Raw genomic sequence first — 459379 nt, 5'->3', positions numbered from 1 at the left:
CAGGACCCCGGCTTCGTGGACCACGTCCTCAACAAGAGCCCGGAAGTCGTACGGGTCTATCTTCCGCCCGACGCCAACACGCTGCTGTCGGTGGCGGATCACGTCCTGCGCAGCCGCGACTACGTGAATGTCGTGGTCGCCGGCAAACAGCCCTGCTTCGACTGGCTCTCCATGGACCAGGCCCGCGTGCACTGTGCCCGGGGCGCCGGAATCTGGGACTGGGCGGGGTCCACGGACGGAGACCGGGAACCGGACGTCGTCCTCGCCTGCGCCGGCGACGTCCCCACCCAGGAAGTCCTGGCCGCGTCCGATCTGCTGCGCCGCCATCTGCCCGAGGTCGGCGTCCGTGTGGTGAACGTCGTGGACATGACTCGGCTGCTGTCGCGAGAGGTACACCCGCACGGGATGACCGACTTCGAGTACGACGGACTGTTCACCTCCGACAAGCCGGTCGTCTTCGCCTATCACGGCTATCCCTGGCTGATTCACCGGCTCGCCTACGGCCGCACCGGCCATGCCGACCTGCATGTCCGCGGCTACCGGGAGATGGGCACCACCACGACCCCCTTCGACATGGTTGTGCGCAACGACCTGGACCGTTACCGCCTGGTCATGGACGTCATCGACCGTGTCCCCGGCCTCGGCGTCCGCGCCGCCGCCGTACGCCAGCAGATGGCCGACGTCCGCACCCGGCACCACGCCTGGATCCGCGAACACGGCACCGACCTGCCCGAGGTGGCCGACTGGACCTGGAGCGCCTGAAGACAGCGGATGCCTCTGCGCCCCCGGTGCTGTGGGGGCGCAGAGGCGAGTCGCCGGAAGGGCTATGAACCGGTCTGCTCGGTCACGTCGGAGATCTTCCACCGGTGGTTGGATCCGGAGTTCGGGGTCCACATCGTGACGGCGGATCCGTCGGCGGTGGCCTGGCCGCCCACTTCGAGGAGACGGCCGGTGGCGGCGCTGACGAGGGTCCAGGTGCCGTCGCCGGTCGTCGACATGATCCACTGGGTGGCCTTGTCACGCCGGCCGCTGTCCGACTCCAGGACGGGGGCGCCGTCGCGCACCTCGTCTGTGGTCGCTGCGGTGGATCGTCGTGCCCTGCGGGCGCAGGACACGACGGTGTGCCCCTCGGATCGATCGATCACGGGGTGTCAGAGGGCGGGCTGTCGCAGTACGGCGACGTCCCGGGGCGGCAGTACGAGGGTGCCGTCGGCATCCGCCCGGCCGATCAGGAGTTCCCCGGAGAGTCCGGTCAACGGCACCGTCTCGTCCGTGCGGTTGACCAGGAACAGATAGCGGCTGTCGGCGCCGCGGCGCACGATCAGCTCGACGCTGCCCCGTGCGCCGTCGGGCAGTTCACTGCGGACACCGGCGGGGACGAGCAGCCGCGGCAGCAGGCCGGTGAGGCCGTCCACGCCGAGCCGGGTGGAGACGTACGCGGCCGAACCCCGGCCCACCGTGCGGCGGGTGACGGCAGGGCGGCCGGCGTACGCGCCGTCACGGTAGTGGGACAGCACCTCCATATCCGGGTCGGTGACGGTGATCCGGTCGGTCCACAGAGTGCCCGTGGCGGCGCCTTCCGGCCCGGTTTCCAGCTCGACCGTGTCGCCGTCGAGCAGCGGTCCGAACTCCTCGATGCGGATGCCGAGCAGATCGCGCAGTGCTCCGGGGTACCCGCCCAGCCAGATGTGGTCGTTCTCGTCCACGACACCGGAGAAGTACGTGGTGACCAGGTGGCCGCCGTGCTCGACGTACCGCGTGAGCTCCTTGGACAGCGCCGCGGACACCATGTGCAGCACGGGGGCGATCAGCAGCTCGTACCGGTCGAGGTCGGTCCGGGTGGTGACGATGTCGGCGCGCACGCCGAGGGCGAGGAGGGCGGAGTACCAGTCGAGCGCCTCTTGGCGGTAGTCGAGGTGGGAGGTCGGGTGGGAGTCCTGTTCGCTCGCCCACCACGACTCCCAGTCGAAGACGATGCCGACCCGGGCGGGCTCGCGCTCGGTTCCGGCCACCGGAGCGAGCGTCCGGAGGGTGTGGCCGAGATCGGCCACCGCGCGGAACACCTCGCTGTCGGGCCCGGCGTGCGGCACCATCGCCGAGTGGTACTTCTCGGCGCCGGCCGCCGACTGGCGCCACTGGAAGAAGCACACGGCGTCGGCGCCGTGCGCGACGTGCAGCAGCGAGTCACGGGCCAGGTCGCCGGGCCGCTTGGCCAGGTTGACGGGCTGCCAGTTCACGGCACTGGTGGAGTGCTCCATGAGGAACCACGGATGCCCGCCCGCGATCCCGCTGACGAGGTTGGCGGAGAAGGACAGCTCGTCCCGGTCCTGCGGGCCGGGCATGACGTAGTGGTCGTTGGAGACGAAGTCGATCTCGTCGGCCCAGTCGGCGTAGTTCATCCCCTTGGTGCCGCCCATCACCATGAAGTTCGTGGTGACAGGAACACCGGGCGTGATCTCGCGCAGCAGGTCCCGCTCCGCGCGCAGATACTCCTTCAGCGCGTCGGAGGAGAAGCGCTTGAAGTCCAGCTGCTGCGTGGGGTTCGGGTAGGAGGCGGCCAGGCGGGGCGGCAGGATCTGCTCCCAGTCGCTGAACCGCTGGGACCAGAACGCGGTGCCCCAGGCATGGTTGAGGCCGTCGAGAGTGGAGTAGCGGGCGCGCAGCCAGTCACGGAAGGCGCGGGCCGCGTCGTCGGAGTAGTCGTAGATGTTGTGGCAGCCCAGCTCGTTGGAGATGTGCCAGGCCACCAGGGCGGGATGGTTCGCGTACCGCTCGGCCATCGTCCGCACCAGGCGCAGTGCGTGGTCGCGGAAGACGGGAGAGGCGGGACGCCAGTGCTGCCGCCCCCCTGGCCACAGCGTCTCACCGGAGGCGGTCACCGGGAGGATCTCCGGGTGCGCCGTGCTGAGCCAGGGCGGCGGGGAGGCGGTCGCGGTGGCCAGGTCGACCCCGATACCGCCCGCGTGCAACAGGTCCATGACCTCGTCGAGCCAGCTGAAGTCCCACTCGTTCTCGGCCGGTTGGATGCGGGCCCAGGAGAATATCCCCACGGAGACGATGGTGACGCCGGCCTCGCGCATCAGCCGTACGTCTTCCTCCCACACCTCGCGCGGCCACTGCTCGGGGTTGTAGTCGGCGCCGTACACGAGGCGTGGGGTGGGGTCACCGTCCGGCCCGTGCTGCAACTGGGACAGGAGGGTGGAGATCATGGTGGTCCTTCCGGTGTGCTGCACGGGCGGCGCGAGGTACGTAGGTGTTTCCCGGCGGCTGCCGCTGAGCGCTCGCTCCGCAGCGGCAGCTTTCAGGCGGTTACTTCTGGACGGTGAAGCCCTGCTCGTTCCCGTACTTGACCGAGGCGTCCTGCCAGGACGTCAGAGCGGCGGTCAGCTTGGTTCCGGAGACGTAGGCCTTGCCGACGGTGTCGTTGAAGATCGAGTTGGCGTAGACCTGGTAGGGCAGGTACGACCAGTCCGAGGCGACGTTCGCGGCCGAATCGGCGAAGATCTTGTTGGCCTTCTGCCCGCCGAAGTACGGGAACTCGGTGTTCTGGAAGGTGCTGGACTGGAGGTCCGCGGTGGTCGCCGGGAAGGAGCCCGCCTTGAGGCGGGTCTGCACGCCCTTGCCGGCGTTCGCGTACTCGGCGAAGGCGTAGGCGAGTTCCTTGTTCTTGCCCAGCGTGGGCAGCGCGAGGGAGCTGCCGCCGTTCTCCGCGCTGGCCTTGTCGCCCGCGGTCCACGCGGGCAGCGGAGCCGCGCGCCAGTCGCCGGACGCGCCCTTCACGCCGGTGGCGAAGTTGGCGGGCATCCAGGCGCCGGTGGCGAGGGTCGCGATGGTGCCGTCGCCGAGCCCCTTGTACCAGTCGTCGGTCCAGCCGGAGATGGGCGCGAGCAGCTTCTCGTCGAGGAGCTTCTGCCAGACGGCGGTGTACTTCTTGGCGCCCGCGTCGGAGAAGTTGATCGTCACCTTGGTGCCGTCGACCTTGTAGGGCCGCGAACCGGCCTGCCACAGCAGGCTGGTGGTCTCGCCCGCGTCGCCGGTGTCATTGGCGATGTAGGCCTTGGGGTCGGCCTTGTGCAGGGCACGGGCCGCGGTCAGGTACTCGTCCCAGGTGGTCGGCACCTTGATCTTGTACTTGTCGAAGACCTTCTTGTTGTAGAACAGCGCCATGGGCCCGGAGTCCATGGGCAGGGCGTAGGTGTTCTTGGTGCCGGCCTTCACGGCGTTCAGCGGGCCGGGGGAGTACTTGCTCGCGAGCTTGTCCGCGCCGTACGGCGTCAGGTCGTCGAGCCCCTTCGTCAGGGCGTACTGGCCCAGCGCGTAGTACTCGATCTGCGCGACGTCGGGGACGCCCTTCTTCGCCGATATGGCGTTCTGCAGGGCCTTGTACTGGTCGTTGCCGGTGCCCGCGTTGACCAAGTTGACGTGGACCGCGGGGTGTTCCTTCTCGAAGTCGGCGGCGACCTGCTTGAGCGTGGGCTCCCAGGCCCACACCGTGAGGTTGCCGCCCTTCTTCAGGGCCGCGTCGACGTCCTTCGCGGAGACCGGCTTCGAGCTGGAGCCGCTGTCGTCGGAGCCTCCGCAGGCGGTCGCCCCCAGGGCGAGCGTGGAGACCAGGGCGAGGCCGCGCAGCAGGCGGCGAGGGTTCATGTGCATGGACGTGCTTCCACTTCGTCGTGGCCGAAACCGTGCCTGATGAGGGGTGAGAAATGTGGGAGAGATGGGTTGTTGCGGGGGCTTGATGGGGGTTACTCCTTGACGCTTCCGGCGGCGAGCCCGGACTGCCAGTACTTCTGGAGCAGGAGGAAAGCGGCGATCAGCGGCAGGATCGTGATCAGTGAGCCGGTGATCACCAGGTGGAAGACGGGGGTGCCGCCGGCGGTCGCGGCCTGGGCGTTCCAGCTGTTGAGGCCCAGCGTCAGCGGATACCAGTCGGGATCCTTGAGCATGATCAGCGGCAGGAAGTAGTTGTTCCAGGTGGCGACCATCGTGAACAACGAGACGGTCACGATGCCGGGCGCCAGCAGCGGCAGGACGACCTGGAAGAAGGTGCGCAACTCGCCCGCGCCGTCGATGCGGGCGGCCTCCATCAGCTCCGCGGGCACGGCCTCGGTGGCGAACACCCACATCAAGTAGAGGCCGAAGGGCGAGATGAGGGAGGGGATGATCACCGCCCACGGGGTGTCGGTCAGGCCCATCTTGCTGAACATCAGGAAGGTGGGTACGGCGAGGGCGGTGCCCGGCACCGCGACGGCACCGATGACGACGGCGAACACGGCACGCTTGCCCGGGAAGGTGAACTTCGCCAGTGCGTAACCGCCCAGCACCGCGAGCAAGGTGGCACCCCCGGCCCCGAGCACCACGTACAGCACGGTGTTCAGCAGCCAGCGGGAGAAGACGCCGTCGTTGTAGGTGAACGTCTCCTTGATGTTGTCCCACAGGGCGAAGTCGCCGTTGAACCACAACCCGAACGAATGAGCCAGCCCCTCCTGGGTCTTGGTGGCGCTGATGACCAGCCAGACCAGTGGCACGAGGGAGTAGAGCAGGATCAGGCTGGTGAGCACGGTCAGCAGCACACTGCGCCGCGGGCGCCCCGGGCTGTGTCGACGCGGCTTGCGCAGCCGGGGCACGGCGCCGGAGGAGCCGGTCGAAGGAGGTGCGGGCCGGGAGACGGTGGTGACAGAGCCGCTCATCGCTTCACGCTCCCTTGCGCATGCCGCGCAGCTGGACGACGTAGGCGATGACCATGGTGATCACGCCCATGACGATGGCGACCGTCGCGGAGTAATTGTTCTGCTGGCCCGAGAAGGACAGCGAATACGTGTAGTAGTTCGGGGTGTAGTCGGTGGTGATGGAGTTGGGCGCCAGCTTCTGCAGGATGCTCGGCTCGTTGAACAGCTGGAACGTGCCGATGATCGAGAAGATCGTCGCGATGACCAGGGCGCCGCGGATCGCCGGGAGCTTGATGGCGGTGATGACGCGGATCTGTCCGGCGCCGTCGATCTGCGCGGCCTCGTACAACGAGTGCGGGATGACGCGGAGCGCGGAGTAGAAGATCAGCATGTTGTAGCCGACGAACTCCCAGGTGACGATGTTGCCGATCGACGCCAGGATCAGGTCGGGCCCGAGCGGGTTGGGCAGCGAGACGCCGAGGGCGTCGTTGATGTCGCTCACGAGGCCGAACCGGGTGCCGTACATGAAGCCCCACATGAGGGTGGCGACCACGGCGGGCACCGCGTACGGCAGGAAGATCGAGATCCGGAAGAAGTCCCTGCCGTACAGTCGCCCGCTGTCCAGCGCGAGCGCGACGAGCAGGGCGATGCCCAGCATGATCGGCACCTGCACCAGGAGGAACAGCGACACACGTGCCAGGGAGTCCCAGAACTGGTGGTCCTGCAGGGCCTGTTGGTAGTTGTCCAGGCCCACGAAGGCGGTGCCGCCGATGAGCTGGGTCCGGAAGAGGCTGAGGTAGAGCGAGTAAGCGATCGGAGCCAGGAAGACAAAGGCGAAGACCACCGCGAACGGGCCGATGAACCCCCACCCTGTCCAGGAACGGCGGTCCCGTTTCGCCGGAGGTCGGGTCGGGGGCCGTGTCGCGGCCGCGGGTGGTTGAAGCGTTGTCATGTCGTTCCTCGCTCGTCCATCTCGGAACCGGCGTCGTACGCCGCCGCGATGTTTACGCAAACATCAAGGTCCGGAGGAGCCCTCGGGCTGTTATGTTTACGTAAACATCTGATGGCGGCATGTCTACACTGCCCCCATGTCGGCGGTCAAGGGTCGCCTGATGAAACGGCGACTCAGGTAATCGAGGGAGACGGGTGGACACAGCGGACGGTGCCTCGACGAGCAGGGATCGGGCACGCACGCGTACGGAGAAGCGGGCCGCGCGGCGCACACCGAGTGCGTCCATGGCGGATGTCGCTCGCCTGGCCGGCGTCTCGTCGCAGACGGTCTCGCGGGTGTCCAACGGTTACGCGGGCGTCAACGAGGAGACCCGGCGGCAGGTGCTCGCGGCCATGAAGGAGCTGGGCTACCGGCCCAACAGCGCCGCCCGGGCCCTCAAGCGCGGCGAGTTCCGCACCATCGGCGTCATCACCTTCAACCTCTCCACCACGGGCAATATGCGCACCCTGGAGGCGATCGCCACCTCCGCGGCTCAGGAGGGTTACGCCGTCACGCTCCTGCCCGTCGCCGTCCCTACCCAGGACGAGGTGCGTGGCGCCTTCTCCCGGCTGGGCGAGCTCGCCGTCGACGCCGTCATCGTCATCATGGAAGTGCATCTGCTCGACGCGGCGACCATCTCCCTGCCGCCCCACGTCCAGGTCGTGGTCGCCGACTCGGACGCGGGCGACCGCTACACCGTGGTCGACACCGACCAGGCAGGCGGAGCCCGTGCCGCCGTACGCCACCTCCTGGACCTGGGGCATCGCACGGTCTGGCACCTGGCCGGTCCCGAGGAGTCCTTCGCGGCACAACGCCGTGCCGACGCCTGGCGCGCCGAACTCGCCGGGGCGGGCCGTGTCCTGCCACCCGTCGTACGAGGCGACTGGTCGGCGGAGTCCGGCTACCGCGCGGGTCTGCGACTCGCCGGCGAGAAGGACTGCACGGCGGTGTTCGCCGCCAACGACCAGATGGCACTGGGGCTGTTGCGGGCCCTGCACGAGCGCGGCCGCAAGATCCCCGACGACGTCAGCGTCATCGGCTTCGACGACATCCCCGAGGCCGGCTCGTTCCTGCCTCCCCTGACCACCGTCCACCAGGACTTCGCCGAAGTGGGACGCCTGTGCGTCGAGGGAGTACTGCGACGGATGCGCCACAAGGGGGCGGAGCACGGCACTACGCTCGTCCCCACGAGACTCGTGGTCCGCGACAGCACCGCACCGGCCGCTCCTTCCGCGGGCGAGTAGAGCGGTGCTGTGCCGCGCAGGGTCGGCGCGAGCAGTATGGAGGGAATGCCGTGCGCCCCTCCGCGGGCCCTGCCCGGCTTCAGGAGCAATGGCCCGCCCCTCTGACCGGGGTCCGGCGACCGCCTGCGCGGCCCTGCTCGCCGCCCGCTGACCTCACGCGCGTGCGCGGCACGCCCGCGTGACCGATCATGGATATTCAGTGGGTCGCGGACTCCCGGGAGTCGAGGAGGAGGCCGGTGGCGCCGGATGTTCCTGCCGCGCAGCCCCTGATCTCCAGCGACGTCGAGGCGGTGCTGGCGGCGGCGGGCGGCCTTGTCGCGGGCCTGCCGCTCGGCCGTGAGTACCGCATCCTGCGCAGGATCGTGGAAGGCACGAGGGCCGCAGTGGCCGTACTCGATACCGAACTGCGCTTCCGGTACGTCAACCCGCGCATGGCCCGGGTGGACGGGCTGTCCGCCGAGGCCCACCTCGGCCGCACCCTCACCGACGTCCTGCCGGGAGCGCATCGCGCCGAGCAGGTCCTGCGTGAGGTGCTCCGGGACGGGCGCCCCCGCCAGCTGGTCCTCACCGGGTTCACCCTTGCCCCCTCGCCTCCTGCGCGCCGACTGTGGCGGGCGACGTACCACCGGCTGGAGGACGAGCACGGCAGGGTCGTCGGGCTGGTCGGGGTCGGTCTGGAGATCACCGAACCGCGCCAGACTCTGCACGCATTGGAGCGCGCCCACCAGCGTATGGCGTTGTTGGACACCGCGGTCACGCGGATCGGCACGACCCTGGACATCGACGCCACCTGCGGTGAGCTGGCCGACTTCGTGGTCCCCGAGCTCGCGGACGCCGCGGGTGTGGAGCTGTTCCAGCAGGACCGGCCGGGCGGGCGGCGGCAGACTCCGCCCGGCGTGATGCGGCTGCGCCGGGCCGCCGCCAGCGCCGCTCCGCAGCTCAGGGCCACACTGCGGGAGATCGGCGCGACCGGTGTGTCTCTGGAATACGAGGCGGGATCACCGATCCGGCGGCGTCTGGACGCCGGCGAGTCCTGGATGTTCGACCTCTCGGCGGGCGACGTGCCCGAGGGGGCGTACGCCGATTGGATCGCCCGGTATCGCGCCGTCGGGGTCCACTCCGTCCTCATCTCACCCATGGGGACCGAGGACCGGCTCCTCGGCACCCTCTCGATGGTCCGCGTCCGCCCCTCACCCCCCTTCACGCGCGAAGACGCCTTGGTGGCAAAGGAGTTGGCGGCCCGCGCCGCCCGGGCCCTGGACCGGGCCTTCCGCTATGCCCGCGAGCACGCGATGGCGCTGGAGCTGCAGCGGGCCCTGCTGACCGAGCCGACCGTCCCCCACCCGAACCTGGAGACAGCCTTCCGGTATCTGCCGGCGGACGACACCACGGTGGTCGGCGGCGACTGGTTCGACGCCCTTGCCCTGTCCCGTGCCCGCAACCTCCTGGTCATCGGCGATGTCATGGGTCACGGAGTCGAGGCGGCCGTCGCCATGAGCCACTACCGGTCCATGCTGCGGGCGCTGGCCGACACCGGACTGCGACCGCACGAGATGCTCCAGCACGCCGACCGCATGGTCGCCGACGCCGGCTTCGACCGGGTCGCCACCTGCCTGCTGGCCCTCGGCGACCCCCGTGCCAACACCATCTCCTACGCCAACGCGGGACACCTGCCTCCCGTTCGGCTCACTCCGCAGGGACACACCGAGATCGTGCCCCTTCCGGTGGGTCCACCGCTGGGCACCGGATTCGGCTCGTACGAGACCGTCACGCGTCCGGGAGTGCCCGGCGGGACGCTGCTGCTCTACACCGACGGCCTGGTGGAACGCCGGGACGAGGACATCGACGACTCCCTGCGCCGCCTCACTCGCCTGAGACTTGCTCCACGAGACAGTCTCGACAAGATCGTCGACGATGTCCTGGCCCAGCTGATGAGCGGCCCCGCGGAGGACGACGTCGCCGTGCTCGCCGCCCGCGTGCACGGCCACATCCACCTCTGAGGCACGCGGGTGAGGTGCTCGGCGTCTTCTCGCGCATGAGGACCGACGACTCCTCGGCCCGTTCCTCCCAGGCGAACACGCAGTCCGTGAGGGTGCCGTCGAAGTCGTGGGACTTCAGCTCGCGGTACAGCTCGTCGAAGTCGACCTCGCCCTGCCCGATGTCCAGGTGCTGGTGGATACGGGCCGCGGTGCCGGTCGGATCGAGGATGCACCGGTTGCCGCAGGAGGCGGTGTGGCCGAAGGCGCCGGCGAGATGCACATGGGGGAGTGCCTTCCGGCGGGTCAGCAGTAGAGGGCGGGGCGCTCGATCAGTTCGACCTCGGTCCGACGGCCCTGCGCCTGGGCGAGGACGCCCGCCTCGCACACGGCCGCCGCGGCGTATCCGTCCCAGCTGCTGGGCCCGGTGACCTCGCCGCGCAGCGTCGCGTCGACCCAGGCCTGCACCTCGCGGTCGTACGCGTCCACGAACCGTTCCACGAAGTCCGGGGCGATGGAACCGCCCCACCGTCCCGCCGTGTTGACGAGCATCCCGTGGGCCTCGCCGATCCGTGCCGTGCCGTTCTCGCAGACCGCCTCGGCCTGCACCTGGTAGCCGAAGCGGCAGTTGACGTAGATCTCGACGTCGACAAGGGTGCCCCCGTCCGTCTCGAAGACGACGAACTGCGGGTCGGACAGGCCCTCGGGCGCGTTGCCGGAGGGCTTCGGCTTCATCACCGTGACCGCGGTGATCTCCTGACCCAGCAGCCAGCGGGCCACGTCCATCTCGTGCACCACGGAGTCGTTGATGAGCATCTGCTCGGTGAAGTACGGCAGGACGTCGGCGTTTCGGTGCCGGTTGTGCAGCATCAGCGGCCGGCCCAGTTCGCCGCTGTCCAGCAGTGACTTGAGCTTCATGTACTCGGCGTCGTACCGCCGCATGAACCCGACCTGGACCCGCCGGTGGCCGAGCTTCTGCTCGGCCTTCATGACGCGCAGCGCGGAGGCCGCGTCCGGTGTGAGCGGCTTCTCGCACAGCACCGGCAGGTCGTGCTCGAAGGCGGTGAGCAGCGCCGCCTCGTGGGCCGGGCCGGGCGAGGCGATGATCACGGCGTCGACGTCGTCAGCGGCCATGGCCGCGGCCGGGTCGGTGTACGCGGAGCAGCCGTCGATGCCCGCGGCGAGCTGCTTGGCCCGTTCCGCGTCGAGGTCCGCGACGGCGGTCACCCGCGCCCCGCTGATGACCTCGGTGATCCGGCGTACGTGGTCGGCCCCCATCCGGCCGGTTCCGATGACGGCGATGCCGAGCATTCCGCGCTGGGTCATGGTGTTCGGTGGTCCCTTCGGGTGGTTCAGGCGCCGCAGGAGCGGAGGAACGTGCGGGTGCGCACGGCGATGGGCAGCGGCTTGTCCGGCTCGCAGGGGTACATGTCCTGCTCGACGATGGCGAACAGCTCGACGCCCAGGCGCTGGGCCGCAACCAGCACCGGCTCCAACTCCGGTACGCCGGACGGGGGTTCGCACATCACGCCGCGCTGGACGGCGGGGCCGAACGGTACCTCGTTCTTGACGACGTCGGCGAGGATGTCGGGGTCGACCTGCTTGAGGTGGAGATAGCCGATCCGCTCCCCGTAGGTCTCGATGAGCTTCACGCTGTCGCCGCCGCAGTAGGCGTAGTGCCCGGTGTCCAGGCAGAGATTGACCAGCTCGGAGTCGGTCGAGTCGAGGAAGCGCTCGACGTGGTCCTCGGTGTCGATGTGGGTGTCGGCGTGCGGGTGGACGACGATGTCGAGGCCGTACGTCTCCTTGACCTCGTGGCCGAGCCGCTCCATGCCCTTGGTCAGGTGGGCCCACTGCTCGGCGGTCAGCTCCGGCGGCTCCAGGATCTCGGCGGTCTTGTCGTCCCGCCAGAAGGAAGGGATGACCACCAGGTGCTTCGCGCCCATGTCCTGGGTGAGGGCGGCGACCTCGCTGACGTGCTTCCAGGTGGACTCCCAGACCGCGGGCCCGCGGTGCAGCCCGGTGAAGACCGTGCCGGCCGACACCTTCAGCCGGCGCCTGTTCACCTCGTCGGTGAGCCGGGCGGGGTCGGTCGGCAGATAGCCGTACGGGCCGAGTTCGATCCAGGAGTAGCCGGCTTCGGCGACCTCGTCCAGGAACCGTTCCCAGGGCACCTGCTGCGGGTCGTCGGGGAACCAGACGCCCCAGGAGTCGGGGGCCGAGCCGACCCGGATGCGGTCGAGGGGAGTGGTCATCTCAGAGTGTCCCTTCGGACGAGGCCGCCACGGGTGCCTGGAGGTCCTCCGCTTCGGGGAGCTCCTCGACGTCGACGCCGCGTACCTGGGCCAACTCGTGCTTGAGGGCGGCGAGTTCGGCGCCGCCGGCCATGTGGTTGGTGAGTTCTTCCAGGCTGACCTCGCTGCGGTCGGCGCTGAGCTCCATGGTGCCCAGGCGGAGCACGCTGAAGTGGTCGCCGACCATGTAGGCGTGGTGCGGGTTGTGGGTGATGAAGATGACGCCGAGGCCGCGGTCGCGGGCGGCGGCGATGTACTTGAGGACGACGCCCGACTGTTTGACGCCGAGCGCGGCTGTCGGCTCGTCCAGGATCAGCACCCGGGCGCCGAAGTAGACGGCGCGGGCGATGGCCACGGACTGGCGCTGGCCGCCGGAGAGGGTGCCGATGGGCTGGTCGAGGTCGTCGAGGACGATGCCCATGTTGCGCAGTTCCTCGTCGGCGGTCTGCTTCATCTGCCCGATGTCGAGGCGGCGTACGGGCCAGGGGCCCTTGGTCATCTCGGAGCCGAGGAAGAAGTTCCGCCATACCGGCATCAGCGGGACGGTGGCCAGGTCCTGGTAGACGGTGGCGATGCCCTTGTCGAGTGCCTCACGCGGTGTGGAGAAGCGCACGGGGGCGCCGTCGACGAGGAACTCGCCCTCGGTGTGCTGGTGCAGCCCGGAGATGATCTTGATGAGGGTTGATTTGCCGGCGCCGTTGTCGCCGAGTACGCAGGTCACCTTGCCGGGGTGCACGGCGAGGGAGACGCCGTGCAAGGCGCGGATGTTGCCGTAGGACTTGCCGGCGTTGCGCAGCTCGACGAGGGCGGCGGTGCCGTCCTCGGGCGGGGTGTCGGCGAGGATGGCGCCCGCCGTTCCGGATCCGTTGCTGGTCATGAGTCAGTTCACCTCCGGGTCGCCGTGCGGCGGACCCACAGATTGATGAGCGTGGCGCCGAGCAGCATCACGCCGAGGAAGGCCTTGAACCAGTCGGGGTTCCATCCGGCGTACACGATGCCCTGCTGCACCATGCCGAACATGAAGGCACCGAAGACCGGGCCGATCGCGGAGCCGTAGCCGCCGGTCAGCAGGCAGCCGCCGATCACCGCCGCGGAGATGTAGATCAGCTCCTGGCCCACGCCCTCGCCGGACTGCACGGTGTTGAAGGAGAACAGCTGGTGCATGCCGACGAACCAGGCGCCGAAGCCCACGGTCATGAACAGCGAGATCTTGGTGAAGGTCACCGGCACACCGACGGCCCGTGCGGAGTCCTGGTTGCCGCCGACCGCGAAGATCCAGTTGCCGTACTTGGTGCGCAGCAGCACCCATGTGGCCAGGGCCGCGAAGATCAGCCAGTACACGATGGTGATCTTCACCTGGACGCCGCCGACGTCGAAGGACGAGGCGAAGATTTTCTTCGCCTGGTCGAAGCCGTCCATATTGCTGATGTCGTCGGTGGCGACGTTGGTGGTGACCAGCTTGGTGATTGCGAGGTTCGCGCCCTGAAGGATCAGGAAGGTGCCGAGGGTGACCAGGAAGCTGGGCAGCCCGGTCTTGACCACCATCCAGCCGTTGAAGAAGCCGACCGCCAGCGACACGAGGAGGGCGACGATCACGCCGACCCAGACGTTCATGGTCAGTTGGTAGCTGAGCATGCTCGCGGTCAGCGCCGAGGTGATGACGGCGACGCCGGCCGACAGGTCGAACTCCCCGCCGATCATCAGCAGCGCCACGGGCAGGGCCATGATCCCGATGGTCGACGACTGGTAGAGGATGTTGGCCATCGAGCCGCCGTCGCGCACCGGCGGCGCCGAGACGAGGAAGAAGACGTACACCGCTACGGCGCCGAGGAAGACACCCACTTCGGGCCGCGCGAGCACCCTGAACACCAGGGGGCGTTGCGCGGTCCGCCCGTCGGTCCTGCTCGGGCCGGAGGCCGGCGGTGAGGGCACCGCCGGCGCAGCCTGCTGGGCCATGCTCATCACCGGGTGCCCTTCGCGGCGAACTTGGCGACGGAGCCGACGTTGGACTTGTCGACGAAGGCCGGGCCGGTCAGGATCGGCTGCTCACCGCCGCCGCTGTAGTTGCCGTTGTTCTTGTAGAGCCACAGGGAATCGATCGCCAGGTAGCCCTGCAGGTAGGGCTGCTGGTCTACAGCGAACTGGATGGTGCCCTTGCCGATGGCGGTCGTCAGGTCCTTGTTGAGGTCGAAGGTCGCGATCTTCGCCTTGCTGCCCGCGTCGCCCACCGACTGCACGGCGGTCAGGGCGAACGGGGCGCCGAGGGCGACGACATAGTCGATGGCGCTGTCCTGCTTGAGCTTGGCGGTGATCGTGGACTTCACGGACGGCATGTCGGTGCCGTTGACGTAGAGGGTCTCCGTCGTGCCGCTGAACGTCTTCTTCACGCCGTCGCAGCGCTGGGTGAGGCCGATGTTGCCCTGCTCCTGGATCACGCAGACGGCCTTCTTGGCGCCTTCGGAGTTCAGCTTGTTGCCGAGCGCCTCGCCCGCCACCGTCTCGTCCTGCCCGAAGAACTCCATCAGGCCGAGCTTCTTCCAGTCGCTCACACCGGAGTTGAGGCCGACCACGGGAATGCCGGCCGACTTCGCCTTGCCCACGACGTCCTTCATCGCGTCCGGCTTGGCGAGGGTGATCGCGATGCCGTCGGCCTTCTGGTCGATCGCGTTCTGCACCAGGTTGGCCTGCTCGCCTGCGCTCGGGCTGGAGGAGTAGACCAGCTTGATGTTGTCCTTGGCCGCTGCGGCCTCCGCGCCCTTGCGGACGATGTCCCAGAAGGTGTCGCCGGGCGACTGGTGGGTGACCAGGGCGACCGTCATGCGGGGGGTACTGGCCTTGCCCGCGGAGGCGGCGGCGCCGCCTTCCTCGGACTTCTTGCCACCGGAGCTGCTGGAGCAGCCGGCTATGAGGAGCGCGGACGCCGCGACTGTCGCGACGAGTGGGGCGATTCTGCGAGAGCGGGGGTGAAACGTGCGGTCCATCTTCCAGCACCTCACTGTGCGACGGGGGAACGGGACGGCGCGGGGCGCGAGGCCCGTAGGGGGCTCGGACGGCAGGTCCGGGTCTTGAGCCGGTGGCGTGGCTGTTTCGTTGGGACGGGATACAAGTCCCTGTTGCACCCGCCTGTCAATACTTTGTTAAGACATCATTTCCTGAGCAGGTCCGAATGTCAGTACAAAGTCTTGACAGGAGCTTGCTGTGCGTCCTACACCTAAGAGGCACCGGGCGCCCCGTTGCCCGCATCCCACGCATCAGGAGCGTCACGCATGCCTGAGTCCGCTGAATCCTTCGACGTCATCACCATGGGACGTATCGGCGTCGATCTCTACCCCCTGCAGACGGGTGTGCCGCTCGCGCAGGTCGAATCCTTCGGAAAGTTCCTCGGCGGCTCCGCCGCCAATGTCGCGGTGGCCGCCGCGCGCCTGGGCCGCGCCACCGCGGTGATCACCCGCACCGGCCAGGACCCGTTCGGCACCTATCTCCACCAGGCGCTCAAGGAGTTCGGCGTCGACGACCGCTGGGTCACACCGGTGGCCGCGTATCCCACGCCGATCACCTTCTGTGAGATCTTCCCGCCGGACGACTTCCCGCTGTACTTCTACCGGCGGCCCAAGGCTCCGGACCTGGAGATCCACACCGACGAGCTGGACTTCTTCGCCCTGCGCGCGGCCCGCATCTTCTGGATCACCGGCACCGGCCTGAGCGAGGAGCCCAGCCGCTCGGCCACGCTCGCCGCCCTGAAGGCGCGCGCCAAGTCGGGCACCACGGTCTTCGACCTCGACTGGCGCCCGATGTTCTGGAAGGACCCGGACAGCGCGCGCCCGTACTACGCCGAGGCCCTGCGCCACGCCACGGTCGCCGTCGGCAACCTCGACGAGTGCGAGATCGCCACCGGGGTACGCGAACCACGGGCCTGCGCCCAGGCCCTCCTTGACGCCGGTGTGGAAGTGGCCGTCGTCAAACAGGGCCCCAAGGGAGTCCTGGCCGTCCACCGAGACGGCACCGTCGCCGAGGTCCCGCCGGTACCGGTGGAGGTCGTCAACGGCCTCGGCGCCGGGGACGCGTTCGGCGGCTCGCTCTGCCACGGTCTGCTGTCCGGCTGGGAGTTGGAGAAGACCATCCGGCATGCCAACGCCGCCGGCGCGCTCGTCGCCTCCCGGCTCGCCTGCTCCTCCGCGATGCCGACCGAGTCCGAGGTCGAGGACCTCCTCGCACGCGGCTGACCGAGTCCGCGGCCGAGGCGCACCGCGTACGCGGCCGCCCGACGCCACCCCTGAACGGAGCCTGTCTTGAGCATCAGCATCCCCGACCTCGTCTCGGTGCGCGCCCGGCACCCGGAGGCCATCGCCGAAGCGGCCGCCCGCCGTGTCAGGCGCCCGCTGATCGGCGACAGCGGCCGCCTGATGATCGTGGCCGCCGACCACCCCGCTCGCGGCGCCCTCGGCGTCGGCGAGCACCGCCTGGCCATGGCCAACCGCGCCGACCTCCTGGAACGCCTCTGCGTCGCGCTGTCCAGGCCCGGTGTGGACGGGGTGCTGGCCACCGCCGACATCCTGGAGGACCTGCTGCTCCTGGGCGTCCTGGAGAACAAGGTCGTGATGGGCTCCATGAACCGCGGCGGTCTCGCGGGCGCCTCCTTCGAGATGGACGACCGCTTCACCGGCCACCGTGCCGAGGACATCGAGCGGCTCCGCTTCGACGCCGGAAAGCTCCTGCTGCGCATCGACTACGACGACCCCGGCTCCCTGGAGACCCTGCAGACCACGGCCCGTGCCGTCGACGACATGGCCGCCCGCCGACTGCCGCTGTTCGTCGAGCCGTTCATATCCCGCCGGGTGGAAGGCACGGTCCGCAACGACCTGAGCGCCGAGGCCGTCACCCGGTCCATCGCCATCGCCTCCGGCCTGGGCGGCACTTCCGCCTACACCTGGCTCAAGCTGCCGGTCACCGACGACCCCGACGACATGGCCGAGGTACTGGAGGCGTCCACGCTGCCCGCCGTGCTGCTCGGCGGCGAGGTCGGCAGGGACCAGGAGGGGGCGTACGAGAGATGGCGCAAGGCCCTGCGGCTGCCCACCGTCCAGGGCATGGTCGTGGGCCGGTCGCTGCTGTACCCCGCCGAGGGCGGCGTGGAGACCGCGGTGGACACCGCGGTCGGCCTGCTCTGAATCCCCGTTCAGCCTGTTCTGAACCCCTGTTCAGCCTGTTCTGAGCCCCGTACAGGAGCCACCCGATGACCACCACGCACCACCTTCCCGCGGGCAAGGCCACCACCGACGCCTACGCCGTCGACGTCACACCCGAGTCCGCCGACTGGGGCTACTCCAGCCTGCGTGTCCTCGAACTGCCGCCCGGCGGCCGGCATGTCTTCGACACCGGCGACAGCGAGTGGATCGTGCTCCCGCTGTCGGGCGGCTGCACCGTCGCCGTCGGCGGCGACACGTTCCGGCTCGCCGGGCGCGAGAGCGTCTTCAGCGGGGTGAGCGACTTCGCGTACGTCCCCCGGGACGCCCAGGTCTCGATCGCCTCGCGCGACGGCGGGCGGTTCGCGCTCACCGGCGCCCGCTGCGCCCGCCGGCTGCCCGCCCGCTACGGGCCCGCCTCCTCGGTACCGGTCGAGATGCGCGGCACCGGCAACTGCTCACGCCAGGTCAACAACTTCGGTGCGGCAGCCCGCGCCGGAGGCGCTGATGGACAGGGTTTCGAGTGCGACAAGTTGATCGCCGTCGAGGTGATCACACCCGGCGGCAACTGGTCCTCCTTCCCGCCGCACAAGCACGACGAGCACCGGCCCGGCGAGGAATCGGAGCTGGAAGAGATCTACTACTTCGAGTTCACCGCCCATGAGGGCACGCCCGGTCTCGGCTACCAGCGGGTCTCGCCCTCGGGCCGCGGCAGCAACACCGACGTGCTGGCCGAGGTGCGCGACGGCGATGTCGTCCTCATCCCGGACGGCTGGCACGGACCGTCCATGGCCGCGCCAGGACACGACATGTACTACCTCAACGTCATGGCGGGTCCCGGCGCCGACCGCGCGTGGCTGATCTGCGATCACCCCGACCACGCCTGGATCCGCGCCACCTGGCCCGAGCGGCCCGTCGACCCCCGCCTTCCCCTCTACACGGCACCGGAGAAGTCCTGATGAGCACCCCCATCCGCCGTCTGACCGTCGCCCAGGCGCTGGTGCGCTTCCTGTCCGCGCAGTACAGCGAGCGCGACGGCGTACGGCACCGGCTGATCGCCGGCACCTGGGGCATCTTCGGCCACGGCAACGTGGCGGGCATCGGCCAGGCGCTGCTGGAGGCCGGCGAGGACACCATGCCCTTCCACCAGGGCCGCAACGAGCAGTCCATGGTGCACGCCGCGGTCGGCTACGCCCGCCAGCTCAACCGCCTGTCCGCACAGGCCGTCACCACGTCCATCGGCCCCGGCGCCACCAACCTCGTCACCGGCGCGGCCCTCGCCACGGTCAACCGCCTCCCTGTGCTGCTCCTGCCGGGCGACTACTTCGCGACGCGCCCGGCCGACCCGCTGCTCCAGCAGCTGGAGCACCCCGTCGAGGCCGACGTCTCCGTCAACGACACCCTGCGCCCGGTCTCCCGCTACTTCGACCGGATCACCCGCCCCGAGATGCTGATCCCGTCCGCCCTGAACGCAATGCGGGTCCTGACCGACCCGGCCGAGACCGGTGCCGTCACCCTCGCCATGCCGCAGGACGTGCAGGCGGAAGCGTACGACTGGCCGCAGGAGTTCTTCGCCGAGCGCGTCTGGCACGTACGCCGTCCCGCACCCGACCCGGTCGAACTCGCCGAAGCCGTACGGGAGATCCGCGCCGCCGGGCGCCCGCTGATCGTCGCCGGCGGGGGACTGCACCACAGCGAGGCCGAGGGCGCGCTGAAGGCCCTGGTCGACGCCACCGGCATCCCGGTCGCCTCCACGCAGGCGGGCAAGGGCTCCCTGCGGCACGACCACCCCGCCGACCTCGGCGGTATCGGCCACACCGGCACCGCCGTCTGCGACGACATCGCCCGCACCGCCGACCTGATCATCGGGGTCGGCACCCGCTACACCGACTTCACGACCGCGTCCAACACGCTGTTCCAGGAGCCCGGCGTCCGGTTCGTCAACCTGAACATCACCGCCTTCGACGCCCACAAACTCGCCGCCCGCACGCTGGTCGCGGACGCGCGGACGGGCCTTGAGGCGCTCGCCGAGCGTCTGTCCGGCCACCGGGTGGCGGAGGCGTACGAAGCCGAGTACCGCGCGGGCAAGGCGCGTTGGGAGGAAGTGGTCGAGACCGCCTACCGGGCCGAGGACTCCGCCGTGCCCACCCAGACCCAGCTCCTCGGCGCCCTGGACGCGGTCGTCGGCGACGACGACGTGGTCATCAACGCGGCCGGTTCGCTCCCCGGCGACCTGCACAAGCTGTGGCGGGCACGCAGCCCGCGCCAGTACCACCTGGAATACGGCTACTCGTGCATGGGCTACGAGATCCCGGCCGGCATCGGCGTCCAGCAGGCCGCGCCCGGCACACCGGTCTGGTCGCTGGTCGGCGACGGCACGTATCTGATGATGCCCACCGAGATCGTCACCGCCGTGCAGGAGGGCCTGCCCGTCAACCTGGTGCTGATCCAGAACCACGGCTACGCCTCCATCGGCGGCCTCTCCGAGGAGACCGGCGGCGAGCGCTTCGGCACCGCCTACCGCTACCGGGCCGCCGACGGCACCTTCTCCGGGGCCCCGCTCCCGGTGGACCTCGCCGCCAACGCCGCCAGCCTCGGCATGGACGTCCTGCGCGCCAAGACCGTACGGGAACTGCGGGACGCGCTCGCCGCGGCGCGGGCCTCGGACCGGCCGACGTGCGTGTATGTCGAGACAGACCCGACGCCCAGCGCCCCTCCGGCCGAAGCCTGGTGGGACGTACCCGTCGCCGAAGTGGCCTCGCGCGAAGCCGCCGTGAACGCCCGTGAACAGTACGACGGCCACGCCGCAGCGCGCCGCCACCACCTCTGACTCCTGTGAACTTCCCGCCCACGAAAGGCCCCCGCACCATGAAGACCCTCACCCACTGGATCGGCGGCAAGCCCGTCGAGTCCGCCTCCGGACGCTTCGGCCCGGTCTACAACCCGGCCACCGGAGCCCAGGAGAAGCAGGTCGGCTTCGCCTCGGTCGACGAGGTGGACACCGCCGTCGCCACCGCGAAGGCCGGCTTCGAGAGCTGGGGGAGCACCTCGCTCGCCAAGCGCACGGCGATCCTGTTCAAGTACCGCGAACTGTTGGACGCCCACCGCGACGAGATCGCCGAGCTGATCACCGCCGAGCACGGCAAGGTCCACTCCGACGCGCTCGGCGAGGTCGCCCGCGGCATGGAGATCGTCGAGCTGGCCTGCGGCATCTCCGAGAAGCTCAAGGGCGAGCTGTCCACGCAGGTCTCGACCCGGGTGGACGTCGCCTCGATCCGCCGGCCGCTGGGCGTCGTCGCCGGCATCACGCCGTTCAACTTCCCGGCCATGGTGCCGATGTGGATGTTCCCGCTCGCCATCGCCTGCGGCAACACCTTCGTGCTCAAGCCGAGTGAGAAGGACCCGTCGGCCTCCTTCCGGCTGGCGGAGCTGGCCTCCGAGGCCGGGCTGCCGGACGGTGTGCTGAACATCGTGCAGGGCGACAAGGTCGCCGTGGACCGCCTCCTGGAGCACCCGGACGTCGTCGCGGTCTCCTTCGTCGGCTCCACGCCCATCGCCAAGTACATCCAGCTCAAGGGCGTCGAGCACGACAAGCGTGTCCAGGCCCTCGGCGGCGCCAAGAACCACATGCTCGTCCTGCCCGACGCCGACCTGGACTTCGCCGCCGACCAGGCCATCAACGCCGCGTACGGCTCGGCCGGTGAGCGGTGCATGGCGGTGTCCGTCGTGGTCGCGGTCGGCGACACCGGCGACGAGCTGGTCGGCAAGATCGCCGAGCGCGCGAAGGGACTGAAGATCGGACCGGGCCATGACCCCGCCTCCGAGATGGGTCCGCTCATCACCCGCGAGCACCGCGACAAGGTGGCCTCGTACGTGGCGAGCGCGGCGGCCCAGGGCGCCGAGGTCGTCGTCGACGGCACCGGCTACGTGGTAGCGGGCCACGAGGACGGCTTCTTCCTCGGCGTCTCGCTGCTCGACAAGGTGCCGGTGACGGCGGACGCGTACCGGGACGAGATCTTCGGCCCGGTCCTGTGCGTCGTGCGTGCCGACACCTACGACGACGCCATCGAGCTCATCAACAGCTCCCGTTGGGGCAACGGCACCGCGATCTTCACTCGGGACGGCGGCGCCGCCCGCCGCTTCCAGCTGGAGGTCCAGGCCGGCATGGTCGGCATCAACGTGCCGATCCCGGTGCCCGTCGGCTACCACTCCTTCGGCGGCTGGAAGGACTCCCTCTTCGGCGACCTGCACATCTACGGCAACGACGGCATCGCCTTCTACACCCAGGGCAAGGTGATCACCACCCGCTGGCCCGATCCGGCCGACGGCGGCATCAACCTCGGCTTCCCCAGCCACTCCTGAGCCGCTTCCGGACTCAAGCGGCGGCCGGTGCGGGAACGGACCCGCAGCCTTCCGCACCGGACGCCTTCAGGACCGAACGTCAGGACGATGCGATGGCAAGGGTTTCCACTCACCGGACCGCCGGATCCACACGAGCGAGCGCCGCCGCCACACTCGCCGGCATCGACTTCGCGCTCGACCGGAGCAGCCCCGTCCCGCTCTACTACCAGCTCGCTCAACAGCTGGAGTCCGCGATCCAGCGCGACGTGCTGAGCCCCGGGAGCCTGCTCGGCAACGAGGTCGAGCTCGCGGGGCGGCTCGGCCTGTCCCGCCCCACCGTCCGCCAGGCCATCCAGACCCTGGTCGACAAGGGGCTCCTGGTCCGCCGCCGCGGCGTGGGCACCCAGGTGGTGCACAGCCAGGTCAAACGTCCACTGGAACTGAGCAGCCTCTACGACGACTTGGAGACCGCCGGACAGAGCCCCACGACCCAGGTGCTGCACAACGAGGTCGAGCCCGCCTCCCCGGAGGTCGCGGCGGCCCTGGGCATCGCCGAGGGCAGCGGCGTGCACCGCGTGGACCGACTGCGCCTCACCCATGGCCAGCCCGTCGCGGCCCTGTGCAACTACATCCCGGAGGGACTGCTGGACGTCGACACCGCCCGACTGGAGTCGACCGGCCTGTACCGCATGATGCGCGCTGCCGGCATCACCCTGCACAGCGCCCGCCAGTCCGTGGGCGCCCGCTCGGCCACACAGGAGGAGGCCGAGCGGCTGCACGAACCCGCGGGCGCCGCCCTGCTCACCATGCGGCGCACGGCCTACGACGACACCGGCCGCGCGGTCGAGTACGGCACCCACATCTACCGCGCCTCGCGGTATGCCTTCGAGTTCCAGCTGCTCGTCCGCTCGTGAGGCGGTGCGTGCACGGACTCGCGTCCACGCAGTCCTACGCCCGGTACCGGACAGCTCGTCACTGTTCGGCGTCGCGACGGGCCCGGCCGCGGCGGCGCAGCAGAAGCAGACCGCCCGCGAGAGCGGCGACTCCGGTGGCGGCGGTCCAGGCGGGGAGATCCGAGGAGCCGGTGGCAGCCAGGTCGCCGCTCTTCCCGCCGAGCGGGCTCGCGCCGGAGGAGGGGGTGGCGGCGCCAGGCTCGGTGGAACCGGCGGTGGAGTCCGATGCGCCGGATCCGGCGGTGGACGGTGTCGGCGACGCCGACACCTCGGCCGCGGTGGCACCGGCCTTCTTCAGCATGTTCCGGCGACTGATCTGGGCTGTCACTGACGTGGTTCCTTCGCGCTCGGTGCCTGGGATGCCTACGCACAGGAGACGCCGTGGAACGCGGCCGATCACAGAAAGTCGGGCGACTGCGGGGGACGCTGCGCACCGGCCGAGGAGGGCACGGAGCGATCGGCCCCGGAAGCTGCGCTCTGCGGTGGCCGCGTGGTACGTGATCAGCACCCTTCGGGCTGTCGCGTTCCACCCGAGACGCCGGCTCGGCGCTGGTGAGCCGGCGGGCGCCGTTGATCGGATCGATCCGACCGTCGGATCCCGGCGTCGCTCAGGCCGGTGACACCCACGATCCCCGCTCGGCGGAGCGTGACATGGCATCCAGCGCGGCCGCGCTGTGAACCGCGTCAACCACCGTCGCGCCGTACGGGGTGTTGTCAGCAATGGACCGCAGGAAATTTTGGGCCTCGATGACCTTGAGGTCGTCATAGCCCATGCCGTTCGCCGAGCCCGGCTGGAACGCGGCGTACTCTCCGTCCCCTGGGCCGACGTACACGGTGCTCACGGGCTGATCCTGGTACGACGAACCCCGGCTGACCCCCAGTTCGCCCATCCGCCGGAAGTCCCAGAACACCGCGCCCTTCGTGCCGTGCACCTCGAGGCCGTAGTTGTTCTGTTCGCCGACGGAGACGCGGCAGGCCTCCAGCACGCCCCGCGCGCCGGAGGCGAAGCGCAGCAGGCAGTTGACGTAGTCCTCGTTCTCCACCGGGCCCAGTTCACCGCCCGCCGCGCGCGTATGGCCGGCGGTCGCTCCCGTCGGGCGGGCCCGCTCCGGCAGGAAGATCGCGGTGTCCGCGGTCAGCGCCTCGATCTCGCCGAGCAGGAAGCGCGCCAGATCGACGCCGTGCGATGCCAGGTCGCCCAGGACGCCGCTGCCGCCCCGCTCTCGCTCATAGCGCCAGGTCAGCGCGGACTCCGGATGCGCCGCGTAGTCGCTGAACAGCCGGATGCGGGCATGGGTGACGGTGCCGAGCTCGCCGGAGGCGATCAGTTCGCGGGCGGCGGCGACGGCGGGCGCGTTGCGGTAGTTGAAGCCGACCGTGCCCTGGACCCCGGCCTTGGCCACCGCGTCCGACACCGCGCAGGCGTCCTCGGCGGTCAGGCCCACCGGCTTCTCGATCCAGATGTGCTTGCCGGCCTCGGCCATCGCTGTGCCGATCTCGCGGTGCAGGAAGTTCGGGGCGGCGATGCTCACCGCCTGGACGCGCGGGTCGGCGGCGACCTCACGCCAATCCCGGGCCGCGGTGGCGAAGCCGTACTGGGCCGCGGCCTTCTCGGCGCGGCCGGGCACCTCGTCGGCGACGGCGAGCAGTTCGGGTCGCAGGGGGAGCTGCGGGAAGTGGTGCGGCACGCGGGCGTACGCCTGGGTGTGCACCCGCCCCATCCAGCCGAACCCCACGACGGCAACGCCGAGCGTACGCACCATGACTGCCTCTCTTTGGACCGGTCCAACAAGTTCTCGGCCCACCCTGAACGCCGTTGTGTGAGGTGTCAAGGCCTTTGACAAGCTCACCCGCCATATGGAACGGTCCAGAGTATGAGAGCACCGACGATTCGCGACGTCGCCGAACGGGCCGGAGTGTCGAAGTCGCTGGTTTCCCTCGTACTGCGCGGCTCCGACCAGGTCCGTGACGAGAAGCGACAGGCCGTGCTGGCCGCCGTCGAGGAGCTCGGCTACCGGCCCAACGCCGCCGCGCGCAGCCTCAGCGAGCGGCGCACCCGCACGGTCGGAGTGCTCCTCAACGACATGCGCAACCCCTGGTTCGTGGAGCTGCTCGACGGTCTGAACTCCCGGCTGCACGACTACGGTCTGCATATGCTGCTCGCCGACGGCCACCTCAACCGGCGCCTCGGCGAAGACCTCACCCGTACCTTCATGGACCTGGGGGTCGACGGGCTGATCGCCGTCGGCACGCTGCCGGTCTCCGAGGCGCTGCGTACGGCGGCCGGGCAGATTCCCACCGTGGTCGCCGGCGCCCGGGAGCCCGTGCTGCCCGGCGTGGACATCGTCGCGGGCGACGACGAGCACGGCGCCCGCCTCGCCACCGAGCACCTCATCGGCCTGGGCCACCGGCGTATCGCCCACATCGCGGGCCAGGGCGTGGTCGGTGAGCTGCGCCGCCGCGGCTTCGAGGCGGTCATGCGCGAGCACGGACTGGCCGAAGCGGCGATAGTGGAGCAGGGCGACCTGACCGAGGAGGGCGGCTACCGCGCCACGGTCCGACGGCTCAGCGCCTCCGAACGGCCCACCGCCGTCTTCGCGTTCAATGACATCGCCTGTGTCGGCGCCCTGTCGGCCGCCGAGGAACTCGGTCTCCAGGTGCCGCGCGATCTCTCCCTCGTCGGCTACGACAACACGTACCTCTCACGCCTGCGGCACCTGTGGCTCACCACCGTGGACAACGCCAGCCACGACGTCGGCCGCCGCGCCGCCCAGCGCCTGCTCGACCGGATCGAGGACCCCGCCCGCCCGGGCGAGGTCGTCCTCACTGCCCCGGCCCTGGAAGTCCGCGGGACGACGGCGCCACCGCGCGGTCAGGCCGGGGCCGGTGCCGGAACGGCGGTGGCGCGGGCGGTGAAGGACACCGATTGAACTCCAACGCCTGTGCGCCGAACGGGACATGGCCGTCGCGCCGGTCAGCCACGAACTCCATCTGATCGCCGCCGACACCGACACCGTGCACCTGCTGGAGGACCGCAGGCTGGTCCGCCACGGCCCCACGGCGGAACTGATCCCGTACCTGGATCGAACCGGACCGAGTCGGACCCGGCTAGATCGAGGCGGGGCCCAGCAACCCGGTCAGCAGCGCGTCCGTCGCCGGGGCGAGCAAATGCCTGCCGTCGGGCGCGGACTCCAGGCCGACGGCCAGGGCCAGGCAGATGTCGGCGGCTTCCGCGGGCTCGACGCCGGCCCGGGGGTCCGCCTCGGCGAAGAGAGCGATCAGGAGGCGGCGCAGGTCGCCGGTGAAGGTGTGGCAGATGTCGCCGAACAACCGGGCCTTCTCGTCGAGGAGTTCGGCCGTGTGCGGGGAGTCGCCGGCCAGCTGCAGCACCAGGCCGAGCTTGGCGGCGAGGACGCCCCGTACGCGTTCGGCGGGCGGGGCGTCCTCGCCGGCCGCCTGCCGGGCCCGGTCGAGCGCCTGCTCGTGCAGGCGTCCGGCGAGGCGGCGGAAGGCGTCGTCCTTGCTACGGACGTACTGGTAGACCGCTGACCGGGACACGCCCATGGTGGAGGCGATGTCGTCCATCGTCGTGCGCCGTACGCCGTACCGGGTGAGGCAGTCGTAGGCGGCGTCGAGGACTTCGTCGAGCCGGTCGGCGGCCATGGGCGTCAGCCCAGCTTCTCGAGCAGCTCGGCCGCGAGCGGGGCGGAGGAGGACGGGTTCTGGCCGGTGACCAGGTTGCGGTCGACGACCACCTTGGGCGCCCACGGCTCGCCCTCCTGGAAGTCGACGCCTGCCTCGACCAGCCGGTCCTGGAGCAGCCACTTGGCCTTGTCGGCGAGACCTGCCTGGGTCTCCTCGGCGTTGGTGAAGGCGGAGACCCGGTAGCCCGCGAAGGCGTTGCCGCCGTCCTCGCGGGTGGCGGCGAGCAGCGCGGCCGGGGCGTGGCACACCACGCCGAGCGGCTTGCCCGAGTCGAGCGCGAGGGTGAGGAGCCGGCCCGAGTCGGCGTTGACCGCGAGGTCCTCCATGGGGCCGTGGCCGCCGGGGTAGAAGACGGCCGCGTAGTCGTCCAGGTCCACGTCCTCCAGCTTGATCGGCTGCTGGAGTTCGACCATCGAGGCGAGGGCGTTCGCGACCCGGTCGGCGCCTTCCTGACCGCCGTTCACCTCGGGCGCCAGGCTGCCCCTGTCCACGGTCGGCACGACGCCGCCCGGCGTGGCGACGACGACCTCGTGGCCGGCGGCCTTGAAGGCCTCGTGCGGGGCGACGGCCTCCTCGGCCCAGAAGCCGGTCGGGTGCCGGGTGCCGTCGGCGAGCGTCCAGTAGTCGACGCCGGTCATCACGAAAAGGATCTTCGACATGGTGTGTCTCTCCGAGGGTGCGGGCCCTGACGGACCTGGGGGAGTGGTCTTGGCCCTACGCCTCCGTGAACGGGCGTGGGCCGTCGAACGCCCTGACGTTTCGCGCTCAGATCGTCAGGGCGGCGATGTCCTCGACGGTATGCGGGTCGGACATAGGTGACCAATAGGGAATCCGTTTGCAGGTATAGGATTTCCAATGGACTCCGAGGGGGGAGCGACACTCGCGGAGCCCAGAAGGGCGGAACTATCGCGGTACGGAGGCGCGCTGCTCCAGGATCCGCAGGGCCTGCACGGCCCAACGGATGTTCTCCCGCTCGTAGGCGCGGCCCCCCATCAGCGTGAGGTACGGGCCGACGCGCTCGGCCCCGGCCAGGTACTCGTCCTCGGTGCGTCCGTCGAGGAGCCGGGCGCGGATCCGGTCGTAGTGGGCCAGCTTGCCGCGAGCCCAATCCAGTCGCTCGGTGATCGCCGCCCGTACGGCCTCCTCGTCCCCCTCGTCGACGGCATAGACCTTGACCATCAACTCGTCGCGGATGGCCGTGGGTTTCGACGGCTCGGCGGTGAACGCGCGCAGGGCGTCGTGACCCGCCTCCGTCAGGGAGAACACCCGCTTGTTCGGCCGGCGTTCCTGTTGGACGAGCCGGGCCTCGATGAGCCCCTCGGACTCCATCCGGTCCAGCTCGCGATACAACTGCTGCGGAGTCGCCATCCAGAAGTTGGCCACCGACGCGTCGAACCCCTTGGCCAGGTCGTACCCCGACGCCTCGCCCTCCAGAAGCGCGGCCAGGACCGCGTTGCGCAATGCCATGCCCCAAGGCTAGACGGCACACACCCCCGCGACTAATCTGATCCGCACCTAATCAATTAGTTGAGTACCGGAGGTGGGCGTGATGCATTCCTTCCGCAAGGCCGTGGAGGCGGGCGACTTCGGCGCGATCGAGGAGATGCTGGCCGACGACGTCGTGTTCACCAGCCCCGTCGCCTTCAAGCCCTACCCGGGCAAGGCGATCACCGCGGCCATCCTGCGCGGTGTCTCCCGCGTCTTCACCGACTTCCGGTACGTCCGCGAGATCGCCGGTGCCGACGGCAGGGACCACGCGCTGCTCTTCGAGGCGAAGGTGGGCGACAAGGAGATCAACGGCTGCGACTTCCTGCACTTCGACGAGGACGGCAGGATCGACGACTTCATGGTCATGGTCCGTCCGCTGACGGCCGCCCAGGCGCTCTCCGAGGAGATGGGGGCGCAGTTCGAGCGGATCTCGCGAGAGGTGGCGGAGGCGTCGGGCGCGTAGGCAACGCCCCTGTGGCGCTCCGGGTTTGACGCGATTCTCCCCGGCTACCCGCGCGTTGTGACATCGACGACATCCGAGCAATCCCAGCGACACCGGCAATCCGAGCGGGAGTCCATCCGGTTCCTGGAGGACCGCTTCGCCTGCGCCCAGGCGTGCACCGAGTGCGCGCGGGCGTGCGCGCTGCGCGCGAGCGTGATGGATCCGGACGGGCCGCGGGAACAGGAACTCCTGCGCCGCAAGGGCGTCATGTGCGCGGAGGTGTGCGACGCGACCTGCCTCGTACTGTCCGAACAGATCCGTCAGGACGAGAACGGCATCCGCGCTCAGCTGGAGTGGTGCCGCGCTGTCTGCCTGGAGTGCGCGCAGGCCTTCGACGGGTACGCAGGCGCGGAGGACGGCGCGAAGGCCTGCCGCGAATGCGCCCAGGCGTGCACGGACTTCCTCGCCACCCTGCGCTGAGGAGAGTGCACGGGGATGTCCGGGACCGGTCGTGGAACGCGCATCGCCATTCCCAATTTCTGAAACACGTTCTACGGTGTGCCGTCAGGTCGGCCTTGGGGACCCAGGAGGCGCCGTGCATCTCGAATACACGCCGGAGCAGCAGCGGTTGCGCACCGAACTACGCGGCTACTTCGCCCGGTTGGTGCCGGACAACGCCTACGCCCGCTACGCGGACGCGGCCGCGCAGAAGCGCTTCTACCGAGAGACCATCCGCCGCCTCGGCGGCGACGGCTGGCTCGGCGTGGGCTGGCCCAAGGAGTACGGCGGGCGCGGGCTGAGCCCCATGGAGCAGTTCATCTTCTTCGACGAGGCGGCCCAGGCGGGGGTGCCGCTGCCGCTGATGGCGCTGAACACCGTCGGTCCCACGATCATGCAGTTCGGCACGGAGGAGCAGAAGGCGTACTTCCTGCCGAAGATCCTCTCCGGCGAGATCGACTTCGCGATCGGCTACAGCGAGCCCGACGCGGGCACGGACCTGGCCGCGCTCAAGACCAAGGCGGTACGGGACGGCGACGAGTACGTCGTGAACGGGCAGAAGATCTGGACGACGAACGGCGACACCGCCGACTGGGTGTGGCTCGCCGTGCGCACCGACCCGGACGCCCCGCCCCACAAGGGCATCACCATGTTGCTGGTGCCGACCTCCGACCCCGGCTACTCGTGCACGATCATCAACACCCTCGCCTCGCACGACACCACCGCGAGCTACTACGAGAACATCCGCGTTCCCGTGGCGCGCCGGGTCGGCGAGGAGAACAAGGGCTGGCGGCTGATCACCAACCAGCTCAACCACGAGCGCGTCACACTCGCCGCCCACGGCACCATGGCGATCCGCGCCCTGCACGACGTCCAGCGCTGGGCCATGGAGACCAAGCTCGCCGACGGCCGCCGCGTCGTCGACCTCCCGTGGGTCCGCCGCCGCCTGGCCCAGACCCACACCAGGCTCGACGCCATGAAGCTCCTCAACTGGCAGATGGTGAACGCCGTCCAGGAAGGCACCCTCGCTCCGCAGGACGCCTCCGCCGTCAAGGTGTACGGCTCCGAGGCACGCCGCGACGCCTACGCCTGGCTCATGGAGATTGTCGCCGCACCCGGTGTTCTCAAGGAGGGTTCCGCCGGCGCGGTCCTGCACGGCGAACTGGAACGCGGCTACCGATCGGCGGTGATCTTCACATTCGGCGGCGGAAACAACGAGATCCAGCGCGAAATCATCTCGTGGATCGGTCTGGGGATGCCGCGGGTCCGGCGTTAGCCTGCTTGTGACTAGGCTTGATCTTTAAGCTTCCTCCTCGGCTCCGCCTCTTGATGGGGTTAATAGTCAAGGTCCTTAAGCTTTTTAGTTGGCACAAAAGAGGGATAGTTGGTACCAAGATCACCGGTTGTTCCCTGAGGGTGGCGAGGGGTCACTTCGCTGTGGCAAGGCTGGGGCCGCGGTCGTGAGCAGGGCGAGGTCCACGGCGTTGGCCATCGCCTGATAGCCGGCGTCGTTGGGGTGCAGGTGGTCGCCGCTGTCGTAGGCGGGGTTGAGCTGCTGAGGGTCGTTGGGGTCCGCCATTGTCGTGGCGAAGTCGAAGACGCCGTCCACGCTGGTGTTGTGGCGGAACGCCTTGCGGCCTGCGCCCTGACCGTGACTGGCGCTACGGCCCATGCGGCTGCCAGCGGCGGCTGGCACGTGGAGCGCGCCTTGTCGCCCTTGTGGGCGATCTGGCCGGTGAGGCCACGCTCATGGAGCAGGATGCGGGACCTGGCGGAGTCGTATCCGGCGTCGAGATGCACAGTGATCGCGTTTGGCAGCGACCCAACGCCCTTCAGAGGGTTGGGGCCGGCAGCGGGGAGTCGGCAGTTTGCGTCGGCCAGGACGCGACCGAGGGGGATGTCGTAACCGTCGGTCATGCTGGAGCGTTTCGGCCATGCTGCCGTGATGCTGACGTCCCTGTCTGGAGTGGGGCTACCGCACTTGCGGCTCGGCGTGAAATGACCCAAGCGGTGCCAGGTGCCGGAACGTCAGGGCTCCACTGAGACTTGGCTGGGGGTTGGACGAAGGTCTTCGCGCCATGGGAGCGCGCCCATCGCGTCGGCCTGCGAGAACCCTTCAACTGGCGCCCAGGGAAAGCGATTTCGCCAGGTCATCGGTTTTCGTAGGGGTCACAAAAAGGGGATGCGCACCTCTTGACGTTCGGTGGGCCGAACGGCTCTGATGGGGCACTGTTCGATCTCGTTTGCTTCTGATCGACCATGTGCCATGCGGTCTGGATACCGATGACCGCTGCTCTTCCCCAGGAGTCGTTCATGCAACTTTCTTCCTCCGGCCTTCCCTCTCCCGGAGCGGCAGATGTCCCTCCCTAGCACGAACGCCCACGCCCCACGACACCCATCCCGATCAAGAGCAGGAGACTCCGGACAGTCGACTGCCGACCTGTGCTGCAGGTGCAACCGCTGGACGGACGCCCCCATTTCCGTGGGCCTCATCCAGCGGTCGAGCGCCCCCGACCGGGCGCTCTCGGTCTGCCCGGACTGCGTCCCTCGTTTCTCCTGAGCCCCTCTCGCAGCCGACGAACCCCATCCGTCCCTCACCAGCAGCCGCCGACGGGGCGGGGGGGCGATGACGGCGTTGCCGACTGCGATGACGACGGCCTCGCCAGACTCCTGCCGGGCTGCCGTCGAACACCTCGGGGAAGTCCGCTGAACGGGACTCGGCCGAAGGCCGACAGCGGACGCACCCCACTTTCCAATCCCTCGATCTTGGCCCCACCCCGCACATCATGTCAGCCCCTGACCAGGGTGGGGTCAACCCTCACTCCCGATCAAGCCCAGCACAGATCGGCGAATGGGACCAAGAGCCGCCCGAGGGCGGGTTCGGCTCGCCTTACTGAAGCCGCCCTCCCGTTCACGAAGGAGCAATGATGCTCAGACGTGTTCTCACGCCATTGCTGGCCGCCTGCGCCAGCGTGCTCGCACTACTAGTGGTCGGGCCGCCCGCCCATGCCGCCCCGGTCACTTTGCCCACCAATCCAATGGATTTCACCGGGACCAACGGTGATCCCGTCGACGCCCACGGCGGCGGGATGATCAAGGTCGGCTCCTATTACTACTTGTTCGGCGAGAACCGCAACGACGACAACACCTTCAAGGCCGTCTCCGTCTACAAATCGTCCAACCTGAAGACGTGGGAGTGGGTAGGCGATGCCCTGAACCAGAAGAGCGATCCCGATTTGGAGATCGCCAACATCGAGCGGCCCAAGGTCATCTACAACGACACCACGAAGAAGTACGTCATGTGGATGCACAAAGAGAACGGCCTTTCATACGGCCCAGGCTACCCGCCGGCCACGGACTACTCCCAGAGTCGCGCCGCGGTCGCCACTTCCGACACGGTCGATGGTCCATACACCTATCTCGGCAGCTTCCGGCCGAAGAAGCTCAACGGCGAGGAGACCGGGTCCCGCGACCAGACGCTGTACAAGGACGAGGACACAGGCATCGCGTACCAGGTCACGGCCACCGAGGGAGGTAAGGACCTGCGCATTTTCCAGCTCAACGCCGACTACACCGGCTACGAAAAGGAGGTCGCCAACCCCTGGGCGGGCAAGAGCCGGGAGGCCCCCGCGCTGTTCAAGCGGGACGGTGTCTACTTCATGCTGACCTCGGGATCCAGTTACTGGAATTCCAACCAGCAGCAGTACGCAACCTCCTATAGCCTCAGCAGTGGTTGGTCGGCGATGAAGGATGTCGGTAACCAATACGGCTACGGCTCCCAGGCCACCTACGTCCAGCCGGTGCAGGACTCCTCGGGCAACACCACCTCGTACCTCTTCATGGGCGACGACTGGGCCGGCGTCAGCTGGGACCCCAAAAAGGTCAACGACTCGAAGTATGTCTGGCTGCCGCTGACCTTCCCGAACAAGACCACCATGAACCTGCCCTGGTACCCCCAGGTCGAAATCGACACGGCCGCGGGGACTGTCAAGGGCGTGGGTGGCGGCACCGACTACAACCTCGTGGCCCGGCACAGCGACAAGTGCGTCGACGTCAAGGACAACTCCGCCGCCGACAACGCCCACGTCGTCCAATTCGACTGCAACAGTGGCCTCAACCAGCAGTGGCGTCTGGAGAACGCCGGCAGCGGCTACTACCGCATCCTCGCCCAGCACAGCGGCAAGTGCCTGGCCGTCGAGGATGGTTTCACCGACATGGCCTTCGTGAACCAGTACAACTGCGGCAGCGGCCAGAACCAGCAATGGAAGTTCGAGGACCAGGGCAACGGATACTACCGCCTGGTAGCCCGGCACAGCGGACTTTGCCTGGACGTCCAGAAGGGCTCCGCCGCCAACAACGCCCGCCTCATCCAGTTCAAGTGCGGAACCGGCACCAACCAGCAGTTCAAGCGGGACACCGCTTGATCCTCCTGGGCCGACGCGGTTGTGCACACCGCCCGACGCGGGGCCCGAGCCGACCCCGGTCCGGGCCCCGCGGCGGCCGCTCCCCGCGACTGCTCGCGAACCTCACCGTCACCGACAGGCGAGGCCCTCAATGGTCCTCGTTGGGGGTGCGGGGCATCAGGAGGCGAGGGTTGAGTCGTCGGGGTTGAGGGCGACGCGGAGGTGCGGGGCGAGGAGATGCCCGGCGAGCAGCGGGGGTACGGCGTTGCCGATCTGGGGGAACTGCTGGCCCTTGTTGCCCTGCCATGGGTAGTCGGCGGGCAAGGTCTTGAGGATGCCGGCCTCGCGGGTGGTGATCCGGATCGGCTCCGGCGCAGCCTCTGGCCCGTTCGGCAGCAGGGTGCCGACGGGTTCGGCGATCCAGGTGCACTCGTTGGCGAGGTGCCCGAAGAAGAGCGTGCCTGCGGGCTCGTCCGCGCGGTGGACGGTGGCGTTGGCCTGGTTGTTGCTGTGCAGTGACCACTTCCAGTGCGTGGCCCTACTGGTGAAGGCGGGGGCAGGGGCATCTGGGGTGTGGGGGAGGGGGTCCGTGTCTCGATGTCCAACCTGATCCACGAGTCTGCGGTTCGAGCACCCCGTCTGCGGCGGGCCGTTGCGGTCGCCACAGGCCCCGCTCCCGGGCGTTGGCGAGTGTCTGACGGGAGCCGGAGGGGAGGGGCTCAGGGCCTCCGCCGGCGCACACGGTCGGGTCGGGATCGGTCGGTGCTGCACCAGCCGAGGGCCTCGGCCATGGACACCCACCTGGCGCGGCCCGGCCCGAACAGCGACTCGGGCTCGGCGACCTGGGCGTGGGTGGGCAAGGGTGGTTCGGCCGTTCGGACCCGGGAAGCGAGCAGGATCGCGCGCCTTCTTGTCTGCGGTACGCCGAAGCCTGCCGCATTGAGGAGGCCGGGCCAGACGCTCCGTGGCGACCCACTCGGGCTCGCCGACCGTATTCAGGGCCGCCCACCCGTGCCTGGCGAGCTGGTTCACCACTCCGACGCGGGTCGCAATACCCGTCGTTCCGCCTGGCCGAACACCTCGATGCGGCCCAGATCGCGGCCTCTATCGGCTCGGTCGGCGACGCGTACGACAACGCCCTCATGGAGTCTGTCCCACGCCCGGGCACCTCCCCCAACCCGCACGTGACACCCGTACGCGAACACCTGATGACCGCCGCGAAAGCCTGGTGAGCCGCCCAGTCGCACGGGGCCCACTGAGCGCCGACGCGGGGGATGAGTCCGAGTCAAGACTCCGGGTGTATCTCACGGTTGCTCGCTCGATGCGCAAGGCAGGCCGAGTCAAGCCTTGGGAGCGCACCCGCGTCCTCCGCCTGCGGGGATCCGTCAACGAGCGCCCAGAGAAAGCGATTTCCCCAGGTTAGCGGTTTTCGTAGGGGTCAGGAAAAGCTGTTGCGCGACTCTTGACGTTCGGCAGGCCGGACGGATCTCATAAAGCCCGCCGTTTGTTCTCGTTCGCTCCTGATCGACTTTGTGACCTTCCTGCAACCCAGGGGCTCGCTGCTCTGCCCCAGGAGTCGTCATGCAACTTTCTTCCTCCGGCCTTTCCTCTCCCGGCCCCGATCGCCGCGCGCTGTTGCGGGGGGCTGGGCGAGGCGGTTGCGATCGGCGCGAGCATCCCTTGCTGAGTGCCTACGGCGTCAGCGGCACGGCGAGTGACCCGAAGCCCGTCGCCTTCGGCTCCAAGGCGTCCGACCCGGTGCCGAAGAGGGCGTTCCCGGTCATCTACGCGGCGTACAAGAAGCAACGGCTGCCTCGACGTTCCCGAGCTCGGCCACGACCAAGTCCCCGTCCAGGTCTACGACCTGTGCTGGGCGGCGACAACCAGAAGTGGAAGACCAGCTGGCGGAAATCCCCGCGGCGGCGTACCACCGCTTCCCTCCTGTTGCACTCCAAGCGCGACGCGAAGACCGCGCCGCGGTTCGTGTGGCCGGCAATTCGCACCAGCCCCCGCGAACGCGATACCGACCACCGCGCACCGAGCCGCACCACCGCTTCGAAAAGCCCGCGAACCTCGGACGCCCCGCGCCGGCTCCCTTCATCACGCAAAGACTCAAGGAAGAGGTTCTCATGCGAATAGCCAGACATCTCGCGGTCCCGGTCGGCCTGAGCCTTGCGGCCTGCGCCCTGACCGTGACTGGCGCTACGGCCCATGCGGCCTCGGCAGCCCCCGCCTCCGGCACCATCTACACCCTGACGAACGCCGCGAGCGACAAGCTGATGGACGTCAAATACGGCTCGACCGCCCCCGGCGCACCCGTCGTCCAGTGGCCGTCGAACAACGGGGCCAACCAGCAATGGTTGCTGACCCGGACCAGCTCCGGCGCCTACACCCTCAGGAGCGCCAACAGCGGCCTGTGTCTGGACACCCCGCTCGACCCGCAGGAAACTCCGCAGCTCGTCCAGAACACCTGCAACGGCTCCGGCAACCAGCAATGGAACATTAAGCCCGTCGCTGACGGCACCTACACCCTTGCCAACGCCGCCAACGGCCTGCTCGCCGACAACAAGCAGTCGTTGGACAAAGAAGGCAACGAGATCATCCAGTGGCCGTCCAACGGCGGCGCCAACCAGCACTGGACCCTCACCCCGGCCCCCGCCCCGCTCACACGGGTCGGCACCTACACCGCCGGCCTGATGTCCAACGGACCCTCCTTCACCAACCAGAGCATCCGCATGGTCGCACACACCACTGTCGCAGGGTCCAAGCTCCGCGTCCGACTGAGCAATCGCTACGGCACCGGACCGCTGACCATCGACGCTGTCGACCTCGCCCAGGAAGGCAGCAACCCCGGCGCCGCCGTCCCCGGCACCCACCACACCGTCACCTTCAACGGCAACGCCTCCGTCACCATCCCCAAGGGGCAGGACGTCGCCAGCGATCCGATCCCGATGGACGTCGCCGCGGACACAGGCCAGCTCGTGAGCCTCCACCTGCCGGGCACGCCCGCCGGCACCACCTGGCACGCAGAGGCACAGCAGGATGCCTGGGTCTCCACCGCCGGCAACCACGTCACCGAAGACGGCCTCGGCAACTACCCGACAAAGAAGTGGTCCTGGTACTTCCTCGAAGGCCTGGACGTCATCTCCTCGACCGCCACCGGAACGCTGGTGTGCGTCGGGGACTCCATCACCGACGGCGTCGGTTCCACTTCGGGCACCAACCGTCGCTGGCCCGACTACCTCGCCCGGCGCATGAACTCCGCCCCCGGCGGCCCCACCCTCGGCGTCGTGGACGCCGGCATCGGCTCCAACCGCGTACTGACAACCGTCAACGGCAACAACCCCAGCCTCCAGACCCGATTCGCCCACGACGTGCTCGGCCAGCCCAACGTCAAAGACGCGATCCTGCTGGAGGGCATCAACGACATCGGCAGCTACATCAACAAGGACGGACAGCCTCTGACCGCAGAGAACCTTGAGGACGGCATCCAAAGCGTGATCGACCAAGCCCACGCCGCCGGCGTGAAGATCTTCGTCGGCACGATCTTGCCCTTCAAGACCCCAGACCCAGCCGCGGACGGGGGTAGGTGGAAGTGGAGTTACTGGAACATTACTAAGGTCAAGAACCCTACCGGCGAGCAGATCCGCCTGGACGTCAACAATTGGATCCGCCACAACACCAGCGTGGACGGCGTCTTCGACTTCGCCACGACAATGGCGGACCCCAACGAGCCGCAGTCCCTCAACCCCGCCTACGACAGCGGCGACCACCTGCACCCCAACGACGTCGGCTATCAGGCGATGGCCAACGCCGTCCATCTCGCCCTGCTCACGCCGTAAGTCAGCGTTCCTTCCCCCCTTCCTCCCCCGGGAGAACCGCATGTCCCGCACCGCCGCCCGAAGTTGGCCCCGACGCATCACCGTCCAGGTGCTCGCCGCCGTACTCGCCGTCGCGGGCCTGGCCACACTCGACCGGCCGGAGCCTTCGGCGCCCCTGTCCGCCGAACCGGCTGCCGTGAGCACCCATCAGATAGGCGTCACTCCGCCGCCGATGGGCTGGGCGTCCTGGAACACCTTCTTCAGCAGCATCGATTCCAACGTGATCAAGCAGCAGGCCGATGCCCTGGTCTCCTCAGGGATGGCAGCGGCCGGCTACAAGTACGTCAACCTCGACGACGGCTGGTGGCAGGGCCAACGTGACGCGAACGGCAGCGTCGTCGTCGACGAGCACCTGTGGCCCGGCGGGATGAAGGCCATCGCCGACTACATCCACAGCAAGGGCCTCAAGGCCGGCATCTACACCGACGCGGGCAAGCACGGCTGCGGCTATTACTACCCCACCACCCGGCCGGCGGCGCCCAACGCCGGTATGGAGGGTCACTACCAGCAGGACCTGGAGACCTTCCAGCGTTGGGGTTTCGACTACGTGAAGATCGACTGGTGCGGTGGCCAGAGGGAGGGCTTGGACCAGGAGACGACGTACCAGCAGATCGCCGCCGCGAACGAGGCCGCCTCGGCCGTGACCGGCCGCAAGCTGGCGCTGTCGTTCTGCGAGTGGGGCACCGGACTGCCGTGGAACTGGGCGCCGGGATACGGCGACCTGTGGCGCACCAGCCAAGACGTCCTGCAGTACCAGGAGACCCCGGGTCTGGCCAAGATGTACCACAACGTCGACGAGGCCCTGCAGCCGGCGGCCCAGCACACCGGGTACTACAACGACCCCGACATGCTGATGGTCGGCCTGAACGGTATGACCGCCGCCCGCAACCGGCTGCACATGAGCCTGTGGTCGATCGCCGGCGGCCCGCTGCTGGCCGGCAACAACGTCGCCACCATGAGCACGGAGACCCGCGACATCCTCACCAATCCAGAGGTCCTCGCCGTCAACCAGGACCCGCGCGGCCTGCAGGGCGTCAAGGTCGCCGAGGACACCCGGGGCCTGCAGGTGTACGGCAAGGTGCTCTCCGGCACCGGCAAGCGCGCGGTGATGCTGTTCAACCGCACCGGCTCCGCCGCGAACATCACCGTCCGCTGGGCCGACCTCGGCTTGACCCCGGCCTCCGCCACCGTGCGCAACGCCTGGACCCGCACCGACGCCGGATCGTTCGCCACCGGCTACACCATCTCCGTCCCGGCGAACGACGCGGTGCTGCTGACCGTCTCCGGTACGGAGGCGTCCGGCTCGACGTACGAGGACGCCACCACCGCCACCACTCCGACGTTCAGCAACGTCACCGCCTCCGCGGCGGGCACCAAGCTCGTCGACATCACCTACGCCAACGGCGGCAGCACCTCCCGCAAGGCCACCATCCAGGTGAACGGCCAGTACAAGTACGTCGTGGCCTTCCCGTCGACCGGCTCCGCCACCACCCAACGGATCGTCTCCGTGCTCGCGCACCTGGCCAAGGGCGCGAACACCGTGAAGTTCGCCGCGGTCTCCGGCAGCACCGCACCCGACATCGACGCCCTTCACGTCCAGGGCATCCCCGGCACCGATGGCGCCGCCCTCGTCGGCTCCGCCTCCAACCGCTGTGCGGACATCGAGAAGAACACCTACATCAACGCCACCCAGGCCCAGATCTGGGACTGCTCCGGTGGGCGCAACCAGACCTTCCAGCAGACCGCGCGCGGTGAATTCGTCGTCTACGGCCACAAGTGCCTCGACGCCGACACCAACGGCAACAAGGTCATCATCCGGGACTGCACAGGAGCCACCAACCAGAAGTGGAGGGTCAACTCGGACGGCACCATCACCAACCACCTCTCGGGCCTGTGCCTGGACGCCTCCGGCGCGGCGACCGCCAACGGCACCAGGCTGATTCTGTGGACCTGCAACGGCCAGGCCAACCAGAAGTGGACCCTCACTTGAGATCGCCCAGAACGAGGGGCGGCGCGGCCACGAGACCAGTCGAAGTGACAGATGTAACCGGAACCACCGCAGCGTGTCCGTCCGCGCGGGCGACACCAACCTGCCCAGGACCGCGGGCAACGCAGGCTCGCGCACCACGGGCTACACCGGCTCCGCCGTCCACCTCGCCACGGAGAAGGCACGCAAGGCCGCGGTGCGGATGGCCGTCACCGACCCGGACTCGCCCTTGTACGGGCTGGCGGATGGCGAGGTCGAGGCGGCCGACGGGAGGCTGTTCCACCGGGGCGACACCAAGCGAGGGGAGACGTACCGTGCCCTGCTGGCCCGCCACGGCGCCAAGCCGGTGCTGGCCGAGGCGAGTTACCCCCCCCGGACCTCCCACTCCGTGACCACCTTCGGCGCGCACTTCACCGAGGCGCGGCTCGCCCCGGACCTGCCGAGGGTCCGTGTCACCCGGCACGTGGCGGTCTTCGACGTCGGCCGGATCACCAACCACAAGGCGGCCAGGAACCAGGCCCAGGGCGGCATCGTGTTCGGCATGGGCTGGGCGCTGATGGAGAAGCTGACGCCGGATCCGGTCTCCGGCCGGTTCATCGACCCCGCGCTCACCGACTACCACATCCCGGTCAACGCCGATGTCCCCGACATCGAGGTCCTGTTCATCGACGAGCCCGACACCATCGCGTACCCGCACGGCAGCAAGGGCATGGGCGAGGTGGTCTCGGTCGGCGTCGCCGCGGCCATCGCCAACGCCGTTCACCACGCCACCGGCAAGCGGATCACCGACCTGCCCATCACCCCCGACAAGCTGGTGGGGTGACGCCGTGCGCGACATACTGCCGCAGCTGGCGCAGTGGTGGCGCGAGTCCCGGCCGTTCGCCCTGGCCACCCTCGTCGACGCGGCCGGCAGCACGCCGTTGCCGGTGGGCACGGCGATGGCCGTCGACGGCGAGGGCACGGTGCTCGGCGCGATCAGCGGCGGCTGCGTCGACTCCGACGTCGCCGCGACCGCGCAGGAGGTGCTGGGCGACGGCCGCCCCGTCCCGCGCCGCTACGGTCCCGCCGGCCCCGACAGCGGACCGTTCGACGTCGGCCTGACCTGCGGGGGCACGGTGACGGTCTGGACGGAGCCGGTGCCGCCCGACGGCGCTCGGTGGCTGCCTGTTCTGGCCGAGGCTGTCGGGGCCAGGCGCCCCGTCGCGCATGCCGTCCGGCTGCACGGCACCGGCTCCCCGCACCTGGTCGTGCTGCCCGGCGGTGACCGGGAGGGCAGCCTCGGCACGGGGGAGGCGGACCTCGATGCCGAGGCGACGGCGCGGCTTCCGCTTCCCGAAGGCGGCACCGCCGTTCTCAGCATCGGTCCACATCCGGACGTCTTCATCGCCGCACACCCCTCCCCGCCGCTGCTGGCGATCGTCACCTGGACGCCGGTGGCCGGGCCCCTGGCCCGGATCGCTGCGAGCTCGGCTACCGGCCGGTCGTTCTGGAGCATCGCCCGGTGTTCGCGGCGCAGGCACGGCACGCCGTAGACCCCGAGCCGGGTGAGCCGCCCGCAGGTGAATCGGGTGGCCCAGTTCCGGCCCCCGTCCGTGTTTCCGACCGGAGAGGATCGCCGGCCGCTCGTGGACCTTGCCGTCGACCCCGTTGCCCCGACGGGTGCGGGGCCGGCCATCGTCAGTCCAGGGCCTCGCGGACGGCGGTCAGGATGGCTTCGGTGTCGGCGCCCAGCGCGCGGGCAGCTGAGGTGAAGTCCCGGGCCAGTGTGGCGAGTTGGTCCGGGGCGGGGCGGGGTGGTTCGGACGGGGGTGTCGCGACCCGGGTGCCTGCGCCGCGGCGGGTGCGGATCAGTTTCGCGGCTTCCAGCTCACGGTACCTCGACGCCGTCGCCGAGCGCATCCCCCACGAGGTCAGCCACAGCCGAATCCACGGCCTCGCCGTCGTCCCCGCCGGCTACCAGTCCGCCGCCGACCGGTGTAAAGCCCACGAGGCAGACAACGCCGCCCACGCGCTCCTCAGCCCCGAAGCCGACCGTCAAGACGACCCCGACCGCTCCGTCACTGACATCCCGGCTGATCACCTTGCTCAATGAACGTCGCCGCGCGCTGGGACTACCCGACGTCAAGGAAAATGCCCAACAGGTGCAAGCCGCCCAGGCATGCGCGGACAAGAACGCCGCCCGACAGCCCGGCCCCAGCGAGCACTGCGGCTACGAAGTCCTCTACTGGTCCCCCAGCATCCCCCTCGCCACACCGGAGGAGATGATGAAGACCTGGTTCAACAGCCCCGGGCACAAGGCAGCCCTCACCCACCCCACTTCCCGCACCGCCGGCGCCGGAAGTGCCGTGGGCCCGAGCGGACTCATCTCTGCTCTCAACATCGACTACTAGGTAGTCTTGTTCGGATCCGCCGGTCGTTGGTCCGGATGTGCCGTCAACAGATGCGCAGTGGGTCCATCTGCCGGAGAAGTACGGTGACCGGCGGGGCGTCTGCAACCGGCTGCCGAAGATGCCCCCGCCTTCACCGACGTCATGGCCCGCCTGCGTGTTCACCGACGTGGTGCTCGGCGGCAATACCGTCGAACGGTGCATCAACCGCCTGAAGCAGAGGCGCGGCATCGCCAGACGCTACGAGGTGAACGGCCCCGACGCTGGAGCGTGATGTGGACGCCGGTCCACGGCGAGTTGTCCGTCCCGCGTGGCGGGCCGCCGGCGGAACGGTCACGCGGCGTGCCCCAGCACCACTGGGCCGGCGGGTGCCGCGGCGCGGGCTGCGGTTGGGTGCACGGGACGGATGGTGCGGACAATGTCCGCGACCTGCGAGCGGCTCCGCGCGAAGACAACGAGGCGCAGCACCGCGAACCGCGCGATACCGGCGAGCGCGGAGGCGGACAGGTAGACGACCTGTTCGAGCACCACGCCGGGTGCCGCCACCAGTTGCTGCAGGACAAGCATCGCCACGGAGGTCACCGCGTATGCGGCCGCCGCGGACCCGGCCGACTGCGCGTGCTGGCGCCGGGTCGCGCGCCCGCCTGCGCCGAAGGTGAAACGGGCATGCAACTCGGTGGCGAGGAGCGTGGACACCGCGGTGATCAGAGCGTTGGCCAGGCCCCAGTAGATCCAGGAGGCGAGGGCCGCAACGGCGAAGCTGGAGGCGAGCCCCACTCCGCCGCCGAAGAGTACGAAGCGGGCGAAGGCGGTGAAGGTGCCGGGTGCCGCCTGCTGCTGACGCTGCGCTGTCTCCATGATCCGACCCCCTTTGATCGCTCGCTCTTGTGTGCCGTGACCGTCTGACGGCACTCACCCAGGCCATCCGACAAGCCGCCCCTGATGACGGAGCTGACGGTGCGTCATCCCGTTACGGAGTGAGTCGCACACGGATGCCCAGCGTGCTGTCCCCTCCCCGGAGCCGGCTGTCGAGGATCATGAGGCGGCCGAGGATGCCGTACTTGCGGGCGATGAGTTTGCGGTAGCGGGCGCCGGTCGCCTCGTCGGTGATCTCGGCGGTGGCCGGGACCTGCTCGCCCGTCGGGTTGCCGCGCAGGTCGCAGGGGCCGACGAGGATGTCGCCGCGTGCCCGGATCCGTTTGACCTTCCAGGAGTCGGCGGGGGTCCGCACGCCCAGCGTGTCGCCGTCGCGGACCACCCACACCGGGGTGGCGACCGGGGTGCCGTTCTTGCGGTAGCTGGTGACGAGCATGTACTTGCCGGCGCCGAGCCGCTCCAGCATGTCGTCCATGATGCGTTTGTGCTCCTTGCTCTCGTGTTCGAGGTCGTTGGCCACGTGGGCGGCGTACTGCATGGGGGTGCCTTCTTCCGGGATGGTTCAGCTCAGCGGGACGTCGAGGACGGCCTTGCGGTGGCTGAAGGTTTCGATGGAGTAGCGGCCGTGGTAGTTGCCCATGCCGCTTTCGCCGACGCCGCCGAAGGGGAGGGTCGGTACGGCGAGGTGGTGCATCGGCAGGCCGAAGTTGAGGCCGCCCGAGGAGGTCTCGGCGGCGAGGCGGCGCTTGGTGGTGTCGTTCTCGGTGAAGGCGTACAGGGCGAGCGGCTTGTCGCGCTCGTTGATGAACGTGATCGCCTCGTCGAGGTCCGCCACGGTCAGGATCGGCAGGATGGGGCCGAAGATCTCCTCCTGCATCACGGGCTCGTCGGGCCGGACATCGGCCAGCACGGTCGGGGCGATGTACGTGTCCGCGCGGTCGGTCTGCCCGCCGGTGACCGTACGGCCGGAGGCCAGCAGTGCGGACAGCCGGTCGAAGTGCCGCTCGTTGATGATCCGTCCGTAGGCGTCGGACGTCTGCGGGTCCTCACCGAACAGCGCCTTGAGCGCGACGGCGAGGGCGGCCTGCAGTTCGGTCGCGGTGTCCGGGTCGGTCAGGACGTAGTCGGGGGCGACGCAGGTCTGTCCGGCGTTGGCGAACTTGGTGACCGCCAGGCGCTGCGCGACCGTGGTGATGTCGGTGTCCCGGTCCACGAACACCGGTGACTTGCCGCCGAGTTCGAGGACGGCGGGGGTGAGGTTCTTTGCGGCGGCGGTCATCACGATCCGGCCGACGGTGCCGTTGCCGGTGTAGAAGATGTGGTCGAAGTGCTGCTCCAGCAGCGCGGTGGTCTCCGGCGCGCCGCCCTCGACGACCGCGGTCGCGTCGGTGTCGAGATACGCGGGCAGCAGCTCGGCCAGCAGTGCCGAGGTGTGGGCGGCGTAGTCGGCGGGCTTGATGACGACCGCGTTGCCGGCGGCGAGTGCGCCCGCGACGGGGACGAGCAGCAGATTGACCGGATAGTTCCACGCAGAGATGACCAGGGCGACGCCCAGAGGGTCGAACTCGGTGCGGGCGGTGCTGCCAGGGACTCCGGACACCGTTACGGGGGCGGGCTGCGGGGCGGTCCACTCCTCCAGGTGCTCCAGGTAGTCGTCGATCTCGACGATCGTGAGGTCGATCTCCATGGCGTCGGCCTCGGCGCGGTTCTTGCGCAGGTCGGCGTAGAGGGCGTCGGCTATCGCCGCGCGGTTGTCGGTGAGCAGGTCGCGCAGGCGGATGAGCTGCTTCCGGCGCCAGGCCAGGGGCTTGGTACGGCCGGTGCGGAAGGTGGCGCGCAGCCGGTCCACCAGCGCGCCGGCTTCGGCGGGGGTGAAGGTGTCGTCAGGGGTGAAGGCTGCCTTGGTGTCAGTCACAGTCGTGTCCTGTTCGGAGGGGAGGGAAGGCCGGTCGGGCCCTGGGGGACGGAAAGTCGCGGCCTCGTTCTGTGGGGCGCGGTCAGACTGTGACGGCCGTGCGTTCGGGCGTGGTCTCGGCGTCGCCCGACGCGGCGGGGGTGTCGGTGGCGGGGGAGGGGGAGGCGCGGCGGATCGCCAGGCCGACCATGGCCACGCCGATGACCAGCACGAACGCCATTCCGGCGAGGGCGAAGCTGAGGGTGTACTGGCTCTCGGCGGGCAGGGCGGGGACTCCGGCAGGCAGGTTGTCGAGCGTGTTGGAGGCGAGCAGCGAGGTGATGACCGCGCTGCCGATCGCGCTGCCGGTGGAGCGGGAGATGGAGTTGATGCCGTTGGCGATGCCGGTCTGGTGGTGCGGGACGCCGGCCACGATCAGGGCGGGCATCGCGGCGTAGCCGAAGCTGATGGCGACGCCGACGACCATGCCGGCCAGGATCACCGACGCGGTGGTGTCGTGGGCGAGGGTCAGCCAGGCGAAACCGACGACGCCGAAGACGGCACCGACGGCGAGGGTGAGACGCGCACCGATGCGGCGCACCAGCACGCCTCCGAACTGGGCGGCGACCAGCGAGACGAGGGCGGAGGGCAGCAGGTAGACGACGGAGGCCCGCAGGACCGAGGCGCCGAAGCCGTAACCGGCGATGTCAGAGGGCGTCTGGACCAGGTAGGAGACGCCGATGAACTGCGCGAACATGGCGAACCCGACGAGCAGCCCGGCGAGGTTGGTGAACAGCACCGGCCGGTGGACGAACATCTTCATGTCCACCAGGGGCTCACGGACCCTGCGCTCGATCACGACCCAGATGACGGTCATGACGGCGGCGCCGACGAAGAGGCCGAGCGTGCGGGCCGAGGTCCAGCCCCATGAGTGGCCCTGCGAGATGGGCAGCAGGAACAGCACGAGCAGCAGGGCGAGGCCGGTGGCGCCGAGCCAGTCGGTGCGCCCGCCCGTCCGGGTGCGGGGCGCGGGTACGGCGAGGGCGACCGCGATGAGGGCGGCGGTGGCGAGGGCGGCGGCCAGCCAGAAGACCTGGTGATAGTCGGGGTTGGTGCCCTGGGAGAGGAGTCCGGCGCTCACCAGGGCGAGGCCGCTGCCGAACCCGAGAGTCCCGCTGACCAGGGCCATGGCGCCGGGCAGCCGTGCGGGCTCGACCTCGGCGCGCAGCACGGACAGCGCGAGCGGGAAGATCGCGGTGGCGGCGCCCTGCATCACGCGGGCCACGATGAGCCAGAGCACGGAGCTCGTGGTCGCGGCGAGCACGGATCCGGCGACCATGACCACCAGCACACCGAGCAGGGCCGGCTTCGTGCCGTGCTGGTCGCCGAAGCGGCCGAGGAGCGGCGTGAAGACCGCGGCCGACAGCAGCGTGGCGGTGGTGACCCAGCTGACCTGCGCAGTGGTGGCGCCGAGGTCGTTCTGGATGATGCCGAGGATCGGGATGACCAGGGTCTGCATCATCGACACGACCATGGCGGCGAGGCCCAGTACCAGGACGAGGCTGAGGCTGCCGGTGCGGCGCTCCGGCGCGGTGGCAAGGGAGGACTTCACGGTCTTCTTTCCGGTGGAAGGGGTGCCCGAAGGATGGATGCATCGATGGTCGAGGAGTCAGACCATTGAGGTACTCGATGCTTGAGGACATCAAACAATAAGAGCTGGTGGATGTCAAAGTTTGGGATACTCAAGCTTTTCGCGGTACCCTCGGCGTATGTCCCCCACTCCGTCCAAGGCGCAGCTCATGGAGCTGCTCGCCCATTCGGTCAGTACGCACTACGCCGACTTCACGACAGCCGCCGCCGACCTCGGCCTTACCTCCAGCCAGGCAAAGACCCTCTCGGTGCTGCGTCGCGCGCCGGCCTCGATGCGCTCCCTCGCACACACACTTGCCTGTGATGCGTCGAACATGACAGGGATCATCGACCGGCTCGAAAAGCGGGACCTGGTCCGCCGTGAGGTCAGCGCCACCGACCGCCGCGTGAAGAACGTCGCCCTCACCAAGGTGGGCGAGAAGGCGATCGACACGATCCGCGAGCGGATGGAGCAGACCCAGACCGGCCTGGACCAGCTGTCCGACGCGGAGCGCGCCGAACTCTTCCGCCTGCTGACGGTCGTCTTCCCGCGCTGATGCGCGCGCTGCGCGGGTGCTGGTCCGCCGAGCAATCGAGCGGTGACCGGAGGGCCGACCGGAGTCCCGCGAATGATCTTCGCGCTCAGGCGGACGGTGGCGAAGGTGGACTCGACGAGGTCGGCAGTCCGTGGACGGATCAGTGTTCGTCGGGGATGGTGCAGGCCGGCAACTCGGCCCCGTCATCGGTGATTTCTTGACCCCTTGGGGAACTTCGCGCTGTCGGGGCGGGCGCACCTCGTGATCGCCTGGAGCACGCCTCGCGGTCCCTGGCGTTGTGGATGCCTTGATGCGCCTTGCGAGCCTCCGGCTGGGTCGACTGCGGCAGAGCGTTGAGCGGCCCGCTCGGGGCCGCGGACAGTGGTGACGACGCGGGCGCCCAGGTGGCCGTACGGGTTATTCGGTCTCGGCCAAAGCAGCGAGAATCAGGTCGCTGACGGCCTTGGTGGAGACCGGGTTCTGTCCTGTGATCAGGCGGCCGTCCCGCACGGCGTGCGGTGTCATCGGGACAGTGGAGCGCACATACTTGGCGCCCTTGGCGCGCAGTTCGTCCTCCAGCAGGAACGGCACCCTGTCCTTCACCCCGGCCAGCCTTTCCTCGACCGTCGAGAAGCCGGTGACGGTGCGGTTTTGTACGAGCGGGTTCCCGTCGGCGTCGCGGAGGTTGATGAGGGCGCAGGCGCCGTGGCAGACCGAGGAGACGATGCCGCCGTCGGCGTAGATGGCCTGGGCGGTTCGCTGCAGGTCGGCGCTGTCGTTGAAGTCCCACATGGTGCCGTGGCCGCCCGTGAAGAAGATCGTGGAGTAGTCGTCCGGATCTGCGTCGGCAATGGAAGTGGTGGACTTCAGGGTGGCCATGAAGGCCGGGTCATCGAGATATCCGCGAACCGCCCGGTCGACGAACAACCGGCCCCGGCTTCGAGGGTCGAGCGGTACCTCGCCGCCAGCCGGACTCACCACATCCACAGTACGGCCGGCCTTCACCGCCTTGTCGTAAAAGTGGACGAGTTCAGCCAGCCACAGGCCGGTCGGGTGCGTGCTCGCCCCGTAGGTGGCTTGGTTGGTCACCACCGCCAGAATCCTTTTCCGTCTCACTCTTCCCACGTCTCCTTCTCCGCGATCACCGTCCCCGACCTGCGCCGAGCCTTGACTTGCGCATCGTCCGGGCAGCTCCACCAACCCGCACACGACACTCGTCCGCGAGCACCTACTGGCCGCCGCAGACCCGTGAGCCGCTCTCCAGCGCCACGAGGCCCACCTCGACCCGATGTGCGACCGGGAGGGCCGTCCACGACGGGTGCTTCAGGCAGCCACCGCCACTCGTCTGGACCTGAGTGCGGTGCTGTGCGCCCGGACGATGACGATCGAGAGGGTGAAATCCAGGAGGGCGGAGGCGAGAAAGACTCCCACCGGGCTGGGGATGCCGTTCTGGGCGAAGGACACCAGTCGGCCCACGCCTCCGAGGAAGATCGGGACTGCCAGGAAGTAGACGAGCACTCCCTGCCGGTGGATCGTTGCCGCCGCCCAGAAGAACAGGGGAGCCCAGCCAATGTAGACGCCCGCCATGAAGCGGTGCACGTTGTCCGCGTCCGCGGGGCTTCCCTGCGCCAACAGTTGCAGGCCGTCTCCGAGCGCGATGGCGGTGGCGAGCAGCAGGCAGACGCGGACGACGGTGTCGGCTGCTGCGACAGGAACGCGGGCCGCCATCACGACTCCTTGGGTGTCAGGGAGTTGGCCTCGGAATGGGTGGTCAGGCCTGCTCGGTGGGGCGTACGAGCAGTTCGCCGACGGCCACATGACGGGGGCGGGTCACGATGTAGCCGACGGCGTCGGCGATGTCCTGGCTCTGCAGCCGCTCGATGTCACCCAGACCGGCGGCGAGTGCCTTCAGAACCGGTTCCGGGTTGTGCGTGCGCAGTTCGGTGTCGACACTGCCCGGCTCGACGACGGACACGCGGACGTGCTGGCGTGCCAGCTCCTGGCGCAGCGACTCGCTGAAGGCGTTGACACCGAACTTGCTGGCGCTGTACACGGCCATCATGGGGTAGGCGGTGCGGCCGTTGAGCGAGCTGATGTTGACGACGTCGGCGACCTGGCGCGGCCCGTCGGCGGCGGCCTTCACCAGGTGGGGGACGGCCGCGTGGGCGGTGTACATCAGGCCCATGAGGTTGATGTCGATCATGCGCCGCCAGTCGTTCAGGTCCGCGCCGGGGGTGGGGCCGAGCAGCATGAGGCCGGCGTTGTTGACCAGGATGTCCAGGCGGCCCAAACCATCGACGGTCCGCTCGACCGCCTCCGCGGCGGCCTCGGCGGTGGTGATGTCGGCGGGCACGACCAGGGCCTTCCCGCCGGCGTCCGTGATCTGCGCGGCGAGGTCGGTGAGCCGGTCCTCGCGCCGACCGACCAGGGCCACGGAGGCACCCTCGCCGGAGAGCTGCAGGGCGGTGGCGTGGCCGATGCCGCTGGAGGCCCCGGTGACCAGGGCGGCGGTTCCTTCGAGACGACGAGTCATGGTTAAAACCTTTCGATGAACAGCCACGCCGTTGCGGGCCGTAGGGGATGCCGTGGGGGGCAGGGAGTGACAGCGCTGGTGCGGCCGTAAGGGGGTGGAGGCCACTCAGAGCTGGGCCACGGGCAGAATGGGGAAGTGAGTACTACTGGGCAGAAGACAACCAACGCCAGGCGTCAGGACAGCACGAGCGAGGCAAACCTGCCTCCTCGCGAACGCCTGGTCCGGGCCGCGTCCCGGCTGTTCTACTACGAGGGCGTCCGCGCGATCGGCGTGGAGCGGCTGATCGCCGAGGCCGGCGTGACGAAGGCGACCTTCTACCGCCACTTCGCCTCCAAAGACGACCTGGTCGTGGCCTACCTGCTGACCAAGGACGCCTACTACAAGGAGGTGGCCGAACCGCTGGCCGCCGCGCATCCGCCCGCGGAGGCGATCGACCTCATCTTCGAGGCGATCGCCGAGCACGCCCGCGAACGCGGCTTCCGCGGATCGCCGTTCCTGAACGCCGCCGCCGAGTACCCGGACGCCAACCATCCGATCCGGGGCCTGGTGACGTCCCACCGGGAATGGATCCGCGCCCTCTTCCAGGACCTGCTCACCCGGCTCGGCCACGCCGACCCGGAGTCGGCCGCCGGTGCGCTGCTGATGCTGTACGACGGCGCCATGGCAGCCGGCTACCTCGACGACTCGACGGCCGCCCACAAGACCCTCCTGGACGCGGTCCGGCTGATCCGGTCGGGAGGCTGACCCCGTCGGGGCGCCATCGAGCAGCGACTCTGTGCAGGGCCCCGGCCGGGCTGGGGCGCGGATTGGTTTCACGGAACTTTTGATCTCTCTTCGACGTACACCGGCGACCTCCCGGCATGTCTCCGCCTGGAGGCAGCCCAGCTGGGAAGTCCGATCGATCCCTCCAGAGGTAGGAAGACCGGTCGTTCTACTATCCGACGATAGCTCCCGCGACGTCCGGGCGCTACTTGTCGCCCCGCTTGTGGGATCCCTCACGAGGTTTCAGGGCGGAGGGACGAAGACCGCGTCGCGCGGTGATGGGGCCCGCTAGGTTCGGTTTTATGTAGAGCTTCTACAGGATTTCTCAGTCGCATGACCAGGCGAGAGCGTCATGCGTTCCGAGCCGGTTGAGCCCGTATCGACTTCCGCATTTGAGCAGGCAGAGGGGATGTCCGGCCGAAGCGGGGGCAAGGATCCTGCCCGGATCGGCTCGGAGGGTGTCCATTTACTGCCCGCGTCTTCTTCCGTGAATCGGCAACGTTCTGGCGTGGCCGGTCCACAGCGTCAACTCGGGTGGCGCGCGGTGTCAGTCGGACGCCTCCTTGGCTGGCGGGGCTGAGCGTGGCTCTTGTTGAAGTTGTTGCCCGTGGACATCGGCTGCCGCGCTTGCGGCCCGACATGAGATGGCTCAAACGGTGCTGCGACCGGGAAACTTAGGAGTTCCGCGAGGCTTCTGCAAGGGGTTGGAAGAAGTCTCTTCGAAACGCTCGGAGCTGTACTGCATTCCGCATGCCGCCCGATATACCGAACGATGTGGGGGTGTGCGTACGGGTGTCGTGTCCGCGAAGCCCCTCGCTCGACAGTCCGACGACTCCGAGTGTCGACCGGGTGGATGAACCTGAATCAACCTCAGAGTCGCCGGCATCTCTCGCAGTTGCTCGCTTGGTGCGCGATGCGGGCCGATGCGGGTCATGGGGGCGCATCCATCACCTCTTGCCTGCGGGGATCCATCAACGAGCGCACGCGGAAAGCGATTTCTCCAGGTTACCGGTTTTCGTAAGGGTCGGAAAAAGCCGATGCACGACTCTTGACGTTCGACAAGCCGAACGGATCTTATGGGCCCTCCTCCGTTTGGTCTCGTTTGCTTCTGATCGAACTTGTGCCCTCGTGGGTTGCATCCCAAGGGCCCGCTTCTCTGCCCCAGGAGTCGTCATGCAGCTTTCTTCCCCGGTCTTTCCTGTCCCGGCCCCGACCGCCGCGCGCTGTTGCGGTGGCAGGGGGACGGCGAGTGACCCGAAGACCGTCACCTTGGGCTCGAAGGCGTCCGACCAGTGCCGAAGGCGCGGCAGCGGAGTACTCGCACTGGTTGTCGGTGGTGCCCTCGCCCAGGCTGGCCCAGTCCAGAGGGCGACCAATGGAACGCAGTTCACCGCCATCGACAAAGGTCCACCGACACCACCGAAGGCGCCGTAACCGTGCAGCCGCACGCCCACGGAGTGATCACCCAGTACACCTGCGGCACTTGCTGGAGCCAACAGTTCCAACGGCGCATTGCCTGACCGAGAGCCGCAGCATTCCGGCCGGTGATCGAGATGTGCGTAAGGGCCCCCGCTACTCGAAGTCCGCGACAGCAGTGCCACACAACCAGCCGATGCCGAGAGTGGTGGACGACGACGCCGTCAGGCACCACAGGCGAAGCCGACTCCAGCGGACCCACCTTGAGCCGACAGCTGCCACGGCTCAAACGAAGTCGGCCTTCGGTTCGGCACCCGTCCGCGCCACCTCGATCGGCGGCCTGCACAGAGCCGTCTGCACAGAGCCGCGAGCACAGAAGGGACACGACATGCTCAACTACCAGCCCACCCGACCCAGTTCTCACTCCACCTCACCCCCTCCCACAGGTACGCGCGCCCTGCACCGCGTGGCAACTGGTCTGCTGGCCGGGCTGATCACCGTGTCGATCAGTACCCTGTCCGGCGCATCACCGGCCGCCGCCGAAGACTCCACGCTGGACGCCGGCCAGTTCCAAGGCGTGAACTGGGCCAGGGTGGGAGACAACTTCACCTACGGCGCCGTTGTCCCCGAGGGGCTGAACGAATCCGACAGCTACGAGACCGTCAAGGTCAAGGCCAACGCCATCCTCAGCGGGTTCCAGAGCACGCTCGGCGCCAACACCGTACGGCTGCCGATCAACAGCCACTCCGTCCCGGGCACGACGTGGGGCGACAGGTATGCCGGCGCCATCGATGCCGCGACAGCCAAGGGCTTCAAGGTCATCCTCTCCTACTGGGAAGGGGACGGCGAGGACAAGAACAACGACGGGAAACCGGACGGGCCCGGCTGGAACGGCAAGGTCGTCGACGCGGACGCGTTCAAGTCGATGTGGAAGGCCGTGACGGACAAGTACGGGTCCAACGGCCTGGTCTACTTCGAGCCGTTCAACGAGCCCCATGGGCACAGCGCCACCGAGTGGGCGGACATCGCCGCCAAGTGGATCGCCGACCGCCCGTCGGTCCCCAGGAACCGCATCATCGTGAGCGGGCCCGGCTACAACGACTACGTCACGAGCGTGTGCGCCGACTCCCGCCTCGACGGGACCTACCTCTCGCTCCACCACTACGCCTTCGGTAAGCCGGCGAGGACCTATGGCGAGTGGGTCACCGACTTCAAGAGCAAGGTCGGCACCTGCGCCAAGCGCACCATCCTGGACGAGTTCGGCGCGCCGATGGACGGCGCAGGGGCAGACGCCGGCAAGGACTACAACGACGCCAACAGCACCGACAACTTCGTGCGGTACCTGCGCGCCGACACCGACACCGTCCACGAACTCGGCATGGGCGCGGTCTACTGGCCTGCCGTCGGCGGCAAGTACCAGGAGTACCCCGACCACGACTACTACTCGCTCTTCGACCTCAAGGGCAGCGGTGCCGACCTGACGGTGGGCATCCGCAACATCAGCGGTATCGACGCCGTCAAGCGTGCCTGGGATACCGACCCCGGCTCACACACGAGCATCCTGCGCAACGTCGACGGCAACGGCTGCCTCGACGTCCCCTATGTCAGCCACGACAACGTCCAGGTCCAGGTCTACGACCAGTGCTCGGGCGGCGCCAACCAGCAGTGGACCCTGACGCCCTCCGGGCAGCTCACCGTCTACGGCGGCACGAAATGCCTGGACGCCTACCGCGAAGGCACGAGCAACGCCACCGAGGTCGGCACCTACGACTGCAACGGGCAGAACAACCAGAAGTGGATGTTCTACTCCGACGGCACGATCCGCTCAGTAAAGTCCGGTCTGTGCCTGGACAAGGACCTGGCCACCTCCAAGGTCCAGCTCTGGTCCTGCTGGGGCGGCGACAACCAGAAGTGGAAGACCAGCTAGCGGAAATCCCCACTGGGCACGCCCGTAGGCCGGTCGCGGACGCCAAGCGCCGCGACCGGCCTCGTCGGGGCGCCCTCCCACCTTGATCAACCAGAAGATCATCCCACCGGGTCGGTCAATGTGACAGAGCCCGTCCGGAGCGTCGGCGCGGTGATCTCCCTTTTGAGGATCTTGCCGCTGGGGCCGGTCGGCAGCGTGTCCACGAGCCACACCTGGCGCGGGTACTTGTATGCCGCCACGCGCTCCTTGACGAACTGCTGGAGCTCGGCGGGCGTTGCCTGGGCCTTGGGGCGCAGCACCACCGCGGCAGCGATCTCCTCGCCCAGATGTGCGTCGGCCACGCCCACCACCGCGGCCAGCGCGACGGCCGGGTGTTCGTGGAGCACCTCCTCGATCTCGCGCGGGTAGACGTTGTAGCCGCCGCGAATGATCATGTCCTTCTTGCGGTCGACGATGTAGAGGTAGCCGTCGTCGTCCTGGCGTGCGAGGTCTCCGCTGCGCAGCCAGCCGTCCGGGATGGAGGCCGCCGTCTCCTCGGGGCGGTTCCAGTAACCCTTCATCACGTTCGGCCCGCGGACGGCCAGTTCGCCGATCTCGCCGGGGGCCACGTCCTGGCCCCTGTCGTCGAGGAGTCGCACCTCCACGTCCTTGATCGGGGTGCCGATGGACCCGGCCTTGCGCGGCCGGTCGGGGTGGTTGAAGGTGACGACGGGACTGGTCTCGGACATGCCGAAGCCCTCCAGCACCATGCAGCCGAAGCGGCGCTCGAAGCCGTGCAGGATCTCCACCGGCAGCGAGGCTCCACCGGAGACGCACATCCGCAGGGTGGACACGTCGGCCTGCGACGGGTGCTGGAGCAGCGCCGCGTACATGGTCGGTACGCCTTCGAAGATCGTCGCCCGGTCGCGGGCGATGGCGTCCAGGACGGTCTGCGGGTCGAAGCGGGGGATCAGGGTGAGCGAGGCGCCGGCGCGGACGGTCACGCCTGTCTGCGCATCCTGCGCCGGGCGGGCGCCCGCGTAGGCATCGGCCCGTGCTTCCACTCGCTGCGGGACACCCCACGGGCTCTGCGCTTCGTCCGTCTTGCTCTGGCCGGCCTCCCGGGCACCGGCCCCGGCGTCGCGCGGTTCGACGACGACCCGCTGGCCGTGATCGTCGCCGTGGCCCCGGCCGAGGCGGCGCACCTGGTGGAGGTGGTCCTCCAGCCCCTGCTCGATCTCCCGGCCGCGGAAGTGCCCGCCGGAGACCATGGAGCCCTGGTACGCCGCCGCAGGCTCCGCCACCGACGCGGCGCGCAGCCTGTTCGTCCACCCCAACACCGTCCGCTACCGGCTGCGGCGCGTCGAGGAGCTCACGGCCCGCTCGCTGTCCGATCCACGGGCGGCGGCGGACATCCGCGTCGCGCTCCTGGCGGTACGCCGGGCGAGCGCGTCATTCAGTGACGTCATTCGGTAACTCGACTGCGTACTGCTGCCGCAAACGGCGTGTCGTGATGCTCAGTGCCTCGGGCCGCGCCAGCGTTGGTACACCTTGCGACCTGCGCTGTACCAAAGTGCCGACTATCTCTCTGAATCCGTCCTTCCAGTCGCAGAACCTGGGTGGCATCAGCACAGGTCATGAACGTCCCCTAGTGCCAACTGGCGATCCTGGTCACACTGCTGGTGTGGAGGCCTTTCAGGCGGGTGACCCGGGGCTTTTCGGGCCCTCCTCGGTGACTTGGCAGATGCATGGCGACCCGATGATGTGGGTCGCCGGGATCCGTGCGCTCTATCTCCAGGCCCTGCATCCGCGCACGGTGCGCGGGGTCATACAGAACTCGGACTTCCAGCGTGATGCCTGGGGCCGGTTGATGCGGACCGCGAACTTCGTCGGGACGACGACGTACGGCACCGGCGAAGCCGCCGAGAAGGCGGGCGCGCGGGTGCGGAAGATCCATACGATGCTCGAGGCCACCGACCCGGACACCGGGGAGCGGTACCGGATCGACGAACCCGAGCTGCTGCTGTGGGTGCACTGCGCGGAGATCGACTCCTATCTGCACGTGCTGCGCCGGTCAGGGTTCCGTCTCACGGACGCGCAGGCCGACCGCTACATCGGTGAACATCGCGTCAGCGCCCGGCTGGTGGGCCTTGACCCGGCCGATGCACCGGCGAATCAGGCGGAGTTGGCGGCCTACTTCGAGAAGGTGCTGCCAGAACTGGCGGCGGGGCCCGAGGCGCGCGAGGTGGACGACTTCCTGGTGCGTCCGCCGACCCACCCGTTGCTCGTCCCGGCGCGCGCACTGTTGTGGCGGCGCGTGGCGCATCTGGCGTACGCCTCTCTGCCGCCGTACGCCCACGCGTTGTACGGCAGGGCGGCCCCGCCGACCGCCGCGGTGACGCGGCGCCTGCGTGTCACGGGCACCTTGCTGCGCTGTATTCCCGCACGTCTGCGCTGGCAACTCCCGCCCAAACACATTGTGCGCGCCATGTCACGGCTCGGCCCCGGCTCGCGCCCTGCGCCATACAAAGTCGGCAGATAGGTCGCCATACTGGACGGGCCGGGGGAGGGCGCGGGGCTGAGCAGCGACGGGGGCGATCGCACGAGATGGCGGAGACCAGGCTGATCCAGAGCCGGTACCGACTGCTCGATCTGATCGGGCGTGGCGGCATGGGCGAGGTGTGGCGGGCGCGCGACGAGTCGCTGGGCCGGCAGGTGGCGGTCAAGTGCCTCAAGCCGCTCGGCCCGCACCACGATCAGTCCTTCACACGTGTTCTGCGGGAGAGGTTTCGGCGCGAGGCCCGGGTGGCCGCCGCCCTCCAGCATCGCGGGGTGACCGTCGTCCACGACTTCGGCGAGGCCGACGGCGTGCTGTATCTGGTGATGGAACTGCTGGAAGGCCGGAATCTGAGCCAGCTCCTGGAGGACAACAAACAGCATCCGTTGCCGGTCGCCGACGTCGTCGAGATCGGCGACCAGGTCGCCGCCGCGCTCGCGTACACCCATCAACAGGGCATTGTGCACCGGGACCTGAAGCCCGCGAACATCATGCGACTCGCCGACGGCACGGTGAAGATCTGCGACTTCGGGATCGCCCGGCTCGGCCACGACATCGGCTTCACGGCACGGCTGACCGGCACCGGCATCGCGATGGGCACCCCGCACTACATGTCGCCGGAGCAGATCAGCGGCGCCCATGTCGACCAGCGCAGCGACCTGTACTCCTTCGGATGTGTGCTCTACGAAATCGCCACCGGGGCGCCGCCGTTCGACCTCGATGACGCCTGGGCCGTCCTCGTCGGCCACCGCGACACGCCGCCCGCACCGCCCCGCAGCCACCGGGCCGAACTCCCCGAGTACGTCGAGAAGATCATCCTGGACCTGCTCGCCAAACGGCCCGAACAGCGCCCGCAGGACGCACGTGAACTCGGCCGCCGTATCAGCGCGGGCCGCACCACCCCGGCGTACGTGCCGACCGTCGTGACCCCGGCCCCGCGGCGCCCCGCCGCGGAGCAGGGTCCCTTGGCGCCCTCGGCACAGTCCCGTTCCGAACAGCCGCCGTCCCGCGAACCCCGGCTTCCGTCCTGGACCCGGGGCATGACAACCGGCCACAAGGCGACCGGCGCCGGCCTGCGCACCACGCCGCCGGACGCGGCCGCGGGCCTCACCGGAGAGTGGATCGCCCGCCCTTCCACGGCCCTCGCAAGCGAGTCCGAGCGCATCGAACGGCCCACCCCCTCACCGGAGCTGATCACCACCTTGGCGGGGCGGCACAACGCCGGTCTGAGCCTCGGGCGGCTCGGCCGCTGGACCGAGGCGGGCGAGGTGCACCGCGCGGTCGCCGCCGAACGGGAACACGCCCTCGGGCCCGACCACCCCGACACCCTCGCCAGCCGCTACGAGGTCGGCTTCACGCTCAGCCGCACCGGACGCCCCGCCGAGGCGCTGCGCGAGTACGCCCATGTCGCCCGGGGCAGGGAGCGGGTGCTCGGGGCCGACCATCCCGACACGCTGGCCGCCCGCCAGGAAATGGCGTACGTACTGGGCCAGTTGGGCCGTCACTTCGAGGCGCACCAGACCTATACGTCCGTGCTCGGTGCCCGGGAGCGCGCGATGGGACCCGACCATCCCGACACCCTGCGCTGCCGCCACAACCTCGCTTTCAACCTGAGCAGGCTCGGGCGTCTGGAGGACTCGTACCGGATGGCGAGCGAGGTCGCCGCCGCCCGCGCCCGGGTGCTCGGCCCGGCCCACCCCGACACGCTCGTCACCCGGTACGAAGTCGCCTACGCGCTGGGCCAGTTGGGCCGTTGGCCCGAGGCCCTGCACACCTATCAGGAGGTTGCCGAGGCCCGTGCGCAGGCGCTGGGCCCGGACCACCCGGACACGCTCGCCGCCCGCTACGAGGTCGGCATCAGCCTCGGCCGGCTCGGCCGCAGCGCGCAGGCGCTGGAGCTGTACCGCGACCTGATCGACGACCGCACCCGGGTGCACGGCCCCGCGCACCCCGAAACGCTGCGCGCCCGGCACGGCCTCGGGGTGAACCTCGGCCGCATGGGCCGCTGGGAAGAGGCCCTCGCCGAGTCCCGCGACGTCTGTGCCATCCGTGAGCGGGTCCTCGGCGCCGACCACCCGGACACCCTCGTCAGCCGCCGTGAGGTCGCCGTCGGCCTCGGCTGGCTCGGCCGCTGGGCCGACGCGCTCATCGAGTACCGCCGCGTCGCCACCGCCCGCGAGCGGGTCCTCGGCGCCGATCATCCGGACGCCCTCGCCAGCCGGAACGACGAGGCCCACTGCCTGGAGCAGTTGGGTCGTGGTCAGGAGGCCGTCGAGCTGTATCGGCGGGTGGCGGCGTTACGGCAGCAGCGGGCGGCCGGGGGACATTGAGCGGGGGATGGGGTTTCGCCCGCTTCTCCCCTACCCGTCCCGCATCTGGAGGCTTCGCCCCCAGGCCCCCGTCGGCCCGCACGGCCTCGTCCGCAAACGCCGGACGGGCTGGAATTCGCCGGCCCCGGCCGGTAGGCGCGGCCGCGCCCCGTACGGCCGCCCGCCGCCTGCCGCGCACCCCTGGCCGACGTAGATCATCACGTGCTACGAAGAACCATGCCTGCACACGAGGGATACGACGCCGTGATCGTCGGCGGGGGCCACAACGGACTGGTCGCCGCCGCCTACCTGGCCCGGGCCGGCCGGTCCGTACTGGTGTTGGAGCGACTGGGGACCACCGGGGGCGCTGCAGTGTCCACCCGGCCGTTCGCCGGGGTCAACGCGCGCCTGTCGCGCTACTCGTACCTGGTGAGCCTGCTGCCCCGGAAGATCGTCCGGGATCTGAGCCTCGACTTCCGGGTCCGTGGGCGCACCGTCTCGTCGTACACGCCCGTCGAGCGCGACGGCCGGCCCACCGGACTGCTCGTCGGCGGCGGCGAGCGGCGCACCCGTGAGGCGTTCTCCCGGCTGACCGGCTCGGATCGCGAGTACGAAGCCTGGCAGCGCTTCTACGGGATGACCGGCCGTGTCGCCCAGCGGGTGTTCCCGACGCTCATCGAGCCGCTCCCGACGCGCGACGAGCTGCGCGGCCGCGTCGATGACGAGGAGGCCTGGCGGATGCTCTTCGAGGAGCCGGTCGGCACCGCCGTCGAGGAGTACTTCGCCGACGATCTCGTACGCGGTGTCGTCCTGACGGACGCCCTCATCGGGACCTTCGCCGACGCCCACGACTCCTCGCTGCGGCAGAATCGCTGCTTCCTCTACCACGTGATCGGTGGCGGCACCGGCGCCTGGGACGTGCCGGTCGGCGGCATGGGCGCCCTCACCGACGCGATCGCCGCGGCGGCGCGCAGCGCGGGCGCCGTCATCGCCACCGGCCACGAGGTGCTGCGGATCGAGACGGACGGCGAGGCCGCCGAGGTCACCTACCGGACCGCGGACGGGGAGGGCGTCGTCGCGGCCCGGCACGTCCTCGTCAACGCCTCGCCGCAGGAACTCGCGCACCTCACCGGCGACGAGCCGCCCACCCCCGCCGAGGGTGCGCAGCTCAAGGTGAACATGCTGCTCAAGCGACTGCCGAGGCTGCGCGACGCCTCCGTCGACCCGCGCGAGGCGTTCTCCGGGACCTTCCACATCGCCGAGGGCTACGAACAGTTGGCGCGAGCCCACGCCGAGGCCGCGTCCGGGGAGCTGCCCACCGCGCCGCCCTCCGAGATCTACTGCCACTCGCTCACCGACCCGAGCATCCTGGGCCAGGACCTGGTCGAGCAGGGCTACCAGACCCTCACCCTCTTCGGCCTGCACACACCTGCCCGGCTGTTCGAGAGCGACAATGACGCCGTACGGGAAGAGCTGCTGAAGTCGACCCTGGCGCAGCTGGACGCACATCTGGCCGAACCGCTCGTCGACTGCCTCGCGACCGATGCGGACGGCCGCCCGTGCATCGAGGCAAAGACCCCGCTCGACCTGGAGCGCGACCTGCGGTTGCCCGGCGGCAACATCTTCCACCGCGACCTCGCCTTCCCGTACGCGCAGGAGGGGACGGGCCGCTGGGGCGTCGAGACCCGGCACGCGAACGTGCTGCTGTGCGGGGCGGGCGCGGTACGGGGCGGCGGGGTGAGCGGGGTGCCCGGGCACAACGCGGCGATGGCCGTACTGGAGGACAAGGCCTAGTGTCCTACGCCGGAAGTTCCTGGAAACTAGCGGCCCTCGACCTCGCGGTGCGGCCGCTCGAAGGTGAGGAGGGCGACGTCGCCGCCGACGACCCTGGAATCGGTCGGAGGACGCAGACGCACGTCCGCGAACTCGCCCTCGCGGGAGGGCCGGGCGGCGGCGACCCCCCTTGGAGCCTTCAGTCCCGGGACGCCGCCCAGCCCACCGACTCGATGCGCGCCGCGTCGGCGGGCCGTGCCTCGTCGAAGGCGACCCGGTCCCCGGCCTCGACCCGCAGCCCGTCGACGTACACGCCCCTGCCGACGTACAGCCGATCGGTCGTGTACCGCCAGCGCAGCGCGAGCCGCGGCGCCCGGGGCAGATCCGCGGTGAGCCGGTGCCATTGCCGCCCCGACCAGCCGGTGGCCGTACCGGCCGGGTGTTCCTCCCGGTCCTCGCCCGGCAGCACCGCCGTGAAGGGGACCGGTTGCCAGGTCGTCCCGTCATCGGTCGAGGCCTCCAGGAAGAGGAGGTCCGACTGGGGTTCGGTGTCCCACCACAGAGCGCAGTGCATGCGCGCGGGGCCCGCCGTGGTGTCGAGCGCGGGCAGCGTCAGTGTCGCCGTCGCCGTGCTCGCCATTGAGGAGAACCAGGACGTACGGCCGCGCGCGGGGCGCACCGGTACGGCCCGCGCCAGGTTGTTCGCGGCGGCGACCCGGGGAGCGGAGCCGGATCGCCAACCGCGCACCGGATGGACGGAGTTGCCGAGGACGATCAGGAATGAGTCGGTCGTCGGGTCGAGGACGAGCGAGGTGCCGGTGAAGCCGGTGTGGCCCGCGGTGCGCGGCGTGGCCATCGCGCCCATGTACCAGTGCTGGTAGAGCTCGAAGCCGAGGCCGTGCTCGTCGCCGGGGAAGGCGGTGTTGAAGTCGGTGAACATCAGGTCCACCGTCTCCGGCTTCAGGATGCGCGCCTTGCCGTACGCGCCGCCGTTCAGCAGCGTACGGCCGAGGACCGCGAGGTCCCACGCGCAGGAGAAGACGCCCGCGTGGCCCGCCACCCCGCCCAGGGAGTACGCGTTCTCGTCGTGCACCTCGCCCCACACGAGTCCGCGGTTCAGCCCCGACCAGGGCAGCCGGGCGTCCTCGGTGGCGGCGATCTTCGGCTTCCAGGAGGCGGGCGGGTTGTAGCGGGTGCGGTGCATGCCGAGCGGCGCGGTGATCTCGTCGTGGAGGAGTGTGTCGAGGCTGCGGCCGGTGATCTTCTCCAGGACCAGCTGGAGCGAGATCAGATTCAGGTCCGAGTAGAGGTACTTGGTGCCCGGCGGGTTGAGCGGTGCCTCGTCCCAGATGAGCTGGAGCTTTCCCTCCCGGGTCGGCGCGGTGTAGAGCGGGATCCAGGCGCGGAACCCCGAGGTGTGGGTGAGGAGTTGACGGATCGTGATGTCCTGTTTGCCGCCGCCGGCGAACTCCGGGAGATACGAGGCGACCGAGGCCTCCAGCTCCAGGGCGCCGCGCTCCATCTGCTGCACGGCGAGGATCGAGGTGAACAGCTTCGAGACGGAGGCGAGATCGTAGACGGTGTCCTCGGCGGCCGCGATCTGCTGGTCGGCCGGGAACTCGATGCCGGTGTCCGTCTTCTCGTCGTACGCCGAGTAGCGCACCGCCATGCCGATCGGCTGATGAAGGGCCACGGTACCGCCGCGTCCGGCGAGGAGCACGGCGCCCGCGTACCAGGGGTGCTTGGGGGAGGGACCGAGGAACGCCTCGGCGTCGGCGACCAGTTGGCGCAGGTGCTCCGGCAGCAGGCCCGCTCGCTCGGGCGTACCGTGGCGCAGCGTCGGGCGGCCGGCCGCGTCCGACGCCGCCGCCGGGCCTGCCGGGAAAGGCGCGATGGCCAGGGCTCCGCCCACGGCCAGTACCCTTCGGCCCCATTGACGACGGGTCAGCCCGCCGTCCGCTCTGTCCTTCGCACCTTCGGTCATCGAGGAGCCTCCCGCCGCGCCGCCTGAAAGTATCTTTCCCGGTTCGCCTTGCGGAGTGAAACTTTCCTGTCAGGTGCGGGTGTGTCAAGACTCTCTCGGTGGCTTGAAGCAATCTGACGGAGCATCAGAAAATCCCTTCCCTCGTCCGGAGGACTGCGGCATCCTGCGGCCATGCAGACGGAGCTGAGCAAGAAACTGGGAGTCGAGCACGCCATCTTCGGCTTCACGCCGTTTCCCGCTGTCGCCGCGGCCATCAGCCGCGCGGGCGGATTCGGTGTCCTCGGCGCGGTCCGCTACACCGCACCCGACGACCTCAAGCGCGACCTCGACTGGATCGAGGCGAACGTCGACGGCAGGCCCTACGGGCTGGACGTCGTGATGCCCGCCAAGAAGGTCGAAGGCGTCACGGAAGCCGATGTCGAGGCGATGATCCCGGAGGGACACCGGCAGTACGTCAAGGACACCCTCGCGAAATACGGCGTGCCCGAACTCGCCGAGGGAGAGGCGTCCGGATGGCGGATCACGGGATGGATGGAGCAGGTCGCCCGGACGCAGCTCGACGTGGCCTTCGACTATCCGATCAAACTGCTCGCCAACGCGCTGGGCTCACCGCCCGTCGACGTGGTGGAGCGCGCCCACGACAACCGCGTACTGGTCGCCGCGCTCGCGGGCAGTGCCCGGCATGCGCGCAAGCATGCCGAGGCCGGCATCGACATCGTCGTCGCCCAGGGCTACGAGGCGGGCGGGCACACCGGGGAGATCGCCTCGATGGTGCTCACCCCCGAAGTCGTGGACGCCGTCGACCCGTTGCCCGTACTGGCGGCAGGAGGCATCGGCAGCGGACAGCAGGTGGCCGCCGCGCTCAGTCTCGGCGCCCAAGGTGTGTGGCTGGGCTCCCTATGGCTGACCGTCACCGAGGCCGAGATGCACTCACGTGCCGTGACCCGGAAGCTGCTCGCCGCGGGGTCCGGCGATACCGTCCGCTCCCGCGCCCTGACCGGCAAGCCCGCGCGCCAACTGCGCACCGAGTGGACCGACGCGTGGGACGACCCGAACGGACCCGGCACGCTCCCCATGCCGCTCCAGGGCCTGCTCGTGGCCGAGGCGCTCTCGCGCATCCAGAAGTACGAGGCGGAGCCACTGCTCGGTACTCCCGTCGGACAGATCGTCGGCCGGATGAACAGCGAACGCAGTGTCCAGTCCGTCTTCGACGATCTGACGCGGGGCTTCGAGCGGGCCGTCGATCGCATCATCCGCATCGCGGGAAGGAGCGCCCAGTCGTGAGCACACCGCCGAACGGTTTTTGGGCCCAGGCCGCCGCCGAGCCCGGGCGCGTCGCTCTCATCACACCCGGAGGAGAGGAGTGGACTGCGGGGCGGCTGCACTCCGCGGCCAACCAGCTCGTCCACGGGCTGCGCGCCGCGGGCCTTGAACGAGGCGACGCCTTCGCCGTCGTCCTGCCCAATGGCGTCGAGTTCCTCGTCGCCTACCTCGCCGCCTCGCAGGCGGGCCTCTACCTCGTCCCCGTCAACCACCACCTCGTCGGCCCCGAAATCGCCTGGATCGTCTCCGACTCGGGTGCGAAGGTCCTCATCGCCCACGAGCGGTTCGCGGACGCCGCCCGGCACGCCGCCGACGAGGCGAAGCTCCCGGCCACGCATCGCTACGCGGTCGGATCGGTCGAGGGCTTCCAGCGGTACGCCGAACTCCTCGACGGGCAGCCCGAGTCCGCGCCCGCCGACCGGACCCTCGGCTGGGTCATGAACTACACCTCGGGCACCACGGGACGCCCCCGCGGCATCCGGCGCCCGCTGCCCGGCAAACTCCCCGAGGAGTCGTACCTCGGCGGCTTCCTGGGCATCTTCGGCATCAAGCCCTACGACGACAATGTGCACCTGGTCTGCTCGCCGCTCTACCACACCGCCGTGCTGCAATTCGCGGGCGCGTCCCTGCACATCGGCCATCGTCTGGTGCTGATGGACAAGTGGACGCCCGAGGAGATGCTTCGTGTCATCGACGCCCACAAGTGCACGCACACCCATATGGTCCCAACCCAGTTCCACCGTCTGCTGGCTCTTCCCGACGAGGTGAAGGCACGCTACGACGTGTCGTCCATGCGGCATGCCATCCACGGCGCCGCCCCGTGCCCGGACCATGTGAAACGAGCCATGATCGAGTGGTGGGGCCACAGCGTGGAGGAGTACTACGCGGCAAGCGAGGGCGGCGGCGCCTTCGCGACCGCCGGGGACTGGCTGAAGAAGCCGGGCACGGTCGGCAAGGCGTGGCCCATCAGCGAACTCGCCGTCTTCGACGACGACGGCAACCGGCTGCCGCCGGGTGAACTCGGCACCGTCTACATGAAGATGAGCACCGGCGGATTCTCGTACCACAAGGACGAGGCCAAGACGAAGAAGAACCGCATCGGCGACTTCTTCACCGTCGGAGACCTCGGCCACCTCGACGAGGACGGCTATCTCTTCCTCCGTGACCGCAAGATCGACATGATCATCTCGGGCGGGGTCAACATCTACCCGGCCGAGATCGAGGCCGCGCTGCTCACCCACCCCGCCGTCGCCGACGCCGCCGCCTTCGGTATCCCGCACGACGACTGGGGCGAGGAGGTCAAGGCCGTCGTCGAGCCCGCCCCCGGCCATGAACCGGGCCCGGCCCTCGCCGCCGCCATCCTGGACCACTGCGAGCGACGGCTCGCCGGGTACAAGCGCCCCAGGAGCGTCGACTTCATCGAGGCCATGCCGCGCGATCCGAACGGGAAGCTGTACAAGCGGCGGCTGCGGGATCCGTACTGGGAGGGCCGCACACGGGTGGTGTGACACCGGCCCACTTCTGTGGCGCAGGTCATTCATGCCCTGTCACATTGAGACGCACTCGCCCGTCCTGATGCCGAAACGCCCCCGGGAGCCTCCGGGCGCGACAAGTTCCCCCTCTCCGACACAGAACACGCCACACTGCTGACCCGCTTTCCGGACGCCGCGCAGGGCGGCGACCTCGCCGGCCTGACCGACCTCCAGAGCGAGAACGTGGTCGCCTGCAACGACGGTGGCGGCAAGGACAGGGCGGCGCTGCGCCCGATCGAGGGGCGCGAGCGCGTGATCACGTTCACGGCTGGACTGGTCGCCCGCTATCCGTTCGGCGAGGCTCGCGTCGTGGAGGTCGACGGTGACGGTCCGCTTGGTCATCCGCTCCGGCTGGCCGTCCACCACATACGACGTCGGATCGGCCGGATCGAGCGTCAGCTGATGGAGGTTGAGCGTGACGCCCGTCGCGACGGTGTGGCTCCACGCCACGTGCGCGCTGTGCCCGATGGATATCGTCGCCGAGCCGAGCAGCGCACCGCCCGCCACGTTCAGCTCACCGGGGATGGTCAGCTGCATCTGCCAGAAGCGGCGGCCGCCCTGCGAAGTACAGGTCGCTGGAGAGGTTCTCGGCCGCCGAGGACAACGAGCCGTCGGGTGCCGCGTCGGGCCTGAAGAAGCGGGACCGCTCGCCGCGCACGGTCACGAAACCGTCGGAGAGGGTGCACGCCTGGTCGGCGGCCTGCGCCCAGCCGGTGCCGAAGCCGAGGTTCGCGTAGTCCTTCGCGACGATGTGCGGAATGCCGTACTCGGTGTAGCGGATCACGGCCGACAGGCCGCCGTGCGAAGGATGTTCCTGATGGCCTTGTTGCTGGGCCGCGGCGGCGGGCAGCGAAGCCGTGGCGGTGAGGCAGGACCACGGCCGTGACGACGAATCGTCTCGGGCGGGTGCGCATCGTGCCTCCCAACGTCATTGGGGGAAGGGGTGGTTGAGCGTACCAACGGGTATGTACGGTGGCGGGGTTGCCGTCACGATCTTCCTGCGTCGGTTCCGACCTTTCGTGTTCAGCTCGAGGTCGTCCCGGCGTCCTCCTTGACGTCGTCTCCATGTCGTCCCGGTGTCTTCCTCGATGTCGTCCCCACCCCGTCCCGGCGTCCTCCGTGACCTCGTTGCTGCGTCCTGCTTGACCTCCCCGCGCCGCGGACCGAGGATCATGTGTCATGACGCCTGGACACGGCAGCACGGTTGACGGGGTGCTGCGGCGCAGCGCCCGGCGCACCCCGGCGCGCGTCGCGGTCGACTACCGCGAGAGCTCGTGGACCTACGCGGAACTCGACGAGGCTGTCTCCCGTGCCGCGAGCGTGCTCCTGGACCAGGGGCTCGCCCCCGGCGACCGGGTCGGCGCCTACGGCCACAACTCGGACGCCTACCTGATCGGCTTCCTCGCCTGCGCCCGCGCGGGACTGGTGCACGTGCCCGTCAACCAGAACCTGACCGGCGACGACCTCGCGTACATCGTCGACCAGTCCGGGAGCGCGTTGGTTCTGACCGACCCCGACCTGGCCGGTCAACTCCCGGACGACGTACATACGTTGCCGCTGCGCGACGCCGACGACTCGCTGCTCGCCCGGTTGGACACGGCCCCTCCGTACGACGGCGCCGAGCCGCGCGGCGACACGCTGGTGCAGTTGCTCTACACGTCGGGCACGACCGCCCTGCCCAAGGGCGCGATGATGACGCACCGCGCCCTGGTGCACGAGTACCTGAGCGCGATCACCGCCCTCGACCTGAGCGCGGGAGACCGGCCCGTGCACTCGCTGCCGCTCTACCACTCGGCACAGATGCACGTGTTCCTGCTCCCGTATCTCGCGGTCGGCGCGTCGAACGTCATCCTCGACTCGCCCGACGCCGACCAGCTCTTCGACCTGATCGAGGCCGACCGCGCCGACAGCCTCTTCGCCCCGCCCACCGTGTGGATCGGCCTGTCGAACCGTCCCGACTTCGCGACCCGCGACCTGAGCGGGCTGCGCAAGGCGTACTACGGCGCGTCGATCATGCCGGTGCCCGTCCTGGAGCGGCTCCGCGAAAGACTGCCGAAGCTGGCCTTCTACAACTGCTTCGGCCAGAGCGAGATCGGCCCCCTGGCCACGGTCCTCGGACCCGACGAGCACAAGGGGCGGATGGACTCCTGCGGCCGCCCGGTCCTCTTCGTGGACGCTCGAGTGGTCGACGAGAACGGCAAGGACGTGCCGGACGGCACACCCGGTGAAGTCGTCTACCGCTCACCGCAATTGTGCGAGGGCTACTGGGACAAGCCCGAGGAGACGGCCGAGGCCTTCCGCGACGGCTGGTTCCACTCCGGGGACCTCGCCGTGCGGGACGCCGACGGGTACTTCACCGTCGTCGACCGGGTGAAGGACGTCATCAACTCCGGTGGCGTACTGGTCGCTTCACGCCAGGTCGAGGACGCCCTCTACACACACGACCAGGTCGCCGAAGCGGCCGTGATCGGCCTCCCCGACGAGCGCTGGATCGAGGCCGTCACCGCCGTCGTCGTCCCCCGCGGCGAGGTCACCGAGGACGAACTCATCGCCCACGCCCGCGAGAAGCTCGCCCACTTCAAGGCGCCCAAGCGGGTCCTGTTCGTGGACGAACTGCCGCGCAACGCGAGCGGGAAGATCCTGAAGCGGGAGCTGCGGGACCGGTTCCAGGGGTAGCGGACTTCTGGCCGCGCTGGGCGGACCGGCAAGTCGCTGGACACCACTTCGGGACCGACCCCCAAGGGGGTCCCGAGTGGACGCACCCTTCATGCAGAGCTAGGCCAGGCCCTGGCGCCGGAGGTCGACGATCCGTTTGATCTTCCCCACCGACCGTTCCAGCGACTCCGGTTCGACGATCTCGACCGTGACCGAGACGCCGATGCCGTCCTTCACGGCCGCCGTGATGGCCTGTGCGGCCGCCGCTCGGAGCTCGGGAGTGGCGCCGGACCGCGCTTCGGCCCGCACGGTGAGTGCGTCGAGGCGGCCCTCACGGGTCAGACGCAGTTGGAAGTGCGGAGCGATTCCCGGTGTGCGCAGCACGATCTCCTCGATCTGCGTCGGGAAGAGATTGACGCCCCGCAGGATCACCATGTCGTCGCTGCGGCCGGCGATCTTCTCCATCCGGCGGAAGACGCGTGCCGTGCCGGGCAGCAGCCGCGTCAGGTCCCGTGTCCGGTATCGGATGACGGGCATCGCCTCCTTGGTGAGCGAGGTGAACACCAGCTCGCCCTCCTCGCCGTCCGGCAGGACCTCGCCGGTGATCGGGTCGACGACCTCCGGATAGAAGTGGTCCTCCCAGATGTGCAGCCCGTCCTTCGTCTCCACGCACTCCTGGGCGACACCCGGGCCGATCACCTCGGACAGGCCGTAGATGTCCACCGCGTCGATCGCGAACCGCCCCTCGATCTCCCGCCGCATCTCCTCGGTCCACGGCTCGGCCCCGAATATCCCCACGCGCAGGGAAGTGCCGCGCGGGTCGACGCGCTGCCGCTCGAACTCGTCGAGCAGCGTCAGCATGTACGAGGGGGTCACCATGATGATCTGGGGCTTCAGATCCTGGATCAGCTGAACCTGACGCGCCGTCATGCCCCCGGAGGCGGGGATCACCGTACAGCCGAGTCGTTCGGCGCCGTAGTGCGCGCCGAGTCCGCCGGTGAACAACCCGTAGCCGTACGCCACATGGACCTTGTCACCCGGGTGCCCGCCCGCCGCGCGAATCGAGCGGGCCACCATGTCGGCCCACATGGAAAGGTCGTTCTCCGTGTAGCCGACGACCGTGGGGCGGCCGGTCGTACCACTCGACGCGTGGATGCGCCGGATCCGGTCCTGGGGTACGGCGAACATTCCGTACGGGTAGTTCTCGCGCAGGTCGGCCTTGGCCGTGAACGGGAATCGCGCCAGGTCGGCGAGCGCACGGCAGTCGTCCGGGCGCACCCCCGCCTTGTCGAACGACTCCCGGTAGAACGGCACGTTCTCGTACGCATGCCGCAGCGACGCCCGCAGCCGCTTCAGCTGGAGCGCCCGCAGTCCGTCCGCGTCGAGCCGCTCTCCGGCGTCGAGCAGGCCCTTCGGGTCTGTGGATTCCGCCATAGGGACTTCTCCCTCACCAACCGCACCATTACGGGCGACCGATCATTCGGTCGAGATGTTCGGGATCAGTAATTCAGGTGTCATGGCTCAGTGCAAGGGGTCGGTGGCAAACTCGGTGGACAGAGATCGCGTGAGCGACAGACTGGCCCGATGACCGGATCAGATCCCAAGGCGGACCTCCACCTCTACCTGCAGGATGCGCGCGATGCCCTGCTGTGGAAGCTGGAGGGGCTGACCGAATACGACCTTCGCCGCCCCATGACCCCGACCGGCACCAATCTGCTGGGGCTGGTCAAGCACGCGGCCGGTGCCGAGGCGATGTACTTCGGCGCGACCTACGGGCGGCCGTTCGGAGGGCCGCCGCTCTGGATCACGGGCGATGCCGAGCCGAACTCGGACCTGTGGGCGACGGCCGACGAGACGAGTGAGGAGATCGTCGCGCTGTATCGCCGGGCGTGCGCCCACTCGGACATGACGATCGACTCGCTGCCGCTCGACGCGGTCGGGCGCGTGGCGTGGGGGGAGCGGATGGAGGTGACGCTCCACCGGAGCCTCGTCCATATGATCGCCGAGACCGATCGGCACGCGGGGCACGCCGACATCGTCCGGGAACTCATCGACGGCGTTGCGGGACTGCGGAAGGGCGGCGACAACATGGCGTCCGGGGACTCGGCGTGGTGGGAGAACCATCGCGACCGGCTGGAGCGGCTGGCCGAGGAAGCCGGGCGACGCGGGTAGCTCGGGAGGCCTGCGACCGGTTCCTGGCCCCGAGGCACTTTCCAGGGCTGGGCCGGGCCGTTGCGCTGCCACTTCGTGCAGTCCCACGTCCTGCACGCCTGCCTGCGCCGGCGCACCGCCGACGCCCGCCATCGCGACATCGTGGCCGCCGAGCGCAAGGAACGGGCCCGCATCCGAAGAGAGAGGGGGCGTCCGCTGAGGCGGACGCCCCCCAAACCGCAGCCTGACCGCACAGTCCTACAAACGCGTGGCTCAGCCCCGACGCCGCCGCCCGGCAACCAGTCCGCTCAGAGACGCTGTCACGACCGCTCCGAACAGCAACCAGCCCCACGGCAGCGCATTGGCTGACCGGTTGGAGAACATCCTGTACCCGAAGGTCCCAAGGCTTCCGCCCAGGAAGAAGGCCGCACCGCCGCGCAGCGCAAACCACCATCTGGGCCGATCCGTCTCTGACGTCATAACGGGCATTGTCCGCGTGCGTCGGCAGGCCGCGAGCACCGGGGAGCCGATCGCCGCGCCAAGGGGGAGCCGATCGCCGTGCCAACCCCGCGGACCTGTGCGGTCACAGTACTAGCGCACCAGGCCGGGGCGCTTGGCGTCGAACTCCCAGCCCGGGATGAGGTACCGCATCCCGAGCGCGTCGTCCCGGGCTCCCAGCGCCTTCTCGCGGTAGAGCTCGTGCGCCGCGAGGAGGCGGTCCATGTCGAGCTGGATTCCCAGGCCGGGGGCGTCGGGGACAGCGATCTCGCCGTCGACGATGCGCGGCGGGGCAGTGGTGAGCCGCTCCAGGCCCTCCTGCCAGATCCAGTGCGTGTCCAGGGCGTTGTACTCGCCCGGGGCTGCCGCTCCGCAGTGCGTGACCATGGCGAGCGAGATGTCGAAGTGGTTGTTCGAGTGGCAGCCCCAGGTCAGGCCCATCGCGTTGCAGAGCTGGGCCACGCGCACCGAGCCCTGCATCGTCCAGAAGTGCGGGTCGGCCAACGGGATGGAGACCGACTGCAGGGCCAGGGCGTGGGTCAGCTGCCGCCAGTCGGTGGCGATCATGTTGGTCGCGGTCGGCAGTCCCGTGGCGCGCCGGAACTCGGCCAGGATCTCGCGCCCGGAGTAGCCGCCCTCGGCTCCGCAGGGGTCCTCCGCGTAGGCGAGCGTGCCGACCAGGGGTGTACACAGCTCGATGGCCTCGCGCAGCGACCAGGCGCCGTTGGGGTCGAGGGTGATCCGGGCCTCGGGGAAGCGGCCCTTGAGCGCGCGGACGGCCTTCACTTCCTCGGCGCCCTGCAGGACACCGCCCTTGAGCTTGAAGTCCCGGAAGCCGTAGAGGTCGTAGGCCGTCTCGGCCTGCCGGACGATTGCCTCGGGCGACAGGGCCTCCTCGTGCCGGATGCGGTACCAGTCCACGTCCGCGTCGGGTTCACGGACGTACTCGAGGTCGGTGCGGTCGGGGTCGCCGACGTAGAAGAGGTAGCCCAACACCCTTACGGAGGAGCGCTGTTGACCGTCGCCGAGGAGCGCCGCGACCGGCACGTCGAGGTGCTGCCCCAGCAGGTCAAGGAGCGCCGACTCGACGGAGGTGACCGCGTGGACGGTGGTCCGCAGGTCGAAGGTCTGCGCACCGCGTCCACCGGCGTCACGGTCGGCGAAGCGGTCCCCGATCTCGCGCAGGACGCGCTTGTAGTCGCCCACCTTCGCGCCGACGACGAGGGGCTCGGCGTCCCGCAGTGTCCGGGTGATCTTCTCCCCGCCGGGGACCTCGCCGAGACCGGTACGGCCCTCGGAGTCCTTGAGGACGACGATGTTGCGGGTGAAGTAGGGACCGTGCGCGCCCGAGAGGTTCAGCTCCATGCAGTCCCGGCCGGCGACGGGAAAGACGGAGAAGTCGGTGACGGTCGGCTGCTTGTTCATGCTCGTGTTCATGCTCATCGAAGTCCTTGTGTACAGGGGTGACGCGGGCGCGGTGATCAGAGGCTGAGGATGTCGAGGGCCCACTCGACGGCCAGGACGCCGCCCAGGCCGAGGATCGCGAGCACCGTCGTATAGCTGGTGCGGACCTTGATCGCGTCGATGACCGAGAGGTTGAAGTACTCCTTGAACAGCCAGAATCCGGGATCGTTGACGTGCGAGAAGGCGATGGAGCCGCAGGAGACGGCGAGCACCATCATCTCGGGATGGACCCCGCTGCCCGCCAGCAGCGGCAGCACCACGCCGGAGGCCGTGACGACGGCGACGGTCGCCGAGCCGAGCGCGATGCGGAGGATGACCGCGATGAGCCAGGCCAGGATGATCGGCGAGATGGACCAACTGTCCGTGGCGTTCTTGATGTATTCGGATACCCCGCCTTCGACGAGGATGTTCTTGAAGGCGCCTCCGGCGCCGATCACCAGGAGGATCATCGCCATCGCCTGGGCCGCCGAGGTGCACGAGGCGCTGACGTCGTCGAGGCTCCGGCCGATCCGCGGTCCGAACGCCCAGATCGCCAGGAGCAGGGTCAGCAGCAGGGCGATCGGTGCCGAGCCGATGAAGGCGACGAAGTGCAGGAACGGGTTCTCGGCGGAGGTGGCCAGATCGGTCACCGCGGCCCCGGCGATCAGGACGACGGGGAAGAGGGCCACGCCCAGCGACCAGCCCAGGCCGGGCATCTCCTGGTCCGTGAACTCGCGCTCGCTGACCAGCCCCTTGGGGATGGCCGGGTTCATCGCTTTGATGAACGGCAGGCGCGGCCACACGAGCGCGATGAGCGCACCGACCGGTACGGCGATGAACAGGCCGTAGAACAGGGTCAGTCCGATGGACGCGTGGAAGGCCGAGGCCACGGCGGTGGGGCCGGGGTGCGGCGGCAGGAAGCTGTGCATGGTGGACAGAGCGATCGACATCGGCAGCCCGACCCAGAGCAGCCTCGCCCCGGTGACGCGCACCAGGGTGAACGCGATGGGCACGATGATGATGAAGGCGACCTCGTAGAACATGGTGACGCCGATGAGCATGGACGTGACCACCATGGCCACCTGGACCCAGCGGGGGCCGAAGGCGTCCAGGAGCTTCCCGGCTATGCGCTGCGCGGCGCCGGAGTCGCCCATGACACGGCCGACCATGGCACCGAGCCCGATGGTGAGCATCGTGTCGCCGACCTGGCCGCCGATGCCCTCCGAGAGGACGTCCGGGATCTTCTCCAGCGGAATCCCGCGAACGACGCCGACGCCGACCGCCACGAGGAGGAGGGCGGCGAAGCCGTTCAGTCTCAGCTTGGTCATGAGGAGCAGCAGAATCAGAACGCTGATCCCGACTACGAGGAGAGGCACGGCCGTTCCCCTTTGAACTGTGGAGCGGGCAGTCGGAGCACACGTGAGGGGCGGCCCGGGTCCCGTCCGGGCCGCGTGGGGTCACCCGCGAGGTGGTCGCGGGTGGTGAGGTGGGGGCGTACAGCTTTCGTCAGGCGCGGTGTCGTAGGGCCGTCGTCGTGCGCGGTGCTGTGCGGCCCTCGCCTGGCGCGGTGTCGTACGGCCTTTGTCAGCCGAGGCGTCGTACGGCGCCGACCAGGTTCAAGCCGGCGTCGAGGACCTTCTCCAGGTCGGCGAGGTCGGCCGGGCCCGGGTCGGTGAGCGGAGCGCGTACCGGACCGACGGGCAGGCCGCGCAGCCGGGCGGCGGCCTTGACCAGCGAGACGGCGTAGCCCGGCACCCGGTCGCGCAGCTCGACCAGCGGGACGTAGAAGTCGCGCAGGAGCTTGGTCACGGTCGCTTCGTCGCCCTTGTGCAGCGCGGCGAAGAAGGCGTCGGCGATCTCGGGCGCGAAGGCGTGGACGGCCGACGAGTAGGCGGGGACGCCGACGGTGGCGTACGCGCGGGCCTGGATCTCGGCGGTGGCGGCGCCGTTGAAGAAGAGGAAACCGTCGGGGGCGACGAGCGTGAGGCGCTGGAGCCGGTCGAGGTCGCTGTGCCCGTCCTTGAGGCCGACGACCGTGGAGATCTCCGCGATCCGGCGCAGGCCCTCGGGGGTGAAGGCGACGGGGCCGCGCTGGTAGGCGATGAGCGGCAGCCGGGTGCCGGCGGCGACCCGGCGCAGCTGTTCGACCAGGCCGTCCTGCGGGGCCTCGACCAGATAGTGGGGCAGCACCAACGCGGCGTCCGCGCCCGCCTCCTCGGCGATCCGGGCGAACCGCACCGCCTGCGCCCAGCCGTAGCCGATACCGGCGACCACGGGCAGCCGCCCGCCTGCGATCTCGACCGTGGCCTCGACGACCGCGCGGTACTCGTCCTCGTCCAGCGCGCTGAACTCGCCGGTGCCACAGGCGGGGAACACCGCTCCCGGCGCGGTGGCCAACTGGGCGGTCAGGTAGGCCCGGTAGGACTCCAGGTCGAGTGCGCCGTCCTCCCGGAAGCTCGTGAGTGGGAAGGACAGCACCCCATCCGCCATGCCGTCCCGCAGCCGCTGGACCACGCCCTCGACCTCCGCGCTGAACCTTGTCATCAATCTCATCCCTATATGCAGATGACGTCTATGTATGAGAATGGAGGCTAGGTTCGTGAACCCTGCGAGGTCAAGCGCACCCCCGCGAGGTCTCGCCCTGCGCTACGACAGCCCGGCCACCGACGCCATCAGCTGCTCGGTGCCGGTGAACCGGCTCACCGGGGACCACGAGGGCCGCATCGTCTCTGTCATGCGGGAGATCCAGACCAAGATCGAAACACTCCTGCCGCCTGCCGCGGGCGCTCCTGACTGGCGCTGAATTCGGGGGCGCCGGGCCGCAGCGCCAGAGAATTGCGCCGACAGGGGCCGTTCCTGCGCGGTGATTGCTAACCTGGGCACCCGCCCGGAGGCCCCGGGCCGAGGCTTTCGGGGGGATCGATGAAGCCTCGTCTGGTGTTCGTGCACGGCATCGGCGGACCGCGGGATCCGGCCGCCGAACTCGACGCGTGGCTACGCGCGTTGGCGGAAGGCGCCCGTGCCGCGGGCCATGCGCGCCGAGTCCTGGATCTGATCCAGGGGTGGGCGGCCGACGCGCGATTCGCCTACTACGGCAACCTGTTCGACACAGCACAAGGACAGGGCAGCGCGTCCGAGGGGGAGGATACGGACGACCTTGTCGGCGTATTGCTCCGGGAAGCCGTCGAAGTGCGGCTCGCCGAGCCCGCCACGGACGACGAGGTCCCACTGCTGCGCCGCGCCCACGCCCAGCTGATGCCTGAGGGCGACCCACAGGGCGCCGGCTCCGTCGCCCGGCACGTACTCACCGCCTCCAACACCTTGCTGTCCCTGCCCGGGCTGCGCACTTTCGGCGGCTGGGCCAGCGCGGGACTGATGGTGGGCCAGCTGCGCCAGGTGACCCGCTACCTGCGCCGCGGCGAGAAGGACGAGGAAGGGCTGTCCCTCGACACCCGGATTCGCCGCCGCGTCGAAGAGACCCTCGGTCCGTCCGGCCCCACCATCGTCGTCGCCCACTCCCTGGGCACGGTCGTCTCGCTGGAGGCACTGCACGCGCACCAGGGATGCGTTCCACTCCTGGTCACTCTCGGCTCGCCCATGGGGATGAGCACGGCCGTACGTCCGCGTATGCGCCCCCAGCCCTTACAGGTGCCCGGTTCGGTGGAGAGATGGCTCAACTTCTGGGACCGGGACGACTTCATCGTCGGACGGCCGCGACTGGAGAAGGTCGTAGGGCCCAACAGTCTCTCCGTACTGCCCTTTACCAGACGCGTGGACTCGGACGGTGCCTGGGTGCATCCTGCCGCCAAGTACCTCGCGCAGCCCGCCGTCGCGGGTCCGGTCGTCGAGGCGATCGAGGCGGCCACGCGCCCATGACAGCACCGACTCTCCGCCGCCACGTCCTCGTCGTCGCACCGCAATGCCCGGCCCTGGGACTGCTCGACGAGCTGGAGGAGGTTGCAGGGTCCTTGCACGGGCTGCTCGTGGACCAATGGCGGGGGGCGTGTACAGGGAGCCTCGAGTCCTCACTCCTGTGCGGTACGTCCGTCGAGCAGGCACACATCGAAGCGGCGATCCGGGGCGCCGCCGAACGCGCGGGGCAGGTGGGCGCCGTGCTCGTCCTCGCCCTCATCGGGCACGGCATCACACCCGGCCTGAACCCCACCCTTTACTTGATGGCCGGCGACTCCCGCGCCGACGAGATCGGTACCGCGGTGAACGTCGGGGCACTGCTGACCCAGGTCCTGCAAAACGCCGGGACTCCCCGGCGTGTTCGCCCTCGTCGACACGTGCCATGCCGGCGGTGCGATTCCCGACCTCGCACAGACGGACGGTGGGGTGCGCGAGGGCACGGCCCGACTTTCCGTGATCATGTCGGTAGGCGCCGCGCAGAAGGCGTACCGGCTCGCCTTTTCCCGGGCCCTCGTCCAGGTACTCACGGAGGGCATCCGTGGAGAGGACGAGTTCCTGCGGGCCGACGCGGTGCGGCTCGGCGCGTTCCGGACGCTCCAGGTGCGTGATCTCGGTTTCGCGGATGGCAGCCCCGAACTCCGTGACGGACAGGGCCGGTCGATGAGTCCCGGCCAGCTCAGGTCACCCGAGGGGCGTCGGCTGGTGGTGGCCGTGTCCGACTGCGCCGCTCCGGGCTGGCGGGAAGCGGAGGTGTGGCGTCAGCTGTACGAGTGGGCCTCGTCGACGCCGGTCGTGCTGCTCAATCCCCTGCCAGCAAAACTGTGGCGCAGAACAGGCCTCGACCTGCCGACGGTACGGGTCTCCAACGGTGTTCCCGGATCGGTCAATTCCCGGCTGGACTTCGAACCGCCGCCGTTGCTGCCGCAGGAGGACGCCGTCGGCAAGGAAGGCGACTGGCTGCCCATTCCGGTGCTGTCGATGTCGCCGTATTCCCTGGGCCGCTGGTCACGAACGTTGATGCGCGCGGACCCCGAAGGGTGCGGCGCGGTGCTGGTCCCGCAGAGCGGACGGCCCGCGGGACGGGTGAGGGGAAGCTCTGGAGCCATGACCTCGGAGGGCTTCCTGCGCACCGCTTCACCCTCGGCGGCGCGTCTGGCGGTCCTGTGCTCCACCTTCGACCGTCTGAGCATGCGACTGCTGCACCTCATCCGGCAGGAGCTGGTACCCGAGTCGACGGTGGCCGATGTCGCCGAACTTCTCACCAGCGGGCTCTTCTCGCTCGAGGTGGACGAAGGGGGAAAGGTCGAACTGGGCCTGTCGCAACCGGTGCAGCGCCGGCTGCGACAGGACCTGGCGGAACACGACGTATGGCGGATCAACCGGGCACTGAGCCGCCATGTGTCGGCTCAGGAGAACCGGCGTGGACAACTGCTCGCGGTGGCTCACGATCCCGACGGCCAGGTCGATCTGCCCGCAGAGCTCCAGGCGTTCGGGCAGGCGTCGCAGCGGACGCTGGAGCTGCTGGGTCTGTCGGCGGATGACGGGGTGGTAGCCGGTGGACGGCGGCCGGAACACAGGGCGGTGGCAGTAGACGTCGAACTCCCGTCGGAGCCGGAGCCGGAGCCGGAGCCGGAGCCGGAGCCGGAGCCGGAGCCCGAGCCCGACCCGGAGCGGGGTCAGGCGTCTGCGCCGGAGCAGGAGTGGGGTCAGGCGTCTGCGCCGGAGCAGGAGTGGGGTCAGGCACCTGAGCCGGAGTCGGTCAACCAGCCGTATTTCTTCCTCAGTTATGCACATACGCCCACCTGGGGGCCCGGCGAAAGTGATCCGGACCACTGGGTGCACGTCCTCTTCAGGGATCTGTGCGACCACATCATGGCGCTCACGGATCTTCCGCGTGGCGCGCCCGCGGGTTTCATGGACCGGGAGCTGCGCTCGGGTGAGGGATGGCCGGAAAAGCTCAGTGAGAATCTGGCGACGTGCCGGGTGTTCGTGCCGCTGTTCTCCCCGCGATACTTCACGAGTGAAAGTTGCGGCCGTGAGTGGTTCGCGTTCAACGAACGCATTGTGCAGGCGCGGGCCGCCGGCTTCCCTGATTTTCCCGCCATCGTCCCGGCGCTGTGGACGCGTGTGGACTACTACCAACTCCCTGACTCCGTAAAACATCTTCACGTGGATCACGCGGCATTCGGCGAGCGTTACACGACCGATGGGCTCTACGGAATGATCAAGCTCAACCGGCTGCGTGACGAGTACGAGGAAGCGGTGCTCAAGCTGGCCCAGCGGATCGTGCAGGTGGCCCAGGAGTCGCCGCTACCGCCCAGCGCACCCCGCCGCTTCGAGAGCACGCCGAGCGCGTTCAAGCCACGCGGTGAGGGACCCCGACGCATCCATCTGACCGTGGTGGCGCCCACACGCGAGAGCGTTCCCGAGCACCGCGACGTACGTCCGTACGGTGACGACGCTCAGGACTGGAACCCCTATCACTCGGAGTCGACCCGTCCTCTGCCCGCGCTCGCCGAGGAACTCATCCGGTCACTGGACTACCGGGTCACCGTCTCCTCGTTCGACGACGAGGAGGTGACGGACGAGGAGTCCGCAAGGGCAGGCGTGGGATCGGCGCCGGAGATTCTTCTCCTCGACAGGTGGGCGCTCACCGACGAGGAACGGCGGCGCAGACTTCAGCAGTTCGACGCCGGACCCCGACCCTGGGTCAGCGTGATCGTCCCCTGGGACCGGACCGACCCCCAGGGTTTCGGTGACGAGGGCCGCGAGCTCGTCGAGGATCTGGAACGGACTCTGCCTCAGACTCTGGACCGGTGCCGACAGACCGACCAAGGGAACGCGGTCAATGGCGTGCCCACGCTGAAGGCGTTCACCGACGTCCTCCCGTCCGTCGTCGCCCACGCGACCCAGCAGTACATGAGGACGCAGAGCACGTACAGGCATTCGGGGCAGCCGATCGCCAAGCCGCGACTGACGGGCCCCAGCCAGCCGGCGCGCCCCGGTGACGAAGCCCACGACGAGAAGAATTACCCAGCTGATGGCCCTGCGGCAGACCCGTGAGCAACGGGCATTGCACAGCGTGCCCCGCTCCGGTGGTCACTGAGACGCCTCCGTCGCCACCGTCCGAGCCCACCGGTAGTCCGCCTTCCCGCTCGGCGAGCGCTGGATGGTGTCCGTGATGACGAGTTGGCGGGGAATCTTGTAGCCCGCGAGGTGGGTGCGGCAGTGGCTCTGGATGTCCTCCAGGGACGGGTGGCCCGCGCCCTCGCGGAGCTGGACGACCGCGGCGACGTGGTTGCCCCACGTCTCGTCGGGTACCCCGGCGACCAAGGCGTCGTACACGTCCGGATGCGACTTGAGGGCCTGCTCGACCTCTTCCGGATAGACCTTCTCGCCGCCGGTGTTGATGCACTGGGAGCCGCGGCCGAGGACGGTGACGATGCCCTCCTCGTCGACCGTGGCCATGTCGCCGAGGAGCACCCAGCGCTCGTCGCCCTTCTGGAAGAAGGTCTCGGCGGTCTTCTTGGGGTCGTTGTAGTAGCCGAGGGGCACATGGCCGCGCTGGGCGATGCGGCCGGGCTCGCCGACGGCGACGGGCTCGTACGTGACAGGATCCACCACCTGCGTACGGGAGTTGACGCGCACCCGGAATCCGCGCGCCGGGCCCGAGTCGGCCGTCGCGGTGCCGTTGAAGCCCGACTCCGACGAGCCGAAGTTGTTCAGCAGCATCACGTTCGGGACCAGCGCCTGGAACTGCTCGCGCACCGTGTCCGACATGATCGCGCCGGAGGACGACACGCTGAACATCGAGGAGCAGTCGGTGCCCTTCATGGGCCCGTTCAGCGCGTCGATCAAGGGTCGCAGCATCGCGTCGCCGACCAGCGACACACTGGTGACCTTCTCCTTCTCGATCGTCCGCAGGACTTCCTCGGGTACGAACTTGCGGTGGATCACGATGCGTTGGCCGAAGTTGAAGCCGATGAAGGCGGTGAGCGTCGAGGTGCCGTGCATCAGCGGGGGAGTGGGGAAGAAGGTGATTCCCTCGCCGCCGGCCGCGACGCGCTCGGCGAGCTCCTGCGGCGTCTTGACCGGCTCGCCGGTCGGAGCGCCGCCGCCGAGGCCGGAGAAGAACAGGTCCTCCTGCCGCCACATCACACCCTTCGGCATCCCTGTCGTGCCACCGGTGTAGATGATGAACTGGTCGTCCGCCGAGCGCGGCGGGAATCCCCGCTCGGGGGATGCGGCGGCCGCGGCGTGCGTGAATTCCTCCGCGTCCAACGAGGCCGCACCGGGTGCGGGGGAGCCCACCCGTACGACATGCCGCAGTGCCGGAGCGTGCGGCAGCGCCGCCGCCACCCGGCACGTGAACTCCGCGTCGAAGACCAGGGCCACCAGGTCCGCGTCCCGGTAGAGGTAGGCCAACTCCTCTTCCACATAGCGGTAGTTCACGTTGACCGGTACGATCCGAGCCTTCAGACAGCCCAGGACGGTCTGCAGGTACTCGACGCCGTTGTACAGGTGGAGTCCGAGGTGTTCGCCGGGGCGTATGCCGCTGTCGATCAGGTGGTGCGCGACACGGTTCGCGGCCGCGTCCAGCTGGGCGTACGTCAGCCGGCGCTCCGCACCCGTGCCGGGATGGTCGATGTACACGAGCGCCTCGCGCCCCGGGACGACGTCGACGACCGACTCGAACAGGTCGGCAAGGTTGTACTCCACCGCTCCTCCTGATCCCGAACGTCCGTGGCTGCACTCGGCTCGACGGTCATCAGAGCAAAGCCGCACCCAACTGTGAAGGGTCCCGGCAGAAGAAATCTGACTGTCTGTCAGAAAACCCTTGTACTGGCTCCGCCCCTCCTGCAACCTGTTCTCGTTCCTGAGACGGGAGGACGGCAATGGGTGGGACGGAACACCTCACCGTGCAGCGCGAAGGCGCGACACTGGTACTCACGCTCAACAGGCCCGAGGCCAAGAACGCGCTCTCGCTGCCGATGCTGGTCGGCCTGTACGACGGCTGGGTCGAGGCCGACGAGGACGACGCGATCCGCTCGATCGTGCTCACCGGAGCGGGCGGTGCCTTCTGCGCCGGAATGGATCTCAAGGCGCTGGCCGGAAACGGGATGGCGGGCGAGCAGTACCGGGGCCGGCTCAAGGCCGACCCCGATGTGCACTGGAAGGCGATGCTGCGCCACCACCGGCCCCGCAAGCCGGTGATCGCCGCCGTCGAAGGGCACTGCGTCGCGGGCGGCACGGAGATCCTCCAGGGCACCGACATCCGGGTCGCCGGTGAGTCTGCGACCTTCGGGCTCTTCGAGGTCAAGCGCGGTCTGTTCCCGATCGGCGGTTCGACGGTCCGGCTGCAACGCCAGATCCCGCGCACCCACGCCCTCGAAATGCTGCTCACGGGACGCCCGTACACGGCCCGGGAGGCCGCCGACATCGGTCTGATCGGCCATGTCGTCCCCGACGGCAGCGCGCTGGACAAGGCCCTCGCCCTAGCCGAGCAGATCAACGCCTGCGGCCCGCTGGCCGTCGAGGCCGTGAAGGCCTCGGTGTACGAGACCGCCGAGATGACCGAGACCGACGGGCTCGCCGCCGAGCTCAAGCGCGGTTGGCCGATCTTCGACACCGCCGACGCCAAGGAGGGCTCCCGAGCCTTCGCCGAGAAGCGCCCGCCCGTCTACCGGCGCGCCTGATCCGAAGCCCGCGCCCGGGCGCGCCTCACCTCTTACGGGACGGGCGTGTCCGACCCTTCGAAGGAGACACCCGGGATGCCCGAAGTCCTCAAAGCCCCGCTCGTCGTCGAATTCCCCTTCACCCGCTCGCTCGGCCCCGTCCAGAGCGCCTTCCTCACCGGCCTGCGCGAGCGCGTCGTCCTCGGAGTGAAGACCCTGGACGGCCGCACCCTTGTCCCGCCCGTCGAGTACGACCCGGTCACCGCCGAGGAGATACGCGACCTGGTCGAGGTCGCCCCCACCGGCACGGTCACCACCTGGGCCTGGAACCATGAACCCCGCCGAGGTCAGCCCCTCGACACCCCCTTTGCCTGGGCTCTGGTGAAACTCGACGGTGCCGACACCGCCCTCCTGCACGCCCTCGACGCTCCTGGCCCCGACGCCGTACGCACGGGTATGCGCGTCCGCATCCGCTGGGCCGAGGAGCGCTCCGGTGCCATCACGGACATCGCCTGCTTCGAACCGTACGAGGGCATCGCGGAACTCACGGGCCACAGCGGCCGGTTCGAGGACATGGTGACCGGCATCGTGGCCCCCGCCCGCCTCGACTACGTCTACTCGCCCGGTCGCGCCCAGACCGGCTACATCAACGCCCTCTCCGATCAGCGCACCGTCGGCGAGCGCTGCCCGTCCTGCCGCAAGGTGTACGTCCCGCCGAGAGGTGCCTGCCCCACCTGCGGTGTCGCCACATCCGAACAGGTCGAGGTGGGGCCGCGCGGCACGGTCACCACGTACTGCATCGTCAACATCAAGGCGAAGAACCTCGACATCGAAGTGCCGTACGTCTACGCGCACATCGCCCTCGACGGTGCCGACCTCGCGCTGCACGGCCGGATCGGCGGCATTTCCTACGACGAGGTGCGCATGGGCCTGCGCGTGGAGCCGGTGTGGACGCAAGGCGGCCGCTACCCGGATCACTACCGGCCCACCGGCGAACCCGACGCGGACTACGAGACGTACAAGGAGCTGTTGTAGATGCCGCCCATCAGGGACATCGCTGTCGTCGCCTTCGCGCAGACCGACCACCGGCGCACCAGTGACGAGCTCTCCGAGGTGGAGATGCTCATCCCGGTCCTGCACGACGTCCTCGACCGGACGGGTCTGAAGACCAGAGACATCGGCTTCACCTGCTCCGGTTCCACGGACTATCTCGCGGGCCGCGCCTTCTCCTTCACGATGGCGCTCGACGGGGTGGGCGCCTGGCCGCCGATCTCCGAGTCGCACGTGGAGATGGACGGCGCATGGGCACTGTACGAGGCATGGACGAAGCTGCTCACCGGGGAGGTCGACACCGCGCTCGTGTACGCGTACGGCAAGTCCTCGCCCGGTTCCGTGCGGGACGTTCTGACCCGGCAGCTCGACCCGTACTACGTGGCACCCCTGTGGCCGGATTCCGTCGCGCTCGCGGCGCTTCAGGCCCAGGCGCTGATCGACGCGGGCGAGACCGACGAGCCCGCTCTTGCCTCCGTCGCAGCCCGCAGCCGTGCCTCGGCGTCCGCCAACTCCCACGCGCAGCTGCGTGGTTCGGTGGCTCAAGGCGATTACCTCGTACGTCCCCTGCGTACCGGTGACTGCCCGCCCATCGGCGACGGTGCCGCCGCCGTGATCCTCGCGGCGGGTGAGCGGGCCCGCGAGCTGTGCGAACGGCCCGCCTGGATCCGGGGCATCGACCACCGCATCGAGGCGCACGGCCTCGGCGTCCGTGATCTGACCGACTCGCCGTCCACGCGCCTGGCCGCGGAGAAGGCGGGAGTCTTCGAACGTCCCGTCGACACGGCCGAGTTGCACGCCCCCTTCACCTCCCAGGAAGTGGTCCTGCGCAAGGCGCTGCGGCTCGACGAGAGCGTGACGGTCAACCCCTCCGGGGGCGCGCTCGCCGCCAACCCGGTGATGGCGGCCGGGCTGATCCGCCTCGGTGAGGCCGCCGCACGCATCCACCGGGGCGAATCCGACCGGGCGCTCGCGCACGCCACTTCAGGCCCCTGCCTCCAACAGAACCTGGTCGCCGTACTCGAAGGGGATGCCCGATGAGCAAGGAGACCGTGGCCGTCGTTGGCATCGGCCAGACCAAGCACGTGGCGGCCCGCCGGGACGTGTCCATCGCGGGACTGGTCCGCGAGGCGGCCCAACGCGCCCTGGATGACGCAGAGTTGACCTGGGCCGACATCGATGCCGTCGTGATCGGCAAGGCGCCCGACTTCTTCGAGGGCGCCATGATGCCCGAGCTGTATCTCGCGGACGCGCTCGGCGCGGTCGGCAAGCCGATGCTGCGGGTGCACACGGCGGGCTCCGTCGGAGGATCGACCGCCCTGGTCGCCACGAACCTCATCGCGGGACGCGTCCACGGCACCGTCCTGACCCTGGCCTACGAGAAGCAGTCCGAGTCGAACGCCATGTGGGGCCTGTCGCTGCCGATCCCCTTCCAGCAGCCGCTGCTGGCCGGAGCCGGCGGCTTCTTCGCGCCGCACGTGCGCGCGTACATGCGGCGCACCGGCGCACCCGACGCGGTCGGCTCGCTCGTCGCGTACAAGGACCGCCGCAACGCGCTGAAGAACCCCTACGCGCATCTCCACGAGCACGACATCACGCTGGAGAAGGTCCAGGCCTCGCCCATGCTGTGGGACCCGATCCGCTATTCGGAGACCTGCCCGTCCTCGGACGGGGCCTGCGCGATGATCCTCACCGACCGTGCGGGGGCGGCCCGTTCGCCGCGGCCGCCCGCGTGGCTGCACGGCGGCGCGATGCGCAGTGAACCCACCCTCTTCGCGGGCAAGGACTTCGTCTCGCCGCAGGCGGGCAAGGACTGCGCGGCCGACGTGTACCGGCAGGCCGGCATCGCGGACCCGCGCCGTGACATCGACGCCGTCGAGATGTACGTGCCGTTCTCCTGGTACGAGCCGATGTGGCTGGAGAACCTCGGTTTCGCCGAGGAGGGCGAGGGCTGGAAGCTCACCGAGTCCGGGGTGACGGAACTGGACGGAGACCTGCCCGTCAACATGTCGGGCGGGGTCCTCTCCACCAATCCGATCGGTGCCTCGGGCATGATCCGCTTCGCCGAAGCGGCACTTCAGGTGCGTGGGCAGGCCGGAGAACACCAGGTGGACGGCGCTCGCAGGGTGCTGGGACACGCCTATGGCGGCGGATCCCAGTTCTTCTCCATGTGGCTGGTCGGGTCCGCGCCGCCCGCCTCCTGAAGCCGTCCTTCTCACGTGGCCTGTCCGCCGCCCGAACCGATCGCTAGGCTGGCCGCGGACGACGAACCGGGAGGAGCACGGACGTGGCCGAAAGCACCATCGAGCAGCACCCGCTCGCGGGCTGGGACAAGCCGGAGCTGGACCTCAGCAACGCCGATTGGCAGTCCAGCAGCCGAGGGCGGGGAGACGTCCAGATCGCCTTTGTCGAGGGCTTCATCGCGATGCGCAACAGTGGCCGGCCCCAGAGCCCTTCCCTGATCTTCACACCCGCGGAGTGGGGCGCGTTCGTATCGGGGGCCCGCGAGGGCGAGTTCGATCTGACCTGAGCCGACAGCGGTCGGGCCGCCCCGCCTCCCGCGTACGGGGGAGGGGCGGCGTACTCGGGCTGTGCCTCGGCAGCCCTGCCCGGCGGCGGTAGGTCGCGCGGTCCTGTGACCGCGACGTCCGGCCGCCGTGCGGACCGACCGCGCCCTCTGCCCCACCGTCCGCACCGGCGAGGAAATCCTCCGGGTTTCCGGACACACGCCCTATCGGCCCGTCATGTGGCTGTCCTTGAGTCAGGCTGGCCCGAGGAAGATCAATGGCGTGCCGAAGACGAGGATTCCATGAGCACCCTGCCGGTCATCGCGGCGGTCGACGGATCGGACGACGGCCTGCGCGCCCTGGACTGGGCACTCACGGCTGCCCGGATGCGCCGTGCGCCGCTGCGTGTGGTCCATGTGCGGCAGTACGCGCCTTGGGGGCAGCCGGACGTCCTGGTCGCCGGACCACCGGATCCGGCCGACGATCATGTACTCGAGCGGGTGCGCACCCACCTGGCGGGCCGGTCCGACCTGCCGGCGACCGAGTATGTCGCTCTTGAGGGAGCCCCGGGCGCAGTACTACCCGAACTCGGCTCCGCAGCACAGTTGTTGGTGCTCGGCTCCCGGGGTCGCGGTGGCTTCGTCGGCCTGCTGCTCGGCTCCAGCGGGATGGCCGCAGCGCGGGACGCCGATTGCCCGGTGGTCGTGGTACCGCGCCCCGGACGCGAGGTGCCCGACGCACCCCCCGTCGCACCGGGGCCGCGTGTCGTCGCAGGTCTTCACGTGGACAGCCCCGACCAGGCCACGCTCGCCTTCGCTTTCGAGGAGGCCGCCCTGCGCGCCGCCCGTGTCCAGGTGGTCGCCGCGTACACCTGGCCGGACCCGACGTGGGCCGTGCCCGGTGACTTCGCCCCCGCCACCCTCGACCAGAGTGCGGTGGAGGGCGAGACCCGGACTCTGGCCGACGGTTTCGTCGCCCCGCACCGCGCACGACACCCCGATCTCCAGGTCGATCTCCACGTGCCGCCGGGAGACGCGGCCGGCCACCTCGTCGAGGCCTCGAAAAACGCCGAACTCCTGGTCGTGGGCCGGCACCGCCGCCGCCTCCTCGCGCCCGCCCGCATGATCGGCTCGGTCGCCCAGGCCGTACTCCTGCACGCGGCGAGCCCGGTCGCGGTGGTGCCGCCGACGGCCGCCGAGGAGTGAGCGACCTCCTCCTGCGCTAATGGAAATCGATGAACCTATCATTAGCGCCATGGAGGACTCGATCAGCGGGGATGCCCGCCTCGCCCTGGACCTCGCCCTGACCATCCGGCACGACGGACACGGCGGTGTCGCCGACGATCTCGCCGAGCCCGCGGGGCTGACCGCCTGGGTCCACGCGCACCGCGACACGCTGTCCGGAGCCGGCCGTTTCGTTGCCGATCCGGCCACGCTCACCGCTGTCCGTGACCTCCGCGCCGCCGTCCGTGCCCTCTTCGCCCGCGCCGTACGCCCGGGCGAGCCGAGCACGGCCGACGCCGCCCGACTGCTTCCCGTGCCCCAGGCCGTGGAGCGACTCAACGCGGCGGCCGGGCTCGCCGCGACCGTTCCCGTGCTCGTATGGGACGAGGGCGCCGACCCTGTCGTACGCGAGGAGGCCCCGAGCGGGGACATTCCGCTCACGGCCGTCCTCGCCCACGCCGCGACGGCCTTCCTCGCGAGTCCCGGCCGACGACGTCTGCGCGCCTGTCACGCGCCGCGCTGCGTGCGGTACTTCATCAAGGAGCACCCGCGCCAGGAGTGGTGCAAACCGTCGTGCGGAAACCGCGCCAGGGTCGCCCGTCACCACGAGCGGCACAAGAAGTCCGCATAGTCCGCAAGTCGATGTCCGACTGTTCCGGTCAGAAGTGGTCGAGTGGGCACCGTCGGCCCGCTCCGGGCGTACGCTGAGGTGCCTGTAGGTCACGGTGCGCACCTGCTCCCCGCGCCGGCTGCACCACCGTGGCAGGGGGTGCATCATGGGCCAGCGCAGCCTACGGAGTCGACGGACGCTCTTCGAGCGCGAGAGTGAACTCGCCGCTGCCGAGGACGCGTTGAGCGAGCTCACCGGACTGAACAGGGACGGTGGCGAGCCACCCGAGCGCCCCCGCGGCGCGCTTCTCGCCTTCGCCGGCCGTGCCGGAATCGGCAAGACCACCCTCCTCGCCGAAGTGCGCCGCCGCGCCGCGGCCAAGGGCTGCACCGTGCTGTCCGCGCGCGGTGGCGACCAGGAGCAACGCGTCGCCTTCCACGTCGCCCGCCAGCTCCTGCAGCCGCAGCTCGCCGGATCCCCGGAGCCCGAACTCCGATCCCAGCTCGGGAGTTGGTACGCGATCATCGGCCCCGCGCTGGGCCTTTGCGCGCCGGCCGAGGGCGCCCCGCCCGACCAGCAGGGGCTGCGCGACGGCCTCGACTGGGTGCTCACGCATCTCGCGGTGCAGCGCGCCCCGATGGTGCTCGTCCTCGACGACGCGCACTGGGCCGACCCGGAGTCGCTCAGCTGGCTTGCCGCGTTCGCGCCGCGCGCCGAGGAACTCCCGCTGCTGCTCGTCGTCGCCTACCGGCCCGACGAACTCCCCGACCACGCCGAGACGTTCAGGGGCCTGCCCGGGCGCGCGGGCCAGCGCCCCATCGACCTCGAACCGCTCAGCGCGGCGGCCGTCGCCCGTCTCGTACGGGAAGATCTCGGCACCCAGGCCGACGACGCGTTCTGCCGAGAGTGCTGGGCGGTCACCGCGGGCAACCCCTTCGAGGCCGTCGAGCTGACCGCGAAGGTGCGCGACCGCGGACTGATCCCGACGGAGGCCGGAGCGCACCTGCTGCGCGACCTGGCGGCCGCCGTCAAGGGCAGCGGGCTGATCGCCCGTCTCGAACGCCTCGGCCCGTCGACCGTCCGCTTCGCCTGGGCCTGCGCGGTGCTCGGCACCGAGATCCATCCGACGCTCGCCGCCGCCGTCGCGGGCCTCGGCTCCGAGGAGGCCGCCGACGCGGCTGACGCCCTGCGCGGCGCCCGTATCCTCACCGGCGCCGACATCCTGGAGTTCGTCCACCCCCTCATCGCCACCGCGGTCTACCGCGCCATCCCCGGCGGCGTCCGCGTCGCGCTGCACGGCCAGGCCGCCTGGTGTGTCGTCGACGAAGGCCTCGGCCCGTCCGCTGCCGCACGCCACCTCCTGGAGACGCACCCCGACGGCGACGCCTGGATCGTCCAGCAGTTGCGCGCCGCCGCCCGCGAGACACTCCGCGCCGGCGCACCCGACGCCGCCCGCCGCTATCTCGCCCGCGCCCTGCGTGAACCGCCGCCCTTCGAGGACCGGGCCACCGTCCTGTACGAACTGGGCTGCGCCTCCCTGCTCACCGAACCGGCGACCACGGTCAACCATCTGCGCGCCGCCCTCGAGGAACCCATCGCCGCTCCGGAACTGCGCCACCACATCGTCTACCGCCTCTCCCAGGTCCTCGCCCACAGCGACCGCCTCGCCGAGGCCTCGGAGACGCTCGCCCGCGAGATCCGCGTGACCGGCGACGCCCGGGTACGGCTGCGCATGCAGTCCGAGCAGTTCATGTGGGACGCGTTCCGCGCCGACGAACCCGACTCGCCCGCCCGCTCCCGCCGGCTGGCCCGCCTCGCCGACCGGCTCACCGGCCGTGAACTCACCGAGCGCTACGTCATCGGTCTGCGTGCCTGGGACGCCACCCTGCGCGGCGAACCCGCCCACATCGCCCTCCACCACGCCGAACGCGCCCTCGCCGGAGGCTTCGGCTGGGCCGAGGCCGACCGCGGCTTCGAGGTGCCCGTCCTGGTCGCGCTCACGTTCATGTACGCGGACCGGCCGGGGCGCACAGAAGAGTTGTTCGCCACCGGAATCGCCGACTTCGAGGCGCAGGGCTGGCACGGCGCGCACCTCTCCTTCGGCTACACGCTGCTCGGGTACCTGCGCTACCGCCGCGGCCGCCTCGCCGAGGCCGAGGACTTCGTCCGAGCGGGCCTGCGGCTCGCCGAGCGCGTGGGACCAGGCACCCCCGTTCACTGGTACGCCGTCGGCATCCTCATCGAGATCCTGCTCGCCCGCGGCCGGATCACCGAGGCCGCGCAGACCGGCGAGGACTACGCGTTCGGGGCACCCTTCCCGGCCGCCGTGACCTTCCCCGACGTCCAGACCGTGCACGGCGAGCTGCTGCTCGCCCGCGGTCTCACCAAGGACGCCGCCGCCGAGCTGGCCGCGGCCGGGCGCCGCCTCGACCCGCGCGGCATGCGCAACCCCGCCTGGTGCCCCTGGCAGCTCCACCTCGCCCGTGCCGAGAGCCACGACGCCCCGGAGCGCGCCGTCACCACGGCACTCGAAGCGGTGAACCGCGCCCGCCAGTACGGCACGCCCTCCGCGATCGGCCAGGCACTGCGCGCCGCCGCGGATGTCTCCTCCGGCTCGGCCCGGGTCAAGTTCCTCGAAGAGTCCGTCGGGCATCTGGAACGCTCCCCGGCCGCGTACGAGCTCGCCTGCGCCCTGGTCGCGCTCGGCACCGAACTGCGCCGCGTCGGACGCCCGAAGGAAGCCGCCGAACACCTCTACCGGGGGCTCGACGCGGCCGTCCAGTGCGCGGCCGACGGGCTCGTCGAAGAAGCCCGCGACGAGCTGGCCGCCGCCGGACTGCGACCGCGTCGGCTGCACAGCACCGAGACGGACACACTGACGGCCCGCGAGCGCGCCGCCGCCGGCCTCACCGTCCGGGGCCGCGGCACGGCCGAGATCGCCGACGAACTCCACACCGACGAGCCGACCGTCGTGCGCCTGCTGTCGGCTGTGTACCGGAAGGTGGGCACGGACCGCACGGGACTCGACTCCGCACTGGGCGGACAAGTGGCGCAATAGCTGAGGTCCGGCTGTCCGGACACGGGGGCGCAGCCGTCTCCCCGAGCGCTCGGACGGGGCGCCCCTGGGGCCCGGTTCGCGCCCGTGCACGTACCATTGCGGCATGTCCTTCCTCCGCCGCCGCAGCGCCACGCCCGCCGGGCCCGACTTCGATGTTCTGGCCATGGATCCGGGCGACTGGCCGGGCAATCTCGGCGCGGGCCTGCTGCCCGCCCCCGACGGCAGCTGCCAGGGCGTCTTCCTGCGTTATGACCTGTTCGGCGGCCGTGGCCCCGCGATGATCATCGGCAATCTGCCGGAGGGCTCCCCGGCCCGTGACGTCGCCGAGGGCGAGGTCCCCTTCGAGGTGGCCCAGCTGCTGCTCGCGCTGGAGAACGACGAGGAGGTCACCGTCACCGGGACCGAGGACATGCCGGTGATGCAGGGCGACAACCTCCTGATCGTGCGCCGTCTCAAGCTCTCCGAGACCCGTATCTCGTGCGTCCAGTTCGACCGCAGCGACAATGTCCTGGTGACCATCGCCGCCTGGGACCGCCCCATCACCGACGACCTCTACACGCTGCTGAAGCCCCTGCCCGCGGAGCTCTTCCAGCAGGGTTGAGGCAGCCGTCCTTCGTATGTGTGACGGGCGTCCGGCGTGCCGGCCGGCGCGGCTCCGGTCGTACAGGAGGCGGATAGCGCCCGTGTCCGTGACGCTCGTGGAGGTCAGCGACCAGGATGAGGACGCGGTCGAGCCGTCGGTGAACAGGCGTTCGCCGCCGCCGACGAGCTCCGGGCACAAGGTGATGCTGAGGCGGTCCAGCTCCCCGGCCTCGAGCAGTTGCCGGATGACGTCGGCGCCGGCGAGCACGATGATGTCGCCGCCCGCCTGCTGCCGCAGTTGCTTGACGGTGGCGCCAGGGTCCGCGGTGGCGAGGCGCGCGTTGTCCCAGTCCACCTGCTCCAGCGTCCTGGAGAAGACGACCTTCTCGACCTCGTTGAGCCAGCGCGCGAACGTGCGGTCGCGCGGGTCGGCGTCGGCGGCCACGGCGGGCCAGAAGCCCGCGAAGCCCTCGAAGTTCTTGCGACCGAGCAGCGCCGTCGTGGCCGCACCCGTGACGTGCACCATATGAGAGCGGGAGCCGTCGCTGACGGCGTGCGGCACGATCCGGCTCATGTCGTACGCGCCGACGGGGCCGGCGACCCGCCCGTCGAGGGACAGCGCGAGGTTGGCGACGACGGTCCGGGTGCGGGACGACTCTCCGGCGGAGGTCATCGTCTGCTCCTGGGGTCCGGTGGTCGGGCGAGAAGCACGTTCGGTCGGGACAACGGGATCAGCGCGCCCCGCCGGATGGCAGGTTGTTGTCGGATTTCGTGACATCGGGCCCGGGTTCAGGAGCCGAAGGCCTCCTGAACCCGGGCCCGTCGTACGCGGATCGGGTCCGCCCTTACGAGTGCGACGGCATCACCTTCACATCCGCGGCCCGCACGAACGCCACCCGATGCCCGAACTGGATCTCGTAGTACATGTCCGTGCCGATCACGACCTTGTGCGGTGCCGTGTCGAAGGTCGGCGCGTAGAAGTACTCGCCCGGCACCTTGTCGCCGACCGCGTACTCCTGGCCCGCGAGGAGTTGGTAGGGCAGGGGCGAGACCGACTGGACGGGCACACCCGTCGGGTAGGCCCCCTTCTCCGGGTAGGCACGACCGTAGACGGGGATCTCCTGGAGACCGTCCTTGGGCGTGATGACCAAGCCCGACGCGTTCACCGCCGTCGGCTGCTTCTCCGGGTTCTTGAACCAGGCCTTCTGCCCCAGGTACCAGATCGCCGTCCAGTCGCCGTCGCGGCCGGCGACCGCGTACTGCTGCCCCGTGGAGACACGCGAGGCGACGTCGTTCACGTCGATCGTCGAGGCGTCGCCCTTGGGGTACAGACCGATGTCCTTGATGAGGGGTGAGGTCTCGTCCGGCTGGGAGTAGAGCCGCACCTCGCTGGAGCCGTGTGCCGCGCAGGGCTCGTCCTTGGTGACACAGCCCGTGTACACCGGCTGGTTCTTGTCGAAGTCGGGCAGCACGGTCACCAGCCCGCCGCCCTGCTTCGTGGCGCCGTGGAAGGGGTGCCCCAGCAGCGTGAAGTAGTGCTGCCAGTCCCAGTACGGGCCCGGGTCCGTGTGCATGCCGGGGATGGTCGACGTCGTCGGGCCGGCCACGTTGTCGTGTCCGATGATGTGCTGCCGGTCCAGCGGAATGGCGTACTTCTTGGAGAGGTACTTCACCAGCCGCGCCGAGACCTGGTACATCTCCTCCGTGTACCAGGCGTCCGGCGAGGCGAGGAAGCCCTCGTGCTCCAGGCCGATCGACTTGGCGTTGATGTACCAGTTGCCCGCGTGCCAGGCGACGTCCTTGGCCTTCACATGCTGGGCAATGTGACCGTCGGTCGAGCGCAGGGTGTAGTTCCACGACACATAGGTCGGATCCTGGACCAGCTTCAGGACGCCGTCCCAGGTGCCCTCCGTGTCATGGATGACGATGTACTTGATGCTCTGCGAGGCGGGCCGGTCGCCGAGGTCGTGGTTCCCGTAGTCGCCCTCGCCGAACTCCTCGTACGGAGCCGGAACCCACTCGCAGGCCACGCTGTCCGGACACTCGGTGCCGGCGGCAGAGGCCGCACGCAGTCCCGCCCGCCGGAGCTGTGCCGTGTCCGGGCTCACCTCGGGCTGGGCGGCGAGTGCCACCTGCTGTCCGGTGTCGGTGAAGCGTTCCTCGCCCTCGTGGATCACGTCGTACACGTCATCGGCGTACGTCGCCGCCGTCGCGCTGTCGTCCGCGCCCGAGAAGCGTGCCACGGCCCCGTACCAGTCGGCCGCGTCATCGCTCAGCGGCTCGCCGAGGTCCTGCTGCGCGGTGGCGAGGAGCGCGGCGCCGCCTTCGATGTTCGCGGCGGCGTCCGTACGCAGCCGCTCCGCCGAGAGGCCGGTGAGTTCGGCAGCCTTCGTCAATGTCTTGAGCCGGGCCGGGAGTTCGGAGTTCTCCGGAACCTTCGCGTCGGGAAGGAGGGCCGCACGTGAGCTGTCGCCGCGGGCGTCCTCCGTGCCTTCGCTGTGGTGCGGTGCCTCGACGATCGCCGTACGGGCGTCGGTGAGGTGCATCGGGCCGTAGCCGCCGCTGACGCTCGGGGCACCGGCGTGCGCGTCCCAGCGGGACTGCAGATAGGAGACGGCGAGAAGGACGCTCTGCGGCACGTGGTACTCGGCTGCCGCATCGGCGAAGGCCCGCTGCAACTGCGCGGAGGGGGCCTGCGCGGCGGTGCTGGACGGCGCCGCGCCGAGCAACGGCAGGAGCAGTGCCGCGGAGGCGATGGCTCCCGCGGTCCTGCGCCCGCGTCTGTGCCCGGCGGTGGCGTTGGGGTCGGTGGCGGATGCTCGCAATGCAGCCTCCTGGGACGGTCGAGCGCGATGGGGCGTGCGGGGGCCGATCGTGCGTCAGTGGTACCGGCTCTCCGACGATCCGTCAATCATGCCCAGAGACAGGCGATTTCCCACGTCAATAGCGGGTGAAGGGGTTTTCGTGGCGGCGGTCACCCGGCCTGCGGGGCGTCAGTGGAGTGGACCAATGACCCGAATGGGGGACGCCTGCGACACGCTCGCGGGCTGGGGCCGCCGGACACGACGAAGGTCCGCGGTGCGCCCCTGTCCCTGGCGCAACCGCGGACCTCCGTCCCCGTCAGCGAGTGCCGACCGCCGCTCGAACGGCCCGACGGGCCAACTGGCAGTCGTCATGCAGCCGCCTCAGCAGCAGCCGCTGTTCCTCGCCGGACGGCGCAGCACCCGGGTGGGCCGGTCCCGATGCCGCCGGGGTCGTGTCGTGCATCGAACGCTGCAGGGCCGTCTCGTACGTACGGATCTCCCTGGTGAGGACGAGCATCAGGTTCACCAGGAAGGCGTCGCGCGCCGCGGGCCCCGCCGACTGCGCCAGCTGGCTGATCTGCCGTCGGGCCACGGGGGCATCCCCGAGGACCGCCCACAGCGTCGCCAGGTCGTACCCCGGCAGATACCAGCCCGCGTGCTCCCAGTCCACCAGCACTGGACCGGCCGGTGAGAGAAGGATGTTCGACAGGAGTGCGTCGCCGTGACAGAACTGGCCCATGCCCTGCCGGCCCGCCGAGTGAGCGATGCCGTGTACCAGTTTCTGCAGATCACCCATGTCCCGGTCCGTGAGCAGACCCAGCTCATGGAAACGGGAGATCCGCTCCGCGTAGTCCAGCGGGGCGTCGAACGTCCCCGCCGGCGGCCGCCACGCGTTCAGCCGGCAGATCGCGCCCAGCGCCGCCCGGATGTCCGCGCGGGGTGGGGCCTCCGCCGGATGCCGCTGCAGAGCGGCCACCCGGCCCGGCATCCGCTCGATCACCAGCGTGCAGTTGTCCGGATCCGCCGCGATCAGCCGGGGCACCCGCACCGGCGGCCGGTGCCGCACGAACGAGCGGTAGGCAGCTATTTCATTCCGGATCCGCTCGGTCCAGATGGGGGAGTGGTCCAGTAAACACTTGGCGACGGCCGTGCTGCGCCCCGTCGTACCGACGAGGAGCACGGAGCGTCCGCTGCGGCGCAGCACCTGGACCGGAGCGAACTCCGGGCAGATCCGGTGCACCGACGCGATCGCCGTGCGCAGCTGCGCGCCCTGGGGGCCGGACAAGTCGAGTCTCCCGCTGAGCGGTTGGGTGCCGAGCCCCGGAACGCGCCGTGTCCTGCCGGCACCGAGCACAGGGGCCGCCGCCTGGCGCGCGGGGTCGAGGTAAGGGCCGCCGCCGCCCGGGCGGGGGTGCAGCGACCGGGGCGGAGCGGACACGGAGGACGATGCTGCGTACATGGGCGATACAGATCCCTTCGTGTGCCTGCAAGTTGCCGCGCTACCCGCCCCGGCCGCCCTGGTGCACCCTGGGGAATGTCCTTGGGGCAACCGGGTCGGGGTGGCGCGTTCCTACCTGACACCTGGTGCCCAGTGGCAGACCATCTGGCGCACCCTGGCGAACCCTGGCGAATAGTCGCTCAGCAACTGACAGGCGGTTACTGTCAATTCAGCCGAGAACCTGGGGGCTTGAAGTGAACGGACAACCCAACACCCGCCTGTCGGACCTGTTCGGCCTCGCCGGCTGGTCCAAGGGCGAGCTCGCGAGGATGGTCAACCGACAGGCGGCGGCCATGGGCCACCCCCAACTGGCGACCGACACCTCGCGGGTGCGGCGTTGGATCGACATGGGAGAGATCCCGCGCGATCCCGTGCCGAGGGTGCTGGCGGCTCTGTTCACCGAGCGTCTCGGCCGTGTCGTGACCATCGAGGACCTCGGTCTGGTCCGGCACGGGCGTGTGGGGAAACGGCAGGGCGGCGGGAATGCGGAACATCCCGACGGTGTGCCGTGGGCGCCCGAGCGAACCGCCGCGGTCCTCACCGAATTCACGGGAATGGACCTCATGCTCAACCGACGCGGCTTGGTGGGCGCGGGTGCCGCGCTCGCCGCAGGATCCGCACTCAGTACGGCCATGCACGACTGGCTCCACACCGATCCGGCCCTCACGGCCGACGCTCCCCAATTCGACGATCCCCTGCACGCCGACCCCGCTGGGTTCGACCGCTACGAGGCCGCCCCCATCGGGTCGCAGGAGATCGAGGAACTGGAGCGCTCGGTAGAGGTGTTCCGGGCCTGGGACGCGGCCCGCGGCGGCGGGCTGCAGCGCAAGGCTGTGGTGGGCCAGCTCAACGAAGTGGGAGGCATGCTCTCCTACCGACACCCCGACCATCTGCAGCGGCGCCTGTGGGGCGTCGCCGCCAACCTCGCCGTCCTCGCGGGCTGGATGTCGCACGACGTCGGCCTGGAGCCCACGGCTCAGAAGTACTTCGTCATCGCCGCCCACGCGGCCCGAGAGGGCGGTGACCGGCCCCGCGCCGGAGAGGCGCTCTCCCGAGCGGCTCGCCAAATGGTGCATCTGGGCCGGCCCGACGACGCACTCGACCTCATGAAGCTCGCCAAGTCCGGTTCCGGCGACGAGGTGCTGCCCCGCACCAAGGCCATGCTCTACACCATCGAGGCCTGGGCACAGGCGTCCATGGGCAAGGGCCAGGCCATGCGGCGCACGCTCGGTCAGGCGGAGGACCTGTTCGTCTCCGACCGGGGTGACGTACCTCCGCCGAGCTGGATGCAGTTGTTCGACGAGGCCGACATGCACGGCATGCAGGCTCTGGCCTACCGCACCCTCGCCGAACACGAGCCGGCCGCGGCGGCCACCGCGCAGTGCCATGCGAAGGAGGCACTGAAGCTGCGCGAGTCGGGCCGGGACCGGTCGAAGATCTTCGACCACATCTCCCTCGCGTCGGCCTGCTTCATCGCCGACGACCCCGAACAGGCCGATCGGTACGCACGGCTGGCCCTGACGTCGATGGGGGCCAACTCCTCCCACCGCACCTGGGACCGGCTGCGCGAGATGTACCGGCTCACCGGGCAGTACTCCAGCTATCCGAAGATCCAAGACCTGCGTGAGGAGATCAAACTCGCCCTTCCCAACGGCTCGTTGAAGCCCAGAGGCGGCAACAGCGCGCGGGCGTAAGGGGGGCCCGTGTCGGAAACACGGGTTGGTCTCCGAACCGGGGTCGTGGCATGACCCCGATGGACAGCGTCGTCAGGAGCCGACCCGGGCGATGAGCACGCAGGCATCGTCCTCGCGCTCGGTCTCGCCGTATTCCTCGACAACCATCCGTACACAGTCCTGAGCCGAGCGGACTCCGTCGAAGCGCGGGGCCAGGTCGAGCAGCCTCTGGACGGCCGCCGTGCGTCCCCCACTCTCGGCTTCGCTCGAGCGAGGGGACCGCCATTCCCGGGGCACCAGTCCATCGGTGTGCAGGAGCAGCAGGTCGCCCTCTTCGAGGCTCTCCTCGGCCTGGCCGTAGACGGCACCCGATGTCGCTCCGAGCAGCACGCCGTCGGGCGCTGCCAGTGCGCGCGCCGTCCCGTTGCGGAACAGCAGCGGGGCGGGGTGTCCTGCCTGCGCCCAGCTGAGGGTGCGGGTCTGGGGCCGATAGCGGCAGCAGACGGCGCTGCCGAGGGAAGGTTGGACGGAGGCGTCGAGCAACTGGTTGAGCCAGGCCAGGAGTTGGCCCGGCTGGGTGCCTGTCACGGCCATGCCGCGCAGGGCGCCGAGGAGCATCGCCATGCCCGAGGTCACGGCCACTCCGTGGCCGGTGAGGTCACCGACGCTCAACAGGGTGTCGCCGTCGGGCAGTTCGAGAGCGTCGTACCAGTTGCCGCCGACCAGTGCGCTGGTCGACGAGGGCAGATAGCGGGCGGTGAGGTCCAGGGCCTGCGCGCCCCGCTGCGGGAACCGCAGGGAACCACGCCACGGCGGCAGCACGGCCTCCTGCAGCTCGACCGCGAGCCGGTGCTCGGCCTGCGCGATGTGCCGTTCGCGCTGCAGCGAGTCACGGGTCTCGCTCACCGTCCGCTGGCTGCGGCGCAGTTCGCTGACGTCGCGCAGCACGGCCCACATCGAGGCGGTGCTGCCATCGGCGTCGAGCACGGGCTCGCCCATCATGTGCACGGTCCGCACTCCGCCGTCGGGGCGCACTACGCGGAACTCGCCGTCGATGGGCTTGGCGTCGATCAGGCAGTCCGTGACCATCGCCGTCAGCTTCGGCCGGTCCTCGTCGACCACCACCGACGGCAGTTCGTCGAGCGTGAGCGGGGGAGCGGCGGGGTCCCGGCCCAGGATCTGATAGAGCTCACCGGACCAACTGGCCTCGTCCGTCAGCAGGTTCCACTCGGCGCTGCCGACCCGGCTCAGCAGCGAGCCGCGCCGGGATGCGGCCGGCACGGCGCGGGCGGCGGGAACGGCTGCGGGTCGAACGGGCACGGGCGGCGGTCCGTCCCGCAGCTGGGCCAAGTGTTCGTCGAGATCGTTGAGTTGGTGCATCGCCAGATTGCAGAGCGCGCGCTGCCAGCGTCCCTGCGGGTCCTCGCCGTCGACGGGAGCGTCACGCCGTACGGCGTCCACCTCACCGCGCAGCTGCCGCGTCTGCGAGATGAGCGCGTCGACCGAGCCGCGCTGGGGCGGCTGAGCGGCTGAGCGGTCCGCAGAGAGATGGGAGGGCATGACGTACTCCGATGCGGGGACGGTACGACCAAGGCTGACGGAAGGACCGTTACGACTGTTGCACAGCCTGCGACGCGCTGTAAGGGATTTGGCAACACACGATACGGTGGTGCTTCTGGCATATGCCGCAGTCCTCCCGGACCGGGCATGCGGTATCGATTCGGTACGCGTCCGGTGTGACCAAGTCGTAGATGGCCTACGTGACTTGACGGTCTGCCGGGGTGTACGCGCCCGCCGTTCAACCTCCTGTTCGAGGGACGTTTGTGCGAAGCCTTCTCTATCACCGGATCCGGCGAACTCGCCCGGGTTCAGCGGGATCCTTGCGAGGAACAAGCCCGGGACTTCAGTCCGTTTTAGTCCCGGGTCGTTGACAGTGAGCGTACGAAGTCCCTCACCTCGGCCTCGTAGAGGGAAGCCGGGTCGATGCCCATCGAGGTGAAGTTGCCCTCGATCTCCAGGCCGACCAGCCCGTGCAGATGGGCCCACAGCATCGTGGTCCGCGCGGCGACCGCCTCCGGCACGTTCTTGATCCCGTGGTGCTTCATCCAGTCCCGGAACTGGGCCGCCGGGCCTTCCGGGACCGCCGTGCCCGGCTTCGCGAGGGCGCCCACCACCTCCAGTACGACTTCCATGGCGGGCTGCGAGGCCTCGACCAGGCTCGTGGACTGTGCGTCATATCCCTGAAGCGGCGCCCGGAACAGGAGTCGGTAGCGGTGCGGCTCGGTCAGTGCCCAGGCGCGGTAGGCCTGAACGACCGCGGTCAGGCGGGCGACCGGGTCCGTCGCGCCGGTGCCGGCCCCGCGGGAGAGGGCGGAGGCGAGGTCCCCGTAGGCGTCGATGACCAGCTCGGTCAGCAGGCTGTCCCGGTTGGTGAAGTAGCGGTAGAGCGCGGGGCCTGTCATGCCCACCTGTTTGGCGATGGCGTTGAGTGACAGCGCCTCCGGGCCACCCTCGGCCAGTTGCCGCAGTGCCGCGGTCTTGACCTCCTGCCGTACCTGCGCGCGGAACCGGTCGCGCAGGCCGGGCTCGGTCCGGCTCTCTGCCGCCATGTCATCGCCTCTTCGTCTTCGGTGGGTGGCTCTTGACTTACGGAATATAGAGGAGCAAGCTTTAGTTAGAACTTATCACGAACACGAGAAGCTATAACTAAGGAGCTCTGACCATCATGAACGCGGAGACCGTGGCCGATGCGATGACCGAAGTCGTCCTCCCGGGTGCCGTGGAGCCTTCCGGCCTCGAGATCCGCGTGCGCCCCGCGCCGGAACCGGCGGCCGGTGAGGTCGTCCTGGCCCTGGAGGCCTCCGGAGTGTCGTTCGCCGAACAGCAGATGCGCCGTGGCAAGTACTACGACCAGCCGCCGTTCCCCTTCGTGCCCGGCTACGACCTGGTCGGCGTCGTGGCCCGGACCGGGGCAGGGGTGGACCCGTCACTGGTCGGCCGGCGCTTCGCCGCCCTGACCAAGGTGGGCGGCTGGGCGAGCCGGGTCGTCCTGCCCGTCACCGATCTCGTCGAGGTCCCCGGCGCGCTGGACCCCGCGGACGCCGAAACGGTGGTCGTCAACGGCATCACGGCCTGGCAGATGCTGCACCGCATCGCCAAGGTCCGCGCCGGAGGGACCGTGCTGGTGCACGGGGCGAACGGCGGCGTGGGCTCCACCCTCGTCCAGCTGGCCACGCACGCCGGCATCCGTGTGATCGGCACCGCCTCGCCCCGGCATCATGACGCGGTGCGCGCGCTCGGCGCGACTCCCCTCGACTACCGCGCCACCGATCTGCCCGCCAGGGTACGGGAGTTGGCGCCGGGCGGTGTCGATGCGGTCTTCGACCACATAGGCGGTGACGGGATCGTCGACTCCTTCAGGCTGCTGGCGCGGGGCGGCACGCTCGTCTCGTACGGCACCGCGGCCACCCGTGACGTCGCCGGATCCTCCAAGCTGCCCGTCCTCAAGCTCATCGGGCGGCTGTTCCTCTGGAAGCTCCTGCCCAACGGCCGGCGTACGCACTTCTACAACATCTGGGCCGGCAAACGCCGTCCGGCCGTCTTCCACGACCGTCTGCGCACCGACCTCGGTCGCGTCTTCGCCCTGCTCGCCGACGGCTCCATCACCGCGCAGGTCGCGGCCCGCATCCCGCTCAGCCAGGCCGCGGAGGCCATGCGGCTGGCCGAGTCCGGCACCGTCACCGGCAAGGTCATCCTCGTCCCGGATCCGGCCCCGGACGCATTCGGCGCCCACTGAAATCCGTTCGTTCCGACATCGACACACCCGAGGAGAACCCATGTCCGTACAGGAGAACGCCGCCCTCGCCGAGCCCTGGAAGGAGCTCTGGAACAACGACCTCTCCCTCACCGAGAAGATCATCGCTCCCGACTTCGTCGCCCACGCGGCGCCGATCACAGGATCGGGCGCTGACGAGATCCGCGGCCGGGAGGCGCTGAACCAGTGGATCTCCGGCATCCACTCCCTGCTGAGCGACCTGACCTTCGGCATCCAGGTGGGGCCCATCGCCACCGATGAGTATCTGGTGGTCCGCTGGCAGGCGAGGGGCATCTACCGCGGCGGGTTTCCCGGGGCTCCCGAGGAGGCGATCGGCAACGAGGTCGCGTTCACGGGGACCGATACCCTCCGCGTGGAGGGCGGTCGGCTGGCCGAGTACTGGGCGAACGCGGACAGCCTGCTGTTGGTGCAGCAGCTCGGGATACGCGAACTGCCCGGGTCCTGACGGGACATGTGTCGACGGGCCGGACGCGGTCGGCGGTCAGTCATCCAGGGCTCCGGGACAGATCTGGCTCGTGCACGCCGACGCAGGCCGTCGATGATCTCGGCGTGCTCGCCGCCGACCGCGCGGACGGGGAATCCGGCTGCGGTGAAGGTATAGCCCACCTCGACGGGGGTCACACCGGCGCCGAGGTCGGCGGCCAGGGCCGGATGGGTGTGGATGGTCACGGCCGGATTGCTGCGTGCCGCCTCGAGTTCGTCGACATCGACATGGTCGGCGTGCTCGTGGGTGATGAGCACGGCGGTGGCGCCGGACAGCGCCTCCCCTTCGCAGTGGACGCCCGGATCGATCACCAGGACGCGGCCGCCGGCTTCCGGGCGTACACAGGCGTCGCCGTATTTCGGCAGACGCATTTGATCGATCCAGCCACCTCGTCCCGGCGCCTGGGCCCGGCTTTGGGAACAGTGCCGGCGCCCGGGCGAGGTTCGACCGCTGTTCATCCACGCCTTACCGCACCGGTAGGGACCTTGACGACGACCGCGTGCACGCTTGCGCGCGGTGTGCCGCAGGGGCACTCCGGGGATGAGGGCGGACGAATGACACCGATCAGCCGAAGAGGCTTTGTTGGGCTCGGCGCGTCCGTGGCGGCAGGTGCCGCGATGGGCGTCGGTTCGCGTCCGGCGGCCGCCGCCGCGACCGCGTCCGGCACGATCTCGGATGTGCAGCACGTCGTGATCCTCATGCAGGAGAACCGCAGTTTCGACCACTACTTCGGCCGTCTCAAGGGCGTCCGCGGCTTCGACGACCGCAGCGGCATCACGCTCTCCGGCGGCACATCCGTCTTCAACCAGCCAGGCGGCAGCGGCAGGCAGTACCCGTGGGGGCTCGGGGTACGGCGACGGGAAGTACGACATCTCAATGGTCGGCCCCAACCGCTTTCTGCGCCGATTCAAGGGCGACGTGACGAAGGCGGGCAAGTCGCCGGAAGTGAGCACCCGCTACGCGACCGAGCCCGGCAGCGGGAAGACGGCCATCTGCTTCAAGATGGCCAACTCCTCAGCTGCCTCGGTCAAGTTCACCATCACCTCCCACCACTACCGCAGCGACGGTCCCTGGACGTACACCGTCGCCGCCGGCGGCTCGACGGAGGACTTCTTCAACGCGGTGGCGTACCAGGGCGATTGGTACGACTTCACGATCACTGTCGACTCCGACGCGACCTGGTCGCGTCCGTTCACCCGGCACATCGAGACGGTCGCGGCGAGCGTCAGCGGCTGATCCGGTACGACGGCGGGCCCGAGCGCCCACCGTCGCGGTTCACGCGTACAGGTCCGGGCGCGGGGCGAGCTCGACGGTCACCCGGCCGCCGTTCTCCAGTGCCCGGACCCCCGCCTCGGCGACGGCGGACGCGGCATACCCGTCCCAGACGCTGGGCCCCGTGGCCCGGCCCGCCCGGGTGGCGTCCACCCATGCCTGCACCTCGCGGTCGTAGGCATCGGCGAACCGTACGAGGTAGTCCTGGGCCACCTCCTCGCTCGCACCGCCTGCCGTCGTCACCACCATCGCGTGCTCGTCCCCGATCCGCGCGCTCCCCGCCTCGCAGACCGCCTCGCATCGCACCTGATAGCCGAAGCCGCAGTTGACGAAGACCTCGACGTCGACGAGAGCCCCGTCCGCCGTCTCGAACAGCACGAATTGGGGATCGAGCAAACCCTCCGGGGCGTTCGAGGCCGGCCGCGGACGGAGCACGGTCACGGCCGTGAGTTCCTGGCCCAGCAGCCAGCGCGCCGCGTCGATCTCGTGCGAGACGGAGCTGTTGACGAGCATCGCCGAGGTGAAGCCGGGAGGGGACGAGACATTGCGGTGCGTGCAGTGCAGCATCAGCGGACGGCCCAACCGCCCGCTGCCCAGCAACGACTTGAGACGCATGTATTCGGCGTCGTAGCGGCGCATGAACCCGACCTGCGCCAGCCGCCGCCCGAGCCGAGTCTCGGCCTCCACCACGCGCAGCGCCCCGGCCGAGTCCGGCACCAGCGGCTTCTCGCACAGCACCGGCAGACCGCGCTCGAACGCCGCGAGCAGCGCCTCCTCGTGCGCGGGCCCGGGGGAGGCGATCAACACCGCCCGGACGCCGGGCGCGTCGAGCGCGGCCGACACCTCGGTGTGGACCGAGGCACCGTCGATGCCGGCCACGGCGTCCTTGGCCCGGCCGGTGTCGGGGTCCGCCACCGCGGCGACCCTCGCACCACTTACCACTTGGCCGATTCGCCGTATGTGGTCGGCACCCATGTGTCCGGCCCCCAGCACCGCCACACCCAACAGCTCACTCACGCGCTCCGCACCTTTCCGCCGACAGCTCGGTCCCCGTGTTCCGATTCTCGGCCGGAAAGATCAGTAACGCAGCACCCCGGCGATGCCTTTCGCATCCTCGAGGCTGCCGTCGGGGACGAATCGGACCTCGGCGCCCGTGTCCAGGCAGCGCTCGACGATCTCGTCCACGATGTCCTCCCGAGCGTCCAGCTCACCGCTCTCGGCCGGGACCAGATGGTCGCCGCCGTCGTCGCGGACCGTCACGCGGTAGTTCTCCTCGACTGCGAGGAGCCCGATGCGGCCGTCGGAGGCGTTCTGCCAGACCTCGTCGACACCGGCGGCGAACGCCTTGCGGCCTCGGGCCGCCTCCAGCTCACGGCTCACCGTGTCGATGCTCTTGCGGTTCTCGGCGGCGATCATCGGCTGGACCGCCTGCCACACGGCGTTGGGGGTGCCGTGCGCGAGACCGCCGTGCGGCACGTGGACGGCGTCCTTGGTGACGGTGCCCACCTCGTCGAGCAGCGAGAGCGCGGCCTGCTCGCCCGTGACGTACAGCGGCCGCGGTTGTTCGCGCAGGACCGCGGTGAGGGCGGTGTCCGCGTCGCGCAAGAAGTGGCGGGTGCCCTCGTCGCGGAAGGTGCTCGGCATGTCGCCGATCTGCTCTTGGCGCTCCGCGTCGAAATTCTCGCGGTCCCGGGTCAGTGGGAACCCACCCGATTGGTCCTCGACGACATGACCGGCGCCACCGTTCCACAGCGTCACCCGATCGGGCGAGACCGCGAGGACCCAGAACGGGCGCTCGGAGGCCTGCGCGGCGACGAGGTTGCGGGTCAGGAACGTGTCCGAGAGCACCACGCGCTCAGGCACGGTGCGGGCCAGCGACCAGACCTGGTGCTCACCCGGCGCCGCGAAGATCGCCAGGCCGTCCTCGGCGTGCGCCAGATCGACCTCGGCCAGTGCTCGCTCGAGCTGCTCGACGACATCAGTGCGCCGTTCGCGGGTGACCGAGGGGTCGGCTTCCAGCTGCTTCTTGGCCTCGGCCACGACGTTGCGGAGCCGGACCGGATCCTGTGCGTTGTCGGGTTCGCGGCGGTGTGTCGGCGTCAGCACGGACACCGCCGGATAGGGCCGCGGCCTGCGCAGCTCGGTGAGGGTCGCGGGGCTGAGTGCGTGCTCCATATCAGCACCATAGGGCCGATTCGCCTATCGGGCATTTGGGGCAATTGATTGTTAGTGTCGCTCGTGTCGCCAGATGACGTTGCCGCATCGTGGTCGCCGCACGACGATGCCCGTGTCCGCAGGACACCCATGACGCAGGCCGACTCGGAAACCCAGGCGGCGCCGGCTGCCAAACTGACGCTGCTGACCCTCACCATGATGGTCGTCGGCTCGATGGTCGGGGCCGGGGTTTTGTCGCTGCCGAGCCGGTTCGCTCAGGAGACGGGCGTGGCGGGCGCCCTGATCGCCTGGGCCGTCGCCGGTACCGGGATGCTGATGCTGGCCTTCGTCTTCCAGCAGCCGGCGATCCGCAGGCCCGACCTCGACGCGGGCGTCTACGCGTACGCGAAGGCGGGCTTCGGCGAGTACCTCGGCTTCTTCTCCGCCTTCGGCTATTGGGCCAGCGCGTGCGTCGGCAACGTGACGTACTGGGTGCTCATCATGTCGACCATCGGGGCGATCGCGCCCGCGCTCGGCGACGGGGACACCCTCCTTGCGGTGGTGCTCTCCTCGGTCGGCCTGTGGGCGTTCTTCTTCCTCATCCGCAGAGGGGTGAAGGAGGCCGCGGCCATCAACCGGATCGTCACCGTGGCCAAGGTCGTGCCGATCCTCGTCTTCGTGATCCTGGCGCTCTTCTATCTGAATCCGCAGGTCTTCGCCGACAACTTCGCCGGCGCCGACTACGCGGGTTCTCTTTTCCAGCAGGTCAAGGGCACCATGCTGGCCACGGTCCTCGTGTTCCTCGGAGTCGAGGGCGCGAGTGTCTACTCGCGGCACGCCAAGCGGCGCGAGGACGTCGGCAGGGCGACCGTGCTCGGTTTCCTGAGCGTGTTCGCCGTCTTCGCCTCGGTCACCATCGTGTCGTACGGCATCATGCCGATGAGCGAGATCGCCGAGCTTCGGCAGCCGTCGATGGCCGGAGTCCTGGAGCACGCCGTCGGCACCTGGGGCAAGGTCTTCGTCAGCGTCGGCCTGATCGTCTCGGTGCTCGGTGCCTATCTCGCCTGGACGTTGATAGCGGCCGAGGTGTTGTTCGTCGCCGCCAAGGACGACGACATGCCGCGATTCCTGAGCCGGTCCACCGCGGCGGATGTGCCGGTGCCGGTGCTGGTGATGTCGACGCTCCTCACCCAAGTTGTGCTGGTCGCCACGCTGTTCTCGGACGACGCGTTCAACTTCGCCCTGGATCCGACCAGTGCGCTGACGCTGATCCCCTTCCTGCTGGCGGCGGCCTTCGAACCGGGTGTGGTGTTCACCTACGACCGCAACACCCAGACCAACACCCTGCTGCGGAAGGCCGGGATCGAGGTCATCACGATCGTCGGCGCCGAACTCGGGCGGGGCAGGGGCGGCGGCCACTGCATGACCTGCCCCATCGTGCGCGACGCCGTGGACTTCTGACCCTCAGAAGGAGTCCGGATCGGCGGCGGCCCAGTCCATGTCCCAGGAGTCGGGCGGCTCCTGGAGCAGGACCCCGGGCGCGAGCCACTCGTAGAGCTCCGCGTACGACCGCACAGTCGTCGGATCCGTACGCCGGAACACCTGGTGGGGCCCGAGCTCGCCCGGATCCCGTACCCCCATGGCGGCCATGATCCGGCTCGCGCTGCGCACGGTCGCCCGCTGGTAGCGGTGCACGCGCTCGGACTTGTCGGCCACGTCCAGGGCGCGGACCCGGCGCGGGTCCTGTGTCGTGACGCCCACCGGGCATCTGTTCGTGTGGCAGCGCCGGGCCTGGAGGCAGCCCACGGCGAACAGCATCGCGCGGGCCGCGTTCGTGTAGTCCGCGCCCTGCGCCAGCCGTTTGACGATGTCCGCACCGAGGGCGACCTTCCCGCTCGCGCCGATCCGCATCCGGCCGCGCAGCCCCGCACCGACCAGCGCGTTGTGCACGGTGATCAGCCCTTCGGTGAGCGGCATGCCGAGGTTGTCGGCGAACTCCAGCGGCGCCGCCCCGGAGCCGCCCTCCGATCCGTCGACCACGATGAAGTCGGGCGTGACCCCCTCGGCGAGCATCGCCTTGCAGACGGCGAGGAACTGGCGGCGCGAGCCGACGCAGAGCTTGAAACCGGTCGGCTTTCCACCCGCCAACTCCCGCATACGGGCGAGAAAGCGCACCATTTCACGCGGGGTCGAGAACACCTGGTGGTACGGCGGTGAGATCACCGTACTGCCCTGAGGGACGTCGCGCGCCCGGGCGATCTCGGCGTTCACCTTGGCGCCGGGCAGCACTGCGCCGGTGCCGGCCTCCGCTCCCTGGGAAAGCTTCAGCGACACGCACTTGACCTCCGGCAGTGCGGCCTTGTCCGCGAACTCCCGTGCATCGAAGCCCCCTTGGGGCGTACGGCAGCCGAAGTACCCCGTGCCGATCTCCCAGATCAGGTCCCCGCCGCCCCGCAGGTGGTACTCCGACAGGCCGCCCTCGCCGGTGTCCTGCGCGAAACGGCCCAGCGCCGCACCTCTGTTGAGCGCCAGGATCGCGTGGGAGGACAGCGCCCCGAAACTCATCGCGGAGACGTTGAGCAGGGCCATGTCGTACGGCTGGGTGCAGTCGGGGCCTCCGACGCGGACCACGGGCGGCTCCCGAGGGACTTCGACCGGGAGCATCGACGGTTGGAGGAACTCGTACCCGTCCTGGTACATGTCCCGCTCGGTGCCGAACGGCTCCTCGGCCTCGACGCCCTTGGCGCGCGCATACACGATGCTGCGCACCTCACGGCCGTACGGGCGGCCGTCGTAGCTCCGCTTGACGACGTACTGCCGCAGCTCCGGGGGCAGCGCCTCCATGAGGAAGCGGAGGCGGCCGAGCAGCGGATAGTTCCGCAACAACGAGTGGCGGCGCTGCGCCAGGTCCCACACGCCGAGCACGCTCAGCGCCAGCAGAAGACCCGCGCCGAACCACCACCACGGTGAGACGGCGCGCACCAGGACCAGCGCCCCGGCCGCGCCGAGGGCGACGAGCAGCAGCAAGAGCATCCGGCGCACACCATGAGTCAAACCCATGAAAAGGAAAGGGGCGAAAGCGAGCATTCCACTCGGGCTGCTCCCGCAGGTTGGGCAAGTCTTTGCTCATGGCCGATTCCCGTGGGGCGCGGCCGGGCGCAGGCCGAGTGCGCGGGTCCGGCGAGGGCAAAGCGCGGCCGAAAGAGTGGGTGTGACTGGACCGATCGGGTTACGGACGTGTTGACGGCCCTGCGCACATGAAACAGCCTCATCATATAGCTGCTGAATACAACTGGTTTTGTGGAAGCGTTCGTACGTCCCCGGAAACCGCAGGTCGGCGCCGCGCTCCACGTGAACCGGACGCAGGAGGTAACGCATGTGCGGCATCACCGGCTGGGTCTCCTTCGACCGCGACCTGCGCACCGAGACCGGGACTTTGGAGGCAATGACCGAGACGATGTCCTGCCGCGGACCCGACGACCGTGGCACCTGGGTTGACGGTCCCGCCGCCCTCGGACACCGCAGGCTCGCCATCATCGATCTGCCCGGCGGGCGCCAGCCGATGACCGCCGAGACGCCGGACGGCACTGTTGCGCTGGTCTACTCGGGGGAGACCTACAACTTCACAGAGCTGCGCCGCGAGCTCTCCGACCGCGGGCACCGCTTTTCCACCGACTCCGACACCGAGGTCGTCCTGCGCGGCTATCTCGAGTGGGGCGAGCGGCTCCCCGGGCGGCTCAACGGCATGTACGCGTTCGCCGTCTGGGACGGTCGCCACGACAAGCTGGTGATGATCCGCGACCGCATGGGCATCAAGCCCTTCTACTACCACCCGACGCCCGACGGCGTCCTGTTCGGCTCCGAGCCCAAGGCGATCCTGGCCAACCCGCTGGTCCGCCCCCGGGTTCGCCTCGACGGCCTGCGGGAACTGTTCGCCCTGGTCAAGACGCCCCGGCACGCCGTGTGGGACGGCATGCACGAGGTCGAGCCCGGCACCGTCGTCACCGTCGACCGCAGCGGACTGCAGCGCCATGTCTACTGGCAGCTGGAGACCCGGCCGCACACCGACGACCGCGACACCTCCATCGCCACCGTCCGCTCGCTCCTCGAGGACATCGTGCGCCGCCAGCTCGTCGCCGACGTGCCGCGCTGCACCCTGCTCTCCGGAGGCCTCGACTCCTCCGCCATGACCGCACTCGCGGCCCGGCAGCTCGCCGAGCGCGGCGAGAAGGTCCGCAGTTTCGCCGTCGACTTCGTCGGCCAGGCCGACCACTTCGTCGCCGACGAACTGCGCGGTACGCCCGACACGCCCTTCGTGCACGACGTGGCCCGCGCCTCCCGCACCGACCACCAGGACATCGTCCTCGACTCGCACGCCCTCGCCGATCCGGACGTACGGGCGAAGATGATCCGAGCCCGTGATCTGCCCATGGGCTTCGGTGACATGGACGCCTCGCTCTACCTGTTGTTCCGGGCCATCCGCGAGCACTCCACGGTCGCGCTCTCCGGGGAGTCGGCGGACGAGGTGTTCGGCGGCTACCTGCAGTTCTTCGACGAGGAGGCCCGCCGTGCCGACACCTTCCCCTGGCTCGTGCGCTTCGGGCAGCACTTCGGCGAAGACGCCGAGGTGCTGCGATCGGACGTCGCCGAGGCGCTGGACCTGGAGTCGTACATCGCCGAGGGCTACCGCACGGCCGTCGCCGACGTCCGGCGCCTCGACGGCGAGAGCGACTTCGAGTACCGCATGCGCCGCATCTGCCACCTTCACCTGACCCGCTTCGTACGGATCCTGCTCGACCGCAAGGACCGCGCGAGTATGGCCGTCGGCCTGGAGGTCCGGGTGCCGTTCTGCGACCACCGGCTGGTCGAGTACGTCTACAACACGCCCTGGTCCCTGAAGTCCTTCGACGGCCGGGAGAAGAGCCTGTTGCGGGAGGCGACCGCGGACCTGATCCCGAAGTCCGTGTACGACAGGGTCAAGAGTCCCTATCCGTCCACTCAGGACCCCAAGTACGCGATCGCCCTCCAGGAGCACGTCAAGGACCTGCTGGCCCGCCCCTCGCACCCGGTCTTCGACCTCGTCGACCGCGGAAGGGTCCGCCGGGCCGCATATCGCGACACGCCGCAGATCACGCAGGCGTCGCGGCGCGGCCTCGAACGGACCCTCGATCTGGCGCTCTGGATGGAGATGTACGCCCCGGAGGTGTCGCTCAGCTGAGACCGAGCGCCTTGTCCGCGGCGGCCACGGACGACTTCCACCAGGTCGTCACCGGTTCCCACACGAGGACGGCGTCACCGGCGCCCAGCTCCTTCGCGGTGAAGGACCGTCCGAGGTACGCAGGGTTCGCGGAGACCTCGATGGAGTCCATCCGGCGGGCCTCCGGGTCGGCCGGATCGGCGATCGTCCGCACGGCCGCGTACGCCGTCCCGCCCGCGCCGACGCGGTAGGGCCCGCTCTCCCCGGCGGGAGTCGGCAGGGCGGCGCCGTCGAGGTCGCCGAAGGTGACGGTGGGGATCCGGTCGACGGTGCAGGCGCGCGTGGAGCGGTTGGTGACGCCGATGTGTACGACGGAGGGGTCCGCGGACTGCTCGGCGCGCAGCTTGAGCGCCTTCTCCGCACACTTCGCGGGCTGAGCGGCCTTCGGGGCCTGCGCACTCTGCGGTGCGGCCGAGCCGCTCTGCGGCACGGCCAGGAGCAGCGTGGTGGCGGCTGTCGAAAGGACGAGAACGGTTCGGATGCGCATCGGTGGAGTTCCCCCTGGTGTGGTCACCCGCAGCTACGGCGTGCCCGGTCGCGGCGACGCCTGCTCACTCCGACGGCCGGGATGCACGAGGGGTTGTAGGTGAGTTGTGTGCGAGTTGTCCGTGTTACGTGGTTGTGGCACTTCCCGGCTCGTGGAACCCGGGTTCAGTCGTCGGATTCCGGCCCGCACGAGCTGCCGCTGTCCGGCAGGGACCCGTACAGCAGGAAGTCGTCGACCTTCTGGTGTACGCACTTGGAGGACGTGTAGCCGGTGTGCCCCTCGCCCCTGTTGTCGAGCACGACGGCCGACGAGCCGAGCCGCTTGGCGGTCTCCAGGGTCCAGCGGTACGGGGTCGCGGGGTCGCCCCGGGTGCCGATGAGCAGCATCTTCGGGGTGTGGACGTCGCGCACCTTGTCACGGATGTAGTCGGTGCCTTTGGGGCGCCCGTAGCACAGCAGCACCTGGGTGAGCCGGAACTGGCCGAAGACGGGGGACGCCTCCTCGTACGAGGCGCGGAGCCTGGCGATGTCCTTGGTGACCTGCTCCGCGGTGGGCCGGTCGGGGTCGTCCGCGCAGTTGATCGCCATCAGGGCGGCGGGAAGGTTGTCGATGGGGATGTCCTGTTCGTCGACGAGGCCGCCGCCCTGGCGGGCAGCCGCGGCGGCGCCCGGGAAGGCGACGCCTCCCGACAGCTGCGTGAGTCCGCGGGTGTCACCGTCCTCGACGAGTTGTTCGAGGGCCCGCTCGAGCGTGGGCCAGTAATCCTTGCTGTACATCGCCTGGCTGAGGGCGCCCACGAGGTCCTGGCCGGAGAACTGCTGGCCGAGGTCGGTGGGGACCGGGTCCTTGTCGAGCGAGTCGACGAGCTGGACGACCTGCTGTCGCGCGCTGCGCGGATCCTGCCCGAACGGACAGCCCATGTCCTTCGTGCACCAGGTGAGGAAGTCCTCAAGGGCGGTCTGCTGCGCCTCGGCGCTCACCAGACCCTGTTCGGACAGCGGTTCGGTGAGCGTGTCCACTCCGTCGAACACCAGCCGGCCGGTCCTCTTGGGGAATTGGGACGCGTACACCGCGCCCAGCCGCGTCCCGTACGAGAATCCGAGATAGTTGAGCTTCTTGTCGCCGAGCGCCTGGCGCATGACGTCCATGTCCCGGGAGGCGTTGACCGTGCCTATGTGTGGCAGTACGGGACCGGAGTGCTTGGTGCACAGCTCGGCGGCCTTCTTCACGACCTTGAGGGCGGCCTGCGGATCACTGCTGTCGGCGTTGCCGTCGATCGCGTTGGAGGCCTCGTCGGCGCCCTCGCCGCAGCTGACGGGTGAGGACCGGCCGACGCCGCGGGGGTCGAAGGTCACCACGTCGTAGCCGTTCGTCAGGCCCATGAAGTCCTTGCCCGCGAGGGCGAGCTGGCTGATCCCTCCCACTCCGGGGCCGCCGAAGTTCAACAGCACGGAACCCCTCGACTTGCCCGTGGCCCGATATCGGGCCAGCGCCACGTCGAGCGTCCCGGCATCCGGGTGCGCGTAGTCCAGCGGGACGGTCACCTTTGTGCACTGCAGGTCCTTGGGCATCCCGCCGCCCTTGCATGCCGACCAGGTGATCTTCTGGCGGTAGAAGCGGGACAGATCCGGGCCGTCGGCGGCCGTCGCCACCGCGGGCAGCCCGGCCGCCAGCAGGGCCAGGGTCACGGTCGCCGCTCCGGCGAACGCGCGGCGTTGGTGCACGGACAGCATGCATGCCTCCAGGGACCCCCGGCGGTGGACCGGCGATGCCCCCTCGCTCACGATAAGCGCGGGTCCGGAGCTACGCCTCTGGGCGAGCGGAGGGGGCCGTCGTGCCATGGCCCGCGCGCCGCGCGACGGCCCGTTCCCTTCGCACGTCTCGCTTGTCAGTTCGAAAACCGTGCCGCTCGAAGGGGTGAAAGACCGATAAGCCATAACTCGGATGGTTGTTCCGCGTTTTACGCCATGCGGGCGAGTGCCCGCGACCATGTCTGGAAGGCAGGGAACCTATGAATCGGGTTACCCGAAATGGTTTGATCGCCGCTGCCGCCGCCTCGGGCGCGCTGGCCGTGACCATGCCGGCGTACGCCGACTCCGGGGCGGACGGTGCCGCGGCAGGTTCGCCCGGGCTGATCTCCGGCAACACCATCCAGCTTCCGGTGCACGTTCCCGTGAACGTGTGCGGGAACGCGGTGAACGTGGCGGGGCTGCTCAATCCGGCCGTGGGCAACAGCTGCGCCAACGAGAGCGACGGTGGCGGGGCCGGGCAGCCCGGCGGGATGCACGGCGGTGCCGTCGCGCATGGAGGCGGAAAGGATTCGCCGGGTGTGCTCTCGGGCAACGACGTACAGCTTCCGGTGCATGTGCCGGTGAACGTCAGCGGCAACTCCGTGACGGCGGTCGGTCTCGGCAGCGCGGCGATCGGCAACGAGTCCACGAACACCTCAGGGGATGTTCCCCACCACCCCGTCGGGCCCCCCAAGCCGTCCACCCCGCCCAAGGCGCACCCGCGTCCTCAGGCGCCCCGGCACGCCCCGCAGCAGCCCGTCGCCTCCCTCGCCCACACCGGCGCGGACCAGACGGTGCCCGCGATCGCCGGGAGCGCGGCCCTGCTCCTGGGTGGGGCCGTCCTGTACCGGCGGTTCCGTCCCGCCTCGGTGCGCTGATCCACGGCACACCGAGGACGGAAGGCCCCACCGGGCCCATGACCGGTGGGGCCTACTCGGCTCCCTCACCCGGCGGCGTTCAGCAGATCCAGAGCGCTCTGCTGCCGGGCCGCGTCGATCCGTCCAGGGGGCCTGACCAGCGCAGACCGTACTGATCGAGGGCGTTGCGGCCATTGCCGAACGCAGCGTCGGCCTGCCTCCTCGGATACGTGGTGCACGGATGGTCGGGCAGGGCGGAATTGTGAGCTTGCCGAGACCGCGCACATGGGCGCCCTTGAAGGACGGGCCGTCCGCGAGGGGGAGGGCTCTTCGCAGGCAGCGCGACAGGTAAGACAACGTTGTCATCGTCAGTCGACCTCTGATCGAGAGGGAGAGTGAGAGCGCTCTCGGAAGTTAGCCGCGTGACGCGTCCGCGTCAATATCATCGCGCAGGATGCTGTACCGCACGCCGTCGCGCCAGCGTCCGTCGCGGAACACGACACTGCGCAGCACGCCCTCGCGGGTGAATCCCGCCTTCTCCAGGGCGCGTTGCTCGGCAATGTTGTCCGACTCGGTGTCGGCCTCGATGCGCATCACGTGGGTGTGGGCGAAGAGGTACCGGACCAGCTGCCGCTGCGCTTCGGTCCCCATGCCCTTGCCGCGCGCCTCCGGGAGCAGACAGATCCCCATGTTCCAGTAATGCGTGGTCCGGCTGGAGACGATCTTCCGCCAGGCGACGAAACCCAGCCGCTGGTCGTCCCGCACGACCATCAGCTGGCCCGAGTCCTCGGTGATCAGGCCGGTCTTCGCCCACTGGCGCCGCCAGCGCCGGATGTCCCACCAGCCGAACCACTGGAAGGGTTCGGCTGTCCGCGGCTCCAGCAGGAACCGCTCCATGACGGGCAGGTCGTCTTCGGCCACCGGGCGCAAGGTCACGCGTTCGATGCTCATGAAGGGCAACCCTAGGCCGCACGGGCGGTCGGCGACGCCGGAAGCGGGATCCGCTCAGGTATATGGGGAACGCCGGCCAAATCCCCTCCCACACCCGGTGATTGCCGCTGCGAACGGCGTGGAGATCGGGAAGGATGCTGCGGGTGCGACCGACCACCGCACCACCGCGACCTTGTATTGGAATGGAGCGTCCACATGACCTCTCCGGGACCCGAAGACCTCGTCGTCTCTCACGCCTCGCTCGACGACTGGAAGGTGGTCGGCGGATGGGCGGCGGACGAGGGATGGAATCCCGGGCTGTCCGACAGCGCGAGCTTCTTCGCCCAGGACCCTGGGGGCTTCTTCATCGGCCGCATCGGCAAAGAACCCGTCTCGGCCGTCTCGGTGGTCAACTACGGCGCCGACTATGCCTTCCTGGGGTTCTACCTCGTACGCCCCGACCTGCGCGGCCGCGGCTATGGCCTCACCACCTGGAAGACGGCCCTCGCGCACGCCGGCGGCCGCACCGTCGGCCTCGATGGCGTGGTCGCGCAGCAGGACAACTACCGTCAGTCCGGCTTCGAACTCGCCCACCGCACCGTCCGTTTCGGTGGAGTCGCCCCCGTGGGGGAGGTGCCGTCGGGAGTCCGGCCCGCCGAGCAGGCGGACCTCGCGGCGATCACGGCCTACGACAGCGCCTGTTGTCCCGCCGACCGCCCGCGCTTCCTGGAGCGGTGGCTGACCGGGCCGGGCCACCGCACCTTCGTGCGCCTCGCCGACGACGGGCACCTCACCGGCTACGCCGTGATCCGCCCGGCCCGCGACTCCCTGCGCGTCGGACCGCTGTTCGCCGACACCGCCGCGGACGCCCGGGCGCTGTTCGCCCAGCTGTCCGCCGACGCCGCCGGAAGCGAGCTCGCCATCGACGTCCCCGAGACGAACGCCGCGGGCACCGTCCTTGTCGAGGAACTCGGCCTCGCCCCCTCCTTCCAAACGGCGCGTATGTACACGGGCCCGGTCAGGCCGTTCGCCCAGGAACGCGTCTACGGCGTCACGACGCTGGAGCTCGGCTAGGCGGTTCGGGGAAGTGGGGTGCGTTTCCGCGTCGTCCGGTGCGGTGCATCGGCGTGCTGCGGCGTCGCCCTCGTACTGGATGTACTTGGGTGATGTGGCAGTGCGGCGAGGTGCCGTGCCGGGCGGCGGCGTGGGGGCGTGCCTCACTTCCCCGAGGCCGCTTAGGCGGTTCGTCGTGGGTCTGCGCCGCGGTGCGACAGGCGGACGCGCGCCACATCAGCCGGCCGGGTGTGATCCGGGATGCCGACGCGCCGGCGGGCCGGACCCTGCGGCGGAGCGCCGTGCGGGGAAGGCGCGTTGGTGCCCCACGGCCACCGCGGTCACCGCGGTCGCGATCAGCGGGAGCGCTGTCCGGGGGAGTGCTCCGGCACCCGAACGCTTCAGGACGAGCCCGCCGGTGAGGGAACCGGCCGCGATACCCGCGTGTGCAGACGGTGGTCTGCAGCGACGTGGCCACGTCACCGTGGGCCGGGCCGGACGCGTCGGCCGGCGCGGTCCGGATGAGGGTGGGCGCTCCGCCGGCCGCGCCGCCCCGCGCGGCGACGGAGCCGAGGAGTGCGGCGGGGGCCCGCGGGTGCCCGCCGGCTCGCCGGGGAAGGCCGGCACCCGACACCGCACCCAGCCCACGAGCGTGAGGGTCAGCACGGACAGTACGGTGAAGGCCGCGCCTTGGCCGAGGACTTCGGCCGGCGCGGTGAGCGCGGACACTCCCTGGACAGCGCGCGGGTGATCCCGGCCGGCACGAGCGCGATGGGGCGACCGCGCCGCTCGGCGGAAACCATCCGGGCCGCGTACCCGACGAGCCTCCCCCACAGCGTGCGGCCCATGACCCCGGCCACGAGCCGGGCCACGAAGGTCAGCGGGTACGAGGACGACACGGCGGTGACCGCGTTGCAGCAGGCTGAGCCCACGAGGGTTCCCATCGGCACCTGGCGGCCGGACAGACCGCGCAGCGCCGCTGTGAGCGGGGCGGCGGTGAGGAAGGAGGTCGGCGCGTAACCGGTCACCAGGAACCCGGCGCGCCCCTCGGAGACGCCGAGATCCGAGGCCGTCCGGGGCCAGTGCCCCGCGGGCAGCGGTTCGGTCATGACGACGGTGAAGGCGGCCGTGGACCGGGCGAGCAGACCCGACAGCGGGAGCGCGCCGGCAGGCAGGGCGGTGCTGCGCCGGCCCGCAACCGGGACGCGTTGCGGGCCCATCCGGCGGCGGTTCAGCAGGACCGCGTCAGCCGGCCAGCTCCCGCGCGCGTGCGGCGGCCTCGCACACCGGGCCGCGGTACAGGGGACCGTGACCCGGGAGCAGGACATCTGCCGCGAGAGATTCGATGCGCCCGAGTGACGCGCGAGCACCGTCGCGGTCCGCGTCGAACATCGTCGGCAGCAGCTGCGGACCCCGTACACGTGAGGTCGGGTGACCGCTGACCAGGGCGTCACCGGAGATCACGATTCCGGCATCGGGCAGATGGTAGACGCAGTGACCCGCGGTGTGGCCCGGCGTGTGCACCGGAAGCGGACGGCCGGGCAGGTCGAGCGGCCCCTCCTTGGGGAACGCCTCGGGCCGGGTCATGTGGACGTCCGCGGTCCCGCCCGACCGGATGGCGTGCACCGCCCACGGCAGCACGCCGGGGCGCCACGCCTGGCGCATCACCTGCCCCACACTGACCTGCTGGAGGAACTCGCGGCGCGCGTGCGGCAGTTCCGCCTCGTGCAGATGGACCGGGATGTCGTAGGTGGCGCTGAGGTACTCGGCGGAGCCGAGGTGGTCGTTGTGCGCATGGGTGATGAGCACGGCGCTGACCGCCTCGGGCGCGTGGCCGAGTGCCTCCAATGACGCGAGGAGTTCCTGGCGGTCCCCGGGATACCCCGTGTCGATCAGAGTGACGGCGTCGCCGTCGGTCAGGACGACCCAGTTGGTGTTGCTGCCGTGGACCAGATGAACTCCGGCGGCCGCCTCAACGATCGCATCCTCGCGCATGACCATCCCGACGCTTGAGAGCTGTTCACGGCCGAAGGGGCCGCGTCAGGGCGAAGGTATCGCGAGCGCAGGGGCGGGCCGCCGCCGCCCTCACGGACACCGCGCCCCTGGTGGCCGAAGGTGAACGATCCGTTCCGGCAAGGGACTTGACGCGGGACAGACAAGACCGCTTCCCATATGGCGAGTCTCGTTGACTTTTGCTCGAGTCTGCGAACAATCCGCTCGAGCGAGAGCCGGATGACTGCGTAGGCCATGGCTGTCTCTCCTCAGCGGAGTATGGGCTCCCGGCGGCCTGGAACAAGCCGTCCGGCCTGCCGATTCCAGCACGGATCACCCGTCCGTCGACCCGCGCGCGGCGCAAGCAATGCCTGCCTGCGCGGGGCTGGCGGCCCTGCCCCGACATGATGTGTTGTCGAATCCGGCCCACTGCGGCCGCCGATTGCACAGACCGCGGACCCGCACCGCGGCGGACGAAGGAAGTGATCTTCATGCGAACCCTGGAAACCCTCTCCGGTGGAGAGTGGGTGGCGACCGGCGAGTGGATCGATGTCCACGACCCGGCCGATGTCCGCACCCCGGTCGCGCGCATCCCCGCGCTCGCCGCCAAGGACGTCACCCGGGCCTACGACCACGCAGAGCGCGGGTTCGCCGGCTGGAAGCGCACCAGCCCCTTCGAGCGGGCGCGCATCCTCACCGACGCGGCGCGGCTGATCCGCGAGCGGGTCGAGCAGATCGCTGCCGACGTCACCGCCGAGAACGGCAAGACCACGGCCGAGGCCCGCGGCGAGGCCCTGAAGGCCGCCGACTTCCTCGACTACTACGCAGGCCTGGCCCGCCAGGGCTACGGCACCCTGCTGCACGACGCTCGCCCCCACACACGTACGCACACGCAGCGGGAACCGGTCGGCGTGATCCTCGTGATCAGCCCGTGGAACGATCCGCTGATCACCCCGGCCCGCAAGCTCGCCCCGCTGCTCGCGGCAGGCAACGCGGCCGTCTTCAAGCCGGCCACCGAGACCCCGCTCTGCGGACTGCACTTCGCCCGCGCTCTGCACGACGCGGGCCTGCCGGCCGGAGTCCTGAACGTGGTGACGGGCCGCACCGCGGAGATCGAGGAGGCGCTCCTCGACGACCCGCGGATCGTCGGCATCACCTTCACCGGCTCCAACGCGGTGGGCAACCGGATCCGCCGCCGCCTCGCCGACCGCAACGTCCGCTTCCAGGGCGAACTCGGCGGCAAGAACGCCTCCGTGGTCCTCGGGGACGCCGACCTCCCGGCCGTCGCGAAGGCCGTCGTCGCCGCCTCCTTCGGTCAGGCCGGGCAGCGCTGCACCGCAACCCGCGGGGTCGTCGTCGAGCGGCCGGTGTACGAGGAGTTCACCGGGCTCCTCGTCACCGAGGTCGAGGCGCTGACCCTCGGCCCGGGCACCGACCCGGCCACCACCCTGTGCCCGTTGTCCAGTCCCCAGCAGCGCGACTCCGTCCTCGCGGACCTCGGCCGCGCGATCGAGCAGGGCGCCACCGTCCTCACCGGCGGCCAGGCGGACACCGAGGGCGAGCGGGCGCACGGCTGCCATGTACAGCCGACCGTCCTCGCCGACGTCACCCCCGAGACGGCGATCTGGCGCGAGGAGGTCTTCGGACCGGTCCTCGCCGTCCGCGCCGTCGACGACTTCGCGCAGGCCGTCGAGGCGGTGAACGACTCCGACTTCGGGCTCGCCGCCGCCGTGTTCACCCGCGGACTCGCCCGCGCCCACCGCTTCGCGGACGAGGCCGAGTGCGGGCAGATAGCGGTGAACACCACCACCACCGGCTGGGACGTGCATCTGCCCTTCGGCGGGTTCCTTGACTCCGGTACGGCCTACAAGGAGCAGGGCGAGGAGGTCCTGCGATTCTCCACCCGAGTCAAGACGGTCGCCATTCACCTGGGCGCGTGAGCGCGCCCTCAGCGTCGAGAGAGAGGAGGATGCCGATGGCTGACGAGACGATCGGCATCGTGGGCGCCGGCATCGTGGGCCTGGCAACCGGCCGGGAGATCGCCCTGCGCCGCCCGGGCACCAGGGTCGTGGTGCTGGAGAAGGAGCGGGAGGTCGCGGTCCACCAGACCGGGCACAACTCCGGCGTGGTGCACGCCGGCATCTACTACGCGCCGGGCAGCCTCAAGGCGGAACTGTGCGTGCGGGGCGTGGCCGTCCTGCGCGAGTACTGTCAGGACCGGGGGCTGCCGTACGAGCAGATCGGCAAGCTCGTCGTGGCGGTGCGCGAGGACGAGCTGGGCCGGATGGACAACCTCTACGCGCGGGCCAGGAACAATCACGTACCCGACCTGAGGAAGATCTCCAAGGAGGAGATCAAGGAGCTGGAGCCGCACGCCGGGGGCATCGCGGCGTTGCACTCCCCGCGCACCGCGATCACCGACTACCCGGCGATCGCGCGGGAGTTCGCCAGGGACATCGAGGCCTCTGGCGGCGAGGTGAAGCTCGGTTTTCCGGTCACCTCCATCACCACCGTCCCGGGCGGCATCGAGGTGGCCTCAGGGCAGGAACGCGTCCGCGTCGACCGGCTGATCCTCTGCGCGGGCCTCCACTCGGACGCCGTCGCCAAGCTCGCCCAGGACAAGAGGGAACCGAAGATCATCCCGTTCCGTGGCGAGTACATGCTCCTCAAACCGGAGCGCACGGACCTGGTGCGCGGTCTCATCTACCCGGTCCCGGACCCGCGTTATCCCTTCCTCGGCGTGCACTTCACCCCGCGGGTCGACGGTTCGGTCGAGGTCGGCCCGAACGCCGTCCTGGCCCTGGCCAGGGAGGGCTACAGGCTCAGCAGGTTCTCCCTGAAGGACCTCGCCGGACTCGCCGCCTACCCCGGCTCCTGGAGGATGGCCGCCCAGCACTGGAGGACGGGCATCAAGGAGTACCGCGGATCGCTGTCCATGGCGGCTTTCATGAAGGACGCCGAGCTGTACGTCCCGGGGGTCGGCGTCCGCGACGTGGTCCGCGGCGGGGCCGGCGTGCGCGCCCAGGCCCTGGACCCGGACGGCACGCTCGTGGACGACTTCCGCATCCACCAGGTGGGCCGGATCACCGCCGTGCGCAACGCGCCCTCGCCGGCCGCCACGGCGTCCATGGCGATCGCCGAGCACATTGTCGACGCCGTCCTCGACGACGCCTCCGCAATCTGAAAATGCCCTGGGTGCAGCGTGCCGCGTTCGCCGGTTCCCGAAACGGGAACCGGCCGTGCGCCGGCCCGTACGCCGGATTCTGTCAGTCAACGCCCGATATCCATTGCCTCAATCACTTCAGGGTGCTGGAGTGATCCCATGGATCACGCTGCGGTACTGGCTCTGTTCGATCGAGACATGCGGGAGGGAGCGCGACCCGACGCCCCGGATGCCCGGGTCGAGCGCGTAGGAAAGGTGGTGCGCCAGGTCGGCGCCGAGCGGGGCTGGAACGGGGTGATCTGGTCGGACCTGGACGAGACCGGTGCCGACGCGGCGATCGCCGACCAGGTCCGGTACTTCTCCGACCTCGGGCGAGAGTTCGAATGGAAGCTCTACGGGCACGACAAGCCGGAGGATCTCGGGCAGCGGCTTCGGACGGCCGGTTTCATCGCCGAGCCCGAGGAGACGCTGATGGTCGCCGAACTGGGCGACCTGGCACTCGACGCCGAGCCGCCCGAGGGCGTCAGGCTGCTTCCCGTCACCGACCGCGCGGGCGTCGACCTGGTGGCAGACGTCCACGAAAAGGCCTTCCGTACGGACGGAACGCGCCTGCGCCACCAGCTGCTCGCCCAGCTCACCGGCGACGCGGACACGGTCGTCGCCGTGGTGGCCCTCGCCGGTGACGTGCCGGTCAGCGCGGCTCGAATGGAACTTCTGCCCGGCACCCGGTTCGCCGGACTGTGGGGCGGCGGCACGGTCGAGGCCTGGCGCGGCCGCGGCATTTATCGCGCCCTCGTCGCCCACCGTGCCCGCGTCGCCGCCGAGCGCGGCTACCGTTACGTCCAGGTCGACGCCTCCAGCCAGAGCCGCCCCGTCCTCGCCCGCCTCGGCTTCGAGCCACTGACCACGACGACGCCGTACGTGTACGGGTAGTACCGCCGACCGCAGATGTAGACGGGGGAACATCGTCCGGGCGCCGATGTCACATTCCGGGCCCGTCGATCCGTCGCACCTGCATGACGACGAACCAGAGCATTCTCCTGGCCGGCGCCAGCGGCGTTCTCGGCCGGCACATCACCCGGGCCCTGACCGATGCCGGCCACAAGGTCACCGGTCTCGGCCGGGGCCCCGCCAACGGGGTCCACGCCGATCTGACGGACCGCGACGCACTGCTGCGCGCCGTCGACGGGCGGCACTTCGACACGGTCGTCCTCGCAGCCACCGCCCTGCGCAAGGCGCCCCTGCGCCACAGCGACATGCACGCGACCAACGCGCTGCGCATCGACGGCACCGCCCACCTCGTCGAGGCCGCACGGCTCACCGGCGCGCGGCGCCTCGTCGCCGAGTCGATGGTCTTCGGGTACGGATACGGCGATCACGGCGACCACCTCCTCACGGAGGACGACACCTTCGGCCCGCAGGGGGCCACGCCTCAGCTGGAACAGCACATCGCGGCCATGTGCATCAAGGAGCAACTCACCTTCGAGGCGAGCGGATTGGAGGGAATCGCACTGCGTTTCGGCCTCTTCTACGGCCCCGGCGGAACCGACGCGATCCTGCCGATGCTGCGCAAGAGACAGCTCCCCGTGGCCGACGACCGGGGTCGGGTCCTGCCGTGGATCGACCTCGTCGACGCCGCGCGAGCGGTCGCCGCCGCCGTCGAGCACGGCCGCCCCGGCCAGGCCTACAACATCGTCGACCGGACCCCGCTGGGCTTCGCCGCCCATGTCCGCGCCGTGGCCGAGCGGTTCGGCCTGCCGAAACCGATGACCGTCCCGCTGTGGCTGATGAAGCCCATGTCGTACGCGCACGTGATGATGGGGACGACCATGCGGGTCTCCGCGGCGAAGGCGGAGCGGGAACTGGGCTGGGCCCCCGCCTATCCGTCCAGCCACGACGGACTGGCCGCGCTCAAGGCGGGTGCCTGACGCCCGAACGTGGGCCACTCGGAAGGGGGTTGGGGCCGGTCGGCCCGCGCGGGCGAGAGGGCAGGACGGCATGCTGAAGGTGTGGACGCCAGCGGTCCCGGGGACTGCCTCCCGTCGCGCTCGACTCTCCCGCGCCGGCGCTCGGTCGAGGCGGCAGGCCCGCCGACAGCCGAGGGGAGCCGCGTCGGCGGGCCTGAACCAAGGTCTCCGCGATCAGGCCGGAACCAAGCTGTCCGCGCATCCGGCGCCCGCTCAGAGATCGAGCTGGTACTCCACCGCGCTGTGTGTGGGCAGATAGCCGAGCGCGTCGTTGATGCCCCGCATGGGGGCGTTGCTGTCGGCGGTGTCCGTCAGCAGGCCGCCGAGTTCGGGGTATCGCCGACGCGCCAGCCGGATCGACTCCGCCTTCATCCAGAGGCCCAGGCCGTGGCCGCGGTGTTCGGGCAGCACGCCGGTCCCGTAGTGCTGGGCGTCACCCCGGCCGTCGCCGGGCGCGACGAGTTCGGAGAAGCCGACGATCGAGCCGTCGGAGCGGTCCATCACGGCGACCGTGTGGAGCAACTCCCCGCGCTTCGCGACGGTTTCGGCGGCCGATATCACCCGGTCCACGTCCCATACGACGGTTCCGTAGTCGGTCCCCTCCATCGGCATGTCGTCCATGGCCCGCCGCGAGTCGGCGAAGGTCCGCGCCAGCTCGGGCGGCACGGTTCCTTCCCAGTGCGTCAACTCATAGCCGGGATGCGGGCGTTCGGCGATCTCGCTGATCCCCGCGGGATCGACGTCGGCGAGCGCGAGTCTCGTGTACGTCAGGGCCAGTACCCGGCGAAAACCCCGCGCAGCGAGGAACAGGTCGCCGGGGGAGCCGGTCTCGGCCTGCGTGACGAGCGACCGCCGCCCCTCGTCACGCGCCGCGGAGAGAGCCGCATCGAGGAGCGCGCTGCCCACACCCTGCCGCCGCTCGGCAGGGTGTACGGCGAGCTCCAGCTCGGCGAGATGCTCCTGCCCCTCCTTGGTGAACAACCGCAGGAAGACGGAGCCCACGGGGGCTCCGTCGGTGCCGGAGGCCAGCCATGCCAGTCGGCGGCTCGACGGTGTGGGCTCGGGGTCGGTCAGCGGCGTGATGCGCGGCGGCAAGGTCTCTCCGTGGAGTCGGGTGTGCGGGGGCGAAGCCCGCAGAACGTAGCCGTAGCGACGTGCCACCCGCAACGGAATTGAGCGCGCGGCACGCCGAGCTGCCCCCTCGCCCGCGTCCGCCTCCCCGTCAGCGGCGCACCTTCGCCCGGTCGAGAGCCGCGACGCCCAGGGCGGCCAGGCCGATCTGGATGAGCCACTCGATCCAGTCGACGCCCTTGGTGTCGGCGACGCCGAACGCGGCGGCGATCCCCGAGCCGATGAACGCGGCCACGATGCCGACGAGGATCGTCCACATGATGCCGATGCGCTGGCGTCCGGGGACGACGAGCCTGCCCAGTACGCCGATGATGATGCCGATGAGGATGGCACTGATGATGCCTGAGATCTCCATCTCCGCCCCTCTTTGTCGGTCCCCCGCAGTTATGTATGTGCCCCCTGTGCGCGAAGGCAGTCCGCTCCGCTTCGGGCGGCCCGGGATGCGGCTACGGCGCCCTCCTGTTCAGTCGCCGTCTCGCCATGTACCGTTCAAGAATCTGTCGCGCGGTGGATGACCAACTTCCGTTCTACGCGCGCAGACTTGGCGCCCGCACCGCCTCTCCCCACCCCTCACGGAGGTTCGCCGGATGCTCGGATTCAGAAGATCCCGCCACAGACTCACCACGGCGCTGGCCGTGTTCGGACTGCTCGTCACGGGCGCCGCCGTCCAGGCGGCCGGCGCCGCGCCCGCCCACGCGGCCACCACGCACCGCATCCTGTTCGACAACGGCCACGCCGAGACGGCGGGCAACGCCGACTGGATCATCTCCACCAGCCAGCCCGACCCGCTCGGCCAGGACTCCTCCCCGTCCGCCGAGACCGACTGGACCGGCGCGCTGTCCTCGTGGGGCGTGGCTCTGCAGAAGACCGGCAACTACAGCCTCAAGACACTGCCCTCGGGCTCCAGCCTCACGTACGGCGGCTCTGCCGCGACGGACCTGTCGAACTTCGACGAGCTGGTGCTGCCGGAGCCCAACACGCTCTTCACCACGGCCGAGAAGACCGCGATCATGACGTTCGTCAAGAACGGCGGCGGCCTGTTCATGATCTCCGACCACACCGGCGCCGACCGCAACAACGACGGTGAGGACGCGGTCGAGATCCTGAACGACCTGATGACCGACAACAGCGTCGACAGCACCGACCCGTTCGGCTTCTCCATCGACTCGCTGAGCATCGGCTCCGACTACCCGAGCGCCATCAGCGACAGCAGCAACGCGGTCCTGCACGGCTCGTTCGGCACCGTCTCCAAGAGCCTGATCGCCAGCGGTACGACGGCCACCCTCAAGCCCGCCGACAACTCGGCCGTCAAGGGCCTGCTCTACCGGACCGGCTACTCGGGCAACACCGGCGCGTTCTTCGCGACCAGCACCTTCGGCAGCGGCAAGGTCGCCTTCTGGGGCGACAGTTCGCCGATCGACGACGGCACCGGCCAGTCCGGCAACACGCTGTACGACGGCTGGAACGACACCGGCGCCACCAACGCGGCGCTCGCCCTGAACGCCACCGAATGGCTCGCCGGCGCGAGCGGCACCGGTGGTGGCGGAGGCGGTGGCGGCACCTGCACGGCCGCGCAGCTGCTCGCCAACCCCGGCTTCGAGTCCGCAAGCTCGTCCTGGACCGCGAGCAGCGGCGTGATCACCACCGACACCGGTGAGGCCGCCCGCACCGGCTCCTACAAGGCATGGCTGGACGGATACGGATCAGCTCACACCGACACGCTCTCCCAGTCGGTGACCATCCCGTCCGGCTGCTCCGCCACCCTCAGCTTCTACCTCCACGTGGACACGGCCGAGACGACCACCAGCACGGCGTACGACACCCTCAAGGCCCAGGTCCTCAACAGCAGCGGCACGGTCCTGTCGACCCTGGCCACGTACTCGAACCTGAACGCGGCGTCGGGGTACACCCAGCGCACCTTCAGCCTCGGCACCGCCTACGCCGGGCAGACGGTCACCATCAAGTTCACCGGCACCGAAGGCTCCATGCTCCAGACGTCGTTCGTCATCGACGACACCGCGCTCAATGTGAGCTGAGCACGGGAGGGGCGGGCCCGGATCGATCCGTGCCCGCCCCTCGGCCTGTCCCGCCTTATGTCGCCGGGACCGTCCTCTCCGGCGTGTTCCACCCGGACACCCGTACCCCTGGCACGGATCCGCGCAGGTCGGCCGTCCGGTACGTGGCCGTCAGAGTCGTCGACTCGCCGGGCCACAGGCTGACCTGATTGTCGGACCACTGCACCGGCAGCACCGGCTTGCCCTTCGCGTCCACGAGGTGCACATCGGTGAGGAGCGACGGTGTCCTCCCGCTCCCGGTGTTCCGTACGGTGACCGTCGTCGTGGACGTGCCGTCCGGGCCGGAAGAGGTCGACGCCGTCGCCGAAACCGGCACCTGCGCCATCGAGGTGAGCCCCTTGAGGTCCGCGTAGCTCGTCGTCGGCGTGTAATACCAGTCGGTCTTGGCCCAGTCGAGCGTGTCCGGTTTGGTGGACAGCCAGTAGACGTTGCGGCTGACCTCCTGGCCTTTGGAGTCGGTGAGGATCAGGCGTGCGAGATACGTCGTCGACAGCCCGCTGACCGATGACGGCACCGTGAGCGCGGTGCTGCGCTCTCCGTCCCCGCCCACTGTCACGCCCTTCGCCGTCTTCTCGTACTTCTGCGCACCGTCGGTGTTGAAGAGCGTGACCCGGGCCGTCAGGCCGGACGCGGACGTGTGCCGGTTGTTCACCACCACGACCGAGCGGTTGTCGTACGAGTACTGGATGTGCAGCGGCTCATTGGCCTTCTTGGCACCGTAGTAGGCGCCGCCCTGGTCGAGATAACGGTCCATCAACTGCCAGTGCAGTGACGTCCATCCGCTGTTGAACATCCAGTAGATGACACCCGTCGAGGGCTTCGAGGTGTCGGTGGCGTTGCGCCCGTATGCCTCGTACTGCGCGCGCACGTTCTCGTACTGGGCGAGCTGTGCCTTGCGCACGTAGTCCGTGAGGCCGGTCGGTGCGCCGTAGCGGCCGGTCAGGGCGGCGTCGTAGATCTTGAGGGTGTCGAAGGTCGACGACGGCGAGCGGTGGTACTGCTTGGCGCCCGGGTTCTTCCAGAGGGTGTCGAGATCGGCAGGGGACATCATCCGGCGCAGGGTGTCGAGCGTGGGGATGTCGGGGCCCGCGCTGGTCTCGGAGTTGAAGCCGGTGGCGCCGCCCTCGCGCTTGGCGTACCAGTAGTTCGGCGGGATCCAATCATAGGGACCGGTCATCTTCATGCCCGAACTGCCCGACTGCGGAGAGGATTTGTCGGAGGCGGCGGCGACCACCGGGGTCGGCCAGTCGGCGGCTTTCAGCGCGTCGAGGTAGTTCTTCTCGATCGTCGCGTCCGGCGCGAAGTCGCTGCCGATCAGGAACGAGATGACGCTCGGGTGATCCCGCAGGCGCGCGGCCTCGGCGGCCATCGAGGCCTTGGCGACGGGATAGTCGGCGGCGGTCCACTTGTCGCCCCGCTCGCTGCCGTTGACGTTCCCCTCCCACTTGTCGCAGCACTCCCAGCCGGGAAGCGTGAGGATGCCGTACCGGTCGGCGAGGTCGAAGAACTCGTCGGGCTCGATGTGCCCTTCCAGGCGGATGGCGTTGAGGCCCAGGTCGAGCGCGTATTTCAGCCGGTCCTCGACGTACCTCCGGTCCCAGCGCAGGAACTCGTCCGGCGACCATCCGCCGCCCTTGATCAGCAGCCGTCGGCCGTTGATGCTGTACTGGCGGGCGCCGTCGGAGTTGAGCGGCGCCTTCACGTCGCGGATGCCGAAGTCCTCGTGCGCGGTGTCCGATGGGGTGCCGGCGACGGAGGCGGTCAGGTCGAGGCCGTACAGGGGCTGTCCGCCCATGCCCGCGGGCCACCACACCTTCGGTGATGTCAGGTGCAGGCCGGGGGAGTCGGCCGGGGTGAAGGTGACCGTCTTCGTCTCGTGCGCGGCGAGCGCGACGGTCTTGCTGAAGGACGCTGACCCGATGGCGCCGGAGACCGTGGCCGAGACGGCGGTGCCCGTCTCGTTGCGCGCCTTCGCCTTGACCGTGAGGTCCGCGGCGGCGAGCGAGGGGACGTCGAGCTTGGTCACCACGTGCGCGTCGCGCAGCGCGACCGGGCCGCCGCGGCGGACGAGGACGTCCCGGACGATGCCCATGTTCTCGTCGGGCGGCGGTTGCAGCCAGTCGATCCAGCCCATGGTGAGGTTCTTGATGGGCTTGTTGGGATGGATCCGGAAGGCGACCGTGTTGGTGCCCGCCCGCACCAGTGAGGTGATGTCGAGTTCGTGGTGCGTGTACGCGCCCGCCACATCGGCGGCTTTGGCGACCTGCTTGCCGTTGACGTAGACGTCGGCCGCCGAGATGACCCCGCTGAAGTCCAGGTAGCTGCGCTCGGAGGTGTCGGTGACCGTGAAGTCCGAGCGGTACCACCAGGGCACGGCGAAGTCGGCCTTCGGGATCTTCTGCTGGTTGGTGGAGTAGAACGGGTCCGCGTATTTCCCCTGCGCGAGCAGTGCCGCGAGGACCGTGGAGCGCGAGCCCGCCGGATACCAGCCGCTCGCCGGATAGCCGGGACTCGAGACGTCGGCCGCCGGGTCGCTCGCCTCGGCGGTCGACTGGATCGCGTACCCGGCGAGTGCGGTGGTGCTGCCCGGTGCGGAAGCCACCGCGGTGACGCGGCCCCGCTGCGCGATGGCCGGCGCGGCGTCATGGACGCCGGCCCACGCGCTCGTGGAAAGGGTGCACAGGAGGCCCAGGGCGACGGCGGGCGTGGCGAGGCGCCGTCTTGAGGCAGGACGGTGGAACACGGTGGTCTCCTTGGGGGGTGGGGGAGCATCCGCGCTTCGACACTGCTGGTTTGCAAGCTTCGACAATGTAAGTTAGGAAACTTTACTAACTTGGCCCACACAAGCTAGGCGGCTGGGAAAGTCATGTCAATCACCGCAGGGAGCACGCCTCACTCGGCAGGGCGGCTGCGCTCAGGAAGCCGACCGCCGCTCGAACACCACATCACGTGCTGTCCCCAGTGCCGTCGCGACCGCCCCGAGCAGCACCGCGTCCTCACCCAGTCGGCTGGGTACGACCTTCGGACGCAGCGGCGTGAGGGTGCGCAGGGTCTCGCGTACGGGCCGCAGCAGCAGATCGACGCTGTGGCCCACCCCGCCACCCAGGACGACCAGATCGGGGTCGAGCACCGCGGCGGCCGCCGCCACCGTGTGCGCGATCCGCTCGCCCTCCAGCCGAACCGCCTGGACCGCGGCGGCGTGTCCCTCGCGCGCCGCGTCGAAGACGGCCTTCGCGGTGAGTTGCCCGGTCATGCCGAAGTGCCGTGCCGCCTCGACGACGGCCACTCCGGACACCGCGTCCTCCAGCGTCTCCGGCTTCTGCTGCCCCGGCCACGGCAGGAATCCGATTTCCCCGGCCCCGCCGTGCGCCCCGGTGAACAGCCGCCCCTCGCTGACGACACCCATGCCGAGACCGGTGCCGATCATGATGTACGTGAACAGGCGGCTGCCCGCGCCGACTCCGTAGGTGTACTCGCCCAGCGCCGCCAGGTTGGCGTCGTTGTGCACCTCCAGCGGGATGCCCAGCTTCTCGCGCATCCGGTCGAACAGGCCCGCGCGGCCCCACCCGGGCAGATGCATCGCGTACCGCACCCGGCGCTGCTTCTCGTCGTACACGCCCGGCGTGCCGACCACCGCGTGGGCCACCTCGTCCGCCTCGACGCCGGAGTTGGCGACCACCTGATGGGCCGTGGCGACCACCAGGTCGGCCATGGCGCCCGAGCTGCGGGCCCGGTTGCGCACGTCGGCCCGCGCTACCACCGCGCCGTCCAGATCGGCGACGGCCACGCGCAGCCAGCCGCGGCCGATGTCGATGCCGAGCGCGTAGCCGGCCGCGGGGTCGGGGGCGTACAGGACCGCCACCCTGCCGCGCTCCGGCGCGTGGGTGCCGACCTCGTGGACCAGTCCCGCGTCCTCCAGGGCGGCGAGCGCGCTGGAGACCGTCGGCTTGGACAGTCCCGTCTCGCGGGCGAGTTGGGCGCGCGAGGCGGCGCCGACGGTGCGCAGCCGGTCGAGGAGCAGTCGCTCGTTGGTGCTGCGCAGCCGCCGCCGGTTCCAGGGCTGATCCGGCTGCTCTGTGGCGTCGCTGGCGGGCATCGCACCATTCTCACGCATTCATGACACCCTCTTGACGCATCTAGTAAGGCTCCTTAACTTTATCGCCCAGTCAGCCTCGCCGGGCGAGCCAAGGGGAGCCCAGCGCCGGCCGGTCACCCGCCGCTCTTGTTTCCGTCGGCCGCCATTGAGGTCGGCCGTCACTTCGTACCTCTCCCCGCGTCTTGCTTCAGGAGGAACCATGTCCGGTAGCCCGCCACCCCAGGGCGGTTTCGTCCGCCGCGTCGGCCTGTTCCAGGCCACCGCCATCAACATGAGCCAGATGTGCGGTATCGGGCCGTTCGTGACGATCCCGCTGATGGTCGCCGCGTTCGGCGGCCCGCAGGCGGTCATCGGCTTCGTCGCCGGGGCCCTGCTGGCCCTTGCGGACGGGCTCGTCTGGGCCGAGCTCGGGGCGTCGATGCCCGGCTCCGGCGGCAGTTACGTCTATCTGCGCCAAGCCTTCCAGTACCGCACCGGGCGGCTGATGCCGTTCCTGTTCGTCTGGACGGCCATGCTGTTCATCCCGCTGATCATGTCCACCGGCGTGGTCGGCTTCGTCCAGTACCTGGGCTACCTGGCCCCCGACATGGGCAAGACCACGGGGGACCTCATCGGACTGGGCATGGTCGCCCTCGTGGTGATCCTGCTGTGGCGCGGCATCGAGCACATCGCGCGGATCACCGCTGTGATGTGGGCGGTCATGATCACCTCGGTCGTCCTGGTGATCCTCGCCGCCGCCACCGACTTCAGCGCGCACCTGGCCTTCACCTATCCGGCGCACGCCTTCGAGCTGACCAGCAGCCACTTCTGGATCGGCTTCGCCGCGGGCCTGACCATCGGCATCTACGACTACCTCGGCTACAACACCACCGCGTACATGGGCGCCGAGATCAAGGACCCCGGCCGTACGCTGCCACGCTCCATCATCTTCTCCATCCTCGGCATCATGGCTATCTACCTGCTGCTGCAGATCGGCACGCTCGGCGTCATCGACTGGCAGCGGATGACCGACCCCGGCGACGTCGCCTCCACGTCCGTGGCCTCCGCGGTCCTGGAGAAGACCTGGGGCAAGGGTGCCGCCGACACGGTCACGGTCCTCATCCTCATCACCGCGTTCGCCTCGGTCTTCACCGGTCTGCTCGGCGGTTCGCGCGTCCCGTACGACGCCGCCCGTGACCGCGTCTTCTTCCGCCCGTACGCCAAGCTGCACCCCGAACACCGCTTCCCGATGCTGGGCCTGGCCACCATGGGTGTCATCACGGCGATCGGCTTCCTCATCGGCCGCCACACCGACCTCGCCACGCTCATCCAGCTGCTCACCACCGTCATGGTGATCGTCCAGGCACTGGCCCAGATCGTCGCCCTGTCGGTGCTGCGTCAGCGGCAACCGGAACTGCGCCGCCCGTACAAGATGTGGCTCTATCCCGTACCGAGCTTCCTCGCCCTCGCGGGCTGGCTCACCATCTACGGATACGCGGACAAGAACTCCCCGGGCCGCCACCCCATCGAATGGTCCCTGGCCTGGGTCGCCCTCGGCTGTGTCGCCTACGTCATCTGGGCGCGCCTGGAGAAGGTGTGGCCGTTCGGACCGAAGGAGATCACCGAGGAGTACCTGGCCACGCCGACGCCGGACGTGGAACCCGCGCAGGCGTGAGGGCGCCCGCCCGCCTTGGGCCCGCTTCAGGGCTTGGCGGGCAGCCAGCCGGTGGCGGCCACGACCTCACGCGCGATGTCGATCACCGCGCGGTCGTCGGTCGCCACCCGCACGGTGTCCGCGGGCGCCCGCGCGTCCAACAGCCGTGCCTTGTAGGCGCTGTTCTTCAGCTCCCGCTCCAACTCGGAGCCGATTTCGCGCCCCTTGAGCCGACCGGCGATCGTCTCGTCCGTGGCCGTCAGCAGCACCCGTACCAGCCGTACGTCCCCTCCCATCGCCCGCTCGAACAGACCCGCCGACTCGGCGAGCACGCTCACGGTGTTGGTGTAAACGAGACGCCAGTGGCCCAGCTCGGCGAAGTTGCCCCAGACCGCCCGGAGGTTGCGCTCGGTGACCGCGGCGCGGTGCGGGTCGCCCTCCGGCGCCGGATGCACCTGCCCCATGAAGTCGCCCTCGATCACCGCGTGAGCGACCTCCGCGACCCGCAGCCGCGCAGAAACCTCCCAGCCCACCGTGGACTTGCCGACACCGGCGCGCCCGCCGATGAGCAGTACCTCCGCGTGAGTACCGGAGCGCCGCGTCACCAGCGGTGCCAGTCACTCACTGCTTCGGCGCCCTCGAGATGGCTCCAGGTCCGCAGGACGACCTCCCGGCCCTTCGCCACTCGACGGACCGGGTCTTCGTCGGTCAGCACGAACCCGGCCGCCTTGGCGACCGCCTCGCTCGCCGCGTTCCCGTCCTCGATGCACAGCACCACGCGCCGCGGCCCGGCACGACGCTTCGCGAAGTGCACCGCGAGCCGCACCGCGCGGGTCGCGAGCCCCCGGCCCCGGTAGGCCGGACCCACTCCATACGCGAGTTCGACGTCCCGCGCGTCCGCCGCGCTGCGGAACAGCAGGATCTCACCCTGCGGCCGCTCGCCGTCCGTGGTGATGGCCAGCTGCACCGTCTGCCCCTCGGCGGCCTTCTGCTCGGCGGCCGCGAGGTACACCCGCGCCGTCTCGGCGTCGAACGGCGACGGGACCGGTGTCCAGCGGTCGATCTCGGGATCGTCGTAAAGCGCGACGAGGTCCGCCACGTCGTCGGCGCACCACTCGCGCAGCTGAATCCCCAGCCCTTCGATGTGCAGCGGCCTCGGGAAGTCGAATATCGGTTGAATGTCCATCAGCTGATCCTGCCGCGCCGGACAGGTGCCGGCCAAGAGGCCCCCGCGAGATACGGGCTCGGCTTACCTGCGCACCGCACCGCCGCGCGGATCTCGTCCGCCGGATCTCCCCGGTGGTACCGCCGTTCCGAGGGCTCGATGCCGTCCAGGAACTCCTGATAGCGGAGCGCGTACGTGAGATGGGCGAGCGGCTCGGCGAGCGCGAGGGCGCGCGCCGGGTCGGCGGCGGGCAACCGCGCCCTCCGCGCGTCGATCCAGGCACGGGCGGGCCTGCGCACGGCGCGACTCGGGGAGGAAGTCCTGCACGCGCAGGCCGTCCAGGACCGGGTTGTGAGCGTCGGCGAAGTCCACGACCACGGGCGTCCCGCCGTCACTGCGCCAGTTGCCAGTATGGAAGTCGCCGTGCACGAGCGTGTCGGGCAGCCCGCACTCGGCGAGAAGGTCCCGGCGATTCATCAACTCCCTTGCGGATGTGAGCTCTTGACTCTTCAACTCCCGCGCGACCGGTCCGTCCAGCAGCTCGCGGAGCTGGGCGGTGAGAACCGGCGCGCGCCAGCCCCTGATGCCTGACGGACGCCCCGATTCCCGCACGCGGGCTCCGAGCGGGCGCGAACGGGCCGGCCCGCCTTGGGCGGGCCGGCCCGCGGATTGCTTCCGCTTGTTTCCGCTTCCTTCCTGCTGTCGGGTCTACGCCCGGGAAGTGGCCTCCGTCGCCGTCATCGCGCACAACGCCCCCAGCACCACGGCCAGTGCGCCGATGATGATGCTGTTGAGCACGACTCCGGTGTCGGGGCTGGTGCCCACGATCCACGGCGAGATGATCATCCACGTGCCCATCGCGCAGATGGCCCAGCTCAGGCCGTACATCCTCTCCGGCGTGACGGTGAATCCGAGGGCCAGCAGGCCTATCGCGATGCCCATGATCAGGTTGTGGGTCGCCAGGGCGGGCTGGCTTGTCGTGTAGTGGAGTATCCACGGGGACACGGCGCAGTACAGGCCCAGCAGGAACACCGGCCCGTCCACGAGTGCCACATCGTGACCACCGAGCACGCGGTCATACCGAGCCCGCATTTCGGATACATCGGGGTGGGTGGTGATGTCACCCCTGGGGTGCGAGACGTTGGCCATGACTCGTCTCCTTCGATCTCTTTCGACCGGCGGCCCGACCGCGTCCGATGCGGTATGCGGTAAGCACCGCCTACATACATTCTGCGCTTATTTCTTCTTTATGTGTAGAGCTGATGGGTTCGCAGGAGCGTGAGTGACGCGATCCGCCGCTCTGCGGGGCCGACGAGGTGACCTCGTGGGGGTATGGGGTCGCCTCAGGGCGCGATGAGGAGGCGGGCGATCGCGCGCCGGGCACGCGTGGGCGCGAGCGGATCACGGTGCAGCTGGATGGACTGATTGGCCGCCAGGGCGGTGCCGTTGAGCTCGAAGACGAGCTGGTCCACATCGGTGCGCTCCGGGAGCTCGCGATTGTCGACCGCGGTGGTCAGTTCCGACGCCACGTACGCCGACCAGGCGGCGAGCGCCTCGAGCACCGCGTCGCGGACCGGGCCTGGTCGGCCGTCGAACTCGCTCGCCACCGAGGTGAGGAAGCAGCCCCCGTGGCCTTCGTCCTCGGCCATGTAATCGATCCACTCGCCGAAGGCGCGTGCCAGCCGTTCTGTTCCGGGCCTGGCGCCCACGGCGCGGGCCGGCACCCGTAGCCGGAACCGCTCGACCGCAGCGTCCAGCACGGCGAGTTGCAGCCCTTCCTTGCTGCCGAAGTGACCGATCACCCCGGCCTTGCTCATCTCCAGGCCGGTCGCGAGCCGACCGATGGTGAGCCCTTCGAGTCCCTCGGCGGACGCCAGCGCGAGGGCGCTCTCGATGATCCGGTCGCGGGTTGCGGCGGTTTCGGCAACGGACTTGCGTGGGCTCATGCCGTCAGTTTAACCTCACGACCGTTCGCTATTAACGTACGATCGTTCGTTATCTAAAGGCGGACCTGAGCACAGTGCCGTGCCGATGCCCGGGCGGCATTGATCGGTGCGCGAAGGGACTCATCGTGAAGATCCACCACCTGAACTGCGGTTCCATGCGGACGATCGACACCGAGGAGGGGAGCCTGCCCGCGGTCTGTCACTGCCTGCTCGTCGAGACCGACCGTGACGGACTCGTCCTGGTCGAGAGCGGCCTCGGTACGGCCGATGTGGCCCGGCCCGAGGAGAGCCTCGGCGCGGAGTTCCTCGGCCGGGCGCAACCCGTCCTTGACCTTGGGGAGACCGCACTGCGCCAGGTCGCCGGATTCGGATTCCGGCCCGAGGACGTCCGGCACCTCGTGCTCAGCCACCTCGACCTCGATCACGCGGGAGGCATCGCCGACTTTCCCTGGGCCAAGGTCCATCTGAGCGAGGCCGAACACCGCGCGGCGATGGCGGCACCCGGCGCCCACCCCGAGGACCGTGTCCGCTACCGCCCGGCCCATTGGGCGCACCGGCCGCACTGGGTGACGTACGCGCAGCCGCAGGGCGAGCCCTGGTTCGGATTCGACGCGGTCCGCCCGCTGGAGGGCCTGGAAGCGGAGATCCTGCTCGTCCCGCTCGGCGGCCACACCCGCGGACACAGCGCGATAGCCGTCGAGGACTCCGGCCGTTGGCTCCTGCACTGCGGCGACGCCTACTACTTCCACCGCGAGATCGATCCCGACCGTCCTCAGGGTCACCCCGGGATGGACATCCTCCAGCAGATCACCGAGGTGGACCGGCCGCTGCGACTCGGCAACCATGCCCGGCTGCGGGAGCTGGTACGTCTGCACGGCGACGAGATCGACGTCTTCAGCGCGCACGACCCCTGGGAACTGGCGCGGTACGCGGGCGGTGGCCCGACCGGGTCCTGACCGCGCCGCCTTGAAATGAGCAGCGGGTCCTGACCACGCCGCACCGAAACTCACCGCGCGGGCTCGCATTCGCGGGGCGCAGGACCCCGTTCTCGCGACGAGGCAACTGGTGCACCGCGGCGGCGGGCAGAGGAGACACCCTCGCCGCCGGGGAGAAGGACCCCGGGATCGACGGCCGGGCGCAGCCGAGAGACGGGGGCGGGCGGATCGTGGACCGGGCCGCGCGTCGCCGCTCTTCAGCGGTCGGCCTCCGACCGCAGACAGAGACGCAGTTGGTGGAGACCGCGTCGGCAGTGGCTCTTGACCGTGCCGAGGGGCCAGCCGGTGTGCCGCGCGATCTGCGTCTGGGTCAGGTCCTCGTAGAACGCGAGGTGAAGCACCCGCCGCTGCGGCGCGGGGAGTCTGGCGAGCTCCTGCCGGATGAGTACACGGTCGAGTACGGATTCGGGGCGGGCGCGCGTGTCGTCGGCCGGCGTCAGAAGGGCGCCGGCCGATGACACCAGCTCGGTGCGGCGGCTCCGCGCCGACAGCGCGTCGGCGATCTTGCGCCGAGTGATGCCGACGAGCCATCCGGGGATCGGGCCGCGCTCGGGGCGGTAGCCCTGCCGACCCCGCCACGCCGCCAGGAACACCTGCTGCGTGACGTCCTCGGCCTCGGGCGCGTCCCTGAGCGAGCGTCTGGCCAGGGCGTGCACCAGTGGACCCCAGCGGTGATATGCGGCGGCAAGGCAGGCCTCGTCACCGTCCACGAGGCCCTGGGCGATGTCTGCTTCGGCGCGATCCTGGGCGGCTTCTTTCGCATGGGCAAGCACCTCTTCGCGTTCGCCCACGGGCGGCTCTGCGCGTTCGCCCACGGGCTGCGCAAGGACGGGATCTGCGGTCATGGCGACGGCTCCTTGGGGTCGGGAGGGCTCCCGGTCGTGAGGCGCCTCCCTCGACACGCCCCATGAGCCCCATGGTGTGAAGCGAGGAACAACTCGGACAACTCGCATCGATTCTGCGTCGTATAGTCGCCGTATGGGCGAGGACCAGCCGGCGAGGCGACGAGACCCGGACGTACAGCCCGCCGTCACCACGGGTGCCCTGGCCCGTCGCCTCGGGGTGTCGCCCACCACCCTGCGCTCCTGGGACCGGAGGTACGGCGTGGGGCCCGCGGTCCGTTCCGGCGGGCGGCACCGCCGCTGGGCGCCCCGGGATGTGGCGATGCTCGAGGAGATGTGCCGTCTCACCTCTGCCGGGGTGCCGCCCGCCGAAGCGGCCACGGCGGCCAAGGCGGGCGCCGGTCGGCTTCACCTCGGCGCGGATCGGTCCGCACAGAGCCGGACACCGCCCGCGCGCTCGCGGGCAGCCGGCGCGCTGCCGCTCGGCGATGTCCGGCAGGAGTGCAGGGGACTCGCCCGCGCTGCCGTCCGCCTCGACGCGCCCGCCGTGGCCGACCAGTTGACCTCATTGGTGGACCGGCACGGCCTGGTCGTCGCCTGGAACGAGGTGATGGTGCCGACACTGCACGCGATCGGACGCAAGTGGGAGTCCTCCGGCGACCGTTATGTGGAGGTGGAGCACCTGCTGTCCTGGCACATCTCCGGTGTGCTGCACCGCGCCACAGAGCCCGTGGGTCCCGGCACTCCGGCCTCTGCCGGCAAGGGAGCCGTGGTGCTGGCGTGCGTCCCGGGCGAACAGCACAGCCTGCCGCTGGAGGCGCTCAACGCGGGCCTCCTCGAACTCGGCCTGCCCACAAGGATGTTCGGTGCGGCAGTCCCTGCGGAGGCTCTGACCGCGGCGGTACGGCGTCTGGGCCCGATGGCCGTGGTGCTGTGGGCCCAGACGCGTTCCTCGGCCGACCGGCCCCTGGCCCGGCTCATCGCCGCCACCAGCTGGGGCGTCAAGGGCGCCCGCAACCGTCCCGCCGTCCTGCTCATTGGCCCGGGCTGGGCGGGCCACCCGGTGCAGAGCACGCTCCGCCCGCTGGGACTGCGGGATGCGCTCGATGCCCTGGCCGGCATGTACGACGAGTTCGGGGTGGGCCCGCGGAGTCGGCCACCCGCCGCGCTGTGAGGGAGCCGTTCACCCCACCGTCGGTGTCGGTGTGGGCGTCACGGACGACGTCGAGGAACCGTCCGCGGGCGGAGTGAGCACCACGGTCGGCTCACCCGGCTGGGGCGCCGGAGGCGTGACGTCCTGCGCGGGCAGATTCGGCTTCCGGGTTTCCTGGAACAGCACCTGATCGAAGTTGACCATCCCCGTCTTCTCCATGATCGTGATGTGGTCGAGCACGGTGTCATTGGCCTGGTCGGCGAGTTGACGTACCAGCGAGTTCTCGGTCGAGGCCCTGATCTTCGCGATGACCGGGAAGATCTGCCCGTGGGTCACCCGCAGGATGTTGGCGAGGTCGGTGTCGAACTGCTTGCCGCTGTCCGCGCTCAAGGTGGCCACAAAGCCCTGCTGTTGCGGAGACGGCTTGTTGGGCAGGGTGATGCCGAGTTGTGTGGCGACCTTGCGGCAGGTGGCGTCCAGCGCGGCATGGCCCTTGATCAGGTGCTGGCCCGCGGTTCTGACCGCCGGTGTGGTGCCCTTCTGCAGGGCCAGCTGTCCGGAGGGGTACTCCCACAGCCCGGCGGCCCGCACCTTGACGACGAAGTCGCGGTCGGCCTCGGTGAGCGGTCCCGTCGAGGTATGGGCGATCACGCGCGTCGGGGCACTGGACGTGGTCTGCAACCCGAGCGCGGCGGGGTAGGCGAGCGCGGCGAGGGTCATCGTCAACGCACCGGCCACGAAGAGGGTTCCCATGTTCCGTCCAACGCGCATTGAGCCTCCTGGCAGGGCGGCGGAGCAGAGCCGGACGCTCTGCTCCGCCGCATGATGGATCCGGGCCGACGGATCCGGTACGGGTGGTTCGGATGCCCACCAGTACGGCCGTGCACGGGAGAGGAATCTTTAGCTTGGGTAAAATCCGTGGACGCGCCTCGCCGTCCTCGTCGGCTCAGCCGAGGTTCCGGGCGGCCTTGAAACGGGCCAGCCCGTCCGGGAGCTCGACGATGGGGTCGGGGTAGTCATGGGCGGCGCGTGCCAGGCCCGACAGTTTCCACGGCTCGTGCACGGCGGCCCCCGCGAGTCCCGCAAGTTCCGGCACCCAGCGCCGGACGTACACCCCGTCCGGATCGAAGCGCTTGGCCTGCGTCACAGGATTGAGGACGCGGTGGGGCCGCGAGTCCGTACCCGTTCCGGACATCCACTGCCAGTTGAGCTGATTGTTGGCGATGTCGCCGTCCACCAGCAGCTCCAGGAAGTGCCGGGCGCCGACCCGCCAGTCCACGTACAGCGTCTTGCTGAGGAAACTGGCGGCCAGCAGGCGCCCACGGTTGTGCATCCAGCCCTCGTGGCGCAGTTGGCGCATCGCCGCGTCGACCAGCGGATAGCCGGTACGGCCCTGTTTCCAGGCATCGACGTCGTCCCGCGCCTCCGCCTGAGACCGCCAACGGTCGTTGCGGGTGCGGTAGTCGGCGGTGGCCGCCTCGGGCCGGGCGGCCAGCACCTGGTGGTGGAAGTCCCGCCAGGCCAGCTGGCGTACGAAGGCCTCGGCGCCGGGGCCGCCCGCGCTGCGAGCCCGGTGGACGAGCTCGACCGCGGAGAGCGTACCGAAGTGGAGGTGGGGGGAGAGCCGGGAGGTGGCGTCGCCTGGCAGGTCGTCGTGGCGTTCCTCGTACGACGCGATGCCGTCGCGCAGCCAGGCCGCGAGCCGTTTCCTCGCCTCTGTCTCGCCGCCCCGGGCCAGCCCCTGCGACACCCGGAACAGGCCCGTGCGGGAGGGGATCTTCTCCGAGCGGACGCCGTCGGGCACCCGGATCGCCCGGGGCGCGGCGACCACGTCGCGGAGCTGCTGCTGCGACCAGCGCCGGAAGTACGGCGTGAAGACGGCGAAGTGGTCCGAGGAGGCGGGAACGACGGCGCCGGGTGCGAGCGCGGTGATCACGGTGTCGTGGACGTGCAGGCGACAGCCCTCGGCCTCCAGGGCCGCGCGCAGTCGCTCCTCCCGGCGGTGCGCGTAGGCGCTGACTCCCGCCGCCATGTGCACCTCGTCCGCGTCCGCCTCGGCGACCACCTTGCACACCTGCGCGACCACATCGCCCGAGCGCACCACCAGACGGCCGCCGCGCTCCCGGATCCCGTCGTCGAGATCCGCCAGGCAGTCCGCGAGGAACGCCATCCGGTTGGGAGCGGTGAATCCGGCCGCGGCGACGGCGTCGTCTCGTACGAAGAGGGGCACCAACGCGGTCGAGTCGTCGTGGGCCGCGCGCAGCGCCGGATGATCGTGCAGGCGCAGGTCCGAGGTGAACAGGACGAGAGAAACGCTCATGGTGCGGCTCCGACGGGGGACATGGAACTCCGAAGGGGGACAAGGAAAACGAAGGGGATACAGGGGCGGAAGGAGGCGACGAGTGCTGCCGTGAGCGCTTCGGGCCTGCGGCCCCCCCGCGCGGATGCGGGGATCACCGAGAAGGCATGGCGACTGTCCGTGCCCGCGTCGGAGCCTCCTTGGCCGCGGCCTTGGCGATGTTGCGGGCCATGCCGCCGAAGACCACGGCGTGGAAGGGCGAGACACTCCACCAGTAGGCGTGTCCCAGCAGCCCGCGCGGATGGAACAGGGCGCGCTGCCGGTAGCGGGTCCGACCGTCGTCGCCGACCTCGGCGTACATCTCCAGCCAGGCGAGTCCGGGCAGTCGCATCTCGGCACGCAGACGCAGCAGACGAGCGGGCTCGATCTCCTCCACACGCCAGAAGTCGAGCGAGTCGCCCGCCCGCAGCCGGGCGGCGTCACGCCGCCCGCGCCGCAGTCCGACACCGCCCATCAGCCGGTCCAGCCAGCCGCGGACGGCCCAGGCCAGCGGGAAGGAGTACCAGCCGTTGTCACCGCCGATGCCCTCGATCACCCGCCACAATGCCTCGGGTGGCGCGTCCACGATCAATGCGCGACGGTCGCTGTAGAGGCTGCCGCCGGCCCAGTCGGGGTCGGTGGGCAGCGGATCGCTGGGCGCGCCGGGCACCGAGGCCGACGACCACCGGGTCGTGACCTGGGCGTCCCGCACGCGTTGCAGCGCCAGGGACACCGCCTCGTCGAAGCCGAAGGGACGCCCGGGGAGGTCGGGGATGTACCGGACGATGTCATGTTCGTGACACACGACCTCGTGGCGCAGCGACTCGGTGAGCGGGCGCGCGATGGACGCGGGCACGGGAGTGACCAGCCCGACCCAGTGGCTCGACAGTCCCGGGGTCAGCACCGGCACCGGCAGGATCAGTCTGCGCGGCAGGCCGGCCACCGCGGCATACCGCTGCATCATGTCCAGATAGGTCAGGACCTCGGGACCGCCGATGTCGAAGGTGCGGTTGACGTCGGCGGGCATGCGGGCGCTGCCGACGAGGGCGCGCAGTACATCCCGCACGCCGATGGGCTGGATGCGGGTGTGCACCCAGCTCGGCGTGACCATGACCGGCAGCCGTTCGGTGAGGTAGCGCAGCATCTCGAACGAGGCGGAGCCGGAGCCGATGATCACGGCGGCGCGCAGGACCGTGGTCGGCACACCCGAGTCCAGCAGGATACGGCCGACCTCGGCGCGGGACCTGAGGTGAGGTGACAGTCGTTCCTCGGGCACGCCCGCCGGAGTCAGGCCACCCAAATAGACGATGCGCCGCACGCCCGCGGCACCGGCCTGCTCCCCGAAGATCCGGGCCGCCCTCCGGTCGGTCTCCTCGAAGTCGGCGCCGGTGCCCAGGGCGTGCACGAGGTAGTACGCGACATCCACGCCGACGAGAGCCTCGGCGACCGAGCGGGCGTCCGTGACGTCCCCACGCACCACCTCGGCGTTGCCCGCCCATGGGTAGTCCCGCAGCTTGGCGGGGGAGCGGGCCAGACAGCGCACCCGATGCCCCTCGGCCAGCAACTCGGGGACCAGACGGCCGCCGATGTAACCGGTGGCTCCGGTCACCAGACACCGCAGGCCGGGGTGGGGACGGTCGTCGCTCATGGGTCCTCCGTGGCTCGGTCGGCTGCCCCCCTCAGGTTGCTCCCCTCATCCATGTCTTCCCCGTGGACACCGCCCGCGGATGCGCGCCTCAGCGCGGTCCCGGCCGGCGCGTCGGACTGCCGTCGAGCTGTCCGGCCCGTCGGACGAACTCCACATGCAGATCGTGGGCCGCACGCGGCACCGAGTCCGCCCGGCGGCGCTGCAGCATCACGACTCGAGATCCACCCCTATCTGTGGGCCGGGATCGGTCTGAGCAGGGCGCTGCCGCCCAGACCGAGGTTGATCAGTTCCACACCGCCGCGGGAGGCGGCCGGCGCCGGCCAGGTCGTGGTGGGGCTCGCGGCGTCGGAGCCGTGGCTGATCGAACTGCCGTGGTGCAGCCACACCCTGCGGCTCTGTTCCGGCGCGGCTTCGACGGGGGCGTCGGTGCGCAGGGCGACCATCTGGGTGATCTCGTTGTGGGGGAGCCAGATCTCGACGTCCTTCACACCCAGGGGCAGACCGGTGAACCGGACGGTGCCGACCGGGCCGGGCCGGGTTTCCATGGCACCGGTGGTCATGTCCATCATCAGGACGTTTCCACCGGTCGTGCCGGCCTGGGCGGTGAGCCGACCGTCGACGAGCAGGTCGTACACGCCGTCCGGACGGGGCGGGGCGCCCTCTTAGGCCATCTTGGTGCGGAGGGTGTCCAGTTCGACGGCGGTGGCCCGGGTGCGGAACACCATCCGTACGCCGGAGGGCTGGGCCTCCGCCGTGGCCAGCTGCCCGTCGGCGCACTGTGCGCGGGCCCGCGCGGGCAGCCGGTGCGGCAGCACCCCGTGCTCGGTGCGCTCCACCTCGAGCGCGCCGCGCAGGAGGTCCGCGGTGACGGCGCGGCAGGGTCGCCGCCCGGCGAGTCCAGCAGATCGAGCGCCGACGCCGTGACGCCGAAGACGGCCGGTGAGGCGTTGGTGTTCCTCGGGCGATCGGTGGCCGCCCAGGTCGCGTACGGCGTACGCAGCGCCACCGCGTCGTCCGGCAGCCACAGGCCGCCCAGCTCCAGCGAGACCGTCCGGGAGGCGGTGAGCGCGGCGAGCCGCATCGCGGGGGAGGGGCGCAGGCCCGGCTGTTCGCGCGCCTCGGTGAACGCGAACAGCGCCTCGTCGGAGTCCGTCACACCGGCGAGGAGCATCACGTCGTTCAAGCCCCAGCCCGTGTACCAGGGCACCGTCCCGTCGAACCGCCAGCCGCCGCCCTCCCGGGTGACCCGGACCGGGAGGCGCGGATACGCGCGCAGCTGGGCGTAGGCGACCCCGGACAGCAGCTCCCCCTTCGCGAGCGGCCCCAACAGCCGTTCCCGCACCGGGAGTTCGCTGTTGGCCAGCGTGATCACCGGTGTGTGGTGCTGGGTCTGTACGAACCAGGTCGAGCAGCACGCCCCGGCCAGGATCTCGGTGGTCTCCCGGGCCACCGCGGCCGGCGCCGCCGACCCGCCGTACTCCACCGGCGCGCTCACTCCGAGCAGCCCCGACCGCTTGACCGCCTCGATGCTGCTCGCCGGCACAACCTCCTGGTCCACGCGCTCCGCCTGGGGCGCCAGCACCTCGGCAGCCAGCTGCCGGGCGCGGGTGACGAGCGGATGCGGTGGGATGGTCATCGAAAGAATCTCCCGCTGTTGTGGTGGCGGGTGTCGATCCGGCGCTCCCGCGTTCGTGTAGTCAGTGAAGACCACCCCATGCGAGAGACCACCGAGGAGGACACCTCATGAAGTACTACCTCTTGAGCGTGATGCAGCCGCAGGGCGAACCGCCCGCGCCCGAGGTCCTGGAAGAGATCATGCACAGCCTCGATGTCTTCCACGCGGAGCTGCGGGAGGCCGGTGCCTGGGTGTTCGCCGGGGGACTGCACGGGCCGGAAACGGCCACGGTGCTGCGCGCCAAGGGCGCAGAGGTCCTGGTCACCGACGGCCCGTACACCGAGAGCAAGGAGTACCTGGGCGGCATCTGCCTCATCAAGGCCCCCGACCTCGACGCGGCGCTCGCATGGGGCCGCAAGGCGACCGTGGCGACGACACTTCCCATCGAGGTGCGGCCCTTCATGGGCGAAGCGTGATGACTGCCGGCATCGAGGATGTCTTCCGCGCGGAGTACGGCCGCGCGGTCGCCGTCCTCATCCGCTTCCTCGGCGACATCGACCTCGCCGAGGAAGCGGTGCAGGACGCGTTCACCACCGCGGTGCAGAAGTGGCCGGAGACGGGCATACCCCCGAGCCCCGCCGGGTGGATCATCACCACCGCCCGCAACCGGGCCATCGACCGGCTCCGCCGTGAGTCCACGCGAGAGGCCCGGCACGCCGAGGCGGCCCAGCTGTACGCACCGGACGAACCGCCCGAGGAGGGCCCCGTGCGCGACGACCGGCTCCGCCTGATCTTCACCTGCTGCCATCCCGCCCTCGCCACCCGGGCCCAGGTCGCCCTCACCCTCAGACTCCTCGGCGGTCTGACCACCCCGCAGATCGCGCGTGCCTTCCTCGTGCCCGAGCCCACCATGGCCCAGCGCCTGGTGAGGGCCAAGGCCAAGATCCGCGACGCCCGCATCCCCTACCGCATCCCGCGCGACGCCGACCTCCCGGACCGTGTCAGAGGAGTCCTGGCGGTCGTCTACCTCATCTTCAACGAGGGCTACGGAGGCCGCGAGGACCTCTGCGCCGAGGCCCTCCGCCTGGGGCGCCTGTTGGCCGAACTCATGCCGGACGAGCCCGAGGCCCTCGGCCTGCTCGCTCTGATGCTCCTCATCGAGGCCCGCCGGCCCGCCCGCGCGACACCGGACGGAGACCTGGTCCTCCTCGCCGACCAGGATCGCTCCCGGTGGGACCGCGCCCTGATCGTCGAGGGCCAGTCCCTCGTACGCCGGTGCCTGCGCCTCAACCGTCCTGGCCCCTATCAGATCCAGGCCGCGATCAACGCCGTACACAGCGACGCCCCGTCCGCCGCCGCCACGGACTGGGGCCAGATCCTCCAGCTGTACGACCAACTCATTGCCCTCGCACCCAGCCCGGTCGTGGCGCTCAACCGCGCTGTCGCGGTGGCCGAGGTCGAGGGACCGGAGCCGGCCCTCGCATGCGTCGAAGCGCTCGACCTGGACGGCTACCACGCCTTCCACGCCGTACGAGCGGATCTGCTGCGCCGTCTCGGCCGCCGCACGGAGGCCGTGCGGGAGTACGAGGCGGCCATCGCGCACACCGAGAGCGCGGCGGAGCGCGCCTACCTCGAACGGACGCGGGCCGCGCTGATACCTGACTGAGCGGGCTCGTCGAGGAGGAGGACCCGAGGCGCCGTCACCAAGGCTCCGGCGATGGCGAGTTGCCGGCACCGGCCGCCGGAGAGCAGACCCGCGCGGCGGCTCGTCGGCGCGCGCAGCGCGGGGAACAGGCCCAGCGCCTCGGCGATCGCCCCCTTGCCCCGCCGCCGCCCGTCCACGGCCGGCTGGAGGTTCCCCGCGGTGGTGAGAACCTCGTCCACCGCCGCGTCGGCCCGCTCGACCGGCGCAGCGTCCTCGTGTACCTCCCTCCGCGCGGCGAGAGGTGGCGGCGGTTGTATCGCGCGGTCCGCATGCGGTGGCCGGTGCTGAGCGACGGGGAGGACGAGCTCCTGCGGGCCCTGCTGGGATGGCTGGTGGACACCTTCGCCCCGGCGAGCGCGAAGACCACACTCTGAATCCGCCCACTTACGCAAAGTGGTTCCCGCGTCCGGAATTTATTTGGGTGCATGAAAGGTTGGCGTATACATCCAGCTAAGGTTGGCTCATACAACCAGCCACCGAGCACGTTCGCGCGGCCGACCTGCCCGTCCGCGCCCCGACCAGCGAGGCACCGTGAACCACTCCGCACCCGTACAGCCCGCCGACGTCGTCTCCCGGCTGCGCGCCACCTTCCGCTCCGGCCGCACCAAGCCCGTCGCCTGGCGTACGAACCAGCTGCGCCGCCTGCGCGAGATGCTCACCTCGCACGGCGAGGACCTCGCCACCGCGCTCCACACGGACCTCGGCAAGAGCTCCGCCGAAGCCTTCCGCACCGAGATCGACTTCACCGTGCGCGAGATCGACCACACCTTGGAACACCTCCACGGCTGGCTGCGCCCCGAGTCCGCCCCGGTCCCGGTGCACCTCGGCGCCGACGCGACGGCCTGGACGCAGTACGACCCCCTGGGTGTCGTCCTCGTCATCGCCCCCTGGAACTATCCGCTGCAGCTTCTGCTCACCCCGATGCTCGGTGCGCTGGCCGCGGGCAATGCCGTGGTCGCCAAGCCCAGCGAGCTGGCCCCCGCGACCTCCGCCGTCGTGGCCCGGCTGCTGCCGCAGTACCTCGACACCGATGCGGTCGCCGTCGTCGAGGGCGGCATCCCGGAGACGACGACCCTGCTGGCCGAGCGCTTCGACCACATCTTCTACACCGGTAACGGCACCGTCGGCCGCATCGTGATGCGCGCCGCCGCCGAGCACCTCACCCCCGTCGCCCTCGAACTGGGCGGCAAGTCCCCGGCGTTCGTCGACCGCGCGGCCGACCTGGCCGTTGTCGCTGACCGCCTGGCCCGCGGCAAGTTCCTCAACGCCGGACAGACCTGCGTCGCGCCCGACTACGTCCTCACCGATCCCGAGACTGCCCGCGCCCTGGAGTCCGAGCTCGCCCAGGCCGTCGAGGCGCTCTACGGCCCCGAGCCGCGGGCGGCCACCGAGTACGGGCGGATCATCAACGAGCGGCACTTCGACCGGCTCAGCGCCCTGCTCGACTCCGGTCGCACTGTCACCGGTGGCGACAGCGACCGCGGCGAAAAGTACATCGCGCCGACCGTCCTCGCCGACGTCGACCCCAAGTCGCCCGTCATGCAGGAGGAGATCTTCGGCCCGATCCTCCCGATCGTCACCGTGGCGGACCTCGATGAGGCCATCGGCTTCATCAACGACCGGGACAAGCCGCTGGCCCTGTATGTCTTCACCGAGTCGGACACCACCCGGGAGCGGATCGCCGCCGAAACCTCCTCCGGAGGCCTGGGCTTCGGGCTGCCGCTGGCCCATCTGACCGTCTCCGACCTGCCGTTCGGCGGGGTCGGTGAGAGCGGTATGGGCAGCTATCACGGCCGCTACTCCATCGAGACGTTCAGTCATCGCAAGGCGGTGCTGGAGAAGCCGCTCGGCTGAACCGAGCCGAGTCGAGGCGGGCGGTGGCCCGGGCCGGTCTTCGGACGGGTCCGGGCCACCGGTGTGTCGACCAACCTCCGCCGCGTGCCCGACAGTTCTCTGCCAACGTTGTCAGATCTGACTGGTCTACACCCTTGACTGGTACATACCAAAGCGGTTGAGTGTGCCTCCACACCCCCCACCGCGGCCGCCCCCGACGCCGTGGCCGGCCTCGCCGGCGCGTGCGCACAAGGCTCTGCTTCGCTCTGCCCTTGTACCGGGAGCGGCCGTGCTGCGCGAAGGAGTTGACCCTGTGTCGAGGCGCCGTATCTCCGCAGTGATGGCCGCGATCGTCGTCGGAACCGCCGTACCGGCGCTGCTGCCGGCCACGAGCGCGTCCGCCGCGGCCTGTTCGAGCTACCCGAACTGGGTGGCCGGCAAGTCCTACGTCACCGGCAACATCGTCCGGTACACCGACGGCAAGGCGTACATCGCCGAACACGACAACCCTGGTTACGACCCCACCATCAGTACCTGGTACTGGGAGCCGTACGCCTGCGACGGCGGCTCCACGCCCTCGGACGGTTTCGTCGTGAGCGAGGCGCAGTTCAACCAGATGTTCCCGAACCGAAATTCCTTCTACACCTACAGCGGGCTGCGGGCGGCGATGAGCGCCTATCCGGCCTTCGCCAGCACCGGCAGCGACACGATCAGGAAGCAGGAGGCCGCGGCCTTCCTCGCCAACGTCAGTCACGAGACCGGTGGCCTGGTGTACGTGGTGGAGCAGAACACGGCCAACTACCCCCACTACTGCGACTGGAGCCGGCCGTACGGCTGCCCGGCAGGCCAGTCCGCGTACTACGGCCGCGGCCCGATCCAGCTCAGTTGGAACTTCAACTACAAGGCCGCGGGCGACGCGCTCGGTATCGACCTCCTCAACAACCCCTACCTGGTGCAGAACGACGCCTCCGTGGCCTGGAAGACCGGACTCTGGTACTGGAACACGCAGACCGGCCCCGGCACGATGACCGGCCACAACGCCATGGTCAACAGCGCTGGATTCGGCCAGACGATCCGCAGCATCAACGGCTCCCTGGAGTGCGACGGCAAGAACCCCGCGCAGGTGCAGAGCCGGGTGGATGCCTACCAGAGGTTCGTGCAGATCCTCGGCACCACGGCGGGCGGCAACCTGTACTGCTGACGCCCGCACCGGCACCGGCGGCAGCTGCGTGGAAAGGGACCGTTGGACCGACACGGCACCACACGGCCCGTGCGCATTGTTTTCGACACCATGCCGGATGACCGTACGCTGCAGGAGAGCATCGACGTCATTCCCGCCGACCTCTGGTTCGCCGACCCCAACGGGACCCCCGAGCACCGTCGCCACCTGACAAGGAACTTCGCCGAAGAGATTCGTCGCGAACTCACCGCCGGGGGCCCGGCATGACCTGCATCGTGAACGACAAGAGCTTCGACGAAGAACCACAACCCGGCCAGTGCCTGCGCACTTTCCTTCGCTCACTCGGCCACTTCGGCGTCAAAAAGGGTTGCGACGCAGGCGATTGCGGCGCATGCACGGTGTGGTTGGACGGAAATCCGGTGCACAGCTGCATCACTCCTGCTTTCCGCCCAGACGGTCGTGAGGTGACGACGATCGAAGGCCTCGGATCACCCGGAAACCTGCATCCCATGCAGCGGCAGTTCCGCGACGCCCCGGGGTTCCAGTGCGGCTTCTGCACCGCAGGGATGATCATGACGACGGCAACATTCACCGAGGCCCAGAAGAATGACTTGCCACGGGCGTTGAAGGGCAACCTGTGTCGCTGCACCGGCTATCGAGGGATCGAGGATGCCGTGAAGGGCGTCGTCGGCGTGGAGCCGGCCGCGCCGGGAAAGGCCGTCGGGACGAGCATCGGTGCGCCGGCAGCCGACGATGTGGTCACCGGTCGCGCCGAGTTCACGATGGACACCCACATGGAAGGCACGCTGCACCTCAAGGTGCTGCATTCGCTTCACGCGCACGCCCGAATCATCTCGATCGACAAGACCGCCGCACTCGCCGTTCCCGGCGTGCATCAGGTCTATACCTGGGAAGATGTGCCGCGCAAGCGTTTCACCACAGCGATCCACACGGACCATCTCGTCGATCCGGACGACACCTTCATCCTCGACGACACGGTCCGCTTCGTCGGCCAACGCGTCGTTGCGGTCCTGGCCGACACGGTCGGGGCGGCAGAAGAGGGCTGCCGAAAGGTCGTCGTGGAATACGAGATGATGCCGGCGGTATTCGATCCCGAAGCGGCAATGGCCGAGGGAGCGCCACAACTGCACGCCACGGACGATCCATTCGCCCGCGACCTCGTCCACAACATCCTGCTCGAGATGCATTCGCACATCGGCGATGTCGACGCTGGGTTCGCAGAAGCCGACGTGATCCACGAAGGAACGTACTCGTCACCGCGCGTGCAACATGCGCATCTCGAAACCCACGGCTCGATCGCCTGGATGGAGGACGGTCGTCTCAACGTCCGCACCAGTTCGCAATCGCCGTCGATAGCGAAAGTCAAACTCTCCTATCTGTTCGCGCTGCGACCGGACCAGCTCCGCGTGTTCTGCAAACGCGTCGGCGGCGGCTTCGGCGGCAAACAAGTTGTCTTCTACCTTGTCACCAGGCAGATCTGGACTCTGCCCTGACCCTCGGCTGCCTCGGCGACTGACCGCGCGTCGGCCGTGAGCATGTTGAACGCGCGCACGTATCCGCAAGTCGTGTGCGAAACTGCCGCGATGACCTCAGAGACGATCAATGCTGCAGCCTCGGGCACTTGGAAACTCGGAGATCTCACCGTCCATCGGATCGGCTTCGGCGCGATGCGGTTGACGGGCAGCGCGGCCTTCCACCACGGCACACCGAGCGACCGCGAGCGCTCGATCGCCGTGCTGCGGCGGGCGATCGAGCTGGGCGTCAACCACATCGACACCGCGGCCTTCTACTTCTCCTCGCTCCGCTCCGCGAACGAACTGATCAACAACGCGCTCGCCCCGTACGCGGACGACCTGGTCATCGCCACCAAGGTGGGGCCGTTCCGCGACTATGCGGGGGAGTGGGGCGCCTCGGCCCGGCCCGAGGATCTGCGCGGCCATGTCGAGGAGAATCTGCGCCAGCTCGGCCGCGACCACCTCGACGTGGTGTACCTGCGCCGTATGCGACAGGACTCGATCGCCGAACACTTCGGCGCGCTGGCCGAGCTGCGCGACGCCGGGCTGATTCGGCACCTGGCCGTCTCCGACGTCGAACCCAGGCACCTCGCCGAGGCACTGGCCATCGCGCCAGTGGTGAGCGTCCAGAACAAGTACGGCCTCGACTCCCCGGACCCCGAGACCGACGTTCTCCTGCGGACCTGCGGCGAACAGGGCATCGCGTTCGTGCCGTTCTTCGCGATCGCCGGTAAGGGCGGCGCGCTGGGCCCGAGCGGCACCACCGACGACGTCGTGCTCGACGTCGCGCGGGCGCACGACGCGACGCCCGCCCAGGTCCGGCTGGCGTGGACCCTCCACCAGGGTCCGCACGTGCTCGCCATTCCCGGCACGGGCAACCCGGACCACCTGGCGGAGAACGTCGCCGCGGGCGCGCTCCGTCTCACGGACGACGAGCTGACCCGCCTCGACGCGCTCCACGCGCGGGCGCAGTAAGCCCGCGGGCCCCTGCCGGCTCACCGCAGGGGCCCGACGCGCTCAGCCCGCGTACGCGCTCAGCGGATAGTGGTCCGAGAGGTTCGTGTACGTGTAGTCGGTGCCCCAACTGGACACGGCCCAGGGCGCGGACTGCTCACTGCCCGCCCACCGGGCCGAGGAGACCCCTGCGCCGGTCACGCACGCCCCACGCGGTCAGACGACAACAGCTCTGAACCCCTTCGGCAGGGCTGACCGAGGCCGAGTACAGCCGCGTCACCCACGACTACGCCCTCGCGGCAGCCCGCGCGTTGTTGCCGCTGAACGAGAACCTGACCTTCGTGTACGACTCGGGTCACGGCGCCGACAGTGCCGGCACCACGATCTGGTCGAGGGTGAAAGGCCGGGCCGAGGAGGCACTTCTGGCCCTGCCCTTCCGCGCCTACGTCTTCCGGCCGTCCTATGTCCGGCCCACGCGGGGCGCCCGTGCCGCAACCCGTCCCTACCGCCTGATGTATGCCTCCACCTCGTGGCTCTCCCCGGTGCTCCGCCGCCTGTTCCCGCGGCACATGACCACGACGGACACGGTGGGCCGAGCCATGCTCGCGGTGACGCGAAGCCAAGGGCGAGGGCCACGCGTGCTCACCAGCGTGCAGATCAACGGACTTGCTGCCCAGGAGGCGGCGTCGCGGTGCCCGCCCGCGAGGCATCGTCGCGGGCGGGCGGCTGCCGAAGGACCTTCAGCCCAGCTGCTCGTGCAGGAAGGCCACCGTGCTCTCCCAGGCCTGCGCGGCCGACTCCGGGGCGTACGCCTCGGGACGGCCGTCGTTGAAAAAGGCGTGCTGGGCGGGGTACAGGCGGAAGTCGGGGGTGATGCCCGACTGCTGCTGGATCGCCGTGCTCAGCTGCTCCAGGCTCGCTTTCGGAATGCTGGTGTCGAGTTCTCCGTAGTGGCCCAGGATCTGCGCCTTCAGGCCGGAGAAGTCGGGCAGTTCGCCCTGGATCACGCCGTAGAACGGCACCGCGGCGCTCACCCGTGGGTCGGCCGCCGCCTGGTAGAGGACGAAGCCGCCGCCCATGCAGAAGCCGACCGACGCCACCGTGTCCGAGGTGACCTCGGGCAGGCCCAGTAGATGGTCGACCGCGCCGGAGCGCAGCTCGACGCCACGCGCGACCGGCAGCTCCTGCATCATCCGGAAGGCCTCGCCGCTGTCGTGCGCCACATTGCCGCCGTACAGGTCGGGCGCGAGGGCCACGAAGCCCTCCGCTGCCAGCCGGTCCGAGACATTCGCGATGTGGTCGGTCAGGCCCCACCACTCCTGGATGACGATCACGCCGGGGCCCTGCCCGGAGGGCGGCAGCGCCAGATATCCGTGCGCCGTACCTCCGGCGCTCGGGAACGTCACGTTCTGATGGGCAGGGGCCCGGTCGACTTCGGCAGCTCGGACATGTCGCTCAATTCTGGTGGGGGCAGCGTCAGGTGGGGGCGCGGCGGGGCCGGCCCCGAGTCGATCTCCACGATGTCATGCGCGCGCACCGCGACCTCGCCGGGCCCGCACGACACGGCCCGCGGCCACCTTCTGCAGCACGCTGTACGCGAGAACCGGCAGTAGCACATGCGGCCGGTCGGGCAGCGTCGTCGTGATGAGGACCGCGCCGGCGCTGCTGTTGTTCATCCCGCAGGCCAGCGTGACGGAGGCGCCGGCGGGCGGGTCGAGGCGCAGTACGCGCGCGGTGATCCGGCCCAGCGTGAACGACAGCCCGCAGACGGTGGCGGCGACGGCCAACGCGGCCGCGAACAACACCGGTTCGGGATGGCTGAGGAAGGGGCCGAGGACGCCGCTGGCATTGATGTACGTCAGCAGCAGCGAGGCGAGTATCGCCGCGGGGACCGCCGCGCCGAGGAGCCGGTCCATGAGACGGCGGGGCAGGGCGAGCCGGCACATGATGCCGGCACCGCAGGGCAGCAGGACCCCCGTGAGCGCGAAGCCGCTCCCCGCGGACTGCGCCGCTCCGGCCAGCGTGCCGGCGTACTCACCGCTCAGCAGCGGGCACAGCGCCGTCATCGTGACCGGGGTGGTCAGGGGGCTGACGATCGTGGACGCCAGCACGAGGCCCACCGTCGTCGGCTGATCGCCGTCCTCCTTGCTGGTCCACACCGTGGCCCCGGCCGCCACGGGCATGGCGACGATCAGGATCATCGCCGCGACCAGGCCACTGCCCCCGTCGGTGTCGGGCGACTGCCGCAGCGCGAACGCGACCCCCGGGATGATCAGCAACGGCGCGACCAGGTGGAGGACGAGCCCGGTCAGCAGTGCGGTGGGGCGCGCGAGTAATGCCCGCAGCTCGTGCAGGGGCACTTGGAGACCTGCGGTGAACAGGACGAGGGACAGCAGGAAATGCGGCGTTCTGAAAGGGAGTTCGGGAAGTCCCAGGACCCCGGCCGCGCCGAGCGTGTGCGTGTGGCGCAGCCACAGGCCCGGGGTCGGCACCGTCGTGGCGGCGAGATAAGCCGCGCCGACGGCCCATCCGAGATGGCTACGGAGTGGAGTGAGGGGGGACGTCGCGTGGGGCGTGCGAATCATGGCGGCGCTCTTCCGTCGTGGGACCTGGGCGGAGACGGGGCGCCGATATTGCGGAGCAGGCACGGGGAGCGAACCGTGCGAAGAGGTAAGTGCACAGACTCAGCCAGCAGAGGCTGAACAGCCAGCCGCCGAGGACGTCGGAGAACCAGTGAACTCCCAGGTAGACACGTGACAGTCCGACCAGCAGGGCCCAGCAGCCGCTGACCACGACGAGCGACTTTCTCCCGCGTGGAGCGCGCGCGAGCAGCGCGAGAATGAGCAGTCCGCCGGTGACGGCGGATGTGGTGGTGTGGCCCGAGGGGAACGACCAGCCGGAGGCGTGCGTGGCCCAGTCAGCCGTCGCGGGGCGGGGGCGGGCGACCAGGGACATCACCCCGTACCGCACGGCTTGCGCGGCGGCCAGGCAGCCGAGACAGCCGACGACGGCGAGGATCCGCCGGCGCGCCGTACGACCGAGGACGAGGCCGGCCACGGCCGCCAGGGCGTAGGGAACGATCCCCGTGCCGGTGTACGTCACTCCGCGTGCCGCGGCGAGGGCCACATCCGGGCGGTGTCCTACCGACCAGGAGGTGAGGGCCTCGTCGCCGAACAGTGCCGCGCCGTCCCGGCCGATGAGGATCAATGTCAGCAGCACGAACGCGACCGCGCTTCCCACCGCCACCGAACCGGCGAGATCCGTGGCGTCCTCCCGCGGCGGCGCGATGCGCCGGGCTGCGGCCATCGGAGCGGCTCCCTTCCCTGTGGTCACAAGGACGCGGCAAGAGGCCACACTCCCGTGGTGACTACAATCCTGTAGACGGTCTACACAACTGTAGACGATTAAGGGGTGGGGAGCGTTCCCGGAGCACCCGATCGGATGCCGTACGCTACGTGTTACGTATAACCCTGGAGGCCTCGATGAGACGCATCGCCCTGGTCGCCCTCGTCGTCGACGACTACGACGAGGCGATCCGCCACTACACCGACGCTCTCGGATTCCGGCTCGTCGAGGACACGCCGCGCCCCGACGGCTCCCGCTGGGTCGTCGTCGAACCGGGCACGGAGACCGGCGGCAGCGGGCTGCTGCTGGCCCGGGCCAAGAACGAGGCGCAGCGCGGCCGGGTCGGTGACCAGACCGGCGGACGCGTGGGTTTCTTCCTGCACACCGACGACTTCGCCCGCGACTACGCCAGGATGCGGGCCGCCGGCGTGACCTTTCTGGAGGAGCCGCGCCACGAGCCGTACGGCTCCGTCGTCGTCTTCCAGGACCTGTACGGAAACCGCTGGGACCTGCTGGAGCCTGCCACCACCGCCTGAGCCACCCGAGAAAACGCCGCTCACCACCTGCCGAACCTGCCGAGGAAAGACACGCATGACCGCGCACCGCATCGACGCCGACACCATCCGCCGCCTCCCCAAGGCCGTACTCCACGACCACCTCGACGGCGGTCTGCGCCCCGCCACCCTCGTGGAGCTCGCGGAGACGGTCGGCCACACCCTGCCCACCACCGATCCGCAGGCGCTGGCCGACTGGTACTACGAGGCCGCCAACTCCGGCGACCTGGTGCGCTACATAGCCACCTTCGAGCACACCCTCGCGGTGATGCAGTCCCGCGAGGGCCTGCTGCGCACCGCCGAGGAGTACGTCCTCGACCTGGCCGAGGACGGCGTCGTGTACGGCGAGGTCCGGTACGCGCCGGAGCTGATGGTGAACGGCGGGCTCACCCTGCCCGAGGTCGTCGAGACCGTGCAGGAGGGCCTCGCGGCGGGCATGGCCAAGGCGGCCGCCGCCGGCACCCCCGTGCGCGTCGGCACCCTGCTGTGCGGCATGCGCATGTTCGACCGCACCCGTGAGATCGCCGACCTCGCGGTGGCGTTCCGGGACGGCGGCGTCGTCGGCTTCGACATCGCGGGTGCCGAGGACGGCTTCCCGCCCGCCGACCATTTGGCCGCCTTCGAGCACCTGCGCGCCGAGAGCGTCCCATTCACCATCCACGCCGGTGAGGCCCACGGCCTGCCCAGCATCCACCAGGCCCTCCAGGTCTGCGGTGCCCAGCGCATCGGCCACGGCGTCCGCATCACCGAGGACATCGTCGACGGCAAGCTCGGTCGCCTGGCGGGCTGGGTGCGCGACCGCCGTATCGCCCTGGAGATGTGCCCGACGTCCAACCTGCAGACGGGCGCGGCCACCTCCATCGCCGAGCACCCCATCACCGCCCTGCGCGACCTGGGCTTCCGGGTCACCCTCAACACCGACAACCGTCTGGTGTCGGGCACGACGATGACCCGCGAGATGTCGCTGCTGGTCGAGGAGGCCGGCTGGGGTGTCGAGGACCTGCGCACGGTCACGGTGAACGCGATCAAGAGCGCGTTCATCCCCTTCGACGAGCGCAATGCCCTCATCCGCGAAGTGGTGCTGCCGGGCTACGAGGCCGCGCTCTAGGGAGTCCCGCGTGCAGGCCGCGCACCAGAGAAACCCCGTCCGCGGGCCGCGCACGAGAGGAACCCGTCCGCGGGTCGAGCCTCAGAGCAGCCCGCGGACGTACGCGGCCTGGCCGACGTGTTGCAGATCGTCGGCCAGGACGCTCACCAGCCGTACGCCGAGGGTGACGGCCGGGGTCCAGCGCTCGTCCACGACGCGCTCCAAGTCCTTGGCGGTCAGCCCGCGTACGAACTCCAGGCTCTGTTCGTGCACCGCGTCGTAGTAGCCGATCAGCAGGTCACCCGACTCGACCCGCACCTTGGCCACCTTCGCCGCGGTGTGACCGTACCCGGTGTCCCGGCGGGGCAGATCGAGCCCGAAGCGCTTCTCCCAGCCCTGCGCCAGCCAGACCTGGTCGAGCTCCGCGGCGTCGGCGACGTGGTCGTCCTGGATCCGGGTGAGATGCCAGATCAGCCATGAGATGGAGTTGGCGGTCTCGGCGGGCCGGGCATTGAGGTCGTCCGGGTCCAGACCTTCGACCGCGGCATGGACTTCTTCCTGGATGCGGCTGTACGCGTCGATGAGGATGTCCTTCGCATGCATGCGTCCACCATCGCGCACAGCGGCGCCTCACGCGTCCGCAATCCAGCTGCCGTGGAAGCCCAGCGGCACCCGGCCCGGCAGATGGATCCGGGCGACCGGCTCACCCGTGAAGTCCTGGGCGGCCAGGATCACCAGGTCGGCCGCCCCTCGATCGGGGTTGTGCACGTACGCGATCGCGTAGCCGTCGTCCTCGGTCTTCGCCCCCGCCGACGGGACGAAGACGGCTTCCCCCGCGGCGGCGTCCCGCGGCAGGCGGTGCACCTGCGTGGTCCCTCGGAACAGGTCGTGCTTGATCAGCGCGTTGCTGAAGGCGCGGTCGGGCGGATTTCCGTCGGCCGTCATGTACGCGAGCGTCATGTCGGCGGCGGCCGCGGTGTAGGCGTACCGGTGCCGCCGGCTCACCAACGCCTCGTGGACGCGCGGGAATTCCTGCGGGCGGTCGTCGATCGTCCTGGTGTGTACGCGACCGTGGGCCAGGTCGACGGTCCAGCGTTCGAGCGAGGCGGTACCCGCTCCGTAGGCTCCGCCGGAGCCGCGGCCCGCGACCTGGAAGGGTGCCGGGTAGGTCGTCATGTCGACGACCACGGACGAGCCCTCGTCATAGGCGTTCAGGGTGTGGGAGTAGTAGACCGGCTCGACCTCGAACCAGCGGACCCTGCCGCCCGCGCGTGGCAGCAGGCCGACGCGCATCGGGTGTTTCTCTTTCCAGATGTACGGGACGAGGTCGCCGCGCTCCGCGGCCGCGGGGTCGAAGGTGATGGGCAGATCGAAGAGCACGACGTATTTCTCGGTGAGTGCGAAGTCGTGCATCATCGGCCCGTCCGCCACCGGGATCCTCGTGGTCCGCACGACCCGGCCCGTGTGATCGATGACGTGGTGCCGGACGTGGTCCCAGGTCGGGTAGTAGGCGATCGCGTGCAGTTCGCCGGCCGCCGCGTCGAACTTGGTGTGTGCGGTGAATGCCCCCTTGAGGGTCCCCCGGAAGTCGTACGTACCCACAGTGTTGAGCTCGTGGTCGAGTTCGTACGGAAGGGGTCCGCTCTCCTGGAGCGTCAGAATCCGTCCGCCCAGGCCGATCACATGGGTGTTGCACGGGAAGTCCTCCGGCGGCAAGGGCTCGGGGTAGGGCTCGCCCAGCTTCTTGGCCACCGACGACGAGCGGACCCAGCGGTTGCGGTACCACTCGGCACGGCCGTCGCGCAGTCGCACGCCGTGCACCATGCCCTCGCCGAGCATCCAGTGGTGGGCGCGAGGGTCCTCAAGTCCCAGGACATTGGGGCCGTTTCGCAGGAATCGGCCGTTCAGTTCGCGCGGGATCCGTCCGGTGACCGGCAGGTCGAACGCCGACAGCTCCTCGGTGACGGGCTTGAACGCCCCCTCCAGGAAGGGGTAATGCCTGCTGTCCTGTGCGCGGAGTGGGGCGGCCGCCGCTCGGCCGCCGATGCCGCCGATCAGCCCCCCCGCCGCCGTGACCGCCGCGCCCCGCAGGACCGTCCGCCGTGTGTGATCCGTCATCTCGGTACTCCCGCCTCGCAGGTCTCGTGCCGGACGTTCACGAGTCTGCGGCGACGGACCGGCCTGGTCAGGAGTGCTGGGGCTCTTTCGGGGGTGGCGTCAGCCCCCCTCTTGCGAGGTGTCGAGAAGACCCATCAGCGCCCGCGCCGCCGGACTGGTGGCCTCCGGCGGCGGCAGCATGGCGACGGTCTCGTACGACGTGTCGGAGGCGGCCTTGAGGGGGAGGGCGGTGAGATCGCCGGCCTCGCGCTTGAGGCCGAAGTGCCGCGGTACGACGGCGATCCCGAGGTCCTCGTGGACGAGCTCCAGAAGGCTGTGCACGTCATTGACCTCAAGGGTCACGGTCCGGTGCACGCCCGCTGCCGCGAAGGCGGCGTCCGTGGTGCGGCGCGGCCCCCAGTCGGGGTGGAAGTCGACGAAGGCCTCGCCGCCCAGCTCCTCCGGCGTGAGCGCGGCGGCGGTCGCCAGGTGGTGCGTGGGATGGCAGAGCACGGTCATCGACTCGCGGGTCAGCGGGACCGAACGCAGCTGGTCGGTGTCGGCCTGTGTCTTGACGGCGAAGGCCAGATCGAGACGGCCCGCGGCGACCTCCTCGGCCAGCGCTCCGGACCCCGCCTGCCGCAGCCGGATCTCGACATCGGGATGGCGCCGCCGGAACGCGGCGAGCAGCCTCGCCACGTGCACTCCGGCGATGCACTGTTCGGTGCCCAGGGAGAGCGTGCCGCGCAGCACGCCCTGCACGGCGGCCACCGCGTCGTGCGCCGAGCGGACCTGGGCGAGGATCCGCTCCGCCTCGGCCAGCAGCGCGCGACCGGCCTCCGTGAGGGTGACGCGCCGGGTGGTGCGGACGAACAGCGGGGCCTGCAGCTCCCGCTCCAGTGCGCGGATCGACGACGACAGGCCGGACTGCGACACCATGAGTCGCTCCGCCGCCCGGGTGAAGTGCTGGTCCTCGGCGACCGCGACGAAGTGCTGAAGGTGGCGCAGTTCCATGAGGGGCAAGCGTAGCCGCTGATTGAGAAGCGTCATCGCTGAATCCCATCCGATTCTCCCGTTGGACCGCTGCCCGGGCGCGCGCGAGAGTGGAGACCTGTTTTCCCGGCCTTCAGGAGTACGCGTTGTACACCGCACACCCCGACCGTTACGCGGACATGCCCTACCGGCGCACCGGACGCAGCGGTCTGAAGCTCCCCGCGCTGTCGCTCGGCCTGTGGCACAACTTCGGCCCCGACCGGCCGGCGGAGACCCAGCGCGCGATCCTGCGCCGCGCCTTCGACCTCGGCGTGACGCACTTCGACCTCGCGAACAACTACGGGCCGCCGCCCGGCGCCGCCGAGTCGGCCCTCGGCGACGCCCTGAAGGCCGACTTCGCGTCGTACCGCGACGAGCTGGTCATCTCCACCAAGGCGGGATACCTGATGTGGCCGGGCCCGTACGGCGAATGGGGCTCGCGCAAGTACCTGCTGTCCTCGCTCGATCAGAGCCTGGCCCGGATGGGCCTGGACTACGTGGACGTCTTCTACTCGCACCGCCCCGACCCGCAGACTCCCTTCGAGGAGACGATGGGCGCCCTGCACTCGGCGGTACAGCAGGGCAAGGCGCTGTACGTCGGCGTCTCCAACTACTCGCCGGAGGAGACCCGCGAAGCCGCCCGCATCCTGGGCGAACTGGGCACCCCGCTGCTCATCCACCAGCCGCGCTACTCGATGCTCGACCGCCGCCCCGAGGAAGGGCTCCTCGACGTGCTGGACGAGCTCCAGGTGGGCTCCATCGCCTACTCGCCGCTGGAGCAGGGCCTGTTGACCGGCCGATACCTCGACGGCATCCCGGAGGGTTCGCGCGCGGCGAGCGACAGCCCGTTCCTCAGCGCCGACACGGTCACCGTGGATCTCGTACGACAGCTGCGTGCCCTCGAGGAGATCGCCAAGTCGCGTGGGCAGTCCCTGGCGCAGCTGGCGCTGGCCTGGGTGCTGCGCGGCGGCCGGGTGACGTCCGCGCTGATCGGCGCGAGCAGCCCGCGGCAGTTGGAGGACAGCGTCACGGCCGTCGGCAACCTGGAGTTCGATCCGGACGAGCTCGCCCGGATCGACGCGATCATCAAGCCGTGACGCCCACTGGTCAGGCGGTGAGGCGCTCGCTGAGCTCCCACAGCCGGTCGGCCGCCTCGGGGTCGATGGCGTAGGGCAGCACTCCGGCCTTCCACGACCTGTTCATGAGGGTCCAGTCGCGTCCCTCCGCCGGCGGCATCGGTGGCGCGACGTCGCTGTTCTCGCAGTAGAGACCGCCCATTCCGTCGAGCAGGGGGCTGGTGGCGCACCACACGCTGGTGGCCGCCCCCTGCTCGACGTTCTTGAGCTGCCGGTCCGGGTCCAGGATCGGCTCGCCGTCATCATCGAGGACACCGACGGCCTTCAGGTCCTCCTCCGCGAGATACCTCTTCAGGCCGGTGTCGACGATGCTGCCCGGATGCAGGGAGAAGGCGCGGATGCCGTCCGCCCTGCCGCGCTCGTCGAGCGCGAGGGCGAAGAGGATGTTGGCAGTCTTCGACTGACCGTAGGCGACCCAGCGGTCGTACGCGTGGTGCTCGAAGTGCGGATCGTCGAACAGGACGGGCGAGAACCGGCAATCCGTACGATGAATGCTTGTGAGTCCGCATTACTTGCGCGATAGTACGGATATGTCAGTCGACCCGCTTTCCGACACCCTCGCGCTCACCGACGCACGATGTGTGATCTCCGGGGGGTTCACCGCCGGGGGGCAGTGGGCGCTGCGGTTCCCCCGGCCGGACCGGCTCAAGATCACCGCCGTCGTCAAGGGCAGCTTCTGGGTGGCGCTCGACGGTATGCCGGAGGCCGTGCTGCTGGAGCCCGGCGATGCGGCGGTCTTCGACGGCAGCCGCCCCTTCGTGGTCTCCAGTGATCCGGCGCTGGAGCCGGTGGACGCGTCGAGGCTCTTCGCGGACGCGCCGGAGCCCATGGTCCACCTCGGCGAGGGTGAGGAGGTCGTCTCCGTCGGCGGCCATGTCGAACTGGGGCGCTCGGGCGAGGAGTTGCTGCTGCACGCGCTGCCGCCGCTGATGCACGTCCGCGCGGCCGCGGCGGAGGCGCCCGTGCTGCGCTGGCTGCTCGACCAGCTGCTGCGCGAACTGACGGCAGGGCGGGCCGGTGCCGACTTCGCGGCGGACCAGCTCGCCCAGCTCATGTTCGTCCAGGTCCTGCGCGCCTACCTGGCGGACGCCGAGGCGCTCCCGGCCGGCCGGCTGCGGGCCCTCGCCGACGACCGCATCGCCCCGGCCCTGCGTCTCATGCACGCCGAGCCGGGCCGTCCCTGGCAGCTGGAGGAACTTGCCAGGGCGGCGGCCATGTCCCGCACCACCTTCGCGCAGCGGTTCCGCGCCGTGGCCGGTGTGCCACCGCTGACCTATCTGCTCGACTGGCGAATGAGCCTGGCCCGGCGCGCCCTGCGGGACGGGGAGACATCCGTGTCGGCCCTGGCCCAGAAGGTCGGTTACACGTCCGAGAGCGCGTTCAGCAATGCCTTCAAGCGCACGACCGGTATTGCGCCGAGGCGCTATCGGGACGCGGTGCGGGCGGCGGCCACGAGCTGAGCGGCCCCCTCGGGTCGGTGACCATGAGCCGAGCGGGCACTCATCGCGGACCGTCGCCCCGGCCTAGGCCGTCGGAACGCGGTCCAGGAACCCGTGCACACTCCGGATGCGACCCTCGCCGTCCAGCGTGATCACGTCGAACCCGGCAACGGGTGCCGAGCCGTCCGCCTCGTTGACCAGCTCCCAGCCGAAGCGGGCGATGTCGTGGTGGCCGTCGACCGCGCCCAGCGGCCGGAACGCAAACCCCGGGAACTGCTCGTGCGCAGCCGCGATCACGGCCGCGATCTGCTGGTGCCCGTGGACGTCGGCCAGCGGGTCGGTGTAGGTGCCGTCCGCGGTCCAGGCGGCGGTGACCGCCTTCGTCAGCGCGTCCTGCTCGCCCGCGTTCCAGGCCTCGAAGTAGCGGGCGACGGCGGTCTCGTAACGGTCGTTGGTCGCGGACATGGTGAATCAGCCTCCATCGAGGTCGTACCTGCTGGTCACGGGGCCGAATCCCGGCGTGTCGTGTCCCGCTGGGATCCGGTGCGACCACCATGCCGGGCGCCGTCGGGGGCGTCGATTACCCCAGGGGTAATGGCCCGAGCGCGGGGCGTCGGCGCTGCCAGCTCCGTTTCGGCCAAACCAAGCTGCGCATATGCCAAGAGACTGGCTGGAATGGCATGGTGACAGAGTGTCAGGAGTGGCGATACTGAATTCCTAGGGCAATTCAGCCACGCCCGGACAGCAACATCGTGCACAGCAAAAGAGCCGCGGGGAAAGCGAGGCCGGACCGGCGGCGAGCGACGCCGATGGGGGAGCGATCGTGCACGACGAATTCCTGTGTCATGTCACCGCGTATGGAATATGCGGTGGTCAGCGCGTCGGTGTACCCCTGGGGACATATCGCGCGCCGACCCTTGCGCTGGCCCTGTGGTGGATGCGGGACCGTGCCGCGTGGATGGCCGATCGGCTCGATCCGCAGCCCGAAGACCCGGCCTTTCCGCCGCACTCGATCGCGCCGGTGGCGGACACCGTCCCGGACGTGCCGAGCATGCTGCGCGCGTGGTGCGGGGATTCGGTCCAGCAGGAACTGGTGGCGGAGGAATTGGCCGCGGGAAAGCTCGTTCGGATCGCCACCAGCGACGACACCACCGAATACGAATTGCTCGCCGAATCCGTGGACGCACTGCGCATGCAGCGGACCGCCGCCGTACTGGGCAGTTCCGCCGCCTGACATCGACCGTCGCCCCGGTGGCGTCACACCCCGGACCAGTGGCTCGGCGGGCCTACCCCTTCCGGCGCAGTGATCAGGCGCACATGTGGACGAATAGCTAGAATTCTGGCATGCGAGAGCGGCCGGTCGCCTCGACTGCGCCCGAACTCGTCATCGAGACCGAGACGGGCTCCACGGTGATGAGCCCGAGCCGCGAGTATCACGTCGGACGTGATCCCTTGAGCGATGTGGTCCTCGACGACGTCCGGGTCTCGTGGCACCACGCCGTGCTGCGGCCCGAGGCCGATCACTGGACGCTCGAGGACGAGAAGAGCAAGAACGGCACGTACGCCGACGGCCGGCGCGTCCACGAGTGGTGCGTGGGGCCGGGCAGCGTCATCCGCTTCGCCGACCCCTCCGACGGCCCGCAAGCCGTCCTCCTCGGGCGGCCGCCGCCCGCAACGGAGCGTCTCTCCGCCGTCTCCATACCGGCCGCCACCGGCACCTTCCGGCAGCCTTCCGCCGTACGGCCGCTGCCGGCGCGCCCCGTCCGCATCGGGCGCGGCGACGACAACGACCTGGTCGTCGACGAACTGGTGGTCTCCCGGCGGCACGCGGAGCTGCACACCCGCCCGGACGGGACGTACGAGATCGTCGACCTCGGCAGCCACAACGGCACGTTTCTCAACGGCCGGCCCGTCGAGTGCGCTCCGGTCACGCCGGGCGACATCGTCGGCATCGGCCACTCCGCGTTCTGCCTCGTCGGCGACCAGTTGCAGGAGTACGTCGACACGGGTGAGGTCTCCCTGGATGTCCAGGACCTCACCGTCGAGGTAGACGGGGGCCGCAAGAAGCTCCTCGACCAGGTGTCCTTTCCCGTCGGCGAGAAATGCCTGCTCGCCGTCGTGGGTCCGAGCGGCGCCGGAAAGTCCACGCTCCTCAATGCCCTGACCGGGCAGCGCCCCGCCGACGGTGGCACCGTCCTGTACGACGGCCGCGACCTCTACCGCGACTACGCCGAACTGCGCCAGCGCATCGGCCTGGTCCCGCAGGACGACATCCTGCACACACAGCTCACCGTACGGCGGGCCCTCGGGTACGCCGCCGAACTGCGCTTCCCGCAGGACACCGCGAAGGCGGAGCGCCATGCGCGGGTCGACGAGGTGATCGGCGAGCTGGGCCTGGAACAGCGTGTCGCCCAGCCCATCCACAGCCTGTCCGGCGGCCAGCGCAAGCGGGTCAGCGTGGCTCTGGAACTGCTGACCAAGCCGTCGCTGCTGTTCCTCGACGAGCCGACCTCGGGTCTGGACCCCGGCATGGACCGCTCGGTGATGCACATGCTGCGCAACCTCGCCGACGACGGCCACACGGTCATCGTGGTCACCCACAGCGTGCTCAGCCTCGACGTCTGCGACCGGCTCCTCGTGCTCGCGCCCGGCGGCACGGTCGCCTACTACGGCCCGCCCGACGACGCCCTCGCCTTCTTCGGATACCGGCAGTGGCCCGAGGCGTTCGAGGCCTTCGAGCGGGACCAGGGCCGGGACTGGGCGGCGGAATACCAGGAGTCGCCGTTCCACGACGAGTACATCGACAACTCCAGCGCGCAGCCGCATCTGCCACGGGCCGCCCGGGGTGCGATGGTCGCAGCGCCACCCAAGGCCCAGAGCTGGGGATCCCAGCTCAGCACTCTGGTCCACCGCTACGCGGCCACGCTCGGCGCCGACCGGACCTTCCTCGCCGTCATGATCGCGCTCCCGTTCGTGATGGGAGCGATGGCCCGGGCGCTGGCCGGCAGCGAGCTGACCCAGGGGACGGCGACGAACGCGCTGCTCATCCTCTGCGTCGGCGCAGTCCTGACGGGTGCGGCCAACGCCGTACGCGAACTGGTCAAGGAGCGGGTGATCTACCAGCGCGAGCGCGCGGTCGGCCTGTCCAGATCGGCGTACCTGATGTCCAAGGTCGTGGTCCTCGGCGCCGTCAGCGTGCTGCAGGCGATCGTCCTCACCCTGGTTGCCCTGTTCGGCGTCGACCTCAACGCACCCCGCGGGGAAGGGGTACTCATTCCGCCGCTCGTGGAGATCTCGGTGGCCGTGGCCCTGCTCGCCTTCACCGCGATGATGCTCGGCCTCCTCGTCTCCGCCCTGGTGCCCAAGGAGGAGGTCACCATGCCGCTGCTGGTGCTGCTGGCCATCGTCCAGGTGGTCTTCTGCGGCGCGCTCTTGAACGTGAACGGCGTGCCCGGCATCGAGCAGCTGTCGTGGCTGGTGCCCTCGCGGTGGGCCCTGGGCGCGATGGCCGGGACCATCGACCTGGCCCGGATCGTCCCCGGGGACCTGACCTCCTATGCACTGTTCCGGCACTCGGCCGGTGTCTGGTTGCTCAACGTGTCGATGATGGTCGTGCTGTCCGTGGTCTTCGGATACGCCGTGATCCGACTGCTGCGGCGGTACGAGCCCGCGGTCATGCGGAAGTAGGCGCCGATGACGACCCCCGACTTCCGCCCCACACATGTCGTCCCCAAGGACGGCCTGCCCGCCTGGGAGACCCCCGACCCGTCCCGGCCCACCGTTCCGCTCGACGCGCTGCTGCCGGTCCAGCTCGTCGACCGGTTCGGGGACTGGGGCCGGATCATGTGCGCCAACGGCTGGTCGGCGTGGGTCGACGGCCGCCTCCTGATCGCCGTACCGCAGACGCCGCCCGCCGCGAGCAGCCCGCTCACCCGCACCGCGGACCCCCGCCCGCTGCTCGCCCGCGTCGAGGAGGCGCTCACGAGCTACCGCGGCGCCGCCGAGGAACTCGCGGCCGGGCAGCTCGACGGGGAGTCCTTCCGCGACCGGACCCAGGGACAGCGGATCGGGGTGGTCGTCGACGGTGAGTCCCTCTGGCTGTACGACGGCGAGCACGAGCGGTGGGTGTACTGCGACGGGACCCGGCTGAGCACCTTCGCGACCGAGGGGGACCCGGCACCGGCGAGACCGAAGCGGACCGGGGAGGCGCCCGAGGCGCAGGGGCAGGCCAGGGGCGTACAGGAACCGCCTTCCGATGCCCACGAACCCACCCGCCTCGTGACGTACGACGGGGACGACCAGGGTGACGGCTGATGGACGGCACTCGGGTCGACCGGGGCGGACGGCTGATGGGCAGTGCGCGACACGATGGGGGTGACCAATGATGGAGGGCTCCCGGCACGACACCAGTCTGTTCTCGGGGAATCCGTCCGATCTGATCGGACGGACCATCGCGGGCTACCGGATCCAGGAGGAGATCGGCCGGGGCGGGATGGCCGTGGTCTACCGTGCCACGGACCTGCGTCTGGACCGCACCGTCGCTCTCAAGCTGCTCGCGCCGGGGCTCGCTCGCAACGACACCTTCCGCGGCCGCTTCACCCATGAGTCGCGGGTGGCCGCCGCGATCGAACACCCGAACATCGTGCCCGTCTTCGAGGCGGGCGAGGCGGACGGTGTCCTGTACATCGCCATGCGGTTCGTCGTCGGGCGCGACCTGCGCCAACTGCTCGACAGCGCGGGGCCGCTGCCGGTCGCGGTGGCCGCCCGGATCGGCGTGCAGGTCGCCTCGGCGCTGGACGCGGCCCATGATCACGGCCTGGTGCACCGGGACGTGAAACCCGGCAACATCCTGGTGGCGCAGGGCACCGACAGCGACCACCCCGAGCACGTCTACCTCACGGACTTCGGCCTGACGAAGAAGTCGCTGTCGCTGACCGGGTTCACGAACGTCGGCGAGTTCGTCGGCACGCTCGACTACGTCGCACCGGAGCAGATCTCGGGGAAGCCGGTGGACGGCCGGTGCGACGTCTACAGCCTCGCCTGCGTTGTCTACGAGATGATGGCCGGCAGTCCGCCCTTCCAGCGCGAGGACGACATGGCGCTGCTGTGGGCCCATCAGTACGACCAGCCGCCGGCCCTGTCCGTGCGGCGCCCCGACATCGCCGCCGACGTCGACGCCGTACTGGCGAAGGCGCTCGCGAAGAGTCCCGAGGACCGGTACGACTCGTGCCTCGCCTTCATGGCCGCGCTGCGCGTGGCGGCGCGAGGCGCCTCGGGCGCGGGCAGGAAACCGGCTCGGGCGGAGGCCGCAGCCGGGCATTTCGGTCCGCCACCGGAACCGCCGAGCTGGGCCCGGCCGGTCTTCCCGCACTGAGCGACCCCGGGGAAGTGCGGGTGCGTGCCGGCACCCACTCGGCCGGACGTGGCGTCAACTCCTGTCGGGGGCAGCTGTCCTCACCTCGCCCTTCCGGTGGACGCGCTTGGCCAGCAGGCCGCCGAGGAACCCGGTGACCAGCCCCCACAACGCGGCGAACCCGAGCGCGGTCCACACCTGAGGCTTCAGGAAGAGTTCGCCCTGCAGGCCGCCGCCGATATCGCCGATGCCGACGATCGACAGGCCGTAGTGGGCCGAGATCCGGGCGACGAGACAGATCATCAGCACCGTGAGCACAAGCGCGACCGCCATGTGCACGGCGTGCTGCCAGGCCCGCATCCGAGCCGGTGAGCGGGCCGCCATCAGGAACGCGGCGGCGAGGAGCAGTACCGCGTCGACAACCACCAGCCACCACACTCCGGCGTCGTGCTCGGCGAGGGTGTGGAGGTTGAGCGTGGAGACGTCCGGGGTGCGCAGCACCTGGTCGAGCAGATGCGGTATCGGCAGCCCGAACGGCCCGTCGACCCGACCGTTCCAGGTGGCGCCCAACCCGATCGTCAGGCTGAGCCAGACGAGGTTCGGGAGCCCGAGGAGGATCAGGGCGAGCGTCGCGGAGGCGTGCCCGCGGGTCGCCGCCATCACCAGCCCGATGACCACGCCCAGCGCGACGTACGTGAGCAGCAGCGCGACCATGACGAAGGCGGCCGGTCGTACCGACTCCTGGAACCGCAGCAGCCGCGCGGGAAGCGGCGCCCCGGGCGAGACCAGCAGGGCGAGGACGAGCACACCCGCCAGCCACAGCACCCCGAAGCCGAGGGTCGACGGCACGTCGGTCGTGAAGCCCACCTCGGGCGTGGCACCGAACAGTTCGCCGATGTCGGAGATGGTCCCCTTCCCCAGAGAGACCTTGAAGTTCTGGTGGGCGAACAGCGCGAGTCCGACCAGGGCCAGCACCCACAGGACGGCGAACCGCGCGGCCCACCCGGCCAGTTCCGCGGCGCCGGCGACAGCCCGGTGCCGCAGCGGCTGCAGGAAACCGGCCGCGATCACCAGGGCTCCGGCCAGCGTGACCGAGAGCGGAATCACCGTCAGGCCCGCCTGGGTCTCGGCGATGACTCCGGCGTCACCCGCGAACTCGACAGTGCCGCCGACCGCCGTGACAACGGTGGCCGCGACGACCCGCGGGTACGCGCTGTCGGGAAGGTCCGTGGCGCCCGCCGCCCACAATCCGAGTGCGGCGACCACTCCCATGACGATCAGCCCAGCCAGCACGGCCACGACGGCCCGGCCCCAGCCGTGGCGGGCGGCCGTCCGCTCACCGTTGCGGGCAACTGCCTGGTCGGACGGTGTTCGGGGGCTCACGCTGCCACGCTAAGCACCGCCGACGCGGTCCGCCCCTCGGGAGGTCCGACCGCGTCAGCTTGCGGGCAGTACCGGATCGGAGCACACAATGGGTTCGTTATGGAAAAAGCGGCATGAAGTGAGTTAAGTGCCGCAGGATCCCTACGCCGGGAAGAAGAGCTCGTGAGCGTCGAACCGCCGCCCTCAGGCCGGCCCACCGGACCGCCTTCGGGCCCCTTGACGGGTCCGTCGCAGCCGAGCCCGTCGGAACCGACCCCGACCCAGCCGGGCGGGCGGGCACCCACGGAACCGCCGAGCGGCGGGGGCAGCGGCGGTGGGGGCGGCGGTGGCCCGGGCGGGCCGGGCGAGCCGAGCAAGGGGCCGGAGCGGCACTGGTGGAAATCGGCGCCCCGCGTCGCGCTGATATCCGGCGCCGTGGCGGCTGCGGTGATCCTGGGCCTCGTCTTCAGCAACACCAACTCCGGTGGCGGGAAGAACGCCGCCGGTGAGGTCTTCCTCCAGGCCGCGGGGACGTCCGGCCCCGACCCCTACACCGAGTCGACGGCGACCCACAGTTCCGCGGCGCCCGAAACGCCCTCGGTGTCGACCGGATCGGAAGCCGCCAATGTGACGCGCGGCGTGGACGGTTCCGCGCCCGGCCTCTACAGCGGCACCCGCAATGTCTCCAGTTGCAACGTGGAGAAGCAGATCAGCTCCTTGCAGGCGGACCCGTCGAAGAACCGGGCGTTCGCCTCGGCGCAGGGCATCCAGCCGTCCGGGGTCCCCGCGTATCTGCGCTCGCTCACCCCCGTACAGCTGCGCGTGGACACCCGCGTCACCAATCACGGCTACCGCAACGGCGCCTCAACCAGCTACCAGGCGATCTTTCAGGCGGGTACCGCCGTGCTCGTCGACTCCCGAGGCGTGCCCCGCGTTCGGTGCGCGTGCGGCAACCCCGTGGCCGAGCCGGTCCAGCAGAAGACCACGCCCAAGCCGACCGGCGACTCGTGGCCGTCGTACCGGCCGCAGAACGTCGTGGTCGTCGCGCCCTCGGTCACGGTCATCAACGTGTTCGTCATCTTCGACCCCCACAACGACGAGTGGATCGCCCGGCGCAGGGGCGACAACGTCCACCACGATCACAAGACGCGTCCGCCGACGCGTCAGCCCTTCCCGTCGGTGAGCCTCTCGTCCCCGACGCCGAGTTCGCCCTCGCCGAAGTCGCCGTCGCCGTGCGTCTCTTCGCCGGGTGGCGCGAGCAAGTGCCCCTCGACCTCACCGTCGTCGAGCTCTTCGTCGGCCAAGCCGTCCTCGAAGTCCCCCTCGCCCGAGTCCTCGAAGCCGTCGTCGAGCTCCTCGTCGGCCAAGCCGTCCAGCGAGTCCCCGTCCAGCGAGTCCCCGTCCACGCAGGCTCCGTCGACGACGTCCACGTCGGCGCCGTCGTCCGGCTCCGCGTCCGCGGGTCGGACGGCGGCATCCCCGCCCGCGCAGACACAGTCCGCGCCGCAGCCGTCGTCCGCCCCCTCCTCCGCGCCCAACAGCGCCCCGGAACCGCCCGCGAATTCTCAGGGCCCTCAGGGGTCATAGACCCGGTGAGGACGACCGCCGACGACGCGTCGCGTCCTCGCCCGGGATCGGCCGGCTGCCGCGTCACCCCACCCCGATTCCACCGAGAGCGGAACGTCGATCCCGTCCCGCGCAGCTCAACGCTTCTAGGCTGAAGGGGTGAGCAACCAAGCGCCGAACGAAGCCCGCGTCATCCCTCTGCGCCCGGCGGCCACGCCGCGTCCGGCCCCTGCCGACGCCCCGGCACGAGGGCCTCAGCGGCCCCGGCCGGTCCTCGCGCCCGGGCAGACGCAACCGACGCCCGCGAGCAGGGAGCCCCTGTGGCGCGACCTCGTGGGCGACGTTCTGCGACGGGAGCGCCTCGCCCAGGAGCGCACGCTCAAGGACGTGGCCGACGCGGCCCGGATCTCCATGCCGTACCTCTCCGAGCTGGAGCGCGGCCGCAAGGAGGCTTCCTCCGAAGTCCTCGCGGCCGCCGCTCGCGCCCTCGGCCTCGGCCTCACCGACCTGCTGTCGCTGGCCCAGGACGAGCTCACCCGGCTCGCCCGGGCCGGAGCGGGCCGAGGGCGCACCACGTCGACGACCTCGACGACAACGACCTCCCGGTACGACGGCATGTGCCTGGCCGCCTGACCGGCCCGCGGTGGTCCGACCCACGTCGCGCGGCCCCGCGGGTCAGACCACTGCGAGCCGTCGGCTCAGTACGGCGTCGGCGAGCCCGTACGCCACGGCCTCCTGGGCGGTGAAGACCTTGTCGCGGTCCATGTCCGCGCGGAGTGTGGCGATGTCGTGGAGCGTGTGCCGGGACAGGACCTCCTCGACCTGGGAGCGGATGCGGAGCATCTCCTTGGCCTGCAGGGTCAGGTCCGAGACCGTGCCCTGACGTCCGCCGCTCGCCGGCTGACCGAGCAGCACGCGCGCGTGCTCCAGCACGAACCGTCGCCCGGGATCGCCCCCGGCCAGCAGCACCGCCGCGGTCGAGGCGGCCTGCCCGACGCAGAACGTCGAGATCGGCGCCTGGACGAACGTCATGGTGTCGTAGATCGCCATGAGCGAAGTGAAGGAACCCCCCGGCGAGTTGATGTAGATCGCGATCTCGCTCTCCGGGCCGGACGACTCCAGATGGAGGAGTTGCGCGATGACGACGTTCGCCACCCCGTCGTCGATCTCCGTGCCGAGAAAGATGATCCGCTCGGACAGCAACCGGCTGAAGACGTCGTACGATCGCTCGCCCTGCGGGGTCCGCTCGACGACGTTCGGAATCGTGTATGTACCCATCTCAGAGCCCCATCCGTCGCCGTGACGCGGCCGGGCGGACGTCATCGAGCGACTCCACGACCCGGTCCACCATGCCGTACTCCTTGGCCTGTTCGGCCGTGAACCAACGGTCCCGGTCGCCGTCCTGGGAGATCGTGTCCTCGCTCTGACCGGTGTGCTCGGCGGTGATCCGCTCGATTGCCTTCTTCGTGAACTCCAGGTTCTGCGCCTGGATTTCGATGTCCGCGGTGGTGCCGCCGATGCCGGCGGACGGCTGATGCATCATGATCCGCGCGTTCGGCAGCGCGAAACGCTTCCCGTGCGTGCCCACACTGAGCAGGAACTGGCCCATGCTCGCCGCGAATCCCATGGCAAGCGTCGAGACGTCGTTGGGGATCAGCCGCATCGTGTCGTAGATCGCGAGGCCCGCCGTCACCGATCCGCCCGGACTGTTGATGTACAGGCTGATGTCGGTCCGCGCGTCCTCCGCCGACAGCAGGAGCAGTTGTGCGCACACTCGGTTGGCGGACACCTCGTCGACCTGCGTGCCCAGGAAGACGATCCGCTGCGCGAGCAGCTGCGCGGCGAGATGGTCGTCGAAGCGTGAGGCAGGGGTGTCGCCCTCCTCGGCCCGCGGTGCGCGGGCCGGGTCCCAGCCGGTGATGAGTGGAGTCATCGTTCCTCCTTGTCGTGACGCGGCTGCCGTCGCCGCGCTCTCCACTCTCGGCCCGATCGTGCCCGTGGATCAGTTTTCTCTGCCCGCGGCAGATTCGCCGAGGGCAGAGGGCGCACGGGCATGGCTCGCCCCGGTCACCCCACCGATCTGCTCGAATGAGGTATGAGCATCTTCGTACGCGCACGATTCGACGCCCACGACCAACAGACAGCGGAATTCGAGGAGTTGACGCTAGCCCTGCAGGAGCAGGCGAAGGACGAGCCGGGGACTCTCACTTACCGCTGGTTCGCCGCCGGTGCCGGCAGCTATCTGGTCATCGAGGAGTACACCGACGACGAGGCCGTCGCCGTCCACCAGGAACGCGCGGCGGAACTCCTGGAGCGGACAGGGCAGTTCGCGGACCTGACGTAAGCGGAGATCTACGGCACCGTCGGACCCGAAATCCGCGCATGGGCCAAGGCACGTCCTCAGGTGACCATGTTCCCGGACTTCCCCGATCACGGCGGTACTGACAGTTGAAGCGCGCGCCCGGGCCATGGCCCCCGGGCCGTCATCGGCGGGTAGGTGACCGGGCCTCGCGCGGCGGGTCGATGAACTGCAGCTCCAGGGTCACAGGAGGTTCGGCGATGCCCGGTCCTCCCGCCCCCGCCCAACGCAGCACCTCGTCCGTGCAGTCGTCGTCCATGGCGAACCCGATCCAGGTGGCCCGGCCACCGGCCCGGCGCCCGGCACCGGACGGCTGCACGACCAGGACGTTGGCCTGGTCGCACGGGCCGAGACAGTCGGTCGTCCGTACGACGAAGCGGCCACCGGACGCGTCGGCACCGGCCCGCAGCCGCTCCAACTGCCAGGCGTGGTCAGTGCCGGGGTGCTTGCGCGGATCGCCGCAGCAGCAGCCCCGGCACACGACCAGGGTGCAGGGCCGGGAACCGGCGGCGCCGATCGCGGTCGTGCGAAACCTCTGCGGCGTGGCACCGGTCACGGAGATGCGGGTCCTTTCACCTGGGGGGCCGTTCGTTGGAGTACGGATTTCTCACGGACGGCGTGGATCATCACCGTACGAGACGCCTCTCGGGCAGTGAAGATCACCCCCCCGGCCGGTGCCCTCAGCCGGCGGTGCGAAGCCCCCGGAAGAAGGCCCACACATCCGCGATCAGCAGATCCGGCTCCTCCATCGCCGGGGCAGCAGATTCGGATGGACGCCGATGACGCGCTCGGGACGGGCCCGGCCCAACTCGCGCGAGACGGCGCCGCCCCAGTCCCCGCCCTGCACGCCGTAGCGCAGGTATCCGTGACGGTCCATCAGCGCGGCGAACGCGGCGGCCACCCGAGTGAATTCCCAGCCGGTGTCCCGCGTCGGCCCGGAGAGTCCGAATCCGGGAATGCTCGGCACGACCAGATGGAACGCGTCCGACGGATCGCCGCCGCGGGCGCGGGGATCGGTCAACGGCCCCACGGAGTCGGTGAATTCGACGATCGATCCGGGCCGGCCGTGCGTGATGAGCAGCGGAGTCGCATCCGGTTCCGGCAACCGGTTGTGCGCGAAATGAATGCGCACGACGTCGATCTCGGTCGTGAACTGCGGCCGTTCGTTGAGCCGCGCCTCCGCGGCACGCCAGTCGTACTCGTGCCGCCAATACCGTACGAGCTCCCGCGGGTAATCGCGTGGAATCCCGTACGCCCAGCCCACTCCCGGAAGTTCGTCGGGCCAGCGGGTGCGGTCGAGGCGCTGATGGAGTTCGTCCAGGTCGCTGTGGGGAAGGTCGATACGGAAGGGATGGATGCCGTGAGTGGTGTCCGTGGAGGTCATATACGCGGATGCTGACTCCGCGCGGTACCGCGCCCGCAGTGAATTTCCGGCGCCCGGCGGGCGCGTCCCAAGCCGTGGGCAGCACGTTACCGGGCGGTAGCAGGCGGGGAGGCGGCACACCCCAGGGGTGGGACCACGACGGTGCGCGCGCCACCGATGAGTTTTCGGACGAGGATCAGTCGACAGAGGTGACGACGTTTCCCGCTCGAGGAGGTACGCATGCCCGCCGACGGATTCACCACGTGTCTGTGGTTCGACGGCCAGGCCGAGGAGGCCGCGCACTACTACGTCTCGATCTTCAAGAACTCCAAGCTCGGCAGGATCGGCCGCTACACGGAATCCGGGCCGGGACCCGCCGGTTCCGTCCTGGCCGCCGAATTCGTGGCCAACGGACAGAAGTTCGTCGCCCTGAACGGAGGCCCCCAGTTCACGTTCGACGAGGCCATCTCGTTCCAGATCCACTGCGACGACCAGGAAGAGGTGGACCACTACTGGAACAAGTTCAGCGAGGACGGCGGCGAGGCAGGCCCCTGCGGCTGGATCAAGGACAAGTACGGCCTGTCCTGGCAGGTCGTCCCGAGCAGGCTCATCGACCTGATCGGCGACCCGGACCCGGAGAAGGCGGCCCGTACGACCCGGGCGATGTTCCAGATGTCCAAGCTGGACATCACGGAGCTGGAGAGGGTGCACGCGGGCGAGTAGCGGGTCGCCCGGGCGGGCCGCACGCCACGATCCGTAGATGGCGTGCGGCCCGCCCTCGTGCGGATCCGGTCAGTTCGCCGCTGCGCGGCGCCGAGTACGCGCCGCCGCAGCCGGGTTCTCCGTCGGCACGGTGACGTCGGCCTCGCCGAGCGAAGCTAGCGCCGCGTCAGCCGAGGTTCGCCCCGTCGCGACGCCCGGCGCGCTCGCCCACTGCCTCAAGGGCGTGGGAGGTGCCCCCTCTCGCCGCACCGGCCGAAAGCCCAAGTACATCCAGTACGAGGACTTCCGGCCGGCACTCCCCCAGCCTTCGGCCGGGGGGACCCCCAGAGCACGCACCGGACGCCGCTCCTTGACGGGCAAACGCTGCCTGCCGGGGCACTAGTGCACCTGTGCCGCGATCGTCCGGGTGATCTCCCGCGTGATGCGCATGATCCCGGGCGAGCGCACCGGGCAGGGCTTGGGCGTGGACGTGGTGGGCGCCAGGCAGAAGTGCAGATAGTCGTCGTCGCGGTGCAGGGCGGTGCGGTCACGGCCCGGCTGGGTGCAGTACGCGGAATGGTCGTGCTCGTACGAAGTGCACGGCAGGTACTGCGCCCAGGTGTAGCGGGCCGACGCGGGACTCACGGTCCGGCCGGCGTCGGCGACGAGGTCGCCGGAGGTGTCGGCACGCTTCTGGTACAGCGCGTTCACCCGCCGGACCCGGTCGGGAGTGATCGGGTCCGGACCCTGCAGCACCCACACGACCTTCGGAGGCCGCGCGCCTCCCGCCCGCGCGATCTGATCGGTCAGGCGCTCCGCGTCCGCCGCATAGCGCGAGAAGTACGTGTCCCGGTTCGCGGAGTAGGTGATTGCGTCCATGCACGGCGTGTAGCCCCAGGAGTTGCCCCAGAACTGGAGCACCACGTAGTCGGGCCGCAGCGAGCGCACCAGCGCGGCCGCCTTGTCCGCGGCCGGCACCAGCGACCTCTCGCCGGTGCCTTCCAGGTAGTCGCACAGGGTTGTCCCGGAGTACGGGGCGCTCGTGTAGCGCGCGTGCAACTCGTCCCGCAGGGACTGCCTGAGCACCTTCTGGTTCTCCATGGCGAGCGAGTCCCCGAGATACAGCACGGTGGGGGCCTGCGCCCCAGCGGTGGGGGAGGCGGCCGGCCGCTGACGCGTGGTCGAGGACGGTGACTTGGCGGCACCGGGCTCCGCCGGGGTGGGCGGAGCCGCCTCGGGTCCCGACGCAGGATCCCCGCAGCCACCGAGCAGCAGCCCGGCCAGCAGTACCCCCACGATCCACGGCCTTCGCATGACGCAACTCCCGCCCCGCCCACCGAAAGGGTTCCCCAGGCAAGCACAGGCCGGCACAAGGGGGAAGACATCCGTCGGCCATGGGGCGACGCTCACTCCTGCCCGGAGCCGCCCGCCAAGAGTTCCAGCAGGTCCGCGAGGGGGAGTGGCTTGGCCAGGTGGGCGTCGAATCCCGCCGCCCGGGACTGCCCGTGGTCGGCGCCCTGACTGAACCCGGAGACCGCGATGAGGCGCAGCTTGTCGCCGTGCGGGCGGGAGCGCACCTCGCGGGCGACCGTGTAACCGTCGATGTCCGGCAGCCCCAGGTCGCACAGGACGACGTCGAAGAGGTGGGACGCGGTGGCCGTGAGGGCGTCCGCGCCGGTGTGTACGGCCGTGACGTGGTGACCCTGGCGTTCCAGCAAGGTGCGGTAGGTCGTGGCCAGGTCGGTGTTGTCCTCGACGATCAGAATGGCCAGCTGCCGTGGCGCGGGGTGGGCGTGCCCCGCGCGGCGCGGCTGCGCAGTGTCGGCGAGGGCGAGCGGCAGCAGCGCGGTGAACGAGGCGCCGGTCCCCGGTCCGTCGCTGTGCGCGCTGATCCGGCCGCCGTGGAGTTCGACGATCGTCCGGGCCACCGCGAGTCCCAGGCCGAGCCCCTCGGGGGTGCTGGGGCCCGCCGGAGCCGCCCGCATGAAGACCCCGAACAGCTCCTCGGCCTGCCCCGGGTCGAAACCGATCCCGTCGTCCGCGACGCACAGACGCGCCTGCCTGTCCTCCGTCGACAGCCACACCCGCGTACGGCCGCCCGGTGGCGTGTACTTGAGCGCGTTGGACAGCAGGTTGGTCAGCACCTGGGCCAGCCGCAGCCGGTCCCCGTGCACGAGCACCGGACCGGCGGGCAGATCGACGTCGAGCGTGCGGCCCTCGTGCCCGAACAGGCTACGGATGTCGGCGCAGGCGCCGTGCACGACCGAGCACAGGTCCGTCCGCTCGCGCACCAGCTCCAGGCGTCCGGTCACCGCCCGTGTCCCGTCGAGCAGATCGTTGCTCATCCGCACCAGCGTGCCCAGCTGCCGTTCCAGGACCGACAGCGCCGGATGACCCTCCGGCAGATCGAACGCGAGCAGTTCGGTGGCCGCGGTGGCGGCGGCGAGCGGATTGCGCAACTCGTGCGAGAGAGTGGCGATGAACCGGTCCTTCGCCTGCTGTTCCTCCTGCAGCGTCCGTCCCGCGGCGTCGAGTTCGGCATTGGCGCGGCTGAGCTGCTCATTGACCTCGCGGATCTCCCGGGCACGGACGAAGAGATCGATCTCCATGCCCTCGGCGCGCATTTGCGCCTCGGCGACGGCACGCTCCTGTTCGCGCCCGACCCGGCGCAGATGGACGAAGTCGGTGACGTCCTCGACCCGGTGGATGATGTGCGTCACCCGTCCCTCGCCGTCCCTCACCGGTGTGTTGACCGGGCTCCAGTACCGCTCGACGAACGCTCCCGCCCCGCCCGTCGGTATGTCGTAGCGCTGCAACGCCATCGTGTCGGTACGGCCGGTGTCCACCACGCTCTGCAACGAGCGGCGCAGGTTTGCCACCCCGTCCGCCGACGGGTCGTCCGGGTTGTCGGGGAACACGTCGAAGATGGGGCGTCCGACGATGCTCCGGTCGGTACGAGTGGCCGTCAGGTACGCCCGGTTGACCTCCACGATCGTGAAGTCGGGCGCGAGGACGAGCAGCGGGGAGAGGGTCGCGTCGAACAGGCCCTGGAAGTCCGGGGCGGGATGCGGGGTGCTCGCGGACATGACGGCCCTCAGGGATCGAGTCGGTAGCCGAAGCCGCGCACCGTGGTGATCCGCGGTGCGGGCGTGGGGAGTCCGGAGAGCTTGCCGCGCAGCCGGTAGACGTGTTCGACGACGGTCGCGGGCTGCTGCCAGGACGCTCCCCAGAGCTGCTCGAGCAGTTGCTCGGCGGAGAAGACCCGGCCGGGGGAGCGGGCCAGCAGCTCCAACAGGGCGTACTCCTTGGGCCGCAGCGCCAGCGGGATGCCCGCGACGGCGGCCTGGTGCGCCGCCGTGTCGACGCGCAGCGCCCCGACCTCCACGACGACCGGCACGTCGGGCGGCTGGGAACGGCGCAGCACCGCACGGATCCTGGCCACGAGTTCGCGCTGCGAGAAGGGCTTGACCAGGTAGTCGTCCGCGCCGATCTCCAGGCCCGCCACCCGGTCCGCCTCACCGCCGCGCCCGGAGACGACGATCACCGGGAGGCGGCTGGTGGAGCGCAGGGCGCGCAGCAGTTCCAGGCCACTGCCGTCCGGCAGCCCCAGATCGAGAACGACGAGGGCGATGCCGCCGTCGTGCATGGCGGCCTTGCCCGCCCGGGCGTCGATCGCCCACGTGACGGTGAACCCCGCACGCTCCAGATAGGTACGGCACATCAGTGCGAAATCGGGATCGTCTTCTATCAACGCGAGGTGAGGACGCATCCCGCACCACCCGGCCCAGCTGCCGCCGCTCCCACGTTGTTTCGCTGGTGAGCGGGCGTTGATGCCCCGACCATGTGGCGAAGGTAGAACAGAAACTGCCCACGGTTCAAGGGGGAGCCGCCCGGGGGGAGTTCCGGCGCGGGCTCGTGCGGTGCGGGGATGGAGCACCGTCGCACGAACCCGTGCCGGGACGCGCGGGCAGTCACCTCCGGGTGCCACCGTGACCAGGCCGGGTACGGCACGAGACGTGCCCGCGCGTCGCCCACAGAACGGAAACGGACAGGTTGAACGAGCACGCCCTGGAGCGGATCGACGCCGTTGCCTGGCCACTGCCCAGCGACCACGCCCACCTCTACGCGGGAGTCGGTCTGCCGCTCGTCGAGCTGCGCGGCGACATCGACCTGGCCGCTGTCGGCCACGTGCACCCGTGGCTGAACTCGGTCGCGGCGCTGCCCGCCCGGCTGTACATCGCGGACCTGCGCCCCACGACCTTCATCGACAGCACCGGCCTGGGCATGGTGCTGCGCTTCCGTGAGCGGGTCACGCGCGGCGACATGGACTTCGGTCTGCTCTGTCCGCGCCGCGTCCACCGGTTGCTTCGCGTGCACGGTACGTGGGACGTGCTCAGACCCGCGGCGACACTGGGCGAAGTCCTCGCCGGGCGGAGCCGGCGGAGCGCCTGCTGACCGGTGTCACGTCGGATGTCGACGGCGGATGCGAGCGGCCATCACCGCCACATCGTCCTCCGCGTGATGGGCGTCGAGCTTGAGGAGGACTTCGTCGAGCTGTGCTTCGACGGCCGCCCCCGGCGGCAGGCGCAGCTCGGCCAGCCGGGCGAGTGACTCGTCGATGTCCTCGCCACGGCGCTCCACCAGACCGTCGGTGAACATCAGCAGGGTGTCGTCGGGCGCGAGCGCGCGGGTGGCCAGCTCGTAGCCGCCGATCCCGGTGCCCAGCGGGGGACCGACCAGCGGCTCCAGCAGTTCACCGCTCCCGCCCCCGGCGAAGACCACCGGGGGCAGGTGCCCGGCCGAGGCGATCGCCGCCGCACCGCGGGCCGGGTCGACCTGGACCAGCAGACAGGTGGCCGGACGCCGGGTGCCGTCCTCGGCGACCGCGGCGTCCAGGCGGCGCAGCACCCGGTGCGGCGGCAGATCCGTGGAGGCGACATAGCGCAGCATCGAGCGGTACGCGTTCATGTCCACCGCCGCGTCCAGACCGTGTCCCATGACGTCGCCCACGACCAGCAGGGTGCGCCCGAAGTGCAGCCGTACGGTCTCGAACCAGTCCCCGCCCACCAGGGTGCCGCCCCCGGCCGGCAGATAGCGGGTGGCCAGATCGATGTTCGGATGCGGTCGGCCCGGTTCGGCCAGCAGCGCCCGCTGGAGGCTGAGCACCGTACTGCGCACGGCGTTGTGCTGGCGTGAATGGCCGAGATGGACGGCGGCGAGACGTGTCGCGTAGTGCGTGCCGGTGGTCTCCGCGTCGGTGAACGCCAGCCCCTGCCGGATGGCCAGCAGCACCCCGTACAGGCGCCCGTGCGCGAGCAGCGGCACGGTCATGACCTGCCGCGGGACCAGGCCGGACAGATCGATCGAGGCGGTGATCGGATGCCCCTCGTCCAGCGCCCGCACGGACAGCGGCCGCGCGCCGTGCGGGGGCCACGGGGCCAGCAGATCGCTGCTGCCCGCCATGGCGACACGGGATAGTTCCGGGTCGCGCGACTGCTGGGCGGCCGGGACGTCCGCGGGCAGCAGATCCACCGCCGCGGCGTCGCAGAAGTGCCGGCACACGAATGCGGCGAGTTCGATGCACGTGGTCCGCTCGTCGAGCGTGGAGCCGATCGACTCGACGGCGTCGTCCATCGCGCCGAACGGCGCCCCCATGCCCTCGGAGTTCTCACCGCCTCGGCCTGCCATGGCACCTCCACCGCCGCACACGCCTGGATCCATCCACGCACGCGAGCGGCGGACCCGCATGCTCAGTGTCGCGGCGGAAGGTCGTTCACCAGTACGGCCGCCCCGTCGAAACGGCCCGCCTCGAGATCCTTGAGGGCTTGCTGCGCCTCGGACAGCGGGTAGGGGTGCGTTGTCGCCCGTACGCCGTGCCGGGCCGCGAGCGCCAGGAAGGTCCGGCCGTCCTCACGCGTGTTGGAGGTGACGCTGCGCAGCTCCTTCTCGTAGAACAGTTCGCGCTCGTAGCGCAGCGGCGGGGTGTCGCTCAGGTGGATCCCCGCGACCGACAGGACCCCGCCCCGGTCGAGTGCCCGCAGCGCGACCGGGACCAGGTCACCGACCGGCGCGAACAGGATCGCGCTGTCCAGCGGCTCGGGGGGCTCGTCGTACGCCCCCCGGGCGGACGCGGCGCCGAGGTCGAGCGCCAGCCGCCGCGCGGCCGGGTCGCGGGTCAGTACGTGCACGGTGGCGCCCTGCGCGATGGCGAGCTGCGCGCACAGGTGGGCGCTGCCGCCGAAGCCGTACAGCCCGAGCCGCCCGCCGGGCGGCAGCGAGGCCCGCAACAGCGCGCGGTAGCCGATGATGCCCGCGCACAGCAGCGGTGCCAGGGCGATGTCGTCCACGTCGTCGGGCAGCCGGTACGCGTAGGCGGCCGGGACGGTCGTGTACTCCGCGTAGCCGCCGTCAGCGTCCCAGCCGGTGTACTCGGACGCCGGGCAGAGATTCTCCGAGCCGCGCACGCAGTACCGGCACGTGCCGTCCGTGCGGCGCAGCCAGGCGACGCCCACCCGGTCACTGAGGGCGAAGCCGCTCACGTCGTCGCCGATCCCCGCGACCCTGCCGACGACCTCGTGCCCCGGCGTCACCCCCGGCCTGCGCACGGGCAGGTCGCCCTCGGCGACATGGAGATCGGTACGGCACACCCCGCAGGCGCGGACGTGCACGAGGAGCTCGTCGGGCCCCGGCGTCGGCACGGGCTTCTCGACGAAGCGCAGTGGATCCCCGCCGATCGGCCCGGGCCGAGTCACTTCCCACGCGTGCATCATCCAGTGCCCCGTCCTGTCGACGACCACCTGTGCTCGCTCTCCAGTGTCGTGCAGGCCGCTCCGCTCGGCGCGCGATCCGGGCGAAGCCTGGCTAGTGCCGCGTCAGCCGAGGTTCGCCCCGTCGCGACGCCCGGCACGCTCCCCCACTGCCTCAAGGGCGTGGGAGGTGCCCCCACTCGCCGCACCGGCCGAAAGCCCAAGTACATCCAGTACGAGGACTTCCGGCCGGCACTCCCCCAGCCTTCGGCCGGGGGGACCCCCAGAGCACGCACCGGACGCCGCTCCTTGACGGGCAAACCCTGGCTGACGCGGCACTGGCGTGAAACGCGCAACCGTTCATCGAACCGGAGAAGGTCGACGTCATGGCCGTGCAGCCTGAGGGAAAGCCCTGTTGGGCGGACGCGATGTTCAGCGATGTCGAGGGGGCCAAGAGTTTCTACGGTGACGTACTGGGCTGGACTTTCGGCGAATCGTCCTCCGCGTACGGCAACTACACACAGGCGTACGCCAACGGCAAGGCGGTGGCCGCCGTCGTCCCGGCGATGACCGGGCAGGAGGGCCACTCCGCCTGGTGCCTGTACTTCGCCTCGCCCGACGCCGCCGCGGCCGCCACGAAGATCAAGGACTATGGCGGTGAGGTGCTGATGGAGCCGATGCAGGTCGGCGAGTTCGGCACCATGGCGCTGGGCCGTGACCCCAGCGGCGTCGTCTTCGGCGTCTGGCAGGCGGGCACCCACGAGGGCTTCGAGGCGACGGCCGTGCCCGGCGCGTACGCCTGGGCCGAGGTCTTCACCCGTGAGCCCGAGAAGTCCGACGCGTTCTTCCCCGCCGTCTTCCCGCTCGGCGCCAAGCAGGTCGAGGACGATGCCGTCGACTTCCGGATCTTCAGCCTGGGCGAGGAACCCGTTCTGGGCCGCATGAAGATGACGGACGACTTCCCGATCGAGGTGCCGCCCTGTATCAACGTGTACTTCACCGTCGAGAACTGCGACGCGGCGGTGGCGAAGGCGACGGAGCGCGGCGGCATCCTGCGCTTCGGGCCCATGGACAGCCCGTTCGGCCGGTTCGCGGCACTGAGCGACCCGCAGGGCGCGTCGTTCTCCGTCATCGACATGACGACGACCCAGGGAGACATGCCGAAGATGACCGACGTGTCCTGAGGCATTCCCTCGCGAGGGCAACCGCGTTGATGCGGTACTCGTCCCTTCTTGTGGCCGCGGTACCCCCGGGTGGCCGGATCCCCCACAAGGACGGCGAGCGAAAGAGACCGCATGCTTCGCATTCACTTCACCTCGCACGATCTGCAGAACATTCGCGTGGCCCGGCAACCCGATCCGCTGTGGGAACTGATCTGCAGCGTCTGCCGGTTGGAAACCGGGCAGGGACCGCTCGATTTCGGTCACTGGCGGCGCGCGGCCCACGACCGGCTCGCCCAGGACGCGGTCGCGGGCCGCGCGCTGCGCCCGCTGCGGACCCTGATCCCCGCGGCCGGCTACATCCCGGACTTCCTCACCCCGCCCGTGACGGGCGGCGGCCTGTCGGCCGGCCTCGACCAGTTGCAGCGCACTCCCCGCACACGGCTGGTCCGGGAGCTGACGCGGCTGGCCGAGTCGCGCCCCGTGCCGAACTGGACGACCTCGCTGGGCCGACCCGGCAGCGACGCGCTCAAGTCCCTGGCGGGGGCCCTCGGGATCTACTTCCGCGCCCTGCTGGAACCGTACTGGCCGCACATCCGAACGGCCGTCGGCAACGATGTCGACCTGCGCTCCCGTGCCCTCCTCGACGGCGGCACCGGGGCCCTCCTCGACGGGCTGCGCCCACTTGCCCGCTGGAGGCCTCCCGTGCTCGAAGTGGACTACCCCACCGAGCGCGACCTGTACCTGGAAGGCCGCGGCCTGCTCCTCGTCCCGTCCTTCTTCTGCTGGCGCCGGCCGACCGCGCTGGCGGACCCGGGCCTCGATCCGGTGCTCGTCTACCCGGTACGGAAGGCTCCCCTTGCCGTCGCGCACGGCACGGACGACGGCCTCGAACGTCTGCTGGGCCGCACCAGAGCCGCCGTCCTGACGGAGGTGGCGAGCCGCACCGCCCGCACCACTTCCGAAATCGCCCTGGCGCTGGGGATCGCACTGCCAAGTGTCAGCTACCAGATCGGCGTCCTGCGCGACGGAGGACTGGTGACCAGCCATCGCGAAGGCAAGTACGTCCTGCACATGGCCACTCCGCTGGGCCTGCGGCTCCTTGGCGCGGGCAGTCTCTCCGGCGCCCGGTGAACCCGCGGCGGGAGCCGGTGAACCCGCGGCGCCGGTCCCTGGGCGGAGCGTGGCATGATCGGGGCCATGCCTGAACGCGTTGTGGCCGCCTGTGACGGGGCTTCGAAGGGAAACCCGGGACCCGCCGGATGGGCCTGGGTCGTCGCCGACGGGGAGGAGACTCCCACCCGCTGGGAGGCCGGCCCGCTGGGCACGGCGACCAACAACGTCGCCGAACTCACCGCGCTGGAACGTCTGTTGACGGCGATCGCCCCGGACGTGCCGCTGGAGATCCGGATGGACTCCCAGTACGCGATGAAGGCCGTCACGACCTGGCTGCCCGGCTGGAAGCGCAAGGGCTGGAAGACTGCCGCCGGAAAGCCCGTCGCCAACCAGGAACTGGTCGCCCGCATCGACGAGCTCCTCGACGGCCGCACCGTGGAGTTCCGCTACGTCCCCGCGCACCAGGTCGACGGCGACCGCCTCAACGACTTCGCCGACCGCGCCGCGAGCCAGGCGGCCACCGTCCAGCAGCCCGCGGGCAGCGACCTCGGGTCCCCGGAGCCGCCGCCGTCGCCCGACACCCCGGCGCCCGCGCGCCGCCGCAGCTCCACGAAGAGCGCGGCGCGGCCGAGCACGTCGAGCCGCACGATCAAGGCCAAGTTCCCCGGCCGCTGCGTCTGCGGCCGCTCCTACGCCGCGGGCGAGCCCATCGCCAAGAACGGCCAGGGGTGGGGGCACCCGGAGTGCCGTACCGCCGACACGAGCAACGCGTAGGCGCTCGCCGCGTCAGGAGACTTCGCGCAGGCAGGCGCTCATGGCCAGGTCCTCGTCGAGCTTCGCCACGACCTGAGCGGCGAGCGCGGCGGGGAAGTCCCGGAGCGTCCACTCCTCGACGAGGCCCAAGAACCCGGCGAGCGCGCTCCGCGCGGATTCGAGCAGTACCGAAAGTTCACTCAAGGCCAGTTCGATCGGCCGGCCGGCCGGGCGTTGCTCGTCCGGCCAGAGGCGGACGAGCGGTCCGGAGTGCTCGACGCCGGGCGTCGGGTCGTGGCCGAGCCAGGGCGTTTCGCCGTTCAGCAGAATCTGCCAGTCCCGCCAGTTCTCCAGACCGAAGCAGCACCCCGGCGGCATGGTGACTCCGGTGGCGGGGTCCCGGAGCCGCAGACCGCCCGGAGCGACGACGGATTCGACGGACACCAGACGGCGCAGCATCGCGAGGCCGTCCGCGGGTCCCGGGTCATGACGCTTGCGCTGCGTCTTGTTGTAGCCGGCCAGGACCGCCATCGCGGTACCGACCTCGAGCGGCGACAGGTCGCCGGAGAGGACGAGCAACGGGTCCGCGGGCGGGCCGGCGGTGGTCCACAGCGCGAAGTCGGCGGCTTCGTAGGTCTCCAGTACAGGCTCCATGATCAGCACGCCTGTCATTCTGCCGATCGGCGCCGATGAGCGCGGCTCCATTTCCGCGGGTTCCGGGGGCCCCTCGTGCGGGGAGCCCCCGGGGCGGGAACCGGCCCTGATCAGTCGGTGTCGAACGTGTAGTGCGCGCTGTGATCCAGCAGATCCGCCGGCCGTACGTCGTTCCAGGGCTTCATCGTCTCGCCGAGGTCGACGACGTCGGGGGTGCCGGCCGTCGGCAGATAGCCCGAGTCGGGGTGGCGGCGCTGCCAGTCGGCCCACAGCTTGTCTATGTAGGCGTGGTGGAGCCAGAAGACGGGGTCGTTGGGGGAGACGCCGGTGGCCATCTGCCCGCCGACCCAGACATGGACGCGGTTGTGCAGATTGACGCCACGCCAGCCTTCGAGGTGATTGCGGAAGCCGTCCGAGGCGCTGTTCCACGGCGCCATGTCGTAGGTGGCCATGGCGAGCACGGACTCCACCTCGGCGCGGGTCGGCAGCTCCCGGGCGCCGCTGCCGAGCGATCTGCGCAGGTACGTACGGCTGTCGACGCGCACAGTGATCGGCCAGTTGCCCGACGAGGCCGCGAACGGGCCGTCCATCACCCGGCCGTCCAGGCTGCGCCCCGTGCCGCCGAGGAAGTCGGGCGCCCACAGGGACGAACGCGTCGAGCGGTCGGCGCTCCAGTCCCAGTACGGCAGCGCGACGGAGGAGTCGACGGACTGCAGTGCCTGCTCGAACTCGATGAGGAGGCGGCGGTGCCAGGGCAGGAACGACGGTGAACGGTGGCCCGTGCGCTCGCCGTTGTCGGTGTCACCCATGATGAAGGCGTTGTGCGTCGTGACGAAGGCGTCGTAACGGCCACTTCGCTTGAGCTGCACGAGTGCGTCGACGAAACGCCGCTTCTCGTCGGAGGTCAGGCTCGCCTGGTTCTTGCGTACGGTCATGTGCGGGACTCCACGATCTGCTTGCGGGTTGGGTCAGTTGGCGTCGAAGGGGACGAGCGGTGCCCCCTGCAGCTCCACGACCGCGGCGCGGGCGGCGGCGCGCGGGGTGGCCACGGGGGCGTAGTGACTGACGACACTGATCCAGCTGCTGTCGGCGTTCTGCATCACATGCAGCTCCACGTCGTCGACGAACACGGCGTAGCCGGCGCCGTGGTGGTGACCGCCCCCGCTGACGGCGCGGCCCACTATGCGGCGGCCGCGGTAGACCTCGTCGAAGGTTTCCGGCCCGCCGTGGTGGTGTCCGTCGGCCGACACCCCCGGTGCGGCGGACACAGAGGGTGCGGTTGCGGCCTGGGTACCGGCCACGGCGGCCAGTGCGGCCGCGGCCCCGAGGGCACGACGACGAGTGAGTTCCGGCATGCGAAGACCTCCTGCGATCAGTCCTGTTGACGACTCGGTATGCCTAGCGGGTCGTCAAAGAGCGGGAGAAATCGGCGAATGTCGGTTGGCTACGATCCGGACAATTAAGTAAATGTCGTGCAAACTTGAACGAAGATGATCTTGCTGTCAAGAGTGCTCGCGACCTACCGGAACGTGAAATTCCTCCCGTTGGGCGGCCCGCTGTCGGTGATCTTGTCGAGGTGAGCCGTCGCGAGTGGTGTGGCTCACGCCCGCAAGGTGACGTGAACTCCCGGGGTTGAAACCGACTGCTCGCCGGCCGGAGCGCTGCGCGAGCGCCCGGAACTCGAGTGCTCCCTCACGCATGACGAGCGGACCCGCAGATCCGCGCTCCTGCCGGTCCAGTGCGCGGCCCATCGCAGCGCCCAGTGGTACGAGAACCCCCGCGCTGCATCCGCCTCCCACCGGCGCAGATGTTCGCCCTGCTCGGGCAGCGCCACTCTCAGCTGCTTCCGTACGTCGGGCCGAAGCTGTACTACCGGATCGACCGCGCTGCCGGACAAATGGAGGTGCGGCGCCGGTTCAAGCGCCGGCGGGGCCCGCGGGTGGCCCGCACGGTGCGGGCCCCCTCCCACCGGCAGCCACGCGGCGACCAGTCGAACGCTCTTGGGGTGAATAGAGATTCACCGGTATGGTGAATTGTCATTCACTCATTTTCGCGTCGACTTCTGGAGTATCAATGGCGGCCCTGCGCGATCGGCTGGCAGTCCCTGTCCTGGCATTCGGCGGGATCCTCATGGCCGTCATGCAGACCGTCGTGGTGCCGTTGCTGCCGGACCTGCCGCGGCTGACGGGCGCCTCGGCGAGCGCGGTCTCCTGGATGGTGACGGCGACGCTGCTGTCCGGAGCGGTGCTGACGCCCGTGCTGGGCCGCGCGGGAGACATGTACGGCAAGCGGCGCGTGCTGCTGATGGCGCTCGGGCTGATGACCGTGGGGTCGCTCCTGTGCGCCGTCACGTCGGACATCGGCGTGCTCATCGCGGCGCGAGCCCTGCAGGGTGCCGCGGCCGCAGTCGTACCGCTGTCGATCAGCATCCTGCGGGACGAACTGCCTCCGGAACGCACGGGTTCCGCTGTGGCGCTGATGAGCTCCACCGTGGGCATCGGCGCCGCCCTCGGCCTGCCGCTCGCCGCGCTGGTCGTCCAGTACGCGAACTGGCACGTCATGTTCTGGGCGACGACGGCGCTGGGTGCCGTCGGCCTCGCGCTGGCGTGGTGGGCGGTGCGCGAGTCGCCCGTCCGCGAGCCGGGCCGCTTCGACACGGTGGGCGCGGTGGGCCTGGCGGCGGGGCTCATATGCCTGCTGCTGGGCGTGTCGCAGGGGGGTACCTGGGGCTGGGGCGGCGCCCGGATCCTGGGCCTGTTCGTGGCCTGCGTCCTCATCCTGACCCTGTGGTGGATACAGCAGCGGCGTACCGAACGGCCGCTGGTCGACCTGAAGCTGGCCGCCCGCCCACGGGTCGCCCTGCCGCACATCGCCGCGCTCCTGACGGGCTTCGCCTTCTACGGGAACTCCCTGGTGACGGCGCAGCTGGTGCAGGCGCCGAAGGAGACCGGCTACGGGCTCGGGCTGTCCATCGTGGCGACCGGCCTGTGTCTGCTGCCGGGCGGCGTCACGATGCTGTTGCTCTCGCCCGTCTCGGCGCGCATCTCGGCCGCCCGCGGCCCCCGGGTGACGCTGGCCCTCGGGACCGCGATCATCGCCGTCGGCTATGTCATACGCATCATGGACAGCAGCGACCTATGGCTGATCATCCTGGGGGCCACGGTCTGCGCGATCGGCACGACGCTCGCCTACTCCGCCCTGCCCACCCTGATCCTGCGCGCCGTGCCCGCCGGACAGACCGCGTCCGCCAACGGTGTCAACGTCCTGATGCGCACCATCGGGCAGGCCGTGTGCAGCGCCGCCGTGGCCGCCGTCCTGGTCCACCACACGAGCCTCGTCGGCGGTGCCCCGCTGCCCACGCTGCACGGTTATCTGCTGGCCTTCGCCATGGCGGGTACGGTCGCAGTGGTGGCCTGCGCCGCCGCCCTCTCGATACCCGCCGACCCCGCCTCGCGCGACACCCGACGGACCAGCGGCCGCACCGGAGCGCCCCGCGACGAGGCCCTCGAAGGAGCATGAGCACCGTGACCAGCCCGCGCCCAGGTCTCACGGCACCGCCTGCCGCCCCGCCGCGCCGTGACGCCGAGGCGACGAAGGCCGCCATCCTGCGCGCGGCCCGCCATCTGCTGGCCCGGCACGCCCACGCGGACATCACGCTCAAAGCGGTCGCCGACCGGGCGGGGGTGAGCGCGCCGCTGATCCTGAAGTACTTCGGCAACAAGGACGCGCTGTTCGCGCGGGTCATGTCCTTCGAGTCCGATGCCGAAGCCCTGCTGGCCGCGCCCCTGGAGGATCTCGGCCGCCATATGGTCCGCCATCTGCTGGAGGGCCAGACCCAGCGTGGCGCCGATCCCATCCTGCGGATCGTCTTCGCCCCGATCCAGGGCGAGCAGGGTGACATCCTGCGGACCAACTTCCGCACCCAGGTCAGCGACCGCCTCGCCGAGCGCCTCGGCGGACCCGACGCCGGCCTGCGTGCCGAACTCGCCGTCGGCACGCTGCTCGGCCTCGGCGTGATGTACGGCATCGCCCGCGGCACCCGCCTGCGCGCCACCGCGATCGATGACATCGTCGACCGGTACGGCCCGACAGTGCAGGCCCAGCTCACGCCGTGAGCCGAGGAGAACGCGACTGACGGATTCCCGAACGCCGGTCCCGACTCAGTTCACCCCGTGCGGCCGGAACTGAATGCTGATCCGCGGTCCCGACGCCCGCGCCGATTTGGGGATGGCGTGCTCCCAGGTGCGCTGGCAGGAGCCGCCCATCACGATCAGGTCGCCGTGCCCGAGGGGGCGCCGCACGGTGTCGCCGCCCCGGCGCGGACGCAGCAGCAGATCGCGCGGGGCGCCGACCGACAGGATGGCGACCATGGTGTCCTCGCGCGCGCCCCGGCCGATCCGGTCCCCGTGCCAGGCCACGCTGTCCCGGCCGTCCCGGTAGTAGCAGAGCCCTGCCGTGGTGAACGGTTCGCCGAGCTCGGCGGCGTAGTGCGCGGACAGCGCGTCCCGTGCCTCGTCCAGGATCGGGTGCGGCAGCGGATCACCGGCGTGGTAGTAGGCGAGCAGCCGCGGTACGTCCACCGTGTGTTCGTACATCTGCCGCCGCTCCACCCGCCACGGCACCTCGGCGGCGAGTCGGGCGAAGAGCGCGTCGGCCCCACCGAGCCACCCGGGCAACAGGTCGATCCAGGCCCCGTCACCCAGCACCGTGCGGCGCATCGCGTTCAGCGGACCGAGCCGGAGCTCGTCGGTCTGGTCGAAGAGCGAACCCTGGAGGTGCATGGCCATACGACCAGCGTACCTCCATAATCGAATATATGTTCAATTGACGTGGTGGCCGCCTCGCTCACCAGGGGAGCGGCCCGTCGGCGTCGAAGTAGCCTCCCGTGGGCCCGTCCGGGCCGATCTGCGCCATCCGGACGATGATCTCGGCGCCCTCCTCGACGGTCTGGGTACCCGTGCGGCCGTTCAGGTCGGTCGCGGTGTAGCCCGGCTCGACCGCGTTGATCCGTATCGCCGGGAACGCCTTCGCGTACTGCACGGTGATCATGTTGACCGTGGTCTTCGACGCCGGATAGGCGACGCCCGGGTAGGCGTACGCCGGGGTGGCGGGGTCGGTGACACCGGCCATCGAGCCCAGGCCGCTGCTCACGTTCACCACGACCGGAGCGGTCGACCGCTGCAGCAGTGGCAGGAACGCGTGGGTGACGCGGACGACGCCGAAGACGTTCGTCTCGAACAGCTCCCGCATCATCTCGGCGGTCACGTCCGCCGCGCCGATCACGGTGTTCCCCGCACCGCGCTGTTCGACGCCGGCGTTGTTGATGAGTACATCGAGGCCGCCGTCGGCCTCGACGGTCTTCGCCGCGGCGGCGACGGACGCGTCGTCGGTGACGTCGAGGACGACCAGCCGCGCCCCCAGCTGTTCGGCGGCCCGGCGCCCGCGCTCCGGGTCCCGGCTGCCCAGGTGGACGGTGTGACCCGCCGCGATGAGTCGGCGTGCGGTCTCGAATCCGAGACCCTTGTTCGCTCCGGTGATCAGTGTCGTAGTCATGGCTCCAGGTTCCGCGCCGATCGCGGGGTCAGCCAGGAGTCCCGTCTTCCTGGGACTGTCAGTACCAGGCATGTCCGCGCCGGGCGGTGCACAGTGGTGGCATGGCGAGCACGGAGTTCGGGCAGACGGTACGGCGGTGGCGCGACCGGGTCTCACCGCAAGCGGCCGGGTTGGCCGCGGGCGGCCACCGGCGTGCGGCCGGGCTGCGCCGCGAGGAGCTGGCCCTGCTGGCCGGGATCTCGGTCGACTACATCACCCGCCTCGAACAGGGCCGGGCTACCAACCCGTCGGAGCAGGTCGTCGAGGCGCTGGGTCGCGCTCTGCGGCTGTCGGCGGCCGAGCGGGAACATCTCTTCCATGTCGCCGGGCTCGTCCCGCCGGGACGGGACTCGGTGCCCGCCCACATCACGCCGAGCGTGCAACGGCTGCTGGACCGGCTGGCCGGGACGCCCGTCGCGGTCTACGACGCGGCCTGGACGCTGCTGCTGGTCAACCCGCTGTACGCGGCCCTGATGGACGATCCCTCCAGCTGGCGCGGCAACGAGCGCAACGGGGTGTGGCGCAATTTCGTCGGCCCCGGCAGCCGCGTCCATCGCTCTCCCGAGGCCCAGCGCGCGTTCGAGGCAGCGCTCGTCGCCGACCTGCGTGCGACCGCGAGCCGGTATCCGGCGGACCAGCGATTGCGGCGCCTGATCGCGGAACTGCGGGCGAACAGCGACCGGTTCGCCGAGCTGTGGGATTCCGGACTGGTGGGCCGGCACGAGGCGTCTCGCAAGACCGTTCACCACCCGCAGGCGGGCCCTTTGACGCTCGACTGCGATGTGCTCAGCGTCGCCGGCAGCGACCTGCGCATCATGATCTACACCGCCGAGCCCGACACGGGGGACGCGGAACGCCTTGAGCTGCTCGGAATGCTCGGCACTCAGGCCCTCGCGGAGTCCTAGGACGTCCTAGGACTCCTGCCGCCCCGAGGCCGCGGCGTCGCCCTTCGGTGTGTTGGCCAGCCAGTACGCGCCGAGCCGTGGGTCCCAGTCGAAACCGTCGAGCACCCTGACCGCCTTGGCCAGGAGTTCGTCGCCGCTATCCGGCCAGGCCTCGAATCCGCTGTCGCCGAGATCACCGACGGCCATGAGCCCGCTGTCGAGGAGCCGCCGGAGCAGCTCGGCCGCGACGTCACGGAAGTCCGCGCCCCGGGCCTGCGCGACATCCTCGGCCAGACCGAGGAGCCGGTCCACGGGGACCCAGTCGTCCAAGCCCTCCTCGGTGAGCTCTCGGAAGATGGCATGGTCATTCACGGGGCAGACGCACCTTCCATCCTTTCCTCGACTCAGCCGGGGAGACGTCGGCTCATGGCGACGTGCGACGAACCGACCAACGACCGACCGACTTCGCGGACACGACCTGTTCGAGCTCGCCCAGGACCTCGCGGATCACATGCTCGGCGTTGGCCGCGATCACGGGATTCGTCGTGCGGTAGTAGGGAAGTTGGAGCAGGGCCATGGACAGGGCCCAACCGCGCCCGCGGGCCCATGTGGCGTCGTCCGTGCCCACCGCGTGCCGGAAGGCGGGCCTCGCCTCGGCGGGGAGGAGATTCCAGGCGGCGATCAGGTCGCACGCGGGGTCGCCGGTGCCGAGGGTGGCGAAGTCGAGGACGGCGGTGAGACGGCCCTGGCGGGTGAGGAGGTTCATGGGCATCAGATCCGAGTGGACCCACGTGGGCGGGCCGGTCCACAGCGGCGCGCTCAGCGCCGCCTCCCAGGCCGCCGTCGCGGCCGACGTGTCGATCGTGCCGTGGAGTTCGTCGATGGCGGAGCGCGTGGCGTCGTCCACGGTCGTCAGCGGCCCGCCCCGGTAGGCGGGCGGGCCGCCGGGCAGGTCGACCTGCCACAGCGCGCGGACGAACCCGCCGAGGTCGGTGGCCAGCGCACTCGCGTCCGTGAGGCGCCCGGGGACGGGGAGCTCGCCGTCGAGCCAGCGAAGCACGGCCCAGCGCCACGGATACCCCTCCCCGGGTGCACCGACGGCGAGGATCTCGGGAACGGGGAACGGCAGCAGAGGCGCGAGCCGCGGCAGCCATTCCCACTCCTTGTCCACGTCGCCGGCGCCCTCCGGGATGCGGGGGAGGCGTACGGCCAGGTCGGCGCCGAGTCGGTAGACGGCGTTGACGGTTCCGGCCGACTCGACACGCTTCAGCGGCAGGTCGGCCCAGTTGGGGAACTGCCCGGCCAGCAGCCGTCGTACGAGCGCGTCGTCGATCCGCATCTCATGGGCGTGCATGGGACCTGACGGCATGGGCGCCTGCTTCCTGTGGGAGAGGTCAACTTGCGCCATCCTGAGCCTCGTTCGGGCTTCCGCGCACCGCATTTTGGCCTCCTCGTCACTCCAGGCAACCTTGCGGGCGCCGCCGTCGTCTTGATCGGCAACGGGTGGGCAGCGCGTGCACCGCAGTGAACCAGGGATTTCCAGGTGGAAATCCGGCGCACTATACCCTCTGCGTATACATGCCATGTATACGCAGAGGGTATAGCCGGGTCGTCACGTGCCGCCGATCGACAGGAACCAAGAACAGCCCGCATCGGCGGCCGACGCGTGAGTGCGTCCCGACCGGTGGCATACGGAAAGGCATACATGTACGGCAAGGCCTTCGCCCCGGAGTACCAGGGCGCTTTGACCACCCTGTCCGTGAACTCCTCGCTGACCGACGTTCTCGCGGCCGGTACCGAGCAACTGCGCGCCGCCGAGCGCTCGGGGGCGCGTACCGAGGCGGCCCGTTCGGGTCTCGCGGTCGCCGAGGCGCACCGTCGCCTCGGGCAGGTGGCGGACGCCGACCGGGCGTGGAAGGCGAGTTATCGCACGGCTCGCGAGGCCGGGGACACCGGGGCGATGGCGTGGGCGCTGTGGAGCGGCGGCACGCTGGCCCGGCAGCGCGGCGCTTTCCCGCTGGCGTGGCGGCTGCTGCGACTGGCCGCCGAACTCGGTGAGCAGGCGGGCGATGTGGTCGTCCGCGGCTACTCCCTGGCGGGAATGGCGGAGACCGGCCGCATCCAGGGCGACTACGCGGCCGTGACTGCCCTGCACGAACAGCTCCTGGCCGAGGCCCGTAAGCGCGGCGAGGCCCGGCACACCGTGTGGGCCCTGGAGGGCATCGCGCAGATACACCGCAACACCGGTGCCCACGACACCGCGTACGCCATGTTCGAGGAGGCGGCCGAGATCGCCGCGCGCGCCGAGGACCGGCGCGGCCACGCCTGGGCCCTGCGCGGCCTCGCGGACATCGTCTCCGTACGCGACCAGGACGCGGACCGCGCGCTGACCCTGCTGAGCGAGGCGGAGGTGTCCTGCCGCGCGATGAACCTGTCCGGCGCGCTCGCCTACAACCACAAGATGCGCGGCAACGTCCTCTACCGGGCCGGGCGTTACGACCAGGCCCGCGAGGTCTACGCGCAGGCGCTCGCGGAGTTCGAGGCGATGAGCGAGCCGCGCGGCCGGGCGCTGTCCCGGCTCGGACTCGTCAAGTCCCTGGCGCGCCTCGGTCGTGACCGTGCCGAGACCGCCGCCGACCTGACCGAACTGGCCCGCGTACTGGAGGGCATCGGACTGCGTCACGCCCGGCAGATGGTCGAACGAGCACGGACGGAACTCGGTTTGACGCCGGAACCCGAGGGCGCCGACGCGGAGGCCGCCCGATGACCTCCACGGCCCTGCAGTCACCGCCCACCGCGCCACAGATCCTGCGCCGCTGCCGTGAACTGGTCGCACCGGCCCTCGCGGAGGCGATCGACGGACTGCACCCCTGGGTGGCGGAGATGGTCGGATACGCGCTGGGCCGCTGCGAGATCGGCGGCGCCCCCGCGACCCACAGCCAGGGCAAGGGCGTACGGCAGGCGCTGGCCGTCCTGGGCGCGGAGGCGGCCGGAGGTCCCGGTGCGGCGGGCGTGCCGGGTGCTGTCGCGGTGGAACTCGTGCACACCTTCTCGCTGCTGCACGACGACATCATGGACGGCGACGCGCTGCGCCGCGGCCGTCCCGCGCTCTGGAAGGCGTACGGCACCGGCCCTGCCGTACTCGCCGGCGACGCCCTCTTCGCCCTGGCCGTGGAGACCCTCACCGCGGCGCCCGCGACTGCGCACGCCGCGGCGGCCGTACGGCATCTGACCACGGCCCTGCGCGACCTGGTCCACGGCCAGGCGGACGACCTGCTGTTCGCCGACCGCCCCTGGACCGGGCCCGAGGCGGTCGGTGTGGGGGAGTACGAGTCGATGGCCGAGCACAAGACCGGCGCTCTGCTCGGCTGTGCGCTGGCCCTGGGCGCCCAACTGGCCGGAGCGCCGCCGGAGACCGCTGCCGCACTGGACCGTGCCGGGCGTCATCTCGGAGTGGCCTTCCAGATCGCCGACGACCTTCTGGGTATCTGGGGTGAACCGGTCGTCACGGGCAAACCGGTCCACAGCGATCTGCGTCAGGGAAAGAAGACCCTCCCGGTCCTCGTCGCTCTGAACGCGCCCGGCCATTCCGCCCTCGCCGAACTCCTCGCCTGCCCGGCCGCCCTCGACGACACCGGCGTACGCAAGGCGGCGGCCCTCGTCGAGCGGGCCGGCGGTCGTACGGCTGCGCTGCGCGAGGCCCGCCGTCACCTCGACGCGGCGGACGCGCTGCTGGCGACGGCGTCGCTCGCCCCGCGTCCCGCCGAGGAACTGCGCTCCCTGCTGTCCTCCCTCGCCCACCGGGCGATCTGACACCTCCACGCCTGCGGACCCGTCCGCTCCGGGCCGGAGGCGCTGCGACCTCCGTCACATGTGCGCCTCGGCGGGCCTTGTCAGGCAACCGCCTCATCCCCCCTCACATCTGTCCGGGCGACGCGCAGTTGGTCACCTGTTGATCACCGAGAAGCGAACATTCGTAAAGAGATCACCCGGAAAGTAATAAAAGGGATCTTTCGTCTTTACATGTACATGGCAAATCGCTGAAGGTGTCGCATCGGGGCCAAGCAGCCCCCACGGCGCCCAACAGCGCCGTGCCTCACGGCAGTTGGTGATCCCGGCTGCCCTGTCTGAAGGAATTCAGTGCGTAGACCCCACATACGCCGCGTGGCGATCGCCGTCGCGGTGACGACGGCCGCCACGCTCCCGGCGGGCCCCGTCTTCGCGGCGGCGCCCGACTCGCCCGCCCGGCAGGCGACTTCGGCCTCCTCGACGGTCGACGCCGCCCGCGCGGCCGCCTTCGCGCACGCGTCGGCGACCGGTGTCACCGAGGGTGACACCCTGCAGGCCAAGGACGTCATGACGGACCCGGACGGCAAGCGGCACGTCCGCTTCGTCCGCGCCCACCAGGGCCTTCCGGTCCTCGGCGGCGACCTGGTCGTCCACCTCGGCAAGCAGTCCGCCTACCTGGGCGTGACCCGGGCCGCCGACCACGCGGTCGAGCCGGCCACCACCGAGGCGAAGCTGACACCCCAGCAGGCCGAGCAGAAGGCCGCCGCGGTGACCAAGGGCGACGCGAGCGGCGCTGAGCTCGTCGTGGACGCCCGCGACGGCGCGGCCGCCCTCGCCTACCAGGTGCGCGTGACGGACAGCGAGACCGCGGAGTCCGGCGGCTCCAGCACGGTCGTCGTGGACGCCCGAACCGGCAAGATACGCAGTAACACCCCCGACAGCGACGAGTTCATCTCGCCGTCCCTGGGGGAGGCGCTGCGCAAGCGGGGCGAGCAGGCGACCCCTGAGACGGGCACGGCGGCCACCCAGCCGTCCGGCCCGGTCGGCACGACGGCAGCCACCCACTACCCGGTCACCGCCACCGGGAGCGGAAAGTCCCTCTTCGTCGGCTCGGTCACGCTGAAGACCACCCGGACCGCGCGCACCAGCTTCCGCCTCAAGGACCGCACCCGGTGGAACACCGAGACCCGGGACGCCAGGGGGCAGGAGCTGGAGGCCTTCTCGCGCGGAAAGAAGTTCACCGACGGTGACAACAAGTGGGGCACCGGCACCACCTCCAGCCGGACCACGGCGGCGGTCGACGCCCAGTACGGCATCACCAAGACGCTGGACTTCTACAAGAAGACCTTCGGCCGCAAGGGCATCAAGAACAACAGCGCCGGTGCCCGCGCGATGGTCCACTTCGGCAACAAGGTCGGCAACGCCTTCTGGGACTCGACCTGCGGCTGCATGCTGTACGGCGACGGTGACGGCGATCTGTTCAAGAAGCCGCTGGTCGTCCTGGATGTCACCGGCCACGAGCTGACCCACGGCGTCGTCGACGCCACCGCCGCCCTCGAGCCCACCCGCGTGGACCAGGACGGCAACCAGTTCGGGGAGCCGGGCGCCCTCAACGAGTCGCTCGCCGACATCTTCGGCTCGAACGTCGAGTTCGCCACCAACAACCCGAACAACCCGCCGAACTACCTCGTGGGCGAGAAGCTGGGCCTCGCGCAGAAGTTCCTGCGCCGTCTGGACCACCCCTCCCTCGACCAGCTCGAAGGGACTATCGACTACTGGTCGCCCGCGGCCTACGACACCGAGGTCCACGCGGGTTCCGGCGTCTCCTCGCACGCCTACTACCTGCTCGCCGAGGGCAGCGGTCGCAAGACGATCGGCGGCGTGCGGTACGACTCGCCGACGTACGACGGTTCGCGGGTGACCGGCATCGGCCGCGCCAAGGCCACCGCGATCTTCTACCGGGCGCTCACCCGCTACATGGTCTCCACGACCGACTTCCACGACGCGCGGAAGGCCACCCTCAAGGCCGCCGCCGACATGTACGGGGCGAACAGCACCGAGTACAAGACGGTGGGCAAGGCCTGGGCCGCGGTCAACGTCACCACCGCCAACACGCCCGCCGCCGGTCACTGACCGGCGACACGCCCGGGCTTCGGCCGGTGACGCGTCTGGGCGCCGAAGGGTGACAGCCCCGGGCGCCCAGAGGTGACAAAGGGTGTCCCGCCGTGTGGCGGGGCACCCTTCGTCGTTGCCGAAATCAGTGCTGCTGCGCCTTCTGCGGCGTCACCTCGCTGGGCCGTACGACGACGTACCCCTCGCCCTCCAGCTTCAGCTGAACGGCCTCACCGGAGCCGCCGCGGATCATCGAGCCGATCGACTGCGACCGGTGCAGCGAGGTGTGCAGGTGGGCGGTCCAGCCCACGACCGCGTCCGTGTCGACGTACACCGGCTGCTGCTGCGAGACGGGAATGACCAGCGGGTTGCCCTCGCAGATCAGCCCGAGGCCGCCGTGGCCGGTGAAGACACTGTTGAAGAGGCCGCCGCCGGTGATTCCCGCGCCCTTCACGGTCTTTATCTCGTACGACAACGTGGCGTCGAAGCACAGGACGTTGCGGCCGTTGACGGTGAACACATCGCCCGGCTCGATGCCGACGATGAAACAGTTCTGCGCCTCGTGCGCGAACCAGACCTCGCCCTGCCCGCGGACGGTCATCAGCGGCAGTCCCTCACCGGTGACCGCCCGCTTGAGCATGCCGCCGACGCCCTGGCCCTTGCGCTCGAACTGCAGGTTCCCCCGGTAGGCGACCATCGCCCCCTGCCGTGCGAACATCTCGCCGTTGACGGCGTACTTGATGGACTTGGCGTTCTGGATGGTCATGCCCGGCGCGAGAGCGGGCTGCACCATGTGGTCACTGGAAAAGAGATCACCCTTCATGCGGGCATCTTGGCCCGGAGGATTTCGTTCCGCCAAGATCGTGCAGGCCATCGTGCGGACCTGAGACATTCGACAGCGATCTCGTGACGCGCGAAAGGGCCGGCCCGGGTGAACCGGACCGGCCCTCACGGCAGTTGTCAGGCGGCGTCGGCCGCGCCGACCCGGCTGTGCAGGCGGCTGACGACCTCCGTGAGCTGCGCGGCGACCTCGGCGTCGTCGACGGGGTGGGTCTCGGCGAAGCGGGTCACGGAGCCGGGGATGGAGAGCTTGACGTCCTCCAGGACGGTGCCACCGGCGATGCCCACGGCCTTGCGGGCCTCGTCCTGCGCCCAGACGCCGCCGAACTGGCCGAACGCGGTGCCGATCACTGCGACGGGCTTGCCACTGAAGGCGCCGGCGCCATAGGGGCGGGACAGCCAGTCGATGGCGTTCTTCAGCACGGCCGGGATCGTGCCGTTGTACTCGGGCGAGAAGAGCAGGAAGGCGTCGGCGCGGCCGGCGGCCTCACGCAGCCTGACGGCGGCGGCGGGCACGCTGCCCTCGACGTCGATGTCCTCGTTGTAGAAGGGGACCTCGGCCAGGCCCTCGAACAGCTCGACCTCCGCGCCCTCCGGAGCGAGCTTGACGGCCGCCTCGGCGAGCTGACGGTTGTGGGAGCCGGCGCGCAGGCTGCCGACGAGCGCGAGGATATGTACGGACATGGTGATCTCCCGAAGCTGAAACATTGCCGCAATAAAGCGGACCGAAGTCCGGTTAAATGTGTATCACTGAACCGGACCGCAGTCCAGTTTTCCCGGTCTCGGGCTAGTCTGGCTTCATGCCCACCCCACTTCCGCCCTTCCCGAAGCGACAGGAACCGTCCGACGAACCCGTGCTGATGGAGCTCGCCGCCCCTGGCGAAGCCCCCCAGCTGCGCGCCGACGCCGCACGCAACCGCGCGCGTCTGCTGGAGGCCGCCGCCCGCCTCGTGGAGGAGCACGGGGTGGCCAAGGTGACGATGGATGCCGTCGCCGCCGCGGCATCGGTGGGCAAGGGGACCGTCTTCCGGCGGTTCGGTGACCGCACCGGCCTGCTGATGGCGCTCCTCGACCACACCGAGCAGCGGTTCCAGACCGCCTTCATCAGCGGTCCACCCCCGCTCGGCCCCGGCGCGTCACCGGCGGAGCGCCTGCACGCCTTCGGCTGTCGCGCCCTGCGCCAGACCTCCGAGCAGCTCGACCTCTACCTCGCGGCCGAGCCGGACGCCTCCCGCCGCTTCAGCTCCGCCCCGTACCGCGTCCGCTTCATGCACGTCTGCATGCTGCTGCGCCAGACCGCCCCGGCCACGGACATCGAACTCGTCGCGCAAATCCTGATGGGTTACCTGGAACCCGCCCTGGTCCACCACCTGACCCGCCAGCGCGGCATGTCTGTGGAGCGCTTGGAGTCGGGCTGGCACGACCTGGTGGAGCGGAGTACGCGTCCGGCGACCGCCTAGCGCCTCCACGGCGGGAAGGCGGACAATGCGGGCATGGGGCACCGCCTCGACGACGTGAGCGAACCCGCTCGGCTGGCCGGGCCGGAAGAAGGCATCAGCCAGGAGGAGCTGGCTCTTGCCGCTCGGAATCATGGGATGCCGTTGGAGGCGCTGCGGTACGACGTGACGCCGCCGGGGCTCCACTATGTGCTGACGCACTACGACATCCCGTATGGCGAAGCGGGGGCATGGCGGCTCGTCGTCAGGGGCGGGGTGCGGCAGCCGCTGGTGCTCGGGATGGATGAGCTGAGGGCGTATCCCGCGGTCACGCGGCGGGTGACACTGGAGTGTGCGGGCAATGGGCGGGCCCTGTTGACGCCCCGGCCGGTGAGTCAGCCGTGGCTGGTGGAGGCGGTCGGTACGGCGGAGTGGACCGGTGTGCCGTTGCGGGTGCTGCTCACCGAGGCCGGGGTCGAACCCGGGGCCGTGGACGTGGTGTTCACCGGCGCCGATCATGGGGTCGAGCGCGGTGTCGAGCAGGACTACCAGCGGGCCCTTGCGCTCGACGTGGCCATGGGCGGCGCGCCCGAGGTCCTCGTGGCGTACGAGATGAACGGCGGCCCGCTGCCACCGCAACACGGACATCCGGTCCGGCTGGTGGTGCCCGGCTGGTACGGCATGGCGCATGTGAAGTGGCTGCGCGAGATCAGGGTGACGGACACGCCGTTCAGGGGATTCCAGCAGGCCGTGGCCTATCGGCTTCGGCAGGACGCCGGGGACGAGGGCGAACCGGTCACCCGGATCGCCCCGCGCGCCCTGCTGATCCCGCCCGGATTCCCGGACTTCATGTCCAGGAGGCGGGTGGTCCGCCCGGGCGTCGTGGCGCTGGAGGGACGGGCCTGGTCGGGGCGCGCGCCGGTGACCGGGGTCGAGGTCAGCACGGACGAGGGGCGCTCCTGGCACGCGGCCGATCTCGACGGGGGCGGTGACCACCGCTGGGCCTGGCGGCCCTGGCGCTTCGCCTGGACGGCGACCCCAGGCCCTCATGTGCTCAGCGCACGGGCCACCGACGCCGAGGGCCACACCCAGCCGCTGGACCAGCCGTGGAACCGGGGCGGTTTCGCGAACAACCTCGTCCAGCGGGTCCCGGTACTCTGCCTGGACTCCGAGGGCGCCGGGTGAGCGGGCGGCCGGAGCCCCGGCCGCCCTCGACTGCCCGTCAGTTGAACGGGTCCAGCGTGACGTACGCCTGTTGCGGATTGCCGTCGTGGACGAGCGACTCGTAATTCCCGACGTCGTCGAACGCGAACGCGTAGGCCTTCCCGTCGGCCATCTGCGCATGGATCTTGCGGGCGTAGTGGTTGGTCACCGTGTCCTGGTAGAAGTTCGCCGAGCCGGTGTCCGGCTGGTTGGGGTTGACCAGGAGTGTGGAGCGGTTGAAGCCCGCGCACAGGGTGCGCGAAATGGGGCCCCGCACCAGGTCGTTGGGCGCGTCGAGCCGCTTGTAGCAGCCGAAGATGCTGTCGGAGTCGGGCTTCTGGAAGCTGGTGACGACGGCCCCGGCACTGTTGGTGAAGTTCATGACGCCACCGGAGACCCGGCCGAAGTACTTCGTGTTCGGCTGGTCGGCGAAAGGTGTCACCGTCAGCGTCGACGAACTGTACTTCTGCCACACCCGGTTGACGTAGTCGTCCATGACCGTGCTCGGCAGCGCGCCCGCCTCGATGCCATGACCAGGGGCGAGGGCCCGCAGCACGGTGCCGTCGGACCGGGTCTGGATCAGGTTGGCCCAGCCGCCGGGCTGACCCCGAAGGGCGTTGAAGAAGCCGTTGTACCCACCCGCCTTGAGATGGCCGGTGTTCTTCGTCGTGCCGTCGGCGAGCTGGACTCCGACGGCGTAAGGCGCCGAGAACATGTCGACCTGTGTGCTGTTGATCCACAGGCCGGAGTCATTGAGCGTGTACTCGGACCAGTTGAAGAGGATGTTGCGGTTGGGGTCGCTCGGGTTCTGCACGGCCGGCTGCACGAGACCGCCGGTCGTCAGCCGGAAGTCGAGCTTCTGCCCGTACGAGAAGTAGATCCGTCCGGAGAACTTGGGGATCCGGATCGTCTTGGACTGCCCGTTCGCCGGACCCACGATCGACGCGTCGGGCGCGGGCGTCGGCGGGTTGCCGCCCGCGGGCCAGGCGTGGAATGTGCCGCTCGCGTCGGCCCAGCCCTGCCGGCCCGTCGACAGCAGCGTTCCGAGGTCGTAGATATAGACCGGGTCGCTGCGGCCGGAGTTGTTCGTGAACCTCAGCGGGATGGTCGCGGGGACGGCGGCCTCGGCCCGGGACGGGGTCCCGAACGTCAGCAGTACCGTCGCTAGGGTGGCCGCGGCCACCGCCAACGCCCGCCATCTGCTCTTCCTGGGCATCCTCTTCCTCCGTCCGACTCGTCCTGAGAGCGCTCTCAAAGTCTTCTCAGAGTTGCGCCCGATGGCGTACATGTCAACGATCCGGACAGGGTTGGTCTGGTCCAATCATGCTCGGTTGGCGGCGGGTGGCCGCCGACGGGGAGCGGCTTTCGCGCGCCCCAATGGCCGCCTTCCGGCGAGGGGTTGACCGAGGGAGACTCGCACTGGTTCAGTGGATCAGCCACTCATCCACTTGCCCGGAGGGGAGAACCGTGGAGGCACTGCCCCGCGAGACCATCGTGGACGTCCTCGAGGACCGGCTGCGCACGGACATACTCGAGGGCCGTCATCCAGCGGGGAGTTATCTACCCCCGGAGCGCCAACTCGCCGACGGCTACGGAGTCACCCGCACCACGCTCAAGCACGCCTTCGGCCGACTCGTCCAGGCGGGACTGCTCGAAACCCGGCACGGGGTCGGGACCAGGGTGCGCGACTACGCACGCCTGGGCGGGGCGGACCTGCTGCCCATGCTCGTGCGGCACGACGCGAAATGGGTCCACGAGATCTTCGAAGTGCGGCGCGGCGTCGGCGCGTTGATCGCCGAGCGGGCCGCGTCGAGGGCCACCCGCAAGCAGCGCGCGGAACTCCATGTGCTGCTGGAAGCCGTACGGGAGGCCGACGGCGCCGACGCGGTGCAGCTGGCCGACGTCGAGGTGCACCGCGCACTCGCCCGGGCCACCGGAAACCGCGTCTACGTCCTGCTGACGAACACGCTCTTCAACGCCTACCTGCCCGTCCGCTCCCTGCTCAAGGGGCCCTTCACCGACCCGGCGGCGGCGCACGAACGGCTGGCGCGGGTGGTCGCGGCCGTGACGGCCCAGGACGCCCGGCGGGCGCACGCGGCGGCCGACGCCTATCTGCGGGACACCGAGCGCATCATGCTGGAGGGTCTCGCATGAGGGGCACGGCGTTCACGGAGACGATGCTCGGCACGGTCCGGCTCGACGCCGAGACACGGGAGCGCCGCATACGCCTCGACCTGCGCGCCGAAGCCGACGCCGTACTGCGCCCGCACCGCACGACGCCGGCACGCTTGACCGGCCGGGTGCGGATCTCCGGGTTCGCCGACGACCCGTGCGCCGAGGGAGACTTGGAGGTGTCACCGCTCGCGCGACGCCGCATCCGCTATCAACTCGCCTTCACCGCCGACGGCCGCCGCCTCACCCTGGACGGCTGGAAGTCCGTGACCGCGCGCCGGCCGGTCGAGTCGATGACCGTTCTGCCGTTCACGCTGTACGAGGGCGACGCGCGGGTCGGCGAAGGAGTGCTCCGCTTCCCGCTGGCGACGGGCCTCGCGCCGTTCCTCCTCAGCTTCCGCTTCCCGCGCCGTGAGAGCGGCGCGGAGCACTTCCCACCGCGCTGGAACGGCGCACCGGGCCGCACCGAGGTCTGGTACACCACGCTGACCGATCCGGCGAGCGGCACCGGTGTCTGGCTGCACCACGAAGTGACCGCGCCCGCCGACGGATCCGAGCCGTTCGCCCACGGATGGGTCGCGGCGTTTCCCCGCGAGGGCGCGGTGCGGCACGCCCGCTTCGGGCCCGTTCCCTGGACCCGGTCCGCGGACGGCTTCGCGGGAGACAACGTCACGGCCACCCCAGGTCAACTGGCAGGAAGCGCCGACGACTTTCACTGGAAGCTCACCGAACGCCCCCAAGGAGCACCGCTGTTCACTTTCCCGCGTTGGTCCTGGCGTCGGCCGCTGCTGCCCGCCGCCCAAATGCTCCCGGCCGCGCGGGCCACGTACGAGGGCGAATTCACCTACGGTGATCAGGCCTTGACTCTGCGCGGCGCACCCGGCGCCTCGGCCCGCATCTACGGGCACGGCAACGCACACCGGTGGACCTGGCTGCACGCGGAGCTGGGCGGCGGCGACGTCCTGGAGATCGTGGCGGCCGTCTCCACCCGGCCGGGCCTGCGGCGGCTTCCTCCGCTGGTCTTCCTGCGCCTGCGCCGGCGAGGCCGGACCTGGCCGCGCCGGGCGGAACGGTCGGCGATCGGCTGGCTGGGCCTGGGACGGTTCCGGGCCGCGTTCGGTCTGCCCAGGTGGACCGTGACCGGCCGGACGGCACTGCGCCGCATCCGCGTCGAGGTCGACCAGCCCGCCGAGCGAACCCTCACCCTGGAGTACCGCGACCCGGACGGAGCCCGCGCCGTGTGCCGCAACAGCGAGTCCGCCGACGCCCACATCGTGCTGGAACGCTGGTGGGGCCGCTGGCGCCCGGAGGCATCCTGGCTCCTGGACGGCACCGCGCACGCCGAGGCGGGCGAACGGTGACCGCCCACGGGTTCGTCGCTGCGCTGCTGGCCGACGCCGGCGACGAGGTCTGGCCGTCTCGTGTACCGAACCGGCTCGACACGGTGCTCGCCGCGCTGCCCCGGCCCGCCCGGGCCGGGTTGCACACCGCCGTCGCTGCCGTGGAGACGTACGCCGTCCTGCGCACCGGCAGACGCCTGGCGGCACTCCATCCCGACGAACGCGAGAGCGTGCTCGGCTCCCTGGCCGCACGACCCCGGCTCGTCCCGCTGCTCGACCTGCTCAAGGTGCCCGTGATGCTCGCGGCGGGCACCGAGAGGATGCCGGCCGCGCCCCTTCCTGTGCAGGCTCCGCAGGACCCGCCCCTCGACTGCACTCCCGCGCAGGAGTGGCCCACACGCGCCACCGCCGACGTGGTGGTCGTCGGATCCGGCGCGGGCGGCGCCGTCGCCGCCCGGACGTTCGCGCTCGCCGGGCTGAGCGTGATCGTCCTGGAGGAGGGCGAACACCACTCGACGGCGTCCTTCGGCCGCCGGACGCCGCTCGACAGATTCACCGAGCTGTACCGGGACGGCGGCGCCACGGTGGCCGTCGGCAACCCACCGCTCCTGCTGCCGGTCGGCCGCGCCGTCGGCGGCACCACCGTGGTCAACTCCGGTACCTGCTACCGGACTCCGGATCATGTGCTGGCCCGGTGGAGTCAGGAGTACGGGTTCGGGCTCGCCGAGAGCCTCGGGCCCCGGCTCGACGAGATCGAGCGCACCCTGCGCGTGGCCACCCAGCCGCTCGATGTGCTGGGCAACAACGGGCGGCTCGCCCTCGCGGGGGCCGACCGGCTCGGCTGGCGGGCCGGACCACTGCGTCGCAACGCGCCCGGCTGCAAGGGCTCGTGCCAGTGCGTGGTCGGCTGTCCCAGCGGCGCCAAGCAGAGCGTGCAGCTGTCCGTGCTGCCGGACGCGTGCGCCGCGGGAGCCCGGATCGTCACGGGTGCGCGGGTCCGGCGCATCCTGCTGGACCACGACGCACCGGGAATGCCGCGCGCCGCCGGAGTACAGGCGCGTCGGCCCGACGGCAGCGAACTGGAGATCCTCGCCCCGCTCGTCGTGGCGGCGGCCGGAGCGCTGCAGACACCGCCCCTGCTGCGCCGCTCGGGCCTCGGCGGACATCCACGCCTGGGCCGCAACCTGAGCGTGCACCCGGCCACGAGCGTCGCGGGACGCTTCGCCGAGCCGGTCACCGCCTGGCAGGGCGTGCTGCAGAGCGTCGGCGTCGAGGAACTGCACGCCCGCGGCGTCCTCATAGAGGCGACCGCGAGTCCGCCCGGCATGGGAAGTTTCGTCCTCCCCGGCCTGGGCCGCGAGCTGCGGCGCGAGCTGGAGGACACGGAGCACCTCGCGACCCTCGGCGCCATGATCGCCGACCGGCCCTCCGGCCGGGTCCAGGGCCGGGAGCGCACCCTCGTCCGCTACGACCTGGACCCCGGTGACGGCGACCGGCTGATGACGGCCGTACGGGCGATGGGCAGGCTGCTCTTCGCGGCGGGTGCCGAGGAGGTCCTCACCGGCGTCCCGTTCGCCCCGCGCGCCCGCTCGCTCGACGAACTCGACGCACTGCTCACCTCGGTGAACGCCCGGAACCTGCACCTCTCGGCCTTCCACCCGACCGGCACGGCGGCAGCGGGCGCCGATACGGAGCGGGCACCGACCGACCCGGAGGGCAGGCTGCGCGGCGTTCGCGGAGTCCTGATCGCGGACGGTTCGGTACTGCCCGGCTGCCCCGAGGTCAACCCGCAGCTGAGCATCATGGCGGCCGCCCTGGCGATCGCGGAGACCTGCCTAGACAGGGAGGGCGGCCCGGCCGCACGCTGAGTCACTCAGATGCTCCGCGCCGTTCGCGCACCCCGGAACCGGCGCGGAGCATGAGGGGAGTCCCGTATGTCAGGAAGAGGACGAGCCCTCATGAGCACAGGCATTTCCGACGGCCGAGAACGATCGAGCCGACCACGCTGGTTCGCCGTTCTCCTGGCCATGGTCGCGTGCGGGGCCGTGCTGGTCTCGTGCAGCACGGACAACGACAAGCAGAGCGGCGCCTCCCCCGTCAGCCCGCGCCCGACTCCGCCGAACACGTCCAACTTCACCGGCACACCGCCGTCGGCCCTGTCCTCGGCCGCCTCCTCGATCAACGGCTCGGCGCGCGCCTCGGCGTCGGCTGCGGCCTCTTCCGCCTCCGCCGCGGCCTCGGCGTTCGAGGCGTCGGTCTCGGCCGATACGGCGCGCGCCTCCGCGGCTGCGGAGAAGGAGCTGAAGGACGTGAAGGGCAGCGGCAACGCGCTGTCCGAAGTCGGCATGACCGGCCTGCCCAGGGCGGAGACCGGCGGGCTGCTCGCCGTGCTCGTCACCATCACCAACAAGACCGACCACAAGGCGTCGTACGCCGTGCAGATCGACTTCAAGAATTCTGACGGCAAGGTCGTGGAGACCAGGTTCGTCGGAGCGCAGAACCTCGAACCGGGGAAGCGGGCCCAGCCCATCGCCATCAGCAGGCAGCCGACCGAACCCGTACTGACCCCCCGGCTGACCAAGGCACAGCGCTACTGACGCCGTCGGCGCCCCGCGCATAGGCCGCGCGCCCGCGCCGAGGGTCGCAACTGCGCCCCGTTCGGCGGAGCATGAGGCCATGGGCCGGCCGTCCGGGGTGCGCTGCGCGGTGATCCGCCAACTCCCGCTCCACGCGAGGGCGGCGCTCCACACCCGGCCGTGCTCCTCCGTCGCCTCGCCCGAGTCCAGCATCACCCAGGGGTTCGCGTGATGGCTGGTGATCCCGCGGCGACTCGTCAATACAATCTCGCCGTACGGGAGTTGACTGCGCCGGAGTTGGCTCTCGGCGGACCACTGCCCGGTGACATGGCTGAGCCGGTAGTTCCGTAGCGGGGGAAGGGTCCACGCCGCGGAGTCGGTGCGCAGCAGGGTGACGGGCTCTTCGCCGGCGTTGCGCACGACGGTCCATCGCTCGATGACGTCCGTGTCGCCCCGTACGCGGTGGTGGAGCGCCACGTGCAGGGGGCAGCGGCGGTCGCGGAACGCCAGTTCCAGCTCGCCTTCGTCCACACGATGGCCGGTCGGCTGCCACTCGAAGGCGCGGGAACCGTCCGCGAACCGGACTTGCAGCGACGGCGGTCCGTAGCGCGTCCCGCCGTCCACGGGAAGTTCCTCCCCGACGGGGGGTCTTCCCTCGAAGCTGCTGGTCGAGGCGGCCCGGGGCACGGCGAGTTCCTCGGCCTCCGCGAGCGCCAGGCGTGGGCCCCAGGCGAGGTGGCAGGGCGCGCCTGTCTCGTCGACGCGCAGCTTCGACTACTCCAGCGCCGCGACGGCCTGCCGTCCGCCGCTGACCACTGTGCGGCAGCCGGTCGAGGAGATGGCCTCCATGATGGCCCGACTCCTCGACGAGCACCTTCGCGGAGCGCGGACCGAGCCCACCTCGGTGATCTTCGATCCCGAAGTCGTGGTGCGCGAGTCGGCGTAGGCCGCGCTCGGGCCTGCGTGAGTCGAGGGTGACGGTGACCGACACTGGACCGGTCAGCATGGACGAGGGCCGGCACGGCGAACGAGCCGGCGACGGAAAGGCGGGCGTATGACCGACCGGATCACCGTGGGCGTGGACGGATCCCCCGAAAGCCGGGCCGCACTGGCCTGGGCGGGCAGGGAAGCCGTCCGCCGCGGGCTGCCCCTTCGCGTGGTGTACGCCTGGCAATGGCCGCACCACGAGATGCTCCGCGGTGGAGACCGGGGCGATCAGGCGGGCTGGGCGCGGGACATGGTGCAGGACGCGGTCCGCACCGTCGAGGATCGACACCCGGACCTGCCGGTGACGGCCGAGGTCCTGGACGGCGCCGCCGTGGACTCGCTGCTGACCGAGGCCGGGACGGCCGGGACCCTGGTGCTCGGATCCCGTGGATACGGCACGATCGTCGGCTTCCTGCTCGGCTCCGTCGGACAGCAGGTGATCGCCGAGGCGCCGTGTCCGGTCGTGCTGGTGCGCGCCGATGACCGCGCCGCGGCCGAAGCGGGGGGTCGGGAGATCGTCGTGGGCCAGCAGGGCGGTCCGGACGACAGCGCGGCAGTCCTTCGGTTCGCGTTCGAGACCGCGGCGGCGCGTGGCGCCGGGGTGCGCGCCGTACGAGCGTGGAGCCTGCCGCCGGTGTTCGCCTACAGCCCCGGCTCGCTGAAGCTGCTGGACGAGGCCGGGGGACTGGAACCGTTTGAGAAGAAGGCACTGGCCGATGCGCTCCAGCCGTGGCGGGAGCGCTTCCCCGGCGTGCCGGTCACGCAGCACGTCGAGATGGGCAGCGCCGGGCAGGTACTGCTGTCGCTGGCCGACCGGGCCCAGTTGATGGTCGTCGGCCGTCGGGCCCTGCGTCCGGCGGTGGGGGCACGGATCGGTTCGGTGGCCCACGCGATGATGCACCACGTGCCCTGTCCGGTGGCGGTGGTTCCGCACGCCTGAGAAACCGTCTTTGAACCTCAAGAACGGCTGGTTGAAGAGGCTCTGTCTCCTCCGTCGCGGTGGCGTTCATGGACTGATCTCGCAGAGCGGCCATGCGCTTCTACGTCGACGACACCCTGGTCCAGGAGCCGACCCGCAATAAGCTGGAATCGATCCGCGGCCCATGGGTCTTCGACCACAACCAGCACGTCATCCTCAGCCTCGCCCTGGGCGGCGCCTGCTCGGCGGGGTGGAACCAGGTCATCACTCCCTACCGGGGGTTGCGGCAGTCGCGCGTCGACAAGGTCGCGGCCGGCGGGGTGCAGGCCGAGACCGACTGGGTGCGCGTCGAGCAGAAGGGGTGACCGCGCCGCCGGGCAGGCTTGTACACAAGTGACTCCTAGGAGTTGTCCGCCCTTGACATCCGCAGCGCGAGGTCCTGAAGCAGGTCGGCCGTCTTGATGTCGGTCCGTCCGGAGTCGTGGAGGTCGGCGAGTTCGGAGAACAGGAACGCGAACGCGCCCACGAGCGAGATGGTGGCGGGCAGGTAGGCGTCCGCGACGGCCTGGCCCGCCTCCGCGGGTCCGGCGTCGCCGGGCACCTCGACCCTGGGGAACACCTCTGTGACGAGTGTGCCGAGTTGGGTCTGCGTCGATTCGACCTCGGCGTCCTCGTCCTGGGCGATCCTGCGCACCATCGCGTTGGTCTCGGTGAGGACGCCGATGGCGCGCAGGATGATCTCCGTCTGTTCCATGCCGTGAGCCTAGACGGGCGAAGCCCCGCTGTGACCTCGGTATTCGGTTCCAGATGGTAGACAGTGGCCATGAACGACTTCTCCCGCTCCCGTCCGGTCGGCCCGCGATGACCGCGGGCATCGACACCCCGGACCGCCGCGGCCGGACCGGACTCGACCGCGTCGGCAGCGATCTGACCGGCAACCCCCGGGTCAGGGTCCGCGAGGTGAAACTCCTGTCCTGCCACTGGTACGTGGAGCGCACCACCACCTTCGACTTCCGGCACGCCGACGGCACCTGGAGCACCCAGGAGCGCGAGACGCACGACCGCGGCAACGGAGCCACCCTCCTCCTGTACGACGCCGAGCGCGAAACCGTGCTGCTGACCAGGCAGTTCCGCTACCCCGTGTACGTCAACGGGCACCCTGACGGCATGCTGATCGAGACACCGGGCGGGCTGCTCGACGAGGAGGACGAGCATCCCGAGGTCGCCGTGCGGCGCGAGGTCATCGAGGAGACCGGGCACACCGTCGGCGCGGTCCACCATGTCTTCGACGTCTATATGAGCCCAGGCTCGGTCACCGAGCGGGTGAGCTTCTACGCCGCCTCGTACGGCCCGTCCACGCGTACCCACGAGGGCGGCGGGCTGGACGAGGAGGGCGAGGACATCGAGATCGTGGAACTGCCCTTCCGCAGCGCCCTCGGCATGATCCGTACCGGGGAGATCGCCGACGCCAAGACGATCATGCTGTTGCAGTGGGCGGCCCTGGACGGACCGTTCAGGAAGGCTTGACTTGAAGAGCACTTCAAGTTCCAGACTCCCTGGCGGCCCCGTGGATCTCGGGCCCGCCAGGGAGGGACAGCATGAGGTACCGCACGATCGGCACCGACCCCAAGACCCGCCGTGAGGTGAGCGTGCTCGCGCTCGGCGCGATGCTCTTCGGCTCACGGACGGACGAGAAGACCTCCTTCGCCGTCCTCGACCGCTATGTCGAGGCCGGCGGGAACTTCATCGACACATCCGACAACTACGCCTTCTGGACCGACGACAGCCAGGGCGGGCAGAGCGAGGCGCTGCTCGGACGCTGGCGGCGCAGCCGCGGCATCGGCGACGAGATCGTCATCGCGACCAAGTTGGGCGCGCGGCCGCTGGCGCCCGGCACCGGTTACATCGACAACCCCGAGGGCCTGTCCGCCAAGGTGATCCGCGAGGCGTCCGAGCGCAGCCGGGAACGGCTCGGTGTGGAGAAGATCGATCTGCTCTACGCGCACATCGAGGACCGCACCGTCGCACAGCGGGAGACCGTGGAGGGGTTGGGCGAACTGGCCGCGCAGGGCAGCGTCGGGCTGCTCGGCGTGAGCAACCACGCCATATGGCGCGTGGAGCGGGCTCGCGCACTGGCCGCGGCCGCGGGACTGCCCGGCTACGAGGTGCTGCAGTACCACCACAGCCTCCTGCGGCCCCGAGTCGACGTGCCGAGCGGACTCTTCCCCGAGGGCAACCTGGGCGCGGCGACGGGGGAGCTGCTCAGCTACCTGAAGGCCGAGCCCGTCCTGACCCTCGTCGCCTACTCGCCGCTGCTGACCGGAGCGTACGTACGGCAGGACAAGCCACTGCTGTCCGAATACGACCACCTGGGAACCCCGGCCCGGCTCGCCGTGCTGCGGGACGTGGCGAAGGAGACGGGGGCGAGTCCCAACCAGGTGGTGCTGGCCTGGCAGATCGGGGCGGAGCTGCCGGTGATCCCGCTGGCCGGCGCGTCCTGCGTGGCGCAGTTGGAGGAGAACCTGGCCGCGGTGGACCTGGAACTGACACCGGACCAGCGGGTCCGGCTCGATGCGGCGCACTGAGGGGACCGGGCGGGAGTCCCTCCTGAACACCTACCTGTCGTCGTGCGGAGAGCGGCGTTTCATGAGGAGCAGCGCGATGTCGTCGGGACGCTCGGTGGCCTGCCGGGCCTCCGCGGTGAGCAGATCGGCCGCACTGGACAGGGAGGGGCTGCCCGGTGCGCCCGCACGGGACAGGATCGCGCGGAGGGCTTCGACGCCCTCGTCGATGTCGATGCCGGGGCGCTCCACCAGGCCGTCCGTGTAGAGGGCCAGGACGGCGTCGGGTTCCAGGAGCAGGTCCGTCACCGGGTACCGGGCCTGCGGGTCCACACCGAGCACCACCCCGCCGGGCAGGTCCAGGACCTCGGTGCGGCTGTCGGGATGGCGCAGCAGGGGCTGGGGATGCCCGGCACGGGCGGCTCGGGCGATGCCCGTGACCGGGTCGACCCTGATGTAGCAGCAACTGGCGAACTGACCCGGATCGAGGTCGATGAGCAGCCGGTTGGTCCCGCTCATCACTTCGTCCGGGGAGCGGTCCCCGAGCGCGAACGCCCGTACCGCGCTCCGCAGTTGACCCATGGTGGCCGCCGCCTGGACGCCGTGCCCCTGTACGTCGCCGATCACGAGGGCGAGCCCGTCGCCGGCCTCGACGACGTCGTACCAGTCGCCGCCCACGTCCATCCCCAGGGTGCCGGGCAGATACCGCCCGGCCGTCTTCACGAGGGGGTGCGCCGACAGACGGTGCGGCAGCAGGGCCTCCTGGAGCCCGCGGGCGAGGGCGGCCTCGTTGTCGTAGCGCCGGGCCCGCTCCAGGGCCTGCGCGATCAGCCCGGCGAGCGCCGTGAGCACCGTACGCTCCTCCGTGCTGAAGCCGCGGGAGCGGTCGAAGCCGAGGATGCAGGAGCCGACCGGCCGGCCCGAGGCGATCAGCGGCAGGAAGGCCCGGGCCCCCTCCTTGGCGTCCAGCGGTATGCCCGGATAGTCGGCCGCCAATTGCTGCATCGACTCGAAGAAGAGGGGGCGGCCACCGGTGAGTGCCTCGACCCCGGGCAACTTGGCGTCCAGACCCACCCCGTCGAACGGGGCGAGGAATCCCTGGGGGAAGCCCGTCTCCCAGGCCAGGTACAGGCGCCGGTCCTGGAGCAGATAGATGGCGAGGCGGCGTCCGCCGAACGCGGGCAGCAGCTCCCGCATCACCACCTCGGACACCTGGCGGGCCGTTACCGCCTCGGACAGCGCGATGGCAAGGACAATGGGCCGGTATTGCGGCGGCGTCGTCGGGACACCGGTCACGGGCTCGTCGACCTCGGTCTGTTCGGCCGTCACACTCGCGTCGAACGGGACGGGCTCCGTGGTGTCCGCGGCCCGCCCCATCGACACGATCTTGCACGTCAGGCCGCCGGGCCCGGGGTAGAGGGACAGCGCCAGCCAGGCGCCACCCGTGCGCCCCAAAGGCACCTCTCCTTCGCCCGCGCGCGGGCGTCTGACCTGGAACTGCACCGGATCCGGCGAGATCAGCGCTCCACGCAGATGATCCTCGTACGCCGGCCGGTCCAGCCAGGGCACCGCCTCCCACAACGGCCGCCCCAGCAGCTCCGTGCGCGGTCGGCCGAGCAGCTCGGCGGCGCGCGGATTGGCGTACGTGATCAGTCCGAGCCGGTCGACCGCGAACACGCCCTCCGGGAGCAGATCGGCCGCACAGTCCGCGGCCGGCCCCAGGCCCGGATCGACGATCACGCCGCTGACCCGGTACGGCGGTACGGGCGCCCCACCGGAGATCCACAGCTCCAGCAACCGTAGTGCGCCGTCCGCGGTGTGCACCGGCAGCGGGTGCGGCGGCGGCCGCCCGGCGGCCGTCTCGCGCAGCGCGGCCAGCAGCAGGCGAGGATCCTCGCGGGTGACTGCGTGGGCCAGCGCCTCCGGCGTTCCGGCGAAGCCCTCGCGACTGGTGCCGAGGAGGGTCCACAAGGCGTCGTCCGCCATGACGCTGCCATCGGGATCCCAGGTGAACCCCCCCGCACACCGCGATGAAGGGCCTTCGACCGGTGGCCGCGTGCACATCGGCTCCTCGTCCCACAGGACGCCGTGCCGGTCCTTGTCCAGCGCCGCCAGAGCGGTACCCAGTTCCTGGGCCACCGCGGTCATCCGGTCACGATCCGGCAGTACCTCGGTGGCGTCCGAGGCCGATGGCCGCAGCACCGTCAGGACACCGTACGGTGTCGCGGCCCCCACGACCGGGACGTACAGCGAACCGAACTGGAAGGGCAGCCCCGCGGCGAGTTGCGGATAGCGGCGCATCGTCTCCGTGGGATCGGTGAGCAGCACCTCCACGCCGAGCCGATGGGCGTCGGCGACGGGGAAGGGACGATCCATGTGCATGCGCCACCAGGGGCGGAACAGCTTGCCGGGCAGCCCCGCGAGCACGGCCAGCCTCAGCAGCCCTGGTGTGCTCGAGCGCAGATATACGCCACCGGCGAAGCCGCTGGCCGCTCGCATCGCGTCCGCCACGGCGGCGCTGAGCAGGGCGGCCAGGCTTTCCAGCGCCCGGTCCGCAAGCTCGGCGCTCCCACTCATCGGTCTGCCCTCGTCCGCCCGCCGCCAGGGGGGTAACACAGCAAGAATGCGCCTCTCAGGCCCCTGACCGCACCTCGACGCCCTTGGGAGCACGGTGTCGCGCGCGCCGCTCGCCGCCGCCGCGCTCGGCTGTGCCCAGCGCGAAGATACCGGGTTGTACGCCGTTCAGGAGCCGCCCGGGAGCAAGGTGATTCAAGAACCCGGTGCGGCGGCGAGCGTTTCCGCGGCGACGGCCGCCACGGCGTCGGCCACCGCCGCGAGCGCCGGGAAGTCGAGTTTCCACTGCTGCCAGAACAGCGGAACGTCGACGCCCCGGTCCGGTGCGAGGTCGACCAAGCGCCCGGCGCGCAGCAAGGGGTCGGCCTGCGCCTCGGGCACCATGCCCCAGCCCATTCCGGCCACGACGGCGGCCACGAACGATCGCGATGGGTGCCACGCTGATCGCCGGAGCCTGAGCCCGGCCGCCGGTGTCCGAGGCGGCGTACGCAAGCTGCGCAAGCCTCTGCCGTCCTTCCTGCGGGGCAGAAGTCCGATACCCCGGGGACGCGTTCCGCTCCCGCTCGGTCATAGTGATCCCTGAACCGAAAGATGTATCGAGCAGCCAGGACGAGCGTGGACACGAGCGAGAGCAGTACGGACAGCAGCCCCGCGGAGCATGACGGGACATCCGGACCGGAGCGTGCGAACCGGCACGGCTGGCGCCGCTGGACGATGGACACCCGGCCGCTGCGCCGGCCCGCCTATCGCCGACTGTGGTCCTCCACCATCGTCACGGCCGTGGGCAGCCAGCTCACCGCCGTCGCCGTGCCCAAGCAGATCTACGACATCACCGGCTCCTCGGCCTGGGTCGGCTACGCGAGCCTCGCCGGCCTGCTGCCCCTGGTGGTCTTCGCGCTGTGGGGCGGTGCGATCGCCGACAGCATGGACCGCCGTAAGCTGCTCCTCATCACCAACAGCGGCATAGCCGTCACCTCGCTGCTCTTCTGGATACAGGCGGCCACCGGACTCGACTCGGTGCTCGTCCTGATGGCGCTGCTCGCCCTCCAGCAGGCGTTCTTCGGCCTCAACTCCCCGGCCCGCAACGCCTCCATCGCCCGGCTGGTCCCCGCGGACGAACTGCCCGCGGCCAACGCACTCGGTTCGACCGTCATGCAGACGGGCCTGGTGGCCGGACCACTGCTCGCCGGCGCGCTCATCCCCGTCATCGGCCTGCCCGAGCTCTATCTGATCGACGCGCTCGCCCTGTGCGTCACCGTGTGGGCGGTGGTGCGGCTGCCCGCCCTGCCGCCCCTGACGGAATCGGCTACCAAGCGGGCGGGCCGGCGCGAGGTCGTCGCCGGCTTCCGGTACATCTCACTGCACAAGGTGCTCCTGCTGTCCTTCCTCGCCGACATCATCGCCATGGTGTTCGGCATGCCCCGCGCTCTGTTCCCGCAACTCGCCGCACAGACCTACGCCCCGTACGGCGAAGGGCTTGCGCTCGGCCTCCTGTTCGCGGCGATCCCCATCGGCGCGGTCATCGGCGGGCTGATGTCGGGCACCTTCTCCCGCGCCCGCCGACACGGCCTCATGGTCATCGTCGCTGTCGCGGCCTGGGGCGCCGCCATCACGGGGTTCGGGCTCAGCACCAGCCTGTGGGTGGCTGTGGCGTTCCTCGCCGCGGCCGGAGTCGCCGACATGGTCTCCATGGTCTTCCGCGGCGCCATCCTGCTGTCCGCCGCCACCGATGAGATGCGCGGCCGGATGCAGGGCGTCTTCACGGTGGTTGTCGTGGGTGGCCCACGCCTCGCCGACGTGCTGCACGGCACGGTCGGCTCAGCCTTCGGGGCACGCGCCGCGGTGGCGGGCGGCGGGCTGCTGGTGATTGCCGCCGTACTGGGTCTGGCCGCCGTGACACCGGCCCTGCGGCGTTACACGATCTGACACCGGAGCAGGCCGTGCCGGTCCTAGAGTGACCGGCATGGGGGACACACGACCTACCTCGGCATTCCACGCACCGAACAGCACCGCCGAGAGCGCCGCGCGGCTGGCGGCAGTGCTGGACGCGCAGGACGTCAACGACGGCGTACGACGGCTGCGCGCGTGGGCACATGCGGCGCTGGCCGTGCGGCCCGGAGAACGAGCGATCGACATCGGCTCCGGCACCGGATCACAGACCCGGCACCTGGCGGCCGCCGTGGCTCCCCAGGGCGAGGCTACCGGGATCGAGCCGAACCCCGGGCTGCGTGCCGTGGCCGAACAGCGGGCGGCCGGGGCCGGCAGCGCGGCCCGCTTCGTGAACGGCGACGCGCTCACCCTGCCCGTGCCCGACTCCTCCGTCGACGTGGTGTGGTGCGAACGGGTGCTTCAACACCTCCTCGAACCGGAGAAGGCCGTCGACGAGATCGCCCGCGTGCTGCGCCCCGGCGGTCGGGTCGCCCTGCTGGACACCGACTGGGCGACCACGATCCTTCACCCCGGCGATCCCGAGACCGTCGCGGGGCTCACCTCCGGCGCGCTGTCCGCGGCCGCGGACCCGTACTCCGGACGCAAGCTGGTCGGCCGGCTGACGGCGGCCGGTCTGGTGATCGACGACCGGGGATCGCAGGCCCTGCTCCAGGATCACACGTCGGTCGCCTGGCCGCTGATCCGCATGCTGGGCGAGTCGGCGGTACGCCGTGACCTCATCACCGAGACTCAGCGCGACCGCCTGTACGCGGACCTCACACAGGCCGCCGCCCACGGCGCCCTGCACATGTCGGTGACCATCTTCGGAGCCGTGGCGCACCGTCCGAGATGAACCGGAATACAATGGTTGGGCCGTCGCTGACGGAGAACCATTCTGGTTTCCCCTGATATTGGGGGTACACGAGCACCATGAACACCGCGAGCTATGAACTGATCGCAGCGAACCACGCGGTGAACGCGGTCGCCGCCTTCATCGGTGGCCTCTTCATCGCCGGTGCGCTCGTCTGGGCCGTCTTCCTGGGCATCAGGGTACGGCGCAAGGAGTCACCCCCGCCCCGTCCGGACGAGCAGCCCAGGCTGCCCGACACCGGACCAGTCCATGAGGAACGGGAGATGCGGGAACCCGACGAGGTACCGCACGCCGCGGACGAGAGCGAGCGGCTGATGCCGTACAACCTCCACGCCGCCGGGAGCAAGCACGCCGGCGACCAGGAGCGAAAGCGCTGGGTCCCCGGTTCCAGCGGCTCCTTCGGCAGCGGCGGTCCTGGAAGGACGTAACGGGGCCGCGGTACGACATGACCGCCCCACGGGGCGGTCATGTCGTACGTACCCGCTAGGGCAGATCCGCCGCGGAGTCCTCGGGGGCCAAGTCGGGGCGCAGGCGCAGCCACGACGGCTGTCGCAGCAGCCCGGCCCGGGTGCGGGTGCTGTACCGGACCTCGCCGACCAGCCGGGGCACGACCCAGCGCGCTCCGAGCACGCGCGGGATGTCGTCGAAGGGGCAGTGGTCGGTCCCGGCGGCCCGCAGGAGCCGGGCGAGATCCGTTCGCTCGACCTCGCTCCAACCGGTCCCCACGCTCCCGACGTAGCGCAGCCGCCCCGCCTCGCGTTGTCCCACGAGTACGGCGCCGGGCAGCCCCGACAGGCGCCCCTTGCCGGGGACCCAGCCGCCGACGATGACGTCCACGGTGCGTATGTTGCGGATCTTGATCCAGGCGCGCGAGCGCACCCCGGGCTCGTACACCGAGTCCAAGCGCTTGCAGACCAGCCCCTCCAGGCCGCTTTCCCGAGTCGCCCGCAAGGCCAGCTCCCCGTGGCCGACGAGCGCGGACGGTGTCGACCAGAACGGACCGCTGAGCGCGAGCCCCTCCAACTCCTGCCGTCGGCGCGAGTAGCGCAGACCCGTCAGATCGCCCCGCAAGTACATGACGTCGAACAGGACGAGATGCGCGGGCGCCTCCGCCGCACGACGAGCCGCCTTGCCCGGAGACCGGGCCAGCCCCATACGGGACTGGAGGAGCTGGAAGTCACCCCGCCCCTGCTCGTCGAGGACCAGGACCTCACCGTCCAGGATCGCCGGGGTCGTGCCGAGAACACCGCCCAGGGAACGGAGTTCGGGATACGCGGCGGTGATGTCCTCCCCCGAGCGGGCACGCAGCAGCACGCTTCCGTCGCCGGGCAGGTAGACCACGGCACGCTGCCCGTCGTGCTTCGTCTCGTACGACCAGCGCATGTCCTGCCCGGCGGGCGGCAGGGCGCCGGGTGTGGCGAGCATGGGAGCGATCAGCGGCAGTCTCACAGCTGTCTTGTCGACACACTCTGCGATGCCCACGCACCCCGGCCCTCCGTTTCGCCTGAACGGCGTCGTGTTCCGGGACAGTGCCCCAGTTCATTGCGCTAGGTAGTGCCGCGTCAGCCAAGGTTTGCCCGTCAAGGAGCGGCGTCCGGTGCGTGCTCTGGGGGTCCCCCCGGCCGAAGGCTGGGGGAGTGCCGGCCGGAAGTCCTCGTACTGGATGTACTTGGGCTTTCGGCCGGTGCGGCGAGTGGGGGCACCTCCCACGCCCTTGAGACAGTGGGGGAGCGTGCCGGGCGTCGCGACGGGGCGAACCTTTGGCTGACGCGGCCCTAGCTCTCCAACGCCCCGGCCATGAGGGTCTGCAGATGCAGCCCCCGCCGGGCATCGAGCGCGCCCGACCGCCCCGTCCGTACGGCGGTGGCGAACTCCCGGCGCAGCACGGGCCAGGACTCCTCGTGGTCGAGTGCGCCGCTGTCGAACACGAGCTCGGGGTGCGGGCCGAACAGCTCGACCCGCGTGATGCCGCGCTCGAGTTCGACCGACCCCGACAGGGAGGCCTGGCTCACCGCGCCGCTCTCGTGTTCACAGGTGAGCTCGATCCAACGGCGTATGTCTCCGGCGCCGCGCACACGGACGATGGGCCCCAGGGCCGCGTCCAGCAGATCCAGAATGTGCGGCCCCAGGTCCAGCAGAGCGCCGTGTTCGAGGCGCCACGGGGTCGCGAAGTCGCCGCCCAGGAAGGCGCCGCTCAGACAGCAGGACCGCGCCCCCACGACGTCGACGCCCTGCGCGGTCTTCAGGAACTGCCGGGTGACCGGGTGGTAACGGTTCGTCAGGACCAGCTGGGAGACGACACCCGCGGCATCGATGGCGTCCACGAGGCGCTGGGCCGAGGGCAGGTCCAGCGCGATCGGCTTCTCCAGGAGCAATGCCTTGCCGGCTTTCGCGGCACGCGCCGCCAACTCCGCCTGCACGGCGGGCGGAACCGCGAACGCGACCGCCTCGCAGCCGTCGAGCAGTTCCTCGAAGGTCTCGGCGACTCCGGCACCGTAGGGCGCCGCTGTTTCGCGGGCCGCCTCGGGACGGCGGGCCCACACCGACGTCAGCAGCGTCTCGGGCCCCGCGGCGAGCACACGCGCGTGCACGGCGCGCGCCCATGGACCCGCGCCGACGAGCCCGACCCTGACCGGTGCATGGGGCCAGGCCTGCGAGGTTCCGGTCACGAGAATGCTCCTCTGCGGTGTGCGGGGCTGGGATCTGGACGAACTTCACCACGATGTCGGGGTCCACGGCCAGGGCGTGGTTTTCGAGAACCGGGAGTTCCTCACGCACCCGGCTCGGGGGCACGGGCACCGGGCCCGGCGGAGGGTCAGGGCGGCCCGGCGCGGTCGATGTGAACCGTCCGCTGGATGCAGAGCGTCGCGGGATGGCTGCGCATGCTCTCCGACTCGTGCTTCAGCACCGAGTTCGCCTTCTCGGCCCGGCGACGGGGCCAACGCGTTCCGGGGGACGGCCGTGGTCCAGGCTCGGCGTAACTTGACCTGATTGAGGGCGTCGGCGGGCGAGGCGGCTCATAGGCTGAGCGCGTGTGATCACCGTCGACCCGTGAAGGACCATCACTGGCCTACGCGTACTCACCCATGACCCGTGAGTGATCTCCATCGACCGGAGGAGCGAACGTGACGCCACGCCCGCAGCAGGCCCCCGCCAGACGGACAGTTGTCCTTCGCCGAGAAGCCGTTGTCGCCGCCGTCCCCTTCGCACTCGCGGCCCTGCTAGCCGCGGCCGGACCGGCCACGGCCGGGACGGGGGGCTCCTCCGGTGCGGGAGACCCGTACTTCCCCCTCGCGGGCAACGGCGGCTACGACGTCCACCACTACGACCTGACGCTCGGCTACGCCCCGCAGAGCCGCCACCTGGACGGCAAGGCCGTCATCACCGCCCGGGCCACCCAGCGACTGACCCGCTTCGACCTCGACTTCAAAGGGCTGAAGGTCACGGGCATCAGCGTCGACCACGCGAAGGCGGCCTTCCGCCGCGACGGACAGGAACTCGTGGTCACCCCGCGGGACGCCCTGTGCAAGGGGCAGGAGTTCCGCGTCACCGTCACCTACTCCGGCACGCCCAAGCCGGTCACCGATCCCGACGGGTCTCTCGACGGGTGGATTCCCACCGACGACGGCGCGTTTGTGGCGGGCGAACCGCAGGGCGCAATGACGTGGTTCCCCGCCAACAGCCACCCCAAGGACAAGGCGTCGTACGACTTCACGCTCACCGTCCCCAAGGGGCGCACCGCCGTTGCCAATGGCGTCTTCCTCGGGCAGAAGACCGCCCACGGCCGTACCACCTTCCGCTGGCGGCAGTCCGAACCGATGGCGGCCTATCTGGCCACGGCGACGGTAGGAAAGTTCAAGGTCGAGCAGTACACCACCCCGGACGGCCTCAAGGTCTACAACGCCGTCGACCCGCGCGAGGCGGCGACCGCCGCGCCGGTCCTGAAGAAGCTGCCTTCTGTACTTGCCTGGGAGAGCAAGCTCTTCGGCCCCTACGCGTTCCGAGCCGCCGGGGCCATCGTCGACCGGGCACCCCAGGTCGGGTACGCCCTGGAGACCCAGACCCGGCCCGTGTTCGACTCGGCGCCGGACCTGAGCACCCTCGTCCATGAAAGCGCCCACCAGTGGTTCGGGGACTCCGTCACCATCACGGCCTGGAAGGACATCTGGCTCAACGAGGGCTTCGCGACGTATGCCGAGTGGCTCTATGCCGAGCAGCACGGGGGCAGGAGCGCGCAGAAGACCTTCGACGCCCTGTACGCCAGTCCGGCGAGCAGCGATCTGTGGGCATTCCCTCCCGCCGCTCCCGGCAGCGGGGCGCACATCTTCGACACGCCCGTCTACTCGCGGGGGGCCATGGCCCTGCACAAGGTGCGTACGGCCGTGGGCGATCGCGTGTTCTTCCGGATCCTGCGTGGCTGGGCCGCCGAGCACCGTGATGGTCACGGGACCACGGCCCAGTTCATCCGCCTCTGTGAACAGGAGTCCGGGAAGAACCTCGACGCTCTGTTCCACACATGGATCGCCACGGCGGGCAAGCCGTCGTCGCCCTGAGGAGTCCGGCGGGGTGAGGTGCGACGCCCGCTGGTGCCGACGTCGGCAGCGGCCAATGGGTCACACGATCTCGTGGTACCCAGGGATCATCCGACGATCCAGGCAGCGGTCGACGCCGCCCACCCCGGTGACCGCATCAGTGTCCGGCTGGGTGTCTACCGCGAGCAGGTGGTGATCGGCAAGGATGTGTCGATCACCGGAGCCGGCGACCGGAAGACGACGATTCGGGCCCCGCGGGCACTGATCCCCGGCGACGGCGGCGGAACCTCGATCGTCGAGATCCACCAGGGCGCGTCCGTCTCGCTGTCCCGGCTCGCTGTCAGCGGGCCGGGCTCCGGTAGGTGCGACAACGGCGTACTCGGGTCCGGGATTCGTGTTCTGGGGGTGCACGGCTCGACCTCGGCCACGCCGCGGTCACCCACATCACCGACACCCCCGCGACGCCCTGCCCCCGTAGCGAACCCCGTCCCCATCGGCATGGCGCTCCAGGACGGTTCGTTCACGGTCCGGAACGACCGGATCAAGGGCGGAGTGCACGGAGTCGCAGTCATTGCCGCGTCGGTCGACACGAGCGCGGTGCCCGACGGAGTCCTGATCACGCGGAGGTCGGGTGCGCCGGTACAGACCTTCGAGTGCTGCGGTTTCACGGCCATGGCCACGGTGAAACCGTAGTCGGCCGTCCGGGGCAAGACCGTAGTCGCCCTGGCGAGCCCTGCAGACGTCCTAGGCGGGTCGCAGCCAGATGGTGGCCAGGGGTGGCAGGGTGAGTTGGATGCTGGCGGGGCGGCCGTGGGCGCCGGTGGGTTCGGGTTTGACGGGGTCGGGGTTGAGGATGTCGCTGCCGCCGTAGCGGGTGGCGTCGGTGTTGAGGATTTCGTGCCAGGCGGGGATGTCCTCGGGGACGCCGAGGCGGTAGCCGTGGCGGACGACGGGGGAGAAGTGGGAGACGGCGAGCAGGGGGGTGCCGTCGGTGGCGTGGCGCAGGAAGGCGAAGACGTTGTCGTCGGCGGCGTCGCCGGTGATCCAGGCGAAGCCGGCGGGTTCGGTGTCGCGTTGCCACAGGGCGGGGGTGTGGCGGTAGCGGTCGTTGAGGTCGCGGACCAGGTCGCGTACCCCGCGGTGGTCGGGTTCGGCTCCGTAGGCGGGGTCGAGCAGCCACCAGTCGGGGCCGTGTGTCTGGGACCATTCGGAGCCCTGGGCGAATTCCTGTCCCATGAAGAGGAGTTGTTTGCCGGGGTGGGCCCACATGAAGCCGAGGTAGGCGCGTGTGGTGGCGCGTTGCTGCCACCAGTCGCCCGGCATCTTCGACACGAGTGAGCGTTTGCTGTGCACGACTTCGTCGTGGGAGATGGGCAGGACGTAGTTCTCGCTGTAGGCGTACACCATCGAGAACGTCATCTCGTTGTGGTGGTACTTGCGATGAACCGGCTCGTGCTGCACGTATTCGAGTGAGTCGTGCATCCAGCCCATGTTCCACTTGAGTCCGAAACCAAGACCCCCGTCCGAGGTCGGCCGGGTGACGCCGTCCCACGCCGTGGACTCCTCGGCGATCGTGACGATCCCGGGATTTCGGCGGTAGACGGTGGCGTTCATCTCCTGCAGGAAGGCGACCGCGTCGAGGTTCTCCCGGCCGCCGTGCTCGTTGGGGACCCATTGGCCCGGCTCGCGGGAGTAGTCGAGGTAGAGCATGGACGCGACGGCATCGACGCGGAGCCCGTCGATGTGGAACTCCTCGCACCAGTACACCGCGTTGGCGACCAGGAAGTTGCGTACCTCGCGGCGCCCGTAGTCGAACTCCAGGGTGCCCCAGTCGGGGTGGGCGGCCCGTAGCGGGTCCTCGTGCTCGTACAGCGGGCGCCCGTCGAATTCGGCCAGCGCCCAGTCATCGCGCGGGAAGTGCGCGGGTACCCAGTCCATGAGCACGCCGATGCCGGCCCGGTGCAGCGCGTCCACCAGGTACTTGAAGTCGTCCGGGGTGCCCAGCCGGGCCGTGGGCGCGTAGAACCCGGTGACCTGGTAACCCCAGGACCCGCCGAAGGGATGCTCGGCCACCGGCATGAACTGCACATGGGTGAAGCCCAGGTCGCAGACGTAGGAGGGGAGTTGGTCGGCCAGTTGCCGGTACGTCAACCCGGGCCGCCAGGACGGCAGATGCACCTCGTAGACCGAGAACGGGACCTCGTGCACCGGCTGCTTGGCCCGACCCGCCATCCACTCGGCGTCTCCCCATATATAGGACGAATCCGTCACGATCGATGCCGTCGCCGGAGGCACCTCGGTGCGGCGGGCCATCGGGTCGGCGCGCAGCGTGCGCGTTCCGTCGGGGCGGGTGATGTCGAACTTGTAGAGCGTGCCCTCACCCATGCCGGGAAGGAACAGCTCCCACACTCCGGAGGAGCCCAGTGACCGCATCGGAAATCCCGTGCTGCCGTCCCAGTGGCAGAAGTCCCCGCAGACCGTGACGCCTCGCGCGTTCGGGGCCCACACCGTGAAGCGGGTGCCGAGCACGCCCTCGTGGGTCATGCAGTGGGCACCCAACGCCCGCCACAGCTCCTCGTGCCGACCCTCGCTGATCAGGTGCAGGTCGAGTTCTCCCAGCGCGGGCAGGAAGCGGTAGGGGTCCTGTACCTCGAACTGGGTGCCGTCGTACGTCACCGACAGCGTGTACTCGGGAATCGCGTCGAGCGGCAGTACGCCGGAGAAGAGGCCGTCCCCCTCGTCGTCCAGCTTCGTGGGCAACCCGTTCACCACCACGGCCACCGCCTGGGCGTACGGGCGCAGTGCGCGGAATACGATGCCGCCCGGCACCGGGTGCGCGCCGAGCAGCGCGTGAGGATCGTGATGCGCCCCCGACAGCAGGCGCCCCCGGTCCGTCGGGTCCAGCGAAGCGGGAGTGGCCGGCCGTACGCTGACCGGTGCGGTGCGGACTGTCACGGCTTCAGCCTCCTCGAGAGGGGAAAGGGAGTGTGCGGGGTGTCGCAGTCGAAAGGCGTTCACTGGCGTTCGGCGGCGAGACGTCTGACCGCCGCCATCGGCACGGGCAGCCAGTCAGGACGGTGTCGCGCCTCGTACAGCACTTCGTACACGGCTCGGTCCGTCTCGTACGCGCGCAGCAGCTCGGGTTCCTCGCGCGGGTCCCACTCCGCCTCGGCGGCATAGCCCGCGCAGTAGGCCTCGCGGCAGCGTTGTGCCCACTCGGGACGCCAGGGGTGACGGGAGCGGGCCGCGTAGTCGAACGAGCGCAGCATGCCCGCGACATCGCGTACGGGGGACTGGACGCGTCGGCGTTCGGTGAGCGGTCGGGCGGGCTCGCCCTCGAAGTCGATGACGGACCACTGCTGTCCGGCCCGCAGGACCTGGCCGAGGTGGAGATCGCCGTGAATGCGCTGGGCGGGACGGACCGCCGTGTCGAGGGCGCCGAGTGTGTCGAAGGCGGACCGCAGCCCATCCGCGTGCGGACCGAGTTCGGGTACGGAACGGACCGCGGCGTCGAGTCGCTCGCTCATCGCGGTGGCAAGCGACCTGTTCTGAGGCGCACTTGTCACGTCTATGGGGAACGCCGAGGCCAGTGCCAGATGCACCTCCGCGGTCGCCCGACCCAGTTCGTAGGCCTCGTTGGTGAACTCCCGCCCCGAGGCGAGGGATTCGAGCGCCAGTGTCCAGCCGTCGGTGGCCTCGCGCAGGAACGGCTGAAGAACTCCGAGCGTCGCTTCCTGCGGGCGTGAGGTCCGAAACCACGCGGCGGGAGCGGGTACGCGGGTGCAGCCCTGGCGGGCCAGCGCCCAGGGCACCTCCAGGTCCGGGTTGATGCCGGGCTGGACACGGCGGAAGACCTTCAGGATAAACGAATCCCCGTACACCAGCGAGGAGTTGGACTGCTCAGCGTCGAGAAGACGCGGAGCCAGACCGGTGGGCACCGTCACCCGTATGTCGCGCTCGAAACGCAGCGGCCCCGCCGTGCCCGGCCGGCGCAGGCGCTCCAGGAGCAGTCCCGCCGCCCTGGGGTCGTGGAAGGCGTCGTAGACGATCAGGTCCGCCAGCGGGCCGGCGCTCGCCCGGCCGATGGCGGCATGGGCGAGACGTGGCGGCAGGACTTTCCGTACGCCGAGGAGCAGTTGATAGCAGTCGTCGGGTGGAGGAGCGCCCGGGCCTCCGTGGGCCGGCGGGTCGAGGTGCTCGGTGCGGACCAGCAGGTGCAGGCACCCTGGGTACAGTTCGGTCGTCGACACCAGGGTCACATCCGTGACAGGCCTGCCCTTGCCAGCGAACCAGCGCTGCCGCGGCAGCCACGCGCGCAGCAGTTCTGCGAGCGAGGTCAGCAGCGGAGCGGGGCCGAGGCCGCTCGGACGGTGCAGTGCGGTCTTCGCCATGGCGACACGTCCCTTCAGAGGCAGGCGGGCTTGCGGGAGCACACGCAGGCATCCGGTCAAGAACGCCTGGTGGCGCTCGGCGCCACTGCGCGACGCAGCCGGAACCAGTAGAAGCCGTGGCCTGCGAGGGTGAGCAGGTAGGGCAGCTCACCGATGGCCGGGAATCGCACCCCGCCGATCAGCTCGACCGGGTGCCTCCCGTTGAACGCCCGCAGGTCCAGTTCGGTGGGCTGGGCGAAGCGGGAGAAGTTGTGGACGCACAGGACCAGGTCGTCCTTGTACTCGCGCAGGAAGGCGATCACCGCCGGGTTCGACGACTGGAGTTCGGTGTAGGAGCCGAGGCCGAACGCCTTGTTCTGTTTGCGGATCTCGATCATGCGGCGGGTCCAGTGCAGCAGCGAGGAGGGCGATGACATGGACGCCTCGACGTTGGTGACCTGGTAGCCGTAGACCGGGTCCATGATGGTGGGCAGGAACAGGCGGCCGGGGTCGCAGGAGGAGAAGCCGGCGTTGCGGTCGGGGGTCCACTGCATCGGGGTGCGCACGGCGTCGCGGTCGCCGAGCCAGATGTTGTCGCCCATGCCGATCTCGTCGCCGTAGTAGAGGATCGGTGAGCCGGGCAGGGACAGCAGCAGGGCGGTGAAGAGTTCGATCTGGTTGCGGTCGTTGTCCAGCAGGGGGGCGAGCCGGCGGCGGATGCCGATGTTGGCGCGCATGCGCGGGTCCTTGGCGTACTCCGCGTACATGTAGTCGCGTTCCTCGTCGGTGACCATTTCCAGGGTCAGCTCGTCGTGGTTGCGCAGGAAGATGCCCCATTGGCAGCCGGAGGGGATGGCGGGGGTCTTGGCGAGGATTTCCGACACCGGGTAGCGGGACTCGCGGCGCACGGCCATGAAGATGCGTGGCATGACGGGGAAGTGGAAGGCCATGTGGCACTCGTCGCCGCCGGAGGGGAAGTCGCCGAAGTAGTCGACCACGTCCTCCGGCCACTGGTTCGCCTCCGCCAGCAGCACCGTGTCGGGGTAGAGGGCGTCGATTTCGATACGGACCCGCTGCAGGAAGTCATGAGTGGCGGGGAGGTTCTCGCAGTTCGTCCCCTCGACCTGGTAGAGGTACGGCACCGCGTCGAGCCGGAAGCCGTCGATGCCCAGGTCGAGCCAGAAGCGGAGTGCCGCCAGGATCTCTTCCTGGACCCGTGGGTTCTCGTAGTTGAGGTCCGGTTGGTGGGAGAAGAAGCGGTGCCAGAAGTACTGCTTGCGGACGGGGTCGAAGGTCCAGTTGGAGGCCTCGGTGTCGACGAAGATGATGCGGGCGTCCTGGTACTGCTTGTCGTCGTCGGCCCAGACGTAGTAGTCCCCGTAGGGGCCGTCGGGGTTGGTGCGCGATTCCTGGAACCACGGGTGCTGGTCGCTGGTGTGGTTCATGACGAAGTCGATGATGACGCGCATGCCGCGGTGGTGGGCGGCGTCGACGAACTCGACGAAGTCGGCGAGGTCACCGAATTCGGGCAGGACGGCGGTGTAGTCGGAGACGTCGTACCCGCCGTCCCTGAGCGGGGACTTGAAGAACGGGGGCAGCCACAGACAGTCGACGCCGAGCCATTGCAGGTAGTCGAGCCGGGAGGTCAGGCCCTTGAGGTCGCCGACGCCGTCGCCGTTGCTGTCCTGGAAGGAGCGGACCAGGACCTCGTAGAAGACGGCGCGTTTGAACCAATCGGGATCGCGGTCCCTGGCCGGTGTGTCCTCGAACGTGTCCGGGACGGGCTCGTTGACCATCATGCGGGTGACCCTCCGATCCGCTGTGAGGGGCCGACGGCGAGCACATGCGCACCGCCCGGCTCCAGACGCACATAGTTGGCCCTGCCCCAGTTGTAGGTCTCGCCGGTGAGCTCGTCGCGCACCGGCACGGACTCGTGCCGGTCCAGGCCGAGTTGCGGCATGTCCAACGAGACCGTGGCCTCCCGGGTGTGGTGGGGGTCGAGGTTCGCCACCACCACAACCGTGTCGTCGCCCGTGCGCTTGCTGTACGCGAGCAGAGCGTCGTTGTCCGTTTCGTGGAAGTGGAGGTTCCGCAGCTCGTGCAGGGCCCTGTGGCGCCGCCTGATCCGGTTCAGCCGGGTGATCAGCGGTGCGATGGTCCGGCCCTCGCGCTCGGCCGACTCCCATCCGCGCGGCCGCAGTTGGTATTTCTCGGAGTCGACGTACTCCTCACTGCCCTCCTTGGCGGGGGTGTTCTCGCACAGCTCGTATCCGGAGTACATCCCCCAGGCCGGCGAGAGGGTGGCGGCGAGGACGGCCCGTACCTCGAAGGCGGGACGTCCGCCCTGCTGAAGGTAGCCGGGCAGGATGTCGGGGGTGTTGACGAAGAAGTTGGGCCGCATGTACGCGGCCGCCTCGCCCGACAGCTCGGTGAGGTAGTCGGTCAGCTCCTCCTTGGTGTTGCGCCAGGTGAAATAGGTGTACGACTGCTGGAAGCCGACCGCCGCGAGCGTGTGCATGATCGCGGGGCGGGTGAAGGCCTCCGCCAGGAAGATCACGTCGGGGTCGGTGCGATTGACCTCCGCGATCACCTGCTCCCAGAACACCACCGGCTTCGTGTGCGGATTGTCGACGCGGAAGATCCGTACGCCGTGATCCATCCAGAAACGCAGGAGACGTACGGTCTCGGCGATCAGCCCCGGCATGTCCTTGTCGAAGGCGATCGGGTAGATGTCCTGGTACTTCTTCGGCGGGTTCTCGGCGTAGGCGATCGTGCCGTCCGAACGGTGGTGGAACCACTCGGGGTGCTTGTCCACCCACGGGTGGTCGGGGGAGCACTGGAGCGCGAAGTCGAGGGCGACCTCCAGGCCGACATCCGCGGCCCGGCGTACGAACGCGTCGAAGTCGTCGATCGTGCCCAGGTCCGGGTGGACCGCGTCGTGGCCGCCCTCCGGGGAACCGATCGCCCAGGGCACACCGACGTCGTCCGGGCCCGCGGACAGGGTGTTGTCGGGGCCCTTGCGGAAGGTCGTGCCGATGGGATGGATCGGGGGCAGGTAGACGACGTCGAAGCCCATCTCCGCGATCGCGGGCAGGCGTTCGGCGGCCGTACGGAATGTGCCGTGAGGCCGCTGCGGGGTGCCCTCCGAGCGAGGGAAGAACTCGTACCAGGAGCCGTACAGCGCCCGCTCCCGCTCCACGAGCAGGGGCAACGGCTGTGAAGACGTGACGAGTTCACGCAGCGGGTGCTCCGCGAGGGCGGTGTCCACCTCCGCGGTCAGGGCGGCCGCGAGACGGGCGGCCGGTGGCCGGGACTCGTCGCGCAGGGCGTTCGCCGCGGCCAGCACCGCGTCCCGGCCCGCTGTGTCCGGTACCCCGGCGGCGGCCCGGTCGTACAGAGCGGCGCCCTCCTCCAGGACCAGCCCGACGTCGATACCGGCCGGGACCTTGATCTCCGCAGAACGGCGCCAGGCGGGGACAGGATCGCTCCACGCCTCCACCAGGTAGGTCCAGTGGCCCACTTCGCCCGGGGTGACGTGGGCGCCCCAGCGGTCGCTTCCGGGGGCGAGTTCGCGCATCGGCGTCCACGGGCCGAGCCGGCCGCTCGGGTCGCGCAGCACCACATTGGCGCCGACGGCGTCCTGGCGCTCGCCGAAGACGGTGGCGGTGACCTGGAAGGTCTCGCCGGAGACCGCCTTCGCGGGCCGCCGGCCGCACTCGACGACCGGGCGGACATCCACGATCGGGATGCGGCCGGTGTCCGGGTTTGCGTCCATGCGTTTCGCCTCCGCCGTCCTCGAGCCCCACTTGTGGTGCGCGTACGTGAGCTCAACCTGCGCTTCAGATCCGTGCCGGAAGGTCCCGCAGATAGTGCTCGGCGGCGTCTGCGGCCTCCCGCGCGCAGCGCTTCCCCATCAGGACGCACAGGGTGTACCCCGTGTTCTCGAAGTTGCCCCGCACCACGTGGTCGGCGGGAGCCGCGAGCAGCAGGCGTTCCCAGGCCCGGTATCGCTCCAGATGCCTGGCGACCTCGGCTTTGGCAGGCAGCAGCATCACGCTGGTCACCTTCCCACTCTCTCGACCGCACACGGCTGGCCGGGATGGCGGGTGAGGGCCGTGCACGCAGGGGCACCGATCCGTTACAGAGGTCAGAGCCCTCACCCATGGTGCCCGCACCGCCACCGAGCGTCTTGTTGGGTCTTCAACCACATTGGGGGGTGCTCTCGTGTTGCACGTATGGAGTAGTGCTCGCACTCTGGGACTGACTCAGAAGCGATCAGTGCTCACGCTTTGTGATCGGGGCTCGGCCCGCCAGGGCGAGGAGAAGCGGGAGCTTCGCCGTGAGGAGCCAACGACGATGAAAGCTGCAGTGCCCTGCTATTACCACCTCGACGTGGAGGTCAGCCCGGAACGGGTCGGACAGGTCAAGCGCATTCTGGCCGCCCACCTCCGGTACTGGAACCTGGAGATTCTCGTCGAGTCCGTCTGCCACTGTGCCGAAGCGCTGCTCCACACCATCGAGGAGCACGCGGCGGACAAGAACACGACCATCGAGATGTGGTGGAACGGCCAGCACCTCATTGCCGCCGTCTCGGACAACAACCAGGACATCCGACCGCACAACGCGCCGCAGGGCTGCCTGGCCCAGATCGCTGCGCTGAGTGACGGCTGGGGCTGCTGCGCCACGGGCGCCGGTGGCAAGATCATCTGGTTCTCGTGGCGCGCCCGGGCCGCCGAACGCGCGCCTCTGGTCCCGGCCGCACCCGTCCCCAGCCTGCAGGAGGCGCGCCGGGCGCCCCGCGAGGCGCCGCTGCCGGAGCCGGCGCTCGCCGACCTCCGAGAGGATACGGAGGCTGTCGCGGCCGTCGGGTGACCCCCTGACGACATCGAGGCCGCGAACGCCCTGCGGTGACCGGGTACGCACCGGAAGCGGTGCCCCGAGCCAACGGGCGCGGCCATCGACGGCGGAGGAACCGGCTCCGCCCCGTTCACCGAAGTCGCCGACCGCGTCGATCGCATTATCGACGCGGTCGGGGATTTTCGTATGTCCGCGCATCCCGCCGCACCATGGCGAGTTCGTCGACGCCCCGCCGGGCAGCGCGGCGCGTGCCGCAATTGCGCCGTGGATCGGGGGATCCGCGAACGCGACCGCGAGCTCGCCCAGCTGGCTGCCGCCGCGCGCGAAGCGGCCGACGGCGCCGGGTCCGTGGCGCTCGTCTTCGGCGAAGCCGGTATCGGCAAGTCCAGCCTGGTCAAGGCCCTGCCCAAGGTGCTGCCCGCCGAGGCGCGCATGCTGTTGGGGGAGTGCGACGACCTCGCGACGCGACGGCCGCTCGGGCCGTTCCGTGACCTGGTGGGAAGCGTCGGGCCGGAACTGGCGCGGGCGCTCAACGAGGGTGGCGACCGCCATCGGGTGTACGACGCCCTGCGGGTCGAACTGAGAACGGGGCCGCATCCTGCGGTACTTGTCGTCGAGGACGTGCACTGGGCGGACGAGGCCTCGCTCGATGCCCTGCGCTTCCTCGTCCGCCGAGTGGAGCGGCTCCCGGCCGTGCTGGTCCTGACGTACCGCGACGACGAGTTGGGCCGTGAACACCCCCTGCGCCATCTGCTCGGCCAGGTATCCCGTGCCGAGCGCGTGCACCGCCTGCCGCTGCACGGCTCTCGGCGGCGGCCGTACGCCGACTGAGCGCCGCCAGCCGCCTGGATCCGGCCGAGGTGTACGAGGTGACGTCGGGCAACCCGTTCTTCGTCGCCGAGGTGGTGGCGGCCGGCGGGACCGGGGACGTACCGCCGACGGTCGTGGACGCCGTGCTGGCCCGCCTGCGGGGGCTGGACCACGGCACTCGTGACGCGCTGGAGCAGCTGGCCGTGGTGCCGTCGGCAGCGGAGCTCCCGCTGGTCAACGTGCTGTTGGGGTCCAGCCAAGGTGACCCCAAAAGCCGCCACGGGATGATCTTGGTGAATCAGAGTGCAGCTCGGCGGGGTCGTGCTCGCCTTCCTGCACCGTCCAGGGGGGATCGAACTGGCGACCTCGCGTAATCGACTGACGTCTATTCCTTGGTCATTGAGGCGCTGGTGTCACCGTGTGTGGTCGCCGGGAGCATAGTGGCGCCAGGTTCCTCCTGCCTCGGCGGCGAGCTGGGCGGTGGTGTCGTCGTGGTAGCCAAGCATGCGGGCGATCACGGGTGCGGGAGCCTGGAGAACGAGGTGGCGGATGGCCGCCGTGCGTCCTCGCCGGGTGGGGAAGCCCAGGTGGCGAAGCCTGAGTTCGAGCGTGTGCGGGGTCATGGGCTGTCCAGCCCTGCGGCCGGGAAAGAGCCACCGGGCGTTGGGGTTGGTGGCGGTCATGGTGTTCGGTCGCTGGCCGAGATAGGTCAGCAGCACTCCGGCAAGCGGTTCGGGGACGGGCGAAGGAGGATCGCCGAGCCGGATTAGTACCTCGCCGTCCTCGTGAAGAACATCGTCGGTGGTGATCCGAGCGATCCGGGTGAGCGGTTGTGCGTAAAGGAGGACGAGCGCGGCGACCACACGGTCCTGGAGCGGAATGTCGCCTTGGTCGAAGGCCTGCCGCAACAGGGCGAGCCGCTGGTGTTGGGCGAGCGGGGCGGGGTTGCTCGTGGCCGAGCGTCCCCACCACAGGCTGACAGAGAGGGGGAGAACCAGCCTGGCCGCCCATCACATGGATCTCAGCACCCACTCACAGTCCGCTCATCGAGTGCAGTTGGGCGAACTCGTCAGCAAGCATGCCCATCATGACGAGGTCGTGGTGACCACCGGCGAGGAACACGAACTCACGGAGGCGGCCCTCCTCGACGAATCCGAGCCGACGGTGAAGTGCTAGCGATGCCTCGTTGTGCGCGAAGATCCGTGCTTGGCACTTGTGGTAACGCTGCTCGTCGAACATGAAGCGCAGCAGCAGCACCGCGGCTTCTGCCGCGTAGCCTTTGCGACGATGCTCAGCGCCGATCGTCACGCCGTACTCGAACCAGCCCCCACGTGGGTCAGCGTGGTGCGAGCCGACAGCACCGACTATTTCCCCCGTGTCGACAGCTTCGATCGCTAGCTGGAAGCAGTCGCTATCGGGCTTGGCAGCGGCCTGCTCCTTCGCCCAGACGCGGTAACCCTCAGTGGAACGGGGCGGGTGCAGCAGGTCTCCCAACCGCTCCTCGTCTGCGGCGAAGCGCATGAACGCGGTCCAGTCGTCGGGCTCGATGCCGCGCAGGCGTACCCGTTTGCCCATCCAAAACGACGTCATCCCGTATTGGATCAATTCCCGGCATCTCGTGTCCAGGGCTTTGGGAACCCTAAATTGCCTGTGACCTGCCCTTCGAGGTTGCCAAACGCTCACTCATTCGCTCTCGCTGGTCTGCTCGATCTGGTCGTCGAGCAGGTTCTGGGCGATGGCCGCGTAGCGGCTCGCGGTGGTGTGGGACAGGTTGAAGCACTTGTTGTCGCAGTAGGCCCGGTCTCGCCGCGACCCTTCGGGCAGCGGCCTGCCGCAGTGCACGCAGTTCATCGGGGAGGCAGGGACCTGCGGACGAACTCGGAACTCGCGGACTATTGCCCACCCAACCCGAGACGTCCTGACGGCGACCTTCTGCCGAAGTCTGGCCTCAGTGGCGCGCCGCGACCGCAGTGCCCCAGGCCCGCCCGACCTCGGCGGCCGGAAATGGCGTCCGCTTGCTCTCGGTGAGCAGACGACGGGCGAATTCGCCGAAGACCACGGCAGCTCGGGAATGCCGGTCGATGATCGCGGCGATCTCGCGCGGGACGCCATCGGGCCGGTGGCCGGCGATCCACTCGCGCAGGAACGCATCGTGTTCCATATCGCCGCGCAGGCCATCGGGCAGGTGGTGGCGGAGCAGATGGCTCGCGGTGTGGCAGCGGTCATACGCGAGATGGCCGGAGAGGAACTTCGCCTCGGCCGCTGACAGTTCGAAGCCGGAACTCAGGGCGAGTCCGAAGTCCGCGAAGTACAACAGCCGACCGTCGGTCAGGACATTGGCGAAGTGGGCGTCGAAGTGGACGAGTCCGTGCGAGCTCATGAAGGCAGTCCCCCGCGAAAGGGCCTCCTCCACCCACGGGTACGGCGAGCCCTCCCCGCCCTCCGGCGCGGCGGTCCGGTAGTCGTGCAGCCAGTCGCCGAGTGTCTGCGGGACGTGTTCCAAGAAGAGCACCAGGCTGGACGAAGACCGGCCGATGGCCTCCAGACGCTCGCGCACGGCCGATGAGCCCTCCCAGTGCAAGACCGCCCCGTCGATGCCCCCGAACTCGTCGGCGAACCCTTCGGGAGGGGAGTCAGGCAGGATGCGCCAGTGGTACATCAGTGGAAAGCCCGCGTACTCGTTGCCGAGGACCCAGTTGGTGGTCATGACGTGCACGGCCAGCTCTCGCCAGGCCCCGAACCCGGCTGAGCCCACCCCGTACTGGTAGAGCATGGGCAGTTCGAAGAGGTTTGCCGTCGACCACGCGTTCTCTGGCCGCAACTCGGTGTCCGTCAGGGGGACCCGCTTGACGAACACCCGCGTGTCATCGATGTCCAGTTCCGCCGACCTGCCGCCGATGCCGGACCCTAGCGGGTCGGCCGCGGCCACGACCTCACCGAGCCGACGGTCACTCAGCAGGGACAGGCGCGTGGCCACAGTCCCATACGTGGCGAGCCGCGCGGCATACCGCGGGTCCGGATGGTGCATCGACGACTCCTCGGTGCCCGGAACCAGGGCTTCGGCGATCTCACGGACGTGGTCGAGCCTATCCGCCGGGGCTGTCGAAGGAGCAGGTGCTCGAAGTCACCCGGCGCGACGACGCTGCCTCAGGCCATGCCGTGCCCTCGCCACGAGGCTCCTGACATCGATCTCTTACGGACACGACCGCAAACGTTCTACCTGCGCAAACGGCCGCTGTTCACCCGTTCGCCCCGGATACCGTGTGGGAGGCCGTCTACATCATCGAGGGCCTGTTCAAGAACGCCTCCGAGGTCAAGCCCACCACCGTGCACGCCGATACGCAGGGCCAGTCGCTGCCTGTCTTCACCCTTGCCCACCTGCTGGGCTTCGACTTGATGCCCAGGATCAGGAACTGGAAGGGCCTGACCTTCTACCGGCCGAGCAAGCAGAGCGAGTACGTGCACATCGACGCCCTGTTCGGCGAGCCGGGCAAGAACGTCATCGACTGGGACCTGATCGAGTCCCAGTTCCGCCACCTCATGCGGGTGGCCGTCTCCGTCCGGAGGGCGTCATCTCCTCGGCCACGCTGCTCAAGCAGGGTGCAGGGAATCGCTCACCGTTGCCCCTCTGACGTCACCGCCTGATCCTCCCTGGTCGTCGTACGTTGTTTGCGCGCTGCCGTTTGGTCCCACCAGGCCGGGACGAGAGCTGTCAGCATCAGGAGCGCGGTCAGGATGAATGCCCAGGGGTAGCCGGCGACAAGCTCACCGCGCTCGCCGCTCTGGACGCCCTGGGCGCGGAGCCGCTCGCCCGTGTGGTCCGCGGGCGCTCGGGATACGCCGGATCCCGAGGGGCCCGCTCGCGGTGACCCGGGAGAACCCCGCCGGCCTCACGGAACGCCAGGTGCAGGTCATGCGGCTGCTGGCGGAGGGGCTGACGAACCCGGAGATCGCCGAGAAGCTGGTGGTGTCGGTGCGCACGGTGGACAACCACGTCTCCGCCGTACTGGACAAACTCGGCGTCCACACCCGACGCCAGGCCGTCGCCCGTGCAGTGGAGCTGGGCATGTTGCCAGGCCGCTGAAAGGTAGGTAGCCGGCCGGAGCGAGCTGGGTGGCGGGCACGGATACCTGCCCGCCGAGGAGCCGGACTAGAACAGGCGCATCGGACCCATCGGAGGGAGACTGGCACAGGGAGCCCGGACATGGGCCCCGGTACCGGTCCCCAGAAACGGGGGATGCGCATGACGATCACGCCGGCACAAGCGGCACGTCAGGAACTGGTGGGATTCAAGGGGCAGTTGATCGGAGAGGAGGACTCCGGGTACGACGTGGCCCGCACCGTGTACAACGCGATGATCGACCGGCGGCCGGCCCTGGTGGCGCGGTGCAGCGGCCCCGAGGACGTCGCTCAGGTCATCGGCTTCGCCCGCGACCACGGCCTACCGCTTGCGGTGCGCGGCGGCGGCCACCATGGAGCGGGCCTCGGAACGTGCGACGACGGGGTAGTCCTCGACCTCTCCCCGCTCAAGGACGTCGAGGTCGACCCGAACGCCCGCGTGGTACGGGTCGGCGGCGGCTGCGTCTGGGGCGAGGTCGACCGCGCCACCAACGCGCACGGCCTGGCCACACCGAGCGGCATCATCTCCACGACGGGCGTCGGAGGCCTCACTCTCGGCGGCGGCATCGGGCACCTCACCCGCAAGTGCGGGCTGACCATCGACAACCTGCTGGAGGCCGAGCTCGTCCTGGCGAACGGGGAGCGCGTACGCGCGAGCGCCGACGAGAACACCGACCTGTACTGGGCGATCCGCGGTGGCGGCGGCAACTTCGGCGTCGTCACCTCGTTCCTGTTCCGGCTGCACGAAGTGGGCACGGTCGTCGCCGGCCCCACCTTCTGGCCCGTCGAACTCGGCGCCGAAGTCCTCACCGCCTACCGCGATTTCCTCCCGCACGCGCCCCGCGAGTTGAACGCCTTCTTCCTGTTCGGCTCCGTCCCTCCGGGCCCGCCGTTCCCGGAGGAGATCCACCTGCGCAAGGTCTGCGGCGTCGTGTGGTGCCGCGTCGGGGACGATCCGGAGGCGGCGGCCAGGGAGATGGCTCCCCTGCTCGACGCCGTCCCCGAGCCACTGCTGCACGGCCCCGCGCCGATGCCGCACCCCGCGATCCAGTCCGCGTTCGACGGGCTCTACCCGCCGGGCGACCAGCTGGTATTGGCGTGCGGACTTCGTCAACGACATCCCGGGCGACGCGGTCGACCTGCACGCCAAGTTCGCTGCCGAGACGCCCACGTGGAAGTCGACGATGCACCTGTATCCCATCGACGGCGCCGTTCACGACCACGCTCCGACGGACACCGCGTGGAGCTACCGCGACGCCGGCTGGGCGTCAGTATTCGCGGGCGTGGACCCCGACCCGGCCAACGCGGACCTCATCAGGCGGTGGAGCGTCGACTACTCCGACGCGCTGCACCCGTTCTCCGCGGGCGGGGCCTACGTCAACATGATGATGAACGAGGGCCAGGGGCGCGTACGGGCCGCCTACCGCGACAACTACGCCCGCCTGGCACGGATCAAGGCCGACCGTGACCCCGGCAACCTGTTCCGCCTGAACCAGAACATCGAACCGGCGGCACAGGCCTGAAGGTCCTGATCACGGCTTGCGGGCCACGCCCCCGTGGACGTCCGTGGGCTCGGGCGACGTGCCGGGCTCCGGGCGCCACAGCGGGCAGGACACGATGCCGGGGTCGATCAGTTCGAGGCCCTCGTAGTACGCGCTGATCTGGGTGGGGCTGCGCAGCACGTACGGGATCGCCCCGGTGTCGTCGTAGCCCTGCTGGGCCTCCTTGAGGGCTGCGTCGGTGTCGGTGCTGTCGTAGTGCACGAAGTAGCTGCCGGAGGGCAGGGCGGCCTGGAGGCGGCGGACGATCGACTTGGCCTCCTCGTAGTCCTGGACGTGGCCGAGGATGCCCATGAGCATCAGGGCGACGGGCTGGTCGAAGTCCAGGATGCGGCTTGCCGCTTCGATGATCTTCTCGGGCTCGTGCAGGTCCGCGTCGATGTAGTTGGTGACGCCCTCGGGGGTGCTGGTGAGCAGCGCCTGGGCATGACGGAGCACCAGGGGATCGTTGTCGACGTAGACGATGCGCGACTCCGGAGCCACTCGCTGTGCGACCTGGTGGGTGTTGTCGTACGAGGGCAGGCCGGTGCCGATGTCCAGGAACTGGCGGATGCCGCGTTCGCCGGCCACAAAGGTGACGGTGCGGATCAGATAGTCACGGGAGGCGCGGGCCATGGTCTCGATGTTCGGTGCGACTTCGCGGTAGGCGTCGCCCGCCTCCCGGTCGACCTCGTAGTTGTCCTTGCCACCCATCCAGTAGTTCCAGATGCGAGCCGAGTGCGGCACCGTGGTGTCGATCTTGGACAGCGCCTCTTGGTCGGGGGTGGACTGGCCGTCTGCCATGGGATGTCTCCTGCCGTACGTCACGCGGTCGGTCTCTAACCTATCGTCAACGCCTGTATGTGGCCCTTGAGTTGGGGCAGAGGGGAGGCTGGACCGCGGATCGGATGGCCCAGTTCCGCCGCCTCGACCGTCACGACGGGGACATGCTGGGCCAGGGTGCGCAGCGCCCGCTCGTATGCGCCGACCGCCTCGGTGTCGTCCGCCTCGCCCGTCACATGGATGAGCGCGCCGTCGCGTTCGGCCACCGCCTCCGCGAAGTCGAGTGCCTGGATCCACGTCACCCGGGAGCGGCCGCGGCGCAGCGGGCCGTAGACCAGTTCGTGGACGAGGCTGCCGTCGATGGCCAACAACCCTGGCGCGGCGAGGAGTTCGCGGTAGGGCTGGGTGGGGTTCACATGGTGAAGCTCCCCGCGCGAGCGGCGAATCATGAATCCGTGGCGGGCCAGTTCGGTGATCAGGGCGCTCCTGCCGGTGCCGTCGGGGCCCTCGACGACCAGCGTCCGGCACTGGGCGAGGGCCTGGTGGAGGATCATCCCCGCACCCACTCCCTCCCAGACGAGCGACTCCCTCAGTGTGTGGGGGACAACCCGCACGGCGGGAGTAGGCGTGCGGGTTGTCCGGTTGTGCGGGCGTAGTGGTGCACCCGCTGGGTCCTGCGCGGAGGATGCTCAGGCGATCAGGAAGTCGGCCTGCCCGGACTTGGCGCCCCGCAGGAACGCGGTCATCTCGTCCCGGGAGTAGACCAGGGCCGGCCCCTCGGGGTCCCTGGACTGACGGAAGGCGACACTGCCGTCGGGCAGCCGCTTGGCCTCGACACAGCTCCCGCCGTTCGTGCCGCTCCAGGGCTTCTGCCAGCCCTCGGTGCCCAGATCGACGGCGGGCATGCCGCTGTAGACGGATCCCATGGATCACAACTCCTTACGCAGTTCACCCAGGATGGCCCTGGTCCGAGCGACCGGCTCCGCCTGCACGGACATCCGGTCCAGTACTTCGAGATAGCTGACGACGTCGTCGGGCCGGTCGACGTAGACCGCGCCGACGAGGCTCTCCGTGTAGACGACATCGGGGAGTTCGGAGAAGCCGAAGCGGAAGTGGTGGAACGGTCCGAAGGCGCCAGGGTGGGCGCCCACCTTGAAACGCATGATCTGGATCCGGACCTTCGGCAGGTCGAGGGCCTCGTGCAGCCGGTCGATCTGAGCTCGCATCACCTCGGCCCCGCCCACCGGACGGCGCAGCACCGTCTCGTCCAGAACGGCCCAGATCGCGGGCGCGTCCGGCTTGGCGAGCAGGTCCTGACGTTTGATCCGCAGGGCGACGCGGCGGGCGATGTCCTCCTTCGACTCGTTGGGGAAGCCGACGCGCATGAGCGCGGTGGCGTAGTCGGACGTCTGCAACAGGCCGGGAATGTAGTGGGGTTCGTAGAGGCGGATGACGCTGGCTTCGCTCTCCAGGCTCACGTAGGCGCTGAACCACTCCGGCAGTACGTCGCGGTACTTGTACCACCAGCCGGGCTGGTTGGCCTCCCTGGCCAGGGCCAGGAAGTCGTCGATCTCCGCCGCCGGAACCCCGTAGGCGTGCAGCAATTCCCGGACGTACGGAATCCGGAGGCCGACCTCGGCCTTCTCGATCCGGCGGACCGTCAGCGGCGTGACCTCGATGGCCCGTGCCGCGTCCTCGAACGACACCCCCGCCCGTTCCCGCAGCTGTCGCAGCCGTTTTCCGAGAACCATCCGCAGGACCGTGGGTGCGCTGCCGCCAGAGCGGTTCTCGCTCACGTCCTACCTCCCGGAACGGCCGTCACAGCGTGCAGTGTGCCACGTGGTCGATGACAGAGACAGGGCGATGCGAAACGTTCTGAAATTATCAGAACGCCGGTTGCACGCTGACTGTGTCGGCCGCCATAGTGATCGAGTGACGTGTCGCACACTCCGTGGCGACGACGAGCAACTGTGCTCGGCCGTACGGGAATTGATGTCCCGCCAGGTGCGTTTGGGCGCAGCCGCACGCGACCGTGAGGCGAGACCGGGATGACCACCGTGACCGACGGGCAAGCGAGGAACGCCGGCAAGGCCCCCACCGGGGTCAACAAGTTGCTGGCGGACGCCCTCAAGGAAGCCGGCTGCTCCTATGCCTCACTCGCCCTGCGGGTCAACGAGCTGGGCCGCCGTCAGGGCACGGATTCCCACTACGACAAGGCGTCGGTCACCCGCTGGCTCCAGGGTCAGCAACCGCGGGGAACCACACCGGAGTTGATCGCCGCCGTCCTGTCCGAGCGGCTCGGCCGCGCCGTGTCGCCCGCGGACCTCGGCTTCCACTCCGATCAGCAGCGCCCGGTTGCAGGCAGGGCGCTCATCTATGGCGAAGACGTGGCAGAAACCCTTCATATCCTGGCCGAACTGGGGTCCACCGACATCTCCCGCCGCAGCCTCCTCGGCTCGGTCCCCTTTGTCGCGGCCGCACTGACGATCCCTCAGCGCGAATGGCTGCTCTGGCTGTTGGAACACCGCGACGCCGTCGAACCCACCCTGGTGGCGAGCGGCGGGCCGGTCGAGCAGGTGCACGCGATGATCGCGATGTTCGACCAGATGGACAACCACTACGGCGGCGGCGGAGTGCGCACCAGCATCGTGCACTACCTGTCCACCGAGGTAGTTCCCCTGCTGCAGCGGCGCGGTACACCGCCGCGGCTGCGCCGCCAGTTGTACGCCGCTGCCGCGCGCCTGGCCGCGATGGCCGGGTGGAGCTCGTACGACGCGGGGGAGTACGGCCTGGCGCAGCGTTATATGACCCAGGCGCTGCGACTGTGCGCCGAGGGACGCGACCGGGTGCTGGGCGGTCAGATCCTGGCCGGACTCTCCCATCTGGCCACCAACCTCGGTCGTCCCGACGAGGGGGTGGCCCTGGCCCGCGCCGGGATCGTCACCGCGAAGGAATCGGGCAGCCCGCTCGGCCTGATGCGCCTGTACGCCATGTCGGCGCGCGGGCACGCCGCGCGGGGCCGCTCGGACGAGGCCTCCGAGGCGCTTCGCCTGGCCGAGCGGCAGTTGGACGCGAGCAGGGGAGCCGCCCAGGAGTCGGTGTGGGTGCGCTATCTCGACCACCACTATCTGCAGGCCGAGTCCGCCCTGTGCTTCCGTGACCTGGGCCTTGCCGCGCAGGCGGAGCGCACGGCGAGCGAATCGCTCAGCGCCAATGCGGACCGGCGCAGGCGCCAGGCCATCAGCCGCTCCGTGCTCGCGACCGCGCATCTCCAGCAGGACCGGCTGGACGAGGCCGTCGGCACGGCGACCGAGGCGCTCGCCACCCTCAGCACCGTGCACAGCGAACGGTCGATCCAGGCCCTGCGCGACTTCCGCAAGCGGCTCGAGCCCCGCCGCCACGAGCCCGTGGTGCAGGAATTCGAGCGCAGGTCGCGCGCTGTACTGGGAGCGGTGGCATGACCGGTACCGGTCCGCCGGGTGCCTTAGTACCCGTCGGGAGAGGGGGCGTTCTGGGCACGGTCGACCGGCAGGTGGGCGCCCGAGATCCCGCTCGACCAGTCCGACAGCAGGAACGCCACCACGCGGGCGACCTCCTGCGGCGCGACCGGCGCTCCGCCCGGAAGCTCGGCCGCCACGAATCGGGCGAACGCCTCGGGTTCCTCCCTGCGCATGCGGTCCCAGCGCCTGCCGGGGATGAGCATCGACCCGGGGGAGACGGCGTTCACGCGGATGCCGTCGGCGCCGAGCTCGCGGGCCAACGAGGCGGCCAGATGGATCTGCGCGGACTTCGCCACCCCGTACTGGGCGTGCGGGCCGGGCTTCCAGCCGGAGATCGACGAGATCACCACGACCGAGCCGCCGCCCGCCGCCCGCAGGTGCGGGACCGCCGCCCGCACCAGCCGTGCCGCATGGCCGACGTTCACGTCCCAGGTCGCCGCCCAGTCCTCGGCATCCGCCTGCTCGATGCCGCCCCCGCGAGAACCGCCCGCGCAGGCCACCACCCCGTCCAAGCCGCCGAAACGTTTCGCCGAAGCCGCGACGAACCCTTCCAGCTCCTCGGGCGCGGTGACATCGAGCGGCTGGGTGAACACGGCGGAGTCCATCGACGTGGCCAGCGCCTCCAGGTCGAGGGCGGTGCGCGCGCAGGTCGCCACTCGCGCGCCCTCGGCGGCCAACAGTCGCACGATCTGTTCGCCGAGCCCCCGCGTACCACCTGTGACCAGTACGCGTTTGCCGCGCACCCCCGACCATCCGGTGCCACCGCTCCGTCGCACCGCCGTCAGCCCCCCGCTCACTTTCCTCACGCGATCGAACATACATCCAATGCCACTACGTGCCTGCAACCGGACAACCCCCATACCCCCTGGTCCACCCGCCGCTTCGGCGTGTTGGCTGCACGGGCAGCCACCGAGACCGTCCCCCACCCGGGCTGCATCCGAAGGAGGATCGATGACGGTATCCAGGGCGCATCGCCGCGGGCCGTCGCCCTCACTGGCGCAGGACATACACGCGCCGTCGCCCCCAGTGGCGCACGATGTGCCCGCGGCGGCGCACAGCGTCAACGCGGCGGACGACCGCGCGCCCGCGGGCACGGCTCGGCCCGCTGAGGCAGCCATGATCCCCGTGTCCGCACCGACCCCTGTGAGCCCCGCAATCCCCGCGACGCACGTGATCCCCGTGAGCGAAGCCCACCTCCTGCGGACCACCGTCCCCGCCCACCCCTCGCGCGCGGCGGGCGTACGGGCCATACTCGCCGAGCACCTCACCCACCTGCGGCTGCCGCCCGAGTGCCGCGACAACGCTGTCCTCGCCACCGACGAGTTGTTCGCCAACGCGGTGAAACACGGAAGTCCCGACCGCGCGAACATGATCACCGTCACCATCGAGTACACCGCGCGCGAGCTGCGCGTGACGGTAGCCGACAGCTCGTCCGCCCTGCCGTGCCCGCGTACGACGGACGGTGCCGAGGAGTCGGGACGCGGACTGGCCATCGTCGCCGCGCTGGCCGACGACTGGGGCACCGCACCGCCCGACCCGGGCGGCTCGGGCAAGAAGGTGTGGTTCGCGCTGGTGCTGCAAGGAATGCCGTGAAGGGTTACCCGGGGCACCTCGCGGTCGACGACGACATGCGCCAGGATCAGGAGGCCGCGCGACGGATGGTCCCGGAGCTCGCGGCGGCTCTCGCCGGGGAGCTGGTGCGCCGGGCGGACGAGGAGCGACACCTCATGCGGCAGGCGCGGGTGGACCCCACCTCGTGGTGCCGAGGCGCCCTCCACGAGTGCCGCCAGGCCAATGCCGAAGCCCTCCGGACGATCGTCGAACGGCACGGCTGGCCGACCGCCGACCTGGTCGGCGCGCCCGCCTCGACGGCAGCCCTGATGATCCTGCTGCACGCCGCCGATCTCGACTTCCAGGTCAGGTGCCGCGACCTGATCGCCCAGGCCGCGGCGGACGGGTGCTGCCCTGCCCTGCACCACGCCTATATCGCCGACCACTGCGCGGTCGAGGAGGGCCGGCCGCAGTTCTACGGCACCCGTGTCAATCCCCTGACCCTCCGCCCGTACCCGATCCGCCGGCCCCAGACCCTCGACGAGCGCCGGCGCGACGTCGGGCTGGGGCCGCTCGACGAGCAGATGCGGACGCTGCGCGCGGACGGATGAGCCGCCGCCGGACGTGATGTGCAGCACGCACGGAAATGCCGTCGCGGCCGCCGGGGAAAGGTTCTGGCTGGGCACGGCTTGATCGCCGATCAAGAAAAGGGAAATCCCTGGCCACGGTATGTTCCGCGCATTTGACACTGCGTTCGGAGCACAGATAGGAAACAGCTCTCTGAGGTGAGAGGTGCACTGTGCGCGAGCCGAACGTGGTCGGGGACTGGCAGGAGTACGACGAGCATGCCGGTCTGCGTGTCCGCGTCCACGGTGTGGAAAAGGCGGAGCCGCCGCGGGGCCGGGACGACGCCGCCGACGGACTCACCTACTTCAGATTTCGAGTGACCGTTGAAAACCGCACGACCGAGCATTTCGGCATCCATCTCGAAGACGGACAGATCGATATTCGCGTCGGCGCCGACGGCGAGAGCGCGTTCCTCGACTGGCGGAACTCACAGTTCATCGAGGGCTTCGACGTCTACCCGCTGCGCCGGGCCACGGCGGTCCTGTACTCCGCGGGCCCCGACGCCGTCCTGCACCGCGTGGACATCCAGATCCAGCTGAAGGTCGATGACGAGTGGACCGAGCGCTACCTCTGGGCGGGCGGCATCGACCTGTACGAGACCTCCGCCGACGACGCGGAGACGCGTCCCGGCACGGCAAGGGACAGCCTCGCCTGCCAGGTGAGCAACTTCCTGAGGAGGGAAGCGGACTCGTGAGCGCCGGGCCCAGGGCCTGTAGTTCGGATCACGCCTGGGCCGCGGAGCTTGTGACGCGGCGTGGGTCGACCGGCGTGATCCGAAGGACAGGCCCTAACGTTCCCCGGCGGGGTTCTGCTCCACCCACTGGATGAGGAGCTGGCGCACGTACGCATTGCCCTCCTGCGCGGCGTGCGCCAGTCGCTCCGCGCTCGCCCGGGCCGCTCGCCAGCCCGCCGGCGTGTCTTCGCCGTACGCCTGGTCGGCGGCGGCCAGCGCGTCGGCCGCCAGATGGCGGAGCTTCTCGGACAGATCGTCGTCGGCCGCGGCCCGGTACGCCTCCAGGCGCAGGGCCGCCAGGTCCCGTGGGGAACCGGACTGCAGCGTGAGGGGCTGGGCATACCCGCTGACGGCGATGACCACGCAGAAGGTAGCCACGTCCCGGCGGCTCTCCCGCTGCCCCTTCGTGATGGCGGGCCCGAGCCACGAAGGGGCCCTCCAGTGCGCGACCGACGTGGCCGCGACGAGGACAATGGACAGCAGTACGACCGGAATCCAGCCACCCAGGACCCACCCGACCGGTCCGAGCACCAGGAAGCAGGCCGCGCTGCCCAGCCACAGGCGACGGCGACCGAGTCTCAGGTGTCGAGGGTCCATGCGGCTCAGTGTCGCAGGGGCGCATGGGGCGTGATGAGGCGGCGGGCGATTCCCGCGGTCACCGTGCCTCTCGCCCCGCCAGGCCGGATCACTACGGCTTGCGTCCCACCCCGCCGTAGGCGTCGACGTCGCTCGACGAACCACCGGGTTCCGGACGCCACTGTGTGACCTGGACGATGCCCGGCTCGGCCAGTTCGAGTCCGTCGAAGAAGCCGCCGATCTCCTCGACGCTGCGCACGTAGTACGGCACCGCGCCACTGGAGTTGTAGGCCTCGGACGCCGCGATCATGCCCTCGCTGGTGGAGGTGCCGTCACAGATGACGAGGTGACTGCCCGGCGGAAGGCCGTCCATGAGCCGGGAGACCAGCGCGTGCGCCCGGTCGTGGTCGGCGACATGGCCGAGCGTGTTGAGGATCATCAGGGCGACCGGCCGGGAGAAGTCCAGCGTGCCCGCGGCGGCCTTGAGGATGGCGTCGGTGTCGTACAGGTCGGCGTCGAGATACGCGGTCCCGCCCTCGGGCGTGCTGGTCAGCAGGGCACGGGCGTGCGCGAGCACCATGGGGTCGTTGTCCACGTACACGATCCGCGCGTCCGGTGCCAGTCGCTGCGCCACCTCGTGGGTGTTGTCGGCGGTCGGCAGACCGGTACCGATGTCCAAGAACTGCCGGATGCCCTGGTCCACCACCAGATACCGGACCGTACGGCCCAGGAAATGACGGCTGGTGCGTGCCACGTCCACCAGGCCGGGGAAGATCTCCTTGATGCGGTCGCCGATCTCACGGTCGACCTCGTAGTGGTCCTTGCCGCCGACGAAGTAGTTCCAAAAGCGCGCGGAGTGGGGCTTGCTCGTATCGATCCGGGCGCGTATACCGGCGGCGGCGACGAGCTGGGGATCAGGGTCTGACACGGGAGCGCCTCCTGCGCAGCGATGTTCGACGGTCGAACATCAACCTAGACGAACCGGCGCGGTACCCGCCCGGCTCTGCCGCCTCAACTCGGCGTCGACGTACGACTTTTGGCCACACACGCCGCGCGCCACACGCCGGGTCGTGCACGGTGTGCAGCCCGCGCCGGGATGCTCGCGTCCGCCGTCACGCTGCCCCTCGGGCGCCCCGGCGCTAACGTGGCGTACATGCGCCGTACGAGCCGCCGGAAGGCCGGAACCATCGTGGCGGCAGCCGTGCTCGGGCTCACCGCCGGCTGCGGGGGCGGCGGAGGCGCCGCTGCCGCACCGACACCCCACGCGTCGAAGACGATCACGGTGTCCAGCACGGCCTTCGCTGAGGGTGCGACCATCCCGCGCCGTTCCACCTGCGACGGCGAGAACGTCTCACCGTCGCTGGACTTCGGCGGCGTGCCGGGCGAAGCCGCCGAGCTGGTGGTCCTGGTCGAGGACCCGGACGCCCCGCACGGCACCTTCGTGCACTGGGTCGTGTGGGGCATCGATCCCCACGAGACGGCTCTCGGCACGGGTGAGCTGCCGAACGGAGCCGAGCAGGGCCGCAACAGCTTCGGGAAACGCGGCTACGGCGGGCCCTGTCCACCCAAGGGCGAGTCCCATCGCTACGTCTTCTCGGTGTTCGCCGCCGACGCGAAACCGACCCTGCCCAAGGACGCCTCGGCCGACGACGTCAAGCGCGCGCTCATCGGACACACCGCCGCATACGGCACGCTGGTCGGCCGCTACGGTCGGTGACCCGGCTCGCGCGCCCGCAGCCGGCGGCGTCGAACGACCGGTGTCGAACGACCGCTGTCGAATGGCCGGAGATGACCCTGGCCGCCCCGGGCGCGCGTACATACGATGCCGTCACCCCCGTCTTCACGGCTCCTTCACAACCGGGGGTGAAGTGCGCATGCGCTTTTGTCATGTGCATGATTCAACGAGTCACGCTTGATCCAACGCACTGGTCTGCGACGGTTCCCCGCGCACGCGGGGGGAACCGCACCCCCCATTCCACGACGGCACACATCCCGTGCTGCCGCCGGAACACCAACGCAACGGATTGGAGCACCATGACTGGTGGGCTGATTCTGGGCGGCGCGATCGCCGCCCTGTTCGCCTCAGCGCTCCCGACGCAGAACCCGTCCTCCGGGATCGTCGACCCGCCCCCGGACAAGATCGTCATCAAGGTCGCCACGGTGAACGGCTCCGGATGTCCCCAGGGGACCGCCGCCATCGCGGTCTCCCCGGACAACACGGCCTTCACAGTGACCTACAGCGACTACCTCGCCCAGGTCGGGGGCAATTCCGACCCCACCGCGTTCCGCAAGAACTGCCAGCTCAACCTGATCGTCCACGTTCCGCAGGGCTTCACGTACGCCATCGCCAGCGCGGACTACCGCGGCTTCGCCGCACTTCAGCAGGGCGCGAGCAGCACCGAGAAGGCCTCGTACTACTTCCAGGGCTCCCCGAACACGGCCGCCATCACCCACCCCTTCAGGGGTCCGTACAACGACAACTGGCAGTCCACGGACACCACCGACTGGGCGCAACTGGTGTGGGCGCCTTGCGGTGTTCAGCGGAACTTCAACATCAACACGGAGCTGCGCGTCAACGCGGGCACCTCCGCACCCGGCAGCACCAGCTTCATGACCATGGACTCGACCGACGGTGACATCAGCACCATCTACCACCTGGCCTGGAAGGAGTGCCCCGCCTCCTGACCCGCCACACCTGACCCCCTGTTTCCGACACGTGGGTCCTTGACCGGCTCCGCCGCACCGGAGCCGGTCAAGGTTGCGGGCAAGCTACGGGAGCAGCTTGTCCATGGCCGCCCGCCCTTCCTCCTGCAGCTTTCGCTCCGCCCATGCGAGGTTCTTCGGGTTGATGTCGCGGCCCGCGGCGAGCACCAGGTCCTCGGCGGTCACGTCGCCGCCGGAGCCGGTGTGCAGCAATGCGTCGGGGGTCGCCTTGTCGTCGGACGGCGCGGGCGAATCGGGTTGGCTGGTTGTCATGATTTCTCCCTCTTCCACCTGACCTGTTCTCACGCTACGGGCATTCCGCGCCCCCCGCGCGACGCGTCCCGCGCAGGCGCAGGTCAGGGGGCGCCCCTGGGCGGCAGGGCCCCGTTCGGGCGTACAGCGATGTCGGCCGCCGCTCCAGGAGGTGATGGTGGAGGGAATCGCACCCCTGCGACTGAACGGAGCTTGTAATGCGTATTCGTCTGATGGCTGCCGCCGGGCTGGCGAGTGTGGCCCTTCTGGCCGCCGCCGGGGCCGCCGCCGCCGACCCCGACCCGGTCGGTGCCGCCGTGGGCAGTCCCGGAGTCCTGTCCGGCAACGTCATCCAGGTCCCCGTTGACCTCGGCCTCAACCTCTGTGGCAACTCCATCGACGTGCTGAGCCTGCTGAACCCGGCGTTCGGCAACAGCTGCGTGAACGACTGACCGCCGCGTGACGCCGGGCAGGGCTCTTCCCTGCCCGGCGGACGGCCGGGAGCAACGGAATCTGCGGAGTCAAGGAGATTTCGGTGATCAGGTGGTCTCGGGGACGACCCGGCGGCTCACTCGTCCTCCCCGGTGAGCTGCGCATCCGAAGGCGGAATGATCCGGGCCGCGAGGTCCGGTTCGGCCATCTCCGGGTCGAACGGGAACATCGGGCGGCGAATGCGTCGGTGGCCCAGCCGGACGAGGTATCTGACCCGGCGCGTCCTCCAGTCGCTCGTGGTGATCCTCATCGTGACCGTGGTGGTCTTCTGCCTGCTGCACGCGCTGCCCGGAGGTCCCGCGCGCGGAATCCTCGGCCCGCAGGCGACCGCCCAGCAGATATCGCAGTTAAACCACGAGCGGGGCCTCGACCGCTCGCTCCCCGTGCAGTACGTCTACTACCTGCGCATCCTTCTGCACGGCGACCTCGGCACCTCGTGCACCCTGAACGAGGCGGTCTCCCGGCTCATCGAGCAGCGTCTGCCGAAGACGCTCGTCCTCACCGTGCTGTCCGCACTCGTCGGGCTCGCGCTCGCGGTTCCGCTGGGCATGTGGCAGGCGGTCCGGCGCAACAAGCCCGTCGACTACGTCATCACGACGCTCGGCTTCGTCGCGTACTCGACACCGGTGTACTTCCTCGGACTCGTGCTGGTCCTCGTGTTCACCCAGCTCCTGCCCTGGTTCCCGTCGCAGGCGCCCCAGGGCGACACGCTCGGGCAGGTGCTCGCGCAGCCGAACGCGCTCGTCCTGCCGGTCGTCGCGGGGGCAGCGTCCATGGTCGCCGTGTTCAGCCGGTACATGCGCGCCGCGACGCTGGAGAACCTCTCCGAGGACTACGTACGGACCGCGATCCCGGCGTCGACGACGCGCATCATCCCCGAGCCGGAGAAGCGGGCCTTGGCGTTTCCCTTCCAACTCTCCGGCGGGCAGCGGCAGCGCGTGGTCATCGCCATGGCGATCGCGAACGCGCCGAGCCTGCTCATCGCGGACGAACCGACCACCGCGCTCGATGTGACGGTGCAGGCCGAGATCCTGGATCTGCTGCGTGGGCTCGCCGCCGACTCCGGCACGGGGGTGCTGCTGGTCACGCACAACATGGGCGTCGTCGCTGACTTCGCCGACCGTGTCGCCGTGATGCTCCAGGGGGAGGTCGTGGAGACGGGCCCGGTGGAGGAGGTGCTGCTGCGGCCGACGGCCGACTACACCAAGCGGTTGTTGGGGGCGGTGCCGAGGCTGTCCCTCGCCGAGCCGGCAAGTGGCGCCCGCGACCGACCCGTCGAGCACCCGGTGGTCGATCTCCGAGAGGTGTCGGTGCGGTTCGGCCGCGGCCGCCGGGCGGTGCGGGCACTCGACGGTGTCTCGCTCACGGTCCGCCCCGACGAGACCGTCGGCCTCGTCGGTGAGTCCGGCTCCGGCAAGTCGACCGCGGCCCGGGTCGCGCTCGGCCTGGTGCCCCCGTCCCCGGGCTCGGTCTCGCTCTTCGGTGCCGACCTCGGCAGAGCCAGGGGCCGAACGCGTCGCGCCCTGCTGTCCGGCGTCGGCGTGGTCCTGCAGGATCCGGTGGCCTCGCTCGACGCCCGGATGAGTGTGGGGGAGTGCGTCGCCGAACAGTTGCGCGTGCACCGCGCGGGCATGTCGTCGGCCGAGCGCCGGGCCCGGGTCGCGGACGTACTCGAACCTGTGCGTCTGCCAAGGGACTTGGCGCATCGGGGGCCACGTGAACTGTCCGGGGTGGCAGCGTCAGCGGGTGAGCCTCGCCCGCGCGCTGATCCTGCGGCCGCGGCTGCTGGTCGCCGACGAGCCGACGAGCGCACTCGACGTCAGTGTGCAGCAGTCGGTGCTGGAGGTGATCGGTGAACTCCAGGACGAACTCGGCTTCGCCTGCCTGTTCGTCTCCCACGACCTGGCCGTCGTACAGCAATTCGCCCAGCACGTCGTCGTCCTGCGTGACGGGCACGTCGAAGAGGAGGGCAGCACCGCGACCACGCTCCTGCGCCCGCGCACCGACTACACGCGGCGGCTCATCGCCACCGTGCCCGTACCGGACCCGGTTGTGCAACGCCGTCGCCGCGACGAACGCCGGGCCGCCACGGGGGTCAAGGCGTGACCGCATCCCGCACCGACCGCCCCAGGCCCGAGGTGTACGCCGGTGTCGACATCGGCGGTACGACCACACAGGTCGTGCTCTGCATGGCCGACCTCACCGTGGTCGACAGCGCCGAGGTGCCCACGCCGGCCGTCCGCGGCGGGCAGGCGATGATCCGCGCCGCGCTCGACGCGCTGATGGTGCTCCAGGACCGCGTGCCCTCGCGCCTGCTAGGCGTCGGAGTCGGCGCGGCGGGCGTGGTGGACACCCGTACGGGGCGCATCCTCGTGGCGAGCGACTCCTTCACCGACTGGGCCGGATTCCCGGTCACGGCGACGATCGAGAAGGCGCTCGGTGTACCGGCCTTCCTCGACAACGACGTCAACGCCTTCCTCCGCGGCGAGGTGTCCAAGGGCGCCGTCGCGGGAGAACCGCACGTACTCGGGATGGCACTCGGCACCGGAGTCGGCGGCGCGCTGTGGATGAACGGCACGCTGGTCGACGGCCCGCACGGGGCTGCGGGCGAGATAGGGCACATCCCGGGTTTCGGCGAACTCCCCTGCACCTGCGGCGGCCGGGGCCATCTGGAGACACTCGCCTCCGGGCGCTCCATCGCCGCGCGCTACGGCGAGCGGACGGGGCGGAAAGCCACCGCGCGGGATGTCGCCGCGGCGGCGGTCGCGGGGGATCCCGATGCGATCGCCGTGTACGAGGCGGCGGGCGCGGGGATCGCCCGCGCCCTCCTGACCACGGCGGGCCTGGTGGACCTCGCGACCTTCGTGATCGGCGGCGGTGTCAGCGGGGCGTGGGATCTCCTCGAACCGCCGATCCTGGCGACGCTCGCCGCCGAGCCGCCCGTCAGCGGGCAGCCGATCCGGGTCGTACGGGCGCGGCTCGGCAGCGGTGGCGTCGCGCTCGGGGCAGCGGCGCGTGCGCGTACGGAACTCGGGGCGGCGACACCGGAACAGGCGGCGACACCGGTGCAGGAGCCGTCCGTGCCGCCTCCTCCGCGGTGACGTGTCTCGTGGACGGTCAGTCGTCGCCTCCTGGACGGTGTGTCCCATCAGGAGCGGTGAGGTGTCGCTTCCTGGGCGGGCCTTGCCTGCGGGCCGTTGAGTCGCTTCCTGGACGGTGAGCCGATGACTGACGTCCATTCATTGGTCTGTACATGACCATCAAGTCGGGCCAGACTGTGCGCCGAACACACCCCCCACCGAGGAGTCGACCTCATGCGCATGCCCGCACGGCAACGTTGTCACGGCGTCCTGGCCGGTCTCGTCACACTCGCCACGGCGGCCGTCCTGTCCGTCGCCACCACCGTGCCCGCCACGGCCGCCGACACCTGGAGCGAGGTGGGTTCGGACCGCGCCGATCCGCTGACCGAGAGCCAGGGCCTGACCTCGGTCGAGGTCCCGGCCGCAAGCGCCAACCGCTACACCGGCATCGGTACGATCCCCGCCGGCGTGTCCAGCCGCGGCTGGAACCACGTCGGTGACCCGGACGCCTCCTACAACGGCTACTACATCGAGCCGTACCAGAGCGATTCCGGCAGTTCGAAGATGTTCCGGGTACAGGCGCCGGGCGGCGGCTGGTCGGAGTACGTCCATGCGCTGAGCGCGGGAGAAGCGCTGAACAACTCGTTCGTCACCATCGCCCCGAGCGGTACGTGGATGGTGTCCGGAGAGTACGGCACGATGAGCCGGCTGCTGGTGTTCCCGACCCCGGGCGTGAACCCGAGTACGTCCCCCTCGGCGAACCTGCCGCAGGCGTCCACGATCAACCTGGATCACGCGGTCCGCGACATACAGGGCTGCGACTTCGTCACCGCGACGCAACTGCTGTGCTCGTCCGACGATCCGGCGGGCACGCTGTTCGGCATCACCAAGCCGCTGCTGCAGGTCGACCTGAGCGGCGAGCCCGGCTCGGCGGACGTCTCCGGCCACGTCACGGCGCTCCGCCAGCTCCCGCTGCGCAGCTCCTGCTCGGGCACCTTCGAGGCGGAGGGCATCGACTACGACCGGCGTACCGGCACCCTGCGCGTGATCGTCGTGTCGCCGGGCTTCTGCGTCCTGACCGACAGCAAGACCTACCGGTTCACCAGGAGCTGAGCGTGCGCGCCCCTCGCAGAACACGGGGAGCGACAGGAGCATAGGCGCCCGACGTGAGTGGGGTCTAAGGTCGGAAGGAGAAACAAGAGCGATTGGGGGCGGCCGACAGTGGTGCAGGACGATGCCGTGATCGGCTGCACGGGGGAACTGCTCGTCGGCACGCGCGGAGCTGCCGGTCCCGGCGAGATCCTCGTGCGGGTCAGAGGCGGATCCGAGACCTTCCTTGCCTGGTCGCAGCAGCCCCTGCCGACAGGGGCGACTGTGCTTGTGATCGAATCACGTGGATGTCGCGAGGTCGACGTCATCGAGTGGGCCGATCCGTTGGACGCGTTGAGCGGGGATGCCGCCGACGCCGGTTAAGGAGTAGAAGGATGTTCGGTTACCGCGTTCCCGCCCCCGACGAGGCGATGCTGATCTCGGGAGGCAGGCGGGGATTGGGGGGCGCGCCGTTCCGAGTGGTCACGGGGCACGGCAAGTTCGTGCTCCCTGTCTTCCGCAAGACGCGCTTCCTCACCCTGTCGATGTGCGAGTCCGAAGTCACCGAGACCTGTGTCACCAGGCAGGGCATCGCGCTGCACGTCCGCGCCGTCATCGCCTTCAAGGTCGGCAACGACACCGAGAGCATCATCAACGCGGGCCAGCGGTTCCTCTCCGACCAGGAGCAGATGTCGGTGCTGACCGGCCGTATCTTCGCCGGGCACTTGCGCGCCATCATCGGCTCGATGACGGTCGAGGAGATCGTCACCGAGCGGCAGAAGCTGGCCGCGGAGGTCCTCGACACCTCCAAGACCGAGATGGCGAAGATCGGTCTGATCGTCGACTCGCTGCAGATCCAGTCGATCGACGACGGCGACACCGGCTACATCGACGCCATGTCCGCACCGCACAAGGCGGCCATCCAGCGGCAGGCCCAGATCGCGCAGGCCCAGGCCACCCAGGCCTCCGTCGAGGCGCAGCAGGTGGCGGCGCGCAACCAGGCCGAGTACGCCCGCCAGACCGCGATCGTGAAGGCGGAGTACTCGGCCGAGGTGGACCGCGCCCAGGCGCAGTCCGCCCAGGCCGGGCCGCTGGCGCAGGCCCACGCCCAGCAGGAGGTGCTCTCTGCCCAGACCGAACTCGCCCAGAAGGCAGCCCAGTTGCGCCAGCAGCAGCTGGTGGCCGAGATCGTGAAGCCCGCCGAGGCGGAGGCCGAGCGGATCAAGGTGCTCGCCATCGCCGAGGCGGAACGGATGAAGATCCAGGCCGAGGCCGCGGCCTCGCACGACCGTGTCGCCCTCGACCGGATGCTGATCGACCAGCTCCCGTTGATCGTGAAGGAAGCGGCGGGCGGTCTCGCCGGGGCGAACGTCAACGTTCTGAACGGTGCCGACGGTCTCGGCGAGATAGCGGCCGGCCTGGTCGCCCAGGGCCTGACGATCCTGGACTCGGTCCGGCAGAACCTGAACGGCCAGAACTCCGACGGCCGCTCCGAGAAGGCGGAAGGTCTGCTCGAACTTCAGGGGTACCTGCGTACGCCGGAGAAGGACACCGACGAGGACAAGCCGGCGGAGGGCTCGTCCTCGACGGCATGAGCCGCGCGATGGCGGCCGCCCCCGACGTGTTGTGCATGTTCAGGGGCGGCGCCCGGCGTGCCACGGGCACGCTCCACAGCGCCGTGCGCCGCGCATGGCTCTACGGCGCGGGAGCGCTGGGCGGCTTGAGGGGCGGCGCGGGGTTCGGCGCCGCCCTCGACGTGTGAGTGGTGCCGTGTCGGCGTGTGTGCCGTGCGGCTCGGGCGCGTGAGTCGTGCCGTATCGACGCGTGAGCGGCGCCGCTGCCGGGGTGTGAGCCGTGCCGCGTCCGCATGAAGTCGGCCGCCGTCCTCGCCCGGACGGCGGCCGCACTCGTCCCACCTCGTGCGGCCCCCGGGAAACAGGGCCGTTGGTGGGAAACCACGGTGGTCCGCGCTCGTCTCACGTCCCAATCACCTTAGACTCGGCCGGAGTTGATCGCTGCATCCCGCCTGCCCCAGGAGGAGCGCATGCCCCGGACTCCCTCGCGACGTACCGCACTGCACGGCCTCGCGGCCGTCGGCGCCGCGGTGATCGGGTTCGACCCCTTCACCCGCAGCTGGGCGGTCACCGCGTCCGACCGGCCGCTGACCGGCCTCCCACCGCTCGACGGGACCCTGCACACCGACGAGGCATCACTCACCGCCGCCGCCGACGACTTCGGACACATCGTCCACCGGCGTCCGGCCGCGGTCCTGCGCCCCGGTTCCGTCAGGGACGTCGTCGCGATGATCCGTTTCTGCAACGCGCACGGATTGCAGGTCGCCCCCCGTGGTCAGGGCCACGCCACGCAAGGCCAGGCACAGGTCGACGGCGGCCTGGTCATCGAGACGACACCGCTGGCGGCCATCGGTGCGGTCGGACCACGGAGTTCGACGGTCACGGTCGGGGCCGGCGCCAAGTGGAGCGACGTGGCCAAGGCCACCCTGGCCCACGGACTGACACCGCCCACCTTCACCGACTATCTCGAACTCTCCGTCGGCGGCACCCTGTCGGTCGGCGGGCTCGGCGGCCAGACCCACCGGCACGGCGCCCAGGTCGACAACGTCACGGAACTGCAAGTCGTCACCGGCGCCGGAGAGTTCGTCCGCTGCTCCCCGACGCGCCATCGTGACCTCTTCCGCGCCGTGCTCGCCGGACTCGGCCAGTGCGCGGTCGTCGTCGGCGCCACCCTGCGTCTGGTTCCCGCCCCCGAGACCGTGCGCCACTACCTCCTCCCGTACGACGACCTGCGGACGTTTCTCGACGACCAGCGGCTGCTGGTGCGGGAGGGCCGTTTCGCCTATGTCGAGGGCCAGGTCACCCCTGACAGCGCCGGATCCTTCCGCGGCTACCTCCTCGAAGCCGTCGCCTACGGCCCTCCCGTCGGTCCCGCCCCCGACGACAGCGCACTGCTGCGCGGGCTGCGCCACGACCCGTCCGGTGTGCAGACGTCCGACCTCGCGTACTACGACTTCCTCGACCGGCTCGCCCCCGGCGTCGCCGCCCTGAAGGAAGCGGGTCTTTGGGCCTACGCCCACCCCTGGCTCAATCTGCTGCTGCCCGGCCGCGAGGCCGCCGCTCTCGCCGGATCGCTCCTCGACGACCTCACCTCGGCCGACCTCGGCCCGGGCGTCGTCCTCCTGTACCCACTGCTGCGCGAGCGGCTGCACACGCCGCTGCTGCGCACCCCCGACGACCCCGTGCCGTACCTTCTGGCGGTTCTGCGCACGACCCCGCCCGACGACACCGCGACCATCGACCGGCTGCTCGCCGCCAACCGCGCCGCCTACGACACCGTTCACGCGGCCGGCGGCACCCACTACCCGGTCGGCTCCGTCCCCTTCGGCCCGTCGGACTGGCGTGACCACTTCGGCTCCGCCTGGCGCCAACTGGCCACCGCCAGAAACACCTACGACCCGATCGGAATCCTGGTCCCGGGACAGGGCATCTTCTGACGACGCCCTGTCCTGACGACCTGCCGCACGCCTGTCGGCCGTGGCTCACCAGCGCTGTGGCTCGCTGCCCACGATCGCTGCCGACGGCTTGCCGTCGACCCCCTCCGGGACATCGCCCGCGAGCATCACGCGGTGCATGACCCGGGGGTGGTCGACATGGGCCGTGTCACTGGGCGCCAGATGGATGGTGGCCCGGTTGTCCCAGAAGGCCACACTGCCCGGCTCCCACCGGAACCGGACCGTGTACTCGGGCCGGGTCGCCTGCTCCAGCAGCATCTCCAGCAGCGCCCGGCTCTCCGCGCGGGACACCCCGAGGATCTGCTCGATGTAGTAGCCGTTGACGAAGAGCACTCGCTCGCCCGTCTCCGGGTGCACCCGTACCAGCGGGTGGTCGGAGGCGATCTGATGGTCCAGCAGATGGCGCACATACGCGTCGTCGCCGGGCCGTGACTGGTACCCGACCCCGAGTCGGTGCTCCGCACGCAGACCGTCCACGAAGTGCCGTACGGGCTCCGAAAGGCCCGCGTAGGCGACGGCCAGGTTGGACCAGGTCGTGTCACCACCGTACGGCGGCACCGTCTCGGCGCGCAGGATGGTCGCGGCCGGCGGATCCACGCGGGCGCCGTGGTCGCAGTGCCACCCCCGCAGCAGCGAATGGCGGCGCCGTCGCAGCCACTCGTCGTGGTCCATGCCGTAACGGCCGCCGAGTTCCAGCCGATCGGCTGTCGTCTCGACCTCGGGGAAGTCCCGTGGCGACGCGCTGCCGCGTGACCTCAGACGGATCGGCTCGCCGAACCGCCGCGCGAACGCGACATGCGAGGCGTGATCCAGTCGCTGGGCCCGGAAGAACACCACCTTCCAGCGCAGCACCGCCGCCCGGATCCGGTCGACGACCTCGTCCGTCGACTCCCCGGCCAGGTCGACTCCCGTGATCTCGGCTCCGATATGGCCGGCGACCGGCTTCACTTCGAGTCGGGTGACCTGCTCTGTCATCTGGGCTCCGTCGATCGCGCTGTCGGCTCGTCGGGGACCAGCATGACCGCTCGGTCCGGCTCACGACAGGGCGCCTCGCGGGCCGGACGCACGGGAGACGCGGCGCACACACGGGGTGTGTCCCGTGTCGCCGACATGCCTGGTCGCACTCCCTGCCGGAGACCGTGCGAGGTGTCGAAAATGAAGCGCAGTGAACGGGACCCGCCCACCATCCGCGAAGGGGCGGGCCCCGTCCACGTGGGTACTTGGCCGTGTCGTGCGTGCGTCAGCTCCGATGGTCGCGCAGCGCGGCCAGGGCGCGGTCGGCGTGCGCGCTCATCCGCAGTTCGCTGCGGACCACCTCCAGGACCGTACGGTCCTGTGCGATGACGAAGGTGACCCGCTTGGTCGGGGCCATGGAGAAGCCGCGCTTCACCCCGAACCGTTCACGGACGGTCCCTTCGGTGTCCGACAGCAGCGGGAATCCGAGCGTGTGGCGCCCGGCGAACTCCTGCTGCCGGTCGACCGTGTCACCGCTGATCCCCACCGGCCGCGCACCCGCGGCGGCGAACTCGGCGGCCAGATCGCGAAAGTGGCAGGCCTCGGCGGTGCAGCCGGCGGTGAGGGCGGCGGGATAGAAGAACAGCACCACCGGCCCGTCGCCAAGCAGTTCGGACAGGCTCCGGCGCGCCCCGGTCTCGTCCGGCAGCGTGAAGTCCTCGACCGTGTCGCCCACGTTCATCCGGGACGTCATGACCGGACCTCCGCACCCCGGGCGACACCGCGCGCCCACAGGACGAGTGGCACCTGCAGCGGCAGCCGCGCAAGAGCCGCGGTCCTGAGAGGGGCCGGACGATGGCGCCAGTCCACCGCCATCTGGACGTTGGCGGGGAAAACGCCGACGAAGAAGGCGGCGCCGGCCAGCCCGGCGATACGCCGTGTACGGGGCAGCGCCAGCCCTGCCGCCAACGCGAGTTCGGCGGCACCGCTGGCGTAGGTCCAGGTCCGCGGGGTCCCCGGCAGAGCGCGCGGAATGGTCGCGTCGTACTGCCGGGGGGCGACGAAGTGGGTGACGCCCGCGGCGGCCAACAGGCCGGCGAGCAACAGGGGCGAACGTTCCGACCGTGGCACGGTTCCTCCTCTGGGGGCCTGTCGCGCGATATTACTGGACGGTAAGTGGCAGTGGGGCGAGACGCACCCGTTCATCGCCACCTGGGCCTGGACACGCCGAGGACTCGGGTGGCGGGGGGAGCCGCTGTGGTCCCGCGCGTGACGAGGTGCGGCTCGATGACGACCTCCTGTCCCTGGCCCTCGGGCGGCGCTTCGCCCTCCAGCGTTGGTGAGCGCGCCCCGGCTGCTGATCCTCGACGAGCCGACCATCGGTCTCGACCCGATCGCGCGGACCAGCGTGTGGGAGCACATCAACGCCGTGCGCGCAGCCACGGGCATGACGGTGCTCGTGACAACCCACTACATGGACGAGGCCGACCAGTACTGCGACCGGGTCGCGCTGATGCACCGCGGCCGTGTCCGCGCCCTCGGCACCCCCGACGAGCTGAGGACGGGCCTCGGTGAACGGCGCGGCGGGGCCGGCAACGGTGAACTGCCCACGCTGGAGGACGTCTTCCGCGACATCGCCGGCAGTGGCCTCGACGACCAGTCAGGAGACTTCAGCGATGTCCGAAACACGCGTCGCACCGCAACCCGTGTCGGCTGACCGCGTCCACCCCGCGGGTCTCGACCTGCTCGTCGTGCCGCCCCGGGCCCGCAGCGGCTGGAAGGTGCTGCCCGCCCGGGTCGGCGCGATGTGCGCGGTCGAGCTGCAAAAGCTCCGCCACGACCGCACCGAGCTGTACACCAGGGCGGTCCAGCCGGCGCTCTGGCTGCTGATCTTCGGCGAGACCTTCACCCGGATCAAGGCGATACCCACCGGCGGCATCCCCTACATCGACTATCTGGCGCCCGGCACCATCGCCCAGTCCGCCATGTTCATCGCCAACTTCTACGGCATCCTGATCATCTGGGAGCGGGACGCCGGGATCCTCACCAAACTCCTCGTCACACCGACTCCGCGCTCGGCGCTCATCACCGGCAAGGCCTTCGCCGCCGGCGTGAAGGCGCTGATCCAGGCGGTCGTGGTCGTCGTCATCGCCGCACTGCTCGGGGTGGCGATGACGTGAACCAACCCGCTGCGGCTGCTGGGTGTCGCGGTGGCCGTCGTCCTCGGCTCGGCCTTCTTCTCCTGCCTTTCGATGACGATCGCGGGCATCGTGCTGACCCGGGACCGGCTGATGGGCATCGGTCAGGCCATCACCATGCCGCTGTTCTTCGGCTCCAACGCCCTGTATCCCGTGGCCGTCATGCCCGGCTGGCTCCAGACCGTCAGCAAGATCAATCCCCTCAGCTACCAAGTGGACGCGCTGCGCGGTCTGTTGCTGGGCACACATGCCCATCTGGCTCTCGACTACGGGGTTCTCGTGCTGGCCGCGGCCCTCGGCATCCTGTCCGCCTCGTCCCTGCTGGGCCGTCTGGCCCGCTGAGCCCGGCTCGGCTCTCTGCTCGGCGGATGCTCGGGGGGCAGGTGCTAGCGGCGCGCTCCCCGCAGGGCGTCGGCGGGGAGCGGCGTATGCATCACCGTCGAACGCCGGGGGCGGTACGGGGCAGCCGGTTCACGGCTGCGCGGCACGTTCACGGCAGCGGCTGCTCCGCCCAGATCACCTTGCCCGAGGAGTTGTAGCGGGTGCCCCAGCGCTCGGCGAGCTGTGCGACCAGGAACAGGCCGCGTCCGCCCTCGTCCGTGGAGGCCGCGTAGCGCAGGTGGGGTGAGGTGCTGCTGCCGTCGGAGACCTCGCAGATCAGGCTGCGGTCGCGCAGCACCCGGACTCGGATCGGGCCGCTGCCGTAACGGATCGCGTTGGTGACCAGCTCGCTGAGGATGAGCTCCGCGGTGAACACCATCTCGTCCAGTTCCCACTCCGCCAGCTGCCGGGTGATGGCGGCGCGCGCCTCGCCGACCGCGGCCGGGTCGGACGGCACCTCCCATTCGGCGATGCGGTCGGCATCGAGCGCCCGGGTGCGGGCGACGATCAGGGCGATGTCGTCGCTCGGCCGGGGCGGGAGCAGGGCGTCGAGCACGGCCCGGCAGGTGTCCTCCGGCGACCGGTCGGCCCCGGCCAGGGCGGTGCGCAGCAGCTCGATTCCGCTGTCGATGTCCCGATCCCGGTCCTCGACGAGCCCGTCCGTGTACAGCACCAGGCGGCTGCCCTCGGCCAGCTCGAGCTCGGCCGTCTCGAACGGGAGGCCGCCCAGCCCGAGGGGAGGACCGGCCGGCACCTCGGGGAACTCGACGCTCCCGTCGGGACGAACCACCACCGGCGGTGGGTGCCCGGCCCGTGCGACGGTGCAGAGCCGGGAGATCGGGTCGTAGATGGCGTACAGACAGGTGGCGCCGGTGACGGCGGCTCCGCTCTCCTGCGCCACCTCGTCCTGGTCGATGCGGCCGACCAGTTCGTCCAGGAGCCCGAGGAGCTCGTCGGGCGGCAGGTCCAGGGCGGAGAAGTTGTGGACCGCCGTACGCAGCCGTCCCATCGTCGCCGCGGCATGCAGCCCGTGCCCGACGACATCGCCCACGACGACCGCGACACGGGCGCCGGGCAACGGCAGCACGTCGAACCAGTCGCCGCCAACGCCGGCCTGCGCGGGAAGGTAGCGGTACGCGATGTCCAGGGCGCTCTGCTCGGGCAGGTTGCGCGGCAGCAGGCTGCGCTGCAGCGTCACGGCCATGGTGTGCTCGCGGGTGTAGCGGCGCGCGTTGTCGATCGAGACGGCGGCCCGGGCGACCAGCTCCTCGGCGAGGGCCAGATCCTCCCCGTCGAAGGGTTCGGGCTTCTCGCAGCGCCAGAAGTTGACCACGCCCATCACCAGGGGGCCCACCCGCAGTGGGACGGTGATCAGTGAGTGGATGCCGTAGTCCACGACTCGCCCGGTGCGTTCCAGATCCTGGGCCAGCCAGCCCGGGGACCCACCGAGGTCGGGCTCGATGGCGGCCTGGCCGGTGCACAGACTGTGGGCCTGGGGGGTGGAGGGGACGAATTCGATGTGCTCGCCCACCGGATAGAGCGGTGCGTCCTTGCGGATTCCGCCGGACGCGGTGCGGCGGAGATCGGCGCTGACGTCCGGCTCCTGCCCGTTCAGCACGGCGGCGGCCAGATCGACGGTGACGAAGTCCGCGAACCGCGGGACGGCCACCTCCGCCAGTTCCTCAGCGGTGCGCGTCACGTCCAGGGTCGTCCCGATACCCACCCCGGCGTCGTACAAGAGTTTGAGTCGTTCGCGTGCCACGTCGGCCCGGCCGGACAATGCCCGCAGTTCCGTCGAGTCACGGAGTGTCGCGACACTGCCGGCCGGTCCGCCCTGAAGATCAGTGGGGCGTTGGTTGATGGCCAGCAGCCGGTCGCCCACCAGGTGCACCTCGTCGGTGGCGACGCGTCCCGAGGCCAGCAGGTCGGCGGTGTCCGAGTCGAGACCGAGGTCGCGGACGTCCCGCCCCTCGGCGTCGGCGGGCAGGTCGAGCAGCCGGTTCGCCTCGTCGTTGGCGAGGAGCAGCTGTCTCTCGTCGCCGACGATGATCACTCCTTCCCGGACGGCGTGCAGCACCGCGTCGTGGTGCTCATACATCCGGGTCATCTCGTAAGGGCCCAGGCCGCGGGTCTGGCGCAGCAGGCGCCTGCTGACGAGCGCCGTCCCGCCGGTGGCCAGGGCCAGCGCGACACCCGCGGAGGTCAGCATGAGCGGCAGCTGCCGGTCCGCGACACCGCCCACGTTCGCCGTGGTGATACCGGCCGACACCAGGCCCTCCACCTTGCCGTTGGGCGCCTTGACGGGGACCGTGGCCTGTACCAGTGGCCCGATGGTTCCCGTGACCTCTTCGACGACGGGGTGACCGGCCAGCGCGGGCGCGATGGTTCCGACGAATTTCTTGCCGATCCGGTCGGGCTTGGGATGGGTGTAGCGGATCCCGTCGGTGTTCATCACGACGATGAAGTCCACCTTCGACGCCTTGCGGGCGGCTTCGGCCTGTGGCTGAAGCGCGGCCGTGGGATCGGGGGCGCTGAGCGCCGCGCGGGTGCCCGGTGCGTTGGCGAACGTCTCGGCGACGGCGAGCGAGCGGTTGCGGGCCTCCTGGGTAGTGTCGTGACGTACCTGGAGCACCAGCGCCACCACGCCTGACATGACCAGGAGCAGCACGATCACCACTTGCAGGAGGAATACCTGCCCGGCGACGCTGCGCCCGCCCAGCGCCGAGCGGAGCCCGGCGGAGGGGCTGCGTCGGTGCCTGCCTCCGTGTGGCCCGCGCTGATCGAGAGGGGTCTTGAGGCGGCGGGTCGACTGAGCCCGGGATCGACCCAATAGTCCGACCATGTGCCTATGTCTACACTGCCCGGCGCCCGGAGGCGAGAGGCGTCACGCAATGTGGATGAAGCTCGCCGGGGTCGTGTGGCACGGCCCCGGCGCCGCTCGTTGTCGCGAGTGCTGCTGTCGAGAGGATCTGGCCGCATCATGGAGAGGTAACCCATTTGCCCGCATTCGTTCCCAGCGTGGGAGGGCGTCATGAAGACCATGGACCGCTACCGGCTGACCTTCACGCAACCCGGATCGGGTACCGGCGTCGTGACGGACGAGGTGGTCGTCGAAAGGACCGACAACCTCGGCCCGGGCGGCAACCCGGTGTACTGCGATCCGACGGGAATCCTCCGTGCCGAGATCAGCCCGGCGGGGGAGGTGCGCATGCTGGCCAGTGGCGCCTACCAGTCACCGATCAATCCCTCCGCCGAACCGATTCCCTGACGACGTCCGGCCCTTCGGGCACCTCCCGGTCGGCGTCCCGCAGCTCCCGGACGAAACGAAGGCCCGGGCGACCGCTCAGCCGGATCTCGCCGACGGACTGAAATCCCGTACGGGCCAGGACGGTTCGCGAGCCGGTGTTGTCGAGGGTCGTGGCGGCCCGCAGCGTGTGCAGGCCGTACTCCGCGACGGCCAGGGCGCAGACTTCGCGCACGGCTGTCGTGGCGAGTCCCCGTCCCGCGGCCCGCTCGGCGATCCGATAGCCGAGTGCGGCTGAACCGTCCCGCACGTCGACCAAGTTGACGCGTCCCAGCACCGCACCGTCGGTGTCCACCACGAGGTGGAAGAAGTGCAGCCCCGCCGCCTGTTCGGCGAGCAACTCGTGGTGTCGTGCGTCGAAGTGGGCGAAGTAGTCGTCGCCTCGGTCGGGAATCGAGGCGGCGAAGTAGTCCCTGTTCTCCCGTTCGAACCGAAGAAGAGCCGGGGCGTGGTCGAGGCGGAGGAGCTGGAGCAGAGGCATCCCGCAATGCTATGCACTCTCATGCCGCGGACGAGGGGACGGCTGCGCGTTCTCCGCTGCCATCCGGGCCAAGTTGCCTTCCCGCGCCCGGTGTTCGTGCACCAGCCGGGCGGCGATGGCACCCTCCTTGAGCGGCGATGAGCCGCAGCCTCCGACGTGCCCGCAGCTCATGCAGAGCCTGAGGTGCAGCCATGGGGAGCTGAGCCACAGGCACTCCTCGCAGCTTTGCGGGGTGCGCGGTGTCACCGCGCGTACGAACGACAGGTGCGGGTCCGCCTGCATGGCGATTCTCCATACGGGGCAGGGAAGTTCACCGGCGGCGCGGGAGCGTGGCTACGCGTTCACCGGCGAACCGCCAGGCTCTCATCGACCCACTGCCGCAGCGCCGGAGCGGGTGCCGCGCCCGTCTTGCGGGAGATCACCTCCCCCTTGTCGTGCAGCAGCAGGGTCGGCACGGCCTGCACCTGGAAGCGCTGGGCCAGCCGTGGATTCTCGTACGCCCTCCAGTTCCTTCGCATGCCGCTTGCGCAGGTTGTCCAGGTCGGCGAGCGCCCTGCGCCAGCGGTCCCGGAGTTCGTCGAGGGCCGCGGCCTGATCGTCCGCGTCCGGCTGCCGCGTGGTCGCGGCGTTGTCGCCCGGCTGCCGCGTGGTCGGGTCCTCGACCGGCTGCTCCTGCTCCGGGGGCGTCATCGGCTCCTGTCCGGTGGCCATGACCGCACCTCGACTCTTGTCGAATTCCGCGTCGATCACGTCGTCGTCGGCAGCCGCGGTGCTGCTCGCGGTGTCGTCCGTCCCGGCCCGGGCCTGAGCGCTCGCGCCCGCTTGGTGGGCGGCGAGCGCGGCCAGCATCTGCTGCAGCTCGGAGGTGAGCGGCCTGGCCTTGTCCGGCGGCGCCTCCTGCTTGACCGCCTCCCGGGCGTCGGCCACGAGCATGTCCGCGCGGGCCGGCTCGTGCGAGGGGACGGCGTCCCCCAGCTCGCTCAGCCGGCGTTCGACCTGGTAGGCCACGGCGTCGAGCTCGTTGCGGGCGTCCACGGCCTCGCGCAGCGCCTGGTCCTCGCCGCGGTGCCGCTCGGCCTCCTGGATCATCCGGTCGACCTCGCCCTGGTCGAGGTTGGAGCCCTCGCTGATGGTGATGGACTGCTCCTTGCCGATGTCCTTGTCCCGTGCGGTGACGTTCAGGATGCCCTTGGCGTCGATGTCGAAGGTGACCTCGACCTGCGGCTCACCGCGCGGTGCCGGGCGGATGTCCTTCAGCTGGAACCTGCCCAGGACCCGGTTGTCGGCGGCCGGCTCGCGCTCGCCCTGCAGGGCGACGACGTCCACGGCCTCCTGGTTGTCCTCAGCGGTGGAGAAGGTCTCCGAGCGGCGGACCGGGATCGTGGTGTTGCGTTCGATGATCTTCGTCATCACACCACCGCGGGTCTCCACGCCCAGCGACAGCGGTGTCACATCGAGCAGCAGGACGTCCTTGACCTCGCCCCTGAGGACGCCCGCCTGGATCGCGGCGCCCAGCGCCACGACCTCGTCCGGGTTGACGCTCATGTTCGGGTCCTTGCCACCGGTCAGCCGGCGGACCAGGCTCTGCACGGCGGGTATACGGGTGGAACCGCCCACCAGGATGACCTCGTCGATGTCGCTCTCACTGATCTTGGCGTCCGCCATGGCCTGCTTGACCGGCTCCATGGTCCGTTCCACCAGATCCGCGGTGATCTGCTGGAACTTGGACCGCGTGATCGTCTCGGTCAGGTGCTTGGGACCGGAGGCGTCCGCGGTGATGAACGGCAGACTGACCTCTGCGTGACCGAACTCAGCTCGGTCTTGGCCTTCTCCGCGGCCTCGAACAGCCGCTGCAGCGCCTGCGGGTCCTTGCGCAGATCGATCCCGTTCTCCTTCTGGAAGGTGTCGGCCAGCAGGTCGACGAGCCGGCGGTCGAAGTCGTCGCCGCCGAGGTGGCTGTCACACGCGGTCGACCGCACTTCCCGGAGCCTGTGCCAGGGCGGAAGCCGTCGGGCACGATTTGCACGGGCCGCAGTACGTGGTGGCCGTGCGGTGGCAGGGGAGGCCCGCCGACGACCGGTTCATCGCAGCGGTGGCCCATGCGGCCCAGAAAGTGGGCCTGCGCTCGCTGATCGGTCGACGCTCGGAGATGGCGGTTCTCGTCGTCCAGGGGGAGCCGCGGGAGGAGGGGCTGTACGAGGCCGTCACCGAGGAACTGGGCTCCTTGCAGGGGGCGGTGGGGATCGGCGGCCGGTGCGAGGCCACGGCCGACATTCCCCGCTCCTTCGACATGGCTGTCCGCTCGCTCAGCGTCCGCCGGCAGTCGGAGCCGCCGTACGGCACCACCGTGTACGAGGAGCTGGGGCTGTACCGCATCCTCGCGCGGGGCAACGACTCCAAGGATGTCGACATCTTCGTCCGCGAGTGGCTGGGCCCGCTGCTGAACTACGACGAGGCCCACCGTACGGATCTGGTGCGCACCCTCGCCCAGTACTTCGACCATGGCGGCAACCACGACGAGACGGCCCACGCCCTCGCCGTCCACCGCAGCACGCTGCGCTACCGGTTGCAACGCATCCGGGAGGTCAGCGGCCGGCGACTGGACGACGTGGACACGCGCTTTCACCTCCAAGTGGCCACCCGGATCTGGAAAGTGAGCGGTCTCGCGCTGTAACGCGAGATCGGCCGTACGACGAGCTTCGAGGTGAGCCCTACCGACTCGCCGCCCGACAGCAGAATCGGGTGAGAGCCCGACCCTGCCCCGCGGCAACCCGTCCATTCGGCCGGCGGCAGCCTGTCGATTCGGCCGGTGGCCGTTCGTTCAGGTAGTGGGACGTCGGCGTCGGGCCGACCCGGACGAGGGCTGTGATGAGGATGAACGAGGTACGGACGCTGCTCGGCGGACGGGGACTGGTCGAATCGCCGCGCTGGCAAGGTGACCGGTTGTACTTCTCCGACTGGTCGGCCGGCGAGGTCGTCGCCGTCGATCCGGCCGGCCGCAGCGAGGTGATCGCACGCGTGGCGTCGCTGCCGCTGTGCACCGCCTGGCTCCCCGACGGGCGGATGGTGATCGTCTCGTCGCCGGACGGGCAACTGCTGCGCCGGGAACCCGACGGCTCGCTGGGCACCTGTGCGGACCTGGGCAGGCCGGGTTGGAACGACATCGTGATCGACGGCCGCGGCAACATCTACGTCAATCGCGCCGACTTCAACCCCATGGCGGGGGAGGCCTTCAAGCCGGGCTCGGTCTCACTGGTCACGCCGGACGGCTCGGCGCGCCAGGTGGCCGATGACATCGCGTTCCCCAACGGGATGGCGGTGACGCCCGACAATTCCACGCTGATCGTGGCGGACTCGTACCGGCACAGCCTGGTGGCCTTCGACATCGGCGCGGACGGTGGGCTGTCCGGCCGGCGGGTCTGGGCCGACCTCGGGGAGGGGACCCCGGACGGCATCTGCGTCGACGCGCAGAACGCCGTCTGGTACGCCGATGTGCCGGGCCGGTGCTGTGTGCGCGTCGCGGAGGGCGGCGCGGTGCTGGACCGGGTCGACCTGGACCGGGGCGGCTTCGCCTGCGCACTGGGCGGTCGCGACGGAACGACCCTTTTCATCGTGGCCGCCGGGTGGCAGGGGATGACGGCATCCGAGCTGGTGACACCCGGATCCGGGCAGGTGCTCGCCACCGAGGTCGAGGTGCCGGGGGCCGGCTGGCCGTGAGACGGGCGATCACCCCGCCGACCGGCCGACGGGCGGGCGTACTTCCAGGACGATCGCGGTGCCGGCCACGGCTCGGCCCTCGTGCAGGGTGATCCGGCGGCCCGGCTCAAGATGCTCCCACGAGGCGGGAACGAAGGGCACGAGTCGCACCCGGCACCGGCCACCGGGCTCGAGGAAGGGCACGTCCTCGAGCCACAGCGCCGCGATGTTGACCGACCGTTCGCCGGTAGCCGTTCTGTGCCCGATGTCCCACATCGGCCGAAGAACGCCCGCCCCGTCGAGGGGCGTTGAACGGCGGCCCTCCCCGGCCGGACGAAGCGTCAGGTCCGCCCGGATCACGCCGTTGCGGATTTCGGAAGAGCGCCAATGGCACCAGGCCGCACTCCGTGCCATACACAGCTGCTCGGCGACGTCGCCCAGGGTCTCCCAGAACGTCAAAGGCAGCGGCCCGGCGTTCCCGAACTCCTCCAACAGGCCGAGCGCGGTCTCCCAGTCGTCGGCGACGAGGTATTCCCAGACGTCGCGCACCGTGATGTCGTTCTTGGTGGCGGTCTTTTCGGGGACCAAGAGTCCGGCCGCTTCGAGTATGTCGGGGACGTGCATGCGCTGATTGTGGACCACGTCTAGGGATAACCCTCGAAAATTCCCCAGGGCATGTCATGCATCAGTCAACGATGCGACTCTTCCCCCGCCAGTCCCGCAGGCCGCGCGCCACCTGTCACTGAGGTCGTGCACGGGCTGCGCACGGTCACGCTCCCGCACACCCCTGCTCAGCTCGTCCCGGACAGCACATCCCGTCTGCCCGGTCTGTCACCGGCCGCCGACGCGCGGCTGTCGCAGAAGGAGTACGAGTGAGACGAATCCCCCGCCAGGCGACCGCGGCCGGAGCCCTGGTGGCCACCGCCGCGTTCCTGGCCGTCGGCATACAGTCGGTTCCGGCGGCCGCCAAGCCCGCCCCCCATCCCAGCCCCCTGCGCACCGGAGGCATGGAGGCCGAACTCACCCCGGCCCAGCACACGGCGCTGCTGAAGAAGGCATCCCAGCAGACCGCGGCGGCCGCCGACTCCCTGGGCCTCGGCCCCAAGGAAAAGCTCGTCGTCAAGGACGTCGTCAAGGACAACGACGGCACGCTCCACACCCGATATGAGCGCACCTATGCCGGTCTCCCGGTACTGGGCGGCGACATCGTCGTCCACACGCCGCCGACCTCCCTGGCCTCCGGCACGGTGAGCACCACCTTCAACAACAGGCACACCCTCAAGGTTGCTTCCACCGCCGCGACGTTCACCAAGTCGGGCGCCACCACCAAGGCGTTGAAGGCCGCCAAGGCGCTCGACGCAGTACGGCCCACGACCGACAGTGCCCGCAAGGTGATCTGGGCGGGCACCGGCGCCCCCAGGCTCGCCTGGGAGACCGTGATCAGTGGCCTCCAGGAGGACGGCACCCCGAGCAAGCTGCATGTCGTCACCGACGCCACGACCGGCAAGGAACTCCACCGCTATCAGGGCATCGAGACCGGCACCGGCAACACGCAGTACAGCGGCACGGTGACGCTCAACACGACCCTGTCCGGCTCGACGTACCAGCTGTACGACACCACGCGCGGCGGCCACAAGACGTACAGCCTCAACAACGGCACGTCGGGTACGGGCACGTTGATGACCGACTCCGACGACACCTGGGGCACCGGATCCGGCTCCAACACCCAGACCGCCGGTGCCGACGCCGCGTACGGCGCTCAGACGACCTGGGACTTCTACAAGAACACCTTCGGCCGCAGCGGCATCAAGAACGACGGCGTCGCCGCCTACTCACGCGTCCACTACAGCACGGCGTACGTCAACGCCTTCTGGGACGACGACTGCTTCTGCATGACCTACGGCGACGGCTCGGGCGGCACCCATGCCCTCACCTCGCTCGACGTGGCCGGCCACGAGATGAGCCACGGCGTCACCTCCAACACCGCGGGATTGGACTACAGCGGTGAGTCCGGCGGCCTCAACGAGGCCACGTCCGACATCTTCGGCACCGGCGTGGAGTTCTACGCGGGCAACAGCAGCGACGTCGGTGACTACCTCATCGGCGAGAAGATCGACATCAACGGCGACGGCACCCCGCTGCGCTACATGGACAAGCCCAGCAAGGACGGCGGCTCCGCCGACAGTTGGTACTCCGGCGTCGGCAACCTGGACGTCCACTACTCCTCGGGCCCGGCGAACCACATGTTCTACCTGCTCTCCGAGGGCAGTGGCACCAAGACCATCAACGGCGTCACCTACAACTCGCCGACCTCCGACGGCGTCGCCGTCGCCGGCATCGGCCGGGCCGCCGCGCTGCAGATCTGGTACAAGGCGCTGACGACGTACATGACGTCCAGCACCAACTACGCGGGCGCCCGGACCGCCGCCCTCAACGCCGCCACTGCCCTGTACGGCGCCAATTCCACCCAGTACGCCGGGGTGGCGAACGCCTTCGCGGGCATCAATGTCGGCGCGCACGTCACCCCGCCGTCGACCGGTGTGACCGTCACCAACCCCGGCAGCCAGTCCTCCACCGTCGGTACGGCGGTGAGCTTGCAGGTGTCGGCCAGCAGCACCAACAGCGGCGCACTGACGTACGCCGCCACCGGACTGCCGACCGGCCTGTCGATCAACAGCTCCACCGGTGTCATCTCGGGCACTCCGACCACCGCCGGGACATACAGCACGACCGTCACCGTGACCGACAGCACCGGCGCGACCGGCACCGCGTCCTTCACCTGGACGGTCAGCTCCTCGGGCGGCGGCACCTGCACCTCGACCCAACTGCTGGGCAACCCGGGCTTCGAGTCCGGCAACACCACCTGGACCGCCACCAGCGGTGTCATCACCAACTCCAGCAGCCAGGCGGCCCACGGCGGCTCGTACAAGGCCTGGCTGGACGGCTACGGCTCCACGCACACCGACACGCTGTCCCAGTCGGTGACGGTCCCGTCCGGCTGCAAGGCCACCCTCACCTTCTACCTGCACATCGACAGCGCGGAGACCACCACCAGCATCCAGTACGACAAGCTGACCGTGACCGCCGGTTCGACCACCCTGGCGACCTACTCCAACCTCAACAAGGCCACCGGGTATACCCAGAAGTCCTTCGACCTGTCCTCTTTCGCCGGTACCACCGTCACGCTGAAGTTCAGCGGCTTCGAGGACTTCTCCCTCCAGACCAGCTTCGTCGTGGACGACACGGCCCTGACGACGAGCTGATCCGCACCACCTGATATCTCCGCGACGGCCGCGACGCGGCTCGTCCGTGAGGACGAGCCGCGTCGCGGCCCCGCACCGCTCACAGGCGTGGCCGCTCGATCAGCCGGGAGAGCACGATGACGCTCTCGGTGCGCTCGACGGGGGCGGTGGCCCGGACGTGCTGGATGGCCTGTTCCAAGTGGGTGATGTCCCTGGCCAGCATGTGCAGGACCGCGTCCGCGGCGCCGGATACAGTACAGGCCTCGACGACCTCCGGGATGTCCTCCAGCGCCGACCCTGATACTCCAGGGCCATGTCGGCGTCGTACCACCCGGTGACCGCGCGCAGTGGGCGGGGGATCCATTCGTCGCCCGCTGCGCCGGAGATGTGGTCCGGGCTCGCGGCGCCTGCGACATGAAGGCAGGAGTGGCGGCTGTGCTCGCCGCCCTGGCGGCGATCCGCGCCGCGGGGGCCGAGCTGCGCGGCCGTGTCGCGGCCCACTTCGTGGTCGGCGAGGAAGACGGCGGGCTCGGCGCGTTCGGCACACTCCGGCGCGGCCACATCGGTGACGCCTGCATCATCACCGAACCGACCAGCGCCACACTCGTGACCGCGAACGCCGGGGCGCTGACCTTTCGGATCGAGGTGCCCGGCAAAGCCACCCACGGCAGCACGCGTTACGCGGGAGTCAGCGCCCTCGACGCCTACCTGCCGATACATCGCGCACTCGGCCGTCTTGAAGCCGGCCGCAACACCGACCCGCACCCCCTGATGGCCGAATACCCCATCCCCTACCCGCTGTCCGTGGGCACGGTCCGCTCCGGCGACTGGGCCAGCAGCGTCCCCGACCTGCTCGTGGTCGAGGGAAGACTGGGTGTCCGGCTCGGTGAGGACCCGGCGCAGGCGCGTACGGAACTGGAGACGTGCGTCGCCGAAGCCTGCGCGGACGACGCCTGGCTACGCGTCCACCCCGCCACGGTGTCCTGGCCCGGCGGCCGGTTCGCCAGCGGACGCCTGCCGGCCGGGCACCCGCTCGCGGCGTTGGTCGGTGGCGCGCACGCCGAGGTCACCGGAGGTCACCGCCCGCACGAACACGGTGCGCCCTACGGCAGCGACCTGCGGCTGTACAGCGCGGCGGGCGTACCCACCGTGCAGTACGGACCCGGCGACGTGCGACTGGCGCACGGTCCGCGGGAGCAGGTACACCTCGCCGAAGTCGTGGCCGTCACCCGTACGTTGGTGCTCGCCGCACTGCGCACGGTCGGTACCAAATAGCGGTTGCCCTGGTTGATCCGGGACTACTCGAACCGTGAGGGATCTCCGGCCCCCAGACGTACGATCTCCGGTTCTGGGCCGGAGAAGTCGATGACGGTCGTCGGCTCGGTGCCGCAGTCACCGGAGTCGATCACCGCGTCCACCGCGTGATCGAGCTGCTCCTTGATCTCCCACCCCTGGGTGAGGGGTTTGTCCTCGTGGGGCAGGAGAAGGGTGCTCGACAACAGCGGTTCACCGAGTTCGGCGAGGAGTGCCTGGGCCACGAGATGGTCGGGGATCCGCACCCCGACCGTCTTCTTCTTCGGATGCAGTAGTCTGCGGGGTGCCTCCTTCGTCGCCGGGAGGATGAAGGTGTAGTTGCCGGGGGTAGCCGCCTTGACCGTACGGAACACCGCGTTGTCGACGCGTACGAAGTGGCCCAGCTGCGCGAAGTCCTGGCACATCAGGGTGAAGTGGTGCCGCTCGTCGAGCTGGCGGATCGAGCGGATGCGGTCGAGCCCCTCCCGGTTGCCCAGCGCGCACCCGAGCGCGAAGCAGGAGTCCGTCGGATAGACGATGAGCCCTCCGGAGCGAACGATGTCGACCACCTGGCCGATGATGCGCCGCTGTGGGTTTTCCGGGTGCACGTCGAAGTACTTGGCCATGCGCCGAGCTTAGATCCGCGGAGCGCCTGTCCGGCCGACCGGCGCTCGCCTCACACATCTTCACCGCTCACGGCTATAGGAACCTTGAGGTCCTCTCGCTACCCTCCGCCGCATGATTTCCACGGTGGTCTGGGGTACCGGCAATGTCGGCCGCGCGGCCATCCGCGCCGTCGAGGCCCATCCGGCGCTGAAACTCGCGGCCGTGCTCGTGCACAACCCCGACAAGGTCGGCCGCGACGCCGGTGACCTCGCCGGGCTGGACCACGGACTGGGGGTCGCGGCGACCGACGACGTCGACGCCGTGCTGGCCACCGGACCGCAGGCAGTGGTGTACGCGGCGTCCGGCGACATCCGGCCCGACGAGGCCCTCGCCGACATCGGCAGGGCGATCCGCGCCGGAGCCGTCGTTGTCACCCCCGCGCTCTATCCGCTCTACGACCAGCGCAATGCCCCGCCCGAGTTCCGGGATCCGGTGCTCGCCGCCATCGAGGACGGCGGCGGCTCCCTGTTCGTCTCCGGTGTCGACCCCGGCTGGGGCAACGACGTCCTGCCCCTGCTGATCAGCGGACTCGGCACCGAGGTGGACGCGATCCGCTGCCAGGAGATCTTCGACTACTCCACGTACGAACAGGAAGAATCCGTTCGGTATCTGGTCGGCATGGGCCAGCCGATGGACTACGAACCGCTGATGCTCGCGCCGTCGATCCCCACCATGGTGTGGGGCGGGCAGGTACGGCTGATGGCCAGGGCGCTGGGCGTCGCACTCGACGAGATCCGCGAGACCGTGGAGCGGCGCCCGCTGGAGGCCACGGTGAGCACGCGCACGATGGGCGAGTTCGAGGCCGGAAACCAAGGCGCGGTCCGGTTCGAGGTGCAGGGGATCGTCGGGGGCGAACCCCGGATCGTCATCGAGCACGTCACCCGGATTCACCCGTCCTGCGCACCGGACTGGCCGACGCCGCCCGACGGCGACGGAGCCCATCGCGTGATCATCGAGGGCCGACCGCGCATCCAGGTCACCGTGGAGGCCACCGACGAAGGCGAGAACCGCTCAGCGGGCGGCAATGCCACCGCGGTCGGTCGGCTGGTGGGCGCCATCGACTGGCTCGTGGACGCGCAACCCGGACTCTACGACGCGCTCGACGTCCCGCTGCGTCCCGCAGTCGGCAGACTCGGAAGGAAGTGACCCATGACGATGCACATCGACATCCCCGAGGGCCAGGAGCCGATCGGGTACGTGTGGGGGGAGATGGTCCCCGGCATCGGCATGGCGGCCGCGAACTTCTCGCTCTCGGTGTACGAGCACACGACCCTGGGACTGCGCGAGTTCGAGGCCGCGCGGCTGCGCATCGCGCAGATCAACGGGTGCCTGTTCTGCCTCGACTGGCGCACGGAGCGGGACGGGCAGAAGGTCGAGGAGGAGTTCGCCGACGCGGTGACCCAGTGGCGTACCACCGACGCCTTCGACGACCGCACCCGGCTGGCCGCGGAGTACGCCGAGCGGTACGCACTGGATCACCACGGACTGGACGACGAGTTCTGGACTCGGATGACCGCGCATTACAGCCAGCGCGAGATCGTGGAGCTGAGCATGAGCATAGGCTCCTGGCTGGCGTTCGGCCGGCTCAACCATGTGCTGGGCCTGGACACCGTGTGCGTGCTGCCCACCCACTGAGCGGGCCCGGCACGGTTTCGGGCCCCGGCCGGCGTCAGAGGTCGGTGGCGATGATCTTCTCGATGTTCCGTTCGGCGAGCGCCGTGATGGTGACGAACGGGTTGACGCTCGTGTTGCCGGGGATCAGCGAGCCGTCGATGACGTACAGGCCGGAATGGCCCTGCAGACGACCGTAGTTGTCGGTGGCCTTGTTGAGCACCGCGCCGCCGAGCGGGTGGTACGTGAGGTGGTCGCCCCAGATCTTGTACGTGCCGAAGAGGTCGGTCCGGTAGATCGTCCCCTCCTTCGCGTTGATCTTGTCGAAGATCGACTTGGCCATGTCGATGGACGGCTGCTTCCAGGCCGTCTGCCAGTTCAGATCGACGTTGCCGGTGGCGGCGTTCCAGGAGAACTGGGCGCGATTCGGGTTGTTGGTGATGGAGAGATAGAACGACGCGAACGTCTCGATCCCGGTGGGCAGCGGCGCGACCTCGGCGAACGCGCCACCGGCGGTCCAGTTGTCGATGCCGCCGCAGGGGATGCTCGACTGGAGCGCGCCGGTCGGGTCCCACAGGTGGTTGGCGCGACCGCACATGACGTTGCCGTTGTCGCCCCAGCCCTTGCCGATCTGGTCGTTGAGGCCGGGCAGGGCTCCGGTGGCCTTCAGCTTGACGAGCAGCTTGCTGGTGCCGACGCTGCCGGCCGCGAAGAACACCCGGTCAGCGGTGACGGTTTTCGTGGCCGTGGTGTCGCCGGTGGTGTTGATCTGGTCGATGAGGACGGTGTAGCCGCCGCCGGCCGCGGGTGAGACCGAAGTCACCTTGTGCAGCGGTGAGATGGTGACCCTGCCGGTGGCCTTGGCCTGCGCGAGGTAGGTCTTCTGCAGGGACTTCTTGCCGTAGTTGTTGCCGTAGAGGATCTCGCCCGCCAGCGCCGACTTGGGAACGGTTCCGGCAGCCTCCTGTTCCATGTAGTCCCAGTCGTACACGTCGGGTACGAAGACGAAGGGGAAGCCGGAACGCTGGGCCTGCTTACGGCCGACGCGCGCGTACTGGTAGCAGTCGGTGCTGTCGAACCACGTCGGGTCCACGGTCGCGACCCCGAGTCCGGCATTGGCGCGCGGGTAATAAGTGCCGTACATCTCGTCGGCGTTCACCGACGGGAGGACGGCGCCGAAGTTCTCCCGCTTGGGGGTGACCGCCATACCGCCGTTGACCAGCGAGCCGCCGCCGACGCCGCGCCCCTGGTACACGATGATCTGGCCCATCTCCTCGGCGTCCAGGATCCCGGTGTGGCGGGGGACGTCCTTGTCGATCGGGAAGCCGAGGAAGTTGCTGATGGGCTGCTTGGTCCTGGTGCGCAGCCAGTACGACCGGTAGTCCGGGCTCGTCGTGTTGGCGAAGATCTTGCCGTCCGAGCCCGGGGTGTCCCAGGCCATCCCCATCTCGATCATCTGGACGTCGATACCGGCCTGCGCCAGTCGCAGGGCGGCGACCGAGCCGCCGTACCCGGTGCCGATCACCAGGACGGGGACATGGGCTCCGGAGGCGATCGGTCCGGCCGCCGTGACGGCCTGTTCCTGAGCCGCCGCTGGATGACCCGCAAGAGCCACGGCTCCAATAATAGAACCAGTTCCAGTGATGAATCTTCGGCGTGAGACACCCCTGGAATCCTTGTTTTGCTGGGTAGTGTCACTCATGTGACGCTCCTCACTCTCGATGAGTGGGAACACGTTCTACTGTTGCTGGCTTGTTAAGTCACTACATACCTCTAGGTAACTTGTGTCCGATCTTGGGGTGGTCCGGCGCGATGGGCCTTGCGTGTCTTGACTTCGCAAGACCCCCGCGCGACATTCCTGACGCTGCATCAGAACTGCTGTGGCTGGGGCCGGTTGGCTCCCGGAGTACGGCACGCCTCACATTCCTTCGTCCTGCTGGAGCGCCCTGCCATGTCCACGAGCGCGGATCCCGTCAGACGTACCGCATCCTTCTCGGCTCCCGGCCCGTCGCGGCGTCATGTGCTCGGCGCCGCGACGGGCGCCGGGCTCGCGCTCGCGGCAGGCCTCCCGGCTGTCACCGAGGCGGCCGACCTGCCCCTGCTCGGCACGTACGACGTCGTGGTGATCGGTTCCGGAGCGGCGGGTATGACCGCCGCGCTGACGGCCGCGAAACAGGGGCTGAGCTGCGTCGTCGTGGAGAAGGCGGCCACCTTCGGGGGATCGGCGGCACGCTCCGGCGCGGGTATCTGGATCCCGAACAACCCGGTGATCCTCGCCGCCGGTGTCCCGGACACCCCGGCGAAGGCCACCACGTACCTGTCCGCGGTGGTCGGCCCCGATGTCTCCGCGGACCGCCAACAGGCCTTCCTCGGCCACGGACCTGCCATGATCTCCTTCGTCATGGCCAACAGCCCGCTCCGCTTCCGCTGGATGGAGGGTTACAGCGACTACTACCCCGAGTTGCCCGGCGGGCTGCCGAACGGCCGCTCCATCGAGCCCGACCAGCTCGATGGAAACATCCTCGGCGCCGAACTCGCCCGCCTGAACCCGTCGTACATGACCGTCCCGAGCGGCATGGTCGTCTTCAGCGCCGACTACAAATGGCTCACCCTCTCCGCCGTCAGCGCAAAGGGTGCCGCCGTCGCCACCGAATGCCTCGCCCGCGGCGCCAAGGCGGCACTGCTGGGCCAAAAGCCCCTGACGATGGGCCAGTCGCTGGCGGCCGGCCTGCGTGCCGGACTGCTCGCCGCCCAGGTGCCGGTGTGGCTGCACACCCCGCTGTCCGATCTCTATGTGGAGAACGGAGCCGTCACCGGCGCCGTGGTCACCCAGAACGGCACATCAGGCCTGGTCAGGGCCCGGCGCGGGGTGATTGTCGGCTCCGGCGGCTTCGAGCACAGCGCGGCGATGCGCGCCCAGTACCAGCGGCAGCCGATCGGCACCGCGTGGACGGTGGGCGCCAAGGAGAACACCGGCGACGGCATCCGGGCGGGGGAGCGGGCCGGGGCGGCGCTCGACCTGATGGACGACGCCTGGTGGGGCCCGGCGATCCCGCTGCCCGACCAGCCCTACTTCTGCCTCGCCGAACGCACCCTGCCCGGCGGGCTGTTGGTCAACGCCGCCGGAGCCCGCTTTGTCAACGAGGCCGCCCCCTACAGCGACGTCGTGCACATCATGTACGAGCGCGACGCCGCCGCGCCCGACATTCCGGCCTGGTTGATCGTCGACCAGAACTACCGCAACCGCTACCTCTTCAAGGACGTCGTGCCGACGTTCACGTTCCCCGACGCGTGGTACACGTCCGGCGCCGCGCACAAGGCATGGACGCTGGACGCCCTGGCCGTCGCGATCGGTGTACCCGCGGCCGCCCTGCGCACCACCGTCAGCCGCTTCAACGGCCTCGCCCGCAGCGGCAAGGACACCGACTTCCATCGCGGCGACGGCGTCTACGACCACTACTACACGGACCCCGCGATCCTCCCCAACCCCTCTCTGGCCCCCCTGTGGCTGGCCCCGTACTACGCCTTCAAGATCGTCCCTGGCGATCTGGGCACCAAGGGCGGACTGCGTACGGACGCCCGCGCCCGCGTGCTGCGCGCGGACGGCTCCGTGATTCCCGGCCTGTACGCGGCCGGGAACGCGAGCGCGGCGGTCATGGGGCACAGCTACGCGGGCGCCGGCTCGACGATCGGTCCGGCGATGACGTTCGGCTACATCGCGGCGCTGGACATCGCGGCGACGGCCTGAACGCGCCGGGCCCTCTCCCCTCGATGGGGCCGGACCCTGGTCGCCGGCGAGCGCCGATGGTGGGTCGACGGCATCGGGTGAAACGGAGTACTGCGCCATCCCGTGGCCGAACGACCAGTTGATCGACTCGTTCTCGGTCACGGTGATGAACACGTTCCGCGGCTCGGCCCCCGCGTACTCGTGGCGAGCTCGGCGATCCGTCGGTACAGGGCCTGCTTCTGCTCGGATGTGCGTCCGGAGCGCAAGGTGATCGCGACGAACGCGATGCCGTCGTCGTGGTGCACACCGAGGTAGTCGTCGTAGCGCAGCGTGCTGCCGGCGCCGTCGTGTCCCACCAGGATCCGGAACCGGTCGTCGGGCGGGAAACCGATCGTCTCCACCAGGGCGTCGTGCACGGCCCGCCCGAGCGCGTCGAGCCGGTCGCCGTCGGCTCCCCAACGCGTCAATGCGAACGTAGGGCATGTCAGCGGTTCTCCTCGTCGCCGGGCCCACGCTTCCCCGATCGCGATCGTACATACTGGTAGGTACACTCTCAAGGCTCGCGCAGCGGCGTGAGAACCAGCATGGTCACATCGTCGCGAACCGATGCGCAGAACTGGACGAGGTCCTCCCACACACCGTCGATCAGCGCGGTCGGCGAATCCTCCGCGAACTTCGTCAGACGATCGGCCAATGGGTAGAAGGAGCCGGTGTCGTCCCGGCCCTCCGTCACTCCGTCGGATGCCAGGAACAGCCGGTCACCGGGCTCGAGGCGGACGGTGCGCCCCTGCGGGCCGGAGACGTCGAGGAGCCCGAGACCCAGCGGAACCCCGGCCTCGAGATCGAGTTCGACGGCCTCCGCCCCGCGCAGCAGCAGCGGCCGTGGATGCCCGCAGGACACCAGTCGCACCGTGTCGGCGCCGGGTGGGAACTCCAGGAGTACGGCGGTCGCGAACAGCTCGGCATGCTCGGTTCCCGCAGAGTCCACGACCAGTCGGCGATCGAGGCGGGCCGCGGCCGCCTCCAGGTCGCGCTGGTCGAGCACTGCCTCCCGGAAGGCTCCGAGCAGCGAGGTGACCGTGCCCACGGCCGCCAGCCCGTGCCCCCGTACATCGCCCATCAGGGCCCGAACGCCGTAGGGCCCGTCGCGCACATCGAAGAAGTCGCCGCCGACCAGCGTCTCGCGCTGTGCCGCCCGGTACAGACCGGTGCAGCGCACGGGGCCGACGCGCTCGGGAAGCGGCGGCAGAACGGCGAGCTGGGCGGCTTCCGCGACGCTGCGCACCGTCACCAGGTGTTCGTCCCGCCGACTGCGGACCAGGGACGCGAGGACGCTCAGCACGGCGATGAAGCTGATGGTCCACAGGTCGGTATTGCCCGGGTGGTTGAGCCGCAGGATCGGGAGGTTCAACAGCAGGACGACGATGCAACCGAATACGCCCGTGGCCACCGGCCCGTACGAGAGCACGGCCAGCGACGGAATGGCGCCCAGCAGAAATCCGATGTCCAGCGGCTCGTGACTGATGAGCTCGGCCGCACAGACCCCCACCAGTAGTGCCGGCGGCAGCACGCGCACCAAGCGCGGAGGCGGCGAACCATACAGCCACCCCCGGTCCTCGCTGTCCCGCCTCCCGGAAGCGACCCTGCCGGCCATGGCGCTCCTCCTTACATCACCACGCTCCTCCGTTCGGGCCCACCGCGCATTCCGATCCACCCGCGAACGGCACCTTCATCGCGACGATCACAGTCGTCGAGCGCGTCAACATCCGTGCGGGGGCAGGCCGCATGCACGTGGAAGCCGTCCGCACTGACACGGCTGCGCTCTGTGGCCACGCGGCGTAGCGCTGCCGGCAGCCCCGGCCCCCGCGGCCGGCGCAGCCCGTCCCGCGGCTCGCTGCCGCCGGGCACCGTTGTGACACGTGGAGGGTGCCGGAACGGTCTGCTGCACCGGCGGCAGGTCCGGTCAGGCGGTGTGAAGGGTGAGCCCGTAGCGGTTCAGGATCTCGTTGATCGGCTGGTACCAGGTTTCGCCGCCGCTGCTGCAGTTGCCCCAGCCGCCCGAGGTGACGCCCTGGGCCTGGTCACCGCTGATGAAGGAGCCGCCGGAGTCCCCGGGTTCGGCGCAGACGCTCGTCTTCGTCATTTGGTGCACGGCGCCCTGGCTGTAGTTGACGGTCTCGTTCTTGGCCAGCACGGTGCCACAGTGCCAGTGCGAGGTGGAGCCCGAACGGCAGACGGACGCACCGATGGGGGCTTCCGCCGATCCCCGGACGAGTTGGTCGGAGACGGTTCCCCAGCCCAGGACGACGGGCACGGTCCACCAGCCGCTGCCGACGTTGACCCAGGCGTAGTCGTTGTCGGGGAAGGAGGAGCCTTGGAAGTTGCCGATGTAGCTGTGGTCCCAGCCGCTCACGCCGGCGCCGGGCTGTCCGCAGTGTCCGGCGGTGACGAAGCCCCCGTACACGGAGAAGCCGATGGAGCAGCGGACGTTGCCCGTGTAGTAGGGGTCTCCGCCCACCGTTCCGGCGGCCAGCGTGTGTGGCGCCTGCTGCGTCTCTTGCCCGATCACCGGTCCGGCCTGGCGAGCGCGCGTCAGGAACGTCCGGACATCGTTGTCATCCCGCCGTGCGACGACCACGCTGACGACGACCGAGTTGCGCCGCGGATCGACATGCCAGCCGCCGACGCTCGGTGGGGCGTCGAGGGTGTCGATCCTTGCCATGGTGGCGTCGAGCTGCCGTTCGGTGTGCTCGACAAGAACGGCCCGGGCGCCCGTGGCCTCAACGGCCTTCCTTCGCGCGCTGTCGGCGATCGCGACGGTGAGGCGGCCGCTCTTGGCCTCGAACCACGAGCCGCCGTACGAGCCGCCCGCGGCGCGCCGGGCGGCTCGCTCGACGACGCGCGCCGTCGCCTCGGCCTTGAGCCGGGCGGTGGCCTGGCTGCTCGACAGGCCGAGATCCCGCTCCATGGCGGTGATCAGGGCCGGTGATCCGGGAGCGCCCGTCGCGCGGGAGGGAGTGGCGGTGGGGGCGTCGGCTGCGGACGCCTGGGTCGTGAGGGTTGCGGCCACGGTGCTCACGGCCAAGGCCGCGGACAGGGCGACCCGCAGTACTGTTGTGCGTCTCAAGGGAGTTGCCTTTCGTCGTTCCGGTCATGGGGGAGTGGAGCGGAAGGGCAGGGAGAGAGCGCTCTCAAGACTGTGCGTCGACGACGGTAGTCACGGATCAAGGGCAGGTCCATGCCAATGCAAGCCATTGCTGGATTCGCGGCTCAGCCGCCACGGCTGCTGACCCTGGACCGAGGTGCCGCCGATCGGGAGGCGGTCTGCGGACCGCACGTCCTCGCGGCGTCTGAGGTCCCAGGGGTCCCTGTACAGGTTCGCCGCGGGTGATGGCGAAGAGCGCCACCCGCGGCGAACCGGTGCCTTGTCAGCCGTCGATGCGGTGCTGCGTCCAGAACGAGGTCAGGTCCGTGGTCGTGGCGGCCTGGGCGGCGGCCTTGAACTCGGCCGTGGTCGAGACGCCGTACCAGTGCGAAGTGGCGTAGTCCTTCATGAACTTGGCCATGACGCTGTCGCCGAGGACGCGGCGCAGATCGTGCAGCGCGCATTTGCCGTATCCGTAGACGACGGTGGAGTAACGGGAGGAGTGCGCGTCCCAGTAGGCCATCGAGTTGGTGATCTTCTCCGCCGACGAGGCCCACGAGACGCTGTTCCAGCAGTTGGTGCCGGTCTTGTTGAGCGCCAGATCGGTGGCGTAGTCGGTGAACGCCTCATCGAGCCACGGGCTGTTGTACTCGTCGTCGCCGACGATCCCGTACCACCACTGGTGTCCGATCTCATGGGTGAGCGCCGTCGTGCTGACCAGGTCGAGGACGAACCCCGGATACTCCATGCCGCCGAACCAGAAGTTGTTGTCGATCACCGCGTCCAACTCGCCGTACGGGTAGGCGCCGAAGCGTGCCGCGTGGGCGTCCACGGCGGTCTTGGCGGTGGTGAGCATCGACTGCGCGTCGGACGAGCTGATGCCCGAGACGGAGTAGACGTTCACCGGGGTGCCGGCCGTCGAGGTGCCGGAGATCTTGCTGAAGGGGCCCGCCGCCCAGGCGAAGTCACGGACCTTCGAGGCGGTGGCCGTGGTGACCGTGCGTCCGCTGGAGCCGGGTGTGTCGACCGAGGCGCCGGTGGCCGGTACCAGCAGGGTGCTCGGATGGTCGAGGGTCACCTTGAAGTCGGCGGCCAGGGAGTAGAACGACTCGCCGTTGTTGGTGTACGGGTCGAGGTGCCAGCCGGATCCGCCCTTGACCGCGAGGACGGGCAGCGCGTTGCCGATGAAGCTGAAGGCCCCGTCGTGGCCGAAGCGGTCGGCCCCGCTGGGGACGGTGATGGCGAGGTCGAAGCCGATCGTGGCGGTCTGCCCCTGCGCCAGCGGTGTCGACAGGTCGATCTTCAGGGCCGTGCAGCCGACCGACAGGGCGCCCGTGGTGCCGCCCGTGACGTTGCTGACCGTGATCGGCATGGCGGAGCAGGTGCCGTGGTAGTTGTCCCACAGTCTCAGGTACACCTCGCTGAGCGCGGTCGAGGACGCGTTGGTGAAGACCGCGCTCTCGTGACCGGTCCAGACGGTGCCGCTGGTGTTGCTGCTCAGATTGACGGTGTACGCGGGCGCGGCCGGGGTGCGCGTGGAGTCCGCCGGCGGGGTCGTGTCGCCGGAGGTGTTGAGGGCGACGTCGTCGAGGACGAAGCTCGTCTGAAGGCTGAAGTCCTCGGTGCCGGTGAAGGCGACGTTGACGGTCTGGCCCGCGAACGACGACACGTCGAACGACTTCTGCGCATAGCCGGTGTTCTTGTTCAGGTTCGAGTACGTCGCCAGCGTCGTGCTGCCGATCTTCGCCGTCAGCTTGTCGTACGCGGTGGACGAGGTCGTCTCGGCGGTGTCGATGTGCAGCCAGAAGGTGAGGGTGGCGCTACTGCATCCGGACGGGATGGTGACGCTCTGGGAGAGCGTGTCGGTGTGCGTGCTGCCGACACCGTTCAGCCAGGCGAAAGTGGTGCCGCCGTGGGCGGTCTGCCCGGCGCGGTTGGTGATCAGGGTGGACGACGACTGGGTCCACGGCGAGGTGCCGCTTTCGAAGCCACCGTTGGTGACCACCCGGGTCGGAGTGCAGACAGCAGCCCGAGGTGCCGCATGCGGCGTGGCTGCGGCAGGGGCGACAGGGACAGAGACACCGGCCGACGCGGCGAGGACGAGTACGCTCGCGGCGAGGGCCTTGCGGGGGGTTGGTCTCACGCGAAACTCCTTTACGGCGGCCGGGATTCCGGCCTGCTCGACAGCCGCCCGGACGGCTGGGGTGCGCCGGAGGCGGCAGGCTGCGGAAAAGCGTGGCAGATTTGACCGAGACATGCCATCAGTCGTGACTGTCGGGAGTGGGCCGGGGCCCGCCCGGGCGCATCCCGAACAGAAAACGAGTCAATGGTGCGCGCCGCACGAGCAGGTCGTAGGCGGCCAGGGTCAGACAGAGCGAAGCCGCCACGATCAGCGCGTATTTGACCGGGATCGAGGCATCCATACCGACCACGCCGTACGCCGCCGCAACGACGATCGGCTGGTGCAGCACGTACAACGGCAGCGCCCCGACGGCCAGATAGCCGAACAACCGCCGACGTCGGCCGACATCGGCCCCGTCTTCGTGCCCCTCGTCGGGTGCCGGCACAGGCCGCCGTCGCCGGTCGAGCAGCCCGACGATGCCCACGATCCAGCACCAGCCCGCCGCGCCGTACAGCGTCCGCGCGAGCATCGCGGGACCGGTCCAGTCCATGAAAGGGTCGCCTTCGGCCATGAGACCGGGCGCACTGGCGGCGAAGAGGAGCGGACCGAGCACGGCTGCCAGCACCGCGTCACGACGCATCACCGCCCGCAGGCGGTCGTCGCCGGCCAGCACGAATCCGTACCCGAAGAACATCAGATACGTCCACCGATGCCAGGCCGCGTAGTTCTCCTCGAGGCCGAGCAGCGCGCACATCACGGCAACCGGAACTGCCGCCAGCAGCACCATGCCCCGCTGCTCGCACGCACGGGCCACACCGTCGCGGATCCGCCGGGCGTACACGGCGGGAACCCACCGCGTCGCCAGCGCGAGCAACAGCGAGAACGTGAGCAGCAGCACCACGAACCACAGATGCCCTGTCTCGAAATAGTCGCCCTGGACGACGAACGGGAACTCGGACAGATCCAGATGTACGTCGAAGAAACGCGGCAGAAAGTGGAGATACGACTCGTCGTGGCCCGGGTGCGAGGCCCGCTCGCGCAGCCACTGCGGGACCGGCAGCAGCACTGCCGTCGCGAAAAGCAGCGGTACGCCGAGCCGCAGCAGCCTCTCCCGGGCGAAGCCGCGCGGGCCGCGGCGGCGCAGCGAGTACCAGGAGCCGAGGCCCGCGACGAAGAACAGCATCGGCATCGCCCAGACCACGCCGAAACCGCCGATGACCAGGATCGTGTCGGTGGTGTCGCGGTTCTTGACGTAGAAGTCGTTGTCCGTGGCGAAGACCAACGCCGAATGGAAGAAGACGAGTCCGATCACGACCAGGGTGCGGATCGCGTCCAGCTCCGTGCGCCGCCCCGACGGGACTGTCGGTTCCGTCATGCCGCCTCCCCCATGGGCCCATGGCGCCACCAGTGTCCGGCCTGTGGGTGACGACCGCCAGGGTCGGTCACGGCGTTCTGCGCATCCCCCCTCGCGCAACGCAGGCGTCAACCGCACCCAAGGATTGGGGAGTTCGCCCATCACCGGTCCGGCGACCGCCGCGCCGCGATCGTGTGCGGTGCGGACGGGAGCGCCTGGGGCACGTCGTGCACGAGGTGGCAGAAACCGCTGGAGCGGGATGCTCGTGGCGGGCATGCCGATGGTTCTGGGCCGGCGATCGCCGCTCGGCTCGAGGCAGGCCGAGCCGGAATCACCGAGGCAGTGTGTCCCGCCCGCGACCCGGTCTGTGAACTCCGTGCCCAGGCATGGCCATGGGCCGTAGTGCCGGCGGCGGGGCAGCGCGCGTGCCTCCGCGCGATGGTCGTGGTACGCCCACACGGTCCTTCCCACCAGCGCTGTGCCCGACTGCCAGGACGCGCACGACTCCGGACGTGGAGAGGGCGACCAGCGCGGTAGCCCCCCTCCGCTCAGCATGAGCCCGCGGCTGACGAAGCGCTGTCGCGACGACTGCGGTTCCTCGCGGCCCTTGAGATGGTGCAAGGGGTCTTGGGCCGGGTGCCGGTACGCGCGCCGGGGCCGCGCGCGGTACTCCAGCCCGTAGTTGATCACGACGTACAGCATGAGAGCGCCCGGTGCTCACAGCCATGCCTCGGAATTGTCATTCTTACCGCGTGCCAGATACATGACATCTCCTCCCCGTGGCACCCGGATGCCTCTGAACTCCTGTGCCACGCGCCCCGCGTGTCGAAAGGCGTGCGCCACCTCGCCTGGCCCCGCGCGCCTCAACACGGAACACCGTGCGATGCGTGAGGGTTCACGGAAGACGTACAGAACCGTTTCGAACAGGTCCCCGTCCTCGGGCGCCGTGACCCGATTCGACGGTGGCAGAGATGGGAGATGAGTATGCCGTCCACGGCGCCCAACCTGACCGGGCAGACCGAGTGCGGCGAGGATCTGCGCACGCCGCTGCGTGTCTTCCTGAGAACCGAGACCGGCAGTGCCGTCGTCCTGGTCGCCGCCGTGGTCACCGCAATGGCCTGGGCGAACATTGCTCCCGGGACGTACGAGACGCTCTGGCGGACCCATCTGTCCATCAGCCTGGGCACGAGCGGGGTGTCCCTCGAAATGCGGGAGTGGGTGAACAGCGGCCTCATGGCGCTGTTCTTCTTCATCATCGGCCTTGAGGTGCGGCGCGAGTTCGACATGGGGGAGCTGCGCGAACGCAGACGGGTCACGCTGCCAGTGCTCGCCGGTCTGAGCGGAATGCTGGTCCCGGTCATGATCTACCTCGCGGTCAACGCCGGGCAGCCGTCCGTGCACGGCTGGGGTGCGGCGATGTCGACCGATACGGCGTTCGCCCTGGGCATGTTGGCGCTACTGGGCGACCGCCTGCCCGGCGGACTGCGGATCTTCATCCTCACCGTCACCGTCGTCGATGACTTCCTGGCCCTCGTCGTCATCGCGATCGCCTACAGCGGCCCAGTCGACTGGCCGGCCCTTGGGGTGGCGCTCGGCCTGTTCGCGGTGATCCTCGCGATCAGGGCCGCCGACGTCCGACGGGGCCCGGTGTACGCGGTGCTGGCCGTCGCCACGTGGGTGCCCCTGCAGAAGTCCGGTGTGGATCCCGTCGTCATCGGACTGGCCATGGGCTTGCTGACCTACGCCTACCCGGCCAGCCGCAGCGACCTGGAGCGTGCGACCGGCCTGTTCCGGCTGTTCCGCGAGCAGCCGACACCGGAGCTCGAACGGAACCTGCGACTGGGACTGGCCTCGGCGATCTCCCCGAACGAACGCCTCCAACAGCTGTACCACCCGTGGTCCAGCTATGTGATCGTGCCGATGTTCGCCCTCGCCAACACCGGGATCAGCCTCGACGGCGGCCAATTGGCCGACGCGTTCACGTCACCGATCACCCTGGGCATTCTGCTGGGGTTCGTCCTGGGCAAGCCCCTCGGCATCATCGGCGCCTCATGGCTGACCTCGCGGCTCAGTCGCGGCGGTCTGCGGCCGCCGGTCGGCTGGGGAGCGACCACCGCTGGCGGGACCATCGCGGGAGTCGGCTTCACCCTCTCCCTGCTCATCGCTACCCTCGCCTTCTCGGGACGACAGCTCACCGAGGCCAAGATCGGTGTGGTGAGCGCGATCCTCTGTTCCTTCGTGCTGACGTGGCTGGTCACCTGGGTGATCGGAAGGCTCCCGGAGCCCAGCCGAGCGCGTGCCCTGCTCGGTACGGAGGAGGGAATCGTCGACCTGGTTCCGGCGGTCGACGTCCACCGTGACCACATCCGCGGGCCACTGGACGCGCCCGTGACACTTGTGGAGTTCGGTGACTTCGAGTGCCCGTACTGCGGGCAGGCGGAAGCCGTCGTCCGTGAACTGCTCACCGACTTCGGCGATGTCCGCTACGTCTGGCGGCACCTCCCCCTCAACGACGTCCACCCGCACGCCCAACTCGCCGCCGAAGCCGCTGAAGCGGCCGGGGAACAGGGCGCGTACTGGGAGATGCACGACATGCTGCTCGCCCACCAGGGCGCCTTGAGAGGGGCCGACCTACTCCGCTATGCCGAGGAACTCGGGCTCGACACCGACCGTTTCCACAAGGCACTGCGCACCCACGCCCATGCGCCCTGGGTCGCCGAGGACGTCGAGTCCGCCGACCTCAGCGGTGTCTCGGGAACACCGACGTTCTTCGTCAACGGACGCCGCCACCACGGGGCGTACGACATCGAAAGCCTCACGGCCGCCGTGCGCGCGGCGAAGGAACGGGCCGCGCTCGTGCGGTGACGCGCCCCGGCCCCGTCTGGCCGGTGAGGCCGGTCGTCCGGACCTGCCCGAGGAAGCGGGCGCGGGCTGCGGAGGGCGAAATCGGGGCGATCGGCCACCGCTTGGGGCAAGAGTCTCGAGCAGTGCCTGTACGACCTCGGTGTTCGCGAGATGCAGCGCCGGCGGCCGCCCTTGGCAACGTGGGCATGTCCGCCTCGGACTGCTCAGCGCTGGTGACGGCGGTCGCCCGGCACAGGACGACTCTGCCGGCCCGGGCTGCGGCCGACCCGACATCGCCCGGCGTGCGGCCACGCTGATGCGCACCATCGTGCGAGGGACGGTCGGGCGTCGCGTGTCACGGCATCGCGCCATTCTTTCCGGAGGGTTTCCGGAGGTAGTCGAAAAGCGAATCACCTGTGCCGCCAAGGATTCTCACCAAAAGAGTGTCAGGCCGCGTGCAGCGGAAACCCGGTGACCTCCACTGGGAAACACAGTGAGAAATCGATGACCGGTCATCCGGTCATCCGAGCACGCGGATCTTCACTTGTTCGAGTGGGCGGCGGTGATGACCCTGCGGACTCGCTTGCGCCCGATGTCACTCCTTCGCGATATCGGACTCCGCCGAGCTCGCCGCCGACGCGGCGTCGTCAACCAGCTTCTGCAGATGGGCGAGATCCGTGGAGGGGGAAGACGCCGGTCGCTGCGTATCCTCGCCGTGGCCGCCGCATGCGGTCAGGAGCAGCACGGCCGCTATGGCCCCTACGACGGTCAGCGCGGCGTGGCGGGCGCCCCTCATCCTTCGGCTCCGTTGTCGTGAGCCTTGCACCACTTCTCCACGTCCGCCAGATCCTTCTGGCGCGCTTCCAGAGTGGGGACGAGGGAACGCCGGAAGGTGAGCCGGTCGTTCAGGTAGGTCTCGATCTCGGTGTGTCCCGCCGACTTGGCGTTGGCCACGCGCTGTTCCAGGCGGGCGATGGAGCCACGCTGTGACGCGTCCGCGTGCAGCCGGGCGAGGATCCGGTCGATCCGGTGGTCGATCTTCGGCGCGCGCTTGCAGAGCGCGGACGCGCCGTCCCCCGTGGGGGCGCCCGACGGCGTGGGCTGTGGGTCGTCGGCCGTCGCGGCGCCCGCGGCACCGAACAGCGTGCCGACGGCGACCAGCGAGACGACGGTTGTCCTGGTCCTTGGCATGGCGAACTCCTCTGCGTTCACGGGCGGTTGCCCTCACGCCCGGGAAGCTAGGAGCCTTCTTTGTGGAATTCTTGTGGCCGGCCCGCGGTCGTGATCATCCAGTTGCGCTGCAGGGGAAGTGTGGCCTCCGCGTCGGCCGAGCCGCTGATGAGCGGCAGGGTGACCTCGATCCGAGTGCCCGCGCCTGTCGGCGGGTTCACTATGCGGATCCCGCCCCGGTGCAGGTCGATCTGCTGGGCGACGAGGGTGAGCCCGAGGCCGGAACCCGGGCTGTCCGGTCGGCGCTTGAAGCGTTCGAAGACCTCGACGCGGCGCTCGGGCCGGATGCCCGGTCCCCGGTCGTCGACGACGAGGACGGCGGAGCCGCCGCTCGCACTCAGCGTGATCTCGACCTGCGCGGGCCGGCCGTCCACACAGCCGTGCACCAGCGCGTTGACGAGGAGATTGTCCACGATCACGCGCAGCCCGGGCTCCCAGCCGTGGACGCGCAGCCCCACCGTGGACTCGCTGGAGATCCTGGCGAGCGGATGGCGTCGCCGCTGTTCCTGCGCGCTCGCCTCGACGACATCCGCCAGATCCACCGGGCCGAAGGCGTCCGCCTCGACCAGATCGCCACGACCGAGTTCGCGCAGCATGACCAGCAGCCCCAGCAGTCGGCCGTGCTCGCGGCGCAGGTCGCCGAGTACTTCGTCGTGGTCGGGCCCGGGAAGGTCCGGATGCTCGGTGAGGATCTCCAGATTGGTCTGCATACTCATCAACGGAGTGCGCAGCTCGTGCGAGGCCGCCGAGGCGAAGGAGCGGGCCGTGGCGAGTGCCTCGGCGGTTCTGGCGGCCTGTTCGTCGTAGCGGGTCAGGACCGTCTGCAGGGTGTGCGCCAGGTCGTCGACCTCGGCGATCCGCGTGGGCGCGTGCTCCAGCCGGGCCGTGTTGGTGCGTGGGTCCAGGCCGCTCGCACGGTCCCGCAGGCGGCGCAGCGGACGGCTCGCGCGCGTCGCGACGGCCCCGGCGAGCAGTCCGGACAACGGCGCGGCGAGCAGCGCCACGGTCACGACGCGTCTGCGGACCAGGCGCAGTTGGGTCTCACCGGCCGTGTCCGGCGCGAACAGCCAGAGCGTGCCGCGTACGCCGGGCCGCGCGCCGGTCACCCGCGTCGACAGAACCCGCCAGCTCCGGCCGTCGCCCCTCAGCGTCACCGGGACCGGCGCGCTCTGGGGCAGCGCCACGCCTTCATCGGGTTGCGGGCCACCGGTGAAGGTCTCCTCGGGACCGATCAGCCGTACGCCTACGTCCAGGGCCGACGTGAACAGCCGCCGCTCGCGGGCCTGCTCCACCGCTGCCGACCGGGCGGCAGCGCTCGCGCGCAGCAGCCCGCGCGCGTCCTTGGCCACGGCCGTGGCGCGCTCGTGCAGGTGAGTGTCCTGCTCGTCGTGCAGATCCGCCGCGACCAGCCGCAACAGCAGCCAGCCGGTGGCCAGGACCAGTACGGGTACCGTGGCCCCGACAGCCAGAGCGATCCGTGTGGAGAGCCTCATCGCCCGACCTCCGCACGGTCGTCCCGCAACACGAAGCCCACTCCTCGTACCGTGTGGATGATCCGGGAGCGGCCCGATGCCTCCAGCTTGCGCCGCAGATAGCTCACGAAGGTGTCCACCGCGTCGGTGCGCACCTCGAAGTCGTACCCCCAGACCCGGTCGAGGAGTTGGTCGCGGCTGAGCACGAGGCCGGCGTTGCGCGCGAGCACGTGCAGAAGCTCGAACTCGCGCCGCGTCAGTTCCACGGGGTTCCCGTCGAGGCTCACCCGGCGGGCCGCGGGATCCAGCAGCAGTCCGCAGACTCGTACGGTGTCGGTGTCCCGCGGCGGTCGGCGCCGGAGCAGGGCCTGCAGGCGCAGCACCAACTCCTGCAGGGCGAAGGGCTTGACCAGATAGTCGTCGCCGCCGGCCTGCAGTCCCGCGATCCGGTCGGTGGTCTCGTCGAGTGCGGAGAGCATCAGGACAGGTACGTCGTTGTCTTCGCCGCGCAGCGTCCGGCACACCTCGATGCCGCTGAGGTCCGGCATGGAGATGTCCAGCACGATCGCGTCCGGCGGCGTCCGTCTGACCGCGGCCAGCGCCGGACGGCCGCCGTCGGCGAGGTCCACCGTGAACCCGCCGAGCCGCAGCCCGCGTTCCAGCGAGCGCCGTATCGCCGCGTCGTCGTCGACGACCAGGACACGGCCCCGGTCTCCGCTCATCGCCACACACCCCCAGGTCGCTGGAAACCGGCCATCGCGTGCCCGGCCCGCCCATGGTGCATCAGCCCCGTCGGGAGCTCCTTCGCCGCCCGTGGGAACGAAACGGTAACGAACGATTTATGTGGCGTAATTGACCGACCCCGAAGCGTAACGTCCGCTGTCCTGGGAGCTCGTGGGGGAGCCACCAGGCGTGGGGGAGGGGATGTCATGTCCGTCATGACAGGTGTACGAGGGCGGCCCGGAATCGCTCGGGCTCGCCTGGTCGCAGCGCTGTGCCTGGGGCTCATATGCGCCACGCTGACCGGGTGCGGGGAGGGAGGCTCGCCACACGCCGCAGCGTCGTCGGAGCCACCCGGCACCTTCGCCTCCAGTCCGACGGCGTCCCCCTCACCACCCGAACCGACGCCCTCGGCCAGCGACGCACCGACGACCGAGGCCGACGACCCGGTCACGGAGTCTGCGCAGGACGAACCGGCGACCGACGAAGCGTCGGACGCCTCGGCGCTGTGGGGCAAGGCGTACAGCGGTACGGCCGACATCTCCGTCGACATCCACGACTACTGCAACGCCGACGGCTCCCGTCGCCTGGCCGACAGCCAGACCTACTCCCTGGCGAGCACGCTCAACCTGAGCCGGCCGCGGACCGGCGGTGACGAGACCGAGGACAACCCGTTCTCCCTGCTGTTCGCGGCGGGCGATCCGTCCCAGGCCGGTGCGGTGTCGCTCTGGTCCTCGGCGGTCAGCACGACCTCCGGCCAGGACCTGGCGGGCAACCCCCGGGATCCGCAACTGCTGTTGACGTACTGGGATGTGAGCTGGTCCGACGGCGAACTGGACGCCCGGCTGACCGACCCGCACACCCACGAGGCCGTGGCTCTCAATCTGCTCAACTGGCCCAGCCCGGTCGTGGCCTGTCGGTCCGACCTCGGCCAGTTGCCCGGAGGCTATCCGCACGCACTGGCCTCCGGTACGACCTTCGCAGGACAACTCGACGGCTCCACGGCATCCCTGACGGCGGAGGGCAGCAGCACCGACAGCCTGATCCAGTTCCGCTTCGAGTTCGAAGGGACCGCTTCGTGAGGCGGCGGGCGTGGGGGACCGGACACAAGGAGACCGGACGTGGGGAGGCCGGATGACGACGACCGAGCGACTCGACCTCTGGAGCGTACGGATCGCCGCGTGGGCCGCGCCCGGTGAGACCGCGCTGGCCGCTCAGACCGCTCGGGCCTACGCCGCGGGCGGCAGCACGCGCCGGAATCTCTTCGCTTCGCGCGGACACGCACCCGGCGGGATGGGTGGCGGGACGGTCTCCGTCCTGCCCGCGGTGCTGGACGCACTGGCCTACACCGCCGAGGCCATCAAGTCGGCCTTGGGGAGCCCGGAGTTGAGCAACGCGCTGTCCGTCAGTGGGCTGTTGCTCGGACTGCGGGCGCAGCGGTCCGAATCGTCACGACACGCCGTGGACGGAAGCGACCCGGTGTTGCCACGACACGCCGGAGAGGGAAGCGACCCGGCCTTGCCGCGACACACGGACGGGGACGGCGGCGCGGATCGGGATGCGAGCGGGGATGCTGCGGGCCGGGCCGGTCAGGCGCACAGTCCTGACCCGGATTCCACCACGGACGACACCCGGGCATCGGCAGCGCCCACGATGCAGGTCATGCGAGCCGCCCTGCAGATGAGCGGACGGCTCAGAGCCCGGGGGATCGAGCCGTCCGAGGCCGATGAGTTGGCCGCCCGGGTGACCGCCCAGTTGCTCGCCCACCACGACCCGGCCGAGGTGGCGGCGTTTCTCGACGCCCTCGTCGCCGAGGAGCCGCCGCAGCGGGCCGTGCCCGGGGCCTACCCCCGGCGTATCGGGCTGCACCGGCTCACTTCCGCCGCGTCGGGCCTGCGTTCTCGCTTCGGACGGCCGCGCGCGAGGGGCCCCCGACCGTCGTCCGGTCCGGATGGAACGAACCACGGATGAGCCAATTGCCTACTGGACGTTTTCACCCATCGTGCCGACACGGCGGACATCGCCGCACGACGTCATGATCGGGTCCCTGCCCTCTCGGCCCGCCCGCTCGTGGAGTCCGCCTCCGTGGCTGTGGCTGATGCTGCTTCTGTTCATGACGCAGGTCCCCTCACTGATCGGTCACACCTTCGGGGTGGGCACGGGGCTGGGTCAGTTCGACGGGGCGCACCGGGGCCGCTTTGTCACGGCGATGCTCAGCCTGACGCAGTTCCTGCCCCTCTTCTTCCTCCTGGCAGCTGTCATCGCGATCTTCGCACCGCGGATGCGCTGCCACTTCGTGGAGCGGTGCTACGGACTGCTGCCGCCCGACCATCCGCTGATGGTCCCTGCGGCAAGGCCCACGCCGGCGCCCGGCGAAGTCCCTGAACCGCACTTCCACGACCGGATGAAATCCTTCCTGAATGAGTACGCGCCGGGCACCCAACTGCGTCTCAGCACCCAATCCGGACTCTCCGCCCGCGTGTACCCGAGCAGTTGGCGCGGCACCCGGGTCGGCGTCTTCGCTCCGCTCGTCCACCTGTGGGAGACGGACGTGGAGGCGGCCCAGGCGGTTCTCCTCCACGAGCTCGGGCATCTGCGCCGCGGCGAACAACATGTCGCCGGGCTCGCCAGCCCCTTCACCACCCTCGTCCGCGTCTGGCCGTACGTGCTCGCGGGCATGGTCGCACTCCCCGTCACCCTGTTGTTCGTCATCGGCGATGCGACCGCCCGCCTGACGCTCGCCGAGGTTGTCCTGGTCCTGTTCAGCGTGCCGAAGGTGCTGCTCCTCGTGGTGGCCGCGCTCTGGTCGGCGGAACTGGGGGCGGACCGGTACGCGGCCGAGGCCGTGGGGCCCGGCACGCTCGTACGCGCGCTGCGTCGCCTGGAACAGGGGGATCGCGGAGGGCTCGCCCGGCTCTACCACCCGCCCGTAAGGGTACGGATCTGGTTCGCCTCGCGCGGGGAAAGCGGCCGGGCGCAGCTCCTGCTGACGCTGCTGTGGCCGGCCGCTCTGCTTGCTCAGCTGTTGCTTGCCATGCTGGGCGCGATGCCCGCGTACGTGCTGCTGGGCGCGTCGCAGGATCGCGCCACCAGGGAAGTCCTCTCGCTGGCCCACGACACGCTCACGACGGACCCCGCATGGTGGGCGACGCTCGCCGCCGTCCTTGTCTGGCCCCTGGCGACCGGCGTCCGATCCTGGGCCGGAGGCCGGCCCGCGTTCCCCGTCTCACCGAGGGTGTACGCGACAGCCGCACTGTTCCCCGCGGTTGTCCTGCTCGTCGGACTTCTGCCCCTGACATCTCGCCCGGCCGAGGACGTCTTCGCCGACGGCCCCGACGGGCGCGCCACCGCGTCCACGGGGGTACCCAGCCACGGCGGCGGCTCGGCCGACGGCACGTCGACGGCGTGTCCCAGCCGTTCGGCCCCGGCTGATCCGCCGCGTCCGCCCGGGCTCCCTTCCTTCACCCGGGAAGACCCGGCGGCGCCGGGTGGGCCGGCGCCGCACCCGGCGGACGGACCGCGCACCTTCCGTACCCTGAACGTCACATCCGTCGAATCGCTGTCCGGATCCAAGGTTCAGGCCCAGGACCTGGGCGACCGTCTCCGTGGAGCCCGCTGGACACTGCACAGCGACGGCAGTCTGAGCGCAGACGTGGCCGGTGTCCCCGTCCTGCGGAGTACCCGCGTCAGCGACACGACTCGATGGCTCACCGGGCGGCGCACCGAACGGACCGACGTCAGCGCGACCACGACCTGGATGGAGGCCCGCCTCGTCCTCGATACGCACCAGCCGCCACGACTTGACGTCATCAGGGCGGCGGCGCAGGCCATGCGGGCCGTGGTCGACTGCCGTGAATTCACGTCCACGTCGAGCACGGCACAGCGCCTGTCCCTGACGCTGGGCGAAGAGCCTTAATGGCGGGTTAAGCATGCCTTAAGCAATCTTCCGTCGTGTGGGTTACCTCAAATAACCCCAGGCCAGGGGGACTTGACGATCTCGCGCGGCGGTTGGCCACGGAGTTGTTCGTGCGTAACATCGGGGCCCATCGGCGGCGCCCGCCTTTCGCAAGAGAGCGCTCTCAAGCCTGCGGGGGATCGACCACTGCGCGAAGGGTCCTGACAACGTTGCCTTCGGAGGCGGTCGTCATCGACCGCGCTCTTCTCCTCATCCCCCCGCTGACTCGTAGAAGCACAAGTACCAAGGAGCACACCCCACATGACATCTCGTCACCAGCGCAACCTCAGCCGCCGCAAGCTGTTCATCGCTCTGGGCGGTGCGGCCGTCGCCGCTCCAGCCGTCGCCGCCGTCGCGCCGTACGCCCTTGCCGGAACGACCGACGGCTCGACCAGGGCGGCCGCCGGCTCGCTGCCCCTGACGATCGTCAACAACAGCGGCTCGTTCGACAACGCGTCGGTGCACGTCTACATCGTCGGCAACCAGGACGGGAAGCAGGTCCGCGTCACCCAGGACGGCACCCTGGCGCCCATATCCCTCTCGGACAACGGCGCGGACGGCTTCAGCGACTACGCGCTCCCGCTGTCCGGCAGCGGCGAGACACAGCTCTCCCTGCCCTACATGTCGGGCCGTATCTATGTGGCCCTCGGAGAGAAACTGAAGTTCAAGGCCGTGGCGGACGGCAATGGCAACGCGGCCCTGCAGTATCCGGCCGGCTGGGTCACCTCGGACCCCAACTACGCCGTGCTGCACGACTGTGCCGAGTTCACCCACAACCCGTCCGGCATGTTCTGCAACACGACGATGGTCGACATGTTCAGCGTGCCGATGAGCATCCGGCTGAACGGGGAGAAGGAGCAGACCACGGGCACCGTGCGCACCGGCGGACGCGCTGCCGCCTTCGCCGCTGTACGGCAGATCGAGGACTTCGCGCCGCTGGTGGTGGACGACGTGCGTGTCATCGCCCCCGGGCACGGCCTGGACGCCGGCCTGTTCGCCAAGGACTACTTCGCCCCGTACATCGACGAGGTCTGGAGTACCTACACCGGAAAGGACCTCACCGTCACCACCAACGCAGGCTCTTTTACCGGCCGGGTGCGCGCCGGCAGGTTCACCTTCGACGGCCCCGCCCCGGTCTCCTTCGGCAAGCCCTCCACCCGCGACGTCCTCTTCTGCGACGGCAACCTCGCCGCGCCCAACGACGGCACGACCGGCCCGGTCGCCGCCGTGCTCGGCGCCGGCTTCAACCGCTCCACATTGCTCAGCAACCCGGCCCAACCGACCACCAGCGCGGGCGACTTCTACCAGACCGAGCTGACCAATCACTACTCCAAGGCGATCCACGCGGCGACCGAGGACGGCAAGGCCTACGGCTTCGCCTTCGACGACGTCGCCGACTTCGCCTCCTACATCCAGGACACCGCGCCCACGGCGATCCGCCTCACCCTGACACCTTTCTAGGTCTTTCCGTCCCTGCCCCCGGCCGGTCACATGCCGATGCGTGTGCCCCAGCCACCCGCCTCGGCGACGGTATGGGCGACATGTGCGGCGGCGACGTCCAGCGCGGCGTGACCGGTGGATTTGAAGAGGGTGAGTTCGGCCTCGTCCCGTCGGCCGGGGTGGTGGCCGGCGAGGACGGAGCCGACCAGGGTGACGGGCCGTTGGGCAGGGAGGTCCTGCAACTCGTGTGCCCCGGAGGGGGGTCGGGTCGTGGCGGCTCCCGGCCACTCGGTGAACAGTGTGGCGTCGACGGACGCTTCGTCATGCCCGGCCTGATCGACTCCCACCAGCACATCGCGACCCCGCCGGACCGGCCCACGGCCGAGGCGGTGCTGCGGCGGCTTGTCTACAGCGGCGTCACGGCGATCCGCGACATGGCCGACGACCTGCGGCAGGTCGGCGACCTCGCGAGGGCCGCGCTCCTCGGCGAGATCCCCGGCCCTGACATCCGGTACGCCGCACTCATGGCGGGACCGGGGTTCTTCGACGACCCGCGCACCCACCAGGTCTCCCAGGGGGAGACTCCGGGCGCCGTGCCCTGGATGCAGGCCGTCACGGACAGCACGGACCTGCGCCTGGCCGTGGCCCTGGCACGCGGAACCCACGCGGCCGCGATCAAGGTCTACGCGGATCTCGACCACACCACGGTCGCCGCGATCACCGCGGAGGCGCACCGCCAGGGCATCCCCGTCTGGGCCCACGCCACCGTTTTTCCCGCCACGCCTCGACAGGTCGTCATGGCGGGTGCGGACAGCGTCTCGCACGTGACGCTGCTCGCCTTCGACGGCGCCGACGGGCAGTTGACGAGCTACAAGAACAAACCGCAGATCGACCACCAGCGGTTCGCCGCCGGTGACGATCCCCGCCTCGAGGAACTCTTCGCCCTCATGCGACAGCGCGGGACCGTCCTCGACGCGACCGCCGGCATGGGGGCGAGCGACGCGCTGGCCGGCACCGGGCCGCAGGACGCGGCCCGCGCGGCCGCCAACGCCGAACTGGCCGCGCGTCTCACCGCCCAGGCCTACCGCGCCGGGGTGGACATCTCCACGGGCACCGACTACGAGACCGATCCCCAGGACCCCTTCCCGGCCCTGTACGAGGAGTTGGCCTTCCTCGTGCGTCGTTGCGGGATCCCGCCCGAGCAGGTGCTGCGTTCGGCCACGCTGATCGGCGCCCGAAGCGCCGGCGTCGAGAACGTGATGGGAAGCGTCGAAGCGGGCAAGCTCGCCAACTTCGTTGTCCTGGAGGACGATCCGCTGCGGGACATCGACCACCTGCGCAGTGTCACGCTGACCGTCAAACGCGGCCGTCGCTTCGAACGCGGTTCGTTCGTGCCCGGAAACTGCCACGCCGAAGAGCCCGGCCGCGTCGGGACCGAAGAATCCGGCCGCGTCGAGGAGACCCGATGACCACCACCCCCGTGATCATCAACGCGCTGGGGCAACTCGACAATCCCAACGCCACGGGGTCGCTCGAGGCGGTCGCCCAGCTCAACCCCTCCAGCGAGCAGCTCACCATCGACGCCCGGGCCCTGGCCGACGCGCACGCCTCGGGCCTCACCGCAGTCAATGTCACCCTCGGCTACACCATGGGCGATCTGCCTCCGTACGAGCACACGCTGCATGAGATCGCCGTATGGGACGCGATCATCCGCGACAACGCGGCGGATCTCACCAAGGTCCGCACGGTCGCCGACGTCCACCGGGCCAGGAGGGAAGGCAGGATCGGTGTCATCTACGGCTTCCAGAACGCCGTCGCCGTGGGAGAGGACACCGACCGTATCGCCACCTTCGCCGACCTCGGTGTACGTGTCGTCCAGCTGACGTACAACCAGGCCAACCACATCGGCGACGGATCGATGGCGGCCGCCAACCGGGGGCTGACCGACTTCGGGCGCCGCGTCGTCGAGGTCCTGGGTGACCACCACCTCATGGTCGACCTCTCCCACAGCGGCGAACGCACCTGCCTGGAGGCAGCGAAGAGTTCACGCAGTCCCGTGTCCATCAACCACACGGGCTGCCGGGCGCTGGCCGACCTGCCGCGCAACAAGACCGACGGGAACTCCGGCTGGCGGCCTCGCGCGGCGGCTTCGTGGGTATCTCCTTCATGCCCTTCCTCACCCCCTCAGGTCATGCCACTGCCAAGGATGTCGTCGAGCACATCGACCACGCGGTGAACGTGTGCGGAGAGGATCACGTCGGCATCGGCACCGGCGGAACCATCACATCCATCGACGACCTCGACGCCTACAGGTCGCGTCTCGCCGAGCACGTGGCCCTGCGCCGCGAAGCAGGCGTCGGCGCGGCGGGGGAACGCGGCGACACCCTCCCCTTCGTTCTCGACCTGCGAGGAGTGGACCAGTTCCGCGAGCTGATCCGCCTCCTGGAACGGCGCGGCTACCGCTCCGAGCGCATCGAGAAGATCCTCGGCAGGAACTTCCTGGACTACGCGGGCCGGGTGTGGGCACCGGAGGGGTGACAACTGTTGCGCGGTTCATCAGTAGATCCCAGTCTTTCTCTGCGTCCTCGCCGGAAGTCGAAGCACAAGGCACGGCTGGCCTGCCGGTTCACCACCGGCACGATCCGGGTCGTTCCTGACCGTCGGCATGTGGCGCTGCCCCGGCTGGGTACTGTCCGCACCCACGAGAACACCCGCAAGCTGCAGCGGCGGCTGGAGTCAACCGCTGGTTTCCGTCCTCCAAGACCTGCTCGGACTGCGGCGCGGTAAAAGCCAAACTGCCGCTGCACGTCCGCGTCTTCGACTCCTGCCCGCTCGTGATGGACCGGGACGAGAACGCAGCCCGCAACCTCGCCGCCCTCGCAGCGGCCGGCACAACCGGTACCGGAGTGGCGGGAGACCGGGACGCGCAAGCGTCAAACGACCGTGGAGCCGACCGGAAGACCCGCGCCACCACCCGCAGCCGAAGGGCCACGGGTGAGCGGGCAGGTGGCACAATCCCGCAGCAGCGGAGGAGGCGCAACATCGTCATCAGGACGCCGAAGCCCTCATGCTTTGGTGACACCGTTACGAACCTTCCGGGCGGAAACACCCGGATTGCTAAGACACACTGACGGTCTCGGCAACGGTTCTTGAGAACGTTCCCACGGCCGGGCGCAGCTACTGTCTGTGCGGGTCGTCGTCGGGCAGCCAGGCGTCGGGCGCGTGGATGCCGAGGTCGCTGACGCCGTTGGTCAGGGCGTCTACGACGGCCCGGACCGCGGCACGTTCTTCCCCACTGCGCCAGACCAGCGACCAGGTCCAGTAGACCTTCGGCGCGATCAGTGGACGTTGGACCAGGTCGGGTGGCAGCGGTGTGGTCTGGCCCTTGGGGGAGTTGACGACCGGGCGGCGGCTGCGGCGGACGTGGTCGAAGAACGCGGGACCGGTGATGCCGCCGTCGCGGATGCGGACCGCGCGGGCACCGGTGCTGTGGGACAGCTGTTCCGCGAAGGCGTTCCAGGACGCCCACGACGTGGTGTCGTCGTCGAGCAGAACGACGGCGTCCTGGATCCGTACGTCGCTGCTGTCGTCGCCGGTGGCGACGGCGTAGAGCCGGTCGGCGCCGAGGAGCCGGGCCTCCAGCCCCTGTCGTTCGAGCTCCGCGGTCCCTGCCCAGCACACTGCCAGGTCGAGGCTGCCGTCGGCGACCCGGGCGGCCTGGGTGTGGGAGGGGGCGACCCACGCGTCGACGTGAAGCTGGGCCACCGCGGCGGTGCGGGTGGTCAGGTCCGTGGGCAGCCAGTTGACATAGCCGAGACGCACCGTCTCGGATCCGGCCAGCCGGCCCGCGCGGCGCTGGAGGTCGTCGGCTCGCTCCAGCAGATCCCGGGTGTGCGGGAGCAGGGAGGCGCCGGCCGGGGTGAGGGCCACGGAGCGACGGTCCCGGTCGAACAGTCGTACACCGAGGTCACGTTCGAGCGCCTTGATCTGCTGCGAAAGTGAGGGGCCGGCGATCAATAGTCGCTCGGCGGCCCGGCCGAAGTTCAGTTCCTCGGCGACCGCGACGAAGTACCGCAGCTGGCGCAGTTCCACGCTCGTCATGCTACGTCCGTGGAAGGCTCGGCCTACCACCAGGGAGGACCCCTGTCGTGGCGGTTGCCCTGGTGTCGGCCCACGATGGACTCATGGAAACGCGACAGCGCGTCACCGCAAAGACCCCGGCCGACGCTCGGCCGGCCATCGCGATGCGGTCGACCGGCAACCTCGCTCCCGCCGCCCGCCGCCCGCCGCCCGCCGCCCGCCGCCCGCCGCCGCCCGCTGTCAGGGCCGGACGGTCGCGACGTCGAATACTTCGCCTATCGCGCTCCTGTTCACCGACAGCGCCGAGGTGTGACAGGGCACCCCAGTTCCTGGGCTTCGGCACCGTTGTCGCCGTAGCCGCCGACGACGGCGAGTACCGCACCGCTTGATCGGCCACCGATCGAGAACACAGACCCGCTTCACCGCGCACGGCGTTCCCGCTCCCGGCGAGCGCCCGGCCCCTGGGAGAAAGATCATGCGAGAGTTCCTGGTCGAGATCACCACCAACATTCCCGAGGGCACCAGCCAGGACGAGGTCGACCGGCGGCGCGCCGCCGAAGCCGTCCGGGCCAAGGAACTTGCCGCCACCGGCAACCTGGCGCGGCTGTGGCGGCCGTTCGGCGAACTACGCAGCCTCGGTATCTGGCGTGCCGCCGACGAGGACGAACTGCACGAGAAGGTGCTCGGCACGCTGCCGCTGCGCCCGTGGATGACCTTCAACGTCACCGCGCTCGAGTCCCACCCGAACGACCCGGGCAGGGCCGACGCCGCGTCCTGACGATCCACCCCACTGTCCGTTCCTCCCGTACTCGCCGCTGCAGGGACACGGCTGCGCCGGCGGGGATGGGCCCTGCCCCGAATTCGGGGATCACCCGTACGAGGACGTTGTCATGAGCGCGCAGATACGGCGCCCCTCTCCCGCTGGTGCGGGAAACCCCGGATCAGGAACCCCTGAAACTGAAACCCCCGACACGGGAACGCTCGAAACAGCAGTCCCTGAATCAGAAACGCTCGAAACATCAACCCGCGAAACACCAAACCCCGAAACACCAAACCCCGAAACAGGAACGCCCGAAACAGGCACCGCACCCCACTCACCGTGGGCCCATGTTGCCCGCGCCGCCGCCGCGCTGGCGGCCGGCATGGGCGTCGGTCGGTTCGTCTACACCCCGATCCTCCCCCTGATGCACAGCGGTGCAGGGCTGTCCGCCGGTGCGGGCGCGAACCTTGCCACCGCCAACTACGTCGGCTACCTCGTCGGTGCGCTCGCCGGAATCCTCGTTCCCGCGCTGGTTCGCTCACCCACGGTGCTGCGCGCTTCCCTGGTCGTCCTGACCGGCACTCTGGCCGGGATGTCCGCCACACACAGCACGACCGTGTGGATGATGCTGAGGCTGCTGGCCGGGGGAGCCATCGCTCTGATCTTCGTCATCGCGGTCAGCTCCCTCCTCAGCCACCTCCGGGACCAGCCCGCCCACCTGCCCGGGTGGGCCTTCGGCGGAGTGGGTGCCGGTATCGCCCTGTCCGGGCTGCTGGTTCTCATCCTGCGAACCGTCGCCGACTGGGAGGCCGCCTGGTGGGCCTCGGCCGGCCTCACGGCACTCCTCGCCGCGGCTTCGTGGAACCTCCGTCCCGAAATCCGTGTCGCGGCCCCCGGGGAATCCGGGGCGGCACCGGTCGGCCCGTTTGCGCAGCGCACCCACCGCTGGTTCGGCGCCCTGTTCACCAGCTACACCTTGGAAGGGATCGGCTACATCGTCGCCGGTACCTTCCTGGTCGCGGCGATCGGACAGAGTTCACCGGGCTGGATCGGCAGCGGTGCCTGGGTGCTGGTCGGCCTCGCGGCCGTGCCGTCCTCGGCGCTGTGGGCCTGGCTGGGGAGCCGCTGGTCCCGCCCCGACCTGCTGCTCGCCGCGCTCGTCGTCCAGGCTGTCGGCATCGTCCTGCCCGCCCTCGTCGGGGGAGTGGCAGCCGCTCTGGTGTCCGCGTTCCTGTTCGGCGCGACCTTCCTCGGTGTCAGCACCATCGCTCTGGCCGCAGGCGCCCACTTGCAGTTTCCCCGTTCCGTCGCCCTGCTGACCACCGGGTACTCCGCCGGTCAGATCCTCGGGCCTTTGACCGTCGCGCCTCTCCTCCACCACGGCTACCACCAGGCCCTCGTCCTCGCGGCGGTCGTAGTCGTCGTCGCAGCCGTCGGGGCGGCCGTTCTGCGCATCGGTTTCCCGCACGGGTCGGGCGTCGTTCGGCACACCGCTCCGGGACTGCCGTCCGTACCGGCAGCCGCCGCCGCGGCTTCGACCGACCGCCCCTGAAGAACCCGCGCTACAGTCGACCCTGTACGTGACCATGGACGTGAAGTGCCGTTTCCGAAACGCCCTCTGTGGCGTCCGGCGGGGCTTCGCGCCCGGCGCAACCGCCGCCGTCGCCTCCCCCTGACGTGGAGCCGTTGATGAGCACACCGCGGGACCTGTTCGTCGTGGCCATGGATGTGGAGCTCTCTCGCCCCGTGGAGCCGGGCGACCTGTCGCTCGCTCTCGCGGGAGCCGAGGTGATCGACCTCATCGCGGCCCAGGCCGTCACGCTGGACGGCGACCTCCTCGTGCCCGGTGGCGGATGGGAACCGGCTGATCGTCTGTTGGCCGAGGCTGCCTCGTCCCTCACTCGACAGACGCCTTACGAGTCGGTCGAGGACTGGCTGTGGCGCAGAGGGCGTGGCCTGTCCGCGGCGTATCTGGCCGACCTTGAGGCGGAGGGGCAGGGCACGCGCAAACGCCGCCGTTGGTTGCCTTCCCGAACAGGCCACACGGCGTCGGCTGATTCACCCGCTCGCCGTAGCGCGGCCGACCGCTGGGCTTCGCAGGAGCCCGTGCTCACGGCTCTCGCGACGGTCGTCGGCATCAGTGACAAGTCGGCGGAAGACTTCCCGAGCGTCACCGACGACGCGGTGCTGACCGTACTGGCCGCCGTCGACGACGCCGTGACGGAACTGGTGGCCGTGCGACAGCGGCGAGCCATCGAAGAAGCGGCCTTCGACAACATCTGGCGATCCCCGTGACGCGGGCGTCGGCAAGGCCGTGACGGCCCTGTACGGCTATGTGGCCGACGCCCTGGCGGGGGCGTCGACGCGGGTTGAGGCACTGTGGCCGGGCCAGGGGCTCCCTTGCGCGAGCCAGCCTTAGCCGAGTTTGCGGCCCCCGGCCGCCGAACCGCTCCTGGGCGCTTCTGGCTGTCACCGACACGGGCTCGCCGTGGCGTCGTGTCGGAGCCGGTGTTGCCCGCGGCAGAGCGGCGGCAGGTTCTCCAGGCCGGTCAAGTAGCCGGTCACGCCCGCACGGACGACGCGAACGCTGGCGCCACACCCGGATGGGAGAGGAGTAGCCCGCTGAGCATGTGTCGGCCCAGGTCGCCCTGGTCAGCGTATGGCGGCTGGTGACGATGGTGCGACGCGGAACCGTGTTCTCCCACGCCGCCTTCCGGTACGTGGACGCCGTGATCGGCGCGATCGTGGCGGCTGCCCTCCTGTGGTTCGCGGTCACGGCCCTCAACGCGCCGGGCCAGCGGGCCGACCCGGGCGTCACCGTCATCATGGGAGGGGTTGGCTTGGCCATCCTGGGGGTCGCGCTCATCGTGCTCGTGCTGAGGATGCTGCTCGCCCAGGCCGTCGCGCGCGACGTCGAAGCGGCGCAGATGCAGGCCGAGTTGGACGAGGTGATCTGATGCCGATCGTCGTCGACATCGACGTGATGCTGGCCAGGCGGAAGATGTCCGTGGGCGACCTCGCGGACCGCGTAGGGATCACGCCCGCCAACCTGGCGGTACTCAAGAATGGCCGCGCCAAGGCGGTGCGCTTCGCGACGCTCGCCGCGCTCTGCGAGGTGCTCACGTGCCAGCCGGGCGACCTGCTGCGCTGGGAGGCCGAGGACGCCGCGGGCGGATGATGTGCCCCGGAGCGGGCGTGAAAACGCTTGGCACCACCGGCCTGACACGGCACGTCGACCGCATGGACGTGGATCGCCGATCGCCCGCAGCACCGTCCCGACCTCGTTGGGCTGGTCCTCAGGGGTGACGGTGGGGAGCTCGCGGGCGTAGGACGACCTGTGGTCCGGCGCAGCTCCCGGACGCGGGTGCCCGATGGTTCTTCTGGGCGCACGCTCCCTTCGGCAGCCATAACGCTTTCCTCATGGAGGAAGGCTTGCGCGAGTCGAACCCCGTAGGCAGCGGACGTTACACACCAGGACGGGGCGGGAGCGTTAGAAGCCGGGGCCAGCCAGGAGTCCCCATCGGACTCCGTGGCCGGCCGTGTGCGGGCAGGTGGGCTTACAGCTGCGGCTGCGGCATCCGCTGCCAGCTGAACGGGCCGTAGGTGGTGTCGGTGACGGAGTAGTTGGCGTTCGGGTCGGCGGTCAGTTTCAGCCACTCCAGCGGGGTGGTGCTGCCGTGCACGACGATCCGGTGGAAGTTCGAGACGTTGTAGTAGGGGTGCTCGTTCCACGCGTTGTCGCCTGGGTCGTGGGCACACACGCCGGCGCCGGTGGCCGGGTCCGTCTCGCCGGTGCACGTTGCCGTCGGCGACAGTGGGTTGTCCGAGCGGTACAGGTGCGAGTCACCGTTGAGCATCAGCACCGGGCGGCTGAACTCGGTCGTCTTCGTTGCGACCTCGCTGATGATCGGCTCATAGTTCGTCAGGTGGTCCTTGGTCTTGCCGTCAAGGTCCCACATGTCGGCCTGCACCGAGATCACCACGGCCTTGGCGTGCTTGGCTCGCGCGTCGGCGAAGGCGGCATCGAGCCAGCGGACGTCGGCCGCGGTCCGGTTGGTCCGCTCGTCGATCTGAGCCTGAGGCGCGGTGGGCACCTTGTACCAGGGGTCGGCGTCGTTGTTCGAGCCGCCCGGCGCGTTGATGGTGACGAAGACGATGTCGTTCTGCGTCCACATCACGTTCTCGACGTACTGAGCGTCGGCCGGGTGACTCGGGTCGTAGGCGGTGGCCTGGGACACCACGTTCAAAGTCCCGCTGCCGAGGGTGTGGCCGGGCTGCGCGAAGAAGTCCTGCCGGACCTCGGCGAGGTTGTCGCGTGGGTCGCCACAGTGGTAGCTGACGCAGTCTTCCGGGTCGGTCGACAGGCCGCTTGTGCCGATGTAGTCGATCGCACCGGAGGCGGAGTCGTAGAAGCCGCCGCCCTGACCGGGCGAGGTGAGGCTTGACGACTTGTGGCAGTCGGCCCACTCGTTGTCGCCCGGTGTGTAGACGAGTGGCTTCGTGAAGGTCCGCCACTCGGACGCGATCGAGGTGTCGTAGTCCTCGGTGCAGAACTCCTTGCCCGAGTGGATGTCGCCGACGTGGATGACATCACTGATCGCCGGGTCACTGTTGATGGTGCCGATGAATGCCGGGGTCTTCTGGAACTGCGAGGTGTCGGCAGTCTGGCCCGCAGGTGCGTACGCCGACCTGCCGTACGGAGAATCTCCGAACACGGCGAGCGTCAGTGGGCCGCCGACCGCCGATGCCGTGGCGATCGGCACCACGGAAGAGACAAGTCCGACGGCGGCGAGCGTGATGAGCCCGCGCTTGAGCGTGCATCTCAACATGCGTCCCTACTTTCAGGTCCGGTTGAGGGGGGCGCTCCAGTGGACTGGATCACAGGGAGCGCGACAAGTCATCAATGGCGGCCTGCAGATGACGAGCCGGCGAAATTCCGGCCGCGCCGCGGGCCTTCCCACATCGACTCGGCCGGTGATCCGGGTCAGCCCAGCACGTCAGCGCGCTGTCCTGTCGCTTGCGTTGCGGCGGGCGTTCATGCACCAGCCGATCGTCCGCTCGACTTCGTGCATCCGGACGACCTCGCCAGCATGGTCCTACTCAGCGATACCCGTGAGCCCGTAGCTCCTCATCAGTGGTCGAGTCGTCGTGCGGCCCCGGGCGGCCAGGTGTCACGGGAACCATTGATGGCAACCACCCCCAAGTCATACCTGGGGCTACCGGATCCTCCGGACCGTACGACAGCCCATCCGACCCATCAACAACGGAGCGTGCCGGGCGTCGCGACGGGGCGAACCTTGGCTGACGCGGCCCTAGCTCAGTGGCGGCTTTGGGGCTTTCCTCGGCGGCACTCTCCAGGGACGGGCCGCACGACACAGACTCGACGATGGCGATTGAGACTGGGCCTGGGGCCGGGCTGCGTGGGATCGAACGGGCCTGAAAATTCTTTTGGCGGGTTGTCGATCTGCAGCCTCGTCATTCGTCATCCCGGTGTTGCCGCACCACGGGCAACGCACGAACCCGACGCACGACGAAAGAGGAGTTCACCGTGAAGTACATGCTGCTTATCATCGGCACTCAGGACGCCGAGCCCCCGACGGCCGAAGCCGACCAGGGCCTCATGGAGGCGTTCATGGCATACCACAAGGCGGTTTACGACGCGGGGGTCATGGTCGACAGCAACGTGCTGGACTCCTTCGAGACCGCCACCTCCGTCCAGGTGGGCGAAAACGGGGAACGCATGGTCACCGACGGGCCCTTCGCCGAGACCCGGGAGTATCTGGGCGGCTACTACATCCTCGACCTCCCTGATCTGGATGCCGCGATCGACTGGGCTGCCCGCTGCCCCGGGGCCCGGGCCTGGCGGGTCGAGGTGCGCCCGATCCAGGACTTCAACCTGTCATGACCGGCGGGCGGGCGGCCGGCATGGTCGAGGCGGTGTTTCGTGAGGAGCGGGGCCGGCTGCTCGCCATGCTCGTGCGCCAGTTCGGTGACCTCGACCTCGCCGAGGATGTCGCGTCCGAGGCTGTCGAGGCCGCGTTGGAGCGCTGGCCCGTCGAAGGGGTGCCGACGACACCCGTGGCCTGGTTGCTCACCACCGCGCGGCGCAAGGCCGTCGACCGGTTGCGGCGGGACAGGGCCTACGCCCAGCGACTCGCGGTCATGCACGTCGAGGCGCGACAGCTCGTCCCCGCGGTGCGCGAGCGGGAGAGCGACGATGTCCCCGACGAACGGCTGCGCCTGTTCTTCACCTGCTGCCATCCCGCACTGTCCGTCGAGGCCCAGGTCGCGCTGACGCTCCGGTGCCTCGCCGGGCTGTCCACACCCGAGGTGGCGCGGGCCTTTCTGGTGACGGAGGCCACAATGGCGCAGCGGATCGTGCGGGCCAAGCGCAAGATCCGCGACGCGCGGATCTCGTTCCGTGTGCCCGAGGCTGACGAGTTGGCCGGGCGTATTCCCGGTGTGCTGCGGGTGGTCTACCTGATCTTCACGGAGGGCTACGCCGCCAGCGCGGGCGAGGACCTGGTGCGGGCCGACCTGACCGACGAGGCGGTCCGACTGGCACGGATCCTGCACCGGCTGTTGCCTGCCGAGCCCGAGGTGAGCGGGCTGCTCGCGCTGCTGCTGCTGGTCGACGCCCGCCGCGCTGCCCGCGTCGATGCGGCGGGGGAGCTGGTGTCGCTGGAGGACCAGGACCGCGCTCTGTGGGACGCCGACCGCATCGCCGAGGGCCGCGACCTGGTCGTCGCCGCCTTGTGCGGGCCTCGCTCCGGGCCGTACGCGCTGCAGGCGGCGATCGCGGCCGTGCACGATGAGGCTGCCGACGTCGCCACGACCGACTGGCCGCAGGTCGTGGCGCTCTACGACGTGCTGTTGCGGGTCTCTCCGTCGCCGGTGGTCGAGCTCAACCGGGCGGTGGCCGTGGCGATGCGCGACGGTCCGGAGGCTGGTCTCGCGGCGTTGGACGCGCTGAACGCCGACGCACTGCGGGGCTACCACCCGCTCCCGGCGGCGCGGGCGGATCTGCTGCGCAGACTCGGTCGCACTGCCGAGGCGGCCGCGGCCTACCGGGCCGCGCTCGAACTCGTCGACAACGAGCGGGAGCGGGCCTTCCTGCGCAGGAGACTGGCCGACCTCTGATCACTGCCTGCGTCACTCTCACCTCTCGGTTACGAAGCCAGCTCGCCGCCTACCCGGGCCGCTCCCACTGCTTCTACAACGCCTTTGATGCCGGCTCGGTCACGGTTTCCAGGCGCGCAGGAATGCGGGGACCACAGGCCGACAGATCCTGAACAAGGGAGCCTGGGCCAGTTGTCCCAGGGTCAGACCTGGCCAAGGACGGTGCCCCACGAGTCTCACAGTTGTCCCAACACCACACCAGCGGAGCGCCCAGCTGCTGGTGGGTCGCAATCATCAGGTCGCCTCGTGCCAGGCGAAGGTCTTGGTCTCGCCCTTGCGACCGTGGTACACGTGCAGCCGGTAGAACAGCGCCTCTGCACCGCCCTCACGCCACCTGCTGCGCCGCTGGCGCACCGTGCCGGGCGCGACCCTCAACTCCACAGCCACCGCATCCGCGCTCTCACCGCGCTCGAACGGCCCGACGTGGGCCTCGGTCCTCGACCAGCGTGTCCAGGCCGACGACGGCTTAGTGTACGCGGCCGCGGACGGTGCCCGCCTCTCCTTTCCCGCCCCGGACCCGGAGACGGGCGAAGCCGTCGGCCCGGAGACGCCCGGCTCCCGCCTCACCCTGTCCTGGGACGACGAAACCGACGGCGCCGTCCGCATCACCGCCCCGGACACCGGCCTGATCCAGGTCTTCCACTCCCCGGTCGCGACCGCCGACGACGCGGCAGTCGACCTCCCCCTGCAACACATCCAGGACCGCAACGGCAACCGGATCACCCTCGTGTACGACGAGGGCGACATCCCCGGCGCGGTCGTCCACTCGGGCGGCTACCGCATCGCCCTGGACCGCCACCCCTCCCTCTCCCGCATCACCGGCCTGCGCCTGCTCGACCCCGCCGCACCGCAGGCCCCCGGCACCACCCTGCTCACCTTCGGCTACGACGAGGCAGGCCACCTGACCGAGGAGACCAACTCCTCCGGCCTGTCGATGCGTTACACCTACGACGCCGACGGCCGCATCACCTCCTGGACCGACCGCAACGCCACCACCTACTGGTACGCCTACGACGATCAGGGCCGGGTGGTCGCCACCGGCGGCACCGGCGACGCCCTGGCCTCCACCCTCGTCTACGACGACGCCACCCGCACCACCACCGTCACGAACTCGCTCGGCCACACCCGCGTCTACCAGCACAACGAGGCCCTCCGTCTCATCCGCGAGACCGACCCGCTCGGTCACGTCACCGAGCAGGAATGGAACGAGAACCTCCAACTCATAGCGGTCACTGACCCGTTGGGCCAAGTGGTGCAGTACAGGCACGACGAGCTCGGCCGCGTGACACGCGTAGTACGGCCAGACGGCACCGAACTCGCCACCGAATACAACGAGTTGCGTCTACCGACACTGATGGTGGATCCGGCCGGCTCGCAGTGGGTCCAGGAGTACGACGGGTCCGGCAACCCCGTAGCCGTCACCGACCCCGCCGGTCGCACCACGAACTTCGCGTACGACGGGACCGGTGGCCTAAGGCTTGGCACCGACGCACTCGGCCACAGCATGCTGCCGCGCAACGAAAAGGCGGGCATGCCTGTTGAGGTGACGGACGCGCTGGGGGCGGTGAGGGCCTGTGAACGTGACGGATTCGGGCGGCCCATCATCCTGACGGACTCGCTGGGCGCGCGGATGCGCCTGGAGGGGACTGCCGAGGGCAAGCTCGCCCGCCGCACATCCGCTGACGAATCCGAGGAGACCTGGCTTTACGACGGCGAGGGCAACCGCACTCACCACACGGACGCGAACGGCGGCGTCTCGCGCTTCGAGTACACGCACTTCGACGTCATAGCAGCCCACACCGGAGCTGACGGCGTGCGCCACGAGTTCGCCTACGACTCCGAACTCCGCCGCGTCCAGGTCCTCAACCCCCAGGGTCTGACTTGGGACTACGAGTACGACGCGGCGGGCCGCCTGGTCGCGGAGTCCAACTTCGACGGGCCCACGATGCTCCGACCGCACCCGCACCAGCGACCCTGCCAAAGCTTCGCCTGTTGAACATCAGAGATCTTCCCTCCGCCTCATCGGGCAGTACCGGCCTCGCGCGATTGCGGGGCTTGCGCTCGATCAGCGGCCCCTGGCGTGCGCCATGGCCCGTGGAGAATGACCCTCACGGAGTCATTTGTCACCTGTCAAAACGGTGACGAAGGTAAGCGGCCCTACTCTTCTGTGCAGTGGAGAGGTATTTCACCTCCACATATCACTGCCTTGACGGGTGACACATTCAGTGCGAGCATCTTCACCACTCAAGCCGAGGAGGGCGAGATGACGCGCGAGGAGAAGAAGACTTCGGATGCCGCCGAGGTCCTGCGCCATGCACGGTTCGGCAGGTTGCCGGAGCGAATCCGCCTGGAGGACACGGTTGAAGAGAAGCCGGCCACGGTGCCGGATCCGGCGCAGCACGCCTACAACCCCGACGAGTGGCTCGTCCGAACCTGCCTGTGAGGCGAACGTGAAAATACCCAAGATCCTCAAGAGTCTGGCGGCAGTCCTCACGGCGGTGGTGATTGCCTTCGGCTGCTTCGCGCAGGTCTTCTGACACCCTGCAGTGCGTGGGGGCCGGAGCGCGGACTTTGCTCACGGCTCAGTCGGACACCCCAGGGTGCGCGGCCACCTGGTGATGCGCATGCTGGAACCCGCTCGCAGGTCGCGATCCTGGTGCGCACCACGAGCGAGTTCCGGCGTGATCAGATGCCGCCGGGTGTGTCCGGATGCCCCGGGACCGCCCCAGCCGGCGAGCCAGCGAGGCCCGAACCCCGAGTCCGGGGCGCGCTGGGTGGACGTGACGGCCTCCGCCGCAGGCCGCCCCGCCGATGTCATGCCTCGGCCAGCAACACCTCCAGCGCCACAGCCGTATCCGGATGGCGCCCGACCAGTTCCGCGCCTCGCGGGTGAGGAGCCGCCGGCTCCCACGCCCCGTCGCAGCCCAGCAGGCTCGCCACCGCGTCGCACGTCGCGGGGTGGGCGGCGAGCAGCGTGACACCGCCGCCCCCGTACCACTCGGGCTGTGCGGCGACCGGCTCCGGCTGCGCCCGCCACGGCGGCACCCACTCGTCCAGCATCGGGAGCCGACCGGGGAAGATCCGCCCGGCCTCACGGATCAACAGCGGGGCGAACTCGGCGCCCCCCGATCGCAGGGTGGTGATCAGGGTCGGCAGCCACGGCAGGAGCACTGGGTCCGGCAGCCGTCCGAACGCGTTCGACACCGCCTCCACGACGAAGTCGGTGAGGCCGGGGACGGGCTCCAGGGCGTGGACGAAGCCGCTGAGATAGCGCGGATAGGCGGGCACCACCAAAGGGTTGGCCAGCAGCTCGTCGCACCTCGCCCGAAGGTCCGCGCGGGAGAGGTCCCCGAGCTGCACCTGAGCCGCCCACAGCAGCGCCGTCCTCGACGGCTCCTCCGGGTGCGACTGGGCGACCGCCAGCTCCAGCTGGGACCGGTCGCAGCCCAGCGACAGCGCCAGGCTCTCCATGCTGAACAGGAAGCCCAGCATCGCCGCCACTTGGCGGACGGTGGCGTCGTGGTCCGTGAACGCCGTCGGCAGCAGGGTGCAGTAATGCGCGTATCCGGTCTTGACGAAGGACTCGATCCACGGTGGCAGCACCGGCTCGCTGGTGCGGTGGTACGACAGCAGCCGCCGGACCCGGCGCAGTACTTCCGGCGCACCGTCCACGCTGCGCTCCGCCGACAGCACCTCCAGGGCGCGGGTGCCCAACTCGTCGGCGAGGCGGCGGCTGCGCAGGTACAGCGTCGCGTCCTCGACGGCTTCCAGGACGGTCGCGGCGGTGGCCTGTGGGGCGTACGCCGTGCGGCGCAGTCGCTGCTCCAGGACCTGCTCGATGCTGACGCCTTCGTAGCCGAGCTCGATGAGCGCGCGCTGGTGGGTGCCCAGCGCCAGATCCCACGACTCCTGGATCGGTCGCTCGCCGAGTCTCCGCTCACCCATGATCGGTCGCGCGGCACCCTGCGGCATCAGGTAGCGCAGCATCCACAACACGTCGGAGCAGCGCTCCAGTTCCGGTTGGGAGGCGATGTCGAGCAGCGCCCGTTGTACGCCGCGCTGCTGGAGCCTCAGGTTCAGCGGCGCGAGCCGGTCGTGCACGTCGCGGGCCAGAGGTGGCAGCGCGTCGTAGCCCACCTGGCCGATCCGGTCGCCGCCCATCATGATCTCCACGAGCCGGCGCACATCGCGCCGACCGGGCACGGCGTCCTTCTCGATGCAGGTGACGGCCGCGTCCTGGAAGTCGTACGGCGTCGGCTTGGCCCGGTCGCGCATCCCGGCCAGCAGGATCGACGTCTCGAACACCGCGATGGCGTCGGCCGTGGAGGCGAGATAGCCGTTGCGGCGCGCGGCGCGCACGATCTCCACCGACCACCCGAGCAGTTCGGCCTCGTCCAGCCGGTCCAGGACGGGCGGTTGCCGCAGGAATCCGGTCAGCTTGTCCGAGGGCGGGACCGCCGGTACAGGAGCGGGCGCAGCCGCGCTCTTCTTGGCCTTGGACTTCCTCGCGCCCGCCTGACCCGCCAGACGGTACGGATCCACACGCGTGCGCTTCACGTTCTTCGCCCAGACCGTGGCGGCGATCGACACCGAGCCCGCGGCGAGGCCGAATTGCGCCTCGATCGCCGCGTGGCTGGACGGAATCAGACCGTGCTGCCACTTGGTGGCGCTGCGCGGGCTGATCTCGAAGGTGCCTGTGCCCTCGACGCCGAACTCCGCGACACGGCTTGCCGCATGGAAGGCGCCGCACACATAGAGGCAGTCCGCTGGGTCGGTGCCCGTCGCGGACAGGTGCTCGCGCATCCTGGTCCACATGTACCGCTCGCGGTCCTCGTCCACGCGCACCCGGTGCGGGTCACCAGGTGCCAGGCGTCGGAAGAGGCTGCCGATCAGGAGCATGACCTGGCGGTAGGTGTCGTGATCGCTGTCGCCGAGCGGCAGTTCGACGTACTGGTGCCACCACTCCGACCAGTGGCGCACCCTGCCGTGGCGCAGCAGGTGCTCCTCCAGTTCGGCAAAACGCGGCCGTAGATCGCCGATCTCCACACCGACCGCGTCACCGTGCAGCGCGGCCTCCTCCTCGGCGGGCGGTGCGTCCGGATCGGCCGGCTCGGCGTCGTGTTCGGCGCGTGCGTCCCACTGGAAGACGTGGTCCGAGGAGCGGTCGACGAGAACCAGTTCGACACCCGGCGTGTCCAGCGCGTAGGCGATCGCCTGGTACTCGGCCGAGGCCTCGGTGATCGGTGCGACCACCGACAGCGGAGACCAGTCGGCCGGGAAGCCGTCGACCTCGGTCGCGAACGCCTGGACCGCCACCGGCAGCCTGCAGTTGCGCAGTTCGGTCAGCAGTGGCGCCATGTCCTCGCACAGCTCCAGGTACACGACCTTCGGCTGCTTCTCCCGCAGGCGACGTGCCATCGCGATCGCCGAGGCCGGCGAATGGTGGCAGACGGGGAAGATCTCCAGCGGCTCGCGCACCGCGCGGTCGACGTCGTCGACGATTCCGAGGAGGATGCCCTCCAGGGCGTCGGGCCCGTCGGCGAACGTCCCGGCGGCCTCCTGCAACTGCGCGCGCAGTGCTTCGAAGGTCCCCTCGTGCATGCCGGTCATGACAGGGTGGCGATCGCGTCGCGGCCGCCCTCCAGGAACTCCGGCCAGGATCCGCCCTCTTCCTTGCTGCGCGGCTCGACGACGCCGTGCAGGTACTTGTTGAGGATGGCCAGGTCCTCGGGCTCGCGCCGTGCCAGTGACCCGACGAGCGAGGAAGCCAGCGTACGGGCGGTCAGGGCGCGTTCGCCGAAGAAGTTGCTGTGCAGGATGGCGTCCTCGAGCACCCCGATCTGTTCGGCGGACGACAGCGCGGACTCCAGCTTCTCGTCGTCGCTGCCGGCCGCGGCCGCGGAGGCGCGCAGGTCGGCGAAGCTCTGCAGCAGCACGTCGAGCAGCGTCGGCGGCACGTCCAGCTCGATCTGGTGACGGCGCAGCAGTTCCTCGGTGCGGAAGCGGACGATCTCCGCCTCGCTCTTCTTGTTCGTCACCACCGGGATGCGGACGAAGTTGAAGCGGCGCTTGAGCGCCGAGGACAGGTCGTTGACGCCCCGGTCGCGGCTGTTGGCGGTCGCGATGATCGAGAAGCCGGGCTTGGCGAAAACGATGTTGTCGCTGTCCAGTTCGGGAACCGAGATGTACTTCTCGGACAGGACCGAGATCAGCGCGTCCTGGACGTCGCTGGTGGAGCGGGTGAGTTCCTCGAAACGGCCGATTGCGCCGGTCTCCATCGCGGTCATGATCGGTGAGGGGATCATCGACTCCCGCGACTGGCCCTTGGCGATGACCATGGACACGTTCCACGAGTACTTGATGTGGTCCTCGGTGGTGCCGGCCGTGCCCTGCACGACCAGCGTGGAATTGCGGCAGATCGCGGCGGACAGCAGCTCGGCCAGCCAGCTCTTGCCGGTGCCGGGGTCGCCGATGAGCAGCAGGCCGCGGTCGGAGGCGAGCGTGACGATGGACCGCTCGACGAAACTGCGGTCGCCGTACCACTTCTGCGGGATCTCCCGCTCCAGGCCGTCGGCGCGCTCGGAACCCAGGATGAACAGGCGGACCATCTTCGGGGACAGCCGCCAGGAGAAGGGCTTGGGGTTGTCGTCGATGGACTCCAGCCAGTCCAGTTCCTCGGCGTACTTGATCTCGGCAGGGGCGCGCAGCAGGTCGGACATGTCAGGGCCTTTCTCAACCGGTATTAAGCGAGGAACGTCTTGAGTTCGTGGACGAGCTTGCGGATGTGGCCGGAGATCACCGGCGTACCGAGGTCCTTGAAGCGCTCCCGGAACCATGGGTTGACGCTGCCGCGGCCGGAGCTGGTCACCGAGCCGACCGGGATGAACTTGGCCCCCGAGCGGTGAATGGCGGCCATGCTCTCGAACAGCTGCTCGGTCCGCCATTCGTAGAAATCGGAGATCCACACCACGACGGTGTTGCGGGGTTCGGCGATCTTCGGCTGAGCCAGCGCCATGGCGACCGTGCCGTCGGTACCGCCCCCGAGGTTGGTGCGCAGCAGGCTCTCGAAGGGGTCGTGCACCCACGGCGTGAGGTCGAGCGCCTGCGTGTCGTACGCGATCAGGTGGACGTCCACCTTCGGCAGCCCGGTGAAAATCGACGCCAGGATGGTGCAGTTCACCATCGAGTCGACCATCGAGCCCGACTGGTCCACGACGACGATGAGCCGTTGGGGCGTCGTCTTGCGGGCGGTGTGCCGGTAGTAGAGACGGTCGACGTACAACCGCTCCTCCTCCGGGCTCCAGTTGGTGAGGTTCTTCCAGATCGTGCGGTCGAGGTCGAGGTTGCGGAACACCCGCTTGGGCGGGACGGAGCGGTCCAGGTCGCCTACTGTGGCCTTCTCCACCTGGGTGCGCAGTACTTCGGCGACCTCGTCGACGAACCGGCGGATCAGGGCCTTGGCGTTGGCCAGGGCCACGCCCGAGAGATTGTTCTTGTCCCGCAGCAACTGCTCGATCAGCGACATGCTCGGAGTCAGCCGCGCGGCGAGCTTGGGGTCGGCCAGCACCTCGCGCAGATGCATCCGCTTGACAAGGTCGGCCTCGATGGCGCCGAGTTCCGGGCCGATCGCCGGAATCAGCCGGCTGAGATCGGGCGTCGTGCGCGGGTTGCCGGTGCCGGTGGGGCTGACGCCTGGTCCTGCGGCGCCTGCTCCGGCCCGTCCGCCGGTGCGGCCGCCGCGCAGTTCGCCGGGCTTGCAGCCGAGCGCGAGCTCCAGCCAGCCCGCGTCGGACTGCCAGCGCGCCAGCTGTCCGGCGGTGACAGTGCCGGAGCCCGAGGCGAAGACGTTGAGCAGCACCTTCGACACCAGGGCGGCGCGCCGTACTTCGGCTGCCCGGTCGCGCGCACCGTCGTCGGCGGGCTCGGGCGCCATCAGACCGTCGAACTCGCAGGCCAGCTCCGGGTGGCGCTGCACGATCGAGTCGACGGAGGCCTGCGGGTCCAGCAGCGCTGACGGCAGACCGATGTTCTCGACGACGGCGAGGCTCGCCGATTCCAGGGTCCCCTGCTCCTCGTGGTCGAAGAGGCGGGCGAGGAGTCGCCAGTACAGGACCTGACGGCGGTTGTCGTGGGAGTCCACCTCGGGGTTCGGTGGGGTCGCGTACCTGGGCGGTTCTTCGGTCGCGTGCTCCGTCATTTCCGCAACAGCCTCCCCGCCCGCTCCCGCAGCACGGCCACCGCGTCGGTGGCGGCCTTCTCGGCCTTGACGCCCGCCTTGTCGGTGGTGCCCCCGGCCCATCCTCCGGCGTGGATCGCGACAGCCTTCTTCCGTACGGTCGTCTCGACGGCCAGCGGCTGGACGCGATACGTCCCGGCGTCCCAGCGGAGCAGCCCGATGCACGCGCTGGACGCCGCGACGGCCTCGGGGGTGAGCGGCCCGGCGGTCGGAATCCGGTCGGTGTCGACCACGAGGGAGTGTCCGGCGACGGTGAACATGAGAGCGTCGTCGTCGCTCCGGGCGACGTAACCCTCAAGGAATACGGGGACCGCGATGCGCGCCGGGTGCCGGTCGAGCGGTGCGGTTGCCGCGTCGGTGGCGGTCGGCAGGGCGACGCGAGCGGTGGCGAAGGCGTCGGCGGGCTCGCTCGGGCGTGCGTGCTCGTCGCTCCAGATCAGGTCACCCTCGGCGGTGACCGGCATGCCCACGAGGTCCATCGAGCGGCCTTCGCTGACGGCTGCGAGGAGCGACATGTGCGGGCGCAGCAGCTGCCAGAGGCCGGCTCCTACGACCGTGTCGGGCTTGGGCACCGACACACCTGCCCGCACCAGACGGGGCACGGCTCCGTCGGCGGGCTCGAACACCGCGTGGACCTGGGCCTGTCCGGCGGTCGCGTGTTCCTGCAGGTCGACGCCGAGGGGCAGGAGGCGGCCGGTGGCGGTACCGGTCGCGGGCCTGTCGGCGGCGTCGGGCAGCGTCAGGAGCATCGCGCGCGACCAGAGGTCGCCCCAGCGGCGTACCGGAACACGCTCCAGGGACGTGCCCGGGCAGGACGCGGCGAGTTCGGCGGCGAAGCCGTCGAGCAGCGTTGCCAGGCGGCGCAGGGCCGGGTCCGGAAGCATCGCGGAGACGATCTGTGCCGACCCGGAGACCACGTCGTGGTCGATTCCCTGCCATCCCGCGCGCGCCAGATCGGACAGCCAGGAACGGGCGGCGACGAGCAGATTCGCCGCTTGCGGCTCGATGGCCGAAGGGGCGGTCTCCTCGCTGTGGGTGCGGCCGGTCGCCTCGTCGAGGCGGCTCACGAGGGCGTCGTACACGGAGCCGAGCAGTGCCGTGCGAGCGGCGGCGAGGGCGATGAAGTGGTCTTCGCCGGCGGCTCCGGCCGCCGTCTTCTCGGCCGCCTCGGCGAGCCTGGCGGCCAGCGGCGTCCCCGCGACAGCGTGGGCGAGCTCTGACAGTCCGGCGGCCTGAGCGGGTTGGGGACGGAGCAGGCCGGCGACGAGAGCCCGGTCGAAGACGTCGACGGCCGCCAGGGCTTCGTCGAGCCCGGCGATGGGCTCGGACAGCAGGTCGGCGCGCATCACGCCACCGCCCTGGTCGGCGGGAACCACTGCATCTCAGGCAACGGCGCGGTGCTCGGGGCGAGTTCCAGGTAGGCCAGATGGCGCAGGAACCGGCTGAAGACGGGCGCGGCGGCCTTGGTGTCCCCCTGCGATGGACGTGTGTTGCTCATGGCGGCCGCGATGGTCTGCGCGCTGGGCTCGCCGTCCACGGTCTCGACCTTCAGATAGCGGGCGACGCGCTCGGCGCCGTACTGCAGCGCCGCCTCGTTGATCAGGGCCCGGATGTGATTGCAGAACGAACCCCGCGCGCCGCCGCACGGGCGGTTGTTGTTCGTACTGCAAGCGAACGCGTAGGTGCCGACCCTCACGGACGAGACGTAGACCCGCTCGATGTCCGATCCGCTGGACACCACGCCCTGCAAGCGTCCGTCGGCCAGCTCGACGAACGGGACCTTGGCCAGCTTGCGCGGCCGTGCGGGTGCTATCACCCGTGCCGTGCTCGACCTCTCCCAATCCGACAACGCACCATCTCCTATGCACCCAGGGGGACTTCCGCACCACAGTGGTGGGACACGAATGAACATAGTGGCGACCACTGACAACGCCCGATCGCGGACGCACGGCCGCGTCGAGCACGCTCGTTCCGGTCGCCCGTGAAGCCGCTGCGGTGATGAGTGCGGACGCCTGGACGGGGAGACCGGCGGCCACGGTGCTCATGAACAAGGCCGCGGACAGCCGACTCGCAGAATCCGCTACGACGTGCGCCAGGTGTCGGTCACGGGAGCCGACATCCCTCGCCCCCCGGCCGCTGGCGGCTTTCAGCCAAGCGTGCGGACCAGCAGGAGCGCCACATCGTCGTCGGGATCGGGGCGCAACGTGCCGAGCAGCATGTCGCTGGTCCTCTCCAAGGACTGCCGTGTGCCTTGAAGGATCCTCGTCATGGATTCCAGCGCGACGTCGATGGACTGGCTGCGGCTCTCGACCAGTCCGTCGGTGTACAGGGCGAGCAAGGAGCCCGGAGGCAGTTCCTGCTCCATGGTGCCGAAGGGCACGCCGCCGACGCCGAGGGGTACGCCGCCGGGGACGTCCAGGAGTTCCGCACTGCCGTCGGGACGGATCATGACGGGCGGGAGGTGACCGGCGCTGGACAGTTCGCAGGTGCCCCGTCGGGGGTCGCACACGGCATAGACGCAGGTGGCGATCGTGTCACCGAGGGAGCCGGCGATGCCGTCGAGATGGTGCAACAGCTCGGCGGGGGAGGGGTCGAGACGGGCCAGCGCTCGCGTGGCGGTGCTCAACTGTCCCATGATGGCCGCGGCTTGGACGCCCTTGCCCATCACATCGCCGACGATCAGACCGGTCCGCCCCCCGCTCAGGTGCAGTACGTCGTACCAGTCTCCGCCGACCTCGCTCAATGCCGGAAGGTAGCGGACGGCGATGTCGAGGCCCTCGTGGTCCACGGGCATGACCGGCAACAGACTGCGCTGGAGGGTCAGCGCCGCGGTGCGCTCGCGTCCGTACAGCCGGGCGTTGTCCACGCAGATCGCCGCACGGGCGGCGAGTTCCGAGGCGAGGATGTGGTCCTGTTCGTTGAACGAACGGGGGTTGATGGTGCGGTACAGACTGAGCGTGCCCAGCACTTCGCCCCGGGCCACCAGCGGGACGGCCAGGTAGGAGTGGACGCCTGCCGTACGCAGGATCTGGGCGGCATGGGAGTCCCTGGCTATCCGTCGCAGCATCGCGGAATCCACCCGCTCCACCAGGACCGGCCTGGCTTCCCGGACGCACTGGGTGATGATCCGGGTGGAGCCGTAGGTGGCCAGCTCACCGACCGGGTCCGCGGCGTGGATGGCGTCCGTGAGGTACCCGGCCGATACGGCCAGTGCCCGGAACTCGGCGTGGGCGTCACCGATGACCGCGGTGGTGGTGCCGCGGGCGACCACCGCCTCGAGCACATCGACGGCGGCCAGATCCGCCAGCTCCGGTACGGCGACGTCGGCCAGTTCCCGGGCGGTCTGCTGAAGATCCAACGTGGTGCCGATGCGGACACCGGCGTCCGCGATCACGGACAGGCGCTCACGGGCCCGGGCGACCTCGGCCGCGGCCTGCTGCCGCTCGGAGACGTCGATGACGGCAACCGCCAGCCCGAGGACGCGGCCCTGGGCGTCCTCGATGCGGTGGTAGGACTCCGAGTACGCACGGTCCTCGGTTTCGGCCGCCGTCCTGCCGACGGTCTGCTGGTCCAACAGGGATTCTCCGCTGGCCAGGACAAGCCGCATGCGAGACTCGATGGTGTCCGCGTCCAGACCCGGCAGCACATCCCGGATACGGCGTCTCAGCACCGCTTCCTCGGGCAGACCGTTGATCCGCTCCATGGCCGGATTGACGCCCACCCATCGCAGATCGGTGTCGAAGACCGCGATGCCCACCGGGGTCTGATTGACCAGACTGTGGGAAAGGGCGAGGTCCCGCTCCACGCGCCGTACCGTCGTGGCGTCCGCCGCCAGGCCCAGAAGGTGGGCCTGCCCGTGGCTGTCGCGCAGCCGCATAGTGCGAAACTCCACCGGGCGTTCGGTGCCGTCCCTGTGCTGCAGGGGGAAGACACCCGCCCATCGGGCTCCGGACCGGACCTGTGCGAACAGCTCGCGCGCCCGCTGCCGGTTGTCGGGCGACACCAAGAGGTCGTCGGCGCCATGGCCCAGAGCCTCCTCCGACCGATATCCGAGCAGTTGTTCGGCTTCGGGACTCCACAACACGATGCGCCCGTCGCTGTCGAGCACCACGGCCGCGACCTGCAACAGGTCGAGCAGCCCGCCCGGCGCGGCGGTGATTCCGTCGTCGTTTCCGGTTCCATACCCGTGCATGTCAGCCGCTCCCTCCGGCGCGGCACCGGCACTGCCAAGATCCGCCTTGCGGGTTCTCCGATTAGGTCACAACGCGCTCCGGAGGGCAACACCTGCACCACGGACCCGTTCACGAACCGCAGGTGGCGGGCGTGGTGGCGCGTGGCCGCCGTACCCCATGCGTGACCGTACGGGTGACGGTGCGGACCCCCCGGGCGCGGCCCGGGGGTCCGGCATCGCCTACGCCATGGTCACCCTTTGGGCACATACGAAGGGAGCCGGTCATGAGCGCATTCCTCACAGCACGGCGCGTCAGGACGACGCCGGAAGGCATGCTGTGGGAGCCGAGCGAACGCTGGGTCCGTGGTCGCATCGGCGACATCACCGTCGTCGACAGCAGGCATCCGGTGCTTGTCCGGGAGCCCGGTCGGCCGGTCCCGCTGTACGCCTTTCCCTGCGAGGAGATCCGGGCCGACCTGCTGCGCGCGGCCAGGAACCCACCGCTGGGCAAGCACTCCGGCTCGAAGATCGATCTTCATCCACCCCCGCGACCCGCACAAGCGGATGGACGCGCTGCCGAGCAGTCGGCACGTCAAGGTGGAGATCAACGGCACGATCGTCGCGGACACCAGCCGCCCCGTGCTGCTCTTCGAGACCGGTCTGCCTGTGCGCGACAACATCCCGCGCGAGGACGTCCGCCTCGATCTGCTCGTCCCCACGGACCACACCAGCGGCTGCCCGTGCAAGAGCACCGCCGATTACTGGTCCCGGCAGACCGAGGCCGCCGCCCGCCGAACCTTGCCCGCAGCTGTCCGCACCCGCTGCCCGCAGTGGCCGGCAGCGAACCGCTCATTGCCTTCTACAACGAAGCAGTCGACATCACCGTGGACGGTGAACGTCTGGATCGCGCTGCCATGGGAAGGGGCCGGAGTCTTGAGGACTCCGGCCCCTCGTTCGAATCCCAGGGGATCCGAGTACATTCCCCGTGCCCGGCCACCGCTGTGGGGGTGCCACCTATGCGTGGCATAAGTAGTCCCGCGCAGCAGTGGCGACGCGGGGCTACCGGGGAGAGTCCAACTGGCTTTGCCGAGTTGACTCGCCGTCAAACATCAAGCGTCAGTGTCCGCCGCCGCCGTGTCCACCGCCACCGCCGTGTCCACCATTGCCGCCGTGTCCACCATTGCCATGTCCACCGTTACCGTGTCCACCGCCGTCGTGTCCACCGTTGTCGTGTCCACCGTTGTCGTGCCCACCGTTGTCGTGCCCACCGTTGTCGTGTCCACCGTTGTCGTGCCCACCGCGGTCGTGCCCACCGTTGTTGAACCCACCGTGGTCGTTGTTGTCACACGATCCATGACCGCCCCAGTAACTGCTGCTGCAGTAGTCGTCGGACGAATCGTGGTGGTTCGAGGTGGTGGCGCCGGCGACGCCCGCTCCGCCCAGGGCCAGAGCCAGGGCAGCGAACAGGCTGGCGAACAGTCGGAAAGCTGTTGATGTTGTTACCCGCATGGTGTTCCCCTTCCCGGGAGCGTTGACGGCTCCCAGCCCCGCACGGTCGCGGCGACGTGAGCACCGGGAAGGCGCTGATACGTTCGCAAAGGGATCCGGTACATCGGCCTTGAAAGTGACGGGAGTTGCCGTCGCCGACTCATGCGCTGAATGCGCCGCATCGGGCCCAGCGGGGCTGCTCAATGCGGCAGTCCCCGCGGCGGGGCGTTCGTCCGTCGTGCAACCGACCACCGGGTGGATCGTCGGTCGCGTGTTGAGATTGTTCGTCTCACCAGGTGAAAGACGGACATTTGGTTCAATTCGCTTCTAACTTACGCATAAGATCGCGCGGAAGTCAAGCGCGGCAGATGGCCCGCGGGGCCCGAGAAGTTGGCTACCGCACTGCGTGCAATTCCCGCTCGTCGCTGAGTGATTGGCGCCTGCTCGGCCTGCATGCCCTATCCATGATCGGGGCGCCGAGCGGCGAGTGGCCTCGCTCCTCGTCGCTGCGTGCGACGAGAGGTCTGTGGCCGTGTGCCTGGCGAGACGTGCGGCGAGGCGTCGTTCACGCCTTCGATTCTTGAGCTTCTCCGGTGCCTCCGGAGCTGGTGACACCCCCCACGCTCTGCGCGCGACAAGGGGAGGTTTTCATACCAACTTCATACCAACTCCGGAGGCTGGTAAGCCCATTGCGGGGCTACGAAGGCGGCGGTGGGCGGCTGGTCGACATCATCGTCACTTTCGGTAGCCGAGGATGGTCATCATGCCGGATTCGGAGTGGTACTGGTTGTGGCAGTGGAGCATCCACAGGCCGGGGTTGTCGGCGTTGAAGTCGACGACGAGTTTGCGGTGCGGCAGTACCACAGACGTGTCTTTGCGGGCTCCGACTGCGTCGATGCCCTTGAGGGCGAAGGTGTGGCCGTGCAGGTGCAGGGGGTGCCACATGTCGGTGCTGTTGATGAGGGTCAGGCGGACCCGTTCGCCCTCCCGGACGGGGTGGCGACGGTCGAGGGAGTACGGCTGGTGGTCGAAGCTCCAGTCGAATTTCCTCATGTTGCCGGTCAGCCTGAGGCGCAGCTCGCGGTCCGGCTTGCGTCCGCAGAGGGCTACGGATTCGTGTGGCACGAGGCGTCGGGCCGGCACGATCTGGCCGTCGAGCTCCCGTGGGTGCACGGAGTCCCGAGGGCTGGCCCCGCCGCCGGTGCGCAGGAGTGCCAGGGCTCGGGCGTTCTTGCCCTCGGCGAGCGCGACCAGCGGGAACACTCCGTCCTTGGCGGTGATCAGCACGTCGTAGCGCTCGGCCATGCCGAGCAGGAGTGCGTCCGTCTTCTTGTGCTCGACCGCGTACCCGTCCGTGTGGGTCACCGTCATCTCGTGGCCGCCCAGCGCCACACGGAAGGCCGTCTCGGCCCCGGCGTTGATGATGCGCAGCCGGATGCGGTCCCCGGGGCGGGCCCGGAAAACCGTAGGAGCCTGCGGGAGGCGGCCGTTGATCAGGTAGAACGGGTAGTCGACACTGCCACCCTCGCTGCGCAGGATGCGGCTGTGGGAGTTCCGCAGGACGCGGGAGGGGCCGCCGGACCTGTCGTGGCCAGGTCCGTCACGCTCGCTGTCCTCGTCCATGCCCATTGGCGCACCGTGGCCGTGGCGCAACTGCTCGAGTACGCCGTCCGGAGTGGAGCCGGCGACGCCGTCCACCCAGTCGTCCAGGACGATGACCCACTCCTTGTCGTAGGACAGGGGCTCCCTGCGGTCCTCGACGATCAGCGGGGCGTACAGGCCGCGGTCGAGCTGCATGCCCGAGTGCGAATGCAGCCAGTACGTGCCTGGGTGTGACACGGCGAAGCGGTACCTGAAGTCCGCGCCGGGCCTGATGGAGTCCTGGGTCAGACCGGGTACTCCATCCTTGTCGCAGCGCATACGGACACCGTGCGAGTGCAGCGTCGTCGACATTGGTAGGTGGTTGGCGAGCGTCAGATCGAGGATGTCACCCGCGGTGATCCTCACCTCCTTGCCGGGCAGTGTGTCGTCGTACGCCCATGACCTGACGGTCCGCCCGCCCAGGTCGAGGGACGTCTCGGCGGCGGTGAGCCTGAAGGTGCGGACGGGGCCGGGCCCGCGTGCCTTCTCGACGGCGATGACCTCGGGGTCGGACGGGTTCACGTATCCCTTGGGTCCCTTGGGGACGAAGCCCCTGTCGCCGTGCCCGGCCGTTTCGGTCCTCGAGTGGGAACCGGTACTCGGGTGGGATCCGGGCCCCGGACGGGCTCCGGACGCCGAGGGGGAGCCGGCCCCGGGGTGGGGGTCGGTCTCTGTGGGGGAGCTCGACCCGGAACAGGCAGACAGGACTCCCGAGCCGACGGCCACGATCGAGGCACCGAGCAAGGTGCGCCGCGTATGTGTGTGCATGGATGAATAACACACGTTTTGTGCTCGAGAGTCAGAGAACCGAAGCGGCGCGTCTCGCGAATCGCCTGCTCCGCCTTACGGGGGTGCAGGTCCCGCACGACGAGGATTCCGCCGAAAACCGGTGTGGAACGCGGCTGAATGGAGGACGGACCGCGCGTCCCGGCACGGGAGCCAGTTCGGCGCGGGCACCGCTGTCGACTTGGGCCTCTGCGTGGTCCGGCTTGTTCGGGTGGTGTATCTCGGGACGCAGTCGTAGCGTCGAGTGAGGAGCAATTGCTGGATGAGGCGCCGTTGTCCCGGGCCCACTGTTCCTGGCGCGTCCACCGCCGAGCGCGGGCGGATGAGGTGTGCACCGAGGGTCGCGTGGGCTGGCAATGAGGCAGTTGGGGAGCCGGCATGCAGAAACGAAAGGTCAAGTCGGCGGTTCTGCTGTGCGCCGCCGCGGCGCTGGCAGGGGCACTGGTACCGGCGTCCGCTTCCGCGGAATCGCCTGCACAAGCTCGGGTGGTGGCGGTCGACTGCTTCTCGAAGGCGCAGATACGGCCCGGCGACTTCTTGCTGGCCTGCGGCGACGGCAACAACCGCCTGACGGCACTGCGCTGGTCCACTTGGGGGCGGACGTCCGCGGTGGGCAGCGGACTGGACGCGGTGAACGACTGTCTGCCCTACTGCGCCGCCGGGAAATTCCACACCTTCCCTGTCACCGTTCGGCTCGACCGCCCGGAGACCTGGCGAAAGCATCCTGGGCTGCAGCATTTCACCCGGCTCCGGCTGATCTATACCGACAATACGCCGCCGCGGCTGCAGCAGCGGGAAGTGACGTACAAACTCTGGGACTGACGATCGGCGCGTCTCCCGGTCGCTTCGCCGAACAAAAAGGCTGATCGGACGGTTGGGCGGGTGGCCGGATAGAATTGGATGCGGGCGGGCGACCGGTTTTGTTCACGATTGTCGCGCGGTGGAACGGGGGTGATCTGCGATGGATTCGGGGCGGGACGGGACGAGTTCGTATTCGGGTCGGCCTTCGGGGCTGATCGGCGCGCAGATTGCGGGTTACCGCGTGGAGCGTGAGATCGGCCGTGGGGGTATGGCCGTTGTGTATTGCGCGAGGGATTTGCGTCTGGAGCGCACGGTTGCGTTGAAATTGCTCGCCCCGGAGATGGCCCGCAATGACACGTTCCGGCGTCGTTTTACGCATGAGTCACGTGTGGCCGCCGCGATCGACCATCCTCATATTGTGCCGATCTTTGAGGCCGGTGAGGTGGATGGCGTCCTGTATATCGCCATGCGCTATGTGTCGGGTCTGGACCTGCGCGCTCTGCTCGACCGGGACGGGGCGTTGTCGGTGGAAACCGCGCTGCGTATTGCCACTCAGGTGGCGTCGGCGCTTGACGCGGCTCATGGGCATGATTTGGTGCACCGAGACGTCAAACCGGGGAATATTCTGGTCGCTCAGGGCACCGACAGTGATCACCCTGAGCACGTCTATCTCACGGATTTCGGTCTGACGAAGAAGTCCTTGTCGTTGACCGGGTTCACGACGGTGGGTGAGTTCGTCGGCACACTCGACTATGTGGCACCGGAGCAGATTTCGGGACGTCCAGTGGATGGCAGATGCGATCTCTACAGCCTTGCCTGTGTCGTCTACGAAACTCTTGCGGGCGGTCCGCCTTTCCAGCGGGATGAGGACATAGCGCTGCTGTGGGCACATCAATACGATCAGCCGCCTGCGCTGAGTGAGAAGCGGCCCGGGATCGCGCCTGCATTGGACAGTGTTCTGGCGAAGGCTCTGGCGAAGGTTCCCGAGGACCGTTACGACTCCTGTCTGGAGTTCGTGGCGGCAATGCGGGCCGCTGCGGGCGGTGCCGGCGTGGGGGAGGATGCACGGGTGCAGCTGGGGTCCCGGGGCGCTACGGGCGTACGGCAGCCGGTGCAGGCTCCGGATCCGCCGTTCTGGGCGCGGCCGGTCTTCGGCCGCTTGCCCCGTTAGGTCGGTGGTGGTGCCTCTTCGGGGAGGAGGCACGCCGTGAGCGCGGCGGTGTCGTCGTGCAGGCGGTTGTCGCTGTAGGCGAGCAGATCGTGATGGAGGCGGTCCAGGAGTTGTCGGGGCGGGAGGGGGCCCCAGGAGCGGACGCGCTGGATGAGCGGGTAGAAGGAGCCGGCCGGGTCGCGGGTTTCGGTGATGCCGTCGGTGTAGAGGAGCAGCTGGTCGCCGGGGCGGAAGGCGTGTTCGTCGACGTGGTACGGCTCCCCGACGAGCATGCCGAGGTTGAGGGGCGGCGCGGACCGGGATGTCTCGAGCTCGCTCACTCCGTCCGTACGGATGAGCAGCGGCGGTGGGTGACCGCAGTTGACGATGCGGACGAGGTGGTAATCGGCGACGATCTCGGCGAAGACGGCCGTGACAAAGCGCTCGCTCATATCGCTGCCGGGGAGCTGGGCGGCCCTGCGGCCCATGCTGGTCTCCACCCGGCCCGCCAGCTCGGCGAGGTCGGGCTCGTCGTGAGCCGCTTCGCGGAACGCCCCGAGCAGGGTGGCGGCGGTTTCCACGGCGAGCAGGCCCTTGCCGCGTACGTCCCCGATCAGCAGACGTACCCCGTGTGTGGTGGGCACGGCCTCGTAGAGATCGCCGCCGATGCGCGCCTCCGCGGCGGCCGAGAGATAGAAACTCTCCACCAGGATGTTGCCGATCCGGTGGGGGAGCGGCCTGAGCAGGACGCGTTGGGCGATGTCGGCCACGAAGCGCACGGTGGCGAGGGTGCGTTCGCGTCGTGTGCGGTGGGTGGCAAGGACGGTTCCCAGGGTGCCGACCAGAGCGGTGCAGAAGTAGATCGCCACATAGTGGCGGTCCCACAGATACCCGACTGAACGGCCCGCGCAGCACGGGGTGCCGGCCAGGATCGCCTCGAAGACGATGGCGAACGCGGTGGTGATGACGACGACCGCGGGTCCGTGCGCGAAGGCGGCCACCAGTGGCAGAGCGATCAGCAGGAAGCTCACGGGCCATTCCACGGGCGTGACGGGCTCGATCACCAGGACGGCCGCGACGTAGAAAACGGGCATCCAGCGCATCCATGCCGGTGGTGCCGGCAATGCCTCACCGCCGCCGCCCGGCCGAGGCTCACGGTGACCTGCTTGCGTGGCGCGGCCCGGCCACTTCACTGGCCCCTCCTGCGCCCGGATACCGCCGTACGGACGAGGTGTCCCAAGGCGGGGCCTGTGAGCGGACGACGCACCTGACGGTTCGACTGACGCAGCCTGCACACACGGGACTCCCGGCACGGATTTCGGCAAGAGGACCAGCCTGCTGTGCTCCGGCACGGCGTACGGGGCATTGCTCCACTCGGCGGCATGTCAGGGCCCCCGTGTTGTCGGCGGTGGCATGTCAGGGAGCCACGTGTTGTCGGCCCGGTGCGCGGATCGACGTCCTGTTGCGTTCGGGGCCCGGGCGACCGGGTGACCTGCCCCGGCCTCGGACCCGTCGCTTGCACATCCGCACGTTCGGCCACGCCCCTCGCGGTCGGCACCACCGCGTTGCGCGGGTGGCGCGGAGCTGCCGAGGGCCGCGCGCCTTGCTTGTGCCGTGCGCCCGGCGCACGCTGGTCCTATGGGTTCTCACGACGGCCCTACGCTCATCACTTCCGTACAGCGGGCCTTCCGCCTGCTGGAAGCGGTGAGCGCACACGAGAACGGCGCGCCGGCCAAGCAGCTGGCACGTGAGACGGAGCTGCCCCTGGCCACCGCCTATCACCTGCTGCGGACGCTGGTGCACGACGGGTACGTACGGAAGCTGGACGACGGCGGGTTCATTCTGGGCGACAAGCTCCAGGGGCTGCGCGTCACGGGCGGCAGGCAGGCGCTGCTCAGCCGGGTCCGTCCCACGCTCGCCGCTCTGCGGGACGAGCTAGCGACGGCCGCCTACCTCACCTTCTATGAGGAGGGCGAGATCCGGGTTGCCGAGATCGTCGACGGACCCCGGGCGCCCCGGGTCGATCTCTGGGTGGGAATGGAGGACGCGGGGCACGCCACCGCGCTGGGAAAGGCCGTGCTGCACGAACTGGACGAGGACTCCCGCATGGACTACCTCTCCCGGCATCACCTCGCCGACCTCACGCCACGGACCATCACCAGCCTTCCGGAACTGCTCCGGCGACTCGACTCCTCACCCATGGCCCCGGCCGTCACGGATCTGGAGGAGTACGCCCTCGGCACGGTCTGCGTCGCCGTGCCCGTCTACAGCGGGAACACGCTCGGCTCGCTCGGCCTCTCCATGCCGGCAGAACGGCTCTCCCGGCTTGAGGAGCTCCGGGCGCGGCTGCTCCCGACCGCGAATCGTGTGACCAGGGGCCTCTCGCTCACTATCTGAAAATCCTGTTCTTGTGGCGCCGGAGCATAGGACGTTTCCTGGATGAACCAGGCATTTCAGGAATGCGCCCCGCGCCCAGGTGAGGACTGCAGACAGACCATGAGTCAGGCCCGAGACCACGGTGGCGAGCACCGGCCGATACGGCCGTGCCGGAAGCGAGTGGTCAGTCCCGGGGCGTCGGCCCGTAGGCGTGTCGCAGGACAGTTGGCCGTCGGTGCACCGGTACTGCCCGTGCTGATCGTCGCCGTCATCGCGTTTGTCGACCTCGTCGGCGGAGCGGGGATGATCTGGCTGCCACTGCTCGCCGCCGGGCCCGCGCTGGCGGCCACCACCAGCGGGCCGCGCGGAGTCCTCGGTGTCGGTCTCCTCGCCGCGGTGATGGGCGCGATGCTCGGAACCCGGGACGCCGCTCCGGGACGCGAGCTGGCGGCCGTACTGTCCGCCGTGGTGGCCGTGACCGTGGCGAGTGGCCTGGCCAGCGCGCTGCGCGGGCGTCGTGAACGGGTGCTCGCCGCCGTCCGCTCGGTCGCGGAGGCTGCCCAGCAGGCGCTTCTCACGCCCATACCGGCGGCTGTCGGGCCCTTCAGGGTGGCCGTCCGCTACAGCGCCGCGGCGGCGGAGGCTCGTATCGGCGGGGATCTTTACGCACTGGTGCCCACCCCGTACGGGGTCAGGCTGATCGTCGGCGATGTCCGCGGCAAGGGCCTGCCGGCCGTGGGGACCGCCGCACTTGTGCTCGGGGTCTTTCGTGAGGCCGCCTACGACGAGCCCGATCTTCTCGCCGTCGTCGACAGGATCGAGCGGAGTCTGGCGCGCAACCTCGAGTTCGACGACTTCGTCACCGCCGTAGTCGCCGGATACCCGCAGTCGGGGCATCTGGAGGTGGTCAATTGCGGACACGCGCCTCCGCTGCTGGTTCGCGAATCCGGAAACGTCGTGGCGGTGGAACCCACCCATCCGGCCCCGCCCCTGGGACTGCGCGCCCTCACGGGCGAGACCGCCAGCCTCCAGGTGCTGCCCTTCGCGGACGGGGATCAACTCCTGCTTTACACCGATGGGGTCACCGAGGCCCGCAACCACAGCCGGGAGTTCTACCCGCTCGCCGAGGGGCTGGCGCGCCACGTGTCCGACGAGCCGGCACGCACCCTCACCGCGCTCCACGACGAACTGCTGGCGCATGTGGGCGGCCGACTGCACGACGACGCGGCGCTCCTGCTGCTCCGCAAACCGTCCCTGCTCGAACCGGCGGTTCCCGAAGCGACCGCTCCCGAAGCGACCGTTCCCGAACCCGCGTCCGATGCCGGTCGCGGCCGTAGCTCCTACCGGGTGCAGGCACGCTCGTCCTGATCCCCGGGCTTCGCCCCGCGGTGGGGCACTCGCGGACTGCGGTCATGACAGGGAAAGATGGGACCGCAAGGGACGGTCAACTGATGTGGAGGAGCGGGCACATGGTGCACGAGCGAGCGGGCAGGCCGGCCGGTCCCGAGGATCTCGTCGACGTCGCCCGACTGGTCACCGCGTATTACGCACTTCACCCCGACCCCGCCGAACCGGGCCAGCGCGTCGCCTTCGGCACGTCCGGACACCGCGGGTCGTCACTGGACACCGCGTTCAACGAGGACCATATCGCCGCGACCAGTCAGGCCATTTGTGAATACCGGGCCGGCCAGGGCACTGACGGTCCCCTCTTCCTGGGCGCCGACACCCATGCGCTGTCGGAGCCCGCGAAGGCCACCGCCCTGGAGGTGTTCGCCGCCAACGAGGTGACAGTGCTCATCGACGCCGCGGACGGCTACACACCCACCCCGGCGGTGTCACACGCCATCCTCACCCACAACCGCGGACGCTCCTTGGGCCTCGCGGACGGTGTGGTCGTCACCCCCTCCCACAACCCGCCCGCCGACGGGGGCTTCAAGTACAACCCGCCGAACGGCGGACCGGCCGGCTCCGAGGCGACTTCCTGGATCCAGGACCGCGCCAACCAGATCATCGCGGGCGGACTGAAGGACGTGCGCCGCCTTCCCTACGTCCGGGCCCTCGCAGCTTCCAGCACCGCCCGGTACGACTTTCTCGGAACCTACGTCTTGGACCTGCCGAACGTGCTGGACCTCGACGCGATCCGCGCCGCCGGCGTGCCTCTCGGCGCCGACCCGCTGGGCGGGGCATCGGTCGCCTACTGGGGCCGCATCGCCGAGCAGCACGAACTCGACCTGACGGTCGTCAATCCTCTCACCGACCCGACCTGGCGCTTCATGACGCTGGACTGGGACGGCAAGATCCGTATGGACTGCTCGTCGCCCTACGCGATGGCGTCGCTCATCGCACAGCGCGACCGCTTCCGGATCGCGACGGGCAACGACGCGGACGCCGACCGGCACGGCATCGTCACACCGGACGCGGGGCTGATGAACCCCAACCACTACCTGGCCACCGCCATTTCCTACCTCTACTCCCACCGCGACCGCTGGCCCGCGGACGCGGGTGTCGGAAAGACCCTGGTGTCGTCCGGAATGATCGACCGGGTCGCGGCCGACCTGGACCGTCAACTGGTCGAGGTTCCGGTGGGCTTCAAATGGTTCGTGGACGGACTGGCCGACGGCTCGCTCGGCTTCGGTGGCGAGGAGTCGGCCGGGGCTTCCTTCCTGCGCCGGGACGGCTCGGTGTGGACCACCGACAAGGACGGCATCGTCCTGGCGCTGCTCGCGGGTGAGATCACGGCGGTCACCGGCAGGACACCGTCCGAGCACTACGCCACGCTCACAGACCGCTTCGGCGCACCCGCATACGAGCGCATCGACGCCCCTGCGTCACGCGAGGAGAAGGCCCTCCTCGCCCGGCTCTCCCCCGAACAGGTCGGCGCGGACACCCTCGCCGGAGAAGCCGTCACCTCGGTGCTGACCCACGCCCCCGGCAACGGCGCGCCCATCGGCGGCATCAAGGTCACGACCGCCAACGCCTGGTTCGCGGCACGGCCCTCGGGCACCGAGGACGTCTACAAGATCTATGCCGAGTCGTTCCTCGGACCGGACCACCTGCGTACGGTGCAGGAGGAGGCCAAGGCGGTGGTCCAGGCGGCATTGGGCGGCTGAACCCGGGGCTGCGCGCCTGCGGCCGGCGCGCCGTGCCGGAGGCGCGCCGCTCCTGGCGGCCCTTTCGTCCGTGCCGGCCGATCATGCGGTTGCCGACGCTCCCGTTCTCGGAAGAGCAGGCAGCCGGAACTGGCGCCGATCCGCGTGAACCTCATCGCGGCCGGCTTCGTCGACACGCCCCTGTCGGCCTCGCTCCTGGGCGATCAGCTCGACGCCCGGCGCGAGGAACGGCGCGCCACGCTCCCCATCCACCGGGTCGTCGAACCGGCCGACGTGGCCGCTCTGGCCGTACACATCATGTGCAACGACGCCCTCACCGGCGCGACGTACGACATTGACGGGGGCCAGCAGCTCATCGCCCACTGACTACGGGGACGCAGCGCCTCGGGGACGGCCGTCACTCCACCTGACCCCGCCCCGGGACGGACCCCGGGGCGGGGTCAGGAGTGTCGCGATGCGTGCGGAGTCCCGGCGAGTGCGGTCAGCGGGCCGTGCCGAAGTCCTGCGTCCAGTAGCTGCCGGGCTGCGCGAGGCCGACGCCGATCTCCTTGAAAGCACAGGTCAGGATATTGGCCTTGTGACCGGGGCTGGACATCCAGCCCGCCATGACCTGCTCGGGGGTGGAGTATCCGTACGCGACGTTCTCGCCGTAGGCACTCCAGGTGTAACCGGCACGCGTGATCCGTTGGCCCGGATCCGAACCGTCGGAGCCCGTGTGGGACATGTTCTGGTGGCTCGCCATGTCCGCGCTGTGATCCTGGGCGGCCTTCGAGAGCTTCGCGTTCAGCGTCACGGGGGAGCATCCGGCCTTGCTGCGCTCGCTGTTGACCAGGGCCACGACGCGAGCCACGGCACCGGATGCGGGGGCTGCCGTGCTGGGGGCGCTCGGGGACGAGGCGGTGGGCGTCCTGGGTTTGGCGGGTGCCGTCGAGGCCGGCGCGGTGGGTTTGGCGGGTGCCGTCGAAGCGGGCGCCGTGGGTTTGGCGGGTGCCGTCGAGGCGGGCGCGCTGGGGGTAGGGGCTGCGGTCGAGGCGGGTGCCCCCGCTGTGCGCCAAGTCCGCGCCGAGCGGTGAGAGGTCCACTCCCCGGCCCTCCACCGCTCCTTGAGAGACGCGTTCTTCCAGGTCCTCCAGTGACCGTGGGACGCGGCGTCCTCGCCGCCCGGATCGTTCATACAGGCCATGGCGGCGGACGGTACGGCCAGCGCGCTCAGTGCGACGGCAGCGACGGCTATCTGCCGGTGGCGCGTCTTCCTGCGGTGCTTGCTCATGCGGACCTCGCTCCATCGTCGCGGGTGCGCCTCCGGTGGGCTCGGCTCTGCACGAACGCCGTGCCTGAGCTGCGGTGACGCCTGCTGGGGCCGTCATTGTTAAAACCTGAGTGAGCGACCGGCAACGAGCGGCACTACTACCCGGCCTCGTAGACCTCGATCGCCCTTGAATCGGGCGCACAGGTGTGCAGCCCCGGCTCACCGGAGCGAGCCAAGACCTGATGCTTCGTCAGGACGCCTTATGCGCCCGGTGAGCGGCGCGAGGGAACGGGACGGGGCGCAAGCCACCGGATCATGTGCGCCGTTTGTCTGTTTCCGGGCGGCAAGTCTCCACATGTCGCCCGGGCGACATGTACTACCGAACCGCGTTGACGCGGCAGTCCGACGTGACGGATGTCACTATGTGCCGATGCAACCATTCCCGGCGGAGGTGACGGGGCGCGGTTCTGCCGGGGCCTGCGGCTCGGCCGTGCGGTCCGGCCCTGAGCCCGCTCGGAGCCGGTGACGCCCTTGCCCTGTGATCCAGCTCTGCGGCCGATCCCCGCACGCCGAAGACGGTATTCAGGGGTGGCAGCGTCAACCTGACACTCTGCTCCGGCTGACCCCCGTCGCCGCGGGCCCGCACCCGCAGAGACTGGACCTGGTCACCGCGGTCGGTGGTCAGCATGCGCCGGACAGGCGCCGACGCGATGTACCCGGTGCGGGTCGGGGACATCATGAGGTGGTCCCAGGCGGTGCCGCGCCAGTCGCCCTGGTCGAGGATGCCGGACCGCCGTCCCGCGCTGTCGTAGCGCAGTAGGGCCCAGTCGTCGTGACCCTCCCGGCCGACCAGAGGCCAGTAGGCGAAGTCGGCGTCATGGTCGGCGAAGTAGTCGGTGACGTTACCGAACCAGGTGCGGGCGGCGGTGCCCGTCTCGTGGGCGCCGATGCCGAACTCGCTGACCCACACCGTCGCGGTGTAGTGCTGCCCTTCCGTGGTGACGAAGAAGGCCTGGTCGGCGAGGACTTGGTACAGCTGGTCGCGGGTCAGGTGCTGGGTAGCGGGGATCGTGGGCCTCGCCGATTCCGATGGCGCCACTGTGCCGGGGACCGCTGTAGCCGTAGAAGTAATAGAAGTGCGAGTACTCGATGCCGGCGACGCCGCAGACTATGTCCATGACGTGACCGTAGGTGACGTAATTCCCGATCGGGGCTCAGTGGAAGTGGAAAGGCCGGCTCGACGCCGAGTGCGTCGAGCCGGCCTTTCCGGTGGTGCGTCTCTTCGGGGGTGTCGAGCCTTCCGCTCGGCGGGGCCGGTCAGTCCGTACCGGACTCCATCGCGGCGCGGTCCAGCATCTCGTCGTCACCGGTGACTTCGCCGCGGGAGGCGATGGCCTCGGCGCCGCCCTCCGGCATGGTGCCGATCAGCCCGGTCGCGGCCGCCTGGGCGGCGCCGATGGCGGGGCTGCCGGTGCCGATCAGGCCGAGCCCGGCGTACTGCTCCAGCTTGGCGCGCGAGTCGGCGATGTCGAGGTTGCGCATGGTGAGCTGGCCGATCCGGTCCACCGGGCCGAATGCGGAGTCCTCGGTGCGCTCCATGGACAGCTTGTCCGGGTGGTAGCTGAACGCCGGGCCCGTGGTGTCGAGGATCGAGTAGTCCTCACCGCGCCGCAGCCGCAGCGTCACCTCGCCGGTCACCGCAGAGCCGACCCAGCGCTGCAGCGACTCGCGCACCATCAGGGCCTGCGGATCCAGCCAGCGGCCCTCGTACATCAGCCGGCCCAGGCGCCGTCCCTCGTTGTGGTACTGGGCGAGGGTGTCCTCGTTGTGGATCGCGTTCACCAGGCGCTCGTAGGCCGCGTGCAGCAGGGCCATGCCGGGCGCCTCGTAGATGCCGCGGCTCTTGGCCTCGATGATCCGGTTCTCGATCTGGTCCGACATGCCCATGCCGTGGCGGCCGCCGATGGCGTTGGCCTCCATCACCAGGTCGACGGGGGAGGCGAACTCCTTGCCGTTGATCGTCACCGGGCGGCCCTGGTCGAAGCCGATGGTCACGTCCTCGGTGGGGATCTCGACCGAGGAGTCCCAGAACCGCACGCCCATGATCGGCTCCACGGTCTCTACGCCCGTGTCGAGGTGCTCCAGGGTCTTGGCCTCGTGGGTGGCGCCCCAGATGTTCGCGTCGGTGGAGTACGCCTTCTCCGTGCTGTCGCGGTAGGGCAGGTCGTGGGCCAGGAGCCACTCCGACATTTCCTTGCGGCCGCCGAGCTCGGTCACGAAGTCCGCGTCCAGCCAGGGCTTGTAGATCCGCAGGTGCGGGTTGGCGAGCAGGCCGTACCGGTAGAACCGCTCGATGTCGTTGCCCTTGAAGGTCGAGCCGTCGCCCCAGATCTGTACGTCGTCCTCGAGCATCGCCCGGACCAGGAGGGTGCCCGTGACGGCGCGGCCGAGCGGCGTGGTGTTGAAGTAGGCACGCCCGCCCGAGCGGATGTGGAACGCCCCGCAGGTGAGCGCTGCCAGGCCCTCCTCGACCAGCGCCGCGCGGCAGTCGACCAAGCGCGCGATCTCGGCACCGTAGGCCTTCGCGCGGCCGGGCACCGAGGCGATGTCGGGCTCGTCGTACTGGCCGATGTCGGCGGTGTAGGTGCACGGGACGGCGCCCTTGTCGCGCATCCACGCGACCGCGACCGAGGTGTCGAGGCCGCCTGAGAAGGCGATACCGACGCGCTCGCCGGCGGGAAGGGAGGTGAGGACCTTAGACATAGGAAGAGTATGCATCTTCCCGCATGGTCATGCAAAGGCGCTCCCGGATTTAAGTCGCACACCCCGGCTCGACGCCGTTTACTGATGTCTTGACAACACTTGTCGCGACATTCATGGTGGAGGGGTGACGACCCCACCAAGTGGCCTGCGTGACCATCTCGGCTACTGGCTCCGTCGGCTCTCCGACGAAGTCCACGGGCGCTTCGAGAAAGAACTCGCCCGTCATGACGTGACCGTCTCCCAGTGGGCAGTGCTGGCCACCGTCCACCGCGGCGACGCGACGACCGCCGGGGAGGTGGCCCGGTACATCGATATCGACGCCGGCGCCGTTTCGCGCCTGGTCGACCGACTGGCCGCCAAGGGACTGATGACGCGCGAACCGGACCCGGATTCGCGCCGCAGCCTGCGCCTGACCCTGACGCAGGCCGGGCACGACCTGGTCCCCGAACTGGCCGCGATCGCCGACCGCAATGACTCCTACTTCTTCGACTCCCTCACCCCCCAGCAGCGCGAACAGTTGGAGGCGTGGATACGCCGCCTCGTCGGCGAAGCCCAGCACGACACCCCCAGGACGAACATCTGAAAGGCCCTGCCATGAGCACCACCGCGACCACCGCCCGATCCGTCACCAAGACGGTCAGCATCGACCGGCCCGTCGCCGACGTCTTCGCATTCCTCGCCGACGCGGCCAACTGGACCCGTTGGGCCATCGTCAACGTCCAGACGATCGAGCCCACCGACGAGCCCGACTGGTGGCTGATGGCCACTCCGCACGGCCCCGCCAAGCTCCGCATCCGCGGCAACGCCGAACATGGCGTCCTCGACCACGACTACGTCGAGGACATGGCCTCCTGGCAGGTCCCCGCCCGGGTCGTCCCCAATGGCGCCGGCAGCGAATTCATGATCACCTTCTTCCAGCCGCCCGCGTTCACCGACACGTTCTTCGACGAGCAGACCGCGCTGGTCGAAACCGAACTCGCCACCCTGAAGCAGGTGCTGGAAGCCGGTGCATGAGCCCCCAGGGGGACAGAGCCCACTTGTCGGCACGGCGAGCCGTGCTTCCAGCGGGAAATCGGGCATGGATCGCCGCTGTGCCCTTGGCCCGGTACGCGAGCCCGCTCGGCCCGCACACGATGGCAGGCGGACAGCGCCGGCGTCCCGGTCGCCGATAGGGTGGGGAGTGATCAACCGGGCGGGTGGGGGATGAGGGCAGCGGACGGTATGGGCAGCACCGAGGACAGCCACACGACGGGAACCGGGCGTCCCACGTCCCGGGACGTCGCCCGGCTCGCCGGTGTGTCGCACACCGCGGTCTCCTTCGTGTTCAACGGCCGTGCCGACGGCAACCTCTCGCTCGCCACCCAGGAACGCATCCGCCAGGCCGCGGCCCAGCTCGGCTACCGCCCCGACCCGGTCGCCCGCGGCCTGCGCCGCCGCCGTACCGCCGTGATCGGTCTGATCACCGACGAGATCGCCTCATCGCCCTTCGCGGGCCGGCTGCTGCGCGGCGCCATGGAGACCGCCTGGGACAGCGAGCACCTCGTCCTGACCGTCGACTCGGGCGGCGACGCGGCCAAGGAGGACGCGGCGGTCGCCGAACTCCTCGACCGCCGCGTGGACGGCATCATCTACGCGGCCATGTCCCTGCGCCGCGTTCGTGTCCCCGAGGGTCTGCACCGTACCCACTCCGTCCTCGCCAACTGCCTGCCCGAGGACAACTCCCTGCCCGCCGTCATCCCCGCCGAACGCGCCGGAGGCCGTACGGCGGCCCGCCTGCTCCTCGAGCAGGGACACCAAAGGATCGCGCTGGTCGGCGGCCTGGACGACATCGCCTCGGTCGAGCGCCTGCGCGGCTTCCGGGACGCGCTGCGGGCGGAAGGGATCACCGTCCCCAAGGAATGGGTCGTACGGACCGGAGGCGAGATCTCCAGCGGCTACGAGGGTGCGGCGCGGCTCTTCGACGGGGCCGCCGTCGACCGGCGTCCCACCGGGATCTTCTGCTACAACGACCGGGTCGCGGCGGGTGTCCTGCACGCCGCGACCCGGCTCGGGATCGCCGTTCCCGACGACCTCTCGGTGGTGGGCTACGACGACCAGGAGCACATGGCCGCCTTTCTCGCGCCGCCCCTCACCACGATCGCGCTGCCGCACCGGGCGATGGGCGAGGCCGCCACCCGGCTGCTTCTCGACGCCATCGACACCGGCCGGACACCCCCCACCGCCACGCGGCGTATTGCCTGCCCAGTGATCAGCCGCGCCTCGGTGGGACCTGCTCCCACCCCATGACAGCCGCCGCCGATCCCGTCACGACGAGCTCCGGTACGTCGTCGGGGCGCCGGTAGACCCGCTCGGTGACGGTGGCCCGGTCCTCGACGAACAACTCGTACAGGGAGCCGTCGACCAGGACCCGGAACGTCAGCTCTTCCCGCGGTGGCACCGGTACCTCGATCGGCGGGGTCCCCTCGGCGCCTGTCCGGGGCCAGCCGCCGCGGTCCAGCGTCACGGTGCCCGCCTCCGGGTCCAGGCGGACCGTCAGCTCCTGGCCCGAGGCGGAACGGAGCAGACTCACGGTCGTCCGGTCGCGCGCGGTGACGCTCAGGTCGTACGCATCCGGGAGCGCGGTCCGGCCCGGTGCGGTGACGAACGGCTCGGCGGCACGCAGGACTTCGAGCTCCTGGGCCGGGGTGACTCGCAGCGACCCGTCCGGGTGTACGTCCACCACCCGGGGCGCCGTGAGGACGCCGGACCATCCGGCGCGCACGGCCTCGCTCTGCTCACGTGCTTCCCAGGACCAGCCCCACATCAGGGCCCGGTCCGTCTCCTGGAGCACGGCGGGGGCGTAGAAGTCCCGCCCGTGGTCGAGTCGGCCGCCGGCCCGCGCCTCGAAACGCAGCTCTCCCTCGCCGTGCGGCCGCAGACGTCCCATCAGGTAGCCGGTGGCACACGGATCTCCGTCCCACAGCGACACCACCAGCCCCCATTCCCCGCTCGCCGTCGCGTACATCTGCGGGCACTCCCAGCCGACCGCCTTGTCGCCGAACGCGTCAGCGGCGACAGGGTCGTTGCCGTCGACCAGGACCCTCGCGAACCGCCAGTCGGCCAAGTCGTCGCAGTCGTACAGCAGGACCGACGGCGTACCGTCCGCGTGTCCTGCCCCCACGAGCGCCCAGCGCCGGCCGCCGTGGGCGAAGACGAACGGGTCGCGGAACATCACCACGTCCAGACCGGGCGGCGGGCCGGTCACCACCGGCGTGGGCAGCGGCTTCCACTCGGTGAGCGTGTCGTCGTCGGGGTCCGTCGCCCGCGCCAGGCAGATGGTGCCGAGGCCGGTGTGGTGATGGTCGACTCCCGTGTACACGGCGGTCGGAACACCTCCGTCGTCGACCACGCACCCGGACCAGCAGCCCGCCTCGTCCGGGCCGCCGGGCGTCGGGGTGAGTGCGACCTGGTGGTGGTCCCAGTGGGCGAGGTCGAGGCTGGAGACGTGGCCCCAGTGGATGTTCGCGTGCACCGGCGCGTCCGGGTTGTGCTGGTAGAAGAGGTGGTGGCGGCCGCGCCAACGAAAGGGCCCGTTCGGGTCGTTGATCCAGTTGGCGGGCGGACGGACCCGGAAGCCAGGCGCATGAGGGTCGCGGCTCAACGGTTGACTCCTGCGGAGGTGATGCCCTCGCGAAGAGGGCGCTGGCCGACGACGAACACGGCGACGGCGGGGATCATGGAGAGGACGACGCCGGCGAGGACCACCGAGATGGAGCCGGTGCCGAGGTTGCCCTGGAGGGAGACCAGGCCCAGCGGCAGTGTGTAGTTCTGGCTGGACGTCTCGAGGATCAATGGCCGGAAGAACTCGTTCCAGTGGTAGTTGAAGGCCAGCACGCCCACGATGGCCAGGCCGGGCGCGGCCAGCGGCGCGTATACGGACCGGAAGATCCGCCAGGGCCCGGCGCCGTCGAGCATGGCTGCCTCGCCCAGGTCCTTCGGCATGCCCAGGAAGTACTGGCGCATCAGGAAGGTGCCGAACGCGGTGGGGAAGGCCGGGACGATCAGGCCGAGCAGGGTGTCTGTGAGACCCATCGACTTCAGCACCAGGAACACGGGCACGATGGTGACCTGGAGCGGCACCATCATGGTCGCCAGCACGAGCCCGAACAGCGGCTTCTTGAAACGGAATTCGAGGCGTGCGAAGGCGTATCCGGCCAGGCCCGCCGTGATCATCTGGCCCACGGCGATCAGCGTGGTCACGAGCGTGGAGTTGAGGGCGAGCAGCCAGACGTCGATCTGGTCGAAGACCCCGTGGTATGCCTCGGTGGTGGGGTGTGTCGGAATGATCCGCGGCGGCAGGTCGAAGGACTCGGCCGGGGTGCGCAGCGAGGTGGAGACGGTCCAGATGACCGGCCCGAGCGTCAGGAGGGCGCATACGGTCAGGGCGGCGATCCGTGCCCAGGGCGCGAGTGAGTGCCGCGTACGGCTCAGGGACAGCGTTGCTTGGCTCATGGAACTCACCCGGCTCACTGGTAGTGGACGAAACGCCGGCTGAGCCGGAACTGGAGGGCGGTGACCGCCATGATCAGCACGAACAGCAGCACGCCCACCGCGGACGCCTCGCCGAAGCGCAGCTGTTCGAAGGCGTTCTCGTAGATGACCATCACGACGGTCCTGGTGGAGTCGCCGGGCCCGCCGTTCGTGAGGACGTACGGCTGCTCGAAGACCTGGAGCGCGTTGATCATGCCGACGACCGACGCGACCAGCAGCGTGGGTGACAGCAGGGGCAGCGTGACGGTCAGGTGTTTACGCAGGCCCGTCGCGCCGTCCAGGGCGGCGGCCTCGTGGATCTCTTTGGGGATGTTGTTCAGGCCTCCGACGAACAGCAGGAAGGAGAAGCCGAACTGCTGCCAGACGTAGACGAGAATCACGGCGGCCATCGCCGAGTTCTCCGATGTCAACCACGGCACCGGGGCGATCCCGATGAGACCGAGCAGCCAGTTCACGACCCCGAAGTCCTGGTTGAACAGGTACTTCATCACCACCGAGATGGACGCGGCGGACAGTACCAGCGGGAAGAAGAACGCCGAGCGGAAGACCGACCGCAGCCACACCGGCATCCGCCCGTTGACGGCCAGTGCCAGCACCAGGGCGATCAGCAACTGCAGCGCCACCGCGAACACCATGAACACGAGGGTGTTGCGGAAGGAGACCAGCACGGTCGAATCGCCGAGCACCTCACGGTAGTTGCCGGCTCCGGCGAAGCTCGGCGAGTCGATCACGTTCCAGTGGAACAGGCTGAGGACGACCGAGCCGGCGATCGGGACGACGGTGAAGACGACGATCCCGACGATCGTGGGTGCCAGGAACAGCGTGGCCAGCAGCCGTGTGCCGCGGTCGCGGACGGAGGGCCGCGGTGCGACGGGGAGAGGTGCCGCCGGGCGTGTCCGTACGGCCGGGGTCTGGGTGTTCGTCATACCTCACGCTCCATGGCCTTCTCCAGGTCGCCCTGCATCCGGCGCAGCGCCGGGCGCACCGCCCGCGGGGAGGCAAGGGCGGTACCGGTGTGCTTGAGCAGCACCTGCTCGACCTCGGCGACCTGCGGCGGCGCGGGGATCGGCCCGGTGTCGGGAAACTTGTCGAGGGTGTCGTAGAAGACCTGCCAGTGCGCCGGACCGGTCTCCTGGTAGCGGGCGGCGGTGAGCATCGAGCGGCGCGCCGGGGTGGTCTGGTTGCCCTTGAAGAGCTGGGTCAGCGTGTCCCCGCGGGCGGCGTACTTGATGAACTCCCAGGCCTCGTCCTGCTTCTTGGACGTGCGCAGCAACGCGTAGCCGGCCGCGCCGAACTGGTGGCGCCGGGTGCGCCACCGCGGGAAGTACTGCACGTCGTAGCCGCTGGGCTGCATGCCTGCCAGATGCAGACCGCCGGCCCAGAAGCCGCCCGCCGGCGTGACGCCGACCCGGCCGGTGGAGAAGACGCCGACGAGGTTGCTGCCGTTGCCGCCCTCGGGGCGGGTGCACAGGTCCTCTTGGATGAGCGAGGCGAGGTAGTCGTACGCCTCCTCCACACGGAGGTCGGTGGCCTGCGGGGTGGTCCACCGGAAGCCGCCTCCGCGCCCGCGCCGCTCGGCGGCCGGGTAGAAGGTGTCCCACAGCCAGGAGCCGCCGGGCGCCTTGGACTCGGCGAGCAGGTTGGTGCCGTTCGCGAACAGCCAGGGCACTACGCCGCCCCACAGCCGGTTGGTCCAGAAGTACGGCGTGAAGTGGGAGCCGCTGGAGCGCTTCATGTCCCGTAGCAGCGCGGTGAATTCGTCGTGGGTCCAGTCGGCGGCCGGGAAGTCCGCGCCGGCCCGCTTGAGCACCTGCTTGTTGAGATACATGTCGGCCGCGTTGAACTCGACCGGCAGTTGGTGGAGGCTCCCCTCGTACATCATCGACTCCACCAGCGCGGGGTGGACGTCGGCGAAGTACTCGCGCAGTTCCGCCGCGTCCCGCTTCACCCAGCGGTCCAGGGGGACGCCGAGGCGCTCGGCGAAGAGCTGGACGCCCTCGGTGGCGACGTAGACGAGGTCCGGAGCGGTGCCCGCCGCGATCTGGGTGAGGATCTTCGCGAAGAAGTCCGACCAGTCGACGGCCTGCACCGCGTTGATCCGGAGCCTGATGCCCGGGTGCAGCTTCCGGAAGCCCTCGCTGAGGGTGCGGACGGCGGCTTGGTCGAAGGCGGAGCCCAGAGTGGCGACGACGAGGGAGCCGTCGTCGCGGCCGGGGATGTCGGCTCCGGTGAGCCGGTCCCAGCTCGCGGCGGTGCCGGCCAGGGCGGCGGCTCCAGCGCCGTAGGCGCCGTACCGCAGCAGGGCGCGACGGGAGAGGTGCGAGTCGGTCATCTGACGGGCCTAACTCGTGTTAGTTCAGGGGTGATGCCCCAGATGATGTGAAGCGGGTCACGGCCCTGTCAAGGGTCGCGAACGCTTGACCTTTAACGAGTTAGGTCTACAGTCCTGATTCCACATGAGCTGCCGTTCGCATGACTCGCACGAGAGGAACGATGCGTGATGCGTGGGATGTCCAGGAGAGCCTTGTTCACCGGATCGGCCGCGGGAGCGGCCGCCGTGGCGCTGCCCGCGGTGCCGGCCGCCGCCCGGCCCAAGAGCGGTAAATCCGGCGTGAGTTACCGCGCCGAGTACCACTTCACGGTCCCCGACGCGTGGAAGAACGACCCGCAGCGACCGGTCTGGATCGGCGGTGAGTACCACTACTACTACCTGTACAACGCGGACTACTTCGCCGGAGCCGTCGGCACCGCCTGGCGCCTGGCCACCAGTGCCGACCTGGTTGCCTTCCGGGACCGCGGCGTCGCCGTCCCCAAGGACACGACTCCCAACGGGGACGTCTGGTCGGGCTCGGCGGTCGTCGACGCGGATGACACGGCGGGTTTCGGCGCGGGCGCGGTCGTCGTCGTCGCGACGATGTCCCACGACGACGGGCCCACCTCGCAGGCGCAGTACCTGTACTACTCCACCGACGGTGGTCGCACCTTCACGAACCACGGCACCGATCCGGTCCTGCCCAACCCCGGCGTGCGCGACTTCCGCGACCCCAAGGTGATCCGGGACGAGGAGTGCGACCGATGGGTGATGGCGCTCGCCGAGGGCACGAAGGTCGGCCTCTACCACTCCGACGACCTCAAGAAGTGGACGTATGCGGGCGGCTTCGTCAAGGAGGGGATCGGGACGCTGGAGTGCCCCGACCTGTTCCGCATCACGGCGGCGGACGGTACGGCGACGTGGGTCCTGGGCGTGAGCGCCAACGGCAAGGGCTCCGGGCTGCCGAACACCTACGCGTACTGGACGGGCTCCTTCGACGGCAACGCGTTCAGCGCCGACGCCGCGGACCCGCAGTGGCTCGACCACGGCTTCGACTGGTACGGAGCCGTCACCTTCGAAAAGCGCCGGCCCGACGGCTCCGTCGACCCGCGCACCCGGTACGCCATGGGCTGGCTGAACAACTGGGACTACGCGAACGTCACGCCCACGATCGACTGCGACGGCTTCAACGGAACCGACTCGATCGTCCGCGAGATCACGCTCGAGCGAGCCGCTTCCGGCACGTACTATCTGGCCTCGCGGCCGATCGCCGCCCTGGACGACCACGTTTCGCGCACGGTACGCCTCGGCGACCTGAAGGTCGACGGCAGCCGAGTGCTGGACTACGCCGGCGTGGCCTATGAGCTCACCTGCGAGATCACCTGGGACCAACTTGCCGGCGCGGGCGTGCAGTTGCGCCGCTCGGCCGACGGCGGTCGGCACATCGACGCGGGCGTGTACGGCGACTACGCGTTCGTCAATCGGCGCGGTGCCGTCAACCCCGACACCTCCGGCAAGTGGCAGGAGAGCCACACTCCGTTCGACCCTTCCGCGCGCAAGGTGAAGCTACGGATCTTCGTGGACCGCACGTCCGTCGAGGTGTTCGTCGACGACGGCCGGTACGTGCACTCGATGGAGGCGTTCCCGTACCTCGTCGACACCGGGCTCGCGCTGTTCACGATCGGCGGTGCGGCAGTGTTCCGGAACACGGTGATACGGGAGTTCCGGGTGTGAGGTCTCCCGGGCGAGGATGACCAGGAGGCCAGCAGCCTGTCCAGAAGGCCGCTCACCGCCTCCGACATGGTGACCGGGCAGGCAGCGCCGGCGCGACCGGGCGACGCGTGAGGGAGCAGGTGTCAGATCTCCATCACGGCGTCGCAATCGGGGCAGACCACGGACGCGTACTCCGCGGGGTACCACGGCGCTCCGGGGTGCTCGGACGGCTTCCAGTGGCTCGTCTCCATGGCGAAGGTGTCCTTGCCGCAGAGCGACCGCGGCCCAGCCGCGGCGAGCTCTCCCGGGGCGGCGGGGGCTGCGTGCACCCTACGGACGGGCTGTTCCGCACCGTGTGGTGCGCCCGGGGAGGTGCGATGGGCCGCCGACCGGCCGAGCTCGTACACGACGACGATCTCGCTCATATCTCTACGGTAGGCGGCTGCGCCGTCCCCCCGCTTGTCGCAGCGGGCGGGCTGCCCGGCGCAGGATGCCGGTTCGGGCTCGGCCCGGTCCATCCGGACCTCGGCGGGCGGCCCGCACATGCGCCCCTGGACGCGGTGGGGCTTGAATCCCCAGGCGGGTCGTGTGGCGGCCGCCGAGGTGGTCCGCGTTCGAGTGCACTGTCACGGCGGGTTCGAGCCATTCAGGTGAGGTCTCGGTGGTCTCCGACGGCTGTGGCATTACCCGCGATGTGGGTGGAACGACGGGCGAAGGCGCGTGCTCCGCGTACGTGCCGATCAACGACCTCCGATACGGGTCACCGGGCCGCGGAGGCTTCGGGCCGCTTCCGCTCGTCCATGGCTACCGCTGGGGGACGGAGAGTTCACGGCCGCGGTAGAAGCCTTCTCGCTCTTCGACGGTGTACGGGGCCATGGCCGCCCGCCGCTGCGCCTCCGGCTCCGAAGCCCGCCAGGAGTCGCATGCTTCCCTGGAATCCCAGAACGACACCCCGGTGATCTCCTGCCCGTCCTCGGACCAGTACGCGAAGGCGCGGAGCAGTCCCTGCGGATACGGGGTCGGGCGCCACGCCCTCTCGAACTCCTCCAGGGCGTCCGGCTGAAGGCGGCGCGTCGTTACCCAGACGAAGTGCTCCTCCATCGCAGTCTCCTCGGTAGTATCAGTTCGGTTTGCCGGTCTCTCTCAGATCACCGTAGGTCCACAACAGCGCATCTGCCCGCGCGGCGGTCGCGGCGCTCTCGAGGATCACTGGCGCGGGTCCGCGCCGCGCCGGCCCGGTGACATCGGACGTTCTGTTCGCGGGACGACCCGCGCCGCGACACGGTCCGCCGCGGCGGGGCCCGCCTCTCGGGCTCGGCCGGATTCTTGGGTGGACGATCTCGAGGATCAACCAGAACACCATGAGTGCGACCCTTATCCGGAACACCATGAGTGCGACCGTCATCCAGTCGCCTGGTCCTGCACAGCGGCGCCGCACGACCTGTACCGAACGGCGGCGCGTCTGCACCTTGCGGGTGGGGCCGTGCGATGGAACGCTTCCCCTCCGCTGGTGTGATCAGAGGGCGGCATGGTTGTCACGGCCGGGTGGCCGGCGGCCCGGTGATGCGGACGGGGAGAGGGCGGATGGAGCTTGAGCTTCGGCATCTGCGCGTGCTGTGTGCGATCGCTGATGCGGGGAGCCTGGGGCGGGCGGCGTCGGAGCTCGGGTACTCGCAACCGGCCATGAGCACTCAGCTTCAGCGGATCGAACGCTTCTTCGGTAAGTTGCTGTTCGAACGCGGCGTGTCTGGTGTGAAGCTGACGCCATACGGAGCGGAGGTCGTGGTTCAGGCGCGAGACGTCCTCGCACGCGCGGAGGTGATCGGGCTCCGACCAGTGGGGGGCGCGGCGAGTACGCGCCGGATCCTGCGCGTGGCCGCGACCAACTCACCGGTGCTGTCAGGCATGGTGGTCGGTGTCCGAAGTCGGCTGCCGGACGTGTCGCTGACGGTGAGCAGTGTGTACGCCTCCTCGCAGATCGTCGAACTCCTGGAGAGTGGCGAGGTGGACGTGGCGATCGCCGCGGACTATCCCGGAATGGAATTGCGCCACTCCACCGCGGTGGCGCATCGCGGGATCGTCACCGAGCCGACGTTTGTGGCTCTGTCGGCTTGTCACCGACTCAGGCATCGCCCTCAGGTGACGCTCGCCGATCTGGCGGATGATGCCTGGTTCGTGACACCTGACGACGGTGCCGGCTGGCCGGGAGTCTTCTATGCCGCATGTGAGGCGGCGGGCTTCTCGCCGGTGGCGGTGCACGAATTCCTGGGCGACCGAGTGCAGTTGCAGAACATGATTGCCGACGGCCTCGGGGTGTCCTTGGTGCAGGCGACGCTCCGGCCGACCCCGGAGGTGTTGATCAAACCGCTGATCGGCACACCGCTGTGGTGCCGCTACGTGCTGGCCTGGCGGCGCGACAGGGTTCCCGACGAGGTGGCCGAGACGCTCTTCGTTTCCGCCACTGCGGCGTACCGCGACCTCATCGCTCAATCGCCGCACTTGAGGGCGTGGGCCTCGCGGACGTGGAGCGTGGCCGGACCGTAGGGCCGGGTTCAGGCCGCACCGAGCTGTGCGCGGCTGTCTGCCGCACTGGGCGTCCGGTCGGATGTCGTGCCGGATGGTGAGGTCCGGCCGGATGTTATGGAGCAGCCGTGCAATGTGCTATGTCACACGCCATTGTTGGCGGCGACAGGGATTGAGAAGGTGCCTCTCACGCCTCATCAGCTATTTCGAGGCGCATCTATCCGTGAAGGAGTCCAGATGCGCTACCGCTTACCCCTGCCCAGATGCGTGGTCGGTTCTCTCGCTGCCGGTGTCACCATGGTCGGCCTGCTGGCGACGCCGGCGCTCGCCGCACCCCCACCACCGGCCCACACCAACGCCGTCATCGGATCCCGAAGCGCGACGTCGCCCGTGCCCCCGACGGGCTCGACCCTCGGCCCCTCCGACCGGGCCGTGCAAGGCCGACGGGTGACTCCCGCCCAACTCCCGCCCCTCAGGCCGGCGACGCCCCCGCACGACCCGGCTGCCACGTCCGGACCGAACGCGGCACCGAGGGCGGCCTCGTGCACTCCGGCCGACTTCGGCAGCCGGACCGGATCCGCACTCGTCGCGTTCGTCAAGGCGTCGACCATCGACTGCGTCAACAGCCTGTTCGCCGTCACCGGTTCAGATGCCCACCAGATCTTTCGCGAGGCCCAGATGGCCACCATCGCGAAAGCCTTCACGGGCGCGGCCAAGAGGTACCGCGGCGACAACTCGGCCCATGTGTGGCAACTCGTACTGTTCGTGCGCGCCGGCTACTACGTGCAGTTCTACAACCCGTCGGACGTCGGCCCCTACGGCCCGGCCCTGACCACAGCCACGGCCGCCGGCCTGGACGCGTTCTTCGCCCGCGCACACTCGAGGGACGTCACCTCCGCGAACGGCGACATCCTGGGTGACGTCATCATCCTCACGGACAGTGCCGACCTGCAGGACCGTTACCTGAACGTCTACCGGCGGGTGCTGGGTGGCTACAACAGCTCCTACGACGCCATCGCCGGCATGGTGGCAGCCGTCAACGACGTCTACACCCCCCTCTGGCGCGGCAACTGGAACTCGGCTTACGTCGACGCGGTCACGGCCGACCCGGGCATCATCGAGGCCCTCAACCGGTTCGCACTCACCCACATGAACCTGCTGGGGACCGATCGTGCCTACCTGGAATCCAACGCGGGAATGAACCTCGCCCGCTACGTCGAGCACCCCGCGCTGCAGGCCCGCGTCCGGCCGCTGGTCAAGGGCCTGTTGAACGCCTCGGAGATCACCGGCCCCACGGCCCAGCTGTGGGTCGCGGTCGCGACCCAGGCGGACTACTACGACAAGGCCAGTTGCTCATACTACGACGTCTGCGACCTGGCAGGCCAGTTGACGAAGGCCGCGCTGCCGATCACCCACGCCTGCGACGGGACGCACACCATCCGAGCTCAGGCACTGACCGCCGCCGACCTCGACGCGACATGCGCCGGCGTGCTGGCCCAGGACCCGTACTTCCACCGCCTCGTCAAGGACGAGGGCCCCATACCCGGCCAGTACGAATCAACCATCCAACTCGTCGTGTTCGCCAGCCGCGCCGACTACCAGACCTACGCCGGGGCAATCTTCGGCGTCAGCACGGACAACGGCGGCATAACCCTGGTGGGAGATCCGGCCGACCCGCACAACCAGCCCCTTTCGATCATGTACCAGAAGGACTACGACGACGGCTTCGTGGCGCGGATCTGGAACCTCAACCACGAGTACACGCACTACCTCGACGCCCGTGACGACATGAAGGGCGATTTCGCCCGCCAGACCTCCGTGCCCGACGTCTGGTGGATCGAGGGCCTGGCCGAATACATCTCCTACAGCTACCGCGGCATCACCGATGACCAGGCCGTCACCGAGGCGGGCAGGCACACCTACACACTGAGCACGCTGTTCCAGAACACCTACGCCAACAGCGACGTGACCCGCACCTACCCCTGGGGCTACCTCGCGGTCCGCTACATGTTCGAGAAGCACCCGGCGGACATCCAACGCATGCTGGCCCACTTCCGAGTCGGCGACTACACGGGTGGCTACGCCCTCTACAACTCCGACATCGGCACCCGCTACGACGCCGACTTCGACGCCTGGCTCATCGCGTGCGCCGCAGGCGCCTGCGCCGAGCCGGCAGCAGGCGGCGGCCGCTGACAGGGCGACCTCCGTCCAACGCGTTGGCCGCCGACCGACAGGTCGATCGACTCCAGCAGCCGCGCATCACCCAGCGGATGCGGCCTGTCATGGCCAACGACGACACGGTCCCGCCAGGCCGCCGGTCTGGCGGGACCTGGACGTATGCGTGAAGCGAGTACCGTGCGATGGGCTCTGGCCGTGCTTCAAGGGGACAGGCGGACAGCGGTTCTGCAAGGTGATGTGTTGAGTCCACAGGAACGGTGCGCCCGCCATCGGGTGCTCAAGGCCCTCGGGCGAAGCGGCCCCACGGCCCTGGCCTTCCGGCCGCAGCGCTGAACCGTCCGTAGGAGCGGTGACGGCTCCGGGCCGGGAGGACCCCTCGGAGCTGTTGGGTACGCGTGCTCCTCTCGTGGGCCGGGCGAAGGGAACGACGGCACAGCGCCTATCGTCATCGACATGTTCGCCGCTCCCAAGCCCTCCTCAACCAGCCCCTCGGCGGACCCCTCCGAAAGGCACGTGACGATGAAGACCTCGGACCACCCCGACCACGGATCCGCTTTCGCCCCGGTCGACCACCGCATGGCGGTCGCGGCCGAGACCACCCGGTTCGTGTCGGTGGTCAAGGACGCCGACCTGGCGACAGCGGTACCCAGCTGCCCCGGGTGGACGCTGGCCGACCTGGTCAAGCACACGGGCAGCGTCCAACGCTGGTTCTCGGTCCTGTTGCGGGCACGCATCCAGGAACCTCCGCGGAAGCGAGAAGTGGACCTGCGGCTCCCGGACCAGGAGAACGAGTACGCCGACTGGCTGGGCGAGAGCGCGACCGTGGCCGCGGAGGCCTTCGCGGCGACCGATCCGACCCTGCCGATGTGGGCATGGGGCGCCGACCAGCACGCCCGCTTCTGGGCACGCCGGATGCTCTTCGAGACCCTGCTGCACCGAGTCGACGCCGAGCTGGCACTCGGCCTGCGGCCCACGATCGACCGCCCGGTCGCGGTCGACGGGATCGATGAGTTCCTCGTCAATCTGCCCTTCGCCGCCTTCTTCGCCCCCAAGGTGGCCAACCTGCGCGGCGCCGACAAGACCATCCGCTTCCGCGCCTCGGCCGGGGACGACGAGTGGCTCGTCCGCCTGCGGCCCGACGGCTTCGGCCTCGACACGACTCGTCCGACCACGGAACCTGCTGACGCGACCGTCCGGGGAACCGCGGCCGACTTGCTCCTGCTCGTTTACGGCCGCCTGTCCTACGACGCAGAGGTCCTCGTGCACGAGGGGGACGAGGATCTGCTGACCCACTGGTTCGCCAACTCCGCCTTCTGAGGCCGGGTCTTCGCGATCTGCGGGGGCTCAGACGTACGAGGACGTCACAGGACGCGGGATCAGACCGCCTGGGATGCGGCGATCGACGCCTGGGAGCCGAGGACGTCCTCGCCGTACAGGTCCCGCACCCAGTTGGTCTGGTAGATGGTCTCCAGATACCGCTCACCCAGATCCGGGGCGATGGCCACCGCGGTCAGCTCCCGTCCCTCCTGGCGGGCCAGCCAGTCCATCGCCCCGCTGACCACTGTGCCGGTGGAACCCCCGAACAGAAACCCGCGCCTGGCCAGCCGGTGACAGGCCCGGATGGTGTCGGCCTCCGCCACGCACACCACATCGTCGACATAGGACTCGTCCAGCAGCGGCGGGCGCCTGCTGGTGCCCAGGCCAGGAATCATGCGCCGGCCCGGGGCGCCTCCGAAGGTCACCGAGCCCATGCTGTCGACGGCCACGATGCGCACCGGCCGGTGCCACTCGCGGAAGTAGCGCGCGCAGCCCATCAGGGTCCCGGTGGTGCCGGCGCCGACGAAGAGCACATCGAGGTCCGGGAACTGTCGGGCGATGGCCGGGGCGGTCCTACGGTAGTGGGCCATGCTGTTGCTGGGGTTGTTGTACTGGTTGAGCCACACATAGCGATCATCGGAAGCGCACAGCGCGCGGACGTGGTCGATGCGCGCGCCGAGGAAGCCGCCGACGGGGTCGGGCTGTGTGATGACGCGGACCTCGCTGCCCAGGGCCTCCATCATCAGCCTGGTCGCCAGGTTGCAGCGGGAGTCGGTCACGCACAGGAACCGGTAGCCCTTGCTGGCCGCGATCATGCTCAGGGCCACGCCCAGGTTGCCCGAGGACGACTCGACCAGAACCGAGTTCGGTGTCAGCAGGCCGTCGGCTTCGGCGGCCTCGACCATTTCGGTGGCAGCCTTGAGCTTGATCGATCCGGCGAAATTGAATCCCTCGCACTTGAGGAACAGTGGGAGCCCGACGACTTGTTCAAGGTCGACGTAGAGGTCGTCCTCGTTGAAGGCCTGGGGAACGGATATGACGGGCATGGTCGTCTCCTCGACTGCGGCGGAGTGTCTCCCGGCCGGTGATCCGTCTCGGCTCGGGGAGGAATTCGACGGCGACTTTTGATTCGCCGGAATATGTTCAGTACGCCCGAATCGGAGCAGCCTTGTCATGCCACCGAAATTCGGGACTTGACATGCACCCCGTTCCCGCATAAGCGCCGTGGCCGGGGGAGGGGCTGAACCGTCCACGGTCACCAGGGGTATCCGGCGCTTCCGTGCCCGGCCACAACCGTGTCCGCCCCCCTCAAGACCCGCCCCCAACACCCGCCCCCATGCCCTGCCTCCGCGCCTTCCCCCCGTGACCTGCCCCATCGTCGTACCTGGCCCCATCCGGAAAACGCCAGGTCGGACGGGCGGGTCGACGCAGTTCCCGGACGCCCCGCGGATTGAACGGGTGTGCCTTTGATACGCGGCCATAAGCGGGGCGAGGGGCACGGAAAGCAAGGGAACACAGGGTCGCTGACCGCAAAGCCGTCGGGCTATCAAGGCCCGCGTGTTGCGTCAAGCCCCGAAATTCAGGGGCAGGACAGGGATTCCTCGGCCAGGCGTACTGGAGAGGCGGACGACACGAATCCGTCCGTACCGACCGACGTCTACCGAAGCGTCCTCAAGGAGCTCACGTGATAGGGAAATCTGTCGAAGTCTTGACGGCCGCTCCGGCCGGCATCTCGACCCTCCAGGACGGCGGGGGCGCCGACCCGTCGACCGGCACCCAGAGGCTGCTGGCCGAGGTGCTGGCCGAGGTGCTGGCCGGCGTCGTGCGCGTCGAGCAGGTACCGGCCGACAGTCACTTCTTCAACGACCTGGGTGCCGATTCCCTGGTGATGGCCCAGTTCTGTGCGCGGGTCAGGAAGCGGGCGGACTTGCCGACGGTGTCGATGAAGGACATCTACCGGCACCCCACGATCCGGAGCCTGGCCACCGCGCTCGGCGACGCCGCGCCCACGCCCGTCCCGTCGCCGGCCTCGGCTGCGGACGTGTCGGCAGCCACGCCGATACCGGCCGATGCAGGGGCTGCGGACGCCATGGCGGCACCGACCGAGGCGGCGCCGCGAGCCGAGGTGCCGGCAGCCGTCGGTACACGGCGCTACATCGTGTGCGGAATGCTGCAGTTCCTGATCTTCCTGGGCTATACCTGCCTCGCAGCCCTCGTCGCCGCGCAAGGCTACGAGTGGATCTCTGCGGGCTCGGGCCTGTTCGACCTCTACCTGCGGTCCGTCCTGTTCGCCGGAGCGAGCTTTCTGGGCTTGTGCGCCTTCCCGATCGTGGCGAAATGGGCACTCATCGGTCGCTGGCGATTCGGCGAGTTCCCCGTGTGGGGCATGGCCTATCTGCGGTTCTGGGTCGTCAAGACCCTGATCCGCACCAGCCCCCTGCGCCTGTTCGCCGGTTCACCGCTGTACGTGCTCTATCTCAGGGCCCTCGGCGCGCGGATCGGGAAAGGCGTCACGATCCTGTCCCATGCCATACCGGTCTGCACCGACCTGCTCACCGTCGGTGAGGGCACGATCATCCGCAAGGACGTGCTCCTGTCCTGCTACCGCGCCCACGCCGGCCTGATCCAGACCGGTCCGGTCACCCTCGGCAGCAACGTGCTCGTCAGCGAGCACACGGTCCTCGACATCGAGACCTCGATGGGCGACGGTGCTCAGCTGGGCCACGCCTCCTCCCTGCACACCGGCCAGGTGGTGCCCGACGGAGAACGATGGCACGGCTCGCCGGCGCAGCGGACCGAGGTGGACTACCGGACGGTCGACCCGGCCGACTGCTCCGCCGTCAAAAGGACCGTGTACGGCGTTCTACAACTGCTGAATCTGTTGGTGGTGTTTCTGCCGCTGGCGATCGGCGGTGTGAGCGTTCTGTTCGCCGAGATCCCGCAACTTCATGCGCTCCTGAACCCGCAGCGGGTGGCCGTCACCAGCCCCGCCTTCTACGCCTATGCCCTGACCACTTCCCTGGTCGTTTTCTTCGGCTCCCTGTTCGTCGGCCTCCTCGTCGTGGGCACCGTGCCGCGTGTGCTGAACCGGGCCCTCAGGCCCGGCAAGGTCTATCCGCTGTACGGCTTCCACTACAGCGTCCAGCGGGCGGTCGCCCTGATGACCAACAGGAAGTCCTTCACCAGGCTCTTCGGCGACAGCTCCGCAATCGTCCACTACCTGCGCTACCTCGGATACGACCTCTGCCGCATCGAGCAGACCGGGTCGAACTTCGGCACCGAAATGCAGCAGGAGAACCCGTACCTGAGCTCGGTCGGAACCGGCACCATGATCGCCGACGGACTGTCTCTCATGAACGCCGACTTCTCCAGCACGTCGTTCCGGGTGTCCCGGACGTCGATCGGCCCCCGTAACTTCCTCGGAAACCGCATCGCCTACCCGTCACAGGGCAAGACAGGCGACAACTGCCTGCTCGCCACGAAGGTCTTGGTCCCCATCGACGGACCGGTGCGCGAGGGCGTGGGGCTGCTGGGCTCCCCCAGCTTCGAGATCCCGCGCACGGTGATGCGCGACAACAGGTTCAACCACCTGCAGACCGGCGACCAGCTGCGCCGTCGCCTGACCGCCAAGAACAAGCACAATGCCGCGACCGCCGGCCTGTACCTGCTGGCGCGGTTGATCCACTTCTTCGTGATCACCGTCATCACCATGGGCGCCGCCGACCTCTACCCCGCGCTCGGCGCACTGGCGATCGCACTGGGCAGCGTCCTCACCCTGACGTTCACCGTCGTCTACTTCGCGCTGATCGAACGCGCCTCCACCGGGTTCAAGCCCCAGAAGCCGCTGTACTGCTCGATCTACGCGCCCTCCTTCTGGCGCCATGAACGCTTCTGGAAGTTGGCCTCGGTCGACTACATCCAGGTCTTCAACGGCACCCCCTTCAAGAACGTGATCTGGCGGCTGCTCGGGGCCCGGATCGGCAAGCGCGTCTTCGACGACGGCTGCTTCTTCCCGGAGCGCACCCTCGTCACCATCGGCGACGACAGCGTGCTCAACGCCGGGACCGTCGTCCAGTGCCACTCGCAGGAGGACGGCGCCTTCAAGTCGGACCGCAGCGCCCTCGGCAGCGGCTGCACCCTCGGGGTCGGTGCCTTCGTCCACTACGGCGTGGCGATCGGTGACGCAGCGGTGCTCGCGCCCGACTCCTTCCTCATGAAGGGCGAGGAAATTCCCTCGCACGCCCGGTGGGGAGGCAACCCGGCCCGGGAAATGCCGGGCAACGGAACCCACCTCGACGGCCGCCGAGAACACCACGACACCCACGCCGCCCCGGCCCGCGGCCACTGACACCGCGGCACCAGCGACAAGCAGAGGAAACGAACCGATGGCAACGCATGTGACACGCACCCAGACGGTCCGGGACTACTGGCGGGACATACTGACAGCCGGCGGATTCACCCCCGCCCCACGCTGGACCCCCCACCCCGCGACCGGCGAGGGCCGGTACGAGGCCCAGGTCCCCGACGACACCGTGACCGGGCTGCGCCGACTGGCGGACGAGCTGGCGCTGCCGCTCGGTTCGCTCCTGCTGGCCGCGCACGCCAAGGTGCTCGCGGCACTGTCCGCAGAGCAGGAGATCACCACCGGCTACGTCACCGAGGGCGGTCGCCCCCTGCCCTGCAGGCTCAGCACCGCACCCGCCTCTTGGCGGGAACTGCTGCACACCACCCACCAGGCCGCCGCTGAACTGCTGGCACACCAGGACGTTCCGGCCGAGGACATCGACACGCTCAGGCGCGAACTGGGCCTGACCGGGCCGTCGTTCGAGACCGTCTTCGATCCCACAGCGACGGACGGGAACCTCACCGAGGACCTCGCGCTGCGGGTGGGTCTCCGTCACCGCGAGGGCCGGCTCGCGCTGTGGCTGCGCTACCGCACCGACAGGCTCGACGCAGACAGCGCCGCCCGCATCGCCGGATATCACCTGACCGCGCTCGCGCTGATGACCGCAGACCCCGATGCCGAACACGCCTGCCAGAGCCTGCTGTCCGACGAAGAGCTGCGATTCCAGCTCGAGCAACTTGCCGGACCGGCAAAGGAGTTGCCGAACGCGCGGGTGCACGAGCTGTTCGAGGACCGGGTGCGGATGCATCCGGATGCCGTCGCAGCTGTGCATGCCGGCCGGCAGTGGACCTACGGGGAGCTCAACGCCCGGGCCAACCGGCTGGCCCGCGCCCTCGCAGCCCGCGGGCTTGCCCGCGAAGGTGTCGTCGCGGTGGTCACCGAACGCAACCTCGACTGGCTGGCCGCCGTCATCGCGGTCTTCAAGGCCGGCGGTGTCTACCTCCCCATCGAGCCGCACTTCCCGGCCGAACGCATCGCCGCCACTCTCTCCCGCGCCGAATGCACCCTGGTGCTGACCGAACGCGGCAGCACCACCACCCTCGACCGGGCACTCGACTCCCTGCCCGGAGTCGCGAGGCTGCTCGTCGAGTCCGCCTACGAGGAAGACCACACCGACGATGATCTCGGTATCCACGTCACGCCCGACCAGCTCGCCTACATCTATTTCACCTCCGGCTCCACCGGTGAACCGAAGGGCGCGATGTGCGAGCACGCGGGCATGCTCAACCACCTCTACGCCAAGATCGACGACCTGGAGATCGGCGAGGGACAGGTGGTCGCCCAGACCGCACCCCAGTGCTTCGACATCTCACTGTGGCAACTGCTCTCCGCGCTGCTGACCGGCGGGCAGACCCTGCTGGTCGAACAGGACGTCATCCTCGACGTCCCCCGCTTCCTCGACACCGTCACCGACGGCAGGGTCACCGTCCTGCAGGTCGTGCCCTCCTACCTCGAAGCCGTCCTGACCGAGCTCGAACAGCGCCCCCGGACGCTGCCCGACCTGCGGTACGTATCGGTCACCGGGGAGGCGCTGAAGAAGGAGCTCGCCGAGCGCTGGTTCACCGTCCGGCCCCGGATCGGACTGGTCAACGCGTACGGGCTCACCGAGACCTCGGACGACACCAACCATGACGTCATGGACCGGGCGCCGGAACGCATCCTGCTCGGCCGCGCGGTCAACAACGTGCACATCTACGTCGTCGATGAACACCTCGCACCGGTGCCCCTGGGCGCTCCGGGTGTGATCGCGTTCTCCGGGGTCTGTGTCGGCCGTGGCTACATCAACGACCCGGAACGCACCCAGGCGGCGTACGTGGCCGATCCGCACCGCGACGGCATGCGGCTCTATCTCGGCGGCGACTACGGCCGCTGGCACCCCTCGGGGAAGCTGGAGTTCCTCGGCCGCCGCGACGCCCAGGTCAAGGTCCGCGGGTTCCGGATCGAGATCGGCGAGGTCGAGAACAACCTGCTCCGGCTCCCCGGTGTCCGCGACGGCGCGGTCGTGGTGGCCGAACGCGGCGACCAGAGCAAACACCTGGTCGCCTTCTACTCCGCCCCGAAGCCCCAGGACAGCGGGACCCTCGCCGACCAGCTGGGTACCTCGCTGCCCGCCTACATGGTCCCGGAGGCCTTCCACTGGCGCGAAAGCCTGCCGCTGACCGCCAACAGCAAGATCGACAAGAAGGCACTGACGGCACTCGCCGCGGGACTCGCCACCACCGAGGACGACCACGAGCCGCCGGCCACACCGACCGAGCGGCGACTGGCAACCGCCTGGGGACACGTCCTCGGCGTCCCTCAGGACCGCATCGGACGCCGCGCCCACTTCTTCGACCGCGGCGGCACCTCCCTCTCCGCGGTGAAACTCGCCATCGCCCTGGACCGCGTGGTGTCCCTCAAAGACGTCACCGAACACCCGATCCTCACCGACCTCGCCGCCCTGGTCGACAACCGACCCGAGCGCCGCGCAACCGAACCGGTCACCTCCTGAGCCGGATCGAAAAGCCACCTCGAAAGGAAAAGCACCATGTCCTACCCGACCACGGCGTCCCTCCTCAAAATGGACCTGAACCCCGGCAAGCCCCCGATCCTGTACACCGAGACCCCTGACGACGTGTCGGCCTGGGCGGATGAACACCATCGCGCCCTGCGCACTCTCGTCGCCGAACACGGCTCGGTCCTCATCCGCGGCCTGCAACTGTGCGACGCGGACCGGGCCGGGACCCTCCTCCACCGCCTGGCCCCGGCCCCGATGACCGACAAGGAAGCCTTCGCCCGCCGACAGACGTACACCCCGGGCGTGTACTCCTCCTCGGCATGGCCGCCGAACCAGCCGATGTGCATGCATCACGAACTCAGCTATGCCCTCCAGCCCCCCGGCCTCCTGCTGTTCGCCTGCCTGACCGCGCCCAGCACCGGCGGAGCCACTGCCGTCGCCGACGCAGCCACCGTCCTGGAGACACTTCCCACCGAGCTGGTCCAGCGCTTCGAAGAGGAAGGCTGGCTGCTCACTCGCACCTACAACGACGAGATCGGCGCTCCCTACGCCGAGGCCTTCGGCACCGACGACCGGAGGGCCATCGAGGACTACTGCCGCACAGCCGCCATTGACTTCGACTGGCAACCCGACGGCAGTCTGCGCACCCGCCAGCGCCGCCCGGCCGTGAGGGTCCACCCGGTCACCGGCCGCCGCTGCTGGTTCAACCAGATCGCCTTCCTCAACGAATGGACGATCGAGCCCGAAATCCGTGAATATCTCATCGACGTCTACGGCGCCGAGTCACTGCCGTTCAACACCCGCTTCGGAGGCGGCGACCCGATCGGCCCGGACGTCGTCCAGCTGCTGAATGACACCTATACGGCCCACACCGCCCGCGAGCCGTGGAAGGCCGGCGACCTCATGCTCGTCGACAATGTGCGCACGGCGCACAGCAGGGAGGCCTTCCAAGGGCCGCGCGAGGTACTCGTCGCCATGGCCGAGCCGCTGCGCCCGGCCGAGTGCCCGCCGACTGCCGAGGTGAGCGCCGGATGACCACCGTCCGTTCCGACGCAATCGAGCCCGCCATGTCCCAGCAGCACACCGTGCCACCGTTCGCAGTGATCTCCGGCGCCCAGGTCCAGCAAGCCTTGCGGGACCAGGAAAAGCAGATCGTGGACCTCATCGAGGCCACCTACCAGCTGCACGCCGCCGGAGAGTCGGTCAACCCCCCTTCCTACTTCCTGCGATTCCCCGACCGTCCCTCCTCCCGGATCATCGCGCTGCCCGCCTCGATCGGCGGGCAGGTACGAGTGGACGGCCTCAAATGGATCTCCAGCTTCCCCGACAACGTCCAGGCCGGTATCCCGAGGGCCTCCGCAGTCCTGATCCTCAACGACCACGACACCGGCTACCCCTTTGCCTGTCTGGAAAGCTCCATCATCAGCGCCACCAGAACCGCCGCATCCGCGGCACTGGCCGCCGACCGCCTCACTCGCAACCGGCAACGCCCCACTCGGGTCGGGTTCTTCGGCACGGGCCTGATCGCCCGCTACATCCACACGTTCCTGACCGCAGCGGGTTGGTCCTTCGACGAGACCGGCGTCCACGACCTCAGCCCCGACAGCGCCGCCGGCTTCCGTGACTACCTTCAACAGACCAGCACCGCCGGACAGATCACCCTGCACGACAGCCCCGAGGAACTCATCCGCTCCAGCGACCTCGTCGTCTTCGCCACCATTGCCGGCGAGCCGCACATCAGCGACCCGGCCTGGTTCGACCACAACCCGGTGGTCCTGCACGTGTCCCTGCGCGACCTCGCGCCCGAGATCATCCTCGCCTCGACCAACATCGTCGACGACGTCGAACACTGCCTCAAAGCCAACACGTCGCCCCACCTGGCCGAACAGCTCACCGGCAATCGCGACTTCCTGCACGGCACACTCGCCGACGTCATGACCGGACAGGTGACACCCCCCACCGACCGGCCACTGGTGTTCTCGCCCTTCGGCCTCGGAGTACTCGACCTCGCCGTCGGAAAATACGTCTACGACGAGACAGCTCGCTCCGGGGGGCTGCGCGTCATCGAGGACTTCTTCCACGACTTGCGCCGGCACGGATGACCAGCTCTGACTGGACGAGCAACCGCACCGCTCCGACACTGGCTGGTGGATCTCCGTGTCGGGGCAGAATGACGTGCGTGGCATCAGAAGACACTGCCGTCACTCCCACCCGCGACCGGACACACACGCGACGCGCTGCCGCTTTCTTGATTTCCCACGAGTCCAGGAGATGACGCCATGAGCTCCTTCTCACCCGGTTTCCGCGGCCGGGCCCGTTCTCTGGCGGACCGTCTGCCTCCCGGCCAGTACCCCACAGAGCAGTTTCCCGTGCTGTCGGCGGGCCCTACTCCGCGCGTCCCCACCGAGACGTGGGCTTTCACCGTGACCACGGAAGACGGACGCACGCACCGCTGGACGTGGGACGAGATGATGGCCCTTCCGCAGCAGGACACGGTGACGGACATCCATTGCGTGACCCGCTGGTCGAAATTCGACACCGAGTGGCGCGGTGTCTCGCTGGACGCCTTCTTCGAGGATGTCGAGACGGCCGCGGAGTACGTCGTGGTCCACAGTTACGGCGGTTACACCACGAACTTGCCGTTGGAGGACCTCCTCGATGGCAAGGCCTGGATCGCCCACGCCTACGGTGGCTACCCCCTCTCTCCGGAGCACGGCGGCCCCGCCAGGCTGCTCGTGCCGCACCTGTACTTGTGGAAATCGGCCAAGTGGGTGAGCGGACTGCAGCTCACACTGGAAGATGAGCCCGGTTTCTGGGAGTCGGTCGGGTATCACGACTACGGCGACCCGTGGCGCGAGCAGCGCAACTGGGGAGACTGACCATGACCCTCGTCTGGCGCAGGGCCCGGCTCGTCGAGCGCCACCCACAGACCCCCACCGCCCACTCCCTGGTCTTCACCGTGCCGGGGTGGTCCGGTCACCTGCCCGGCCAGCACGTCGATGTGCGGCTCACCGCCGACGACGGCTACCAGGCGGTGCGCAGCTACTCCCTCGCCGCGCCCGCCGACGGCGACCGCATCGAACTGGGCGTCCAGGCCGTGTCCGACGGTGAGGTCTCGCCCTACCTGGCCGACCAGCTACCGCCGGGTGCCGAGGTGGAAGTGCGCGGTCCGCTCGGCAACTGGTTCGTCTGGCACAGCGAGCAGACGGAACCGGTACTGCTGGTGGCGGGCGGCTCCGGAGTCGTACCGCTGGCGGCGATGATCCGAGCCCACCGGAAGGCCGAGTCACGCAGCCCGTTCCATCTGCTGTATTCCGTACGCACCCCCGATGACATCTGGTACCAGGACCAACTGGCCGACGGGGATCCCTCCCTCGACGTCCGCATCGTGTACACGCGGCAGGCCCCGCCCGGCAGCACCCGCACGCCCGGCCGTCTCACGCCGGACGACCTCGACGCGTCGGCGGCCCGACTGCAGCCGAACAGCCCTGTGTACGTCTGTGGACCGACCGGATTCGTCGAGACCGCCGGCGACCTGCTCGTCGACCTGGGGCGTGACCCCGCCACCATCCGCACCGAACGCTTCGGCTGACTCGCCGACCACAACCTAACCGCACGGGAGGTCCTCATGGCAGACGCGTCCACCCACCTCGACGGCAACTGTCTCGCCGGCCCGCTTTCGGAGATCCTCTCGGTCGAACCCACCACGGCCTGGTGGCGCTGCCCGGAGTGCACCCGGTCGGGGCCACTTGCCCAACTGCACGTCTACGGCCCCGAGCCGGGTCTGACCGCGCGATGCCCAGGATGCGCGTACATCGCCCTCAGGCTGGTCAGGGAGGGGGAGCACATCTGGCTGACCATGGGGAGCGGCACCGGCGCGTTCCGCTTCTCCGTCGCCTAGAGGTGTCCGTACGGGGCTCGTGATGTCCGGTCGCGGGCATCGTGTGGTTCGGAACTGTGGTCACTTGACCGTGCCCGAGTGCGCTGTCGCGAGCATGAGTGAGTGCGGGTGTCGTGGTGGCGGCCCGGGTCACCCCCTGCGGCCGCCTGGGGAGGTGTGTGCCCGCCCCGACATCTTCCCGTGCGTCAGCAGGTGCCCTCGTCCTGCCATGGCCCCCACTCCGAGGTGCCCGGCACCTCGTTCTGGGTCCACCACTTGGCCTTCCAGTTGTGCTTGTTGTAGGAGACCTCATTGCCGACTGTATAGACCGCCGTCGAGCTCCAGGCCGTCTTGCATGCGGTGCTCGGCGGGGTGGGAGTAGGCGTGGGGGTGCTGGTGGGCGGGGTGGCTCCGGCGAATTTCACCGAGTACTTCGCGAAGTCCCAGGAGTTCTGCGCCACGCTGGAGCATGTGCCCGACGTCCGGCCGCCGTTGTCGACGGGATTGCACTGGCGGTCGCGGTTGAGTGACCAGAAGGTGAAGCGGTCCATGTTGTGACTGGTGGCGTAGTCCAGCACCGTCTGGAAATCGGCCTGCGAGAAGATCTCTCCGGTGTCGCTGCGTCCGTTCATGCCGGAGAAGCCCTCGTGGGCATACGCAGTTGTCTGGTCCCAGCCGAAGGTGGACTGGAGGATCGTGTTGAAGTTGGTGAGCGCGCTGGTCTGAGAGGCCGCGCCGTTGAAGCCGCCGTCGAAGGGCATGATGGAGAAGTTGTTCGGCGTGAACCCCTGTGACTTCGCCTCCAGCAGCATCTGCTTGCCGAACCAGCCGGTGCCGTCCGCCGTACCGGCCGTGGTGACGGAGACGTAGAGGCCAGGGTTGTTCTGCTGGAGGATCTTGGCAGCGCCGATCTCGTTTTTGATGGCCGCCGTGTTCTCGTACTCCGGCTCCTCCAGATCGAAGTCGATCGCGTGCAGGCCGTACTTGGTGATGACCTGTTGGTACGCCGCGGCGGTGGAGGCAGCGTCCGAGCAGGTCTGCCCGAGCTTGGTGCCGCCGTACCCGCCGATCGAGACGGAGACGTCGCCGCCCTTGGAGCGGATGGTGTTGATGACCGACTGCACGGCGCTGTCCGAGGAGACCGCGGCCGTGCCGCCCCAAGTGGGGGAGCAGCCGCCGCCGTTGGGGGCGAGGATGAACGCCAGCTGGAATGCCTTGAGGCCGGTTGCGTCCATGATGGCGACCGGGTCCGGCGGATCGTTGTCCAGTGGCATCAGATAGGGAGCGGCGGCGTACCAGCGGTTGCTGAGCGCGGTGGTCGCGCCCGAGGCGTTGCCCGCGACCAGGGCGGTCGTGCCAACTGCGGCCAGGCTTACGGCGGCTGCCGCGCCCAGACACGCGTGAAGACGTCTCACTGTGCCTCCAGGGAGTGGGGGAGTGGCCCCAGCTTCTGGGCGCTGTCGCGATCACGTCAACAAGTTGGACTAGACCAGAAGGTGCTTTGGACTAGACCATACCTTTCCTTTGCCTGGGCTGCCTTCGCAGACCACCACGGCCGGCGGTTCGTCCCTTTCTCAACGGAGTCCTTCAGCCGGGAGAGCATTTCGAGGGGTGTCGGGCTGCGTCCGCGGCGACCCTACTGGCAGCGGTAGGAGAGGCGGGTGACTGGGCACGACGTCGTAGGAAGCAGCGCCGCGCATCCACCTCGGCGGAGCTCCGGCGCAGACCAGGATCCTGACGACTGGCCCCCGGCTCGGGAGCCGGGGGCCGGGGCCCTACGGGCGATCGTCAGTGGCCGGCGGCGGGTCCGCCGCTCAGCTTGTCGTGGAGGTCGGCGCTGGGGGTGTTTAGGCCGGTGATTTCGACGGTCCTACCGCGCTGGGCGTACTTCGTCTCGATGGCGTCGAGGGCGGCGACGGACGAGGCGTCCCAGATGTGGGCCGCAGACAGTTAGATGACCACCCTCTGCGGGGCTTCGGCGTAGTCGAACTGGCCGACGAGGTCGTTGGAGGAAGCGAAGAACAGTTCACCGGTGACCCGGTAGACGACCGTAGTGTTGTCGGGGTCGACCACGGCGGTGACCTCGGCAAGGTGGGCGACGCGCTTGGCGAAGATCACCATGGCGGTGATTGAGCCGATGACGACGCCGATGGCGAGGTTGTGGGTGGCCACCACGCAGGCAACGGTGATCACCATGACCGCAATCTCCCTGGCGGGCATGCGCTTCAGCGTCTTTGGGGCGATGGGGTGCCAGTCGAAGGTCGCGAACGAGACCATGACCATGACGGCGGAAGAACACCATGAGCGCCAGACCGCCGATGATCAGCGGGTGGAAGGCCCAGGGGACGCTGTGCATCTCGGGAACCTGGGCCATGAAGATCAGGATGGCGAGCGCGTTGACGAATCCGGCCACCGCGCTGCGGGGGATGAACCGCACGAGCAGCGCGGCGCGCCGTCGGGGCCGAGGAACGGCGCCGTCACAGCAGGAAGCCCAGCCGCTCGTCCGCCATTCCCGGCGCGATCTCGATGATCTCCGCTGTGACGACGTCGTGGGCGACGAACGGGTCCTCGTCGACCCGCTTCTGCAGTTCCTCGCGCGAGGTGTTGTGGGCCAGGACCGCGCCGCCGAGCCCCGGCTGGATGCTGCCGACCAGGAGGAAGGCCCTGTCGTCCAGGCCGCGCTTGATCCACTCCTGATGGCCGGTCATGTGCTGGCCGGCGGAGCCTGAGTTGCCGGAGAACCGAAGCAGGACCACGAACATGCGATCTCTCATTTCTCGTAGGTGCTCAGCCAGTCGCGCATCCGGTCGACTTCCCGCTGGATGAACGCCTCGTCATGGAACGCGTTGGCCATGACGGCGACGCCCTGGCTGAAGGCGAGCACGTGCATCGCCAGCTCGTCGGCCTGATCGGTCTGCCCGAGCAGCACGAACTGGTCACGAAGCCACATGCGGAAGAGGGTGAACAGGCGGCCGGCCTGGCCGAGCATGGCGTGCTCCAGCTTGGCCAGCTCCGTGGTCAAGGTGCCCACCGGGCAGCCGTAGTCCTGGATGTCGGCGCGGTTCGTCAGCACGATCTCGACGTAGCGCATGATGCGGCCGGCCGGGGTGGACGCCTCGGCCTCCCACTGCTCCAGCATCCGACGGGTGTCGGCCAGGCGGGCATCGATCACCGCGTCCAAGATCGCGTCCTTGGACTTGAAGTGGTAGTAGAAGTTGCCGCGCGACAGTCCGACGGCCCCGGCGATGTCCGCGAACGAGGTGTGCTCGTAGCCACGGTGGTAGAAGAGCCGGTCGGCCGCAGCCACGATCTGCTCACGCGTCGCCACAGCAGGCATACCGATCACCTTCCGTCGTAGGACAGCCGACCTAGGACTGCCACCGTAGGTCGCCCGTCCTAGAGCGTCAAGTCGTTGACATCCCCCGCGCGGCCGACCTGGCGTGACGGCCCTCTAGGGCAACTGTCCTAGATTCGTGTCAGAAGGCTGGAGCGCCTGCACGCTGGGGGCGCGTCCTCCCAGGAGATCCCGACGAGCAAGATCGCGATCTTCATGCCCGTGCGGGCGGCTTCTCGTCGGTGGCCTCCGGTGTCCGTGCCGGCCTCCAGTGCCACCGCACCGGGGACGCGGGCTTGCGTGGCATCTCCGGCCGTCCCGGGGAAGCCTCCTGGTGGGCCGGGGTGCTGTTCGTGGCCGCCCTGCTCTGCGGGGCCGCCGCCCCGGTGGCAGCGGTCGCCGGGCTCCAGGGGGACTGACGGCCCCCAAGAGCGGCCCGCCATCCAAGGGACCGCGGTCGGTGCCTGCCCGATGCGTGTTTCCTGGCGTGACTTTCACAGAGGGAGGCGGGATACGGACCCTCTTGATCGAGGGTGTGTCTCGTACATGCGGATCGCGACGACCAGGCCGGAAGCGGCGGTGAGGGCGGAGACGGCCCAGATCGCGGTCGTGATGCCGTAGGCGTCGGCGAGGATGCCGGCGAGGAGGGCGCCGATGGCGAAGCCGCCGTCGCGCCACAGGCGGTAGACGCCGACGGCGCGGGCGCGCCAGGCGGGGTGGGCGACGTCGCCGATGACGGCGAGCAGGGTCGGGTAGACGAGGGCGGTGCCGATGCCGAGCATGATTTGGGCCACGGCCCAGCCGGGGAAGGTGCTGGCGGCGGCGACGAGAGCGATGGCGGCGGCCTGGAGCAGCATGCCCGCAGTGATGAGGTGCTTGCGGCCGACGTGGTCGGACCACCAGCCGGTGAGCATCTGGCCCGCGCCCCATACGGCCGGGTAGAGGGCGGCGAGGACGCCGATTCGGGCGACGGACAGTCCGTGGGCGGCGAAGAGCAGCGGGAAGATGCCCCAGGCGAGGGCGTCGTTGAGGTTGTTGACCATGCCTGCCTGGCTGGCTGCGGACAGGGCCTTGTCGGTGAAGCTGGTGTGGCGGGAAATCTGCGCCGTGGACATGTCCGTAGTGGTCTGCATGGGGTGGAGGGCGGCTTCGGCGCGGGCGTGTTCGCGGGTCTCGCGGACGGCGAAGGTCGACAAGCCCAGGGCCAGCACGAGGTAAGCGGCGCCGAGCAGGAAGGGCTCGGGGCGCAGGCCGGCTTGCTGGGCGATGGCGCCGGTGGCCATGGCGGTGGCGGCGACAGCACCGTAGCCGGCGGCCTCGTTGAAGCCCATGGCCAGGCCACGGCGTTCCGGGCCGACCAGGTCGATCTTCATGATGACGGTGGTGGACCAGGTCAGGCCCTGGTTGACGCCAAGCAGGATGTTGGCGGCAATGATCCAGCCCCAGGACGGGCCCCAGGCGAGCATCGCGGGCACGGGCACGGCGATCAGCCATCCGGCGATAAGGACCGGCTTGCGGCCGTAGCGGTCCGACCAGGTGCCGGCGAAGAAGTTGGTGACCGCCTTGGTGGCGCCGAAGGCGAGGATGTAGGTGAGGGCGGCCGTGTAGGCGGAGAGGTGGAAGACGCCATCGGCGAGCAGGGGCAGCACGGTGCGTTCCTGACCGAGCATGCCGCCGACCAGGGCGTTGACGAGGACGAGCAGAGTGAACTGGGCCAGGTTGGCGCGAAGTCCCAGCCGTATGCCGCCGGGTTGGGTCGCGGTGGTCACTCGCCCTCCTGGAGAGGGCAGCCGGTGGCCTTGGCCCAGTCGTCCGGTCCACCGGTGAGGACGGCGAGACCGTGGTGTCCGGCGGGTTGGAGAAGGCTGGCGGCGGTCATCGCGCGCTCGCCGTGCCCGCAGTGCACCACGGCATCCGAGGGCGCTTCGTCGGCGCGGGCGGTCAGTTCGCCGAGTTCGATGCCGACGGCGCCGGGGATGCGACCGGCGGTGCGCTCGGCGTGCTGGCGGACGTCAAGGACGGGGCGGTTGCCGATGCGATCGGCCTTCACGAGCTCAACGGTCTCCTGCTTTCCGCCGTCGGCCAGCCAGGCGCCCATGGTCAGGTGGCCGGTCAGCCGTTCGTATCCGATCTTCAGTGCCTGCCAGGTGAGTTCGGTGACGTCCTGGCCGGGTGTCGTGACGAAGACGAGCGGGGCGTCGTCGGGCAGCAGCCAGCCGAGCCACGTGGCGAACTGGTCGCGCAGCGGGATGGAGACGGCGCCGGGCATGTGGCCGGCGGCGAAGTCCGGCATCGGCCGTACGTCGACGATCTGTGCGTCCTGGCCGAGGAGGGTGCGTACGGCAGCCGGGGACAGCGTCGGGAGTGAGGGCGCGGTGGCGAAGAGAGCGGGCCCGCGCCGGTTGGTCTCGGCCAGGCGGTCGAAGTAGGCGGGATACGAGCCGAGGCTGCCGAGCAGTTCGCGTACGAACATCTCCTCGTCCGGCGCGGCGAGCAGGGCGTTGGCCTGCTTCTGGGCGCCGATGGTGGTGGTGCGTTCGGCGCCGGGCGGGGCGGAGCAGAAGGAGCCGGCGCCGTGGGTGGGCCACACGGCGGTCGCGTCCGGCAGCCGGGCCAGCCGTTGCAGCGACTGGTACTGGGCGCGGGCGAGTTCCTCAGCTCGGTCGGCGCCGAGCAGGTCGGTGCGGGCGGCCGAGCCGACGATCAGCGAGCCGCCGGTGAACACCCCCAACTCCTGTGCGCCGTCCAGAAGCAGGAAGGACAGGTGCTCGTCGGTGTGGCCGGGGGTGGCCAGGGCCCTCAGGGTCAGGCCGCCCAGGTCGACCTCGTCGTTGTCGGCGAGCGCGGTGTGCGAGAAGGTGCGGTGCCCGGCGGCGGAGGCCAGCACCGTGGCGCCGTCGTCGGCGGCGAGTTGGAGCGCGCCGGTGAGGAAGTCCGCGTGCAGGTGGGTGTCGGCGGCGAACGCGACGGTCAGGCCGCGCTGCTCGGCGGCGGTGCGCAGGGCGCGCAGGTCGCGGCTCGCATCCGCGGCGAGGGCGCGGCCGTCGCCGAGGTCGACGAGGTAGGCGCTGTTACCCAGGCCGGTGTCGATGAGCGGTATCAGGTGGTCGTCGGCGAAGCCCATCGGATCCTCCAGGTGTCACGGTGCGGGCCGGGTGGCTTCCACGCTCACCCGCACCTACAATATTCCATGGAAGTATGGAGGATGCCATGGGAGACGCCACCCGCAAGGCCGCGCTGTACGACGCCTTCGCCCGCACCGGCAAGGCGCTGAGCAGCGGAAAGCGTCTGGAACTGCTCGATCTGCTGGCCCAGGGCGAGCGCACCGTCGACGCCCTCGCCAAGGCCGCCGGCCTGAACCTGACCACCGCCTCGGCGCACCTGCAGACCCTCAAGCAGGCTGGACTCGTGACCACCCGCCGCGAGGGCGTGCGCATCCACTACCGGCTGGCCGGAGACGACGTCGCCGCCCTTTACGCGTTGCTGCGCCAGGTCGCCCAGGCCCACCAGGCCGCCGTGGAACCGGCCCGCACCGCCTACCTCGGCACGGACGACGCGCGAGAAGTCGACCCGGAGGAACTCCTTGCCCGGGCCCGGGCCGGACAGGTCGTCGTCCTCGATGTACGCCCGGCCGAGGAGTACGCCGCCGGGCACATCCCCGGTGCCCGGTCCATCCCGGTCGAGGAACTCGCCGACCGCATCGCCGAGTTGCCGGAGGAGACCGAGGTGGTGACGTACTGCCGGGGTGCTTACTGCGTCCTGGCCTACGACGCCGTACGCCTGCTGCGCGAGCGGGGCCGCAGGGCGGTGCGGCTGACCGACGGGATGCTGGAGTGGCGACTTGCCGAGCTGCCCGTGGAGACGGAGACGGCAGCATGACCTCTGCCCACCCGGGCCTGGCCGGCGGGCCCGTCTACCTGGACTGCAACGCCACCACCCCGGTCGACCCGCGGGTGGTCGAGGAGATGCGTCCCCATCTGGCGGACTGGTTCGGCAACCCCTCCAGCGACCACGTCTACGCGGCCAAGCCGAAGGAGGCCTTGCACCGCGCCCGCACCCAAGTGGCCGGGCTCATCGGGGCGGAGACGGGCGAGATCGTGTTCACCGGCTCTGGAACGGAGGCCGACAACCTCGCCCTGCGCGGTGCCGTCCTGGCCGCCAAGACCGACCGCCCGCATCTGATCACTCAAGTCACCGAGCACCCAGCCGTCTTGGAGACCTGTCGAGCCCTGGAACGCCTGCACGGTGTCGAGGTGACGTACCTGCCGGTCGATCGCGACGGCCTGGTCGACCCTGCTGCTGTGGCGGCCGCTCTTACGCCGCGCACGGTCCTCGTCTCGGTGATGGCCGCCAACAACGAGACCGGCGCCCTCCAACCGATCCCCGCGCTGGCCCACGTCACCCACGCCCACGGCGCGCTCTTCCATTGCGACGCGGCACAGGCGGCTGGGAAGACCCTGCTGGACGTACGGGAGTTGGGTGTCGATCTGCTGACGGTCGTGGGGCACAAGATGTATGCCCCGAAGGGAATCGCCGCCCTGTACGTCCGCCACGGCGTCGCCCTGGAACCGCTGGTCTACGGCGGCGGGCAGGAGCACGGCCTGCGCGCGGGAACCGAGAACGTCGCCCTTGCCGTCGCGCTGGGTGCCGCAGCCGAACTCGCTGCCGCGGAGCTGGCCGACGGTGGCTGCGAAGGCATCGCCGAGTTGCGCGACCGCCTCCATGGGCGCCTGGCCGAGGGGCTGCCGGGCCGGGTCCAGCTGAACGGCCCGGTGAAGCCGCGCCTGCCCAGCACCCTCAACATCAGCATCGACGGCGTACGCGGCCACGAACTCCTCACGGACGTACCGGAGATCGCCGCTTCCACCGGCTCGGCCTGCCACAGCGGCACCGACACACCTTCGCCCGTCCTGCGTGCGATGGGCCTGGGCGACGCCCGCAGCCTGAGCGCACTGCGACTGTCGATCGGCCGCTGGACCACGCCGAACGACGTCGACCGCGCCGCCGAGGCGCTGATCGCCGCCGCCCGCGCAGGCGTCGTATGAGCGGTTCCGACGGGCCCGGCATCCCGTTGGTCGTCGACGGTACAGGCATGCTCTGCGGCACCCTCCTGCTCCGGCTCCGGAAGGAGATCGAGGGCGCGCCGCCGGGCACGCTCGTGCGTCTGTGGGCCACTGATCCGGCCGCCCCGCTGGATCTGGCCGCATGGTGCCACCTGACCGGCCACACCTACCTCGGCCCGGTTCCCGGTGATGAGCCCGCCGCGGCGTACGCGTTCGTCGTCGCCGAGGCCGCGAAGCGCACGGAGGCGGCGTCGCCCTGGAGGCTTGGCTCTGTCTGATCCGGCCGCAGGTCGTGGAGCGGGTCAGTGGCTGCGGGGCGCGTACATGATCATGGCCATGCCGGCGAGGCATACCAGGGCGCCGATGGCGTCGTAGCGGTCGGGGCGGTAGCCGTCGGCGACCGTGCCCCAGGCGATCGACCCGGCGACGAAGATCCCGCCATAGGCGGCGAGGATGCGCCCGAAGCTGTCGTCGGACTGGAAGGTGGCCACCACGCCGTACAGGCCGAGGGCGATCACGCTGGCGTCGATCCGGATCCAGCCCTTGTGTTCGCGGATGCCCTGCCACACCAGCCAAGCGCCGCCGATCTCGAACAGCGCGGCGACGACGAAGAGGGCGACGGAGCGGACAACGGTCGTGATCGGTGAGCCTACTGGCGGCCCGTCCCGGTGATCTGAACGGGGTCGGTGGCCTTCGTGCAGCCACATCCGCTGCGCTCGGTCTTCCCGCCGCAGCTGCAGGCGCTCCGGCGGTGGCCGAACCACCAGGTGGCCCCAGCCAGCGCGGCCAGGGTGAGCGCGGCGGCGGGCAGCCAGCCCACCACGGCGGACGCACCGGCCCCGACGACCCCCGCGGTGATCAGGGCGGGCAGCAGGCAGCACGCCAGGCAGACCAGCCCGCCAAGCAACGCCGGCGTCTTGGGGGTGCGACGCGGGGCCTGGTCAGCAGCAGGGGCCGGCATGGCGGTTCTCCTCGGCGAGGTCGGTGAACGGCAAGGGGCAGCGTGGCATCGATGCGCACGCGGTCAGGTCGTCACACCCGGCGTCGACGGCGGTGAGCAGGGCGGCGCGGATGGTGTTCAGATCGGCGATCCTCGCGTCAACTTCGGCGAGCTTGGCCGCGGCGCGCTCCTGCAGTCCCGCGACGGGGCGGCCGTGCCGGTGGCGTCCGGCCTCCAGCAGTTCGGCGACCTCGTCGAGGGTGAATCCCAGGCGCTGCGCCCTTGATCACCCGCAGTACGGTGACCGCCTCCTCGTCGTAGAGGCGGTGTCCGCCCGGGCTGCGGTCGGGCTCGGCCAGCAGGCCCCGCCGCTCGTAGTAGCGCAGGGTCTGGATGTTCACCCCGGCGGCGTCCGCGACCTCGCCGCTGCGCAGGCCACCGGCGCTCACGGCAGCTCCCGGCCGGCGGCCGCCGCGGCCCGCTCCCGGAGGGCGTCCAGCATGCGCTCGTGTGCGCCGTCCACCTCGACGTCCAGGTCGATCTGCTCCGTGCAGGGGCTGACGGTGAAGGTGAAGAACGAACAGCAGCCGCTCTCGCGGGCCACCAGGTCGCGCACCGTCTCCTCCACGCCCGGCCCGCCGGTGAGCACCAACCGCAGCCGCAGCGGGTCCGGACGGGAAGAGCCGGCCAGCCGCTCGGTGAACAACGCGTCGAATTCCGCGACGCGCAGCGGCTGCTCGGTGGTGGGCAGTGTGCAGGACTGAGGTATCCAGTTCGTCATGGAGCCACTCCCGTCGTCGTGTCCCCGCACCGTGCGGGCCGGGACGTCTTAGACCGTAAGTCCGTACCTGGGTACCGGTTGCAACTCTGGCCGCAGCCGTCGTCCTCCGGCGTCTCGTCAGCGGGGCCCAAGCGATACGGATGTCAGTTCTGACAACCGCACCCCGATGCCGTCTTGGCCTCGGTGACGGTCGGAGCGGGGTCGACCGCGGTCTCAGCCGGAGTGCAGCAGGCATCGACGCCACAGCAGGCGCCGGTCGACTCCGCCGTCGACGTCGGTTCCCCGGCGTTCAAGGGCTTGGTGGCACGGACGATCGCGGAGTGCATGCCGTCGGCGACCGGGTGAGTCGGGGTGATGCCGATGTCGCTGAAGTCGGCGGTCTCCAGGCCCCCCGGTATTCGGCGAAGGACGGCGCACCGGCGATGCAGCCGACGTAGTCGCCCCGCTCGGCGCGCTGCTCAGGGGTGCGGGCGTCCTTCTCGGCCAGTCCCTCGCCGCCGGGCAGGACGCCTTCGTAGACGGTCATGCCGTCCTTGTCGAGGATGACGTAGCGGCTCTGCTCGGTGTCAGCCTGCGGCGTCTTTGAGCCGGTCCGGGGCGAGGACGGTGATGCGGCCGCGGGCGAGGCGGAGCAGTCCTTGGTCGGCGTAGTCGCGCAGCACCTTGGTGCAGGTTTCGCGGGAGGTTCCGGCGAGAGCGGCGAGCTGTTCGTGGGTGAGGGCGATCTGCGCGTGTCGTCCGCCCGGCCGCAGGGGGCTCGCCGGGGGTTGGGCGGTGGTGAGGGTGTCGAGGGTGGTGGCGATGCGCTGGGCGACGGTCTTGAAGACGCTGTCGGACAGGCGCTGTTCGAGGTCGGCGAGACGTCGGCCGAGGATTGCGGTGATCCGGGCGGTGATCCGGGCGTCGGTCAGCAGCAGCCGGTTCACGTCGGCGCGGCTCATCACGCAGACGACGGTTTCGTCGAGGGCCTCGGCGTAGTTGTCGTACATGTGCTGTCCGAGCAGAACCATCTCCCCGAAGATGGTGCCCGGGGAGATGATCGCGGTGGTGAGCGCCCGGCCGTCGGCGGAGACGCGGAAGACGCGGACCCGGCCCTTCTTGAGGATGAACAGCACCTCGCTGGGCTGGGCGGGCGAGTAGAGGATCTCGCCTGCGTTGTAGCTCTTCATCGGCGCCGCGGTGGCGATGGCCTCCATCTCCTTCTCTGACAGGTCGCAGAAGATGTCGACCTCGGCTATGCACCACGTCCTGTCGGCGTCCCCGTCGCTGCCGGTACCGGCATGGGTCATGGTGTGCGCCTCCTCGCGTCGTCCCGGTGCCCATGGCGGGGGCTCGGCGCCCCACGCCGGGCTGGCCAGCGCGTCGGCGCTGTCGGCCAGACAGTAGGAGACTGCCACACCGTCGTCGCGGGACTGGCGCGGCGCGGCCCCCGGCCGTGGATCATGGGGGCAGGGTGTTGACCCGGGCGGCGGAGGGCTCATCCGCCGGCCGGCCCCGTGGACCGGTTGCGTTCGGCCTGGGCGATCACGGCGAATGTCAGTCCGGCGAGCAGCCCGAACACCAGGTGGGCGCCGAGACTGGAGGCGGTGACGTCGTTCCACTCAAAGACCGGCATGCCCAAGTTCGCGGGCATGATCCACAGCGCGCCGATGAACCACCACACCGCGCCGTAGGCCAGGCCGAGGACGACGGCGGGCGCGAGGCGCTGGGCGAACTGCCCGAGCAGCGCGCCGAAGGTGATGCCGGCGAAGGTGGCGATGGCCAGGTGGATCAGCCAGCCGACGAAGGCGTTGGTCGAGCCGAGGAGTCCGGCGACCATCGTGATCATCGCGGTGTCCATCATCGGCTTCGACACCGACATCCAGATACCCATCCCGATCCCGCCGACGAGACCGGCCGCCGCACCCCACGCCGCATGGATCGGGATGACGGCCGTTCTCGGGGACACCTGCATTGTGGTTGCCATGGTGAGCGCCCCCTCACATTCTGTGGTGTCTGCTTCCGGGTTTGACGCTATGACCCGGGAGGTTCCCCGGTGCTCATCACGCTAGGCCTGGCCGAGCACGTGGTTCAGTGACGGCGCTCACCGTTCACCGCGTCATTCGTCCTGATGAGGATGCGGCAGATGCCGGCGTCGGTGCAGTCCGCCGGATCGGTCGCGGCGGCCCGCGAGGCGAGGGCTTGCAGGACAGTTCGTGTCGCACGCAGTTCGGTCATGCGCCGGTCGATGTCGGCGAGATGCTGGTCGATGAGTGCCGTGACGTGAGCGCAGGGGGATGCTCCGGCATCGCGCAGGGTCAGCACCGACCGGATCTCGGCGAGGGTGAGCCCGGCCCCCTGGGCGTCGCGGATGAACGCCAGCCGCGTCGTGGTCTGCTCCGGATAGTCGCGGTAGCCGCCCGGCGTGCGTGGCGGGGCGGGCAGGAGCCCGGCCCGCTCGTAGAAGCGGATCGTCTTCGTGGTCAGCCCGCTGGAGGCGGCGAGGTCACCGATGCGCATGTCTCCAGGCTAGCCCTTGACCTTCCAGTGCACTGGAAGGTTTATGGTCCCGGCAGAGCCCATGAAGGAAGCGGGAGGACCCGCCATGAACGAGCGGGAGACAGCGGCACGGATCACCGTGCTGAGCGTTCCGGAGTGCCCCAACGTCCCGCGCGTACGTGAGCGGATCGTGTTCGCGCTGGCGGGCCGGGATGTGCCAGTGGACCTGATCGAGGTGTCCGACGAGGCCGGAGCCACCCGGTGGGGGGATGACTGGCTCACCCACTCTCACGTGATCGCCACGGCTCGTTGAGGCCGTCAGTGGGCGGTCGCCGAGGTGACAGCCGCCCGGGCCGCGCGTTCCACCAGTGCGATGCCGTTCGTCATCGACGTATTGCCGTCCGAGAGGACGGCGACGAGGTAGTGACGTCCGCTCACCGTGACCTGGCCGACGCTGTTGACGTCCCACAGTCCGGTTGTGTTGCGCTGCAGCCAGCCGTTCTTCAACGCCCATCCGGAGCCGGTGGCAGCGGAGACGCCCCACGCCTGCTCGCCGACGATGCGTGTCATCAGTGTGCGGATGTAGGTTCGGGACGCCTTGTTGAGCGCCGTGGAGCTCGCGTGCGAGGTCGGGCCGGTGTCGAACACCGCGCGCAGCAGTCGTATCTGGTCGCTCGCCGTCGTCCGTGTCAGCCCCCATTTGGCGCCCGGGCCGCCCTTGGTCGAGGTCAGCCCCAGCCGCTTGTTCGCCGCCTCCAGGCCCGGTGCCAGGCCGATGCGCCGCCACAGCGCGTTCGCCGCCGTGTTGTCGCTGCGTTCGATCATCGACTCCGCCTGGGCACGCTCCTGCACGGTCAGGGCACGTCCGGCGTCCTGCGCCCGGAGCAGTGCCGCGGCAAGGATGTCGACCTTGACGATGCTCGCGGTGTCATAGGGGGTGTCGTCGCCGTACACCGCGGGCTCCCGGCCCGTGCCGTCCAGGTCGACCACCGCGGTCGTGACCCGCGCCTTCCGCTGCAGCTGCACGAGGGCGAGGACGTCGGTCGTGGCGGCGTCGGGCCGCACTGACGCCGACGCCGGGGCCGCGGTCGCCGGGTCGAGCGAGGCGGCTGACAAGAGCGTCGCGAGCGACGCCGCGAGAACGCCGGCGCTGACCACGGCGCGCCTGCCTTGCGGCCTGCGCCCTCCCGCGCTCTGCGGGTGCGGCAAGGGGGACGGTCGGTGCGGCATGGGGAGGAGCCTCGGCAGTTCATGGGGGGAGGAGTACAGAACTGCGAACGTATAGAAAACGCCCGCCCCGCGAAGTGACCGCCGCCACGACAGGGCCCATTGGGTACGAAATGTGGCAAGAACCACAGGTTCGGGTGTGGGTGACTCCGCAGCGGCTTTCGTGCGCATCCGGCTCGTCCCCGGTCGGCGCATCGGATGCGATGTGTGGTGACGGAAGTGACGATGGAACGTGGAGCGGGGATCAGCGCGTCCGTCCAGCCCCGGCACGATGGGAGGTGCTCAGTGGCGGGCTCCGGATCGGTCAAGCGAACGGGCAACGTCTTCTTCGGGTTCGCCCCCTGGATCGTCTTCGACGTCGTGGCGGGCCCCAGTACGTGGGAATACGCGGCTCTGGCGGCCCTGCTGACCTCCATCGTGCTCAGTCTTGGCGACATGCGACGGGGCAGCTTCAAGATCCTCGAGGCGACCGGGATCATCTTCTTCGCCGTCCTCAGCTTGCTCGCGCTCGCCCTGGACCGGCACGAACTCATCTGGCTGGAGACCTACGCGCAGACGCTGGCGAACGGTGTCATCGCCCTCGTCTCGCTCGTCTCCCTCGCGTTCGTGCCGTTCACGACTCAGTACGCGCGCGAGTCGACGCCGCGTGAGTACTGGGATTCGCCCACGTTCCGGCACATCAACTTCGTTCTCACCGCGGTCTGGTCCGCCGTGTTCGCGGCCACTGCTGTGCTGGGCCTCTTCGCCGTCCACACCAAAGGCACCTCGGACTGGCTGAACTGGGTCATTCCCGTGGCTCTTCTGGTCCTGGCCGTCCGTTTCACGGAACGCTATCCCGACCAGTACAAGGCCAAGCAGGATGCCGAACGTGCTGTTGTGTGAGCGTTCCGGCCGTCGGCCCGACGATCGCTCCGGCTGCCGTCACCTGCATGTGTGTGCGCACACCGACCGGTGCGTACGGGGGCGGTCGGGTCCCGGCCTGCCCGACCACGCGGCTGATGGCGGCCCCACCCCGATGTGGCGTGCGGCTACCGGTTCCGGTACATCGCAGGGGTGATCGTCACGACGACACATACCACCGCTTTCGACCCGGCACGGGTCGCTCATCTCACGGGTCGTGATCACGCCGCAGGCGGAGCTCAGCGGGCTGGGGAGAGCGCCGAGCGCGCGATGGTGAGGATCTCGTCGGACAGCGGCGAGTCTTTGACGGCACGGGCCAGTACGACGGCGCCGAGCATGGTGCACAGCCGCGTGATGCCGTCCTCGTCATCGGTGGCGAGCCACGCGGCGAAGTCCTCTACGCCTTCGGAGTAGGCACGGTGGGCGTCGCGATCGCCTGTGTCGCGGGCCATGTCAGCGGCTAGTGCGGCGGTGGGGCACCCTGTGGACGCGTTGTCCCGGTGGCGGGGAGACAGGTACGCGTCGATCAAGGTCTGCTGGGCTTCTTCGCGCCGCCCCTCGTTCTCCTCCAGGGCGTCCGTGCGCCACTGGGCCATTTCGTCGAATGCATGCTTGACCGCCTCGTCGATCAGGGCCTCCTTGGAGTCGAACTGCTTGTAGAAGCCGCCGTGGGTCAGGCCTGCCGCTTTCATCAGGTCGGCGACGCTCACGCTCGTGCCCTGCTCGCGAAAGAGGCGCGAGGCCGTCTCCACGACCCGCTTGCGGTTCTCCTGTGCCTGCGCCTGCGACACGCGGCCCATGAGCACCTCCTTCATGGATGACGGTTGGCATCTACCGTAGCTCTGGAATAAATTATTCTCATAATCTATTTGGTCGGGTGTGGCAGCCGCCCCATGGCCGTCGCGCCGACCATCACCCGGCCCTCTCCGCGCCGCATGCCCCTTCCACCAGAAAGCCCATTCATGGAAACCTCCGCCGGAACCGCCACCGAGCGTGAGCAGACGCTCTCCGCAGCGGCTGAGCTCTCCCCTGCGCCGGCCCCGGCCGCCCGCCGCCGGCCGCCGGTGAAGGCCTGGCTCCAGCCGACGGTGATTGCTCTGATCGTCGTGGCTGCCTTCATCGGCTGCTACGTAGGCCTGCAGCGCGACCCCCAGCCCCACGAGATCCCCATCGCTGTCACCGGATCGAACCTGCCGGGCCAGATACGCCATGCCCTCGGCGACACTGTCGATGTGCAGCCGGCCTCCGGCGCCGAGGCCGCGCGCCACGCACTGGAGCGCCACGACGTCGTCGCCGCGCTCAGCGCCGACGGCCCGGGCCAGCTCCGCCTGGAGGTTGCGGGGGCAGCCGGCACGTCCACCACATCGGCCGTGAAGAACCTCGTCGGCGCCTACGCAACCGGTGCGGGCGAGCACGTCACCACCGCGGACGTCGTCCCGCTGACCCACTTCGACGCCCGGGGACTGGCCGGCTTCTACATGGCGTTCGGCGTGACCCTGGCCGGTTTCGTCCTCGGCTCGAACACTCTCGGCCTGACCGGTCTCCTGCGCCTGCGTCACCGGTTCTGGCTGTTGGCCGGCGCCTCGGTGGCCATCGGCACTGTCGCAGCGATCATCGCCGGCCCGCTTCTGGGAGCAGTCCCGGCCCCGGTCGTCCCTCTGGTCTTCACGCTCACCCTGCTGGCAGCAGCGGCCGCCTTCACCACCAAACTGCTCGGCACCTACCTCGGCCCCGTCGGGATCCCGGTTGCCACGCTTGTGCTCCTCACCGCCGGCAACGCCACCAGCGGTGCCACCATCGGCGCCGATCTGCTGCCTGCCGCGGCCCGAGCCGTCTCCGCACTGCTGCCACCCGGCGCGGCCGTCCGCGCGATCACGGGCCTGAGCTACTTCGACGGCGCGCACACCGCGGGCCCTGTGATCACACTCGCACTGTGGGCCGTCATCGCCGGAGTCCTGGTCAGCCTGCGCCCCCGCCTGGTGCGGCGGCACACCGCAGCCGCCGTCTGACCCCTGTCACACGCCGAACGCACGTGAGATCACGCCACCACTCGACTACTCAGCGATGCAGGCAGAAGGAGATCGACCGATGGTTGCCAGCAACCTTGTTCTCATCACCGGCGCCGGTGGCGTGGGCCGCACGGTCCTCGACCAACTGCGCGCGCAGGACGTGCCGGTGCGCGTGATGGTGCGCCGCGACGACGATCGCGCCGCCGAGTTGCGCGCGCTCGGCGCGGAGGTCGTCGTCGGCGACCTGACCCGACCCGAGAGCGTCGCGGCCGCACTGGAGGGCGTCGGGCGGATGTACTTCGCGATGCCCGTGTCGCCGGACCATCTGCTGGCCGCGACGGTGGTGGCCACCGTGGCCCGCGAGCACGGGCAGCTGGACGGCCTGGTCGACATGTCACAGATGACGGTGTCGCAGATGACCGCCACCAGCACCGCGGAGTCCCACCAGCAACGGCTGCACTGGCTGGCGGAGCAGGTACTGAACTGGTCGGGCCTGCCCGTGATCCACATCCGGCCGACGTCGTTCTTGGACAATCCGCTGTTCACCACGCTGGCGGCGCAATCGATCCGGGAGTACGGCACGATCGTGCTGCCGTTCGGTACCGGTCGCACGTCGCCGGTCGCCGTGGACGACGTCGCCCGGGTGGTCGCGACCGTGCTCCGCGACCCGGCTCCGCACGTCGGGCACGTCTACGAGCTGACCGGACCACGCACGGTCGACATGACGGAGATGGCCGAGGAGTTCTCGCGGGCGCTGGGGCGGTCGGTGACCTATGTGGACGTCCCGCTGGACGAGTGGCGGACCGAGGCGCTCGCCAAGGTGGGCCTGCCGCCACACACCGAACAGCACATCCTGACCATGGCCCGACTGCACCATGACAACCGCTACGACCGCGCATCCGACGACGTCGAACGCGTCACCGGTGTACCTGCCCAAACCATCGAGGCGTTTGTGGCCGCTCGCAAGGACTTCTACCTGGGCTGAGCCGCTCGGGCCGGGGCCGCCGCAGAAGCATCGCCCAGGGTGGCCGGCGCCCAGATGCATGATCATGGTCGCTGCGGAAGGATCGGCGGGGGTGGTCTGTGCTCTGCGATGCTGCGCAGGGTCCACCGCCGACCGGTGCCTCGGCGTCCGTCCGAGCTGGGGGTATGCCCGTTCCGGCGTTCTTTCCGGAGCATTGAAATGCATACGAAAAGCATCTTGCACTCTCTTTCGAGTCCCACGGATACGCGGGCGCACGTCACCACCGCGGCGACGTCGTCCGCGGCCGACTGGGGCCTTGTGCTGATCAGACTGACCTTCGGCCTGCTGATGGCCGGGCACGGCGCCCAAAAACTGTTCGGGCTTTTCGGGGGTGGCGGCCTGACGGCGACCGGCAACGGGTTCGCCGAACTCGGGTTCCGCCCGGGAAAGCTCTTCGCCGTGATCGCCGGCCTGTCCGAATTCCTCGGTGGTCTCGGCCTGGCCCTGGGACTGTTCACTCCACTCGCGGCCGCCGCTCTGATCGGCGTGATGATCAATGCCATGGCGACCGTTACGGGCGCTCATGGTCTGTGGGAGGCGGACGGCGGCGTGGAGTACAGCGTCTGCATCGCCGTGGTTGCCCTGGCTGTCGCCGCCATCGGCCCGGGCCGGCTTGCAGTCGACCGGTTCTTCCGCTGGGGCACCGGCGGCTGGGGCCAGGCCGCCTTTGCCCTCGGCCTGGGCGGAGTCGCCGCTGCGATCACGCTGAGTCTCTGAACCTGCGGGTGAGGACTTCCACCTGCCGGACGGACCCGAGGCCCGGGCGCGGAACGCGCGCATGGTGGCATACACCGCCGAGAACGGGTTCATGCCTCAAGCGACCGCGTGGGCGGCCGACGTCCTTGACCAAGCGCCGTCGTGAGTGGCCACGGGGTGGGCGGGCGGCCGGCGTTCTGATCGTGGTGGATGTTTGCGTGTTGCTCTCCATCACGCTCACGAACGTTCGTTAGGCTCGCGCCGTCACACAGGTTCCGATCTTCACGGAGGGCCGGACGGCGGGCATCAATCGCGAGCGCCTCGTCAGAACGCTGACGTTCTGGCTGCGCCCTGCCTTCGCATTGCGGGTCGTCAATCGGTTTCAGAAGATCGTGGGTTTCGACCGCTCGATGGCGCTGGCGTCCAGCGCTCTGACCGCACTGATCCCCCTCGCAATCCTCAGCAGCAAGGTCCTGAGCGACTACGTGCACTACGACGCCGCAGAGCGGATCATCAGGCGCTACAACCTCACCGGTGCAGGCGCCCAGGCAGTCAACTCCCTCTTCTCTCCTGCCGAGAGCGCGAGTGCGAGCGTGGGCATCTTCGGGGTTGTGTTCCTGACGATCTCGGCGCTGAGCTTTGCGCGAGCCTCGCAGCGGCTCTTCGAACAGACGTGGGAACTCAAGCCGCTCAGCGTGCGCAACACGCGCAAGGGCTTGTGGTGGATTCTCACCCTTGGTGGCTACGCAGTGGTCACCGGGTGGCTCTCCGCGGTCCTCGGCAGGGGTGGGCTGGGTCTGGTGGACTCGGTGTGCAAGGTACCGGTGACTGCCGTGTTCCTCGTCTGGAGCGGCTGCCTCCTGTCAGCGAAGCGGATCGTCTGGCCTGACCTGATCCCTTTCGGCGTCACCGCGGCCGTTCTGACGGCAGCCTATTCGGTGGGCGCAGCCATTTACCTGCCGAGACTTTTCAACTCCTCCGTCTCACGGTACGGGGTCGTCGGTGCCGTCTTCGCGATGATCTCGGCCCTCTTCGGAGCCATGCTCGTCATCGTCGCGTCGGCGGCACTGGGACGAGAAGTACGAGACGAGCTCAGCCGGATCCGTCAGGGCCACCGCCCTTCCGACCACGAGGTCCGCCGACAGTGGGACAGCGTGGTCGAGCAGACACGGTCACGGTGGCTCACCGTACGGGAACAGGTCTCTCATCGTCGGAACAAGGGCTCGGACCACTGAAGGGCAGGGCCGGCACCAGTCACCCCCGCGGAACCAGGCTCCGCCCAGGGCCTCTACCTCGTGGTCCTGGACCTCGACCGAGCCCGCGCCGAACTGATCAGTAAGGGCGTTGAGGTGAGCGGGGTCTTTCACCACGTCTACGCCACCGGCGTCCAAGAACGGGTGGACGGCCCCGACCCGGAGCGTCGCGGCTACGCCTCATACGCGTCCTTCAGCGACCCCGACGGCAATGGCTGGCTGCTGCAAGAAGTTCAGGTGCGACACCCCGGACGCTGACCAGATCCGCAGGAACGAGGAGGCTTCGCCATGGACATCCCCACGCTGGCAGAACTTCTGCGCGAGACCGAGGAGCACCACGGATCGTACGAGGTGACCGCTCCCGAGCACCACTGGTCGGACTGGTATGCCGCGTACATCGTGGCCCGTGAGCACGGCCGCACTCCCGACGAGGCTGCCGACGACGCCGCGCTTCACATGGAAGCATTGCGGCGATGAAGGCCGTCCACGACGTCTTCGTCATCGGTGGACCACGGACTGTGGCCCTCCCGCGTAGCTCCAACCGCCGGGCCGTGGTCCGGGCGCCGGTGTGGGTGGGGTTGGGCACCACCCCGTGCCGGCGGTCGGGGCCCGGCTTACCGCACCGACTCGGCGGGCGGACGCTCGCGCACAGCGCCGTAGCCGATGAAGTACGCCGGAACGCGCTTGAGCCACGGTGAGGTGGTGAGCATCTTGCTCATCCGCTCCGCCCGCCTGGCGTTGCCGAAGGGCGGGCGTCCCGCGAGCACGGGCGCGATGACCCTCGCGTGAGCGAACCGCTGCAGTGCCTGCGTCGCCGCCGTAGTCGGCCACCGGCGCCGCTGAACGCCGCGTACGTCCCCCAGGCCGACCGCACCCCTGCGCAGCGGCTCGACGAGATACCGCGCGGCGGCCACCGCATCTTCGACGGCGAGGTTGATGCCGATGCCGAAGACCGGTGACATCGCGTGCGCCGCGTCTCCGATGCACAGCAGTCCCGGGCGGTGCCAGCGCCGGAGGCGGTCGAGGCGCACGTCGAGCATCTTCACCTCGTCCCATGACCGCAGCGCATGCGCCCGGTCCCCGAGCCAGGGCGCGGCGGCCGAGAAGTCGGCCATGAACCGCTCGAGACCGGCGGCGCGGCGCTCGGCGTCGGTCCCCTTGGGAATCAGCGTGGCGCACTGCCAGTACTCCCCACGGTCGATCATCGCGGTGAGGATCCGGTCGCCCACGGCTCCCACAAGCCCGCGTGGGTCGCCTGCCCGCCGTGGCAGCCGGAACCACCATGCGTCCATGGGGCACGTGAACTGCCGCAGTCGCAGTTCGGGCCGCGACCGGGCCAGCGAGCCCCGACCGTCGCAGGCCACCGTGAGGGTGGCCCGCAGTTCGCCAGTACGGCCGTCGGACGTGCGGTACCGCACTCCGGTGACCCGTCCGTGCTCCTCCAGGAAGGACGTCGCCTCGGTGCTCATCAGCACGGAGAAGCACGGCTCCTTCCGGGCCTCGTCGGCGAGGAGGTCGAGCAGGTCCCATTGCGGCACCATCGCCACGTAGTTGTACGGCTCCGGTAGCGCGCTGATGTCCGAGACGGTGATCAGCGAACCGTCCGCGCTGAGCGGCAGCTGGACCGTGGTCACCCGACGTTGCTGCAGACGGGCGAAGCGCTCGGCCAGACCGAGATCGTCCAGCAGGGCCAGGGTCGAGGGATGCACTGTGTCGCCGCGGAAGTCGCGGAGAAAGTCGCCGTGCTTCTCCAGGACCGTGACGGCTACACCGGCTCGGGCCAGCAGCAGGCCGAGGACCATTCCCGCGGGGCCGCCCCCCACCACGCAGCACGTTGTCCGCTTCATCGCGGCCCTTCCCTTCGGCGGCATCCGTAACTCGAGCCCATGGGGCATATACCATCAAAACGGAACAACTTCGCCGCATGGGTTTGTGGCGCCCCTTGGAGGCCTGATGAGCCAGCAGCCGGTCCTTCTGCCCTACGCCGATCCGGCCTTCAGGGCGGATCCCTTCCCGCTCTACCGGCAGCTGCGCGAGGACGGCCCGGTACGACGTGCCGTGATCGCCGGCGGCCTCGAGGCATGGTTGGTCACCCGCTACGAAGACGGCCTCGCAGCCCTGTCCGACTCACGGCTGAGCAGCGACGTCCGCGATGCCTCGGACCCCCGGCTTCTTGAGCGGCTGCCCGCCACGGAGCCCGAGTCGATGCTGCGCACCATGCTCCGCTCCGACCCGCCCGACCACACCCGCCTGCGCCGCCTGGTCTCCAAGGCGTTCACCGCCCGCAGGGTCGCCGAGCTGCGGCCGCGCGTGCAGGAGATCACCGACCGGCTGCTCGACGCGATCGTGCCCGCCGGCAAGGCCGACCTCGTCGAGGATTTCGCGCTGCCGCTTCCCGTCACAGTGATCTGTGAACTGCTGGGAGTGCCTGGCGCCGACCGGCACGACTTCCAGCGGTGGACCGACGAAATGATCCTTCAAGGAGGCGAGCAGCCGGACCCGGCCCGGGTGGACCGAGGGTGGCGGCAGATGAGCTCGTACCTGACCGGACTCCTCGCAGACAAGCGGGCCCGGCCCGGCGACGACCTGCTCAGCGCGCTGATCACGACCCGGGACGAGGAACACCGGCTGGACGAGGACGAGCTGATCGCCATGGCTTTTCTGCTGCTGGTGGCCGGTTACATCACTACGGTCAACCTGATCGGCAGCGGCATCGCCGCACTGCTCGCCCACCCTGACCAGCTGCAGATGCTGCGGGACGATCCGGAACTGCTGCCCGGTGCGATCGAGGAGTTCCTGCGCTACGACGGACCGGTCAACCCCGGCATCGCCCGGTTCGCGCGCGAGGACGTCACTGTCGCGGGCGTGATCATCCCGCGCGGAGCAACTGTGCTGGTCGCCTCCGCCATCGCCGATCGCGACCCGGCGCAGTTCCCGGACCCCGACCGCCTGGACATCGCCCGCCCGGACAACGCACACCTCGCCTTCGGGCACGGCATCCACTACTGCCTGGGGGCGCCACTGGCCCGGCTCGAGGGCCAGATCGCCATCGGAACCGCCCTGGGCCGCCTGCCCCACCTCAGCCTGGCCGTGCCGCGCAGCGAACTGCGATGGCGCTCGGGCGGTCTGCGCGGCCCTGCACAACTGCCAGTCACGTTCGCCCCCGACGACTCCGGCTGACAGCCCGCAGCGCGGCAGGCCACGCCTCCCGGGCGGCCGTGCGGTGCCGAGCGGCAGTGAGCCGGACCCGGCAACGCCCGGCCCGGCTCGCTGCGGTCATGCGGTCCTGATGTCGTCCACCCGCTCGCCCTCCGCCTGGGACGGCTCGGTCCTGGGGACGTCCGGGTGCTTGGCTGAACGCTCAGCCGGTTCGTCGCGCTCGCCCTCGGCCTGGGAAGGGGTGTGAGAGTACAGCCAGGTGTCGTAATCCGAGGCTTCGGACTTCATGGCGGGCCTCCCTTGGTCGCTCATCTCCCATGCTCCTCCCTCGACCCCGGCAGGGCGAGAGCAATGGGAAACGGACCGGATCGCCGTTGCGCGCCTCACTGAGCGCTGGGGCAGCCCGCAGACCCGTCAGAGGACGATCACCTGGACCGAACAGTCGCTGCCGAGGAGTCCGTAGCTCCTGCCGCGGTTCGCGGCGCCCCGTCGCCGGCCCGTCATCGCTCCGGCCACAGTGCGCGGGCGGCGTCGGACAGGCCGTCGACCGCGTCGGGCCCCGAGAGCGGCAAGTTGGAGGATGAAGCCGGGCACAGCGCCTCGCCGTGGTCAGGATCTGTGTTCTGCGGGCGTCGCGGTACTCCTGGCTCACCTTCGGACACCGCCAGCCATCTCAAGAAACCGATCAATCGTTCGGGGGCATCGACCGACAGATGGCCACCATGCCGCGCTTACTCCGGCGCCTGACCCGGTACGCGTGTGAGGATCGTGCCGTGGAGTGCGATGCGTGTGGGCGGACGATGTGGCAGTGGCCGATGCAGTCGCCTCGGTGGGAGGAGGATGGCTGGTCCTGCACCTGGTGTCAGGCCACTGCTCCCGTAGAACCGCGCCACCTGGTCGTGCAGGCCCGGGGCGAGCCGTCTCCCATGTATGAGCCGCACGTGGGTGGGACCTACGAGGACATCGACGCGTTCACTCGTAACGTCCCGCTGGACGACTCGGCGCTGGGCCTGCCGGAGGGTTTGGCCGACGCTCTGCGCTCGTGGTCGCTGTCCCGCCCGTCAGGAGGTTCCGTCTCCCGCCCGGATGTGCGCAAACGCATCAAACAGGGCCTGGTGGCTGCCCAACGACTGGCCAGGCATCTCGGGCCGTCTTGGGCAGTGCGCTACTGGGACGAGCGCCACAGCACATCGAATCGGGTGTGCTGGGGCTGCGACCGCCTTCACTGGGAACGCGACAGCCACCACACCACCGCACCCGGTCCACATCACCGTCGAAGGCGAATGCAAGTTCGGTCCGCTGCGCTCCAACGGTTTCGGGGACTTCGCCCCCGACGATCCCGCCGCCGCCCTGCACCTGCCCGACGAACTCGTCGCCGGCCTGTACGCGTGGGCAGCCGGGATCGACAACACGCTGAACCTGGACGTCCGGGACCGGGACGACGGCAAGTACGACGCCGAGTGGCAGCGGCTGTTCCGGGAGGGAATGGAGCCGGCGAGACAGGTCGCCCACGAGCTCGGCCCTGCCCGGACAGTGACCTACAAGGGCCTGGCACATGGCGGCCTGGCCGCGCTGACCTCGGTCACCTGGCAAGGGGACCGAGAACTGTAGACGCGAGGTGAACGTGACCGGGGGAGCGGAGAGAAGAACGGCCGCGTTCGCGTATGCGGCGTCTTGACCGCACATTCACCACACTCGGGTCGCGCGTCGCCCGGCTTACGAGGTGCTTGCTTGGGGGCGCAGCACGGCGGCGCCGGCGCGCAGGAGCGCGGATACGGGTGATCCCATCCATCGGGTGAGGTCGCGCGGCAGGGCGGGGTCGAACTCGATGGTCACTCGGAGGTAGCGGGTGTGCAGCTGAGTGACCTTGGTGTGGCGGGGTGGGGCGACTTCCGGCCCGCGCTGCAGTGCGGCTCGGTAGGTGTCCTTGCGCTGGTTCACGCCTTGTCCTGACGCTTGATGAGTTCGTCTGCGAGGTCCATATAGGCCGAGCCTTTGGCTTCGACCGTGCTGCCGAATGACTGGGCGTACAAGTCGAGCCGTGGAATATGGGTCGACAGCACGTCGAAGCCCCGCTCGATCAGGGCTTCGCGGGCGTCGGCATCAGGACCGGTGCGCGTCGCTTCGGGACGATTGGTGCGGTTCAGCAGGACGGTGGCACGGGCCGGCTGGGCGCGCAGGGACTGTACGTCGCCCATCTCCCCGCCGATGGGTGCCATGCGGTCCAGCTCGATGGGGGCTGGGGTCACCGGCACGATCCACTCGCTCGCGTATCGCATGATGCTCCGGGCGATCTGTGCGTGGTCCTCCATCTGCGGGGCGTCGAACACGACGGCCTGCCGGTTGCCGAGGAAGTCGTTCACGCGCCGGTGCACATCGCCCACCGGAAGGGCGACCACAGGAAACGGGAAGCCGCCCGCCAATTCGCTCCAACGCAGCGCGGAGGAGGCCGGGTCACTGTCCACCAGCAGCGGTGAGATACCCGACTCGTGAAGTGCGTGAGCCAACCAGACGGCACTGGTGGTCTTTCCCACTCCGGGTTTCAGGTTCACAAAGGCATGGCTCATCAACACAAGAGCCAACGTTAATGATCGCGAGCGGCCGGCTGCCGTCTGCGCGGGGCATACGGTCGCATGGTTCACCCCTGCGGGGCCGGTGAATCGTTCGTATGGGTCAATGCGGAAGTCGCCAGGCCACAAGGGGACCTGGGCGTGGCGGCGGGCGGCGGACACGCCATGAGGAAACGGGCCATGGGACATCAGCACTCGCCGCCACGGTGCCTGCTGTGGCCGCGACAGTGCCTGCTCTGGTCGTGACGTCGTGCCGCCCGGGCGGCACGACGCAGCATCCAGCTCCTCGCCGCGCGGACCGCCTGCCTGCGCCCCTCCTTACCGGCAGCAGACAAGCCCGATAGGGAGGGGGCGAGCTCTCATAGGCGGGCCGGGATCAGCCCCCGTGACCAAGACTCGGGCCGGGCAGCCCACGTAAGAAACATGGCAACGTGGCTGCGGACAGGCAGCGGCCCTGCCGCGACTACCCGACTGCTCGCGGCGCCGAGGCGTCGGGCACATCACTTCGCAGCAGACCGACAGGCGGCCTGTCCGCCTGCGCACAGGCTCAAGCGGACACGCCTTCCACCTTCGGTAAAGAGCTGTTCGAGTCGGCCCACCGGCTCAAACAGCAGTCAGACTGCTCAGACAGTGCCGCAGTCGGAGATGACGATCTTCTTGGCGGTAGCGCCGGAACGGCTGCCGAGCGCCTCGATCGACTTCACTACGTCCATGCCTTCGACGACCTCGCCGAAGACGACGTGCTTTCCGTCCAGCCAGTCGGTGACGATCGTGGTGATGAAGAACTGCGAGCCGTTGGTGTTCGGGCCCGCGTTGGCCATGGACAGCAGGCCCGGCTTGGTGTGCTTGAGCTTGAAGTTCTCGTCGGCGAACTTCTCGCCGTAGATGCTCTTGCCGCCCGTGCCGTTCTGGTTGGTGAAGTCGCCGCCCTGGAGCATGAAGTCCGGGATGACGCGGTGGAACGGCGAGCCCTTGTAACCGAAGCCGTGCGCGCCGGTGGCCAGCTCACGGAAGTTCTGCGCGGTCTTCGGGACCACGTCGTCGTAGAGCTTGAACTCGATACGGCCGATCGGCTCGCCGTCGGCGGTCACCTCAAAAAAGACGTTCTGGCTCATTGCTCCGATCCTCTTGACTCGAATGGTTGCCCCCCGAGCATAGGAGGCCGAGGCGCTGGGCGCGTGACCCGGGGCGATCATGCGTCGTCCGGTTCGGGACGCTGAAGCGATGAGATGTCGGCGCACCGCGTCGAGGAGATCCCGCCGGCACTTCGGGAGCCGTGGGCCCAGTGTCCCGTCCGCGGCAGGACCGCACCGTTACCGGGCGCCTTCTCCGGGCGCTTCGCGGTTCTCAGTCACGCTCTGCATGTCGGCCACGACCAGGTCGAGTTCTTGTCACCTTCGGCCCGCACAGCTCTCGATGCGGGCCGGTTGACGCTACCGGCCGACCAGCGGCAGTACGGGAAAGGTGTGGTCCTGCCAGATCAGGCGGGAAGTCTCCTCCGGGTAGGCGGTGACAGTCGGCTCCGTGTCGAAGAGCTGCACACGGCGATGCTCGGTGTCGTACGCGGGCCAACCGGGGTCGCCGTGGGCGGCGAACGCCGTCCATGCGGTGCGCATGCGGGTGGACAGCGCCTCTGCCTCCGGGGAGGGGCCTTCGCCGATCAGCGCGGCAGGCTGGCCGCGGTCCAGGTTGCCGAAGACGAGTGGCACATCGAGGCCGTGGCACGCGCCGAGGGCACCGTCCATGCCCGGAGCCGGCCAGGTCAGCTCGTAGACGTGGGCACGGCCGCCGGCGGCGGTCTGGGCCTGGGCGAGGTGGAGGCTCGGCATACGGAACAGCCAGTCGGAGTGGACCAGTTCGTACAGCTCCTCCGGGCCCGCGGCCGGAAAGCCGTCGGCGTAACGGCGCGCGGCGTCCCGGCCGGGGCCGAAGACATGCAGGGCGGTCGCCGCCTGCTCCTGTGTCACCTGGCCGAGCATGCCGTCGAGCGCGGTGAGCAGCCGTTGTTCGTCGCGGGTGTGGCCGACGAGGAGCTCGATGTCCCGACCGGCGCCATCGGTCAGGGCCTGCCATGGGGTGGCCGGCAGAGCATCACCGTCGACCACCGGTGAGAAGGGGATCGACCGGTGAGCGACTTGACCCCAGCGTTCCGCCCACTGGGTCATCTTGGCGCCGACCGCGTCACCGGCGGCGGACAACCGGGTCGGGGCCACCGTGGACAGGTCGGCCACCGTGGGCCTCAGTCCCAGCTCGGCGGCGCAGGCGGTGGCGATGTCTGCGGCGAGCTCCGGCGAGAAGAACGTGCCCGGCACACTCTGCGCGACGGCCCGGCCGAAGAGTCCGGCCGCACACTCCGTCGCCAGCAGCGCCGCCACCGATCCACGAAGACGCCGACGCCCTGGCCCGACTTCTGGCTGCCGGCGCTGATCCCGACGAGATCTTCAACAATCCGAAACAATCCGACGCTGCTCACGCACGCGATCGGCACTGAAGGCGACAGTGCCCTGCGGAGCCGCCGGCCACTGACCGTCCACACCACTGTCGTGCTGCCGGCATTCGGCGCTGACCCTGAACTTGCCGACCCTGAACTTGTTGACCCGGACGGTCATACGTCCATGGACCTTGCTGTCCGCCACGGTCACGGCCTGGCCATGAACCTGCTGGACCCGCACATCGGCAGGTGAGTTGGCAGAAGGGGATGACGACGCAGGCCATCTCGGGGAAGCCGCGGAGGTGCTCGGCGCACCGCGCCCTCACCAGCAACCGGCCCAGGGGGAGCTGCGCCGAGTGCAGTTGCTTCAAGTGCACTTGAACGTCCTGACGTTGCCGACATGACGGTGATCGACAGCACCCCCGTGAAGTCCCCGCCCGTGGACGTCTGTGTGCCCGCGGGCGGGGAGCATCCGCGACCCGACGGCCATGACCGCTACACGATCAGCGAGGTTGCGGCGTTTACCGGGCTCAGGGCTCACACCCTGCGCTGGTACGAGCAGATCGGTCTGATGCCGCACGTGGCGCGGTCGCCCAACGGCCGGCGCCTCTTTTGCAACAGGGACCTGGACTGGCTCGCCTTCGTGGGCAAGCTGCGGCTGACCGGGATGCCGGTGGCCGCCATGGTCCAGTTCGCGGAGCTGGTCCGCCAGGGCGAGGTCACCTATGACGAACGGCGGGAGATCCTGGAGCAGACCCGACACGAGGTCGTCGTGCGCATCGCGGACCTGCAGGACACGCTTGCCGTGCTCGACGTCAAGATCGACTTCTACACGGGCGCCCGCAGGGCGCCGGAAGGGGCCTGAGCGCCATCATGAGGAACGCCATCGAACCGATCCGCAAGGTCGAGTTGGGCACCGGCGGACCCCTCGTGGGAGTCCAGGGCTTAGGTGCCATGGGTATCAGCGCCGCGTATGGGCAGACGGACGACGCGGCGGCCCGCGAGACCCTGGAGGCCACCGTCGAGGCGGGCGTCACGCTCATCGACACCGCCGACATGTACGGCGTCGGCGCCAACGAGGAGTTCCTCGCGCCGTTCCTCGCCGCGCACCGCGACGAGATCACGCTGGCCACCAAGTTCGGCATCGAGTACCGCGCCGACGACCCCAGCTACCGGGCCATCCGCAACGATCCCGCCTACATCAAAAGTGCCGTCGAGGCGAGTCTGCGGCGCCTGAAAGTAGAGCTCATCGACTTCTACTACATGCACCGCCGTGACCCCGCCATCCCGCTCGCAGACTCCGTCGGCGCCATGGCCGAACTGGTACGGGAAGGCAAGGTCAAGCACCTCGGCCTGAGCGGGGTCACCGGTGCCGAACTGCGCGAGGCGCACGCCGTGCACCCGATCACCGCTCTGCAGACGGAGTGGTCGCTCTTCAGCCGGGACGTCGAGCACAGCGCGGTGGGCGCGGCGGCCGAGCTCGGGGTTGCCTTCGTGCCGTACTCGCCGCTCGGCAGGGGCTTGTCGGATGAACTGTGGGCTTTGGTTGAGCCGTTGCTGCCCGGACCGGGTCCGAAGCTGGTGGAGGGCCGGCCGTGGGTGCCGGGCCGGCAGGCGCTGTGCGGAATCCTGTTCCTGCTGCACACCGGCGTCCAAGGGGAGTACCTGCCCCAGGAACTGAACCGCTCCGGGTCTGATGGAGGCTCCGGACTGTCCCGAGTTGGGTGGAGTCGAGTTGCTTGATTTCAGGCTACTGGCGGGGTGCGGCGTTCGTACTCCACCGGGCTGAGCATGCCCAGCGCAGAGTGCCTGCGCCGATTGGGCACCATCGAAGCCGCGTCGGGTCGACTGCGGCATTGCCGTAGTCAACCCTGCCTGTGGTGCTGACTGTTAGCCGCTTCGGGACCTGGGAGAGGCGGTCCGGTTACCCGTCACCGACCCGACAACGCCCGCCCGTCTCGTCTGACCGGTTCAAGAGGGCGCGCCGACCAGGACTTCCACCTTGCCGGTGTCGAGGGAGTAGTAGGCGCCCACCACGGCAAGGGCGCCCTTTCCCACGAGTGGGGCGAGGTCCTGGTTGCCACGCAGATCGGTCGCGGTCAACTTGACCTGGGCGCGGGCCATGGTTTCGACCGGGTCGGCGCCGCCTTCCCTTACTGCCTGCTCGTATGCCGGCTGCAGAGCCTTGACGATCGCCTGCAGGTTGCCAGGCAGCGGTTTGCCGTCACGAATGGATTTGTACGCCGCCTCGACGGCGCCGCAGCGCTGATGCCCGAGGACCACGATGAGCGGGGTGCCGCTCGTCATGGGCCCGTACTCGACAGAACCAGTGACCACGGGCTCGACCGCCTCCCCGCCCGTGCGCATCACGTAAAGGTCACCCAGCCCGGTATCGAAGAGGAGTTCAGGCGGCACCCGGGAGTCGATGCATGCGAGGATGGCCCCGAAAGGCTCCTGCTCCTGGGCCACGAGCTGACGCCGGTTCGGATCCCGGTCGGGGTGTTGAAGATCTCCGCTCACCCAGCGCTCGTTGCCTTCCATCAGTCTCGCGAATGCCGCGGCGGGGGTGGTCGGCCGCGCCTTTGGCTGAGCACTGGTCGCCGACGTGGCGGCGCTCGTCGATGAGCACCCCGCAAGCGCGACCGTGGCGCCCGCAAGTGCGCCGGCAAGCAGAGCTCTACGATCCGGACGTTCTGCTTTGTCCATCGGTCGTTCCCCTCGGTGCCGCTCAGACACATCCGTGCGTCTTGACCAGGGCCATTGTTCAGCGTGGTGTGTGTGACCCGGCAGCAGGCGCAAGCGGACGCGGGCTACTTTGCCACCAACGGCCCACAGAACGGGTTCGTGCGGCGGCTTGAGCGTCTGATGCCGAGGCCCACCCTGCCCGGACGTTCTGCTTTGTCCATCGGTCGTTCCCCTCGGTGCCGCTCAGACACATCCGTGCGTCTTGACCAGGGCCATTGTTCAGCGTGGTGTGTGTGACCCGGCAGCAGGCGCAAGCGGACGCGGGCTACTTTGCCACCAACGGCCCACAGAACGGGTTCGTGCGGCGGCTTGAGCGTCTGATGCCGAGGCCCACCCTGCCCGGCTGGACTGCCGACGGCCGGGTGCTGTCCGTTCTCGTGAACATCGAGCGCGGCCCGCACTGGGTGCCTCCCGAAATGCTGACCATCCTCTGTCGGAAGTCGGTTCCGGCATCTTGGGGAGCGGTCGTGGAGCCGCCATTGCTGTTCCCGCTAGAGGGATACCAAAGAGCAGGCACCCGCCGGCGGCGTCGCCCCGCAGGCCGCCGCCTGGGCCATCGACGCCCTCTTGCTGTACGTGGCCGCCTACTGCCTCGAGGTATGGATCGCGCGGCGTTCCCGTACTCGTGCGCGAGACAATCACACGATGGAGCAGCCGAGTTGAACTGAACGGGCTCGGACCCATACAACAACGACACCAGGGCCTCCCGGCATTGCTCGGTTCGATTCGCATCCCCGAGCTACCGCGAGGCCCTGCCCTCATGCCCGCGCCACCGGAAGATCACCCCGGCGGCAAGCCTGTTCGCTACTTCGACGAGAAGGTCTTCCCATATGTAACATCGCGCCCGGTCGAGAACGGCCCATGGACGGTTGGGACAGCGAGCGCCGGGCGACCCGGCCCGCTTGCGGCGCAGGCAGCGCGAGGTCTAGTCGGGACGTGCGGTGAGGCCCGTCGACGCGAGGCGTTCCGGGTCGCTCACGGACAGGACCTCGACGATCCGACCATCGACCACGGTGCACGCCATCACGCCCAGCAGCTTGCCGTTCGCGCCCCACACCACGATCCCGGACTCGCCATTGACCAGGGCGGGACGCGCAGTCACCGCGGCACGAGCTCCGCGCTGTGCCCTGCCGGCCACCTCGGCCGCCCCCAGCCTGACGACCATGCCGCGCGCGGTGTAGGAGCGCCATGTCACGTCCGGGTCGAGCACCCGCAGCAGCCCTTCGAAGTCTCCGCTGCGCGCTGCCGCGAGAAACGCGTCGACCACAGCGCGCTGCTGCTGCCGTTCATCGGTGGGACGATGCGTGCCCTGTACCTTCCTGCGGGCCCGGCTGGCGAGCATCTTCGTGGCGTCCGTGGTCCTGCCGATGATCTGACCGATTTCCTCGAACGGCACCGCGAACATGTCGTGCAGGACGAACGCCAGCCGCTCGGTGGGGCGGAGGGTATCGAGCACCACCAGCAGCGCGAGCCCGACCGATTCGGAGAGCAGCGAGTCTTCCTCGGGTGCGCCGCCGCCGTCCTCGGTCACGATGAACTCGGGCAGCCGGTCTTCGTACGACGCCTCGGGCCGGGCCTTGCGCGAGCGCAGCACGTCGATGCAGACCCGGCCGACCATGGTGGTGAGCCGGCCGGCGAGGTTGTCGATCGCGCCCGCGTCCTGGCGCGCCAACCGCAGCCATGCCTCCTGCACCGCGTCCTCGGCGTCCGCCCGCGATCCGAGCATCCGGTAGGCCACCGCTACGAGGCGCCCGCGTTGCTGCTCGAAGGCTCCCGCCAGGGCTTGATCGAGACCTGGTCCGGTCATGTTGTCACCTTGCTCGAGCGAATTCCGTCACGGGTGTGACGGGCCCGGAGGGGCGCGGTACGCACTGTCGGCGCCGGCCCCCTGGAGGAGCTCGGCCTTGACTGACAGCCATGCGTCCGAGCACGACGGGGACGATACGGAGCGCGACCTGGCCCAGGCACGGCTGTCCACGAACTCGCCCCGGCAGGCGGAAGCTCTACTGGCCAGGGCGGCTGGGTAGTTCGAACCCGAAGCCCTGCTGCGTGAGTTGGACGGACTGCACGCCCGATTGACGGCCGAGGGCCGCCCCGCAGAGGCGGCCCTCGCGGACTTGCACCGCGAGACGGTCGACGGCCTGCGGTCTTATTTGACGTCCGTCTCCGAGACGTACGGGAGCAGGCCGGGCCAGAGCGGCGGAGGCGGGCCGATGGGCTACCGGGACCCGGTCGATGACCGCCGCGACCTGTTGGAACGGAAGGCGACGGAACTCAACGATCGCGGCGCACTGAACGCCGCGCTCGCCGTGCTGCGCCAGGCCGGCAAGGTGCCGCCCTCCAGCCCGGAGGCCGTGCCGAGGAGCGCGGGACTGCGGATGCATATGGCCGCCCGCCTGCGGTCGGCGGGACGGGCCCGGGAGGCGCTGGCGCTGCTCGACACGGTTCCCTTCGGCCCGGAGACCGGCGGCGCGCTGGCGGGTGACGCACTGACAGAGCAACTGCGCACCCGGTTCCAGAGGCTGCGTGGCCTGCTGTGCGACGACAACGGCGCCTACGAGCAGGCCCGGGTCTCCTTCGGGCAGGCGATCGAGGCGGCCGTGGCTTGCGGTGACCTCGAGGCCCGGTACCAGGCGCTGACCGGTCTCGCCGCCTCCTCCAGGCTCTGGTTGGCGAGCGTCCAGCCGCCGATCGCGTGGGTGACATCGGCACCGGCAATCAGCTCCGGCCGGGTCGGAAGGTGGCCTTGGTCGGCAACCGCGCTGAGCCACGGAACGCGGGGTCACACCGCGCCGTATTCACCAGCATCGCTGTAAATGACAGAAACCCCGCCGGATTGTTTTCCGGCGGGGCTTCTGAGGATCTGCCGAGTCGGTTGATCCCGCACTCGACCGCGTGCCGGACCTTGCAGTCCCCACGGTCGAATGGAGGTGGCTCCTTCGGCGGCGGCCCTCAGGACCGTCGGGCGGTGATCACGTCGTCTTGGCCGACTTCAGGAACTCGTGAGGATGACGAGTTGCTCGGTTGCTCGGGTCATCGCGACATAGCGGTCCACCGCCCCTTCGACGCCCTTGCCGAACGCCTCCGGGTCGATGAGGACGACCAGGTCGAATTCGAGCCCCTTCGACAGCTCCGGGGGCAGCGACCGGACGCGGGACGTCGCCCGGAATGTGGGATCGCCGATGACGCAGCCGATCCCGTCGGCATGTGAGGTGAGCCAGGTGTCCAGGATCGAGTCCAGATCCGAAGCGGATCCGTGTACGACGGGGATGTCGCTGCTGCGGATGGAGGTCGGCACGTTGGCGTCCGGGAGCACGGCTCGGATGACCGGCTCGGCTTCCGCCATGACCTCTTCGGGCGTCCGGTAGTTGACGCTCAGGGAGGCCACGTTGATCCGGTCGAGCCCGATCCGCTCGAGCCGTTCCTGCCACGACTCCGTGAACCCGTGCCTGGCCTGCGCGCGGTCTCCGACAATGGTGAAGCTCCGGGACGGGCAGCGGAGCAGCAGCATCTGCCACTCCGCGTCGGTCAGTTCCTGTGCCTCGTCCACGACGATGTGCGCGAACGGGCCGGCGAGCAGGTCCGGTTCGGTACTGGGCAGGGCGGTCTCGTCGATCAGGCTGTCCTGCAGGTCCTGTCCGCGCAGCATCGTCACCGCACCTTCACCGTCGGTATCGGCTGCGAGCACGTTGTCGATGACGCCGGCCATGCGTTCGCGTTCGGCGGCGACAGATGCGTCGTGCCGGCGCTTGCGCAGTGCCGCCTCCGGATCGCCGAGCCGCTGCCGTGCCGCGTCCAGGATCGGCAGGTCGGACACCGTCCAGGCCTGGGCGTCCGCACGCTGCAGCTTCCGCACGTCATCGGGGCTGAGCCAGGGAGCGCACATCCGCAGGTAGGCGGGTACCGACCACAGGTCTCCGACGAGGTCAGCCGCTTCGAGCAGCGGCCACGCGCGATGGAGCGTCCCGATCAGCTCCTTGTCGTGCTGCAGCGACTTCCGGAACCGGTCGGGCGCAACGTCGCCGTCGTGCTTGTCCATCAGGATCCTGAGCAACTCCTCCCAGATCTGCTCGCGCGCCTCGTTGTGCGGAGTACTTGGTCCTGGTGCTTCGAACGCCTCGGCCCAATCGTCGGCGCTCAGCCAGATGTCGGACCAGGAAGTCGTGACCGTCATCCCCTGGGCGGGCGGCTCTTCGTAGAACCTGACGGCCCTCTCGATTGCCTTCACCATGTGCGCGGACGACTTCAGCAGGGCCACGTCCGGGTCGGTCTCGGTCGCCGCCGCGGCTCCCTCGGCGACGAGGTCCCGCAGGGTGCAGGTCTGCACGCCCTCTTCCCCGAGGCTGGGGAGAACGTCGGCGACGTAGGCCAGGTAGGGCTGGTGCGGGCCGACGAACAGCACACCGCCCCGACGGTGACCGAGGCGGGGGTCGGAGTAGAGGAGGTAGGCGGAGCGGTGGAGGGCGACGACGGTCTTCCCCGTACCCGGACCGCCGTCGACGACGAGAGCGCCGCGGGATCCCGCCCGGATGATGGCGTCCTGGTCGGCCTGGATGGTGGCGAGCACATCGCGCATCCGGGGCGACCGGTTGCTGCCCAGGCTGGCGATGAAGGCGGACTGGTCGTCGAGCGCGGCGTGCCGTTCAAGCCCGTCAGCGGTGAACACTTCGTCCCAGTAGTCGCTGATCCGGCCGCGGGTCCAGCGATACCTGCGGCGGCTTGCCAGACCCATCGGGTTGGCGTGGGTCGCCGCGAAGAACGGCTCAGCCGCGGGGGAGCGCCAGTCGAGCAGCAGCCGACGCCCCGCGCTGTCGGTGAGGCCAAGTCGTCCGACGTACATGGGCTCGGGGTTGTCTGCGCTGACGATGTGTCCGAGGCACAGGTCCAGACCGAAGCGACGCAAGGCGCGCAGGCGGCCGGTCAGGCGGTGGACCTCCATGTCCCGGTCCATCGCCTGCCGGCCAATGCCGCCGGGCGCCTTGAGCGCGGCATCGAGGCGGTCGGACAGTTCGGCGATCGTCTGCTCGAGGCTCTCCGCGATGGCCGCGAAGTGCTGCTCGTCGCCGGCGATCAGCATCGGCTCGGCTTTGGGGGAGAGGCGGTCGGGCAGGTCGAACGCGCTGGTGGCCAGAGGGTTCATGTCACCAGCTCCGATCCGAGGTCGCGTCCGCGAAGCGCGGCGGCGCGCACACCCGCGCCGCGGCGCCGAGTGCCCGCAACCGCAGCGCGAGTCCCACCACCGGCTCGACGCCACCGCACGACCCATAAACCGACAACAACACACGCACTTAGTGGATCTCCTATTTCCGCAGGTTCTGGCCTCGGCCTGCGATTTTGCGGCAAGACCCGGGCCTTGCCGCAAGCCCCCCAGTGCGCTATAAGTTGAGAGTGGCAAGGAGTGAGTGACCTCCTTGCCTTTTCCTTTTGTCGCCCGTTGTGGACGGACAAGCCCTTCTCGAGGCGGCGACGCGTCACGTCCGGTGGTTTCGGCGGTCCAGGAGGATCTCCCTCTACTCGACGTGGACCCGCGTCGCAGCCGGTGCGGCCGCGTTCGTCATTGCCCTGCTGCCAGCACTCGACTTCGGATCCCGCTGGCGCTGGGCATCTCAGCATGCGAGCCCGATACACCAGCCTCGTCGATTGCGTCGACCGCTTGGCTGTCCTGCCAGTCGATCAGTGCGCCGAGGCCCTGGCTCAGTTGTACGACGAACTCGCCAAGATCCGAGCCCAAGAACGCGCAATCCCTGGAAGCGCAAGTGGCGTCGCCGCGCCCGGAACATGGCCTGAGACCAACCCTCCACGCCAAGTGGCCAACTCCGAGAGCCCTTCGGGGCTCGACGCGATTGATGTGGCCGTGTGGGGCACGGCAGGCTGGGCAGTGGCGAAGTCGCTGCCCAGCGCTGATGAGGGGCATATGGGGCGCTCCGCGCGTCCGAGGTGGCAGGGCTCGTCGCGGGAGCCGCCTCGTGGTCGGCGCCTTCCGCGTGTTGTCAGGTGACGCGGAGGATGCTCTTGCCATGGGTTGTGCCCTCGGCGAGGTGCTGCACGGCGATGGCCAGGTCTGCCAGGCCGTACTCTGCGGTGATGCCCACGCGCACCTGGCCGTCGGCGACGAGGCCGAGTGCACGGCGGACACTGTCGGCGAGCCGCTCGGGGTGGGTCTGGCTGAGCAGGTTGCTGTTGTAGGTCACGAGCGATTTGCCGTGCATGAGCAGGTCGTTGGTGTTGGCCAGGACGGGTTCGTAACTGCTGAGGTTGCCGTATGCCACCAGTCGGCCGTGCTCTGCCAACAGCTTGAGGCTGGTGTGACGGGTCGAGCCTCCGACCGGGTCGAGGATCACGTCGAACGTCTCGTCGCCGAGCTTGGTCGGGAATTCTTCGCGCAGCAGGAGCTGGTCATAGCCGAACTGGGCGGCGTGGTCGGCCCTGAGGCCATTGCCGACCACGCCGACGATCCGGCCGGCCCCGGCCAGCCGGGCGAACTGGGCGGCGAGCGTGCCCACTCCGCCGGCGGCTGCGTGGATCAGCACGCTCTCGCGAGGCCGCACACGCGCAGCGGTGTTGATCAGGTCGTAGGCGGTCGGTGCGCCCCACCCGAGACCTGCGGCTGTCCGCAGCGGCATGTCGCCGATTCCCAACGTGAGCGCGGCAGGCGCCAGGACCACCTCGGCGTAGGCGCCTGCCGTGGTCAGTGCGGTGACGGGCTCACCGACACGGCTTGCGTCGATGCCCTCGCCGACCGCGGTGACGTGGCCGGATGCCCCTCCGACGGCCACCTCGTGGTCTTTTGGCACCACGGCACGCCGAACATCGGCGCGCCCCCTGAGCCCCTCTTCCCGGCCGCCGCCCGGCTCGGCATCCGCTGGGTGTCGTACGACCGGCCGGGGTACGCGGATCCACTCCCCACCCCGGTCGGACCACAGCGTCGGTCGCTGGTGATGCAGCCGCCATCGCCGCGGCGCTGGGCATCGACCGGTTCGCGGTCATGGGACATTCCGGCGGCGGCCCGTACACGTTGGCATGCGGAGCCCTACTGCCAGAACATGTCCTTGGCGTGGTCAGCGTTGCGGGACTGGCTCCCCTCGGCGCTTCAGGGCTTTACTGGTTCGCGGGAATGACAGACTCCATGGTGGCGTCCCTGCGTGCTGCCGCCCAGCTCCCGCCCGGCACCGGTCCGCGTCACCTCGTCTTCCATCCGGCCGGAAGTCACGCGTATGTTCTCGGAGAGCTCGAGCCCACCGTCACCGTGTGCCGCTGGGATGCCGCCACCGGAGTGCTCGAGCCGGTGGGCGCGACGCCGCTCTTCCCGGACGGTGACGGTGCCGTCTCTCCGTCGGCGCCGGTCGTCTCACACAGTGGCCGCCACTTGTGGGCCGCGGTGCGTGGCACCGATACCATCGCCGTTCTGGCCCTCGACGCGGTCGGCGGGCAGGCGGACCTGATCGCGTCGGTGCCGTGCGGAGGTCGGTGGCCTCGCGATCTGGTCCTGGACCCGTCGGGGACGCGTCTGTACGTGGCGAACGAGCATTCAGGCGACGTCACATGGCTGGACATCGACTCCACAACGGGCATCCCTCACCGCGCAGGTTCCCTGTCGGTCCCGGCGGCATCCAACGTCGTCTTCGCCTGACGGCGGAGAGCTCATGCGGCAGGCATCCCTCACCGCGTAGGTCTGGTCATGCCTTGCCGCGGACGACAGTGACGGGGCAGTGCGCGTGGTGCAACAGTGCCTGGCTCACCGATCCCAAGAGCAGTCCGGCAAAACCGCCGCGTCCCCTGGCTCCGACGACCAAGAGCTGCGCAGTCCTGCTCGCCGTGATCAATACCTCGCGGGTTTCGCCGCCCACCACCTCGAGTCTGACCGTGACGTCCGGATACTTCTCCCTACGGCCGGCGAGTGCCTGGGCCAGCAGACGTTCCGCGCTCTCGGGGCTCGTGCCGAGCGGCGCATAGTCCGGCAGCAACGCGTGCACGGCCACCATCTCAGCCCCGCGTAGCGCCGCCTCAGCGAAGGCAAAGTCGACGGCTTTCTCACCGACCGGGGAGCCGTCGACACCCAGCACGATCGGCCCGGCGTCAGCCGCTTCCTCACGAACCACCATTACTGGGCACTGGCCGTGGCTGGCCAAGGACACCGCCGTTGATCCCAGCAGCATGCCGATGAAGCCCCCCATACCCCGGGGGCCGACGACCACCAGGTCCGCGGCTCGCGACTCAGCCTCCAGCACCGCCACCGCGTCGCCGGTCACCACGGCCTCGGTGACCTCCACGTCAGGCGCCACGCTCTGGGCATGCTGCGCAGCCTCGTGCACCAGGCGATTGAGCGGCGACGGGTCCAATGGCGCATGCATGGGCCTGACAGGCCAACTCAAGGCGTGCACCACACGCAGCTCCGCACCACGCCGCTGGGCTTCCCCCGCAGCCGCTTCCACTGCGGAAAGGCTCGACGACGACCCATCCACTCCCACGACGACCAGATTTCCCACCGCTCCTCCAACACTCGCTTGAGCTTCCAACCTTCACTCCGGCGATGCGTTGCTGCCAGCCGGCGAAGCCGCAGCGGCGGTGGCGAGTTTCATCAGCCGCGCGTCTGCGCGCAGCGGGTTCGACGACGCGCGGACAACAGCACGGCTGCTCTCTCGAGCATGGCGCCCGGCTGTTCGCCGCCCGCTTGACCTCGATCACCGGTGGCCCGGCGGGCGGCTCCACCACCTCGTCGTGGGCCTCCTCAGGCGGGGCGAGACAGCGGTGATGGGCGACGACGCACTTCTCGACCGTCTTGCAGTACGTCCACGGCTTGGCCGGCCTCGATGTCGATACGCGTGATGTCGAAGATGTGACCCCGCTTGAGAGCGAAGTCATCCACCCCCAAATGACGGTGCACCGAAAAAGGGCTGGTGGGAGGCCAACTTGTCGCGCAGATCGGTGTTCTGGTGGTTCACCGTCTCACGTACCCATACGCCAGGAGTCATCGCCGGTCACCCGCGATCCGGTCCCTTCGGCGTTCGGAAGAGGTGTAGAACCTTCCGATCTCGGATGGAAGCTCGTCGGAGAACGCGTAAGGGCGGCAAGCGTCCCGGTGAGGCGCGCCGGCCTGGATGGCCAGTCCCTGCCCTTCGAGGACAACAGTTTCGATGCCGCCCTGACCACGTCGACGCTGTCACCATCCCCGACGCCGATGCCGCCCTGCGCTTGGTGGGACGTGTCCTCGAGCCCGGACGGAGCCTGCACTTCCCCGAACACGGGCTGGCCCCAGCAGAGCACGAAAACGTGCGCCGTTGGCAGCTACGCCTGGAGGCGATCAACAAGCGGATCTTCGGCGGCTGCCGCCTCCCCCGGCCGACCGCCGACATGCTGACGGCCGCAGGGTTCACCCTCACGGACATCGTCGTCTTCTCCGAGAAGGACGCCCCGAAGCCCACGGGAGCCGACTCCCTCGGGACGCCCTGTCTCCGTAGCCACTTGCAACGCAACTTGGTCGAGCGATAAGTCGGATGGGGATGATCGATCGGGCCGGCGGGCGCCACGTGTCCAGCCGCGACCCGCGTACTTCTTGGCCGTGCCCGGAAGCGGTCACAGCCACTTGGATTGCCCTGCCTCAGGTGATGGCGGTCCCTGTGACGTCGAAGGCGAACAGGGCTGCATCGGTGAGCTCGGCACCGGCTGGAGCGAGGCCGGACGGACGCCCTGTCGCCCTGGAACGGACGTTCTCCCTCTGCCTGTTCGGGCCGCGACAAGTACAAGGACCGGGCGGAGCCATGACAGCTCCGTGGACGCAACCGGACTCACGGTGGAGCCGACCCGGTCGGCCTTCGTGCTGGAAGCGCCCCGGAGCCGCCCCTGCCGTGGCGAGACGATGCCCGAACCGGTCACCGACCCTACGGTGATGGCATGACGGTGCTCAACAGTTGGAGGCGGCAAGGGCGAGCCCGGAACCGCGCAGTCGACATCCTGGGCGTGGCTGTGCTGTGCGTGCTGTCGGTCGTGGCTGCCTCGATCGACCCGCACCAGCACCAGTTCGTGTTGCGCTGGCCCGCCGTGGTGTTGGCTGCCGTCGGCTGCTCCGCGCTGGTCTGGCGGCGTCGCCACCCGTTCGGCGTACTGGCCGTCGCCGTTGGCTGCGGGGTGGTCTTTCCGATGCTCGGGTTCCGGGAGAGTCCACTGGTGACAAGCCCGGTTCTGGTGTCCGTCTACAACGTCGCCGTGCGGACCGACCGGCGCACCGCCTGGACCGCGGCGGCTGTCTCGGCTGCCGTCATGGTGGGCGCCGTCGCGGTGTGGTCCTCGAACTCGTGGCTGGACCCGGACCATGTTGCGACGGTGGCCTGGACGGCTCTGCCGGCCGCCGTCGGGGACGGACTGCGTTCACGGCGCGCCTATGTGGCGGCCGTGGAGGAACGGGCGGAGCATGCCGAGCGCACCCGCGAGCAGGAAGCACGGCAGCGAGTGGCGGCCGAACGCGTCCGGATCGCACGCGAGCTGCACGACATCGTCGCGCACCACATCGCCTTGATCAACGCTCAGGCAGGCGTCGCCGTCCATCTGGTGGACCAGCGCCCGGAACAAATCCTGACGGCTCTGGAGAACATCCGGGACACCAGCCGTTCCGCGCTGGACGAACTACGGGTGACCGTAGGCTTGCTGCGGCAGTCCGACGAGCCGGTGGCGCCCCGCGACCCGATGCCGGGCCTTGCACAAGTACCCGCACTTCTGGCGTCGTTCGAACGCGCCGGGCTGGCCGTGAGCCACACGCGGCGGGGCACCACCGAACCGCTGGAGCCGGCGGTCGACCTGGCCGCGTACCGCATCGTGCAGGAGTCCTTGACCAATGTGCGCAAGCACGCCGGCGCCGACCATGCCCGGCTGTTCCTGCACTACGACAGTGAACGGCTGACGATCACCGTCGAGGACGACGGATGTGCCGGAACGCACCGTCCTCACCCGGGGGCCGGTCACGGGCTGATCGGGATGCGTGAGCGGGCTACCACGATCGGAGGCACGCTGTATGCGGGACCGCGCCCCGAGGGCGGTTTCACCGTGACCGCCGAACTGCCGCTGCGCCCCAGCCCGGCACTGGATCGGAGCCTTGAGCATGACGATTCGTGTACTGCTTGCCGATGACCAGGCCCTGCTGCGGGGCACCTTCCGAATGCTGTTCGACGCCACGGATGACATGGAGACCGTGGCCGAGGCGTCCAACGGCCGGGAGGCAGTAGAGCTGGCCGACGCGCAGCGCCCGGATGTGGTCCTGATGGACATCCGCATGCCGGAGATGGACGGCCTCGAGGCGACACGGCTCATCACCGAGTCCGAGGACCTCGCAGAGGTGAAGGTGCTCATCCTGACCACGTTCGAAGATGACGAGCATGTCGCCGAAGCACTGCGTGCGGGTGCGAGCGGCTTTCTCGGCAAGGGTGCGCGGCCCGAGGAGCTCCTCGATGCCGTCCGCACGGTCGCTGACGGTGAGGCCTTGCTGTCCCCGTCAGCGACGCGAGCGTTGATCACTCGTTTTCTGGCCCAGCCGGATCCATGCCCGGTGGCCGTACATGAACGGCTGGAGAGCTTGACGCCGCGGGAACGCGACGTCACGAGCCTCGTCGCGCTGGGCCTGTCCAACGACGAGATCGCCGAGCGCCTGTTCGTCAGCCCGCTGACCGCCAAGACCCATATCAACCGGGCCATGACCAAGCTGGCAGCTCGTGACCGCGCCCAGCTCGTGGTCATCGCCTACCAGTGCGGGCTCGTCAGTCCGGCCACGGAACCGGATCGCTCCCAGCAACCCGCATAGTCCCCAGCACGGTGCCCTCATCTTCTGTCCCAGCCGTAGGCCGGCCTCTCGCATACCGCAGCCGTGGTAGCCGGAAGTCGCTGCGTGGGGACGACGCGCTGAGGGCCGTTTCTGGGCGATGGTGAAACCCTGAAACGGAGGTTTCGCCATGACCGCAGCCCACTGCCTGACCAAGAAGTCCGACGAAGAGACGGCCATCGAGGAATGCCGCACGATTCGTGCACTACTGGCCGGACACGAACTCAATTCCCTCGCACCCGATGAGGCAAGCGCGGTGCGGGCTCACCAGGCAACCTGCAACACGTGCCGGGACGAGCACGACTGCCGCACAGCCGTGCCCGCACACCTCTCTCTTCTGCGCGACGCCCTGGCCTGCGGCAAAGGCCGAAACACGCGGCTGCACGCGGCCACCCGGGCCGACTGCGGCCACCCCACGCCCAGTCACCGCCGGCCACACCGAGCGACCCTGACCATGCAACTCACACTGTCTCAATGGGTCAACAGGACAACGTCGCACATCAGGTGAGCAGACCTCGCGAAAGCGGCGTGGAAACCGTGGATCAGCTGATCGGCCAGGTCGTGGCCCCTCGCTGAGGCAGATCGGGATGAGGCCGGCGGCTGGTCGCACATCCGCCATGAAGGGGCGCCCTTCACTTGGCAGATCCTGCGGCCCTCGGGTTTGAGAAGGATGTAATGCCGCAACCATGGATAGGCCTTGCGGCTCTCATCCGGGAGGACCAGAGCGCAGATCCCGCTCTGGTCCGGCAAGGGTTGCGCTCGCGGAGTTGGCGTCGGCTCTGTCGAGCGGGCCTGGCCGGTGGTTCGAGAAAGTTGGGGACGGGGTTGCTCTCTGTCCGTTGTCCACGTCCTCGCTGAAGCGGATCTGTGTACACGCGAGGCAAGTCGCCCGGCAAGATCGGTTGCTCCTCCCGTGCCGCCCGGTGCCGAGGGTCACCCTGCAGGCTTCCGACCCCCGGTCGGCCGGGTGGCGGGGGCTGCGCCAGCCAGTCGGCGGGGGCGGTTCCGGACACCTGCCGGATAGTTTTGACCGGCAGCGTCTCCGACCCTGGATCACATGACGCACGACGTACCAGAGGCCGCGCCGTCCGAGGTGGCATCCGCCGCCCGCCCTGGTTCGCTCCGCTCGCCGGGTTCTCCCTGGTCCTTCTCACCGGCGGGTCGCAGCCGCGGACCGGGGCGCAGGGGTGCGGGTCGAATTGTTCGACACCGGCGAGTACGTGGTACTGACCTGGCAGCCCTCCACCATCGTCGTATGGCGGCGGCCAGGCTCGGCTTACCCGTCGCGGCATACACGCCAAGCTCGCCCTTCTCGGCGGCGCCGGCCGTACTCGGCTACGGAGGCTCTCCAGGGCACCCACGGCTTTCGACGGTCTCACCCCATCCGGCGTCACGCCGGGCCAGGAAGGAGGTAGGCCGATGTCGGTCAGCCTGACATTCATGTGCGCGCCTGTCGGGGGCACCAGGGATGCAGTCTTCGGTGACGATCTCCTCAGTGAGCGCGGCCTGCGTGAGACACGCGCCGCCCGCGCAATGCTCCCCCCGTACTCGCTGGCCATCCGGGCACCGTCGAACCGCTGCGCGCAGACCGCTGGGGTTCTCGGCCTGGAGACCACACTCGAACCCGCACTGCGCGACTTCGACTACGGCATGTGGCGCGGCCGCACAGTGGGCGAAGTCGCCACCGACGACCCCTACACGTACGCCGCCTGGCTAACCGACCCGGATGCCGCGCCGCCCGGAGGCGAGTCCGTACGCCGGCTCTGCCGCCGAACCGCCAACTGGCTGAGCAGCGTGCCGACTGGCACGGGCCGCGTATTGGCCATCACCGAACCAGCCGTTGTCCGGGCCTCGCTCGTCCATGCTCTGTCCGCACCGGCAACAGCCTTCTGGCATTTCGATGTGCCCCCCTTGTCCGCGGTCTCCCTCACACTGCGTGGTGGCCGCTGGAACGTTCGGCTCGGCCACATCCCCCCTGACAGAGCCGGCACCACTCGCACGGTTCCTCTGCCTTGTGTCGCTGCACAGGATAAGAGGGTGCTCGTGTGGGGCGAGGCGGTGAGCGACGAGCCGTACGAGCTCATCGCCCGGGTATGACCCGCTGACCACACCAGTGGGACAAGCAGGGCGAACAGACCGAGCGGCCTGGAGAACAGGGCGGGCAGGAGCCCTGAGGGCGAGGGAGCGCAACGCGGCGGTTGCTGCGATCCGCCGCGTTCCTGCGGCCAGGCGGAGTCTGTTGGCGCAGCCCGGTATACCAGGCAGAACGCCGGGCGCGGCGGGGTACGGGAGCCGGAAGTCAACGGCTCCGGGTTGCGCGGCGCCGCCGTTGTGCGGGCGGAGGCGGCGAGACGGTGTCTTCCTCGTCCTCCTGCGGCGCCAGTTCCACGGTGTAGCGGGGCTGGAGAAACAGGTCGTGGTATTGGGGCGCAGCCGGCGAGCCTGCTGCATTCTGCATGGGGGACGCGGGATCACGGTGGGGAGAAGCAGCGGGCATACACAACCGTCCGGAGTCGAGGGCCGCGCGGATTCCATGCGGAGCCGTCGACCGGTGAGTACCGGTATCCGTCGGCTCCGCGCGCGCCAGCCCTATTAGATCCTATGAATGGTCGACGGGAGGGCAGCGCGCAGCGTGAGAAGCGACGCAGAAGGGGGGCCGGTCGGCCGCGCCGATGCCGGCGCCCCCCACGCGCCTCACTGGCTCGGTTCTCGCCATCTCTGTGATCGGCACGACGAGTGGTGGAATGCGGGCTTCCGGTCTGCCGAACTTCTCGAGGCGTCCGGCGACGAGGCACTGTCCGGAAGGCGTCAGAGCGGGCCTTCGGCCCCTGGTCGTGGGATGCGTCGGCGGTCGAGGGAGCACATCTGCCTCCGCGCCATTGAGGCCCCGAGGGACTGTGTGAAGCGCCGTTCGGGGGATCGGCGGGTGTCGCGGAGAGGGTCCGGGCGGCACGGCTCGTACGTTCGGCTGGCATGACAGACGTACCGCGTGATCGCGCATCCAGCCCCACCCGCCGCACCGCGCTGGGCGGGCTCGTCGGTGGGGCCGGAGCCGTGCTGGCCGCCGGATGCACCCCGTTGAACGCATCGCCCGCATCCGCGCGCACCCCCAGCCTTACGGCGTCGGCCTCCGCCCCGGCGGGCAATCCCACGCCCGGGGCGATGACTCTCTTCAATGACCAGGCCTTCAACTTCAACGGGCTGCTCGCGCTCGGCGCGTCCGGCTACGGCGCCGGTGAGGTGGGCGAGGTACTCACCGCCGTGAACGCGATCAACAAGGCCGGCCTCTCGGCGCAGACGTACACCGAGACCTTCAAGGCACTCGGCGATCAGTTGATGGAGCCGCCCCAGGGCAGCAAGGCCGGGATGGAGACCACACGTTTCCGTGCGCTGCGTGCCGCTCAGTACTACGGTCAGGCGCTGTTCTTCGTCCTCGGCTCCGAGGACCCCGGCAGCGAGAAACAGCTGTACCAGGCCGGGCGTGGCGCCTGGGACAAGTTCTGCAAGCTGTGCGACCCGGCAGCCGTGACGGCGAACGTCCCGTACGGGAAGACCCCGCTGCCTGTGTGGTTCTTCCGGCCGGACGCCTCCGGCAAGCGGCGCCCCACCGTGATCCTCACCAACGGCAGCGACGGGCAGAACGTCGACATGTGGACCTACGGCGTTCCGGCGGCTCTGCGGCGCGGCTGGAACGCACTGGTGTACGACGGGCCCGGCCAGGGGCAGCTGCTCTTCGTGGACCAGGTGGTCTTCACTCCGCATTGGGAGACCGTGGTCACGGCGCTTGTCGACTGGCTGGCCGCCCGGTCGGATGTGGACCCGGGCAAGATCGCCCTGACCGGGCTGAGCATGGCGGGGGACCTGGCCCCCAGGGCCGCGGCCTTCGAGAACAGGATCGCGGCTGTGGTGGCGATGCCCGGAGTGCTCGCGCCCTGGTTGGGCTTTCCTCCGGAAATCCGGAAGATCCTCACCCCGGACAAGGAGGAGACCAACAACGTCTGGAACAAGGAGGTCGTCCCCGAGCTGCCTTCGTCCGCGGCTGCGACGATGAAGAAGCGCATCGAGCCCTTCTCCGTGCCGGCGATGCTCGACGCCCGCGAGGGCAAGATGTTCACCGACTTCTACACGCCCGCCAGACTCATTGAGTCCCTGGACATCACGAACGTCGTGGCCCGCATCAAGATGCCCACGCTGGTCCTCGACTACGACGACGAGCAGTTCTATCCCGGCCAGCCGCGCCAGATGTTCGACAAGCTGACGGCTCCCAAGGACTACGTGAAGCTCACCGCGGCCACCGGCGCGCAGATGCACTGCTCCCCGATGGCCCCGCAGCAGCACTGCGAGGTCGTCTTCGACTGGCTGCAGGAGAAGCTGTCAGGCAGGTGACTTCTGCGGGCAGCTCCGCGGGGATGGCCTGGGCCGCCCTGCCCGAGGTGTTAATCGCGGCCACGGCCAGTCTGCCGCTCGGAGCACCGCTGGGTCCTGAAGCTCCGTTGATCGCGCTACGGCCCCACCGTCGCCTATTCTGCGGCGTCTTCTACGGTTCCTCGACAGAAGGGACCGGTCAGTTCGAACCAGGTGGTCTTGCCGGTCCCCGTCTCGTAGCTGCCCCAGCCGTCGCTGAGCAGATCGAGGAGTTCGGTACCGCGACCGCCTTCCGCATCCGGGGTGGCGCTCCGCCGTATCGGGGTGGCCAGGTTGGTGTCCTCGACTTCGCATCGCAGGCCGTCGGCGGTCACCCGCAGGTTGAGCCGTACGGGGCCGGGCGCGTGGCGCAGGGCATTGGTGACCAGTTCGCTGACCAGCAGCTCGGCGGTGTCGGCCAGGTGGCTCAGATTCCACTCGTCAAGGCGCCCCGTCACCGCTCGCCGGGCCCGGCCCACCGACCTGAGGTCTAGCGCCAGCGGCCAGGACGCCTCGAAGGGCGTGGCCCGCGCGGCAGGTGCGTCCAATGGGCGCAGAGGCGCCAGGGTGCGTGCCCACAGGCCACGCTGACGTGCGAACCATGACGTCGACGCGTCCTTCGCCATCCATTCCTCCTGCTGCACGCCGGTCGGCAGGCCGACGGTGAGGCGATGGGTCGGGCTGGCCATGGTGAATCAATCCCTTCTGCGGTGTCGAGTGGCCCGGTGGTCCGGGGCGAAGTCGCGCTCCTCGAGATCAGAGGACTGCTTCGCCGGGCTCACCTTTCGCGTAGCACTTGCTACATCAACAGGATACATGTAGCAGATGCTACGGTAAAGGGGTAAAGCGGTGCGCACTGGACATAGGGGTGTCGTCCGTTCGTCACCGTGCTTCAGATCGTCCATTCCTCACCGCGCTTCGGGAGGCGCCCATGCCGCGCCCGGCGGATCCGGCCAAGCGCCGGGAGCTACTGGACCGCGTTCGCGCATACGTGCTTCAGAACGGGCTGTCCGACCTGTCCCTGCGCCCCATGGCGCGGTCGCTGGGTACCAGCGACCGCATGCTCCTGTACTACTTCGGAACCAAGGACCGACTTATCTCGGAGGCCCTCGCCATCGACGAGAGGCGACCGCTTCTGAGGGGCCGGGAGGTCCTGGCCGTGGTCGGTCCGCCGAAGGATGCCGTCGGCCTGCGCCGCTTCCTCGAAGAGCTGTGGCAGCAGTTCGACACCCCCGACCTCCATGCGGCGCTCCCGCTGTACTTCGAGATGATGACCACCAGCCTGTTGCATCCCGACCGGTACGGGCCGTTGATGCGTGATCTCCTCGCCGAATGGACGGACCTCATCACCACAGTCTTCAGCGGCCTGGGTCTGCCCGAAGCGCGCGCCAGGCGCGAGGCCACCCTGCTGGTGGACGCCGTTTTCGGCCTTGTCTGCGCGCCGCTGGCAACCGGCGACTGGGACCAAGCCGCCACGGCCTTCCGTCTTCTCCTCGACCGCCTCGAGCCCGGTTGGCGAACAACGCACGAAGAAGCCCGGGATGCGTAGAGGTCTGCGGAGGCCGACATTGGAAGCAGAGCCCTGCGCCGGATGAGGAGGAGCTCACGTGACGGATCGTACGAACGCAACCGACCCGACGCTCCGTATCCCGCCCCGGTGAGCAGCGGCTCTCCGCCCGGTCAGGGGTATCGGTCACCATGAGTTCGCACCCGCACCCCGCGACGTCGCACCCCGCGGCGCCGCACGGCATGTCCGAGGCGGCCTTCAGATCCCTGTACGGCCGGCTGCGTGATCAGGCCCTGGCCGGCCCGGATCACCGGCGCGGAGCGCTGGGCCACCTCACGCCCGAGCGGGTGGTGGCCGCCGCCAACCAGGTCCGGGACGGACGCACGGTCTCGATGGCCGCCCCCATCGAGACCGAGCCGGGTCCGGACGACCCGCAGCCCGCGTCCCACCGGATGACCGCGCCGGTGCGCGGGGAGGTAGACGCCCAGGGGCTGCACTTCGCCCGCGACCGGTTCGCCATGAACGTGCACGGGGACGCCGACAGCCACCTCGACGCCCTGTGTCACGTGATGTTCGACGGAGAACTCTACGACGGTGTTCCGGCGAGCACCGTGACCCCGGACGGCGCCGGCGCCCTCACGCTGGACCTCGTCCGAGACGGCATCGTCGGCCGCGGTGTCCTTCTGGACATCCCGCGCCTTTGGGGTGTGCCCTGGCTCGACCCCGGGGATCAGGTGACCGCCGACGACCTGGTGGCGGCCGAGGCCGCCCAGGAAGTCGCGGTGGGACCGGGCGATCTGCTGTTCGTGCGAGTCGGGCACCGCCGTCGGCGGCAAAGCCTCGGCGCCTGGAACGCGTCACAGGCGCGGGCGGGCCTGCACCCGGCAGCGATGCGCTTCCTGGCCGAGCGGCGCGTGGCCGTCCTGGGGTCGGACGGCAACAACGACGCGGCCCCCAGTGCGGTGGCCGAAGTCGCGTTTCCCGTGCACGTACTGGCCGTGAACGCCCTGGGGTTGCACCTCATGGACTACCTGGACTTCGAGGAGCTGGTGCCGGCGTGCGAACAGCTGGGCCGCTGGCACTTCCTCTGCGTGGTCGCCCCTCTGCGGCTGCCGGCGGCCACCGGCTCTCCGGTGAATCCGATCGCCGTCCTGTGAGCGTGCCGGGAACGCGGACCGTTCCAGGTGCCGCATGACCGCGGGGCGTATACGTTCGAAGAGGGGCAAAAGCTGAGGCAGGGCCCGGCAACGGTCAAGACCGCAAAGGCAAGGACGGTGGTCGCCATGGGCGCCTCCCCCCACTACGAGATCATCATCATCGGCACGGGCGCCGGCGGCGGCACGCTCGCCCACCGGCTCGCCCCCTCGGGCAAACGCGTGCTCCTCCTCGAACGCGGTGACTACTTGCCGCGCGAACGCGACAACTGGGACTCAACAGCCGTATTCGTCAAGGGAAAGTACCGGGCTCCGGAGTTCTGGCTCGACAAACACGGCAACGAGTTCCCGCCCGAGGTCAACTACTACGTCGGCGGCAACACCAAGTTCTACGGCGCCGCGCTGTTCCGGCTGCGGCCGGAGGACTTCGGCGAACTGCGCCACCACGACGGTGTCTCTCCCGCCTGGCCCATTCGCTACGAGGACCTGGAGCCGTACTACACACAGGCGGAACACCTCTACCTGGTGCACGGTCGACACGGCGAGGACCCCTGGGAGGGGGCGTGCAGCGGCCAGTACGCCCATCCACCGGTCGAACACGAGCCGCGCATCCAGCAGTTGAGCGACGACCTGGAAAAGCAGGGTCTGCATCCCTTCCACCTGCCCATCGGGGTCAACCTCACCCAGGACGAAAGCGGCAGGGCCACCCACTCCAGTGTCTGCATTCGCTGCAACCGGGTCGACGGTTTCCCGTGTCTGGTCCGGGGCAAGTCCGACGCTCAAGTGATCTGCGTGGAACCGGCACTGCAACACCCCAATGTCGAGATGATCACCAACTCCCGCGTGACAAGGCTCGAGACCGATCCGACGGGACGCAGCGTCACAGCGGTCGTCGCCCAGCTCCCGGGCGAGGAGGAGGCCCGCTTTTCCGCGGATGTCGTGGTCGTGGCCTGTGGGGCCGTCAACTCCGCTGCTCTCCTGCTCGCTTCGGCGAACGACCAGCACCCCAATGGGCTGGCGAACAGCTCGGATGTGGTCGGCCGGCACTACATGCGGCACAACAACCTTGCCCTGATGGCCATTTCGAGGGAGCCCAACGACACCCAGTTCCAGAAGACGCTCGCGCTGCACGACTGGTACCTGGGAGCGGACGACTGGGACTATCCCCTCGGAGGAATCCAGATGCTCGGCAAGTCGGATGCCGAGCAGATCCACGGCGAGGCCCCGCGCTGGGCAGGAGCGATGGCACCGGACATGCCCTTCGAGGTCCTGGCCCATCACGCCGTCGACTTCTGGCTGTGCGGAGAGGACCTGCCGCAACCCGACAACCGGGTCACCCTGGACGATGACCGCCGCATCCATCTGGCACTCGACGAGACCAACAACATCGCCGGGCTCAAGCGCCTGCAGCACAAGCTCCAGCACATGCTGGGCCACTTGGGCATGCACGAGCACCATCTGCTGTCCCACAGCATCTACCTGCACAAAGGCATGCCCATCGGTGCCACCGCGCACCAGGCGGGCACGGTGCGGTTCGGCAACGATCCGGCGAGCTCGGCCCTGGACGTCAACTGCAAGGCCCACGACCTGGACAACCTCTACGTCGTGGACACGAGCTTCTTCCCGAGCATCGGGGCGGTCAATCCGTCCCTGACGGCCATCGCGAACGCCCTTCGTGTGGGTGATCACCTCGTGGAGCGGCTGAGCTGACCTACGGCCGACGAACCACCTCCGACCGGGCGAAGATCCTCAGTCGGACAGCGCAACACAGGCTCTTTTGGCGTGCCCCTGCTCGGCCACGGTGATTGTGTGACGCCTGAACCTCCGGGCCCAGGCCCGGCCGACCCGGGCCACGCAGTGGAGAAGAGAGTCATCGTGAGTTCCACCGAGGGCGCACCTCAGGGCGTGATCCCCGCACACCTGCTCAAGGGCCAGAAGGCGCTGGTCACTGGAGCCAATTCCGGAATCGGCAAGGCGACGGCGGTCGCTCTGGGCCGGGCCGGAGCCGACGTGGTCGTGAACTACGTGGCCGGCCGTGAGGAAGCCGACAAGGTGGTCGAGGAGATCACGTCCTTCGGCGTGCGGGCGGCGGCCTACGAGGCCGATGTGTCCGACGAGGACCAGGTCGTCGCCATGATGAACCGGATGGTCGAGGAGTTCGGCACCATCGACATTCTGGTCGCCAACGCCGGAATGCAGCGCGACGCCGCGTTCACCGACATGACGCTCGCCCAGTGGCAGAAGGTCCTGGACGTCAACCTCACCGGGCAGTTCCTCTGTGCCCGCGAGGCGACGAAGGAGTTCCTGCGGCGCGGCGTCGTCCCCGAGGTCTCGCGCGCGGCCGGGAAGATCATCTGTATGAGCTCGGTGCACCAGATCATCCCGTGGGCGGGGCACGTCAACTACGCCTCCTCCAAGGGCGGGGTGCAGATGATGATGCAGACGCTGGCCCAGGAACTCGCCCCGAAGAAGATCCGCGTGAACGCGATCGCTCCGGGGGCCATCAAGACCCCCATCAACCGCAATGCCTGGGACACACCGGAGGCCAGGCAGGATCTCCTGCGGCTGATCCCCTACGACCGTATCGGCGACCCCGAGGACATCGCCAACGCGGCCGTCGGCCTCTCCTCCGACCTCATGGACTATGTCGTGGGCGCCACCCTCTACGTGGACGGCGGGATGACTCTCTTCCCGGGATTCGCCACCGGCGGCTGACTCACCTCACTGGCGTCGGCCCCTGGAGAGACACATGCACACCGCGGTCCCTTTGCTGGCGGACGCGCCGGCGCAAATGCTCCCGGCCAGATCGCTGATGGCTTTCACCCTCGCGTCCCACATCATTCTGGTGCCGCTGGGCGTGGCGCTGCCGCTGATCACGCTCATCATGCACGGCTACGGCCTGCGCCGTAACGACCAGACCGCGCTGCTGCTGGCGCGACGGTGGTCGGCGGTCATGGCGGTCCAGTTCGCGATCGGCGTCGTCACCGGGACCGTACTGTCCTTCGAGTTCGGGCTGTTGTGGCCGCGCATGATGGGCAAGTGGGGTGATGTCTTCGGCATCGGGTTCGGTGTCGAGGCGTGGGCCTTCTTCCTGGAAGCCGTCCTCATCGCCATCTACCTGTACGGCTGGCGGAGGCTTCCTTCCCGGACCCACTTCCTGCTCGGACTGCCCCTGCCCGCTGTCGGGTTGCTGGGGGCCTTCGGGATCCTGGCCGCCAACTCCTGGATGAACACTCCGCAGGGCTTCACCCTCGACTCCGCGGGCAACCCTGTCGACGTGAAGATCTGGAAGGCGATCTTCACGCCCATGTTCGGCCCGCAGTACTGGCATTTCGTCGTGGCGATGTTCGTGACGGCGGGCTACGTCGCGGCCGGTGTCTACGCCGTCGGCTGGTTGCGCGGCCGCCGGGACCGTTACCACCGGCTCGGTTTCACGATCCCCTTCACGCTCGCCGCGGTGTTCACACCGGTGCAGTTCCTGCTGGGCGACTCCATCGCCCGGCAGGTATTCCACAAGCAGCCGGTGAAGTTCGCCGCCATGGAGATCGTCTGGAAGACCGACACCCACGTGCCGGAATACCTGTTCGGGCGGATGCATCCGAACGGGAGCGTCTCCGGCGGTATCCGGATCCCGCAGCTCGACTCCGTCCTCGCCGGCTTCCACCCGGACACCGAGGTGACCGGGCTGACGTCCGTCCCCGCGAGCGACCGGCCGACGGCCACTCAGGCCACCATCGCCCACTGGGCCTTCGACACCATGGTCGGTATCGGCTCCCTGCTGGCGCTGCTCGCCCTCTGGTACGCCCTGATCTGGCTGCGCCGGCGCAGGCTGCCCGCCTCACCGTGGTTCTACCGGTCCGCCGCCGTGGCCGGTGTCGCCTCCGTCGTCGCCGTGGAATGCGGCTGGATCACCACCGAAGTGGGCCGCCAGCCGTGGATCGTCTACCAGAACATGCGGGTCGCCGAAGCGGTGACGTCGACGCGTGCCAGCGGCCTGTGGATCATGTCGGGCCTGGTCGTCGTGGTGTACGTCTTCGTCTTCGGGTCCTTCCTCGCGGTGTTGCTGAAGATGCGTGCCCGCTGGCGGCTTGCCGACGAGAGGGGCCGCGGAGCGACACCGACCGAAACACCGGAGACGGACACGCCGTACGGGCCGCGCTCCGCGGTTCCGGCCGGGGACCCGCCCCGGTCCGGTGGCAGCGGATCCGCCTCGTCCACCGGGGGCCGACCGTGATCGCCGGCGTCATCGCCGTCGTGCTGCTGCTCGCGGTCGCCGCCTACGCCTGCGCCGGCGGCACCGACTACGGAGCCGGCTTCTGGGACCTGACCGCGGGCGGAGCAGAACGCGGCAAGCGCCCCAGATGGCTGATCGACCACGCGATGGCTCCCGTGTGGGAGGTCAACAACGTCTGGCTGATCTTTGTGCTGGTCATCATGTGGACGGGTTTCCCCGTCCTCTTCCAGCAGGTGTTCACGGCGATGTGGCTGCCTCTGGCGCTGGCCGCCGTCGGCATCGTGCTGCGCGGCGCGGGCTTCGCCCTGCGCAAGCCCGTTCGGCGGCTGGCCGGTCGGCGCCTGTACGGTGCCGTTTTCGCCATCTCCTCGCTGCTGACGCCGTTCTTCCTCGGCGCCGCGGCCGGGGGAGTGGCCTCGGGCCGAGTGACGCCCTCGACGCAGGCATCGGCGGACGCCTGGTCCAATCCCACTTCGGTCCTGTTCGGTCTGCTCGCCATCGCCACCACGGCTTTGCTCGGTGCCGTGTTCCTCGCCGCGGACGCCCGGCGCTTCGACGAGCCGGACCTGGACAGTTACTTCCGGCGGCGGGCACTGGGAGCCCTGGCTGTCGTCGCCGTACTCGCCGTGATCACGTTGGTCGTCACTCACGGGGACGCGCCGCACGTCTGGCACGGGCTCACGCACGGCGTGGGACTCGTCTTCGTCATCCTCTCAGCGCTGGGCACGCTCGCCACCGCGTGGCTGCTGATCCGTGCCTCCGGGGCCTGGTCCCGGGTCACAGCCGTCGGCGTGGTCGCGTCGGCCGTCATCGCCTGGGGCATGGCGCAACGCCCGTACCTCATTCCGACCTCACTGACCGTTGCCGAGGGCGCGGGGGCGCACACCACACTCCGCTGGCTGGGGCTCGTCACCCTCGTCGCCATCGTGCTCGTCATCCCCGCGGTCGCCCTGCTCTACTGGCTGGACACCCACGGTGAGCTGGAGAGCCTGACCGACGCCGACCTGCGGCGCAGTGGTGCCGGTGACGAGGGCTGACCTCGTGGCGGGCCCACACTGCAGCGCGCACGCCGAGAGGTGAGAGCGCGGTGACCGAGAACGAGATCCTGCTGGGCGTCGGCCTGACCGTGGCCCTCGCCGTCGGATCCCAGATCCTCGCGAGCCGGCTGCGGATTCCGGCCCTGATCGTGCTGCTGCCGGCCGGGTTCGCCGCCGGAGCTCTCACCGACGTCGTCCGCCCCGACAAGCTCCTGGGACCGGCCTTCCCCCCGCTGGTGTCGGTGTCGGTGGCGCTCATCCTCTACGACGCCGGGCTGGGACTGGACCTGCGCCATCTCAAGGGTGCGACGCGCAACGTCGTCGTGCGGCTCATGGTGCTCGGCGTGCTGCTCACATGGGGCACCGTCATGGTCCTGGGGCCGACCCTGTTCGGTGTGCCGGCGGCCGTGGCCAGCATGATCGGCATCATCCTCGTGGTCTCCGGGCCGACCGTCGTCGGTCCCCTCCTCGAGCACGTCAGGCCGTCGGACAAGGTGCGGCGGATTCTGATGTGGGAAGGATCCCTGATCGATCCTGTCGGCGGCATCCTCGGCGCCGTCGTCTTCCACTCCATCGTCTCCGGCGGACTCCAGACCGGTCATTTCCGCTTCGGTTCGTTCTTCGCCGGCATCGCCGTCGGACTCGCGGGCGGCACGGTCGGCGCCGCGCTGCTGTGGTTCACGCTCCGGCTGCTCCGCCTCGGCGAGACGCTCGGCACGCTTGCCCAGCTGGCCACCGTCGTGGTGGTGGCCGCGGGCTGCGACATGCTGTTCGACGACACCGGCCTGATCGCGGCCATCGTCACCGGGCTGACGGTCGCGAACCTGCCCGGTTTCGACATGCCCGCACGCCGGCCGTTCTTCGAAACGCTCGTACAGCTGATCATCGGCCTGCTCTTCATCTCCATCTCGGCCACGGTGACGCCGCAGTCCGTCGGCCCGGAGCTGCTGCCCACGCTCGCACTCGTCGCCGCGCTCGTCCTGCTGGTCAGACCGCTGGTTGCGCTGCTGTCCGCCATCGGCACGGATCTCGTTGCCCGCGAACGCGCCTTCATCGGCTGGATGGCCCCACGCGGCATCGTCGCCGCGTCCACCGCCACGACCTTCTCCGCTTCGCTCACCACCGCCGGACTGCGCGACGCAGACAGGATCCTTCCCATCACCTTCCTGGTGATCGTCGGAACGGTCGTGATCTACGCACTGACGGCGAGGCCGGTGGCCGCCAGGTTGGGCATCGCGCGGCCCCCGCGCGCCCGCCCGCTCCTGGTGGGCGGCGATCCCTGGGTCATCGATCTCGCCCGGTCGCTGCGCACCGCCGGACTCGACGTACTGATGTGGGCGGGAGGAGGACAGGAGAGGGACCGGATCAGGGAAGCGGGAATCGAACTGGCCGCCGGGGAGCTCATGGCCACGGTCACCGATCCGCGAGCCCGGTTGGAGGGGGTCACGTCGGTCTTCCTGCTCACGGACGACGACGACTTCAACGTGCTCGCCTCGATCGTCATGGAGGACAGCGTCGAGGGCTCGGTCTACCGCGTCGGCCCGCCACCCGACAGCCGGGGCGTCGTTGCTCCCCACACCGGCGGTGACACCCTCTTCGGACCGGAGCTCGTCCGCCACGCCCTGGCAGCGCGCCATGAGCAGGGCGCCCGCTTCCACGTACGGGCTGCGTCGGAACCGCGCCCGCCGGGGTACGAAACCCTGTTCGTCGTACGGCGTGACGGCCGGCTGGAACCGGTCACCGAGGACCTATCGGTCACCGCTCAGGAGGGCGACACGCTCGTGCTCCTTGGACCCGCGCCGGGTGCCGGTCCGACCAGCTGAGCGGATCCGACTACCGCCGCTCCAGAGCCGCGTCCAGGGTGATGGCCGCGTCGATGAGGGCAAGATGGGTGAACGCCTGTGGGAAGTTCCCTAGTTGACGGCCCGTCAAGTCGATCTCCTCCGAGTACAGACCCAGATGGTTGGCGTACCCCATCATCTTCTCGAAAACCAGCCTTGCCCTGTTGGTCCGCCCCGCGCGCGTCAAGGCGTCGACATACATGAACGTGCACAGCGAGAAGGTTCCCTCCGAGCCCCGCAGGCCGTCGGGCGAGGCCTCGGGGTTGTAGCGGTAGACCAGGCTGTCGCTGACCAATTCCCGTTCCATGGCGTCGAGGGTCGACAGCCACATCGGATCCTCGGGGATGATGAACCCGACCGTCGACATGCGCAGCAGCGAGGAGTCCAGTACGTCACTGCCGTAGTGCTGGATGAAGGCATGTTGTCCCTCGCTCCACCCCTTGGTCATGACCTGATCGTAGATCTCGTCCCGTGCGGCGCTCCAGCGTGCCCCCGCGGCCGGTCGGCCGTTCGACTCGGCGAGGCGCAGAGCGCGATCGAATGCCACCCACGACATCACACGGCCGTACGTGAAGTTCTTGCGACCGCCGCGGGTCTCCCACAAGCCTTCTCCGGCCTGGTCCCAGTGGTCGACCAGCCAGTCGAGGTTCGTCAGCAGCGACGTCCATCCCCCGTGCCCCAGCTGGATTCCGTGCCGATGCGCGAAGTAGATGCTGTCCAGAGCCTCGCCGTAGACGTCGAGTTGAAGCTGCGTGGCCGCGCCGTTGCCGATCCGCACCGGCGCGGATCCCGAATAGCCTTCCCAGCGGTCGAGAATCTCCTCTTCCAGGTCGGAGGAGCCGTCGACTTTGTACATGATGTTGAGGGGGCCGGAGTCCCCGTCGCTGCCGGCCCGCTCCTTGACCCGGTTGCCCAGCCACACGATGAACGCCCTGGCCTCTTCGGTGAAGCCCAGTCCCAGTAGGGCGTACACGGAGAAAGAGGCGTCACGGACCCAGGTGAAGCGATAGTCCCAGTTGCGCTCGCCGCCCAGTTGCTCCGGGAGCGCCGCCGTCGGGGCGGCCACCAGGGCGCCGCTGGGCGCATAGGTCATGAGCTTCAGTGTGATCGCGGAGCGTTCCACGGCCTCTCGCCAGCGCCCCGAGTACTGCGACTGGCCGAGCCAGGAGCGCCAGAACCTGACGGTGTCTTCGAAGATGTGCCAGTACTCGGCCAGGCGGATCTCCTTGGGCGGCCCGTCGGCGGCCGATTCCAGGATCAGGCCGCGCTCCTGGCCCGCCTGAAGAGTCAGTGTGAAGTGCAGGTCGTCCTGCCGGTCCGTGAGGACCTCGAGTATGCGCTCGTCCTCCGGTTCGCGGATGGCATGCACGGTGAGCTCTGCGCCGTCGTCCGAGGCGAACACCGCTCCGTGCTCGGTCATGTGCAACTTGTGGCCCTTGCGTCCGTAGTCGAACCGCGGGGCGATCTCGACGTCGAACGTCATGCTGCCGCGCACGCAGCGGACCATGCGGACCAACCGGTGCCTGGGAGTGACCGTCGTACCCGTCACGGGCATGAAGTCGAGCACCTCCCCGGCGCCTGCCTCGGTCATGAATCGGGTCACCAGGACCGCCGTGTCGGGGAGGTACAACTGCTTGGTCGCGTAGGTCGCGTGCTTCGGCCGGACCGTGCAGTGGCCGCCCTTGTCCTTGTCCAGAAGCGCGCCGAACACGCTGGGGGAGTCGAATCGCGGAACGCAGAACCAGTCGACCGTTCCCTCGGTGGTCACCAGCGCTGCAGTCTGCAGATCGCCGAGCAGGCCGTGGTTCTCGATCAGCGGGTAGTCGTCCATCGGGGCGCCCCTTCCGGCGTGCGATTCCCCCGAATGCACCCCCCCGATCAGCGTAGACCGAGGGTCCGGCTCCGTCCCGCCGGGCTCGGGCCGCGCCGGACGTGCGGGGCGCGAACGTGATCGTCTTCTCCCGCTACGGCCCCACGGAGGCACGACGTGTCGCTCGGCGCCACACCCTTCGCTGCAGACGAAGGGTGAGGACGCCGACCACCACGAGAACGACCACGTCGAGTAGAAGCTGGACCAGCGAGCCCCATGCCTCGTGCCAGTCGGCGAAGGCGAGCGAGACAGCGATGTCCGACGCAGCGGGAATCGTGGTCACGGAGATGAAAACTCCGAGCAGTGCACTGCCGCGTGCCTCGGTGAGCGAGACGATGCCGACAATGCCGGCAAGGAAAGCGACGACGATTGAGAAGAAAGTCCGGCGTGTCGATGAGGTGGGAGACGGGTCGTAGACCCAAGTCAAAGGCCTTGGACTGCATGTCGGCAGCCCGCGCCGGCGCGGCAAAGCCGAAAGTGACCGCAATGGCCGGCAGGAAGCCGACCGTCAGCGCGCGCATCCCTTCCAAGACCCTGCGACGGTGACGACGGTCGAGACCGAGGGCGACGCTGGCGATCGCGTTGTACTCGGGGCCGACGACCATGGCGGCCACGATGAGGATCCGCGAGTTCGTCATGGCGGATTCAGCCAGGGGCCCGCTACCGGTCCGGCTCGCACGCTGCGCGCAGCGCCGCTGCCACGACCTGCGCCGTGCTGCCGGACGCGTCGATGGTGACGCCCGGCTCATCAGCCTGCAGCGGATCCAAGATGTCGTACTGGGAGCCGAGCAATTTCGGAGGCATGAAGTGCCCGTGCCGGTGTGCGATCCGCTCCGCGGCAATCTCACGATCAAGAGCCAGGTAGATGAACCACACGTCCGCTCCCGTGCGCCGGAACTGGTCCCGGTACGCGCGCTTGAGCGTGGAACATGTGGCGACACCTCCATGTCCCCCCGCCGCAGTCGAGCGAATCCACTCCGTCAGAGCCGCCAGCCAGGGTCGGCGATCGACGTCGTCGAGGGGGTGTCCGGACGCCATCTTGGCGCGGTTGGACGCGGGGTGGAGGCGATCGCCCTCCAGGAATGGCACGCCGAGCCGCTGCGCGATCTGCGCGCCGACGGTGGACTTCCCGGACGCCGACACACCCATCACGATCACCACGCGCGAACCGCAGGCCGTGTTGGCCAACGAGCCTCCCTGAGGTGACGATGGAACACTGTTACAAGTCCACTATCACCTGGCATTCCATATCGCGTCGCCCGTGAACCGTCTGCCAGGCGCCCGAGGCTCTGACCACCTGGCCGCAACCAGCCGTCAGGCCAGGAGTCCAGCCGATGACTTCCGTCGAGACGTCCGACAGGGCCAGAGCCCTCCTGCCGTTCACACCGGCCGACCTCGGCGGTCTTCCTCCGGGCTGGCATGCACTGGTCTGGGACGGCACAGGACAGCCCCCCAGTAGCGGGGGAGTGGAGGCCGTCGAGTTCTTCGTCATCCCTTACACCTTCACCACCGCAGCGCTGCCGCTGCTGGCGACACTGCCGAGCCTGCGCGTGGTGCAGTCCTTGAGCGCCGGTGTGGACGACGTGCTGCCGCAGCTACCCGCCGGAGTCACGCTCTGCAACGCCAGACATGTACATTCCGCGAGCACAGCCGAACACGCAGTGGCGCTGACACTCGCCGCACTGCGCGGTATCCCGGACTTCGTCCGAGCCCAGGACGCGCAGCGTTGGCAGTCCGGCTTCCGGCCCGCACTGGCCGACCGAACGGTCCTGCTGCTCGGCCACGGGTCCATCGGCGCCGCCGTCGAAGCCCGGTTGACGCCCTTCGAGTGCAGCGTGCTGCGCGTGGCCCGGACCGCGCGACAGACATCCCAGGGTCCGGTGCACGCCATGAAGGAGCTGCCGTCCCTGCTGCCGCGGGCCGATGTGGTGATGGTGACATTGCCCCTCACCGACGCCACCCTCGGGTTGGCGGACGCACGTTTCCTGGCCGGGATGAAGGACGGCGCCCTGCTGGTCAACATCGGCCGGGGCCCGGTGGTGGACACCAGGGCATTGGTCGACGCATTGGAAAGCGGACGGTTGCGTGCGGCACTCGACGTGACGGACCCGGAGCCCCTGCCGCCCGGTCACCCGGCCTGGACGGCACCCAACACGCTGATCAGCCCGCATGCAGCCGCAACCACCTCTGCCTTCCGCCCGCGCGCCCTGGCGCTGATCCGCGACCAGCTGGCCCGATACGCGGCCGGCGAGCCCCTGGCCAACGTGGTGACGCCGGCTCAGGACGACCGGGCGGCAGAGTAGTGCGGGACAGCTGAACGCGGGACGCGCCGCTACCGAGTGTGCGGACCTCGATCAGGCTGCGCCATCCCGCGCCTGGGGTGTACCAGGTCGGTTCAAGCCTCCTTCCAGGAGGGGAGCAGTCAGCGGTCCCGCGAGCCATCGTCGTCAAGGAGCTTTCGCCAGAGGTGGGTGCGGCGCAGCACATAGAGAGCGACGAACAGGACGGACACCTGCAACCAGACGGCAAGCAGCCAGAAGACCGCCCTGCTCTCCAACTCGTTCGTCAGGTACGTGAAGTTCATTCCGAAGTACCCGGTCAGGAACGTCAGCGGAAGGAAAATCGTCGACACGATGGCCAGCCGATTGATCACGCCGTTCTGCTCACCGGAAACCAGGGAGGAGTAGCTGGCGAAGGCGCGCCGGGCGGCGTCCTGGACGGACTCGATGTCCGTGAGTACCAGCCTGCCGGCATGTTGGAACTCCCGGGCGAGTCGTTGCCGCTGCTCGGGGAAGCTGCTGCTCAACATCCTCCGCGTGAAGATCTCGTCCGTCACCTGGAGGTAGGGCAGGAGGGAGTGGTGCAGGAGGGCGGCGAGCCGTCTTAGTTGTGCCAGGCGGAAGACCTGCTCGGGGCGCCGCTTCTCGAACATTTGGTTCTCGAGGTCCTCCACCACCAAGAGGGCCTCCACGGCGGCCCGGCGAAAGGTCTCCAGAGCCTCTTGCAGGAGCAGGAACAGCACGGCCACGGTGTCGGGTGGCCTCTCCTGGCCCAGCTGTGCAGTGAGGCTGTCCAACGGCTCGACCGGACCTCGGTGAGCTGTGATCAGGTGTCGATCGGTCACCAGGGCGTGGACATGAACGACTCGGCTGCCTTCGATCACAGGTACGACGAAACCCGCCCTGTCCCCGAGGAACTCGGCCCGCACGGCTTCACCCGCCCTGCCGAACCAGGACACGTTCTCGGTCCCGAGCCCGAGCTGGAGCACGACCGACTGGTGGTCGGATGCCATCTCGTCGGGCAGTTCGATGTCGACGATCAGGAAGTCGGACACGGCGAGACGCTCACGTGCCTCCGACACGTCAGTACGAGTGACGATCCCTTCCGGCATCGACACCACCGATACGATCATCGCCCCTCACCGTTGTCACGCGGTCTTTAGGTCCCACCATGCGCACACTCGGGCGGCCGCGCACTCGGACACCCGCAGGCGCCTCGACGGGTGCCCCGAAGTGACTGAGCGTTCGGCCCATTGATTGACGCTTGGTCCCGGGTCACGTAACACGCCGGTCGGGACTGGCTCCGTCGGTGAGTCTGTGGGCCATCAGGTTGATCGTCGCGAGGTGGATCAGGGCTTCGGAACGGTTCGCGGACCGACGGGGTCGCGTCGAGCAGGGGCAGCATTCGGGTGATGCCGTTGCGGTTCCCGCCGGTCGGCCCGACCGCCGGTCCGGCAACGGCTTGCGGCCCGGAAACCGGAAGCACCGCTCGCGCTGCGGTGATCCGCATCGACGAACCTCCGTAGCCGTTGAGGACCGAGCGTATTTCTACTCCAGTAGCTTTCACCCGGTGCAGTAGCTTGCCAACGCCCTTGGAATCACCAGCTGCCGCGCAGCAGAGCAACCGGAGAGTCACCTATGCCGCGAGAGGCGCCGTACCTTGCAGTAGCCGACGCGCTGCGCGCACGGATTCTCGCCGGAGATGGGGGATCGGGGAGCGCCTGCCGTCCCGGGCGCAGCTCGCCGAAGAGTACGGGGTCGGGCGCAACGTCATGCAGAGGGCCGTGGACGGCTTGATCATCAATGGCCTCCTCGAAGGACGCACGGGCTCGGGCACCTACGTCCGCATCCCGCGCGAGCGCCTGCGGATGGTCCGCTCGCGCCACCGCGAAGGCCGGGGCGGCTTCCCCTCCCGCGTCGGCATGAAGGAGCGGGGCACCGTCCTGATGCCGCTGGCGCGACCTGGTGGGAGCGTGTATGCGGCGGCGATCGGACTCGCGGCTCTTTCACTGGGTGGAGTCGTCCGCGTTATAGCACAAGCGAGCTTCCAGCAGGCCCTCACGCCAGATCGACTCTTGGGCCGGATGAGCGCGACGGCCCGATTCGTTTCCTGGGGCGGCATTCCTCTGGGGGAGTCTTGGGTGGAGCGTCGGGCTCTGTGTTTGGAGCAGCAGCTACATTGTGGATCGGTGCGGCCGGCATGACGCTGAGCTTTCTCCCAAGCTTCCTGTCACCGCTTCGAACCATGCGCAAATTGCCCGAGGGAAAAGCCTCCGCGCCCGTGCGCACCATGCAACCGGGGCCTCCTCGCGACGTGAGCTGTGAAGCACAGTGGGCCCGCCACCCCGCAAGGCGACAGGCCGGCACAGGATGTTGGGTTACGAGTGCGAGCCGCCGAAGGGCACGCCAGTGCCGTAGTAGGTGCTCAGCTCGTCGTGGTACTCGGGATCGCCAAGGTGCTTGTCCCGGACGAACTCCGGGGCGTCCTTGATCTGCTCCTTGGTGCGGTCGACGAAGATTTTCTGCTCGTCCGCGTCGATACTGACCACCGTGCTCGCCGGTAGCAGTACTTCCTTGCCGAAGATCCACACGCCAGTGTCTACCACCAGGTAGGCGGCATCGACCTCATCGGAGTGCTTGTCGACTTTGCCAATGCTCCCGTCGGTGGCCTCGACCTTGTAACCCGTGAGGTCGGCGCCCGTCACGCGGCCCGCGGTCGACTTGTAGCTCCACACATGCTCAGTCACTCGAATACAACTCCTCCGGTAAACAGAGAAACAGCAGGGATTCCCGCCGTTCCCTCCTTTTTCCGCAGGTTGAGCCAGGCGGCTTTGTGCTCCGCCTTTGTTCCGAGTGCCCCGGGCCCACGGGTTGAACCGGGCTGACTCCCGACATGCGGAGGCAACCGTCCCCGCTGCGTCGGGGGACGTCTCCAGCAGCCCACGGAACCGTGCTCATCGACTGGGAGCGGCCGGCCTCTCGCCCTCCTGCCAGCCCGCGATGCGGCGACGCTGTTCGGCCGGCGGCAGGAACCCCGGCTCCTGTTCGGCGCCGCCGCCCGGGCACCGAGCTCGCCGTGCAGACCCTCGCCGGGGGCATTCCCGAAAGCCGCATCGGCGCGCTCGCCCACAGCGCCGGCCTCAACGTCCGACCACCAGCCGTTATCGGTCCGCGAGGTTGGGCCGGCGAGGGACGAGTCTGTCTGCCTGTTCAGCGACGGCGCTGTACATCCAGGCAGTCGACCTCCGAGGAAGCGCCGTACGGCTCGATGACGGTCCTCGTGTCGGAGACGCCGCCGAAGAGGCACAGCCGGCCGCCCAGCACGCGCAGGTCGAGGGTGAACTCCACGCTCTGTCCTGAGTGTTGCGGGCCGTGGATCCGCTCGTCGATGTAGCCGAGGCTGCGCAGGACCTCTCTGACCTGGCGTGGCGTCGGGTCGGGCGTGTCTTTGAGGGCCTTTGTGATGCGGTCGGCGTGGATGCGGGCCTCGCACTTCTCCGTGGAGCTCAGCGCCAGTTGCTTCTTGGCCTCCTCGGGATCTCTGGGTTCGCCTGTGGGCGGAGGCTCGTCGGGGACGGACGGTTCGGGCAGGGGAGTGGTGGGCGGGCCCGTCGGATCCGGCTCCATTGGCGGTTCGGAGACCGGGAGGTCCGTCACGCACGGCTCGGCAAGGGAGTCGAGAAGCTCCATGAATGCGAGAAACTCGAAGCCCTCTCCGCCGGGACCCGTGCTGTCTCGCATGCGAGCAACGGGGGGAAGCCCATGGACTTCTTCCACTGGTACGAGAACGGGGAGTCGCGGACCACCTTCGAGTGGCCGGCGAACAGGACCGGCAGCACTCCCGATGAACTGAACGGCGTGATGCGCGAGGTCGGTCTCAGCCCCGCAGGCGACCCAGCTCCCGACATCGATCGCAAGGCGGCGGTCTTCGCGCTGGCCGAGCGCCTCACCGGCGTGCGGGTGACCGAGGAACTCCTGGCGGAGGCCGCATGCCTGACGGGCGAGGTGCCGGAAGAGCCCGCCGAGGAGTGGGAGAGCATCACCATCGACATTACGGATGCGCACGGCGAGCGGACCTACGTACAGCTTCGACGAGATCAGCTCTGACGCGGGACGGGACGCAGGGTTGTTCATGGGTTGATGCCTGCGGCGAGAGTGTGGAGGCCGGGCGGACGTCCTGGCGGACGACCTCAAGCCAGTGCGGGGAGCCGTTCGCCCCGGCGCTCGCTGAGCACCACGCGCTGTACCCGCACAGCTGTGTCCCTCTTCGTGGAGGGTCGCGGGTGCCTCGTAGGCCACAGCGTCGTTGGGGCTGGTCGCCTCCCGGCCATCCCGAGCAGCACAGCGGCCCTCGGCCGCAGGCGTCGCTTCGGCCCGATCCGGAGGAGCAGCCGAACCAGCTTTCTGTGGCTCCGGCACCCGGTGGCGCGAGGCGACGAGCGTCATCGGCGACGTGGTGACGCGGAGGCGGCTGAGCAGCTGATGCGGCTTGGGGTCCCGCCGCGGTCGCGGACGTGGTGTGACTTCTCCCACCTGCTCTTGCCGGAGCGAGCGGGGCTTACCTAGGTTCGGTCGCATGTCCTCCCACGGCCCCATCCTTCCTGGCGAACCGGACGAACCCGCCGCACCGATCGGGCCTGCGGCGGACCGCCCCGGCACCTCCGCGCCGGTCGACTGGACCGTGGACCTGGGCTCACACGAAATGCTCCGGCGGACTCATGCCCTGGCCGCTCTGGGCCCCGACTGGGACCCCATCGCCGCCTTGCGCGGTGAGGAAGAGGCGTCCGAGCTGCTGTACTCCGGCCTCAGCGCGGAGCAGCAGCGCCTCTACGACGAGCTGGTCTCGGCCGGTGTGCTTCCGCGGAGAGGAGGCGGCCATGCTGCCGCTTGACCCGCAGGCCGACATCGGGCGCCGTGCCTGGGTGGCCTGTCCGAACTGCGACGACCATCGGGGGTGCGCCACCTGCGAGCAGGGGCGTACATGCCACGAGCACTGGCGCTACCTGCTCTCCACTACCGGCAGCCTGCTCCACCTCCAGTGCCCGTCGTGCACCCACATCTGGACACACGAGACCCATTTCGGCGCTACCCGCTCCCGCTGGGAGCGCATCACCGGCCGCCTGTGGTGACGGTGATCAGTCACAACGTCTGACACAGGGAGCTGAGTCGCGTTCCTGCCCGGCGCGGACCCGAGCAACGCGGACCTGAGTGAAGCGGACCTGAGACCGCAATCGGTGCTGACTGCCTCCTACGCCGTGGTCCACGGCCCGGCCCGCCCTGCCCCGTGTACGGGGTGAACTGACTTGTGATGCCGTGTGCCTGCTCACCGATGGCGCAGCGGTGAGCAGGGACATGCACGCCTGGTCAGGAGGGGCAGCCGGAGTCGGCGATGACGTAGTAGCCGGTGGAGGTCTCTTCGAGGGTGTGGGAGATGAAGGTGTTGTACAGGCCCATGTTCTGGTCGGAGCCGTTCGCGTAGGTGTAGCCGCCGCTCTGGTGTGCGCGGCCCGCGGCGACGTGGTTGTAGTTGTTTGCCGTGAAGCACTGCGGTGGGAAGCCGGTCGTGGTCGCCGACACGGCCGTCGAGGTGACACCGGCCCTGCCCGACGAGTCGACGGCGGCGACGGTGTAGCTGTATGCGGTGCCGGAGGAGAGCCCGGTGTCCGTGTATGAGGTGGAGGCCGTCGAGCCCGTCTTCGTACCGCCGCGGTAGATGTTGTACGACGCGGCGCCGCTGACGGCGTTCCACGACAGCGAGACGCTGGTGTCCGTGGTGCCGGTGACCTTCAGACCGCTGGGGGGCGCGGGCAGGCTGCCGGTGCCACCGCCGGAGGTGCCGTCCAGGCCCCAGAATTTCGCCGTGTAGTAGCTGGAGCAGATGTAGTTGAGGTAGTACGTGCCGGTCGTGCCGCACTGGTCGGCCCCGGAGCCGGGGTTCACGGCGAGGCCGTGCGCCATGCCGGAGACGGTGAAGGTCTCCACGGCGGGCTTGCCGTCGGCGTCGTTGTAGACGGCCTGGGTGGTGCCACCGGTGAGCGTGGTGGTCGAGGACGGGGTCTGGCCGATGCCCCAGATGTTCGTCCATTGGTCGCGGGACTCGGTGGCGTTGGCCGGGTGGACGGTCGAGTCGCCGGAACCGTGCCAGATGGCCACCCGCGGCCAGGGTCCGCTCCAGCCGCCGGACGCGCTGCGGACGAGGTCGCCCCACTGCTGCGGGGTCTTGCTGACCGGGTTGTACTCGCAGGTGAGCCCGCTGATGAGATCGGCGGCGCAGCCGGCCGGGATGCCGGAGTCGATGGATCCGCCGGCGAAGACGTCGGGGTAGTCGGCGAGCATCACAGAGGTCATGGCGCCGCCGGCGGACAGTCCGGTGACGTACACGCGGGTGGGGTCGCTGCCGTACCGGGCCTTGGCGTAGTCGACCATCTGCTTGATGGAAAGGGCCTCGCCCTGGCCGCGGGTGTAGTCCCCGGACTGGTACCAGTTGAAGCACGAGTTGGCGTTGTTGGTGCTGGAGGTCTGTGGGAAGACCAGCGCGAAGCCGTAGGCGTCGGCGTACTTGGGCCAGCCGGAGTGGCTGTAGTAGTCGCTGGCGCTCTGGGTGCAGCCGTGCAGTGCCACGACCACCGGAGCGCCGGACGGCAGGTTGTCGGGGACGTACGTGTACATCGACAGGTTGCCGGGGTTGGAGCCGAAGCCGGTCACCTGGGTGAGCGACGCCGCCGATGCGCTCTGTGGCACGGCGAACAGGGCGAGGAGCAGGGCCAGCAGCCCGGCCCAGCAGGAGATACGGGTGCGGTCACGAACCGACATGCGGTCCTCCCGTGGTGAGGGGATGGGGGCGGACGCCGCTCCGGTCGTCCCTCCGGAGCGGGCGGTCCGCGTCACCGTAGAGCCGCAGCGGTCGGCCGCCAGCGGAGGTGGAGCACATATCTCGATCACCGCGGGTGTCGGCCGCCTCCACTGCGCAGCACGTCGACGTCAGTGCAGCACGCAGGAGTTGACCAGATCGCCGGATGCGGGCCTGGGCACGACGCCGCTCGCCGGCGGCGCCGTCCGGTGCTCGACCCAGTCGGTCAGGGCGCCGAAGGCGGAGCGGTAGCAGGGCAGGATCGGGCGGAGGCGGTCCGGATAGGCGTCGTACAGGCCGTCGACGTGGGTGCCGCCCTCGATCGTGTAGGAGCGGTGCAGGCGGCCGCGGTGGCTGTCGTCGATCATGCGCGTGTAGACGTCCGAGTCCGTCGCGATCGGCAGCAGTGCGTCGAGCGAGCCGTGCAGCGTGAGCATGGGTTTGCCGATTCGGCCGGTGAGCGAGATCCGCTCGATCGCCCGGCGCACGGAGCGCGGCCGCGACGCGTAGTCGTACGAGGCGTCCGACGCGCAGGGCGCGAGGATCTCAGCCGTCGTCGAACCGGCAGACGCCCCGGGGCACTTCGGGTCGTACGAAGGATCGACCTCGGCGCGGTACACCTTCTGCGTCAGGCCCCAGTAGGCCGCCTCGTGGTACGGCCACAGGAACTCGGTGCCGGGGGCGAATCCGGCGGCGAGCATATCGTCGTGGGTGGCCCGGCCCGCCTGGTAGGCGACCGCCGTCGGCAGATAGGTGAGCAGGTTCGGCCCGTCGGGCGTCCAGAGCGCGCCCTCCCAGTCGACCCCGCCGTCGTACAGTTCGGGGTGGTTCTCCAGCTGCCAGCGGGCCAGATAGCCGCCGTTGGAGATGCCCGTCATGTACGTGCGGCGCGGGTGATGCCCGTACGCCTGCCGGACGACGGTCTTGGCGGCGCGCGTCAGCTCTGTGGTACGTCGGTTCCATTCCACGATCGCGTCACCGGGCCGCTTGCCGTCGGTGTAGAAATCGGGGCCGCTGTTGCCCTTGTCGATGGAGGCGAAGGCGTAGCCCTGGGCGATGACCCAGTCGGAGATGAGGGTGTCCAGCGAGTATTGCTTGCGCGTGCCGGGCGCGCCGGTCACCACGAGGCCGCCGTTCCAGTGCTCGGGCAGCCGGATGACGAACTGGGAGTCGTGGTTCCAGCCGTGGGTCTTGTTGAGGTGCGAGGAGTCGGGGAAGTAACCGTCGACCTGGATGCCGGGGACGCCGGTGGGGTTCTTGGTGCCCTTCGCGGCGAGTGAGGCCCAGTCCGCGGGGTCGGTGTAGGCGGTACCGGCGGTCGCGGTCGTGGTCATGTCGGGCAGACAGGCCGTGGTCTGCAACTCCGCGCCGGGTACGGCGATGTGGGCCTGGCGGGCGCAGGGGTGCGCCGAGTCCGCGGTGGCGCTCGCGGACACGCCCGCCGTCGACAAGAGCGCGGCGGACAACAACGTGAGCGGGCGTCTGAGATGCATCGTTCGGCCTCCGGCCGGGAGAGAAGAGGGAAACGGGTCGAGTGATGCCCGATCGGCGGCTTCGGGCAGAGGGGCTTTCGGACGGGCGGGGGAGAAGAGGGGAACGGGTCGAGTGATGCCCGATCGGCGGCTTCGGGCAGAGGGGCTTTCGGATCAGGAGTCGAAGCGGGCCCGTAGCGCCTTCTTGTCGAACTTGCCGACTCCGGTGCGCGGGATGGCCTCCACGACCTCGATACGGTCCGGGAGCTGCCAGCGCGCGAAGCCCGCGGCCTCGAGGTGAGCGCGTACGCGTTCGAGGGTCACGGCGGAGCCCGGGCGCGGGGCGACGCAGACCAGCGGACGTTCCTGCCACTTGTCGTCGGGGACGGCGATGACCGCGGCCTCGGCGATCTCGGGCAGGGCCATGACGGCCGACTCCATGTCCACCGAGGAGATCCACTCGCCGCCCGACTTGATGAGATCCTTCGCGCGGTCGGCGATGACGACATAGCCGTCCGGTGAGCCGACGGCGATGTCCCCGGTACGGAACCAGCCGTCCTCGGTGAACTGGGCGGCGCCCTCGCCGCCCAGGTAGGAATCGGCGATCCACGGGCCGCGCACCAGCAGATCCCCCATCGAAATGCCGTCCCAGTGCAGGGAGTTGCCCGCCTCGTCGCGGATGTCCATCTGCACGCCGGGCAGCGGGAGACCCGCCCGGGTGCGCACCGCGTCGGTGATCCGCTCCTCGTCCCAGTCACGCATCCGTTCCTTCGGCCACGCCAGGCTGGCCAGTGGCGAGGTCTCGGTCATGCCCCACACCTGCACCAAGGGGATGCCGAAGTCGCGCCGGTAGCGTTCGATCAGGGCGCGCGGCGGGCGAGCCCCGCCACACAGCAGATGCCGCAGTTCAGGAAGCCCGCCGCGGGCGGTGATCTCGTCGGCGACCGCCATCCAGATGGTGGGGACGCCGGCGGCGACCGTGACCCGTTCGGCGGCCATCAGCTCGACCAGGGCCGCGGGGTCCAGCGAGCCGCTGAGGAACACCTGCTTGGCGCCGTACGGAGTGGCGGTGTAGGGAACGCCCCAGGCATTGGCGTGGAACATCGGCACGACCGGCAGCACGCAGTCACCGGGGCCGATGGACATGGCGGACTGCGAGGACGCGGCGATGGCATGCAGCACGGTCGAACGGTGTGTGTAGAGCACGCCTTTGGGGCGTCCGGTGGTGCCGGAGGTGTAGCACAGGCCGAGCGGCGAGCGTTCGTCGATGTCGCGGGGGGCGTATGCGTCCGGCAGGCCGGCGATCAGCTCCTCATACGCCACCGCGCCCGGCAGCGCGGTGTCGGGCACCTCGTCGCCGAGCACGACGACATGCCGCACGCCGACGAGGCCGCCCCGTTCGTGCACCTTCTCCAGGAGGGGGAGAAGGTCGGGATCGACCAGGATGGCGCGGTCGTCCGCGTGGCCGATGACGTAGGTCAGGTCCTCGGGGGAGAGCCTGAGGTTCAGGGTGTGCAGGACGCGCCCGGTGCAGGGCACGGCCCAGTAGGCCTCCAGGTGCCGATAGCCGTTCCAGGCGAGGGTGGCCACCCGGTCGCCCGGCGCCAGATCGAGGGCGTCCAGAGCGTGCATCAACTGCTGGGCGCGGCAGGCGAATTCGGCGTACGTGTAACGGTGCACACGGGCGTCCGCAAGTCGCGTGACGACCTCGGTGTCGGGGAAGTAGCGCGGGGCGTGGCCGAACAGCAGCCAGGTGTTGAGCGGGGTCTCCATCATCGCCATGGCGCACATCGTCACCGCGGTGCGGGACCGTAGCGACGGAGGAAAACTCCAGACCGTCCCGCACCTCAGTGGAGCAAGTACCCACACCGGCGACGGGCGGTGCGACGCGAGCAGGGAGAAAACCCACACCCGCGCAGGGGCGGCTTGTGGAGATTCTCTCCGTAGCCGCCGCTCATGGCCGAACTTAACGTCTGCCCCACATCGGCAATCGCCGGTGCATCCCCTGCGCATCCGAGGCGTCATGAGACAACCGCGCGCCATTTTGGTCACGCAAGGCCTGTCCAAGGAGTTCCAGGGATTCCACGCCGTCAGCACGGTGGACCTGAGCGTCGCAGAGGGCACGGTCCACGCGCTCGTCGGCCCCAACGGAGCAGGGAAGACAACCTTGTTCAACCTGCTGACCGGATTTCTCAAGCCTAGCAGTGGGCACATCACCTTCGACGGACACGACATCACCGGCCAGCCGCCGGAGCGTATCGCCGGCCTCGGCGTCGCCCGCTCCTTCCAGGTCACCAGCCTCTTCGAGCAGATGACGGCGAGGGAGCACGTCGAGCTCGCGCTCCAGTCGGGCACCGGTCTCGGCCACCGATTCTGGCGCACGGACAAAGTGATGCGCCGCTTCTCCGGCCGGGCCTTGGAACTCCTCGGCGACGTAGGGCTCGCGCACCTCGCCGACCGGCCCGCCGGAAACCTTCCCTACGGACAGAAGCGCGCCCTCGAACTGGCCCTCGCCCTCGCCCTGGACCCCGCGCTGCTGCTGCTCGACGAGCCGACGGCCGGCATGGGTCTGGAGGACATCGACCGCACCGTGGCCCTCGTCGACCAGATCCGCGAGGGACGCACCGTGGTGATGGTCGAGCACAACATGAGTGTCGTCGGCTCGCTCGCCGACACCGTCACGGTCCTGCAGCGCGGCGAGGTGCTCGTGGAAGGCCCCTACGACCGGATCAAGACCGATCCACGGGTCATCGAGGCGTACTTGGGGGCCGACGTTGCTTGAGATCAAGGGCCTCAGCGCTCGGTACGGCGAGGCCACGGCCCTGGACGAGGTGTCCCTGCGGGTCGGCGAGGGCGAGGTCGTCACCCTCGTCGGCCGCAACGGGGCGGGCAAGACCACACTGCTGCGCTGCGCCATGGGCCTGCACAGTGGGACGACCGGCCGGGTGGCACTGGCGGGCCGGGACATCACGGCGGCGCCCCCGCACCGCAGGGCCCGGCTCGGCCTCGGGTACGTGCCCGACGACCGAGGCATTTACGCGGGCCTTTCCGTCGAGGAGAACCTGACCCTGCCGCCGGCCGCCCCGCGCTCCGCGTGGCCACTGACCCGGATCTACGAGGCCTTTCCGGTGCTCGCCGCGCGCCGCCGCTTCCCCGGCGGCAAGCTCTCGGGCGGTGAACAGCAAATGCTCGCGCTCGCCCGGGTCCTGCGCGCCGGCGCCCGCGTGCTGCTGTGCGACGAACCGACCGAGGGCCTGGCTCCGGTGATCGTGCAGCAGATCGGCGAGATTCTGCGCGGGGCCAAGGAGCACGGGGTGTCGGTGCTGCTCGTGGAGCAGAACCTGCGCTTCGCCTCCACGGTCGCCGACCGCCACTACCTCCTCGCCCAGGGTCGCGTCGTCGAGTCGCTCGACAACGCCGAAGTACGCCGGCGCGAGGGCGAACTCCTCGCCTATCTCGGATTGTGACACCCCGTCACCCCGCTCATTCGTGACGTATGCACCAGGAGGATGGAATGAAGCACAGGCTGTCGACGGTCGTGGCCTCAGCCGCCGTGGGGGCACTTCTCGCGGGCTGCGGGGGCGGCGGACCGAGCTCGGGCGGCGGGAAGGTCAGCGACGACAAGATCGTGCTCGGTGTGCTGACCGACCTGTCCGGCGTGTACGCGGACATCGCAGGACCCAACTCGGTACAGGCCGTGCAGATGGCCGTCGACGACTTCAAGAAGAAGTACGGCGACAAGGCGGTCACCCAGAACATCGAGGTCATCAAGGCCGACCACCAGAACAAGCCGGAAATCGCCAACACCCAGGCCCGGGAGATGTACGACCGCAAGCAGGCCGACGCGCTCTTCGACGTGCCGACCTCGTCGGCGGCGCTCGCCGTGCAGACCGTCGCGGGCCAGGCCAAGAAGCTGTACTTCAACACCGGGGCCGCGACCACGGAACTCGCGGGCAAGACCTGCAATCCGTACACCTACGAATGGGCCTACGACACCTACATGCTGGCGCACGGCACCGGCGACGCGGTCACCGCACAGGGCGGCAAGAACTGGTACACGATCTACCCGGACTACGCCTTCGGGCAGGACATGCAGAAGAAGTTCGAGACGGCCATCGCGGGTGCGGGCGGCAAGATCGTCGCCAAGGACCCCACGCCCTTCCCCAGCGACAACTACTCCACCTTCCTGCTCAAGGCGCCGCGCCTGAAGCCGAAGCCGGACGTGCTCGGAGCGCTGCAGGCCGGCGGTGACCTGGCCAACGTCGTGAAGCAGTACCAGCAGTTCAAACTGAAGGACAAGGGCATCGAGCTGGCCATCGGCCTGCTCTTCGACAGCGACATCAAGGCCATCGGTGCGGACAAACTGGCCGGCACGATGTTCACCACGGCCTGGTTCTGGAACGTCGACGCCAAGGCGCAGGCCTGGGCCGACCGGTTCAAGGAACGCACAGGACGGCGGCCCACCTTCGTCCAGGCGGCCGACTACTCGGCAGCGACGCACTACCTCGAAGCCGCGCAGAAAGCGGGCAGCGACAAGGCGGCCGACGTCTCGAAGGAACTGGACGGCACCAAGTTCAGCGACTTCTTCGCCCACAACGCCACCGTCCGTGCCGAGGACCACCGGATCGTCCACGATGCCTACCTGGCCAAGGTCAAGGACCCGGCCAAGGCGAGCGAGCCCGGTGACTACACCGAACCGGTCAAGACCATCCCCGCGGCCGAGGCGTTCGACAAGCCGTCCCCCGACTGCCACCTCAGCTGACCACCAGGGCCCGGTGGCCCGCCCGCCGCACGGCGGAGCCCACGGGCAGGCCACCGGCCGAAGACGGGACCCACCCATGACCTCGTTCCTCCAACAGGCCTTCAACGGGCTGGTCAGCGGCAGCTTCTACGCCCTGCTCGCACTCGGCCTCGCCGTCATCTTCGGCATGCTGCGCGTGGTGAACTTCGCCCACGGCGCGCTCTACATGCTCGGCGCGTTCGGCGCGGTCGCCCTCGCCGACAGCACAGGGCTCGGCTTCTGGTGGGCTCTGCTGCTCGTCCCCCTCGCCCTCGCCGTGACCGGCACTCTCCTCGAACGGCTGCTGATCCGCCGCCTGACGGCCCTCGACCCGCTCTACAACTTCCTGCTCACCTTCGGCATCGCACTGGTCTGCCAGGACCTGCTGCGCATGAAGTACGGCGCACACTCCCAGCCGTACGAGCGTGGTCCCTTCACCGGCTCGATGGACCTGGGCCTGTTCGACTTCCCGCGCTACCAGGTGTTCGTTCTGGCCGTCTCGGTCGCCCTCTGCCTGGCCGTGTGGCTGCTGCTCACCCGCACCCGGATCGGGACCATCGTGCGGGCGGCCACCGAACGCCCCGAACTCACCCGGGCGTTCGGCATCGACACCGGGCGCTGGGTCACGCCGGTCTTCGGCTTCGGCGTCGGGCTCGCGGCCCTGGCCGGGGTGCTCGCCGCACCGATGCGGGCGGTCAACACCGCTATGGGCAGCGACCTGATCATCACGGTGTTCGCCGTCGTCGTCGTCGGCGGACTCGGCTCCGTCTTCGGGTCGGTGCTCGCAGGTTTCACCATCGGCATGCTCCAGGCGCTCGGCAACCTCTACGTCCCCGTCCTTTCGCAGACCTCGGTCTATCTGCTGATGGCCGTCGTGCTGCTGGTCCGGCCCGCCGGACTCTTCGGCAAGGAGGAGCACGCGTGATCCTCACCCTCCTCGACAAGCTGCACGGCCGCCCCGCCCGGATCAGGGGGGGCCTGCTCGCCGCCGGGCTGCTCATCGCCTTCGGCCTGCCCTGGAGCCTGTACCCGCCGGTCGCCACGGACATCCTGTGCTGGGGGCTGTTCGCCGTCGCCTTCGATCTGCTGCTCGGTCACGGAGGGCTGCTGTCCTTCGGCCATGCGGCGTTCTGGGGCAGCTCGGCGTATGTCACCGGACTGATCGCCCTGCACAGCGGATTGCCGTTCTATGTGGCCGTCCTGGGTGGTGCCGGGGCCGCCGCGCTGCTCGCCCTGCCCATCGGGTTTCTCGCGGTCCGGCGCAGCGGCATCTACTTCGCCATGGTCACCCTGGCCTTCGCGCAGATGGTGTACTTCATCGCCAACCAGTGGGGCGATGTCACGGGCGGTGAGAACGGCCTGCAGGGAATCCCCCGCGACCTGCCGGGCTTCGATCTGTCGGACTCGTTCGTCTTCTACTACGCGGCCCTGCCGGTGGTTCTGCTCGGCCTCGCCGCGGCCTGGCGCATCGCCCACTCCCCGTTCGGCCGGGTGATCGTCGCCGTGCGCGACAATCCCGCCCGTGCCCGTGCCCTGGGCTATCCCGCCGACCGCTACAAGCTCGTCGTCTTCACCGTCTCCGCGTTTCTGTCCGGCCTCGCGGGCGGACTGTACGCGGTCAATCACGGGTTCGCCTCACTGCAGGAGGTGTACTGGACGACGTCCGGCAAGGTGGTCGTGATGACGGTCCTGGGCGGCATGGGCACGCTGTGGGGCAGCCTGCTGGGAGCCGGCGCCATCGTCCGTCTGGAGGACTGGCTGTCCACCTCAGGCTTCGAGGAGACCGGCCTGGTCACCGGCGGCGTCTTCATCGTTGTCGTCCTGCTCTTCCGCCGAGGAGTGTGGGGCACGGTGGCGCACGTGCTTCGCCCCCGTTCCGGGTCCCCGACACCCGACCCGGAACCACACCCGGAGCACGACCACGACGACTCGTCGCAGCCGGTGTCGCCGTAGATCTGTGCAGACCAGGCAGGGACGGCGAACATCGCAGGCGGGAACGCGTACCGGAACACCCAGGAGGCATCCGTGCACTCGACGACCGCACACAGTCGGGCCGATGTGGAGCCTGCGGCGCGGCTGCTGCGCCTGCTGCGCGACGACGCCACGCAGAGCGAGTACGAAGCCGTCCTCGAGCGATGCCCCGAGCAGGACCGGGCCTGGCTGGCCCCGCTGGTCGACGACGCCCTGCAGGTACGCGCGCGTCTGGAGGAGCGCCGGCGCCGGGAGGCGGAGCTCGGTGCGCTCTACGAGACGGCGGGCGACCTGTCCTCGCTGCGTGATCTGGAGGCCGTGCTCCAGGCCATCGTTCGCCGGGCTCATGGCCTGCTCGGCACTGACGTGGCATATCTGATGCTCAACGACAGTCAACGCGGCGACACCTACATGCGGGTCACCGACGGAATCCGCACGGACGGGTTCAAACAGGCCCGGCTGGCCATGGGCGCAGGCCTGGGCGGGCTCGTGGCCAAGACGGCGGTTCCCTACAACACCCCCGACTACTTCGCCGACCTGCGCTTCGAGCACAGTATCGACGACGTCGTGCGCGGCGAGGGGCTGATCTCGATCCAGGGAGTGCCCCTCAAACTCGGCGAGAACGTCATCGGTGTCCTGTTCGCCGCCAACCGCCGGGTCCGCCCCTTCTCCGACCACGAAGTGGCCCTGCTGGTCTCGCTCGCCAACCACGCTGCCATCGCCATCGAGAACGCCACCCTCTTCCAGGACGTCCGCAGAGCCGTCGACGAGCTCACCGAGGCCAACGGCGTCATCCGCGCCCACAGCGAATCGATCGAGCGTGCCGCCGCCCTGCACGAGCGGCTCACCACCATTGTTCTCGACGGCGGCGGGATGGCCGACGTGGCGCAGACCCTCGCCGAAGTCCTCGGCGGCAGCATCCTCGTCCTGGACCCTCGCGGCCGCACCATGGCCGCCGCCGGCGACGACCCGTTGGTCGAACAGGCCCGCAGGGAAGGCACGCTCCCGGATCCGTGCCCGGCCGCCCATGCCGTCCGTGACGCCCGGGTGCTGAGCACGGACGCCCGCCGCACCCGCCGTATCCCGGCCGGCGCCGACGGGTCCGCCGCCTGCGCCACCCCCATCGTCGCCGGCAGTGAACTCCTGGGCGTACTGCTGCTCGTCCGCGACCACCTGGACGCCTCAGGTGTGCGTTCCCTGGAGCGCGCCGCGCTCGTCACGGCGCTGATGCTGCTCAGCGAACGCACCGTCGCCGAGGCCGAGCACCGGCTGCGTGGCGAGATCCTCGAGGACCTCCTCGGCTCCCCGCATCGGAACCGGGAAGGCCTGCGGCGCCGGGCCACCCTGGTCGGTCTCGACCTCCAGCGCCCGCACACGGTCTTCGCCGCCCGCTGCCGCGACAGCACCCATCGGCGACGCATCGCGGATGCCGCCGCCTCGTACGCCGCCCATGCCCGGGGTCTCGCGGGCGAATACCGGGGCGACACCGTCGTCCTCCTGCCGCAGGACCCCGACCCGGACGAGGCCGCCGGTAACCTGGCCGAACACTTGTCACGGGCCGTGGACAGCCCGGTCACGGTCGGCGCCGCGACGGCTGCGCCGGGCGTCGACGCCATCGTGGAAGCACACCACGACGCGGCTCGCTGCCTGGATGTCCTGCTCGCGCTCGACCGCGACGGAGAAGGCGCCTCTCCCAGCCAACTCGGTGTCTACGGACTGCTGTTCCATCAGACGGGCCGCGACGAGCTGCACCGCTTCGTGCGCCGCACCATCGGCCCTGTCCTCGACTACGACACCGCACGGGGCGGCGAGCTCGCCCGCACGCTGCTCACCTACTTCGCCTGCGACACCGGCCTGGGCCGCACAGCTGCCGAGCTCTACATCCACGTCAACACCCTTTACCAGCGGATCGATCGCGTCACCTCGCTGCTCGGCTCGCACTGGCGCCACGGCGACCAGGCGCTGCAGATCCACCTCGCCCTCAAGATCCATACGGTGCTGTCCGCCGCGTGATCAGCGGTCGGCGCGCACCTTGTCGCACGGATGGGTCTTGGGCACAGCGACGCAGGAGGCCGTCATCCCGAGGAACTGGCCCTTGCCGTACGGGTGGTACTCAGCAAGTGAGATGCCCTAAAGGACCTTGAGCAGTCGTTCGGCCAGGACGCCTGCCGAGGCGGGGTTCTGTCCGGTGAACAGGTTGCGGTCAACGACCGTGTAGGGCTTCCACATCTCGCCCTTGGTGAATCGACGCCCAAGTCGATGAGCTCGTCCTCCAACAGCCAGCTGGCCTTCGGTGCGAGGCCGACCGCGTTCTCTTCCTCGTTGGTGAACGCAGTGATCCGGTAGCTGGCGAAGGGCGATACACCGTGGATCCTGGTCGCAAGCATCGCGGCCGGGGCGTGGCAGACAATGGCGAGGGGTTTGCCAGAGGCGAGCGCCGCGGTCAGCAACCGGCCGCGTCCGCGTCGACGCGCAGGTCTTCCATGGGGCCGTGGCCGCCCGGGAAGTAGACGGCGTCGTAATCCTCCAGGCGGGCGTTCGCCAATTGAATCGGGCGCCGCATCACCTCTGCAGAGCGGATGATCGCCTCCAGATCGAGGGCGATCCGGGCGTTGCCGGCCCCGAGAACGGCCGATCCGTTCGGCGATCACCGTTGCGGGCATCTCCGACCGCTGCTCGAGCAGTTCGCGGATCCGCGGCTCGACCGCGCCGCCGTCTCTGCAGCCGGCCATGCTCAACGGTTTTGGAACTCAGCGTCAGGCGTCGCCACTTCTCACCGCTGCAATCAATCACCGTCGCGGACGTGAACCCCCGTCAGTGACCCCCGTCAGTGACCTCCGTCAGTCGACCGGCCATGTGTGGACCGGGGCGTTGAGATGCATGTAGTCGATGTACTGCTGCGTCATCCGCCGCAGGGCCTCGTGACGGCCGACATGGGTGGTGGCGTCGATGTGGTGGAACATCTCCTTCTGCCAGACCGCTCCGTTGCGTCCGGCGACGCATCGCTGCTCGATGATGCCGAGCAGCGGCTCCCGCCAGGCTTCGTCCATGCCGGAGTGCTGCAGCCCCCGATGCGCCAGGGGCAGCAGACGGCGCAGGACGAGTTCGGGCACGGGCACCTCGCCCATCCCTGGCCAGTACAGCCGCGCATCGATGCCGTGCCGCGCTGCCGTGTGCAGGTTGTCCTCGGCGGCCGAGAAGGACATCCGTGACCACACGGGCCGGTCCTCCTCCACCAGGGCTCGGGTGAGCCCGTAGTAGAAGGCGCCGTTGGCGAGGGTGTCGGCGACGGTCGGGCCGGCGGGCAGCACACGGTTTTCCACCCGTAGGTGAGCTCTGTCATGGGCGACGGCGTAGACCGGGCGGTTCCAGCGGTAGATGGTGCCGTTGTGCAGGGTGAGCTCCGCCAGTTCGGGGATGTCGCCGTGGTCGAGTGTCTCCGCGGGATCCTGCTTGTCGCACAGGGGCAGTAGCGCCGGGAAGTAGCGCAGGTTCTCCTCGAAGAGGTCGAAGACGCTGGTGATCCACCGCTCTCCGAACCACACTCTGGGCCGCACCCCCTGCACCTTGATCTCCTGTGGGCGGGTGTCGGTCGCCTGCTCGAACAGCGGGATACGGGTTTCGTGCGACAGTTCCTTGCCGAACAGGAACGGAGAATTGGCCGCCAGCGCGACCTGGACCCCGGCGATCGCCTGCGCGGCGTTCCAGTAGTCGGCGAACTCCTCAGGGGACACCTGAAGGTGGAACTGGGTGCTGGTGCACGCGGCTTCGGGGGTGATCGTGTCCGCGTAGGTCCGCAGTCGGTCGACGCCGTCCACCTCGATAAGGAGGTCTTCGCCCCGAGCTGCGAAGACCTGCTCGTTGATCAGGTGATAGCGCGCGTTCTCCGACAGCGCCGTCTCGCCGACGTCCTCCTCCCGCAGGGTGGGCAGGATTCCGATCATGATCAGTCGTGCGTCGACCGACCTGGCGCGTTGCTCCGCGTGATTCAGTGCGGCGCGTATCTCGGACTCCCAGGCGTCGGGGCCGCCCGCTGTCAGACGCCGCGGCGGAATGTTGATCTCGAGGTTGAACCGGCCCAGCTCGGTGGACCAGGCCGGGTCCGCGATCGCCTCGAGCACATCGCTGTTGCACATCGTGGGCTCTGCCTCGCCGTCGACCAGGTTCAGCTCGATCTCCAGCCCCACCTGGGGCCGTTCGGATTCGAACCGTGACTCCCGCAGCATCTGCGCGAAGGCGTCGAGGCACTCCTGCATCTTGATCCGGTACCGGCGGCGGTCCTCGCGGGTGAAGACCAGCGCCGGGACGTCCCGTCCCATCGGCCCTCCCGGGTTTCCCTCCTCGGACACCTCTCCACCCCAGCGTCGCACCGCCGGGCGACCCTGACCACGCGGGACGGGATCGCTGCACGGGCTGATCGCCACGAGTCGGCCGACGGGACCCGAGAACCGGCCGTCGCACCAGGTTCGGGCCGTCGCCGAAACGACCGCTGGGTTCGACTGGGACATAAATGTGTCGGCGGGCTGCTCGGGCACCCCGGCGTGAACGATGGGATGCGCCAGGCAGGGCCGGCCCGTTCCTCAGGCGGGGTTCCAGCCGAGGACCGCGCGGGAATCCACGAGCGCGTGCACGGCGTAACGTCGTAGCTGTGGACTTCACCGCGGACAGTCTTATGTCTCGTGCCGCGCATGAGCTCAGCCTGAAGGCGGGCCCGCTGACCCAGGAGGTGGAGCGGTGGCTGCGGCGTGACCTTCCCGAGCTGTGGGAAGACCCGGACGTCATGGCGTCTCAGAACATCGCCGAGCACGTTGCCGCCGTGCTCTTCGCCCTTGAGCACGGCATCGAGACGGGCGAGATCGAACCGCCGGTCGCCGACGCGGAGCGTGCGCGTCGGCTGGCTCGGCACGGGAAGCCCGTCAGCGCGATGCTGCGGGCCTTTCGCCTTGGGCAGGCTGTCATCCTCGACAGGCTGCTCCAGGAGTTGCCCCGGCTGACGAACGATCCCGAGCTGATCAGCACGGCGGCGCGCAAGCTGACGGCGATGGGGGCCGAGTACGTGGACCGCACGTCGGAGCGGGGCGTCGTGGCGTTTCAGGAGGAGCGGGACCGCCGTATGCGGTGGCGGCTGTCGGTGGTGAACGAGGCGAGCATGCGCATCGGGACCACCCTGGACATCGCCCGCACTGCCCAGGAGTTGGCGGACCTCACCACCGAGGACTTCGCCGACCTCGTCACCGTCGACCTGCTCGACTCCGCGCTCCACGGACACGACACCCCGGCGGCGGGCCCGTTCGTGCTGAGCCGGACCGCCCAGCGGTCAGCGGCCGAGGGCTCCCCGGAACCGACGATTGCCCCGCAGCAGCTCCACACCTACCCGCGGATCTCCACCGGACCGCGCTCTGAAGACCGGGCAGTCCTCTCGGCACCACCTCGACGCTTCCCACCTCCCGGACGGATCGGCGGCGGTCGCTGATTCCGGCCTCGCCGGCGGTGTCCACCGAATCCACTCCAGGCTCGTGGTACCTCTGCGCGCCGCGACGGAGTTGGACCTGCCCGAAGGCAGCATCCTCGCCCTCTACACCGATGGCCTGCTCGAAGCCCGAGACCACGACATCGAGGCAGGCCTCACCAGGCTGCGCCATGCACTTGCCCAGCCCTCGGCCTCCCTGGAGGCCGTCTGCGACACGGTGCTCGACGCCCTGCTGCCGTCTCGCCCGGACGACGACGCGCTGCTGCTGGCCCGCACCAATGGCCTCGGGGCCCGCCAGGTCGCCAGCTGGAAGCAGATCCCGCCGCCGTCTCCCGAGCTCGGTCGAGCGTCACCCGGCAGCTGACCGCCTGGGGCCTGGAGGAGCTCGACTTCACCACCGAGCTGGTGGTCAGCGAACTGGTCACCAACGCCATCCGCTACGGCCGGCCGCCCATCCGGTTGCGCCTGATCCATGACCGGGCCCTCATGTGCGAGGTTTCCGACGACAGCAGTACCACCCCGCACCTGCGCCGGGCCCGTGTCTTCGACGAGGGAGGTCGCGGTCTGCTCCTGGTGGCCCAACTCGCCGAACGCTGGGGAACGCGCCACGCCCGCCACGGCAGGACGGTCTGGGCCGAGCTGGACGACTCCGCCGGATTGCCGGTACCGGCCTTCATACAGCCCCAGGGCTGTGACTTCAGGCGCAGGGCTGTGACTTCGGAGGTCTCGGTGACGGTACAGCCTCTGCAGTCCCGCCGACCGTAACGTCACACCGATGCCCCGAGGGCTTCCGTGACCGAGCCCATGGCCGATGCCCCCGGGCGACGCAATGCGCGCTCCCACCGGCGCGGCGACGAGCCGATCCAGCCGGGACGCCTCTGCGGCAAGCCGGTCCAGGCTCGGCGTGGTCCGCTCTGCAACGGTCACGACGGACCGGTCGACCTCGCGGATTCCGGCCTGGCCGAACGCGGTCCACCGTCCACCGAATGCCCAGGCCTCGCCCGTCGCGACTGCGGAATCGACAAGGTGTTGCCGTGACCGCGTCACGAGCTCGAGGGGATGTGCGTCGCATGAGATGCACCCTGGCGGCCGGAACGTACAAGGGGAGGCCGCCAGGATGTCGAATGTCACCTATTCGAAGAGCTTCCTGAAGACCCGTGTGGCCGCCTCGCTCTCGGCGGCGGGGGGCGACAGCTCGCTCAGCGTGTCGAGGTCGGTGTCCTCCATCAGCTCCGCTTCCCAGGCGGCGGCGAGCCTTTCCTGCTCCTCGCGTGGCTGCTGCTGGACATGTTCTCGGGCGCGTGGGCTCAGAGCGGCCAGGAATCGTTCGACGGTATCAATGGGCATTCTCTTCTCCTTGATCACGGGAGGTGCCGCTCCTGCGGACACTGTCCAAGCGTGATCGGCACAGACGCTGCGCTGTCGGCGCCGGGCCTGCTTGGCCCCGAACGGACGCAGTCCAGGGGGCGGACGCCTCGTCGGCTGAATCTGCCCCACGACGGGCTGCTGCCGACTGCTCGGGGCGTCAGCTTGGGTGGGTGCTCGATTCGTTGGAGTCGCATGCGGTGAACGGGCATCGTCCCTTCCCGTGGTGGCGGTGTCGTACAGAACGTGGCTCCACGTGTGGCGGGGTGGGCCGCTGTATCGCCTAGAGAGCCCGGGCGACGAGGAGGGCGACATCGTCGTGGTCGTCGGGGTGGCGCAGGCCGTACAGCAGGAGGTCGCAGGTCTCTTCGAGCGGCCGGTGGGGCTCGTCGAGGAAGCTGAGGAGCACGTTCAGGCGGTCGTCGATGGGGTGTTGCCGGGTTTCGACGAGGCCGTCGGTGTAGAGGACCAGCAGGTCGCCAGGACCGAGGTCCTCCGTCGTGGTCTCGAAGGAGATGCCGCCGACGCCGAGCGGGGCTCCGGAGGGCAGGTCGAGCAGTACGGGGGCCTGGCCGGGGCGGGCCAGCGCGGGCGGCATGTGTCCCGCGTTGGCGATGTGACACTGCCTCGTGTGGGGGTCATATACGGCGTAGAGGCAGGTGACGATGTAGTGCTCCAGATCGCAGGTGATTTTGTCCAGGTGCTGGAGCACGGCGTCCGGGGCGAGGTCGAGGTCTGCGTAGGCGCAGGTGGCGGTGCGCAGCCGGCCCATGGTGGCGGCTGCGTCGATGCCGTTGCCCATGACGTCGCCGACGACCAGCGCGGTCCTGTCGTCGGCCAGCGAGATGACGTCGTACCAGTCGCCGCCGACTTCGCTGGTGGACTGGGCGGGCTGGTAGCGGGAGGCGGTTTCCAGGCCGGTGTGGTGCGGCGGGTGGTCGGGCAGCAGGCTGCGCTGGAGAGTCAGGGCAGTGTTGCGCACGCTCTGGAACCAGCGGGCGTTGTCGATGGCCACGGCTGCGCGGCTGGCGAGCTCACTGGCCAGGACGACGTCGTCCTGGTCGAACGGGACCGGGTTGCGGGTGCGTTTGAGGTCAAGGGCGCCCAGCACTTCGCCGTGGGCGATCAACGGCACGACGAGATAGGAGTGGACGCCGGCCCGGGACAGAAGCGCGGTGGCCTCGGGGTCGCGGGCGATGCGTTCTAGATCGTGATCGCCGACGTGGCGTACCAGGACCGGTCGGCCGGTGTGGACGCACAGGGTGACCAGGCGGTCGCCCCCGTAGGCGGCGAGGTCACCGGGAGGGTCGGCGGCTCGCAGGGCCACCGTGGGATGCGCCGCCTTGAGGGCCAGCGCGCGGAAGAGTTCCGGGCCGTTGTCCGGTTTGCGCGAGCGGCGGCAGGCCAGGGCCGAGTCGAGAACGTCGACGGCGACCACATCGGCGAGCTCGGGGGTGGCGATCTCGGCCAGTTCGCGGGCGGTCTGCTCCACCTCCAACGTGGTGCCGACGCGGATGGAGGCGTCGGCGATGAGAGCCAGGCGGCGCCGGGCCCGGTCGGCCTCGATGGCCGCGCGGTGCCGCTCGGTGACGTCGACGACCGAGGTGGCGGCGCCCAGGACACGCCCGCCGGGGTCCTCCAGCCGGTAGAAGGAGAGGGACCAGGCGTGGTCGTGCTCGTGGTCATGGTCATGGTCATGGTCGGCCGGGGGGCGGCCCACGTGGTATTGGTCGAGCAGGGGGGTTCCGGTGGTGAGCACCTGACGCAGGGCCGACTCGATGGTGTCGACGTCGGGGAAGGGCAGGGTGTCCCTGAGGTGGCGGCCGATGTGGTCTTCGGCGGGTATGCCGTCGATGCGCTCGAGCGCGGGGTTGACCAGAAGATAGCGCAGGTCGGGATCCATGAGGGCCAAGCCGATCGGGGACTGGTTGATCAGCCGCTCGCACAGAGCCAGATCGGTTTCGACGCGCTGGAGCAGGGTGTGGTCGGCGGCGATGCCGAGGGCGTACACATCCCCGAGATCGTCCAGCAGCCGCATGTTGCGGAACTCCATCAGGCGGGTGCTGCCGTCCTTGTGCCGGATGGGGAAGGCGCCGGCCCAGCTCCGGCCGGTCTCCAGGACCTCCGCGAACAGACTTTGGACAGCCTTCAGATGCTCCGGGTGGATGAACAGTCGCGCTGCGTACTTGCCCAGGGCCTCTTCCGCGGTGTAGCCGAAGAGCTCCTCGGCCTGAGGGGTCCAGAACACAATGCGCCCGCCGGCGTCCAGGACCACGGCAGCCACGCTCAGCACATCCAGCAGCCCGATCGGCCGGGACGGGTCGGCGCCCGGCTCGTCCCCGCTGAACTGGAAGGATTCGGCTGTCATCGCAGATCCTCCTCCACCAGGGCAGGACATGCCGACCTCTGCAGGCAACGCCGCACGCCTGGGTTCTGAATGCCCGTGCTTCCATGCTGCCTCCGGCCCCTCACATTGCCCAGCGGCAGCACATTGGCATGTCCAAGGCGAGATAAGCGGGCACCATGCTTCCCATGGGAAACCCCCTGCCCAACCCTGCCCCTGACGCGCCGCTGAACCACTACGGGGGAGCCGTGGGCGCGTCAACGGCCCCCGCAGTGGTCAGTCAGCGGGCTTCTCCCAGATGGAGACATGCCGGGGGCTCTCGCTCGTGAAGGCTTCCCGTGTCCATCCCGCCCACCGCCCGCGCAGCCGCAGCCCGGCGAGCTGGGCCATCAGGTCGAGTTCCGACGGCCACACATACCGGAAGGGGATCGATCGGTAGGTGCCACGACCGTCGACGACCTCGACGTAGTTCGAACTCGTCGCCTGAGTCGCGACGTCGTAGATGTCGAATGCCCACCGCGTCGGACTTACCTGGAAGGGCACGACGTTCTGCCCGGCGGGAAGCTTCCTCAACTCGGGGACCATGACCTCGATGACGAAGGAGCCTCCGGGTTCCAGGTGCGCCGCGACGTTGCGGAAACAGGCCACCTGCGCTTCCTGCGTCGTCAGATTCATGATCGTGTTGAAGAGCAGGCAGGCGACGGAGAACCTTCCGTCCACCCTCGTCGTCGCGAAGTCGCCGATCGTGATGCCGATCGCGTCGCCACCCGGCTTCGCCCGCAGCCGCGTGACCATCGCCCGTGACAGATCCATGCCGTGGACCGGGACTCCGCGACGTGCCAGCGGCAGCGCGATGCGCCCCGTGCCGATGCCAAGCTCAAGGGCGCGCCCACCGCCGGCCAGCCCCGCCAGAACGTCGACCACCGGTTCTACGACGCTCGGAGCGAACATGTCCGCCGACGACTCGTCGTAGGCAGCCGCGACCAGTTCTCCGAAGTAGCCGTCCTCATCGTCCATCGCGTGACCGTACTGGGGAAGCCCGTTGCCGCGCGCGCGAATTGTCGGCCGGTCAGGGGAGCGCGGGGGTGGTACGGCCGCCTGTGACGCGCAGGAGGTCGAGCTTCCCCGCGTCGTCGCTTCCGGCCGCCGTCGTGTAGGTGACCATGCGCAGGTCCGCGCCCGGAACGATGAGGACGTCACAGTCGAGCAGGATTTCCCCGATCTCCGGATGCCGGATCGTCTTGCGATCCGCCACGTGCTGGGCCTCCGTCGCCGTGAGCCAGAGCTGAGCGAAGGCGTCGGATACCTCTCGCAGGTTCTGCACCAGGCGGCCGAGCCGGGCGTCCGCGGGATAGCGGGACACGGCGTCTTTGAGGTCGGCGACGATCGACGCCGCGAAGGCGTCCTCTCCGCGCTCGGACCAGAAGGGACGCATCGCGGCGTGGGCGGCGCCGTTGCCGAACACGGCGCGCGCGAGGTTCCGCTCGGTGGCCGGGAGCGCGGAGGGGTCGCCGTGCAGGGCGCTCCACATGGTGTTCCACCACACGAGGGTCCAGTCGGCGGTGAACAGCCCGATCGGGACGTCGCCCAGGCGTGCGGCGAGCCGTTGGACGCCTGGGGGTACGTGGGTGCTGATCGTCCCGTCCTGCGGCGGCAGGAGCCCGACGCTCCGGTACAGCCGGTCGCGCTCGGCGCGCGAGAGCTGAAGGGCCCGGGCAAGGGCGCTGACGACCTGGGCCGAGGGATTCGTCGCGCGTCCTTGCTCCAGCCGCAAAACGTAGTCGACGGAGAGCCCGGCCAGCTGCGCGAGCTCCTCGCGGCGCAATCCCGGGGCACGCCGGCCGTCCGTCACGGTGATGCCGGCGTCGGCCGGGGAGAGGCGGTCGCGCCAGGCGTGCAGGAGTGCGCCGAAACCGGAGCGGGAGGCAGCCATGGCCCTATTCTCGCCGCTCGGCGCCGAAGGAGCCTGGGTACTGCTGGTCCTAGTGACGAGGGCGGCACTGGTAGGGCGTGGAGCGAGCGGCGAATGTGTTGCTGCGTCCAGCCGGGCGCCCAACGGCTGACCTGTGAAGGGGATTTCCATGCAGTCCACCATCGTGATGACGGGCGCGAGCCGCGGGATCGGCCGGGCCGCCGCGGAGCGCATTCTGCGCGCCGCGCCGGACGTGCATCTCCTTGCCGTCGCCCGCGGATCCTCCGGCGCACGGCTGGTCGCGGAACTCGGATCGGGCGGATACGCGGTCTCGCACGTCGAGGCGGACCTGGGCTCGCTGGAGAGTGTCCGCTCGGCTGCCGCCGAGATCCGGGACCGGCTCGACCGCGGTGAACTGCCGCCGCTGCGCGGCTTCGTGGGCAACGCGGGCATGCAGTACACGAACGCGCTGACCGAGGGACCCGAGAGGTTCGAGTGCACCTTCGCGATCAACGTGCTCGCCAACCACCTGTTCGTCCGGCTGCTCCAGGATCGCTTCGCCGCTCCCGCCCGGATCGTCATCACCGCCAGTGACACCCACTTCGGCGACTTCAGGCACAACCTGGGCATGGTGCCCGGCCCTGCCTGGCAGTCCCCGGACGTCCTCGCCCGCACGGGTGCCTTCCGCAAGCCAAGAACCACGGTCGCCGGCCGCACCGCCTACTCCACGAGCAAGCTGGCCGCCATCTACCTTGTGCACGAGTACGCGCGCCGCCTGCCGGCCGGGATCGACGCCGTCGCCTTCAACCCGGGCTTCGTCCCCGGCACCGATCTCGCCCGGAACGCCGGCCCCGCCTCCCGGTTCGCGGTGCGCCGGATCCTTCCGCTGATGACCCTCACGCCGTTCGCGACCAGCCGCAGGGCCGCGGGTCGCTGTCTCGCCGACGTCGTCCTCGGCGCGACCGAGGCACCGACCGGGGCATACGTCGACCGTGGCCGCGTGGCCCGGTCGTCCGACGAGTCCTACGCCCCGCAGCGCGAACGCGAACTCTGGGACGCCGCCGAACGACTTACCTCGCCGCACGCTTCCGGCAGTGGACGTGCGGGGCAGGCGGGACCGCCCTGGACACAGACATCAACGCGACGGACAACGACGCCAAGGCCGCCGCGCCGGCGGTGACAGCCCGTGGAGCGCAGCCAAGTCGGCGCTTCGTCCCCGCGCAGCGCGATGAAGCAGGCCCCGCGAAGCCGCACCCCACAACGATGCGGCACGCGGGAACCCCTCTCGTCGAGGGAGCGAGGGTGTCAAGGTGACTGATCCACAGGACAGATACGGCGGATGTCGCTTTGTGACTCATGACGACCGGGTGTGATGGACCCCTCGGGTCGGGTGGGAGTGATCACTCCAGACTCTCGATTCGATTGCATCGACAGCCGAATCAATCGTCATATCTTGCTTTCGCATCATTTTCATTTGTAACATCGCGGTATTCGGTCACCAGATGGAGGAGCACCCGATGGACCGCACCCGCCTGCAGCAGCTCCTGGCCCGTGAGGTCGCCGAGGCCGAGCGTCGGAACCCGCGGTCCCAGGCTGCCTATGAAAGGGCCGACCACCTCTTCGGCCGGGTCCCGATGACGTGGATGAACAAGACCGCGGGGGCATTCCCCCGCTACCTGGACACGGCGCGCGGCGCCCGGATCACAGACATCGACGGCCACGAGTACATCGACTTCTGTCTCGGTGACACGGGCGCGATGGCCGGCCACTCACCCGCGGTGGTGGCCGAGGCGGTGCGGAGCCGGTTCGCGGAACTCGGCGGCGCGACCGCGATGCTGCCCACCGAGGACGCCGAGTGGGTGGGCGCCGAACTGACCCGCCGCTTCGGGCTCACGCGCTGGAGCTTCTCGCTGACCGCGACCGACGCCAACCGCTGGTCCATCCGGCTGGCGCGGGCAGTCACCGGTCGGCCGAAGATCCTGGTGAACAGCTACAGCTACCACGGCAGCGTCGATGAGTCGCTGATCGTGGTCAGTCCGGACGGACGCGGTACCTCTCGCCCCGGCAACGTCGGCGCCCCCTGCGACGTCACGCTCACCAGCCGGGTCGCGGAGTTCAACGACCTGGCACAGCTGGAGCGCGAACTCGCGCACGGCGACGTCGCCGCCGTCCTGATGGAGCCCGCGCTCACCAACATCGGCATCGTGCTGCCCGAACCCGGCTACCTGGAAGGCGTGCGGGAACTGACGCGCCAGTACGGCACGCTCCTCATCAACGACGAGACGCACACCTTCTCCGCCGGTCCCGGCGGCTGCACCGCCGCGTGGGGCCTTGAGCCGGACCTGCTGACCATCGGCAAGGCGATCGGCGGCGGTATCCCCGCCGGTGCCTACGGGCTCTCGGCCGAGCTCGCCGAGAAGCTCCTCGACCGTGACGACCTGGATCTGGTCGACATGGGCGGAGTCGGCGGCACCCTCGCCGGCAACGCCCTGTCCGTGGCCGCGACGCGAGCGACCCTGGAACACGTCCTCACCGATGACGCCTTCGACGGGATGTCGAAGCTGTCGGAGCGGTTCGAGGCGGGGGTACGCGCGGGTATCGACGCGTGGGCCCTGCCGTGGTCGGTGAGCAGGCTCGGCGCCCGGACCGAGTACCGCTTCGCCGATTCCGCGCCGCGCACCGGAACCGAATCCGCCGCCGCTGCCGACAGCGAGCTGGAGGACTACCTCCACCTCTACCTCGCCAACCGGGGCATCCTGCTCACCCCGTTCCACAACATGGCCCTCATGTGCCCCGCGACCACGGAGGAAGACGTGGACACACACACCGACGTCTTTGCCGCCGCCCTGTCCGAACTGGTCGGCTGAACCGCGCCGTCAGTCTTGGTTCGGGTGAGCGAGAGAGGAACAGCGTGGACGAGATCGACCGGGCCATCCTGCGCGAACTGCAGGTCGACGGCCGTATCGCCTATGCCGAACTGGGCCCGAAAGTCGGCCTGTCCGCATCCGCGGCCCGCCAGCGGCTGCAACGACTGCTCGACTCCCAGGCCGTACAGGTGGTCGGAGTCACGGACCCGATGGGCATGGGCGGACAGTCCATGGCACTGCTGGGCATCGCCGTGGACGGTGACCCCCGAGCGGTCGCCGACGAACTGGCCCAGCGGGCCGAGGTGGTCTACTCGGTGTTGACCTCCGGCGGCTTCGACCTGTTCGCCGAGGTCGTCTGCCCGGGCCCCCGGGATCTACTGGACTTCGTCAACGACATCGTGCGACCGATCGAAGGCGTCCGGCAGGTGCAGTCGTTCCCGTACTTCGGGATCCACACGCACCGGTTCCTGTGGAATGTGGGTTGAGGAAGCCACGACGCCGAACCCGGCTACGAGCCCCGCCCCTGCGACGATGCCTTGTCGGGTGTGGAGACGGTCACTCCCAGCGGACGGGCGAGACCGATCACCCCTTCGTCCAGACGCTGCAGATGCCGTAGCACCCGGCCCGTGACGCGGTCGTGCCGAGGGGGACCCGGCGCGTCCGTCTCCAGCATGGAAGCGAGGCTCGCACCGGTCTCGGCCACCCCGTCGCTGGCGTCGTCCTCGACGCGGGCGACGAGTACGTCGATGTTGTGGGCGATGCGCCGCCCCGCACCCTTGAGACGGGGATCCGCGGCGACCGTCTTGCTGTAGGGGAGCAGTTCGGCCGTCGCCGCCAGGGAACGCGCGTGATAGGCGCACGTCTCGAGCAGGGCCACAAGGTAGCGAGCGGTCTGGCGACGGGACCGCAGCGGGGTGATCGGATGGGTCAACGGCTGCGTGGAGGCCCGTAGATCGTCCAGTGCCGTGTCCAGATCCCGGGCCCGGTCCAGCAGATCGAGTGCGGGACCGCCGCTCAGCTGCTCCACCGCGGCACCGGTGACGTCACCGAGCCGGGTCAGCACCGTGCCGAGGAGTTCGTCGGTACGGCGATCGGTGTGCACCGGCAGGATCACGGCGGCCGCGATCACGCCGCAGGCGGCGCCGAGCGCGGTCTCCTCGATGCGCAGGACGAGAACCGAGGCGCTGTAGGTGTTGAGCAGCGTGTACAGCAGGCCCAGCATCGCCGTGACGAAGAAGGACATCAGGGCGTACGACAGCGGCGCGGTGAAGAACATGGCGAAGATGAACAGCAGGACGAGTGCGAACGCCGTCCAGGTGTGGTTGCCCACCAGGCCCGCCAGACCGACACCGGCCACCACGCCGAGAACGGTGCCCAGCAGCCGACGGTAGCCCTTGACGAGGATCTCCCCGGTGGACGCCGTGTTCAGGAAGACGACCCAGCAGGTCAGCACCGCCCAGTACCAGCGCTGGCTGGAGAGGAACTCCCCGCCGACGATGGCCAGGGCCGAACCCACCGACACCTGGACCGCGGCCCGGGTCGTGGGCCGCTCCAGTCCCTTGCGGTCGTCCCCGCCCTGCCCGGACTCCTCGGCCCCCGCGATGGCGACGTCCTCGGCATCGAGCTCCTCCCGGGAACGGGCCGTCGCGGGTGTGTCGTCGGACTCGTCCTGGGGGCCGTCGAGGGCCACCCGCAGGCCCAGGACCGAGCGCGCCGCCTCTCCGATGCCGCGGAAGACGTCCTGTACGAGGGCCGAGGCGCGCGGCAGATTCTCCTCGTCCCGGTAGCCGAGGAGCCGGTTGCGGAGGTGGGCCAGCGCGGTGCCGCGGTCGTTCGAGACCGGGCGGACCACGAGCAGGCGCAGTGCGTCGAGATCGCGGCGCAGCGTCGCGGTGGTGTCGTCCTGGGCGCGCAGCCGGTCGCCGGCAGGCGGCACGGGCGCGTGCGGCAGGTGCAGGGTGAGCGTGTCGGCGCGTTCGGCGCTACGCGCGGTCAGCAGGAGAACGCCGAGCCGCTCAGCGGCGATCTCGGCATCGGCCACTCGCCGTTGGACGAGCGAGGCGGTGGTACTGCTGCTCGTTCCCTCCTCCAGCCGCCCCTGGATCATCATCGCGCTCTCGTGGAGGCGTGCGGTGTGCCGGCGCACGTCCTCCAGGGCCTTGTCGACGCGGCCGGGCCCGGCATCGAGCAACTCGATCTGGGCGGACACCAATTGGGCCAGCCGGGCCCGGAACGCCTCACGCAGTCGCAGCAGAATGCGTTCGGGCGTCTCCACGACCAGGCCGAACCGCACCACCGCGCTGCAGGCGAACGCGACGGCCAGCGTTCCGTACAGCTGCGGCAGGGCGGCGGGGGTGGCCCTGACGAAAAGGGCGACGAAGTAGATCTGAAACCCGATGAGGCCCAGCGCCGTGCCGCGGTCCCCGAAGCGGCGGCTGTACACGGCGGCGAAGATCAGGGCGATGAAGAACAGATCGCCCGCGACGACCCTGGTGTTCAGCAGCGCCCCCAGTGACATCGCCGCCAGCGCCACGGGCAGGCCGAACGCGAGAGTAAGGGCCTGTTCGTGCCGCTGCTTCTCCTTGATGGCGAAGGTCGCGACCATGGCCCCCATGGCACCGGTCACCATGTGACTGACATCGGCCCCGAGCACAGCCAGGACCGCGAGCGTGAGCGCGATGGCACCAACGGTCCGCAGCCCGGCCATCAGCCGCAACAGCCCGGGGTCGGATGCCTCGAACCGGTCCCAGATCCCCGTCCAATTCGGCCTTGCCACTGTCTTCACGCTGTCGCTTTTCCCCGCTCTCCATCATGATCCGCAGTCCCAGCATGGCACGCGCCCGTGCAGCCCTGCGCTGGATGACGTCGACGGGGCGATGGCACACGCCCGGGACGGGCCGACGGTCACATAGCGCAGTCCGTCCCCGTCGAAGGCACCGCCAACCATGGACTCCACGCCCAGCTTCGAGACGACGGCAGCCAGCCGCACCGGAGCCGCGCCGTCCCCCCGCCGGGGGTCCACCGGGGCCGCCCCAGATCCTGTAGGGGACCGTGCTTGCTGCGGTGATGTGTCCGTCTGCCACGGGCGTGCCCGCGACGGGGGTGACGAAGGTTCATCGACCTCAGCCTCGCCGCGATCAGACGCCCACCGCCGCCCCACACCGATCGGCCACGCCTTCCACCGGTCAACCCGGCACCGACGACGCCGACACCAAGCCCGCGTCAGTCACTGCAAGCGCCGCGGCAACAGCCCGTAGCCCGGGGCGCCGCCCCGGCCACCCGGAGCACCGCGGTCGCTGTCTCAGACCGCGACGTCCGCGCCACCGGACCAAGCCGACCGCCCGATCTGTAGCCGACCGTCGAGACACGGGGGCCGGGCGGGGGACTGTGTCGCCGGCCAGGAAGACACGCTGCCGATCTCCACAGCACCGGAACCGGGACCGGCCTTGGCCGGCCGTGGCGTTGAGCCGGAGCTGCCGCGGGGAGGTGCCTCGGGGAGGTGCCTCGGGCAACGGAATGGGTGGCGGCCGGACGGTGGAAGAGGGGCCTCCTGGTCGTGCTCGGCACGGAGCCGACGCGGCAGCTGGGGCGGTGCGGTGCCGATGGGTTCGCGGATGACCTCGTCGGCGCGGTTGTCGTACGGGGTCGGCTCGGCGTTGACGGTGATCAGACAGGCGCCGTTTTCAGCGGCGACTCAGACGAGCCCGGCGGCGGGGGGTACAGCGGGTTGGACGGGACGGGGGTCAAGCTAATTACCTCGTGCGGGACGAACTGGGCGGCGCCTTGCCCGACCGGTGTCGCGCCCGCCCCGGAAGTCAGGGACAAGTCGACTGTGCCGCGCGGCCGCCGCTTCCGCCGGCGCGACCGCCCGACGCAAGCCGCCAGTCGGCGACGCCCCGGCCAGCTCCGCCGCCCAGCGGTCGCCCGGCGGCGGAGCGATGACCGTGGTCAGTCGGCCTGTGCCGGGATCACCTGCACCGTGTCCCCGACGGCGCGCTCACCGGTCGTGTCCGAGGGGTTGTTGACCAGGGTTCCGCGGACGGCCATGGCCGTGGAGCCGCCGCCATCGAGGTTCAGCGCCTGGACAGCGCCGAGCGAGCGCATGAACTCGGCCGCCTCATGGAGGGTGAAGCCCTCGCTGCCACCGGTCTGCCGCCCGTCGACCGTGGCCAGGATCAGTCGGCCCTTCCTATCGACACCGGCCATGGTGCGCGGCTGGCGGACGTTGGCCCAGGCGTATCCGAAGGACAGGTCCTGCGGGTCGACAACGCCCTCGGCGACCGCGTCGATGTCGATGCGGCCGTCCTTCACCAGGGTGGGCGCGGCACTCACGATGGAGTCGTCGTCATCGAGTTCGACCCGTCGGCCGCTGGTGTCGCGGATGACCTCGGCGACTCGAATTCGGCTGCCGGGATCGGCGTGTGTGGTCAGCCAGTCGGCAGCACCGCCGATGCCCTGCAGGACGCTCCCGCCCGCCGGTACCCGGCCGACGCGCGCACCGACCGAGACCACCCGGCCGGATGCGTCGAGCACCGCCTGGACGCCGGGCCCGGTGGGCAGGTCGGCGCCGAACTCGGGGGTGAACCGGACCAGGTCGTCGGTCAGTCGGCAGGTGACGTCCTGCCAGGGCAGGTCGCTGGGGGTGGTGCCGGTACGGCCGCAGTCGCGCACCAGTCCCGGGACCCGGTTGATGCCCTGGATCCGGTATGAGGAGTTTCCGGCCCGGGCGGTGACGGTGGTGGTCAGATCGGCCACACGGATGTGGCTGCCGCCGTCCCCGAGGATCAGCGCGGCCCGCGAGCCGGCCGCCATCGACCCCAACTGGCCGTCGTAGGCGCCCAGGCCGGACGTGGTGCCCTGGACGCCGTCGGCGTCCGAGGTCACGAAGAAGCCGCCGTTGACGGCAACCAGCGAGTTCAGCTGAGCGGCGACCGACGAGGTGGTCTTCCGCTGTGCGACATTGCCGCCGTGGGTGCCCTCGACGGTGCCGTTGAAGACGCGTGGGTCGATCAACGCGACATGGACGTTTTCCCGGTCGGCGGGCTGCTGGATGTCGTAGCCGGTCCAGGCGACCGAAGCGTGGAAGCCGGCCGAGGTGATCGCCGCCGCCGCGGACTGGGCGGCGGCCTGTGTGGAGAAGGAGCCGACCCGTACCCGAAGTCCCATCACTCCGTGCGGGGCGTCGGAGTAATCGGGCCACCGGACGCTCTCCACGCGCGGCTGGAAACCCGCGTCGCGCAGCTTCCGCTCCGTGGCGTCGGCCCAGCTCTGGGTGCCGACCTCGGACCAGGTCGCGGCGCCGGTCAGCCGACTGACGCCCGGGGACTGAACTGCGACCGTCCAGGTGGGCGTGACGTCGACGTTCCGGATGGTGCCGGTACGTACCTGTACGCCGGGTGCGAGGGTCTCGGCCGCCCACTGCATGGTCGCCGCGGAGTTCGCGGGGTCGGCCTGCGCTGCGGTCGGCATCAGGGAGGGAAGGGCGATGGCTAGTACGGCGGCGACGCCGAGGCCCGCGCGCACGCGGGCGGTACCTCGAGCGGGTCTGCCGAGGGCATTGTGGTCCATGACTTCCTCACGGCTGGGGCGCGATGATGGCCGGTGGGGGCAATGTCTTGCGGCCGTGTGCGCGACCCATCTCAAACAACCGCTACGACTCCCGAGGCTCGGGCGCATGAAGCCCAGGACAGGGGGCGGGAAACAACAGGAAGCGGCCTCGTCTCGAACGGGGAGGGCTGCCGAAGCCATCGAAGACGAACAGGGGTTGCGCTGTTGACGCCCCACACGCCTGCAGGTGCCCAGCCGATTGATCCCGACCTGGACGGTCCGCGTCTGCGCTCGGACCCGCGGAGGGCTGAGGGCACCGGCCCTGACGCGCTCTAAAATCAATGGCCGACCGATTCCCGTCAGCCCCACCCTGTACCCCATGGAAGAACCGCAACGCGGGATCCGCGCGCTCTACACGGCATCCACCGTCACCATCTACCAGGCGTACTCTCCGGCCGTCGGCCTGCCTGCCGTGCGTGAGGGCCGTTTCCCCGTCACGTGGAAGCGGGATCGGATGACATGGATCAAGCCCTCGTTTCTGTGGATGATGTACCGCTGCGGCTGGGGCCGCAAGGAGGGGCAGGAGACCGTGCTGGCCGTCGAGATCAGCCGTGAGGGGTTCGTCTGGGCTTTGCGCAACGCGTGCCTCTCGCACTACGTCCGTGGGCTGCACGCCGACCAGACCGACTGGAAACGACAGTTGCGGCAGGCGCCGACGCGGGTCCAGTGGGATCCGGAGCGCGATCTGCAGCTCCAGCCTCTGCCGTACCGCTCGCTGCAACTCGGGCTCTCCGGCGAGGCCGTACAACGCTACGCGGACGAGTAGGTCGGCAGCGGTCAGTTCGCCGGTGGCGGCGGTCGGGCCGGCGATGCCGGCGTTGTTGATCAGCACGTCGACGTGTCCGGCCTCGGCCCGCACAGTTGCCGCGGCCGCGGTGACCGACGCGTCGTCGGTGATGTCGATCAGGAGTGGACGGGCGCCCAGGGCCTTGGTGGCCTCGGCCCCGCGGTGCACAGCCCGTGCTCCTGCGTAGACGGTGTGGCCCTGCTCGATGAGGCGGCGGGCCGTCTCGAAGCCGAGGCCTTTGTTCGCCCCGGTGATAACGGTGGCTGTCATGTCTCTCAGCCTGCGCGCCCCGCGCAGGAACAGACAGAGCCCGCATCAGCGGGGGGTCGGGCAGTACCAGGCTGTCGCCCGGTCCCGGGCGGACAATGGCAGCGTGAACGACGATCCCGCAACCCTCGGCCAAGCACTGCGCCACTGGCGCGACCGGACCAGCCCCAAGGACCTCGGACTTTTCGTGGGCAGCGTCCGCCGGGCCCCCGGCCTGCGGCGCGAGGAACTCGCTCAGCTCGCCGGCCTCTCCGTCAACTACGTCGTCCGCCTGGAACGAGGACGCGCCACCTCACCCTCCCCGCAGGTGCTCGCCTCGCTCGCCCGCGCCCTATACCTGTCGGAGCCCGAACGCGACCACCTCTAACTGCTCTCCGGACAGGCATCGCCCACCGCGGGACACGTCTCCCCGCACATCCCGCCCAGCGTCCAGCGGCTGCTCGACCAGCTGCGCAACACTCCCCTCAGCGTCCACGACTCCGCCTGGAACCTCATCTCCTGGAACCCTCTCTGGGCCGCCCTCATCGGTGACCCCTCCGCATGGCGGGGAAAGGAACGCAACATCGCCTGGCGGCACTTCGCCGGACTGCCCAGCCGTGTCACCCACACCCCCGAGCAGCAAGCCCGGTTCGAAACAGCCCTCGTCTCCGACCTGCGTTCCTCTGGACTTCCCCGAAGCCGAGTTCCCACGCAGCGCGACGAGCCGGGTGTCTGTGGTGCCCACGATGCTCCGCGCCACACTACCGGCGGCCGGTGACACCGCCCGGCACCTCGGCAGCGCCCGCACGTCCCAGCCGGGCAGCCGCGAATATCCGCCAGGAAAGGCGTCACGCGTGCCGGGAGGCCGTGACGGCGCCCAACGCGCGGTCGGGGCCGTCGTCAATTCTCCGCGGCTGGCCTGCCAGATCTGTGCACGTGTTTTTCGGTACTCGTCACGGCGCATGCGGCTCATGGACTCGGGCTGGCTCCGTCCAGCAGCGCCGCGATGCGCTCGGCTGTCTTCTGGCCTGCCCGCTGCTTGATCAGACCCTCCTTCGCAATCGCCCGCACGTGCAGGGTGGTCCGCTCGCCGCTGCGCGTCACATCGACGGTGACCACCACCGGATTCATGTTGAGGGCCCCGCCTCCGGTGAGCACGCGCAGAGTCACTCGGTCCGTTGCCGCTTCCACCAACTCCGGATTCACGCCTGGAGTCAGCCCCACGAGTACAGTGCGGACGCGCTCAAGAGCCCGATCGAAACCCAGCGGCACTTCGCGGTCGAACTCACTGATGTCGTTCTTGAGGAATCGGGAGGCGATCTTCCCACCGCGGTTGATGCGGCCGAGGGCTTCAGCTAGGAGCTTGTCCTCTGACTGCTGCATCCGGCGCCTCCATCTGGCCTGCACGGTCGAAACGGCTCCGCCAAGAGTGCGCTGCCACACGGAAGTTTTCAACGGCAGCAGTCCCTCACCACGCCCGTCCCACGCCTCCGAAACGCCATCGCGCCTCAACGCACCCGAGTTCACAACTGCCCAGAGTGTTCTGTTGTGCTCACCTCCATCCGAACAGGCCCGAGGGCGCGGCCGCCATCGAGTTGCACGAGCAGACGAAAAGAACTCAAAGAAACGCACCGACCACCGGGCCCGGAGCAACTGTCGCCGGATGAGTGGGCCATCGCCCGCTCGCTGGCCGGCGAGGTGCTGGTTTCGATGGCGCGCCGCGTCCTTTCACGGCCGCGCGATGTGTCATGCGTTGAAGCGGTCGGGATCGGCGGCCTTCCAGTGCGCTGCCCAGGATTCGGGCGGCGCGATCAGCAACTGGCCGGGGGCCAGCCAGTCGTAGAGCTCCGCGTAGGACTGGACGGTGACCGGGTCTACGCGCCGGCGCAGCATGTGCGGGCGCAGTTCGGCCGGTTCGCTCACGCCCAGCGAGGCGATGATCTGTTGCGCGCTTTTCACCGTGGCGGCCTGGAAGCGGTGGACCCGGGCCGACTTGTCGTCGACGTGCAAGGCGCGTGCGCGGCGAGGGTCTTGTGTGGCGACGCCGACGGCGAGACGGTCAACGCCGTGACGCCGAAGGTGATTGCGGCGGCTCCGATGAATCCGATCACTGCAATTCCGATCATGCGTGTCCTTGACCCGAGGCCTGGTAGTTGACGTACCCGAACGTCGTGAGCTGGTCCGAGACCCAGGGGTGGAAGCGGTCGTCCGTGGAACGACCCCCGGCGTGCCTGCCCGAGGAGCTCCAGTAACGGCCGTCACGTTTAACGTCCGGCCGGGAGTGGCAACTGGCACGGTGGGCAGTAACACCCAAGCAATAGTGCCGAGTTGAGGCGCGACCCAGGGCAACGCTGACGCCGGGAGGAAGCATGGGCGCGGCCAACATCGGCCCGTCCCTCAAGAAGCTGCTGAAGCAGCGGAGGCTATACCCGCGCAAGGCGAAACCCGGTCAGCACGCGCGCGGCGAGGAGACCTTCTTCGTACTCCTGGACGACGGGCATGAGGACGGATTCCAGGTCGGCCACGTCGTGGAGGTGGCGGGAGGGCTGGCGTGGATCGCCTACGCCCGGGCACAGGGTTATGCCCCCAGGAAAGTCGGCGTGGGGCTGCCGAGCTTCGAGGCGGCGGTACAGGCCGTCATCGACCACGCCCGCTACGACGACATCCTGCGGGCCACCGAAGCGAGATCGGGCACCGTCACGACCTGCACCGCTGTGGTGGACGAGGGCCATGCCGAGTGGCTCGCCGCGCTCGAAGAATCCGAAGGCATCACCCACCTCGGCAACGACAGGGTCCAATTCACCGAGTCCGCCGTCGCGTTCCTGCGTAACCCTCCGATGCCGCTCGCGCTCTGTCTCGAAGTCCAAACCGACAACGAGCTGGTGCTGGATCTTTGCTCGTACAGGCTGACACGCGACCGGTGGAGCCGGATGCCCGCTCTCAACCGAGCACAACCTCACTCAGGTCACTGGATTCCGGTGGCTCAGGTCACCATGCGTTGATGACCGGCGCGTCGGGCTCGTGCTGCCGCCAGGCCCTGTTGAGGCGCGCGAGTCGGTCCGCGGCGGCGATGCCGCGCAGGGACGCGACCTTGCCGTCACTGACTTCGAACGCCACGGCGCCCACGACCCGGTCGTCGACCACAGCGAGGACGGCCGGGGAGCCGTTGACCAGCGCGATGTGCATCGCGGGGGAGCCGCCGGCCAGCCGCCGCTTCGCCGGAGTGGGCTTGAAGCCGGCCCGCACGTAGGAGGCGACCCGCTCGCGCGTCGTGTACCGCAGCAGCCGCCTGGCCAGTCCGGCGCCGTCCGAGACCGCCGTCACGTCGTCGGTGAGCAGCGCCACCAGCCGTTCGGTGCGCCCCGACGTGGCGGCGGCGAGGAACTCCTCGACGACCCGGCGCGCGGACGCGGGGTCGGCCTCTCCGCCGCGGCGGCGCTCGGCGGCGACCCGGATGCGGGCGCGGTGGACATGCTGCTGGCTCGCGGACTCGGTGATGTCGAGGATTCCGGCGATCTCGGCGTGGCTGTACGAGAAGGCCTCGCGCAGGACGTAGACGGCTCGCTCGACCGGTGAGAGGCGCTCCATGAGGGTCAGTACGGCCAAGGACACCGATTCGCGCTGCTCGAAGGTGTCGGCCGGGCCGAGCATCGGGTCGCCCTCGAGGAGCGGCTCGGGCAGCCAGGCCCCGGCCGCGCGCTCGTGGCGCGCCCGCGCCGAGCGGAGCCGGTCGAGGCAGAGATTGGTGACGGCCTTGGTCAGCCACGCTTCCGGCACCTCGACCCGTTCGCGGTCTGCGGCCTGCCAGCGCAGGAACGTGTCCTGCACGGCGTCCTCGGCGTCGGCCGCCGAGCCGAGCAGACGGTACGCGAGCGAGGCCAGCCGGCCCCGGCTGGCCTCGAACCGATCGATGGCTGCGCTGTCCATGCGGAACAACCTATGCGGCTGCCCTCACGCCGGCCTGGTCGGGTGCGGTGGCCAGGCGGCGCTTGCGCTTCGGCATGCCGAAGGTCGGGTGGGCGATGCTCCACCCGGCCCCCTTGAGCACGCCCGACTTGAGCCGCGCGGCGGTCCGGCCGCCCAGGTACGAGGACTTCGACCGGACGTCCCCGTCCACCATCTGGAAGATCGCGTCCCGCCGCCCGAGGCTGATGTGGTTGCCGTAATACTTCAGCCCGGTGGTCGGGACCTCGCTGCCCGTCAGGCGCGCGATGATCGCGGCCGTCGCCTGCATGTTGGTGAATCCGGCCGAGGCGCAGGACATCGGCAGCGGCCGGCCGTTCTCGCCGATCGCGTAGGCGCAGTCACCGGCGGCGTAGACGTCCGGGTGCGAGACCGAGC

The 459379-nt window shown here is 69.7% G+C and carries 401 protein-coding genes and 46 pseudogenes (2 of these 447 only partly in view); 232 read left to right on the top strand and 215 right to left on the bottom strand.

The features are described 5' to 3' along the window. Positions 1-762 carry the 3' portion of a phosphoketolase gene (locus tag OG390_RS05460; protein WP_406165423.1) on the top strand. It extends 1623 nt beyond the left edge of the window, so only the last 762 of its 2385 coding nucleotides appear in the window; its start codon lies beyond the left edge, outside the window; it ends in the stop codon at positions 760-762. 62 nt (positions 763-824) lie between these two features. On the opposite strand, the pseudogene OG390_RS05455 reads toward OG390_RS05460, so the two are convergent. The 5 genes and pseudogenes from OG390_RS05455 to OG390_RS05435 form a co-directional block, all read right to left on the bottom strand. Beyond that, positions 825-1064 (bottom strand): annotated as a pseudogene (locus tag OG390_RS05455) (RICIN domain-containing protein); the annotation flags it as partial. Positions 1065-1151: 87 nt separating this feature from the next. Beyond that, complete coding sequence (locus OG390_RS05450; protein WP_406165422.1) at positions 1152-3209, bottom strand: beta-galactosidase; 2058 nt, start codon at positions 3207-3209, stop codon at positions 1152-1154. 100 nt (positions 3210-3309) lie between these two features. Then, on the bottom strand, positions 3310-4653 hold the full coding sequence (locus OG390_RS05445; protein ID WP_406165420.1) for an ABC transporter substrate-binding protein: 1344 nt from the start codon (positions 4651-4653) through the stop codon (positions 3310-3312). A gap of 92 nt (positions 4654-4745) precedes the next feature. Next, positions 4746-5690: a carbohydrate ABC transporter permease gene (locus tag OG390_RS05440; protein ID WP_406165418.1), complete on the bottom strand. Its 945-nt coding sequence runs from the start codon at positions 5688-5690 to the stop codon at positions 4746-4748. 4 nt (positions 5691-5694) lie between these two features. After that, on the bottom strand, positions 5695-6621 hold the full coding sequence (locus OG390_RS05435) for a carbohydrate ABC transporter permease (RefSeq protein ID WP_406165417.1): 927 nt from the start codon (positions 6619-6621) through the stop codon (positions 5695-5697). 194 nt (positions 6622-6815) lie between these two features. Here OG390_RS05435 and OG390_RS05430 point away from each other — a divergent pair, with 194 nt between their 5' ends. Further along, positions 6816-7904 carry a LacI family DNA-binding transcriptional regulator gene (locus OG390_RS05430; RefSeq protein WP_406165415.1) on the top strand — a complete coding sequence of 363 codons (1089 nt, stop codon included), beginning with the start codon at positions 6816-6818 and terminating at the stop codon, positions 7902-7904. Positions 7905-8140: 236 nt separating this feature from the next. Further along, on the top strand, positions 8141-9904 hold the full coding sequence (locus tag OG390_RS05425) for a SpoIIE family protein phosphatase (protein ID WP_406165413.1): 1764 nt from the start codon (positions 8141-8143) through the stop codon (positions 9902-9904). A gap of 25 nt (positions 9905-9929) precedes the next feature. Here OG390_RS05425 and OG390_RS05420 read toward each other — a convergent pair. The 6 genes and pseudogenes from OG390_RS05420 to OG390_RS05395 form a co-directional block, all read right to left on the bottom strand. Further along, positions 9930-10172: pseudogene (locus OG390_RS05420) on the bottom strand (TIM barrel protein); the annotation flags it as partial. A gap of 14 nt (positions 10173-10186) precedes the next feature. Continuing rightward, entirely contained in the window at positions 10187-11206 is a 1020-nt protein-coding gene (locus tag OG390_RS05415) for a Gfo/Idh/MocA family protein (protein WP_406165411.1), read from the bottom strand. A gap of 26 nt (positions 11207-11232) precedes the next feature. Further along, positions 11233-12135: a sugar phosphate isomerase/epimerase family protein gene (locus tag OG390_RS05410; protein ID WP_406165409.1), complete on the bottom strand. Its 903-nt coding sequence runs from the start codon at positions 12133-12135 to the stop codon at positions 11233-11235. A 1-nt stretch (position 12136) separates the two neighbouring features. Beyond that, entirely contained in the window at positions 12137-13051 is a 915-nt protein-coding gene (locus OG390_RS05405; RefSeq protein ID WP_406165407.1) for an ATP-binding cassette domain-containing protein, read from the bottom strand. A gap of 8 nt (positions 13052-13059) precedes the next feature. Beyond that, a complete protein-coding gene (locus OG390_RS05400) occupies positions 13060-14136 on the bottom strand; it encodes an ABC transporter permease (RefSeq protein ID WP_406165405.1) in 1077 nt (358 codons plus the stop codon). Further along, a complete protein-coding gene (locus OG390_RS05395; RefSeq protein ID WP_406165403.1) occupies positions 14136-15155 on the bottom strand; it encodes a sugar ABC transporter substrate-binding protein in 1020 nt (339 codons plus the stop codon). Before OG390_RS05395 ends, OG390_RS05400 begins: the two co-directional genes overlap by 1 nt. 285 nt (positions 15156-15440) lie before the next feature. On the opposite strand from OG390_RS05395, the gene iolC reads away from it, so the two are divergent. The 6 genes from iolC to OG390_RS05365 all read left to right on the top strand — a co-directional run bounded on the left by iolC (position 15441) and on the right by OG390_RS05365 (position 22612). Next, positions 15441-16397, top strand: a complete 957-nt coding sequence (gene iolC, locus OG390_RS05390; protein ID WP_406165401.1) for a 5-dehydro-2-deoxygluconokinase — start codon at positions 15441-15443, stop codon at positions 16395-16397. A 66-nt stretch (positions 16398-16463) separates the two neighbouring features. Further along, positions 16464-17342, top strand: coding sequence for a deoxyribose-phosphate aldolase (locus OG390_RS05385; protein ID WP_406165399.1), 879 nt, complete (start codon positions 16464-16466; stop codon positions 17340-17342). Between the two features lie 65 nt (positions 17343-17407). After that, on the top strand, positions 17408-18316 hold the full coding sequence (gene iolB, locus OG390_RS05380) for a 5-deoxy-glucuronate isomerase (protein WP_406165397.1): 909 nt from the start codon (positions 17408-17410) through the stop codon (positions 18314-18316). Continuing rightward, entirely contained in the window at positions 18316-20187 is a 1872-nt protein-coding gene (gene iolD / locus OG390_RS05375) for a 3D-(3,5/4)-trihydroxycyclohexane-1,2-dione acylhydrolase (decyclizing) (protein WP_406165395.1), read from the top strand. The genes iolB and iolD overlap by 1 nt, the downstream gene beginning before the upstream one ends. 38 nt (positions 20188-20225) lie before the next feature. Further along, the gene (locus OG390_RS05370; RefSeq protein WP_406165393.1) at positions 20226-21719 is read left to right on the top strand and encodes a CoA-acylating methylmalonate-semialdehyde dehydrogenase; all 1494 of its coding nucleotides are present in this window, start codon (positions 20226-20228) and stop codon (positions 21717-21719) included. 92 nt (positions 21720-21811) lie between these two features. Further along, entirely contained in the window at positions 21812-22612 is an 801-nt protein-coding gene (locus OG390_RS05365) for a GntR family transcriptional regulator (protein WP_406165391.1), read from the top strand. Between the two features lie 58 nt (positions 22613-22670). Here the strand turns inward: OG390_RS05365 and OG390_RS05360 are convergent, their stop codons facing one another. Next, entirely contained in the window at positions 22671-22979 is a 309-nt protein-coding gene (locus tag OG390_RS05360) for an LPXTG cell wall anchor domain-containing protein (protein WP_406165389.1), read from the bottom strand. Positions 22980-23259: 280 nt separating this feature from the next. Then, positions 23260-24414, bottom strand: a complete 1155-nt coding sequence (locus tag OG390_RS05355) for a Gfo/Idh/MocA family protein (protein WP_406165387.1) — start codon at positions 24412-24414, stop codon at positions 23260-23262. 111 nt (positions 24415-24525) lie between these two features. Between OG390_RS05355 and OG390_RS05350 the strand changes: the two genes are divergently transcribed. Continuing rightward, positions 24526-25581 (top strand): LacI family DNA-binding transcriptional regulator, encoded by a 1056-nt coding sequence (locus tag OG390_RS05350; RefSeq protein WP_406165385.1) that lies wholly within the window; start codon positions 24526-24528, stop codon positions 25579-25581. Between the two features lie 178 nt (positions 25582-25759). Here OG390_RS05350 and OG390_RS05345 read toward each other — a convergent pair whose 3' ends face one another. From OG390_RS05345 to OG390_RS05335, 3 genes are all read right to left on the bottom strand, one after another. Further along, complete coding sequence (locus tag OG390_RS05345) at positions 25760-26314, bottom strand: TetR/AcrR family transcriptional regulator (protein ID WP_406165384.1); 555 nt, start codon at positions 26312-26314, stop codon at positions 25760-25762. A 5-nt stretch (positions 26315-26319) separates the two neighbouring features. Further along, positions 26320-27015 carry a type 1 glutamine amidotransferase domain-containing protein gene (locus OG390_RS05340; RefSeq protein WP_406165382.1) on the bottom strand — a complete coding sequence of 232 codons (696 nt, stop codon included), beginning with the start codon at positions 27013-27015 and terminating at the stop codon, positions 26320-26322. A gap of 244 nt (positions 27016-27259) precedes the next feature. Then, complete coding sequence (locus OG390_RS05335) at positions 27260-27823, bottom strand: PadR family transcriptional regulator (RefSeq protein WP_406165380.1); 564 nt, start codon at positions 27821-27823, stop codon at positions 27260-27262. A gap of 82 nt (positions 27824-27905) precedes the next feature. On the opposite strand from OG390_RS05335, the gene OG390_RS05330 reads away from it, so the two are divergent. The 3 genes from OG390_RS05330 to OG390_RS05320 all read left to right on the top strand — a co-directional run bounded on the left by OG390_RS05330 (position 27906) and on the right by OG390_RS05320 (position 30060). After that, positions 27906-28307 (top strand): nuclear transport factor 2 family protein, encoded by a 402-nt coding sequence (locus OG390_RS05330; protein ID WP_406165378.1) that lies wholly within the window; start codon positions 27906-27908, stop codon positions 28305-28307. Positions 28308-28364: 57 nt separating this feature from the next. Next, complete coding sequence (locus OG390_RS05325) at positions 28365-28766, top strand: ferredoxin (protein WP_406165376.1); 402 nt, start codon at positions 28365-28367, stop codon at positions 28764-28766. Positions 28767-28881: 115 nt separating this feature from the next. Beyond that, a complete protein-coding gene (locus OG390_RS05320) occupies positions 28882-30060 on the top strand; it encodes an acyl-CoA dehydrogenase family protein (protein WP_406165375.1) in 1179 nt (392 codons plus the stop codon). A gap of 120 nt (positions 30061-30180) precedes the next feature. Here the strand turns inward: OG390_RS05320 and OG390_RS05315 are convergent, their stop codons facing one another. Beyond that, positions 30181-30480, bottom strand: coding sequence for an SGNH/GDSL hydrolase family protein (locus OG390_RS05315; RefSeq protein ID WP_406178354.1), 300 nt, complete (start codon positions 30478-30480; stop codon positions 30181-30183). A gap of 8 nt (positions 30481-30488) precedes the next feature. After that, positions 30489-30713, bottom strand: a pseudogene (locus tag OG390_RS05310) (IS5/IS1182 family transposase); the annotation flags it as partial. A gap of 998 nt (positions 30714-31711) precedes the next feature. Here OG390_RS05310 and OG390_RS05305 point away from each other — a divergent pair. Then, on the top strand, positions 31712-33208 hold the full coding sequence (locus OG390_RS05305; protein ID WP_406177506.1) for an RICIN domain-containing protein: 1497 nt from the start codon (positions 31712-31714) through the stop codon (positions 33206-33208). Positions 33209-33364: 156 nt separating this feature from the next. Here the strand turns inward: OG390_RS05305 and OG390_RS05300 are convergent. After that, a pseudogene (locus OG390_RS05300) lies at positions 33365-34189 on the bottom strand (DNA cytosine methyltransferase); the annotation flags it as partial. On the opposite strand from OG390_RS05300, the pseudogene OG390_RS05295 reads away from it, so the two are divergent. From OG390_RS05295 to OG390_RS05275, 5 genes and pseudogenes are all read left to right on the top strand, one after another. Further along, positions 34187-34341 (top strand): annotated as a pseudogene (locus tag OG390_RS05295) (IS3 family transposase); the annotation flags it as partial. The pseudogenes OG390_RS05300 and OG390_RS05295 sit on opposite strands and share 3 nt — an antisense overlap. 975 nt (positions 34342-35316) lie before the next feature. Beyond that, positions 35317-37029, top strand: coding sequence for an RICIN domain-containing protein (locus OG390_RS05290; protein WP_406165373.1), 1713 nt, complete (start codon positions 35317-35319; stop codon positions 37027-37029). A gap of 40 nt (positions 37030-37069) precedes the next feature. Beyond that, positions 37070-39058 carry a ricin-type beta-trefoil lectin domain protein gene (locus OG390_RS05285; RefSeq protein ID WP_406165371.1) on the top strand — a complete coding sequence of 663 codons (1989 nt, stop codon included), beginning with the start codon at positions 37070-37072 and terminating at the stop codon, positions 39056-39058. Between the two features lie 73 nt (positions 39059-39131). Next, positions 39132-39878 carry a xanthine dehydrogenase family protein molybdopterin-binding subunit gene (locus OG390_RS05280; protein ID WP_406165369.1) on the top strand — a complete coding sequence of 249 codons (747 nt, stop codon included), beginning with the start codon at positions 39132-39134 and terminating at the stop codon, positions 39876-39878. Positions 39879-39882: 4 nt separating this feature from the next. Beyond that, positions 39883-40587 carry an XdhC family protein gene (locus OG390_RS05275; protein WP_406165367.1) on the top strand — a complete coding sequence of 235 codons (705 nt, stop codon included), beginning with the start codon at positions 39883-39885 and terminating at the stop codon, positions 40585-40587. Between the two features lie 145 nt (positions 40588-40732). On the opposite strand, the gene OG390_RS05270 is transcribed toward OG390_RS05275, so the two are convergent. Further along, positions 40733-40954: a hypothetical protein gene (locus tag OG390_RS05270; protein ID WP_406165366.1), complete on the bottom strand. Its 222-nt coding sequence runs from the start codon at positions 40952-40954 to the stop codon at positions 40733-40735. Continuing rightward, positions 40923-41144: a hypothetical protein gene (locus OG390_RS05265; protein ID WP_406165364.1), complete on the bottom strand. Its 222-nt coding sequence runs from the start codon at positions 41142-41144 to the stop codon at positions 40923-40925. Before OG390_RS05265 ends, OG390_RS05270 begins: the two co-directional genes overlap by 32 nt. Before the next feature lie 52 nt (positions 41145-41196). On the opposite strand from OG390_RS05265, the gene OG390_RS05260 reads away from it, so the two are divergent. Further along, positions 41197-41445 carry a CAP domain-containing protein gene (locus tag OG390_RS05260; protein ID WP_406165362.1) on the top strand — a complete coding sequence of 83 codons (249 nt, stop codon included), beginning with the start codon at positions 41197-41199 and terminating at the stop codon, positions 41443-41445. 330 nt (positions 41446-41775) lie between these two features. Here OG390_RS05260 and OG390_RS05255 read toward each other — a convergent pair whose 3' ends face one another. The 4 genes from OG390_RS05255 to OG390_RS05240 all read right to left on the bottom strand — a co-directional run bounded on the left by OG390_RS05255 (position 41776) and on the right by OG390_RS05240 (position 45824). Then, positions 41776-42300 carry a hypothetical protein gene (locus OG390_RS05255; protein WP_406165360.1) on the bottom strand — a complete coding sequence of 175 codons (525 nt, stop codon included), beginning with the start codon at positions 42298-42300 and terminating at the stop codon, positions 41776-41778. Positions 42301-42412: 112 nt separating this feature from the next. After that, entirely contained in the window at positions 42413-42793 is a 381-nt protein-coding gene (locus OG390_RS05250; protein WP_406177504.1) for a PPOX class F420-dependent oxidoreductase, read from the bottom strand. An 87-nt stretch (positions 42794-42880) separates the two neighbouring features. Next, positions 42881-44233, bottom strand: coding sequence for an aldehyde dehydrogenase family protein (locus OG390_RS05245; protein ID WP_406165358.1), 1353 nt, complete (start codon positions 44231-44233; stop codon positions 42881-42883). Positions 44234-44315: 82 nt separating this feature from the next. After that, complete coding sequence (locus OG390_RS05240; protein WP_406165356.1) at positions 44316-45824, bottom strand: MFS transporter; 1509 nt, start codon at positions 45822-45824, stop codon at positions 44316-44318. 157 nt (positions 45825-45981) lie between these two features. On the opposite strand from OG390_RS05240, the gene OG390_RS05235 reads away from it, so the two are divergent. Then, entirely contained in the window at positions 45982-46398 is a 417-nt protein-coding gene (locus OG390_RS05235; RefSeq protein ID WP_406165354.1) for a MarR family winged helix-turn-helix transcriptional regulator, read from the top strand. Positions 46399-46794: 396 nt separating this feature from the next. Here the strand turns inward: OG390_RS05235 and OG390_RS05230 are convergent, their stop codons facing one another. The 3 genes from OG390_RS05230 to OG390_RS05220 all read right to left on the bottom strand — a co-directional run bounded on the left by OG390_RS05230 (position 46795) and on the right by OG390_RS05220 (position 48910). Further along, positions 46795-47469 (bottom strand): type 1 glutamine amidotransferase domain-containing protein, encoded by a 675-nt coding sequence (locus OG390_RS05230; RefSeq protein WP_406165352.1) that lies wholly within the window; start codon positions 47467-47469, stop codon positions 46795-46797. Between the two features lie 231 nt (positions 47470-47700). Further along, the gene (locus OG390_RS05225; protein ID WP_406165350.1) at positions 47701-48105 is read right to left on the bottom strand and encodes a DUF4345 family protein; all 405 of its coding nucleotides are present in this window, start codon (positions 48103-48105) and stop codon (positions 47701-47703) included. 43 nt (positions 48106-48148) lie between these two features. Further along, positions 48149-48910, bottom strand: coding sequence for an SDR family NAD(P)-dependent oxidoreductase (locus OG390_RS05220; RefSeq protein WP_406165348.1), 762 nt, complete (start codon positions 48908-48910; stop codon positions 48149-48151). 135 nt (positions 48911-49045) lie between these two features. Between OG390_RS05220 and OG390_RS05215 the strand changes: the two genes are divergently transcribed. Together OG390_RS05215 and OG390_RS05210 are read left to right on the top strand one after the other, a co-directional pair. Continuing rightward, complete coding sequence (locus OG390_RS05215; RefSeq protein ID WP_406165346.1) at positions 49046-49654, top strand: TetR/AcrR family transcriptional regulator; 609 nt, start codon at positions 49046-49048, stop codon at positions 49652-49654. 1900 nt (positions 49655-51554) lie between these two features. Then, positions 51555-53015: a ricin-type beta-trefoil lectin domain protein gene (locus OG390_RS05210; protein ID WP_406165344.1), complete on the top strand. Its 1461-nt coding sequence runs from the start codon at positions 51555-51557 to the stop codon at positions 53013-53015. Positions 53016-53113: 98 nt separating this feature from the next. Here OG390_RS05210 and OG390_RS05205 read toward each other — a convergent pair whose 3' ends face one another. Further along, positions 53114-54265, bottom strand: coding sequence for an AMP-binding protein (locus tag OG390_RS05205; protein ID WP_406165342.1), 1152 nt, complete (start codon positions 54263-54265; stop codon positions 53114-53116). On the opposite strand from OG390_RS05205, the gene OG390_RS05200 reads away from it, so the two are divergent. From OG390_RS05200 to OG390_RS05185, 4 genes are all read left to right on the top strand, one after another. Next, a complete protein-coding gene (locus OG390_RS05200; protein WP_406165340.1) occupies positions 54264-54470 on the top strand; it encodes a helix-turn-helix domain-containing protein in 207 nt (68 codons plus the stop codon). The genes OG390_RS05205 and OG390_RS05200 overlap by 2 nt on opposite strands. Before the next feature lie 268 nt (positions 54471-54738). Beyond that, positions 54739-55536 (top strand): oxygenase MpaB family protein, encoded by a 798-nt coding sequence (locus OG390_RS05195; protein ID WP_406165338.1) that lies wholly within the window; start codon positions 54739-54741, stop codon positions 55534-55536. Between the two features lie 65 nt (positions 55537-55601). Then, positions 55602-57881: a tetratricopeptide repeat protein gene (locus tag OG390_RS05190; protein ID WP_406165336.1), complete on the top strand. Its 2280-nt coding sequence runs from the start codon at positions 55602-55604 to the stop codon at positions 57879-57881. Positions 57882-58097: 216 nt separating this feature from the next. Then, positions 58098-59654 carry a phytoene desaturase family protein gene (locus tag OG390_RS05185; protein ID WP_406165335.1) on the top strand — a complete coding sequence of 519 codons (1557 nt, stop codon included), beginning with the start codon at positions 58098-58100 and terminating at the stop codon, positions 59652-59654. Between the two features lie 178 nt (positions 59655-59832). Here the strand turns inward: OG390_RS05185 and OG390_RS05180 are convergent, their stop codons facing one another. After that, positions 59833-61617 (bottom strand): serine hydrolase, encoded by a 1785-nt coding sequence (locus OG390_RS05180; protein ID WP_406165333.1) that lies wholly within the window; start codon positions 61615-61617, stop codon positions 59833-59835. Positions 61618-61788: 171 nt separating this feature from the next. On the opposite strand from OG390_RS05180, the gene OG390_RS05175 reads away from it, so the two are divergent. Further along, the gene (locus OG390_RS05175; protein WP_406165331.1) at positions 61789-62901 is read left to right on the top strand and encodes an NAD(P)H-dependent flavin oxidoreductase; all 1113 of its coding nucleotides are present in this window, start codon (positions 61789-61791) and stop codon (positions 62899-62901) included. Then, a complete protein-coding gene (locus OG390_RS05170; RefSeq protein ID WP_406165329.1) occupies positions 62898-64448 on the top strand; it encodes an acyl-CoA synthetase in 1551 nt (516 codons plus the stop codon). The genes OG390_RS05175 and OG390_RS05170 overlap by 4 nt, the downstream gene beginning before the upstream one ends. 324 nt (positions 64449-64772) lie before the next feature. Here OG390_RS05170 and OG390_RS05165 read toward each other — a convergent pair. Continuing rightward, a pseudogene (locus tag OG390_RS05165) lies at positions 64773-65386 on the bottom strand (penicillin acylase family protein); the annotation flags it as partial. Positions 65387-65651: 265 nt separating this feature from the next. Here OG390_RS05165 and OG390_RS05160 point away from each other — a divergent pair. Next, positions 65652-67148: an acyl-CoA synthetase gene (locus OG390_RS05160; protein ID WP_406165327.1), complete on the top strand. Its 1497-nt coding sequence runs from the start codon at positions 65652-65654 to the stop codon at positions 67146-67148. Positions 67149-67247: 99 nt separating this feature from the next. Here the strand turns inward: OG390_RS05160 and paaK are convergent, their stop codons facing one another. After that, the gene (gene paaK, locus OG390_RS05155) at positions 67248-68561 is read right to left on the bottom strand and encodes a phenylacetate--CoA ligase PaaK (protein WP_406165325.1); all 1314 of its coding nucleotides are present in this window, start codon (positions 68559-68561) and stop codon (positions 67248-67250) included. 150 nt (positions 68562-68711) lie between these two features. Between paaK and OG390_RS05150 the strand changes: the two genes are divergently transcribed. Then, the gene (locus tag OG390_RS05150) at positions 68712-69299 is read left to right on the top strand and encodes a DinB family protein (RefSeq protein WP_406165323.1); all 588 of its coding nucleotides are present in this window, start codon (positions 68712-68714) and stop codon (positions 69297-69299) included. Between the two features lie 570 nt (positions 69300-69869). Here OG390_RS05150 and OG390_RS05145 read toward each other — a convergent pair. The 3 genes from OG390_RS05145 to OG390_RS05135 all read right to left on the bottom strand — a co-directional run bounded on the left by OG390_RS05145 (position 69870) and on the right by OG390_RS05135 (position 73763). Next, positions 69870-71219 carry an enolase C-terminal domain-like protein gene (locus OG390_RS05145; protein ID WP_406165322.1) on the bottom strand — a complete coding sequence of 450 codons (1350 nt, stop codon included), beginning with the start codon at positions 71217-71219 and terminating at the stop codon, positions 69870-69872. Positions 71220-71257: 38 nt separating this feature from the next. Beyond that, a complete protein-coding gene (locus OG390_RS05140; protein WP_406165320.1) occupies positions 71258-72595 on the bottom strand; it encodes a gluconate:H+ symporter in 1338 nt (445 codons plus the stop codon). Positions 72596-72803: 208 nt separating this feature from the next. Further along, positions 72804-73763, bottom strand: a complete 960-nt coding sequence (locus OG390_RS05135; protein ID WP_406165318.1) for a 5-dehydro-4-deoxyglucarate dehydratase — start codon at positions 73761-73763, stop codon at positions 72804-72806. An 88-nt stretch (positions 73764-73851) separates the two neighbouring features. Here OG390_RS05135 and OG390_RS05130 point away from each other — a divergent pair. From OG390_RS05130 to OG390_RS05120, 3 genes and pseudogenes are all read left to right on the top strand, one after another. Beyond that, positions 73852-74022: pseudogene (locus tag OG390_RS05130) on the top strand (IclR family transcriptional regulator); the annotation flags it as partial. A gap of 119 nt (positions 74023-74141) precedes the next feature. After that, positions 74142-75095: an alpha/beta hydrolase gene (locus tag OG390_RS05125; protein ID WP_406165316.1), complete on the top strand. Its 954-nt coding sequence runs from the start codon at positions 74142-74144 to the stop codon at positions 75093-75095. 393 nt (positions 75096-75488) lie between these two features. Next, complete coding sequence (locus OG390_RS05120; RefSeq protein ID WP_406165315.1) at positions 75489-78194, top strand: TIR-like protein FxsC; 2706 nt, start codon at positions 75489-75491, stop codon at positions 78192-78194. Between the two features lie 36 nt (positions 78195-78230). On the opposite strand, the gene OG390_RS05115 is transcribed toward OG390_RS05120, so the two are convergent. Then, entirely contained in the window at positions 78231-79850 is a 1620-nt protein-coding gene (locus OG390_RS05115; protein ID WP_406165313.1) for an acyl-CoA synthetase, read from the bottom strand. A 176-nt stretch (positions 79851-80026) separates the two neighbouring features. Between OG390_RS05115 and OG390_RS05110 the strand changes: the two genes are divergently transcribed. The 9 genes from OG390_RS05110 to OG390_RS05070 all read left to right on the top strand — a co-directional run bounded on the left by OG390_RS05110 (position 80027) and on the right by OG390_RS05070 (position 89855). After that, positions 80027-80827 (top strand): crotonase/enoyl-CoA hydratase family protein, encoded by an 801-nt coding sequence (locus tag OG390_RS05110; protein WP_406165311.1) that lies wholly within the window; start codon positions 80027-80029, stop codon positions 80825-80827. 75 nt (positions 80828-80902) lie between these two features. Beyond that, positions 80903-81841 carry a Zn-ribbon domain-containing OB-fold protein gene (locus OG390_RS05105; RefSeq protein ID WP_406165309.1) on the top strand — a complete coding sequence of 313 codons (939 nt, stop codon included), beginning with the start codon at positions 80903-80905 and terminating at the stop codon, positions 81839-81841. Continuing rightward, on the top strand, positions 81842-82897 hold the full coding sequence (locus tag OG390_RS05100) for a thiolase domain-containing protein (protein WP_406165307.1): 1056 nt from the start codon (positions 81842-81844) through the stop codon (positions 82895-82897). Then, complete coding sequence (locus OG390_RS05095) at positions 82894-84060, top strand: thiolase domain-containing protein (RefSeq protein ID WP_406165305.1); 1167 nt, start codon at positions 82894-82896, stop codon at positions 84058-84060. The genes OG390_RS05100 and OG390_RS05095 overlap by 4 nt, the downstream gene beginning before the upstream one ends. An 83-nt stretch (positions 84061-84143) precedes the next feature. After that, entirely contained in the window at positions 84144-84386 is a 243-nt protein-coding gene (locus OG390_RS05090; RefSeq protein WP_037615767.1) for a DUF397 domain-containing protein, read from the top strand. A gap of 279 nt (positions 84387-84665) precedes the next feature. Further along, positions 84666-85568 carry a universal stress protein gene (locus OG390_RS05085; RefSeq protein WP_406165303.1) on the top strand — a complete coding sequence of 301 codons (903 nt, stop codon included), beginning with the start codon at positions 84666-84668 and terminating at the stop codon, positions 85566-85568. Positions 85569-85617: 49 nt separating this feature from the next. Beyond that, a complete protein-coding gene (locus OG390_RS05080) occupies positions 85618-86217 on the top strand; it encodes a CGNR zinc finger domain-containing protein (RefSeq protein ID WP_406165301.1) in 600 nt (199 codons plus the stop codon). A 145-nt stretch (positions 86218-86362) separates the two neighbouring features. Next, positions 86363-89254, top strand: coding sequence for an ATP-binding protein (locus OG390_RS05075; protein WP_406165299.1), 2892 nt, complete (start codon positions 86363-86365; stop codon positions 89252-89254). Between the two features lie 103 nt (positions 89255-89357). Then, positions 89358-89855: a hypothetical protein gene (locus tag OG390_RS05070; protein WP_399090165.1), complete on the top strand. Its 498-nt coding sequence runs from the start codon at positions 89358-89360 to the stop codon at positions 89853-89855. Positions 89856-89945: 90 nt separating this feature from the next. Here the strand turns inward: OG390_RS05070 and OG390_RS05065 are convergent. The 3 genes and pseudogenes from OG390_RS05065 to OG390_RS05055 form a co-directional block, all read right to left on the bottom strand. After that, positions 89946-90509, bottom strand: a pseudogene (locus OG390_RS05065) (dihydrofolate reductase family protein); the annotation flags it as partial. A 172-nt stretch (positions 90510-90681) separates the two neighbouring features. Then, complete coding sequence (locus OG390_RS05060; RefSeq protein WP_406165297.1) at positions 90682-92661, bottom strand: N-acetylmuramoyl-L-alanine amidase; 1980 nt, start codon at positions 92659-92661, stop codon at positions 90682-90684. A gap of 295 nt (positions 92662-92956) precedes the next feature. Continuing rightward, positions 92957-94099, bottom strand: coding sequence for an aminoglycoside phosphotransferase family protein (locus tag OG390_RS05055; RefSeq protein WP_406165295.1), 1143 nt, complete (start codon positions 94097-94099; stop codon positions 92957-92959). Between the two features lie 233 nt (positions 94100-94332). On the opposite strand from OG390_RS05055, the gene OG390_RS05050 reads away from it, so the two are divergent. Continuing rightward, complete coding sequence (locus OG390_RS05050) at positions 94333-95832, top strand: hypothetical protein (protein WP_406165293.1); 1500 nt, start codon at positions 94333-94335, stop codon at positions 95830-95832. 72 nt (positions 95833-95904) lie between these two features. Here the strand turns inward: OG390_RS05050 and OG390_RS05045 are convergent, their stop codons facing one another. Then, complete coding sequence (locus OG390_RS05045) at positions 95905-97371, bottom strand: PP2C family protein-serine/threonine phosphatase (RefSeq protein ID WP_406165291.1); 1467 nt, start codon at positions 97369-97371, stop codon at positions 95905-95907. A gap of 353 nt (positions 97372-97724) precedes the next feature. Then, complete coding sequence (locus tag OG390_RS05040) at positions 97725-98420, bottom strand: TetR/AcrR family transcriptional regulator (protein ID WP_406165289.1); 696 nt, start codon at positions 98418-98420, stop codon at positions 97725-97727. A gap of 116 nt (positions 98421-98536) precedes the next feature. On the opposite strand from OG390_RS05040, the gene OG390_RS05035 reads away from it, so the two are divergent. Together OG390_RS05035 and OG390_RS05030 are read left to right on the top strand one after the other, a co-directional pair. Further along, the gene (locus tag OG390_RS05035) at positions 98537-99607 is read left to right on the top strand and encodes a medium chain dehydrogenase/reductase family protein (RefSeq protein WP_406165287.1); all 1071 of its coding nucleotides are present in this window, start codon (positions 98537-98539) and stop codon (positions 99605-99607) included. A 40-nt stretch (positions 99608-99647) separates the two neighbouring features. Further along, the gene (locus tag OG390_RS05030) at positions 99648-100091 is read left to right on the top strand and encodes an ester cyclase (RefSeq protein WP_406165285.1); all 444 of its coding nucleotides are present in this window, start codon (positions 99648-99650) and stop codon (positions 100089-100091) included. Positions 100092-100186: 95 nt separating this feature from the next. Here the strand turns inward: OG390_RS05030 and OG390_RS05025 are convergent. Then, positions 100187-100501: pseudogene (locus OG390_RS05025) on the bottom strand (MBL fold metallo-hydrolase); the annotation flags it as partial. A gap of 183 nt (positions 100502-100684) precedes the next feature. Here OG390_RS05025 and OG390_RS05020 point away from each other — a divergent pair. Next, positions 100685-100930 (top strand): annotated as a pseudogene (locus OG390_RS05020) (alkaline phosphatase family protein); the annotation flags it as partial. Positions 100931-101006: 76 nt separating this feature from the next. Beyond that, positions 101007-101366 (top strand): phospholipase domain-containing protein, encoded by a 360-nt coding sequence (locus OG390_RS05015; protein WP_406165283.1) that lies wholly within the window; start codon positions 101007-101009, stop codon positions 101364-101366. Positions 101367-101405: 39 nt separating this feature from the next. Here the strand turns inward: OG390_RS05015 and OG390_RS05010 are convergent, their stop codons facing one another. Continuing rightward, positions 101406-102419, bottom strand: a complete 1014-nt coding sequence (locus OG390_RS05010; RefSeq protein WP_406165281.1) for a Gfo/Idh/MocA family protein — start codon at positions 102417-102419, stop codon at positions 101406-101408. A 60-nt stretch (positions 102420-102479) separates the two neighbouring features. Next, the gene (locus OG390_RS05005; protein WP_406165279.1) at positions 102480-103577 is read right to left on the bottom strand and encodes a chemotaxis protein; all 1098 of its coding nucleotides are present in this window, start codon (positions 103575-103577) and stop codon (positions 102480-102482) included. A 129-nt stretch (positions 103578-103706) separates the two neighbouring features. Here OG390_RS05005 and OG390_RS05000 point away from each other — a divergent pair, with 129 nt between their 5' ends. Beyond that, on the top strand, positions 103707-105017 hold the full coding sequence (locus OG390_RS05000) for a basic amino acid/polyamine antiporter (RefSeq protein ID WP_406165277.1): 1311 nt from the start codon (positions 103707-103709) through the stop codon (positions 105015-105017). Positions 105018-105020: 3 nt separating this feature from the next. Here the strand turns inward: OG390_RS05000 and OG390_RS04995 are convergent, their stop codons facing one another. Then, positions 105021-106589 carry an FMN-binding glutamate synthase family protein gene (locus OG390_RS04995; RefSeq protein ID WP_406165275.1) on the bottom strand — a complete coding sequence of 523 codons (1569 nt, stop codon included), beginning with the start codon at positions 106587-106589 and terminating at the stop codon, positions 105021-105023. A gap of 343 nt (positions 106590-106932) precedes the next feature. On the opposite strand from OG390_RS04995, the gene asnB reads away from it, so the two are divergent. Then, positions 106933-108774 (top strand): asparagine synthase (glutamine-hydrolyzing), encoded by a 1842-nt coding sequence (asnB, locus tag OG390_RS04990; protein ID WP_406165273.1) that lies wholly within the window; start codon positions 106933-106935, stop codon positions 108772-108774. Here the strand turns inward: asnB and OG390_RS04985 are convergent. Both OG390_RS04985 and OG390_RS04980 read right to left on the bottom strand, forming a co-directional pair. Then, positions 108767-109300, bottom strand: a complete 534-nt coding sequence (locus tag OG390_RS04985; RefSeq protein WP_406165271.1) for a DUF4232 domain-containing protein — start codon at positions 109298-109300, stop codon at positions 108767-108769. The two genes, asnB and OG390_RS04985, sit on opposite strands and share 8 nt — an antisense overlap. Positions 109301-109464: 164 nt before the next feature. Then, positions 109465-111033: an alpha/beta hydrolase gene (locus OG390_RS04980; protein WP_406165269.1), complete on the bottom strand. Its 1569-nt coding sequence runs from the start codon at positions 111031-111033 to the stop codon at positions 109465-109467. Positions 111034-111311: 278 nt separating this feature from the next. On the opposite strand from OG390_RS04980, the gene OG390_RS04975 reads away from it, so the two are divergent. Next, positions 111312-111968 (top strand): chaplin family protein, encoded by a 657-nt coding sequence (locus OG390_RS04975; RefSeq protein ID WP_406165267.1) that lies wholly within the window; start codon positions 111312-111314, stop codon positions 111966-111968. Between the two features lie 65 nt (positions 111969-112033). Here OG390_RS04975 and OG390_RS04970 read toward each other — a convergent pair. Beyond that, positions 112034-112262: pseudogene (locus OG390_RS04970) on the bottom strand (glycosyl hydrolase); the annotation flags it as partial. A 99-nt stretch (positions 112263-112361) separates the two neighbouring features. Then, the gene (locus tag OG390_RS04965) at positions 112362-112898 is read right to left on the bottom strand and encodes a GNAT family N-acetyltransferase (RefSeq protein WP_406165265.1); all 537 of its coding nucleotides are present in this window, start codon (positions 112896-112898) and stop codon (positions 112362-112364) included. A 195-nt stretch (positions 112899-113093) separates the two neighbouring features. Here OG390_RS04965 and OG390_RS04960 point away from each other — a divergent pair, with 195 nt between their 5' ends. After that, positions 113094-113951 carry a GNAT family N-acetyltransferase gene (locus OG390_RS04960; RefSeq protein ID WP_406165263.1) on the top strand — a complete coding sequence of 286 codons (858 nt, stop codon included), beginning with the start codon at positions 113094-113096 and terminating at the stop codon, positions 113949-113951. A 638-nt stretch (positions 113952-114589) separates the two neighbouring features. Here the strand turns inward: OG390_RS04960 and OG390_RS04955 are convergent. Both OG390_RS04955 and OG390_RS04950 read right to left on the bottom strand, forming a co-directional pair. Continuing rightward, positions 114590-115150: a hypothetical protein gene (locus OG390_RS04955; RefSeq protein WP_406165261.1), complete on the bottom strand. Its 561-nt coding sequence runs from the start codon at positions 115148-115150 to the stop codon at positions 114590-114592. A gap of 25 nt (positions 115151-115175) precedes the next feature. Continuing rightward, positions 115176-115925: an MBL fold metallo-hydrolase gene (locus tag OG390_RS04950; RefSeq protein WP_406165259.1), complete on the bottom strand. Its 750-nt coding sequence runs from the start codon at positions 115923-115925 to the stop codon at positions 115176-115178. 488 nt (positions 115926-116413) lie between these two features. Here OG390_RS04950 and OG390_RS04945 point away from each other — a divergent pair, with 488 nt between their 5' ends. From OG390_RS04945 to OG390_RS04930, 4 genes are all read left to right on the top strand, one after another. Beyond that, a complete protein-coding gene (locus OG390_RS04945) occupies positions 116414-117862 on the top strand; it encodes an aldehyde dehydrogenase family protein (RefSeq protein ID WP_406165257.1) in 1449 nt (482 codons plus the stop codon). Between the two features lie 35 nt (positions 117863-117897). Next, positions 117898-119106 (top strand): L-2-hydroxyglutarate oxidase, encoded by a 1209-nt coding sequence (gene lhgO / locus OG390_RS04940; RefSeq protein ID WP_406165255.1) that lies wholly within the window; start codon positions 117898-117900, stop codon positions 119104-119106. Between the two features lie 138 nt (positions 119107-119244). Then, complete coding sequence (locus OG390_RS04935; RefSeq protein ID WP_406165254.1) at positions 119245-120018, top strand: GNAT family N-acetyltransferase; 774 nt, start codon at positions 119245-119247, stop codon at positions 120016-120018. Between the two features lie 83 nt (positions 120019-120101). Beyond that, a complete protein-coding gene (locus OG390_RS04930) occupies positions 120102-121013 on the top strand; it encodes an NAD-dependent epimerase/dehydratase family protein (protein WP_406165252.1) in 912 nt (303 codons plus the stop codon). Between the two features lie 252 nt (positions 121014-121265). Here OG390_RS04930 and OG390_RS04925 read toward each other — a convergent pair whose 3' ends face one another. Both OG390_RS04925 and OG390_RS04920 read right to left on the bottom strand, forming a co-directional pair. Further along, the gene (locus OG390_RS04925) at positions 121266-122147 is read right to left on the bottom strand and encodes a GNAT family N-acetyltransferase (protein WP_406165250.1); all 882 of its coding nucleotides are present in this window, start codon (positions 122145-122147) and stop codon (positions 121266-121268) included. A gap of 127 nt (positions 122148-122274) precedes the next feature. Then, entirely contained in the window at positions 122275-122538 is a 264-nt protein-coding gene (locus OG390_RS04920; RefSeq protein ID WP_406165248.1) for a GlsB/YeaQ/YmgE family stress response membrane protein, read from the bottom strand. Between the two features lie 232 nt (positions 122539-122770). Here OG390_RS04920 and OG390_RS04915 point away from each other — a divergent pair, with 232 nt between their 5' ends. Next, entirely contained in the window at positions 122771-124219 is a 1449-nt protein-coding gene (locus tag OG390_RS04915; RefSeq protein WP_406165246.1) for a hydrolase, read from the top strand. Positions 124220-124274: 55 nt separating this feature from the next. Here the strand turns inward: OG390_RS04915 and OG390_RS04910 are convergent, their stop codons facing one another. Together OG390_RS04910 and OG390_RS04905 are read right to left on the bottom strand one after the other, a co-directional pair. Beyond that, positions 124275-127001, bottom strand: a complete 2727-nt coding sequence (locus OG390_RS04910; protein ID WP_406165244.1) for a glycosyl hydrolase 2 galactose-binding domain-containing protein — start codon at positions 126999-127001, stop codon at positions 124275-124277. Positions 127002-127172: 171 nt separating this feature from the next. After that, on the bottom strand, positions 127173-128354 hold the full coding sequence (locus OG390_RS04905; protein ID WP_406165242.1) for an ROK family protein: 1182 nt from the start codon (positions 128352-128354) through the stop codon (positions 127173-127175). A gap of 199 nt (positions 128355-128553) precedes the next feature. Here OG390_RS04905 and OG390_RS04900 point away from each other — a divergent pair, with 199 nt between their 5' ends. Next, positions 128554-130008, top strand: coding sequence for an APC family permease (locus OG390_RS04900; protein WP_406165240.1), 1455 nt, complete (start codon positions 128554-128556; stop codon positions 130006-130008). Between the two features lie 26 nt (positions 130009-130034). Here the strand turns inward: OG390_RS04900 and OG390_RS04895 are convergent, their stop codons facing one another. The 6 genes and pseudogenes from OG390_RS04895 to OG390_RS04870 form a co-directional block, all read right to left on the bottom strand. Beyond that, the gene (locus OG390_RS04895) at positions 130035-130592 is read right to left on the bottom strand and encodes a hypothetical protein (protein ID WP_406165238.1); all 558 of its coding nucleotides are present in this window, start codon (positions 130590-130592) and stop codon (positions 130035-130037) included. Beyond that, the gene (locus OG390_RS04890; RefSeq protein WP_406165236.1) at positions 130589-131173 is read right to left on the bottom strand and encodes a GNAT family N-acetyltransferase; all 585 of its coding nucleotides are present in this window, start codon (positions 131171-131173) and stop codon (positions 130589-130591) included. Before OG390_RS04890 ends, OG390_RS04895 begins: the two co-directional genes overlap by 4 nt. Next, entirely contained in the window at positions 131173-131451 is a 279-nt protein-coding gene (locus tag OG390_RS04885) for a hypothetical protein (protein ID WP_406178353.1), read from the bottom strand. The genes OG390_RS04890 and OG390_RS04885 overlap by 1 nt, the downstream gene beginning before the upstream one ends. A 109-nt stretch (positions 131452-131560) precedes the next feature. Continuing rightward, positions 131561-131764: pseudogene (locus OG390_RS04880) on the bottom strand (aminoglycoside phosphotransferase family protein); the annotation flags it as partial. 96 nt (positions 131765-131860) lie between these two features. Beyond that, entirely contained in the window at positions 131861-132301 is a 441-nt protein-coding gene (locus tag OG390_RS04875; protein WP_406165234.1) for an SPW repeat protein, read from the bottom strand. Positions 132302-132495: 194 nt separating this feature from the next. Continuing rightward, positions 132496-133098, bottom strand: coding sequence for a TetR/AcrR family transcriptional regulator (locus tag OG390_RS04870; protein WP_406165232.1), 603 nt, complete (start codon positions 133096-133098; stop codon positions 132496-132498). Between the two features lie 125 nt (positions 133099-133223). On the opposite strand from OG390_RS04870, the gene OG390_RS04865 reads away from it, so the two are divergent. After that, positions 133224-134054 carry an MBL fold metallo-hydrolase gene (locus OG390_RS04865; protein WP_406165230.1) on the top strand — a complete coding sequence of 277 codons (831 nt, stop codon included), beginning with the start codon at positions 133224-133226 and terminating at the stop codon, positions 134052-134054. Positions 134055-134290: 236 nt separating this feature from the next. Here the strand turns inward: OG390_RS04865 and OG390_RS04860 are convergent, their stop codons facing one another. Then, a complete protein-coding gene (locus OG390_RS04860) occupies positions 134291-134938 on the bottom strand; it encodes an RNA polymerase sigma factor (RefSeq protein WP_406165228.1) in 648 nt (215 codons plus the stop codon). A gap of 133 nt (positions 134939-135071) precedes the next feature. Between OG390_RS04860 and OG390_RS04855 the strand changes: the two genes are divergently transcribed. Further along, a complete protein-coding gene (locus OG390_RS04855; RefSeq protein ID WP_406165226.1) occupies positions 135072-136109 on the top strand; it encodes a MerR family transcriptional regulator in 1038 nt (345 codons plus the stop codon). A gap of 9 nt (positions 136110-136118) precedes the next feature. Here the strand turns inward: OG390_RS04855 and OG390_RS04850 are convergent, their stop codons facing one another. The 5 genes from OG390_RS04850 to OG390_RS04830 all read right to left on the bottom strand — a co-directional run bounded on the left by OG390_RS04850 (position 136119) and on the right by OG390_RS04830 (position 141710). Further along, on the bottom strand, positions 136119-136859 hold the full coding sequence (locus OG390_RS04850) for a DUF4142 domain-containing protein (RefSeq protein ID WP_406165224.1): 741 nt from the start codon (positions 136857-136859) through the stop codon (positions 136119-136121). Between the two features lie 175 nt (positions 136860-137034). Then, positions 137035-138408, bottom strand: a complete 1374-nt coding sequence (locus tag OG390_RS04845) for a cryptochrome/photolyase family protein (RefSeq protein WP_406165222.1) — start codon at positions 138406-138408, stop codon at positions 137035-137037. Positions 138409-138541: 133 nt separating this feature from the next. Continuing rightward, complete coding sequence (locus tag OG390_RS04840) at positions 138542-140074, bottom strand: SDR family oxidoreductase (protein WP_406165220.1); 1533 nt, start codon at positions 140072-140074, stop codon at positions 138542-138544. A gap of 227 nt (positions 140075-140301) precedes the next feature. Then, positions 140302-140643 carry a hypothetical protein gene (locus OG390_RS04835; protein ID WP_406165218.1) on the bottom strand — a complete coding sequence of 114 codons (342 nt, stop codon included), beginning with the start codon at positions 140641-140643 and terminating at the stop codon, positions 140302-140304. After that, entirely contained in the window at positions 140643-141710 is a 1068-nt protein-coding gene (locus tag OG390_RS04830) for an acyl-CoA dehydrogenase family protein (RefSeq protein ID WP_406165216.1), read from the bottom strand. The genes OG390_RS04835 and OG390_RS04830 overlap by 1 nt, the downstream gene beginning before the upstream one ends. A gap of 107 nt (positions 141711-141817) precedes the next feature. Here OG390_RS04830 and OG390_RS04825 point away from each other — a divergent pair, with 107 nt between their 5' ends. Both OG390_RS04825 and OG390_RS04820 read left to right on the top strand, forming a co-directional pair. After that, positions 141818-142165: a YciI family protein gene (locus tag OG390_RS04825; protein ID WP_406165214.1), complete on the top strand. Its 348-nt coding sequence runs from the start codon at positions 141818-141820 to the stop codon at positions 142163-142165. Beyond that, the gene (locus OG390_RS04820; RefSeq protein WP_406165212.1) at positions 142165-143355 is read left to right on the top strand and encodes an RNA polymerase sigma factor; all 1191 of its coding nucleotides are present in this window, start codon (positions 142165-142167) and stop codon (positions 143353-143355) included. The genes OG390_RS04825 and OG390_RS04820 overlap by 1 nt, the downstream gene beginning before the upstream one ends. Here OG390_RS04820 and OG390_RS04815 read toward each other — a convergent pair. Beyond that, entirely contained in the window at positions 143316-143471 is a 156-nt protein-coding gene (locus tag OG390_RS04815; protein ID WP_406177502.1) for an ATP-binding cassette domain-containing protein, read from the bottom strand. The genes OG390_RS04820 and OG390_RS04815 overlap by 40 nt on opposite strands. Here OG390_RS04815 and OG390_RS04810 point away from each other — a divergent pair. The 6 genes and pseudogenes from OG390_RS04810 to OG390_RS04785 all read left to right on the top strand — a co-directional run bounded on the left by OG390_RS04810 (position 143415) and on the right by OG390_RS04785 (position 148917). Further along, positions 143415-143768 (top strand): hypothetical protein, encoded by a 354-nt coding sequence (locus OG390_RS04810; RefSeq protein ID WP_406178351.1) that lies wholly within the window; start codon positions 143415-143417, stop codon positions 143766-143768. The two genes, OG390_RS04815 and OG390_RS04810, sit on opposite strands and share 57 nt — an antisense overlap. A 157-nt stretch (positions 143769-143925) precedes the next feature. After that, entirely contained in the window at positions 143926-145248 is a 1323-nt protein-coding gene (locus tag OG390_RS04805; RefSeq protein ID WP_406165210.1) for an aldehyde dehydrogenase family protein, read from the top strand. A 292-nt stretch (positions 145249-145540) separates the two neighbouring features. Further along, a complete protein-coding gene (locus OG390_RS04800; protein ID WP_406165208.1) occupies positions 145541-146428 on the top strand; it encodes a glycoside hydrolase family 19 protein in 888 nt (295 codons plus the stop codon). A gap of 69 nt (positions 146429-146497) precedes the next feature. Then, on the top strand, positions 146498-146674 hold the full coding sequence (locus OG390_RS04795) for a hypothetical protein (protein WP_406165206.1): 177 nt from the start codon (positions 146498-146500) through the stop codon (positions 146672-146674). Next, positions 146671-147882 (top strand): annotated as a pseudogene (locus tag OG390_RS04790) (molybdopterin-dependent oxidoreductase); the annotation flags it as partial. The gene OG390_RS04795 and the pseudogene OG390_RS04790, both read left to right, overlap by 4 nt. A 129-nt stretch (positions 147883-148011) precedes the next feature. Next, positions 148012-148917, top strand: a complete 906-nt coding sequence (locus tag OG390_RS04785) for an aldo/keto reductase (RefSeq protein ID WP_406165204.1) — start codon at positions 148012-148014, stop codon at positions 148915-148917. A gap of 42 nt (positions 148918-148959) precedes the next feature. Here OG390_RS04785 and OG390_RS04780 read toward each other — a convergent pair whose 3' ends face one another. The 4 genes and pseudogenes from OG390_RS04780 to OG390_RS04765 all read right to left on the bottom strand — a co-directional run bounded on the left by OG390_RS04780 (position 148960) and on the right by OG390_RS04765 (position 152202). Next, entirely contained in the window at positions 148960-149097 is a 138-nt protein-coding gene (locus OG390_RS04780; RefSeq protein ID WP_406178349.1) for a hypothetical protein, read from the bottom strand. A gap of 539 nt (positions 149098-149636) precedes the next feature. Continuing rightward, a pseudogene (locus tag OG390_RS04775) lies at positions 149637-150346 on the bottom strand (dienelactone hydrolase family protein). A gap of 73 nt (positions 150347-150419) precedes the next feature. Further along, positions 150420-151481: a sodium-dependent transporter gene (locus OG390_RS04770; RefSeq protein ID WP_406165202.1), complete on the bottom strand. Its 1062-nt coding sequence runs from the start codon at positions 151479-151481 to the stop codon at positions 150420-150422. Next, the gene (locus OG390_RS04765) at positions 151435-152202 is read right to left on the bottom strand and encodes a phosphatase PAP2 family protein (protein WP_406165200.1); all 768 of its coding nucleotides are present in this window, start codon (positions 152200-152202) and stop codon (positions 151435-151437) included. Before OG390_RS04765 ends, OG390_RS04770 begins: the two co-directional genes overlap by 47 nt. Positions 152203-152378: 176 nt before the next feature. Between OG390_RS04765 and OG390_RS04760 the strand changes: the two genes are divergently transcribed. Continuing rightward, entirely contained in the window at positions 152379-152777 is a 399-nt protein-coding gene (locus OG390_RS04760) for a VOC family protein (protein ID WP_406165198.1), read from the top strand. 55 nt (positions 152778-152832) lie between these two features. Continuing rightward, entirely contained in the window at positions 152833-153903 is a 1071-nt protein-coding gene (locus tag OG390_RS04755) for an adenosine deaminase (protein ID WP_406165196.1), read from the top strand. Positions 153904-153984: 81 nt separating this feature from the next. Here the strand turns inward: OG390_RS04755 and OG390_RS04750 are convergent, their stop codons facing one another. From OG390_RS04750 to OG390_RS04740, 3 genes are all read right to left on the bottom strand, one after another. Further along, positions 153985-154485, bottom strand: coding sequence for a DUF664 domain-containing protein (locus OG390_RS04750; protein ID WP_406165194.1), 501 nt, complete (start codon positions 154483-154485; stop codon positions 153985-153987). Positions 154486-154512: 27 nt separating this feature from the next. Then, positions 154513-156000: a carotenoid oxygenase family protein gene (locus tag OG390_RS04745; RefSeq protein ID WP_406165192.1), complete on the bottom strand. Its 1488-nt coding sequence runs from the start codon at positions 155998-156000 to the stop codon at positions 154513-154515. 99 nt (positions 156001-156099) lie between these two features. Then, the gene (locus tag OG390_RS04740) at positions 156100-156993 is read right to left on the bottom strand and encodes a LysR substrate-binding domain-containing protein (protein WP_406165190.1); all 894 of its coding nucleotides are present in this window, start codon (positions 156991-156993) and stop codon (positions 156100-156102) included. Between the two features lie 125 nt (positions 156994-157118). On the opposite strand from OG390_RS04740, the gene mgrA reads away from it, so the two are divergent. After that, a complete protein-coding gene (mgrA, locus tag OG390_RS04735; RefSeq protein ID WP_406165188.1) occupies positions 157119-158108 on the top strand; it encodes an L-glyceraldehyde 3-phosphate reductase in 990 nt (329 codons plus the stop codon). 10 nt (positions 158109-158118) lie between these two features. Here mgrA and OG390_RS04730 read toward each other — a convergent pair whose 3' ends face one another. Continuing rightward, a complete protein-coding gene (locus OG390_RS04730) occupies positions 158119-158322 on the bottom strand; it encodes a hypothetical protein (protein ID WP_406165186.1) in 204 nt (67 codons plus the stop codon). A gap of 355 nt (positions 158323-158677) precedes the next feature. Here OG390_RS04730 and OG390_RS04725 point away from each other — a divergent pair, with 355 nt between their 5' ends. Then, positions 158678-159607, top strand: coding sequence for an AraC family transcriptional regulator (locus OG390_RS04725; protein ID WP_406165184.1), 930 nt, complete (start codon positions 158678-158680; stop codon positions 159605-159607). Positions 159608-159670: 63 nt separating this feature from the next. On the opposite strand, the gene OG390_RS04720 is transcribed toward OG390_RS04725, so the two are convergent. Further along, a complete protein-coding gene (locus tag OG390_RS04720) occupies positions 159671-160051 on the bottom strand; it encodes a nuclear transport factor 2 family protein (RefSeq protein ID WP_406165182.1) in 381 nt (126 codons plus the stop codon). A 358-nt stretch (positions 160052-160409) separates the two neighbouring features. On the opposite strand from OG390_RS04720, the gene OG390_RS04715 reads away from it, so the two are divergent. The 4 genes from OG390_RS04715 to OG390_RS04700 all read left to right on the top strand — a co-directional run bounded on the left by OG390_RS04715 (position 160410) and on the right by OG390_RS04700 (position 164960). Then, the gene (locus OG390_RS04715; RefSeq protein WP_406165180.1) at positions 160410-160820 is read left to right on the top strand and encodes a hypothetical protein; all 411 of its coding nucleotides are present in this window, start codon (positions 160410-160412) and stop codon (positions 160818-160820) included. Positions 160821-160930: 110 nt separating this feature from the next. Further along, on the top strand, positions 160931-163273 hold the full coding sequence (locus OG390_RS04710; RefSeq protein WP_406165178.1) for an FHA domain-containing protein: 2343 nt from the start codon (positions 160931-160933) through the stop codon (positions 163271-163273). Positions 163274-163279: 6 nt separating this feature from the next. After that, positions 163280-163900 (top strand): hypothetical protein, encoded by a 621-nt coding sequence (locus OG390_RS04705; protein ID WP_406165176.1) that lies wholly within the window; start codon positions 163280-163282, stop codon positions 163898-163900. A gap of 70 nt (positions 163901-163970) precedes the next feature. Continuing rightward, complete coding sequence (locus OG390_RS04700) at positions 163971-164960, top strand: serine/threonine-protein kinase (RefSeq protein ID WP_406177500.1); 990 nt, start codon at positions 163971-163973, stop codon at positions 164958-164960. A 54-nt stretch (positions 164961-165014) separates the two neighbouring features. Here the strand turns inward: OG390_RS04700 and OG390_RS04695 are convergent, their stop codons facing one another. Beyond that, entirely contained in the window at positions 165015-166322 is a 1308-nt protein-coding gene (locus tag OG390_RS04695; RefSeq protein WP_406165174.1) for a streptophobe family protein, read from the bottom strand. Between the two features lie 162 nt (positions 166323-166484). Between OG390_RS04695 and OG390_RS04690 the strand changes: the two genes are divergently transcribed. Continuing rightward, positions 166485-167888: a DUF6777 domain-containing protein gene (locus tag OG390_RS04690; RefSeq protein WP_406165172.1), complete on the top strand. Its 1404-nt coding sequence runs from the start codon at positions 166485-166487 to the stop codon at positions 167886-167888. A gap of 138 nt (positions 167889-168026) precedes the next feature. Next, positions 168027-168500: a helix-turn-helix domain-containing protein gene (locus OG390_RS04685; RefSeq protein WP_406165170.1), complete on the top strand. Its 474-nt coding sequence runs from the start codon at positions 168027-168029 to the stop codon at positions 168498-168500. Between the two features lie 42 nt (positions 168501-168542). Here the strand turns inward: OG390_RS04685 and OG390_RS04680 are convergent, their stop codons facing one another. Together OG390_RS04680 and OG390_RS04675 are read right to left on the bottom strand one after the other, a co-directional pair. Beyond that, positions 168543-169145 (bottom strand): ClpP family protease, encoded by a 603-nt coding sequence (locus OG390_RS04680; protein ID WP_406165168.1) that lies wholly within the window; start codon positions 169143-169145, stop codon positions 168543-168545. Between the two features lies 1 nt (position 169146). After that, complete coding sequence (locus OG390_RS04675; protein WP_406165166.1) at positions 169147-169800, bottom strand: ATP-dependent Clp protease proteolytic subunit; 654 nt, start codon at positions 169798-169800, stop codon at positions 169147-169149. Positions 169801-169962: 162 nt separating this feature from the next. Between OG390_RS04675 and OG390_RS04670 the strand changes: the two genes are divergently transcribed. Next, positions 169963-170211 carry a putative quinol monooxygenase gene (locus OG390_RS04670; protein WP_406165164.1) on the top strand — a complete coding sequence of 83 codons (249 nt, stop codon included), beginning with the start codon at positions 169963-169965 and terminating at the stop codon, positions 170209-170211. A gap of 139 nt (positions 170212-170350) precedes the next feature. On the opposite strand, the gene OG390_RS04665 is transcribed toward OG390_RS04670, so the two are convergent. Next, complete coding sequence (locus OG390_RS04665; RefSeq protein WP_406165162.1) at positions 170351-170782, bottom strand: (2Fe-2S) ferredoxin domain-containing protein; 432 nt, start codon at positions 170780-170782, stop codon at positions 170351-170353. Positions 170783-170980: 198 nt separating this feature from the next. Next, positions 170981-171610, bottom strand: a pseudogene (locus OG390_RS04660) (epoxide hydrolase family protein); the annotation flags it as partial. A gap of 219 nt (positions 171611-171829) precedes the next feature. Here OG390_RS04660 and OG390_RS04655 point away from each other — a divergent pair. Beyond that, positions 171830-172312 carry a VOC family protein gene (locus tag OG390_RS04655; protein WP_406165160.1) on the top strand — a complete coding sequence of 161 codons (483 nt, stop codon included), beginning with the start codon at positions 171830-171832 and terminating at the stop codon, positions 172310-172312. A gap of 378 nt (positions 172313-172690) precedes the next feature. On the opposite strand, the gene OG390_RS04650 is transcribed toward OG390_RS04655, so the two are convergent. From OG390_RS04650 to OG390_RS04640, 3 genes are all read right to left on the bottom strand, one after another. Beyond that, entirely contained in the window at positions 172691-173605 is a 915-nt protein-coding gene (locus tag OG390_RS04650) for an SGNH/GDSL hydrolase family protein (protein WP_406165158.1), read from the bottom strand. Positions 173606-173697: 92 nt separating this feature from the next. After that, positions 173698-175377, bottom strand: a complete 1680-nt coding sequence (locus OG390_RS04645; protein ID WP_406165156.1) for an ATP-binding protein — start codon at positions 175375-175377, stop codon at positions 173698-173700. Positions 175378-175385: 8 nt separating this feature from the next. Then, positions 175386-176060: a response regulator transcription factor gene (locus OG390_RS04640; protein WP_406165154.1), complete on the bottom strand. Its 675-nt coding sequence runs from the start codon at positions 176058-176060 to the stop codon at positions 175386-175388. A 284-nt stretch (positions 176061-176344) separates the two neighbouring features. Between OG390_RS04640 and OG390_RS04635 the strand changes: the two genes are divergently transcribed. Beyond that, positions 176345-176746, top strand: coding sequence for an STAS domain-containing protein (locus OG390_RS04635; protein WP_406165153.1), 402 nt, complete (start codon positions 176345-176347; stop codon positions 176744-176746). 6 nt (positions 176747-176752) lie between these two features. On the opposite strand, the gene OG390_RS04630 is transcribed toward OG390_RS04635, so the two are convergent. Together OG390_RS04630 and OG390_RS04625 are read right to left on the bottom strand one after the other, a co-directional pair. Next, positions 176753-177979, bottom strand: a complete 1227-nt coding sequence (locus OG390_RS04630) for a PP2C family protein-serine/threonine phosphatase (protein ID WP_406165151.1) — start codon at positions 177977-177979, stop codon at positions 176753-176755. Positions 177980-178041: 62 nt separating this feature from the next. Beyond that, entirely contained in the window at positions 178042-179058 is a 1017-nt protein-coding gene (locus OG390_RS04625; RefSeq protein ID WP_406177498.1) for a zinc-binding alcohol dehydrogenase family protein, read from the bottom strand. 365 nt (positions 179059-179423) lie between these two features. Here OG390_RS04625 and OG390_RS04620 point away from each other — a divergent pair, with 365 nt between their 5' ends. From OG390_RS04620 to OG390_RS04610, 3 genes are all read left to right on the top strand, one after another. Beyond that, positions 179424-180221: a VOC family protein gene (locus OG390_RS04620; protein WP_406165149.1), complete on the top strand. Its 798-nt coding sequence runs from the start codon at positions 179424-179426 to the stop codon at positions 180219-180221. A gap of 111 nt (positions 180222-180332) precedes the next feature. Beyond that, positions 180333-181331: an ArsR/SmtB family transcription factor gene (locus OG390_RS04615; protein WP_406165147.1), complete on the top strand. Its 999-nt coding sequence runs from the start codon at positions 180333-180335 to the stop codon at positions 181329-181331. A 54-nt stretch (positions 181332-181385) separates the two neighbouring features. Further along, positions 181386-182087 (top strand): ribonuclease H, encoded by a 702-nt coding sequence (locus tag OG390_RS04610; RefSeq protein WP_406165145.1) that lies wholly within the window; start codon positions 181386-181388, stop codon positions 182085-182087. A 12-nt stretch (positions 182088-182099) separates the two neighbouring features. On the opposite strand, the gene OG390_RS04605 is transcribed toward OG390_RS04610, so the two are convergent. The 3 genes from OG390_RS04605 to OG390_RS04595 form a co-directional block, all read right to left on the bottom strand. Next, complete coding sequence (locus OG390_RS04605; protein ID WP_406165143.1) at positions 182100-182729, bottom strand: hypothetical protein; 630 nt, start codon at positions 182727-182729, stop codon at positions 182100-182102. A 101-nt stretch (positions 182730-182830) separates the two neighbouring features. Continuing rightward, positions 182831-183655, bottom strand: coding sequence for a tyrosinase family protein (locus tag OG390_RS04600; protein ID WP_406165141.1), 825 nt, complete (start codon positions 183653-183655; stop codon positions 182831-182833). A gap of 33 nt (positions 183656-183688) precedes the next feature. Then, a complete protein-coding gene (locus tag OG390_RS04595) occupies positions 183689-184075 on the bottom strand; it encodes a tyrosinase family oxidase copper chaperone (protein WP_406165139.1) in 387 nt (128 codons plus the stop codon). Between the two features lie 297 nt (positions 184076-184372). Between OG390_RS04595 and OG390_RS04590 the strand changes: the two are divergent. The 3 genes and pseudogenes from OG390_RS04590 to OG390_RS04580 all read left to right on the top strand — a co-directional run. Further along, positions 184373-184752 (top strand): annotated as a pseudogene (locus OG390_RS04590) (hypothetical protein); the annotation flags it as partial. A gap of 41 nt (positions 184753-184793) precedes the next feature. Continuing rightward, positions 184794-186239 (top strand): MFS transporter, encoded by a 1446-nt coding sequence (locus OG390_RS04585; protein ID WP_406165137.1) that lies wholly within the window; start codon positions 184794-184796, stop codon positions 186237-186239. Beyond that, the gene (locus tag OG390_RS04580) at positions 186236-186835 is read left to right on the top strand and encodes a TetR family transcriptional regulator (protein WP_406165135.1); all 600 of its coding nucleotides are present in this window, start codon (positions 186236-186238) and stop codon (positions 186833-186835) included. The genes OG390_RS04585 and OG390_RS04580 overlap by 4 nt, the downstream gene beginning before the upstream one ends. A 45-nt stretch (positions 186836-186880) precedes the next feature. Here the strand turns inward: OG390_RS04580 and OG390_RS04575 are convergent, their stop codons facing one another. After that, positions 186881-187507 (bottom strand): alpha-ketoglutarate-dependent dioxygenase AlkB, encoded by a 627-nt coding sequence (locus OG390_RS04575; protein ID WP_406165133.1) that lies wholly within the window; start codon positions 187505-187507, stop codon positions 186881-186883. Positions 187508-187565: 58 nt separating this feature from the next. Further along, positions 187566-188273: an SDR family oxidoreductase gene (locus OG390_RS04570; protein ID WP_406165131.1), complete on the bottom strand. Its 708-nt coding sequence runs from the start codon at positions 188271-188273 to the stop codon at positions 187566-187568. A 101-nt stretch (positions 188274-188374) separates the two neighbouring features. Here OG390_RS04570 and OG390_RS04565 point away from each other — a divergent pair, with 101 nt between their 5' ends. After that, entirely contained in the window at positions 188375-189217 is an 843-nt protein-coding gene (locus OG390_RS04565) for a helix-turn-helix transcriptional regulator (RefSeq protein ID WP_406165129.1), read from the top strand. Positions 189218-189223: 6 nt separating this feature from the next. On the opposite strand, the gene OG390_RS04560 is transcribed toward OG390_RS04565, so the two are convergent. Continuing rightward, complete coding sequence (locus OG390_RS04560) at positions 189224-189568, bottom strand: hypothetical protein (protein WP_406165127.1); 345 nt, start codon at positions 189566-189568, stop codon at positions 189224-189226. A 52-nt stretch (positions 189569-189620) separates the two neighbouring features. Beyond that, positions 189621-190565 (bottom strand): aminoglycoside phosphotransferase family protein, encoded by a 945-nt coding sequence (locus OG390_RS04555; protein ID WP_406165126.1) that lies wholly within the window; start codon positions 190563-190565, stop codon positions 189621-189623. A gap of 336 nt (positions 190566-190901) precedes the next feature. Between OG390_RS04555 and OG390_RS04550 the strand changes: the two genes are divergently transcribed. The 3 genes from OG390_RS04550 (at position 190902) to OG390_RS04540 (ending at position 195118) form a co-directional block, all read left to right on the top strand. Beyond that, complete coding sequence (locus tag OG390_RS04550) at positions 190902-191963, top strand: tetratricopeptide repeat protein (protein ID WP_406165124.1); 1062 nt, start codon at positions 190902-190904, stop codon at positions 191961-191963. Continuing rightward, positions 191960-193009: a polyprenyl synthetase family protein gene (locus OG390_RS04545; RefSeq protein ID WP_406165122.1), complete on the top strand. Its 1050-nt coding sequence runs from the start codon at positions 191960-191962 to the stop codon at positions 193007-193009. Before OG390_RS04550 ends, OG390_RS04545 begins: the two co-directional genes overlap by 4 nt. Positions 193010-193336: 327 nt before the next feature. Then, entirely contained in the window at positions 193337-195118 is a 1782-nt protein-coding gene (locus OG390_RS04540) for a M4 family metallopeptidase (RefSeq protein WP_406165120.1), read from the top strand. A gap of 124 nt (positions 195119-195242) precedes the next feature. Here the strand turns inward: OG390_RS04540 and OG390_RS04535 are convergent, their stop codons facing one another. Both OG390_RS04535 and OG390_RS04530 read right to left on the bottom strand, forming a co-directional pair. Continuing rightward, positions 195243-195920: an AIM24 family protein gene (locus tag OG390_RS04535; RefSeq protein WP_399092371.1), complete on the bottom strand. Its 678-nt coding sequence runs from the start codon at positions 195918-195920 to the stop codon at positions 195243-195245. Positions 195921-196057: 137 nt separating this feature from the next. Further along, complete coding sequence (locus OG390_RS04530; RefSeq protein ID WP_406165117.1) at positions 196058-196621, bottom strand: NADPH-dependent FMN reductase; 564 nt, start codon at positions 196619-196621, stop codon at positions 196058-196060. Positions 196622-196737: 116 nt separating this feature from the next. Between OG390_RS04530 and OG390_RS04525 the strand changes: the two genes are divergently transcribed. Further along, positions 196738-197397 (top strand): TetR/AcrR family transcriptional regulator, encoded by a 660-nt coding sequence (locus tag OG390_RS04525; protein ID WP_406165115.1) that lies wholly within the window; start codon positions 196738-196740, stop codon positions 197395-197397. A gap of 33 nt (positions 197398-197430) precedes the next feature. Continuing rightward, on the top strand, positions 197431-198558 hold the full coding sequence (locus OG390_RS04520) for a sulfite oxidase (RefSeq protein ID WP_406165113.1): 1128 nt from the start codon (positions 197431-197433) through the stop codon (positions 198556-198558). A gap of 37 nt (positions 198559-198595) precedes the next feature. On the opposite strand, the gene OG390_RS04515 is transcribed toward OG390_RS04520, so the two are convergent. Beyond that, positions 198596-199792, bottom strand: a complete 1197-nt coding sequence (locus OG390_RS04515) for a glycoside hydrolase family 64 protein (RefSeq protein WP_406165111.1) — start codon at positions 199790-199792, stop codon at positions 198596-198598. A 251-nt stretch (positions 199793-200043) separates the two neighbouring features. Here OG390_RS04515 and OG390_RS04510 point away from each other — a divergent pair, with 251 nt between their 5' ends. The 4 genes from OG390_RS04510 (at position 200044) to OG390_RS04495 (ending at position 204685) form a co-directional block, all read left to right on the top strand. Beyond that, positions 200044-200730 carry a FadR/GntR family transcriptional regulator gene (locus OG390_RS04510; RefSeq protein WP_406165109.1) on the top strand — a complete coding sequence of 229 codons (687 nt, stop codon included), beginning with the start codon at positions 200044-200046 and terminating at the stop codon, positions 200728-200730. Further along, complete coding sequence (locus tag OG390_RS04505) at positions 200727-202109, top strand: hypothetical protein (RefSeq protein ID WP_406165107.1); 1383 nt, start codon at positions 200727-200729, stop codon at positions 202107-202109. Before OG390_RS04510 ends, OG390_RS04505 begins: the two co-directional genes overlap by 4 nt. Next, the gene (locus tag OG390_RS04500) at positions 202106-203956 is read left to right on the top strand and encodes a GMC family oxidoreductase N-terminal domain-containing protein (protein WP_406165105.1); all 1851 of its coding nucleotides are present in this window, start codon (positions 202106-202108) and stop codon (positions 203954-203956) included. Before OG390_RS04505 ends, OG390_RS04500 begins: the two co-directional genes overlap by 4 nt. Positions 203957-204046: 90 nt before the next feature. After that, positions 204047-204685 (top strand): hypothetical protein, encoded by a 639-nt coding sequence (locus OG390_RS04495; protein ID WP_406165103.1) that lies wholly within the window; start codon positions 204047-204049, stop codon positions 204683-204685. 84 nt (positions 204686-204769) lie between these two features. Here OG390_RS04495 and OG390_RS04490 read toward each other — a convergent pair. Continuing rightward, positions 204770-205432 (bottom strand): annotated as a pseudogene (locus OG390_RS04490) (glycoside hydrolase family 36 N-terminal domain-containing protein); the annotation flags it as partial. Position 205433: 1 nt separating this feature from the next. Between OG390_RS04490 and OG390_RS04485 the strand changes: the two are divergent. The 3 genes and pseudogenes from OG390_RS04485 to OG390_RS04475 all read left to right on the top strand — a co-directional run. Then, positions 205434-205610: pseudogene (locus OG390_RS04485) on the top strand (substrate-binding domain-containing protein); the annotation flags it as partial. Between the two features lie 108 nt (positions 205611-205718). Continuing rightward, a complete protein-coding gene (locus tag OG390_RS04480) occupies positions 205719-206591 on the top strand; it encodes a universal stress protein (RefSeq protein WP_406165101.1) in 873 nt (290 codons plus the stop codon). An 89-nt stretch (positions 206592-206680) separates the two neighbouring features. After that, a pseudogene (locus tag OG390_RS04475) lies at positions 206681-206935 on the top strand (glycoside hydrolase family 16); the annotation flags it as partial. Between the two features lie 35 nt (positions 206936-206970). Here the strand turns inward: OG390_RS04475 and OG390_RS04470 are convergent. Then, positions 206971-207324 carry a hypothetical protein gene (locus tag OG390_RS04470; RefSeq protein ID WP_406165099.1) on the bottom strand — a complete coding sequence of 118 codons (354 nt, stop codon included), beginning with the start codon at positions 207322-207324 and terminating at the stop codon, positions 206971-206973. A gap of 107 nt (positions 207325-207431) precedes the next feature. Here OG390_RS04470 and OG390_RS04465 point away from each other — a divergent pair, with 107 nt between their 5' ends. Together OG390_RS04465 and OG390_RS04460 are read left to right on the top strand one after the other, a co-directional pair. Further along, the gene (locus OG390_RS04465; RefSeq protein WP_406165097.1) at positions 207432-208097 is read left to right on the top strand and encodes an NUDIX domain-containing protein; all 666 of its coding nucleotides are present in this window, start codon (positions 207432-207434) and stop codon (positions 208095-208097) included. A gap of 71 nt (positions 208098-208168) precedes the next feature. Further along, a complete protein-coding gene (locus OG390_RS04460) occupies positions 208169-209155 on the top strand; it encodes an aldo/keto reductase (protein WP_406165095.1) in 987 nt (328 codons plus the stop codon). A 30-nt stretch (positions 209156-209185) separates the two neighbouring features. On the opposite strand, the gene OG390_RS04455 is transcribed toward OG390_RS04460, so the two are convergent. Further along, positions 209186-211708 (bottom strand): SpoIIE family protein phosphatase, encoded by a 2523-nt coding sequence (locus tag OG390_RS04455; protein ID WP_406165093.1) that lies wholly within the window; start codon positions 211706-211708, stop codon positions 209186-209188. Positions 211709-211900: 192 nt separating this feature from the next. Beyond that, positions 211901-212134, bottom strand: a pseudogene (locus OG390_RS04450) (ArgP/LysG family DNA-binding transcriptional regulator); the annotation flags it as partial. 186 nt (positions 212135-212320) lie between these two features. Here OG390_RS04450 and OG390_RS04445 point away from each other — a divergent pair. The 3 genes from OG390_RS04445 (at position 212321) to OG390_RS04435 (ending at position 214933) form a co-directional block, all read left to right on the top strand. Beyond that, positions 212321-213631 (top strand): MFS transporter, encoded by a 1311-nt coding sequence (locus tag OG390_RS04445; RefSeq protein WP_406165091.1) that lies wholly within the window; start codon positions 212321-212323, stop codon positions 213629-213631. 37 nt (positions 213632-213668) lie between these two features. Beyond that, positions 213669-214487, top strand: coding sequence for a methyltransferase domain-containing protein (locus OG390_RS04440; RefSeq protein ID WP_406165089.1), 819 nt, complete (start codon positions 213669-213671; stop codon positions 214485-214487). 77 nt (positions 214488-214564) lie between these two features. Next, complete coding sequence (locus OG390_RS04435) at positions 214565-214933, top strand: DUF6479 family protein (RefSeq protein WP_406165087.1); 369 nt, start codon at positions 214565-214567, stop codon at positions 214931-214933. Between the two features lie 55 nt (positions 214934-214988). Here the strand turns inward: OG390_RS04435 and OG390_RS04430 are convergent, their stop codons facing one another. Both OG390_RS04430 and OG390_RS04425 read right to left on the bottom strand, forming a co-directional pair. Beyond that, on the bottom strand, positions 214989-215954 hold the full coding sequence (locus OG390_RS04430) for an ATP-dependent DNA ligase (RefSeq protein ID WP_406177496.1): 966 nt from the start codon (positions 215952-215954) through the stop codon (positions 214989-214991). A 326-nt stretch (positions 215955-216280) separates the two neighbouring features. Further along, on the bottom strand, positions 216281-217174 hold the full coding sequence (locus OG390_RS04425; protein WP_406165085.1) for a Gfo/Idh/MocA family protein: 894 nt from the start codon (positions 217172-217174) through the stop codon (positions 216281-216283). Positions 217175-217630: 456 nt separating this feature from the next. Here OG390_RS04425 and OG390_RS04420 point away from each other — a divergent pair, with 456 nt between their 5' ends. Both OG390_RS04420 and OG390_RS04415 read left to right on the top strand, forming a co-directional pair. Further along, positions 217631-219058, top strand: a complete 1428-nt coding sequence (locus OG390_RS04420; RefSeq protein ID WP_406165083.1) for a M1 family metallopeptidase — start codon at positions 217631-217633, stop codon at positions 219056-219058. Positions 219059-219076: 18 nt separating this feature from the next. Next, positions 219077-219730: a hypothetical protein gene (locus tag OG390_RS04415; RefSeq protein ID WP_406165081.1), complete on the top strand. Its 654-nt coding sequence runs from the start codon at positions 219077-219079 to the stop codon at positions 219728-219730. Positions 219731-219781: 51 nt separating this feature from the next. On the opposite strand, the gene glgB is transcribed toward OG390_RS04415, so the two are convergent. The 5 genes and pseudogenes from glgB to OG390_RS04390 form a co-directional block, all read right to left on the bottom strand. After that, positions 219782-221992 (bottom strand): 1,4-alpha-glucan branching enzyme, encoded by a 2211-nt coding sequence (glgB, locus tag OG390_RS04410; protein WP_406165079.1) that lies wholly within the window; start codon positions 221990-221992, stop codon positions 219782-219784. Positions 221993-222051: 59 nt separating this feature from the next. After that, positions 222052-223428 (bottom strand): maltokinase N-terminal cap-like domain-containing protein, encoded by a 1377-nt coding sequence (locus OG390_RS04405; RefSeq protein WP_406165077.1) that lies wholly within the window; start codon positions 223426-223428, stop codon positions 222052-222054. Positions 223429-223484: 56 nt separating this feature from the next. Then, complete coding sequence (gene treS, locus OG390_RS04400; RefSeq protein ID WP_406165075.1) at positions 223485-225206, bottom strand: maltose alpha-D-glucosyltransferase; 1722 nt, start codon at positions 225204-225206, stop codon at positions 223485-223487. Further along, a complete protein-coding gene (locus tag OG390_RS04395; RefSeq protein ID WP_406165073.1) occupies positions 225203-227182 on the bottom strand; it encodes an alpha-1,4-glucan--maltose-1-phosphate maltosyltransferase in 1980 nt (659 codons plus the stop codon). The genes treS and OG390_RS04395 overlap by 4 nt, the downstream gene beginning before the upstream one ends. 85 nt (positions 227183-227267) lie before the next feature. Beyond that, positions 227268-227459 (bottom strand): annotated as a pseudogene (locus OG390_RS04390) (DUF5133 domain-containing protein); the annotation flags it as partial. A gap of 304 nt (positions 227460-227763) precedes the next feature. Between OG390_RS04390 and OG390_RS04385 the strand changes: the two are divergent. The 3 genes from OG390_RS04385 (at position 227764) to OG390_RS04375 (ending at position 229448) form a co-directional block, all read left to right on the top strand. Beyond that, positions 227764-228279, top strand: a complete 516-nt coding sequence (locus OG390_RS04385; RefSeq protein ID WP_399089986.1) for a pep a2 — start codon at positions 227764-227766, stop codon at positions 228277-228279. A gap of 249 nt (positions 228280-228528) precedes the next feature. Beyond that, positions 228529-229095 carry an ATP-binding protein gene (locus tag OG390_RS04380; protein WP_406165071.1) on the top strand — a complete coding sequence of 189 codons (567 nt, stop codon included), beginning with the start codon at positions 228529-228531 and terminating at the stop codon, positions 229093-229095. A gap of 38 nt (positions 229096-229133) precedes the next feature. After that, positions 229134-229448, top strand: coding sequence for a hypothetical protein (locus OG390_RS04375; protein WP_406165070.1), 315 nt, complete (start codon positions 229134-229136; stop codon positions 229446-229448). A gap of 39 nt (positions 229449-229487) precedes the next feature. Here OG390_RS04375 and OG390_RS04370 read toward each other — a convergent pair whose 3' ends face one another. The 4 genes from OG390_RS04370 to OG390_RS04355 form a co-directional block, all read right to left on the bottom strand. Further along, a complete protein-coding gene (locus OG390_RS04370; protein WP_406165068.1) occupies positions 229488-229982 on the bottom strand; it encodes a hypothetical protein in 495 nt (164 codons plus the stop codon). A gap of 124 nt (positions 229983-230106) precedes the next feature. After that, positions 230107-230664, bottom strand: coding sequence for a GNAT family N-acetyltransferase (locus OG390_RS04365; RefSeq protein ID WP_406165066.1), 558 nt, complete (start codon positions 230662-230664; stop codon positions 230107-230109). Positions 230665-230757: 93 nt separating this feature from the next. After that, entirely contained in the window at positions 230758-230925 is a 168-nt protein-coding gene (locus tag OG390_RS04360) for a hypothetical protein (RefSeq protein WP_406165064.1), read from the bottom strand. Between the two features lie 97 nt (positions 230926-231022). Further along, positions 231023-232102 (bottom strand): protein kinase family protein, encoded by a 1080-nt coding sequence (locus tag OG390_RS04355; RefSeq protein WP_406165062.1) that lies wholly within the window; start codon positions 232100-232102, stop codon positions 231023-231025. Between the two features lie 221 nt (positions 232103-232323). On the opposite strand from OG390_RS04355, the pseudogene OG390_RS04350 reads away from it, so the two are divergent. From OG390_RS04350 to OG390_RS04340, 3 genes and pseudogenes are all read left to right on the top strand, one after another. Further along, positions 232324-232719: pseudogene (locus OG390_RS04350) on the top strand (Tn3 family transposase); the annotation flags it as partial. A 220-nt stretch (positions 232720-232939) separates the two neighbouring features. Next, positions 232940-233158, top strand: a complete 219-nt coding sequence (locus tag OG390_RS04345) for a LuxR C-terminal-related transcriptional regulator (protein WP_406165060.1) — start codon at positions 232940-232942, stop codon at positions 233156-233158. 159 nt (positions 233159-233317) lie between these two features. After that, positions 233318-234716: pseudogene (locus OG390_RS04340) on the top strand (FAD-binding oxidoreductase). Between the two features lie 9 nt (positions 234717-234725). On the opposite strand, the gene OG390_RS04335 reads toward OG390_RS04340, so the two are convergent. The 4 genes from OG390_RS04335 to OG390_RS04320 form a co-directional block, all read right to left on the bottom strand. Next, on the bottom strand, positions 234726-235535 hold the full coding sequence (locus OG390_RS04335) for an SAM-dependent methyltransferase (RefSeq protein WP_406165059.1): 810 nt from the start codon (positions 235533-235535) through the stop codon (positions 234726-234728). Positions 235536-235570: 35 nt separating this feature from the next. Continuing rightward, on the bottom strand, positions 235571-236068 hold the full coding sequence (locus OG390_RS04330) for a hypothetical protein (protein WP_406165058.1): 498 nt from the start codon (positions 236066-236068) through the stop codon (positions 235571-235573). A 135-nt stretch (positions 236069-236203) separates the two neighbouring features. Further along, positions 236204-236440, bottom strand: a complete 237-nt coding sequence (locus OG390_RS04325; protein WP_406165057.1) for a DUF397 domain-containing protein — start codon at positions 236438-236440, stop codon at positions 236204-236206. A 3-nt stretch (positions 236441-236443) separates the two neighbouring features. Then, positions 236444-237310, bottom strand: a complete 867-nt coding sequence (locus tag OG390_RS04320) for a helix-turn-helix domain-containing protein (RefSeq protein WP_406165056.1) — start codon at positions 237308-237310, stop codon at positions 236444-236446. 252 nt (positions 237311-237562) lie between these two features. On the opposite strand from OG390_RS04320, the gene OG390_RS04315 reads away from it, so the two are divergent. Continuing rightward, the gene (locus tag OG390_RS04315) at positions 237563-238975 is read left to right on the top strand and encodes a hypothetical protein (protein ID WP_406165055.1); all 1413 of its coding nucleotides are present in this window, start codon (positions 237563-237565) and stop codon (positions 238973-238975) included. A 23-nt stretch (positions 238976-238998) separates the two neighbouring features. Here the strand turns inward: OG390_RS04315 and OG390_RS04310 are convergent, their stop codons facing one another. Further along, on the bottom strand, positions 238999-239811 hold the full coding sequence (locus OG390_RS04310; RefSeq protein ID WP_406177495.1) for an SDR family NAD(P)-dependent oxidoreductase: 813 nt from the start codon (positions 239809-239811) through the stop codon (positions 238999-239001). A gap of 154 nt (positions 239812-239965) precedes the next feature. Between OG390_RS04310 and OG390_RS04305 the strand changes: the two genes are divergently transcribed. The 3 genes from OG390_RS04305 (at position 239966) to OG390_RS04295 (ending at position 241886) form a co-directional block, all read left to right on the top strand. Next, the gene (locus OG390_RS04305) at positions 239966-240607 is read left to right on the top strand and encodes an ATP-binding protein (protein WP_406165054.1); all 642 of its coding nucleotides are present in this window, start codon (positions 239966-239968) and stop codon (positions 240605-240607) included. A 35-nt stretch (positions 240608-240642) separates the two neighbouring features. Beyond that, the gene (locus OG390_RS04300) at positions 240643-241176 is read left to right on the top strand and encodes a DUF6624 domain-containing protein (RefSeq protein WP_406177493.1); all 534 of its coding nucleotides are present in this window, start codon (positions 240643-240645) and stop codon (positions 241174-241176) included. Positions 241177-241364: 188 nt separating this feature from the next. Beyond that, on the top strand, positions 241365-241886 hold the full coding sequence (locus OG390_RS04295; RefSeq protein ID WP_399089959.1) for a hypothetical protein: 522 nt from the start codon (positions 241365-241367) through the stop codon (positions 241884-241886). Positions 241887-241979: 93 nt separating this feature from the next. Here the strand turns inward: OG390_RS04295 and OG390_RS04290 are convergent, their stop codons facing one another. Together OG390_RS04290 and OG390_RS04285 are read right to left on the bottom strand one after the other, a co-directional pair. Further along, positions 241980-242522, bottom strand: coding sequence for a hypothetical protein (locus tag OG390_RS04290; RefSeq protein WP_406165053.1), 543 nt, complete (start codon positions 242520-242522; stop codon positions 241980-241982). A gap of 91 nt (positions 242523-242613) precedes the next feature. Then, positions 242614-243429 carry an SAM-dependent methyltransferase gene (locus OG390_RS04285; protein ID WP_406165052.1) on the bottom strand — a complete coding sequence of 272 codons (816 nt, stop codon included), beginning with the start codon at positions 243427-243429 and terminating at the stop codon, positions 242614-242616. A gap of 225 nt (positions 243430-243654) precedes the next feature. On the opposite strand from OG390_RS04285, the gene OG390_RS04280 reads away from it, so the two are divergent. Next, positions 243655-244218, top strand: coding sequence for a YbhB/YbcL family Raf kinase inhibitor-like protein (locus OG390_RS04280; RefSeq protein ID WP_406165051.1), 564 nt, complete (start codon positions 243655-243657; stop codon positions 244216-244218). Positions 244219-244535: 317 nt separating this feature from the next. Continuing rightward, the gene (locus tag OG390_RS04275; RefSeq protein WP_406165050.1) at positions 244536-245186 is read left to right on the top strand and encodes a DUF4360 domain-containing protein; all 651 of its coding nucleotides are present in this window, start codon (positions 244536-244538) and stop codon (positions 245184-245186) included. A gap of 84 nt (positions 245187-245270) precedes the next feature. Here OG390_RS04275 and OG390_RS04270 read toward each other — a convergent pair whose 3' ends face one another. Then, positions 245271-245477, bottom strand: a complete 207-nt coding sequence (locus OG390_RS04270; protein ID WP_406165049.1) for a hypothetical protein — start codon at positions 245475-245477, stop codon at positions 245271-245273. Between the two features lie 197 nt (positions 245478-245674). Here OG390_RS04270 and OG390_RS04265 point away from each other — a divergent pair, with 197 nt between their 5' ends. Continuing rightward, positions 245675-245908, top strand: coding sequence for a chaplin (locus OG390_RS04265; RefSeq protein WP_399089941.1), 234 nt, complete (start codon positions 245675-245677; stop codon positions 245906-245908). Between the two features lie 116 nt (positions 245909-246024). Here OG390_RS04265 and OG390_RS04260 read toward each other — a convergent pair whose 3' ends face one another. Continuing rightward, on the bottom strand, positions 246025-246198 hold the full coding sequence (locus OG390_RS04260; RefSeq protein WP_406178347.1) for a hypothetical protein: 174 nt from the start codon (positions 246196-246198) through the stop codon (positions 246025-246027). On the opposite strand from OG390_RS04260, the pseudogene OG390_RS04255 reads away from it, so the two are divergent. The 8 genes and pseudogenes from OG390_RS04255 to OG390_RS04220 all read left to right on the top strand — a co-directional run. Next, positions 246128-246796: pseudogene (locus OG390_RS04255) on the top strand (ABC transporter permease); the annotation flags it as partial. The gene OG390_RS04260 and the pseudogene OG390_RS04255 sit on opposite strands and share 71 nt — an antisense overlap. A gap of 24 nt (positions 246797-246820) precedes the next feature. Continuing rightward, positions 246821-248054: pseudogene (locus OG390_RS04250) on the top strand (ATP-binding cassette domain-containing protein); the annotation flags it as partial. A gap of 32 nt (positions 248055-248086) precedes the next feature. Further along, positions 248087-249049, top strand: a complete 963-nt coding sequence (locus tag OG390_RS04245) for an ROK family protein (RefSeq protein WP_406177491.1) — start codon at positions 248087-248089, stop codon at positions 249047-249049. Between the two features lie 213 nt (positions 249050-249262). Continuing rightward, positions 249263-250141 carry a hypothetical protein gene (locus tag OG390_RS04240; protein ID WP_406165048.1) on the top strand — a complete coding sequence of 293 codons (879 nt, stop codon included), beginning with the start codon at positions 249263-249265 and terminating at the stop codon, positions 250139-250141. A 108-nt stretch (positions 250142-250249) separates the two neighbouring features. Continuing rightward, positions 250250-250501 (top strand): hypothetical protein, encoded by a 252-nt coding sequence (locus OG390_RS04235; protein WP_406165047.1) that lies wholly within the window; start codon positions 250250-250252, stop codon positions 250499-250501. Positions 250502-250512: 11 nt separating this feature from the next. Further along, positions 250513-251712, top strand: coding sequence for a flotillin family protein (locus tag OG390_RS04230; protein ID WP_406165046.1), 1200 nt, complete (start codon positions 250513-250515; stop codon positions 251710-251712). Beyond that, positions 251709-251879, top strand: a complete 171-nt coding sequence (locus OG390_RS04225) for a hypothetical protein (RefSeq protein ID WP_406165045.1) — start codon at positions 251709-251711, stop codon at positions 251877-251879. The genes OG390_RS04230 and OG390_RS04225 overlap by 4 nt, the downstream gene beginning before the upstream one ends. 282 nt (positions 251880-252161) lie before the next feature. Then, a complete protein-coding gene (locus tag OG390_RS04220; protein WP_406165044.1) occupies positions 252162-253628 on the top strand; it encodes an FAD-binding protein in 1467 nt (488 codons plus the stop codon). Positions 253629-253673: 45 nt separating this feature from the next. On the opposite strand, the gene OG390_RS04215 is transcribed toward OG390_RS04220, so the two are convergent. The 3 genes from OG390_RS04215 to OG390_RS04205 form a co-directional block, all read right to left on the bottom strand. Beyond that, positions 253674-254621, bottom strand: coding sequence for a TauD/TfdA dioxygenase family protein (locus tag OG390_RS04215; protein ID WP_406165043.1), 948 nt, complete (start codon positions 254619-254621; stop codon positions 253674-253676). A 265-nt stretch (positions 254622-254886) separates the two neighbouring features. Continuing rightward, a complete protein-coding gene (locus OG390_RS04210) occupies positions 254887-255354 on the bottom strand; it encodes a peroxiredoxin (RefSeq protein ID WP_406165042.1) in 468 nt (155 codons plus the stop codon). Further along, a complete protein-coding gene (locus tag OG390_RS04205) occupies positions 255351-255731 on the bottom strand; it encodes a DoxX family protein (protein WP_406165041.1) in 381 nt (126 codons plus the stop codon). The genes OG390_RS04210 and OG390_RS04205 overlap by 4 nt, the downstream gene beginning before the upstream one ends. A 202-nt stretch (positions 255732-255933) precedes the next feature. Here OG390_RS04205 and OG390_RS04200 point away from each other — a divergent pair. After that, positions 255934-256317 (top strand): annotated as a pseudogene (locus tag OG390_RS04200) (ABC transporter ATP-binding protein); the annotation flags it as partial. Next, positions 256277-257140 (top strand): annotated as a pseudogene (locus tag OG390_RS04195) (ABC transporter permease). The pseudogenes OG390_RS04200 and OG390_RS04195, both read left to right, overlap by 41 nt. 148 nt (positions 257141-257288) lie before the next feature. Here OG390_RS04195 and OG390_RS04190 read toward each other — a convergent pair. Continuing rightward, positions 257289-260021, bottom strand: a complete 2733-nt coding sequence (locus OG390_RS04190; protein WP_406165040.1) for a SpoIIE family protein phosphatase — start codon at positions 260019-260021, stop codon at positions 257289-257291. A 189-nt stretch (positions 260022-260210) separates the two neighbouring features. On the opposite strand from OG390_RS04190, the gene OG390_RS04185 reads away from it, so the two are divergent. Next, positions 260211-260447, top strand: a complete 237-nt coding sequence (locus tag OG390_RS04185; RefSeq protein ID WP_399089875.1) for a DUF6296 family protein — start codon at positions 260211-260213, stop codon at positions 260445-260447. Here OG390_RS04185 and OG390_RS04180 read toward each other — a convergent pair. The 4 genes and pseudogenes from OG390_RS04180 to OG390_RS04165 form a co-directional block, all read right to left on the bottom strand. Next, on the bottom strand, positions 260419-260964 hold the full coding sequence (locus OG390_RS04180) for a GNAT family N-acetyltransferase (RefSeq protein ID WP_406165039.1): 546 nt from the start codon (positions 260962-260964) through the stop codon (positions 260419-260421). The two genes, OG390_RS04185 and OG390_RS04180, sit on opposite strands and share 29 nt — an antisense overlap. 9 nt (positions 260965-260973) lie before the next feature. Then, the gene (locus tag OG390_RS04175; protein WP_406177489.1) at positions 260974-261252 is read right to left on the bottom strand and encodes a hypothetical protein; all 279 of its coding nucleotides are present in this window, start codon (positions 261250-261252) and stop codon (positions 260974-260976) included. Between the two features lie 53 nt (positions 261253-261305). Then, a pseudogene (locus tag OG390_RS04170) lies at positions 261306-261455 on the bottom strand (thioredoxin family protein); the annotation flags it as partial. A 235-nt stretch (positions 261456-261690) separates the two neighbouring features. Continuing rightward, a pseudogene (locus tag OG390_RS04165) lies at positions 261691-262946 on the bottom strand (Hsp70 family protein); the annotation flags it as partial. Between the two features lie 20 nt (positions 262947-262966). Between OG390_RS04165 and OG390_RS04160 the strand changes: the two are divergent. The 3 genes and pseudogenes from OG390_RS04160 to OG390_RS04150 form a co-directional block, all read left to right on the top strand. Then, positions 262967-263266, top strand: a pseudogene (locus OG390_RS04160) (transcriptional regulator); the annotation flags it as partial. Next, the gene (locus OG390_RS04155; RefSeq protein ID WP_406177488.1) at positions 263255-263638 is read left to right on the top strand and encodes a PucR family transcriptional regulator; all 384 of its coding nucleotides are present in this window, start codon (positions 263255-263257) and stop codon (positions 263636-263638) included. The pseudogene OG390_RS04160 and the gene OG390_RS04155, both read left to right, overlap by 12 nt. A gap of 194 nt (positions 263639-263832) precedes the next feature. After that, complete coding sequence (locus OG390_RS04150) at positions 263833-264681, top strand: SMP-30/gluconolactonase/LRE family protein (RefSeq protein ID WP_406165038.1); 849 nt, start codon at positions 263833-263835, stop codon at positions 264679-264681. Between the two features lie 9 nt (positions 264682-264690). Here the strand turns inward: OG390_RS04150 and OG390_RS04145 are convergent, their stop codons facing one another. Next, positions 264691-265284 carry a hypothetical protein gene (locus tag OG390_RS04145; RefSeq protein ID WP_406165037.1) on the bottom strand — a complete coding sequence of 198 codons (594 nt, stop codon included), beginning with the start codon at positions 265282-265284 and terminating at the stop codon, positions 264691-264693. 126 nt (positions 265285-265410) lie between these two features. On the opposite strand from OG390_RS04145, the gene OG390_RS04140 reads away from it, so the two are divergent. Together OG390_RS04140 and OG390_RS04135 are read left to right on the top strand one after the other, a co-directional pair. Further along, on the top strand, positions 265411-265536 hold the full coding sequence (locus OG390_RS04140) for a hypothetical protein (RefSeq protein WP_406165036.1): 126 nt from the start codon (positions 265411-265413) through the stop codon (positions 265534-265536). Beyond that, positions 265533-267923, top strand: a complete 2391-nt coding sequence (locus OG390_RS04135; RefSeq protein WP_406165035.1) for a M4 family metallopeptidase — start codon at positions 265533-265535, stop codon at positions 267921-267923. Before OG390_RS04140 ends, OG390_RS04135 begins: the two co-directional genes overlap by 4 nt. A gap of 79 nt (positions 267924-268002) precedes the next feature. Here OG390_RS04135 and OG390_RS04130 read toward each other — a convergent pair whose 3' ends face one another. Next, positions 268003-268266: an Lrp/AsnC ligand binding domain-containing protein gene (locus tag OG390_RS04130; RefSeq protein ID WP_406165034.1), complete on the bottom strand. Its 264-nt coding sequence runs from the start codon at positions 268264-268266 to the stop codon at positions 268003-268005. On the opposite strand from OG390_RS04130, the pseudogene OG390_RS04125 reads away from it, so the two are divergent. Further along, a pseudogene (locus OG390_RS04125) lies at positions 268194-269177 on the top strand (M20/M25/M40 family metallo-hydrolase); the annotation flags it as partial. The gene OG390_RS04130 and the pseudogene OG390_RS04125 overlap by 73 nt on opposite strands. Positions 269178-269200: 23 nt before the next feature. Here the strand turns inward: OG390_RS04125 and OG390_RS04120 are convergent. Beyond that, a complete protein-coding gene (locus OG390_RS04120) occupies positions 269201-269821 on the bottom strand; it encodes an L-threonylcarbamoyladenylate synthase (RefSeq protein WP_406165033.1) in 621 nt (206 codons plus the stop codon). Between the two features lie 112 nt (positions 269822-269933). Between OG390_RS04120 and OG390_RS04115 the strand changes: the two genes are divergently transcribed. Together OG390_RS04115 and OG390_RS04110 are read left to right on the top strand one after the other, a co-directional pair. Next, entirely contained in the window at positions 269934-271007 is a 1074-nt protein-coding gene (locus OG390_RS04115) for a dihydrodipicolinate reductase (protein WP_406165032.1), read from the top strand. Between the two features lie 9 nt (positions 271008-271016). Next, complete coding sequence (locus tag OG390_RS04110; RefSeq protein WP_406177486.1) at positions 271017-271496, top strand: carboxymuconolactone decarboxylase family protein; 480 nt, start codon at positions 271017-271019, stop codon at positions 271494-271496. A gap of 34 nt (positions 271497-271530) precedes the next feature. Here OG390_RS04110 and OG390_RS04105 read toward each other — a convergent pair whose 3' ends face one another. Further along, a complete protein-coding gene (locus OG390_RS04105; RefSeq protein WP_406165031.1) occupies positions 271531-273174 on the bottom strand; it encodes a GMC oxidoreductase in 1644 nt (547 codons plus the stop codon). 249 nt (positions 273175-273423) lie between these two features. Between OG390_RS04105 and kstD the strand changes: the two genes are divergently transcribed. Further along, positions 273424-275220: a 3-oxosteroid 1-dehydrogenase gene (gene kstD, locus OG390_RS04100; RefSeq protein ID WP_406165030.1), complete on the top strand. Its 1797-nt coding sequence runs from the start codon at positions 273424-273426 to the stop codon at positions 275218-275220. Between the two features lie 84 nt (positions 275221-275304). On the opposite strand, the pseudogene OG390_RS04095 reads toward kstD, so the two are convergent. The 5 genes and pseudogenes from OG390_RS04095 to OG390_RS04075 all read right to left on the bottom strand — a co-directional run. Next, positions 275305-275682, bottom strand: a pseudogene (locus tag OG390_RS04095) (tautomerase family protein); the annotation flags it as partial. A gap of 70 nt (positions 275683-275752) precedes the next feature. Then, positions 275753-276853, bottom strand: coding sequence for a PP2C family protein-serine/threonine phosphatase (locus OG390_RS04090; protein ID WP_406165029.1), 1101 nt, complete (start codon positions 276851-276853; stop codon positions 275753-275755). Positions 276854-277162: 309 nt separating this feature from the next. Next, complete coding sequence (locus OG390_RS04085) at positions 277163-278326, bottom strand: S1 family peptidase (RefSeq protein ID WP_406165028.1); 1164 nt, start codon at positions 278324-278326, stop codon at positions 277163-277165. A gap of 301 nt (positions 278327-278627) precedes the next feature. Beyond that, positions 278628-280487, bottom strand: a complete 1860-nt coding sequence (locus OG390_RS04080; RefSeq protein WP_406165027.1) for a M1 family aminopeptidase — start codon at positions 280485-280487, stop codon at positions 278628-278630. Between the two features lie 118 nt (positions 280488-280605). Next, positions 280606-281841 (bottom strand): acyltransferase family protein, encoded by a 1236-nt coding sequence (locus OG390_RS04075; protein WP_406165026.1) that lies wholly within the window; start codon positions 281839-281841, stop codon positions 280606-280608. A gap of 957 nt (positions 281842-282798) precedes the next feature. Between OG390_RS04075 and nhaA the strand changes: the two genes are divergently transcribed. Then, a complete protein-coding gene (nhaA, locus tag OG390_RS04070) occupies positions 282799-284685 on the top strand; it encodes a Na+/H+ antiporter NhaA (protein WP_406165025.1) in 1887 nt (628 codons plus the stop codon). A 574-nt stretch (positions 284686-285259) separates the two neighbouring features. On the opposite strand, the gene OG390_RS04065 is transcribed toward nhaA, so the two are convergent. From OG390_RS04065 to OG390_RS04050, 4 genes are read right to left on the bottom strand one after another with little or no spacing between them, the layout of a single operon-like run. After that, entirely contained in the window at positions 285260-285460 is a 201-nt protein-coding gene (locus tag OG390_RS04065) for a hypothetical protein (protein ID WP_406165024.1), read from the bottom strand. After that, positions 285457-285855 (bottom strand): hypothetical protein, encoded by a 399-nt coding sequence (locus OG390_RS04060; RefSeq protein WP_406165023.1) that lies wholly within the window; start codon positions 285853-285855, stop codon positions 285457-285459. The genes OG390_RS04065 and OG390_RS04060 overlap by 4 nt, the downstream gene beginning before the upstream one ends. A 47-nt stretch (positions 285856-285902) precedes the next feature. Next, positions 285903-287387, bottom strand: a complete 1485-nt coding sequence (locus OG390_RS04055) for a sensor histidine kinase (protein WP_406165022.1) — start codon at positions 287385-287387, stop codon at positions 285903-285905. After that, complete coding sequence (locus OG390_RS04050) at positions 287384-288088, bottom strand: response regulator transcription factor (protein WP_406165021.1); 705 nt, start codon at positions 288086-288088, stop codon at positions 287384-287386. Before OG390_RS04050 ends, OG390_RS04055 begins: the two co-directional genes overlap by 4 nt. A 207-nt stretch (positions 288089-288295) precedes the next feature. Here OG390_RS04050 and OG390_RS04045 point away from each other — a divergent pair, with 207 nt between their 5' ends. The 4 genes from OG390_RS04045 (at position 288296) to OG390_RS04030 (ending at position 293502) form a co-directional block, all read left to right on the top strand. Continuing rightward, positions 288296-289168 carry a hypothetical protein gene (locus OG390_RS04045; RefSeq protein WP_406165020.1) on the top strand — a complete coding sequence of 291 codons (873 nt, stop codon included), beginning with the start codon at positions 288296-288298 and terminating at the stop codon, positions 289166-289168. A 52-nt stretch (positions 289169-289220) separates the two neighbouring features. Then, positions 289221-290057 (top strand): hypothetical protein, encoded by an 837-nt coding sequence (locus tag OG390_RS04040; RefSeq protein WP_406165019.1) that lies wholly within the window; start codon positions 289221-289223, stop codon positions 290055-290057. A gap of 127 nt (positions 290058-290184) precedes the next feature. Then, a complete protein-coding gene (locus tag OG390_RS04035) occupies positions 290185-292002 on the top strand; it encodes a M48 family metalloprotease (RefSeq protein WP_406165018.1) in 1818 nt (605 codons plus the stop codon). Between the two features lie 300 nt (positions 292003-292302). Continuing rightward, positions 292303-293502 (top strand): glycoside hydrolase family 64 protein, encoded by a 1200-nt coding sequence (locus tag OG390_RS04030; RefSeq protein ID WP_406165017.1) that lies wholly within the window; start codon positions 292303-292305, stop codon positions 293500-293502. Positions 293503-293528: 26 nt separating this feature from the next. On the opposite strand, the gene OG390_RS04025 is transcribed toward OG390_RS04030, so the two are convergent. Further along, positions 293529-293828, bottom strand: coding sequence for a hypothetical protein (locus OG390_RS04025; protein ID WP_406165016.1), 300 nt, complete (start codon positions 293826-293828; stop codon positions 293529-293531). Here OG390_RS04025 and OG390_RS04020 point away from each other — a divergent pair. The 3 genes and pseudogenes from OG390_RS04020 to OG390_RS04010 all read left to right on the top strand — a co-directional run bounded on the left by OG390_RS04020 (position 293805) and on the right by OG390_RS04010 (position 296612). Beyond that, positions 293805-294950 carry an amidohydrolase family protein gene (locus OG390_RS04020; RefSeq protein ID WP_406165015.1) on the top strand — a complete coding sequence of 382 codons (1146 nt, stop codon included), beginning with the start codon at positions 293805-293807 and terminating at the stop codon, positions 294948-294950. The genes OG390_RS04025 and OG390_RS04020 overlap by 24 nt on opposite strands. After that, positions 294947-296019 (top strand): annotated as a pseudogene (locus tag OG390_RS04015) (dipeptidase). The gene OG390_RS04020 and the pseudogene OG390_RS04015 overlap by 4 nt, the downstream one beginning before the upstream one ends. A 257-nt stretch (positions 296020-296276) precedes the next feature. After that, positions 296277-296612, top strand: a complete 336-nt coding sequence (locus OG390_RS04010) for a hypothetical protein (RefSeq protein WP_406177484.1) — start codon at positions 296277-296279, stop codon at positions 296610-296612. A 46-nt stretch (positions 296613-296658) separates the two neighbouring features. Here OG390_RS04010 and OG390_RS04005 read toward each other — a convergent pair whose 3' ends face one another. Continuing rightward, positions 296659-297582 (bottom strand): LysR family transcriptional regulator, encoded by a 924-nt coding sequence (locus OG390_RS04005; protein WP_406165014.1) that lies wholly within the window; start codon positions 297580-297582, stop codon positions 296659-296661. Between the two features lie 454 nt (positions 297583-298036). On the opposite strand from OG390_RS04005, the gene OG390_RS04000 reads away from it, so the two are divergent. The 5 genes and pseudogenes from OG390_RS04000 to OG390_RS03980 all read left to right on the top strand — a co-directional run bounded on the left by OG390_RS04000 (position 298037) and on the right by OG390_RS03980 (position 301499). Continuing rightward, entirely contained in the window at positions 298037-298339 is a 303-nt protein-coding gene (locus tag OG390_RS04000; protein WP_406165013.1) for a muconolactone Delta-isomerase family protein, read from the top strand. Between the two features lie 364 nt (positions 298340-298703). Then, entirely contained in the window at positions 298704-299873 is a 1170-nt protein-coding gene (locus OG390_RS03995) for a YbfB/YjiJ family MFS transporter (protein WP_406165012.1), read from the top strand. A gap of 137 nt (positions 299874-300010) precedes the next feature. Continuing rightward, positions 300011-300616: a GPP34 family phosphoprotein gene (locus OG390_RS03990; RefSeq protein ID WP_406165011.1), complete on the top strand. Its 606-nt coding sequence runs from the start codon at positions 300011-300013 to the stop codon at positions 300614-300616. A 338-nt stretch (positions 300617-300954) separates the two neighbouring features. Then, positions 300955-301278 (top strand): annotated as a pseudogene (locus OG390_RS03985) (DUF2975 domain-containing protein); the annotation flags it as partial. Then, positions 301278-301499 carry a helix-turn-helix domain-containing protein gene (locus OG390_RS03980; protein WP_399096774.1) on the top strand — a complete coding sequence of 74 codons (222 nt, stop codon included), beginning with the start codon at positions 301278-301280 and terminating at the stop codon, positions 301497-301499. The pseudogene OG390_RS03985 and the gene OG390_RS03980, both read left to right, overlap by 1 nt. 379 nt (positions 301500-301878) lie before the next feature. Here OG390_RS03980 and OG390_RS03975 read toward each other — a convergent pair whose 3' ends face one another. Further along, positions 301879-303150 carry a hypothetical protein gene (locus tag OG390_RS03975; RefSeq protein WP_406165010.1) on the bottom strand — a complete coding sequence of 424 codons (1272 nt, stop codon included), beginning with the start codon at positions 303148-303150 and terminating at the stop codon, positions 301879-301881. A 728-nt stretch (positions 303151-303878) separates the two neighbouring features. Between OG390_RS03975 and OG390_RS03970 the strand changes: the two genes are divergently transcribed. The 4 genes from OG390_RS03970 (at position 303879) to OG390_RS03955 (ending at position 307943) form a co-directional block, all read left to right on the top strand. After that, positions 303879-304226: a YciI family protein gene (locus tag OG390_RS03970; protein ID WP_406165009.1), complete on the top strand. Its 348-nt coding sequence runs from the start codon at positions 303879-303881 to the stop codon at positions 304224-304226. Further along, entirely contained in the window at positions 304223-305461 is a 1239-nt protein-coding gene (locus OG390_RS03965; RefSeq protein WP_406165008.1) for an RNA polymerase sigma factor, read from the top strand. Before OG390_RS03970 ends, OG390_RS03965 begins: the two co-directional genes overlap by 4 nt. A 394-nt stretch (positions 305462-305855) precedes the next feature. After that, positions 305856-307496 carry a hypothetical protein gene (locus OG390_RS03960; protein ID WP_406165007.1) on the top strand — a complete coding sequence of 547 codons (1641 nt, stop codon included), beginning with the start codon at positions 305856-305858 and terminating at the stop codon, positions 307494-307496. Positions 307497-307763: 267 nt separating this feature from the next. Further along, on the top strand, positions 307764-307943 hold the full coding sequence (locus tag OG390_RS03955; protein WP_406165006.1) for a hypothetical protein: 180 nt from the start codon (positions 307764-307766) through the stop codon (positions 307941-307943). Between the two features lie 371 nt (positions 307944-308314). On the opposite strand, the gene OG390_RS03950 is transcribed toward OG390_RS03955, so the two are convergent. The 6 genes from OG390_RS03950 to OG390_RS03925 form a co-directional block, all read right to left on the bottom strand. Then, positions 308315-311110, bottom strand: coding sequence for a hypothetical protein (locus tag OG390_RS03950; RefSeq protein ID WP_406165005.1), 2796 nt, complete (start codon positions 311108-311110; stop codon positions 308315-308317). Next, positions 311107-312219 (bottom strand): AAA family ATPase, encoded by a 1113-nt coding sequence (locus OG390_RS03945; RefSeq protein WP_406165004.1) that lies wholly within the window; start codon positions 312217-312219, stop codon positions 311107-311109. The genes OG390_RS03950 and OG390_RS03945 overlap by 4 nt, the downstream gene beginning before the upstream one ends. Before the next feature lie 23 nt (positions 312220-312242). Further along, a complete protein-coding gene (locus OG390_RS03940) occupies positions 312243-313697 on the bottom strand; it encodes a vWA domain-containing protein (RefSeq protein WP_406165003.1) in 1455 nt (484 codons plus the stop codon). Next, positions 313694-315082 (bottom strand): hypothetical protein, encoded by a 1389-nt coding sequence (locus OG390_RS03935; protein WP_406165002.1) that lies wholly within the window; start codon positions 315080-315082, stop codon positions 313694-313696. Before OG390_RS03935 ends, OG390_RS03940 begins: the two co-directional genes overlap by 4 nt. Beyond that, on the bottom strand, positions 315082-315552 hold the full coding sequence (locus tag OG390_RS03930; protein ID WP_406165001.1) for a hypothetical protein: 471 nt from the start codon (positions 315550-315552) through the stop codon (positions 315082-315084). The genes OG390_RS03935 and OG390_RS03930 overlap by 1 nt, the downstream gene beginning before the upstream one ends. A 330-nt stretch (positions 315553-315882) precedes the next feature. Continuing rightward, a complete protein-coding gene (locus tag OG390_RS03925; RefSeq protein WP_406165000.1) occupies positions 315883-317928 on the bottom strand; it encodes a SpoIIE family protein phosphatase in 2046 nt (681 codons plus the stop codon). 263 nt (positions 317929-318191) lie between these two features. Between OG390_RS03925 and OG390_RS03920 the strand changes: the two are divergent. Continuing rightward, positions 318192-318815 (top strand): annotated as a pseudogene (locus OG390_RS03920) (DUF427 domain-containing protein); the annotation flags it as partial. Between the two features lie 211 nt (positions 318816-319026). Continuing rightward, complete coding sequence (locus OG390_RS03915; protein ID WP_406178345.1) at positions 319027-319401, top strand: hypothetical protein; 375 nt, start codon at positions 319027-319029, stop codon at positions 319399-319401. Positions 319402-320130: 729 nt separating this feature from the next. On the opposite strand, the gene OG390_RS03910 is transcribed toward OG390_RS03915, so the two are convergent. Continuing rightward, entirely contained in the window at positions 320131-321804 is a 1674-nt protein-coding gene (locus OG390_RS03910) for a multicopper oxidase family protein (protein WP_406164999.1), read from the bottom strand. 396 nt (positions 321805-322200) lie between these two features. Here OG390_RS03910 and OG390_RS03905 point away from each other — a divergent pair, with 396 nt between their 5' ends. Both OG390_RS03905 and OG390_RS03900 read left to right on the top strand, forming a co-directional pair. Further along, positions 322201-322644 carry a hypothetical protein gene (locus OG390_RS03905; protein ID WP_406164998.1) on the top strand — a complete coding sequence of 148 codons (444 nt, stop codon included), beginning with the start codon at positions 322201-322203 and terminating at the stop codon, positions 322642-322644. Between the two features lie 139 nt (positions 322645-322783). Continuing rightward, a complete protein-coding gene (locus OG390_RS03900) occupies positions 322784-323794 on the top strand; it encodes a serine/threonine-protein kinase (RefSeq protein ID WP_406164997.1) in 1011 nt (336 codons plus the stop codon). On the opposite strand, the gene OG390_RS03895 is transcribed toward OG390_RS03900, so the two are convergent. After that, positions 323791-324876, bottom strand: a complete 1086-nt coding sequence (locus tag OG390_RS03895; RefSeq protein ID WP_399089734.1) for a PP2C family protein-serine/threonine phosphatase — start codon at positions 324874-324876, stop codon at positions 323791-323793. The two genes, OG390_RS03900 and OG390_RS03895, sit on opposite strands and share 4 nt — an antisense overlap. Positions 324877-325411: 535 nt before the next feature. Between OG390_RS03895 and OG390_RS03890 the strand changes: the two genes are divergently transcribed. The 4 genes from OG390_RS03890 (at position 325412) to OG390_RS03875 (ending at position 329625) form a co-directional block, all read left to right on the top strand. After that, entirely contained in the window at positions 325412-326170 is a 759-nt protein-coding gene (locus OG390_RS03890) for an IclR family transcriptional regulator (protein ID WP_406164996.1), read from the top strand. Positions 326171-326269: 99 nt separating this feature from the next. Beyond that, on the top strand, positions 326270-327517 hold the full coding sequence (locus tag OG390_RS03885; RefSeq protein ID WP_406164995.1) for a PP2C family protein-serine/threonine phosphatase: 1248 nt from the start codon (positions 326270-326272) through the stop codon (positions 327515-327517). 101 nt (positions 327518-327618) lie between these two features. Next, positions 327619-329259: a phosphoglucomutase (alpha-D-glucose-1,6-bisphosphate-dependent) gene (pgm, locus tag OG390_RS03880; protein ID WP_406164994.1), complete on the top strand. Its 1641-nt coding sequence runs from the start codon at positions 327619-327621 to the stop codon at positions 329257-329259. 129 nt (positions 329260-329388) lie between these two features. After that, a complete protein-coding gene (locus OG390_RS03875) occupies positions 329389-329625 on the top strand; it encodes an SDR family oxidoreductase (protein ID WP_406177483.1) in 237 nt (78 codons plus the stop codon). 115 nt (positions 329626-329740) lie between these two features. Here OG390_RS03875 and OG390_RS03870 read toward each other — a convergent pair whose 3' ends face one another. From OG390_RS03870 to argG, 3 genes and pseudogenes are all read right to left on the bottom strand, one after another. Next, complete coding sequence (locus OG390_RS03870) at positions 329741-330529, bottom strand: CAP domain-containing protein (RefSeq protein ID WP_406164993.1); 789 nt, start codon at positions 330527-330529, stop codon at positions 329741-329743. 607 nt (positions 330530-331136) lie between these two features. Further along, positions 331137-331638: pseudogene (locus OG390_RS03865) on the bottom strand (glycoside hydrolase); the annotation flags it as partial. Positions 331639-331825: 187 nt separating this feature from the next. Further along, positions 331826-333271: an argininosuccinate synthase gene (argG, locus tag OG390_RS03860; protein WP_406164992.1), complete on the bottom strand. Its 1446-nt coding sequence runs from the start codon at positions 333269-333271 to the stop codon at positions 331826-331828. Between the two features lie 124 nt (positions 333272-333395). On the opposite strand from argG, the gene OG390_RS03855 reads away from it, so the two are divergent. The 3 genes from OG390_RS03855 (at position 333396) to OG390_RS03845 (ending at position 335557) form a co-directional block, all read left to right on the top strand. After that, a complete protein-coding gene (locus tag OG390_RS03855; protein ID WP_406164991.1) occupies positions 333396-333854 on the top strand; it encodes a MarR family winged helix-turn-helix transcriptional regulator in 459 nt (152 codons plus the stop codon). A gap of 11 nt (positions 333855-333865) precedes the next feature. Then, on the top strand, positions 333866-334285 hold the full coding sequence (locus OG390_RS03850) for an SRPBCC family protein (RefSeq protein ID WP_406164990.1): 420 nt from the start codon (positions 333866-333868) through the stop codon (positions 334283-334285). 207 nt (positions 334286-334492) lie between these two features. After that, positions 334493-335557 (top strand): LacI family DNA-binding transcriptional regulator, encoded by a 1065-nt coding sequence (locus OG390_RS03845; RefSeq protein WP_406164989.1) that lies wholly within the window; start codon positions 334493-334495, stop codon positions 335555-335557. On the opposite strand, the gene OG390_RS03840 is transcribed toward OG390_RS03845, so the two are convergent. Genes OG390_RS03840 through OG390_RS03825 form a run of 4 tightly spaced genes read right to left on the bottom strand, consistent with a single transcriptional unit; the run spans position 335520 to position 340133 of the window. Further along, a complete protein-coding gene (locus tag OG390_RS03840; RefSeq protein WP_406164988.1) occupies positions 335520-336911 on the bottom strand; it encodes a glycoside hydrolase family 32 protein in 1392 nt (463 codons plus the stop codon). The two genes, OG390_RS03845 and OG390_RS03840, sit on opposite strands and share 38 nt — an antisense overlap. Beyond that, complete coding sequence (locus OG390_RS03835) at positions 336908-337762, bottom strand: carbohydrate ABC transporter permease (protein WP_406164987.1); 855 nt, start codon at positions 337760-337762, stop codon at positions 336908-336910. The genes OG390_RS03840 and OG390_RS03835 overlap by 4 nt, the downstream gene beginning before the upstream one ends. Before the next feature lie 14 nt (positions 337763-337776). Next, on the bottom strand, positions 337777-338727 hold the full coding sequence (locus tag OG390_RS03830) for a carbohydrate ABC transporter permease (protein WP_406164986.1): 951 nt from the start codon (positions 338725-338727) through the stop codon (positions 337777-337779). Then, positions 338724-340133, bottom strand: coding sequence for an extracellular solute-binding protein (locus tag OG390_RS03825; protein ID WP_406164985.1), 1410 nt, complete (start codon positions 340131-340133; stop codon positions 338724-338726). The genes OG390_RS03830 and OG390_RS03825 overlap by 4 nt, the downstream gene beginning before the upstream one ends. A 168-nt stretch (positions 340134-340301) precedes the next feature. Here OG390_RS03825 and OG390_RS03820 point away from each other — a divergent pair, with 168 nt between their 5' ends. After that, on the top strand, positions 340302-341846 hold the full coding sequence (locus OG390_RS03820) for a glycoside hydrolase family 32 protein (RefSeq protein ID WP_406164984.1): 1545 nt from the start codon (positions 340302-340304) through the stop codon (positions 341844-341846). 122 nt (positions 341847-341968) lie between these two features. Here the strand turns inward: OG390_RS03820 and OG390_RS03815 are convergent, their stop codons facing one another. Together OG390_RS03815 and OG390_RS03810 are read right to left on the bottom strand one after the other, a co-directional pair. Continuing rightward, positions 341969-342250 carry a hypothetical protein gene (locus OG390_RS03815; RefSeq protein WP_399089680.1) on the bottom strand — a complete coding sequence of 94 codons (282 nt, stop codon included), beginning with the start codon at positions 342248-342250 and terminating at the stop codon, positions 341969-341971. Positions 342251-342629: 379 nt separating this feature from the next. Next, complete coding sequence (locus tag OG390_RS03810; RefSeq protein ID WP_406164983.1) at positions 342630-342926, bottom strand: hypothetical protein; 297 nt, start codon at positions 342924-342926, stop codon at positions 342630-342632. A 483-nt stretch (positions 342927-343409) separates the two neighbouring features. Here OG390_RS03810 and OG390_RS03805 point away from each other — a divergent pair, with 483 nt between their 5' ends. The 3 genes from OG390_RS03805 (at position 343410) to OG390_RS03795 (ending at position 347843) form a co-directional block, all read left to right on the top strand. Further along, positions 343410-344369, top strand: a complete 960-nt coding sequence (locus OG390_RS03805; RefSeq protein WP_406164982.1) for a LysR family transcriptional regulator — start codon at positions 343410-343412, stop codon at positions 344367-344369. 216 nt (positions 344370-344585) lie between these two features. Then, positions 344586-346541 (top strand): collagenase, encoded by a 1956-nt coding sequence (locus OG390_RS03800; RefSeq protein WP_406164981.1) that lies wholly within the window; start codon positions 344586-344588, stop codon positions 346539-346541. 438 nt (positions 346542-346979) lie between these two features. Continuing rightward, the gene (locus tag OG390_RS03795; protein ID WP_406164980.1) at positions 346980-347843 is read left to right on the top strand and encodes a maleylpyruvate isomerase family mycothiol-dependent enzyme; all 864 of its coding nucleotides are present in this window, start codon (positions 346980-346982) and stop codon (positions 347841-347843) included. A gap of 59 nt (positions 347844-347902) precedes the next feature. On the opposite strand, the gene sbnA is transcribed toward OG390_RS03795, so the two are convergent. Further along, positions 347903-348889: a 2,3-diaminopropionate biosynthesis protein SbnA gene (gene sbnA, locus OG390_RS03790; protein WP_406164979.1), complete on the bottom strand. Its 987-nt coding sequence runs from the start codon at positions 348887-348889 to the stop codon at positions 347903-347905. 638 nt (positions 348890-349527) lie between these two features. Here sbnA and OG390_RS03785 point away from each other — a divergent pair. The 7 genes from OG390_RS03785 to OG390_RS03755 all read left to right on the top strand — a co-directional run bounded on the left by OG390_RS03785 (position 349528) and on the right by OG390_RS03755 (position 358646). Then, positions 349528-352191 (top strand): Pls/PosA family non-ribosomal peptide synthetase, encoded by a 2664-nt coding sequence (locus OG390_RS03785; protein WP_406164978.1) that lies wholly within the window; start codon positions 349528-349530, stop codon positions 352189-352191. A gap of 37 nt (positions 352192-352228) precedes the next feature. Continuing rightward, on the top strand, positions 352229-354739 hold the full coding sequence (locus OG390_RS03780) for a non-ribosomal peptide synthetase (protein ID WP_406164977.1): 2511 nt from the start codon (positions 352229-352231) through the stop codon (positions 354737-354739). 36 nt (positions 354740-354775) lie between these two features. Further along, complete coding sequence (locus OG390_RS03775; protein ID WP_406164976.1) at positions 354776-355780, top strand: TauD/TfdA family dioxygenase; 1005 nt, start codon at positions 354776-354778, stop codon at positions 355778-355780. After that, a complete protein-coding gene (gene sbnB, locus OG390_RS03770; RefSeq protein WP_406164975.1) occupies positions 355777-356847 on the top strand; it encodes a 2,3-diaminopropionate biosynthesis protein SbnB in 1071 nt (356 codons plus the stop codon). Before OG390_RS03775 ends, sbnB begins: the two co-directional genes overlap by 4 nt. Positions 356848-357024: 177 nt before the next feature. Further along, complete coding sequence (locus tag OG390_RS03765; protein ID WP_406164974.1) at positions 357025-357624, top strand: sulfite oxidase-like oxidoreductase; 600 nt, start codon at positions 357025-357027, stop codon at positions 357622-357624. A gap of 2 nt (positions 357625-357626) precedes the next feature. Beyond that, a complete protein-coding gene (locus tag OG390_RS03760; RefSeq protein ID WP_406164973.1) occupies positions 357627-358337 on the top strand; it encodes a ferredoxin reductase in 711 nt (236 codons plus the stop codon). Positions 358338-358373: 36 nt separating this feature from the next. Further along, positions 358374-358646 (top strand): DUF6510 family protein, encoded by a 273-nt coding sequence (locus OG390_RS03755; protein WP_406164972.1) that lies wholly within the window; start codon positions 358374-358376, stop codon positions 358644-358646. A 185-nt stretch (positions 358647-358831) separates the two neighbouring features. Here the strand turns inward: OG390_RS03755 and OG390_RS03750 are convergent, their stop codons facing one another. The 4 genes and pseudogenes from OG390_RS03750 to OG390_RS03735 all read right to left on the bottom strand — a co-directional run bounded on the left by OG390_RS03750 (position 358832) and on the right by OG390_RS03735 (position 361962). Next, the gene (locus tag OG390_RS03750) at positions 358832-360040 is read right to left on the bottom strand and encodes a chitinase (protein WP_406164971.1); all 1209 of its coding nucleotides are present in this window, start codon (positions 360038-360040) and stop codon (positions 358832-358834) included. Positions 360041-360413: 373 nt separating this feature from the next. Next, a pseudogene (locus OG390_RS03745) lies at positions 360414-361071 on the bottom strand (STAS domain-containing protein); the annotation flags it as partial. A 31-nt stretch (positions 361072-361102) separates the two neighbouring features. Continuing rightward, a complete protein-coding gene (locus tag OG390_RS03740; protein WP_406164970.1) occupies positions 361103-361387 on the bottom strand; it encodes a YciI family protein in 285 nt (94 codons plus the stop codon). Between the two features lie 8 nt (positions 361388-361395). Beyond that, on the bottom strand, positions 361396-361962 hold the full coding sequence (locus OG390_RS03735; protein WP_406164969.1) for a TetR/AcrR family transcriptional regulator: 567 nt from the start codon (positions 361960-361962) through the stop codon (positions 361396-361398). Between the two features lie 293 nt (positions 361963-362255). On the opposite strand from OG390_RS03735, the gene OG390_RS03730 reads away from it, so the two are divergent. Then, complete coding sequence (locus OG390_RS03730) at positions 362256-362378, top strand: hypothetical protein (RefSeq protein ID WP_406164968.1); 123 nt, start codon at positions 362256-362258, stop codon at positions 362376-362378. 75 nt (positions 362379-362453) lie between these two features. On the opposite strand, the gene OG390_RS03725 is transcribed toward OG390_RS03730, so the two are convergent. Together OG390_RS03725 and OG390_RS03720 are read right to left on the bottom strand one after the other, a co-directional pair. Then, positions 362454-363728, bottom strand: a complete 1275-nt coding sequence (locus OG390_RS03725; RefSeq protein WP_406164967.1) for an MFS transporter — start codon at positions 363726-363728, stop codon at positions 362454-362456. Continuing rightward, positions 363725-365083 (bottom strand): rhodanese-like domain-containing protein, encoded by a 1359-nt coding sequence (locus OG390_RS03720; RefSeq protein WP_406164966.1) that lies wholly within the window; start codon positions 365081-365083, stop codon positions 363725-363727. The genes OG390_RS03725 and OG390_RS03720 overlap by 4 nt, the downstream gene beginning before the upstream one ends. An 86-nt stretch (positions 365084-365169) precedes the next feature. On the opposite strand from OG390_RS03720, the gene OG390_RS03715 reads away from it, so the two are divergent. The 3 genes from OG390_RS03715 to OG390_RS03705 are packed head-to-tail and all read left to right on the top strand — an operon-like array spanning position 365170 to position 367300. After that, the gene (locus OG390_RS03715; RefSeq protein WP_406164965.1) at positions 365170-365838 is read left to right on the top strand and encodes an ArsR/SmtB family transcription factor; all 669 of its coding nucleotides are present in this window, start codon (positions 365170-365172) and stop codon (positions 365836-365838) included. Further along, a complete protein-coding gene (locus OG390_RS03710; protein ID WP_406164964.1) occupies positions 365835-367004 on the top strand; it encodes a cysteine desulfurase family protein in 1170 nt (389 codons plus the stop codon). The genes OG390_RS03715 and OG390_RS03710 overlap by 4 nt, the downstream gene beginning before the upstream one ends. Beyond that, the gene (locus OG390_RS03705) at positions 367001-367300 is read left to right on the top strand and encodes a sulfurtransferase TusA family protein (RefSeq protein WP_406164963.1); all 300 of its coding nucleotides are present in this window, start codon (positions 367001-367003) and stop codon (positions 367298-367300) included. The genes OG390_RS03710 and OG390_RS03705 overlap by 4 nt, the downstream gene beginning before the upstream one ends. 24 nt (positions 367301-367324) lie before the next feature. On the opposite strand, the gene OG390_RS03700 is transcribed toward OG390_RS03705, so the two are convergent. The 9 genes from OG390_RS03700 to OG390_RS03660 form a co-directional block, all read right to left on the bottom strand. Then, positions 367325-367729 carry a YnfA family protein gene (locus OG390_RS03700; RefSeq protein WP_406164962.1) on the bottom strand — a complete coding sequence of 135 codons (405 nt, stop codon included), beginning with the start codon at positions 367727-367729 and terminating at the stop codon, positions 367325-367327. Further along, positions 367672-367983 carry a hypothetical protein gene (locus OG390_RS03695; protein ID WP_406164961.1) on the bottom strand — a complete coding sequence of 104 codons (312 nt, stop codon included), beginning with the start codon at positions 367981-367983 and terminating at the stop codon, positions 367672-367674. The genes OG390_RS03700 and OG390_RS03695 overlap by 58 nt, the downstream gene beginning before the upstream one ends. After that, on the bottom strand, positions 367964-368200 hold the full coding sequence (locus tag OG390_RS03690; RefSeq protein ID WP_406177481.1) for a hypothetical protein: 237 nt from the start codon (positions 368198-368200) through the stop codon (positions 367964-367966). Before OG390_RS03690 ends, OG390_RS03695 begins: the two co-directional genes overlap by 20 nt. Next, entirely contained in the window at positions 368121-368363 is a 243-nt protein-coding gene (locus tag OG390_RS03685; protein WP_406177479.1) for a MerR family DNA-binding transcriptional regulator, read from the bottom strand. The genes OG390_RS03690 and OG390_RS03685 overlap by 80 nt, the downstream gene beginning before the upstream one ends. 44 nt (positions 368364-368407) lie before the next feature. After that, positions 368408-368743: a hypothetical protein gene (locus OG390_RS03680; protein WP_406164960.1), complete on the bottom strand. Its 336-nt coding sequence runs from the start codon at positions 368741-368743 to the stop codon at positions 368408-368410. 289 nt (positions 368744-369032) lie between these two features. Further along, complete coding sequence (locus OG390_RS03675; RefSeq protein ID WP_406178344.1) at positions 369033-369269, bottom strand: hypothetical protein; 237 nt, start codon at positions 369267-369269, stop codon at positions 369033-369035. A gap of 40 nt (positions 369270-369309) precedes the next feature. After that, complete coding sequence (locus OG390_RS03670; RefSeq protein ID WP_406164959.1) at positions 369310-370032, bottom strand: Crp/Fnr family transcriptional regulator; 723 nt, start codon at positions 370030-370032, stop codon at positions 369310-369312. Between the two features lie 188 nt (positions 370033-370220). Continuing rightward, positions 370221-370709 (bottom strand): hypothetical protein, encoded by a 489-nt coding sequence (locus OG390_RS03665; protein WP_406164958.1) that lies wholly within the window; start codon positions 370707-370709, stop codon positions 370221-370223. A 104-nt stretch (positions 370710-370813) separates the two neighbouring features. Next, positions 370814-371242, bottom strand: a complete 429-nt coding sequence (locus OG390_RS03660; RefSeq protein WP_406164957.1) for a heavy metal-responsive transcriptional regulator — start codon at positions 371240-371242, stop codon at positions 370814-370816. 85 nt (positions 371243-371327) lie between these two features. Between OG390_RS03660 and OG390_RS03655 the strand changes: the two genes are divergently transcribed. Continuing rightward, entirely contained in the window at positions 371328-371534 is a 207-nt protein-coding gene (locus tag OG390_RS03655; protein ID WP_406164956.1) for a hypothetical protein, read from the top strand. Between the two features lie 5 nt (positions 371535-371539). On the opposite strand, the gene OG390_RS03650 is transcribed toward OG390_RS03655, so the two are convergent. Further along, positions 371540-372451, bottom strand: a complete 912-nt coding sequence (locus tag OG390_RS03650) for a serine hydrolase (RefSeq protein ID WP_406164955.1) — start codon at positions 372449-372451, stop codon at positions 371540-371542. 282 nt (positions 372452-372733) lie between these two features. Between OG390_RS03650 and OG390_RS03645 the strand changes: the two genes are divergently transcribed. Further along, positions 372734-373330 carry a hypothetical protein gene (locus OG390_RS03645; protein ID WP_406164954.1) on the top strand — a complete coding sequence of 199 codons (597 nt, stop codon included), beginning with the start codon at positions 372734-372736 and terminating at the stop codon, positions 373328-373330. A 257-nt stretch (positions 373331-373587) separates the two neighbouring features. Here OG390_RS03645 and OG390_RS03640 read toward each other — a convergent pair whose 3' ends face one another. Further along, on the bottom strand, positions 373588-374148 hold the full coding sequence (locus tag OG390_RS03640) for a TetR/AcrR family transcriptional regulator (protein WP_406164953.1): 561 nt from the start codon (positions 374146-374148) through the stop codon (positions 373588-373590). A 162-nt stretch (positions 374149-374310) separates the two neighbouring features. Between OG390_RS03640 and OG390_RS03635 the strand changes: the two genes are divergently transcribed. The 6 genes from OG390_RS03635 to OG390_RS03610 all read left to right on the top strand — a co-directional run bounded on the left by OG390_RS03635 (position 374311) and on the right by OG390_RS03610 (position 378807). Further along, on the top strand, positions 374311-375357 hold the full coding sequence (locus OG390_RS03635; protein ID WP_406164952.1) for a hypothetical protein: 1047 nt from the start codon (positions 374311-374313) through the stop codon (positions 375355-375357). Between the two features lie 79 nt (positions 375358-375436). Beyond that, positions 375437-376342 carry an NAD(P)H-binding protein gene (locus tag OG390_RS03630; protein ID WP_406164951.1) on the top strand — a complete coding sequence of 302 codons (906 nt, stop codon included), beginning with the start codon at positions 375437-375439 and terminating at the stop codon, positions 376340-376342. A gap of 327 nt (positions 376343-376669) precedes the next feature. Next, positions 376670-377098, top strand: coding sequence for a DoxX family protein (locus tag OG390_RS03625; RefSeq protein WP_406177478.1), 429 nt, complete (start codon positions 376670-376672; stop codon positions 377096-377098). Between the two features lie 371 nt (positions 377099-377469). Next, positions 377470-378312, top strand: coding sequence for a hypothetical protein (locus tag OG390_RS03620; RefSeq protein ID WP_406164950.1), 843 nt, complete (start codon positions 377470-377472; stop codon positions 378310-378312). A 60-nt stretch (positions 378313-378372) separates the two neighbouring features. Further along, a complete protein-coding gene (locus tag OG390_RS03615; protein ID WP_406164949.1) occupies positions 378373-378588 on the top strand; it encodes a hypothetical protein in 216 nt (71 codons plus the stop codon). A 30-nt stretch (positions 378589-378618) separates the two neighbouring features. Further along, complete coding sequence (locus OG390_RS03610) at positions 378619-378807, top strand: bleomycin resistance protein (protein WP_406164948.1); 189 nt, start codon at positions 378619-378621, stop codon at positions 378805-378807. Between the two features lie 137 nt (positions 378808-378944). Here OG390_RS03610 and OG390_RS03605 read toward each other — a convergent pair whose 3' ends face one another. After that, entirely contained in the window at positions 378945-380177 is a 1233-nt protein-coding gene (locus OG390_RS03605; RefSeq protein WP_406164947.1) for an FAD-dependent oxidoreductase, read from the bottom strand. Between the two features lie 106 nt (positions 380178-380283). Here OG390_RS03605 and OG390_RS03600 point away from each other — a divergent pair, with 106 nt between their 5' ends. Beyond that, positions 380284-381510 carry a cytochrome P450 gene (locus tag OG390_RS03600; RefSeq protein WP_406164946.1) on the top strand — a complete coding sequence of 409 codons (1227 nt, stop codon included), beginning with the start codon at positions 380284-380286 and terminating at the stop codon, positions 381508-381510. A gap of 96 nt (positions 381511-381606) precedes the next feature. Here OG390_RS03600 and OG390_RS03595 read toward each other — a convergent pair whose 3' ends face one another. Beyond that, positions 381607-381777 carry a hypothetical protein gene (locus OG390_RS03595; protein WP_399094155.1) on the bottom strand — a complete coding sequence of 57 codons (171 nt, stop codon included), beginning with the start codon at positions 381775-381777 and terminating at the stop codon, positions 381607-381609. A gap of 798 nt (positions 381778-382575) precedes the next feature. Here OG390_RS03595 and OG390_RS03590 point away from each other — a divergent pair. Next, positions 382576-383100, top strand: a complete 525-nt coding sequence (locus OG390_RS03590) for a hypothetical protein (protein WP_406164945.1) — start codon at positions 382576-382578, stop codon at positions 383098-383100. Positions 383101-383205: 105 nt separating this feature from the next. Here the strand turns inward: OG390_RS03590 and OG390_RS03585 are convergent, their stop codons facing one another. From OG390_RS03585 to OG390_RS03565, 5 genes are all read right to left on the bottom strand, one after another. Then, positions 383206-383430 (bottom strand): hypothetical protein, encoded by a 225-nt coding sequence (locus tag OG390_RS03585; RefSeq protein WP_406164944.1) that lies wholly within the window; start codon positions 383428-383430, stop codon positions 383206-383208. Beyond that, positions 383427-384221, bottom strand: coding sequence for an AAA family ATPase (locus OG390_RS03580; RefSeq protein ID WP_406164943.1), 795 nt, complete (start codon positions 384219-384221; stop codon positions 383427-383429). Before OG390_RS03580 ends, OG390_RS03585 begins: the two co-directional genes overlap by 4 nt. Positions 384222-384682: 461 nt before the next feature. After that, positions 384683-385174: a peptidylprolyl isomerase gene (locus tag OG390_RS03575; RefSeq protein ID WP_399094143.1), complete on the bottom strand. Its 492-nt coding sequence runs from the start codon at positions 385172-385174 to the stop codon at positions 384683-384685. Between the two features lie 318 nt (positions 385175-385492). Further along, on the bottom strand, positions 385493-386434 hold the full coding sequence (locus OG390_RS03570; protein ID WP_406164942.1) for a carboxylesterase family protein: 942 nt from the start codon (positions 386432-386434) through the stop codon (positions 385493-385495). A gap of 66 nt (positions 386435-386500) precedes the next feature. Beyond that, positions 386501-386731, bottom strand: coding sequence for a hypothetical protein (locus OG390_RS03565; RefSeq protein WP_406164941.1), 231 nt, complete (start codon positions 386729-386731; stop codon positions 386501-386503). A 159-nt stretch (positions 386732-386890) separates the two neighbouring features. Between OG390_RS03565 and OG390_RS03560 the strand changes: the two genes are divergently transcribed. Both OG390_RS03560 and OG390_RS03555 read left to right on the top strand, forming a co-directional pair. Further along, positions 386891-387355 (top strand): MerR family transcriptional regulator, encoded by a 465-nt coding sequence (locus OG390_RS03560; RefSeq protein ID WP_406164940.1) that lies wholly within the window; start codon positions 386891-386893, stop codon positions 387353-387355. A gap of 8 nt (positions 387356-387363) precedes the next feature. Then, the gene (locus OG390_RS03555) at positions 387364-388233 is read left to right on the top strand and encodes an aldo/keto reductase (RefSeq protein ID WP_406164939.1); all 870 of its coding nucleotides are present in this window, start codon (positions 387364-387366) and stop codon (positions 388231-388233) included. Between the two features lie 228 nt (positions 388234-388461). On the opposite strand, the gene OG390_RS03550 is transcribed toward OG390_RS03555, so the two are convergent. Beyond that, entirely contained in the window at positions 388462-389196 is a 735-nt protein-coding gene (locus OG390_RS03550) for a carbonic anhydrase (RefSeq protein WP_406164938.1), read from the bottom strand. A 964-nt stretch (positions 389197-390160) separates the two neighbouring features. Continuing rightward, positions 390161-391042, bottom strand: coding sequence for a sigma-70 family RNA polymerase sigma factor (locus tag OG390_RS03545; protein WP_406164937.1), 882 nt, complete (start codon positions 391040-391042; stop codon positions 390161-390163). 97 nt (positions 391043-391139) lie between these two features. On the opposite strand from OG390_RS03545, the gene OG390_RS03540 reads away from it, so the two are divergent. Next, entirely contained in the window at positions 391140-391262 is a 123-nt protein-coding gene (locus OG390_RS03540) for a hypothetical protein (RefSeq protein WP_406164936.1), read from the top strand. A gap of 27 nt (positions 391263-391289) precedes the next feature. Further along, on the top strand, positions 391290-392051 hold the full coding sequence (locus OG390_RS03535) for a hypothetical protein (RefSeq protein WP_406164935.1): 762 nt from the start codon (positions 391290-391292) through the stop codon (positions 392049-392051). A gap of 176 nt (positions 392052-392227) precedes the next feature. Here the strand turns inward: OG390_RS03535 and helR are convergent, their stop codons facing one another. Then, positions 392228-394375, bottom strand: coding sequence for an RNA polymerase recycling motor ATPase HelR (helR, locus tag OG390_RS03530; RefSeq protein WP_406164934.1), 2148 nt, complete (start codon positions 394373-394375; stop codon positions 392228-392230). Between the two features lie 850 nt (positions 394376-395225). Next, on the bottom strand, positions 395226-396011 hold the full coding sequence (locus OG390_RS03525) for a zinc-binding alcohol dehydrogenase family protein (RefSeq protein ID WP_406164933.1): 786 nt from the start codon (positions 396009-396011) through the stop codon (positions 395226-395228). Between OG390_RS03525 and OG390_RS03520 the strand changes: the two are divergent. Continuing rightward, positions 395985-396865: pseudogene (locus OG390_RS03520) on the top strand (alpha/beta fold hydrolase). The gene OG390_RS03525 and the pseudogene OG390_RS03520 sit on opposite strands and share 27 nt — an antisense overlap. Positions 396866-396911: 46 nt before the next feature. Here OG390_RS03520 and OG390_RS03515 read toward each other — a convergent pair. Continuing rightward, positions 396912-397721 carry a universal stress protein gene (locus tag OG390_RS03515; protein ID WP_406164932.1) on the bottom strand — a complete coding sequence of 270 codons (810 nt, stop codon included), beginning with the start codon at positions 397719-397721 and terminating at the stop codon, positions 396912-396914. Positions 397722-398505: 784 nt separating this feature from the next. Here OG390_RS03515 and OG390_RS03510 point away from each other — a divergent pair. The 6 genes from OG390_RS03510 (at position 398506) to OG390_RS03485 (ending at position 405427) form a co-directional block, all read left to right on the top strand. After that, positions 398506-398724, top strand: coding sequence for a hypothetical protein (locus OG390_RS03510; RefSeq protein WP_406164931.1), 219 nt, complete (start codon positions 398506-398508; stop codon positions 398722-398724). A gap of 402 nt (positions 398725-399126) precedes the next feature. Next, entirely contained in the window at positions 399127-400356 is a 1230-nt protein-coding gene (locus OG390_RS03505) for a sensor histidine kinase (protein WP_406164930.1), read from the top strand. Then, positions 400328-401023 carry a response regulator gene (locus tag OG390_RS03500; protein WP_406164929.1) on the top strand — a complete coding sequence of 232 codons (696 nt, stop codon included), beginning with the start codon at positions 400328-400330 and terminating at the stop codon, positions 401021-401023. The genes OG390_RS03505 and OG390_RS03500 overlap by 29 nt, the downstream gene beginning before the upstream one ends. Before the next feature lie 148 nt (positions 401024-401171). Continuing rightward, positions 401172-401549 carry a zf-HC2 domain-containing protein gene (locus OG390_RS03495; RefSeq protein WP_406164928.1) on the top strand — a complete coding sequence of 126 codons (378 nt, stop codon included), beginning with the start codon at positions 401172-401174 and terminating at the stop codon, positions 401547-401549. A 911-nt stretch (positions 401550-402460) separates the two neighbouring features. Continuing rightward, complete coding sequence (locus tag OG390_RS03490) at positions 402461-403138, top strand: histidine phosphatase family protein (protein WP_406164927.1); 678 nt, start codon at positions 402461-402463, stop codon at positions 403136-403138. Between the two features lie 876 nt (positions 403139-404014). Beyond that, positions 404015-405427 carry an alpha/beta hydrolase family protein gene (locus tag OG390_RS03485; RefSeq protein WP_406164926.1) on the top strand — a complete coding sequence of 471 codons (1413 nt, stop codon included), beginning with the start codon at positions 404015-404017 and terminating at the stop codon, positions 405425-405427. Positions 405428-405561: 134 nt separating this feature from the next. Here the strand turns inward: OG390_RS03485 and OG390_RS03480 are convergent, their stop codons facing one another. Continuing rightward, the gene (locus OG390_RS03480) at positions 405562-406071 is read right to left on the bottom strand and encodes an ATP-binding protein (RefSeq protein WP_406177476.1); all 510 of its coding nucleotides are present in this window, start codon (positions 406069-406071) and stop codon (positions 405562-405564) included. Positions 406072-406376: 305 nt separating this feature from the next. Between OG390_RS03480 and OG390_RS03475 the strand changes: the two genes are divergently transcribed. From OG390_RS03475 to OG390_RS03445, 7 genes are all read left to right on the top strand, one after another. Next, positions 406377-406994: a TetR/AcrR family transcriptional regulator gene (locus OG390_RS03475; protein ID WP_406164925.1), complete on the top strand. Its 618-nt coding sequence runs from the start codon at positions 406377-406379 to the stop codon at positions 406992-406994. 200 nt (positions 406995-407194) lie between these two features. Beyond that, entirely contained in the window at positions 407195-408109 is a 915-nt protein-coding gene (locus OG390_RS03470) for a cyclase family protein (RefSeq protein WP_406177474.1), read from the top strand. Positions 408110-408235: 126 nt separating this feature from the next. Further along, positions 408236-409816, top strand: a complete 1581-nt coding sequence (locus tag OG390_RS03465) for a GMC oxidoreductase (protein WP_406164924.1) — start codon at positions 408236-408238, stop codon at positions 409814-409816. Between the two features lie 165 nt (positions 409817-409981). Further along, a complete protein-coding gene (locus OG390_RS03460; RefSeq protein ID WP_406164923.1) occupies positions 409982-410821 on the top strand; it encodes an SDR family oxidoreductase in 840 nt (279 codons plus the stop codon). 34 nt (positions 410822-410855) lie between these two features. Beyond that, a complete protein-coding gene (locus OG390_RS03455) occupies positions 410856-412340 on the top strand; it encodes a cytochrome ubiquinol oxidase subunit I (protein ID WP_406164922.1) in 1485 nt (494 codons plus the stop codon). After that, positions 412337-413377: a cytochrome d ubiquinol oxidase subunit II gene (locus tag OG390_RS03450; protein WP_406164921.1), complete on the top strand. Its 1041-nt coding sequence runs from the start codon at positions 412337-412339 to the stop codon at positions 413375-413377. The genes OG390_RS03455 and OG390_RS03450 overlap by 4 nt, the downstream gene beginning before the upstream one ends. 50 nt (positions 413378-413427) lie before the next feature. Next, positions 413428-415200, top strand: a complete 1773-nt coding sequence (locus OG390_RS03445) for a cation:proton antiporter (protein WP_406164920.1) — start codon at positions 413428-413430, stop codon at positions 415198-415200. Positions 415201-415210: 10 nt separating this feature from the next. On the opposite strand, the gene OG390_RS03440 is transcribed toward OG390_RS03445, so the two are convergent. From OG390_RS03440 to OG390_RS03430, 3 genes and pseudogenes are all read right to left on the bottom strand, one after another. After that, positions 415211-417049: a glycoside hydrolase family 15 protein gene (locus tag OG390_RS03440; protein WP_406164919.1), complete on the bottom strand. Its 1839-nt coding sequence runs from the start codon at positions 417047-417049 to the stop codon at positions 415211-415213. Between the two features lie 133 nt (positions 417050-417182). After that, positions 417183-417726, bottom strand: a pseudogene (locus OG390_RS03435) (DUF389 domain-containing protein); the annotation flags it as partial. A gap of 22 nt (positions 417727-417748) precedes the next feature. After that, entirely contained in the window at positions 417749-418276 is a 528-nt protein-coding gene (locus OG390_RS03430) for a gluconokinase (RefSeq protein WP_406164918.1), read from the bottom strand. A gap of 146 nt (positions 418277-418422) precedes the next feature. Here OG390_RS03430 and OG390_RS03425 point away from each other — a divergent pair, with 146 nt between their 5' ends. After that, on the top strand, positions 418423-419391 hold the full coding sequence (locus OG390_RS03425) for a 2-hydroxyacid dehydrogenase (RefSeq protein WP_406164917.1): 969 nt from the start codon (positions 418423-418425) through the stop codon (positions 419389-419391). A gap of 119 nt (positions 419392-419510) precedes the next feature. Here the strand turns inward: OG390_RS03425 and OG390_RS03420 are convergent, their stop codons facing one another. Then, positions 419511-420500 carry a CorA family divalent cation transporter gene (locus OG390_RS03420; RefSeq protein ID WP_406164916.1) on the bottom strand — a complete coding sequence of 330 codons (990 nt, stop codon included), beginning with the start codon at positions 420498-420500 and terminating at the stop codon, positions 419511-419513. Between the two features lie 505 nt (positions 420501-421005). On the opposite strand from OG390_RS03420, the pseudogene OG390_RS03415 reads away from it, so the two are divergent. Next, positions 421006-421304 (top strand): annotated as a pseudogene (locus tag OG390_RS03415) (GntR family transcriptional regulator); the annotation flags it as partial. A 441-nt stretch (positions 421305-421745) separates the two neighbouring features. Here the strand turns inward: OG390_RS03415 and OG390_RS03410 are convergent. Together OG390_RS03410 and OG390_RS03405 are read right to left on the bottom strand one after the other, a co-directional pair. Continuing rightward, positions 421746-422114: a PRC-barrel domain-containing protein gene (locus OG390_RS03410; RefSeq protein WP_399092075.1), complete on the bottom strand. Its 369-nt coding sequence runs from the start codon at positions 422112-422114 to the stop codon at positions 421746-421748. A 463-nt stretch (positions 422115-422577) separates the two neighbouring features. Beyond that, the gene (locus OG390_RS03405) at positions 422578-423108 is read right to left on the bottom strand and encodes a hypothetical protein (RefSeq protein WP_406178342.1); all 531 of its coding nucleotides are present in this window, start codon (positions 423106-423108) and stop codon (positions 422578-422580) included. An 18-nt stretch (positions 423109-423126) separates the two neighbouring features. Here OG390_RS03405 and OG390_RS03400 point away from each other — a divergent pair. The 3 genes and pseudogenes from OG390_RS03400 to OG390_RS03390 all read left to right on the top strand — a co-directional run. Further along, positions 423127-423474: pseudogene (locus tag OG390_RS03400) on the top strand (DUF6461 domain-containing protein); the annotation flags it as partial. A 469-nt stretch (positions 423475-423943) separates the two neighbouring features. Next, complete coding sequence (locus OG390_RS03395; protein WP_406164915.1) at positions 423944-424258, top strand: DUF6400 family protein; 315 nt, start codon at positions 423944-423946, stop codon at positions 424256-424258. Further along, positions 424245-424496, top strand: a complete 252-nt coding sequence (locus OG390_RS03390; protein WP_406164914.1) for a hypothetical protein — start codon at positions 424245-424247, stop codon at positions 424494-424496. Before OG390_RS03395 ends, OG390_RS03390 begins: the two co-directional genes overlap by 14 nt. A 235-nt stretch (positions 424497-424731) precedes the next feature. Here OG390_RS03390 and OG390_RS03385 read toward each other — a convergent pair whose 3' ends face one another. The 3 genes from OG390_RS03385 to OG390_RS03375 form a co-directional block, all read right to left on the bottom strand. Further along, positions 424732-426180 carry a PHB depolymerase family esterase gene (locus OG390_RS03385; protein ID WP_406164913.1) on the bottom strand — a complete coding sequence of 483 codons (1449 nt, stop codon included), beginning with the start codon at positions 426178-426180 and terminating at the stop codon, positions 424732-424734. Between the two features lie 168 nt (positions 426181-426348). Further along, positions 426349-427710: a tannase/feruloyl esterase family alpha/beta hydrolase gene (locus OG390_RS03380; protein ID WP_406164912.1), complete on the bottom strand. Its 1362-nt coding sequence runs from the start codon at positions 427708-427710 to the stop codon at positions 426349-426351. Between the two features lie 153 nt (positions 427711-427863). After that, the gene (locus tag OG390_RS03375; RefSeq protein WP_406164911.1) at positions 427864-429471 is read right to left on the bottom strand and encodes a long-chain fatty acid--CoA ligase; all 1608 of its coding nucleotides are present in this window, start codon (positions 429469-429471) and stop codon (positions 427864-427866) included. A gap of 241 nt (positions 429472-429712) precedes the next feature. On the opposite strand from OG390_RS03375, the gene OG390_RS03370 reads away from it, so the two are divergent. From OG390_RS03370 to OG390_RS03345, 6 genes are all read left to right on the top strand, one after another. Next, positions 429713-430471 carry an ABC transporter ATP-binding protein gene (locus OG390_RS03370; protein ID WP_406164910.1) on the top strand — a complete coding sequence of 253 codons (759 nt, stop codon included), beginning with the start codon at positions 429713-429715 and terminating at the stop codon, positions 430469-430471. Continuing rightward, complete coding sequence (locus OG390_RS03365) at positions 430464-431156, top strand: ABC transporter ATP-binding protein (protein WP_406164909.1); 693 nt, start codon at positions 430464-430466, stop codon at positions 431154-431156. Before OG390_RS03370 ends, OG390_RS03365 begins: the two co-directional genes overlap by 8 nt. A 47-nt stretch (positions 431157-431203) precedes the next feature. Then, complete coding sequence (locus OG390_RS03360; RefSeq protein ID WP_406164908.1) at positions 431204-432451, top strand: ABC transporter substrate-binding protein; 1248 nt, start codon at positions 431204-431206, stop codon at positions 432449-432451. A 76-nt stretch (positions 432452-432527) separates the two neighbouring features. Next, a complete protein-coding gene (locus OG390_RS03355; protein ID WP_406164907.1) occupies positions 432528-433394 on the top strand; it encodes a branched-chain amino acid ABC transporter permease in 867 nt (288 codons plus the stop codon). Continuing rightward, complete coding sequence (locus tag OG390_RS03350) at positions 433391-434422, top strand: branched-chain amino acid ABC transporter permease (protein ID WP_406164906.1); 1032 nt, start codon at positions 433391-433393, stop codon at positions 434420-434422. The genes OG390_RS03355 and OG390_RS03350 overlap by 4 nt, the downstream gene beginning before the upstream one ends. Before the next feature lie 72 nt (positions 434423-434494). Beyond that, positions 434495-436453, top strand: coding sequence for a helix-turn-helix domain-containing protein (locus tag OG390_RS03345; RefSeq protein ID WP_406164905.1), 1959 nt, complete (start codon positions 434495-434497; stop codon positions 436451-436453). 827 nt (positions 436454-437280) lie between these two features. On the opposite strand, the gene OG390_RS03340 is transcribed toward OG390_RS03345, so the two are convergent. Continuing rightward, positions 437281-438759, bottom strand: a complete 1479-nt coding sequence (locus OG390_RS03340) for a glutamate--cysteine ligase (RefSeq protein ID WP_406164904.1) — start codon at positions 438757-438759, stop codon at positions 437281-437283. 329 nt (positions 438760-439088) lie between these two features. Here OG390_RS03340 and OG390_RS03335 point away from each other — a divergent pair, with 329 nt between their 5' ends. The 3 genes and pseudogenes from OG390_RS03335 (at position 439089) to OG390_RS03325 (ending at position 440948) form a co-directional block, all read left to right on the top strand. Further along, positions 439089-439913 carry a hypothetical protein gene (locus OG390_RS03335; RefSeq protein ID WP_406164903.1) on the top strand — a complete coding sequence of 275 codons (825 nt, stop codon included), beginning with the start codon at positions 439089-439091 and terminating at the stop codon, positions 439911-439913. A gap of 67 nt (positions 439914-439980) precedes the next feature. Beyond that, positions 439981-440549: pseudogene (locus OG390_RS03330) on the top strand (ATP-binding protein); the annotation flags it as partial. 153 nt (positions 440550-440702) lie between these two features. Beyond that, on the top strand, positions 440703-440948 hold the full coding sequence (locus OG390_RS03325; RefSeq protein ID WP_406164902.1) for a hypothetical protein: 246 nt from the start codon (positions 440703-440705) through the stop codon (positions 440946-440948). A gap of 93 nt (positions 440949-441041) precedes the next feature. Here the strand turns inward: OG390_RS03325 and OG390_RS03320 are convergent, their stop codons facing one another. The 4 genes from OG390_RS03320 to OG390_RS03305 all read right to left on the bottom strand — a co-directional run bounded on the left by OG390_RS03320 (position 441042) and on the right by OG390_RS03305 (position 445552). After that, positions 441042-441257: a hypothetical protein gene (locus tag OG390_RS03320; protein WP_406164901.1), complete on the bottom strand. Its 216-nt coding sequence runs from the start codon at positions 441255-441257 to the stop codon at positions 441042-441044. A gap of 301 nt (positions 441258-441558) precedes the next feature. Further along, complete coding sequence (locus OG390_RS03315) at positions 441559-443643, bottom strand: SpoIIE family protein phosphatase (protein ID WP_406164900.1); 2085 nt, start codon at positions 443641-443643, stop codon at positions 441559-441561. A gap of 252 nt (positions 443644-443895) precedes the next feature. Continuing rightward, positions 443896-444636 carry a class I SAM-dependent DNA methyltransferase gene (locus OG390_RS03310; protein WP_406164899.1) on the bottom strand — a complete coding sequence of 247 codons (741 nt, stop codon included), beginning with the start codon at positions 444634-444636 and terminating at the stop codon, positions 443896-443898. A gap of 52 nt (positions 444637-444688) precedes the next feature. Beyond that, the gene (locus tag OG390_RS03305) at positions 444689-445552 is read right to left on the bottom strand and encodes a helix-turn-helix transcriptional regulator (protein WP_406164898.1); all 864 of its coding nucleotides are present in this window, start codon (positions 445550-445552) and stop codon (positions 444689-444691) included. Between the two features lie 148 nt (positions 445553-445700). Here OG390_RS03305 and OG390_RS03300 point away from each other — a divergent pair, with 148 nt between their 5' ends. The 3 genes from OG390_RS03300 (at position 445701) to OG390_RS03290 (ending at position 448883) form a co-directional block, all read left to right on the top strand. Next, complete coding sequence (locus OG390_RS03300) at positions 445701-446711, top strand: SDR family NAD(P)-dependent oxidoreductase (RefSeq protein ID WP_406164897.1); 1011 nt, start codon at positions 445701-445703, stop codon at positions 446709-446711. 337 nt (positions 446712-447048) lie between these two features. After that, entirely contained in the window at positions 447049-448398 is a 1350-nt protein-coding gene (locus OG390_RS03295; protein ID WP_406164896.1) for a transaminase, read from the top strand. A 44-nt stretch (positions 448399-448442) separates the two neighbouring features. Next, positions 448443-448883 carry an Lrp/AsnC family transcriptional regulator gene (locus tag OG390_RS03290; RefSeq protein ID WP_406164895.1) on the top strand — a complete coding sequence of 147 codons (441 nt, stop codon included), beginning with the start codon at positions 448443-448445 and terminating at the stop codon, positions 448881-448883. Between the two features lie 23 nt (positions 448884-448906). Here OG390_RS03290 and OG390_RS03285 read toward each other — a convergent pair whose 3' ends face one another. From OG390_RS03285 to OG390_RS03275, 3 genes and pseudogenes are all read right to left on the bottom strand, one after another. Beyond that, positions 448907-451105 carry an FUSC family protein gene (locus OG390_RS03285; RefSeq protein ID WP_406177472.1) on the bottom strand — a complete coding sequence of 733 codons (2199 nt, stop codon included), beginning with the start codon at positions 451103-451105 and terminating at the stop codon, positions 448907-448909. Positions 451106-451960: 855 nt separating this feature from the next. Continuing rightward, positions 451961-452119 (bottom strand): annotated as a pseudogene (locus OG390_RS03280) (NAD-dependent deacetylase); the annotation flags it as partial. Between the two features lie 227 nt (positions 452120-452346). Further along, entirely contained in the window at positions 452347-453966 is a 1620-nt protein-coding gene (locus OG390_RS03275; protein ID WP_406164894.1) for a phosphodiester glycosidase family protein, read from the bottom strand. 358 nt (positions 453967-454324) lie between these two features. On the opposite strand from OG390_RS03275, the pseudogene OG390_RS03270 reads away from it, so the two are divergent. Beyond that, positions 454325-454768 (top strand): annotated as a pseudogene (locus OG390_RS03270) (DUF4291 domain-containing protein); the annotation flags it as partial. Here OG390_RS03270 and OG390_RS03265 read toward each other — a convergent pair. After that, positions 454769-455062 (bottom strand): annotated as a pseudogene (locus OG390_RS03265) (SDR family NAD(P)-dependent oxidoreductase); the annotation flags it as partial. Between the two features lie 103 nt (positions 455063-455165). Between OG390_RS03265 and OG390_RS03260 the strand changes: the two are divergent. Both OG390_RS03260 and OG390_RS03255 read left to right on the top strand, forming a co-directional pair. Further along, complete coding sequence (locus OG390_RS03260; protein WP_406164893.1) at positions 455166-455426, top strand: helix-turn-helix domain-containing protein; 261 nt, start codon at positions 455166-455168, stop codon at positions 455424-455426. Next, positions 455427-455816: a hypothetical protein gene (locus OG390_RS03255; protein WP_406177470.1), complete on the top strand. Its 390-nt coding sequence runs from the start codon at positions 455427-455429 to the stop codon at positions 455814-455816. Positions 455817-456007: 191 nt separating this feature from the next. On the opposite strand, the gene OG390_RS03250 is transcribed toward OG390_RS03255, so the two are convergent. Both OG390_RS03250 and OG390_RS03245 read right to left on the bottom strand, forming a co-directional pair. Next, entirely contained in the window at positions 456008-456421 is a 414-nt protein-coding gene (locus OG390_RS03250) for a hypothetical protein (RefSeq protein ID WP_406164892.1), read from the bottom strand. A 363-nt stretch (positions 456422-456784) separates the two neighbouring features. Beyond that, positions 456785-457084, bottom strand: a pseudogene (locus tag OG390_RS03245) (FMN-binding glutamate synthase family protein); the annotation flags it as partial. Between the two features lie 323 nt (positions 457085-457407). Between OG390_RS03245 and OG390_RS03240 the strand changes: the two are divergent. Further along, a complete protein-coding gene (locus OG390_RS03240) occupies positions 457408-458040 on the top strand; it encodes a hypothetical protein (protein ID WP_406164891.1) in 633 nt (210 codons plus the stop codon). Here the strand turns inward: OG390_RS03240 and OG390_RS03235 are convergent. Both OG390_RS03235 and OG390_RS03230 read right to left on the bottom strand, forming a co-directional pair. Then, a complete protein-coding gene (locus OG390_RS03235; RefSeq protein WP_406164890.1) occupies positions 458027-458965 on the bottom strand; it encodes a sigma-70 family RNA polymerase sigma factor in 939 nt (312 codons plus the stop codon). The genes OG390_RS03240 and OG390_RS03235 overlap by 14 nt on opposite strands. A gap of 10 nt (positions 458966-458975) precedes the next feature. After that, positions 458976-459379, bottom strand: the end of a protein-coding gene (locus tag OG390_RS03230; RefSeq protein WP_406164889.1) for an NAD(P)/FAD-dependent oxidoreductase. The gene runs 787 nt beyond the window's last position; 404 of the gene's 1191 nt are visible here — the last part of the coding sequence; its start codon lies off the right edge, out of view; its stop codon occupies positions 458976-458978.

It is taken from the genome of Streptomyces sp. NBC_00996 (genome assembly GCF_045162675.1).
Taxonomy (GTDB): Bacteria; Actinomycetota; Actinomycetes; order Streptomycetales; family Streptomycetaceae; genus Streptomyces.
The sequence above is the reverse complement of the archived record's forward strand: the minus strand, read 5'-3'. Positions and strand labels throughout refer to the sequence as shown.

Coding starts and splice junctions, on each gene's coding strand:
- OG390_RS05450 (WP_406165422.1), bottom strand. CDS start 3,209: ATGATCTCCACCCTCCTGTCCCAGTTGCAGCACGGGCCGGACGGTGAC.
- OG390_RS05445 (WP_406165420.1), bottom strand. CDS start 4,653: ATGCACATGAACCCTCGCCGCCTGCTGCGCGGCCTCGCCCTGGTCTCC.
- OG390_RS05440 (WP_406165418.1), bottom strand. CDS start 5,690: ATGAGCGGCTCTGTCACCACCGTCTCCCGGCCCGCACCTCCTTCGACC.
- OG390_RS05435 (WP_406165417.1), bottom strand. CDS start 6,621: ATGACAACGCTTCAACCACCCGCGGCCGCGACACGGCCCCCGACCCGA.
- OG390_RS05415 (WP_406165411.1), bottom strand. CDS start 11,206: ATGACCCAGCGCGGAATGCTCGGCATCGCCGTCATCGGAACCGGCCGG.
- OG390_RS05410 (WP_406165409.1), bottom strand. CDS start 12,135: ATGACCACTCCCCTCGACCGCATCCGGGTCGGCTCGGCCCCCGACTCC.
- OG390_RS05405 (WP_406165407.1), bottom strand. CDS start 13,051: ATGACCAGCAACGGATCCGGAACGGCGGGCGCCATCCTCGCCGACACC.
- OG390_RS05400 (WP_406165405.1), bottom strand. CDS start 14,136: ATGAGCATGGCCCAGCAGGCTGCGCCGGCGGTGCCCTCACCGCCGGCC.
- OG390_RS05395 (WP_406165403.1), bottom strand. CDS start 15,155: ATGGACCGCACGTTTCACCCCCGCTCTCGCAGAATCGCCCCACTCGTC.
- iolC (WP_406165401.1), top strand. CDS start 15,441: ATGCCTGAGTCCGCTGAATCCTTCGACGTCATCACCATGGGACGTATC.
- iolB (WP_406165397.1), top strand. CDS start 17,408: ATGACCACCACGCACCACCTTCCCGCGGGCAAGGCCACCACCGACGCC.
- iolD (WP_406165395.1), top strand. CDS start 18,316: ATGAGCACCCCCATCCGCCGTCTGACCGTCGCCCAGGCGCTGGTGCGC.
- OG390_RS05370 (WP_406165393.1), top strand. CDS start 20,226: ATGAAGACCCTCACCCACTGGATCGGCGGCAAGCCCGTCGAGTCCGCC.
- OG390_RS05365 (WP_406165391.1), top strand. CDS start 21,812: ATGGCAAGGGTTTCCACTCACCGGACCGCCGGATCCACACGAGCGAGC.
- OG390_RS05355 (WP_406165387.1), bottom strand. CDS start 24,414: ATGGTGCGTACGCTCGGCGTTGCCGTCGTGGGGTTCGGCTGGATGGGG.
- OG390_RS05350 (WP_406165385.1), top strand. CDS start 24,526: ATGAGAGCACCGACGATTCGCGACGTCGCCGAACGGGCCGGAGTGTCG.
- OG390_RS05345 (WP_406165384.1), bottom strand. CDS start 26,314: ATGGCCGCCGACCGGCTCGACGAAGTCCTCGACGCCGCCTACGACTGC.
- OG390_RS05340 (WP_406165382.1), bottom strand. CDS start 27,015: ATGTCGAAGATCCTTTTCGTGATGACCGGCGTCGACTACTGGACGCTC.
- OG390_RS05335 (WP_406165380.1), bottom strand. CDS start 27,823: ATGGCATTGCGCAACGCGGTCCTGGCCGCGCTTCTGGAGGGCGAGGCG.
- OG390_RS05330 (WP_406165378.1), top strand. CDS start 27,906: ATGCATTCCTTCCGCAAGGCCGTGGAGGCGGGCGACTTCGGCGCGATC.
- OG390_RS05305 (WP_406177506.1), top strand. CDS start 31,712: ATGCTCAGACGTGTTCTCACGCCATTGCTGGCCGCCTGCGCCAGCGTG.
- OG390_RS05290 (WP_406165373.1), top strand. CDS start 35,317: ATGCGAATAGCCAGACATCTCGCGGTCCCGGTCGGCCTGAGCCTTGCG.
- OG390_RS05285 (WP_406165371.1), top strand. CDS start 37,070: ATGTCCCGCACCGCCGCCCGAAGTTGGCCCCGACGCATCACCGTCCAG.
- OG390_RS05270 (WP_406165366.1), bottom strand. CDS start 40,954: ATGCGCTCGGCGACGGCGTCGAGGTACCGTGAGCTGGAAGCCGCGAAA.
- OG390_RS05255 (WP_406165360.1), bottom strand. CDS start 42,300: ATGGAGACAGCGCAGCGTCAGCAGCAGGCGGCACCCGGCACCTTCACC.
- OG390_RS05250 (WP_406177504.1), bottom strand. CDS start 42,793: ATGGACGACATGCTGGAGCGGCTCGGCGCCGGCAAGTACATGCTCGTC.
- OG390_RS05235 (WP_406165354.1), top strand. CDS start 45,982: ATGTCCCCCACTCCGTCCAAGGCGCAGCTCATGGAGCTGCTCGCCCAT.
- OG390_RS05225 (WP_406165350.1), bottom strand. CDS start 48,105: ATGGCGGCCCGCGTTCCTGTCGCAGCAGCCGACACCGTCGTCCGCGTC.
- OG390_RS05220 (WP_406165348.1), bottom strand. CDS start 48,910: ATGACTCGTCGTCTCGAAGGAACCGCCGCCCTGGTCACCGGGGCCTCC.
- OG390_RS05200 (WP_406165340.1), top strand. CDS start 54,264: ATGGAGCCCTGGTACGCCGCCGCAGGCTCCGCCACCGACGCGGCGCGC.
- OG390_RS05205 (WP_406165342.1), bottom strand. CDS start 54,265: ATGGTCTCCGGCGGGCACTTCCGCGGCCGGGAGATCGAGCAGGGGCTG.
- OG390_RS05195 (WP_406165338.1), top strand. CDS start 54,739: ATGCATGGCGACCCGATGATGTGGGTCGCCGGGATCCGTGCGCTCTAT.
- OG390_RS05190 (WP_406165336.1), top strand. CDS start 55,602: ATGGCGGAGACCAGGCTGATCCAGAGCCGGTACCGACTGCTCGATCTG.
- OG390_RS05185 (WP_406165335.1), top strand. CDS start 58,098: ATGCCTGCACACGAGGGATACGACGCCGTGATCGTCGGCGGGGGCCAC.
- OG390_RS05180 (WP_406165333.1), bottom strand. CDS start 61,617: ATGACCGAAGGTGCGAAGGACAGAGCGGACGGCGGGCTGACCCGTCGT.
- OG390_RS05175 (WP_406165331.1), top strand. CDS start 61,789: ATGCAGACGGAGCTGAGCAAGAAACTGGGAGTCGAGCACGCCATCTTC.
- OG390_RS05160 (WP_406165327.1), top strand. CDS start 65,652: ATGACGCCTGGACACGGCAGCACGGTTGACGGGGTGCTGCGGCGCAGC.
- paaK (WP_406165325.1), bottom strand. CDS start 68,561: ATGGCGGAATCCACAGACCCGAAGGGCCTGCTCGACGCCGGAGAGCGG.
- OG390_RS05150 (WP_406165323.1), top strand. CDS start 68,712: ATGACCGGATCAGATCCCAAGGCGGACCTCCACCTCTACCTGCAGGAT.
- OG390_RS05145 (WP_406165322.1), bottom strand. CDS start 71,219: ATGAGCATGAACACGAGCATGAACAAGCAGCCGACCGTCACCGACTTC.
- OG390_RS05135 (WP_406165318.1), bottom strand. CDS start 73,763: ATGACAAGGTTCAGCGCGGAGGTCGAGGGCGTGGTCCAGCGGCTGCGG.
- OG390_RS05125 (WP_406165316.1), top strand. CDS start 74,142: ATGAAGCCTCGTCTGGTGTTCGTGCACGGCATCGGCGGACCGCGGGAT.
- OG390_RS05110 (WP_406165311.1), top strand. CDS start 80,027: ATGGGTGGGACGGAACACCTCACCGTGCAGCGCGAAGGCGCGACACTG.
- OG390_RS05105 (WP_406165309.1), top strand. CDS start 80,903: ATGCCCGAAGTCCTCAAAGCCCCGCTCGTCGTCGAATTCCCCTTCACC.
- OG390_RS05100 (WP_406165307.1), top strand. CDS start 81,842: ATGCCGCCCATCAGGGACATCGCTGTCGTCGCCTTCGCGCAGACCGAC.
- OG390_RS05095 (WP_406165305.1), top strand. CDS start 82,894: ATGAGCAAGGAGACCGTGGCCGTCGTTGGCATCGGCCAGACCAAGCAC.
- OG390_RS05085 (WP_406165303.1), top strand. CDS start 84,666: ATGAGCACCCTGCCGGTCATCGCGGCGGTCGACGGATCGGACGACGGC.
- OG390_RS05080 (WP_406165301.1), top strand. CDS start 85,618: ATGGAGGACTCGATCAGCGGGGATGCCCGCCTCGCCCTGGACCTCGCC.
- OG390_RS05075 (WP_406165299.1), top strand. CDS start 86,363: ATGGGCCAGCGCAGCCTACGGAGTCGACGGACGCTCTTCGAGCGCGAG.
- OG390_RS05070 (WP_399090165.1), top strand. CDS start 89,358: ATGTCCTTCCTCCGCCGCCGCAGCGCCACGCCCGCCGGGCCCGACTTC.
- OG390_RS05055 (WP_406165295.1), bottom strand. CDS start 94,099: ATGTACGCAGCATCGTCCTCCGTGTCCGCTCCGCCCCGGTCGCTGCAC.
- OG390_RS05045 (WP_406165291.1), bottom strand. CDS start 97,371: ATGCCCTCCCATCTCTCTGCGGACCGCTCAGCCGCTCAGCCGCCCCAG.
- OG390_RS05040 (WP_406165289.1), bottom strand. CDS start 98,420: ATGGCGGCAGAGAGCCGGACCGAGCCCGGCCTGCGCGACCGGTTCCGC.
- OG390_RS05035 (WP_406165287.1), top strand. CDS start 98,537: ATGAACGCGGAGACCGTGGCCGATGCGATGACCGAAGTCGTCCTCCCG.
- OG390_RS05030 (WP_406165285.1), top strand. CDS start 99,648: ATGTCCGTACAGGAGAACGCCGCCCTCGCCGAGCCCTGGAAGGAGCTC.
- OG390_RS05015 (WP_406165283.1), top strand. CDS start 101,007: ATGGTCGGCCCCAACCGCTTTCTGCGCCGATTCAAGGGCGACGTGACG.
- OG390_RS05005 (WP_406165279.1), bottom strand. CDS start 103,577: ATGGAGCACGCACTCAGCCCCGCGACCCTCACCGAGCTGCGCAGGCCG.
- OG390_RS05000 (WP_406165277.1), top strand. CDS start 103,707: ATGACGCAGGCCGACTCGGAAACCCAGGCGGCGCCGGCTGCCAAACTG.
- OG390_RS04995 (WP_406165275.1), bottom strand. CDS start 106,589: ATGCTCTTGCTGCTGCTCGTCGCCCTCGGCGCGGCCGGGGCGCTGGTC.
- asnB (WP_406165273.1), top strand. CDS start 106,933: ATGTGCGGCATCACCGGCTGGGTCTCCTTCGACCGCGACCTGCGCACC.
- OG390_RS04985 (WP_406165271.1), bottom strand. CDS start 109,300: ATGCGCATCCGAACCGTTCTCGTCCTTTCGACAGCCGCCACCACGCTG.
- OG390_RS04980 (WP_406165269.1), bottom strand. CDS start 111,033: ATGCTGTCCGTGCACCAACGCCGCGCGTTCGCCGGAGCGGCGACCGTG.
- OG390_RS04975 (WP_406165267.1), top strand. CDS start 111,312: ATGAATCGGGTTACCCGAAATGGTTTGATCGCCGCTGCCGCCGCCTCG.
- OG390_RS04965 (WP_406165265.1), bottom strand. CDS start 112,898: ATGAGCATCGAACGCGTGACCTTGCGCCCGGTGGCCGAAGACGACCTG.
- OG390_RS04960 (WP_406165263.1), top strand. CDS start 113,094: ATGACCTCTCCGGGACCCGAAGACCTCGTCGTCTCTCACGCCTCGCTC.
- OG390_RS04955 (WP_406165261.1), bottom strand. CDS start 115,150: ATGGGCCCGCAACGCGTCCCGGTTGCGGGCCGGCGCAGCACCGCCCTG.
- OG390_RS04950 (WP_406165259.1), bottom strand. CDS start 115,925: ATGCGCGAGGATGCGATCGTTGAGGCGGCCGCCGGAGTTCATCTGGTC.
- OG390_RS04945 (WP_406165257.1), top strand. CDS start 116,414: ATGCGAACCCTGGAAACCCTCTCCGGTGGAGAGTGGGTGGCGACCGGC.
- lhgO (WP_406165255.1), top strand. CDS start 117,898: ATGGCTGACGAGACGATCGGCATCGTGGGCGCCGGCATCGTGGGCCTG.
- OG390_RS04935 (WP_406165254.1), top strand. CDS start 119,245: ATGGATCACGCTGCGGTACTGGCTCTGTTCGATCGAGACATGCGGGAG.
- OG390_RS04930 (WP_406165252.1), top strand. CDS start 120,102: ATGACGACGAACCAGAGCATTCTCCTGGCCGGCGCCAGCGGCGTTCTC.
- OG390_RS04920 (WP_406165248.1), bottom strand. CDS start 122,538: ATGGAGATCTCAGGCATCATCAGTGCCATCCTCATCGGCATCATCATC.
- OG390_RS04915 (WP_406165246.1), top strand. CDS start 122,771: ATGCTCGGATTCAGAAGATCCCGCCACAGACTCACCACGGCGCTGGCC.
- OG390_RS04905 (WP_406165242.1), bottom strand. CDS start 128,354: ATGCCCGCCAGCGACGCCACAGAGCAGCCGGATCAGCCCTGGAACCGG.
- OG390_RS04900 (WP_406165240.1), top strand. CDS start 128,554: ATGTCCGGTAGCCCGCCACCCCAGGGCGGTTTCGTCCGCCGCGTCGGC.
- OG390_RS04890 (WP_406165236.1), bottom strand. CDS start 131,173: ATGGACATTCAACCGATATTCGACTTCCCGAGGCCGCTGCACATCGAA.
- OG390_RS04875 (WP_406165234.1), bottom strand. CDS start 132,301: ATGGCCAACGTCTCGCACCCCAGGGGTGACATCACCACCCACCCCGAT.
- OG390_RS04870 (WP_406165232.1), bottom strand. CDS start 133,098: ATGAGCCCACGCAAGTCCGTTGCCGAAACCGCCGCAACCCGCGACCGG.
- OG390_RS04860 (WP_406165228.1), bottom strand. CDS start 134,938: ATGACCGCAGATCCCGTCCTTGCGCAGCCCGTGGGCGAACGCGCAGAG.
- OG390_RS04855 (WP_406165226.1), top strand. CDS start 135,072: ATGGGCGAGGACCAGCCGGCGAGGCGACGAGACCCGGACGTACAGCCC.
- OG390_RS04850 (WP_406165224.1), bottom strand. CDS start 136,859: ATGCGCGTTGGACGGAACATGGGAACCCTCTTCGTGGCCGGTGCGTTG.
- OG390_RS04845 (WP_406165222.1), bottom strand. CDS start 138,408: ATGAGCGTTTCTCTCGTCCTGTTCACCTCGGACCTGCGCCTGCACGAT.
- OG390_RS04840 (WP_406165220.1), bottom strand. CDS start 140,074: ATGAGCGACGACCGTCCCCACCCCGGCCTGCGGTGTCTGGTGACCGGA.
- OG390_RS04835 (WP_406165218.1), bottom strand. CDS start 140,643: ATGATGGACATGACCACCGGTGCCATGGAAACCCGGCCCGGCCCGGTC.
- OG390_RS04830 (WP_406165216.1), bottom strand. CDS start 141,710: ATGACCATCCCACCGCATCCGCTCGTCACCCGCGCCCGGCAGCTGGCT.
- OG390_RS04825 (WP_406165214.1), top strand. CDS start 141,818: ATGAAGTACTACCTCTTGAGCGTGATGCAGCCGCAGGGCGAACCGCCC.
- OG390_RS04820 (WP_406165212.1), top strand. CDS start 142,165: ATGACTGCCGGCATCGAGGATGTCTTCCGCGCGGAGTACGGCCGCGCG.
- OG390_RS04785 (WP_406165204.1), top strand. CDS start 148,012: ATGACCTCAGAGACGATCAATGCTGCAGCCTCGGGCACTTGGAAACTC.
- OG390_RS04770 (WP_406165202.1), bottom strand. CDS start 151,481: ATGATTCGCACGCCCCACGCGACGTCCCCCCTCACTCCACTCCGTAGC.
- OG390_RS04765 (WP_406165200.1), bottom strand. CDS start 152,202: ATGGCCGCAGCCCGGCGCATCGCGCCGCCGCGGGAGGACGCCACGGAT.
- OG390_RS04760 (WP_406165198.1), top strand. CDS start 152,379: ATGAGACGCATCGCCCTGGTCGCCCTCGTCGTCGACGACTACGACGAG.
- OG390_RS04755 (WP_406165196.1), top strand. CDS start 152,833: ATGACCGCGCACCGCATCGACGCCGACACCATCCGCCGCCTCCCCAAG.
- OG390_RS04750 (WP_406165194.1), bottom strand. CDS start 154,485: ATGCATGCGAAGGACATCCTCATCGACGCGTACAGCCGCATCCAGGAA.
- OG390_RS04745 (WP_406165192.1), bottom strand. CDS start 156,000: ATGACGGATCACACACGGCGGACGGTCCTGCGGGGCGCGGCGGTCACG.
- OG390_RS04740 (WP_406165190.1), bottom strand. CDS start 156,993: ATGGAACTGCGCCACCTTCAGCACTTCGTCGCGGTCGCCGAGGACCAG.
- OG390_RS04725 (WP_406165184.1), top strand. CDS start 158,678: ATGTCAGTCGACCCGCTTTCCGACACCCTCGCGCTCACCGACGCACGA.
- OG390_RS04720 (WP_406165182.1), bottom strand. CDS start 160,051: ATGTCCGCGACCAACGACCGTTACGAGACCGCCGTCGCCCGCTACTTC.
- OG390_RS04710 (WP_406165178.1), top strand. CDS start 160,931: ATGCGAGAGCGGCCGGTCGCCTCGACTGCGCCCGAACTCGTCATCGAG.
- OG390_RS04705 (WP_406165176.1), top strand. CDS start 163,280: ATGACGACCCCCGACTTCCGCCCCACACATGTCGTCCCCAAGGACGGC.
- OG390_RS04700 (WP_406177500.1), top strand. CDS start 163,971: ATGGAGGGCTCCCGGCACGACACCAGTCTGTTCTCGGGGAATCCGTCC.
- OG390_RS04680 (WP_406165168.1), bottom strand. CDS start 169,145: ATGGGTACATACACGATTCCGAACGTCGTCGAGCGGACCCCGCAGGGC.
- OG390_RS04675 (WP_406165166.1), bottom strand. CDS start 169,800: ATGACTCCACTCATCACCGGCTGGGACCCGGCCCGCGCACCGCGGGCC.
- OG390_RS04670 (WP_406165164.1), top strand. CDS start 169,963: ATGAGCATCTTCGTACGCGCACGATTCGACGCCCACGACCAACAGACA.
- OG390_RS04655 (WP_406165160.1), top strand. CDS start 171,830: ATGCCCGCCGACGGATTCACCACGTGTCTGTGGTTCGACGGCCAGGCC.
- OG390_RS04650 (WP_406165158.1), bottom strand. CDS start 173,605: ATGCGAAGGCCGTGGATCGTGGGGGTACTGCTGGCCGGGCTGCTGCTC.
- OG390_RS04645 (WP_406165156.1), bottom strand. CDS start 175,377: ATGTCCGCGAGCACCCCGCATCCCGCCCCGGACTTCCAGGGCCTGTTC.
- OG390_RS04640 (WP_406165154.1), bottom strand. CDS start 176,060: ATGCGTCCTCACCTCGCGTTGATAGAAGACGATCCCGATTTCGCACTG.
- OG390_RS04630 (WP_406165151.1), bottom strand. CDS start 177,979: ATGGCAGGCCGAGGCGGTGAGAACTCCGAGGGCATGGGGGCGCCGTTC.
- OG390_RS04625 (WP_406177498.1), bottom strand. CDS start 179,058: ATGCACGCGTGGGAAGTGACTCGGCCCGGGCCGATCGGCGGGGATCCA.
- OG390_RS04620 (WP_406165149.1), top strand. CDS start 179,424: ATGGCCGTGCAGCCTGAGGGAAAGCCCTGTTGGGCGGACGCGATGTTC.
- OG390_RS04615 (WP_406165147.1), top strand. CDS start 180,333: ATGCTTCGCATTCACTTCACCTCGCACGATCTGCAGAACATTCGCGTG.
- OG390_RS04610 (WP_406165145.1), top strand. CDS start 181,386: ATGATCGGGGCCATGCCTGAACGCGTTGTGGCCGCCTGTGACGGGGCT.
- OG390_RS04600 (WP_406165141.1), bottom strand. CDS start 183,655: ATGACCGTACGCAAGAACCAGGCGAGCCTGACCTCCGACGAGAAGCGG.
- OG390_RS04595 (WP_406165139.1), bottom strand. CDS start 184,075: ATGCCGGAACTCACTCGTCGTCGTGCCCTCGGGGCCGCGGCCGCACTG.
- OG390_RS04585 (WP_406165137.1), top strand. CDS start 184,794: ATGGCGGCCCTGCGCGATCGGCTGGCAGTCCCTGTCCTGGCATTCGGC.
- OG390_RS04580 (WP_406165135.1), top strand. CDS start 186,236: ATGAGCACCGTGACCAGCCCGCGCCCAGGTCTCACGGCACCGCCTGCC.
- OG390_RS04575 (WP_406165133.1), bottom strand. CDS start 187,507: ATGGCCATGCACCTCCAGGGTTCGCTCTTCGACCAGACCGACGAGCTC.
- OG390_RS04570 (WP_406165131.1), bottom strand. CDS start 188,273: ATGACTACGACACTGATCACCGGAGCGAACAAGGGTCTCGGATTCGAG.
- OG390_RS04565 (WP_406165129.1), top strand. CDS start 188,375: ATGGCGAGCACGGAGTTCGGGCAGACGGTACGGCGGTGGCGCGACCGG.
- OG390_RS04555 (WP_406165126.1), bottom strand. CDS start 190,565: ATGCCGTCAGGTCCCATGCACGCCCATGAGATGCGGATCGACGACGCG.
- OG390_RS04550 (WP_406165124.1), top strand. CDS start 190,902: ATGTACGGCAAGGCCTTCGCCCCGGAGTACCAGGGCGCTTTGACCACC.
- OG390_RS04545 (WP_406165122.1), top strand. CDS start 191,960: ATGACCTCCACGGCCCTGCAGTCACCGCCCACCGCGCCACAGATCCTG.
- OG390_RS04535 (WP_399092371.1), bottom strand. CDS start 195,920: ATGAAGGGTGATCTCTTTTCCAGTGACCACATGGTGCAGCCCGCTCTC.
- OG390_RS04530 (WP_406165117.1), bottom strand. CDS start 196,621: ATGTCCGTACATATCCTCGCGCTCGTCGGCAGCCTGCGCGCCGGCTCC.
- OG390_RS04525 (WP_406165115.1), top strand. CDS start 196,738: ATGCCCACCCCACTTCCGCCCTTCCCGAAGCGACAGGAACCGTCCGAC.
- OG390_RS04520 (WP_406165113.1), top strand. CDS start 197,431: ATGGGGCACCGCCTCGACGACGTGAGCGAACCCGCTCGGCTGGCCGGG.
- OG390_RS04515 (WP_406165111.1), bottom strand. CDS start 199,792: ATGCCCAGGAAGAGCAGATGGCGGGCGTTGGCGGTGGCCGCGGCCACC.
- OG390_RS04505 (WP_406165107.1), top strand. CDS start 200,727: ATGAGGGGCACGGCGTTCACGGAGACGATGCTCGGCACGGTCCGGCTC.
- OG390_RS04495 (WP_406165103.1), top strand. CDS start 204,047: ATGAGCACAGGCATTTCCGACGGCCGAGAACGATCGAGCCGACCACGC.
- OG390_RS04480 (WP_406165101.1), top strand. CDS start 205,719: ATGACCGACCGGATCACCGTGGGCGTGGACGGATCCCCCGAAAGCCGG.
- OG390_RS04470 (WP_406165099.1), bottom strand. CDS start 207,324: ATGGAACAGACGGAGATCATCCTGCGCGCCATCGGCGTCCTCACCGAG.
- OG390_RS04465 (WP_406165097.1), top strand. CDS start 207,432: ATGACCGCGGGCATCGACACCCCGGACCGCCGCGGCCGGACCGGACTC.
- OG390_RS04460 (WP_406165095.1), top strand. CDS start 208,169: ATGAGGTACCGCACGATCGGCACCGACCCCAAGACCCGCCGTGAGGTG.
- OG390_RS04455 (WP_406165093.1), bottom strand. CDS start 211,708: ATGAGTGGGAGCGCCGAGCTTGCGGACCGGGCGCTGGAAAGCCTGGCC.
- OG390_RS04440 (WP_406165089.1), top strand. CDS start 213,669: ATGGGGGACACACGACCTACCTCGGCATTCCACGCACCGAACAGCACC.
- OG390_RS04435 (WP_406165087.1), top strand. CDS start 214,565: ATGAACACCGCGAGCTATGAACTGATCGCAGCGAACCACGCGGTGAAC.
- OG390_RS04405 (WP_406165077.1), bottom strand. CDS start 223,428: ATGGCGAAGACCGCACTGCACCGTCCGAGCGGCCTCGGCCCCGCTCCG.
- treS (WP_406165075.1), bottom strand. CDS start 225,206: ATGATGGTCAACGAGCCCGTCCCGGACACGTTCGAGGACACACCGGCC.
- OG390_RS04395 (WP_406165073.1), bottom strand. CDS start 227,182: ATGGACGCAAACCCGGACACCGGCCGCATCCCGATCGTGGATGTCCGC.
- OG390_RS04385 (WP_399089986.1), top strand. CDS start 227,764: ATGAAAGCTGCAGTGCCCTGCTATTACCACCTCGACGTGGAGGTCAGC.
- OG390_RS04365 (WP_406165066.1), bottom strand. CDS start 230,664: ATGACGTCGTTTTGGATGGGCAAACGGGTACGCCTGCGCGGCATCGAG.
- OG390_RS04360 (WP_406165064.1), bottom strand. CDS start 230,925: ATGAACTGCGTGCACTGCGGCAGGCCGCTGCCCGAAGGGTCGCGGCGA.
- OG390_RS04355 (WP_406165062.1), bottom strand. CDS start 232,102: ATGCACCATCCGGACCCGCGGTATGCCGCGCGGCTCGCCACGTATGGG.
- OG390_RS04335 (WP_406165059.1), bottom strand. CDS start 235,535: ATGGCAGACGGCCAGTCCACCCCCGACCAAGAGGCGCTGTCCAAGATC.
- OG390_RS04330 (WP_406165058.1), bottom strand. CDS start 236,068: ATGATCCTCCACCAGGCCCTCGCCCAGTGCCGGACGCTGGTCGTCGAG.
- OG390_RS04325 (WP_406165057.1), bottom strand. CDS start 236,440: ATGGGATCCGTCTACAGCGGCATGCCCGCCGTCGATCTGGGCACCGAG.
- OG390_RS04315 (WP_406165055.1), top strand. CDS start 237,563: ATGACCACCGTGACCGACGGGCAAGCGAGGAACGCCGGCAAGGCCCCC.
- OG390_RS04305 (WP_406165054.1), top strand. CDS start 239,966: ATGACGGTATCCAGGGCGCATCGCCGCGGGCCGTCGCCCTCACTGGCG.
- OG390_RS04300 (WP_406177493.1), top strand. CDS start 240,643: ATGCGCCAGGATCAGGAGGCCGCGCGACGGATGGTCCCGGAGCTCGCG.
- OG390_RS04290 (WP_406165053.1), bottom strand. CDS start 242,522: ATGGACCCTCGACACCTGAGACTCGGTCGCCGTCGCCTGTGGCTGGGC.
- OG390_RS04280 (WP_406165051.1), top strand. CDS start 243,655: ATGCGCCGTACGAGCCGCCGGAAGGCCGGAACCATCGTGGCGGCAGCC.
- OG390_RS04275 (WP_406165050.1), top strand. CDS start 244,536: ATGACTGGTGGGCTGATTCTGGGCGGCGCGATCGCCGCCCTGTTCGCC.
- OG390_RS04270 (WP_406165049.1), bottom strand. CDS start 245,477: ATGACAACCAGCCAACCCGATTCGCCCGCGCCGTCCGACGACAAGGCG.
- OG390_RS04265 (WP_399089941.1), top strand. CDS start 245,675: ATGCGTATTCGTCTGATGGCTGCCGCCGGGCTGGCGAGTGTGGCCCTT.
- OG390_RS04260 (WP_406178347.1), bottom strand. CDS start 246,198: ATGAGGATCACCACGAGCGACTGGAGGACGCGCCGGGTCAGATACCTC.
- OG390_RS04240 (WP_406165048.1), top strand. CDS start 249,263: ATGCGCATGCCCGCACGGCAACGTTGTCACGGCGTCCTGGCCGGTCTC.
- OG390_RS04230 (WP_406165046.1), top strand. CDS start 250,513: ATGTTCGGTTACCGCGTTCCCGCCCCCGACGAGGCGATGCTGATCTCG.
- OG390_RS04225 (WP_406165045.1), top strand. CDS start 251,709: ATGAGCCGCGCGATGGCGGCCGCCCCCGACGTGTTGTGCATGTTCAGG.
- OG390_RS04220 (WP_406165044.1), top strand. CDS start 252,162: ATGCCCCGGACTCCCTCGCGACGTACCGCACTGCACGGCCTCGCGGCC.
- OG390_RS04215 (WP_406165043.1), bottom strand. CDS start 254,621: ATGACAGAGCAGGTCACCCGACTCGAAGTGAAGCCGGTCGCCGGCCAT.
- OG390_RS04210 (WP_406165042.1), bottom strand. CDS start 255,354: ATGACGTCCCGGATGAACGTGGGCGACACGGTCGAGGACTTCACGCTG.
- OG390_RS04190 (WP_406165040.1), bottom strand. CDS start 260,021: ATGGTCGGACTATTGGGTCGATCCCGGGCTCAGTCGACCCGCCGCCTC.
- OG390_RS04185 (WP_399089875.1), top strand. CDS start 260,211: ATGAAGACCATGGACCGCTACCGGCTGACCTTCACGCAACCCGGATCG.
- OG390_RS04180 (WP_406165039.1), bottom strand. CDS start 260,964: ATGCCTCTGCTCCAGCTCCTCCGCCTCGACCACGCCCCGGCTCTTCTT.
- OG390_RS04155 (WP_406177488.1), top strand. CDS start 263,255: ATGGCTGTCCGCTCGCTCAGCGTCCGCCGGCAGTCGGAGCCGCCGTAC.
- OG390_RS04150 (WP_406165038.1), top strand. CDS start 263,833: ATGAGGATGAACGAGGTACGGACGCTGCTCGGCGGACGGGGACTGGTC.
- OG390_RS04145 (WP_406165037.1), bottom strand. CDS start 265,284: ATGCACGTCCCCGACATACTCGAAGCGGCCGGACTCTTGGTCCCCGAA.
- OG390_RS04130 (WP_406165034.1), bottom strand. CDS start 268,266: ATGGATCCCCCGCCCACTGCGCGCGGTCACCGGGTGGTACGACGCCGA.
- OG390_RS04120 (WP_406165033.1), bottom strand. CDS start 269,821: ATGGCCAAGTACTTCGACGTGCACCCGGAAAACCCACAGCGGCGCATC.
- OG390_RS04115 (WP_406165032.1), top strand. CDS start 269,934: ATGATTTCCACGGTGGTCTGGGGTACCGGCAATGTCGGCCGCGCGGCC.
- OG390_RS04110 (WP_406177486.1), top strand. CDS start 271,017: ATGCACATCGACATCCCCGAGGGCCAGGAGCCGATCGGGTACGTGTGG.
- OG390_RS04105 (WP_406165031.1), bottom strand. CDS start 273,174: ATGAGTGACACTACCCAGCAAAACAAGGATTCCAGGGGTGTCTCACGC.
- kstD (WP_406165030.1), top strand. CDS start 273,424: ATGTCCACGAGCGCGGATCCCGTCAGACGTACCGCATCCTTCTCGGCT.
- OG390_RS04090 (WP_406165029.1), bottom strand. CDS start 276,853: ATGGCCGGCAGGGTCGCTTCCGGGAGGCGGGACAGCGAGGACCGGGGG.
- OG390_RS04075 (WP_406165026.1), bottom strand. CDS start 281,841: ATGACGGAACCGACAGTCCCGTCGGGGCGGCGCACGGAGCTGGACGCG.
- nhaA (WP_406165025.1), top strand. CDS start 282,799: ATGAGTATGCCGTCCACGGCGCCCAACCTGACCGGGCAGACCGAGTGC.
- OG390_RS04065 (WP_406165024.1), bottom strand. CDS start 285,460: ATGAGGGGCGCCCGCCACGCCGCGCTGACCGTCGTAGGGGCCATAGCG.
- OG390_RS04060 (WP_406165023.1), bottom strand. CDS start 285,855: ATGCCAAGGACCAGGACAACCGTCGTCTCGCTGGTCGCCGTCGGCACG.
- OG390_RS04055 (WP_406165022.1), bottom strand. CDS start 287,387: ATGAGGCTCTCCACACGGATCGCTCTGGCTGTCGGGGCCACGGTACCC.
- OG390_RS04050 (WP_406165021.1), bottom strand. CDS start 288,088: ATGAGCGGAGACCGGGGCCGTGTCCTGGTCGTCGACGACGACGCGGCG.
- OG390_RS04045 (WP_406165020.1), top strand. CDS start 288,296: ATGTCCGTCATGACAGGTGTACGAGGGCGGCCCGGAATCGCTCGGGCT.
- OG390_RS04040 (WP_406165019.1), top strand. CDS start 289,221: ATGACGACGACCGAGCGACTCGACCTCTGGAGCGTACGGATCGCCGCG.
- OG390_RS04035 (WP_406165018.1), top strand. CDS start 290,185: ATGCTGCTTCTGTTCATGACGCAGGTCCCCTCACTGATCGGTCACACC.
- OG390_RS04030 (WP_406165017.1), top strand. CDS start 292,303: ATGACATCTCGTCACCAGCGCAACCTCAGCCGCCGCAAGCTGTTCATC.
- OG390_RS04020 (WP_406165015.1), top strand. CDS start 293,805: ATGCCCGGCCTGATCGACTCCCACCAGCACATCGCGACCCCGCCGGAC.
- OG390_RS04005 (WP_406165014.1), bottom strand. CDS start 297,582: ATGACGAGCGTGGAACTGCGCCAGCTGCGGTACTTCGTCGCGGTCGCC.
- OG390_RS04000 (WP_406165013.1), top strand. CDS start 298,037: ATGCGAGAGTTCCTGGTCGAGATCACCACCAACATTCCCGAGGGCACC.
- OG390_RS03995 (WP_406165012.1), top strand. CDS start 298,704: ATGGGCGTCGGTCGGTTCGTCTACACCCCGATCCTCCCCCTGATGCAC.
- OG390_RS03990 (WP_406165011.1), top strand. CDS start 300,011: ATGAGCACACCGCGGGACCTGTTCGTCGTGGCCATGGATGTGGAGCTC.
- OG390_RS03980 (WP_399096774.1), top strand. CDS start 301,278: ATGCCGATCGTCGTCGACATCGACGTGATGCTGGCCAGGCGGAAGATG.
- OG390_RS03975 (WP_406165010.1), bottom strand. CDS start 303,150: ATGTTGAGATGCACGCTCAAGCGCGGGCTCATCACGCTCGCCGCCGTC.
- OG390_RS03970 (WP_406165009.1), top strand. CDS start 303,879: ATGCTGCTTATCATCGGCACTCAGGACGCCGAGCCCCCGACGGCCGAA.
- OG390_RS03965 (WP_406165008.1), top strand. CDS start 304,223: ATGACCGGCGGGCGGGCGGCCGGCATGGTCGAGGCGGTGTTTCGTGAG.
- OG390_RS03955 (WP_406165006.1), top strand. CDS start 307,764: ATGACGCGCGAGGAGAAGAAGACTTCGGATGCCGCCGAGGTCCTGCGC.
- OG390_RS03950 (WP_406165005.1), bottom strand. CDS start 311,110: ATGACCGGCATGCACGAGGGGACCTTCGAAGCACTGCGCGCGCAGTTG.
- OG390_RS03945 (WP_406165004.1), bottom strand. CDS start 312,219: ATGTCCGACCTGCTGCGCGCCCCTGCCGAGATCAAGTACGCCGAGGAA.
- OG390_RS03940 (WP_406165003.1), bottom strand. CDS start 313,697: ATGACGGAGCACGCGACCGAAGAACCGCCCAGGTACGCGACCCCACCG.
- OG390_RS03935 (WP_406165002.1), bottom strand. CDS start 315,082: ATGCGCGCCGACCTGCTGTCCGAGCCCATCGCCGGGCTCGACGAAGCC.
- OG390_RS03925 (WP_406165000.1), bottom strand. CDS start 317,928: ATGCACGGGTATGGAACCGGAAACGACGACGGAATCACCGCCGCGCCG.
- OG390_RS03910 (WP_406164999.1), bottom strand. CDS start 321,804: ATGCACACACATACGCGGCGCACCTTGCTCGGTGCCTCGATCGTGGCC.
- OG390_RS03905 (WP_406164998.1), top strand. CDS start 322,201: ATGCAGAAACGAAAGGTCAAGTCGGCGGTTCTGCTGTGCGCCGCCGCG.
- OG390_RS03900 (WP_406164997.1), top strand. CDS start 322,784: ATGGATTCGGGGCGGGACGGGACGAGTTCGTATTCGGGTCGGCCTTCG.
- OG390_RS03895 (WP_399089734.1), bottom strand. CDS start 324,876: ATGCGCTGGATGCCCGTTTTCTACGTCGCGGCCGTCCTGGTGATCGAG.
- OG390_RS03890 (WP_406164996.1), top strand. CDS start 325,412: ATGGGTTCTCACGACGGCCCTACGCTCATCACTTCCGTACAGCGGGCC.
- OG390_RS03885 (WP_406164995.1), top strand. CDS start 326,270: ATGAGTCAGGCCCGAGACCACGGTGGCGAGCACCGGCCGATACGGCCG.
- pgm (WP_406164994.1), top strand. CDS start 327,619: ATGGTGCACGAGCGAGCGGGCAGGCCGGCCGGTCCCGAGGATCTCGTC.
- OG390_RS03870 (WP_406164993.1), bottom strand. CDS start 330,529: ATGAGCAAGCACCGCAGGAAGACGCGCCACCGGCAGATAGCCGTCGCT.
- argG (WP_406164992.1), bottom strand. CDS start 333,271: ATGTCTAAGGTCCTCACCTCCCTTCCCGCCGGCGAGCGCGTCGGTATC.
- OG390_RS03850 (WP_406164990.1), top strand. CDS start 333,866: ATGAGCACCACCGCGACCACCGCCCGATCCGTCACCAAGACGGTCAGC.
- OG390_RS03845 (WP_406164989.1), top strand. CDS start 334,493: ATGGGCAGCACCGAGGACAGCCACACGACGGGAACCGGGCGTCCCACG.
- OG390_RS03835 (WP_406164987.1), bottom strand. CDS start 337,762: ATGAGCCAAGCAACGCTGTCCCTGAGCCGTACGCGGCACTCACTCGCG.
- OG390_RS03830 (WP_406164986.1), bottom strand. CDS start 338,727: ATGACGAACACCCAGACCCCGGCCGTACGGACACGCCCGGCGGCACCT.
- OG390_RS03825 (WP_406164985.1), bottom strand. CDS start 340,133: ATGACCGACTCGCACCTCTCCCGTCGCGCCCTGCTGCGGTACGGCGCC.
- OG390_RS03820 (WP_406164984.1), top strand. CDS start 340,302: ATGCGTGGGATGTCCAGGAGAGCCTTGTTCACCGGATCGGCCGCGGGA.
- OG390_RS03815 (WP_399089680.1), bottom strand. CDS start 342,250: ATGAGCGAGATCGTCGTCGTGTACGAGCTCGGCCGGTCGGCGGCCCAT.
- OG390_RS03810 (WP_406164983.1), bottom strand. CDS start 342,926: ATGGAGGAGCACTTCGTCTGGGTAACGACGCGCCGCCTTCAGCCGGAC.
- OG390_RS03805 (WP_406164982.1), top strand. CDS start 343,410: ATGGAGCTTGAGCTTCGGCATCTGCGCGTGCTGTGTGCGATCGCTGAT.
- OG390_RS03800 (WP_406164981.1), top strand. CDS start 344,586: ATGCGCTACCGCTTACCCCTGCCCAGATGCGTGGTCGGTTCTCTCGCT.
- OG390_RS03795 (WP_406164980.1), top strand. CDS start 346,980: ATGTTCGCCGCTCCCAAGCCCTCCTCAACCAGCCCCTCGGCGGACCCC.
- sbnA (WP_406164979.1), bottom strand. CDS start 348,889: ATGCCCGTCATATCCGTTCCCCAGGCCTTCAACGAGGACGACCTCTAC.
- OG390_RS03780 (WP_406164977.1), top strand. CDS start 352,229: ATGGCAACGCATGTGACACGCACCCAGACGGTCCGGGACTACTGGCGG.
- OG390_RS03775 (WP_406164976.1), top strand. CDS start 354,776: ATGTCCTACCCGACCACGGCGTCCCTCCTCAAAATGGACCTGAACCCC.
- sbnB (WP_406164975.1), top strand. CDS start 355,777: ATGACCACCGTCCGTTCCGACGCAATCGAGCCCGCCATGTCCCAGCAG.
- OG390_RS03765 (WP_406164974.1), top strand. CDS start 357,025: ATGAGCTCCTTCTCACCCGGTTTCCGCGGCCGGGCCCGTTCTCTGGCG.
- OG390_RS03760 (WP_406164973.1), top strand. CDS start 357,627: ATGACCCTCGTCTGGCGCAGGGCCCGGCTCGTCGAGCGCCACCCACAG.
- OG390_RS03755 (WP_406164972.1), top strand. CDS start 358,374: ATGGCAGACGCGTCCACCCACCTCGACGGCAACTGTCTCGCCGGCCCG.
- OG390_RS03740 (WP_406164970.1), bottom strand. CDS start 361,387: ATGTTCGTGGTCCTGCTTCGGTTCTCCGGCAACTCAGGCTCCGCCGGC.
- OG390_RS03735 (WP_406164969.1), bottom strand. CDS start 361,962: ATGCCTGCTGTGGCGACGCGTGAGCAGATCGTGGCTGCGGCCGACCGG.
- OG390_RS03720 (WP_406164966.1), bottom strand. CDS start 365,083: ATGGGCTTCGCCGACGACCACCTGATACCGCTCATCGACACCGGCCTG.
- OG390_RS03715 (WP_406164965.1), top strand. CDS start 365,170: ATGGGAGACGCCACCCGCAAGGCCGCGCTGTACGACGCCTTCGCCCGC.
- OG390_RS03710 (WP_406164964.1), top strand. CDS start 365,835: ATGACCTCTGCCCACCCGGGCCTGGCCGGCGGGCCCGTCTACCTGGAC.
- OG390_RS03705 (WP_406164963.1), top strand. CDS start 367,001: ATGAGCGGTTCCGACGGGCCCGGCATCCCGTTGGTCGTCGACGGTACA.
- OG390_RS03700 (WP_406164962.1), bottom strand. CDS start 367,729: ATGTGGCTGCACGAAGGCCACCGACCCCGTTCAGATCACCGGGACGGG.
- OG390_RS03695 (WP_406164961.1), bottom strand. CDS start 367,983: ATGCCGGCCCCTGCTGCTGACCAGGCCCCGCGTCGCACCCCCAAGACG.
- OG390_RS03680 (WP_406164960.1), bottom strand. CDS start 368,743: ATGACGAACTGGATACCTCAGTCCTGCACACTGCCCACCACCGAGCAG.
- OG390_RS03675 (WP_406178344.1), bottom strand. CDS start 369,269: ATGACCGTCTACGAAGGCGTCCTGCCCGGCGGCGAGGGACTGGCCGAG.
- OG390_RS03670 (WP_406164959.1), bottom strand. CDS start 370,032: ATGACCCATGCCGGTACCGGCAGCGACGGGGACGCCGACAGGACGTGG.
- OG390_RS03665 (WP_406164958.1), bottom strand. CDS start 370,709: ATGGCAACCACAATGCAGGTGTCCCCGAGAACGGCCGTCATCCCGATC.
- OG390_RS03660 (WP_406164957.1), bottom strand. CDS start 371,242: ATGCGCATCGGTGACCTCGCCGCCTCCAGCGGGCTGACCACGAAGACG.
- OG390_RS03655 (WP_406164956.1), top strand. CDS start 371,328: ATGAACGAGCGGGAGACAGCGGCACGGATCACCGTGCTGAGCGTTCCG.
- OG390_RS03650 (WP_406164955.1), bottom strand. CDS start 372,451: ATGCCGCACCGACCGTCCCCCTTGCCGCACCCGCAGAGCGCGGGAGGG.
- OG390_RS03640 (WP_406164953.1), bottom strand. CDS start 374,148: ATGGGCCGCGTGTCGCAGGCGCAGGCACAGGAGAACCGCAAGCGGGTC.
- OG390_RS03635 (WP_406164952.1), top strand. CDS start 374,311: ATGGAAACCTCCGCCGGAACCGCCACCGAGCGTGAGCAGACGCTCTCC.
- OG390_RS03630 (WP_406164951.1), top strand. CDS start 375,437: ATGGTTGCCAGCAACCTTGTTCTCATCACCGGCGCCGGTGGCGTGGGC.
- OG390_RS03625 (WP_406177478.1), top strand. CDS start 376,670: ATGGCCGGGCACGGCGCCCAAAAACTGTTCGGGCTTTTCGGGGGTGGC.
- OG390_RS03610 (WP_406164948.1), top strand. CDS start 378,619: ATGGACATCCCCACGCTGGCAGAACTTCTGCGCGAGACCGAGGAGCAC.
- OG390_RS03605 (WP_406164947.1), bottom strand. CDS start 380,177: ATGAAGCGGACAACGTGCTGCGTGGTGGGGGGCGGCCCCGCGGGAATG.
- OG390_RS03600 (WP_406164946.1), top strand. CDS start 380,284: ATGAGCCAGCAGCCGGTCCTTCTGCCCTACGCCGATCCGGCCTTCAGG.
- OG390_RS03595 (WP_399094155.1), bottom strand. CDS start 381,777: ATGAAGTCCGAAGCCTCGGATTACGACACCTGGCTGTACTCTCACACC.
- OG390_RS03590 (WP_406164945.1), top strand. CDS start 382,576: ATGTGCGCAAACGCATCAAACAGGGCCTGGTGGCTGCCCAACGACTGG.
- OG390_RS03575 (WP_399094143.1), bottom strand. CDS start 385,174: ATGAGCCAGAACGTCTTTTTTGAGGTGACCGCCGACGGCGAGCCGATC.
- OG390_RS03560 (WP_406164940.1), top strand. CDS start 386,891: ATGACGGTGATCGACAGCACCCCCGTGAAGTCCCCGCCCGTGGACGTC.
- OG390_RS03555 (WP_406164939.1), top strand. CDS start 387,364: ATGAGGAACGCCATCGAACCGATCCGCAAGGTCGAGTTGGGCACCGGC.
- OG390_RS03550 (WP_406164938.1), bottom strand. CDS start 389,196: ATGGACAAAGCAGAACGTCCGGATCGTAGAGCTCTGCTTGCCGGCGCA.
- OG390_RS03545 (WP_406164937.1), bottom strand. CDS start 391,042: ATGACCGGACCAGGTCTCGATCAAGCCCTGGCGGGAGCCTTCGAGCAG.
- helR (WP_406164934.1), bottom strand. CDS start 394,375: ATGAACCCTCTGGCCACCAGCGCGTTCGACCTGCCCGACCGCCTCTCC.
- OG390_RS03505 (WP_406164930.1), top strand. CDS start 399,127: ATGACGGTGCTCAACAGTTGGAGGCGGCAAGGGCGAGCCCGGAACCGC.
- OG390_RS03500 (WP_406164929.1), top strand. CDS start 400,328: ATGACGATTCGTGTACTGCTTGCCGATGACCAGGCCCTGCTGCGGGGC.
- OG390_RS03495 (WP_406164928.1), top strand. CDS start 401,172: ATGACCGCAGCCCACTGCCTGACCAAGAAGTCCGACGAAGAGACGGCC.
- OG390_RS03490 (WP_406164927.1), top strand. CDS start 402,461: ATGTCGGTCAGCCTGACATTCATGTGCGCGCCTGTCGGGGGCACCAGG.
- OG390_RS03485 (WP_406164926.1), top strand. CDS start 404,015: ATGACAGACGTACCGCGTGATCGCGCATCCAGCCCCACCCGCCGCACC.
- OG390_RS03480 (WP_406177476.1), bottom strand. CDS start 406,071: ATGGCGAAGGACGCGTCGACGTCATGGTTCGCACGTCAGCGTGGCCTG.
- OG390_RS03475 (WP_406164925.1), top strand. CDS start 406,377: ATGCCGCGCCCGGCGGATCCGGCCAAGCGCCGGGAGCTACTGGACCGC.
- OG390_RS03470 (WP_406177474.1), top strand. CDS start 407,195: ATGTCCGAGGCGGCCTTCAGATCCCTGTACGGCCGGCTGCGTGATCAG.
- OG390_RS03465 (WP_406164924.1), top strand. CDS start 408,236: ATGGGCGCCTCCCCCCACTACGAGATCATCATCATCGGCACGGGCGCC.
- OG390_RS03455 (WP_406164922.1), top strand. CDS start 410,856: ATGCACACCGCGGTCCCTTTGCTGGCGGACGCGCCGGCGCAAATGCTC.
- OG390_RS03440 (WP_406164919.1), bottom strand. CDS start 417,049: ATGGACGACTACCCGCTGATCGAGAACCACGGCCTGCTCGGCGATCTG.
- OG390_RS03425 (WP_406164917.1), top strand. CDS start 418,423: ATGACTTCCGTCGAGACGTCCGACAGGGCCAGAGCCCTCCTGCCGTTC.
- OG390_RS03420 (WP_406164916.1), bottom strand. CDS start 420,500: ATGATCGTATCGGTGGTGTCGATGCCGGAAGGGATCGTCACTCGTACT.
- OG390_RS03405 (WP_406178342.1), bottom strand. CDS start 423,108: ATGCGAGACAGCACGGGTCCCGGCGGAGAGGGCTTCGAGTTTCTCGCA.
- OG390_RS03395 (WP_406164915.1), top strand. CDS start 423,944: ATGTCCTCCCACGGCCCCATCCTTCCTGGCGAACCGGACGAACCCGCC.
- OG390_RS03390 (WP_406164914.1), top strand. CDS start 424,245: ATGCTGCCGCTTGACCCGCAGGCCGACATCGGGCGCCGTGCCTGGGTG.
- OG390_RS03385 (WP_406164913.1), bottom strand. CDS start 426,180: ATGTCGGTTCGTGACCGCACCCGTATCTCCTGCTGGGCCGGGCTGCTG.
- OG390_RS03380 (WP_406164912.1), bottom strand. CDS start 427,710: ATGCATCTCAGACGCCCGCTCACGTTGTTGTCCGCCGCGCTCTTGTCG.
- OG390_RS03375 (WP_406164911.1), bottom strand. CDS start 429,471: ATGGCGATGATGGAGACCCCGCTCAACACCTGGCTGCTGTTCGGCCAC.
- OG390_RS03370 (WP_406164910.1), top strand. CDS start 429,713: ATGAGACAACCGCGCGCCATTTTGGTCACGCAAGGCCTGTCCAAGGAG.
- OG390_RS03360 (WP_406164908.1), top strand. CDS start 431,204: ATGAAGCACAGGCTGTCGACGGTCGTGGCCTCAGCCGCCGTGGGGGCA.
- OG390_RS03355 (WP_406164907.1), top strand. CDS start 432,528: ATGACCTCGTTCCTCCAACAGGCCTTCAACGGGCTGGTCAGCGGCAGC.
- OG390_RS03340 (WP_406164904.1), bottom strand. CDS start 438,759: ATGGGACGGGACGTCCCGGCGCTGGTCTTCACCCGCGAGGACCGCCGC.
- OG390_RS03320 (WP_406164901.1), bottom strand. CDS start 441,257: ATGCCCATTGATACCGTCGAACGATTCCTGGCCGCTCTGAGCCCACGC.
- OG390_RS03315 (WP_406164900.1), bottom strand. CDS start 443,643: ATGACAGCCGAATCCTTCCAGTTCAGCGGGGACGAGCCGGGCGCCGAC.
- OG390_RS03310 (WP_406164899.1), bottom strand. CDS start 444,636: ATGGACGATGAGGACGGCTACTTCGGAGAACTGGTCGCGGCTGCCTAC.
- OG390_RS03305 (WP_406164898.1), bottom strand. CDS start 445,552: ATGGCTGCCTCCCGCTCCGGTTTCGGCGCACTCCTGCACGCCTGGCGC.
- OG390_RS03300 (WP_406164897.1), top strand. CDS start 445,701: ATGCAGTCCACCATCGTGATGACGGGCGCGAGCCGCGGGATCGGCCGG.
- OG390_RS03295 (WP_406164896.1), top strand. CDS start 447,049: ATGGACCGCACCCGCCTGCAGCAGCTCCTGGCCCGTGAGGTCGCCGAG.
- OG390_RS03285 (WP_406177472.1), bottom strand. CDS start 451,105: ATGGCCGGGCTGCGGACCGTTGGTGCCATCGCGCTCACGCTCGCGGTC.
- OG390_RS03275 (WP_406164894.1), bottom strand. CDS start 453,966: ATGGACCACAATGCCCTCGGCAGACCCGCTCGAGGTACCGCCCGCGTG.
- OG390_RS03250 (WP_406164892.1), bottom strand. CDS start 456,421: ATGCAGCAGTCAGAGGACAAGCTCCTAGCTGAAGCCCTCGGCCGCATC.
- OG390_RS03240 (WP_406164891.1), top strand. CDS start 457,408: ATGGGCGCGGCCAACATCGGCCCGTCCCTCAAGAAGCTGCTGAAGCAG.
- OG390_RS03235 (WP_406164890.1), bottom strand. CDS start 458,965: ATGGACAGCGCAGCCATCGATCGGTTCGAGGCCAGCCGGGGCCGGCTG.